Below are 453740 nucleotides of genomic sequence, written 5' to 3'. Positions count from 1 at the left end.
CGCTGACGATCTGAGCATAGGCCGACTGGTAGCTGGCGGTGCCGCCGGCCAGCGTCTTGCCCGTCTGCAGGCCGGCCAGCAGCAGCGCGTTGCGGTTGTCGGAGACGCCGGCGCCGTTGGCGGAAATCGTGAACACGTCGCCGGCGGCCGGCGTGCCGCTGATCTGGACGGTCCAGCCGTTGTAGGTGATGCTGCCGCCGGCGGTGAAGGCGACGTTGGCCGGGTTGCCGGTGCCGGTGCCGTTCACGTCGAAGGTCGTCGGCGGATCGTCGAAGGTGATGGTCACCGTCTGCGTCAGGTTGGCGTTGACCGGCGGCGGGCCGTTCACGCTGCCGGCGCCGATGCTGCCGGTGCCGGTGTTGGCGTTGCCGGCGGCGGTGCGGATCGGCGCCGCGGCGGCGATGCCGCGCGCATCGGTCAGCGCCACGGCGATGTCGGCGGCGGCCGCGCGCGTCGGCTGGATGAGAAAGGTGTCGCCGGCATTGGCCGCGCCGGCACTCAGGCTGATGGCGAGGCCCTCCACGGTCTGCGGCAGGGCCGAGGCGGCGAAGATCGTGGCGTTGTCGGAGAGGCGCACCAGGGTGTAGTTGCCGCCGCCGTCGGCGGTCAGGCGGTAGTCGCTCGTCGTCAGGGCACTTGCGCTGGCGACGGCCACGCCGATTGAAGCGTTGCCGCCGTTGGCCGGCGCGTTCGGGTAGATCACCTGCGGCGCCGGCGAGGCGAAAAAGTTGCCGCCGATGGCGCCCGTCAGGTCCTGGCCGAGGCGGTGCTGGGCGTTGAAGGTCTCGGCCAGCCCCACGGCGATGCGGCCGAGGGCGTTCTGGGCCGTGTCCAGGCTCTCGCGGCGGAAGGACAGCAAGCCGCCCAGGGTGCCGCCGCTGAGCATGGATTCGGGCAGTGCGGCCGTGCCGCCGCCCGGCAGGGTGATGCCGACGGTCATGCGCGAGGCGTCCTCGCCGGACTGCATCGTCGCCAGGCTGAAGGACTGGGCGCCGATCACCACGGCCTGGCCGTTGCCGATGAAGACGCTGAGGCTGCCGTCCGATTCGGTGAGGGTGGAAACGCGCACCTGCTGGTTCAGCTGGGCCACCAGCTGGTCGCGCTGGTCGAGCAGGTCGTTGGCCGGCTGCGCCGGTCCCGCCGCCTGCGCCAGGATGATGCGCTGGTTCAGCGCGGCGATCTGCGTCGAGTAGGAGTTGATGTCGGCGACGGTGCTGGCGAGCTGGGTGTCGACGCCGTCGCGGATCTCGTTGAGGCGGCCGTCGACGCTCTGGAAGCGGCCGACCAGCGCCTGCGCCATCGACAACATCGACTGGCGCGCCGGGATCGATGCCGGGTTGGCGGCGACTTCATGCACGCCGCGGAAAAACTCGTTGAAGGCGGAGGACAGGCCGGTGCTCGAGTCGGCCAGCAGGCCGTCGATCTGGCGGATCTGGTCGGCGTAGGCGTTCAGCTCCGACAGCCGCGTCTGCGCGGTGAGCGCCTGGGTGGCGAGGAACTGGTTGTAGATGCGCTTCACCGTCACCACGTTGGTGCCCTGGCCGAAATAGCCGGCGCCGGTGAACTGCGGCGTGTTGGTGCTCTGGACGGTCTGCTGGCGGTTGTAGCCGGGCGTGGTGGCGTTGCTGATGTTGTGGCCGGTCGTCAGCAGGCCCGCCTGGGCCGCCGCCAGTCCCGATACGCCGATGTTGAATACGCTAGAGCCCATGTCAGATCCCGCTTTCAGTCGTTAACGGCAGGTTTCCGGAAAACTTTCATCATCCGAGCATGCCGGCGCGCAGCGCCTGGCCGCCGATGATGCGCTCCAGCTTGGCGGCGTACATCGGGTCGGTGGCATAGCCGGCCCGCTGCAGGCCGCGCGCGAACCCCGCCGCGTCCTGCTGGTTGAGCACCGCCGCATAGCGCGGGTTGGAGGTGAGCAGGCTGGCGTAGTCGCGGAAGGCTTCGGCATACGACGAGTAGGCGCGGAAGCGCTCCACCGTCCTCTGTGCGACGCCATTCACGTATTCGGTGGTGGTCGCCTCCGCCACGGCGCCCTGCCAGCCGCGGCCGGCCTTGATGCCGAACAGGTTGTAGGTCGGCGTGCCGTCGGAGAAGCGCAGTTCGGCGCGGCCCCAGCCGGTTTCCAGGGCCGCCTGGGCGATCATGAAGTGGGCCGGGATGCCGGTGGCGCGGCTGGCTTCGCCGGCCTGCGACCACAGGCGGCTGACGAACTCGCGCGCCGGCGCCGGCACGGCGGCGGCATCGGCGGGAACGACGGGCGCCTGGCGGGAAGGCGCCGCCGGCTGAATGGCTGCCGGCCCCGGCGCCTGCGGTACGCGCTGCAGCTGCTGCGGCGTGAATGGCAACCCGCCGGCCGCATCGTCGCCCGGCGCCTGCGGCGGCATTCCGCGCGCCAGCTGCTGCTCGATGAGGGCCGACAGGCCCGTGCTGCCCCGGGCGGACATCGTCTGCGCCAGCTGCTGGTCGAGCATCGACTGGTACATGCGCGACTGCGCGCTGTCGAACATGCCCTCCGCCGGCGAGGCGTCGCGCATCGCCTTCAGCACCATCTGCAGGAACACCGCCTCGAACTGCTGGGCGGCGTTCTTCAGCGCGGCACGCGGGTCCTCCTTGGCCAGGCGCTTGGTCTGCGCCAGGCTGTTGACGTCGATGGCGAGCTGGTTGGCGACGTTGGCCGGGGTCATGGCTAGATGATTTCCAGTTCCGCGCGCAGGGCGCCGGCGGCCTTCATGGCCTGCAGGATGGCGATCAGGTCGAGCGGCGTGGCGCCGATGGCGTTGAGCGCCTTGACCACTTCCGCCAGCGAGGCGCCGGCCTTGAGGGTGAGCAGGCTGCCGCCCTGCTGCGCGATCTGGATGTCGGCGCGCTCGGTGACGACGGTCTGGCCGCCGGAGAGCGGCGCCGGCTGGCTCACCTGCGGCTCGGAGGAGACCGTCACCGACAGGCCGCCGTGCGCCACGGCGCAGGTGTCGATGGCTACCGACTGGTTCATCACCACCGAGCCGGTGCGGCCGTTGACGATCACCTTGGCGGCGGTCTGCTGCGGCTGCAGGTCGATGTTTTCGATGCGGCCGAGGAAGGCGACGCGGCTGTCGGCATCGGCCGGCGCGCGCACGCGGATGCGGCGGCCGTCCTCCGCGCGGGCGATGTCGGCGCCGACGTTGCGGTTGATGGCCTCGACCATGCGCTGGACGGTGCCGAAGTCGGTGGTGTTGAGCTCCAGGTAGACGAACTCGCCCTCGCCCAGCTGCGTCGGCACGACGCGCTCGACGGTGGCGCCGCCGCTGATGCGGCCGACGGAAAGATGGTTGATCTGCACCTTGGAGCCGCCGGCCGAGGCGCCGGCCCCGCCCACCAGGACGTTGCCCTGGGCGACGGCGTAGACGTTGCCGTCGGCGCCCTTCAGCGGCGCCATCAGCAGCGTGCCGCCGCGCAGGCTCTTGGCGTTGCCCATCGAGGAGACCGTGACGTCGATCTGCTGGCCGTTGCGGGCGAAGGGCGGCAGCGTCGCCGTGACCATCACGGCGGCGACGTTCTTCAGCTGCAGCGAGGTGCCCGGCGGCAGGGTGACGCCGAGGTTCGACAGCATGTTGACGATGCTCTGCACCGTGAACGGCGTCTGCGTCGTCTGGTCGCCGCTGCCGTCTAGGCCGACCACCAGGCCGTAGCCGATCAGCTGGTTGTGCCGCACGCCCTGCACCGAGGCGAGGTCCTTGATGCGTTCGGCGCGGGCCAGGCCGGCATAGGCCAGGGCATAGGCGAGAAGGATGCAGGCAAGCAGTTTTGCGGCGCGCATGGCGGTCCTCGCTAGAACGGCATGAAGGTCAGGAAGAACCGCGACAGCCAGCCCATGACCTGGGCCGAGTCGATGAACCCGTTGGCCTTGTACTCGATGCGGGCGTCGGCCACCTGGGTCGACGTGACGGTGTTGGCGGCGGAGACGTTGGCCGGGTTCACCACGCCGGAGAAGCGGATGAATTCCTCGCCCTGGTTGATCGCCACCAGCTTCTCGCCGGAGACCAGCAGGTTGCCGTTGGGCAGCACCTCGATCACCGTGCAGGTGATGGTGCCGGTGAAGGTGTTGTTGGCGGCCGACTCGCCCTTGCCGGAGAACTTGTTCTCATGGCTGGCCTCGGCGTTCATGCCCTGGAAGGATTTGCCCGGCACCTTGAACAGCGTCGGCACGCTGATTTCCATGTCCTGCGAGCGCTCGGCGCCGGTGTTCGACTTCTTCGCCGCCTGGGTCTTCTCGACGATGTTGATGACGAGGGTGTCGCCGACCATGCGCGCGCGCCGGTCCTCCAGCAGCGGCCGCGCGTAGGCGGCCTGGTAGATGGCGCCGTTGGCGGGCGGCACTTCGTTGCGCGCCGCCGGCCGCGCCGTCATCGGCTGGTGCACCGCCGTCGGCGGCGTGCTGGTGACGCAGCCGGCGAGCAGCGCCGCACCGAGGAGACTGACTATGAAGTTGCGCATGTCTCTTCTCCTTACAGCTGCGTCAGGCGCGCCAGCATCTGGTCCGAGGTCTGGATCGAGCGGGAATTGATCTCGTAGGCGCGCTGGGTGGTGATCATGTTCACGAGCTCCTCGACGACGTTCACGTTGGAGGTCTCGACATAGCCCTGGTTGAGCAGGCCGACGCCGTTGGTGCCGGGCGTGTTCGGCGTGGCGGTGCCGCTGGAGGCCGTCTCCAGGAAGAGGTTCTGCCCCATGCTCTGCAGGCCGCCGGAGTTCACGAAGCTGGCGAGCTGGATCTGGCCGACCTGCACCGGCGTCGGCGAGCCGCTCTGCAGCACGGTGACGACGCCGTCGGTGCCGATGCTGATCGACAGCGCATTCGACGGAATGGTGATGGCCGGCGAGAGCGGGTAGCCGTTGGCGGTGACGACCTGGCCCTGGCTGTCCTTCTGGAAGGCGCCGTCGCGCGTGTAGCCGATGGTGCCGTCGGGCAACTGGATCTGGAAGAAGCCATCGCCCTGGACGGCGATGTCCAGGCTGTTGCCGGTCTGCGTCAGGTTGCCCTGGGTGAAGATGCGCTCGGTGGCGACGGGCCGCACGCCGGTGCCGATCTGCAGGCCGGAGGGGATCTGCGTCGTCGCCGAGCTGGAGGCGCCCGGCTGGCGCAGCGTCTGGTAGAGCAGGTCCTCGAACACGCCGCGCGCCCGCTTGAAGCCGTTGGTGCTGACGTTGGCGAGGTTGTTCGAGGTGATGTCGAGCTGGGTCTGCTGGGCATCCAGGCCGGTCTTGGCGATCCAGAGTGAGCGAATCATGTCGGTTCCTTTGCTTAACGGGTCGCCAGGACCTGCGCCGCGGCGCGGTCGTTCTGTTCGGCGGTGGACAGCAATTTCAGCTGCGTGTCGTACTGGCGCTGCAGCGAGATCATGGCGACCAGCTGGTCGACGACGTTCACGTTGCTGCCTTCCAGGTAGCCGGCGGACACCTGCACGTTGGGATCGACCGGCGCGGCGGCGCCGTCGCGCAGGCGGAACAGGCCGTCGGCGCCGCGCACCAGATCGGCCTCCGGCGGATTCACCAGCTTGAGGGTGCCGACCTGGGTGACGGTGTTCTGCGCGCCGCTGGTCGGCTTGAGCGAGATCAGGCCGTCGGCGCCGATGGTGATCTCGTTGTCGGGCGGTATCGAGATCGGACCGCCGTCGCCCTGCACGGGGATGCCGTTCCGGGTTTGCAGCACGCCGTTGACGTTCACCTCGAGGCTGCCGTTGCGCGTGTAGGCTTCCGAGCCGTCGGGCATGGCCAGCGCGAGCCAGCCCTGGCCCTGCACGGCGACGTCCAGCGAACGGCCGGTCTGCGCGAGCGGGCCGGGGGTGAAGTCGTTCGCCACGCTGACCTCGACGGCGAAGGCGCGCGTCGGCATGGCCTCGCTCAGCACCGGCACGGCGCGCAGGCGATGCTCCTCGGCGCGATAGCCCGTGGACACGGCATTGGCGAGGTTGTGCGCGATCGAGGCCTGCCGCCCGAAGAGGTGCTTGGCACCGGTCATCGCCGTGTAGATCAGCTTGTCCATCTATCGCTCCCCGCGCGCCGCCGGCCGCGCCTCAGCGCAGGTTCACCAGGGTCTGCATGATGGCGTCCTGGGTCTTGATCGACTGGGCGTTGGCCTGGTAGTTGCGCTGCGCCGTGATCATGTTCACCAGTTCGCCGGTGAGGTCGATGTTGGATTCCTCGACGGCGGCCGACTGCAGGGCGCCGAGGCTGCCGCTGTTCGGCGCGCCGACGAGCGGCTGGCCGGAATCGGCCGTCTCGCTCCACTGGTTGGCGCCGAGCGACTGCAGGCCGTTCGGGTTGGCGAAGTTGGCCAGCACGATCTGGCCCAGGTCGCGCGACTGGCCGTTCGAGTAGCGGCCCTGGATGACGCCCTCGGAGGAAATGCTCAGGCCGGACAGGCGGCCCGAGGTGTAGCCGTTCTGCGTCATGCTGTTCACGCCGAAGGTCGAGCCGAACTGCGTTGCCGTGGTCAGGTCGAGCGTGATGGAGAGCGGATTGGCGCCGGTCGTCACGGCGAAGGCCAGGGGGCCGATCGTGCCGCCGGTGTTGACCGCGCCGGCCGAGGTGAAGGTCATCGTGGTGCCGGCCGCCGGGGCCGGCGCGGCGCCGTCCATTCCCGTATACACCTGCCAGGTGTTGGCGGCCGTCTTGCGGAAATACAGCGACATCACGTGGGAATTGCCCAGGCTGTCGTACACCGTCATCGCCGTCGAGCTGTTGTAGGTGGTCGGGTCGGTGTAGAGGAAAGGCAGGGCCGGCACGGTATCGCGCGAATCCAGGTTGAGGCCGAGGGCGCCGGTCGTCGTCGGATTGGGCACCAGGTCGGAACTGCTGATCATGAGGTCCGTCGGGCTCGACGGCACGATGACGCCGGCGGCGTTGGCGACATAGCCGGTCAGGTGCGCGCCGGTCGAGTTCACCACGTAGCCGTCCTTGTCCACCAGGAACTGGCCGTTGCGCGTGAAGGTGATGGCGCCGTTGTCGCTCATGCGGAAGAAGCCGCCGCCGTTGATGGCCACGTCGAGCGGATTGTTGGTCACGCTGACGTTGCCCTGGGTGAACGACTGCTTCACCTGGGAAAGGTTGACGCCGATGCCGATCTGGCCGGAGCCGCCGCCGGCGATCGAGGCGGCGAAGACGTCGGCGAACTGGGCCGAGGCGCCCTTGAAGCCGACGGTGGCGGCGTTGGAAACGTTGTTGCTCACCGCGTCGAGGCCCTTCGCCGCCGCGTTCAGTCCGCTCAAACCCTGTTGAAAGCTCATCTTGTCCTCCTGCCTGTTCGATCGATCCGGTTACAGAATTTCCCTGACATCCGACATGCTGAAATTGCCGAGCGCGCCGAGGTTCAGGCTGACGCCCTGGCCGGTGCGCGCCACGCTGGACACCATGCCCAGTTCCAGCGTCCTGGCGGTGACCTTGGCATCGCCGCGCTGGGCGACCACCGAAATCGTGTAGGCGCCGTCCACCGCCTGGGCGCCGCTGTCGGTCTTGCCATCCCAGCCGATGCCGTGGCTGCCGGCCTCGCGGCCGCCCAGTTCGAGCGTCTTCACGGCGATGCCGTTGGCGTCCTTGATGGTCACCGTGACGCGGTCGGCCGGCTCTTCCAGTTCGATGCCGCCGATCGCCATGCCGCCGGAGAGCGCCAGGCCGGAGCCGGGCACCAGCACGCCGTGGCCGACGAGGGAAGCCGCCTGCATGGCCTGGTTCTCGTTGCTGCCCTCGAGGATCATCTTCAGCGTGGCGTTCAGCTTGTCGATGCCTTCCACCGTGCTGATCTGCGCCATCTGCGAGGTCATCTGGGCGTTGTCCATCGGATTGAGCGGGTCCTGGTTGCGCAGCTGCGTCACCAGCAGCTTGAGGAAACGGTCCTGCGGGCTGATCTCCTTGGCCTCGGCCTTGTCGCGCGCGCCGTTGAGCGCGGCATAGATCGCCTGCGACGGGTTGCTTGCGGTGTTCTGGACGGCGGTGCTCATCGTTGGATTCCTCCGGTTACTGGCCGAGCGCCAGGGTCTTCTGCATCAGCGTCTTGGCGGTGTTCATCACCTCGACGTTGGTCTGGTAGGAACGCGAGGCGGAAATCATGTTCACCATCTCCTCGACCACGTTCACGTTGGGCATGGTGACGAAGCCCTGCTCGTTGGCGGCCGGATTCTTCGGGTCGTAGACGATGCGCGGCGGCGCCGCGCTCTCGACCACGCCGGTGACGCGCACGCCCACGGCGGAGCCGGCCTGCAGGGTGCCGCCCTCGACCGGCTTGGCGGCGAACACCACCTGCTTGGCGCGATAGGGCTGGCCGTCGGGGCCGGCGACCGAGTCGGCGTTGGCGAGGTTGCTCGACACGGCGTTCAGCCGCATCGACTGCGCCGACAGGGCGGAGCCGGCGATGTTGAAAACGTTGAGCATGCTCATCCGGCTTTACTCCTCACTGGCCCTGCATGGCCGACTGCAGCGTGCGCAGCATGCCGTTGATGAAGGTGACGCTGGCTTCGTACTGCATGGCGTTCTCGGCGAAGGCGGCGCGCTCGACATCCATGTCCACCGTGTTGCCGTCCACGCTGGATTGCGTTTCGGTGCGATACAGGAGCCGTGCGCCGGCCGGCGCGTTCCCGCCGGCCGGCAGGTGGCGCGGGGCCGTCCTGGCCAGTTCCAGAGGGCCGCCCGTGCCACCCTTGCCGCCCATGGCGCCTTGCAGGCTGGCCTTGAAATCGAGGTCGCGCGCCTTGTAATGCGGCGTGTCCGCATTGGCGATGTTGGAGGCCAGCACCTCCTGGCGATAGGCGCGCAGCGACAGCGCCCGCTGGTGGAATCCCAATGTGTCGTCGATGCGATCGATCATGTGCGCCTCGCTAGTCCGTTTGCCCGTCCTGGGCCTGTCCTGCCGTCTTCATTGCATCATCCATGCCAGGCATCGTATGCCCGCCGCGGCGGCAATGAATTGCCGAATAGCGCCGGAAACAGCGGGCATTCCCGCAGCTGGGCGGCAGCGCTTGTCGCCGGGCGGCAATATTTGCCGCAGCGATGCCGCGGCGGCGGCGACGCGCCAACGTTTGCTTGCCAGACGGCGTTGCCCATGATTGAATCTTTTCCCATCCCCACACTCGAACCGCACATGCCTTCCCTCCCGAAGCGACTTTTGTTCCTGCTTTGCGTCGGCCTTGCCGCGCACGCCCAGGCCCGCCAGGAGCCGGCCGAGGTGAAGCGCGTGATCGAGGATTTCCTGCGCGTGCAGACCCGCGGCCTGCCGGGCCAGGCCAGCTTCACGGTCGGCGCGGTCGACCCGAACAACAATCTGGCCCCCTGCCCGGCCCTGGAGGCCTTCCTGCCGGCCGGCAGCCGCCCCTGGGGGCGCATCAACGTCGGCGTGCGCTGCCAGCTGGCGGGCGGCTGGTCCATCTACGTGCCGGCCCAGGTCCGGGTGATCGGCGAATACTTCGTCACGGCGAGGCCGCTGGCGCGCGGGCAGGCCATCGCCGCCGGCGACCTGGCGCGCCGCCAGGGCGACCTGGCGGAATTGCCGGCCGGCGTCGTCACGGAGGCGGCACAGGCCCTCGGCAAGACGCTCAACGTCAGCACCCAGTCCGGCCAGATCCTGAGGACCGACATCCTGCGCGCCCCGCCCGCGGTGCAGCAGGGGCAGAGCGTGCGGGTCGTCTCGCGGGGCAAGGGCTTCCAGGTCGCCACCGAAGGCAAGGCGCTCGCCAACGCCGCCGACGGGCAGGTCGTGCAGGTGCGCACCGCCTCCGGGCAGACCCTTTCCGGGATCGCCCGCCCGGGCGGAACGGTCGAGGTCGGCCACTATTGACCGGCCGCCACGATTTCGGCGTAGAATCATGTCGTTGCAAATCGGGCCTAAAGTTTTTCCGCCTCGCGCCGTTAGGAACACCTGAGGTCATCTCGTTCAAGGAATAGAACCGTGAAAATCGACAATTCAGTAGGTTCCGTCGGCGGCTTGCCCAGCGGCGAATCCCGCACGCGTCCCGGCAAGAGCGCGACACCCTCCTCTGCCGCCTCGGGCGAAAAGGTGGAGTTGTCCTCGCTTGCCGGCCGCATGCAGGAAGTCGAAGCCGCACTCGCCAATGTGCCGGTGGCCGATGCAGGCCGGGTCGCCGAGATCAAGCAGGCCATGGCCGAAGGTCGTTTCCAGGTGGACGCCAGCAAGGTGGCGGACGGCCTGATCGAGAGCGTCAAGCAAATGATCGCCTCGCAAGCGCGCCGGGCGTGAGCGGCAGCGGCAGCTTCACCTCCCCTTCACTGCAGAACCTCATCGCCGAGGAAGTCGCGCAGCTGCGCAACTTCCTCGTTTTGCTTGAGCAGGAACAACAGGCGCTGGCTGCCGGCGACGTCGAACGGCTGCTGCCGCTTGCCGAAGACAAGAACAAGCTGTTCGGCCGGCTGGCGCAACTCGGCGAGGCCCGCGGCAAGGCGCTGGCCGCGTTCGGATTCGCCGCAGACCGGCAGGGCATGGAAGGCTGGCTCGGGCGCCAGACCGATGCCGGCGCGGGACGCACGTGGCAGGAACTGCTGGCCCTCGCGGAAAAGGCCCGCGCCCTCAACCAGATCAACGGCAAGCTGATCGCCACCCGCCTGGCCGACAACCAGCAGGCCCTGTCTACGCTCATGGCCGCCGCCAACCAGGCGGCCCTCTACGGTCCGGATGGCCAGGCCAGGCCCGTCGGCAGCGGCCGCAGCCTCGGTTCCGTCTAACCCGCTATTCCTTTATCGGCAGTTCCTTCACGTCGTCCGGGTGCTGGGCCTCGATGAGGATGGTGACGCGGCGGTTGCGCGCCCGCCCCTCCGGCGTGTCGTTCGAGGCCACCGGCCGCTGTTCGCCGTAGCCGGTCGCCGTCAGGCGCTGCGCCGCCACGCCGGATTCGACGAACAGGCGCACCACGCTGGACGCCCGCGCGCCCGACAGTTCCCAGTTCGACGGAAACTGCGGCGTCGCGATCGGCGTCGGATCGGTATGCCCCTCGACGACGATGGGAAAGTCGGCCGTCGCCGCCACTTCGGCCACCGCGCGCAGCGCCTTCACGGCTGCCGGCTGCAGCCTGGCTTCGCCCAGCGGGAACAGCACGCTGGCGTTGATCTCGACGGTGATGCCCTTCAGGCCCTCGGTGACGCTGACCTTGCCTTCCCGCACCAGCGGCGCCAGCACGTCCATGATCTCCCTGGCCATGTCCCGCATCTTCTCGCGCGCCTGGCGCTTGCGTTCCTCGTCCCTGGCGTTCCTGAGGGGGGCGATCGGCCGGATGCCGGCCTGGGGCAGGGCCGGATTCGCCACCGGCACCTGGGCGCCGGGGGTCATCTGCTCGCCGCGCGAGTTGATGTTCACGTTGCGGAAGGCCGCCACCAGCGAGTCGGAGAGGACCCGGTACTTGCCCTCGTTCACGGTCGACAGGGAATACATCACCACGAAGAAGGCGAACAGCAGGGTGATGAAATCGGCGTAGGAGACGAGCCAGCGCTCGTGGTTCTCGTGCTCTTCGGCGTGGGCGCGGCGACGCATGGCAGTCCAGTCGGGTTGGCCAGACTGTTGTAACGACCGTACGGGAGCAGAACTTGAATGCGGCGCCGTGCTGCGGGGACTGACTTTCAGACGATATAGCCCTGCAGCCGGCTCTCGATGATGCGCGGGTTGTCGCCGCTGGCGACGCCGATGAGGCCATCGACGTACATGTCGCGCACCAGGGTCAGCCGGGCGACATGGGCCAGCAGCTTCTTGGCGATGGGCAGGAAGATCAGGTTGGCCGAACCGACGCCGTAGATGGTGGCGACGAAGGCCACGGCGATGCCGGCGCCCAGCTTGGAGGGGTCGGAAAGATTCTCCATGACGTGGATCAGCCCCATCACCGCGCCGAGGATGCCGATGGTCGGCGCATAGCCGCCGGCCGATTCCCAGACCTTCGCCGCCAGTTTCATCTGGTCCTCCTGCGCGGCGATCTCGACCTCGAGCACTTCGCGCACGCGGTCCGGCTCGGCGCCGTCGACCAGCAGCTGCAGCCCCTTGCGCAGGAAGGGGTCGCTCAGCTCGGCCAGGTAGCCCTCCAGGGCCAGCAGCCCCTCGCGGCGCGCGGTATGGCTCCACTCCATGATGCGATCGATCAGTTCGCGCTGCCCCAGGACCGGCGGCGTGAACACCCACCTGGCCATGGCCATGCCCTGCATGAAGGTGGCAAAGGGGCTTTGCAGCATGACGGCGCCGAAGGTGCCGCCCATGACGATGACGAAGGCCGTCGGCTGGACCAGCGACGAGAGGTGGCCGCCCTCGAGCCATTGTCCGCCGAGGATGGCCGCCAGGCCGACGACCAGGCCGATGATGCTGATGACGTCCATGACAGGCGCCGGGCGGGATGCCGCGGTTATTTCTTGACCAGCCGCGAGCGCAGGCGGGCGATCGCCTGGCTGTGCAACTGGCAGATGCGCGATTCGGACACGCCGAGGATCTCGCCGATCTCGCGCAGGTTGAGTTCCTCCTCGTAGTACAGGCCCATCACCGTCTTCTCGCGGTCGGGCAGGTCCTCGATGGCGCGGATCAGCACGTCGCGCATGTTCTTGTCGAGGAGCGCCGACAGCGGGTCGGCTTCGCTGCTGGGCAGGTGGCGGTCGAGGTAGTCGTCGTCGTCGCCGCCGAAGTCCTCCAGATGGATGAGCTGGTAGCCGCGCGCGTCCTGCAGCATCTTCTGGTAATCGCCGAGCGCCATGTCGAGGGACTTGGCCAGCTCGCCTTCGGTCGGCTGGCGGCCGTAGCGCTGCTCGAGCTGGCTGACGGCCGTCTCGATGCGGCGCATGTCGCGCCGCAGGCTCCTCGGCAGCCAGTCGTTCTCGCGCAGGCCGTCGAGCATGGCGCCGCGGATGCGCTGCACGGCATAGGTCTCGAACTGCGCGCCGAGCCCTTCCTCGAAGCGCCCGACCGCGTCGATCAGCCCGAGCATGCCGTTCTGGATGAGGTCCTCGGCCTGCACGCTGGCGGGCAGCTTGGCCATGAGGTGGTACGCGATCCGCTTGACCAGCGGCGCGTACTGCATGATGAGTTGGTCCCTGTCCAGGTTGCCGCTTGCGGTATACATCCGCCTTGTCCCTAGGTGCCTGGCATGCGAGCCGGAATGGGTTTCCACTATACCACCGGATACGCTGCCGCCGCGCCCTGCAAGCCCCGCGCCGCAACGGAAAAGCCGTTTTCCGCAGCCTGGCGCGAGGTGTCGAGAAACGACGCGGCCAGCGCCTGGCCGATGCTGTCCGGATCGCCCTGCCCCGCCGGGCCGCCGATCAGATCGAGTTCGGCGCCCAGATGGCGGCGTGCCACCTCGCGCAGGTTGGCAAAGACGGTGCGGTTCCCCGCCGCACTCGAGGCGCGCAGGATCGCGATGCCGAAGCGGCGGCAGTCGCGCAGCTGCGCCAGGCGCTTCATCCGCGCATAGGCCTCGGTGATGGAGGCGCCGTCGGACGATACCGCGATGACGATGCGCTGCGGCTGCGGCAGCAGCGGCGAGAAGTCCGCCTCGGCGCGGTCGGCCGTATCCGCCAGCACGAAATCGACGCCCTTCTGCAGGCGGCGCAGCCACTCGGCCAGGGCGCGCCGCTCCATGGCATCGAGACGGGCATGCTGCCTGGCCGCGCGCGCCGCCGGCAGCAGGCGGATCGACGGCTCGGGCCGCAGCAGCACCTGGGCCGCCGGCACGTCGCGATTGACCGCCTGCAGCAGGTCGAAGCGCGCGCGCGCACCGAAGGCGGCGGCGACGCTGTCGGCGCCGGCATGCTCGTCGATGACGAGGACTTCCTTGCCGGCCGAGGCGAGCCCGCGCGCCAGGGCGGCCACGAGGGCATTGCGGCCCATGCCGCCATGCGCATCGCCGGGGCCGGCGAAGGCAACGGTCGCCGGGCCGCGCGCGCCGGCGAAGAGTTTTCTCAGGCCTGCGGCCTGGTCCTCAAAGAGACTAGCCATGCAGCGCTCCCAGCGGCCGCTCGCTGCGCGCGGCGCCGCCCGACAGCAGCAGGCCGGCCTCGTCGCCGACCAGGTGGTGCGGCGAGTTCTCCGGCAGGCCCTTGAGGGCGCGGTGCAGCAGGTAGGCGCGGTTGGGCAGGTGCAGGTCTTCCGGCACGCGCTGGCCGTTGGCGACGTAATACAGTTCCAGCCGGTGGCGGATCAGCGTGTCGAGCGCCGGCGCCAAGCTGACGGCCTCGTCCACCTTGGTGAGGATGGCGCCGGCCAGTTCGCTGCCGCCGGCCTCGCGGCCATAGGCGCGCACGACGTCGTCGAGCGTGTCGCCGCGGCTGGTGGCGTTGAGCAGGAGCAGGCGCCGCACGTCGCCGGCGCCGTCGAGCATGGCGGCCTGCTCGGACACCAGGCGGTCGCGCTGGCTCATGCCGATGGTGTCGATCAGCACCATGTGCTTGCCGGCGAGGTCGGCCAGGGTGCGGCGCAGGTCGGCGGCGTCGCGCACGGCGTGCACCTGCACGCCGAGGATGCGGCCGTAGATGCGCAGCTGCTCGTGCGCGCCGATGCGGTAGCCGTCGGTGGTCAGCAGCGCCACGCTGTCGGCGCCATGGCGCACGACGCAGCGCGCCGCCAGCTTGGCGGTGGTGGTGGTCTTGCCGACGCCGGTCGGGCCGACCAGGGCGTAGGTGCCGCCGGCGTCGATGATCTCGTCGTCGCTGCCGGCCGTGTGCAGGTTGCGGTTGAGCACGCCCTTCAGCCAGTTGCGCCCCTCCTCACGCGTGATGCCGGCCGGCAGGCTGCCCACCAGCCGCCGCGCCAGCTGGGCGGAGAAGCCGGCGTCGAGGAGATCGGTCAGCAGCAGGGTCTTGGCCGGCGCCTCGTGGCCGAGTCCGGTCCAGGCGAAGCCGGCCAGCTGTTGCTCGATCAGGCCCTTGATGCCGGCCAGCTCGCGCAGCAGCTTCCCATCGTCGGCGGCCGTCCCCGCGCCGTCCTGCGCAGGCTGACTTTTAGTTCCGGCCGCTTCGCTTAACCCGCTTTCGCGGGTTAGCCTGCTCTGAAACTCCGTTTTACGGGGGGCCGGACGTGCCGCGGCAGGCGCCGGCTTGGCGGCGTCCGGTTGCCATTCGCGCACGGCCTTCTTCTCCGGGGCGGAGGCCGCCGCACGGGCGGGCGCCGCAGGTTTCCGCGCGCCGCCGGAGAGGCTGACGGTGAAGTCCTCGTCGCGATCGATGCGCGGCGCAGAGGCGAACGGCGCGGCCGGCTCGGCGGGGATCTCGCTCGCCAGGACGGCGGTGATCTCGACGCCGCCGTCCACGCTGCGGTTCGACAGCACGATGGCGTCGCCGCCGAGTTCCTCCTTCACCTGGCGCAGGGCTTCGCGCGCGGTTTTTCCGAAGTAGCGCTTGATGTTCATCACTTACCTCCGATGATCGCAGTGACTTTGATGGTGCGCGAATCCGGCACTTCGGCATTCGCGATGACTTTGAGCTGGGGCACGGCGCGGCGCAGGAAGCGCGACAGCAGCCAGCGCAGCTGTCCCGGCACGAGCAGCACGGCGGGCAGGCCGACCTCCTCCTGGCGCTGGGCGGCGGCGGCGGTCTGGCGCAGCAGCGTGTCGGCCAGTCCCGGCTCGATGCCGCTGCCGTCGGGACCGACGGTCTGCACCGCCTGCAGCAGCACGCGCTCCAGCGACGGATCGAGGGCGATCACCGACAGCTCGGCGTTGCCCGGGTAGAGCTGCTGCACGATCGAGCGGCCGAGCGCCACGCGCACCTGCGCGGTGAGTTCGACCGGGTCCTGCGTGCGCGGCGCCTGCTCGGCGATGGTCTCGATGATGCTGCGCATGTCGCGCAGGGTGACGCCCTCCTCCAGCAGGTTCTGCAGCACGCGCTGCACGACGGCGAGCGACACCTGCTTCGGCACCAGGTCCTCGATGGCCTTCGGCGAATCCTTGGCGATGTGGTCGAGCAGCGCCTGGGCCTCCTGCCGGCCGAGCAGTTCGGCGGCATGGCTGAGGATGACCTGGTTCAGATGCGTGGCCACCACCGTGCTGGCGTCGACCACCGTGTAGCCGAGGGCATGCGCCTGGTCGCGCTGGCCGGACTCGACCCATACGGCCGGCAGGCCGAAGGCCGGGTCCCTGGTCTGCGCGCCCGGCAGGGTGCCGGCGACGCGGCCCGGGTTGATGGCGAGGAACATGCCGGGCCAGGCCTCGCCGGCGCCGACCTCGACGCCCTTCAGGGCGATCCGGTAGCCGTTCGGCTTGAGCTCGAGGTTGTCGCGGATGTGCACCGGCGCCGAGAGGAAGCCGACTTCCTGGGCGAATTTCTTGCGCAGCCCGCGGATGCGCTTCAGGAGCTCGCCGTCCTGGCCCTTGTCCACCAGCGGGATCAGCCGGTAGCCGACCTCCAGGCCAAGCACGTCCACCGGCGCCACGTCGGCCCAGCTCGCCTCCTGCGCTTCGGCCGGCACCGCGGCGGCCGGGGCGGCGGGCTTTTCCTCCGCCGGGCGGGCCTTCTTCTGCACCATCCAGTACGCCAGGCCGCCGACGGCGCCGGCGAACAGCAGGAAGGCGAAGTGCGGCATGCCGGGAATCAGGCCGAGGATGCCGAGAATCCCTGAAGTGAGCATCAGCACCTGCGGGTTGGAGAAGACCTGGCCGACGAACTGCTGGCCGATGTCCTCGTCGGTGGCGACCCGGCTCACCACCAGGCCGGCGGCGGTGGAAATGATCAGCGCCGGGATCTGCGCAACGAGGCCGTCGCCGATGGTCAGCAGGGTGTAGTTCTGCGCCGCCCGCGCCAGCTCCATGTCGTGCTGCAGCATGCCGACGATGAGGCCGCCGATGACGTTGATGAAGAGGATCAGGATGCCGGCGACGGCATCGCCGCGCACGAACTTGGAGGCGCCGTCCATGGAGCCGAAGAAGTCGGCCTCCTGGGCGATCTCGGTGCGGCGCTTGCGCGCCACGTCCTCGCCGATCAGGCCGGCGTTGAGGTCGGCGTCGATGGCCATCTGCTTGCCGGGCATGGCATCCAGGGTGAAGCGCGCCGACACCTCGGCGATGCGGCCGGCGCCCTTGGTGATGACGACGAAGTTGATCAGCACCAGGATGATGAACACCACCAGGCCGACGGCGTAGTTGCCGCCGACGAGGAAGTGGCCGAAGGCCTCGATCACCTTGCCGGCGGCGTCGCCGCCGGTATGCCCATCGAGCAGGATGACGCGGGTCGAGGCGACGTTGAGGCTCAGGCGCAGCAGCGTCGTCACCAGCAGCACGGTCGGGAAGATCGAGAAGTCGAGCGGCTTCTTGGTGTACATCGAGACCAGCAGCACCATCACCGCCAGCGCGATGTTGAAGGTGAAGAACAGGTCGAGCATCACCGGCGGCAGCGGCAGCACCATCATCGAGAGGATCATGATGATGAGCAGCGGCGCGCCGAGCTGGCGCAGGTTGCCGGCGGCGAACATGTTTCTCAGGCCGAGTTCGCCGTTCATTCAGAGACTCCCGGATCGAGTTCCGCCGGCACCGGCAGGTCGGCGGGCAGCTGCGGCGCGCGGCCGCCGCGGGCCAGCCAGGCGTTCAGCTGGTAGACATAGGCCATCACCTCGGCCACGGCGCGGAACAGCGCGGGCGGGATGGTCTGGTCGAGATCGGTGTGGGCATACAGGGCGCGCGCCAGCGGCGGCGCCTCCAGCAGCGGCACGCCGTGCTCCTGCGCGATCTCGCGGATGCGCCGGGCGATGGCGCCGCGGCCCTTGGCGACGACGCGCGGCGCCGGCATCTTCTCGTCGTAGGCGAGCGCCACGGCGAAGTGCGTCGGGTTGGTGACCACCACCTGGGCCTTCGGCACCGCCGCCATCATGCGGCGGCGGGCGATCTCGCGCTGCTGGCTGCGGATGCGCGCCTTGAGCTGGGGATCGCCCTCCATCTCCTTCATTTCCTTGCGCACTTCCTCCTTGGTCATGCGCAGCTTGCTGTGGTACTGCCAGAGCTGGAACGGCACGTCGGCGGCAACGATGAGGGCCATCGAGGCGACGATGACAATGGTGCTGAAGAGGATGGTCTGTCCCATCGCATGCAGGCCGGCCTCGACCGGCTGGCCGATCAGGGCGAACACCTGCTCCTTTTCATGCAGGACGACCCACACCACCACGCCGCCGACCAGCAGCGCCTTGAGTATCCCCTTCACCAGCTCGCCGACGCTGTGCATGGAGAACATGCGACCGAAGCCCTTGAGCGGATCGAGGCGCGTCCAGTCCGGCGCCAGCGCCTTGCTGGAGAAGTTCAGCCCGCCCATCATGAAGGGGCCGGCCAGGGCCGCCGCCACCAGGATCAGCAGCAGCGGGCCCAGGGTGGCAAGCGCCTCCCCCGCCTGATGCAGGAACAGCGCAGGCAGGGCCTTTGTATCGAAGGCCTCGTCGCGGCCGAAAGTCAGTCCCCGCGACACGGCGCCGCCAATGCGCTGCGCCAGCCAGGAACCGCCCACCCACAGTGCGCCCGACCCGGCGATCAGGACGAGGAAAGCCGACAGCTCGCGCGATTGCGGCACCTGGCCTTCTTCGCGCGCCTGCTCAAGTCGTCGCGGTGACGCTGGTTCTGTTTTTTCGAGATCGGAATCTTCCGCCATGGCCCTTTACTCCATGGCGGCGATTATTGCCGCCCCCGGCAAGGGACAGCGGCGGGAATAGACGGGGTTTAACCGCCTATTTCGGAAAAAGGCCGGGCGCGCGTGCCGCCCCGGCCGGGACGCTCAGATGCGGTACTGCATCACCGCCTTGCGCATGCGGTCGGTCACCGCGTCGAGGCGGTCCACCGTCGTCTTCGTCTGCCCGACCACGGCAACATTCTGCTCGGTCATGATGGCCACCTGCTCGACGTTCTGCGCCAGCTGCGTCATGGCGTTCTGCTGTTCGCTGGAGGCGAGCGAGATGTCCGTCACCATGCGCGCGGTGCGTTCCATCTCGCCGTTGATCTCGTTCAGCGCGTCGGCCACGCGGTCGACCAGGCCGACGCCCTGCGCGACCTGCCCGGCACCGGCGCGCATGCCGCTCACCGCCTCGGCGGTCTCGCTGCGGATGCTCTCGATCATGGCGCTGATTTCCTTGGTGGCGTTGCCGGTGCGCTCGGCGAGCTTCCTCACCTCGTCGGCGACGACGGCGAAGCCGCGCCCCTGCTCGCCGGCGCGCGCCGCCTCGATGGCGGCGTTCAGCGCCAGCAGGTTGGTCTGGTCGGCGATCTCCCGGATGACGCCGGTGATGCGGCTGATCTCCTCGGAACGCTTGTCGAGCGATTCGACCCGCCCGGCCGAGCGGCCCACCGTCTCGGCCAGCGAGCGGATGGCGTCGCGGGCGCTGCCGGTGACCTCGGCGCCGTTGCGCGAGGCGACGGAAGCCTCTTCCGCCGTCGTCCGCGTCTGCTGGGCGTTGGCGGCGACTTCGCCGATGGACACCGTCACTTCCTCGATGGCCGCGGCCGCCGACGAGGTGGCCTCATTCTGGGCGTGGGCGGCGTTCTCGACGTTGCGCATGCCGGATTCGACGTGCTGCGCGGTGCGGCTGACCTGCCCCGAGATGTCGCTCACCCCCTGCAGCATGGCCTGCACGCTGGAGACGAAGCGGTCGGCCCTGCGGCCGATCTCGCCGAGGGCGTCCCGGCGCGCGGTCGGGAATCGCGTGCACAGGTCGCCGGTACGCAGGAGCCGGTCGAGCCAGTCCGCGGTCGCCTCGAGGTCGCGCATCAGGCAGGGCCCCGGCCCGACGAGGAAATACAGGGCATACAGGCCGCAGATTGCGGCCAGGGCCGTGCCGGCCGCGGCCGGCACGGCGAGCCCGGCGTCCTGGCCGAGCAGCAGCAGCGCCGGCAGCAGGCCGGCCAGCCCGGCCAGGACGAGTCGGGTGCGCAGGGAAGTCAGCGCGGCAGAGGCCGCGGAGCGGTTGCCGACGACGCGGCCGTGCTCGACGCGGATCGACTTGTCGCCCGCGCGGATGCGGCGGTAGGCGGCCTCCGCGCCGGCGATCTCCTCGCGACTGGGGCGGCCGCGCACCGACTGGTAGCCGACGATGCGGCCGTCCTCGCGCACCGGCGAGACGTTGGCCACCACCCAGTAGAAGCCGCCGTCCTTGCGCCGGTTCTTGACGATGCCGCGCCAGGGGCGGCCTTCCTTGATGTCCCGCCACAGGTCGGCGAAGGCCTCGGGCGGGATGTCGGGATGGCGCACGAGGTTGTGCGACTGGCCGACCATCTCCTCGGGCGTGAAGCCGCTGATGCGGGCGAAGGCTTCGTTGGCCTCGACGATGACGCCCTTCAGGTCGGTGCGCGAATAGATGAACTCGCCTTCGGGCAGGATGGTTTCAACGTCATTGACTGGGAGGTTGATTTTCATTTCTTCTTCTTTCCTGGTGCGATTGAGCGTATGCCGTTTTCCGGGGCTGCTCTATCCTCAGCCGCGTCCCGGCGGTCCCGGGCGTATTCGTTTCGCCACATCGCGCAGGATGTCGATGTGGCCGTCGAGCTGCCGCATGTGGCCGGCCAGCGCCTCGAGGCGGTCGCCGAGCATGCGCGCCAGTTCGCGCGCCGCCTTCGTCGGACTGCCGGAGAGGGCGCGCACCTGGTCGATCTGCGACTGGAGGTCGCGCAGGCCCTGTTCGGATTCGGGCCGTTCGGCGATGAAGTCCGACAGCGTGCGTTCCCGCTCGCGGAAGTATTCCGCCGGGTCGCGCAGCGCGAGTTCTCGCCAGGCATCGAAGTCGAAACGGGACAAGTCCGGATTTCCTCGGGGTGGTGGCGTCATTTCAGCACGCCCCCGGATTAATCACAACGGCTGCGACAGGGCCGAGGCGGACTGGATCTGCTCGATGAGCAGTTCGACGGCGGCGCCGATCCTTTCCATTTCGCCCGCCGTGCGTCCGGCCGAGGCGCCCAGCGCATCCATTTCGCCGGCGGCCGCGGCGTCGCGGCAGGCCGCGGCCGACTCGAAGGCGGCATTCAGTGCCAGCAGCCGGGACTGGGCGGCAATCTGCCGCGCTTCCTCCAGCATCAGGCGCAGCGCAAACTCCTGTGCGTCGGCCGGCACTTCCGCCGGCATGTCCTCGCGAACCCGTGCGTTGGCCATGTCCGGTCTCCTCAGGCCGCCAGGGCAAGCGCATTGCCCGGCAGGAATATCTGTCGCGCCACGCCGCGGTTGTCGCCGAGGTCGCCCAGCAGCTCCTTGACGTCGAGGATCAGCACGATCTGCCCGTTCGCCAGCGTGGTGACGCCGGCCACGCCCTTCGGCCGGAAGCCTTCCAGCGACTTGATCACCGCGTCGTCGCGGCCGGCAAAGTTGTCGATCGCCAGGATGAAGCTGGTCTCGGCCGTCTGCATCAGCACGCCATAGCCGGGCGTGCCCTCCTGCGGCCAGCCGATCAGGTAGCTGAGCGGATAGACCGGCAGCACTTCGCCGCGCACGACCATGGTGGCGCGGCCGCCGACCTCCTGGATCTCGCTCTGCACGATGGGCAGGATCTCGCGCACCATCGACAGCGGCACGGCGAAGGGCTGCTCGCCCAGCTTGACGATCAGCACCGGCAGGATGGCCAGCGTCAGCGGCAGGGAGATGATGAACGTCGTGCCCTTGCCGAGCTCCGACTTGATCTCGATGCTGCCGTTGAGCTTCTGGATGTTGGTGCGCACCACGTCCATGCCGACGCCGCGGCCGGACACGTCGGAGACCTTGGCGGCGGTGGAGAAGCCGGGCAGGAACACCAGGTTGAAGCTCTGGCGCTCGTCCATGGTGTTGGCCTCTTCGTTGCCGATGAGGCCCTTCTCCAGCGCCTTGGCGCGCAGTTTCTCGGCGTTCATGCCGCGGCCGTCGTCGGCCACCAGGATGACGATGTGGTCGCCCTCCTGGCGCGCCTCCAGGCGCACCTCGGATTTCTCCGGCTTGCCGGCGGCGAGCCGCTCCAGGGGCGACTCGATGCCGTGGTCGACGGCGTTGCGGATGAGGTGGATGATCGGGTCGGACAGGTCCTCGATCATCGTCTTGTCGATCTCGGTCTCCTCGCCGGCCAGCACCAGCTCGACGTCCTTGCCGAGGTTGCGGGCGAGGTCGCGGGCGATGCGCGGGTATTTCTGGAACAGGCGGCCGATCGGCTGCATGCGCGTCTTCATCACCGCGTTCTGCAGGTCGGACACCAGCAGGTCGAGCTGGCCGACGGCGGCATCCAGCGCCTGCAGCGTCTCGGCGCCGGTCATGCCGCTGAGGATTTCCGTGCGCAGGCTGTTCAGGCGGTTCTTGGTGAGGCCGATCTCGCCGGACAGGTTGAGCACCTGGTCGAGGCGCGAGGTGTCGACGCGGATCGAGTTGTCGCGCGTCTTCTCGCTCTCGCGCCGGCCCGTCGGGCCGCTGTAGCCGGGCTTGTCGGAAGCGCGGCGGCCGATCGCCGCCTTGATGATCTCCTCGTCCGGCTTGGGCGGCTGCGGAATGCCGCGGCCGGCCTCGGCCGGCACCTCCGGCGCCTTGCCGGTGACGGCTGCGTAATACGCATTCCAGTCGAGGGCGCCGCCCTCGGTGGTTTTCACGCCCGGGGCTTCGGCCATCTCCGCGGGGGCGGCCGGAGCGGCCGGCGCACCTGCCGCCAGTTCGCCGGCGATGGCCTGCTTCAGGCTGGCGATCAGGCCGGCATCGGCGGCATGCGGCTGCACGCCCTGCTCGAGGGAATGGAACATCTCGCGCACCGTGCCCGTCGCCGCCATGATGACGTCCATGGCCTCGGCGGTGATCGCCAGTTCGCCGTTGCGCAGCTTGTCGAACAGGTTCTCGGTCAGGTGGCAAAGCGTGACCAGCTCGGTGGCGTTGAGAAAGCCGGCGCCGCCCTTGATGGTGTGGAAGCCGCGGAAGATGTCGTTGAGGAGGCCGCGGTCATGCGGGCTCTTCTCGAGGTCGACCAGCTTGTTGTCCACTCCGGACAGCAGGTCGGTGGCTTCGACCAGGAAGTCCTGCAGCAATTCTTCCATTCCCGAGAAGTCGCTCATGATTCACTCCAAAAGTCAGTCGCTGCGATACGGCGGTTGGAAGCGGCGATCAGAAGCCGAGGCTCTCCAGCAGGTCGTCCACCTGCTCCTGGTTGGCGACGACGTCGGTGCGCCCGTCCGCGTTCACCACCGGCCCGTTCATCAATCCTTCGGGCGCTTCGAACTTCATGTCCTGCGGCATGGCTTCGAGCAGGACCTGCAGCAGCTCGGATTCCATGCGCTGCGCCAGGTCGACGACCTTCTTGATGACCTGGCCGGTGAGGTCCTGGAAATCCTGCGCCATCATGATTTCCATGAGCTGGTCGTTGGTGGCGGCGGTCTGCGCCGGCACCGCGGCAAGGTAGCTGCGCGTGTCGCCGGCCAGCGCCTTGAACTCGTCGACCGACAGGTCGCCGCCGAACAGGCGGTCCCAGCGGCCGGACAGCGCGGCCGCCTGCGCCTGCAGGCCGTCCTGGATCGGCCGCGCGACGTCGGTGGCGTTGAGCACGCGGCTGGCCGCCTGCTCGGTCATCTGGGCGACGTAGGCCAGGCGCTGGCGCGCGTCGGGAATCGCCTTCGCCGCCTCTTCCAGCGCATGGTTGTAGCCGAGCTCGCGCAGCGTGTCGTGCAACTGGCGCGTCATGTGGCCGATGCGCTGGAAGACGTTGTCCCCCAAGGGGGCTTCCTTCGGGGCGTCGCAGCCGTGGCCGGCGTCGGCCCCCGCCGGGGCGGCCGCCCTGGCCGGCTGCGCCACCTGGCCGGCCACGCTGTCGAACAGTGCCTCCAGTTCGGGCGAGTCGCCCGCCGCCGCGGTGCCGCCGACCACCTCGACATGCGGCTCCTTCGCCGGAGCGGGCGCCGGGCGCGCGGGCGGTTGCTTGGCTATGCTGTCGAACAGAGCCTGGAGTTCGTCGGAATCGCCGGAATCGTCGAACTTGAATCGCTTGGACATTTTCTTCTCCCGTATCGTCCCGTGCGAAGCGGCGCCCTCAGGCGGCTTCCTTCTCGAGTTTCTCGAAGATCTTGCTGAGCTTCTCGTTGAGCGTCGCCGCCGTGAAGGGCTTGACGATGTAGCCGCTGGCGCCCTCCTGGGCGGCGGCGATGATGTTCTCCTTCTTCGCCTCGGCGGTGATCATCAGCACCGGCAGGTGCTTCAGCTGCGGATTGGCACGGATCTGCTTGAGCAGGGTGAGGCCGTCCATGTTCGGCATGTTCCAGTCGGTGACGACGAAGTCGAAATGCTCGCCGGTCAGCTTGCCGTAGGCGATGGCGCCGTCCTCGGCCTCGTCGACGTTGAGGAAGCCCAGCTCCTTGAGCAGGTTGCGCACGATGCGGCGCATGGTCGAAAAATCGTCAACGACGAGAAATTTCATCTTCATATCAGGCATGGCTTTCTCCTATCACTCCTTGCGTGCATGCGACTTGCTCAACAGCGGGCGCAGCGTGTCCGCCAGGATTTCGGCATCGAACTTGGCGACATAGGCATCCACGCCGACGCTCTTGCCCATGGCGCGGTTGGCTTCCGAGGACAGCGAGGAATGCATGACCACCGGGATGCCGTCGAAGCGCGGGTCGCTCTTGATGTGGCGGGTCAGCACGTAGCCGTCCATTTCCGGCATTTCGGCATCGACCAGGATGATGTCCAGTTCGTCCGCCACGCTGCCGCCGGTCTGCTGGGCGTGGGAGGCCATGCCGGACAGGCGCGTCCAGGCCTCGAGTCCGTTGAGGGCGTGCTTGTGCCTGACGCCGAGCTGGTCGAGCACCTCGGTGATCTTTTTGCGCGCCACGGCGGAATCGTCGACGAAGAAGATGTGGTGTTCGATGTCGTCCTGCACCGGTGCCAGGCTGACCACCGGCGGCTCGCCGAAGGTCGAGGCCATGATCTGCTCGACGTCGAGGATCGACACCAGGCGGCCGGGCTGGCCCGCCCCGGAGTCGGGCGGCAGCTCGGTGATCGCCGTGATGAAGCTCTGGCTGGAGGACACCAGCCCCTCGGGGGCGCGCACCTTGTCCCACTCGACGCGGATGATGCGGTCGACATCGTTCACCAGGAAGCCCAGGGTGCGCTTGTTGTACTCGGTCACCATCATGGTGCCGCCCAGTTCCTGCGGCGCGCCGGCGAGGTTGAGCACCCGGCCCAGCGAGACGACCGGGATCACGTTGCCGCGCAGCGAGATCAGGCCTTCGACGCCGGACGGCATGTTCGGCGAACGGGTGATCATCGGCGTGCGGGTGACTTCGCGCACCTTGAAGACGTTGATGCCGAAGATTTCGCTGGTGCCGAGCGAGAACAGCAGGATCTCCATGCGGTTGGAACCGGCCAGCCGGGTGCGCGCATCCACGCTTTCCAGTAGCGAGTTGTCTGCTCGATCCATCGTCATATCCTTGTCGTTCGTGCGGTCGCTCAGGCGGCCGCCTTGACGGAGGGCTGTTGCAGCAGCCGGGTGATCGAGGCCGCCAGCTGCTGCGGCTCGAATTTCGAGACGTATTCGTCCACGCCCACCGACTTGCCCAGCTGCTGGTTGGACATGCCGGAGAGCGAGGAATGCATCAGCACGGGTATGCCGGCGAAGCGCGCATCGCTCTTGATCAGCTTGGTCAGCATGTAGCCGTCGGTCTCCGGCATCTCGATGTCGGTGAGCACCAGGCTCACCACTTCGCGCACCGGGCGGCCGGTGGCCTCGGCGTAGCCGGCGAGCTTCTGCAGCTCCTCCCAGGCGCGCTTGCCGTTGATCGCGGCGAGGTACTTGACGCCCATCCGCTCCAGCGTCGTCTGCACCTGCTTGCGCGCCACCGAGGAGTCGTCGGCAAAGACGACCAGGGCATCGCTGCGGCCGATCGGCTTGATGTCGCGGTAGAGCAGGTCGTCGTCGAAATGCGTCGTCTCCGAAAGGACCTTCTCGACGTCGAGCAGCATGACCAGGCGGCCGTCCTGCAGTTCCGTGATGGCCGTGACCAGGCCGCCCATGCGCGCCGTCATCATTTCCGGGGGCACCTTCATCTGCGCCCAGTCCAGGCGCAGGATGGTGTCGACCGCCTCGACCAGGAAGCCTTGGGTGCGGCCGTTGTATTCGGTGACGATCATGATCTCGCGCGGCTGCTCGGTGGCGACATGGGCGTACTTGCCCAGATCCACCACCGGCACCAGGGCGCCGCGCAGGCTGACCATGCCCTCGACGGCATCCGGCATGTCGGGSGCRGCGGTGATCGGCGGSGTGCGCATCACCTCCCGCACCTTGAACACGTTGATTCCAAAGGTTTCCCGCCTGCCGGTCCGGCTGTCGACGCCCAGCGAGAACAGCAGCAGTTCAAGCTTGTTGGTGCCGGCCAGCTTGGCCCGTGCATCGATGTTCTTCATCAGTTCCGACATTTTTTCTCCTTTTCGCGCGCCCGACCCCAACCCGGGCCAGGGGGCACTTGCAGGCTGCTGGGTGATTTATCGGCCGCCGGCGCCAGGACTTAAGGCCACTTAAGGCCCGTCTCCGCTCATAACCTGAAGCTCGACACCGCCTCGCGGGTGCTGGCGGCCAGTTTTTCGAGCCGTTTTGCCGTGCCGGCCGCCTCCTTCGTGGCGGCGCTGTTCTCCTCCGACATCTGGGCGATCTTCTCCACGCTGGCGGCAATCTCGTTGCTCGCCACGCTTTGCTCCTTCAGGGCGTTGGAAATCTCGCTGACGGCCGCCACCACCCGTTCGGCGCCGGCACTGATCTCCTGCATCGACGCGCTCGCCTTCTGCGTCAGTCCGACGCCTTCCCCGACCCGGGAAACCGCCTGCTGCATGGTGCCGACCGCCGCCTGGGCGTTCGCCTGCACTTCCCCGATCATGGCGCCGATCTCGCCGGTGGCCGCCGTGGTGCGCTCGGCCAGCTTCCTCACCTCGTCGGCCACCACCGCGAAGCCGCGGCCCTGCTCGCCGGCGCGCGCCGCCTCGATGGCGGCATTCAGCGCCAGCAGGTTGGTCTGGTCGGCCACGTCCTTGATCACCTGAACGATGCCGGAGATCCGCTGCGAGCTGTCCCCCATCGCCTGGATGGTCAGGGCCGCCTCGGCCATGGTGTCGGTGATCTTCTGCATCTCCGCCGCGGTTTCCTGGATCACCCGGTTGCCATTCCGCGACTCCTCGCCCGTGCTCGCCGTCACGCTGCGCGCCTCCCGCGCGCTGTCGGCAACATGGTTGACGGAAACGGTCATCTCTTCCACGGCCGCCGCCATCGAACTGGCCGCTTCCGACTGGTGCGCCGTGGCGGCGGCCACCTGGGCCGAACTCGATGAGAGCTGCTCCGCCGCCGAAGCCACCCCCTCGGCGTTGGCCTTCAGGTCGGAGACCATCCGGCGCAGGCCGTCGCGCATGCCCGTCATCGACCGGAGGAGAACGCCCATCTCGTCGCGCCGGTCGTCGGGAATCGCAACGGCCAGGTTGCCGCCGGCAATCTCGCGGGCAATGTCCTGGGCCTGGGCCAGCGGCTGTTGCACCGAGCGCCGGATCACCCAGACGGCGACGCCGAAGCCGGCCATCAGGCCGGCGAGGATCAGCACGATGGTCGCATTGCGCATGCCGGCATAGGCCGCATCGCCCCGTTCGTATTCCCTCTTCGCAATGTCGAGCTGCACCGTCACCAGCTTGGCGAAGGACTCGGACACCGGATCGATGGACGTATACAGTTCGTAGGCCGCAAAGGTGGCGATCTCCGAAGCGGCTGCGTCGCGCAGCAGCGTCTTCAGCCTGGCGACGGCCACGTCGGCAACCTGCATGCGCGGCTCGATCTCGGCCACCAGCGCCTTCTCCTCTTCTTCATGCGCCGAAGCCTGGAAGGCCTTCCAGTTGTCGGCGATCAGTTTCTCGGCGCGCTCGACGCTGCTCAATCCCTCCTGCGGGCTCATGCCGTTGTTGCGCACCTTGTGGGTGACATCGACGATGCTGACGGCGTATGCGTCGGCGATGTCCTTGATGCTGCGCAGCGGCACGACCCGGTCGTGATAGACCGTCTCGAGCCCGCCCACGGCGACCTTCATGCCGTAGAGTCCCAGGCTGCCGATCAGGACGGACAGGCCGAGCAGCAGCCCGACCAGCAGATACAACTTCGTTGCGATTTTCATTGCAGGCATTCCTTTCCTTGCGGGTTCACGGCATGTGTCAGGCGCTTGCTGCGGTTAATGCATCGGTGAATGCATCAGGTGTGGAACCCCCTCACGGCCTGGCCCAGGTCGCGAGAGAGCTTTTCAAGTTCGACGGCTTGCTGGTTCACCCGGCTCGCCTCGGAGGCGTTCTCGCCGGCCATCCGGGCAATCTGCTCGACGTTCTGGGTGATGCCCTGGCTGGCGGCGGTCTGTTCCTCGACCGAACTCGAGATCGCCGCCATGCCGGCGCTGGTGCGGGCCACCGAGCTGCTCGCTTCCGACAGCACGATGGCGACGGTTTCCATGTTCTCCTGCCCGGCCCGGAGGGATTCCCGGCCGCGCCGGATCGCGCCCTCGACGTCCGCCGATTTGCCTCCCAGGGCGTGCGTCACCGTGTCGATCTCGGCCGCCGCATGGGCGGATTTCTCGGCAAGCTTCCTGACTTCGTCGGCCACCACCGCGAAGCCGCGCCCCTGCTCGCCGGCGCGCGCCGCCTCGATGGCGGCGTTCAGCGCCAGCAGGTTGGTCTGGTCGGCGATGTCCTTCACCTGGCGCGTCATTTCCGTGATGGAGCGGGTGTCGGCGATGAAGGCGTCGACGTGGCGCTCGATGTCGGACACCGCTTCCTCTATGAGGTCGATCTCGCCGATCATGCTCGACAGGCTCTCGTTGCCCTCGCTGGTCTTGTCGCGGGCGGCGGCGGACAGCTCGCCGACTTCCTGCGCGTTGCCGGCGACCTTCTGCACCAGCGCGTTGACCTGGTCGACCGTGCTCACCACCGAAGACACCGCCGCACCTTGCTGCTGCGTGCTGTCGCTGATGCGGCGGGTCGCCTCGGCCAGGCTGACGGAGGCATGCTCGAGCTGGCCGGCGCTGGCCTGGATGCGCTGGATGACGCCGCTGAGGGACTGCGCGACGGCATTGAAGGCTTCGCCGATTTCGCGGTATTCGTCCTTCGACTGCAGATTCACCCGCACGGTGAGGTCGCCCGCCGCGATCTGCTTGCCGCCCTCGACCACCTTGCGCACCGCCCCCAGCACGGAGACATAGGCGCCCAGCGACAGGTAGCCGGTCAGGGCCAGGCCGACGACCGCCACGATCATGCGCGTGCTGCCGGGCGTCGTGTTGAAGAAAAGGTAGGCGACGACGACGCCGGCGGCGATGCCGGCGACGATGAATTTCGTGCGCAGGCGCAGGCTTTCCATGAAGGCGACCGAAGGCCGGATGAGTGCCGCGAACAGGTTTGACATGACTGGCTTCTCCCTGAAATCGTTCTGGAATGCTTATTCGGTGCGGTAGCCGAGGCGGAAGCCGCCCCAGTGGCGGCCCTGCACGTAGATCGGCACCGACAGGTCGTGCATGATCTCGCCGGTGTCGCGGCGGTAGGTCTGCAGCAGGAAGGCCTGCTCGTGGCTGCCGCAGCGCTTGCCGACCGGATCGTTGAACAGGCGCTTGGTGCGGTTGTTGACGAAATCCACCTTCTCGTCCCCGGTCAGCGGCTTGGAGAAGCGCTTGTTGTGCGTCGGGAAGTAGCCGTTGAGGTCCACCGCGCCGGCATAGGTGGACTCCTTGTGGGCCTCCAGGATCGGCTCCTGGATCGGCGGGAAGAGCTTGTCGGTCAGCGCATCGAATTTGGTGGTGTACTTCTGCGGCTTGGTGTTCGGGATCGGCACGTAGTTGTGGTCGAACAGATCGTCGAGCTTGACCTGCCCGGCCCGCACCGCGTCCTCCAGCGCCCGGCCGATGTCCTGGGCCGCCTTCTGCGCCACGGCCGGCATGCGGCTGTGGATATCCATCGCCTGCTGGCCGCGCTCGCCCAGCTTGAAGACGTTGCCGACTTCCTTGAGGTTGAGGGCCAGGGTGTCGAGCTGGCCGGCCTCCACCAGGGTGCGGGCGGCGGTGGCGTTGTTGTCCTCGGCCATCTTGAGGATGTCCTGCACATGCGTGGTGATGTTCTGGCCGTTGGCGCTCTGCTGCTGGATGGCGCTGGCGATGGCCTCGACCTTCTCCATCGTCTCCTGCGCGCCAGAGTTGATCTGCTGCAGCGATTCCGCGGCCTGGCGCGCCAGATCGGCGCCGGAACGCGCCTGAGTGCTGCCCTGCTGGATGCTCTGGATGGCCGTTTGCGTCTCGCTCTGGATGGCGCCGATCATGGCGCCGATCTCGCCGGTGGCGGCGGTGGTGCGCTCGGCGAGCTTCCTCACCTCGTCGGCGACGACGGCGAAGCCGCGGCCCTGCTCGCCGGCCCGCGCCGCCTCGATGGCGGCATTCAGGGCCAGCAGGTTGGTCTGGTCGGCGATGTCGTGGATCACCCGCACGATGCCGGAAATGGCCTGCGAGCGCTCGCCCAGCGCCGACACGACCTGGGCGGACTGCTCGACGGAACGGGCGATGCGCTCGATTTCGGCGGAAGCGCGATCGACGATCTCGGCGCCCTTCTTCGACAATTCCCGCGCCGACTGGGCGTTGGCCGCCGTCATTTCGGCGTTCTCCGCCACCTGGTTGATGCCGATGTTCATTTCCTCCATGGCATGCATGGTGGCCTCGGCGGCGCCGCGCTGCTGGTCCGAGCCGCCGGCGACCTTCTTCGCCTCGGCGATCAGGATCTCGGCGGCCTCCTCGACCTGCTTCGAGTTGAAGCAGACCTTGCCGATGATGCCCTGGAAGCTTTCCATCAGGTCGTTGAAGGCCTTCGCCGTCTCCACGGTGGCCGCGCTGCCGGCCAGCGGCGCGCGGCGCGACAGGTCGCCGTCGCTCCGGGTCGCCTGGATCGCCCGCCGCAAATCCGACAGCGGGTCGAGCAGGCTGCGCCGCAAAACGAGGAACGGCGCCATGCAGGCCGCCAGGCCCGCCGCCGCATGGTAGAACGCCAGGCCCCAGCCCAGCGGGGTGCCGGACAAATGCGTGGCCAGCATCGCGCCTCCCGAAACGAAAAGGCCGAGCAGGATAAAACCCATCATGATGCGAGCCGTCGTGCCAGTGTGATTCATGACCGTGCTCCTTTATCTCGGGAGATCGTGCACCAGGTGCCTTTGGCGCCGGTCTTGTAATAAGAAGTTCGCGTCGCCTGACCCGCCGGAAAGTTCTGGCCGGCGGTGCGGGCGGCATGATTCCAATATCGGCAGGGAGGGACGGGAGCTTTAGGGCCGGCCTATAACATTAGCGATAGGTGATGCGGGCGGATCAGGCGTGCCCGGCCGCATACAGCCGCGCCATCAGCTTCGCGCCGATCTCGGACAGGGGGGCCACCTCGTCCACCGCCCGCAGGGCCACCGCCTCGCGCGGCATGCCGAAGACGACGCAGGAGGCCTGGTCCTGGGCGAGGTTCCAGGCGCCGGCGCGCTTCATGTCCAGCATGCCCGCGGCGCCATCCTTGCCCATCCCGGTCAGGATGACGCCGATGGCGTGATGGCCGGCCACGGCGGCGGCCGATCGGAAGAGGACATCCACCGAGGGACGATGGCGATTGACCGGCTCGGCCTGGGACAGCTCGGTCTGGTAGCCGGCGCCGCTTTTCCGCACCAGCAGGTGGGAATGCCCGGGCGCGACGTAGGCGGTGCCCGGCTTGACGCGCTCGCCGTGTTCGGCCTCCTTGACATGGATCCGGCACAGGCTGTCCAGCCGCCTGGCGAAGGAGCCGGTGAACGATTGCGGCATGTGCTGGACGATGAGGATGCCCGGCGCATTCTCCGGCAGGGCGATCAGGACCTCCTTGAGCGCCTCGGTGCCGCCGGTGGACGCGCCGATCACGATCAGGTCCCCCGGCGCGGGGCGCCAGTCCGGACGGACAACCGCCATGCTGGGCGGCGCCGGTGGCCGGCGCTCGACCGCCGCCCTGGCGGACGCCGGTGCGCGGCTGGCGCGGGCGCTACGGATCTTGTCGCGCAGTTCGCCGGCAAAATCCGCCGTCGCGGCCTTCAGGGCCTGCGCCGGCTTGGCGACGAAGTCGACGGCGCCGAGTTCGAGCGCCTTCAGGGTCTGCTCGGAACCCGCCTCGGTAAACGAGGAAACCATCACCACCGGCATCGGCCGGAAGCGCATCAGGCGGCGCAGGAACTCGATGCCGTTCATCTTCGGCATCTCGACGTCCAGGGTCAGCACGTCGGGCTCGAGCGACTTGATCATCTCGTGCGCGGCGATGGGATCGGCCGCCGTGCCGACGACGCGCATGTCGCCCGCCCCATTGACGATGTCGGCCAGCAGCCGCCGCATCATCGGCGAGTCGTCGACGATGAGTACCTTGGTCCTGCCGGCGGACGTTCCTTCAGCGGCGGCGGTCGGCGCGTTCATACGTCGTCCTTCCGAGGGAACGGAACAGGTCGGTGGCATGCAGGAAGCTCTCGGAGTGCCCGGCGAAAAGCAGCCCATCCTCGCGCAGCAGCGGCACGAAGCGCTTGAGGACGTCGTACTGGGTTTTCTTGTCGAAATAGATCATCACGTTGCGGCAGAAGATCGCGTCCAGCGGTCCCTGCACCGGCCAGCCGGCCTCGAGCAGGTTGATGCGGCGGAAGGTGATCAGCCGCCGCAGTTCCGGCTTCGCCTGCACGCTGCCCTCCGGTACGCCGTTCCCCTTGAGGAAGTGGCGCGAGACCTGCTCCGGCGCCAGTTTCGCCACGCGCTCGGCCGGATAGATCCCGCGCTCGGCCTGCGCCAGCACCTGGGTGTCGAGGTCGCTGGCGATGATCGACACGGGCGGCGCCGGAGTGTTGAACGCCTCCGCCGCGGTCATGGCGATCGAATAGGGCTCCTCGCCGGTCGACGCCGCGTTGCACCAGATTTTGATGGTGCGCTTTTCCGCGATGGATTTGAGGTGGCGGGACAGGCTCTCGAAGTGGTGGGCCTCGCGGAAGAAGGAGGTCAGATTGGTCGTCAGCGAATTGATGAACGCCTCCCACTCCCGGGCGTCCTTGCGCTCCAGGCGCGCCAGGTACTGGGCGAAGCTGCGGTCGCCGCAGACCCGCAGCCGCCGCGCCAGGCGGCTGTAGACCATGTCCTGCTTGGCCGCGGACAGGGCGATGCCGGCATGCTCGTGAAGGAGCCTGCGCACGCGCTCGAAATCGGCCGCCGTGAACTCGAACTCGCGCAGCGATTGCGTTTTCCCGCTATTCGACATGGCGGCTGCGCGGGCGGGCGGGATTCAGAATTCCGGCCATTCCTGGTCGCTCCCGGTCGTGCCGGACGTGCGGCGGAACTTGGGCAGGGGACGCGGGCGGACGGACGACGGACGCCTGGCCGGCTGCGACAGCGCCAGGCCGGCGATCGCCTTGACCAGGACGCGGAAGGATTCGCGCAGCGATTCGGCGTTGTCGGCTGCCTGCTCGGCAAGGGCGGCATGGCGCTCGATCGCCTCGCCCAGTTCGCGAACCGCGCCGGTCACCTCGTGCAGGCCGCCGGCACCGGCGGCTTCGACCAGCGCCATGACCTCGCCGGACGCCGCGGCCGTGCGCTGCGCCAGTTCGCGCAACTCGCCGGCGAGGAGGGACGCATCCGGCGCCGTCTCCGGCAGACTGACTTTTCCGTTCCGCGCGGGAGCCGCCGGCGGCTCCCTGGAAAAACCGCGCAGCAGTGCGGTCACGCTCGCCGCGGCGTCCTGCGCCGCGGCACCTTCGCCGCGATAGCCGGCGAGCAGCGACTTGAGCGCGCCGCAGGCTTCGCGCAAGGCGCGCACGAGGTCCGCGGTCAGCCGTCGCTTCCCCTTGCGCACGCCCTCGATGATCGCCTCGGCCTCTTCCGCCAGGATCGCCATGTCGCGGAAGCCGAAGGTGCCGCCGGAACCCTTGATCGAATGGGCCGCGCGGCCGAGATCCTCGAGCTGCGCCGGATCGGGGTTCTCCGGGTCGAGATGGAGCAGCAGCAGTTCCATCGTCGACAGATGCTCGGCTGTCTCCTCGAAGAAGACCGGGTGGAACTGGGTCATGTCGAGCGGCATGGCGGCTTGCTTTCGCGAAGGATCAGTCGGCCGGCTTCGTCGCCGGCCCCGCCGGGGACCCGTCCCCTTCCGCTGCATTCGTCCCGGGCAGCTTGCCGTCGCGCAGGATGGCTTCCTCGGTCTTCTTGTTGAGGACGATGATGCCGATGCGGCGATTCTGCGGATTGAACGGATCGGCCGGATCGAAGAGCACCGTCGAGGCCTGGCCGACGACGCGGATCACCTTGCCGTCGGCCATGCCCCCCGCGACCAGCTCGCGCCGCGAGGCATTCGCGCGGCTGGCGGACAGCTCCCAGTTGCCGATGCCCTTGTCGCCGCCGGCGAAGGGCTTGGCGTCGGTATGGCCGGAGAGGGAGATGCGGTTGTCCACCTCGTTGAGCGAACGGCCGATCTCGCGCAGGATGTCGCGCATGTAGGGCTTCAGCTCGGCGCTGGACAGGTCGAACATCGGCCGGTTCTTTTCGTCCACGATCTGGATGCGCAGACCCTCGTTGGTGATGTCGAGGACCAGCTGCTTCTGGTACTGGTGCAGGGAGGGATTGGCCTCGATCGCCTTCTCGATCTTCTTCTTCAGCTCGTCCAGCTTCTCCCGTTCCTTGCGCTCCAGTTCCGCCTGCAGGGCGCGCGGATCGTAGGTCTTCTTCTCGGTCTTGGTCTGGCCGGCCTTGACCTGGCCGGCGATGCGCGTGAGGTCCATGCCGCCGCCCTGCAGGACGCTGGACGCGTCGCCGGTACCGGAGCCGCCCTGCATGGCGACCTTCAGCGGCGTCGCGAAGTAGTCGGCGATGCCCTTCAGGTCGCCCTTGGTGGTCGAGCCGAGCAGCCACATGAGCAGGAAGAAGGCCATCATCGCCGTGACGAAATCGGCATAGGCGATCTTCCAGGCGCCGCCATGATGCCCGCCGCCGCCCTTCCTGATCCGTTTGACGACGATCGGCCGCTGGGTCTCGTCGCTCACCTGTTTTTCCTCTGCTTGACCTCGTCCTCCAACTCGCGGAAACCCGGCCGCTCGGTCGAGTAGAGCACCTTGCGCCCGAACTCCACCGCCACCTGCGGTGCATAGCCGTTCATGCTGGCGAGCAGCGTGACCTTCATGCACTGGAGCATCTTGGTCGCCTCGTGCAGCTTCTGCTCCAGCAGCGAGGCCAGCGGCGCGACGAAGCCGTAGGAGAGCAGGATGCCGAGGAAGGTGCCGACCAGGGCGGCGGCGATCAGCTTGCCCAGCTCGGCCGGCGGAATGCCGACCGATTCCATGGTGTGCACCACGCCCATCACCGCCGCGACGATGCCGAAGGCCGGCAGGCCGTCCGCCAGCTTCGACAGCGCATGCACCGGGATCTCGCCTTCGTGGTGGTGGGTCTCGATCTCGTTGTCCATCAGGTTCTCGATCTCGAAGGCATTCAGGTTGCCGCCGACCATCATGCGCATGTAGTCGGTGAGGAACTCCATGGCGTGGTGATCGTTCTGGATGTGCGGATACTTCGAGAAGATCGGGCTCGCTTCCGGATTCTCCACGTCCGATTCGATGGACATCAGGCCTTCCTTGCGCACCTTGGCCAGGATCTCGTACAGCATGGACAGCAGGTCGATGTACAGGGCCTTGGTGAACTTGGACCCCTTGAGCAGGCCCGGCAGGGACTTCAACGTGGCCTTGATGGTCTTCGGCGTATTCGCGACGAAGAAGGCGCCGAGGGCCGAGCCGCCGATCATGAGCAGTTCGACCGGCTGGAACAGCGCGGCGACATGCCCGCCGGCCATGACGAAACCGCCGAACACGGCGCCGAGCACCACGACATAACCGATGATTACGAGCATCCCCGCATCTCTCTGTTTTTAGTTGATATTCAGCTCCCGCAGGGGGGCGATGAGCTTGACAGGCATGCTTCGGATATCGGCCTGCCGCCGCGGAACTTGAGCGGGACAAAAAAAAGCCGCCCGGAATTGGAGAGGCCGGGCGGCGCGAGTCCCCTTGCAGAGCAAGGAGGAGGTCAGACGGTCTTCAAACGGTCATCGCGGCCGCTTCCGCGTTGCGCTTGGTCTTGCCCGCCCGGGCCGGCACATGGCACAGGCCGCAGGCGTAATCCTGGGTCAGGTCGAGGGCATGGGCGACGAAATGGCCGCCGCAGTCCTTGCACTGCGCCATTTTCAGCATGTCGGCGTCGAAGAATCGCACCAGCGTCCAGGCGCGGGTCAGCGAGAGCACGCACTCCAGCCCATGCAGCTCGATGTGCTCGAGATACAGGCGGTAGCCCTTGACGACGGCCTTCAGGCCGCGCAGTTCGGTGTTGCCGAGCATGAACTGGTAGAAGGACATGAACAGCGAGGCATGCACGTTCGGCTGCCAGGTGAGGAACCAGTCCGTCGAGAACGGCAGCATGCCCTTCGGCGGCGAGACGCCCTTCACTTCCTTGTACAGCTTGAGCAGGCGTTCGCGGGAAAGGTTGGTTTCGGCTTCGAGGAGCTGCAGGCGCGCGCCCAGGCGGATCAGTTCGGCGGCGAGCTGGATTTCCTGCGCTTCGGTGACGACGCTCTTGTTTCGCATGGCCGGCTCAGGCAATCGCCTCGACCGGCTTGGCGGAAGCCAGGATGGCGGCATGCGTATGCGCCGTGCCGCGATCCCGCTCATGGCTGGAGAGCAGTCCGAGCAGCAGCTTGTCGTCGAAGCGGAAGCGGCACAGGACCATGTTCGAGCCGGCCATCTTCAGCACCTGCCCGGGTGTCAGGCGCTCGATCACGTCGGCCATGTCGGCACCGATGCCCAGGCGATACTGGGCGGTTTCGCGATCGGCCCGGATCAGTTGCTGGGCCAGCATCAGGTAAGTCAGGTTCAGTTCCTTGATTTCGTTGTAGGTATCGGCACTGCTCATGTTTGCGCTCCTCCGCTCATTGGAGCCACCCGTTGGCTGGATGGCCCGGCACCCCCTGGTGCCTTTGTTGAACGAATTCTGCAGCCGATGCGCCGCCGGCAAAATCGGCCGCCCTCCGTATTTGTCGTACGAAAGGAGGCAATCCGTCCTGTAGGAACTATTCCTACATGGGCGGACTTTTCGCTTCTTACGTTTTGTTACGGCAAGTCCGGGAAAAACTTTAGGAATTTTTTGAAAAAAATATTCTCTTATTGGCCAGCAGGTTACAGCCGGCGAACTAGTGGAGGACGGCTCTTCCCTTGATTTGTTCCCCCACCAGCCGCTCGGTCAGGACTTCGCTGTCGACCGGCCTGCTGAAGTGGAAACCCTGGAAGCGGTCGCATTGCGCCTTCTGCAGCAGTTCGACCTGGCGAGCCGTTTCCACGCCTTCGGCGATGGTCATGAGGCGCAGGCTTTTCGCCAGTGCCATGATGGTATGCACGATGGCCGTATCCTCGTCGTTGATGCCGACTGCGCTGACGAAGGATTTGTCGATCTTGAGGATGTCGATCGGGAAACGCTTCAGATAGGACAGCGAGGAATATCCCGTGCCGAAGTCGTCGATGGAGAGCTTCACGCCCATGTGCTTGAGCGCCCGCAGCATGCCGACGGCGGACTCGGCATCGTGCATGACCACCGATTCGGTGATTTCCAGCGTCAGGGCCTGCGGCCGCAGGCCGGAGTCCGCCAGGGCGCGATTGACGATGTCGAGCAGGCGCGGCTGGGCAAACTGCACGGCGGACACGTTCACCGAGATCGACAAGTCGGTAAACCCCTGGTCGTGCCAGGCCTTGGCCTGGCGGCAGGACTGGCGCAGCACCCACTCGCCGATATCGACGATCAGCCCCGACTCGTCGGCGATGGGGATGAAGCGGTCGGGCGGAATGAGGCCGCGTTCGGGATGCCGCCACCGCACCAGCGCCTCGGCGCCGACGGTATTCAGGGCGGCGGCATCGACACAGGGCTGGAATTGCAGGAACAGTTCGTTGCGCTCGATCGCATGGCGCAGTTCGCTTTCCATGGCGATGCGCTCGGCCGAGGTGGCGTTCATCTCCCGCACGTAGAAACGATAGCCGTTGCCGCCGCCGCGCTTGGCGTTGGCCATGGCCGTCTCGGCGTTCATCAGGAGGTCATACACCTGGCGGCCGTCTTCCGGTACCAGTGCAACGCCGATGGAACAGGTCAGATACAGCTCGATGCCGGCGTGCACGAACGGCGCCTCGAAGGCCTGTTTCAGCCATTCCGCGAAATTCTGCACCGCGATCCTGTCGGTCAGGCCGGGATAGAAGATGCCGAACTCGTCGCCGCCGAAGCGGGCCAGGATGGCGCCGGACTCGGCGGCGCACTCCTTCAGCCTGGCCGCCGCCTGGCGCAGGATCTCGTTGCCGGCCTCGTAGCCGAAGGAACTGTTGATGCGCAGGAAGCGGTCGAGATCGATGTAGAGCAGCGTGCCGCAGGGCGTCTTGCCAAGCGATTCGCATTCGCCGATGCACTCGGTGACGCGGGCGCAAAAATAATTGTGGTTGGGCAGGTTCGACAGCTTGTCGAAATAGGCCAGCTCCATGATGCGCGTGTCGGCCTGCCGCACCGCGCTGCGCGCCGCCGCCCCCTTCAGCTCGCGCTCGATGACGGGAATCAGCCGCGCGAAATTGCCCTTCTGGATATAGTCGTTCACCCCCTCGCCCATCGCCGAATAGGCCGCCTGGTCGCTGATGTGGCCGGAGTAGATGATGAAGGGAATGTCCTTGCCGCTCTGCTTGAGGATCTCCAGCGCCGTCAGGGCGTCGAAGCCCGGCATGGAATGGTCGCAGATGATGACATCCCAGTCGCCGGCACTGAGCGCATCGCTCATCTCCGATCCGGTGTCGACCCGCTTGTAGTCGACCTTGGCGCCGCGCGAAGCCAGCTCCGAATAGAGCAGGAATGCGTCGTCCTCAGAGTCATCCACAATCAGCATGCTGATGGGCTGTTCCCGCAACAACATGTTCATGTTCGCGCGTTCCATCACGGTCCGGTCTTGTCCGAATAATAGCGATACGTCGGGGTTGACCGGTAAACGGCTGAGCGGATGGAAACTTTAGGGAGCTTGCGTTAAATATTTAACACTTTGGGCTCAAGGGCTTGCTTGGAACTGCGGCGAGGCGATCCGATTCCCGCCCTGCTGCTTGGCAAGATAAACGCCCTCGTCGGCGCGTTTTATCAGCGCGTCGACATTGGCCATGGATGCCTCGCGCACCGCCACGCCCGCGCTCATGCCGGCCTTCAGGCGCTGATCGCCCACCTTCACGGGCGTCTGCTCGACGGCATGCCGTATGCGTTCGGCGCAGGCCAGCGCCGCCTGCAATGGGGTGTCCGGGCAGATGACCAGGAATTCGTCGCCGCCCGTGCGGCACACCACGTCCTGGCTGCGCACCGCGCCGCGAACGGTCGACGCCACCTGCTTCAGGTAGGCGTCGCCGATATCGTGTCCGTTGGCGTCATTGACCTGCTTGAACTGGTCGAGGTCGATCACCATGCAGGCCAGCGGCCGCTTGTTGCGCACGCTGGCCGCCCACTCCTGCTCCATGTGCGCCATGGCGTGGCGGCGGTTGGGCAGCCCGGTCAGGTCGTCGGTCAGCGCCGCCTCCTGCAGCCGGCGGTTGGAGATCGACAGTTCCGCGGCGAAACGGCGCAACTCCTCGCGGTCGTGTTCAATCTCCTGATGCAGATGCACGATGCGCCGGCTCGCGCGCAAGCGCGCCGCCAGCAGGCGCGGCTCGATGGGCTTGGCCAGATAGTCGTCCACGCCGATTTCGAAACCCCTGGCCAGCGTCTCCCCGCTTTCGTGCGCCGTCAGCATCAGGATGTACATGCCGCGCCCCAGGCGCGTCTCGCGCAATGCCCGGGTGACCTCGAGGCCATCCGGCTGCGGCAGGCTGCGGGCAGTGACGAGGACGTGCGGCTGGACTTCCAGGGCAAGGTGCAGCGCCTCCTGTCCGTCGGCCGCCTCGACAACCTCAAAGCCTTCCTGTTCCAGTGTCGTGCGCGCCAAGGCGCGGACCTCCCGCTCGGCATCCGCCACCAGAACACGCAGACGGGACGGTCCTGACCCCTTCGCAGGGATTTCCTCCTCCTCCGCCGTCGAGTTGGCCAGTTGATCGAAACTCGGCAAGGGCGATGCGGCCACGTTGAGGATGGCGGCCCACTCACGCCACTCCGCCACGACGCCATCGCATAGCTGGATGAGGTCGCCGTTCTCGATCGACAGGCGTGCGCCCAGCACGAACAGGCGCGGCAGGGTTGCCGCCCGCCCTGCCTCGTCGGCAATGCAGATGTCGGCGATCAGGCGCGAAAGCGCAAGCGACTGGACCAGCGCATACTCGCGGCTGCTTCTTGAAAAAACCGTCTCGTCGCATCGCTCGTGGGCAAGCACGATGTCGCAGAAGATCTTCGGCAGCCCCCAGTCCGACAGCATGGCGACCGTCAGGTCGCGGTGATTCATGGCGAACCGCTCCGCTTCCAGGCCGGCCAGGTCGGCCTGGCGGGCTTTCGACGCCACGCGCAGGACAGCGGAATAGTCCTCCGGATACAAAGTCGCCAGGGCCAGCTCGCCGACCCGGGCCAGCAGTCCGACGGAAAACGCCTCTTCGGCCTGCGCCGCGCGCGTGCGCAGGGTCAGTTCCTGCAGGGCGATGCCGCAGGCAAGCGATGCCGTCCAGAAGTGCGGGTAATCGAAACCCTTGCAGGCGCCATCCTTGTATTGCGACAGGAGCGAGAACCCCAGCGCCAGGTTGCGCACTGCCGGCATGCCGAGCACGACCAGGGCTTCCTGCACCGAAACGACGGGGCGACCGGGGTTGGCGTTTACGGAATTGGCGGCCTTGATGAGCCGGCCGACGAAGGCGGGATCGGACTTGATGATCCGCGCCAGCTCGGCCATGGAGGCATCTTCCTTCTGCGTCAGGCGCATGATGGCCAGGGCCACCCCCTTGGGCGAGGGCAGGTTGCCGGAGGCTTTCAGTTTCTCGAATTTGGAGAGATCCATCGGGATCATGGACGGATTGGGCTGTGGTCTGATTCGGTCTGGAAACAGGCTGCAAAATGCCTACCCAGGGTTTTACGGCCGGCTGGCCGGTTTCTTTAGGAATCCGCCATGAAGGTAGAATAGCCCGATGAATTACTGTAGCCACTGCGGTGCCCCGGTCGGCCTGAAGATCCCGGCAGGCGACACCCTGCCGCGCCACGTGTGCGAGCGCTGCGGCACCATCCATTACCTGAACCCGAAGCTGGTGATCGGCGCCATTCCCGAATGGGAAGACAAGATCCTGCTGTGCCGCCGCGCCATCGAACCGCGCTCAGGCTTGTGGACGCTGCCGGCCGGCTTCATGGAAAACGCCGAGACCACCGCCGAGGCGGCAGCGCGGGAAACCCTGGAGGAGGCCTGCGCGCGGGTCGAGATCGGCGAGATGTTCACCTTCATCAACGTGCCGCACATCAACCAGGTGCATATCCTCTACCGGGCACGGCTGCTCGATCTGGATTTCGCGCCCGGCCAGGAGTCCCTGGAGGTCCGGCTCTTCGAAGAAACCGCCATCCCCTGGAAGGAAATCGCCTTCCGCACCATCGGCCTGACACTGCAGCACTATTTCGAGGACCGGAAGGCCGGATTCTACGGCTTTCACGCCAGGGACCTGCTTTTCTCCCCCAAGTAGTCTTACTGCACGTCAGCCAGGTCGAACACCACCGGCAGGCGCACGGCGAACTCCTGTCCGCGCAGCGAGTCCGGCAGTGCCGCAGAGGCCGCCGCATGCGACATCATGGCGACCGCCTCGCGGTCGAGAATTTCGTGGCCGCTCGAGCGCGCCAGCTGTATCTGCCGGGCACGCCCCTGCCGCGAGACATCCACCTGGACTTCCGCCGTCCCCGTCCAGCCGCGCTCGAGCGCCAGCGGCGGATAACGGCGGTGGCTGCGCGCTTCACGCGCGAGGCCGATGCGATAGACGCGAATACCATCGGCATCCAGCCCGGCTGCCGCCCCCGCCGACGCCACGGCGCCCCCCTCCTTGTCGGTGATGGCCGTTGCCATCTGGCTGGCCAATCCGGGTGTGCCGGCAGCGGAAACGGCCGGCCCCGTCCTGTCCGCCACAGCCTGGGTACCGGTCGCCCTCCCTCGTGGCGGGGCCGGTTTCGTCGCAGGCTTGCGTAAGAGCGCGGAAGTTCCCGGTCCTGGCGCAGCGGCTGGCACAGGGGCTGCCGCGGCTCGCAGGGTGGCGGCGATGGGCGGCGAACCGGCCTGTCGGGCAATGCCCGGGTAGGCCGGCCAGAACAGGAAGAAATGCAGGACGACGGAAAATGTCAAAGCCGGCAGGAGGGCGCTGCCGCTTCCTTCTTTTCCGACAAGGCTTTGAAAACTCACGATGCTCTGATACGCTACGGCAACATTATGATTTTACACCGAAGATCGGACTGAAAATCGTCATGCCCAACCCGGGTCATCCGCTCATCCTGACGCTCGACATGAATGGGGCACCGCACCGCTGGGTGACCTGGCAGCACGCCTGCTTTTATTACGCCAAGAATCTCGTCGCCTGGGTCGCCGGCGACCACAGCTTCACCTTCCACGGCGGCATGAGCCGCAGCACCGGCGAACGATCCTTCATCACGGTCGACAGCATCATCGCCATCAAGGGCAAGGCGCTGGCGCCGCGCGCCCGTTCCGCCGTGCCGCCGTTGAACAACCGCGAACTGTTCCATCGCGACCGCCACACCTGCGCCTACTGCGGCCACGAGTACTCTTTCCTGCGCCTGACGCGCGACCACATCCAGCCCGTCTCCCAGGGCGGCCGCGACCTGTGGATGAACGTCGTCACCGCCTGCCGCCATTGCAACCAGAGGAAAAGCGGGCGCACGCCGGAGCAGGCCGGCATGGAGTTGCTCTATACGCCCTACGTGCCGAACAAGGCCGAGTTCCTCATCCTCTGCAACCGCCATATCCTTGCCGACCAGATGGACTTTCTGGCGCAGCACGTCTCGGCGCACAGTCGGCTGAAGACGGCGGCCTGACCTGTAAAATGGGTGGATGCAACTGCCGCCCGAGACCAAGCTTCTTACCTCATACCGCAAGCACTGGGCCCACCGCTTCGGCGTGTCGTCCTTCCTGCCCATGTCGCGTGCCGAAATGGAGGCGCGCGGCTGGGACGAGTGCGACGTCATTCTCGTCACCGGCGACGCCTACATCGACCATCCCAGCTTCGGCATGGCGCTGATCGGGCGGCTGCTCGAGGCGCAGGGCTTCCGCGTCGGCATCGTCAGCCAGCCCGACTGGCATTCGGCGGAGCCCTTCCGCGCGCTGGGCCGGCCGAAGCTCTTCTTCGGCGTTACCGCCGGCAACATGGATTCGATGGTCAACCGCTACACCGCCGACCGCAAGATCCGCTCCGACGACGCCTATACGCCGAACGCCGAGCCGGGCAAGCGGCCCGACCGCGCGGTCGTCGTCTATGCCCAGCGCTGCCGCGAGGCCTGGCCCGGCACGCCGGTGGTGATCGGCAGCATCGAGGCCAGCCTGCGACGCATCGCGCATTACGACTACTGGTCCGACACGGTGCGCCGCTCGGTGCTGGCCGATTCGAAGGCCGACCTGCTGCTCTTCGGCAATGCCGAGCGCGCCATCGTCGAACTCGCCCACCGCCTGGCGAAGGGCGTGCCGATCCGCGAGATCCGCGACCTGCGCGGCTCCGCCTTCATGGTGCCGCGCGGCTGGCGGCCCGGCGCGGAATGGACGGAAACCGACTCGACCGAGGTGGACACGCCGGGTGCCGTGCATGCGCATCCCGATCCCTACGCGATGCAGGAGGCGAAAGTCAGTCCCGCCGAGACGGCGGCAAGCGTGCCTGTCCGCTTCATGAAAATGCAAGCGCGCCGCGCCGCGCGCGCCCACACGGTCATCCGCCTGCCGGCCTACGAGCAGGTGAAAGACGACCCGGTGCTCTACGCCCACGCCTCGCGCACCTTCCACCTCGAATCGAACCCGGGCAATGCGCGGGCGCTGGTGCAGGCCCATGGGGAGCGCGACGTCTGGCTCAACCCGCCGCCGGTGCCGCTCACCACGCCGGAGATGGACTACGTCTACGGCATGCCCTTCGCCCGCGCGCCGCATCCGTCCTACGGCGGCGCGAAGATCCCGGCCTGGGAGATGATCCGCTTCTCCATCAACATCATGCGCGGCTGCTTCGGCGGCTGCACCTTCTGCTCGATCACCGAGCACGAGGGCCGCATCATCCAGAGCCGCTCCGAGCAGTCGATCCTGCACGAGATCGAGGAAATCCGCGACAAGACGCCCGGCTTCACCGGTGTCATCTCCGACCTCGGCGGGCCGACCGCCAACATGTATCGCCTGCAATGCAAGGACGCCAGGATCGAGGAATCCTGCCGGCGCCTGTCCTGCGTCTATCCGGACATCTGCCCGAACATGGGCACCGACCACGGCCCGCTGGTGCAGCTCTACCGCAAGGCGCGCGCCCTGACCGGCATCAAGAAGGTGCTGATCGGCTCGGGGCTGCGCTACGACCTCGCCGTGCGCTCGCCCGAGTACGTCAAGGAACTGATCACGCACCACGTCGGCGGCTATCTCAAGATCGCCCCCGAGCACACCGAGGCCGGGCCGCTGTCGAAAATGATGAAACCGGGCATCGGCGCCTACGACAAGTTCAAGGCGATGTTCGAGAAGTATTCGGCCGAGGCCGGCAAGGAGCAGTACCTCATCCCCTACTTCATCGCCGCCCATCCCGGCACCACCGACGAGGACATGCTGGCGCTCGCACTGTGGCTGAAGAGGAACGGCTTCCGCCTCGACCAGGTGCAGACCTTCCTGCCGACGCCGCTGGCGCTGGCCACCGCGATGTACCACACTGGCAAGAATCCCCTGCGCAAGGTGACCGCCGCCGCGGAGGGCGTCGAGGTGGTGCGCAGCGGCCGCGTGCGCAAGCTGCACAAGGCCTTCCTGCGCTACCACGACCCGGAGAACTGGCCGCTGCTGCGCGAGGCGCTGCGCCGCATGGGCCGCGCCGACCTGATCGGCAACGGCCACCGCCACCTGGTGCCCGGCTTCCAGCCGGCGGGGACGGGCCGAACGGCCGCGCAGCCCTCCCGCGCTGCGAAGCGCCCCGCCGGAGCCTGCCGCGGCGGGCGATCGCCGAAAAAGCGTTAAGGAATTCACGCTTGCCATGAGGGCTTTCGCGCGAGGCGTTGCATAATTCACGGAGTCGATGCCAAGCAATAAGTTATCATCCTCGCGAGTACAGCCTGACTCGACGACCGTGAGCGAAGCAACCGAAAACAAGCCAGCCTCCGGCAAGGCCTCGCTCCATCTGGGCGAGAGCCTTCCCGAAGACCAGTTGCACCATGACCCGCTGCTCGACTGCCTGGTCGAGCTGACCCGCATCCACGGCCGCCCCAGCACGCGGGCCGCCCTTTCGGCGGGCCTGCCCCTGCCGAAGATCGGCCTGACGCCATCCCTGTTCCATCGCGCCGCGTCCCGCGCCGGCTTTTCCAGCAAGGTGGTGCGCCGCCCGCTGGAAAAGATCGAAACCGTGCTGCTGCCCGCCATCCTGCTGCTGGAGAACAACGAGGCCTGCCTGCTGATGCGCTGGGAGGACGGCGGCGCCAGTGCGCAGGTGCTGTTCCCGGACGCGGCGCAGGGCGGTGTCGCGATCTCCCGCGAGGCGCTCGAGGCGCGCTACGCCGGCATCGTCATCTTCGCCCGGCCGCATTTCCGCTTCGACCAGCGCACGCCGGAAGTGGGCGAGGTGGTGCAGCGCCACTGGTTCTGGAGCGCCTTCCTGGACCAGATGCCGGTCTATCGCGACGTCCTCATGGCCGCCGCGCTGATCAACGTGCTGGCCCTGGCGATGCCGCTGTTCACCATGAACGTGTACGACCGCGTGGTGCCCAACTTCGCGGTGGAAACCCTGTGGATGATGGCGGCGGGCATCCTGCTGGTGCTCGGCGTCGACTACGCGCTGCGCCTGTTGCGCGGCCATTTCGTCGATCTCGCCGGCGCCCGCATCGACAACAAGCTCTCGGCGCTGATCATGGAGCGCGTGCTGGGCATGCGCATGGCCGACAGGCCGGCCTCGGTCGGCTCCTTCGCCGCCAACCTGCGCTCCTTCGAGTCGGTGCGCGACTTCATCGCCTCGGCCACGGTCACCGCGCTGATCGACTGGCCCTTCGCCCTCCTCTTCCTGCTGGTGATGGCGTGGATCTCCTGGCCGCTGGTCTTCGTTCCGATGCTGGGCGGCATCGGCATGCTGATCTACAGCTACGTCATCCAGCACAAGATGCACGAGCTGTCGGAGACCACCTATCGCGCCACCGCGCTGCGCAACGCCACCCTGATCGAGAGCCTGACCGCCCTGGAGACCATCAAGGCGCACGGCGCCGAAGGCCAGATGCAGGCGAAGTGGGAGAAGACCGCCGCCTTCCTCGCCCGCGTCAGCGGCGAGCTGCGGCTGCTCTCCTCCTCGGCCATGAACGGCTCGGCCACGCTGCAGCAGTTCGTCAACCTCGCCACGGTCGTCGGCGGCGTGTACCTGATCCACGCCGGCATGCTGACCATGGGCGGCCTGATCGCCTGCACCATGCTGTCGGGCCGCGCGATGGCGCCGCTCGCGCAGCTGGTCGCCCTGCTGATGCAGTACCAGAACGCCCGCCTGGCGCTGAAGTCGCTCGAGGAGACCATGCAGCGGCCCACCGAGCGCTCCGGGGAGACCGCCTTCATCCATCGCGCCGAAATCCACGGCGAAATCGAGTTCCGCGACGTCACTTTCGGCTATGCCGCCGATACCGAGCCGGCCCTCAAGAACGTCTCCTTCAAGATCCGCCCCGGCGAACACGTCGTCGTGCTCGGCCGGGTCGGCTCCGGCAAGACCACACTCCAGAAACTGATGCTCGGCCTGTATGCGCCGACCTCGGGCGCGGTCTATATCGACGGCGTCGACCTGCGCCAGCTCGACCCCGCCGACGTGCGCCGCAACATCGGCTACGTCGGCCAGGACACCCTGCTCTTCTACGGCAGCCTGCGCGACAACATCGCCATCGGCGCGCCCTACGCCGACGACCAGACCGTCATCGAGGCGGCGGAAATGGGCGGCCTGGCCGATTTCGTCAATCGCCACCCGCAGGGCTTCGACATGCTGATCGGCGAGCGCGGCGAGTCGATCTCCGGCGGCCAGCGACAGGGCGTGGCGATGGCGCGCGCCGTGCTGCTCGACCCGCCGATCATGCTCCTCGACGAGCCGACCAGCTCGATGGATTTCAGCTCCGAAGAACAGCTGAAGGAACGCCTGCGCCGCTTCACCGAACACAAGACCATGGTCATCGTCACGCACCGGCTGAGCCTGCTCGACCTGGCCCACCGCATCATCGTTCTCGATGCCGGCCGGGTGGTCGCCGACGGCCCGCGCGACAAGGTGGTCGAGGCCCTGCAGTCGGGCAAGGTCGGAAAGGCAGTTCCATGAAGCCGGAAGACGTGCAGCCCTGGCTGAAGCGCGCCGGCAAGGTGCACGGCTGGCTGGAAACCGTCCGCCTCAGGGTGCAGCCGCACTTCGACCGCTGGCTGCAGGCCTGGCAGGCGGAAAAGGAGCGTCCCGAGCCGGACTTCGTCGCCGACGCCGACCTCTACATGATCCAGCAGGAACCGTTGCGCGCGCGCGTACTCCTGAAAAGCGGGGTGGTGGTGCTCTCGATCTTCGTCATGTGGGCGGCCGTCGCCCAGATCGACGAGATCACGCGCGGCGAAGGCAAGGTGATCCCCTCGCGCCAGCTGCAGGTGCTGCAGAGCCTCGACGGCGGCATCGTTGCCGAGATCGCCGTGCAGGAAGGCCAAGTCGTCGAGGCCGGCCAGGTCCTGCTGAAGGTCGACCCGACGCGCTTCGTCTCCTCCGTGCGCGAGAGCCGCGCCCAGCTCTACGCGCTGCAGGCCAAGGCGGCGCGGCTGCGGGCGCTGGCCGAGGGCACGCCGTTCGCGCCGCCGCCGGAAGCGCTCAAGGACGATCCGAAGACCGTGGAGGAAGAGCGCCGCCTGTACGAGTCGCGCGCCTCCGAACTGGAAGGCCAGATCGCCATCTCCCGCCAGCAACTGGTGCAGAAGCAGCAGGAACTCAACGAGGCCTCGTCCAAGCGGGCCCAGGCCGCCCAGGCCCATGACCTCACCGCCAAGGAACTGGCGGTCACCCGGCCACTGCTCAGTGCCGGCGCCGTCTCCGAAGTCGAGCTCCTCCGGCTCGAGCGCGACGTGTCCCGCTTCCGCGGCGAACGCGACATGGCCGCGGCGCAGATCGCACGCTCCCAGGCGGCCATCTCCGAGGCGATGCGCAAGGTGCAGGAAGTCGAGTTGAATTTCCGCAACGAGGCGCGCAAGGAACTGGCCGAAACCCAGGCCAAGCTGAATGCCATCACCGAAGGCAACGTCGGGCTGGCCGACAAGGTCAAGCATTCCGACATCCGCTCGCCGGTCCGCGGCACCGTCAAACGCCTGCTGGTCAACACCGTCGGCGGCGTCGTGCAGCCGGGCAAGGACGTCGTCGAGGTGGTGCCGCTGGAAGACAACCTGCTGCTCGAGGCCAAGGTGCTGCCGAAGGACATCGCCTTCCTGCGGCCGGGCCAGAAGGCCATCGTCAAGTTCACCGCCTACGATTTCTCGATCTATGGCGGCCTGGATGCGACCCTGGAAAACATCGGCGCCGACTCGATCACGGACGAGCGCGGCAACACCTTCTACACCGTCAAGGTGCGCACCGCGAAGTCGAGCCTGGGCGACAACCTGCCGGTCATTCCCGGCATGGTGGCCGAGGTCGACATCGTCACGGGCCAGAAAAGCATCCTTGCCTACCTGCTGAAACCGGTATTGAAGGCCAAACAGGCGGCGTTCACCGAGCGCTGAGGTAGTCGATGACCAACGGAAATCCCGTGGGATGAAGCAGGCCAGGCATTGTTTTGTTTCCGAAACCGGGGAGGTGCTGCCGCGCTGGCTGGAGGCTTTCCCGAAGGCGGTGGGCATCCCGTTCGGGACCGGCGAAGCGTCGAAGCCCGCCCCCACCCACCTCTGGGTGCGCCTGCCGCCTGACCGGCACGTCGCAAAAATCCTGGCCGACCTCCGCCGCGTCCACGGCAACCCGCCCTGCATCGTACTCAGCGACATTCCGGGCGACGACGAGGCGCTGGCCTGTTTCGCCGCTGCGGCTAAGGGATATTGCAATACGCATGCCGCACCCGCCTTCCTGCGCCAGGTCGCCGAGGTGATCGGCCAGGGCGGTCTGTGGATCGGCGAATCCCTGATGACCCGCCTGGTCGAGGCCACCTCCCGCATCGCGCCAAAAACATCCATCGAATCAAGTGACTCCTGGATGTCCCTGCTCACCCCGCGCGAGCAGGAAGTCGCTCGCGCCATCGCCGAGGGGGGGAGCAACAAGGAAATCGCCCGCCGGCTCGGCATCACCGAACGCACCGTCAAGCTGCATGTGGGCGCCGTCCTCGAAAAGCTCGGCGTGCGCGACCGCCTCCAGGTCGCCCTGATCGTCAAGGGCGTCCGTCAAAGTCAGTCAGCCTAGTACGGCGGGCCCTGCACCTGTACTTCGGTACAGTTACCCATCCGCCCGCCTGAAGGCACCATGGGACCCATCGGAAATCCGTTGGGAGTTTCAACATGGCTGCAGCAGGCAATGTCGTCGGAAAAGTCGCGGTTGTTCAGGGGCAGGCCTTCGCCCGGGCCAAGGATGGCACCCAGCGCCCGCTCAAGGTGGGCGATGTCGTTTATGAAAACGAAGTCATCGTCACCGCCGAGAACAGCCGAGTCGAACTGGAGTTCGACAACGGCAAGGTCTTCCTGCTGCGTGCCAAGGAAACCGTCACGCTCGACAGCGCCGTCGTCGGCTCGGAACTGCCGGAGAACCGCAACGCCGCCCTGCTCGACCGCGTCGGCGAGCTGGCCGAGATCACCCGCGCCATCGCCGAAGGCAGCAGCCTCGACCAGCTGCTCGAGGAAACCGCCGCCGGCCTGACGGGTGGCAGCGACGGCAGCGGCCACAGCTTCGTGCAGCTGCTGCGCATCGCCGAGGCGCTCACCCCCCCCGGCTACGACTACCGGCTCGACCCCGACAGCCCGGGATTCAATCCGTTGCTTCAGGCATCAACCGGCGGAATTCTCGAACCCGCGCCCACCACCACCCCACTCGACACCACCCCACTCGACACCACCCCGCCCGCGCCAACCATCGCGCTCGACGCCAGCATCACCGCCGACGACGTCATCAACGCGGCCGAAGCCGCCGGCATGATCGCCATCGCCGGCGCCGTCGGCGGCGACGCCAAGGTCGGCGACACCGTCACCCTCACCGTCAACGGCGCCACCTACACCGGCGCCGTCCTGCCGGGACTGACTTTCAGCATCGATGTCGCCGGCGCCGATCTCGCCGCCGACACCAACATCGCCGCCTCGGTCACCACGTATGACGCCGCCGGCAACGCCGCCAGCGCCTCCACCAGCGAGTCCTACGCCGTCGATACCAGTGCGCCGACAGTCGACGCCGGCCAGAGCTTCAGCTACGTCGAGAACCAGACCGCCGGCACCATCGTCGGCACGGTCGGCGCCAGCAGCGCCGACAGCCTCACCGGCTTCCGCTTCGCCGCCACCGGCACCGACGCCAGCGCCGACGGCCATTACCGGATCGATGCTTCCGGCAACATCCGCCTCACCGCCAGCGGCGCCGCCGCAGGCGTGGCGCAGAACGATTTCGAGGCCGCGCCCAACAGCTTCACCTACGCCGTGCAGGCGCGCGATGCTGCCGGCAACTGGTCGGCCGCCGAGAACGTCGCCCTCAACGTCGCCAACCTCAACGAAGCGCCGATCCTCTCGGCGACCGCAACCAATCCCGCCTTCGCGGAAGCCGCCGGACAGAACACGCAGGCGCCCGCGGTAGCGGTGTTCGGCGGCGCGGCGGTCAGCGCGTCCGATGCCGGCCAGCTGATCACCGGCCTCTCGTTCACCGTCTCCGGCATCCAGGACGGCGCCGGCGAGCGCATCGTCGTCGACGGCCGCACCATCACCCTGGGCGCCAACAGCAGCGGCACCACCGTGACCAACGCCATGGCCTACACGGTGACGATCGCCGGCGACACGGCGACGATCACCCTCGCCAAACCCGCCGGCGTGAGCGAAGCAGCCATGCAGGCGCTGGTCAACGGCATCACCTACCAGGACACCCTCCGCGACACGCCGACCGCGGGCGACCGCATATTCACCCTGACCCAGATCACCGACACCGGCGCCAGCAACAACGTCTCGGCGCCCGGCATCGCTTCCACCGTCACGGTGACGCCGGCGAACGATGCGCCGGTGCTGGACCTGAACGGTGCGCTGGCGGGCCGCAACTATGCGACCTATTTCAATGCCGACACGGGCGCGGCGGTCCCGATCGCCGACCTCGACGCAGCCATCACCGACGCCGACAGCGCAACGATCACCGGCGCCACGATCACCCTCACCACCAACCGCCAGGCCGGCGACGAACTGAGCGTCGGCAGCCTGCCGGCCGGCATCACGGCCAGCGCCTACGATCCGGCCACCGGTCGCCTCACCCTGACCGGCACCGCCAGCCTCGCCGACTACCAGGCCGCGCTGCGCGCCATCAGCTTCGACACCAGCTCGACCGCCACCGGCACGCGCACGATCGGCGTCACCGTCAACGACGGCGCCGCCAACAGCAACACCGCCAGCACCACCGTCGCCATCCTCGGCGCCGGCAACCGCCCCGTCCTCGACCTCGATGCCGACGACAGCAGCGGCGGCAATGCCACCGCCTATCGCGCCACCTACACCGAGGACGGCCCCGCCGTGGCGATCGCCGACACCGACGTCACGATCACCGACAACGACAGCGCCAACCTGACGCGCGCCACCGTCACCCTCACCAACGCCCAGGCCGGCGACGTGCTCTCCTGGGACGCCGCCGCCCTCGCCGCCCTCGGCATCTCGGCCAGCCTCAACCCCGCCGGAAACGTCGTCACCCTCACCGGCATCGCACCCGTCGCCGATTACCAGGCCGCCCTGCAGGCGGTGTACTTCGCCGCCGGCGGCGGCGACACGCCGAACACGACCGCCCGCAATATCAGCATCACGGTGGCCGACGAAGCCGGCAACAGCAACACGGCGGCCACGACCGTCGCCGTCGTCGCGGTCAACGATGCGCCGACTGCCGCGATCGTCCCGACCGACTACGCCGCCACCGAGCAGACTGTCCTGAACCTGGCCGGCACCGGCCTCTCCATCGGCGACATCGATTCCGGCACGGCCTCCGTGCGCGCCATCCTCAGCGTCACCAGCGGCACGATCAGCGCCGCCGGCGCGGGCGTCACGGTGTCGGGCAACGGCACCGCCACCGTCACGCTCACCGGCACGCTGTCCGCCATCAACGACCTGCTGGCCGGCAACGGCGGCGCCACGCTCACGTACATCAACAACGCCAACAACCCGCCGGCTAGCGCGACGCTGACCCTGACGGCGAACGACCTGGGCAGGACGGGTACGGGCGGCGTTCTCACCGCCACCGACACGGCGACCATCACCATCGCCCCCGAGAACGACGCCCCCGTCCTCGCCCGGCCCGGCACGCTCAACTACACCGAGAACCAGACGGCGCGGGCCATCGACAGCCTGCTCGCCGTCGCCGACCCCGACAACGCAACCCTCTCCAGCGCGACGGTCCGGATCAGCGGCAACTATCAGGCCGGCCAGGACATCCTCGGCTTCAACAACTCCAATCCGGCCACCTACGGCAACATCGCCGCCAGCTTCGATGCGACGACCGGCACCCTGAGCCTGGCCTCTGCCGGCGGCACGGCCACGGTGGCGCAATGGCAGGCCGCCCTGCGCGCGGTGACTTACCGCAACACCTCCGACAATCCGGACAGCGCACCGCGCACCGTCGCCTACCAGATCGACGACGGCCAGCCGCTCAATAGTGCCAGCAACGCGCTGACGAGCACGATCAACGTCATTCCCGTCAACGATGCGCCGGTGCTGGACCTGAACGGTGCGCTGGCGGGCCGCAACTATGCGACCTATTTCAATGCCGACACGGGCGCGGCGGTCCCGATCGCCGACCTCGACGCAGCCATCACCGACGCCGACAGCGCAACGATCACCGGCGCCACGATCACCCTCACCACCAACCGCCAGGCCGGCGACGAACTGAGCGTCGGCAGCCTGCCGGCCGGCATCACGGCCAGCGCCTACGATCCGGCCACCGGTCGCCTCACCCTGACCGGCACCGCCAGCCTCGCCGACTACCAGGCCGCGCTGCGCGCCATCAGCTTCGACACCAGCTCGACCGCCACCGGCACGCGCACGATCGGCGTCACCGTCAACGACGGCGCCGCCAACAGCAACACCGCCAGCACCACCGTCGCCATCCTCGGCGCCGGCAACCGCCCCGTCCTCGACCTCGATGCCGACGACAGCAGCGGCGGCAATGCCACCGCCTATCGCGCCACCTACACCGAGGACGGCCCCGCCGTGGCGATCGCCGACACCGACGTCACGATCACCGACAACGACAGCGCCAACCTGACGCGCGCCACCGTCACCCTCACCAACGCCCAGGCCGGCGACGTGCTCTCCTGGGACGCCGCCGCCCTCGCCGCCCTCGGCATCTCGGCCAGCCTCAACCCCGCCGGAAACGTCGTCACCCTCACCGGCATCGCACCCGTCGCCGATTACCAGGCCGCCCTGCAGGCGGTTTTCTACTCGACGACGAGCGATACGCCGAATACCGCCATTGTGCGTAACGTGTCCGTCGTGGCCCGCGACGAAGCCGGCAATAGCAACGCGGCGACTGCCTCCATTACCGTGATCGCCGTCAACGACGCACCGACAGCGAGCAACGTCACCGCCACCGGCCTAGAAGACGCCGCCTCCATCCCGGTTACCTTCGCGGCTTCGGACGCAGACGGCAGCATCGCCAGCTACACCGTCACCAGCCTGCCGGCCAACGGCGTGCTCTACAGCGATGCCGCGCTCACCATTCCGGTATCCGCGGGCGACATCGTCACCGACGCCACCCTGTATTTCGTACCGGCCGCCGACTGGAACGGCAACACCAGCTTCAACTACACCGCCACCGACGATGGCGGTGCCGCCTCCAACCCGGCCACCGCCAGCCTCACCGTCACCCCCGTGGCCGACGCGACCACCGTCACCCTCTCCTCGGCCACCAGCGGCGCGGCCATCACCGAGGGCGGCTCGATCACCTACACCGCCAGCGTCGGCAGCCCCGTCACCGGCTCCGACCTGGTGGTGAGCCTCTCCAACGGCGCCACCATCMCCATCCCGGTCGGCCAGAGCAACGCCTCCACCGCGGTGGCCGTGCGCGCCGACGMCCCCTATCTGAACGGCMCCGACMCCCTCAGCGTGTCGATCAGCTCGACCGCCGGCGGCAATTTCGAGAGCGTGTCGACCACCGGCACGGTCAGCAACACCGTCGTCGACGACACCGACGCCGTGTATGCGGAAATCAGCGTCAGCGCGGCAAGCGTGGCAGAAGGCGACAGCCTCACCTACACGGTGACGCTGAAGGACAGCGGCGGCAACGCAGTGACGGTGCCCGCAGGCAGCAGCGTTGCCATAGCATTGAGCTGGAGCGGTGCCGCCGCGGGCGGCACCGACACCGGCGCGTTGCCTACGTCGGTAACGGTGGGCGGCGGCGCCAGCAGCGCCACCTTTGTCGTCACCACCACGAACGACACGCTGGTCGAAGCCAACGAGCCGCTGGTCGCCACCATCACCGGCGTGACGGATATAAATGGCAGCTTCGAGTCGATCGCGACCGGCAGCAACGCCATCGCCACCAGCACCATTCTCAACAACGACAGCTTTACCGTTGCCGACACTGCAGGCGACGACGACGATGCAAACGAGAATCGCGATGCCGATGCGGGCAACGACATCGTGCATAGCGGCGCCATCGGCAATGTGTCGTCGGAGGTCGTGCTGTCGGTGGACGACTCGGTGGCCTCCGGACTAACCTCCAACGGCGAGGCAATCACCTATGCCTGGAATGCGGGAAGCCGGACCCTGACGGCGAGCACGGCCAGCGGCACGGTATTCACGGTAACCCTCAATGCCACCAACGACGGCTATGCTTTCCGACAGATTCGCGGCATCGACCATCCGGCCATCGCCGACGAGGCCCATGGCATGAATATCCCGCTGACCGTGCTGGCGAAAGACGGGAGCGGCAATCTGATCACGACGGCAGGCTTTACCGTCACCGTCAACGACGATGCGCCATCAGTAACCGGCGACAAGCTCATCGTCACACCCAACGACGGCGCCCATGCGGAATCGGGATATCTCGCCGAGGCGACGATTTCCAACGATGTCACGGGTATCACCTGGAACACCGCAAGCCTACCGAGCCTGGTATTTGAGGGCAAACCGATCCTCTACGTAGACCACGGCAACGGCACGCTCACCGGCGAACTATCCGACGGAACGCTCATCTTCCGACTGACAATCGACCCGACCACCGTCAACGCAAGCAACAATCCGCAATACAGCTTCGAACTGCTCAATGCGGTGGGGCGCATCGGAACGCTTGGCTCGGAAACCACCTATACGGTCATCAGCGGCGGCAACATCGACAACCTCGACCTCGGTTTCGGTGGGTATCTGGTGGACAGCATGACCGCGGTGGACGCACTTGGCGCCGTCTCGACGGTCAACACGAACAACAACTGGATCGGCGTCGGCGGCAACTGGTTCGATGCCGGGGAGAGGCTGTTCATGAACTTCACCGATCCCAGCGGAAACGCAGGCCAGGTGCGCGGCATCAACATGATCGTGGAGGGGCAGGGCAGCGCGGCCTATACGCTGAGCTGGACAGTAACCGCCGCCATAGATGATTCCGGCAATTCGGTGACGTATTCCGGAAGCATCAACGGGGTGGGTAATGCCGACGTGCCTTTCTCCATTCCTCTGTCCAATGGCGCGCTTTACTTCACCTCGCTTGAAATCAGCAGCCCGCCGGGCGGGGGCCAGTTCCGCATCGGCTTCTCCGGGGTATCGGCCAACAATTATTTTTCCGACATTCCGCTGGATTTCAGCTACACGATGACCGATGCCGACAACGACACGGCCACCGGACTGGTCGATGTCACACTCACCGCGCCGCCCATCGACTACACGCCGGTAGCGCGGGCGGACTCCGTTTCCGCCACCGAGGACACCGTTCTTAGCGGGAATCTGGCGGCCAACGACGCCCTCTCCCAGGACGGCGGCAATGTCTGGGCGCTCGGGAACCAGGCGATGCATGGCACGGCAGTGGTCAATGCCGACGGCACCTTCAGCTACACGCCGAACCCGCATTTCAGCGGCACCGACAGTTTCACCTACACCCTGACCGACGCCGACGGCGACGTGTCCACGGCCACCGTGACGGTCAATGTGTCACCGGTAGCGGACACGCCGCTGCTGAGCGTCACGGCGACCCCCACTTCGGTTCTGTTCCAGACCAGCTGGGAGAGCGCGCCGGACTCGAACAACTCGTCGGAAACCGTCAGTGCGAATCCCTTTGAAGGCTGGACTCGGCTCGATGCCCCCGACCCCTATTCGGGCGGGACGAACACCCTCGAGATCTGGTCGAACGGCGATAGTCAGCAGCGCCAGGACGGCGGTTCGAATACGATTTATGCCGCTCCGGGAAATGGTGTGGATTGGCTCGAACTGAACAACGCCAGCAGCAACGTCCAGACCATCGGCATCTCGCGCACCGTGGCGACCCAGGCGGGTCTGGTCTATCAACTGTCGTTCGACTATGCGGGCCGGCCGGGATTCACTGGCGACTACACCAATATTTCCGTCCAGGTGGACGGCACGACCGTTGCGAGTTATTCGGCCACGAGCCCGCAAACCTACCTGGACTGGAAGAATCTCAAGCTGAGCATCGTCGGTGACGGCGCCTCTCACACGATCTCGATCCTCACCACGGCGACGAGCTTCAATCCGAATGGCCGGGGCGCCATGATCGACGATATCGTCCTGATCGGCGTCCAGGGCGTCGCCGCAAACAACGCCGTCGGCGGAACCATGACGGATATTCAACTTGCCAACTATGTATCGGCCTCTCTGGTCGACTCCGACGGATCTGAAACGTTGAGCCTGAGCTTAAGCGGCGTGCCTGCCGGCGCACAGATCGTCGCGGGAACCAACACGTACACGGAATCGGGCGGCGTCATCACCATCCAGGGCAGCGATCTCGCCACGGCAATGCTGCGCATCGACGGCAGCTACCTTGGCAATCTGCACATATCGGTGACGGCAACGGCCACCGAGTCGGCCACAGGCGCGACAGCCACCGCCGCAACCCAGACGCTGGACCTGCACGTCATGCCGCAGGAGAATGCGATCGTCGCCGCGGACATCGTCGACAGCACGGGCAACCTGATCACGGGAACGTCTGCCGCCAACACCCTGAGCGGCACCAACAACGCCGAGGTCATCGACGGCGGCGCCGGCAACGACACCATTTCCGCCTCCGGCGGCAACGATGTGATCCTGGGGGGGAGCGGCAGCGACACCCTGACCGGGGGCGCCGGTGCCGACGTCTTCAAGTGGGTGCTGGGGGACTCGGGAACGCCGGGAACGCCCGCAACCGACACCATCACCGACGGCAATGCGTTCAACTCGACAGCCGGCGAGGCACTCGACCTGCGCGACCTGCTTCAGGGCGAGGTGCACGCCGGGTTGAATGCCGGCAACCTGGCCGATTTTCTGCACTTCGAGCGCTCGGGATCCAGCACCAGGGTACACATCAGCACCACCGGCGGCTTCTCCGGGGATGCGCACGCACCGGGCGGAACATACACCTCGGGGGTTGAAGACATGACCATCGTCCTCAACGGGGTTAACCTGGTCGGCACCAATACGACCGATCAGCAGATCATCCAGGACCTGCTCAACAGGGGCAAGTTGATTACGGATTGACGGTCTGCCACGCGGCCCGGCTCGACCGGGAACAACCTCAGGCGGCCGGCTCCCGGACCGCCGGGCCGGTGGCGCCATCGAATCCCACGCCGGCCAGTGCCTGCATTTCCGCGTCGCTCACCACGCCCTCGGCAATCACCTGGATGCCGATGCCGTGCACGATCGCGCACAAGCCCTTGAGGAAAGCCTGGTTGCCGGGATTCTTGTCGAGTTCGCGTACAAAACTGGCGTCGACCTTGATGTAATCGATGCCGAGGCCATGCAGCTGGCCGACCTGGCTGAACTGGCGCCCGAAATGCTCGATGCCGACCCTGCAGCCCGAGCGTTTCAATTCACTGCACAGATCGCGGAATGCATCGAAATGCTTGAGTGCGCCGCTCTCCGCCACCTCCAGCCACAGCCGCCTGGCAGCCTGGGCATTCTGGCGCAGCAAACCGCTTAACTCCCCGCGGAAGGCCCGGTCCTGCAGAGAACTGGCGGAGAGATTGACCGCCAGCCCCGTCACGGCCGGATTCGCCGCCAGGTCGGCCAGACCCAGCGCAATCGCCGACAGATCCAGCCTGGAAGTCAGCTTCAGCCGCTCGGCGATCGGCAGGAAACGTCCGGCCGGCAGCCACTCGCCCTGTTCGTCCAGCATCAGGCGCAAAGGGCACTCGCGATGGATCAGGCGCTGGCTGAAATCGACGACGGGGAACGAAATCAGCCGGACCCAGTGCTGGTCGAGCGCATGGCGAATCAACCGCGACCACTCCTCGGCGCTCTTCGGCGCATCCTCCCCGGCTGCGTGGCCGGCTTCCCGGATGACGTTGCCGCCATCGGCTTCCGCCGCCGCCAGCGCCGCATCCGCCTGGGACAGCACGGCGCTCATCTCCGCGCCGCGGGGGAAAGCACCCAATCCGACATGGGCGACCGGGCCCTCTCCGACGAAGGGCGCGGCCTCCTGGACCAGACGCGGCAGCAGGCGCCCGGCCAGCGGCCCGGCGCCCGACTGTCCCATCACGAGCAACGCAAAATCGGCGCCGTTCAGGCGCGCCACCAGACTGTCGGCCTGCTGCGCCGCCTCCGCCTGCAGGACGGCCGCAAAACGGCGCAACAGCTCGTCGGTCGCATCGCGACCCAGCCGCCGGTTGACGCCGGCCAGATCCGCCACCCGCACCAGGATCAGCCCGATGCCGCGCGAATCCTCGGCCTCCAGCGCCTGATGCAGACGCGCCAGGAAATGGCTGCGGTTGGCCAGCCCGGTCAGCGAATCGCAGTTCGCCTCGCGCCGGACCGCATCCAGGCGAGCGGCCTCTTCCTCGAACATGCCCTGCAGGCGCCCCACGGTCGCATTCATCGCCGCAGCCAGCTGTTTCAGCTCCGGCACATCCGGCTCTTCGATGGTGACGAAGCGACGCTCGGTGATCGCCCGCGCCTGGCCAATGACGGCCTGGAGGGGTGCGCGCAGGCGGCGCAGAATCAGCGTGCCGAGATAGCCGCCCACCAGCGTCGCCAGGAAAAGCGCACCGGCCAGTTCCCAGACGTTTTGCCAGAGGGATTCATAGGCGAAGCGGCTGTTGCTCACCAGGTGCACCGTACCGACCTGCTTCCAGCCGCTGCTGATCTGCGCCTGGCCCGGCCGCGCTTCGATCGGCAGCAGACGGACGAACCATGCCGGCGCGCCATAGCTCCCGGGCGCCATCCGCCGCTCGACCAGAACGTTTCCGCGGGGATCGACGACGCGAATCAGCTCGTAATGTCCGCTGTCGAACAAGGCGGAAACCGCAAGCTCGGTTTCCACCAGGTCGGGCGACTTCAGGCTGAGCGAAAGCGCCAAGGTCGCCGCATTGTCGGTGTTCTTCATCGACAGCTGCTCGGCAAGGTAGCTGCGCGCGCTCAGGGAAGAGGCGAGCAGGCTGCCGGCCAGCGCGACCAGCATGCTGACGATGACTGCAAGCCAAAGTTGACGATACATCGACATAACCGTTCTTCCTTCGACAAGAACTTCGTTAAATATTGCTCAAAATTCGATTCCCTCGGCCTTCGCCCGCCTGAGGAGATCCTGCCAGCGCGTCAGACGGCCGGGGCCGGATGCGGCTGGCACGCCGCTTGCGTTTGGATTTGCCCAAATGCCCTGGCTGTTGAAGCTGAACATCGGCTGCAGATCGGGGCGGCGTGACGCAGGACGAATGTCGGTGATCAGGTTGTCGAGAATCAGCGGTTCCGCGTCGGGCTCGGGATAAAAGGCAAGCACCATGTGTGCCTGGGTCACCTGGCTGGCCGACCCGCCGATCCTGGCCTTGACGTAAATCAGGCGCAACTGCTCGTTCGCTATGCCGGCGTCCAAGAGCGTGAAATATTTGGCGATGGTGAAATCCTCGCAGTCGCCCTTGCCCTTGGCCAGGGTCTCGAGGGGTGTTGCCCAGTAGTCCGTCTGTCCCCAGACCTGGCTGTCGTCCACAAACTGGATTTTTCGATTGAAGAACTCATTGATGCGCCTAAGCCTGTCCCGCGTCCCCAGCGCCCTGCTGTCGTCGATCAATTGCCGCCAGTCGCGGAACATCGCGGCCGCACCGCCATACCGCAGCAACATCGACTGCATCTTCTCGATATCGGCGACCGTGCCCTGGCACAGGAGGAATACGGCCAGCCATGCGCCGAAACGGCGCACCGTCGCACTCAGCCGCGATAGCCTGTCCTCCCCTGTCTGCGATATCATTCGCACTTGCCGCAATGCTTTTATCGTAAAAAGCGCCAAAAAATGCTACGCAACATCCTGATGCTGTGCCTGGCCCTGAGCCCGCTGCTGGCACAAGCACAAACCCTGACACTGCAAGGCGCGGCGCAGAAGGCCGTCCTTTCCAATCCCGAAGTCCTGCAGCGCTGGCACGCCTACAAGGCCGCCCAAGGGGAGCGCGACGCCGCCTTCGGCGGCTACCTGCCCCGCCTCGACCTCTCCGCCAACAAGGGGCGCGACCACCGCGACGATCCGATCCTGAAGAAGGACTATACGCGCAACTCGACGACGCTCACCCTGACGCAGATGCTATACGACGGGTTCGCCACGCGCAATGAAGTGAAGCGCTTCGACCACGCCCTCGCCGTCCGCCTTTTCGAACTGCAGGACGCTTCCGAGAATGCAGCGCTCGAGGCGGCGCGTGCCTACATCGACGTCCTGCGCTACCGCAAGCTGGTCGCATTGGCGGAGGAGAACTATGTCCGCCACCGCTCGGTCTTCGAGCAGATCCAGAAAAAGGTGCAGGCCGGCGTCGGGCGCCGCGTCGACCTCGAGCAGGCCGCCGGCCGGCTGGCCCTGGCCGAGGCCAACCTCCTGACCGAAACCTCGAACCTGCACGACGTCAGCGCCCGCTACATGCGCGTGGTGGGCGAGCAGCCTCCCAGGGAGATGGATTCCCTCGCCAACCTGACCAAGGGCATGCCGAAGGACATGGCCGAGGCACTGGCTGCCGCGCAGCGCGGCAGCCCCGCCCTGCTCGCCTCGATCGAGAACGTCCGCTCCGCCTATTCCGCCGCCCGGGTGCGGGACGCCGCCTACCAGCCGCGCCTCGACCTGCGGCTGAAGCGCGACCGGGGAGACAATCTCAACGGCTATATCGGCCAGCATGAATCCAGCACTGCAGAAGTCGTGCTGAGCTGGAACCTCTTCAACGGTTTCTCCGACATCGGCCGCTCCCGCCAATATGCCGAACAGCACAACGTCGCCAAGGACCTGCGCGACAAGACCTGCCGCGACGTTCGGCAGAACGTCGCCATCGCCTTCAACGACACGCGCAAGCTGACCGAGCAGCTCGTCTACCTCGACCAGCACCAGCTCTCCATCGAGAAGGCGCGCGACGCCTACCGCAAGCAGTTCGACATCGGCCAGCGCAGCCTGCTCGACCTGCTCGACAGCGAGAACGAACTCTTCCAGTCGCGCCGCTCCTACAGCAATGCCGAGCACGACCTGGCCATCGCCTACCTCCGCACCCACGCCGGCGTCGGCAAGCTGCTCGCCACGCTGGGCGTCTCGAAGGCCGGCGACCCGCCCCCGCCGGAGCCGGAAATGTGGGCGGCCGGCGAAGAGGCGCCGGAGAATTGCCCGCCGGACAACCCGCAGCTCTATGTCGCCGACAAGGCAACCCTGGACGCCCGTGCGCAGGAATTGCTCAAGGAGCTCGCGCCCGCTGCGGCCGCAACCGAAGCACCGGCATCTCCGCAGCCCGAAACGACGCCCGAGCGCGCCGTCGCCGAAGCCCTCAAGGCCTGGACGACCGCCTGGTCGGACCGCAACGCGCAGGCCTACCTGGACGCCTACGCCCCGGCCTTCGCGCCCGCCGACGGCAGCACGCGCGAAGCGTGGGCAGCCAAGCGCAAGCGGGCGCTGGAACGCGCCAAGGAGATCTCGCTGGATATCCGCGACATCAAGCTTGTCGTCCGGGACGCCAGGCACGCCAATACCGTCTTCAGGCAGGCTTACCGCTCCGGGCAGTTCAAGGACGTCGTGCTGAAGACCCTCGAGTGGGAACGGATCGACGGACGCTGGCTGATCGTCCGGGAAACCGCCGAAGCCGTGAAATAAGGCAATCGGGGCAACAAAAAGCCGGCCCGAATGGCCGGCTTTTTATCGAGTGCGTGTGGCGGAGAGGGTGGGATTCGAACCCACGGTAGGCTTACACCTACGCCTGATTTCGAGTCAGGTACAATCGACCACTCTGCCACCTCTCCGGAGGCGCGCATTCTACACCAATCCCCCGCCTGATGCGATGCAGGGGAACCGGTTTTCCCCTCCTCTGCCTTGGGGGCCGCATGCGTTTGTTGCTCGCCGCAATCCTGCTGCCGATGATCGTCGCCTGCGGGGACCCGCCGCCGCCGCATGCGGAACTGGGCAAGCTGGTCGTCGTCACGCGCGAGGGCCCGGCCACCTACCAGGTCGATGGAAACGGCCAGGCTTCCGGCTTCGAACACGACCTGGTGACGCTCTTTGCGCAGCAATTGGGCGTCGAGGCCCGTTTCGTCGTGGCGCCCGATTTTGCGGAAATCGCCGCTGCGCTGTCCAGCGGACGCGCCCACCTGGCCGCTGCGGCATTGGCGCCGGTGCCAAGCGACACGCTGCGCTTCTCCCGGCCGATACGCGAATTGCAGCAGCTGCTGGTCCAGCATGAGGACGCCCTGCCGGTCGCCGAGACGGCCGACCTGGCCGACCGCACCATCGCCGTACTGGCCGGCTCGCCGCAAGTCGAGGCGCTCGCAAGGCTGCAGCCCAGGCCGGAAAGCCTGCGCATGGTCGAGCTGGAAGGCGTCGGCGAAATGGAATTGCTGGAGCGGGTCAACGCACGCACCGCGGCCCTGGCCGCCATCGATTCGGCACATTTCGACATCGGCGCGAATTTCTTTCCCGGCCTGCACGCCGCGCTCGAACTGCCCGGCAGCCGGCCGCTCGTCTGGGCATTCCCGAAGGACGGCGAAGAGGATCTGTTCCGGCGCGCCGAAACCTTCATCGAGCGCATCCGCCAGGACGGCACCCTGGATCGGCTCATCGACCGCTACTTCGGCCACGTGCGCCGCCTCAACCAGAACGATGTCGCGCGCTTCCTGGAAAAAATGCAGTCCGTCCTGCCGCACTACCGGCGGGATTTCATCGAGGCGCAGGTCCTGCACGGCATCGACTGGCGCCTGCTTGCCGCACTCGCCTACCAGGAGTCGCACTGGGATCCGCAGGCCACCTCTTGGACCAACGTGCGCGGCATGATGATGCTGACCGAGGACACCGCCGACCGTCTGCGCGTGACGGACCGGCTCGATGCCCGCCAGAGCATCCGCGCCGGCGCCCGCTATCTCGTCGAGCTGCGCGAGCAGATTCCGCCGGAGGCGCCGGAACCCGACCGCACCTGGCTGGCGCTGGCCGCCTACAACCTGGGGATGGGACACATGAACGGCGCGCGTTTCATCGCAACGCTGGTGAAGCGCGACCCGAATTCCTGGTACGAGATGAAACAGGTGCTGCCGCTGCTGGCGCGGCCCGAATACTATTCGCGCCTGAAGAGCGGCGCCGCGCGCGGCGGCGAAGCAGTCATCATGACGGAGAACATCCGCACCTACTACGACATCCTGCGGCGCTACGAGAAGGCTGCGGTCAGCCCTCAGGCCTTCTCGATGAGCTCGATGTCGCCCATGTAGGGCCGCAGGGCGACGGGCACGTCGACGCTGCCGTCGGCGCGCTGGTAATTCTCCAATACGGCGACGAGCGTGCGGCCGACGGCAAGGCCGGAGCCGTTCAGGGTGTGCACCAGTTCCGGCTTGCCGGGTTTGCCGCCGTGGTCGCCGCGGAAGCGCGCCTGCATGCGCCGCGCCTGGAAGGCCTCGAAGTTGCTGCACGAGGAAATCTCGCGATAGGCGTTCTGCCCGGGCAGCCACACCTCGAGGTCGTAGGTCTTCGCCGCGGAGAAGCCCATGTCGCCGGTGCACAGTGCGACGCGGCGATAGGGCAGTTCCAGCTTCTCCAGGATCGCCTCGGCATGGCGCGTCAGTTCCTCCAGCGCCGCCCATGAGTTCTCCGGCCGCTCGATGCGCACCAGCTCGACCTTGTCGAACTGGTGCTGGCGGATCATGCCGCGCGTGTCCTTGCCGTAGGAGCCGGCCTCGCGGCGGAAGCAGGGCGTGTGGCAAACGAACTTCAGCGGCATCTGCGCCGCGTCGACGATGGCGTCGCGCACGATGTTGGTCACTGGCACTTCCGCGGTCGGGATGAGGAAGTAGCCGTCGTCCCTGACGTGGAAGAGGTCCTCGTGGAATTTCGGCAGCTGGCCGGTGCCGAACAGGCTGTTGCCGTTGACGAGGTACGGCGCATACACCTCGGTGTAGCCGTGCTCCTCGGTGTGCACGTCCAGCATGAACTGGGCGAGTGCGCGGTGCAGGCGCGCCACGGCGCCCTTCATCAGCGAGAAGCGGGCGCCGCTGATCTTGGTGGCGGCATCGAAGTCGATGCCGCCCAGCGCCTCGCCCAGGTCGACGTGGTCCTTCACGGCGAAACCGAAGCTGCGCGGCGCACCCCAGCACCTGACTTCCACGTTGTCGGCCTCCGATTTGCCGACAGGCACGCTCTCGTGCGGCAGGTTGGGGATCACCGAGACGAAGGCGTTGATGCGGTTGAGCAGGTCGGCGAGCTTGTCCTCGTTCTCCTTCAGCTCGTCCCCGAGGCCGGCCACTTCCTGCATCACGGCCGCGGTGTCCTCGCCCTTGGCCTTGAGCTGGCCGATCTGCTTGGACAGCGCGTTGCGCTTCGCCTGCAACTCCTGGGTGCGCACCTGCAGGCCCTTGCGCTCGTCCTCCAGCGCCTGGAAGGCGGCCACGTCGAAGCCGGCGCCACGGCTCGCGAGGCGGGCGGCCACCTCGGCCGGCTGGCTGCGCAAAAGTTGTATGTCGAGCATGATTAATCTTTCCGTTTCAGTTGGCTGGACGCCGTACCTGCGACCCCGCCTGCACATTCGCCGGCAGCTTCCGGAATTGCCTGGTGATTCCCGATGTTAAGCAAAATCTTCTTGAAAATCCACGCGCCGCGTCTATAAAAAAACATTCCTTCCGACGGAGGCGCCATGCTGTCACTGCAGGAATGCATCGGCTTCAGCAACCTGTCCGAGGACGAGATCGAAGCCATCGCCGAACACGAGCACGTGCCGGAAATCGTTGCCGCCGAGATCGGCGCCACCCTGCTGCAGACCACCTCCGGCGTCTGCCTGATCAAGCTCTACCTGCTGGAGAACATCGAGCGCGCCCGCGCGCGCGGACATTTCGAGAAGGCCGCCCGGCTCGAAGCGCTCTATCGCCGTTTCAACGGCGACCACCCCGGCGCCGATCCCGCGCAGACCGAGCTGCTGCATTGACGCCGTTCCGCAGGGACTGACTTTTACTTCTTCCCGGCTTTTCTATCCAGCTCACGCAAGTGGGCGAGCTTCTCGGCGATCTGCGCTTCGAGGCCGCGCGCCGTCGGCCGGTACCAGTTCACCTTCGGCATGCCCTCGGGAAGGTAGTCTTCGCCCGCGGCGTAGGCTTCCGGTTCGTCGTGCGCATAGCGGTATTCGCGGCCGTAGCCCAGTTCCTTCATCAGCTTCGTCGGCGCGTTGCGCAGGTGCACCGGCACCTCGCGCGAGCCGTCCTCGCCCACGAATTTCCGCGCCGAATTATACGCGACGTACACTGCGTTCGACTTGGCGGCGCAGGCCATGAAGATCACCGCCTCGGCCAGCGCCAATTCGCCTTCCGGCGAGCCGAGCCGCTCGTAGGTTTCCACGGCATTCAATGCGATCTGCAGCGCGCGCGGATCGGCCAGGCCGATGTCCTCCACCGCCATGCGCACGATGCGGCGGCCGAGGTAGAGCGGATCGGCGCCGCCGTCGAGCATGCGCACCAGCCAGTAGAGCGAAGCGTCGGGATTCGAGCCGCGCACCGACTTGTGCAGGGCCGAGATCTGGTCGTAGAAGGCGTCGCCGCCCTTGTCGAAGCGGCGCAGGTTCTTCGCCAGCGCGCCCTGCAGAAAGTCGGCATCCACGACACGGCGCTCCGAGGTCGCCGCCGCGGTATGCACGATCTCCAGCGCATTGAGCAGGCGGCGCGCATCGCCGTCGGCGAGGCCGACCAGGCGGCTCTTCGCGCCCTCGTCGAATTCCATGTCAGGAAATGCCTTGGCGCGGGCGCGCTCGAAGAGTTCGCCGAGCTCCGCCTCGCTGAGGCTCTTCAGCACGTACACCGCGGCGCGCGACAGCAGCGCGCCGTTCACCTCGAAGGACGGATTCTCGGTGGTGGCGCCGATGAAGGTGATCAGGCCCTGCTCGACGTAGGGCAGGAAGGCGTCCTGCTGCGCCTTGTTGAAGCGGTGCACCTCGTCGACGAAGAGGATGGTGTGGCGGCCGCTGCTCGCCAGCGTCAGCTCGGCGCGGCTGACCGCCTCGCGGATGTCCTTGACGCCGGAGAACACCGCCGAGAGCGCGATGAACTCGGCGTCGAAGACCTCCGCCATCAGCCGCGCCAGCGTCGTCTTGCCGACGCCGGGCGGGCCCCACAGGATCATGGAATGCGGCGTCTTCGATTCGAAGGCCAGGCGTAGCGGCTTGCCCGGCCCGAGGAGGTCGGCCTGGCCGACCACCTCGTCGAGCGTGCGCGGCCGCATCAGCTCGGCGAGCGGCGCGTGCGGCTTTTTCTCGAACAGGTCACTCACCGAGAACGTCGGCGCCCTTGGGCGGCGTGAAGCGGAACTGCCCGGCGGGGAGCTGGGGGTTGCGCTCGAACTTCTCGAAGGCGATGGTCGTCACCTGGCCGAAGCTGTCGGTGAGCTCCATCGCCCGCAGCGCGTCGCCGACGAAGCCGATGCGCAGGAACTGGAAGCCCGCATCCTGGCTCTTCGGCTGGGCGTCGACCCACTCGATGCCGTCGGCCGTGCCGCCCTCCTTGAGGTCGAAGTTCTTCTCCAGGGCGTTGTCGCCGGCGAGCAGCGCGGCGGGGCTGCTGCCCAGCGCGGCGGCAAGCTTCTTGGTGCTGACCTGGTTGAGGTCGCGGTCGTACACCCACAGCCGCTCGCCGTCGCCGACGATCAACTGGTAGTAGGGCTTGTCGTAGGTCCAGCGGAACTTGCCGGGGCGGGAGAACATCATGCTGCCGGCGGCGTTCTGCGGCTTGCGCCCGCTCTTCGACACCACCGTCTGCACGAAGTCGGCGCGGCCGCTCTTCGTGCCCTCGACGAAGGCCTTCAGCTTGTCGAGCGCGGCGGCGTGAGCCGGCAGTGCGAGGCAGGGCAGGAGGTAAGCGACCAGGAGGGTTTTAAGCAATGCGGGCATGCACGTCAGACATCCGGGAAAGAAACTTGTTCCGGGCGGCATCATTCCTGCCGCGCCGGCACGATCACCTCGCGGTTGCCGTTGGCGCCCATCGGCGTCACCAGCCCGGCACGCTCCATCTGCTCGATGAGGCGCGCGGCGCGGTTGTAGCCGATGCGCAGGTGGCGCTGCACCAGCGAGATGGAGGGGCGGCGCGTCTTCAGCACCACCTCGACGGCCTGGTCGTAGAGCGGATCGGCCTCGCCGTCCGGCCCGCCGCCCTCGCCGCCCAGGCCTTCCCCCTCCTCGCCGCCGGGCGCATCGAGGATGCCGTCGACGTATTCCGGCTGCCCGGTCTTCTTCAGGTAGTCGACGACGGCGTGCACCTCGCTGTCGGCGACGAAGGCGCCGTGCACCCGCACCGGCACGCCGCTGCCCGGTGCGAGGTAGAGCATGTCACCCTGGCCGAGCAGCGCCTCGGCGCCCATCTGGTCGAGGATGGTGCGCGAGTCGACCTTGCTGGAGACCTGGAAGGAGATGCGCGTCGGGATGTTGGCCTTGATGAGGCCGGTGATGACGTCCACCGACGGCCGCTGCGTCGCCAGGATCAGGTGGATGCCGGCGGCACGCGCCTTCTGCGCCAGGCGGGCGATGAGCTCCTCGACCTTCTTGCCGGCCACCATCATCAGGTCGGCCAGCTCGTCGATGATCACCACCACGTAGGGCAGCGCCGCCAGCGGTTCCGGGCTCTCCGGCGTCAGCGAGAACGGGTTGGGGATCGGCGCGCCGGCCTTGGCGGCGTCCTTGATCTTGGTGTTGAAGCCGGCCAGATTGCGCACGCCGAGCGCCGACATCAGCCGGTAGCGGCGGTCCATCTCGACCACGCACCACTGCAGCGCGTTGGCGGCCTGTTTCATGTCGGTCACCACCGGCGCCAGCAGGTGCGGGATGCCCTCGTAGATCGACAGTTCCAGCATCTTCGGATCGACCAGGATCAGGCGCACGTCGGACGGCTCCGACTTGTAGACCAGCGACAGGATCATGGCATTGATGCCGACCGACTTGCCCGACCCCGTCGTGCCGGCCACCAGCAGGTGCGGCATCCTGGCGAGATCGACGACCACCGGCAGTCCGCCGATGTCCTTGCCCAGCGTCAGCGTCAGCGGCGAGTGCATGTCGTGATAGGCCTTCGAACCGAGGATCTCGGACAGACGCACCGTCTGCCGCTTCGGATTCGGCAGTTCCAGGCCCATGCAGGACTTGCCCGGAATGGTCTCGACGACGCGCACGCTCACCACGGACAGGGCGCGCGCGATGTCCTTGACCAGGTTCACGATCTGCGCGCCCTTCACGCCGACGGCCGGCTCGATCTCGTAGCGGGTGATGACCGGGCCGGGATAGGCGGCGAGCACCTTCACCTGGACGCCGAAATCGGCGAGCTTCCGTTCGATCAGCCGCGAGGTGAATTCCAGCGTCTCGGCCGAGGGCGGCTCGACGTCGTGCGAGGGCTCCTCGAGCAGATGCAGCGGCGGCAGCGCGCCGCCCGGCATGTCGTGGAACAGCGGCGCCTGGCGCTCCTTCTCGCGCCGCGGCGATTTGGGAATCACCACTTCCGCCGGCTCGATGCGGATCGGCTCGGCATGGAATTCCTCGATGCGCCTGCGTTCGACCTCCACCACCGCCTCGCGTTGCTGCGCCACCTCGCGGCCGATGCGGCGGTCCTGCCAGCGCTGGTAGAGGTGGATGCTGCCGAACCAGATGCCCTCGAGCAGGGCGCCGAAGCGCTCGATGAACTTGAGCCAGGACAGGCCCGTGAAAATGGACAGCCCCGCCGCGAACAGCGCGATCAGCAGCAGCGTGCCGCCGGTGTAGCCGAAGAACTGGGAAAACAGGAGGCCGACTTCGACGCCGAGCATGCCGCCCGGCTCGAGCGGCAGCGGCTTTGTCATGCTGTGGAAGCGCAGCGCCTCGATGCCGCTGGAGGCCGCCAGCAGGACGACGAAGCCGGTCAGGGCGATGAAGAACGGCCGCCGGTCGGCATGGAAAATCCCCTCCAGGCGGCGATAGCCCCAGGCCACCAGGAACAGCAGGAAGATCACCCACCACCAGGCCGAGAGGCCGAACAGGTAGAGCAGGAGATCGGCCACCCAGGCGCCGACGCGCCCGCCGGGGTTGGCGATGCGCTCGACCTGCGCGGCATGCGACCAGCCGGGGTCGGCCTTGCTGTAGCCGAAGAGGACCAGTCCGATATAGAGGGCGACGACCCCGAGCACCAGCCAGCGCGCCTCCTGCAGGAGCGCAACGATTTTTTCCGGCAGGGGTTGGGAAGCGGTTTTTTCTTGCACGCTTGGTCGGTAACGGGCGCGAGCCGGGCGAAGCCGGAATTATACGCCTCAGATCTGCGGCTCAGCTCAGACCAAGTGCAGCTTCTCGCGCAGCAGGATGCGCCCGCCGCCCTCCTCGATCAGGCCCTGCAGGCTCAGGTCCTTCATGACGCGGCTGACCATTTCGCGCGAGGCGCCGATCATCTTGGCGATGTCCTGCTTGGAGATCTTGCGCATGACCACCTGCTGGCCGTCGGCATCCTCTTCCGCCATCTCCAGCAGCAGGCGGGCCACCCGGCCATAGACGTCCATCAGCGCCAGGCTTTCGATCTTGCGGTCGGCGGTGCGCAGGCGCTTGACCAGGCTGCGCATGATGTAGAGGGAGACGTCGAAATTCTCGGCCAGGCAGCGCTTGAAATCCGCCTTGGAGATCACCACCAGCTCGCAGGGCGTGGTCGCCGCCACCGTGGCCGAGCGCGGGTTGTCGTCGAGCACGCCCATCTCGCCGAAGAACTCGCCCGGGCCGAGATTGGACAGGATGACCTCTCGCCCCTCCTCGTCCGAGACCAGCACCTTCAGGGCGCCGGACAGGATGAAATACACGAAATCGGTGCGGTCGCCCGCCCGCAGGATGGTGGAGCCGCGCGGCACCTTGCGGAACACGGCGACGCGGGCGATCGGCACCAGGCGCTCGACGGACAGCGATTCGAAGATCGGCATCGAGCGCAGGGCATCGACGGTAACGCTGCTTGCTTGCGACATGCTGTGTCCTCCAACGACGGGCACAACCCGCCGCGGCAATTTTATTCTTGTTGAGTCCGGGGATGATTATACGGCCATTCAGGATGCCTCCTGAAGCGCCCGCTTAGTAGCCGATGGCGCCTCCAGTATAATTCTCCGCTCAGGCCATTTATCCCACTTTTCCGAGCGATACCGCCATGACCAGCGCCACCCGCCATTCCCGCCTCATCATCCTCGGCTCCGGCCCGGCCGGCTACACCGCCGCCGTCTACGCCGCCCGCGCCAACCTGAAGCCCCTGCTCATCACCGGCCTCGCCCAGGGCGGCCAGCTGATGACCACCACCGACGTCGACAACTGGCCCGCCGACGCCGACGGCGTGCAGGGCCCCGACCTGATGGCACGCTTCCAGAAGCACGCCGAGCGCTTCAACACCGAAATCGTCTTCGACCACATCCACACGGCGACCCTGACGCAGAAGCCGTACACCCTGGTCGGCGACAGCGGCACCTACACCTGCGACGCGCTGATCATCGCCACCGGCGCCACCGCCAAGTACCTCGGCCTGCCCTCCGAGGAGGCCTTCTCCGGCCGCGGCGTCTCCGCCTGCGCCACCTGCGACGGCTTCTTCTACAAGGGCCAGGACGTCGCCGTCATCGGCGGCGGCAACACCGCCGTCGAGGAGGCGCTCTACCTCGCCAACATCGCGAAAAAGGTCACCCTGGTGCATCGCCGCGACAAGTTCCGCGCCGAGAAGATCATGATCGACAAGCTGATGGAGAAGGTGAAGGCCGGCAGTATCGTCCTCGAGACCGACAGCACCCTCGACGAGGTGCTGGGCGACCAGAGCGGCGTCACCGGCATGCGCGTGAAAAACGTCAAGACCGGCGCCACCAAGGACATCGCCCTCTCGGGCGTCTTCATCGCCATCGGCCACAAGCCGAACACCGAGCTCTTCGCCGGCCAGCTGGAAATGGACAACGGCTACCTCGTCACCCAGTGCGGCCGCGCCGGCAACGCCACGCAGACCAGCATCCCGGGCGTGTTCGCTGCCGGCGACGTGCAGGACCAGATCTACAAGCAGGCCGTCACCAGCGCCGGCACCGGCTGCATGGCGGCGCTGGACGCCGAGAAATACCTGGACAACCTCGGGCTGGCATGAAGCGACGGCGCGCGCCCCTCACGCCCACTGAAGAAGAGCGCGCATTGTTCCGCGAGGCGGTTTCGGGAGCAAAGCCGATCCGGCCCGACAAGGTCCATCACGAACCGCCGCCCCCGCCGGCGCTGCCGCGGCAGCGTTGGCGCGACGAGGCCGAAGCGCTCGCCGAATCGCTCGTCCCCGCCCCGCTCGACCTGCGCCTCGAAGGCGGCGACGAGCCGGCCTTCCTCCGCCCCGGACTGGCGCGCACGGTGCTGCGCGACCTGCGCCGCGGCCGCTGGGTGGTGCAGGACCAGCTCGACCTGCACGGCGCCACGCGCGACGAGGCGCGGTCGATGCTGGCGGATTTCCTCGTCGCCTCGCTCCGGCGCGGCCTGCGCTGCGTGCGCGTCGTGCATGGCAAGGGCCTCGGCTCGCCGGGCAGGGAACCCGTTCTGAAGGGACTGGTCAGGAACTGGCTGATGCAGCGCGCCGAGGTGCTCGCCTACTGCCAGGCCAGGGCCGCCGAGGGCGGCGCCGGGGCGCTGGTGGTGCTTCTCAAGGGTAGTCGAACATAAAACGATGATGAATTCGAACCGCGCCGTACCGCAGGGACTGACTTTTCCCGCCGGTCCCGTCCTGCTGCTCGGGCTGCTGACCCTGGTGGCCCTCCATACCCGCCCGCTCACGCCGATCGACGAAACCCGCTACGTCAGCGTGGCGTGGGAAATGTGGCTGAAGAACGAATATTTCGTGCTGTTCAAGAACGGCGAGCCCTACAGCCACAAGCCGCCGCTGCTGTTCTGGCTCTACAACCTCGGCTGGGCCGTCACCGGCGTCAACGAGTGGTGGCCGCGGCTGGTCTCGCCGCTGTTCTCGTTCGGCAGCCTGCTGCTCACTCTCTCAATCGGCCGGCGGCTCTGGCCCGGCGACCGCGACACCGGGCGCAATGCGGCCTGGATCCTGGCGTCCGGCCTGCTGTGGATGCTGTTCTCCACCTCGGCGATGTTCGACGTGATGCTGACCTTCTTCGCCCTGCTCGGCATGCGCGGCCTGCTGATCGCGGCGGACGGGTCACCCAAGCGGGGTTTTGCCTGGCTGGCATTCGCCATCGGCTTCGGCGTGCTGGCGAAGGGGCCGGTGGTCCTGCTGCACCTGCTGCCGGTGGCGCTGCTGGCGCCGTGGTGGCGGCCGGGACTGTCATGGAAGCGCTGGACCGGCGGCGTCCTGCTGGCGGTGCTGGGCGGCGCGGCGATCGCGCTGGCCTGGGCCATCCCGGCGGCGATCCACGGCGGCGAGGAATACCGGCGCATGATCTTCTGGGGCCAGACCGCCGGCCGCGTGGCGGACTCCTTCGCCCACAAGCGGCCGTTCTGGTGGTACCTGCCGCTGCTGCCGGTCCTGTTTTTCCCCTGGCTGCTGTGGCCGGGGCTGTGGCGGCGCTTCGCGGCGCTGCGGCGCGAAGGCCTCGACGCCGGCCTGCGCTTCTGCCTGGCGTGGCTGCTGCCGGTGTTCTTCTTCTTCTCGCTGATCAGCGGCAAGCAGATCCACTACCTGGTACCGCTGTTTCCCATCTTCGCCCTGTTCGCCGGCCGCCTGCTGGCGCGCGCGCCGGGCGGCGGCAAGGTGGGTGGTCCTTGGCTGCCGGCACTGCTCGCCGCCGCCGTCGGTGCGGCGATGGTTCATCTCGCACCGGACGGCCTCTCGGGCAAGCTGGACCTGTGGGAGAACCTGCCGCGCTGGCCGGGCGTGCTGCTGGTGCTGGCTGCGGCGGCCGCCGCCTGGCTGGGCAGGAAGGCGGAATGGCGGATGGCATCGCTGGCGACGCTCGGCGCCGCCCTCTTCGCCCTGATCCAGTTCTACGTTGCGGACAATCTCTGGCGCCGCTACGACATCCGGCCGCTGGCGCAGGAAATCAGGAAGCTGCAGGATCGCGGCGTCGCCGTGGCGAACCATGGCGACTACCACGCGCAGTACCAGTTCTTCGGACGGCTGCAGCAACCCGTCGCGGAATTGCCGACGCCCTTCGACATCCAGCCCTGGTTCGACAAACACCCCGACGGCGTGCTCATCCTCTACGAGACGCCGAGGGCCGGCGCGCCGGCGCCGCTGTTCAGCCAGCCCTACATCGGGGAGACGGCCGAGCTGCTCGATGCCGGGCAGCTGCGCGCAAGAGGCCTGCTCAAATAGCCGATTCGTTGGTCTCGCCGGTGCGGATGCGCACGATCTGCTCGACCGGCGTGACGAAGATCTTGCCGTCGCCGATCTTGCCGGTGCGGGCGGCCTTGATGATGGCCTCGATGGCCTGCTCGACAGTGCCGTCGGCCACCACCACCTCGATCTTGATCTTCGGCAGGAAGTCCACGACGTACTCGGCGCCGCGGTAGAGCTCGGTGTGGCCCTTCTGGCGGCCGAAGCCCTTCACTTCCGTCACGGTCAGGCCGGTGACGCCGACTTCCGAGAGGGCCTCGCGCACCTCGTCCAGCTTGAATGGCTTGATGATGGCTTCGATCTTTTTCATTGCTGTGGCTCCTTACCACTCGTCGGCATATTTCGATGTTATAGGATAACGCCAGTCCTTGCCAAAACCGCGTTTCGTCACGCGGATGCCGACCGGCGCCTGGCGCCGCTTGTACTCGCTGCGCTTCAGCATGCCCACAGTGCGCCGCACGTCGTTCTCGGCATAGCCCAGCGCGACGATCTCGCGCGGCGAGAGGTCGCGCTCCATGTAGGCCTCGATGATGGCATCCAGCACTTCATAGGGCGGCAGCGTGTCCTGGTCGGTCTGGCCCGGCTTCAGCTCGGCCGACGGCGCCCGCGTGATGATGCGCTCCGGGATCACCGGCGCCAGGGTGTTGCGGTAGCGCGACAGGCGATAGACCAGGGTCTTGTACAGATCCTTGATCACCGCGAAGCCGCCGGCCATGTCGCCGTACAGCGTGGCATAGCCCACCGCCATCTCGCTCTTGTTGCCGGTCGTCAGCACGATCGCGCCGTACTTGTTCGACAGCGCCATCAGGATCATGCCGCGGATGCGCGCCTGCAGGTTCTCTTCCGTGGTGTCCGCGGGCTTTCCCGCGAACTCCTGCTCCAGCATGGCGGCAAAGGTCTGCATGGCCGGTTCGATGGGAAACTCGTCGTAGCGCACGCCCAGGGTCTCGGCCATGGCGCGGGCGTCGTCCAGGCTGATCTGCGCGGTATACGGCGAGGGCATCATCACCGCGCGCACGCGGTCGGCGCCCAGCGCGTCGACGGCAATGGCCAGGGTCAGCGCCGAATCGATGCCGCCCGACAGGCCGATGATGGCGCCCGGAAAGCCGTTCTTGCCGAGATAGTCGCGCACGCCGAGGACCAGAGCCTCGTAGACCTCGGCCTCCAGCGGGCGCGACGGCACGATGACGCCGCTGCGCAGGTCCCCTCCAGCGTATTCGGCGACCTCCAGGGCCTCGACGAACTGCGGCAGCTGGTGCGTCAGCCGCCCCTGCCGGTCCAGCGCGAAGGAGGCGCCGTCGAACACCAGCTCGTCCTGGCCGCCGACCATGTTCGCGTACAGCACCGGCATGCCGGTGGCCTCGGTGCGGCTGCGCAGGACCTCGTAGCGCGTCGCCTGCTTGTTCATGTGGTAGGGCGAGGCATTCAGCGCCAGCAGCAGCTCGGCACCGGCCTGGCGGGCGGCGTCCGCCGCGCCCGGCTCCCAGACGTCGGCGCAGATGTTGATGCCGCAGCGCACGCCGTTCGCTTCGATGACGCAGGGTTCGTAGCCCGAGGCGAAATAGCGTTGCTCGTCGAACACCTCGTAGTTGGGCAGGCGGTGCTTGCGATAGGTGGCGGCGACCTTGCCGTCGCGCAGCAGGGAGGCGGCATTGTAGTAGTTGCCTTCGCGTTCTTCCGGATGGCCGACGACGACGGCGATGCCTTCGATGCGGCCCGCCAGCTCGGTCAGCGTGCGGGCGCAGGCGCGGTAGAAATCCGGCCGCAGCAGCAAGTCCTCCGGCGGGTAACCCGACAGCGCCAGTTCCGGCGTCACCATCAGGTGGGCGCCGGCGGCGCGCGCGCGATCGGCGAATTCGGCGATGCGGCGCGCGTTGCCGGCCAGATCGCCGACCGTGCTGTTGATCTGGGCGAGAGCGATGCGGAGGGAACTCATTGCCGGATTATGACCGAAGGAAATCCCTGTGGGATGCCGCAGGTTCGTGACAGGCTCAGAACATCGGCTTGGTGGCGGCCGCCTCGTAGCGGGCGATGCCATCGAGGATTTCCTGCTTCGCCTCCTCGGCGCCGACCCAGCCCTGCACCTTGACCCACTTGCCGGCCTCGAGATCCTTGTAGTGCTCGAAGAAGTGCGAGAGCTGCGCCAGCACCATTTCCGGCAGGTCGCGCGGCGACTGGATGTGCCGGTAGAGGCTGCACAGCTTGTCCACCGGCACGGCCAGCAGCTTGGCGTCGCCGCCGGCCTCGTCCTCCATCTTCAGCAGGCCGACGGGACGGCAGCGCACCACCACGCCGGTGATCAGCGGCACCGGCGAGAGCACCAGCACGTCGACCGGGTCGCCGTCGTCGGAAATGGTGTGCGGGATGTAGCCGTAGTTGCAGGGGTAATGCATGGCCGTCGACATGAAGCGGTCGACGAACATGGCGCCAGTGGCCTTATCGACCTCGTACTTGATCGGATCGGCATTCATCGGGATTTCGATGATGACGTTGAAGTCGTTGGGGATGTCGCGCCCCGGGGTCACGCGATCGAGGTTCATGTTTTTCTCCTGCGGATCTCTGGCGTAAAGCGCTGATTATACAGCCCACTTCGCCAGATATTGCGCGCCGCAACATGCACCGGGTGAGCAGGCGCCTACAAACCGCTTGACAGTCCGAACCCCTATAATCATAATGCGAATCGTTCGTATTTACGTTTTCTTTAAAGGGGAGCCCCATGAACCGTCTGCAACGCCTCGTCCTCGGCGCCGGACTGCTGCTGTCCGCCGCCGCCCACGCCCTCGAATACCCGATCGGCACGCCGCACAACGTCGCCGGCATGGAGATTGCCGCCGTCTACCTGCAGCCGATCGACATGGAGCCGGAGGGCCACATGCGCAAGGCCACCGAGACCGACATCCACCTCGAGGCCGACATCCACGCCCTCGCCAACAATCCGAACGGCTTCCCCGAGGGCTTCTGGATGCCGCACCTGCTGGTCAAGTATGAACTAGTCAAGCAGGGCACGAACGAAGTCATCAAGGGCGACATGATGCCGATGGTCGCCTCCGACGGCCCGCACTACGGCGACAACGTCAAGCTCAAGGGCCCGGGCAAGTACAAGCTGAAATTCATCGTCTACCCGCCCAACGCGAAAGAAAACCCCGCCGGCAACATGTTCGGCCGCCACACCGACCGCGCCACCGGCGTGCGTCCCTGGTTCAAGCCGGTCGAACTGGAGTGGGAATTCACTTTCGCCGGCATCGGCAAGAAGGGCGGCTACTAAATGAAGCTCACTCCCATCGCCCTGGCCGCGGCACTGATTGCCGGCCCGGCCGCCGGCGCCAACGACGACATGAAGGCCGTGCTGGCGGAAATGAAGCGCCTGGCCGACCGCGTCGAGGCGCTGGAAAAGCAGAACAAGGAACTGGAGCAGTCGCTCGCCAGCGACCGCCTCAGCGAGAAGGAACCGGAAATCGCCACGCGCCTGAAGGCCGTCGAGTTCCAGACCCTCTCCATGCAGAAACAGGCGCGCCAGATCGAGGCGCTGGAAGGCATCAGCGTCGGCGCCAGCCTCACCGCGGTCGGCCAGCGCGCCAGCCGCGACGGCGTCGCCGGCGCCGCCTCGCGCCAGTCGCGCGCCAACTACCGCGGCGACGTCTCCGTCACCCTGCCGGGCGGCGAGATGGGCGACATCGAAGGCAAGATATTCACCCACTTCCGCTTCGGCCAGGGCAACGGCGTCGGGCTGCGCCCGACCTACACCAGCACGCCCAACACCACCGCCTTCGAGACCAACGCCGGTCCCGACGACTCCTTCGCCATCCTCGCCCAGGCCTGGTACCAGCTCAAGGTGCCCCTGCCGCGCGACGGCATCAAGGCCAATTCGCGCGAGCACATCCACCTCACCGCCGGCAAGATCGACTCCTTCGTCTTCTTCGACCAGAACGCCGCGGCCGACGACGAGTCGACGAAGTTCCTCAACAACGCCTTCGTGCACAACCCGCTGCTGGATTCGGGCGGCGACATCCGCGCCGACGCCTACGGCTTCGCGCCGGGCGCCATCCTGCAGTATGTGAACGAGCACGACAAGTCGCGCACCTGGGGCCTCTCGCTCGGCGCCTTCGGCACGGGCCCCGGCGCCAACTTCTCCGGCTCGCTGGGCAAGCCCTACATCATCGGCCAGGCCGACACCACCTGGCGCTTCAACCACCTGCCGGGCAACTACCGCGCCTACCTGTGGACCAACGGCCGCGGCCTCGGCTACGACGGCATCGAGCGCCGCCATTCCGGCATCGGCATGTCGCTCGACCAGAAGGTCACGGACAACGTCACGCTGTTCGGCCGCTACGGCCACCAGGGTTCCGGCCAGGTGCGCTTCGACCGCGCGCTCACCGTCGGCGCCGAGATCGCCGGCAACGCCTGGGGACGCGGCGCCGACTCGCTTGGCGCAGCTTTCGGCTTGCTGCGCACCAGTTCCGCCTATCGCCGGGATTCGGTGGCGCTGGACCTCGACGGCGACGGCGTCCTCGACCCGCGCGCCTCCGGCACCGAACGCATCGGCGAGATCTACTACCGCTTCCGCGTGAACAGCCTGCTCGAACTGACGCCGGACTTCCAGTTCATCCAGCGCCCGGGCGGCGACGGCGGCGCGCCGACGATCAAGGTCGTCGGCCTGCGCGCCAGGCTCGGCTTCTGAGCATGCGGCGCCTTCTCGCACTCCTTGTCCTCGCGTGGTCGGGAACGCTCCCCGGCGGCAATGCAGTCGCCGCCGGGGAGCTGCCCGCCTTCGAGGTCGTCGTCGACGACGGCGTCTTCAAACCGGCGCGCATCGAGGTGCCGGCCGGCCGCCGCGTCAAGCTGGTGCTCATCAACAAAGGGCCCGGCCCGCTCGAGTTCGAGAACGACGAGATGCGCATCGAGAAGGTGCTCTCCGCCGGCGCCCGCTCCTTCGTCGTACTGCCGAAGCTCAAGCCCGGCGAGTACGACTTCGTCGACGAGTTCAATCCCATCACCGGCGAACTGAAGGTCATCGCCAAATGAGCGCCGAAGCCGTCGCCATGGTCTTCCACCCGCGCCGCAAGCCGCGGCTGGCGCGCCTCGGCGACTGGATGGCGGAGCACCGCCGCCTCATCCTCGGCGTGCAGTGGGCCATCGTGCTGTTCTACGCCTTCCTCGTCGTGCTGCCCGCCTTCCTGCCGCACCCGCATCCCGAGGCGCGGCTGTTCTCCGGCGACTTCGGCGCCGCGTCCTACGTCGACGGCGACATCTGCGCCCCCGACGGCACGCCGCTGCCGCCGCAGGACAAGGCGCCCTACGCGGCGCAGTGGCACGAGCGCCTGGTGCTGCTCGCCCAGTACCTGTTCTGGGGCGTCTGGTGGCCCTTCGTCATCCTCTCCATCATGTTCATGGGCCGCGTCTGGTGCGGCGTGCTCTGCCCGGAAGGCGCGCTCGCCGAATTCGCCTCGCGCCACGGCAGGGGCAAGGCGATCCCGAAGTGGCTGCGCTGGGGCGGCTGGCCCTTCGCGGCCTTCGTGCTGACCACGCTCTACGGCCAACTCGTCAGCGTGTACGAATATCCGCAGGCGGCGCTGCTCATCCTCGGCGGCTCGACGGTGGCCGCCGTCGCCGTCGGCTGGATGTACGGGCGCGGCAAGCGCGTCTGGTGCCGCTACCTCTGTCCGGTCTCCGGCGTCTTCGCCCTGCTCGCGCGCATCGCGCCGGTGCACTTCCGCATCGACCGCGCCGCCTGGGATAGCCAGCCCGGACGCACGGCGGCCGTCGACTGCGCCCCGCTGCTCGACGTCAAGCACATGACCAGCGCCGCGCAGTGCCATGCCTGCGGCCGCTGCAGCGGCCACCGCGACGCCGTCGAGTTGTCCGCGCGCTCGCCCAATGCGGAAATCCTCGAAGCCCGCACACCACGAACCAGCGAGGCATTGTTGCTCGTCTTCGGCATGCTCGGCGTCGCCATCGGCGCCTTCCAGTGGACCGTCAGCCCGTGGTTCGTCGCCCTGCGCCAGCGCGCGGCGGAATGGCTGGTCGAGCGCGAGATCTTCTGGCCGCTCGACACCAACGCGCCCTGGTGGTTGCTCACCCACTACCCCGAGGCCAACGACGCCTTCACCTGGCTCGACGGCGCGCTGATCCTCGCCTACGTCGGCGGCGCGGCGCTCATCCTCGGCGGCGCCGTGCTGGCGGGACTGACTTTTGCCGCGCGCATGACGAAGATCGACTGGCGCGCCATCGCCCTCTCGCTGATCCCGCTCGCCGGCATCGGCCTGTTCCTCGGCCTGTCGATGATGACCGCCACCCACCTGCGCGCGGAAGGCGCGCCGCTCGGCTGGCTGCCCGCCGCGCGCGGGGCGCTGCTCGCCGCCGGCATCGCCTGGTCGGGCTGGCTCGGCATGCGCCTGCTCTTCGACCGTGCGCCGAATCCGCAGCGCGCCATGCTGGCCCTGCCCGGCCTGGCCCTGCCGCTGGCCGCCGTCGGCACGGCCTGGATACTCGTGTTCTTCGTATGGTGAAACAACCGAACAATCCGCCGCCGCAGCCGGCCAGGCAGGACGGCACGCCGAGCCAGACGCTCACCAGCACCGAGCTGATGCAGGGCCGGCGCGAAATCGTCATCGAGCACCAGGGCGAGCGCTACCGGCTGCAGCAGACCCGCAACGGCAAATTGATCCTGACCAAGTGATTCTTGAGGGCTAAACTATGTATGTCTGCGTCTGCAATGCGGTCACCGAGTCCCAGGTCCTGCGCGCCGCCGAGGAAGGCGTGCGCAACCTGCGCGGCCTGCAGGCCCGCCTCGGCATCGCGCTCGAATGCGGCCGCTGCGCCGGCCACGCCCATGGCCTGCTCAGGGGCAAGACGCGGACGAACAAGCCGCAATGCAGCGGCAATTGCGGCGCCTGCCCCAACGCAAAGGAGAAAAAATCATGAAAGGCGACAAGAAGACGCTGCAGCACCTCAACAAGGCCCTCACCAACGAGCTGACCGCGGTCAACCAGTACTTCCTGCATGCGCGCATGTACAAGAACTGGGGCCTCAACAAGCTCGGCAAGAAGGAATACGAGGAATCCATCGAGGAGATGCGCCACGCCGACAAGCTGATCGAGCGCATCCTCTTCCTCGAAGGGCTGCCCAACATGCAGATGCTCGGCAAGCTGATGATCGGCGAGAGCGTGCCGGAGACCCTCGCCGGCGACCTCAAGCTGGAACACCTCGCGCGCGCCACCCTGCTCGAGGCCATCGCCCACTGCGAGGCGTGCAACGACTACGTCTCACGCGAGCTCTTCGAGGAGATCCTCGAAGACACCGAGGAGCACATCGATTTCCTCGAGACGCAGATCGACCTCGTCGGCAAGGTCGGCCTGCAGAACTACCTGCAGTCGCAGATGGGGGAATTGTCGTAACGCAGTAAGCGCGCCGGCCGCGCCGGCGCTTTTCGTAACACCCAGCCAGCCAGTCCGCACGCGCGGGCGAGCCAGCCAGTTTGAACATGGATGACTCGACGAGCATGCGGACATGGCCACGGACACCTTCGATCACGCCGTCCCGCCGGGACTGACTTTCCCGGCGGCCGGGATTGGCGTGCCCTCGCGCACACCCCGCCTCTCCCGCAGCGGGCTGGCCTTCGTGCTGGCCCTGCACGCCCTCGTCTTCTGGCTGCTGCTGCAGGCGAACGTAATCGCGCTGCCGGAGCAACTCTCCGTGCTCACCGTCAGCCTGGTCAGGCCGGCCGAGGAATCCAAGCCCCGGCCCGAGGTCGTGCCGCCCCGGCCCCAGCCGGTGAAGCCGCGGCCCGCGCCGCCGCAGCCGCCCGTGCAACTTGCCGCACCGGAAGCCTCGCCGGCGCCGGCGCCGGTCGTCGTGCCGGCGGCACCGGCGCCGACCCCGCCGGTCGTGGTGCCGGCGGCGCCCGCGCAGGCGACGCAGCCGCGCTTCGACGCAGATTATCTCGACAACCCCAAACCGCCCTACCCGTCGCTCTCCCGGCGCATAGGGGAGGAAGGCCGCGTCGTGCTGCGCGTGCGCGTCATGCCTGACGGCGCCGCCGGAGAAGTCCTGCTGCACGCTTCGAGCGGCTCGCCGCGCCTCGACGAGTCTGCGCTCGCCACCGTGCGCCGCTGGAAGTTCGTGCCCGCCCGGCGCGGCGCCGAGCCGGTAGCGGCCTGGGTCCTCGTCCCCATCGCATTCAAACTCAAGGAGTAACCATGGAATACAACCTGGGCTTCGCCCACTTCCTCGCCGCCACCGACGGCGTCGCCCGCTTCGTCCTCGGGCTGATGCTCGTCATGTCCGTCGGCACCTGGTACCTGATCGTCACCAAGGGCGTGCAGGCCTTCCTTTCGAAGAAGCGCAGCCGCGACTTCCTCGCTGCCTTCTGGCGGGCGCCGAACCTCGACGCCGTCGCCCACCGCCTGCGCGAGAGCGGCGTCAACGACCCCTTCTCGCACCTCGTCCACCACGGCTTCACCGCCATCGAGCAGCACCGCGCCGGGCGCGACGGCAGCCGCGGCCTGATCGACGCCGGCACGCCCGACGAATTCCTCACCCGGGCGCTGAAGCGCGCCATCGGCCAGGACAAGTCGCGCCTCGAATACGGCCAGACCTTCCTGGCGACGGTCGCCTCCAGCGCGCCCTTCGTCGGCCTGTTCGGCACCGTCTGGGGCATCTACCATGCCCTGATGGCCATCGGCATGAGCGGCCAGGGCACGCTCGACAAGGTGGCCGGCCCGGTCGGCGAGGCGCTGATCATGACCGCCATCGGCCTCGCCGTGGCCATCCCCGCCGCGGTCGCCTACAACGCCTTCGCCCGCGCCAACCGCAACACCCTGGCCGAGCTGGACTCCTTCGCCCACGACGTGTTCGCCTTCCTCGCCACCGGCCTGAAGGCGATGCCCCAGGGCGGCGACGTCGCCGCCACGTCGGAACGCATCCTCGCGCGCGTCGCCGCGCGCGGCGCCTGAAGGGACTGCCATGGCCTTCGGTTCATTCTCGGACAGCGACGTCGGCGGCGATCTCGCCGAGATCAACATGATCCCGCTCATCGACGTCATGCTGGTGCTGCTGGTGATCTTCATCGTCACCGCCCCGCTGCTCACCCATGCCGTCAAGGTCGACCTGCCCAAGGCGAGTTCGACGCCCAACCTGACCCAGCCCGACAACGTGCAGCTCGCCATCGACGCACAGAGCCGGGTGTACTGGAACGGCGAGCCGGTCGACGCCGCCGCGCTGGCGGAACGCATCAGGGCCGCCGCCGCGCGGGTGCCGCAGCCCGAGCTGCACCTGCGCGCCGAAGCCGCCACCCCCTACGAAAAAGTGGCGCAGGTGATGTCCGAAACCGCGCGCCACGGACTGACCCGCATCGGTTTCGTCACCGATCCGAGCATGAACCGTTAAACATTTTTCCGTCACACAGCCAGCCAGCGCCCTTGCGTCAGCCAGCCATTGAAATTCAACCGCTGACCCAAGGAGCACCTGATGCATCAAAAGGAACCCACTCTCTGCCATCGACGTGTTTTTAACCGGACCGAGGTTGCCATGGCCGTCATGCTGGCCTTGAGCCATCCGACGCAGGCGCTTTCTGCCGAAATCACGTTGCCGCGCATCGACGTGGTTGCCGGCGGCGAAGAGGCCATCACCAGGCAGCCCGGCTCGGTGGCCATCGTCGGCCCCGCCGATCTGGAACGCATCCAGCCGCTGTCCACCGAAGACGCCCTGCGTTCGGTGCCGGGCATTCACATCAAGGGTGAAGAGGAATCGGCGGTCGTGGCCAATATCGGCATTCGCGGATTGAGCGCGGCGGACTACAAGTCGCTGATCCTGGAAGACGGCGTTCCTGTCGCGCCCGGTCTGTTCGTGGGCAACAGCCGTTACTACAACCCGCGCATCCAGCGCATGGAAGAGATCGAAGTGCTGAAAGGCGCGGCGGCCCTGCGCTATGGCCCCAACACCATCGGCGGCGTGATCAACTACAAGACCAAGGAGCCGATCGACGGCGTGTCGATTTCCGGCCGTGTCGGCTCGCACAATTACCGGGAGGCCACGCTGGAGGCCGGCGGGAAGTCGCCCTCGGGCGAGGCCAAGGCCGGTGTTTTCTACACGCGGGCCAAGAGCGACGGCTTTCAGGGCAAGGGTTTCGACATGGAAGACCTCATGCTCAAGGGCGGCATGGCGCTTGGGAACAATCAGTGGATCGGCGCCAAATTCACGCACTACGAGAACGACGCGAATATTTCCTATCGCGGTCTGTTCCTCAATGAGTTCAAGGCTGGCGCCAAGCACAACCCGGCGCCGGACGACTGGTTCCTGACCGCGCGCAAGTCGCTCGACCTCAACCATCATTGGGACATCGCGCCGGACATGACGCTCAACACGCTCGTGTACTGGAGCGAGATGAATCGCGATTACTGGCGTTTCTCGGTCAATAACGCGGCCTCGACCGCCGCCGGGCGCTGGGTCTATACGGACGTCGTGAACGGCAACAACCGCGCCTTCGAGCGCGTCGGTCTCGACTCCCGCCTGACCCTCAACCACAAGGGCTTCGGCATCAACAACAAGGCCGAGTTCGGCATCCGCATCATGCAAGAGGAAATGGTCGATCGGAACATTGCCGCTACCCGGGCAAATCCGCGTTCCGGGACGCTCGGCAACGATCGCGTGGACTCGGCTGTCAGCTATGCCCTCTTCGGCGAAAACCGTTTCGATGTGACGGACAAGCTCTCCATCACGCCGGGGCTGCGCATCGAGCACTACGAGCAAGAGCATAAAGACCGGAAAAACAGTGCCCGCAACGGGAAAAGCGACAACACGGAATATCTGCCGGGAATCGGCGCAACCTATTGGTTGAATCCGGGCGCGCAGCTTTACGGCAGCGTCTACAAGGCGTTCTCGCCGCCGCTGAACAGCCAGTCGATCGTGACCGGCGTCGATCAGCAGCTGGATGCGGAGAGGTCGATCAATATCGAAGCCGGGGTGCGCGGACAGTCGGGCAAACTCCGTTACGAACTGACGGCCTTCCAGATGAATTTCGACAATCAGATCACCCCGGCCATTTCCGGCGGGGTGGCGAATGCAAATGCGGGCAGCACCTTGCATCGCGGCATGGAAGCCGCGTTGGGATACGGCTGGAACAACGGCTTCAGTCTCGACGCGAACCTGACCTGGATTCCGACCTCGGACTACCGCGAGAACCGCGGAGGCGGCATCGACAAGGGCAATCGTTTGCCCTATTCGCCGAAGCTTCTGGCGAACGTGAGCCTTGCCTATGCCTCCGGCCCGCTGAAGGCGGCGCTCTCCGGGCGGCATGTCGGCGCCCAATACGGCGATGGCGACAACAGCACCCCGATAGTGAAGCCCGCCGGCGCCAATGACGTCTGGCGCGGCAAGCTGCCGAGCTATCACGTCTTCGACCTGACCGGCGCTTACGATGTCAGCAAGCAGTTGAAGCTCACTGCGGCAATCAAGAACCTCACCGACAAGCGTTACATCGCGGGCTTGCGTCAAGGCATTTACGCCGGGCCGGAGCGTTCCCTCGAAATCGGCGCCAGGTACACCTTCTGATTTCCTGCCGATTCGATTCGCCCGCTGACCGGACACAACCTCAATCCTTCAGCCTGCTCCAACTGTCTTCAGGAGACTGACATGCGTTTTCATGACAAGCGGCCGCTGGCCGCCGCCATCCTGGCTTTCTGCGCCGGCGCGCCGGCTTTCGCCGATACCATCCTCGCCCCCGTCAGCGTCACCGCCAAGGGCTACGCCGCGGAAGACCTCGAAACCCCGGTATCCACCACTGCGCTCGACCGCGACGAGCTGCTCCGCCGCAACGCGCAGAACCCCGGCGAGGCCCTGCGCGGCGAGCCGGGCCTGGCCGTCGCCAGCGACGGCGCCCAGGGGCAGAACCCGGTCATCCGCGGCCTGAAGAAGGAGAGCGTGGTGCTGCTGGTCGACGGCATGCGCCTCAACTCCGCCCAGCCGGCGGGCGCCGTCGCCTCCTTCATGTCGCTCGGCCTGGCCGACCGCCTCGAGGTGGTCAAGGGCCCCGCCTCGGTGCTCTACGGCACCGGCGCGCTGGGCGGCGCCATCAACGTGCTGCTGCCGCAGGCGCGCTTCGAGCCCGGCGCGAAATTCTCCGCGGCCGCAAGCTACGACAGCGCCAGCCGCGGCCTGCGCGGCACCGGCGTCCTCAACGCCTCCGGCGGCGACCACGCCCTCATGCTCGGCGCCTCGCTCGCCCGCATCCATGATTACAAGGCGCCGGACGGCCGCGTCGACCGCACGGGCTACGACTCCGACAGCTTCATCGGCCAGTACCGCTTCCGCATCGACGCCGCCCAGCAACTGCGTTTCTCGCTGCAGCGGCACGAGGACGAAGACGTCTGGTATCCCGGCTCGACCAAGGCGCACCCGAGCCCGCTGGTGCGCAGCACCACGGTGTATTCGCCGAAGCAGGCGCGCACCCTGGCCGAACTCGGCTACAGCCGCAAGGGTTCGGGCGAATCCCCGCTCAACCTCGACGTCCGCGCCTACCGCCAGGAGATGGAGCGGCGCATCTACGCCTGGTCGAACCGCCGCAACCAGGACATCTCGCAGACCCACGTCTTCTTCACCACCGACGGCATCGACGCGAAGGCCGACTGGCTGGTGCATCCGCAGCACCTGCTCTCCTTCGGCGCCAACTACTGGAAGATGGGGGCCTCGCCCGAGCGCTTCCTCTTCAATCCGCCGGCCTTCGCGCCCGCGCGGCGCGATCCCTTCGACGACGGCAGGATCAGCGCCTTCGGCGTGTACGTGCAGGACGACATGCGCTTCGGCAAGCTGAACGTGCTCGCCGCGCTGCGCCACGACACGGTGAAGGGCGAGGCCGCCGCCATGGCCAATCCCGCCAACCCGGCGCTGCGGATCACCAACAACCTCGACCGCCGCGACAGCGCCTTCTCCGGCAGCCTCGGCGCCATCTACGAGGCCGCCCCGCTGCTGCGGCCCTACGCCAACCTCTCGCGCGGCTTCCGTGCCGGAGAGATGCGCGAGCGCTACGAATCCTCGCCGCGCGGCGACGGCTACTACTACGCCGGCAACCCGCAGATCAAGCCGGAGATCTCCACGCAGTTCGAGCTCGGCCTGAAGGGCCAGAGCGAAAACGTCAGCTATCAAGTGGCAGCCTGGCGCAACCGCATCGCCGACTACATGTCCGGCCTCGACATCTCCGGCACGCCGCGCGCCGGCGCCGTCTGCGGCGCGGCCAACGCCGTCGCCTGCAAGGAAACGGTGAACATCAGCCAGGTCACCCTGCACGGCTTCGAGGCGCAGGGCAAATGGCAATTCTCGCGCGGCCACTGGCTGAAGGCCGGCCTCTCCTTCGTGCGCGGGACGAACAACGAACTCGACGAGCCGCTGTTCCAGATGCCGGCCGACGAGCTCAGCCTGGGCTGGGAGGGCGGCGTCGCCGCGAACTGGACGATGGACGTCACCGGCCGCTTCGTGCGCCGGCAGAACCGCGTCGCCACCGTCTTCTCGCGCGGCAGCGAGAACGCCACGCCCGGCTTCGCCACCGCCGACATCGGCGCCACCTGGCGCTACGCGAAAAGTCAGTCGCTGCGCATCGGCGTGAAGAACCTCTTCGACCGCGAATACCACGAGCACCTCACCGAAGGCGTCTCCGGGCAGGAGATCGCCATGCCGGGCCGCAGCCTGGTGCTGACCTGGAAGGGGGACTTCTGATGCTGCGCTTCCTCGAACACCGCTGGCAGCTGCTGCTGATCGTCGCGCTCGGACTCGCCCTGGCCGGCACGGTTCTCTTCTTCACCGTCTTCCAGCGCGCGCCGCAGGCGCCGTCGCAGGACGGCCGCCTGCGCCTCACGCTCGACCATGCCGAGCGCGACTACGTGCTGGGCGAGATGCGCCACCTGCTGATGGCCGTGCAGGCCATCGTCGACGCCACGGCGGCCGGCGACATGGCGCGCGTCGCCACCGAGGCGCGCAAGGTCGGCATGGCGGAAGTGAAGAACATCCCGCCGGCGATCCGCACCCGGCTGATCGGCAAGCTGCCGGCGGAATTCCGCAAGCTCGGCTTCGCCACCCACGAGGCCTTCGACGCGCTGGCCCTCGACGCCGAGAGCCTCGGCGACCGCGAGCACACGCTGCAGCAGCTCGCCGCCCTGATGCAGCGCTGCGTCGCCTGCCACTCCGCCTACACGGTGCTGCCGCCGGCGGGCGCCGAACCCAACCGCTGACAAGGAGAGGACATGGAAGACAACACTCTGCAGGACGAGCAGCCGCCCGCGCGCATGGTCGCCGGCGCCCTCGCCCATCTCGCCCGCCACATGACCACCGGCTGCCCGCGCGCCGCCGAGCTGGCGGCGCTGCTGCTGGCGCGTGTAGCAGAGGACAGCGAAGCCGACCCGCACCTGCGCGCGCACGCGCGCGAGCTGGTCGACATCCTCGAGCGGGATCAGGCGGCGGGCAACCGGCGGCTGACGGTCACGACCAGCAAACCAGCCGACCGGATGGCGCACTGAAAAAGTCAGTCGCTGCGGGACGGCGCGGAACTTCGATTATTGGCGGTGTTGAGAACTGCGGGGGAAAGTCAGTCGCTGTAGTACGGCGAGTGGGTGCTATCGACCCGAAGCGGACCATCAACGTGGAGCTGGCCGGCGCTGTGCGGCTTCATCGCGCAGCGTCCAGTGACCGAAGGGACCGGGGTCGAGCACAGGGTTAGACGCCAATTTCATTCGCGACTGTGTGCAGTTCGCTAAGCAACGCCTCGGCGGAAGCCATCTGCTCTTTATGTGCCTCAGGAGAGACTTCCACGACTTTCTCCTTGCCTGAGCGCGTGACGATTTCGACAAGTACCGTGGGAGGCGGAAGCTCTTTGGGAGTTACATCGAGGCCGTGAGCAAACGCATTTCGGTTCGCTTTGAATTCCTCAATCCTCCCGAGAAGCGGCTTGAGCTTTTCGGCTGCGTCACGGTTCTCAAACAACGGTAGCATGGCGCGCACAATTTCGATCTTGTCCTGAAAGGTCAGCCCATCCCGCCTCAGGATCAATCGTTCGAAGTCCTTGCGGCGAGCCTCGGCGGCGAAATGGCGAGAGATAAACCTTACTAAGACGTCCTCGAGCCAAATGGCGTAATGGGTGAGTTCCCCGGTGACGATAGCGTCGAAATCCTCGCGGGACAAGTCTTTGTAGCTCATGGTGTCAAAGTTTGAATTCACCGGCCTGCGCGGCTTTTCGCGCCGGTCCGGTGGAATGATAGATTAGCCATGAGGCGCAAAAAAACTCGACGACAAAGCCGCGAGCTGGATTTTGGTGAGAATGTTTTTCACCAGATACTGATTGTTGTAGTCACAGAGGCGGCTTTCATCATCCAGTGACGATTTGAGATGAAGGTTTCCATCGGGCGACAGATACAGACACAGCAATACATGTTCTTGGTCGCCGATGGAACCGACAAAAGCATATTCATTGGCAATAAGACGAAAATCAACAGCTACTGATCTTCGCACGGCACGGAATTCGAGTTCCAAATAGGACACACATAGTGCTCCCTCTACCACCTTGAGGGATGCAACTGCCAGTTGCGCTTGCTCCTGTTTTTGTATTTCCTCAACGAATGCTTGGTGGATTGCCTTGAGTCGCTGAAAGTCTGAAAACGAGGTTGCGATAGTTACATTTGTTTCCTGCATTCGTTGATCCTCCTGATAATGGCTAACCGTTGAAGGTAAGGGGCTGGTTGGAAGCGGGTGAAGCCCGCTGTAAGCCAGACCCTCTTGACCGATGGGTTGGGCGTCATTGTGGCACCTTGGCAAGGAGGCTCACGGCCAGCGATGCAACCGACACGAGCAGCGCCGCGACTGAGAAGACCATAGACCAAAACAACTTTCTGTACTCCTGCTCATGACCAGCAAGGATGGCCGCTAGATACGGGAAGTTAACGGAGTGTCGTTTACTTTGAACGTCAAGCAGGAAGAGATGAACAGATGCACCGCCTTTCTGTTCGTACCGATGCCTTGCATCAAGATCGTAGTAAAGACGTCCGAACAGCAACTCGGGCTTTGCGCCAAGCTTTGCTGCGACCGCGCGAACATCGATGGGGACGTACGGATCATTCTCGCCTCGAACCTGCCCGGGTTTTACTCCTGGGTAGGCAGATTCGTACATCGAGTAGATGCAACGAAGGATTTCTCGATCGGTACGGAGTCTGCTCATGGCGCCCAACGTGAAATGTGCTGCCTAAATGACGGATCGTTTTCCGTCACTTCCAATGGATAAACAGGAGTTGTTGACATTCTAGTATCGACGCATCAATCGATTAGCTATTTCTTTATAGGTCCCAAGGTGCAAACGAAATGGAGTGCGCCATCTCTTGCTGCTTGCCGCCCTCATGCTGCCACTACGCAAATGGAAGGGCAACTGCGGACGACCGCTCCTGGCCGATAGCTCCTATTCCCAAAACCCATCGCCGTCCCCCAGCGACTGACTTTCTCCGCAACGCCCGACTACTCCGGCAGCCTCACGAACCCGTTCTCGTCGAGCGGAAAGAAGGGATTGAAGCAGACTTCCCAGAGGAAGCCGTCGGGGTCGGCGAAGTAGCCGCGGTAGCCGCCCCAGGGTGCTTTCTCGCCGGCGCGCACGAGGCGGCCGCCGGCGGCGACGGCTTCGCGCAGCGTGGCGTCGACCGCTTGTTCGGAGGGAACGTTGTGGGCGAGAGTGAAGCCGGGGAAGCCGGTGCCTTGCGGCGGCACGCCGGCGTCCTCGGCGAGCGAGTCGCGCGCGAAGAGCGCGAAGGCGACGCTGCCGGCCTGGTAGAAGGCCACCTCGGCCTGGCTGCCGGAGGATTCGCGCCAGCCCAGCGCACGGTAGAAGGCGCGGCTGCGCGCGAGGTCGCCGACGCCGAGGGTGATGAAGCTGATGGCCTGTTTCATGGCTGCACCAGGAGCAGTTGCATCAGCGGTTCCTGGGCGCCCTGGATCCGAGCAGCGCCGTGTGCGCGGCCAGCCAGATCATCAGAGCAATGAAGGACAGCCATTCCCAGGGCACCGGCGTGGTGCGCTCGACGGCACCGACCTTTCCGACCAGCGCGAGCAGGGTGGCGAAAACGAAGTAGGCGGCCACCACGGCGATGCCGCTCAGCGGCAGCGCCCGCGGCAGGCGAAGCCTCCACTCCTGCAGGGAGATTGCGCCGAGCAATACGACCGTGCCGAAGAAGTAGAGCAGGGCCGAGCTCTTGTGGATGGTTGCGTCGAGCGTGAACGGAATCGCGGCCGTTCCTATGCTGCCGAGCACCGTCAGGGCGCCGACAACGAGCATCGCCGAACGGAAGCGCGTCGAGGCGCCCAGGTGGACGAGCCGGACGAGAAGCAGGACGAGGAAGAGGTAACGGAGCGGCGCGGCAATCAGCATACCGGCGGTGAAGAGCGTGCTCGGCCATCCCGGCGCGGCGCCGAAGTCGCTGATGTAGGTGGTGAAGAAGGAGAAGTCGCGGGTCGCGGCGTACGCGAGGGCGGATGCGGCGACGGTTGCGATCCCGACGGCCAGTCCCAGCGCGCCGGTCACGAGCATCGCGAAGGGCACGTCGAGTGCGGGGCGCCGGCTGTCGAGATCCATCATGCGCGCATTATGCGCTGCCTGCGCGCCGGCGCCGTGCCGCGCGGACTGACTTTTACCGCAGCGCCGGTATCGCCAGGACCCGTCGGTCGACGACTCAGCCCAGCAGCGCCGGATTGAGCCGCCAGACGGCGTAGGTCAGCGCCGAGGCGAAGGTGACCCACGCCAGGTAGGGCAGGAGCAGGACGGCGGCCAGCGCGCTGATGCGCCGGAAGGCGATCACGGTGGCGACGATCAGGCACCACAGGAGCAGGACTTCGGCGAAGGCCGAGCCGCCCAGGCGCCAGGCGAAGAACAGCCAACTCCACAATGCGTTGACGGCCAGCTGGACGATGAAGAGTGTCAGCGCCGCGCGGGCGCCGGCAAAGCCGCGCTCGCGCCAGACCAGCCAGGCGGACACGCCCATGAGCGCGTAGAGCGCGGTCCACACCGGGCCGAAGAGCCAGCCGGGCGGCGCCCAGGCGGGGCGCACGAGTTCCGCGTAGAACGCGCCGGCGCTGACCGAGGCCACGGCGCCGATTGCCGCGGTGGCGAAGGCGAGCGCCAGCCAGCCGGCGAGGCCGAGCCACTGGCGCGAACGGGGGAGTGCCGGCGGGGTCCGGTTCATGGACGACTTACTTCACATCGAAGCGGTCGAGGTTCATCACCTTGTTCCAGGCGGCGACGAAGTCCTGCACGAACTTCTCCTTCGCATCGTTCTGCGCATAGACCTCGGTCAGCGCCCGCAGCTGCGAGTTGGAACCGAAGACGAGGTCGACGCGCGTGGCGGTCCACTTCGGCTTGCCGGTCTTGCGGTCGCGGCCTTCGAAGACATCCTTCGCCTCCGAGGTCGGCGCCCACGCCGTGCCCATGTCGAGCAGATTCACGAAGAAGTCGTTGCTGAGGGTGCCGGGCCGGTCGGTGAACACGCCATGCTTCGATCCGCCGACGTTGGCATTGATCGCGCGCAGGCCGCCGATCAGCGCCGTCATTTCCGGCGCGGTCAGCGTCAGGAGCTGCGCCTTGTCGAGCAGCCGCTGCTCGACCGGCACGCTGTCGCCGGCCTTCCGGTAATTGAGGAAGCCGTCGGCGACGGGTTCGAGCACCGCGAAGGACTCGACGTCGGTCTGTTCCTGCGCAGCGTCGCTGCGGCCGGGGGTGAAGGGCACCGTGACGGCATGGCCGGCGGCCTTGGCGGCCTGCTCGACGGCGGCGCAGCCGCCCAGCACGATCAGGTCGGCCAGCGAGACTTTCCTGCTGCCTGCATTGAACGCCTTCTGCACGCCTTCGAGCTTCGCCAGCACCCTGGCGAGCTGCGCCGGCTGGTTGGCTTCCCAGTCCTTCTGCGGCGCGAGGCGGATGCGCGCGCCGTTGGCGCCGCCGCGCTTGTCGGAGCCGCGGAAGGTGGAGGCCGAGGCCCAGGCGGTGCCGACCAGCTCGGAGACCGAGAGGCCGGTGGCGAGGATCTTCGCCTTCAGGTCGGCGATGTCCCTGGCGTCGACCAGCGGGTGGTCGGCGGCGGGGACGGGGTCCTGCCAGATCAGCGCTTCCTTCGGCACCTCGGCGCCGAGGTAGCGCGAGCGCGGACCGAGGTCGCGGTGCGTGAGCTTGAACCAGGCGCGGGCGAAGGCGTCGGCGAAGGCCTGCGGGTCCTTGTGGAAGCGGCGCGAGATCGGCCCGTAGATCGGATCCATGCGCAGCGCGAGGTCCGCCGTGGTCATGATGGTCGTGACCTTCTTCGACGCATCGTGCGCGGCCGGCGCGAGGTCCTTGTCGGCCGGGTTCACCGGCTCCCATTGCCAGGCGCCGGAAGGGCTTTTCACGAGATTCCAGTCGTAGCCGAAGAGCATGTCGAAGTAGCCGCTAGCTTCACCTTGCCATTGCGTGGGGTTCGGCGTCCAGGCGCCTTCGATGCCGCTGCTGGTGGTGTCGCCGCCCTTGCCGGAGCCGAAGGCATTCTTCCAGCCGAGGCCCATTTCCTCGAGGGGCGCGGCCTCTGGCTCGGGGCCGACCAGCTTGGGGTCGCCCGCGCCGTGGCATTTGCCGAAGGTGTGGCCGCCGGCGACCAGGGCGACGGTTTCCTCGTCGTTCATGGCCATGCGGCGGAAGGTCTCGCGGATATCGCGGCCGGAGGCGAGCACGTTCGGCTCGCCGTTGGGACCCTCGGGGTTCACGTAGATGAGGCCCATCTGCACGGCGGCGAGCGGGTTCTCCAGCTCGCGGTCGCCGCTGTAGCCGCTTTTGTGTCGGGCGTCGCCCAGCCACTCGGCCTCGCCGCCCCAGTAGACGTCCTCTTCCGGTTCCCAGATGTCCTCGCGCCCGCCGGCGAAGCCGAAGGTCTTGAAGCCCATCGATTCGAGCGCCACGTTGCCGGTGAGGATGAAGAGGTCGGCCCAGGAGATCCGGTTGCCGTACTTCTGCTTGATCGGCCACAGCAGGCGGCGCGCCTTGTCGAGGTTCACGTTGTCGGGCCAGCTGTTCACGGGCGCGAAGCGCTGGTTGCCGTGGCCGGCGCCGCCGCGCCCATCGGAGATGCGGTAGGTGCCGGCGCTGTGCCAGGCCATGCGGATGAACAGGCCGCCGTAATGGCCCCAGTCGGCCGGCCACCAGTCCTGCGAGTCGGTCATCAGCGCGGCGAGGTCCTGCTTCAGCGCGGCCAGGTCGAGCTTCCTGAATTCCTCGGCGTAGTTGAATTTCTCGCCGAGCGGATTGGACTTCGTGGAATGCTGGTGCAGGATCTTGAGGTTCAGCTGGTTCGGCCACCAGTCGCGGTTCGACTGCATGCTGTCCGTGGTGCGGGCGCCGTGCTGGGCGTGGAAGGGGCACTTGCTTTCGCTGCTCATGGCTGTCTCCTTTTGGGTGAACCGAGTGGAGCCAGCGTATCGCCGCCCGGCCAATAGAACAATTGAATTAAAGCAATGGGCGTTATTGGTTGCCGCTATCGTGACGCGACATCGCCGTGCCGCAGCGACTGACTTTTTTCCGGCGGCTATTCCGAGTGCGCCGCCTCCCAGCCGAGCAGGGCCAGCTTGCGCTCGGCGCCCCAGCGGTAGCTGCCGGTTTCGCCGCCCTCGCGGATGACGCGGTGGCAGGGGATGAGGTAGGCGATGGTGTTGGCGGCCAGCGCGCTGCCGACGGCGCGCTGCGCCTGCGGCGCCCCGGCGGCGGCGGCGAGCTGCCGGTAGGAGACGAGCGCGCCGATGTCGACGCGGATCAGGGCTTCCCAGACCTTGATCTGGAAGTTGGTGCCGCGCAGGAGCAAATGGATCGGTGCGCGCCGCGGCCGCGCGCCGAATATTTCCGCCAGCAGCCGCCCGGCGCGCGCGTCGTCGCGCGCCAGCTGCGCGCGCGGCCACTGCGCCGCCAGGCCGGCGATCATCGCCGGGTCGGCGGCCGTGCGGAAGGCGAAGTGGCAGACGCCGCGCGGCGACCAGGCGACGAGGGCCTCGCCGAACGGCGTGGGACCGAAGCCGTGGCCGACGGTGGTGCCGAGGCCGCCGGCGCGGATCTCGGCCGGCGTCATCGCCTCGCAGCCGACCATCAGCTCGTGCAGGCGGCCGGTGCCGCTCAGGCCCGAGTCGAGGGCGACGGAGAGCGTGTCGCCGGACGCCGTCAGCCGCGCCCGGGCGTATTCCTTGGTCAGGTATTGCAGGAAGCGCTTCGGCGAGATGCCGGCCCATTCGGCGAACACCCGCTGCAGGTGATGCGGGCTGAGGTGGACGGCGGCGGCGATCTCGTCGAGGCCGGGCTGCCGCCGCGCATGGGCGCGGAGGTAGCCGATGGCCCTGGCGACCACGTCGTAATGGCGCGAGCGCTCGCGCAGGTCGGCTTCCGCCCTGCCCGCAGGCGCCGGCCTTGGAAAGTCATCGTGCCGTTCGAGGATCATGCCGCGAGCGTACTGCAGCTCCCCGCCTTGCCTCAATCCGATTCTTGCGGATCGCATGCGGCGGCCGCCTCACTCGGCGAGACAGCGCGCCACGCCGTCCTCGTTCCAGGCGATGCCGCTGCCGGGCGCATCCGGGACGACGGCGTGGCCGGCCTCGATCCGGAGCGGTTCCTGCAGGATCGGCGCGGCCCAGTCGACGTATTCCAGCCAGTGGCAGGTCGGCGAGACCGCGAGCAGGTGGGCGCTGACCTCCGGAAAGAGGTGGCTGGAGACCGGCAGGCCGGCCGCCTCGGCGAGGGCCGCCGCGCGCAGCCAGCCGCTGACGCCGCCGATCTTCATGGCGTCCGGCATGCCGAGGTCGGTGGCGCCGGCGGCGAGGCACTTCGCCATCTCGTGCGTGCCCCACCAGTTCTCGCCCATCTGGATCGGCGTGCGCGCCTTTTCCCGGATGCGGGCGTAGCCGTCGTAGTCGTCGGCCAGCGCCGGCTCCTCGATCCAGCCGAGTCCCTCGCCGTCGAGCGCCTGCACGCGGGCGATCGCCTCGGGCACGGGCAGGACCTGGTTGTAGTCGGACATCAGCAGGACGTCGTCGCCGACGGCGCGCTTCACCGCGTGCACGACGGCGAGGTCGGTCTTCAGGTCGGGGTAGCCGAGCCGCACCTTGATCGCCGCGAAGCCCGGCGCGGCCAGCTGCTGCGCCTCGGCGGCGGCGCGCTCGGCGCCGATCATGCCGAGCCCGCAGCTGTTGTAGGCGGGGATGCGCCGCGGCTCGCCGCCCAGCGCGCGCGCCAGGGGGAGGCCCTGCGCCCGGGCGAGCGCGTCCCACGCCGCCATGTCGATGCCGGCCAGCGCCATGCCGGCGACGCCCTTTGCGCCGAGCAGGCGGAAGCGGCCCTGCAGCTTGCGTTCGAGCGCGAGCGGCGCGACGGCGTCGCCCTTGACGAGCGGCGCCAGGTTGGCGAGGAGCTGCACGACGGGCTTGAGCACCAGCGGCGTGTAGCAGAAGAGGTAGGCGGCGCCGGTGACGCCCTCCTCGGTGTGGAGGTCGATCAGGGCCAGCGGCGCAATACTGATGGTGCCGCTGCTGGTCTGCAGCGGGATCGCCATCGGCACGTTGACGGCGCGCACGCGCAGGTCGCGAAGGGTGAGTCGGGGTTGGGGGTTCATGCTGCCTCCTTGTTGTTGGGGTTCGGGGCCAGCGGCGGACGACCGAAGCGGCATCCGTGTGCCGATTGTGCGCCCGCGCTTTCCCTGCGGCAAGGCGCCGGCGCCGGAACTTGCGCAGGCGGTGATAATCTGAAGGTCTTTCGTCCAGCCGGATAAATCATGGCCCTCATACGACCCCGGTTATTCCTCCTCGCCCTTGGCCTTGTTGCCGCCGCAGCCGCCCATGCGCAGTCCTGCCCCGAGCCGGCGACGTGGTCGGCGCTCGACGGCGAACGCCCGCGCGCCGCGCAGGCTTCGGCCCTGCTCGATCGCATGGCGCAGCGCGAAGTGCTGCTGCTGGGCGAGGTGCACGACGACGCCGACCACCACTACTGGCAGCTGCAGACCCTGGCCGCCCTGCATGCGCGGCGGCCGGACATGGCGATCGGCTTCGAGATGTTCCCGCGCCGCGTGCAGCCGGCGCTGGACCGCTGGGTGGCCGGCGAATTGACGGTGAAGGAGTTCCTCGACCAGTCGGAATGGCACGCGAACTGGAACATGCCGGCCGAGCTGTACCTGCCGCTGTTCGAGTTCGCGCGCATCAACCGCATCCCGATGCTGGCGCTGAACATCGAGCGCAAGCTGAGCCGCGCCATCACCGAGAAGGGCTGGGATGCCGTGCCGGAAGCCGAGCGCGAGGGCCTCGGTCGCCCGGCGCCGCCGGCCGAGGCCTACCGCGACAGCCTGTTCGAGGTCTACCTGCAGCATCCGACCTTGCGCGACAAGGGCGGCAAGGCGGCCAAACCGAAGAAGGGCGACGCCGCCTTCCGCTTCTTCGTCGAATCGCAGACCGCCTGGGACCGCGCCATGGCCGAGGCGCTGGCGCCGGCGCCGGCAAGCCGCTGGTGGTGGGCGTCATGGGCAGCGGCCACCTCCGCCACGGCCACGGCGTGCCGCACCAGCTGCGCGACCTCGGCGTGAAGAATGTCGGCACCCTGCTGCCGCTGTCCGCCGGCGGCGAGTGCAAGGACCTCCGCGCCGGCCTCGCCGATGCGGTGTTCATGCTGCCGGCGCAAGTCGCCCCGAAGCCGGCGCCGCCGCGCCTCGGCGTGCAGTTGGAAGATCACGAGGGCGGCGTGCGCATCCTCGCCGTGACGGCGGGCAGCCTCGCCGAGCAGAGCGGGCTGAAGCGCGGCGACGTCATCCTCGAGATGGCTGGCCGCCCGGTGCAGAAGACCCTCATCGCCATCAGCCATGTGCGCCTGCAGCCGGCCGGCACCTGGCTGCCGCTGCGCATCAGGCGCGGCGAAGAGACGCTGGAGCTGGTGGTCAAATTTCCGCCCGAGAAATCGTGAGGCACCTGCGCGCCGTCGCCTTCGCGCTGCTCGCCGGCGCGCAGGCGCCGCTGAGTGCGGCGCAGCTCGAGCTGCAGGTCGAGCTCGATCCGGCTACGCGGCGCTTCTCGGCGGTGGCGGAAGTCGACGCGCCGGCGCGCGAGTTCGGCTTCGCGCTGCACGAATCGCTGGACGTAACCGCTGCCTCGGCGATGGGCCAAACCCTGCGCGCCGAACGCCTCGACGGCGCCGGGCCGCTGCGCGCCTGGCGCGTCGCGATGCCGGAGAAAGCCAGGCGGCTGCGCCTCGAATACGGCGGCACCCTGCCGGCGCTCGACCGCCGCCTCGACCATCGCGGCGTGCTGCGCGGACTGACTTTGATGGCCGCCGCCGAGGGCAGCTTCCTGCCCGCCGGCGCCGGCTGGTATCCGCAGCCGGCGCCGCTGTTCACCTACGAGGTCAGCCTCACCTTGCCGGGCGACCAGCGCGCGCTGGTGGCGGGAAGACTGCTATCGGAGGAAACGCCGGCCGACGCCCGTGGCCGCTACCGTGCGCGCTTCGCCTTCGCGCAACCCGCCGACGGCATCGACCTGATGGCCGGACCGTACCGGGTGCGCGAGAAGATCGTGCCGCGCGCCGAGGGCGAACCGCTGCGGCTGCGCACGTATTTCTTCGCCGAACTCGACGCGATGCCCGGCCTCGCCGAGGGCTATCTCGGCGACGCGCAGCGCTACCTGGCGCGCTACGCGGCGGAGATCGGCGCCTACCCGTTTACGGAATTCTCGGTGGTGGCGAGCCCGCTGCCGACCGGCCTCGGCATGCCGACGCTGACCTACCTCGGCGCCGAGGTGCTGAAGCTGCCCTTCATCCGCGCCACCTCGCTCGGCCACGAGGTGCTGCACAACTGGTGGGGCAACGGCGTCTTCGTCGACTACGCGCGCGGCAACTGGAGCGAGGGCCTTACCACTTTCATGGCCGACTACGCCTACAAGGAGGCCGAATCGGCCGCTGCCGCGCGCGAGATGCGGCTCGGCTGGCTGCGCGATTTTGCCGCCGTCCCGGCGGGCAGCCAGACGGCGCTCGCCGCCTTCCGCACGCGCACCCATGGCGCCGCGGCGGCCGTCGGCTACGGCAAGGCGGCGATGCTCTTCTTCATGCTGCGCGACGAGATCGGCGCGGACGCCTTCAGCCGCGGCCTGCGCGGCTTCTGGCAGGCGCAGCGTTTCCGGGTCGCCGGGTGGCGCGAGCTGCAGGCGGCCTTCGAGCAGGCGGCGGGGCGCTCCCTCGACGGCTTCTTCGACCAGTGGCTGAACCGCGCCGGCGCGCCGGAAGTGAAGATCGCCGAAGCGCGCGCGACGATGCGCGACGGCAAGGTGCGGCTCGCGCTGACGCTGGAGCAGGTTTCGCCCGCCTACGCGCTGGGCGTGCCGGTGGAACTCGTGTACACCGGCGGGCGCAGCGAGGTGCGCCGCATCGCCATCGCGCAGCCGCGCCAGACGGCGACGCTGGAGCTCGACGCACTGCCCGAGGGCGTGCGCCTCGATCCGGAACTGCGCCTGTGGCGGCGGCCGGCGGCCGAGCAGCTGCCGCCGATCCTGCGCCAGTGGATCACCGCGCGCGCGCCGCGCTTGGCGCAGGCGACGACCGATGGGAACGTGCGCACCGCCGCCGCGGCCCTGGCCCAGCGCTTGTTCGAGAACGCGCCGCGCCCGGCAGCGCTGGCGGAGCTGGACCGGGGCAACGAACCGATGCTGCTCGCCGGCCTGCACGAAGATGTCGGCGCGGCGCTGGCAAGCGCCGGCTTGCCGCCGCGCCCCGCCGAACTGGCCGGCCGCGGCAGCGCGCAGGTGTGGACCGTCGCCCGTGCAGGCGGCGCCGCGCTGGCGGTGGTGTCGGCGCGCAACGCCGAGGCGCTCGCCGCCCTCGCCCGCCCGCTGCCGCACTACGGCGGGCAGAGCTGGCTGACTTTCGAGGGCAGCCGCATGCTGGCGCGCGGCGTCTGGCCGGCGCCGGGCCCGCTGCTCCCCGTCGTTCCGGCTCCTTGATCCGGGGCATTGCCAAGCCGCTTGCCGTCCCTTACATTTTCGGAACCGCCCGCCCTGATACGAGGAGGCACGCCATGGGACTGCTCGGAAAGATTTTCGGCCCGAAGTCGAAGTACGACCAAAGCCTGCCCTACACCTACGAGGCGCGCATCCGCATCTTCGAGGACGAGGAGGAGTTCAAGACCTACTTCTCCGACACCATCTGCGGACTGGTCGAGCACCTGCAGAAGAACGGCATCGGCCCGGGCGAAGCGGAAATCTACGAAATCTACCGCGAGCACGAGACGACCATTCCCGCCTCCCTGCTCGCCGACGCCGACGGGCGCTGGCTGACGAAGCAGGAGCTGTGCCGCGCCTTCGAGCGGCACTACCCCGGTCACATCCGCGAGGGCTCCTGCGACTTCGAAGACCGCGAACGCGGATGCCTGGGACCTTGAGCGGGCGCCGCAGGCGCACGCTGACCTCCCTCCTGTTCCTCGCCGCGGCCTGCCTGGCCGGAATCCCGGCCCAGGCGGCGGACGAGGACGAGGCGCCCGAATGGAGTTTCGTGCCGGGGCGCTACCAGCTGATCGGCCGCCATCCCGACAGCCCGGCCACCTACGCCGGGACGGCGCGCATCGAGCGCGTGGGCAAGCAGCTGCGCCTGACGCGGGTAATCGGCGGCAGGAAGAGCCAGGTCTTCGGCGTCGTGCGCCGCGCCGACCCGGGCGAGGCCTGGGTGCTGCACTTCAAGTGGGGGACGCGGCAGCCGATGGAGATGGTCTGCGTCATCGGCACCGACCTGGACAACTACGCGCGCCTGACCTGCCACTGGGGCAAGGCCGGCAACCCCCACACCCAGCCGGGCATGGAAGCCTACTTCGCCCAGGAACCCTGGGATCCCGTCAAGCCCTGAAGCCCGGCGTGCCGACGAGGCGGATCTCGCGCGCGGCGCCCGGATAGTCGACGCCGGCAGCGGTGAGCTTCTCGACGACAGCCCGGTTGATCTCCGCGCCCGCAGGCAGGTAATCGGGCACCTTGACCCATGGCTTGATGGCAATCGAGATCGTCTTGTCGGCGAGCGACGCCACGCCGACGATGTAGGCGGGTTCGGCGAGCACGCGCGGATTGGCTTTCACCACCTCTTCAATAAGCGTCAGCACGCGCTCGAGGTCCTCGGCGCGGGCGATGGCCACGCTGAGGTCGAGCTGCCGGATCTGGCCGTAGTTGTGCAGGATCTCGCCGACGATCTTGCGGTTGGGCACCACGACGACAGAGCGGTCGGGATGGCTGAGCCGGGTAGTGAACAGGTCGATTTCCTCGACCTCGCCCTCGACGCCCACCATGGAGACGTACTCGCCGACCCGGAACGGGCGGGTGAAGATGATGACGAAGCCCGCCGCAAGGTTGCCGAGCACGCCCTGCATGGCCAGCGCGACACCCGCGCCGACCACGCTCAGGCCGGCGATCAGCGGCAGCAGGTCGACACCGAGGTTCTGCAGCGCCATGATCAGGAACAAGCCCAGCACCACCAGGCGGACGAGGCGCACGATCAGCAGCCGCACCGGCGGCTCGAGGCTGAGCTTTTCCAGCCAGTGGTCGAGGACTTTGCCGACCCAGCGGCCGGCGTAGTAGCCCGCGGTAAGAATGATGATCGCGACGACGACCTTCGGCCCGAACTTGATGGCGAGGTCGACGAGCGTGTGCTGGGCCTGTTCGAGTACGGCGAGCTGGTTCGGCATGGTCATCTTCTCCGCTGGATGGTTTCCCCGGCACCCGGCGCGGTGCGCATAGCCCGTGAAATTACACGCTGCACCCTGCCGGCACAAGCGATAGATAGCTTATTGCTATCATAATGGTAATTACATTCAATTAGATTAATTACGCACGCGGCCGCATCATCCCTCCTGTCGCAAGCAATTCAACCTGACCATCAACCAAGACAGGAGCAACGCATGAACACCAGCCTCATCAACACCGAGATACTCCCCTTCAAGGCGACGGCCTTCCACAACGGCAAGTTCGTCGAGATCACCGACGCCACGCTCAAGGGCAAGTGGTCGGTGATGTTCTTCTACCCGGCCGACTTCACCTTCGTCTGCCCGACCGAACTGGGCGACATGGCCGATCTGTACCCGGAGTTCCAGAAGCTGGGCGTGGAGATCTACGCCGTATCCACCGACACCCACTTCACGCACAAGGCCTGGCACGACACCTCGGAGACCATCGGCAAGATCAAGTATCCGATGATCGGCGACCCGACCGGCGCCATCACCCGCAACTTCGGCGTGATGATCGAGGAAGCCGGCCTCGCCGAGCGCGGCACCTTCGTGATGGACCCGGCCGGCAAGATCCAGATCGTCGAGATCAACGCCGGCGGCATCGGCCGCGACGCATCCGAGCTGCTGCGCAAGATCAAGGCCGCGCAGTACGTCGCCGCCCACCCGGGCGAGGTCTGCCCCGCCAAGTGGAAGGAAGGCGACAAGACGCTGGCGCCCTCGCTGGACCTCGTCGGAAAGATCTAACAGCCGCCCCGACCCCAACCTTCCCGTCCCAGGCGACCCCCGGGGCGGGATTGCAGCGGCAAGGCCGGCCGAACCACGAATCCGCGGCCGCCTTTTCCAGTGCAAACCCATTTACGGAGACCATCATGCTCGACGCCAGCATCAAGTCCCAGCTTGCCGCCTACCTCGAAAAGCTGCAGCAGCCGATCGAGCTGGTGGCCACCCCCGACGGCAGCGACGCCTCGCGCCAGATGAGCGAACTGCTCGCCGACATCGCGGCGCTCTCGCCGAAGGTGAGCGTGCGTGAGGACGGCAGCGCCGAGCGCCGTCCCTCGTTCTCGGTGGGCCGCCCCGGCGAAGCGCCGCGCATCCACTTCGCCGGCCTGCCGATGGGCCACGAGTTCACCTCGCTCATCCTCGCCTTGCTGCAGGCCGGCGGCCACCCGCCCAAGGTCGACGAAGCGCTGATCGCGCAGATCAGGGGCATCGAGGGCCGCTTCCGCTTCGAGGTCTTCATTTCGCTGTCCTGCCACAACTGCCCGGATGTGGTGCAGGCGCTCAACCTGATGGCGGTGCTCAACCCGAATGTCGAGGCGACGATGGTCGACGGCGCGCTCCACCGGAAGGAGGTCGAGGCGCGCGGCATCATGGCCGTGCCGGCGGTGTTCCTCAACGGCGCGCCCTTCGGCCAGGGACGCATGAGCCTCGAGGAGATCGTGGCCAGGCTCGACACCGGCGCCGCCGTGAAGGCGGCCGAGGCGCTCGACGCCAGGGAGCCCTTCGACGTGCTGGTGGTCGGCGGCGGCCCGGCCGGCGCCGCGGCGGCGATCTACGCCGCGAGGAAGGGCATCCGCACCGGCGTGGTGGCCGAGCGCTTCGGCGGGCAGGTGCTCGACACCCTGGCCATCGAGAACTTCATCTCGGTCAGGCATACCGAGGGGCCGCAGCTCGCCGCGGCGCTGGAAAACCACGTCAAGGAGTACGGCGTCGACATCATGCCGCTGCAACGCGCCCAGGCGCTGGTGCCGGGCGAGACGATGCACGAAGTGAAGCTCGCCGGCGGCGCAACGCTGAAAGCGAAGACGCTGGTGCTCGCCACCGGCGCGCGCTGGCGCGAGATGAACGTGCCCGGCGAGGCCGAATACAAGGCGAAGGGCGTCTGCTTCTGCCCGCACTGCGACGGCCCGCTGTTCAAGGACAAGCGCGTGGCGGTGATCGGCGGCGGCAACTCCGGCGTCGAGGCGGCGATCGACCTCGCCGGCATCGTCGCCCACGTCACGCTGATCGAGTTCGACAGCAGGCTGCGGGCCGACGCGGTGCTGCAGGAAAAGCTCACGAGCCTGCCCAACGTCACGGTGATCAGGAGCGCGCAGACCACCGAGGTCGTCGGCGACGGCCAGAAGGTGACCGGCCTCGCCTACACCGACCGCGTCACGGGCGAGTCGCATCGCCTCGAACTGGAAGGCATTTTCGTGCAGATCGGCCTGCTGCCCAATACCGACTGGCTGAAGGGCACGGTGAGCCTCAGCCGTTTCGGCGAGATCGAGGTGGACGCCCGCGGCCGGACCTCGCTGCCGGGCGTGTTCGCCGCCGGCGACGCGACGACGGTGCCCTACAAGCAGATCGTCATCGCCATGGGCGAAGGCGCCAAGGCCGCCCTGTCGGCCTTCGACCACCTGATCCGCAGCCCGGCGGCGCCCGTCGAGCCGAAGATGATGCATACTGTTTTTTGAGTCTATCGTCTGAAAGGAGTAATCATGAAAGCGAAGAAAAATCCCGCCCCCGCCATCGACATCGGCATTTCCGCCGCCGACCGGGCGAAAATCGCCAAGGGCCTGTCGCGCCTGCTGGCCGACAGCTACACCCTCTACCTGATGACGCACAACTTCCACTGGAACGTGACGGGGCCGATGTTCAATTCCCTGCACGCGATGTTCATGGTGCAATACACCGAGCAATGGAACGCCCTCGACCTGATCGCCGAGCGCATCCGCTCCCTCGGCATCCCCGCGCCCGGTACCTACAAGGAGTTCGTCAAGCTGGCTTCGATCAAGGAAGTGGACGGCGTGCCGAAAGCGATGGACATGGTCCGCCACCTCGTCGCCGCCCAGGAAGCGACCGCGCGCACTGCGCGCTCCGTCTTCCCGCTGGTGGAAAAGGCCAACGACCAGCCGACTGCCGACCTGCTCACGCAGCGCCTGGAAGTGCACGAGAAGACGGCCTGGATGCTGCGCAGCGTCCTCGAGGAGTGATTGCCTGCGGCCGGGCGGCGAGCCCGGCCGCCGCGCTCATTTCGCCGCCTTGATTTTCTGGATCTCGTCCTTGGAAAGTTCGCCGGCGCCCTTCACGATCCAGGCGCCCTCGCCGATCCACTGCTTGAAAATCTGAAGGTTTTCCTTGCGCTGCTCGCCGCGACCGAGGTGCCGGTACATGTTGCCGGGCTGGCCGTCCTTGGTGTTGCTGCCGTCGTCGAGACGCTGCATGAGTGCGCCGGCCTGGGGTCCGGCGATGAAGAAGACGAAACTCTCGTAGCTGTCCATGCGCGGCCCCTTGTCGTCGAGCTCGAACGTCTTCTTGTCCTTGAGGAAGACTTCGTAGGGCGGCGCGCTCGTGCCGTGGCAGCGCTCGCACTTGTCATCCCAGAGCGGGCGGATGTGCTTGGCGTAGGTGATGTCGTCGGCAAGCGCCGGAAATGCGGCGGAAAACGCCAGCAATGCGGGTATAAGTTTTTTCAATTTCTCCTCCTATAATCAATGGCTTGGATTCTAGCAAGAGAAATCCGCGCACGGATTTGACCTAGGCGAAGAAATTCGTGCGTTCAGGCGTCGCGGGCGCGCAGCTTGGCGGCGATGTAGGCGCTGTCGGGCACGTGCAGCAGGGCGGCGATCTTGCGCATCAGGTGCTGCTCGTGCGCGTCGATCACCGCATCGGCGTAGGCGACGCGCCACATCAATTCGAGCACGCGCTCCTTCTGCGCCTGGGTGAAGCGCTGGTTGATCAGCGAGGTGAACTGGTAGTAGTCGGTGGCCTGGCGCATTTCTTCCTCCGCCAGCGCGATCAGCGACTCGGCCTCGGCCCCGGCAAGGCCGAACTTGCCATGGACGGCCTCCAGCACGGCATCGCGCTCGGCATCGGTCGTCCCGGCGTCGATGCGCATCGCCTCGACCAGCAGCGCGGCGGTGGCGAGCTGGATCGCATGCCCGTCCTGTGCCGGGGCGCCGGCGATGTTGCGGTCGAAGAATTCGCGAATGGCCGACAGCACGGCTCAGCCCAGGGCGGTGTCGAGCGCCATCATCAGCGCGAAGCCGGCCATCAGGCCGATGGTCGCCGGCGTCTGGTGGCCGTTGCGGTGCGTCTCCGGGATGACCTCGTGCGAGACGACGAAGATCATCGCGCCGGCGGCGAGGCCCAGCCCGACCGGATAGGCGACGGCCAGGCCGCTGGCGAGACCGACGCCGAGCAAAGCGCCCACCGGCTCGAGCAGGCCGCTGGCGCCGGCAACCAGCACGGCGGTCGTCGGCGTCAGGCCGGCGCCGCGCAGGGCCAGCGCCACGGCCAGTCCTTCCGGGATGTCCTGCAGGGCGATCGCCGTGACGAGCGGCAGCCCGACGCCCATGTCGGCATGGGAGAAGCCGACGCCGATGGCCATGCCTTCGGGCAGGTTGTGCAAGGCGATGGCGAAGACGAACAGCCAGACGCGGCCGCAGCGTTCGTAGCCGGGCCCGCAGGGACCGGTCTTGTCGTGCTCGTGCGGGGTGAAGGCGTCGAGGCCGAGCATCAGCAGGACGCCGAGAGCCATGCCGAGCACGACGACGCCGGCGCCGAAAGACTTGCTGCCGAGGATGCCGGCGCCCGCCTCCAGCCCGGGCAGGAGCAGCGAGAAGGCGCTGGCGGCGAGCATCATGCCGGCCGCCATGCCGAGCATGCTGTCCTCCACCCGCTGCGGAATGCCGCGCAGGAACAGCGCCGGCACGGCACCAAGCGCGGTGGCAATGAAGCCGGCCGCACCGCCGGCCAGGGCATAGCCCAGCACCGCAGTGGCTTCACCGGCGATGACCTGCACCAGGCTCTGGGCGAGAAGCAGGACGACGGCCAGGACAGAAAGGCCAAGACCCCAGGCTGCAAAGGCATGTTCGCGCGCATGTTCGCGCAGCGCCTCAAGCCAGCTGGTCTGCGGAGTCTCGGCAATTTCCATGAAGGGAGTTTAGGCAAGCCGCCGCGGGGCGGGAAGTTGATTGTGGCGATGGCTGCGATAGCCGATCGCTATCAATGCTCCCGGCCGTCGATCCTGGGCTGCAGCAGGAAGGGAATCACGCGCCAGGCGAGGATGGCGAAGGCGGCGGTCCAGCCGGCGGCTGCCAGGTCGACCCACAGCAGGTAGGCGCCGGGGGCGAGCTGCGGCGCAAGCACGCGCAGCGCCAGCGCCGCGATCATGATCCACAGCACCGCCTTGTCGCCGGCGTCGAACATCACCTTGCGTCCGGTGTGGCCCTTCGAGATGCGCACGATCATGGCCGGAATGATCAGGCCCATGACGCCGAAGGTGAACAGGTGGATGGAGACGCTGCCGACCCAGACGCTGTGGGCGGCCTGCTCGAAGGCCAGCACCAGCAGCTGGCCGACGATGGCGAGGTAGCCGAGGTGCATGACGCCGATGTCGAGGCGCGTGAAGGCCAGCCGCGGCTGCCAGTAGGCGAAGCGGACGAGCAGCAGCAGCGCCAGCAACGCCGCCAGGCCGGCCGTCGCCAGGGGCGGCAGGAAGCCGGCGAAGGCCAGCGCCAGGGCCAGCGTCTTGATGGCGCCGTCGAGCAGCGGGTGGCGCAGGATCTCCGCCTTGAAGACGCCCTTCATGAAATCGGTCAGCGTGCGCTCGAGCATGATGAGGAAGGCGAGGCGGAACAGGCCGAGCGCCATCAGCTGTCCGGCCTGGCCCCAGGGCCCGTCGAGGAGCAGTGCCTTCGACACGGGGAACAGCGGCAGCAGGAGCAGGAAGAAAATGTTGTCCTTGCGGTAGCCGTCGGTGTCGCGATGGCGCAGCAGGGTCCACAGCAGCATGGCCACGATGGCGACGAGGAAAAGCTGGTTGGAGAGCAGGAACAGCGGCTGCGGCCAGGCGGCGCCGAACCACATGCCGAGGCGCTCGAAGACCCAAGCGGAAACGAGGAAGACCAGCGCGGTCCCGTGGTAGCCGCGGATCTTCACCCAGTTCTTGCTCGCGGTGAGCAGGAAGCCGCCGAGCATGGCCCAGCCGAAGCCGAAGAACATCTCGTGGGCATGCCACTGGATCGACGTGAACGCCGCCGCCGGCGCGTCGAGCACGCCGGCGAACATCAGCGCCCAGACGACGGGCAGGACGATGCCGGACAGGCAGGCCAGTGCGAAGAAGGGGCGGAAGCCGACCAGCCAGAGGGGGTGCTTGCTCACTCCGCCTCGAAGCCGGCGTCCACGATGACCCGCTTCATGTCCTCGCGCGTGACGCGTCCGGCCTCGAACTCGACGCGGGCGCTCTTGTTCTCCAGCGAGACTTCCGCCTTCGCCACGCCGGGCAGCGCGGTGAGCACGTTGGTGACGCTCTTCACGCAGCCGCCGCAGGACATGCCTTCGACCTTGAGGGTGGTGGTTTCCATGATGCTTCCTTTATCGACTTAACAGGGCTTGCCGGGCTTGCAGCCCTTCAGCACCCAGAGGGAAATGATGCCCGCCGTCTCGTCGGCGCGCGTCTTGCGCGCCAGCGACAGCGGCGTGCGGCCGCCCGTCGACTTGGCGTTCACATCGGCGCCGGCTTCGAGCAGCAGGCGCGCGGCTTCCGAGCGACCGACATAGGCGGCCATGTGCAGCGGCGTATTGTCCTCCTTGTCGCGCGCGTTGACCTCGGCGCCGGCGGCGATCAGCACTTTCAGCGGCCCGCTGTCGAGGTTGGTGGCGGCAAGATGCAGCGGCGTCGAGCCGAGCTGGTTGCGCGCATCGCGCATGGCCGGGTTGGCCTTGAGGATCTTGTCCACCTCGGCGGCGGTGCCGATGCGGGCGGCGTCGAAAATGGGCGGCTCGTTGGCGCCGAGGGTCGTCTGCGCCTGTGCCAGCGGCGCCGCGGCAAAGGTCAGTCCGTACAGCACGGCGGCAATAAGTCGGTACAAGGTCATTCGTCTCTCCGATGGGGTTTCCAGCGCCGCAGCAGCAGGGAATTGCTCACCACCGATACGGAACTCAGCGCCATCGCCGCACCGGCGATGACCGGGTTGAGCATGCCCATGGCCGCAAGCGGGATGCCGAGCACATTGTAGATGAAGGCGAAGAACAGGTTCTGGCGTATCTTCGACAAGGTGGCGCGCGACAGGTCGATGGCGTCGGCCGCCGAGAGCAGGTCGCTCCTCATCAGCGTCACGTCGGCCGCCTCCAGCGCCACGTCCGAGCCGCCGCCGATGGCGAAGGAGACGTCCGCCGCGGCCAGCGCCGGCGCATCGTTGATGCCGTCGCCGACCATGCCGACGCGTTTGCCGCCGGCCTTGAGCTTCGCTACCGCCGCCGCCTTGTCCTGCGGCAGCACCCCGGCCTCGTAGCGTTCGATGCCGGCCTCGCGCGCGATGGCCGCCGCCGTGGCAGCGTTGTCGCCGGTGAGCATGACCACTTCGACGCCCTGCGCCTGCAGCCGCGCCACCGCCGCGCGCGAAGTCGGCCGCAGGCGGTCGGCGACGCCGATGAGGCCGAGAAAAGTCAGTCCGCGCGACACGGCGACGACGCTCCTGCCGCCATTCGCCAACGGCGCCAGCAGCGCTTCCGGCACCGCCACGCCGCGCTCGGCAAGGAAGGCCGGCGAGCCGAGCACATATTCCTCGCCGTCGAGTGCCGCCGCCAGGCCCTTGCCCGGCACGGCACGCAGCTCGCCCGGCTGCGCCAGCGCCAGGCCCTGCCCGCGTGCCCGCGCGACGATGGCTTCGGCAAGCGGGTGCGTGGCGCCCTGCTCCAGGCTGGCGGCGACGCGCAGCAGTTCAGCTTGCGCGATGCCGTCGGCCGGCACGACATCCGTCACTTCCGGCTTGCCCTCCGTCAGCGTGCCGGTCTTGTCCACCGCCAGCACCTCGACGTTCTTCGCCAGTTCCAGCGCCTCGGCGTTCTTGACGAGTATCCCCGCCGCGGCGCCGCGTCCGGTGCCGACCATGATCGCCGTCGGCGTCGCCAGGCCGAGCGCACAGGGGCAGGCGATCACCAGCACGGCGACAGCGTTGACCAAGGCGTGGGTGAAGTCGCCCGTGAACAGCCACCAGCCGGCGAAGGCGACCAGCGCGATGGCCGTCACCACCGGCACGAAGACCGCCGAGATGCGGTCGGCCAGGCGCTGCACCGGCGCCTTCGAGCCCTGCGCCTGCTCGACCATGCGGATGATGCCGGCGAGCAGGGTGTGGCTGCCGACGCCGGTGGCGCGGCAGCGGATCAGGCCCTCGCCGTTCACCGTGGCGGCGAACACCTTGTCGCCGGGGTTCTTCGCCACCGGCAGGCTCTCGCCGGTGAGCATGGCTTCATTCACGCTGGAGGCGCCCTCCGCCACCTCGCCGTCGACCGGCACGCTCTCGCCCGGCCGCACAACGAAGACGTCGCCTGGATTCAGGCTCGCCACCGGCACCTCGACCAGCTCGCCGTCGCGCAGCACGCGCGCCGTCTGCGGCTGCAGGCGGATCAGCGCCTCGATGGCAGCGGAGGTCTTGGCCTTGGCGCGCGCCTCCAGCAGTTTCCCCATCAGCACCAGGGTGATGACGGCGGCGGAGGCCTCGAAATAGACGTGATGATGGTGCAGGTCGAGCACCGTCACCACGGCGCTGAAGGCCCAGGCCATCGAGGTGCCGAGCGCCACCAGAACGTCCATGTTGCCGGCGCCGCCGCGCAGGGCATTGAAGGCGCCGACGTAGAAGCGCCAGCCGATCCAGAACTGCACCGGCGTGGCGAGCGCGAGCTGCAGCCAGCGCGGCAGCAGGTCTTCATGTTCGCCGGAGAACATCGCGCCCATCTGCGCCACCAGCGGCAGGGTGAGCACGACGGAGATCCAGAAGCGCTTCAGCTCGGCACGGTAGGCGGCGGCCTTGCGTTCCTTCTCGGCGGCGCGCGTGTCGAGGCCGGATTCGCGCGCGTCGTAGCCGGCGCGACGGACGGCGGCGATGAGCGCCGCCGCGTCGGCCTGCCCCGGCACGAAGCGGATGCTGGCCTTCTCGCTGGCGAAATTGACGTTGGCCTCGACGCCGGGCAGCTTGTTCAGCACCGTCTCGATGCGCGTGGCGCAGGCGGCGCAGGTCATGCCGGAGAGCGCCAGGTCGAGCGACTGCGGCGGCACCTTGAAGCCGGCCTTCTCGATGGTCTCGACGAGTTGCGGCGGACTCACCGCGCCGGCGTCGAACTCGACGTGGGCGCGCTCGCTGGCGAAGTTCACGGCCGCCGAGACGCCGGGCAGCTTGTTCAGCTGCTTCTCGATGCGCGCCGCGCAGGCGGCGCAGGTCATGCCCTCGATGGGCAGATCAACGGCGGAACGAAGGACTGGCGCGTTCATGAACGTTCGATTCTATACGGCGCAGACAATTCCCTGCCAGAGCCGGCCGCCGAGCGAGGTGGCGTTGAACAGGCCCCACACGCCGAAGCCGAGCACCAGAAGGCCGGAAGCGAGGCGCACGGGGCGGCCCTGCACGACGTCGCGGAAGCGCCGCAGGAGAAACCCTGCCAGCAGCAGGTTGGGCAGGGTGCCGAGGCCGAAGGCCAGCATCAGCCCCGCCCCGCGCAGGGCGCTGCCGGTAAGCAGCGCCGTGGCGAGCACCGAATAGACCATGCCGCAAGGCAGGAACCCCCACAGCATGCCCAGCGGCAGCGCGCGCGATACCGAGGTCGCCGGCAGGAAGCGGCGCGTCAGCGGCTGGATGCGCGCCCACGCTTTCTGCCCGCCGCGCTCAAGGAAAGTCAGTCCCTGCGGCACGCCGATCAGATACAGGCCAAGTGCGATAAGCATCAGGTTGGCGAGCACGTAGAGGGTCATCTGCACCGGCAGCGCATCGTTGAGCAGCAGGCCGGCACTGCCGATGGCGCCGAGCACGGCGCCGGCCAGCGCGTAGCTGGAAATGCGGCCGAGGTTGTAGGCGAGGTGCAGCGGCCACTGCGGCCGGCCGGCCGGGGTGCCGACAGTCAGGGCGCCGACGATGCCGCCGCACATGGCCATGCAATGCGTGCCGCCGAGCAGACCGACGAGGAAGACGGCGATGTAGCCGGTATCGGGCATGAGGGGTACCGCTGGTCACGCGGATCGACACGGCCTCCGCGTCGATCCGCGGTTTAGATCACTTTCGAGTAGCGGGCCCGCTCGCGGTCGGCGCGCAGGTAGCGGTCGAACACCATGGCAATGGCGCGCACCAGCATGCGGCCGCGCGGCTGCACGCTGATCCACTTGTCGTCGAGCTTGAGCAGGCCGCCCTTCTCCATCTCGCGCAGGTCGGCGATCTCGTCGGCAAAGTAGCGCTTGAAGTCGATCAGGTGGGCCACTTCGAGCGCCTCGATCGACACCTCGAAGTGGCACATCAGGGCCTGGATGATGGAGCGGCGCAGCAGGTCGTCCGGCGTCAGCTCGATGCCGCGATAGACCGGCAGCACGCCGTTGTCGAGGCGGTCGTAGTATTCGTCGAGCGTCTTGACGTTCTGGCAGTAGCTGGGGCCGACCATGCTGATCGAGGAGATGCCGAAGGACATCATGTCGCACTCGGCGTGCGTCGAATAACCCTGGAAGTTGCGATGCAGCCGGCCCTGGCGCTGGGCCACGGAAAGCTCGTCGTCCGGCTTGGCGAAGTGGTCCATGCCGATGTAGACATAGCCCGCCTCGGTGAGCCGGCGGATGGCGAGCTGGAGGATCTGCAGCTTGGCGTCGGCCGAAGGCAGCTCGCCCTCGGCAATGCGCCGCTGCGGCTTGAACAGGCTCGGCAGGTGGGCGTAGTTGTAGATCGACAGGCGATCCGGCGAGAGGCGGATGACCTCTTCCAGCGTACGGTTGAAGCTGATGACGTTCTGCTTGGGCAGGCCGTAGATGAGGTCGACCGAGATCGACTTGAAGCCGTTGGCGCGCGCGGCGCGCAGCACGGTTTCCGTCTCCTCGATGGTCTGCACGCGATTGACCGCCTCCTGCACCGCCAGGTCGAAGTCCTGCACGCCCAGGCTCATGCGGTTGAAACCCAGTTCGCCGAGCAGGGCCACGGTCGCTTCGTCGACCTTGCGCGGATCGACCTCGATGGAATATTCGCCGTTGGGCAGCAGGCGGAAGTGCTGGCGGATCGAGCCCATCAGCTGGCGCATTTCCTCGTGCGAGAGGAAAGTCGGCGTGCCGCCGCCCCAGTGCAGCTGCACGACATCGTGGCTGCCTTCCAGGTAACCCGACTGCAGGGATATTTCTTTATCAAGGTATTTCAGGTACTTGGCCGAGCGGCCATGGTCCTTGGTGATGATCTTGTTGCAGGCGCAGTAGTAGCAGATGGTGTTGCAGAAGGGGATGTGCACGTATAATGAAAGCGGCCTGCTGATGCCGCCGACCGTGCGTTTGCCCAACCAAAGCCGGTAGGCGTCGGCATCGAAGGCTTCGACGAAGCGGTCGGCCGTCGGGTAGGATGTGTAACGGGGTCCGTTCACATCGAACCGGCGGATCAGCTGCGGGTCGAAAATCAGATCCTGAAAAGTCGCGTTCATGTAATGCGGTAAATCGGTACTGCAGCCCTGCTGCGGGATGTTGGGGAAAGATGCCGCATCGACCCGTTTATCGTATTGACATGGATCAAAGCGACCAACCAACAGAGAGAGAAAGCGAGACGGAATTGCCCAACAAATCCGCCGTTCCCATCAGCCTTGTCACGATCAAGGCCGCCTGTTCCCAATGCAGTCTGCATGAGCTGTGCCTGTCCGAGGGCCTCAGCAAGGAGGAGCTGGCCAAGCTGGACAGCCTGGTCGGCGCCCGCCGCAAGCTGAAACGCCAGCAGAACCTCTATCGCGCCGGCGACTCCTTCGAGGCGATCTATGCCGTGCGCACCGGCTTCTTCAAGACCGACGTCCTGCTCGAGGATGGCCGCGACCAGGTCACCGGCTTCCAAATGGCCGGGGAAATCCTCGGCATGGACGGCATCGGCACCGAAGTGCACACCTGCAATGCCGTGGCACTCGAGGACAGCGAGGTCTGCGTCATTCCCTTCGCCCAGCTGGAAATGCTCTCGCGCGAGATCCAGGCGCTGCAGCACAACTTCCACAAGGTGATGAGCCGCGAGCTGGTGCGCGACCAGGGCCTGATGATGCTGCTCGGCACCATGCGCGCCGAGGAGCGGCTGGCCGCCTTCCTGCTCAACATGTCGCAGCGCTTCACCTCGCGCGGCTACTCGGCGGCGGAATTCCACCTGCGCATGACGCGCGAGGAAATCGGCAGCTACCTCGGCCTCAAGCTGGAGACGGTGAGCCGCGCCTTCTCCCGCTTCCAGGAGGAAGGCTTCATCGCCGTGCAGCAGAAGCACATCCGCATCCTCGACGGCGACGGCCTGCGCAAGCTGCTCAACCACCAGCCGCGCTGAGCGGCTACAGCCAGGCCAGGAATCCGCACGGGTCCTTGGTCAGGGCCACCGTGACGATGTAGGCGAAGCTGGCCAGCGAGGCCAGCCAGAAGCCCGCGCGCACCGACTTGCTGCGGCCGCGCCGCAGGGCGAACATGCCGAAGCCGATGTAGGCCAGCAGGCCCAGCACCTTGGCCGTCACCCAGCCGTGCACGAAGGGATATTGCTGCAGCACGATCGACAGGCCGATGGCGGCCGCCAGCAGCAGGGTGTCGTTCGCGTGCGGCACCACCCGCACCCAGAGCCGGTTGAGCATCGGCGAATCCGTCAGCATCCAGACGCCGCGAAGGAAGAAACCCGTGACGGAGATCACCACGAAGGTGACGTGGAGATGCTTGAGGAGCAGGTAGGTCGTCATGGCGCCGATGTTAACCCGGCCGGCCGTCGGGGCGCGGCTTCAGGTAGATCGACGCGAACTTCGCGTACCAGATGCCGAACGCCGCCAGCCAGCCGAGGGCCGCGAGCAGGAAGAGATTCGCCGCGCCCGTCAGGGGCACAAACTCCGCCAGCATGCGCAGCACCGCCACGCCCTGCATGACCCAGAAGATCGCCCAGACGGCCGTGTCGGCATTCAGCGGCCGGCCCGAATGCCCGAGCGTCACGCGCGTTACCATGCCGATCACGGCCGAGGCGAAGAAGCCGAGCGTCAGCGCATGCAGCGGCGCCAGGCCGAGCGAGCCGGCGCCGAAGAGCAGCAGCAGACTGCTCGCGGCATGCAACGCCAGGCTCGCCCCGAGCCAGGCAAAGGCGACGTGCAGCACGGCGAGCAGCCGCACCGCGAGGCACCTGCGCAGCTGCCAGGCGAAGCTCAGCCAGCCAGCGGCCAGGGCCGCGGGCAGGTCGGCCAGCCAGGTCCATTGCGGCAGGCCGGCCACTTCCAGCACGCCATGGCCGGCATAGCAGGCCAGCAGGAGATGCAGCACCCACAGCGGCCGCACGACGCGGTACTTCGGGATCACCGCGCTGGAGAAGAACGGCACCATGCGGTGGCACAGCGCCGTAAACACCGGCAGCAGGAAGAACCAAACGCCGCCCTTCACGGCGAGCTGCGCCATCCAGGCCGGTCCGCCGGCGGCGTAGCCGAGGAAGGCGGCCAGCAGCAGCGCGCCGAAAGTCAGTCCCCCCACCACGGCGACGATGTGGGTCTGTTCGTTGCTCGGCGTGCGCATGACGCGCCAGAGCGCGGGCAGTCCGGCGCACCAGCCCGCCAGCACCAGCCCCAGCGCGGGAAGCAGGAGCGACGGCAGCCACAGCGCCGCATGGAAGCCCAGCCAGCCCGTGCTCATCAGGGCGAAGGCCGCAAGGTAGGCCTTCTCGGACACCGGCGCCGCAGCCTGCCAGCGCGGCCCGGCGGTCATGGCGAAGCCGAAGATGAAGAAGGGGAAAAAGCCGAAGCTCATCAGCGCCGCGTGAATCCAGGACGGCGGCAGCGGCCAGGCCGGCGCGACGAACAACTGTCCGTGGCGGGCGGCAAGATCGAAGGCCCACCACAGCATGGCCAGCAGGCCCTGCGTCGCGCCGGCCAGAAACATCACGCGGTGCGGGGCATGAAAGAAGGCGGGAGCGCCGGACAGGTTCATCGCAGAAAACCCCGCCGGCTCGCCCGAGCCGGGCTTTCCGTGGTATGTTTCACGCGCCGCGCCCCCGTCAGAGCCGGTAAGGGTCTTTCAATGCACAACGACAAGCTCGACATCGCACAAATACTCCGCAGAATCCCCCTGTTCCAGGAGCTCAGCCAGGAACAGATCGACCATCTTGCCGCACAGACGCGCGAAAAGCGCCTGCACAAGGGCGAGATGCTGTTTCAGAAGGGCGACCAGCCGCGCGGCTTCTACGCCATCGTCTACGGCCAGATGAAGCTCGCCTTCCCCTCGGCCGCCGGCAACGAAAAGGTGGTCGAGATCCTCGGGCCGCAGCAAAGCTTCGGCGAGGCGGTGATGTTCATGGACCGCCCCTACCCCGTCTTCGCCGAATCGCTCGCCGACTCGCTGCTGCTGCACATCGCCCGCCAGGCCGTCTTCGAGATGCTCGAGACCGACGCCTCCTTCGCCCGCCGCATGCTGGCCGGCCTGGCCCTGCGCCTGCACGGCCTGATCCGCGACGTCGAATCCTACTCGCTGCGCTCCAGCACCCAGCGCGTCATCGGCTTCCTCCTGCAGCGCAGCGGCCACGGCGACGACGAGATAAGCGACGTCGAGATCGACCTGCCGACCAGCAAGCAGGTCATCGCCTCGCGGCTCAACCTCACGCCGGAAACCCTGTCGCGCATCTTCCACGACCTCGCCGCCGCCAAGCTGATCTCCGTGCATGGCAAGCACGTTACCGTGCACGGCGTGAAGAAGCTGCGCGAATACGAGCCCTGATCAGGCGGCCTGCTCCCGGGCCAGCCGCTCCTCCAGTTCGCGGCTGAAGCGGGCGAAGTTGCGCGTCGCCACGATCAGGTTCCACTCCAGCCAGATGCACGAGGCGATCAGCGCCAGGCCGCCGGGATAAACCAGCAGCGGCAGCGGCACCGCGCCCAGCAACAGCAGCAGCGCCGCCAGATGCAGCCTGAACTGCATCATCATGCGCGGCTCCGAGATCATCTGGCGCATGTTCGGCACCACCAGGCCGGGCTTGCCGATCTTCTGCAAATGCAGCCAGTTGAGGAAGGGCATGATCTTGTAGAGCATGCCGCTGATCACCGGCATGAACACCCCCACCATCAGCAGCACGCCGAGCAAAAAGGGCGTGCCGGCATGATCCTCCGAGCCCGGGTTGAGCTGCTGCAGGATGACGGCAAAGGCCGCGACGATGAGGCAGGCCATCGCCAGGCGCCAGAACAGCAGCGTCGGCTCGGTCACCTTGCGCCGGCGCTGCCCCTGCAGGCGCAGCGTCACCACGGCGAAGGTCACGGCCAGCAGCGCCGCGGCGCAGGCCAGCGCGACCTGCAGGCCGTCCGGCCGCTGCAGCGGCAGCCAGGTGATCGACCAGGCCGCCAGCAGGAAGAACAGGGTCACCGAGAAGCTGCGCGCCAGCCACGTCGGATAGGGGGGCGTCAGCTGGAACATCGGCACCACCAGGTAGGCGACGCCGGCCACCAGCAGCAGGCTCCAGCCGCCCAGCCCCCAGGCCGCGTGCACATGCGTGATCTCCGTCAGCGGCAGCGCCAGCTGCCAGCCGAAGGCGGAGGCCAGCGTCGCCCCCAGGCCGATGGTGACGATCAGCCCGAACACGGCGATGCGCAGCGCAATGATGGTCGGTCCCTGCGCCGGCGTGCGGAACAGCGCCACAAGGACAATCACCGCGAAGGCGCCCAGCGACACCGTCATGAACGGCACGGCGATCTGGAACAGCAGGGCCTTCTCGCCGAGGAAGCCGGCCACCAGGAGCAGCGTGCCGATGGTCAGGCCGGCATGGGTGAGTTGCGTCACCCGGCGCGGCTGCCAGATGTTGGCGCCCGCAGCGACCGGCAGCATCTGCAGCAGTGCGCCGCACATCGCCTGCAGCATGAAGCCGACGGCGAGCAGATGGGTCAGCGCGAGGGCGACCGATGTCCAGCGCGAGAGAAGCGCAGACGGCCCCTGCCACAGCAGCAGCAGTCCTGCCGCCATGCCGAACAGCGGCGCAGTGAGGAAGAAGCGGAAGGGCACCGAGATCGGCGGTGCCTGCTCGAACGAGAGGCCGGGTTGCATGGCTGCCCCTCAGGCTTTTCGGATGTGGACTTCTACGGTGCCGTCGGGCCGTGTTTGCGAGCGATGCGTGTAGCCGTTCTGCTTGAGGATGCCGTAGAGCGGCTGCGGCTCGCAGTAGAGCAGCAGGAGCAGCTCCTCCCCGTCCGGGAGGGTATCCAGGGCGGTGAGGGTCAGCTCCATCGGCTCCGGGGGCATCAGCCCCCTGCCGTCGATCACCCGTTCCTCGGCCATGTCGATTCCGGCTAGGCGTTCAGGCCCGCCGTGACGCGCGACTGGAGCTCGCCGTCCTGTCCGAGTGCCTGGTCGATCATCGGATAGAGGATGTTTTCCTCCTTCATGTTGTGCTGCTGCATCATGATGAGGAGGGTTTCCGCTGCGCCACCGAAGCCGTCGGCGTCCTTCTGCGCCAGGGCCGCGTCCATCTGGTTGATCAGGTCCCGCATCTGCACGTGCTCGCCGCGCATGACCTGGGTCGGCCCGCCGGCCATGCCGGTGCGCTGCTCGAAAGCGGGAAACAGGACTTCTTCCTCGACGCTGAAGTGCGCCAGCAGTTCGGTGCGGAATTTTCCATAGGTGGCCGCGCAGGCCGCCCAGTCGCCCTTGCGGGCTGCGTCTTCTGCATCGGCGAAATCGTCGTCGCACAACTTGTGGTGGTTGTGCAGGGCACTGGTGATGCCGCTCATTGGGTTGTCTCCTTCAGGCTTGCTTGGAGTGGGATTCTCCTTGTTTGGCATGAAGTTGGGCCTTGACGGTTGTCAAGAATAGATGCATGGATAGACCCTCTTAATGCAAGGGGCAGCCGCACCATCAAGCCCATTGGCAGTGCAGCGGCACGGCGGACTCAGGTCTCCAGCACGTAGGTGCCCGGTGCATCGGCGAGCTTCGGGTAGCGCTTCGTCGCAGCGGGATGGGCATCGACCAGTTCGCCGGCCTGCGGCTTCAGCCAGGCCATCCAGTCCTCCCACCAGGTGCCGGCATGCTCCTCGGCGCGCTCCTGCCATTGCTGGAAGCGGTCGCGCCGGTGCGCCACGCCGGCGTGGAAGCTGCGCTTGGGCGGCGTCACCGGCGGGTTGACGATGCCGAGGATGTGGCCGGAGGAGGACAACACGAAGCGCTTCTCCGCCGGCACGTGATTGCAGATGCGGAAGCACTGCTGCCAGGGAGCGATGTGGTCGTCCTCGGCGGAGACGGCATACAGCGGCTGGCGGATGCGGCCAAGATCGATCGGCTGGCCGCCGAGCGTCAGTGCGTCGCCGCGGATAAGGTTGTTGCGCAGATAGAGTTCGCGCAGGTACCACTCGTGCATGGCGAACGGCATGCGCGTGGTGTCCATGTTCCAGTAGAGCACGTCGAAGGGCGGCGGCGCCTCGCCGTAGAGATAGCCATGCACCACGTACTGCCAGATCAGGCTGTTCGAGCGGAGCAGGCGGAAGGCGGCGGCCATTTCCTTGCCGTCGAGAAAACCCTTGCCCTGCATGGCCTGGGTCAGCCAGCGCACGCTGCCTTCGTCGATGAAGACCTCGATGTCGCCCGGCCGGCTGAAGTCGACCAGGGTGGTGAGTAGCGTCCAGTGCGCCACCGGCACCTTGTCGGCATCCCCGTACTTGCGGTTGGCCCAGGCCATCCAGGTCGACAGCGCCGTGCCGCCGATGCAGTAGCCGACGGCATGCACCCGCGGCGCGCCCGTGAAGCCGCGCGCCGCCTCGATGGCCTCGTTGACGCCCTCGACGATGTAGTCTTCGAAGGTGACGTCGCGCATCTCGGGCGTCGGGTTCTTCCAACTGGTGATGAACACCGAAAAGCCCTGGTCGAGCAGGTATTTCACCAGGCTCTTCTTCGGATTCAGGTCGAGGATGTAGAACTTGTTGATCCACGGCGTGACGATGACGATCGGCGTGGCGTGCACCTGCTCCGTCGTCGGCGCGTAATGGATCACTTCCAGCAGCCGGTTGCGGAACACCACCGCACCGGGCGTCGTCGCCAGGTTCTTGCCGACGATGAAATCCTCGGGGCGCGTCATGCGCACGTTGCCGGCGCGCAGGTCCTCGAGGAAGTTGTGCATGCCGCGCACCAGGCTCTCCCCGTTGGTCTCTGCGGCCTTGGCCATGGCCACCGGATTGGTCAGCAGGAAGTTGGTCGGCGCCATGGCGTTGAGCCACTTCCGCCACCAGAAGGCGGCGCGCCGGCGCTCCTTGCCGGACAGCGCCGGCGTGTCGTAGAGGGCGTCCTGCACGTTGTGGGTCAGCAGGAGGTACCACTCCTTGACGATGTCCCAGGTGGCGGAATCCTTCCATACCGGGTCGGCAAAGCGGGTGTCGTCGGCGTGCGGCTTGATCGGGTCCTCGCTCGGCAGGCCGAGGGCGCGGTTCCAGGCGTGCCAGGTGAACGCCATCAGGTCGCCGGAGAATCTGGCCCCCAGTTCGGCCAGCTCCAGCGGGTGCATCATCCAGGCCATCTGGGCATGGCTGATCGGGGCGGCGATGCCCAGCGGGTCGATGCCGGCCTCGGTGACATCGTGCACCGCCTTCCAGGTCGCGGCGGGGTTCGCGACGACCGGAGCCTTGTGGTTTTCCTTTTGCCTGGACATGACGGTTTCCCTTATAACTCTTCAATGCTGCCGTATTGCGGCACGCTGACATTATTCCACTTCAGTCGATGCCGGACCGCCCCGGCGAAGGCCTCGGCGGCTTCCGCCTCGCCGTGCACCACGAAAGTCCGCTGCGGCAGGCGACGGAAATGTCCCAGCCAGCCAAGGAGCCCGTCCTGGTCGGCATGCGCGGACAAACCGCCGATGGTGTAGATGTCGGCGCGCACGGGAACGTGTTGTCCGAAGATGGTGGCGCTGCGGGCACCCTCCACCAGGCGCCGGCCCAGCGTGCCCGCCGCCTGGAAGCCGGTGATGATCACCGAGGCCTCGCGCCGGCCAAGATTGTTGAGCAGGTGGTACTTGATGCGGCCAGCGTCGCACATGCCGCTTGCGGAAATGATGACTGCACCACTGCGGATCTGGTTGAGCGCGATCGACTCCTCGACGTCCTGCACGAAACGCACCGACAGGGCCTCGGGATGCGCACGCTGCCATTCGATCAGTTCCCGGGTGTGTTCGTCGAGCAGTTCGGCATGGCGCAGGGTGATCTCGGTGGCGGCCATCGACATCGGCGAATCGACATAGACCTGCAGGCGCCTGAGGCGCCCGCGCCGCACCAGATCGGCGAGCACGAACAACACCTCCTGCGTACGGCCGACGGAAAAGGCCGGCATGACGACGTTGCCGTGCTTGCGGTGCAGGGTATCCTCGATCGCCTCGACCAGTTCGTCTTCGGTCGCATCGAGCGACTTGTGCAGGCGGTTGCCGTAGGTGGCCTCGACGAAGAGCACATCCGCCGCCTCGATCGGCTGCGGATCGCGCAGGACCGGACGCGCCGGCATGCCCAGGTCGCCGGAAAACACCAGCTTGTGCGTGCGCCCCGCCTCCTCGACCCAGATTTCGGCAATGGCGGAACCGAGGATGTGGCCGGCATCGCGCAGGCAAACGCGGACTGCAGGATGCGGCTGGAAAGGCCGGTCGTATTCCGCCCGGCGCAACTGCCGCAGGCAGGCCTGCGCCTGCGCCACCGTGTAGAGCAGCGCCCCCGCCTGGCCCCGGCTGCGTCCGGCATGGGCGCGCTTGGCCTCCCACTCGGCTTCCTTCTCCTGAATGTGGGCCGAATCGAGCAGCATCACACCGAGGAGATCCGTCGTTGCTGCCGTCGCATGCACCGGCCCGCGGAAACCCAGCGCGGCGGCGCGCGGCAACAGGCCGGAATGATCCAGATGGGCATGCGTGAGGAGGATGAAATCGAGGTTGCGCAGGTCGAAGGCCAACGCGCGAAGGTTCTTCCGCCAGGCATCACGGCCGCCCTGGAACATGCCGCAATCGACAAGAAAACGCACATCCCCGGTTTCAACCAGGTAGCAGGAGCCGGTCACCTCTCCGGCAGCACCATGAAATGTGATGCGCATGTTTCATTTTGGTCCGGTAGAGGCGTTATCATGCTTGATCTGCGTCAATCGCTATTGGGTTGCGCTTTCTATATATAATCATTCAAACGATCAGGAGGGCAGCATGTTCAAGCACATTCTCGTTCCCACCGACGGCTCGGTGCTGTCCGGCGATACTGTCAAGAAAGCCGTGGATTTCGCCCGTGAAACCGGGGCGAAGATCACCTTCTTCTACGCCAAGCCCGACTATCCCGTGGCCTTCTACGGCGAAGGCGCGCTGATCGATCCGACGACGCCGGAAAAATTCGCCGAGATGGCGGAAAAGCAGTCCCAGGAAATCCTCGCGGCAGCCCAGGGCATGGCCGCTGGCGCCGGCGTGACCTGCGCCAGCACCTCGGCCACCAGCGACGTCCCCTACGAGGCGATCATCGAGGCAGCCGCGGCCAACGGCTGCGATCTCATCTTCATGGCCTCGCACGGACGGCGCGGCCTGTCCGGCCTGCTGCTTGGTTCGGAAACGCAGAAGGTGCTGACCCACTCCAAGGTGCCCGTGCTGGTGTATCGGTAGGATAGGGAACCATGCTGAACACCGCCCTCACCATCATCCTCGACGAGCACCGCTCGATGGCCGCCGTCACGCACGGCCTGCGTTTTCTCGTGCGCGAGATGCGCGAGAAAGGCATCGAGCCCGACAGCAGGCTGCTGTGGGCAATGCTCTACTACATCGACACCTTCCCGCAGAAGCTGCACCACCCGAAGGAGGAGGCCTACCTGTTTCGCCGCCTGAAAATGCGCACCCGCGACGCCGACAAGGCCATCCTAGAACTGGAGGAGCAGCACCGTTCCGGCGTCGAGCATGTCAAGGCGCTGGAGATGGCGCTGGGTCGCTACGAGGCCGGCGCGCCGGGCGGCCGCGAAGCCTTCATGGCTGCGGCGGAAACTTTCGCCGACGAGATTGCCATCCACATGGCGCTCGAGGAGAACGTCCTGATCCCGCTGGCCAAGCAACACCTCAAGCCGGAAGACTGGATCGAAATCGCGCAGGCCTTCGGCGAAAACGGCGACCCGCGCTTCGGCGCCGAGCCGGACCACGAGTTCCGTTCGCTTTTCTCGCGCATCGTCAACCTGGCCCCGCCGCCGATCGGCGTGGGGCCTTCGCGGACGACTGCCTGACTGCTCAATAGGCTGGCGCGTACTGCGGGTAGAGGGTCTCCTCTTCCCGCTGGATGCGGTCAGCCAGCACCTTCCCCACTGCTTCGAGATCCCGGCCAAAGGAAGCCACCAGGTTTCCGCCCACGCTGAGATCCCTGTATTTGGCGAGGAACGCCACAACGGCCTTGCCGATGCCGTCCATTATTGGCCAAGGTCGGTCGGCAGTTTGGGGTACAAAAAGTTACTGTTCAAATGCACCACGCACCACGCTCCAGCCGCCCGGCGCCAGGCGGGTCGCGTCGCTTTCACAACCCAAAGGGGATACCAGCGGCTCGCGCCGTCTCGCCGCGCGCGTCAGCATGTCGCCAAACTGTCCGCGCATCTTTGCCTCGTAGGTGGGCAGCGCGCCAAGGTGACCGGACGTCCATTCTGCGGCGGCACGTCCAGCCGCCTCGCCGGAAACGACTGCAGGATGGATGCCCGCCCCGGTAAGCGGGTGTGCCATCCCTCCCGCGTCGCCAGCAAACAGTATGTTGCCCATGGCGAGCTTTTCGCGGAGTCCCTCGACCGGCACGGCACCTGCGGACCGGCCAAGCACATTGCTGCCGATCAGCCCTGCTCCGGCCAGTTGCCCGTGCAGGGCCTCCAGGGCTTCGCTTGCCACGGTTTCCTCGATGCCGGTGCCGATGACGGCTTCGCGTCCCGCCGGAATCAGCCAGCCGTAGCCACCGGGATAGCGCGGGGATATCCAGACATCGACGGCATCCTGCGGCACATGCAGCGAAACGCGGTAGCGAACGGTATGCATCTTCCGGAGGACAGGCAGCCCGAGCAGGCGGGCGACGGTCGAGGCATGGCCGTCGGCAGCCACCAGCGCGCGGAATTGCACCGTACGCACGCATCCGCCCTGGCTCAGCGTTGCCTGGCTGTGGTCGGCATCGAGACCGGCCAGCGTCGCGTCAAAAAGCAACTGTGCGCCGGCGGCTCTGGAAAAATCGACCAGCGCGCGATCGAAGGCATCGCGGTTCACGACACAGCCCGGCAACAGGTTATCGGCGCGGCTGCCGTCGCTCAAGTGATTGCGGGCACCGACGATTTTCTGGATGACGACATGATCGGCATGGGCATTCAGGCCGAGCGGGATGGGAATGAACTCCGGGCAATTTGCAGCACCCCCCGGGGTTTGCCTCCGCTCGACGGCGAGCACGCGAGCGCCTGCCTTGGCCGCGGCCGTTGCCGCCGCGGCGCCGGCCGGGCCCAGCCCGACAACCAGCACATCGCACTCGTCCGTATTCGCCATGACCTCGCTTTCGCGGAGGTGTCGGCAGGCTGTACTACGCCGCCGCTATCGTTATTGTTTTTTTGTCACTGCGCTCCGTGATCCAAGGAACGCCAGCTTGGTGTGATTCTACACTTGATGGGCGGAAAATCGGTGGCGGGACGAACAGGCCTATTCGTCGAACTTGGGGCAATCCTTCGGGCGCTCGCGCTGCGGCAACGGGCATTTGTTGATTTCGCTCGAGGAGCGCTGGATAAAACAGGTGAACATGCTGGAAGCGGCACAAAGTGCCCAGAAGGCGAAGAAGCCGATGGAATAGGTCGCAATCCGCGAGAAGCTGACCGGCTCTCCGAAAAGATAAAGTTCCTGCGGATCTATGAGGGTGAAGAACACCGCCTCGGCAATGCCGGCGACGACGAAGGAAGGCCACAGGACCCAGATCATTCGTTGCATGTCTCTCTCCTTGCGATTATCGTTGTTTTTGTCTTTATTTTTTACCGGCTGCCATGAGCAGGGTTTCAGGCGAATCCGGCAACTGAACGCTGCCGGCGAGACGCCAGTTATTGGCCTCGTCCTCGACCACCACCTGCCAGCGCCCAGGACCGAGTGCCGACATGGCACCGGAGTAGGCGCCCTTCTCGCCCTCCAGTATCAATTTCTGATCCTCCCCTCCACGGGTCGGATGCGCCAGCGTAATCCGCAGCCTGGAAGGGAGCGGGGCTCCGGTGCGCGAAACCAGACGGACATCCATCCTGTTGGCGGTAAGGCGCAAACGGGCTTCAAGCTGGATCGCCGCGGCGGCATCGTCGCGCGCCAGCCTCTGGTTTACCGCAAGCCCCTGCTTGTAGTAATCGTCGGCGACCAGGCCGTCATTGGTGGTCGCTGCAATCCATGCGGTAATGATGCCGGCGATCACCACCACGGCTGGCCCGGCCATCAGGATCCAGGGCCAGGGGTGGCGATACCATGGGCGGCGGTCCTGGGCGACTGGATTCATGGCAGCAGGAAGCTCGCCTTCTCTCGCACGAAAACCTCATCGTGGTTGAGTGCGCGCACCTCGAAATGGATGAGATTGGACCCGCGTTTTCCTGCGTCAGGCTCTACGCGCACACGCACGGAAACAGCCTGGGTGGCAGCGGGTGGAATTTCGACGATGGATTCAGTGGCGAGCTGGATGCCATTGAGGCCGGTCACGGCCAATGCGAAGCGGCGCGGTTCCTCGGCCAGGTTCATGATCTGCAGGCGGTAGACGTTCTCGATCAGGCCGCCCTCTACCTCCCGGGCAAGCGTTGCCCGGTCGCGGATGACATCCACCTTGAGCGGCTGGCGCATAGTCAGTCCCACCGCAGCGGCGCCGATGATCGTGGCCAGGACGGCACCATAGAGCAGCGTGCGCGGCCGCAGGATGTGGGCGACGATCTGCTTGCTGCCCCAACGCTCGGCCAGGGCATGTTCGGTGGAGTAGCGGATCAGCCCTTGCGGATAGCCCATCTTGTCCATCACTTGGTCGCAGGCGTCGATGCAGGCCGAACAGCCGATGCATTCGTACTGCAGTCCATCGCGAATGTCGATGCCGGTCGGGCAGACCTGTACGCAGATGCCGCAATCGACGCAGTCGCCCTTGCCGGCGGCCTTGTGATCGGCCTTCTTCGAACGTGCCCCGCGCGGTTCGCCGCGCTCCGCGTCGTAGGTGACGATCAGGGTGTCCGGGTCGAACATGACGCCCTGGAAGCGGGCGTAGGGGCACATGTACTTGCACACCTGCTCGCGCATGAAGCCGGCATTGCCCCAAGTGGCGAAGCCGTAGAAGAAGATCCAGAAGGTTTCCCAGGGGCCGAGATGCCAGCTCATCACCGAGCCGGCCAGCGTCTTGATCGGCGTGAAATAGCCGACGAAGGTGAAACCGGTCCACAACGCGATCGCCAGCCAGACTGCATGTTTGGCCGCCTTGCGGGCGAGCTTGTTGGCGTTCATTGGCGCCGCATCGAGTTTCATTCGAGCCGGCCGGTCGCCTTCGATGAGCTTCTCCACCCACATAAAAACTTCGGTGTAGACGGTTTGCGGGCAGGCATATCCGCAGAACAGCCGGCCGGCGACGGCGGTGAACAGAAACAGTGACAGCGCGGAAATAATGAGCAGGACGGCCAGGTAGAACACGTCCTGCGGCCAGAACACCAGGCCGAAGATGTAGAACTTTCGCTCGACCAGGTCGAACAGCACGGCCTGGCGGCCGTTCCATTCCAGCCAGCAAAGGCCGTAGTAAACGATCTGCGTGACCCAGACGAGTATCCAGCGCCAGGTGGCAAACCGACCGCTCACGCTGCGCGCATAGATCTTCTTGTGCGCTTCGTAGAGGGATGCTTCCTTGATCGGAATAACCTTGGCGCCGGTGCTTTCCGGCTTGGGGGCGGGCTGCGCCATGATACGGCTCTTGGTTGGGGAAAAAGGCCCCGGGGTACGCTGGCCCCGGGGTCGTTATTGTGACAGCCTTTACTGCTTCTCGGTTCCGCCCTGTGAGAGGCCGAAGACGTAGGCGGCCAGCAGGTGCGATTTGGCTTCGCCGAGGAAGTCCTTGTGGGCGGGCATCTTGTTGGTACGACCCTTGCCGATGGTTTCGATGACAGTGGCCTCCGAGGAGCCGTAGAGCCAGATCGAGTCGGTCAGGTTGGGTGCGCCGACGGCGGCCATGCCCTTCGCGTCGGGGCCGTGGCAGCCGGCGCATCCGACGCTATTGAAGGCCTCCTTGCCGCGGGCGGCGCGCGCGCTGTCGTGGGCCAGCTTGTCCGGCGAGAGCGAGCGCACGTAGTGGGCGAGGTCCTTGACGGTTTCCGCGCCCAGCTGGGCATGCGGCGGCATGACGCCCTGGCGGCCCTCCAGGATGGAGGTCTTGATCTGCTCCGGCTCGCCGCCCCACAGCCAGTCGCGGTCGGTGAGATTCGGGAAACCCTTGGCGCCGCGCGCATCCGAACCGTGGCATTGCGCGCAATAGGTCAGGAAGAGCCGCTCGCCCATCTTCTTCGCCTCCGCGTCGGCGGCCACCGTTTTGACGTCCTGGCCCTGGAACTTGGCGAAGATCGGCGCGTACTGCGCCTCGGCCTGTTTCATCTCGCCCTCGTACTGGCCACGCGAACTCCAGCCGAAAGCGCCCTGGTAGGTGCCCAGGCCAGGATAGACGGCCAGATAGCCCAGGGCGAAGACGACAGTGATGTAGAACAGCCAACTCCACCAACGCGGCAGGGGGTTGTTGTACTCCTCCAGGGTCTCGTCCCAGACATGGCCCATGGTCTTCACCTGCTCGGCCGAAGCGGCGGTCGCCTTGGCTTTGCTCTGCACCCAGAGGAACACGCCGCAGCCGACGACGCTGACCAGAGTGATGAGCGCCACATAGACGCTCCAGAAACCGCTGACGAAATCGCTCATGATGCTTTCCCTTCCTTTTGCTGACGGACCTGTCCCGGCAGCTCGTCTTCCGTAAAGGGCAGGTTGGCGGCTTCTTCGAAAGCCGCGCGGCGCCGCCCGCTATAGGCCCAGAGCACGATGCCGATGAAGGTGGCGAAGGCCAGCACCGTGACGAGCGAACGCATGTCGTTGATGTCCATGGCTTACCTCTGCTTGAGGGCGGTGCCCAGGCCCTGCAGGTAGGCGATCAGGGCATCCATCTCGGTCTTGCCCTCGAGCGCCTTCTTCGCCCCGGCGATCTCCTCGTCCGTATAGGGCACGCCGACCATGCGCAAGGCACGCATCTTCGCCTCGATATCCTCGCTCTTGGCCGGGCGGTCGAGGAAGGCGTAGGGCGGCATGTTCGACTCCGGCACCACGTCGCGCGGATTGAACAGATGTGCACGGTGCCACTCGTCGGAGTAGCGCCCGCCGACCCGATGCAGATCCGGGCCGGTACGCTTGGAGCCCCACTGGAAGGGGTGGTCATAGACGAATTCGCCGGCCACCGAGTAATGGCCGTAGCGCTCGGTCTCGGCGCGGAACGGGCGAATCATCTGCGAATGGCAGTTGTAGCAGCCCTCGCGGATGTAGATGTCGCGCCCCGTGAGCTGCACCGGATCGTAGGGTTTCAGGCCCGCCACCGGCTGGGTGGTGGACTTCTGGAAGAACAGCGGCACGATCTCGACCAGGCCGCCGACGCTGACCACCAGGATGGTCAGGCCGATCATCCAGCCGATGTTGCGTTCGATGAAGTCATGCGTGAGTTTCATGGTTCTCTCTCCCCTATCTCAGGCGTGCTGGCCGGCCGGCGCAAGCACCGGCGCGTCGTAGGCCTTCGCCCCGGCGATGGTCTTGAAAACGTTCCAGGCCATCAGCAGCATGCCGACGAGGAACATCAGGCCGCCGACGAAGCGGATGGTCCAGAACGGATAGGTGGATTTGACGCTCTCGACGAAGGCGTAGGTGAGCGTGCCGTCCGGGTTGGTGGCGCGCCACATCAGGCCCTGCATGACGCCGGCGATCCACATGGCGGCGATGTAGAGTACGACGCCGATGGTGGCGACCCAGAAGTGCGTCGTCATCAGGCGCACGCTGTACATCTGCTCCTTGCCGAACAGGCGCGGGATCAGATAGTAGATCGAGCCGATCGAGATGAAGGCCACCCAGCCGAGCGCGCCGCTATGCACGTGGCCGACCGTCCAGTCGGTGTAGTGCGACAGGGCGTTCACCGTCTTGATCGACATCATCGGCCCCTCGAAGGTGCTCATGCCGTAGAAGGACAGGCTGGTGATGAGGAACTTGAGGATCGGATCGTCGCGCAATTTGTGCCAGGCGCCAGACATCGTCATGATGCCGTTGATCATGCCGCCCCAGGAAGGGGCCAGCAGAATCAGCGAGAAGAGCATGCCGACCGACTGCGTCCAGTCGGGCAGCGCGGTGTAATGCAGGTGGTGGGGACCGGCCCACATGTAGGTGAAGATCAGCGCCCAGAAGTGCACCACCGAGAGGCGGTAGGAGTACACCGGGCGACCGGCCTGCTTGGGAACGAAGTAGTACATCATCCCCAGGAAGCCGGCGGTGAGAAAAAAGCCCACCGCGTTGTGGCCGTACCACCACTGCACCATGGCGTCCTGCACGCCGGCGTAGCAGGAGTAGCTCTTGGTCAGCGTCACGGGAATCTCACAGCTGTTGACCAGGTGAAGAATGGCCACCGTGAGGATGAATCCGCCGTAGAACCAGTTGGCGACGTAGATGTGCGGCACCTTGCGCTTCATGATGGTACCGAAGAACACCACCGCATAGGCCACCCACACCAGCGTGATCAGGATGTCGATCGGCCACTCGAGCTCGGCGTACTCCTTGCTCGTGGTGATGCCCAGCGGCAGCGTCACCGCCGCCAGCACGATCACCAGCTGCCAGCCCCAGAAGGTGAAGGCCGCCAGGCCCGGCGCGAACAGCCGGGTGTGGCAGGTGCGCTGCACCACGTAATAGGAAGTCGCAAACAGCGCGCACCCGCCAAAGGCAAAGATCACCGCGTTCGTGTGCAGCGGCCGCAATCGCCCATAACCAAGAAACTCATGAACATTGAGATCTGGCCATACCAGCTGGGCAGCAATGATCACGCCGACCAGCATCCCAACTATGCCCCAGATCACCGTCATCACGGCAAACTGGCGCACCACCTTGTAGTTGTACGTTGCTTGGTTGTCCATAACGGAGGGCCTCACTTAGGGAATGCAGAATTGTTTTGGGCAGGATACCCCTACAGAGCGCAAGGATACCCGTAAATAATCATCTCCTGATTGATTCAGGTCAAAAATAACAACCTTCAATCATTGATAATTATCAATGTATTTATGAGGGCATAAAAAAAGGGTGCGCAATGCGCACCCCAACCCCAACAGAGAGACAAGACTCCGGGCTCGTTGCCGAACCCAAAACCTTGAGCGAAGTATGGATAAGGAGGGCCAAAAAAAAATTGACGTGGGTCAAATTGTGATCAATTCCGATCATTACTTCGCGGCGCTTGCATACCCTTATCCCCGGCATCCCCAGGCGTGGCTTCGGCTGTTGGCGTTCCCGCACTATTGCTCACGGCACGCCCAACACTGGGACGGTCGTCATCCATGAGCACGCGATAACCCGGGCCTTCCATATCGTCGAACTGCCCGCTCCTCACCGACCACCAGAAGATGGCGCCAATCAGGAATACCAAAACAACCGAGAGCGGGACAAGCAGGTAGAGAATTTCCATCAGTTGCTCCCTCCTCGCTGAAGCCGCAGCGCATTGGCCACCACCAGCAGGGAACTGGCCGACATGCCGATGCCGGCCATCCAAGGGGTAATCCACCCCGCCATTGCCAGCGGGATGGCGGACAGATTGTAGGCGAAGGCCCAGCCCAGGTTCTGTCGCACGATGCGCTGGGTGCGCCGCGCCAATGCGACAGCATCGGCCAATCGCTCAAGATTCTCCCCCAGAAGGACGATGTCCGCCTGATTGCGCGCCAACTCCGTGCCGCCGCCCATGGCTACGGATACCTGCGCCTGGGCAAGCACGGGCGCATCGTTCACGCCGTCCCCCACCATCGCCACCACAGCACCTTGGGCCTGCAGGGCCGCGATGATGTCGTGCTTGTCATGCGGGGTCATGCCACCTCGGGCATCCGTGATGGACAGCGCCGCCGCCACCTGCCCCACCGCCTCGGCGGAATCTCCGGAGAGCAGGGTGACGCGGCAGCCGAGGTCACGCAGCCGGCTTACCACCCCTGCCGCCTCGCCGCGCATTTGATCTCCAAACCGGAATACGGCCAGCCAGTTGCTGTCATCCGAAAGGGCCACGCAGGTATCCCCCGAGGCAAACAACGCCAGCGCTGCCGCCGGGAGCGCCTGCTTGTGGAATGCACCGGCAAACTCGGGTCTTCCAAGACGCAGCCTGCGGCCATCGAGCGTGCCCTCCACACCTTGGCCGGTGAAGCTTTGAAGAGACTGGGGCACCGGCTGGGGTCCTCCCTCTGCGGCAGCATCGCGCAAAGCCATACCGATGGCATGTTCCGAGCCCTGCTCCAGCGCTGCCGCCCAACGCAATGCCTCGCTCTCAGCCAGGCCGGCGAACGGCTGCGTCTCCTTCAGGCGCAGTCTGCCCCAGGTAAGCGTACCGGTCTTGTCGAAGACGAAATGGTCGGTGCGTGCCAGCGTCTCGATGGCATGACCGCGCGATACGAGCAGGCCCAGGCGCGAAAAGGCGCCGGTGGCCACCGCCAGCGCCGCCGGCGTGGCGAGAGACAGCGCACAGGGACAACTCACCACCAGTACGGACACGAACACCCACAAGGCTCGCGAGGCGTCAATCTGACTCCAGACAATTCCGGTGGCCAGCGCCAGCACCAGCAAGGCTGCGACAAACCAGGCCGCCACCCGATCCGCCAGTTGAACCACACGCGGTTTTTCGGTGATGGCCCGCTCCATCAGACGCACGATGGAGGCAAGCCGCGTCGCCTCGCCGATCTTTTCCACCTGTTGCACAAGCGGGCTGCGGATGTTCAGCGTGCCTCCTGTAAGATCGCTGCCGATCCTCTTGGCGACGGGACGGCTTTCGCCGGTAAGCAGGGATTCGTCGACCTCGCTCTCGCCCAAGAGCACGCTACCGTCGGCGGGAATCGCCTGTCCAGGCGCCACGAGCACGCGATCACCCGGCAGCAGCGAGGAAACGATCACGCGCTCGGTTTCCATGGCAGGAAACGCCGTCAGCCGTTCGGCAAAAGCCGGCAATGCGCGGCCAACACGCTCGATCGAGCGCACGGATTGATGCCGGGCCAGCATCTCGAGGTAACGCCCTCCCAGCAACAGGAAAACGAACATCGTGACGGAGTCGAAATACACCTCTCCGGCACCAATGAGCGTGGCCCACAGGCTAGCGGCAAAGGCAGCGCCAACACCCAGCGCCACCGGCACATCCATGCCGACCCGCTTCAGGCGCAGGTCGCGCCAGGCATTGCGAAAGAAGGGCGCAGCGGAATACAGCACGACCGGCAGCGTCAGCACCAGGCTCGCCCAGCGCAGAAGCAGTTCGATGTCGGGGCTCATGGTCCCCTCTTCGGCCACGTACGCCGGAACGGCGTACATCATCACCTGCATCATGCCAAAGCCGGCGACGAAGAGGCGCCACAGCCCAGAGCGGCTTTCACGCTTGGCAATTTCCTCGGAACGGGCGGCGTCGTAGGGGTAGGCGTGGTAACCGATGGCAGCTACCGCGGCAAGAATGCCGGAGAGCCTGATGCGCCGCTCGTCCCAGCGCACGCGTGCGCGCCGCGTGGCGTAGTTGATCTCCACGGCCGTCACGCCGGACTGGCGCGTCAGGTGCTGCTCATTGAGCCAGACACAGGCAGCGCAGGTAATGCCCTCGAGGATGAGCGAGGCCTCGCGTTCATGCTCGGAAAGCGGCCGCACGAAGCTCTTCTGCACATCGGGATGGTCGAATAAAGTCAGTTCCCCCAGCACGGCGGGCAGTGCCTCGCGCGGGCTTTCCGGCAGCGCGTCACGGTGCCGGTAGTAGTCGTCGAGGCCGTTGTCGGCGATGGCCTGCGCCACCGCCTGGCAGCCGGCACAGCACATCGCGCGCGGCGTGCCGTCTATGGTGACGAGGAAAGGCGTCCCGGCGGGGAGCGGCAGACCGCAGTGATAGCAGGCGTTGTCAGTGGAGGACATGGATCGTCATTCCCGCGCAAGCGGGAATCCAGTGTACGCCCCGCAACACCGGATCCCCAGTTTCCACGGGGATGACCGGTCCTGGCGGACCGGTCACTTCGGCTGCATGCGGATCGCGCCGTCGAGGCGGATCACTTCGCCGTTGAGCATCTCGTTCTGGATGATGTGCAGGGCCAGCGCGGCGTATTCGGCCGGCTTGCCCAGACGCGGCGGGAAAGGAACCATCCTGCCCAGCGCATCCTGCACCTCCTGCGGCATGCCGAGCAGCATCGGCGTCTCGAAGATGCCCGGAGCAATCGTCATGACGCGGATGCCGGAGCGCGACAGATCGCGCGCGATCGGCAGCGTCATGCCGACGACGCCGCCCTTGGAAGCGGAATAGGCGGCCTGGCCGATCTGGCCGTCGAAAGCCGCCACCGAGGCGGTATTGACGATCACGCCTCGCTCGCCGGCGGCATTCGGCTGTCCCTTGCTCATGGCATCCGCCGCCAGGCGGATCATGTTGAAGGTGCCGATCAGGTTGATGTTGATGACGCGGACGAAGGTGGCCAGCTGATGGGGTCCCTCCTTGCCGATGGTCTTCTCGCCGATGGCGATGCCGGCGCAGTTGATCAGACCCTGAAGCCCGCCGAAGGTGCTCACGGCAAGGTCCACTGCGGCCTTTGCGCTCACCTCCGACGACACGTCGCACTCGGCAAAGCGCACGCTCGCGCCCAGTTCCTTCGCAAGCGCTTCGCCCGCCGCCTTGTTGAGGTCCGCGATCACGACCTTGCCACCCTGCGCCGCCAGTGCGCGCACCGTGCCCGCTCCGAGGCCGGATGCGCCGCCGGTCACGATGAATACGCTGTCCTTGATCTGCATGTTGCACCTCCGGATCAAAAAGAAAATGGCTTGCATGCACGCAAGCCATTGAATTTCTGGTGCTGCTGGCCGGAATCGAACTGGCGACCTACTGATTACGAATCAGTTGCTCTACCGACTGAGCTACAGCAGCATGGGTCGCGAATTATAACCGAGCAGCAACAATCGGCAAGGTCCGGGTTTCATCGCGTCAGTTCGCGCCAGTAGAGGCGCCGCACCTTGGCGGCTCCGGGTGATGGCGGATTGCCGAAGACCGGATACTTGGCGTCCGACGTCGTTACGATCGTTACCGTCTTGCCGTTGGGCAACTTGACGATATTGATACCGACGATCAGCGCGTTGCCGACATTGACGGTCGAACCCGTCTCGGCAACCTTCGTTGTCGTCGGCCAGGGTTCGACGAAATAGAGCCAGCTTGTGCCCCCGACGTTGCAGACGTTCGGATCCGGAATGTTGCTCGGCACGACCCACCAGCCCATCTGGAATTTCGGATCGACGTTGACGCGCTCCCCGTCCTTGACATCGAAATCCATGTACCAGCCTATCTTGTCCGATGCCATTGCCGTATAGGACATTTGCCTGCTGCCAGTATCTCCGGAAAGCTCCTGCACGACTACGCCGGAGTTGGCCCGGAAATTCCCGTAGGGCGGCGAAACCAGATCGTCCTTGATCGCATACAGCGACATGCGTCCCGTCGTGCTGATGTCGGTCGTGCCGAGGTACCTGCCCGTACCGATCAGGATCACGCGCCTCGCCACGCCGCCAATCTTCACCTCGGCCAGTTCGGGCTTGGTCGTGATCGGCTGGGTCGGTGCGCCCGCCACCTTGCCAACGGTCGTGATCTTCGCGGCTGTGCCGGCGATGACGTCAAAGCGCCAGACATTTCCGTCGAGGTCGCCGCCGTAGACATGCTGGGTGGAGTTATCGAGGTTCGTATTGCTGACCCAGTTGTTGATCTTGGCGATACCGCTCTTGGCCGGGTCGGTTTCAGTATCGTCGGTCACGATCTCGGCGAGTTTCGTGCCGTCGGATGCCTTGAGCACGAACAACCGTCCCTTGCCGTCGCCGGGCGACGTATTGTTGTAGCCCGACGCGACGATCACCACCCATTGGCCGCTGATTTTGGTGATGATGGCATTGCCGAATGTATACCCGAGGTTGGTGTCCGTGAATTCCCACAATAATTGCGGGCTCGTCGGATTGGTAACGTCGAGCGCGTAATAGGCGCGGCCACCCTTGCCCAGGCCGCCGACAATGATGGTCTTCCACTGGTTGGCATTGCAGGAAGCGGCCAGGCAGACATCGCCCACCGTCATGGGGCCATCGACATAGAACCTGTGGTTGGTCGAGTAGCTCTTGTCGGCAAGCTTGTAGAGCTGCGGGATCACGGCCGTCGGGATGAAGGCCCAAAGCTCGGCACCGGTGTCGCCATTGAAGGCATGCAGCATGCCGTCGTTGGCGCCAGCATAGACTACCGACTGGCGGGCCTTGTTGTTTTCGGCGAAGGTCGAGTAGTTGTCGTCTGAATAGGCGAACGGCGGCTTCCGCACATACACCGGCGCGCCGTTGACGATGTCGCCGAGCGCGTGCTTGCGTTCGCGGTAAAGCTTCCAGGTGTTGGTGCTTTCGTCCTCGTGCTGGGTCTGGCCGCGGACGAAGTTGATGATGGACGTCTGCGTCGCCTCGGCCTGCTCGGCAGCCGTCAGGCTCGGGTATTGGGAGAGCTGGCCGTTGGGATTCGTGGGGCCGGGCTGGAAGTAGCTGGCCGTGATCTGGGAGGTGAGGTTGCCCACCGTGAAGGCCTTGAGCGTGCCGCCGCCGTTGAAAAAGATGGAGCGCGTATCGCTCGCCGCCGACACCTTCGTATCAAGCTGGGTCTGGGCCGACCAGATCGCCGTGTCGGAAACCGTGCCGACGGACAGGTTGATCTCGCGGGCGGCGATGTCACCATCCCAGTCGACGGTCGTGTACATGGCCACATAGGCAAAGTTGTCGCCGGCGACCGGCTCCAGGTTCGAGGTCGCTGCCGCGGCAGCGGATGCCGTGCGCGCCGATACCCCGGACAGGGCCTTCTGGATGCCGCTTGCCATCGATTCGGGCGACTTGGCGCTGAAATACTTGCCGCGGCCGTCCACGGCGGCATGCCAGAGGTCGTCCACACGATGGAGATCTTCGTTGTCCATCGGATTCGGCCAGACTTTGGTGCCCTGCTTGATGTCCTCGAAATCCGTGCAACCGCCCGAATCGTAGTTCTCGCAGTATTTTAGCGAGCCGTCGACTCCCAGACCCAGCGTGAATGTGGTCATGTGCTGGTAGGTCGCTGTATCGCTGCCCGCACCAGGTACGTTGTTCTCGCAGACATCGAAGCCGGCGCCTAGCGCGCCCGTGCAATTGCCCAAGGCCGCGGAGCGAAGATCGGTCTGGTAGTAGTACATGGCGACGTCAGAAAGAGAATCGGAGAAGCCGCCGGAGGCTGACACGACTTCGGTGGACACCAGTTCCTGATTGCTCGGGTTCGGATCGGGCAGGGTACCTGCGTAACAAGACGTGTAATTTGTGAAGTCAGTCCAGGCAGATTCGACGGCAGGGCCGGTCGGGTCGATCGGTGTCGTAACCGTCTTCCTTCGTTCCTTGCGCTTGATTTTTCCGTTTGAGCACTTCGATGTTGAATACAAGTAGTGTCTGTATACGTCCACCTGCATCGAACCCGAGCCACCGTCCCACATCGGCCTGGGCGCCTGACCGTCCTGATTGCCGATCGCCGTTGTCCCGTCGAGCCTGTAGCCATCGTCGCCATTCCAGAAACCATCCGTGGTGAGGATCGTGAAGTTCTGCTGGCAGGAGTATTGGACCGGATCGTCGCCGGTCTTGCCCGCATAGATGCGGCCGACCTTGGAGAGGGCCGCGCGCAGCGGCGTGCCGCCGGATGCGCTGGCTCCATAGAGTTTGCTGAAAATGCTCGTACGTTGGGTGCATCCCGGACTGGCGGCGCAGAAGTCGTCGATTTTCTGAAACTCGTCGTTGCTGGTATCCGTCCCCGTATAGCTGTGGGTGGTGAAGCCGATGCGGTATTTCGACGGCTCGGAGAGATTCACGAAGGCGCGGCCGACGGCCGTCTTGGCGGTCAGCAGCCGGATGCGGTAGTAACTGTACCAGTTGGCGAAATTCTGCCGTGCCGCGGCGCCCTGGCCCTCGACCGTGACCTTGGTGAACTTGCCGGCGATGGTCTCGTTGCATTCCTTGTAGAACGTGGTTGAGGTGTCGACACTGCCTCCGCTGGTGTAGGTATAGGACATCGCCGGCTGCGATGGCGTGCTCGAGTAGCTATAGTAGTAGGCCGCCTGGGCCGTGTCGTCTCCGCCGCCAAAGCTCGTCGTATCGTCATAGGCCCTGAATGAGGTCGACAGGTTGACCTTGGTCGAGCCCGAGTCGAAGCCATCGTAGGGTGCGTCGTAGAAGTTGACGTTCGGGTAGCTCGTGCCATCGGCATTAAGGGGCGGCGCATAGGTAACCGCAGGGTTGTAGTAGATGCCATTGCACTGGGCCGACTTGTATCCCTTCGTAGTGCGCAGGCTCCGCACATGGTCGGGCAGGTGCGTCCAGCCCATCGAGCCCGAGTCGTCGAGGACAATCATCACATTGGGCTTCACCTCGCCGCTGGTGCCGGAGGCCAGCGGCTTGTCGGCGAGGTCGACGGTTGCGGCCCAGGCCGCGGGCATGGCCGCAAGCCAGAAGACGAGAAAACGAAGTGATTTCCTAGCCATGTGCCGCTCCTTGACTTAAAACGCGACGATCGCCTGCACGATGCTTTCCGTGTTGCGCGGGCCGACAATGCGGGTGGTGATGCGGTAATACTGCTGGGTGGTGCCGGTGAGCGGCAGCTGCCCGTACGACGCGCCGCCCTTGGTGCTGTCCGAGCCGGTCGACGAGGACTGATAGGCCGAACAGAAGATGGCGGGATCGTTCGGTGCGCCTTCGTTGTTGCACATTCGGTTCATCACGTACGTCGCCGCGTAGCCGCCCGGCAGCTTGTCGGAGGCCACGGCGACCGCCACCATGCCGCAGTTGGGCTGCGCCATTCCGCCGGCCGTCCAGACCACGTCGTCGTCGGTCGCGGCGGTCCGATTGCCCAGCAGATCGCAATTCGTGCGCCAGGTCGCATAGTAGCCCGCCGCTGCCGAGTCGTTCGCAAGCAGGGCGACGTTCGTGTTCAGCCAATCGGCGGCCGCTTCGGTGCCGGCGTCGCCGGCCTGCGCCGCCGACTGCTTGAAGGCAAGGTTGCCCGTGATCACCAGGCCCGTATCGACCGATCGCATCAGTGCGATGCCTGCCAGCGAAATCGCCACCAGCGCGATCAGGGCGATCAGCAGCACGACGCCATTTTGCCGCCGCATCGAGAGGGCCATTGCATTTCTCCCCATCAGCTTCCCCAGATCACGTTGCGGATCGGCACGATGGTCGTGAAAACCTTGTACCGGTAATGCCGCTGGTCGTCGGTGAGCGCAAGACTCGGTGGAGGATCGCCCGGATCGCCTGCGTCCCAGAGCGTCAGGTTTGCCGGGCTGACCATCTCCTTTTCGTATTGAACGCTGCGCGCCACCAGCGCGATGCGTACGGCGCGAATCCGCGACACTTCATTGTTGCCCGGGTTGCTCCAGTCGCCGCACGCCGAGGTTGCGGTTGCATTGCACCATTGCGTGATCTGCATGCTGCCCGCCGGCGAAACGCCGTACTGCACCTGCATGTCGATGATCTGGTCGACGATCGGCACGGTGTTCGCGCAGGTGTAAGGGGCGGCGGTGAGCGTCGGACTGACCTCCGTCAGGCGTTCGCACAGCACCTGATAGCGCCTATGGATGAAACTGCCCATGTTCACGACGACATCGCCGATCTCGTAGGTGGGCGCCGTCGTGAAGGCCGTGTTCGCATTGGGCGGGTTGTAGAGGTACTGACCGGAATTGTGCTGCAGGTTCCAGCCATTGCCGGTCTGCTGCGGGTCCTGCGACATCTGCATCAGCGTGCAGACCTTGCTGCCGCCTTTGCCGGCCGCGAGAAACATCTGGTTCTGGGCAAGACCGCCGGTGCTGTCCGCCGTGACCTCGGCGGAGGAGTTGGGCATGTTCTTGATGATCGAGGTCGGAATCGCGGCAAAATCGGCATCCGAACGCAGGAACTCGATCGCGTCCGGACCTGCACCACCGTCGACAATGCGCAGCGGCAACAGCGTCCCGCCATTCGATACCGTCGTGCCGTTGTAGTAGATATTGATGCCAAGGGGACAAAGCGAGCCGCTGCCACCGAACAGGCCATACCCCGCCTGCCTGACCTCGCGTTCCAGCGCAAAGAGCGCGACCGCACCATTGACTTGCGCATCCGATCCGCCGCTGCTGGTCCGCTTCTGCCCTTCGAACATGGCCATGACCTGCTGGATGACCAGCGCAGCGATCGCGCCGATCACCAGGGCGACCATCAGTTCAACAAGCGTCACACCCTTCTGCGCAGTCCGATTCATGCCTGCCCCGGTTTCAATTGTTGACATTGATGTAGGCTTCGGCGACAAATTCATGCACGGCATCCCCCGGCTGCTGCCAGCGGATCGTCACCGTCGCCCGATCGCCGTTGATTGCAACCGTGCGCTTGCCGTTCGGCAGCCCGGCGACGTCGACATCCGCTTCGGCGTGGACGGCCAGGTTGGTCGGGTCTCCCCAGAGCCGCCCGAGGGCTTGGTTGGCCAGGAAGCTGGCATCCGCACGGTACTTAGCGTCCGTGACCACCCTCACCGAGAGGGCTTGCATGCCGACAACCGCAAGGATGCCGATCGAGAAGATCAGCACGGCAACCAGTGCTTCTATCAGAGTTGCGCCCTTCTGTTGCTGAGGCACAGGCTTTGTTATGGACATTTTCTGACGTCACCCACCGTGGTTACGTTCGGATCGCACATGACGACCTGCCCTCCCAGGCCAACCTGAAGACGCAAATTCCGTGTTTTCTCCGCCGCGAGCACCGTCGCCGGCAAATCCAGGTCGAACCTCTCGATCGGGTTGCTCGCGTCGGCATTCGGCGCGCGTCGCCCGAGGCCGTCGAAGCTGACCCTGGTCGCGCCGTTCGGTGTAACCGCTACGATTACATCGGAAGTGCCTTCACCGGCAGCCCTTCTCTGGATTTCCGCGCCCGAAACGGCGGCGCGCACGGTCCAGCCCGTGGCGGGGGCGGCATCGAGAACGAACTCGACCAGGACATTCCGCCGCACGGCTTCGGCGCGGGCGAGTTGCAGGCCGGTGAGCATGCTATCCGAAGCCGCTCGGATGCGGCTATTGGCGAGCCATTCCAGCCCCACCGGAACGGCCAGCACCAGCAGAACGACGATTATCGCCACCACGATCATCGCCTCGATGATCGACACCCCGCGCTGCCGGCGCAAAGCCATCAACACGAATCCCCCTTGCGCGTGATCCAGCAGGTTGCGCCGTTCCCCCACGGGGTGGCCGAGGTACGGGCATTGTCCTGGTTGATCGTGTACGAAAAGCCCGTCATGTTGTCTTTGCCCGTTGCCGTAATCAGGAAGGTCGTCGCTGTGGTGTTGCAGGTGAAATTGAATTTCTTGCCATTGCCCAAGCAGGCGGCGCCCTCATAGGTGCGGTTGTCCTGAAACCATTGCTCCATGGTGATGCGGCCCTGGCCCAATCCTGCAGTCGCCTCGGGGATATTGCCCCGCCTCATGTAATCCTGGTAGGCAGGCAGGGCCACGCCTGCCAGTATGGCGACGATGGCAACGGCGATCATGAGTTCGATCAAGGTGAAGCCTGCAATTGCTGCGGGGCGAACATGCATGTTTGCATCCTCCATGGCTCAAAAAATATATGCGCATCAAGCGTATGCCAAGCATCGAGCGATGAGCGGTCAGTTCATCTCGACAAGTGGCGCCAGATGCGTACGGCGGTTCTATTCCAGCTCCCTTGGCAAGGTAAAGCGAACCTGCTCCGGAGTGCCTACCAGGGATACTACTGCCTCGCCCCCGAATTCCTTGAGCTTCGCCACAACAGCCTCGACAAGGGCATCAGGTGCCGAGGCGCCAGCGGTCACACCGATCCTTTGCCTACCCTCCAGCCACTCCGGCCGCAGTTCCTCTGCACTATCCACCAGATAGGCATCGACATTGCGGTTTTTCGCCACTTCCCGCAGCCTGTTGGAATTTGAGCTATTGGGGGAGCCGACGACAATCACCAGATCGCACTGCTCCGTCAGTCGCTTGACGGCATCCTGTCGGTTCTGGGTGGCATAGCAGATGTCGTCCTTCTTCGGCCCCTGGATATCCGGAAAGGCGACCTTCAGTGCTGCAACGATCTCGGCGGCGTCGTCAACCGAGAGCGTGGTCTGGGTGACGTAGCCGAGCGGCGGCGCCTTGGCGAGACTGGCTTTCAGTCGCTCGACATCGGTTGCGCTTTCAACGAGATGCATGCCGCCTGACGACTGCCCCATTGTGCCTTCCACCTCGGGATGGCCGCGATGGCCGATCATGACGACCTCGCGTCCTGTGGCCCGCAGGCGCTGCACCTCGCCGTGCACCTTGGTCACCAGGGGGCAAGTGGCATCAAAGACGCGAAGGCCGCGCCGGTCCGCCTCGTCGCGCACCGTCTTCGACACGCCATGCGCGCTGAAGATCACCGTAGCGCCGTCGGGCACCTCGTCCAGTTCCTCGACGAACACCGCGCCCTTGGCGCGCAGATCATCGACGACGAATTTGTTGTGCACGACCTCGTGACGGACGTAGATCGGCGCGCCGTAGATTTCCAGCGCCCGCTCGACGATCTCGATGGCGCGCTCGACGCCGGCGCAAAAGCCGCGGGGATTGGCAAGCAGTATGTCCATCACAGGACTCCTATCACGTCCACCTCGAAGCGGATGGCCTTGCCGGCAAGGGGGTGGTTGAAGTCGATCAGGGCGCCCTCCTCCGTCAGTTCGCGCACCAGGCCGGTGTAGGTGGCGCCGTTGGGCGCCTTGAATTCGATGAGCGCCATTTCCTGGAGTTCCCCCGGATTCGGTAGTTCGCTGCGTGCGAAGCGTTGCATGAGCTGAGGATTATGCGGCCCGAAGGCCTGTTCCGAATCGAGCAGGAACACCGTGCGTTCGCCGACCGGCAGGTCGATCAGGCAGCGTTCCAGCACGGGCGCCAGTTCCCCACTGCCCAGTTGCAGCGTCGCCGGCTTGCCGCCGAAGGTACTGACGAGCTCTGTGTCGTCGGCCAAGGCAAGGCGGTAATGCAGTGTCAGCAGGCTGTTTTCCTTGACGACTTCGCTCATGCCTTTTCCTTTTCGGCGAAAAACAGCTGCTGCAGGATGAGCAGCGCCACGCCCACCGAGATCGCCGAGTCGGCGACGTTGAAGGCCGGCCAGTGCCAGCCGGCGGCATGCACATCCACGAAATCCACCACCGCGCCGAAGCGGATGCGGTCGATGACGTTGCCCAGCGCGCCGCCCATGATCAGCGCCGCCGCCAGGGGCAGCAGGCGCTCGGCGGCATGCCGGCGGATCAGAAAAGTCAGCCACCCCGATACGGCGATGGCCAGCACGACGAAGAACCAGCGCTGCCAGCCGCCTGCATCCGACAGGAAGCTGAAGGCGGCGCCTGGGTTGTACACGAACACCAGGTTGAGGAAGGACGTCAGCTCGACGCTCTGGCCGAGCCTGAGCGCGGAGACGACCCAGAACTTCGTCAGCTGGTCGAGGATGATGATGAGGCCCGACAGCCCCAGCCAGGAGGCGAACCTAGGCATGGCTGCGCGGTTCGCCGGCGCCGTGCAGGTTGGCGTCGCAGCGCCCGCACAGCTCGGGGTGCTCGGCGTTCACGCCGACGTCCTCGCGCCAGTGCCAGCAACGCGTGCATTTGGCGTGCGGACTCGGCACCGCAGTCACCCCTTCGCTGACGGCATCGGCCGCCTTTACAACCGTGGCCTTAGAGCAGATCAGCACCAGGCGCAGGTCGTTGCCGAGCACGGCCAGCAAGTCGTGCTTCGCGCCGCTGGCGCGGATCTCCACCTCGGCCTGCAGGCTTGATCCGATCTTGCCGGCCACGCGCAGCTCCTCCAGCACCTTCGACACCTCCGCGCGCACCTCGCGGATCTGCTGCCACCGTGTCGCCAGGACTGACTCTTCCGCCGGCTCGGGCAGCGCGTGCCAGGTCGTCAGCATCACGCTGTCCTCCGGGTTCTTTGTCAGCACCTGCCAGATCTCCTCGGCGGTGAAGGTCAGCACCGGCGCCATCAGGCGGATCAGCGCCTGCAGGATGTGCCACAGCGCGCTCTGCGCGGCACGGCGCGGCTTCGAGTCCGCGCCAGTCGTGTACAGCCGGTCCTTGAGGATGTCGAGATAGAAGGCGCCCAGCTCCTCGGAGCAGAAGCTCTGCAGCGCCTGGACGACGCGATGGAACTCGTAGCGGCCGTAGTCGGCCGTCACCTGCTCCTGCAGGCGCCGCGTCAGCGCCAGGGCGTAGCGGTCGATCTCCAGCCAGTCTGCCACCGGCAGCATGTCCTTGGCCGGGTCGAAGTCGGCGGTGTTGGCGAGCAGGAAGCGCAGGGTGTTGCGGATGCGGCGATAGCTTTCCACCACGCGCTTGAGGATTTCGTCGGAGATGGACAGCTCGCCCGAGTAGTCGGTGGCCGCCACCCACAGGCGCAGCACCTCGGCGCCCAGCGTGTCGGAGACCTTCTGCGGCGCGATGACGTTGCCCTTGGACTTCGACATCTTGTGGCCCTGGCCGTCCACGACGAAGCCGTGGGTGAGCAGCCCGTCGTAGGGGGCGCGGCCGTCCAGCGTGCAGGCGGTGAGCAGCGAGGAGTGGAACCAGCCGCGGTGCTGGTCCGAGCCCTCGAGGTAGAGATCGGCCGGCCACTTGCTTTCGCCGGTGTGGCTGCCGCGCAGCACCGTCCAGTGGGTGGTGCCGGAATCGAACCAGACGTCGAGCGTGTCGCGCATCTTGTCGTACTGGCCCGCTTCAACGCCCAGCAGCTCGGCCGCATCCAGCTTGAACCAGGCGTCGATGCCCTCCTTCTCGACGCGCTGCGCCACCTGCTCCAGCAGTTCCGGCGTGCGCGGGTGCAGCTCGCCGGTCTCCTTGTGCAGGAAGAAGGGGATCGGCACGCCCCAGTTGCGCTGGCGAGAGACGCACCAGTCGGGCCGGTTGGCAATCATGGCGTGCAGGCGCGCCTGGCCCCAGTCCGGGAAGAACTGCGTCGCTTCCACCGCCGCCAGCGCCGTTTCGCGCAGCGTGCGTCCCTCGTGGGGTTTCCTGTCCATGCCGACGAACCACTGCGAGGTCGCGCGGTAGATGATCGGCGTCTTGTGGCGCCAGCAGTGCATGTAGCTGTGGGTGATCTTGTTCGAGGCGAACAGGCTGCCGACTTCGCGCAGCTTCTCGATGATCGCGGCGTTGGCCTTCCAGACGTTCAGGCCGCCGAAGAACGGCAGGCTCTCGGCAAAGCGGCCGTCGCCCTGCACCGGGGTAAGGATCTCTTCGTTCCTCATGCCGTGGCGTTTGCAGGACTCGAAGTCCTCCAGGCCGTAGGCCGGCGCGCTGTGCACCACGCCCGTGCCGGTGTCCAGCGTGACGTAGTCGCCGAGATACACCGGCGATTCGCGGTCGTAGAAGGGATGGCGGAATTTCACCAGCGCCAGCGCGGCGCCCTGGCAGGCACCGAGCACCGAACCCTCCAGCCCGTAGCGCGCCAGCGCCTGGCCGCGCAACTCGGCGGCCAGCACCAGCAGGCCGCGCGGCGTCTGCACCAGCTCGTAGGTGAACTCCGGGTGCATATTCAGCGCCTGGTTGCCGGGAATGGTCCAGGGCGTCGTCGTCCAGATGACGGCGTAGCAAGGACCCTCCGGCAGCGCCGTCAGGCCGAAGGCGTGCGCCACGCGGCCGCGCTCGGATTCGTCGAGCGGGAAGGCGACGTCGATGGCGGGCGACTCCTTGTCCTGGTACTCGACTTCGGCCTCGGCCAGCGCCGAGCCGCAGTCGAAGCACCAGTTCACCGGCTTCAGGCCCTTGAAGAGGAAACCGCGCTTGTAGATCTCGCCGAGGGCGCGAATCTCGTCGGCCTCGTTGCGGAAGGCCATGGTGAGATACGGATCGTCCCACTCGCCCAGCACGCCGAGGCGGATGAAGTCCTTTTTCTGGCGCTCGACCTGTTCGGCGGCGAAGGCGCGGCACAGCTCTCGCGCCTTGTCGGCCGGCAGGTGCTTGCCGTGCAGCTTCTCGATCTGGTGCTCGATGGGCAGTCCGTGGCAGTCCCAGCCCGGCACGTAGGGCGCATCGAAGCCGGCCAGCGTCTTCGAGCGGACAATGATGTCCTTGAGGATCTTGTTGACGGCATGGCCGATGTGGATGTCTCCGTTGGCGTACGGCGGGCCGTCGTGCAGCACGAAGCGCGGCCTCCCGGCCGATGCCTGGCGGATCTTCTGGTAGAGCTTGCGGCTCTGCCAGTCGGCCACCCATTGCGGCTCGCGCTTGGCGAGGTCGCCTTTCATCGGGAAGGGAGTGTCGGGAAGGTTGAGGGTTTTTCTGTAGTCAGCCATTTTTTCCGCCGTTATGCGTGCAGTGCCGCGTGATGCGCCTTAGCATCCGCGACGTCGCGCGCGATCTGCGCCGTCAGTGCTTCAAGTGAATCGAATTTCGCCTCGTCGCGCAGCTTGTGCAGGAAGTTCACCCGCAGGTGCGCGCGATAGAGGTCGCCTTGGTAATCGAAAATGTAGACCTCCAGCGTCGGCAGGCCGCTCGAGCTCACCGTCGGCCGCACACCGAGGCTGGCCACGCCTTCCAGGGGGCGCTCGGCGATGCCGTCCACCGTGACGACGAAGATGCCGGAGAGCGGCGCCTTCAGGCGCTTCAGTTGGATGTTGGCGGTCGCATAGCCGATCTTGCGGCCGAGCTTTTCGCCGTGGATGACGCGGCCGGAAATGCAGTAGGGGCGGCCGAGCAGGCGCTCGGCGTGCTCGAGGTCGCCGGCGTCGAGCGCTTCGCGCACCGCCGAGCTGGACACGCGCTCGCCCTCGTGCACCAGGGTCTCCATCGCCTCGACGCCGAAGCCGTGCGCCTTGCCCGCCTGCTGCAGCAGGGCGAAGTCGCCGCTGCGACCCTTGCCGAAGCGGAAGTCGTCGCCGATCATCAGGTGGCGCACGCCCAGGCCATGCACGATGCGCTCGACGAACTCATCGGCGGTCAGCGCGGCGAAGCGCGCGTTGAAGGCGCAGACATAGGCCTGGTCGACGCCGCATTCGGCCAGCAGTTGCAGCTTCTCGCGCAGACTGGCCAGGCGCGCCGGCGCCGACTGCGGCGCGAAGAACTCGCGCGGATTCGGCTCGAAGGTCATCACCGCCGCCGGCAGGCCGGCCTGCTTGGCCAGCCCGGTCAGCCGCGCCAGCAGCGCACGATGGCCGCGGTGCACGCCATCGAAGTTGCCGATGGTGAGCACCGTCGAATGCGAAGCGCGGGCGGGGATGCCTCTGAAGACCTGCACGGTAAGCTAACTCTTTGCCGGGAAACGGCGAATTATATCAGTCGAGACGGACCAGTTTCGACTTGGCGAGGGGCGGATTCTTGGCGAAATAGCCCTTGATGCCCCTCAGGATGGCCTCGGCCATCTTCTCCTGGTAGGCGTCGTCGTTGAGTCGCCGCTCCTCGTCGGGATTGCTGATGAAGGCCGTCTCGATGAGGATGGAGGGAATGTCCGGCGCCTTCAGGACAGCGAAGCCGGCCTGCTCGACGTGCGGCTTGTGCAGGGTGTTCACCCCGCCCAGTTCGCCCAGCACCGCCTTGCCGAGCTTGAGGCTGTCGTTGAGGGTGGCCGTCTGCGAAAGGTCCAGCAGCGTCCGTGCCAGGTGCGGGTCCTTGACGTCGAGGTTGACGCCGCCAATCAGGTCGGCGGCGTTCTCGCGCTGCGCCAGCCAGCGCGCCGCCGAGCTGGAGGCGCCGTTCTCGGAGAGCACGAAGACCGAGGAGCCGCGCGCCGTCGGCTTGATGAAGGCATCGGCGTGCACGGACACGAACAGATCGGCCTGCACGCGGCGCGCCTTCTGCACGCGCTGATGGAGCGGGATGAAGTAGTCGCCGTCGCGCGTCAGCATCGAGCGCATGTTCGGCTCGGCATCGATTTTCGCCTTCAGCCGGCGCGCCACCTCGAGCGTGACGTTCTTCTCGTAGCTGCCGCCACGGCCGATCGCCCCCGGGTCCTCGCCGCCGTGGCCGGGATCGAGCACGATGGTGACCATGCGAGTGATTTCCGACTGCGGCCCCGGCTCCTTAGTTACCGCCTTGGGCGGCCCCTTCTCCGGCTGCGCCTCGAGCTTCTCCAGCAAAGCCAGCAGGGGATCGTCCGCCACCGTCGGATAGAGGTCGAGCACCAGCCGGTGGCCGTACTCGCCGACCGGCTTGAGCATGAACACCTGCGGCTGGATTTCCGCCTTCAGTTCGATCACCAACCGCACCACGCCCGGCCGGTTGCGTCCTGCGCGGATCAGTCGGATGTAGGGATCGGTCTCGGAGATCTTGCTGGGCAGGCTCTGCAGGACGCTGTTGAACTCGACGCCCTCGAGGTCGACCACCAGCCGCTCGGGGTTCTTCACGATCTGGTGCGTGAAGGCGATCGGCTGCCGGTACTCGAGCGTCACCCGCGTGTAGTCGCGCGCCGGCCAGACGCGGACGGCGAGGATATTGGTCGCCGCCTGCCCCACCGGGCTGACAAGCAAGGTCATGGCCGCACCGGCGAACTTCAGGAAGTCGCGGCGCCTGATCCCGGCAGGGAGGAACGGAGCCTGCTCAGACATGAGCGCCCCGCTGTGGTGTGGGCAATGAAGTCGGCACGACGCCCGCCGCCGGCGACTGCAAGCGCAATCCGCAGGTCGGCTGGGGCAAGGTAATCCCCCGCCTTGTCCGGCCATTCGACGAGGCAGACCGCCCCGCCCTGGAAGTATTCGTCCAAGCCTGCATCGAGATATTCGTCCGGCTGGCTGAATCTATAAAAATCAAAGTGATGCAAGTTTAAACTAGAAATAGCATAAAGTTCAACGAGAGTAAAGGTCGGACTCTTCACGTTTCCCGCATAACCGAGGCCGCGCAGCACCCCGCGTACGAGGGTGGTCTTGCCGCTGCCGAGGTCGCCCTCGAGCCAAATCACCAGTCCCGGCGCCAGCGCCCGGGACAGCGCCGCCCCCAAAGACATCGTGGCCGTCTCGTCGGGCAGGCTCACGGACAGGCTATGATCCTCGGAATGCAAAACACACGCTCCATCGATGGGGTTGAACTCGCCGCGCGCATCAGGCAGTGGGGGCGGGAGCTGGGATTCGATGCGATCGGCTTTGCCGACACGACGCTCGACGCGGCGGAAGCCGAACTGCAGGCCTGGCTGGCCGCCGGCTTCCACGGCGAGATGGATTATATGGCAAGCCACGGCACGAAGCGTTCGCGCCCGGCGGAGCTGGTGCCCGGCACGGTCAGCGTCATCACGGCGCGCATGAACTACCAGCCGCAGGCCGCGCCGATGGAGACGGTGCTGGCCGACGGCACGCGCGCCGCCATCTCCCGCTACGCCCTCGGTCGCGACTACCACAAGCTGCTGCGCGCGCGCCTGCAGAAGCTGGCCGAGCGCATCGCGGCCGAGATCGGCCCCTTCGGCCACCGCGTGTTCACCGACTCCGCGCCGGTGCAGGAAGTGGCGCTGGCGGAAAAAAGCGGGCTGGGCTGGCGCGGCAAGCACACCCTGCTCATCCACCGCGAGGCCGGCTCGTATTTCTTCCTCGGCGAGCTCTACACCGACCTGCCGCTGCCGGCCGACAGCCCCCAGACGGAGCACTGCGGCAGCTGCCGCGCCTGCCTCGACATCTGCCCGACGCAGGCCATCGTCGCACCCTACACGGTGGATGCGCGGCGCTGCATCTCCTACCTCACCATCGAACTGAAGGGCGCCATCCCCGAGGAACTGCGGCCGCTGGTCGGCAACCGCGTTTACGGCTGCGACGACTGCCAGCTCGCCTGCCCTTGGAACCGCTTCGCGCGCCGTACCGTGGAGACTGACTTTGCCGTGCGCCACGGCCTCGACTGGGCAAGCCTCGTCGAACTGTTCGCGTGGACCGAGGAGGAATTCAAGGTGCGCTTGGCCGGCAGCGCCATATACCGCATCGGCCATGAGCGCTGGCTGCGCAACCTTGCCGTGGCCCTGGGCAATGCGCCGACCTCGCCGGAAGTGGTCGCGGCGCTGGTGTCACGCAGAGACCATCCCTCCGCGCTCGTACGCGAGCATGTCGCCTGGTCGCTGTCGCGTCACGGCGCCTGAGGCGGCACGCGGCGCCAGAGCCAGGCCGACAGCAACGCCAGCGCGACGTACAGCAGGGTGAACGCTGTCGGCGGGAAATCCCAGTAGAGCAGCCGGCCAAGCCAATGGCCGATGAAGCCGGCTTCGCCGGGGGCGCCGCCGCGCAGCATGTCTTCCCACACCGTCAGCGGACAGGCAATGCCGGCCAGCGATTCGAGCGCGACGAAGGCGATGGCGCCGGCATGGGCGAGGCGCAGGCGGCGACGCCGCACCCAGCGCCAGCCGGCGGCGGCGCCCAGCGGGATCAGCAGGAAGCCGGCCGTGATGAAGCCGGCGATGCAGACGTGAACGAAAAGGATGAGATCGGCCAGCACGCGCGCGCCGATCGGCAAGGCCTCAGGGACCGGTCGCCACCGGCCGCGCCGGATCGGCGCACCACTCGCTCCAGGAGCCGGGGTAGATTCGCGAACCGCTGAGCCCCGCCACTTCCATCGCCAACTGGTTATGGCAGGCCGTCACGCCGGAACCGCAGGAGTGCACCACCTCGGCCGCGCTGCGCCCGGCCAGCAGCGCCTCATACTCGGCGCGCAACACCTCCGCCGGCTTGAAGCGACCGTCGGGCAGCAGGTTGTCCTTGAAGAAGCGGTTCACCGCACCGGGAATGTGGCCGCCGACCGGATCGAGCGTTTCGTTCTCGCCGCGGAAGCGCTGCGGGTTGCGCGCATCCAGCAGCCGCACGCCGTCCCGTGCGGACTGACTTTCCACGAAGCGCACATCGACGGCCATGTCCGGGCGCAGCCTCGGCACGAACACGGCATGCGGATGCTTCGACTCCGCATCGGTCGTTTCGTGGCCGGCCGCCTCCCAGGCGTTGATTCCGCCGTCAAGCAGCGCCACGGCATCGTGGCCGAGCCAGCGCAGCATCCACCACATGCGCACGGCGTAGGTGCCGCCGGCGTCGTCGTAGACCACGACCTGGGTGTCGTTGCCGACGCCCCACTCCCCAAGCTTGGCGGCGAAGCGCGCCGGATCGGGCAGCGGATGGCGGCCGGTCTTGCCGGTGATCGGCCCGGAGAGGTCGCGCTCCAGATGGGCGTAGATCGCCCCCGGGATATGCACTTCGCGGTAGGCCAGCTCGCCGGCGTGCGGATGCACCAGGTCGAAGGAGCAGTCGAAGACGCGCCAGCGCGCATCGTGCAGGTGATGCGCCAGGTCGCCGACGGAGACCAGGGTGGAACAGGGCTTCATGCCGCCAGCCAGACGCGGGCTTCCTGCTCGTCGGCGAAAACCTGCAGGTCGGCATCGACAAAGATCTGCGACAGCCAGGCGCTCCAGGTCACCCACTGCGAATCGGTCAGCACGGCGATCTTGCCGAAGTCGTGGCTGTGGGCGCGCGAGAATTTGATCTCCTCCCAGGCCATGTCGAGCGTGAAATCGGCCATCTGACGCAGGTCGAACAGCAGATTTACCGGCCCCTCGAACTTGACCTTGAAGTTGACCAGTTCCTCGAACTCCTTGTAGTCGCCGAGCGTGAACTCGCCATACACGGCGACGGTGACCAGACTTCCCTTGTGATCGGTGACGATCATGCTGCGCTCCCTTGTTTGTCCGTTTCTACTATATCAATCCTGCCCGGCCGGCGCACGCGATTGCGCCGACGCCAGCAGCCCGCTGACGACAATGAGGCCGATAGCGAGCCAGGACGACAGCGGCAAGATCTCGTCCCAGATCCATATGCCGAACAGGCTGGAGAAAACCACCGTGGTGTAGGCCAGGCTGGCCGAGACCAGCGTCTTGCCGTGCTTGTAGGCCCGCGTCAAGGCCAGCTGCGCCAAGGCGCCGAAGCCACCCACGCCGAGCACCAGCAGGACACCTCTGCCGCTGGTTGAATGGAACGGATTGCTTGCCAGCGCCCAAGGCAATCCGCCCAGCGCGGAAACCAGGGAGAAATAGAACACCACCCGCCATTCCGGCTCGCCGAGCCGGCCCAGTTGGCGAACGTTATAGAAGGCAATCCCCGCGCCGGCGCCCGAAGCCAGCGCCGCCAGCGCGCCAAGCCAGTGCTCGGACGCGAAGCTCGGGCGCAGAAGCAGCACCACTCCGGCCATGCCGATCGCCAGGGCTATGAACAGCATCGGACGCACCCGCTCGCCCGACCAGACGACGAGGATCACCGCCAGGAAAAGCGGAGACGTATAGTTGAGGGCGACGGCCGTGGCAAGCGGCAGTTCGCTGATCGCATAGAAATACATCACCAGCGAGGCAAACCCGGAGAGCCCCCGCCGCAAGTGGGCGCGCCAATGCGACGTGGCCAACGTCAAACGCTTGGCGAGCACGTACCCCCACAGTAGCAGCAGCGCCACGAAGCCACGGTAGAAAACCAGTTCCGCGGCGGAAAACAGGCTGGCAGCCAGCTTGACGCAGACGCCCATGCAGGCAAACAGCACGCTCGCCGCAACCATCCAGAGGGATTGCATTGACACCCCGGAAAACAGTCGGGAAGAAGCTTCAACCCGTTGGTGTTGTTGTAAAAAGCCGCCGAGTATAGTCGAAGCGCAGCGTGCCCAGAAGAAGGCAATACGCTATGATTATGGTTTGCATGTCAACGATCCCGAATGAGCCAAGCACCGAACGACAAGCCCGAGCCGCCTTCTTCCTTCGAGGCGGCGCTGGCCGAACTGGAATCCATCGTGCAGGGCATGGAAACCGGCAAGCTCAGCCTGGAAGAGTCGCTCGCCGCCTATCAGCGCGGCGCGGCGCTGCTCAAGCATTGCCAGAGCGCACTAGCCGCCGCCGAGCGGAAGATCCAGGTGCTTGAAGCCGGCGAATTGCACGATCTGCCAGGCTCACCGGAATAGCTTCCTCATGGATTTCCAAAGCTGGATGACTGCCGTGCAGCAGCGCACCGAGCATGCGCTCGACGGCCTGCTGCCTTCTGCCGACATTGCCCCACAGCGCCTGCACAGGGCCATGCGCTATGCCACTCTGGGCGGCGGCAAGCGCGTGCGCCCGCTGCTGTGCCATGCCGCAGGCGAACTGGTCGGCGCAGACCCTGAGCGCCTGGACATCGCCGGCTGCGCCGTCGAGATGATCCACGCCTACTCCCTGGTGCACGACGATCTGCCCTGCATGGACAACGACGTCCTGCGCCGCGGCAAGCCCACCTGCCACGTCGAGTACGACGAGGCCACCGCCCTGCTGGTCGGCGATGCCCTGCAGTCGCAGGCCTTCCTGCTGCTCTCCGACCACGTGCTGGCCGATGACGCGCGCCGCCAGATCGGGATGCTGCGCATCCTGGCACATGCCGCCGGCTCGCGCGGCATGGCTGGCGGCCAGATGATCGATATCGAGGGCACCGGCCAGGAGTTGACGCGTCCGGAACTGGAGTTCATGCATGTACACAAGACCGGCGCGCTGATCCGCGCGGCGATCCTGCTCGGCGCCCATTGCGGCCCGCCATTGCCAGAGGACGAGATGGCACGCCTGGATCATTTCGCCAAGCGCGTCGGCCTGCTGTTCCAGGTCATCGATGACATCCTCGACACCGAGGCCAGCACGGCGACGCTGGGCAAGACCGCCGGCAAGGATGCCGCTCAGGGCAAGGCCACCTACGTCAGCGCCATGGGCCTGGGCGAAGCACGGGAAATGGCGGATGCCCTGCGTAGCGAGGCGCGGGAGGCCATCGAGGCTTTCGGCGCACGCGGCCGCCGCCTGCATGAACTGGCCCATTTCATCGTCACCCGCAAGTTCTGAAGCGCCCGGCAGCGAAGAGAATCATGTCCGCTTATCCCCTGCTCGACACCGTCAATAGCCCCGCCGAATTGCGCCAGCTCGAGCGCAAGCAGCTGCCGCAGCTGGCGCAGGAACTGCGCGAATTCCTCATCGAGTCGGTATCGAAGACCGGCGGGCACCTCTCCTCGAACCTCGGCACGGTCGAGCTGACCATCGCCCTGCACTACGTTTTCAACACGCCCGAGGACCGGCTGGTGTGGGACGTCGGCCACCAGACCTACGCCCACAAAGTGCTCACCGGCCGGCGTGCTGGCATGGCCAAGCTGCGCATGCTCGGCGGCGTCTCGGGCTTCCCGCGCCGCGACGAGAGCCCCTATGACACCTTCGGCACCGGGCATTCCTCGACCTCCATCTCGGCTGCGCTGGGCATGGCCATCGGCGCACGCGACCGCGGCGAGCAGAAGCACGTTGTCGCCGTCATCGGCGATGGCGCCATGACCGCCGGCATGGCCTTCGAGGCGCTCAACAACGCTGGTGTGGCCGACGCCAACCTGCTCGTCATCCTCAACGACAACGACATGTCGATCTCGCCGCCAGTGGGCGCGCTCAACAAGTACCTGGCCCGCCTGTTTTCCGGCCACGCCTTCAACGCCGCGCGCCGCGCCGGCGAAAAGGTGCTCGGCGTCTCGCCCTCGCTGCTCGAATTCGCCAAGCGCACCGAGGAGCACCTGAAGGGCATGCTCACGCCGGGCACGCTGTTCGAGGAATTCGGCTTCAACTACATCGGCCCGATCGACGGCCACGACCTCGATTCCCTGGTGCCGACGCTGAAGAACATCGCCGACTTGCAGGGGCCGCAGTTCCTGCACGTCATCACCAAGAAAGGCCAGGGCTACAAGCTGGCCGAGGCCGATCCGGTGCTGTACCACGGCGTCTCGAAGTTCAATAGCGAGAGCGGCATCCAACAGGGCAAGGGCGGCAAGCTCACCTATACCCAAGTATTCGGCGACTGGCTGTGCGACATGGCGGCGCTAGACGCGCGACTGGTCGCCGTCACGCCAGCCATGAAGGAAGGTTCCGGCATGGTGCGCTTCGCCGAGGAATACCCACAGCGCTTCCACGACGTCGGCATCGCCGAGCAGCACGCACTGACTTTCGCTGCCGGCCTCGCCTGCGAAGGCATCAAGCCCGTGGTGGCCATCTATTCGACCTTCCTGCAGCGCGCCTACGACCAGCTCATCCACGACATCGCCCTGCAGAACCTGCCGGTGATGCTGGCCATCGACCGCGGCGGCCTCGTGGGCGCCGACGGCGCCACGCACAACGGCGCCTTCGACCTGTCTTACCTGACCTGCGTGCCGAACATGGTCGTCATGGCCCCCGCCGACGAAAATGAATGTCGGCAAATGCTCACCACGGCCTTCCATCACGAAGGCCCCACTGCCGTACGCTATCCGCGAGGGCACGGGCCGGGCGTCGCGCCGCAAGGCGAACTCGCCGGCCTGCCACTGGGCAAGGGCGAAATCCGCCGTTCCGGCAGCCGGATCGCCCTGCTTGCCTTCGGCAGCATGCTGGCCCCGGCCCTCGAAGCGGGCGGCCTCCTCAACGCTACCGTCGCCAACATGCGCTTCATCAAGCCGCTTGACCATGCCCTGGTCAAAGAACTCGCCTTCGGCCATGACTTGCTGGTCACGCTGGAGGAAAATGTCGTCATCGGCGGTGCCGGCGCCGAAGTCGCGCGTTCCCTGGAAGAGCAGGGCCTGAACACCCGGCTGCTGCGTCTGGGCCTGCCCGACCATTTCACCGAACATGGCGATTCCGCCGCCCTATTGGCACAACTGCGCCTGGACGCCGCGAGCATCACCGAAAGGATCAAACAGGCAATACTTGAGTGATTCTGTCGGGAATGGTAGGATGCGTCCAAAAGAGAATGCTAATAGACGCACCCAACCCCGAGAGAGCAACATGAAGATGAACGACACCATGGCCATACCCGACGTCCAAGGCTCCGCCGATACCCGCCAGCTGGCCATCAACAAGGTCGGCATCAAGTCCATCCGCCATCCCGTCAAGGTGATGGACAAGGACGGCGGCGTGCAGCACACCATCGCCGTCTTCAATATGTACGTCGGCCTTCCGCACAATTTCAAGGGCACGCACATGTCGCGCTTCGTCGAGATCCTCAACGCCAACGAGCGCGAGATCTCGGTCGAGAATTTCGAGCCGATGGTGCGCGAGATGGTCAAGCGGCTGGAGGCCGAAACCGGCCTCGTCGAGATGACCTTCCCCTACTTCGTCAACAAGAAAGCGCCAGTCTCGGGCGTGCAGAGCCTGATGGACTACGAAGTGACCTTCATCGGACAGGTCTGCGACGGCGACAAGTACCGCTTCACCATGAAGGTGCTGGTACCGGTCACCAGCCTGTGCCCCTGCTCGAAAAAGATTTCAGAACGCGGCGCGCACAACCAACGTTCGCACGTCACCATTACGGCCACGACCAACGACTTCGTCTGGATCGAGGAACTGGTGCAACTGGTGGAAAGCCAGGCTTCATGCGAGCTGTATGGCCTGCTCAAGCGCCCGGACGAGAAGTTCATCACCGAGCGCGCCTACGACAACCCGAAGTTCGTGGAAGACATGGTCCGGGACGTCGCCGCGCTGCTCAACGCCGAAAGACGCATTGATGCCTACGTGGTGGAATCAGAGAACTTCGAGTCGATCCACAACCACTCGGCTTATGCCCTCATAGAGCGCAATAAAATTGGGGCATAAGGGCTTTCTCCAGATAACCTAAGCAATTCGACATCGCCACGGAACCCGCGCCAATCGGGCGTTCCGGGGCGCCTGATCCTGTTCTCTTCCCGAGCGCGCCAGACCCTCAATTTTTCTGGCATTGGGCCGATATGACTGTATCGGTTTGAATCTGCCCAACATGCAAGAAAAATTCACTATTGGCCGCATCGCCTCGACGCATTTCCTGACCTGCGGAGCCGACACATCCGTGCGGATGGCCGCGGAACGCATGAGCGCAAGCAGGTACAGCTCAATTCTCGTCGTCGACGCCGGAAAGGTGGTCGGGATTTGGACGGAGCGCGACGCCCTGGCCGTACCGCTCGACAACCCGCAGGCACTGGAACGCCCCATCCGCCTGGTAATGAGTTCACCGGTGATTTCCGCCACCTCCGAGACATCTGTTGAAGAGGCAGCCACGCGCCTGAAAGAGACGGGCATTCGACATCTTGTCGTAACAGACGCAAGAGGGGTCCCCTGCGGGCTGATCAGCCAGACGGATCTCGTTAGCCATCAGGGCGCCGAGGCATACCTTCGACTTGTCGAGATCGCCGCCATCATGCGACCGGTTCCGCCTACGCTGCCCGGAACGCTGACCGTCTCTGAAGCTGCGGCAAGAATGCGGCAGCAGCGCTGGGATGCAGTGGTGGTTGCCAGCGACAAAGACGAGAAAGGTATCTTCACTGAACGCGATGTCGTGCGGCTGATTGGCCTGGGCGCCACTCGGGTTACCCTGTCGGAGGCTGCAACCTACCCACTCATCACGATTCCACAGGAATCCACAGTCATCGATGCCCGCAGCCTCTTCGCGACACAGCAGATCCGCCATCTGGGCGTGCAGGACAGGGAAGGACGCATCAGCGGACTCCTGAGCTACGCCGACTTGCTTGCTGCCGTTGAGAGCGCACAGCACAAGCACATCCAGCAAACGCTACGCGAGCAAGTGCAGCGGCTGTTTGGCAGCGAGCACTTCTCGGTGCTGATGGGAAAGGTTTTCGAGTCTGCCCGGGAAGGCATTCTTGTCTGCAACTCTACGGGCACCATCCAATCCGTCAATCCGGCCTTCTGTCGGATTACCGGATATGCGCCCGATGAGGTCATTGGCCAGAATCCACGCATTCTCAAGTCCGGCCGCCACGACGCGAATTTTTACTGCCAGATGTGGGCAACGCTAGGACAGCAGAGCCAGTGGAGCGGGGAATTGTGGAACCGCCGCAAAAGCGGCGATATCTATCTGCAGAAGTTGTCGCTCGTTGCCATTCGGGACGGGAAGGGCGAAATTACCCACTACGTCGGCATTTCCTATGACGCCACCGAAGAACGCCGCACGCTGGAAGCACTGCGCACCAGCGAATCCCGCCTGGAACTCTTCTTTGCGCAATCCCTGGACAGCTTCTTCATGATGGAAACCGAAGACCCCGTCGCCTGGGATCCGGAACAACCTTGCGAGGAAGCGCTCCATCGTCTCGCCGAAGGCCTTCGCATCATCAAGGTTAATGCCGCCTTTCTGTCGCAATACAGGGCCAAGCCGGAACAATTCGTCGAGCGCCCCTTCTCCGCATTCTTTGATCACAATCCCGCCTACGGCCGCCAGGTCCTGAAGGAATTCCTCGACAATGGCCATGTCCGCATGGAAACCGACGAGCGCCGGGCCGACGGTACGCAGATGTGGGTGGAAGGCGACTACATTGCGTTCCACGATGATGCCGGACGGATATGCGGCGCCTTCGGCATTCAGCGCGACATTACTGAGCGCCGCCAGTCGGAGGAGGCCCTGCACGCAAGCGAGGAGCGCTATCGACTGCTCGTTGAACACTCGACCGACGGCATACTGATTCATCACAAGGGCGTCGTCGAATTCGCCAATCCTGCGGCGGTAAGCATCATTGGCGCACGCAGCGCCGGCGAACTGGTCGGCCGCGACATTCTGGACTTCGTGCATGCCGATTCTCGCGAGATGGTCAATCTGCGCCAAGCGGACTTGCAATCCACACGCTCAGTCCCAGTGGTAGAAGAGCGCCTGCTGCGGATCGACGGCACCTCCCTGCACGCCGAAGTCAGCGCCTCCTCCTTTGTTTCCGGCAATCGCCGCCTGGTGCAAGTTATCTTTCGAGACATCACTACCCGCCGACAGGCAGAAGCCGCCTTGCGCGAAAGCGAGGAGCGACTCTCATTGGTCATCCGTGGCACTTCGGACGGCATCTGGGACTGGGACATCGAGAAGGATTGGGTGTACTACTCGCCGCGCTTCCGCGAATTGCTCGGATTCGAGAGCGAGGTCGAGTTCCGCCAGAACTTCCTGTTTCGCGACAGCCTTCACCCGGACGACCGCGACCGGGCTCTTGCGGCCGTTTACCGTGCCATGAGCGGCGGCCCTCCGTTCAATGAGGAATACCGCCTGAAACGGCGCGACGGCAGCTATGGCTGGTTTCGAGGCCGCGGCCTCGCCTTGCGCAACACCAAGGTCAAGGCCTACCGCTTTGCCGGCTCGCTCACCGACATCAACGAGATCAAGCAATCCGAACTGCTGCTGGCGGCGGAACGCCGCGTCTTCGAACAACTGGCCGCCGGAACTGAATTGCCTCATATTCTCGATATCCTCTGCCGGGATCTGGAATCCATCCTGCCCGTCAAGTCGGCAATATCGCTGCAGCTGATTGACGACAATCAGTTGCGGCACGGCGCAGCTCCTGCCCTCACACAGGAATTCAGGGACCGCATCGACGGGATGGAACCCGGACCGCAAGCGGGCAGCAGCGGACAGGCAGCCTACAGGAAGGCGCGAGTCATTGTGGCCGATATCGGCATCGATCCCGCCTGGCGCGATCTGCGCGACCTGGCCTTCGCCAACGGCTTCCATGCTTGCTGGTCGACGCCCATCATGGCCTCGGCCGGCGAGGTGCTTGGCACCATCTCGGTCTACCATGGCCGCCCGCGTGTGCCCGATCTGCGAGAGATGCAGGTGGTCGACCGTTTCATTCATCTTGCCCGCATGCTGATCGAGGACAGGCGTACCCAAGCCAACCTGCAACTTGCCTCATCGGTGATCGAGCATGGTTCGGAAGGCGTCATGATTACCGACGCCCAGTCAAGAATTCTGCGTGTCAACGAGGCCTTCTGCCGCATCACAGGCTACTCGCATGAGGAAGTGATCGGCCTCAGCCCTTCAGTGCTCAACTCCGGCCGTCACAGCGCAACGTTCTACCGTGAAATGTGGCGCACTCTGGAAGAGAAGGGTCAGTGGCGCGGCGAGATCTGGAACAGGCGCAAGAACGGTGAAACCTACCCGGAATGGCTCACCATCAGCGCGATTCGCAACGAGAAGGGCAAGGTAACCCACTACGCGGCACTCTTCTCTGATGTAACGGAACAGAAGGCCACAGAGGAGCGCATCCATCGCCTGGCTTACTACGATGCCTTGACCGGCCTTCCCAACCGCCCGATGCTGGAAGACCATTTGCGGTTGGCTTTATCCTCTGCACGCCGGCAGCAGAAAACCGTCGCACTGATGTTTCTCGATATCGATCACTTCAAGCAGATCAACGATTCGATGGGGCACGGGGCCGGCGACCTTCTGCTAAAGGAGACGGCACAACGCATCCTCTCCTGCGTACGGGAGGGCGATACTGTTTCCAGAATGGGCGGCGACGAATTCGTCATCCTGCTGCCGGATTGCGGTGAGATTGCCCGGGGCATTGCTCCAGGTGCCGTCAGCGTGGCGGAAAAGATCCAGGCGTCGCTGGACAGGCCAGTTCACCTGTCGGGACACGAGGTATCCGTCACCTCCAGCATCGGCATCGCCCTCTATCCGGCAGACGCGCTGAATGGTACGGATCTCGTCAAACATGCCGACATCGCCATGTACCATGCCAAGTCGTTGGGACGGAACAATTTTCAATTCTACACCGTGGAGATGAATGAGGCGCTCATGGAACGCCTCTCGCTCGAGCGGGCCATGAAGAAGGCTATAGCGGACAACCAGTTCCGTCTCTATTACCAGCCACGCATCGACGTTGCGAGCGGCCGGATTGTTGGTCTTGAAGCGCTCATACGTTGGCAACACCCCGAATTCGGCTTCGTGTCGCCGGCCCGCTTCATTCCGCTTGCCGAGGAAACCGGGCAGATTCTCCCCATCGGCGAGTGGGTACTAAAAACAGCCTGCCACCAGTGCATGGAATGGATCGACAGCGGACTTTGGGACGGCATGGGCACCATGGCCGTCAACGTCTCGCCGCGCCAGTTCCAGCAAGCCGGCTTTGTCGACATGCTCCACGAGGCTCTCGCCGGCAGCGGCCTCACGCCGGATCACCTTGAGATTGAGCTCACTGAGAGCACACTGATGCACGGCAGCGCACCGGAGGCCACCCTGATCAGCCTGCGCGAGCTGGGAGTGCTGGTTGCCATTGACGACTTCGGCACGGGCTATTCCTCACTCTCATATCTGAAGCGTTTTCCGCTGGATATTCTGAAGATCGACCAGTCATTTGTGCGTGACCTAAGCGACGACCCGAACGACGCCGCTATCACGCTGGCCATCATCTCCATGGCCAAGAACCTCAATCTGCGAGTCATTGCCGAGGGTGTCGAAACCCAGGAACAGTTTGACTTCCTGAAATCCCACGGTTGCGACGAATGCCAGGGATACCTTTTCAGCAGGCCACAGCCCGCTGAGGCAATTGCCCAGATTCTGGCAAACCAGGCCGAGGCCGGCGAATCACGGGCAGCCTAGGAACAGTGGTCGGGACGCACAGCAAGGCCTTCATCAAGTTATCAGCTGACCGCACCAAAGTGCTCGACAATCGAATGCAACTCACTCGCTGTCCGAGTCAGCAGCAGGGTCGAATCGCTCACCCCCTGAACGCTTTGATTATTCTGCTCGATCATCTGCGAGATGTGTTCCATGTTCTTGGCCACATCCTCCGCAGCAACCGACTGCTCCCTTGTGGCATCGGCGATATGCTGGGCCGAATGCAGGACGTCGTCAGCGGCACGATTGATTTCCTGGAACTGTACATTCGTTGCATCGAGCAATTCCCGGCCGGTCTGCACTTCACGTGCAGCATTGTCCATCGAGACAACTGCAGCGCCCGTCGTTTGCTGGACTTGTGCAACCATGCGCGTGATTTCAGCCGTGCTGTTTGCAGTGCGTTCCGCGAGTTTCCTCACCTCATCTGCAACCACGGCGAATCCGCGCCCCTGTTCGCCTGCGCGTGCCGCCTCGATTGCGGCATTCAGCGCCAGCAAATTGGTCTGTTCCGCAATATCCTTGATGACATTGGTGATGCTGCCGATCTGCTGAATCGATCCCGAAAGCTCTGACATAGCCTTCGCGGATTCCTCGACGACCGCCACTACACGCAGGGTCGAGGCATTGTTAAGTGCCAATTGCTCGCTCCCGCGATCAATGACGGCGCGCGTCGAGCGTGCCGAGTCCGAGGCCTGGCCGGAACTGCGCGCCACTTCGCTGATGGAAACACTGACTTCCTCCATCGCCGCCGAGACGCGCAGCACGCTGTCCTGCTGCTCGGCTGCCAGGTTCGACAATTTCTCCGTTTGCGCCGACAGCCCTTGCCCTTGTCGCGTCACCGCCATTTCTGCCAGGCGTATTTCATCCACCACGACACGCAACTGCACCTGCATTGCCGCCAGTGCCGTCATGATGAGGCCCATCTCATCCCGCCCGGCAATGTCGATCCTGCTGGTGAGATCGCCTTCTGCGATGCGATTAAAGTATTCGATGGTCTCCCCAACGCGGCGGCAAACGTTGCGCTGGATATACCGGATTCCCCAGCCGCAACAGGCCAACCCGAGCGCAAACGGTAGCCACTGAATCGCTGTCGGCCATTGGTACGTATGGGCCAAAGCACTCATCAGCATCAGTCCGGCCATTCCACCCATGACAGCGCCCAGCGTGTGTTTCAATCCTCCCTGGCGCGCCGGGATCAGCGGCGTGTAGCGGGTCTTGTTCTCGCGGATGTTGCGGTAAAGCAATTCGGCCGATTCCACTTCACTTCGCGACGGTTCCCCGCGCACGGACATGTAGCCGATGGGCTTGCCGTCCTTGCGGATTGGCACGGCAAGTGCATCAACCCAGTAGAAACCACCATCCTTGCGTCTGTTCTTCACAAGACCACGCCATGGGTAGCCTGACTTGAGGGTGGCCCACATGTCTTCGAAGACAACTGCCGGCAAATCGGGATGGCGTACCAGGTTGTGTGGTTGCCCGAGCAATTCCTCCCGCGTGAAACCGCTTAGAGCGATGAAGGCATCGTTGGCGTAGGTGATCTGCCCTTTGAGATCGGTTTTGGAAACCAGGATCTTGCCAACTGGAAAGGGCGACTCGACGTCTGTAACCGGTAAGTTCTTGCGCATGACCGTTTCTCCTGGTTCGATAACGAGGGAACCCGCTAGCAGGCGGATATACGATCTTTACGCGCGAGCGTGTCGATTCTTTAGACTTGAATCGAATATATTTAGATAATTATCAAAATATGCACCAGACTGGTGCGGGTCTGCCGGACGGCTTCGAGCGTTTCGGAAACCTGGAAGCGCAAGACCCTACAAACAGAAGGGGCGCTTTGGCGCCCCTTCTGTTTGTAGGGTCTCGATGTCGAAGCGTTATTCTGCGCTGGATTTGTTCGTGTCCAGCTTCTCGCGAATGCGCGCCGACTTGCCGGAGCGCTGTCGCAGATAGTAAAGCTTGGCGCGGCGCACGTCGCCCTTGCGCTTCACCTCGATGCTGGCGATCAGGGGGGAATAGGTCTGGAAGGTACGCTCGACGCCCTCACCCGAGGAAATCTTGCGCACGGTAAACGCGGAATTGAGGCCGCGGTTGCGCTTGCCGATCACCACGCCCTCGTAGGCCTGCACGCGCTTGCGCTCGCCTTCGACAACGTTCACGTTCACGATCACCGTGTCGCCAGGGGAAAACTCGGGAATGTTCTTTCCCAGGCGGGCGATTTCTTCCTGTTCCAACTGCTGGATGAGATTCATTGTCTTGCTCCTAAGTCGATTGGCGCTTGGCCTTGGGCGCAGAGCATGCCATGGCATGATGCGCGCGTTTCTCGTTTAACAAACTGCTGCTACTTCTGCTGCTCCCTCTTGAATTCCTCAAGCAGGGTTGATTCTTCCTGGTCAAGCTTTCGTTGCCTGATGAGTTCCGGCCGTCGCAACCAGGTACGGCCCAACGCCTGTTTCAACCGCCAGCGCCTGATCTCGGCGTGGTGGCCGGAAAGCAGCACCGGTGGAACCGGCAATCCCTCGTAAACCTCGGGTCGCGTATAGTGCGGGCAATCGAGCAGGCCGTCGGCAAAGGATTCCTCCACAGCCGAATCGGCATCGTTCAGTGCGCCAGGCAATTGGCGCACCACCGCATCGATCAGTGCCATCGCTGCAATCTCGCCACCGGAGAGGACGAAATCGCCCAGCGAAATCTCCTCATCCACGCAACGCTCGATGAGACGCTCATCGAGCCCTTCGTAGCGCCCGCAGAGCAGAATCGCCCCCGCGTCCTGCGCCATCTCCAACACTCTCTGGTGGCAGAGCGGGCGTCCTTGCGGCGACAGATGGACCACCCTCGCCCCAGGCTGGTTGCCCATGGCTGCAGCTATCGCTTTTTCCAGCGGCTCGGCCAGCATCACCATGCCCGGTCCGCCGCCGTATGGCCGGTCGTCCACCGTGCGGTAGTTATCGACTGCAAAGTCGCGTGGGTTCCACAGCGACAAACTCCACAGTCCCTTCTCGCGCGCGCGCCGCGTAATGCCGAAATCGGCCACAGCGGCGAACATTTCGGGGAACAGCGTGACGACATCGAAACAGATGCTCACCAGTCACGCTCCCAGTCCACCCGAACCTGGCGTCCAGCCAGGTCCACCTTCTTGATCACGGACGCCACAAAGGGCAGCAGACGCTGGCCGCCATCCTCGTCACGCACATCAAGCACCTCATGTGCGCCTGACCTGACCAGTTCCGCGATGCGTCCCAGCCGCTCGCCGGCCTGATTCACCACATCCAAGCCGATCAGGTCGACCCAGTAATATTCGTCTTTAGCCGTTTTCGGGAGTGCCTCGCGCGGTGCCCCGACGTAGAGCCGGGAGAGTTGCTCTGCCGCACTGCGGTCCTCGATGCCATCGAAACGGACGACTAGGCTCTTGCCGTGCAGCTTGCATTCGGCGAGTTGCCTCGTCTGCCATGCGCTGTCTGCCGCCGTTTCCTGCGCGCTCAGCCACCAGCACGGCATGTTTGCCCACGCCAGCGGGTCGTCCCCGAAGACCTGGATCTTGACCCAGCCGCGAATACCGTACGGGGCGGAAACGCGCCCCAGGACGATCATGCGTTTAGGCAGCAGCCTTGCCAGCGAACTGCTTGACCAGACGCGCCACGGTGGGCGACAACTGGGCGCCTTTATTGGTCCAATGCTCGACGCGTTGCATGTCGACGCGGAGGCCCTGCTCCTTTTCACCGGCAACCGGATTGTAGTAGCCGACGCGTTCAATGCAGGCACCATCGCGGCGCTTGCGCGAATCGGTGACGACCATGTTGTAGAACGGACGCTTCTTGGCGCCGCCCCGGGCAAGTCGAATGACGACCATGTGCTTAACCCTTGGTTGAAATCGGAAAAGGAAGCTTCAGTACTGGCCCCATCCGCGAAGCGAACGACAAGCAAAGCAGCCGAAGCTAAAAAGGGCGATATGTTAATGCAAAACCATCAGAAAAACAAGCACAAGTCGAATCCGCAAGACATTCTCCGGTCTGTCCTGCGCATCGATGCGTCCCCTTGCCCGGCGGGCCGATTCCTCTACAATGAACCCGTTATCATTTTAGGGGCCGCCCCGCGGCGGTCCGCAAGCTTGGCACGCACTGCCCCCGTCCGCCAGATCGATCCCTCCGACGACGTTGCCCACGTCCTGGACTGGCTCGCCTCCCCGATTCCGGATGACCCGTCACAGGATTTGGCCCAGTTGAGCGGAGAACTGGCTGCGCTAGGCCGTGCCCGCCTGGAGGACGCACATTACCACCGCATTCTGGACCTCTTCTACGACCGGGCACACCGGCTCTCACGCGTCCTGAAAACACGCCTGATCGAGGCCAGCCTGCCGCTTGGCAAGGAATTGCGCGCCATGGCCGCACTACTCGTCACCGTCCATCAGCATGTCGCGGCCGGTTATGAACGCGTCCTGCTTGACCCCGACCGCCTCGCCCATAGCAAGCGTCGTAATGCCGGCGCGGTAGCCGCCCGCGCCCTGCGCAGCCTTGCCGAGTCCCTGGAAACCAGCGCCATGATGGCCGGCTCGCCGCCAGCCGAACTGTGGCGCCGCGCCCACGCCCTGGCCAAGATGGCGCGCCAACATTACGAACCGGCGGCAACAGTGATTCCGGGGCTTTCCCTTGATGCCGAGAAAATCTACAAGGAACTCCTGGCCCTCGCCGCAGCACAACCCGAGGGTTTTTCGCCGGCGGAAATCGCACTGGCAAGTGAATACCTTGCCCAATTCTCTGCTGCGGTGAACCTGCTGCCTGCACCTCCGCCGGAAGAAGAAGGGTCCTGGTACTGGATGGACAGCAGTCGTGACATGGGGCCGGTGCCGCCCAACCGGCGCATACCCCCCGACCATGGCGACCTGCTCTACTGTTCTTTCCAGTTGCTGTCTCGACTCCTCGACGAGCAAGTCGCGGCATTGGAAGGCGGCATGCCTGCGGGCAATCTGCGGCTGCCAGAACGTGCCAACATGCCTGGCGGAATTGCGGCCCTCAAGCGTCTGCTGGCGCATTGGGCACACCCTCCGCATCGCCAGCATCCGCGCCGCCATAACAACTTTCGTGCCCAGGTCTGCATCGGCCTGACCGACCTATGGCAAATGCTGGAGCGAGGCGAGGCGCCGGAGGGAGCCGAGGCGAGTGCCGCGCACATGACGGAGTGGATGATCCTCAATGAGAGCCCCTCGGGGTACGCTGTCATGCATGTTGCAGGCGAGATCGAGGGACTGATGCCGGGCAGCGTCATCGCGCTGCGGCCCGAACCGGAGAAACCCTGGAACATTTGCATCGTGCGCTGGATGAAAAGCGAGAATCCGGAGCACATCGAACTGGGACTGGAACTGATTGCACCCGCCGCACGCTCGGTACAGATCATGTTCCGCAACGGTGACCCGGCCCAATTGCCCACTCCCGGACTGCTATTGCCGGCCATTCCGGCCCTGCGCGAGCATCCCGCGCTGCTTGCCCCCTCCGGAACCATCAGTGCGCGCCGTTTTTTCATCGTCTCCGGCGAGGACAAAACCCACGTTATGCAGGGACGATTGCTGAGTCTCGACCAACAGACCGGAGAGATCGAACTTTTCCAGTTCGAGCCCGATCCCTACCCGATGTGATCAGCGTCTCACAGGGCTAACTCACCCAGCACTGCGGTCGTCAGCGCGCCGGCCAGGACCACCAGCCAGGACAGATACAGCCACACCAAAAGGATGGGCACCGTGGCGAACGCGCCATAGATCAGGGTGTAGTTGGGGAATGCCGCCACATACACGCCAAAACCGCGTTGGACAAGCGCAAACCCGAGCGCCGCAACGATGCCGCCGATGACGGCATGCCGGGGCGCCACCGGGCGGTTCGGCATGGCGTAGTAGATCAGGCCGCACAACGTCGCAAGCAGCAGCGCCGGCAGCATTTTGAGGAGCAGGTTAGTTATCCATCTCGGCTCGTTGACCAGCCCAAGCGACGCGGTCAGCACATAGGTCGCCGCTGCCACGCACGCACCCAGCACCACTGGCCCAACCACCAGCCCCCCCAAATATATAACCATGCGCCTGACCAGCGGCCGCGGCTGCTTGACACGCCAGATCTGGCCGAATACACGGTCGATGGAGAGCATCAGCAACAGTGCGGTTGCCACCAGCATTCCCGACCCCAGCACCGTCAGCCGGCCGGTCTTCTGGCTGAATTGCAGCGCATAGGTGGCAATGACTTTGCCGGCTTTCTCTGGCAGCAGGTTGGCCAACAGAAAATTGCGCAGCGCTGTGCCCAGTCCCGAGAAAAGATCGAATTGGGAAATCAGCACGAGGGCAACAGTGATAAGCGGCACCAGCGCCAGCAGCGTGGTGAAAGCCAGACTGGCGGCAGCCTGGGCGCAGCGCTCCTCTCGAAAGCGCGCAATGCAGCGCGTCAGGAAGTCGGGCAAGGGGCCGACCAGGCGCATCGAAAAGTCCCGTTCCGATAGAATGCCGCGATTCTACCGGAAGCATCCATGCCTACCGCTGCTCGTCTTTACAACTATGCCGCTGCATTCAGCCTGGTTGCCCTGCTTTTTCTCTGTCTCGGCTGGGAATTGTGGTTGGCGCCGCTGCGTCCGGGCGGATCCTGGCTGGTGCTGAAGGCATTACCGCTGCTGGCGCCCCTGGTTGGCGTGCTGCGCGGAAAACGCTATACGCACCAATGGGTTTCGCTTTTGTCCCTGGCCTATGTCATGGAAGGCGTGGTTCGCGCCACCACCGAAGTGGGCGTTTCCCGCTGGCTGGCCATCGCCGAAACGTTACTTGCCAGCGCCCTGTTCGGCAGCGCGGTGCTCTATGCCCGCGCCACTGGAAAACGAAGTTTCAGTGAAGGCTAATGCCCGCAAAGCGGGCGTTATGCCGAAACTAAAGTCAGTCGCTGCAATACGGCGGTTCAGACGCGGAACTGGCTTACCGCAGTTCGCGTACCAACCGCCAGGGCTTCCAGCTGCCGTGCGGTATCGGCAGCTTCACGGGTCGCCGCGCTGTTTTCCTCAGACATCTGGGCGATACGCTCCACATTCGAAGCGATTTCGTTGCTCGCCACGCTCTGTTCCTTGAGCGCGCTGGAGATTTCATTGACCGCAGACACCACCCGTTCGGCACCGTCGCTGATGCCGCTCATGGATTCACCGGCACGGTTGGCCATTTCCACGCCACCCTCGACGCGGGCAACCGCCTGCTGCATGGTGCCCACCGCCGCCTGCGCACTGGACTGGACCGCATTGATCATGTCGCCAATCTCGGTGGTCGCCTGCGCGGTACGCTCGGCCAGTTTCCTCACCTCGTCGGCCACCACCGCGAAGCCGCGGCCCTGCTCGCCGGCGCGCGCCGCCTCGATGGCGGCGTTCAGGGCCAGCAGATTGGTCTGGTCGGCCACATCCTTGATCACCTGCACGATGCTGGAGATTCTCTGCGAGTTCTCGCCCACCGCATGGATGGTTTCCGATGCCTCCGCCACCGTCCTCGAAATTTCCTTCATCTCGGCAACCGTGTCCTGGATGACGCGCTTACCGTTGTTCGACTGCTCGCCCGTCTCGTCGGTCACTTGTCGTGCCTCATTGGCGCTGTCGGAAACATGATTGATGGAAACTGTCATCTCTTCCACCGCGGCAGCCATGCTGGAGGCGGCCTCGCTCTGCTGCGCAGTGCCGATCGCCAGCTGCTCGGATGCCGAGGACAATTGATGGGCGGCACTGGCCACGCCGTCCGCGTTGGCCTTCAGATCGCCGATCAGCTTGCGCAGGCTCTGCTGCATGTTCCGCATGGCCGCCAGCAGGCTGTCGCTGTCGCCTTTGCGAAGCGCGATGTCCTGCGTCAGGTCGCCCTGGGCAATGCGGGCGACGACTGCCTTGGCCTCGTCGGGCTCGGCCCCCAGCGGCCTTGTCACGGCGCGAATGATCCAAGTAGCCAACACTACGGCCACTACAGCCATCATCGCCATGAACATGATCAGGACGTTGCGTGACCACGTATAGATGTCGCGCGTCTCCTGAGCAGTGTTCTCAAGGATGCGCCCCTGGAACTTGATCAACCTATCCACCGAAGCCAACAGGGCATCCAGGGCCGGAACGGTTTCCGTCGCCATCACTCTGGATGCCTCGGCATCCTTGCCGGCTTCCAGCAGCTTGCCGACGCTGGAGAAGGATGCAACATAGGTCTTCCGCTTATCGCGAATCTCCGCCAGCATGGCTTTGCCTTCCGGCTTGTAGAGCAGTTTTTCCAGCTCGTCCAACTTCGACGTGATGGACTGCACGTTGGATGCAATGCGCTGCCTCACGGACGCCCTATCCTGTGTCATGAACAGCAGGAAGGTCTCCCGTGCGTTGGCGTTCATCAGGTCGATGGCATCGTTGGCCAGCACTGTCTTCTGCCAGTCCTTCGTCACGATCCGCTCCATCATCTCCTCGATGGTTTCGAGCCGGTTCAGGCCCAGCACCACGGAAACCAGCAGCATGATGAAGAACAAGCCGAACCCCAGCGCCAGCCGGAGAGCAATGGTGAGTTTTCCGAACATTTGATTTCTCCTTCGCTTCAGACAAAGCAACCATGTGGCTCCCGGAAATCTGGGGGGAGCGATAGCAGACGGTTCTGGGTCTGGTTCCCGCTCAGCCGAACACCGGCGGGACAACAAATCTTGATGGTTGAAATAACGGAGAAGAGAATGAAAACTTGAGAAATATCAAGTTTATTGAAAACAACAGGTTAGCCGCATCCCTTGAGGGACGCACACCCCTTGGAGACAGGGCTCAGGGGATCTTGCTGATGTTGAGAAGCTCTGCTGCCGCGAGAATCTCCTCAGCCACCTCACCAATTTTCCGGCGTTGTGTGCGCGCAGTCGTACGCAGGGTCTCGAAAGCCTGCTGCCGATTGAGCCTGCGTCGTTCCATGAGAAGCCCCACCGCCATGCTGACCTCGCGATTTTCGTTGAGGGCAGTCTGCAATTGCAGTTCGGTATTGCGCAATTTCTTGAGATCTGCTGCCCGAGCCAATCCCGCCTCAATGGCTGGAACCAACTGGGGAATATCCACGGGCTTTACCAAATAGCCTAGCGCACCATTCTCGGCAGCCTTTATTACGACATCGGTCTCGCTGTAGGCAGTCAGAAAAATGAATGGGATTTGCTGATCCTTGCTCAACTCCGACGCCAAATCGAGCCCTGAAATACCCGGCATGCGGACATCCAGCACCGCAATATCCGGTGCATCCAGAGCTATGACCCGCTTAGCCTCTTCGACCGAGGCGCAGGCCTGTACCGCGTAGCCGGATTGCTCCAGTCCCTTTCCCAAGGTCGCCAAGACCAGCCGGTCATCATCCACCAGCAGTACCTTGCGGGGTTGCTCCTGTTTGAGTTGCTCCATAAATGCCCTCCAGGCACTGATTGTTCGCCTGTTTAACGGCGCTTTCCTTTAACCCTTAAATATATATAGGGGTGGATTGGCGCAAAAAAAGGCATTGGCCGCTACTTTAGGCCGCCGCCTCTAGTGCGGCTAAACCAGGATGAGGCAGATTTGAAGGCCGAGATGCTGAGTACTACCTCTGCGCAGGAATTGGGCGCCAACTACATGAGACGGCGAGAAAGCCTGGCTTATGAGGCCGGAATGAATGAAGGCAGCAGGAGTTGGGCTGCCTTGTGCGTCTTCGACAGGAATTAAATCACCCCTCCCCCGTTCCCGCAATGCCCCTTTTGGGGGAGGGGCCATGTTCGAACCACTACACCTGCGGGTTCACCTTCTCAGAATTGGAGACCAGCTTGTTCAAGGCGTTGATATACGCCTTCACCGAAGCGACAACGATGTCCGTATCAGCCCCCTGGCCATTCACAACTCGGCCATCCTTCGCCAATCGTACGGTAACCTCCCCTTGCGCATCAGTACCTCCGGTAATGCTGTTCACCGAGAATAACAGCAGCTCGGAGCGGCTGTCGGCCACGTGCTCAACCGCCTTGAAGCAGGCATCGACTGGTCCGTCGCCATCCGCTTCGGATTTTCTCTCGGCTCCCCCCGCGGAAATCGTGATACGGGCGTGCGGGACTTCGCCAGTCTCCGAAGCAACGCGAAGACTGATCAGTTTGTAATGTTCCTGCTCCGGCGTAACGGCCTCGTCGGACATCAGAGCCTGCAAGTCCTCATCGAAAATCTCATGCTTTTTGTCAGCCAGTTCCTTGAATCTGGAAAACGCGAGGTTCAACTGCTCCTCGCTCTCGATGACGATGCCAAGGTCGGCCAGCCGGGTCTTGAAGGCGTTGCGGCCTGAGTGTTTCCCCAGCACCAGCTTGTTCTGCGTCCAGCCGACGTCCTGGGCGCGCATGATCTCGTAGGTCTCGCGATGCTTCAGTACGCCATCCTGGTGGATGCCCGACTCATGGGCGAAGGCATTGGCGCCGACAATGGCCTTGTTCGGCTGGACCGGGAAGCCGGTGATGCTCGACACCAGCTTGGAAGCCGGCACGATCTGCGTTGTGTCGATGCGGGTTTCACAGCCGAAAATGTCCTGGCGCGTACGCACCGCCATGACGATCTCCTCCAGCGCGGCATTGCCGGCGCGCTCCCCCAGCCCATTGATGGTGCACTCCACCTGGCGGGCGCCTTCCATTACTGCGGCGAGGGAATTGGCCACGGCCAGGCCGAGGTCGTTGTGGCAATGCACGGACCAGATCACCTTGTCCGAATTTGGCACGCGCTCGCGCAGATTCCTGATCGTCGTCGAGAACTGCCCCGGCACGTTGTAACCGACGGTATCCGGCACGTTGATCGTCTTCGCGCCAGCCTTGATTACCGCATCGAAAATCCGGCAAAGAAAATCCAGTTCGGAACGGCCGGCATCCTCCGCAGAGAACTCGATATCGTCGGTGTACTCGCGCGCCCATTGCACGGCCTTCACCGCCTGCTCGACGACCTGATTGGGCGTCATGCGCAACTTTTTCTCCATGTGGATGGGGCTGGTGGCGATAAAGGTATGAATGCGGCCGGAATCGGCCGGCTTGATGGCCTCGCCGGCGCGCCGGATGTCGTTCTCGTTGGCGCGCGCCAGGGAGCAGACTGTGGAATCCTTGACTGTCTCCGCAATGCTACGGATGGCGTCGAAGTCGCCCGGCGAGGCGGCGGCAAAGCCGGCTTCGATCACGTCGACGCGCATGCGCTCCAGTTGGCGCGCCACGCGCAACTTCTCTTCCTTGGTCATGGACGCGCCCGGGCTTTGCTCGCCGTCGCGCAAGGTCGTGTCGAAAATCACCAAATGGTCGCTCATGTTCGTCTCCGAATGGAATGCGTCAGAAGTCGATCGGGGGCTTTGCCCTCGTCGGCCGGATACAGCTCAAATTGTGGGTTGGGGAATTTAGCGCGCGCGGCGCAGCAGCGGCCGAGCCAGCAGGAGGCCGCTGAGAAGGAGTGTTGCCGTCAGGATCAGTGCAATTTGAAGCATGGCTCGACTATAGCCAGATTCCGGCAACGGCGCAAGGGGGGTCAAGACGGGGATTTATGGCGCCTAACCCAACCTAGGGCAGCCATGATGTAGCCCGAGAAGGCGTAGCAGAGGAAGAGCGCGAAGAGGATGCCTGGGGGATAGCTGGAGACCAGGACGAAGAAGAGGACAATCGCCAGTACGGCAATGAACGGCACGCTGCGCCGCAGATTGATGTCCTTGCCACTGTAGTAGCGGAAGTTGCTCACCATGGTCACGCCGGCAAAGATGGTCAGGGCCCAAGCATACCAGCGCACTTCCTCGCCAGTGTAGTTAAGGTCCATCAGCACCCAGACGAAGCCGGCGATCAGTGCCGCCGCCGCGGGGCTCGGCAGCCCCTGAAAGAAACGCTTGTCGACCACCTCGATATTGGTATTGAAGCGCGCCAGACGCAGGGCGGCACCGACACAATAAATGAAGGCCGCGATCCAGCCCCACTTGCCCATACCTTTCATGGCCCATTCGAACATCACCAATGCCGGCGCAACGCCGAAGGACACCATGTCCGAGAGGGAATCGTATTCGGCGCCAAAGGCGCTCTGTGTGCGGGTCAGCCGTGCCACCCGTCCATCCAGCCCATCCAGGATCATGGCGATGAAGATGGCCACGGCCGCATGTTCGAAACGGCTCGTCATGGCCTGCACGATGGCGTAGAAGCCAGCGAACAGGGCCGCTGTCGTGAACAGGTTGGGCAGGATATAGATGCCCCGCCGCCTGAGTTCGGGGTTGACCAGCGCCTTGCGGGATCGGATCTCTGGCATGACCGCTATTGTAGCGGAGGGAATGTGCGCTGTCGGCTCAGGGCAGTTCGGCCAGTATGGTCGCCGAAGCGGAAACCTTCTCGCCAATCGTCACTTTGGCATGGGATTCCGGTGGCAGATATACATCGACGCGCGAACCGAAGCGAATAAAGCCGTAACGCTGCCCCCGGGCAAGCACATCGCCTCCCTTCGCGTAGCAAAGGATGCGGCGGGCAATCAGGCCTGCGACCTGCACACAGGTTACATCCTGGCCGTCCGACGTGCGCAACCAGACGGCATTGCGCTCGTTCTCCAGCGAGGCCTTGTCGAGCGCGGCATTCAGGAAACTGCCGGCGTGGTACCAGCACTTCTTCACTTCGCCGTCCACCGGACTGCGGTTGGAATGCACGTTGAAGACGTTCATGAAGACGCTGATCTTGAGCGCCTCACGGTCGACATAGGGATCGTGCGTTTTCTGGATGGCGACGATGCGCCCGTCGGCCGGCGACAGCACGTCCTTGGTTGTGCCCGGAATGGGCCGCGCCGGATCGCGGAAGAACTGCAGGACGAAGAGCGTCCAGATCCATAGCGGCACAGACCATGCGCCGCCAGCCAGCCAGCCTACGACCACTGCCGCCGCGATTGAAGCCGCCAGGAAGGGCCACCCCTCCCTGGCGATGATGGGGTGAGGATAGGAAGGCACTAGTTTTTGGTCTGATCGACCAGCTTGTTCTTCTTGATCCACGGCATCATGTCACGCAGCTTGGCACCGACCTGCTCGATCGAGTGGGCAGCCATGTTGCGGCGGGAAGCCAGCAGCGTCGGCGCGCCGGCGCGGTTCTCCAGGATGAACTCCTTGGCATACTGGCCTGACTGAATTTCCTTGAGGATACGCTTCATTTCGGCCTTGGTCTGCTCGGTGACGATGCGCGGGCCACGGGTGATGTCACCGTATTCGGCATTGTTGGAGATGGAGTAGCGCATGTTGGCGATGCCGCCCTCGTAGATGAGGTCGACGATCAGCTTCACCTCGTGCAGGCACTCGAAGTAGGCCATCTCCGGGGCGTAACCGGCCTCGACCAGCGTCTCGTAGCCATTCTGGATGAGTTGCGTCAGGCCGCCGCACAGCACCACCTGCTCACCGAAGAGGTCGGTCTCGGTTTCCTCGCGGAAGGTGGTTTCGATGACGCCGCCGCGCGTGCCGCCGTTGGCCGCCGCGTAGGAAAGAGCGATGTCGCGCGCCTTCTTCGAGACGTTCTGGTGGACGGCGATCAGCGAGGGCACGCCGCCGCCCTGGACATAGGTCGAGCGCACCAGATGACCGGGACCCTTCGGCGCGACCATGATGACGTCGAGGTCGGCACGCGGCTGCACCTGGCCGTAATGGATGTTGAAGCCGTGGGCGAAGGCCAGCGCCGCGCCTTTCTTGATGTTCGGCTCGATGTCTTCACGATAGACCTGCCCGATGTTCTCGTCCGGCAGCAGGATCATGACAAGATCGGCGCCCTTGACGGCATCTGCGACGGACTTCACGGCCAGGCCGGCCTTCTTGGCCTTGTCCCAGGAAGCGCCGCCCTTGCGCAGGCCGACGGTGACCTTGACGCCGGAGTCGTGCAGGTTAAGGGCGTGGGCGTGGCCCTGCGAGCCGTAGCCGACGATGGTGACCTTCCGGCCCTTGATGAGCGAGAGATCGGCGTCCTTGTCGTAATAGACTTTCATGTTGTTCCTTTCAATGAATCAAAAGTCAGTCCGCCTGGCACGGCGGGAAGAAGCGGTTGGTCAGACCCTGAGCACCCTGTCGCCACGGCCGATGCCGCAGACGCCGGTGCGCACCGTCTCAAGAATGAGCGAGCGGTCGATGGCCTCGATGAAGGAGTCGAGCTTGGCGGTATTGCCGGTCAGTTCGATGACGTAGGTGGTCTCCGTGACATCGATGATGCGGCCGCGGAAGATGTCCGACATGCGCTTCATTTCCTCGCGATCCTTGCCGGTCGCGCGCACCTTGACCAGCATGAGTTCGCGCTCGATGTGGGCCGCCTCGGAGATGTCCACCACCTTGATCACCTCGATCAACTTGTTCAACTGCTTGGTGATCTGCTCGATGATGTCGTCGGAACCGACGCTGACGATGGTGATGCGCGACATGGAGGGATCCTCGGTCGGCGCCACTGTCAGCGATTCGATGTTGTAGGCGCGCGCCGAGAAAAGCCCGGACACGCGGGACAGCGCGCCGGCTTCGTTTTCGATGAGGAGGGAGATAACGTGCCGCATGGCGTTACAACTCTTCTGAGAGGATCATTTCGGTGAGGCCCTTGCCGCCCTGCACCATGGGATAGACGTTCTCGGTCGGATCGATGGCGAAATCGAGGAAGACCAGGTCGTCCTTGCGCTTGAAGGCTTCTTTCAGAGCGCCTTCCACGTCGCCCGGTTTCTCGACGCGCATGCCGACATGGCCATAAGCCTCGGCCAGCTTGACGAAATCCGGCAAGGCATCGACATAGGACTCGGAGTAGCGGTTGCCATGGAAGAGCTGCTGCCACTGGCGCACCATGCCGAGGTAACCGTTGTTCAGCAGGATCACTTTCACAGGCAGGCGGTACTGCTTGCAGGTTGACAGCTCCTGGATGCACATCTGGACGCTGCCTTCGCCGGTAACGCAAGCCACGGGGGAACCCGGATGGGCGAGCTGGACGCCCATCGCCGCCGGCAGGCCGAAGCCCATCGTGCCGAGGCCGCCGGAATTCATCCAGCGGCGCGGCTTGTCGAACTTGTAGTATTGCGCCGCCCACATCTGATGCTGTCCGACGTCGGAGCAGACGAAGGCTTCGCCCTTCGTTACCTCATAGAGTTTCTCGACGACGTACTGGGGCTTGATGATCTTGCTCTTGCGGTCATATTTCAGGCAGTCCTTGCCGCGCCACTCGTCGATCTGTTTCCACCAGGCCTTCAGCGCCTTCTCCTCGGGACGGTCGCCTGCGGCTGCGAGCAGCTTCGAGATGTCGTCGAGCACCTCGGGCAGATCACCGACGATGGGCACATCCACCTTGACCCGCTTGGAGATCGACGAAGGATCGATATCGATATGGATGATCTTGCGCGGCACCTCGGCGAAATGCTCCGGATTGCCGATGACGCGGTCGTCAAAGCGTGCGCCGACGGCCAGCAACACGTCGCAATGCTGCATGGCCATGTTGGCTTCGTAGGTGCCATGCATGCCGAGCATTCCGACGAACTGCTTGTCCGTCGCCGGATAGCCCCCCAGGCCCATCAACGTGTTGGTCACCGGAAATCCGAGCTGCCTGACCAGCTTTGCGAGCTTGTCCGCGGCATCCGACAGGATCACGCCGCCACCTGTGTAGATCATCGGCCGCTTGGCCTCGAGAAGCAGTTGCACCGCCTTCTTGATCTGCCCCTGATGCCCCTTGATCACGGGGTTGTAGGAACGCATGGAGATCGTCTTCGGGTAGGCATACTCGCCCTTCATGGCCGAGATGTCCTTCGGAATATCCACCAGCACAGGCCCGGGACGGCCGCTCTTGGCCAGGTAGAACGCCTTCTTGATGGTCGAGGCGAGCTCCCGGATATCCTTGACAAGGAAGTTGTGCTTGACGCAAGGCCGTGTGATGCCGACGGTATCCACTTCCTGGAAGGCATCCTGGCCGATGTAGGCGGTGGGAACCTGGCCGGAAATGATCACCATCGGGATGGAGTCCATGTAGGCGGTGGCTATGCCCGTCACGGCGTTGGTCACCCCCGGTCCGGAAGTCACCAGTGCCACCCCCACCTTTTCGGTCGAGCGCGCATAGCCGTCGGCCGCATGGACAGCTCCTTGCTCATGGCGCACCAGCACATGGCGGACTTTGTCCTGCTTGAACAGCTCGTCGTATATGAAGAGGACCGAGCCGCCAGGGTAGCCGAAAACATATTCGACCTTTTCTTCCTGCAGGCACCTGATTACAATTTCCGCACCGGTCAAAACCATTGTTGCACCCAGAAGGCTTCCATAAACAGCTGAAAAACCTGTGACTTTACTTACTCCCCCCTCTTTGGTCAAGGCATTTCGCGATGGGCAAAGCTCTTCGCCACGAATGGAAAACTGAATCCTGGCCGCAAGAACGGAACTGTCGGATTTTCTCGCCAGCGTAGAGCGACGCGCCTATAAACAGGCTCTGTTTGCCGTGCGCGACGACGAAACGGCATTGGATATCGTGCAGGATGCGATGCTCAAGCTGGCGGAGAAGTATGGAGGCAAGCCGGCGGGGGAACTGCCGATGTTGTTCCAGCGTATTCTGCAGAACACCATCCGGGATTTCTACCGTCGCCAAAAGGTCCGTTCGCTATGGACCACACTGCTCTCGGCATTCTCCTCATCGGATGACGAGGATTCCGACCCTCTTGAAACTTTGGAGGTAGAGCAGGGGTCGTATTCCCCGGCGACGCCGCATGCAAGCCTGGAGCAGTCACAGGTTCTTGAAATAATTGAAAAAGAAGTAATGAAGCTACCGCCGCGTCAACGCGAGGCCTTTCTTATGCGTTACTGGGAAGACATGGATATCGCCGAAACCGCGGCGGCGATGGGATGCTCGGAAGGCAGCGTGAAAACGCATTGCTCCCGGGCGACTCATTCATTGGCCGCGGCATTGAAGGCAAAGGGCATCGAGCTATGAAAAATGAACGCGAATTCGCCTACAAGGTACGCCACCAACTCAATCTGGGAGCGGAAGGGATTGACGATGAAACCGCCAACAGATTGTTTCAAGCTCGCCAGAATGCGCTTGCCCACCAGAAAGCCACGGAAGCGCAATTGAGTCTGGCCGGGGTGGGGCATTTTGCAGCGGACATGATTCTGCCCCATGCGCGCGCGTTGGTTGCAATAGTCGGTCTGGTAGTCGGGGTCGTCGGTGTGGCGACGTGGAACGACTTCCAGAAGGCGGCTGAGCAAGAGGAAATCGACAGTGCATTGCTGGCCGATGACCTGCCGATCAACGCCTACCTCGACAAAGGCTTCCAGGCATGGCTTTCCGAGCACTCGTCGCAGGACTGATACTCGTCTTTTCGTTCGCCCCCTCCGCCCGCGCCGTTGTCCCCGAACTGAGGCAGCCGGCATGGGTTGAACTCACCCAGGAACAGAAGCAGATCCTCGCTCCCCTTGCCCGCGATTGGGACAGGATGGAGGCGTTTCGCAAGAAAAAATGGCTGGGGATCGCCAAGCGCTACCCGGGCATGAAGCCGCAAGAACAAGCTCGAGTGCAGCGACGCATGCAAGACTGGGCCAGCCTGACCCCGGAGCAACGGACCCAGGCTCGGGCCCGCTACAAGAACCTGAAAACTGTTCCGCCTGAGCAAAAAGAAGCCCTCAAGAAAAAATGGGAGCAATACAAGGAATTGCCGGAAGAGGAAAAAAAACGACTGGCGGAGAAAGCTGCCAGAAAGCGCTCGCCCAAAGCGCATTCACTAACGCCGAAACTGCCCGCAGGGTCTCAGCCCTTGCCAACCGCCGCCCCTGCCGTCACCGCCCCGCCATCTCAGCCCCCCCCGCCACCCTCGGCTAGCGCGGAGGCACCGACGACCCCGGCTCAAGGCGACAATCCCGCTACGACCGAGGCCACCGCACAGCCGGCCCCGGCAACGCCCGCCGCATCCGACCCTCCTGTCTCGCAGTAGTCGCCGTGGCGGAAGCAATACATGCCGCCATGGCGACAGCCAGCATTCGCCGGCGCCTTGCCAGCATGCTCTATGAATCGCTTTTGCTTTTGGGGGTGTTGAGCGTCGCCTTCGTTGTTCCCCATCTGCTGCTTGGCATGGCCTGGAAGGTGGCCCTGCCCGGCCCGCTTCTCTGGCTGCACCTATTCATCGTTTTGCTGGCTTATTTCGGATGGCTCTGGAAGCGAAACGGGCAAACCCTCGCCATGCAAACATGGAAAATCAAGCTGGTATCTGCCAACGGCATGCCTTTGACGAACCGGCAGGTTTTCCTTCGCTTTTGCTTGGCATGGCCGAGCCTGCTTGGCTGCGGAATTGGCATCCTCTGGGCACTTTTCGATCGTGACCGCCAGTTCCTGCATGACCGGCTGGCGGGAACGCGCCTGATAAGGCTTGGAACCTCAGCGCCGCTCGACCCACCATAGCATGCCGGTAGCCGCCAGCAGGAACAGCGCGCTTGGTGTGATGGCCGAGAAGAAGGGGGGCCAACTGTTGATGATGCCAAGGTTGGAAAAAAGGCCGTTCAGCATATGGAAGGTGATGCCGAGCATGATGCCGGCAAAAACCTTGACGCTGACGGCTCCCATGCGATCCTGCAGATAGGCAAACGGCAACGCCAGTGCCATCATGACCAGCGCAGCCAGCGGATAGACCAGTTTTTTCCACATGGCGATCTCGTAGCGCTGTGTCTTCACCTGGTTGTCCTTGAGGTGGCGGATATAGCGATACAGGCTCGCTACCGACATCCGCTCCGGCATGACCAGAAGCACGCCGAGGATTTCAGGATTGATCGCCGACTGCCAGACCGCCTCCGGCAGGCGATTCACCCTGGCCCGGTCCTTTTCGAAAACCGTCTGTGCAACCTCCTTCAGTCGCCACTTGTCAGGCGGCAGGTATTCACCTTCCTTTGCCTCGGATATCGAGCGCAGGACATGATGCTTGTCGAACTCGTAGATGCGCACGCCTTCCAGTCGCGAATCCGGCAGGACGGTACGGACGTTGATGAAGCTCATGTCGTCCTTGACCCACAATCCTGAGCGAAACTCCTGTCCCACCACCTGCGACATTGCCTCCAGCCGCAGCTGCTTGGCAGCACGTTCGGCAGGGGGCGCAATGAAGTCTCCGACAATAAACGTCAGCAAGACAAATGCCAGTCCTACCTTGGCAAGCCCGCCCAGAATCGCTGCCGTCGACAATCCCGAAGCCCGCAGCACCGTGATTTCGGAATGACGCGCCAACATGGTCAGGGCATAAAGCGTACCGATCAGAACCGCGATGGGGGCCAGTTCGTAGATATGGCCGGGCAGCGTCAGCAGCACAAACAGCGCCATGAAGCGCAGCTGATAATTTCCCTTGCCCAGGCTTTCCAGTTCGTTGATGAAGTCGAAAAAGGCGAACAGCATCAGGAATGCGACGAGCACCAGCGTCACCGCCGAATAGATCTCCCTCGCCAGGTAGCGCTGATAAACTTTCACTTGCGCAGCCTCGGCCAGGAGAAAACCGACAGCCGCTTGAAGAACAGCAGGATCAGCATGACAAACATCACGACGTGCACAAGCCACCAGCCGACTTCAAAGCGCAGCTTCCCCTGCGCCACCCAGGCCTGGCTGACCGAAAGCAGATTGCTGTACAGCATGTAAGTGAGGAGCGCCAAAACCAGGTTGTTGGTGCGGCCGGCGCGGGGATTGACGAAACTGAGCGGTATCGCCAGCAGGGCCAGGTTGAGCGCCGCCAGGGGCATGCCGATGCGCCAGAGGATCTCACCCTTGCCGGAATTGGTCGGATTCTGCACCAGCGCCCAGGTCGGCGTGTTTTTCGTCGTCACTTCGATGCCGCGTGCCTCCTTCGTTTCGATGCGCACGGCGTAGCGTTCGAATTCCATGACCCGGTATTCCGGCGACCCCGGCGTACCTTCGTAGCGCCTTCCATTCACGAGGACTACGAAGCGGTCGCCGTTGGGCAGGCTTTCCGTGTAGCCGTGGGTGGACATCATCACGCCCAGGCGGCCGTGCTGCATCGAGCTGATGAAGATGTTCCTGACCGCCCCTTCCTCGCCTGTGGCGGAGTCGGCCGAGGCCGCCTCTACGAAGAACACCCGCTCGCCACTGGCCGATTCCTTGAAGGCCCCGGGTGAAACGCGCGCCACATCGTCACGGGTATCCATGCGCTGGCGGTATTCAACGCTCTTCGACTGGGCCCAGGGCGACAACAGCAAGGACAACACGGCAATGGCTGCAACAAGGGGGACGGAAAACTTCAGGACGGGCTTCATCCAGGCCGTCAGCGAAAGGCCGCACGAGAACCACACGGCCATTTCCGAATCGCGATAGCTGCGCGACAGCGTCATCAGCACCGCAATGAAAAGGGTCAAAGACAGCAGGATCGGCAGATGCGTCAGGGCACCAAAGCCGAGCAGGGCGATCACCGCCTCGGAGACGAGTTTGCCGCCGGCAGCCTGGCTCAGCAGGCGGATCAGCTGGGTCGTCAGCAGAATGGCAAACAGGGCAACGAAAGTTGCGCCCGCCGTGCCGGTGAACTCCCGCATCACCGCACGCTCAAAAGTCAGCCCGCGCGCCATTTTGACTTTTTCGGAGGGGAGAAGGGATAATCGGAGCCTAATTTGCCGGAGAGGAGTTGCGAGTGGAATTTAGCATAAAAAGCGGCGGCCCGGATAAGGCCAAATGCGACTGCGTCGTTGCCGGCGTGTTCGAATCGCGCAAGCTGTCGGCACCGGCGCAAAAACTGGACAAGGCCTCAGGCGGCTACCTGTCAGGCATCCTGCGCCGCGGCGACATGGATGGCAAAAGCGGCGCAACGCTGCTGGTGCACGGCACGCCCGGCCTCGCCGCGGGACGCGTCCTGCTGGTCGGCCTCGGCAAGGAGGCAGAGTTCGGCGAGAAGGCCTATCGCGACGCCGTGGCCGCGTCGGTGCGCACACTCAAGGACACCGGCAGCAAATACATCGTCATCACCTTGAGCGAACTCCCCGTTGCCGGGCGCAATGCCGCCTGGCAGGCACGCCAGGGAGCGCTGGTCGTCCATGAGGCCCTTTACCGTTCCGACCAGCTCAAGTCGAAGAAGGACAATGCCAGGCCGACCCTGGCCGCCATCGCGTTCTCCGTGGCCGGCAAGGATGCCAAGGCTGCCGCTGCCGCGCTCGAACAAGGCGCGGCCATCGCCCGGGGCATGGATCTCACCCGAGAACTGGGCAACCTTCCGGCCAACATCTGCACGCCGACCTACCTCGCGCAGCAGGCGCAGAAGCTGGCCAGGGAATTCAAGCTCAAGTGCGAAGTGCTCGACCGCGCCCGCATGGAAAAGCTCGGCATGGGCTCCCTGCTGTCGGTCGCGCGCGGCTCGCGCCAACCGCCGCGCTTCATCGTGCTGCAATACCACGGCGGCAAGGCCAAGGCGAAGCCCGTCGTGCTGGTCGGCAAGGGCATTACCTTCGACACCGGCGGCATCTCGCTCAAGCCCGGCGCCGAGATGGACGAGATGAAATACGACATGTCCGGCGCCGCCAGCGTGCTGGGCGCCTTCCGCGCCCTCGCCGCCATGAAGCTGCCGCTGAACGTCGTCGGCCTCATCCCCACCACGGAAAACATGCCGGGCGGCGCCGCCACGCGGCCGGGCGACATCGTCACCTCGATGTCCGGCCAGACCATCGAAATCCTCAACACCGATGCCGAGGGACGCCTCATCCTGTGCGACGCCCTCACCTACGCCGAGCGCTTCGACCCCGACTGCGTGGTCGATGTCGCCACGCTCACCGGCGCCTGCGTCATCGCGCTGGGCGCGGTGGCCTCCGGCCTGATGGCCAACGACGACGGCCTCGCCGCAGAACTGCTGGAAGCCGGCCAGGCCTCGGGCGACCGCGCCTGGCAATTGCCGCTGTGGGACGACTACCAGGAGATGCTCAGGAGCAACTTCGCCGACATCCCCAACATCAGCGGCAGCCGCGCGGCGGGCACCATCACCGGCGCCTGCTTCCTGGCACGCTTCACCAAAAAATACCGCTGGGCGCACCTCGACATCGCCGGCACCGCCTGGCGTTCCGGCAAGGAGAAGGGTTCCACCGGCCGGCCCGTCCCGCTGCTGACACACTTCCTGCTGAAGCGCGCAGGCAAGCTGTGACCAGCATCGACTTCCACCACGGCGCCAGCGACAAGGTACAGGCGGCTTGCCGGCTGATCGGCGAGTTGTACGCAGAAGGCCGCAAGGTGCTGGTGTATGCGCCGGAGGAAAGTCTGGCCGCCCAGGTGGATCGCCAGTTATGGGTCCAGCCCGCGACGGGTTTCCTGCCGCATTGCCGCCTCAGCGATGCGCTTGCCGCGGAAACCCCGGTCGTCATCGGCGGCTCGCTGGATCATGCGGCCCACCACGATGTGCTGGTCAATCTCGATGGCGACCTGCCGCCGGCCTTTTCCCGTTTCGACCGGCTGGTCGAGATCGTCGGCACGGACGAAGCCGACCGCGGGCCGGCACGCGAACGCTTCAAGTTCTACCGGGACCGCGGCTACGCCATCGCGGCCCACGATCTCTCAAAGGGCTGAGCGGTGAGCGACGACATCTTTGGCAAGGCCGACGCGCTGATGAAGCGCCGCGCCTTCGTCGCCGGAGGCGCCCAACCGGCCCCGCCACCTGAAGACGTACCCGTACTCACCGAAGTGGTCGATCCGAGCCATACCGTGCCGGCCCTCACGGCAGCGCTCTCGGGCAGCCCCGGTGCCGAGCAGCTGGCCGAGCGCATGCGCGATCTGCTGAACCCCCTGCCGCCGGACATCGCACGCGCGGTGGAGAACTGGCTGGTCGCCACCTTGCCGCGCCTGGTCGCACGCCGCCTCGATGGCATCGCCGAACAGGTCGCCGAAGAAGTCGGCGCGGCCCTGCGCGAAACCCTGCCCCTGCTGATTTCCGACCTGATCCGCTCAGCCCAGGAAAGAACCAAGCAAGGCAAGTAAGACGCTCCGTGGCAGGTAGCCGCTCCGGTATAATTTCGGCTTTTCCGCCTCATCCTTCCCCCTGAGCGATGGAACTCGCCAAATCCTTCGAGCCGGCCGACATCGAGCGCCGCTGGTACCCGCTGTGGGAGTCGCGCGGCTATTTCGCCGCCGGCGCCGACACCGCCAAGACCGACAATTTCTGCATCCTGCTGCCGCCGCCGAACGTTACCGGCACGCTGCACATGGGCCATGGCTTCAACCAGACCCTGATGGACGCGCTCACCCGCTACCACCGCATGCGCGGCGCCAACACGCTGTGGCAGCCGGGCACCGACCATGCCGGCATCGCCACGCAGATCGTCGTCGAGCGCCAGCTCGACGCGGAAGGCGTCTCGCGCCATGACCTCGGCCGGGAGAAGTTCCTCGAGCGTGTCTGGCAGTGGAAGGAATACTCGGGCGGCACCATCACACGGCAGATGCGCCGCCTCGGCACTTCGCCAGACTGGGCGCGCGAGCGCTTCACCATGGACGCGGGGCTCTCGAAGATCGTCACCGAGACCTTCGTGCGGCTCTTCCGCGAAGGACTGATCTACCGAGGCAAGCGGCTGGTCAACTGGGACCCGAAGCTGCTCACCGCAGTGTCCGACCTGGAAGTCGTCTCCACCGAGGAAGACGGCTCGATGTGGGAGATCCGCTACCCGTTCGTCGAGGGCGATGGGGCATTGATCGTCGCCACGACGCGCCCCGAGACCCTGCTCGGCGACGTCGCCGTCGCCGTGCACCCCGAGGACGAGCGTTATTCGAAACTCGTCGGCAAGCACGTCCACCTGCCGCTCACCGGCCGCAGCATCCCGATCATCGCCGACAGCTACGTCGACAAGGCATTCGGCACCGGCTGCGTGAAGATCACGCCGGCGCACGACTTCAACGACTGGCAGGTCGGCCACCGCCACGGCTTCGCGCCGCTCTCCATCCTCACGCTGGACGCGCGCATCAACGAGCACGGCCCGGAGAAGTACCGCGGCCTGGACCGCTACGACGCCCGCAAGGCCATCGTCGCCGACCTCGAGGCCGAGGGCCTGCTCGCCTCGGTGAAGCCGCACAAGCTGATGGTGCCGCGCGGCGACCGCACCAACGCCGTCATCGAGCCGATGCTCACCGACCAGTGGTTCGTCGCCATGTCCAAGCCCGGCGCCGACGGCAAGAGCATTGCCGGCAAGGCGCTCGACTGCGTGGAAACAAAGGAAAAAGCGGGCGAAATCCGCTTCGTGCCCGAGCAGTGGGTGAACACCTACAACCAGTGGCTCAACAACATCCAGGACTGGTGCATCTCGCGCCAGCTCTGGTGGGGCCACCAGATTCCGGCCTGGCACTCGGACGACGGCCGCGTCTACGTCGCCCACGACGAGAACGAGGCCTACACGCTCGCCCGCGCCGACGGCTACTCGGGTGGCCTCGAGCGCGACCCGGACGTGCTCGACACCTGGTATTCCTCGGCGCTGTGGCCGTTCTCGACGCTGGACTGGACGCCGGAGTGGCCGGCGAAGTCGAACACCGCGCTGGACCTCTACCTGCCCTCCTCGGTGCTGGTCACCGGCTTCGACATCATCTTCTTCTGGGTGGCGCGCATGGTGATGATGACGAAACACATCACCGGGAAGATTCCCTTCCGCGACGTCTATGTGCACGGACTGATCCGCGATGCGGAGGGCCAGAAGATGTCGAAGTCGAAGGGCAACGTGCTCGACCCGATCGACCTCATCGACGGCATCGGCCTCGACGCCCTGGTCGAAAAGCGCACCAGCGGCCTGATGAACCCGAAGCAGGCGGCGCAGATCGAGAAGCGCACGCGCAAGGAATTCCCCAACGGCATCCCCGGCTTCGGCACCGACGCGCTGCGCTTCACCTTCGCCTCGCTCGCCAGCCCGGGGCGCGACATCAAGTTCGACATGGGCCGCTGCGAGGGCTACCGCAACTTCTGCAACAAGCTGTGGAATGCCACGCGCTTCGTGCTGATGAACTGCGAAGGGCAGGACTGCGGCCTGCAGGACGGTCACGCCTGCGGCACCGACATCGTCTTTTCCGCCGCCGACCGCTGGATCGTCAGCCGCCTGCAGCGCACCGAGGCCGAGGTGGCGCAGCACTTCGCCGACTACCGCTTCGACCTGCTCGCCCGCGCCGTCTACGAGTTCGTCTGGGACGAGTACTGCGACTGGTACGTCGAACTGGCCAAGGTGCAGATCCAGACCGGCAATGAGGCGCAGCAGCGCGGCACGCGCCGCACCCTGGTGCGCGTGCTGGAGACCACGCTGCGCCTGGCCCATCCGCTGATCCCCTTCATCACCGAGGAGCTGTGGCAGAAGGTCGCGCCCGTGGCGGGACGATCAGGCGAGAGCATCATGCTGCAGCCCTATCCTGCCTCCGAACCGTCGCGCATCGACGAGAAGGCCGAGGCCGAAGTCCAACTGCTCAAGGACCTGATCAACGCCTGCCGCAGCCTGCGCGGGGAGATGAGCCTCTCGCCGGCGCAGAAGGTGCCGCTGCTCGCCGCCGGCGACAAGGGCCGTGTCGCCGCCTTCGCGCCCTACCTCGCCGCCCTGGCCAAGCTCTCCGAGGTCGCGGCCACCGGCGCCGAATTGCCGGCCGGCGACGCGCCGGTGCAGATCGTCGGCGACTTCCGCCTGATGCTGAAGATCGAGATCGACGTCGCGGCCGAGCGCGAGCGCCTGGGCAAGGAAATCACGCGCATCGACGGGGAAATCGCCAAGGCGCAGGCCAAGCTCGCCAACGAGGGCTTCGTCGCACGCGCCCCTGCCACCGTCGTGGCGCAGGAGAAGGAGCGGCTGGCGAACTTCGGCGCGCTCGCCGACAAGCTGCGTGCGCAACTCGCCCGGCTCCAGTAGGAACCGCGACAGCGGCAGCGCTGTCCGACGCGGATGAAGCATCTCGTGCGCGCGCTCGGCCAGCGCAACTTCCGCATCTACTTCATCGGCCAGAGCGCCTCGCTGGTCGGCACCTGGATGCAGCAGATCGCGCTGGCCTGGCTGGTCTACCGCCTGACCGGCTCGCCCTTCATGCTCGGCCTGGCGAGCTTCGTCGGCCACGTCCCCATCCTCTTCCTCGCCCCGCTCGGCGGCCTCTGGGCCGACCGCTTCGACCGCCGCCGCAGCATGCTGGTCACGCAAGTGCTGTCATTGCTGCAAGCCGCCGTCCTGGCGGGACTGACTTTTGCCGGAATGGTCGAAGTCTGGCACCTGCTCGTGGCGGCGGCCTTCCTCGGCGTGGTCAACGCCATCGACACGCCGCTGCGCCAGTCCTTCCTGCTGGAACTGGTCGGCTCGCGCGAGCACCTGCCCAACGCCATCGCGATGAATTCCCTGATGATGAACGCCTCGCGCCTGGTCGGCCCGCCGATCGCCGGCGTGGTGCTGGCGCTGGCCGGCGAAGCCTGGTGCTTCACGATCAACGCCCTCTCCTACCTGGCGGTGATCGCCTCGCTCGCGGCCATCCGCGTATGTGGCCTGCCGCGCAAGCCGCACACCCAGGGCTGGCTGGCCGGGCTGAAGGAAGCGGCGCAGTTCGCCTGGCATTTCCTGCCGACGCGCAGCATGCTGGCGCTGGTGGCGCTGGTAAGCTTCTTCGCCAACCCCTACGCTTCGCTGATGCCGGTATTCGCACGCGACATCTTCGCCGGCGGCGCCGACCTGCTCGGCGTGCTGGTCGGCGCCGGCAGTGTGGGTGCGGTAATCGGCGTGCTCTATCTGGCATCGCGCAAGCACGTGGCCGGCCTGGAGGCGCTGGTCCCGGTCGCCGCCGGCTGCGCCGGGCTGGGCCTGCTCGTCTTCTCCCAATCGCCATGGTTCGGCCTCTCGCTCGCCGCCCTGCCCCTGGTCGGCTTCGGCATCATGGTGAACACCGCCTCGGCGAACATGATCCTGCAGTCGGTGGTGCCCGACCACCTGCGCGGCCGCCTGGTCAGTTTCCACGTCATGGCCTTTCTCGGCGTCGCTCCGCTCGGACACTTCGCCTCGGGCTGGATCGCCGAGCACTTCGGCGCACGCGTGGCGCTGGCGATCGGCGGCCTCGCCTGCCTGCTCGGTGCCGCCTGGTTCGCCGCGCGCCTGCAGCGCCTGCGTGCCGTGCTCGACCCCCTGCACGCGCAGCACAAATGAAAAGGCCGGAGGCAAGCCTCCGGCCTTTTCCCCTGCCTGAAGTTCCTAACGCGCGTCCTTCTTGCCGCCGACCGACAGCGCCAGCGCCTCGCGGATCGCCTCGGGCGACTTCATGATATTCATGAAGCTGTTCGCCCCCATCATCGAGAGATCCGGGAAGCTGATGGCGATGCGGAAGCGGGCATACAGCGCATACACCTTGTTGTCCGAGACCAGGATGTCGTAGGGCAGGTGCGCGGTCGACTTCACGTCCTTGAAGTCGATCTCGCTCATGATGTACTTGTCGTCCATGAACTTGCCGGACTCGCCCTCGCCCTTCATGGCGACGCCGAACAGGGTTTCCTTCTTGCCGGCGACATCGACGCGGTAGACCTTGGTCACGCCCTGCCTGCCGGCGGCCAGGCCGGCCTCCACCGCCTTCACGGCCTCCTCGTAGCTGCCGTACTTGACGAACTCGTTCGGCTCGTCGAAGTACTCCATGCCGAAGGTGTAGTGGTACTTGCGCAACTTGTCCGCCGTCAGGCCCTTGGCGCCGAATTCCTCGATGCGCCCCAGGGCCGCCTGCAGCTTCGCCGAAGTCTCCTTGAGATCGCCCGCCATGCGGTAGGCGTTCGCCATATACACCGGATTGGTGTAGGCGACCTGGACCTCGTTGCCGACCTTGGTGACGGAGACGCGCTGGGCGGCGCCGAAGCCGCCGTGCTCCGACTTGGCGGCTGTGGTACGCATTTCTTCGTTGGTGACGGCAATCACCATGGCGTTGGGATACGGCGCATAGCTGCCGGCAACCGTGAAACCGTGCTTCGCCAGCGCCGCCTTCACCTCATCCGTCTTCGCCGCCACCTCTCCCGGCCCTTTCGAGGCCAGCACGAACGGCTTCAGCACGGCATCCTGCGCCCAGACGGCGCTGCTGATGCCGAAAATCAGGCAAAACACTCCCCTGAGAATGGCTCTCATCGTTGCTCTCCTTTGGTTGTTAGCGATTTATGGTTTGGCGAAACAAAAAGGGCCGAAGCGCTTGCGCTTCGGCCCAATTTTTTACTGCATCGGCAGGCGGCTGGATCAGAACTTCAAGCCGTAGGCGATGCCCAGCGAGTCTTCATGCATCTTCAGGTTGACCTCCGCGGTTCCCGGGGCCGCCAGCGGGAAGGAACCGGAACCCTTCACCTTCTTGCTGAAGGCATGCATGTATGCCACAGTCAGTTCCGTGCTGGGCGATACCGCCCAGGTTGCACCCAGGGTCAGGTGATTCTCAACCACGCCGGGCGCAAGCATGTTGAAGAGAGTTTCATCTTTTGGAATCGGTTGCCGTGTCGTGCTAACACCTGCACGCAAGGTCAGCTTGTCGCTATAGGCGTAGCTCAGGCCGAGTTTGAGCACCGTCATGTCGCGCCAGCCAAAACCCGGACCGTTGTCGCTGCCCAGGGGGTTTCCTGCCAGCAGATTGAGAACCGAATTCGAAACCGAATCGACACTACCGAAATTGATCTGCTGGACGTCGGCGGCAACGGTCAGTTTCGGTGTTGCCTTGACGGCGATGCCGATACCGTAAGTCTCGGGGATGTCGAAATCCCCCTGTTCGGCAAAAAGTCCCTTGTACTTGCCGAATTTTTTCATCCAGGTGCGGGATTGATAAGTTGCACCGACAGTCACCGCGTCCGTGAGATTGCCCGTATAGCCGATCTTGATGCCCCACCCGGTTGAGGTATCTACGCCTCTGTCTGTCATGTTGGTGGGGAACATTGAAAACCCTGCAAAGCCGCCTAAGCCATCGGCCCGGAAGCGCTGGTAGGCGAGATTCAGGGACACGCCGACGGCATGGTTCTTGTTGATCTTGTAGGCGAAAGTCGGTGCAATAAACAATTGTTCCAGATTCTGCCCGGTCTTCTGTCCGGTGCCCCCATTGAACAAGGGAATGCCGCCGCCGAACGGAGCCGGACCGTTGTCATACGTCGTATTCATGCCGCCGTTGCCGTAGACGCTGACGCCCAGCGACATGTTCCAGCCGAGCATTTTGTTATAGCCGAACTCCGGCACAAAAAAATCCTTCTTGCCGCTGCCATTGAAATCACCCGTCAGACCCGGGATGGCTCCAAAGGGGGAAACGATTTCGGCGTCGCGAATCGGCCGGAACCAGTCCACGCCGACATCGAGGCGATCGCCGACGAAAGCCATGCCGGCGGGGTTGGTCGCAGCAGCCAGCGCATCCTGCGGCAGGGCGATGCCGACGCCGGCCATCCCTTTTGCCTTCATGCCGTAGCCGTGCGAAAAATAGCCGTTGGTCGCCAGGGCCAGGCCCGGCGCAGTGAGGCCGGCAATCGCCAGCACACCCATCAGTTTGTTCAGTTTCATCCTCCTGCCCCCTCCCTTTGGTTATGAATCACCTGCTGAACCACGCAAGTAAAAGTATTCGTTTAAATATACGAATGCAAATATTCTTTCATCAAGATATAGCCGGGCCGTCTGTTCTGTTGCGTGAAAGCAACATCACATGAACAGGCAGACGTCGGACTGCTGCGCCACCGGCAGGAAAGTCGCTGCGCCGGCGTAGTCGATGCCCTCGATGAAGTCGTCGTGGGTAAAGCCGAACAACTCGACCGTCATCTGGCAGGCGATGAACTTGACATCGGCTTCCTTCGACAGCGAGCGAAGCTCGTCGATCGTCGCCACGCCATTGTTCTTGATGGTCTGCTTCATGAGCATGGTGGCCACCGACTCGAAGCCCGGAAGGTTCGACTGGATGAGGTTCGGCATCAGGAATTTGTTCCAGTCGATGCCCTTGAACCAGTCCGGCCCGAAGGGCATCTTCATCGGCATGCCGGGGTTGCCCAGCGGGCTGACCTTGAGGTCGCTGACGTCCTTCTTCAGCAGGTTGAGGCCGTAGAAGGTGAAGAAGATCTGCACGTCCCATCCCAGCGCGGCGGCAGTCGAGCCGAGGATGAAGGGAGGGTAGGCCCAGTCGAGCGTACCTTTGGTCGCGATGATCGACATCGAGGGCGTCTTGGACGCCTTCAGTTCCTCGAGTTTCTGCGGCAGGATTTCGTCGAGGCGCTGACGGATCAGCGCATCCAGGGCGGCCTGGTCGGTAGGCATGTTCATGGTTGCTCCTCTTGCGCGGGCAGGGTCGGATAAGGTCGCCCCATCGCTATATTTTATTCATTAACGAATAATAATGTTCTAAGGCAGCCCGGCTCGCCAGACGATTCTGCTTATCGACCCATATTGGCCGCATATGCTGCGCTGCGACAGGCCGGGCAAAAAGAAACGGCCCGGAAAACCGGGCCGTTCGTTCCAACGAATGCAGGCGATTACTTCCGCTTGATGTAGAACTCGAATTCCTTGCCCTGCTCGGCAGTCGACAGCAATTCGTTGCCGGTCTGCTTGGCGAAGGCAGCGAAGTCCTTCACCGACCCAGGGTCGGTGGCCATGATGCGCAGCACTTGGCCGCTCGTCATTTCCGCCAGCGCCTTCTTGGCACGCAGAATCGGCAGCGGGCAGTTCAGCCCCTTGGCATCCAGTTCCTTGTCGAAATTCATGATTCTTCCTCCGGAATAATTAGATCGAAACCCGCCTGCCGCACAAGCAAAGCGAAAGTCATTTCAGACGCCGCTAATATACTTTTGCCACAGGCCCAGCGCAACCCATGTCAGGCATTCTGCAGCATCGAATTTCTTTTTTCGTCCATTCAGGATACCGCCTGGTAATACAGGTTCTGCGGATGGTTCGCCTGGGCGAAGAAAAACCAGCGCTCAGCGAGGAGGCCGAGATACTGCACGGCGAAGGCGGCCAGCAGCAGCGCGCCTGATCCCCCCGTCGTCCCGCCTGCCAACAATCCCATGGGCAGGACGAAGGCCAGCAGGAGAAACAACCACTTCACCTGGCGCAGGAAGACGCCCGTCCGGCCATGGAAGAATTCGCGGGTGTTGAACGAACCGCCCATCGCGCCCTGCGCCTTCTGCACGATGCGCGGATGCTTCACGCCAATGGCCGTGCGCAGCGTCGATTTCGGCCTGAGGCGGGCATTGCGCAGCAGCGTGGCGACACGGCCGACCAGGGCCAGCAGCGTCAGGATCATGGCCCAGCCACCAAGGAAGCCTGTCACGCCGGGGGCCATCGACGCCGACAGCGCGGTGGCCAGCACGAAGCCCGACGCTCCGCCCAGCAGGGTGTAGTTGACCACCGTCAGCGGCGTGTGCCATTCCTGCAGGAAGCGCAGGCAGGCGTAGATCATGCCGGTACACACGAACAGCGCAAATGCCAGCACGGTGCCGGCCACGCCGAGCATTGCCGTGACATTGACCGGCGCGCCGGAAGGCAACTGCGCGAGCACCGGATTGAAGCCGGTGCAGTGCGCTGCGCCGTAGAGGAGCACCGTGCCCATGAAAGCGGGCAGGACAATCACCTCGCGCGACAGCCAGGAGGTGCGCCATTTCGCGGCGGAGCGCCAGGCGCGCTCGGGGTGGCCGAGGTGGAAAAAGGAGGCGATCAGGCCAGCGACAAGAAAGCCGAGTGCCACCGCGCTGCCGATCGCATAGAAACGGCCTTCCTGCGGCGGCAGCAGGCCGAAGGCGGCATAGGACTCGACGGTGAACAGGGCGAGGAACAAGCCTTGCCCGACTCCGATGAGCGTCGTAAGAAAGATCACCGAAAACGCGGGATGCATGGCTTCACCAAGAGGTTACGTCGTCGAGCGAAGGCTCTGTCATCGCCGGTTTCGGCAGCCTGCCCTCGATCTTCAGCGGGTTGTCGGCGCGCACCAGTTCGTCCTCGTGGATGCGCAGCTTCGTCTTGCGTCGCGGCAGGTAGTGGTTGGCCGGCTGCGTGCCCCACTCCGGCATGAGCTGGTAGCCGCCGCTCTCGCGGATCGCCTTCGACACTTCCGACTCTGGGTCGTGCACGTCGCCGAACAGGCGCGCGCTGGTCGGGCAGGCCAGGACGCAGGACGGCTTGCGGTCTCGTTCAGGCAGCGACTTGTCGTAGATGCGGTCCACGCAGAGCGTGCACTTCTTCATGACCTTCTGCTTCTCGTCGATCTCGCGTGCGCCGTAGGGACAGGCCCAGGAGCAGTACTTGCAGCCGATGCACTTGTCGTAGTCGACTAGGACGATGCCGTCCTCCTTGCGCTTGTAGGAGGCGCCGGTCGGACACACCGGCACACAGGGCGGCTCCTCGCAGTGCAGGCAGGACTTCGGGAAGTGCACGGTCTCCGTGTTCGGGAACTCGCCGACCTCGAAGGTCTGCACGCGGTTGAAGAATGTGCCGGTCGGGTCGGCGCCGTAGGGATTGAAGTCCGTCAAGGGTCCGGCCTGCCCGGAGGTGTTCCACTCCTTGCAGCTCGTCACGCAGGCATGGCAGCCGACGCAGACGTTTAGGTCGATCACAAGAGCGAGTTGTGTCACTTTTTCGCTCCCGTCATGTAGGCCCACAGGCTCTTGCGCTCCTCCTGCCCCGGGTAGGGTTTGAGCGGTTCGAATTGCGGAGAGGTTTCCGCCGTCTCGCCGGGACTGACTTTTGAAATCCGCACGCGCACGTCGTACCAGGCGGCCTGTCCGGTGATCGGGTCGGAGTTCGAGATGCGCCCGTTGCCTCCGGGCAACTCCTCCGAAATGACGTGGTTGAGCAGGAAGCCCAGCTTCGATTCGTTCGCGTCCGGCGTCAGGTTCCAGGCGCCGGCGGCCTTGCCGATGGCGTTCCAGGTCCACACCGTGCCCGGTTCCACCGCCTCGGAATGGCGCGCCATGCAGCGCACCTTGCCCCACTGCGACTCGACCCAGATCCAGTCGCCGTCGTCGATGCCGGCGAGCCGCGCCGTGCGGGCGTTCACGAACAGGTAGTTGTGCGCGTGGATCTGCCGCAGCCAGGCGTTCTGCGAGTCCCAGGAGTGGTACATCGCCATCGGCCGCTGCGTCACCGCGGCGAGCGGATATTTGTGCGTGTCGGTCGCCTGCACTTCGAGCGGGTCGAAGTAGAAGGGCAGCGGATCGAAGTAGGTCTCGATGCGCTGCTTCAGGTGCTCGGGCGGCTTGCGCGAGATGCCCTTGCCCTGCGCGGCGAGGCGGAATTTCTGCAGCACCTCGGAGTAGAGGTGGATGAGGATCGGCTCGGCGTAGCGCGTGATGCGGCTGCGCTGCGACCACTCCAGATAGCCCTGGTTCCAGTTGCGCATGTACTGGTAGGAGCGCGGCAGCTCGTGGTGGTACACGCAATTGTTCTGCGCGTACATTTCCCACTGGCGCGGATTCGGCTCGCCGCGCATGAATTTCTCGCCGCCCTTGCCGCGCCAGCCGGCGAGGAAACCGATGCCCGATCCCGGCTCGGTCTCGTAGTTGGTGATGAAGTCCGGGTAATCGCGATACTTGCGCGCCCCGTCCTTGCTGACGAACACCGGCAGTTTCAGGCGCGTACCCAGCTCGATCAGCACCTCCTGGAAGGGCTTGCACTCGCCGGTCGGCGCGAGCACCGGGATGCGCACGGAGTCCACCGGACCGTCGAACTCCGAGATCGGCCGGTCGAGCATGGACATCACGTCGTGGCGCTCGAGATAGGTGGTGTCGGGCAGCACGAGATCGGCGAAGGCCGTCATCTCCGACTGGAAGGCGTCGCAGACGGCGATGAAGGGAATCCTGTATTCCCCGTTCTCGTCCTTGTCATTGAGCATCTTCCTCACCTCCGCCGTGTTCATGGTGGAGTTCCACGCCATGTTGGCCATGAAGATGAGCAGGGTATCGATGCGGTAGGGATCGCCGCGCCAGGCATTGGTGATGACGTTGTGCATGAGGCCATGCACCGAGAGCGGATACTCCCAGGAGAAGGCCTTGTCGATGCGCACCGGGTTGCCTGATTCGTCGACGAACAAATCGTCCGGCTCGGCCGGCCAGCCCAGCGCCATGCCGTCCAGTACCGAGTTGGGCTTCACCGCCAGCGGCGTGTTGGGGGTCTTGGCGCAGGGCGGGATCGGCCGCGGGAACGGCGCCTTGTGGCGGAAGCCGCCCGGCCGGTCGATGGTGCCCAACAGCGACATCAGGATCGCCAGTGCGCGGATGGTGTGGAAGCCGTTGGAGTGCGCCGCCAGGCCGCGCATGGCGTGGAAGGCCACCGGGTTGCCGGTGACGGTGTCGTGCTCCTTGCCCCAGGAATCCGTCCACGCGATCGGCAGCTCGATCTTCTGGTCGCGCGCCGTGACGCCCATCTCGTAGGCGAGGCGCTTGATCGTCGCGGCCGGAATGCCGGTCAGCCCCTCGGCCCATTCCGGCGTGTAGTCATTCACACGCTCCTGCAGCAACTGGAAGGACGGCTTCACCGGCGTGCCGTCGGCAAGTTTGAATTCGCCGAGCAGGAAGGGGTCGCAGCCTTCGGTGTGCGTGATCACCGGCTTGTTCGTGGCGCGGTCCCACCACAGCTTGTTCTGCGGGTCGAAGCAGCCCTCCTCCTCCGGCACCTCGGTGCGCAGGAACATGCCGAACTCGTCGCTCTTCGCGTCGAGGTTCACCAGTTGGCCGGCATTGGTGTAGCGCACCAGGAAGTCGCGGTCGTACAGGCCCTGGGCGATGATCTCGTGGATGATCGCCAGCAGCAGCGCGCCGTCCGTGCCCGGGCGGATCGGCACCCACTCGTCCGCGATGGCCGAGTAGCCGGTGCGCACCGGGTTGATCGAGACGAAGCGGCCGCCGTTGCGCTTGAACTTCGAAATGGCGATCTTCAGCGGGTTGGAGTGATGGTCCTCGGCGGTGCCGATCATGACGAACAGCTTGGCGCGGTCGAGGTCCGGCCCGCCGAACTCCCAGAAGGAGCCGCCGATGGTGTAGATCATGCCGGCGGCCATGTTCACCGAGCAGAAGCCGCCGTGCGCCGCGTAGTTGGGCGTGCCGAACTGGCGGGCGAAGAGGCCGGTCAGCGCCTGCATCTGGTCGCGGCCGGTGAAGATGGCAAACTGCTTCGGGTCCGTGGCGCGGATCTTCGCCAGCCGCTCGGACAGGATCGTAAACGCCTTCTCCCAGGAGATCGGCTCGAACGCGCCGGCGCCGCGCTCGCTGCCCGGCTTGCGCAGCAAGGGTTTCGTCAACCTTGCAGGCGAGTACTGCTTCATGATGCCGGAACTGCCCTTGGCGCAGATGACGCCCTGGTTGAGCGGATGATCCGGATTGCCGTCGATGTAGCGCACCTGCCCGTCGACCAGATGCACGCGGATGCCGCAGCGGCAGGCACACATGTAGCAGGTGGTTTTCTTGACCTCTTGAACCGGAGCAGAGGAGGCGGACATTGTTGGGAATGTGGATGTATTAGTAATTGGCGATATTCTTAATACTTTAACTAACCGCCTCAAGGCAAATGTTTTTATTTGTCCATAAGTGCCTATCTGAATAGCTACTTATGGGATAAGCTTGCGCAAATATTGGATACTGCCGCTTTCAACCTAGCAGGTTTTGCCCATGAGCGACATTCCCGGATTCACCCCCCAGGAGCGGCGAGCCGTCGAGGCCGCCATGATCTACCGCTATGGCCAGCTGGTCCCGCTCGAGGAGGCCGACGTCGAGGTGCGCCTGACCGCCGGTTCCGAAGAACTGACCACCGTACCGGGCATCTACTGGAACGAGCGCAACGTGCAGTTCGTCGTCTGCAAGCTGAGCGAGAAGCGCTACCGCTCCTACTTCTTCTACACCGAGGACCAGCAGTACCGCATCGGCGAACAGGATTACGACATCATCGAAGACTGCGTGCGCAACCTCCTCCAGCTGCAAGTCGACCACGACGTCAAGCGCCGCGCCATCATGTCCAATCCGGGCCTCGGCCCGGATGACGACTACCACGGACCGATCGTCGTCTGATGACCCTCGAGCGGGCGCGCCAGTTGTTGCAGGCGCAGGCCGGCTTCGGCGGCGGCTACAGTGCCAACGGCGCACGTCTGGTGCTCGCCGAGGTGCAGGGTGAGCATGGCCGGGAGGCCGTCGACGCCCTGATCGCCGAACTCGACCTGGAACGCATTTTCGGCTTCGCCCCCGGACAGGATTTTTCACTTTACAGCTGGAAGAAATGAAGGTCTGCATCGTCTCCGACAGCCACGACCGCGGCCCCATGCTGGCTGCAGCGGTCGAGGAAGCCAAGTCCCTCGGCGCCGAGGCCGTCCTGCATTGCGGCGACGTCATCGGCCCCAACACCCTCAAGCCCCTGCTCAAGCTCGGCCTGCCGGTGCACGTCATCCACGGCAACAACCTCGGCGACTTCACAGCCATCTGCCAGATGGCCTCGCGCTCGGACGGCCTGCTGCACTATCACGGCGGCGATGCCGCGATCGAGCTGGCCGGGCGCAGGATCTTCCTGGTGCACTACCCGCACTACGGCCGGGCCATGGCGTGCACCGGCGATTACGACCTGGTCTGCTGCGGCCACAGCCACAAGCCTGAAATTGCGAAACAGCCGAATGTCCGGGGCGGCGAATCCTGGCTGGTGAACCCCGGCACGGTGGCCGGCCTCGGTGCACCGGCGGCGACCTGGGTGCTGGGCGACCTGGCAACGATGGAATTCGCCATCCGTCCGCTCGTCATGCCGGCCGTTTGACCCCATGAATCCAAGTGGTTTGATTTGCGTCAAGCTTCCCTTGAATACGGGATTGAGTCTTTCAATCTTCACATAGGGAAATTGAGACGAGAATCAGCGCGTTGTTGATTAGAATCCGTTTCTGTTCTTCAACAAGAATTTCCGTTTCCGGGAGGCTCGATGTCAGCATCCATCGCTACCAGCCAGACGATCCTCGTCGTGGGCGGCGGCATCTCCGGCATGACGGCGGCGCTCGAAGCCGCCGAGTGCGGCCAGCAGGTCATCCTCGCCGAGAAGCTGCCGACGCTCGGCGGGCGCACGGCGCTGCTCTACCGCTACTTTCCCAAGATGTGCCACCCCACCTGCGGCCTCGAGATCAACCTGAAGCGCCTGCGCGGCAACCCCAACGTGCGCGTCATGACCATGACCGAGGTGGCGGCGGTCGGCGGCACGCGCGGCGACTACACCGTCACCCTCAAGGTCAAGCCGCGCTACGTGAATGAGAACTGCACCGCCTGCGGCGACTGCGGCAGCGCGGTGTCGGCGGAGATCCCCAACCCGGCCAACTACGGCCTGGACAGGATCAAGGCCGCCTACCTGCCGCACGGCATGGCCTACCCGCAGCGTTACGTCATCGATCCCTCCATCGTCGGCACGCCCGAGGGCGAGAAGGCCAAGGCCGCCTGCAAGGTCGGCGCGGTCGACCTCGGCATGCAGGAGGAAACCGTCGAGCTGAAGGTCGGCAGCGTGATCTGGGCCACCGGCTGGCGGCCCTACGACGCGGCGAAGATACAGCCCTACGGCTACGGCCGCATCCCCAACGTCGTCACCAGCCTCGAGTTCGAGCGCATGGCCGATCCGCACGGCCCCACCGGCGGCAAACTGCTGCGCGCCGACGGCAAGGAGGCGAAGAACGTCGCCTTCATCCAGTGCGCCGGCTCGCGCGACGAGAACCACCTGCGCCACTGCTCGCGCATCTGCTGCATGGCCTCGCTCAAGCAGACCCACTACGTGCGCGAGGCCTGCGGCGACGAGGGAAAATCCACGATCTACTACATCGACATCCGCGCCATCGACCGCTTCGAGGACTTCTACCAGAGCGTGCAGAACGACCCGACGGTCACCTTCGTCAAGTCGAAGGTGGCGCGCATCGCCTTGAACGAAGAAACCGGCAACCCGGTCCTGCACGGCGTCGACACCGAGGGCTACCACCGCTACGCCACCGAGCACGACCTCGTCGTGCTGGCCGTCGGCATGGAGCCGGAGGTCACCGGTGTCAAGCTGCCCGAGGACATCGTTCTCGACTCGTCCAACTTCATCGAAGGCTCGAAGAGCGGCGGCATGTTCGGCGCCGGCAGCGCCGCCAGCCCGCTCGACGTCAACCGCTCGGTGCAGAGCGCCACGGCGGCCAGCCTGAAGGCGATTCAAGTGATCCACAAAACCGCATCCACGGAGGCAGCATGAACGCCCCCGCTACTCCCAAGTACGCCGCCTACGTCTGCTCCGGCTGCGGCATCGGCGACAAGCTCGACGTGCCGACGCTGGAGAAGATCGCCCAGAAAGAGGGCAAGATGACGGTGGTGAAGAGCCACCCCTTCCTCTGCAACGCCGAAGGCGTGCAGATGATCCGCGACGACATCGCCAACGACGGCGTCACGCACCTGTGCATCGCCGCCTGCTCTCGCCGCGCCAAGGCCGAGGCCTTCAGCTTCCCAGAAGCCGCCGTCTCGCGCGCCAACCTGCGCGAAGGCGTCATCTGGGTCGTCGCCGAGGGTTCCGAGCACGACGAGGTGCGCCAGGAAATGGCCGAGGACTACGTACGCATGGGCTGCGCCGAGGTCAAGAAGATGAAAGTGCCGGGCGGCAACGTCAAGGAAGCCTCGAGCAAGAAGATCCTCGTCGTCGGCGGCGGCATGTCCGGCATGACGGCGGCGCTGGCCGCGGCCGAGGCCGGCTACGAGGTCGCGCTGGTCGAGAAGTCCGGGGCGCTGGGCGGCTTCGCCAGCAATCTGTGGAAGCGCGTGCCCTTCGCCGCGCCCTATGCAGAGGCCCAGCCGGTCGGCGCGGCGGAACTGGCGGCGAAGGTCTCCGCCAACCCGAAGATCAAGGTGCACCTGAATTCCACCATCGCCGAAACCAGCGGCGCGCCGGGCCGCTTCGCCGTGAAGATCGCGCAGGAATCCGGCAGCGTCGCCGAGGAACTCTGCGGCGCGATCGTCCAGGCCACCGGTTTCACGCCCTATGACATCAATAAGCTGCCGGAACTCGGCGGCGGCCAGCCCAACGTGGTCGACCAGGCCGGGCTGGAAGCATTGGCGCGCGCCGCCGACGGCGGGCCGATCAAGCGCGCCGACGGCAAGGAAGTGAAGTCCGTCGTCTTCGTGCAGTGCGCCGGCCAGCGCGACACGAGCGGCCAGCACCTGCCCTACTGCTCGGGCCACTGCTGCGCCACCAGCATCAAGCAGGCGACCTACTTCAAGGACCAGAACCCCGAGATCGACACCGTGGTCATGTACCAGGACCTGCGCGTGCCGGGCATGGGCGAGGACTTCTACCGCAGCGCGCAGGACAAGGGCGTCGTCTTCACCAAGGGCCAGGCCAACAAGGTGTCCGGCGGCGACGGCTGCAAGGTCGACTTCAAGGACCTCATCCTGAATGAAGACGCGAGCATCGACGCCGACCTCGTCGTGCTCGCCACCGGCCAGGTGCCGAACGCCGGCGTGAACCTCGACGAGTGGACCGCCACCGTCACCGCCGCCGAGAGCGGCGACGAGGCGGCGAAGATCAAGAAGGGCGAACTGCAGAAGATCTCCGTGCTCAACCTGAACTACCGGCAGGGCCCGGACATGCCGCAGTTCAAGTACGGCTTCGCCGACTCTCACTTCATCTGCTTCCCGTATGAAACCCGCCGCACCGGCGTCTATGCCGCCGGCCCGACGCGCCGTCCGATGGACATGCTGCAGGCCACCGAGGACGCCACCGGCGCCGCGCTGAAGGCGATCCAGGCCGTCGAGAACGCCGCCCGCGGCCGCGCCGCCCATCCGCGCGCCTGGGACCTGTCCTACCCGATCGCGCGCCTCGAGGGCTGCACCCAGTGCAAGCGTTGCACGGTGGAATGCCCCTTCGGCGCCATCGACGAGGACGAGAAGCGCTTCCCGAAGTTCAACGAGGAGCGCTGCCGCCGCTGCGGCACCTGCATGGGCGCCTGCCCGGTGCGCGTCATCTCCTTCGAAAACTACTCCTGCGACACCGTCGGCATGCAGATCAAGGCGGTTAACATCCCCGACGAGTTCGAGGAGAAGCCGCGCATCCTGATCCTCGCCTGCGAGAACGACGCCTACCCGGCCCTCGACATGGCCGGCATCCAGCGCCTGACCTATTCGGCCTTCGTGCGGGCGATCCCGGTGCGCTGCCTCGGCTCGGTGAACACCATCTGGATCACCGACGCGCTCAACTCCGGCTACGACGGCGTGATGATGATGGGCTGCAAGAAGGGCGACGACTACCAGTGCCACTTCGTCAAGGGCTCGGAGATGGCCTACTACCGGATGAGCAAGATCGACGACACGCTGAAGCAGCTCGGCCTCGAGACCGAGCGCGTGCAGACGCTGGAGGTGGCGATCACCGACAATGCCCGCGTGGTGAAGCTGATCAACGAGTACGTCGATCAAATCAAAGAGATTGGTTTGTCACCGATGAAGGGCTTCGGCTGAGGAGCGCATGATAATGACCACCGCGAACCAAACCGCCATCGCGAAATACAAGAACAGCTTCCTCAAGGAAGTCGAGGCCAACGTCGAGGAAGGCCACTGGGTGCGCATGTGCATGCAATGCGGCGTCTGCGCCGGCTCCTGCCCGCTCGGAAACGCCTGGGCGCATCCGCCGCAGGAAATCTTCATGATGATCCGCGCCGGCAAGCGCGAGGAAGTGCTCTCCTCCGACTCGATGTGGATGTGCACCTCCTGCTACAACTGCATCGTGCGCTGCCCGCGCAAGCTGCCGATCACCCACATCATGCACGGCCTGGCCAACTACGCCCACCGCCTCGGCATCGCGCCGAAGGGCCAGCCGACGCGCGAGACGGCGACGCTGTTCTGGAACAACCTGATCAAGAAGGGCCGCGTGAACGAGCTGACCTTCTCGCTGGCCCTCTACTTCAAGGACGGCTTCGTGCAGGGCATCAAGAATGCCCTCAACATGCAGGCGGTCGGCCTCGGCCTGGTCAAGGCCAAGCGCCTCAACCCGATGGAGATCCTCGGCGGCCACGGCGTCAAGGACCAGGCCGGCTTCAAGGCCATGATCGAGAAGGCGCGCCAGATCGAAGACCGCAAGAAGGGCTTCGCCAAGTAGGCCCCGACGGAGAAAGCAAATGGCAAAGAAAGAATACGCGTTCTACCCCGGCTGCTCCTCGCAGTCGAAGGCCTCGGCCTCGAATTACCTGACGTCGGTGAACGCCATGTGCGACAAGCTCGACGTCAAGATCACCGAAATCCCCGACTGGAACTGCTGCGGCGCCTCGATCGGCTACGCCGAGGGCGGCGAACTGCCGCGCCTGGCGCTGTCGGCGCGCAACTTCGCCCTGGCCGAAACGCACATGCCGGGCAAGGAGATGGTCGCCACCTGCGCCGCCTGCTGGCTCGCCCAGCGCGAGGTGAAGGAACGCCTCGACCACAGCGAAGTCCTGCTCAAGGAAACCAACGAGGCGCTGGCCGCCGCCGGCCTGCAGTACCAGGGCACGACGCCGATACGCCACATGGTCGAGGTGCTGATCGAGGACCTCGGCTACGACGCCCTCAAGCAGCCGGTGGTGAAGCCGCTGGAAGGCATCAAGTTCGCCGGCTACGTCGGCTGCCAGACCAACCGCCCCTTCGGCATCGCCGGCGAATCCTTCGAGAACCCGGTGTACCTCGACAAGCTGGTCGAGACCGTCGGCGGCGAGGCCGTGCCCTACGACCAGAAGGTCACCTGCTGCGGCGGCGCGCTCGCCTTCTCCGAGCCGGAGAAGTCGCAAAAGCAGATCCGCGACATCGTCGAGTCGGCCTACGACCACGGCGCCGAGATGATCGTCACGCCCTGCCCGCTGTGCCAGGCCAATGTCGAGATCTACCAGAGCGAGATCAACAAGAAGCAGGGCACGAAGTTCAGCATGCCGGTGCTCTACTACTCCCAGCTGATGACCGTCGCCTACGGCGGCAGCGCCAAGGAAGCCGGCCTCGACGGCCAGCTGATCAAGGCGACGAAGCTGGAAGAGATCGCGAAGAAGTAGCCGCGGGAAAAGTCAGGCCGCACGGCACGGCGAGGCGGGGGCCTCGCCGTTTGCTTTTATCGGTACCGTTCCGCGCAGCCCATCACCTGCCGGTTGGCCTCGAAGCGCAGGCACTCGCGCGCATCTTCCCCGGCCCGGGAACGCATCGGCCGCGAGGCCGCCGCGGACCCGGCGTCGGCCGCCGACGCAGGCTTCCCGGCGCGCTTGGCCGTGAGCAGCTTTTCGAGGCCGGCACCGAGGCGCTCCGAGCCGCTGCGGATTTCCTCGACCAGGGCATCGAACATCAGCCCCAGCACGAACTGGGTGCTGGGCTTCTCGTGCAGGCGGGCGTATTCGGCCAGATCGGTATCGCTCACGTCGCGATAGGCGTAGGCCAGGGAAAAACGCACGGCGTTGCGGATATTGTCTGCCGCGGCCGCGCGCTGCTGCTCGATCGCCTTGTCGACATCGGCGGCCTGCTTCGCATCGGCGCCGGAAAAACCGCGCGCCATGCCCCTCACGGTGGCGAACATGGACTCGGTGGCCAGTTCGCTGGCACGGCCGGCCATGTCGATGCGCTCGACCAGCTTCACCCGCATCGGCGCCAGCGGCTTCGCCTTCAGTCCGGCCATGAACGCCGCGAGTTCCTCCTGCTTCGGCTGCAGCTTCTCCAGCTCAGTCATGCGCTTTGCCAGCGGCATGGAACTGTCGGCGAGGAATTCCCGGAAACGCTGCGCCTCGAACCCCTTCTTCAGGGCGGCCGTCACGCGCTGCCGGAAGCCCTGCGCGGGGAAGGCTTCCCGCGTCAGCCGCTCCAGTTCGGCCAGGTCGCCCGGCGAGAGCTTGCCGCTCTTGTCCTGCTTGCCAGCCTGGCGCATGCCGGCCAGCATCTGCTCCGGCAACTGGTTCAGCATATGGTCCATGCCCGTCACCCGCAGGATCTCCTCGATCGTCTTGTCCTGGTTGGGCGCGGCAGGCGCTGCAGCCGACTTGGCAGCCTTGGGCGGCGGAGGTGGTGGCGGGGGCGGCTCGTTGAAGTATTGCCAGGCAAACCAGCCGCCGGCCGCCAGCAGAACGGCCACAGCCACCATCAACAGGGTCTTGCCCGGTGTTTTCCGATCTGCCATGACGCCCCCTCCCGTTCGGTTGTCGCGCCCATCGTGCCACCGAACGGCAGAGGGCTCAAGCCGCCGGGCCGGGAAAGCGCCGGCTAGATCGACCGGCTGGCCGCCTCGAAGGCGGCGGCCAGCTCATCGTAGCTGCGCGTGACGGGGAACTGCGGAAACTCGTCGATGACGTTCTGCGGCGGACGGAAGAGGATGCCGGCGTCGGCCGCGGCCAGCATGGCGGTATCGTTGTAGGAATCGCCGGCGGCGATGACCTTGAAGTTGATCGACTTGAAGGCCTTCACCGACTCGCGCTTCTGCTCGGGCATGCGCAGGGTGTAGTCGCGCACGAAACCCTTCGCATCGACCTCCAGCTTGTGGCACATCAGCGTCGGATAGCCGAGTTGGCGCATCAGCGGCATGGCGAACTCGTAGAAGGTGTCCGACAGGATGATCACCTGGAAGCGCTCGCGCAGCCAGTCGAGGAACTCGGGCGCGCCCGGAAGCGGGCCCATTTCGGCGATGACCTTCTGGATGTCGGGCAGGCCGAGCTTGTGCTGCTCGAGAATGGCCAGGCGCCCCTTCATCAGCCTGTCGTAGTCCGGCTCGTCGCGCGTCGTGCGCGACAGTTCGGGGATGTTCGTCCGCTTCGAGAACTCGATCCAGATTTCGGGAATCAGAACGCCTTCGAGATCCAAACACGCAAGCTGCACTTACTCACTCCTGGTCGTCATGCCGCCGGCCCGGCAGCCGGCACAAAGGTTCGGCATTTTAGCCGAATTCATCGGCCTTCACCGCCCGGCGTCGCGCGCCGAAGCCCATCGGTAGTAATATCGAATCCGGAAATTTCCGAACCGCAACGATGACACCCTCGCCGCAGCGCCAACTGTCCGGCCAATGGCTGGCCATCGCCTTCCTGCTCCTCGCCGCCGGCATCGGCGCCCTCTGGTACTCGGCCGTCTCCGCCTACGAGGCGGCCGTGCTGCGCGAGCGCGGCCGAGAGCTGCAGGCCACGGCCGAACTGAAGATCGAGTTCATCCGCTTCTGGCTGGATGAACGGCGCAGCGATGCCCTCGTGCAAAGCAACCGGCCGCTCCTGGCCATCGCCGCGACGGGAAAAGGCGCTGACGCATGGGCGTATGGGCCGGACGCCCTGCCGAATCAGCTCGAGCAGATCCGCAAGGAATACGGCTACGAGGCGGTCCTGCTGCTGGATCGCCAGGGCAATCGCCTATTCGGCGTCGGCAAGATCGGCGAGGATGCATTGGCGGCAGCGGCAAAGGCGGCCCGAACCGCCATGGAAGCAGGACAAACCGCCATCTCCCGTGCCTACCACAGCGAGGCCGGCAAGCAGCACCACATCGACATCGACATCGCTGCGCCCGTGGCCGACAGCCGGCGGCCTGGCGCGCCGATCGTCGGCGCGCTGGTGTTCCACCTCGATCCGAAAGCCCATCTCGACCCTTTCCTGCGCCGCTGGCCGTCGCCCAGCGAGAGCGGGGAAACCTTCCTGGTCGAGCGCACCAACGGCGAGATCACTTACCTGAGTTCGCTCCGACATGCCGAAGCGGAGAAGCTAAAAAGGCATACCGGGGAATCCAGTCTGCCGGCAGCCGTGGCGGCCCGCGGCGGCCATGGCATTACCGAAGGCATCGATTACCGCGGCGTGCCGGTGCTGGCGGCCGTCGGCCAGGTGCCGGACATGCCCTGGTTCGTCGTCTCCAAGCTCGATCGGGAAGAGATTCTCGCTCCGGTGCGGCGTGAAGCATTGTGGTCCGGCACGCTGGCGTCGCTGCTGGTGATGGCGCTGGGCCTGGCCATGCTCGCCTGGTACCGGCGCGGACAAAGCGAACTGGCCCTGACCCAGCAGGAATCCACCAAGGCGGCACTGGCCGCCAGCGAGGCGCGCTTCCGAAGGCTGATCGAGAATGCCTGGGACTTGCTCGTGCTCTTCGACCGCGACATGCGCATCGTCTACGCCAGCCCCTCGGTCGAGCAGCAGCTGGGGAGCAGGCTGACGGGAGAGAGCATCGCCAGCGGAACGGCGCTGGTGCACCCGGAAGATGTCGGCCGTGTCGAGGCGGCCCGTGTCAATGCCCTCGCCCATCCCGGTTTGCCCCAGCGGTTCGAGCACCGTGTCAGGGGCCGCTACGACCACTGGATGCTCGTCGAGGCCAATTTCACCAACCATTTCGGCGATCCGGACATCGGCGCCCTGACCTACACCGGGCGCGACGTCAGCGAACGCAAGTGGGCCGAGCAGGCCCTGCGCGACAGCGAGGAGCGCTACCGCTTCCTCTTCAAGCTCTCGCCCGACGCCGTCTTCGTGCACTGGAACAACATCGTCCTCTACACCAACGACGCCGCCGTGCGCCTGTTCCGCGCGGAATCGGAACGCGACCTGGTCGGCCGCGACTGGCACGATCTGGTCGCCCCGACGGACAGGGCGAATACCGAACGGCGCGCCGCCAGCCTTGCACTGGGAGAGGTGCCGTTCCTGCAGCCGGCGGAAATGCACTACCGCGCGCTCGACGGGCAGGTCATCGAGGTCGAAGCGGCCGGCGCACGCATCGTCGTCGACGGCAAGCCGGCGATCATGTCGGTGGTGCGCGACATTTCCGAGCGCAAGCGGGCCGAGGCGGAACTGAAGCAAAGCGAGAAACGCTACCGCTTCCTCTTCGAGAGCAGCCCGCTGCCGATGTGGGTGTTCGACGTCGACACCCTCGCCTTCATCGAGGTCAACGGCACCGCCGTCGCCCAATACGGCTACACGCGCGAGGAGTTTCTCGCCATGACCCTGTGCGACATCCGCCCGCCGGAGGAAGTGGCCGAATTCGAAAGGATGGTGAAGGCCAAGGTCAGGCCGCAAGGGCGCACGTGGACGCACAGGCGCAAGGACGGCAGCCTGCTCAAGGCGGCGATCTGGTTCCAGGACGTGGAATTTCTCGGCCGCCCGGCGCGCATGATCCTGGCCGAGGACGTCACCGCGCGCGTCGAGGCCGAGCAGGCCCTGGCGGAGAGCGAGGCGCGCCTGCGCGCCATCTTCGACAGCGCCCCGGTCGGCATCGCCATCGCCGACGCCGGCGGGCGCTACCTGATGGTCAACCGCGCCCAGTGCGAGATGCTGGGCTACAGCGAGGCGGAACTGCTGCAACGGAGCTTCGCCGACATCACACATGCCGAAGACGTGCCGGCGAACCTGGCGCTCAGTGTGCGCTTGCGCAGTGGGGAGATCGGCGTCGGTTCACTGGAAAAGCGCTACGTGCGCAAGGACGGCTCGGTCTTCTGGGTACTGCTGACCATCGGCCTGGTGCGCACTGCTTCGGGCGAGGTGATCGGCAGCGTCGGCGTGGCGCAGGACGTCACCGAACGGCGCGAAGCCGAGGCGAGGCGCCTGGAATACGCCCGCCAGCAGCGCGACACCCTGGTGCGCGAAGTGCACCACCGCATCAAGAACCACCTGCAGGGCCTCGCCGGGCTGCTGCGGCAGCACATTCATGAACAACCCGGGCTCGAGTCCGTGCTGCAGAACTTCGCCGCACAGATCAACGCCATCTCCATCGTGCACGGCCTGCAAGGGCGCGCCGAAACGGGCGACGCCAGCCTGCGCAGCCTGGCAGCGGAAATCACCGCCTTCCTCGGCGGCATCACGGGCGCTCCCATCGGCCTGAACTGCCCCGACCGCGCCTGCAGGTGGGCCGTCGCCGAAGCGGAGGCGGTGCCCGTGGCGCTCATCCTCAACGAACTGCTGACGAATGCCCTGCGCCACGGCAAGGACAGGACGCAGGTCTCACTCGACATCCGCTGCGATGGAGACAGGGCGCAACTGATCATCAAAAACCCGGGACGTCTCGACACCAGCCTGGATTTCGCCGGCGGCAAGGGGCTCGGCACGGGGTTGAACCTGGTCCGCTCCCTCCTGCCGCCCACGGGGGCCGCCCTCAGTCTTGAAAACGCGGAAGACGGCTGGGTCGAGACGCGGCTGGATCTGGGCCCGCCGGTGCTGCTGCCGCTGGCCGAGCCTCAGGTGGTCAGCCTGCGGTAGATGTCGGCCACCTTCAGCGGCAGTTTCTTCGCGTCGTCGAGCACCGTGTAGCGCGCCGGGCCGTAGAGGCGCGGCAGGTAGTCGGCGCCGTGGCGGTCGATGGTGACGCAGTAGCTGCGCACGCCGCGCTCGTGCGCCTCCTGCAGCGCGCGACGCGTGTCCTCGATGCCGTAGTGGCCGCGGTACTCGTCGCCGAAGTCGTCCGGCCGGCCGTCGGAGAGCGTCACCAGCAGCTTGTGCCGCGCCGGCTGCGCTTCCAGCAATTGCGTGAGATGGCGGATGGCCACGCCCATGCGCGTGTAGTCCTTCGCCTCGATGGCGGCGATGCGTGCGCGCACCGCCGCGTCGTAGGCTTCGTCGAAGCGCTTCACCGGATAGATGTCGCAGCGCGTGCGCGTCCAGCCGGAAAAGCCGTAGATGGCGTAGGCGTCGCCGAGCGTCTCCAGCGCCTCGCACAGCATCACCAGCGACTCACGCTCGGCGTCGTTCACCCAGCCCTTGGTCGAGCCGCTCATGTCCACCATGAACATCGCCGCCAGCGAACGCTCGTTGCGGATGCGGCGGCTGTACAGCCGCGCTTCCGGCTCGGTGCCGGCGGCGCGGTCGCCGGCCGCCTCGACCAGGGCGTCGACATCGATCTCCTCGCCTTCGGGCTGGCGGCCGAGCAGGCGGTCCTCGCCGCGCAGCAGCTCGAAGCGCCGGCGGATCTGGCGGATCGGCGCCGCATTGCGCAGACTGACTTTTGCCACGTAGTCCGGATCGCCCGGTGCCAGGTCGATCTCGAAAAGATGGCACCAGCCGCGGCGGTAGGCGCGGCGGCGATAGTCCCACTCGTCGTAGCGACGGTGGGGCTCGCGGTGGCTGGTGAGGGCATCCTCGCCGCCGCTCTCGCACTCTTCACGTTCGGTCGGCTGCCAGGCGCCGGGGCCGGCCGGCACCAGGCATTCCGGCGGCAGTTCGTCCAGGTCCTGCAGCAGCGACTGCGCTGCCGCCTGCGCCTCGGGCGGCAGCGCGATGGCTTCGCCGTCGAGGCGGAATTCGAGCTTGCCGCCTTCGAGATTCACCGTCGGCGCCTGCTTGCCGGCGCCCTGGCGGCCGCCGAAGCCTTTCAGGGTGGACAGCGCCTTGCGCACGACCTCGGCCTCGCGCGCGATGCGCGCCGCGCGCACGCGCAGCGCGGCCGCGAGGTCGATCGCGCCGGCATGCGGCAGCGAGGGCGGCTCCGCCTCGCCGGCCATGCATTCGTCGAGAAAAGTCAGTGTCTGCGACACGGCGGCATCGGGGCGGCCGAGCCGTTCGACGGCCGCGCGCAATTCCTCCGGCCAGGGCCCGCGCAGCGCGGCGATCTCGGCGGCGAGGCCGGGCAGTTCCTCACCCAGCACCGCCTCGAGGCGCACCGCCTCCAGCGCGGCGAACCAGCGCAGCGCCCGCTCGCGCTCGGGCCAGCGCGCGAACGCCGCCTCGATGTCCACCGCCGCCGTGCCGAAGGTGCCATGGCGCGTCTGCGCCCACAGCAGCGCCGCCGTCGCCTTGTAGAGGCGGCGGTTGCCATCCTGCGTCGGCAGCGACGCCAGTTGCGCCGGCAGGAAGACGGTCTCGGTGTCGGTGTGGGCGACCGCTCCCGCCGCGAGTGCCAGCGGCCGGCCGGCCAGGCCCTGCAGGAAGCGCCCCAGGCGCGTCTCGATATCGGCGAGAGACGCCGCTGCGGGCGCGTTCTCGCGCAGCGCGCAAAAACCGTCGAGGTCGCGCAGCAAGGCCATCGCCGCCTGACCGCCCTGGCGGTCGTAGGCGTCCAGACCGGCCAGCACCCAGGCCTCGAAGCCCGCGGCATCCAGCCGTTCGAGCGCGTGCGGCGCCAGCGCGGCGACCTGATAGCCGATCTCGGCATACGACTGGGCGGCGACGCCGACCCAGTGCAGCACGCGCTCCTGTTCTTCGCGCTTGAGTCGCTCGAGGCCGTCGGCAATGCCCTTCGCCGAACGGTGCGAGGTGGAGGCGAAGAGCAGCTCGTCGAGGCGCTGCTCGAGTTCGTCGGAGAAAAGCTTTCTAGAAGACGGCGTGGACGAGGTCATCCAGCGTCCCCGTCATCTCGGGATCGTCGCTCAGCGCCCGCGCGACCGCCGCGGTGCAGGCCGCCGCCGGTTCGACGCCGTCGGCGATGAGCTGGGCGGCGTGCACCAGCAGGCGCGTGCTGGCGCCCTCGTCGAGACCGGCGCCCTTCAGGTTGCGCGTCAGTTCGGCCAGCTTGACCAGGCGGCGGGCCGTCCCGGCGTCGACGCCGCCTTCGGTGGCGACGATGCCGGCCTCGACGGCGGCCTCGGGGTAGTCGAATTCCAGCGCGACAAAGCGCTGGCGCGTGGACGGCTTGATCTCCTTCAGCACGCTCTGGTAGCCGGGGTTGTAGGAGATCACCAGCATGAAGTCGTCCGGCGCGGCGAGCAGTTCGCCGCGCTTGTCGATGGCCAGCAGGCGGCGGTTGTCGGCCAGCGGATGGATCACAACCGTGGTGTCCTTGCGCGCCTCGACAATCTCGTCGAGATAGCAGATGGCGCCGGCGCGCACCGCGGCGGCCAGCGGGCCGTCCACCCACACCGTCTCGTTGCCGACGATGAGGTAGCGGCCGACGAGGTCGGCGGTGGTGAGGTCGTCGTGGCAGGCCACGGTGACCAGCGGCCTCTTCAGCCTCCAGGCCATGTATTCGACGAAACGCGTCTTGCCGCAGCCGGTCGGCCCCTTCAGCAGCACCGGCAGGCGGCGGCGATGGGCGGATTCGAAGAGGGCCACCTCGTCATGGATGGCCTGGTAGTACGGCTCGGTCTCGATCCGCGCCAGGGTGGGAGCGATGCCGCGGGTACCGAGCGCCTCGCTCAATCGTCGAACCCCTCGTCGCGGGGATCCTCTTCGCGCGCCAGCTTCTCGGCGGCCTCGCGCTCGGCCTGCTGCGCCTTCGCCCGCGCCTGCTCGCGACGCTTCTCCGCCGCCTCCTTGTGCAGGCTGATCGAATCCTCGCCGAACAGCACCTGGCGCAGGAAGCGGTAGCCGAACTGCAGAAGCCGCTGCTCGGCCTCCAGCGTGTCGCCCAGCATGGCCTGGCGCTCGGCCGGCGGCACGTCGTAGAGGTCGTTGAAGGGGCCGGAATCGACGAAGGCGCGGAAGGTGTCGATGTCGTAGCAGGTCATGAAGAACAGCTGGCGGCTCTTCACCGAGGGCTTGCCCACCGTCGGGCCCGAGGACATCTTCTTCAGCACCAGCTGGCGCCAGCCGCGGCCCTGCTCGTCGTATTCCGGCAGGCCCTGCTCGGCGCGGTATTCGTCGATGGTGAGGCTGCGCGGCTCGTTGTGGCCGAGGCAATGCGCCTCCTTCACCAGGGCGTAGGAATGCGTGTCGGTGTATTCGTCCTGCTTGCGCATGGACAGCAGCGCCACCGGGTAGTAGCGGCAGGCGGTCGGGCGATCCTCGTAGACGCTGCAGCCCTCCGGCGTCATGAACTGGCAGGCGCTGCCGCCGCTGACCGGCTTCAGCTTGATGCCGGCGATGCCGTCCTTCTCCAGCTCGTAGGGCACGGCGTACTGCTGCAGGAACTGCGCCGAGGCGAGTCCCAGCCGCCGCTTCAGGCGCAGGATGTCGTAGGGCGTCAGCGAGATGTCGATGTTGCTGCAGCAGGCATTCCAGCAGGCGATGCCCTTGCGGCACTGGAACTGGATGGTCTTGCCGCCATCCACCATCTCCGGCACGACCGGGCTCTCGGGGAAGGGCAGGTCCTTCGCCATGTAGGTGTCCATGCTCATGTCTCTTGCTCTTTCACTGGCTTGATTTCCCGAATCATAGTCCGGGACCTTGCGATTCACCAACCCGCACGACAGCAGGGGGAATGCGGGGCTGGAAAGCAAACCGGGCGCCTTGCGGCGCCCGGTTGCATTTCCGACAACCTGCGGACGGCTTAGTGCGCGGCCGCCTTGAACAGCTTCGACTTGTCCACCAGGTCGACGTGCTTGCGCTTGAAGCAGGTCCACTTCTTGGTGTTCTTGTCATAGACGGAGTTCACGAAGCAGTGCCAGTTCTGCTCATCGACGAAGTTCTTGTCGGTGCGGTAGTAGAAGCCGGGGTAGCGGCTCTCCTCGCGGAACTGGATGTGCTTCATGTGCGCTTCGGCGGTCAGGATGCGGTGGTAGTTCTCCCAGGCCCGCAGCAGCTCGTGCAGGTCCTTGGCGCGCATCTTCTGGGCGTCTTCCTTGAGCATCTCCAGCTTGCCTTCGGCCACGGCCAGCATCTTGTCGTTGGTGTTGTAGTAGGTGGCGACACCGGCGACATACTCGTCCATGATCTTCTGCAGGCGGAACTGCAGCATCTTCGGCGTGATGTACATCGGGTTCACGTCGATGGCGGTGCTGTAGTCCTTGTGCTCGAGGAAGTTGCGCACCGGCTTGTAGATCTCCTCGGCGAGGACGGCGGGATCGGTGTCCAGCTCGACCTTCCAGTCCTTGTTGTCGAGGGCGTACTTGACCATGGCCTTGGAGGCGAGGCGGCCTTCGGTGTGCGAACCGGAGGAGAACTTGTGGCCCGAGGCGCCGACGCCGTCGCCGGCGGTGAACAGGCCCTTGACCGTGGTCATCGAGCGGTAGCCCCAGTTCCAGCCCTTCGGCAGGTGCTCGGGCACGCCCGGCAGTTCCTCGGTGGTCGGCGCGCCAACGTCGGTCGGGCCGGACACCCAGATGCCGCAGCAGCCGGAGTGCGAGCCGAGCAGGTAGGGCTCGGTCGGCATCAGCTCGGACATGGTCTTCTCGGGCTCGATGTTCTCGCCGACCCAGATGCCGCACTGGCCGATGCACATGTCGAGGAAGTCTTCCCAGGCTTCCGCTTCGAGGTGCTTCACTTCCTTCGGCGTCAGGGTCTCGCGCAGCTTGGCCAGCGCGGTGACGGTGTCCATGTAGATCGGGCCGCGGCCTTCCTTCATCTCTTTCAGCATGAGGTGGTTGCGCAGGCAGGAGGCGGGAACGGCGGCCTGACCGTAGGGCGGGTAGTCGTTCAGCATCTCCTTGTTCTTGACCATGTAGTCTTCGCCGTAGGCGTTGGTCGCCTTGGCCTTGAAGAGCAGGAACCAGGCGCCGACCGGGCCGTAGCCGTCCTTGAAGCGGGCCGGCACGAAGCGGTTTTCCATCATCGTCAGCTCGGCACCGGCTTCGGCAGCCATGGCGTAGGTCGAGCCGGCGTTCCACACCGGGTACCAGGCGCGGCCCGTGCCCTCGCCCACCGAACGCGGACGGAACAGGTTCACGCAGCCGCCGGCGGCCAGCAGGATGGCCTTGGCCTTGTACACGTAGATCTTGTTCTCGCGCACCGAGAAGCCGACCGCGCCGGCGACGCGCGACGGGTCGTTCTTGTCGTTCACCAGCTTGACGATGAAGACGCGCTCCTGGATGCGGTCGAGGCCGAGGGCCTTCTTGGCGGCTTCGGCGACGATCCACTTGTAGGATTCGCCGTTGATCATGATCTGCCACTTGCCCGAACGCACCGGCTTGCCGCCGTCCTTCAGGGCGGGCAGGCCTTCGCGCTGCGACTCGGCGCCGTCGTGGCGCACGCCGTCGGCGTCGGTCTTCCAGATCGGCAGGCCCCATTCCTCGAAGAGGTGCACGGAGTCGTCGACGTTGCGGCCGAGGTCGTAGGCCAGGTCGTCGCGGGTGATGCCCATCAGGTCGTTGGAGACCATGCGGGCGTAGTCGGCCGGGTCCTGCTCGGGGCCGATGTAGGTGTTGATGGCGGACAGGCCCTGGGCCACGGCGCCGGAGCGGTCCATGGCGGCCTTGTCGACCAGCTTGATCTTCAGTTCCTTGCCGGTCTCGGCCTTGACGGCCTCGGCCCAGCGCATGATCTCGTAGCCGGCGCCGCAGCAGGCCATGCCGCCGCCGATGAGAAGGATGTCCACTTCTTCCTGGACGATCTCGGGTTTGTCAAAAGTTCCAGACATTGCAGTCACCTTATTTCGAAAGTTGTCGGTTCGCCGCTTACTTCACGCGGATCAGTTCGTCGGCCTTGCCGCCGCGGTAGCCGCCCATGACGTCCTTGGTGAAGACGCCCGGCTTGTCGAGGTCGGCCATCTTCGGCATCGGCTTGCCGCCGTACGGGTCGATCGAGCCTTCGGCGGTGGTGCGGATCGGGAACTTGAAGCGCTTGATGGTGCCGTTGCGGAACTTGATGGTCCACATGATGGAGTCGGAACCGCGCAGGGGCTGCACCGAGCCGCCCAGCGGCACGATGTCGGCGTAGTGGCGCGCCTCGATGGCGTTCTGCGGGCAGATCTTCACGCAGGAGTAGCACTCCCAGCACTGCTCCGGCTCCTGGTTGTAGGCCTTCATGGCATGGCCGGTGTCGGAACCGTCCTTGTCCAGCTTCATCAGGTTGTGCGGGCAGATGTACATGCAGGCGGTCTTGTCCTGGCCCTTGCAGCCATCGCATTTCTCGGTACGAACAAAGGTTGGCATTTTCCTTCTCCTAAAAAACGACGCCGGCACCCTTGTGCCGGCGTGAACCAAAATCAGCGCGCCGAATGGCCGGCGAGCTTGATTTCAACTTTTTCGGTCAGTCCCGCGTAGTACGCGCGCAGGATCTCCAGCACTTCGGGACGGGAGAACTCCGGCGGCACGTCGCCGCCTTCCGAAAGCATCTTGCGCAGCTTGGTGCCCGACAGCAGCAGGCGATCCTCATCGCCGTGCGGGCAGGTGCGGGCGGAGGCCATGCCGCCGCACTTGTAGCACCAGAACGTCCAGTCGATCTTCAGCGGCTGGGTCTCCAGCGCGCCCTTCGGGATCTCGTCGAAGATGTGGTGGGCGTCGAAGGGGCCGTAGTAGCTGCCGACGCCGGCATGGTCGCGGCCGACGATCAGGTGCGAGCAGCCGTAGTTCTGGCGGAACAGCGCGTGCAGCAGCGCTTCGCGCGGGCCGGCGTAGCGCATGTCGAGCGGGTAGCCGGCCTGCACCACGGTCTTCTTGACGAAGTACTTGTCGGTCAGCGTGGCAATGGCCTCGGCGCGCACGTCGGCGGGAATGTCGCCGGGCTTGAGGTTGCCGAGCAGCGAATGGATCAGCACGCCGTCGCAGGTCTCGATGGCCACCTTGGCCAGGTACTCGTGCGAGCGGTGCATCGGGTTGCGCGTCTGGAAGGCGGCGACCTTCGACCAGCCGTAGGAGTCGAAGAGCGCCCGGGTCTGCGCCGGGGTCATGAACAACTCGCCGTACTTGGCGGGGAACTCGGCCTGCGAGAGCACCTTGACGGGACCGGCGAGGTTCACGTCGCCCTGCTCCATCACCATCTTGACGCCGGGGTGCTCCATGTCGGTGGTCTTAAAGACCATGGCGCACTCGTGCGCCTTGTCGATGGCGTACTTCTCGGTGACCTTCATGGTGGCGAGGATCTCGCCGCTGTCCGGGTCGAGCAGCGCGACGTCGCCGCCGGTCTTCAGCGAATCGGCGGTCGCCTTGTCGGTCGACAGCGTGATGGGAATCGGCCAGAACAGGCCGCTGGCCATCTTCATGCCGTCGCACACGCCCTGCCAGTCGCTGTGGGTCATGAAGCCGTCGAGCGGCGTGAAGCCGCCGATGCCCAGCATGATGATGTCGCCCTTCTCGCGAGAGCTGACCTTGATTTTCGGCAGCGTCTGGGCGCGCGCCAGTTCGGCCTTGTGCGCCTCGCCCTGCAGCAACAGGGGCTTCAGCGCGCCCCCGCCGTGCGGATTGACCAGTGCCATTGCGTCTCCTCCCTATATAGCCTTTTTCGAGTCGGAGCGAAGGCTAACACTTCCGGGAAGTGGCAATAATCGTTTTATTTTATTGTGAAATAGGGGGGGTCGATTTTTTGACCTGCATCAACCCATAAGCGATTCAAGTCGGCCTTACAGGGGCAACTTTTGCTTCGCTTCCTCCTGCTGCCGGACCCGCAGCTCGCGCAGGCGTGCATCGACCTGGGAATGCTCGAAGAAGTCGCCGTCGCCGGCCTTCTGGGCCAGCTCCAGCTGCTGGATCGCCGCCACCAGCTGGCCCCGCAGTGCGTACAGTTCGGCCTGGGCGCGATGCTGCTGCAGGCGCTTGCCGAGGGCGGCGTAGCTTTTCGCCTGCAGACCGTGCAGGGCGGCGTCGGAGGGCGTCAGCTGCAGTTCGTCGGTCGCCGTCTTCAACGCCGCCTGGGCCTGGCCGTTCGCCAGCAGCGCATCGATCTGGCCGTAGAGCAGCGCCCTGTTGCGGGGATGGCGAATGCGGGCCTCGCGATACAGCTTCAGCGCCCCGGCCATGTCGCCCTGCGCCTTCCTCACATCCGTGGCCAGGGTGTCGATCATGGGCGAGGACGCCTTGAGCCGGCGCAATTCGGCAAGCTCGCGTTCGACGGCAGGGTAGTTCCTCGCCCGCATCTGCGCCATGGCCAGTCCATAACGGGCCGAGGCCTCGGACAGATACTTGCGTTCCTGCAGCTGGGTTTCAAAATCGGTGACGGCGTCGCGCGGGTCGCCCTGGCCTGATCTCAGCTTGGCCCGCACCAGCTGGAACTCGGTCGAATCCGCCACCTGCCGGTACTGCGCCTGCAGGATCCGGTTCTCCATGTCGCTGATGCGCTCGACGGTGAGCGGGTGGGTGCGCAGGTAGCCGGGCGCGTTGTTCTCGTAGAGGCGCCCGAACTTCTGCATGCGCTCGAAGAAGCTGGCCATGCCGCGCACGTCGAAGCCGGCCCGATCGAGGGTCTGGATGCCGATGCGGTCGGCCTCGCGCTCAAAATCGCGCGTGTAGTTGAGCATGGTCTGCACGCCGGCGGCCGTGCCTGCCACGATCGCCGCCTGGCTCGCGTCGGAATTCGAGCGCGCCGCCAGGATCGCCACGGCCAGCGCCAGCCACTGCGTCACCTGGGCCTGGTTCTGCTTGCCCATCAGCCGGGCCAGGTGCTTTTGCGTAACGTGGGCGATTTCGTGCGAAAGCACGCCGGCCAGCTCGGACTCGGACTGCGCTGCAAGAATGAGGCCGCTATGCACGCCGATATAGCCGCCCGGCAGCGCAAAGGCATTCAGCGTGGCATCGCGCAGGGCAAAGAACTCGAAGCTCTGGCCCGCCTCGGGCATGGCCGCCGTGAGGCGTGCACCCAGGGAATTCAGGTAGGCGGCAATCTCGACATCGTCGATATAGGCCGGCTCCCGCAGGCGGATGTCTCGAACGATCGACTCGCCGATGCGCCTTTCCATATGGGGCGGCAGGTCCGACCGGGAGGCCTCGCCCAGTTCGGGCAAGCCCTCGGCGTAAGCGCCGGGCGCCAGGATCGCGAGAAAGGCGAAGGATGCCAGTGTTCTGAATCTCATCGCTTATATGATACCTTGGTGCACATCGGCTAGAATGGCGGCCAAAGGTAACAAAAAGTAAATTGATCAGATCGTCCCGATCAGAGAAGGTTCTCCCTTGAGTACACACGCCCTGCTGCTCGCCGAAGATTCGCCAGAGGACACCCGGCTGATCCTGAACGCCCTGCAGCCCGTCATCCCGGAAGACATGGTCGCGCTGTGCAGCGATGGCGTGGAGGCATTGGATTATCTCTTCGCCCGCAACGCCCATGCCAGGCGCAGCAGCGACGACCTGCCGGGCGTGGCGCTGATCGACCTGAACCTGCCCAAGGTGAACGGCCTGGAAGTCCTGCGCGAACTGCGCGAGCATCCGCGCACCCGGCTGCTGCCGGTAGTGATCCTGTCGGCCTCCTCCGAGCAGCGCGACGTGCGTGCTGCGGCCCTGCTCGGCGCCAACAGCTATGTGCGCAAGCCCCTGGATTACGGCCGCCTGCGCGAGACCGTCGAACTGCTCGGCCGCTACTGGACCGACCTGAACATCCCCCCGCCGCCGGCGCCCTCCGCCTGAACAGGCCGGCCATGTCCAAGCCCCTGACGCATTTCGATGCCCGCGGCCAGGCACACATGGTCGACGTGGCCGAAAAGGGCGAAACGCATCGCATCGCCCGTGCCGTCGGCACCGTCTTCATGCAACCTGCAACCCTGGCCCTCATCGAATCCGGCGACGCCAGGAAGGGCGACGTCCTCGGCGTGGCGCGCATTGCCGCCATCCAGGCGGCAAAGCGCACCTCGGACCTGATCCCCCTCTGTCATCCGGTCCCCCTGACACGGGTCGGCGTGGAGTTTTCCATCGACCGTGCGCGCGCCAGCATCACCTGCGAAGCAACGGCCGAAACCGTCGGCCGCACCGGCGTGGAAATGGAGGCGCTGACCGCGGTCAGCATCGGCCTGCTGACCATCTACGACATGTGCAAGGCCGTCGACCGTGGAATATATTTCGAAAATATACGTCTACTGGAAAAAGCCGGCGGCAAGAGCGGCCATTGGCGAGCAGGTTGATCATTGCTTTACGGTTGCAAGTATTAGCCGATACTGAAATTGGCAAGGCTTATTTTTCAATCAATACCAGTGAGTTGTCCTGCCGCGCTTTAACGGCTAGAGTCCGGACAGGTCCTTTGCGTGTCACGCTCCACAACCACAAGTTGACCGGGAACCTGTCGGCTTTGGACTGAATCTCACTGCTACATCGTCATGCCTTCCGAATCGGCAGACGAGCCAACAACATAGGAGTCACACGGATGGATGCATTGCGCAGAACCCTGCTGAAAGGGGCGGGCGCCACCGGGGCGATCGCGGCGGCCATAGCGGCCGGCGTGCTCAAGCCTTCCCAGGTGCTGGCCGCCGAATACAACCGCGCCGCCTTCGAGGCCAAGGACATGGCGGGCGCACTCAAGAACATCGGCGCCGCCAGTGCGGCCGACAGCACGGGCATCGCCATCAAGGCGCCGGATATCGCCGAAAACGGCGCCGTCGTGCCGGTCGACGTCAGCAGCAGCATTCCCAACACCATTTCGCTCGCAGTGCTGGTCGACAAGAATCCGCTGCCACTCTCCAGCGCCTTCGACTTCGCCAACGGCGCCCTGCCCGAAATGGCACTGCGACTGAAAATGGGCCAGACTTCCCTGGTCGAAGTCGTCGCCAAGACGGCGGACGGCAAGTACTACAGGGCCAAGAAGGAAGTCAAGGTCACGGTCGGCGGCTGCGGCGGCTGAGCGAATCCATCGACAAAGACTATGTGAAGGAAACGACATGGCAGATCCAATGAAAATCCGCGCCCAGATGAAGGGCGACACCGCCGAGATCCGCGTCCTCATGAGCCACCCGATGGAAACGGGTCAGCGCAAGGACAACGCCGGCAACCTGGTGCCCGCACACTACATCCAGTCGATCACCATCGATGTGGCCGGCAAGCGCGTGATCCAGGGCCAGACGGCCACCTCGGTCTCGCGCAATCCGGTGTTCGGCTTCCGCGTCAAGGGCGCAAAGGCCGGCGACAAGGTCGTCATCAACTGGGTGGACAACAAGGGCGACAAGCGCACCGACGAAGCCACCATCGCCGCCTGAGGCGGGACGGGGCAGAACAACAACCCGGGACGGCAATGACCGTCCCGGAAATGCAGCAGCACCCACAAGGAGGAAGAACCATGAAGCAGCGACTTGGCATGCTCCTCGCGGCCGCGGCATTGACGGCATCGTTCGCCGTGCACGCCCAGCAGCCCGCAAAGAAGGCCCCGCCACCGGCGAAGGCCGCCGCCCCCGCCAATAAAAGCGAGGTTTCGAAGGAATTCGAGAAATTCCGCGAAGTCCTCGAGGAGGACAACCCCGCTGAACTGTTCGAGGCCAAGGGCGAGGACATCTGGAAGAACAAGAAGGGGCCGAACGGCGCCTCGATGGCGCAATGCGATCTCGGCCTCGGCGCCGGCGTCGTCAAGGGCGCCTACGTGCACATGCCGCGCTACTTCGCCGACGTCGGCCAGGTCATGGACGCCGAGCGGCGCGTCGTGCATTGCATGATCAAGTACCTCGGCTACGACGAAGCGGACATCCGCAAGCAACCCTTCAGCAACGTCAACAAGACGCCTGACCACGTCTCCGTCATCACCTACGTTGCTGCCCAGTCGCGCAACATGAAGATTGCCGCGCCGCAGAGGCACCCGAAGGAGATCGAGGCCTACAACATCGGCAAGGAGATCTTTGCCTATCGCGCCGGTCCCTACGACTTCTCCTGCGCCTCCTGCCACGGCGAGGACGGCAAGCGCATTCGCACCCAGGACCTGCCCAACCTGAGGAAGCCCGGGGAAGCCATCCGCGCCTATCAGGGCTGGCCGGGCTACCGCATGACCGGCGGCTTCATGCTCACCCAGCAGTGGCGCATGAACGACTGCTTCCGTCAGCAGCGCTTCCCGGAGCCGAACTATCTTTCGGATTCCATCACCGCCCTGCTCGCCTACATGACCGTAACCGCCAACGGCCAGACGTACAAAGGCCCGGGCATCAAGCGTTAAGGGGACAGGAGATGAAAGCCATGAACAGAAAAATCATTGCCGGCCTCGCCGCCACCTTGGCCTGCAGCGCCGTGCTCGCCGACGACATCCGCAACTACCGCGCCGAGGCCGTCGCCATGATGAAGCGCGACTTCAAGGCGAAAGGCATCGCCACCACCGACCGCCTGCATGAGGACGGCGTCCAGGCCATCTGCAACCGCAGCGGCGACAACCCGCCCAAGGACGTCGCCGCGCGTCTCGAAAAAGACCAGCTGGAAGCCATCAAATATCCGGCCGACGGCAAGCTGATGGGCGACTGGAAGGCCGGCGAGAAGCTGGCGCAGAGCGGTCGCGGCATGACCTGGAGCGACAAGGCCGGCGTGCCCGGCGGCGGCAACTGCTACAACTGCCACCAGATCTCGCCGACCGAGATGTCCTTCGGCACCATCGGCCCGAGCCTCTACCAGTTCGGCAAGACGCGTGGCAACACCCCGGACATGCAGAAGTATGTCTACGGCAAGATCTGGAACGCCAAGGCCTTCAACCTGTGCTCGGCGATGCCGCGCTTCGGCCACGTCAATGCACTGAACGAGCAGCAGATCAAGAACCTCGTCGCCCTGCTGCTCGATCCGCAATCGCCGGTCAACAGCAAATAACAACGACCATGCTCACGGGGGCTTGGCGTTGCCAAGCCCTTTTTTTTGAGGACCCCCCGACATGTCCATGAACCGCAGAGAATTCCTGCAGATCCTCGCCGCCGCCTCCGCGGCCGGCTTCGCCCTCGACAGCCGCCAGCTTCTCGCTGCCCAGGGCGGCGAGAAGCTCTACGACCTGCCGCGCTACGGCAACGTGCATTTCCTGCACTTCACCGACTGTCACGCCCAGCTGCTGCCGATCTATTTCCGCGAGCCGAACGTCAACCTCGGCCTGGGCGGGGCGCAGGGCAAGGCGCCACACCTGGTCGGCGAGCACCTGCTCAAGGCCTTCAACATCAAGCCGAAGAGCATCGAGGCGCATGCCTTCACCTACCTCGATTTCGCCGCGGCGGCACAGACCTACGGCAAGGTCGGCGGCTTCGCCCACCTGGCCACGCTGGTGAAGCGCCTGCGCGCCTCGCGCCCGGGCGCACTGCTGCTCGACGGCGGCGACACCTGGCAGGGCTCGGCCACGGCGCTGTGGAGCCGCGGCCAGGACATGGTCGACGCCTGCAAGCTGCTCGGCGTGGATATCATGTGCCCGCATTGGGAGTTCACGCTGGGCGCCGAACGCGTCAAGGAAATCGTCGAAAAGGATTTCGCCGGTAAGGTCGAATTCCTCGCACAGAACGTCAAGACCACCGACTTCGGCGACCCGGTGTTCAAGCCCTACGTCATCCGCCGGATGAACGGCGTACCGGTGGCCATCGTCGGCCAGGCCTTTCCCTACACCCCCATCGCCCATCCGCGCCATTTCACGCCGGAATGGACCTTCGGCGTGCAGGACGAGGAAATGCAGAAGGTCGTCGCCGAGGCGCGCGGCAAGGGCGCCCAGGCGGTGGTGGTGCTCTCGCACAACGGCATGGACGTCGACCTCAAGATGGCGAGCCGCGTCACCGGCATCGATGCCATCCTCGGCGGCCACACCCACGACGGCGTGCCGGCGCCCTCGATGGTGAAGAACGCCGGCGGCCAGACGCTGGTGATGAACTCCGGCTCCAACGGCAAGTTCCTCTCGGTGCTCGACTTCGACGTCCGCGGCGGCAAGGTCCAGGGCTTCCGCTACAAGCTGCTGCCGGTGTTCGCCAACCTGCTGCCGGCCGACAAGGCCATGACCGCCTACATCGACAAGGTGCGCGCGCCGCACCGGGCGAAGCTGGAGGAGAAGCTGGCCGTCAGCGAGGGCCTGCTCTACCGCCGCGGCAACTTCAACGGCAGCTGGGACCAGCTCATCCTCGACGCCATGCTGGAGGTGAAGGGCGCGCAGATTGCCTTCTCGCCCGGCTTCCGCTGGGGCACCAGCATCCTGCCCGGCCAGGCCGTCGCCTTCGAGCATGTCATGGACCAGACGGCGATCACGTATCCCTACACGACGCTCACCGACATGAGCGGCGAGATGATCAAGAACATCCTCGAGGACGTCTGCGACAACCTGGTCAACCCCGACCCCTACAAGCAGCAGGGCGGCGACATGGTGCGCGTCGGCGGCATGAGCTATGCCTGCGATCCGAACGCCGCCATGGGCCATCGCATCCAGGACATGCGCCTGGACGGCAAGCCCATCGAGGCGAACAAGACCTACAAGGTGGCCGGCTGGGCGCCGGTGGCCGAAGGCGCCAGCGGCGAGCCGATCTGGGATGTCGTGGCGAAGTGGCTACGCGACAGGAAGGTCGTCGCGCCGCGCCAGCTCAACGCGCCGAAGCTGATCGGCATGGACGGCAATCCCGGCATCGCCTGAGAACGAAAGTAAGTCGGTTCCCGCAGGACGGCGCGGCGACCGGCCCGTTACATTCCATTACATTGCACTGCGGCATGGCACGGTAGAATTCGCCGTACCATGGAGACTGACTTTTTCCTGGCGCTGCGGCGCGGGATACTGGCCGCTGCCCTTGCCGCGACGCCGGCGCTGGCGGCCGATCCCTTCGGCGCGCTCGAGGCCGTGCCGCCGATGGCGGGTCTGCATCCCGCGCCGGCGCCCTGCCAGCCCGCCGATCTCGCCAGTCCGCTCGACCTGGCCGCGGTGGTGGACCTCGCCCTTTGCAACAACCCGCAGACGCGCCAGGGCTGGGCCAGCGCCCGCGTGCAGGCGGCCCAGGTCGGCGTGGCGCAGTCCGCCTTCCTGCCCTCCGTCTCGGCCGGCGCCTCGGTCGCGCGCATCCGCAACGAGGCGGCGCGCGGCAGCGACCCCTACACGCAGCGCTCTGTCGACGCCGACCTGTCCTGGGTGCTGTTCGATTTCGGCGCCCGCTCGGCCTCGCTGGAAAACGCCCGCCAGCTGTTTGCCGCCGCCTCGTTCGCGCGCGACGCCACCGTGCAGGCGATCTTCCTGGCTGCCGTGCAGGCCTTCTTCCAGCGCCAGGCCGCCGACGCCGTGCTGGAGGCCTCTCGGCTGTCGGAGAAGGCCGCCCTCGAATCGCTGAATGCCGCCGAAGCCCGCTACCGCGTCGGCACCGCCACCCCGGCCGACCGCCTGCAGGCGCGGACGGCCCATGCCCAGGCCGTGCTCAACCGCATCGGCGCCGAAGGCGCCGTGAAGACCGCGCAGGGGACGCTCGCCAACGTCATCGGCATCGATCCGACGCTGGCGCTGACGCTGGCGCCGCTGCCGGCCGCCGCACCGGGCGCGGGTTTCGAAGCCGACGTCACGCGCCTGATCGAGGAGGCACGCACGCGGCGCCCCGACCTTGCCGCGGCGGAGGCGCAGTTCCGCGCCGCCCGGGCAAACATCGATGCGGCGAAGGCCGCGCACTTGCCGACAGTCTCGCTGGGCGTCGGCGCCGGCCGCAGCCAGATCGCCGGCCAGCCGGCCTATGACAGCTCCAGCATCGGCCTCAGCGTGAACATCCCGCTCTTCAGCGGCTTCTCCACCACCTACAAGGTGCGGGCGGCGGAAGCCCAGGCCGATCTCCAGTCGGCGCGGCGCGAGCAGGTGCGCCTGCAGGTGGCGCTCGACGTCTGGAACGCCCATGCCAACCTCGCCACCGCCACCCAGTCGGTGAAAACCGCCGAAGATCTGCTGGAAAGCGCGACGCAGTCGGAGCGGGTCGCCGCCGGCCGCTACCGCGCCGGCGTCGGCAGCATCCTCGACCTGCTCACCGCCCAGGTGGCGCTGGCCAACGCGCGGCAGCAGCGCATCCAGGCCGGCACCAACTGGTTCGTCTCGCGCGCCGCCCTGGCGCAGGCCATGGGCGCGCTGGACTCGGGACTGCTCACCGACCTCGCACCGCAAGCCGCGGCCCCCGCCTCGCAGAAAGACCGTCCATGATGCACGTGAAGAAAACCGTCGTATTCGCCGTCGCTGCCTGCCTGGTAGCGGGCGCCGGCTACTACCTCTATCAGAAGAAGGCCGCCGCCAGCCCGGAGCAGCGCTACAAGACGCAGGCACTGGCCAAAGGCGACGTCACCCAGACGGTCTCCGCCAACGGCACGCTCAACCCGGTGACGCTGGTCAGCGTCGGCACCCAGGTGTCAGGCACCGTGAAGAAGCTGCATGTCGACTTCAACGACCAGGTCAAGGCCGGACAGGTGCTGGCGGAACTCGACGATGCCATCTATTCGGCGCAGGTGCGGCAGAGCGATGCCAGCGTCGCCAGCGCACAAGCCTCGCTGCAGCTCGCGCGCGCGAATGAAGCCCGGATGAAATCGCTCTTCCAGCAGGAATACATCTCGCGCCAGGAACTCGACCAGGCGGTGCAGGCGCGCGAGGCGGCGGAAGCGCAGGCCCGGCTCACCCGCGCGCAGAACGACCGCGACCGCGCCAACCTCGGCTACTCGGTGATCCGCTCGCCGGTGTCCGGCGTGGTGGTCGACAGGCAGATCGACGTCGGGCAGACGGTCGCCGCCAGCTTCCAGACGCCGACGCTGTTCAAGATCGCGCAGGACCTGACGCAGATGCAGATCTACACCACCTTCGCCGAGGCCGACATCGGGGCGATCCGCGTCGACCAGCCGGTGCGCTTCAACGTCGACGCCTTCCCCAACCGCAGCTTCCGCGGCAAGGTGAAGCAGATCCGCCTCAACCCGACGACGCAGCAGAACGTGGTGACCTACAACGTCGTCGTCGCCGTGGAGAATCCCGAGCAGACCCTGCTGCCCGGCATGACCGCCTACGTCAGCATCGTGGTGGCGCAGAAGAAGGGCGTGCTGCTGGTGCCCAATACCGCGCTGCGCTTCAAGCCCGCCGAAGCGGACAAGGCAGGCAAGCCCGCCGAGAAGGTCGACGGCGAACCCGCAAAATCCGCCAACGGCAGCCGGCCCGGCGGCCAGTCCGGCGGCGAAAAGCGGCGGCGCGATGCCGGCAGCGGCACCGTGCATGTCCTCGAGGAAGGCCGGCTCAAGGCCGTCAAGGTCAGCACCGGGATCACCGATTCCCGTTTCACCGAGGTCGCCGGCGGCGAGCTGAAGGAAGGCGACAAGGTGATCACGGGCGAAAACCTGCCGAACGCCTCGCCGGCCGCCTCATCGAGCACCTTCCGCATGAGGCTGTTCTGATGGCCGAGGCGGTCATCCGCGTCGAATCGCTGTTCAAGGCCTACGACACGCCGGCCGGCCCCTTCCCGGTGCTGAAGGACGTCAACCTCGCCATCCTGCCCGGCGAATTCGTCGCCATCATGGGGCCCTCCGGCTCGGGCAAATCGACCTTCATGAACATCCTCGGCTGCCTCGACCGGCCGAGCGAGGGGCGCTATTTCCTGGCCGGCAGCAACGTCGCCGAGCTCGGCAAGGACGAGACTGCGGCGCTGCGCAACCGCACCATCGGCTTCGTCTTCCAGGGCTTCAACCTGCTGCCGCGCATGACGCTCGCCGACAACGTCGCGCTGCCGCTGGTCTATTCCGGCATCGGCCAAGCGGAACGCCGCGCGCGCGCGCAGGAAATGCTCGACAAGGTCGGCCTGGGCCGCTACGCCGACTCGCTGCCGAGCCGCATCTCCGGCGGCCAGCAGCAGCGCGTGGCCATCGCCCGGGCGCTGGTGAACCGGCCCCGGCTGATCCTCGCCGACGAGCCGACCGGCAACCTCGACAGCCATACCGGCGAGGAAATCATGGCCGTGTTCGGCGCCCTCAACGACGAGGGCATCACCGTCGTCCTCATCACCCACGAGAGCGACATCGCCGCGCATGCGAAGCGCCAGGTGCGCTTTCTCGACGGGCGCATCGTACACGATGCGCCGACGCAGCCGCATGCGGAGGCCGCCACCCCATGCTAGGCGCCATGCTGCACGAGGCCTGGCGCGCCATGGGCGCCAACCGGCTGCGCACCCTGCTCACCATGCTCGGCATGGTGATCGGCGTCGGCGCCGTGGTGCTGATGATGGCCATCGGCCAGGGCGCGCAGTACGCCGTGGCGCAGACCATCAGCTCGATGGGCAGCAACATCTTCGTCGTCCTCTCCGGCTACACCTCGGCGGGCGGCGTGCGAACCGGCAGCGGCAGCGCGCCGACGCTCAACGTCGCCGACGCCAATGCCATCGCCGAACTGGACGGCGTCGACACCGTCGCCCCGGTGCACTGGGGCTCGGTGCAGATGGTCTACGGCCCGAACAACTGGAACGCCTGGGTGCAGGGCACCACGCCCGCCTACCTCGATGCGCGCTCCTGGCCGATCGCCGACGGCGCCTCCTTCACCGACTCCGACGTGCGCGCCGCCACCCGCGTGGCGCTGGTCGGCCGCACCGTCGCGCAGAACCTGTTCGGCGACGAGAACCCGGTCGGCAAGACCTTCCGCATCGGCCAGGCGCCCTTCACCGTCCTCGGCGTGCTGGCGCCGAAGGGCCAGAACCTCGAGGGGCGCGACCAGGACGACCTGGTGGTGATGCCTCTCACCACCGCCCAGCGCAAGGTGTTCGGCACCCCCTTCCAGGGTTCGGTGCGCCAGATCCTGGTGAAGGCCAGCTCGGCCGAGGCGATGCCGGCGGTGGAGAAATCCATCGAGGCGCTGCTGCGCCAGCGCCACCGCCTGCGCGACAGCGCCGACAACGACTTCACCCTGCGCAACCTCACCGCGGTGGCCGACACGGCGGCCGAGACGACGCGCGTCATGTCGCTGCTGCTCGGGGCCATCGCCTCGGTGTCGCTGCTGGTGGGCGGCATCGGCATCATGAACATCATGCTGGTCTCGGTCACCGAGCGCACGCGGGAGATCGGCATCCGCATGGCGATCGGCGCGCGCGAGCGCGACATCCTCGCCCAGTTCCTGCTCGAGGCCATCATCATTTCCGTGATCGGCTGCGCCATCGGCCTCTTTCTCGGCGTCGGCGGCGCCCTGCTGGTGAACCAGCTCGCCAAGATGACCGTCGTCGTCTCCGGCAGCTCGGTCCTCACCGCCTTCGCCGTAGCGGCCGGCGTGGGAATTTTCTTCGGATTCTATCCGGCCAGAAAGGCGGCCCGGCTCGACCCCATCGAGGCCCTCCGCTACCAATAGCTTATCGGCGCGCCAGATGGGCGATAATGCCCGTCTCATGAAGGAAGAAGTCGAAATCAAGCTGTCGCTGCCGGCCTCGGCGCACCGCGCCTTCCTGCGCCATCCGCTCCTGCGAGAGGCGGAAAAGCTCGCCGCCCGCAAACTCGTCAACGTCTATTACGACACGCCCGACCTGGCCCTGCACCGCAAGGGCGTCGCCCTGCGTACGCGCCGGCAGGGGCGCGGCTGGCTGCAGACCGTCAAGTGCGCGGGCACGACGAGCGGCGGCCTCGCCGTGCGGCCGGAATGGGAGCGGCCCTACCGCGGGCGCTTCGATTTCGCCGGCATCGACGACCCGCGGCTGCGCGCGCTGCTCGAGCGGCAGCGCATCCGTTCGCATCTCGAGCCGGCCTTCGAGACCGTCTTCAAGCGCCAGGCCTGGCGGCTGCGGCCGGCGCAAGGCGGCGCCATCCTGCTCATGCTCGACCGCGGCTGGATCGAAGCCGGCGACGAGCGCCAGGCCTTGTCCGAAATCGAGATCGAGCTGGAGCAAGGAAGGACGGATGCCCTGTTCGACCTCGCGCTCGCCCTGGCCGCCGATCTGCCGCTGCGGCCCGAGATTCTCTCCAAGGCGGAGCGCGGCTACCGGCTGCGCCTGGGCACGCCGCTGAAGCCGGTCAAGGCCGCGCCCTCGCCGCTCCGCGCGGCACAGGCGCCGCTGGACGCTTTTCGCGCCATCGCCGCCGCCTGCATCGCGCAACTGCAATGGAACACGCTCGGCGCCGGCGAGCAGGATCCGGAATTCATCCACCAGATGCGCGTGGCGCTGCGACGGCTGCGTTCAGCCCTGCGCACCTTCCGGCCGGCGCTGCCGGCCGGCTTCGAGCAGGCCGTGGTCCCGCCGATTCGCGACCTGTCGCGCAGCCTCGGCGGAGCACGCGACTGGGACGTGCTGGCGGCAGAGATCGTCGGGCCGGCCCAAGCTGCCTTTGCCGACAACGCCCAGATGGCGGCATTGGCAAAATCCGTCGGGCAGGCGCGCCGACAGGCACATGCCGCCCTGCGGGAAGCGCTGGCCTCTTCCTCGCACGCCCGTTCCCTGCTCGACTTCAATGCCCGCCTGCAGCGCACCGCAGGCGGGCAGCGCGGCGCCCCGGCGGAGGAAACGCTGGCGGCCTTCGCCGCCCGCCGCCTCAACCGGCTGCACCGCAAGGCGCTGGCCCTCGCCGACGCAGCCGGGAACGCCGACCCTGCCAGCCTGCATGCGCTGCGCATCGGCGTGAAACGGCTGCGCTACGCCATCGAATTCTTCGCACCGCTCTACCGGGAGCGGGAGGCGCGCAAGGCCCTCGCCATCCTCACCGCCCTGCAGGACAGCCTCGGCGCGCTCAACGACCTGTCGCGCGCCGGCCCCCTGCTGATGCAGTGCATGGGCAGCGACCCGGCGCTGCGCGAGGCGGTCGCCCTCACGGGAGGGTGGCACGGACCGCGCCACGCCGTCCTGTGCAGACTGGCTTTGCAGGGCATCCGGCGCCTGCGCACCATCAAGCGATTCTGGAAGAAAGGCTGACCATGGCCAACAAGCCCTCCGCCGCAGCGGAAAAGACGATGGACATCATTCTCTGGCGCCACGCCGAGGCCGAGGACGGCATGCCCGATGCGAAGCGCAAGCTCACCGAGCGCGGCCGCAAGCAGGCGAAACAGGTGGCGCGCTGGCTGGGGAAGCGGCTGCCCGCCGATGCGCGCATCCTCGCCAGCCCCGCCGTGCGCGCCGTGCAGACGGCCGAGGCGCTGGAACTGCCCTTCGACGTGAAGGAAAAGCTCGGCACCGGCGCCAGCGCGGCCAGCCTGCTCGGCGCCGTCGGCTGGCCCCATGCCGGCGGCACGGTGGTGGTCGTCGGCCACCAACCGACGCTGGGGCGCGCGGCAGCACTGCTGCTCACCGGCGACGCCGCCGACTGGAGCGTCAGGAAAGGCGCGCTCTGGTGGTTCACCCGGCGCATGCGCAACGGCAGCGAGGAAACCGTGCTGCGTGCGGTGATCGCGCCCGATCTGGTATAAACACCACGAAATGCCTACCGACATCCTCTTCGACCTCGACGGCACCCTGATCGACTCCTCGCCGGGCATCCTTGCCTCGTTCGGGCGCATCCTGGCGGCCGACGGCCTGCGTCCGGCCGTGCCGCTCGAAGCCTCGCTGATCGGCCCACCGCTGGCAGCGACGCTGCGGCAGGTGAGCGGCCTCGCCGACGAGGCGAGGCTTGCGCGGCTGGTCGAAGCTTTCAAGGCCGATTACGACACGGAGGGCTACCGTGAAACAGCGGTGTTCCCCGGCGTGGCGGACGGGTTGGCGCAACTTGCCGCGACCGGTGCGCACCTCTACATCGTCACCAACAAGCGGCTGGTGCCGACGCGCCGCATCCTCGAGGCGCTCGGCCTGGCGCGGCACTTCGCCGGCATCCACACGCGCGACGAGACCGAGCCGCCGGCCCCCTCGAAGGCGGCCGTGACGAAGCGCCTCGTGGCGCACTACGGCATCGACCCGGAGCGCGCCTGCTTCGTCGGCGACTCCGACGAGGATGCCGCCGCCGCACGCGAAAACGGCCTGCGCTTCATCCACGCCGCCTACGGCTACGGCGCGGCCGGCATCGCCACCGCACCGGACGCCGTGCTCCGGCATTTCGCCGAGCTTCCCGGCGCCGTCGCCACCCTTGCACGCCGGATATGCGCAACCACCGAGCGCCCATGAGTTCGATCACGCTCAACCCCCTCGCAATCGCCGCCGGCATCGCCCGCCACCGCTACCTGCTCGGGCAACTGGTCAAGCGCGACGTCCTGCTGCGCTACCGCGGCGCCATGTTCGGCGTGCTGTGGATCTTCCTCAGCCCCCTGCTCATGCTGGCCATCTTCGCCTTCGTCTTCGGCCACATCTTCCAGGCGCGCTGGCCCGAGCAGCGCGAAGGCCTGCCCTTCTGGCTCATCCTCTACTGCGGCCTGATCGTCTTCAACGTCTTCGGCGAAACCGTCTCGCGCGCCTCGACAGCCGTGCGCAGCTTTCCAGCCTACGTGAAGAAGATCATCTTCCCGGTGGACATCCTGCCGCTGGTGCCGCTCGGCGCGGCGCTGGTGCATGCCGCCTTCAACTTCCTCATCCTCGCCTCAGCGCTGGCATGGACGGGCAACCTCTCGTCCGGCCTGCTGCTCTTCCCCCTGCTGCTGCTTCCGGTCGTGCTGCTCGCCATCGGTGCGGCCTGGTTCCTCGCCGCCTGGGGCGTGTTCATCAAGGACATGAGCCAGATCGTGCCGCTCTTCGTGCAGATGCTGCTGTTCCTCTCGCCGGTGTTCTACCCCGCCAGCGCCGTGCCGCCGGGACTGACTTTTCTCTACAACGCCAACCCGCTCGGCGCGGTGATCGGAGCGGCGCGCGCCGCCGTCCTGGGACTGCCCGTGCCCTGGGCCGCCTGGTCTGCCGCACTCGCACTGGGCTTCGCCGCTGCCATCCTCGGCCACGCCTTCTTCCAGCACAGCCGCGACGAGTTCGCCGATGCCCTCTGACAAGCCCGCTCCCGGCAGCATCGATCCCCACCTGCGCTGGCACCCGCAGCGGGTGACCCGCGCGATGCGCGAGGCGCGCAGCGGCCATCGCAGCGTGCTGGTCTGGTTCACCGGCCTGCCCAGCTCGGGCAAGTCCACGCTGGCACATGGACTGGAGGAGCGCCTCTTCGCCGAAGGCCGCAACGCCTACGTGCTCGATGGAGACAATGTCCGGCACGGCCTGTGCCGCGACCTCGGCTTCGCCGAGCAGGACCGTGCGGAAAACATCCGTCGCATCGGGGAACTGGCGAACCTGTTCCTGGATGCGGGCATCATCACCCTGGCCGCCTTCGTCTCGCCCTACGCAGCCGATCGACGGAAGGTGCGCGAACTGGTCGGCGCAGAGAATTTCATCGAGGTGTATTGCCGCTGTCCGGTCGAAGTTTGCGAATCGCGCGACGAGAAGGGAAACTACGCCAAGGCCCGGGCCGGCGGCATCGCCCATTTCACTGGCGTGTCGGCGCCTTATGAGACGCCGGAGCACCCGGACCTGGTGCTGGACACGAGTCGAACCGGCGTCGGGGAATCCATTGCAACCCTGCTGTCGCTGCTGCGCGAGCGCAACGTCATTGCACAAGCCGAAGCCGGCCATGGCGTCTGACATCGTCATCTCCGCGCGCAATCTGGGCAAGATCTACCGGCTCTTCGGTCATCCCGGCGACCGCGTCAAGCAGTTCCTCAGTTTCGGCCTCAAGCGCTATCACCGGGAATTCACCGCGCTACGCGATGTCTCGTTCGACGTCCGGCGCGGAGAAATGCTCGGCATCGTCGGTCGTAACGGCTCGGGCAAGAGCACGCTGCTGCAGCTGGTGTGCGGCATCCTCAAACCGAGCGAGGGCTCGCTGTCGGTCACTGGCCGGATCTCGGCCCTGCTCGAACTGGGCGCCGGCTTCAACCCGGAGTTCACGGGACGGGAGAATGCCTATTTCCAGGGCGCACTGATGGGGCTGTCCGGAAAGCAGATGGAAGAAAGATTCGGCGATATTGCCGCCTTCGCCGACATCGGCGAGTTCATCGACCAGCCGGTGCGGACCTACTCGAGCGGGATGTTCCTGCGGCTGGCCTTCGCCGTCGCAGTGCATGTGGACCCCGAGATCCTGGTGGTCGATGAGGCGCTGGCCGTGGGCGATGCCGGCTTCCGCGCGCGATGCTTCCGGCGCATAGGCGATCTGCGCAATGCGGGCTGCACCATCCTCTTCGTGTCCCATGACATGGAACAAGTCGCCAGGCTTTGCGGGCGGGCGATCCTGCTCGATGAAGGAGAGCAGTTGTTGAGCGGTCCGCCCGAGTCGATCGTCGTGCAGTACCGGCGGCTTCTCAACGCCGGGCCGGACACCCGCCAGGCGGCGCGCGAGCGGATCCGATCGCAAGCCGGCGGGCATGCCGACAACGCGGGCCTCATGGCGGAGGTGTATGACGATGAGGGGGCAGGCGAGGCGGAGGCTCACGTTGCCGTGGCCTACGAGCCGAACGGCGCCCTGATCGAGGATGTTCAACTGGTGGACGCCGCCGGTCGGAGCGTGACCGTCCTGCGCACCGGCCAGGACGGCCGATGCCTGTTCAGGGCTCGCTTCGTCGCAGACGCCCGTCATGTGCGCTGTGCCATGCTGATCAAGACACTCGACGGCACGCGTCTGGGCGGCGCATGGACAGCCCCTTCGGCCGAAGCCGGCATGGCGCAGGTTGCCGGCGGCGAGACTGTCGTTGCGCAATTCGATTTCAAATGCGTCCTGAACCCGGGCAGCTACCTGATCAGCGTGGCGGTGTTCGGCAGTCAGGCGGGCATCGAATACGCGCTGCATGGCCGGCAAAGCGCCCTGCGCTTCCGCGTCGAGGCAGAGACGGAACATAGCGGCATCGGAGCGGTGGGCTTTAGCTGCCAGTCTGCGGCTCGCCTGGCCGGAAAGGCGGTGGCGTAGATGTCGCTTTTCCGGAGAAAACCCCGGCCCGGGTCGGTGCCGGCGCTCTTCCTGCACATCCAGAAGACCGCTGGCACGTCGATTCTCCATCTGGCACGGCAACACTACGGAGACAGCCTAGCCAGCCATGGCGACTGCTGGGGCAAGTCCCCCGACCAGTTGCACCATGTCCGCTTCATTTCCGGCCACATCGGCTACCATTTCGCGCGGCCCCTGATGGAAGGCCGCTACACCTTCACTTTCCTGCGGGACCCGGCTGAGCGCATCCTGTCCATGTACTATTTCTGCCGGTCTCGCGATCCGGCAGAATTCATCATTTACCAAAAGGCGCACGAACTGAACCTTGCCGGATTTCTGGAGGCCGGATTGCATGATCCCTGGGTGCGCAAGAACATCTGGAATAACCAAGTCTGGCAACTGGCCCACGGTTACGCCCACCGCGACGACCGGACCATCGCCGATTTCGGCGAGGACGAACTGCTGCGCCTGGCCAAGGAACATATTGCCGAGTTGTCGCATGTGGGCTTTACCGAGACGTTCGCCGCCGATGCGGCACCCGTACTAAGGGCGCTGGGGATACCTGGGATGGAAAGCATGCCGAAACTGAACGAGACGCCGGGGCGGCCGGGAGCCGAGGCGCAAGCCCCGGAAATTAGGGCGCTGCTGGACCGACTGACCGGGCTGGATCGCCAGCTCTATGACTACGCGCGAAACGAGCTGCCCCGCTTGAAGCGTGCCGGGTGATGGCGATGGTAAGGACCGATGGCTTCCAATATAAGCTGCGCCGACTGCGGCGCAAGCTGGTCATTTACCTTCAGTACCGCCATTTCGGCAGGCTGCGCCGCGTGCGCGACCGCTATCTGCAACTGATGCTGGACTGCCTGACGGGCAGCATCTACGAGGACCCGCCGCTGAAGGCGCTCGGCAGCGACACCTTCGACAAGACGTTGCGCGAGTACGGCTGGGACTGGCCATCCGTGGCCCACTCGATGATAGGGCGCAGGCGCATGGCAAACCTGCGCCTGCTGGCTGAGGAGGCGCTCTTCAACCGCGTGGCCGGCGACTTCATCGAGACCGGCGTCTGGCGGGGGGGTGCCTGTATCTATCTGCGAGCTGTCCTGGAGGCGTACGGCGTCAAGGACCGCAAGGTATGGGCCGCCGATTCATTCGAGGGCCTGCCACCACCCGATGCCGCCTATCCAGCGGATTCGGGAGATACATTCCACACCTACAGTGAGCTGGCTGTGCCGCTCGAGACGGTTCGGCACAACTTCGAGCGCTACGGCCTGCTCGATGGGCAGGTCGTCTTCCTCAAGGGCTGGTTCAAGGACACCCTCCCGGGGGCGCAGACCGGCCCGCTGGCCATCCTGCGCATGGACGGCGACATGTACGAGTCGACCATGGACGCTCTATCTCATCTCTACGACAGGGTCTCCGTCGGCGGCTATGTGATCGTCGACGACTACCGCGTCGTGGAGGGATGCCGCAAAGCCGTTGATGAGTTCCGGTCCCGGCGGAATATCGACGACGAAATCATCGAAATCGACGGCGTCGGCGTTTATTGGCAAAAAACAGGGCTCTGATCCCGCTACGAAATGATGGCCGCGATTTCTCGGCGCAGCGGAATGCCATCGGCGGAGCCAAGCCAAGCGAAATTCCGGAAGGTACAATGTCGGGCAAAGTGGATGTAATGTAATCCGGAAGAATCCGACTGCAGCCTTTTCCGTAGCACAAACGGCCTGAGCTATGGCCCAACGCCACAAATACGAATACCAGGTCAATCCCGACACTGCCGCCGCGAAGGTGATCCGCATGGTGGGTAGCGGCATGCGGGTGCTCGAGCTCGGCCCCGGCCCTGGCTCGATCACCCGCCACCTGCACGGCAACGGCTGCCGCATCACGGCACTCGAACTGGACGCCGAGGCGATCGCGATCGTTTCCGAATACTGCGAGAAGGTGCATCCCTGCAATCTTAACGACGCACAGTGGCCGGCGCTGCTCGGCGACGGGAAGTTTTCCGTCGTCGTCGCCGCCGACGTACTCGAGCACCTCTACGATCCCTGGGGCACACTCAAGAAGATGCTGCCCTTGCTCGCCGACGACGGCTGCGTCGTCATCTCCCTGCCCCATGTCGCCCACAGTGCCGTCGTCGCCTGCCTGCTCAACGAGGACTTCGAATACCAGCCCTGGGGTCTGCTCGATCGCACGCACATCCGCTTCTGGGGCATCCGCAACATCCAGAAGCTGTTCGAAGACGCCGGCTTCAAGATCGTCGAAGCCGACTTTGTGGTGCGCGCGCCGGAACAGACCGAGTTCGCCAGCCGCTGGCGCAAGCTGCCTCGCGAGGCACGCAAGGCGCTCGAATGGAACCGCTTCGGCAACGTCTACCAGGTCGTGCTCAGAGCGGTGCCGCAGGCCGCGGAGGGCAAGGCGCTGCAACTCGAATCGCTCGCAGTGCCGGCACCCGGCCAAGGCGGCTTCAGCGCTGGCGCCCAACGCAACCGGCTGCTCGGCTTCCTTATTTCCTTCCTGAGCCTGGAGACCCGAGCGCGGATCTCCCGCCTGCTGCAGCGCCTCGGCATCCGCCACTGAGGAACCGCCTCGATGATCGACCAGACGACGCCGGCCAGGCCCGACCGATTCCCCCGCATCATCGCCTTCTACCTCACGCAGTTCCATCCCATCCCCGAGAACGACAAGTGGTGGGGCAAGGGTTTCACCGAATGGACCAACGTCACCAAGGCGCAGCCCCTGTTCGACGGCCACTATCAGCCCCATCTGCCGGCCGACCTCGGCTTCTATGACCTGCGCGTGCGCGAAACGCGCCACGAGCAGATCCGCCTGGCGAAGGAATACGGCATCGACGGCTTCTGCTACCACTACTACTGGTTCTCGGGAACGCGCCTGCTCAACCAGCCGCTCGACGACATGCTGGCCGATCCGGAAAGCGACATGCCTTTCTGCCTGTGCTGGGCCAACGAAAACTGGACGCGCCGGTGGGACGCCGCCGAGCACGAGATCCTCATCGCCCAGCGCTACCTGCCGGACGACGACCTCAACTTCATACGGAGCCTGGCGCCCTTCCTCACCGACCCCCGCTATATCCGCGTCGGCGGCGCCCCTTTCCTCATCGTTTACCGACCGCAGCACCTGCCCGATGCGCGCAAGACTGTCGCCGTCTGGCGCGACTTCTGCCGCACCGCCGGCATCGGCGAAATCCATGTCTGCGCCGCACTGACGCACGGCAACCAGGATTACGCCCAGTTCGGCTTCGACAGCGGCGTGGAATTCCCGCCCCACAACCTGCAGAGCAGGAACCTGGCGAAGAACATCGCCTTCCGCGATCCCTTCGCCGGCTATGTGGTGGATTACAGGGAGATCGCAACGACGTACCTTGAAAGGCGCTACCAGCACTCCAACGTCTTCCGCGGCGTCTTCCCCGCCTGGGACAACACGCCTCGCACGGGAAGCCGCGGCGTCATCGTGATGGGCACCTCGCCGGAAAACTACGAGTGCTGGCTGGCGCAGGCCATCGAGCGCAGCGCGCGCGACTTCCCGGAGCAGGAGCGCCTGGTGTTCATCAATGCCTGGAACGAGTGGGCCGAGGGCTGCCATCTCGAGCCCGACCGAAGGTATCAGCGCCGCTATCTCGAAGCGACGCTTGCAGCAAAATGCGAGCCCGACCGGCCACGCCGGTTCGTGGATGCCCCCGATCCCGCCCTCTCGAGCGAGGCACGGCGCCGGCTGCTGCCCGATCTGGGCGCCGTGCTTGCCTATCATTTTCACCTGACCCTGGGCCGGCTGGTCGGCTGGCTGAAGGGGTACCCGCGCTTGCGCAGGTTCGTCCGCTGGGTCCTGAACGGCGGCCGCTAGGCGCGGTTCAACGCATCCGCGGCAGGCCGTGCCGAAGCAGCATCCTCAGCTTGTGGGGCATCAATACGAAAGCCGAGAAAAAGTCAGCCGCTGCGGCACGGCGCCGCTGCCTGATCCTGCGCCGATAGTCGATCAGCACACGGCGTCTGGAAAGGGTCGCTGCAAGCGCGGGAAGATAGATTTCCGAAAGGTATCGTCCATCCAGCCTCAGCAAAGTGAGCGCCACGCCTTCGAGCAACAGCAAGAACAGGTGCAGCGGCAGCAGCAGCGGCAGGACGGCCGCCGGACACGTCATTGCCATGACGAACGTCCTGTTCCGCTCCGACAGCGCACGCCGCCTGAATGTCGATGCCAGGACGCCGCCTCGCACCTTGCCGCCGCCGAAGCTGGCACCGACGCCATGCCTGTAGCCCGCCGTGCCGAACGCACGCACGGGATGGCCCTCCAGCCGCGCACGGCAGCACAGGTAGAGATCCTCGCCGATGGAGCCGAACCACTCCGGAAAGCCGCCCAGTTCATCCCACAGCCGCTTCGGAATCCACAGGCAGGCGCCGGCAACCATGCCCACGTTTTCGCGTTGCGGATCGCGATTGGGCACCGCATTGAAAAACGGATCGAGCAGGCTGCCGATGTCCAGAAGTTCTCCGCTGTCGGCATCGTATTGCGCCAGTCCCAGGATGGCGGCCTGCTGCAGGCGCCGTGCTTCGTCCATCAGCACGGCCAGCGCGCCGGGAAGCAGGGCGGCGTCGTTGTTGAGCAGCAGCAGGTATTCGCCGCGCGCCGCGGCGGCCATGCGGTTGTTGGCGACGCAGAAGCCGACGTTCTCCCGGCTGGTGATCAGGCGCACGTCCGGATGCCGCGCGGCGATGTACACGGCGGAGCCGTCGGTCGAGGCATCGTCATGCACGATGATTTCGACTGGAAAGCCGCAGTCCTGGCCCTTGACCGATTCGATGCAGGCGTCGATCAGCCCGATGCCGTTGAAGTTGGGGATGCAGACGGAGATGAAGGCCATCAGTCCAGATAGAAACCCGCGATTCCCTGCCGCCTGAACCTGTCGTGCAGCGACATGGAATTGATGTGCGCCGGGGCGCCGTGGGCATAGACGGGGATGCCAATTCCGGCCAGCAGTTTGTGGTGCTCTGAAAAAAAGCGCATCGGCACGGTCAGGGCATGCGGCTTGTTCGGCATCGCGGCGATACGCCTGACCAGCAGCCCGGGGTCATTCACGTCCATCTTGTAGATGGTCAGGATGATTTTCCTGAAGCCAAGCCCGGCCAGCGACTCGACATCCTCGATGGAGTAGGCCTGCGGTACGAGGCGCTTGAACAGCTTGGTGTCCTTGAGGGCGCGCGCCATCCGCATCAGGTCGTACTTGGTGTCCGTGACGATCACCATCTTCGGGTACTTGGTCAGCAATGTTTCCAGAAAGGGAATCGTTATGGCCGAGTAGCGTCCGTCGATGGCCGTCGGGCCGGCCGCGTTCAGGCGGCTGCTGGTGAATTCGGCATAGGACGGCGGCTGACTTCCCGCGTAGGCCGTCTGTTTTTTCCAGGTGTGCCAGTCGTGCGTTCCCACCCAAACGCCGTCCCGGGTCGGTGAGAAGTCCACTTCGAATACCCGGACGCCGGCCTTGAGATTCGCCAGAACGGCTTCCTCGCTGTTGGTATAGGGGTTGCCGTCGATGCCGCCGCCGGCATGGGCGATGAACAGGCAGCAGCGCGGATTGTCGATGTCGTGGTGGTAGGTCACCCCGGCAAGGGATGGGGGGCCGGCAAGGCAAGCCGCCAGGCCGAAGGCCGTCGCGAAGCGGGCCGGCATTGGCCGCCTGCCGGAACTGCCGCGGTCGCGCCCGGCAATAAGACCGATCATGATCCAACCCCCGTCAAGCGCATGATCTCCTCAGGAGAAAAGGTCGCCTTGTCGCGGACGATCAACTGGGTCCTGAAACGGTCTCCCCGGCCGGCAAACAGGCAGAAGGTTCCGGCCGGCAGCCGTGGATCCCTGCTGGCGCATTCGGCGATCAGCAGGAACCCCTTGTCGGGACTGTTCTGGGCCACGAAATCTCCGGCGGAAACGAGGTAGGGAAACTTGATGGTCGTTTGCATGTCCTGGTCGAAGGCGATGAACGCGGGAACGGCGAAATCCCGCCCGTCGATGCTCACCCTTCTGCCTTGCGCATCGACCTCGAGCCGGCTTCGGATCTTCGGAAAAGCCCAGAACCGCGCGAGCGGCGCCATCCATTCGCCGAGCCGGCCCAGTATATATTTCCTGCGCTCCGCGGTCGGAGGGTCCGCTATGAGCAGGCTGCTGCCCAGCCCCAGCCGGGAACCATGGCCCATGAAGTCGAGGATGGTCGGCGCCACGTCCAGCATCGAGCCCGCGGTATCGAACTTCCGTGACACGGCGCCTGGATCGATGACCATGAAAAGATTGCGCCGCGAACCGCGTTCGAGGAGGTCGTGGGCCGAGTTGCGCATGGCCAGGTGGTCCGAGGCGATCACGATGAGCGTATGCCGGCCCGCTTCGGAGCGCCGGATCCGGTCGACGAATTCGGCGAGGAGCCGGTCCGTGCAGTGCGCGGCATTCAGGATCGGATTCCCGCCGTCGCCGTAGCGCATTCCGCGGCAAGCCGCGGAAAGATGGCCGTCCGGATGATGGGTGTCGAGCGTCAGCATGAACAGTCCGAAGCGCTCCCGTGTCCTCGACAGGTTGGAGAACCGGTCAAGGGCCAGTTCAAGTAATTCGTCGTCGTACAGCCCCCAGGCGCTCGCGTAGGCGGGATCCCGCTGCCGGCTCCTCAACTCATCCAGCCCGGATATCTCGTCGAAGCGGTGGGTCTGATAGAACTTGCCCTTGCCTGCGAAACGCAGCCGGGCGCCGCCGATGTAGGCGAGATGGTAGCCGTCCTCCTTCAACAGGTCGCCAAGGCATTGGGCGGCCGGCAGATAGCTGTCCAGCCCGGACATGGAGTTGCCGTGCGAAGGCGTAAACAGCGGGATGCCGCACTGGCTGGCGACCATGCCCGCTATGGTCCAGCCCGTGCCAGGCGCCTGGATGACGTTGGTAAAGGTGGCGGCCTCCGATTCCAGCGCACGGAGACGCGGCATCAGGCCCGGGAAAATCGCTTCGTCGAAGTAGGTCCGTTCCAGGCTCTCCGCGTAGATGAACACCAGGTTCTTGCGCCGGCCGGCGGCCGGGTTAGCCGCCGCCCTTGCATAGTGGCGTTCGAAGTCCTCCTGCAGCTCGCGATCGCGCCGCTGCTCATCCCCGGATGCGTAGGCGGCGGTGCTGCCCGCTGTTGCCGCCGGCAGCATCCTGGCGATGTCGCCGGTCGCCGGATGCAGCATCAGGGAGCCTGCGGCAAGCGCCAACGAAAGCACCGTGCCGCGCCCGGGTACGCCAGCCGGAGCGGTCGCCGGTTTGCGCCTGTGGGACAGCAGCAGAATGGCCAGCCCCGACAGGAGCGCAAGCAGGGCGAAACCGGCCAAGGCCGCATACTCGGAAAAGCCCGCGCCGGACAGGCCGTAGCGGAGATGGTACACAACGGCCTCGTTGATGCCGTCGCCGGTAAAGTAATCCGAGACGAAATACAGCAGCAACAGCAGCAGCGACGCCAGCGCGAGGGCAGCGATGACGAGCCAGGTGCCGAGGCGCCCGCCGCTCCTGCCGTGGAGCCAGATGCCCGCAAGAAGCAGCGCCAGCGAGACCGCGCTCTGAAAGGCGGGGCTAGTCATTCGTGTCGCCGCGCCATGCCGGCATCAGGGCAGCCGCATAGCGCTGCGCCACCCCGGCCCAGTCGAAACGCGCCACCACCCGTCGCCGCGCCTCTTCCGCCATCGCCTGCGCCGACCGGGGATCGGCCAGCAGTTCGACCACGACGCGGGCCATGTCCGCGACGTCTCCGGGTCGGAACAGGCGCCCGCTCCGCCCATCCTCGACCATGTCGCGTAGCGCCGGCAAGTCGCTCGCCGCGACGGGACATCCGCAGCCCATGGCCTCCGCCAGCACCAGTCCGAACCCTTCCTCGAGAGAGGGCAGCACGAGGAGCGATGCGCGTCGGTACAACTCTGCCAACTGCGCGTGGGCAAGCGGCCCGGCGAACGTCACGCGTGCTCCGACGCCCAGGCTCCGGGCCAGGCTGGCCAGGCGATCCGCTTCTGGCCCGCTGCCGACCACGGTCAGCGTCGCCCGGGGATAGCGCCCACCCAGTTCAGCAAGGGCGCGCATCAGGAGATCCGCACCCTTGGCGGGCACCAAGCGCCCGACAAAGAGCAGGGTTGCCTCCTGCCGTCGCTCCCGGCCCGGCACGAACAGCCCGTTCAAATCCACCCCCATCGGAATCACGTCGAGCTTGGCGGGCGGGCACCCCTCCTCGGCGAGGCTCAGGCGCAGGGGCTGGCTGACGGCAACGACGCGATCGCAGCGCGCCATCGCCCAGCGCCTGACCCTGGCCCACAGGGCGCCTCGCAAAGCCGAAACGTCGCTGCCATGCACAGTGCAGACCGCGCGCGGCCGCAGACCGCTGAGGCGCAGGGCCGCCGCCAACACGATTCCCTGCGGCACGATCCAGTGGGCATGCACCGCCGCCGGCCTATCGCGCCGCAACGCAATCAGCAGGGCCGCCAGCTGGGCCAGGAAAAACGGCGGCAGCATCAGATACAGCAGCGGGTTCCGCCGCAGATTGGCCATGATCCCGCCCTCGTAGGCCAGCCTTTCCCAGCGTTCGGGCCCATAGCGGAAACGAACCACGCGCACGCCGGCGATGATTTCCGCTGTCCGCGCACCGGGTGCATGCGGCGCCAGCACCGTAACATCGAATCGCTCGGCCAGACGGCGGCACAGGTCGAACACGAAAGCCGGTTCCGCGTCGCCTTCCCGGCGCGGAAAGGTCGATGTCAGTACCAGAATCCGGCCGCGGCCTTCAGGGTTTTCCTTGGTCACTGTCCTTGTAGGTCAGCATCGTGATCTGCTCCGACACCAGCCCGATCAGGAACACCAGCACGGAGGTGATGAACAGCAGGGCGCTCATGTTGGTGAAGCGATGCGACGTCAGATAAGTGTATGTGTAATAGCCCAGTCCCGTCGCGAAGAAAGCCCCTGAAATCGGCAGGAACAGCTTCAGCGGCGAATACAGCGTGCCTATCTTGATGATGATCAGAATGAAGCGGATGCCGTCGCGCAGGGGGCGGATGTGGCTGCGGCCGATGCGTGTCGGCATGCTGACCGGCACGTAGGCGACGCCGAAGCCGGCGCGGAAGAAGCTCATCGTGCAGGTCGTCGGATAAGAAAAGCTGTTCGGCAAAAGGTAGAGGAAGCGGCGGAAGCGCTCCGCGCGCACCGCGCGAAACCCGGAGGTGAGGTCGTCCACGCGATGGTTGACCATCCAGCTCGCCAGCCAGTTGAAGACAGCATTGGCGAACCCCCGGTGCGCACCGGCGTGATCCTGCATGCCCCGTGCGCCGACCGCCATGTCGTAGCCCTCCTCCAGCTTCGCCAGCAGTCGGGGGATGTCCTCGGGCCGATGCTGGCCATCGGCATCCATGAACACCAGGATGTCGCCCGTCGCGGCGCGCGCACCCGTCTTCACTGCGGCGCCGTTGCCCTTCGGATAGGGATGGGAGATGACCTGCGCACCGCATCCCGTCGCTATCGCCGGCGTCCCGTCGGTGGAGCCGTCGTCGACGACGATCATTTCCGCCTCCGGCAGCAGGCGTCGGATCTCCTCGAGCAACGGCCCCAAGGCGGCAGCCTCATTTCGGGCGGGCATGATCAGGCTGAGTTTCAAATTTCCTCTCCGGTCAGGCGCTTCTGTGATTATGTCATTCTCCTCGGAAAGACCTCCATTCCGGCCGGCGGGCCCGCATCGCCGTCCCGTCGCCACTGACTTTTGCGCAATCGCTTCCGCTGCCGCAAGCCCTCAGCCGGCTCGTTCTCCCGATGTGCCGCCTCCCTTGCCGCCGAGATACGACTGCCACATCTCATGCAGGGCCGTTTCGAGATTGGCTGCGAAGCGCGGCGCATCGAACAGGGGCGAAGCCAGCACCTGATCCCGCAACCCGGCGCGCAGCTGCGCCAAGCGGTCAAGGTCGGATGTCAAAGCCACAGCCTTTTCGACGTACTCCGCCTCGTCATGGGCAACCCAGTCTTGAAGGCCAGCGCAGGTCAGCAAGCTTGCGCCCTGGCGGGCAAGCAAGGTGTTTCCGGCCAGCGTCAGTGTCGGCACCCCCATCCACAACGCCTCGCAGGTCGTCGTCCCGCCGGGATAGGGGAAGGTGTCGAGTATCACGTCGATTTCGTCATGCGCCGCGAGATACTCCTCCCTGAAGACAGGTCCGCTGATCTTCACCCTCTCGGAAGCGATGCCGGCCCGGGTAAACCGCTTCAGCAGGACCTCCTGCGCGGCGGGATCGTCCATCTGCTTGCAGCGCAACCGCAGCCGGGCTTGCGGCAAGGCCTTGAAGATGCGGCCCCAGACGGCGAGCACGCCGTCATTGAGCTTGGACAGGTTCTGGAAACAGCCGAAGGTAAGGTAGCCGTTGCGCCTGGCCGGCAGCATTGCCGGCCTCAGCTTCTCGACTGCCGTCGGCGGCGTGAAGCAAAGCCGGGTGTCCGGCAAATACCAGATCTTTTCCGTGAAATGCGCCTGATGGGGTTCCGGTACGGAGATTCTGTCTGCCAGCAGGTAATCCATTCCGGGCACGCCTGTCGAGGCGAAGTATCCCAGCCAGGTCACCTGTAGCGGTGCGGGCTTCCAGGCAAATACCGGCAAGCGGTTATGGGAAGTGTGTCCCGACAGATCGATCAGGATGTGGATGCCGTCATCGAGGATCCTTCGGGCTGCCGCTTCGTCGCCGAGATTGTCGATGGGATGCCAGGCCGAAAAACAGGGCTTGATGCGAGCGGTCAGGTCATCCTCCTCGGCAACGGTGGGATAGGCCACGAGTTCAAGCCTTGGGGATTTCAGGTGTGCAAGAACGCTTTCCAGGAAATAGCCTACGGGATGGCTCAGGAAGTCGGCCGAAACCATGCCGACACGCAAGACCTGCGCAGCGGGGTCGGCGGTCCAGCGCTGGTAGGGCCTCCTGGCTTTCGCCATCACCATCTCGCCATAGCGCCTGGCTTCGGCGAGGTACAGCTCCGGCGTGAAGTCGCTTTGGTAGCTTCGGGCAAACAGCAGGCAATCTACCGCCTCGACCCCAACCGCATCCGGATCGAGGGCGAGCGCTTTCCGATACCATGCTATCGATTCCTCGTAGCGCCCCAACTCCATCAGCGCCTTGCCGATATTGGAATGAACCTCGGCATAGTCGGGGCGCAACGCAAGGGCCTTTTCATAGCAGGCGATTGCCCGCTCGAATTGCTTTTCATGCATGCGCAGGTTGCCCAGGTAGTAGTGAAAGTCCGCATTGTTCGGGTTGAGCGATAGCCCCTTTTCAATAGTCTTTTCTGCGGTCTCATAGTGGCCGCCCCTGTACAGCGCGCGGCACAGGTCGCGATAGGCGACTTCAAATGCCGGGTTGAGTTCAATGGCCTTGCTAAAGCATTCGATGGCTGTCTCGACATTGCCCTGCTCCTCGGCAATGGTGCCCAGTATGTAAAAGGCGTCCTCCAGTTCCGGATTGATCTGAATGGCCTGCCTGAGGGAGCGTTCAGCATCGTCATAAAGCCTCTGCTCACGCAAGACGAATCCAAGATTGAGGTGTGCTTCGGCATAACGCGGATTGATCGATATCGCCTGCCTGTAGCAGTCTGCCGCCTTTCCCAGCTCACCTTTGGAAAGCAGCTGGTTCCCGCGTCTTCTCAGATTCGCGCTCTCGATGGCCGGATCCGGATTCGCGGACCGATGCGGGTCGGGCTCGGCGGTAAACTCCTCCGAGAGCTTCAACAGAGCGACGTCCACGGCATTCGGCTGGTTCTTGAAAGCAACCGCAGTAATTTCCAGATTGCCGGTACGGGTGAATATGAACGGAAAGCCCGCCTTCCGCACGGCTGCGGCTAGCGATTTTCTTGTGAATCCGGTTTTATGGGCGAAGAAGTCATTGCCGCTTCTGGCGATCTCGGTTCTCAATCCGTAGATGACATCCATGACGGCAATCGGGCCGGCTGGGGACTGATAGAGCACGTCTTCGATATCGAGCCCGTCGCGAACCACGCTGCGCATCAGTTCTGCCATGTCCGGGACGCGTATATAAGCAAAGCCTTCGTCCTTCAGGACGTGCAGGAATCCTGCAAGCACCCTCGACACGTCATGATGGAAATAATGCTCCAGATTGTGCGAGCAATATACGGAGTCGTATGCGGATCCCTTCAGGGTCGCCAGGTTGCGCGCATCGCAAACCACATCCGGGCGGACGGCTGGATCGATGTCCAGCATGAAATGCTGCCACCCGTTGTACAGCTCGGGTATTTGAATTTCCTTGCTGTTGCCACCGACGTTCAAGACTTTCCTCGTTCGCGGCGACTCACTGGTGGCGGAGTCTATCGGCTGGTCCGGCGAACGCCTCGGGGGTACAGTGGTTTTCTTGAAATAACTGAACATGGCCATTCCGATGAGATAGTTACCAACCCCCCGGATAACGACATGCAAATTCCATATCCGCCGTATAAGGAAGGGATTTCAGCAAGATTCGCTCCTGTCCGCAATAAGCAGATCTAGCTCAGTCCTCAGCAACTCGACGACGCTTCCCCAATCGTTGTGCGCAGGCTGCCTGAACAGCCGCACGGACGGGTACCAGGGGCTATTCGGGCGGTTGATGAACCAGCGCCAGTCCGGCACGTAAGACAGCATTATCCAAGCAGGTTTCCCAAGTGCACCGGCCAGATGGGCCACCGAGGTGTCAACGGCAATCAGCAAATCCAGATTCTCGAGAATCGCTGCCGTCTCGCTGAAATCCGTCAGTTGCTGGGAAAGGTCGGTCACATTGGGCATTGACCGCAGCAGCGTCCTGTCGTGCTCCCGCACCTCCTTCACCAAGGCGAAGAAATGATGGCGCGAGCCAGATATCAGGGGAGCCAGTACCTTCAGGGTCATCGAGCGGTTCATGTCGTTCGACTGCCCGGTATTGCCGGACCAGACGAGGCCGATGCGCGGAGAACGGTATTGCTTCATTTGGCCGGCCCAGTACGTGACGCGATCCGACGGCGCTGAAATATAGCGGTTCATAGCGGGGATCGTGGCAACTACCGTCTTGAACGCCAGGGGGAGGCTCATCAGGGGGCACTGGTACTCAAATGGCGGCAGGGGCTCGCCTCTCGCAAGAACCTTATCCATGCCCGGGTACGCTGACAGCAGCGACTTGAGCGGTGCCTGCACTTCCAGGATGACCTTGGCGCCCAGTGCCGCAACCTGTGCTGCATAACGCACGAACTGGAGCGTATCGCCGAAACCTTTTTCGGCGTACAAAAGGATGGTCTTTCCGCGAATATCCGCGTCGCCCAGCCACAAAGGCTGCGTAAAGTCGCGCGGCTGTTCCTCCTTCGCCAGCTTCCAGCGATATTCATAGCCCGGAAGGCCTCTTTGCAAGTCGCCCGTCAGCAGCGACAGCATCGTCTGGTGCCATCTGGATGCCGGGTAATCGGGGGAAACCGTCAGCGCCCGTTCGTAGCAGGACATCGCCTCATCGAACCTGCCCTGATCCTTCAAGACGTCGCCCAGATTGTGATGGGCCGCAACCAAGTCGGGCTTGCATGCAATGGCAGCCTGATAGCAGACCTCGGCTTCGGACAATCGTCCCTGATTCAGCAGCAAATTTCCGAGATTGAAATGCGCGGCGTAGAAATCGGGCTTGAGCTTGATCGCCTCCCGATAGCAGGCCTCCGCCTGGCCGGCATGGCCGCGCTTCCGGTAGAGCGTACCCAGGTTCGAATGCAACTCCGCATAATCCGGAAGCAGCGAAGCGGCAGCCCTGAAAGCGATGATTGCCGCGTCGAGATCGCCCTGCCCGGAAAGCACTTCCCCCATGTCCAAATGCGCTTGAGCGTAATCCGGCCTGAGTACAGTGGCATGACGGTAACTCGCGATCGCCTCCAGCAGGCGACCTTGAGCCCTCAGCGCAGAGCCGAGCAAGTAGTGGGCTTCTGCGACACCTGCATCCGCCTTGAGGGCGCGCCGACAGCATGCCTCCGCCTGCCTCGGCTGGCCTTCGGAAAGCAGGCGGTAGGCCTGTTGTACCTCCTCGTCCACCCGATAGGCAGTCATAACAGGCGCCTCTTGTCCTGTTGCAGGCTCGCTGCTGCCTTTGCTCAGAAAAACCTTCCTGAACCACTTGAACATCGAATCACCCAAGTACTTCCCGCTGGATGCAGCGCTATCGCAAGGCAAACATGAGGTCCTTGGTCATCACATCGACAAGCTCAGTATCGTGACCCATGTCATGCAATTTCCACTTGAAGGCATTACCCAGTTTCGCCTTTTGATACGCATTCAACTTATGCGCGGCATTGAACTGCCGGGCCTTCAGCAAAAGCTGCGCCACGAGTTTCTGCTGCTTATCCGCAATCTTTTGATTGCTCGCCTTCGCATTGAGTCTGGATTGCTTGTCATAGAAGTCGGCAAGGCCGTGCCCGAAATCGACTGCCGCCTTTGCATCGAACCAACTCAGGATCATGCATGCGCTCCCAAGGCCTATTCATAAAATGCAGCCGCCACTGCAAAATGAAATTCTACTGATTCCCGCTCCAGCGCCGGAACGGCTATTTGCCGACGCAGGCGACACCAGCCTGTGTGCTGTCGAGGCAACGCCTCAATTCGGCCATCAATTCCCTTTCGGCACGTTTCAAGGGCAGCTTCTCCACCTTGGCCAGAATCTCCAGGGCTTCTGCCCGACGGCCCAGGAGAATGGCCAGTTGCGCCCGCTTAAGGCGGTTGCCGGAATTATACGGGGCAAGAGCCAGGGCGCGCTCCAGTGCGATCTGGGCGGCAGGCAGATCGCGCGCACCCAGCACCAGGTAATCCGCCAGCCATGAGTGCATGTCGACACGGTGATGCGGGGCGGCGGTCGGGTTGTCCAGCGCAGCGACAAAAAGTTGCTCCACATCCGCTCGTTTGAGACAGAGGGTGCCCGAGATCGAGAGGTCCTTCAACTGGAGCAATACCCCGCTGTCGCCCGGGCCGAACGGCGTGTTGCGCAAGCGGCGGGCCAATTCCGCAACCCAGCCTGTTTCAGCCGGTATCCCGGCGCGGCAGTTCAGATAAATGAGCCCGAGCAAACCGAGCTTGAAGCCGGGATTCAGCTCGCCTGCCCGCTCGAAATGCGCCCTTGCGAACGAATAGGCCGGAGAATCGGTCTGCATCGCCTCGAGTTGCGAAGCCAGTACGCGCCCCGCATCGTACTGGGCCCGCGGCGACCCTCTATGATGCTGCGCCTCGATTTGCGTGCGCAGGAGTTCTCCGCTGAACTGGTGTGCCCGCAATGCGGTAACGAATGGCAGGTAGAGCAGCACCGCCACGGCCAGCGTGAGGCCGAGCGTCCTGCGTGGCCCGGGTGCCGCCAACAGGCGGCTCAGTCCATAGACGCCAGCCAGCAGGATGCCGAGCAGCGGCAGGTAGTTGCGATGCTCGTGAGCGATTTCCAGCGGCAAGAGGGTGGACTCCAGCGCATGGCCGACAAAGAACCAGGCAATGCCGAAAGACGCAAGCGGCGCCCGCGAACGGAGCCGCCAGGCCAGCCAGGCCAGGCCGACCAGGCCCACCCACGCCGGCAGCGTCGTCCAGGGCGTAAGCAAGCCGGTCGAGAGGGCGATGTCGTCGTGGTAGAGTCCTAACGCTTCCAGGCGCGGCAGGGCAACGAGCCCGATGTAGAACCACAGCACGCGCCCTTCCGTAAGCATCCGTTCGAAAGGGGAAAAGTCGCGAACCGCATAGCCCGCCCACAGCCATCGGCCGGAAGGCAGCGCCAGGTAGATCGCTGCCCCGAGCAAAGTCAGCCCAGCCAGTACGGCGAAGACGCGCGCGAAGCCGTCCAGACTGCCGCGTTCATTGCGCCGCAGGATCAGCTCCCAAGCCAGCACGAAGAACGGGAAAAGCGCACCGCTTTCCTTGCTGAAAAACGATAAGGGCCACAGCACGCCCCAGGCCAATATGAGAAGGGTTGCGCCGCCGCGGCCACCACGCTCGCGCGCGACCACATGAGATAGCAGGGCAGCCAGGAGAAACAGGGCCGACAGGCTGGTCATGCGCTGCACGACGTGCAGGACCGGCGTAAGTTGCAGCGGATGCAACAGCCAGATCACGGCCACAACGCCGGCAAACACCATTGCCTTGGGGACGCGCGACGCCGCGTAGAGGCGCAGGCTCAACAGGAAAACCAGCACCCCGCAGGCGGCATGGATGGCGAGGTTGGTCGCCTTGAAGGCGATGGGCTCGAAGCCGCTGAAATGGTAATTGAGGGCGAAGCTCAACTGGGCGACGGGACGGCCCGAGGGGCCGGAGCGTCCGCTGGCGAATGCTTCGCGCAGAGAACCTGCGTCGAGACGATCGAGGCGAACGCCTTCGGCATACAGAATGCTCGGCTCGTCATCGAAGAAAAAGCCGCCCTGCAGCCCCGGTGCGTAAAGCGCCGCCAGAAGCGTACAGACAACGAACGTCGCAAGCGCGGCAAGGGCTGAAGTTCGCACGGGGAGGCAGAAAGAAAAAGCCCCCTGGGATCGCCAGGGGGCCTCTCGTCAGACCGGATCGATCAGAAGTCCTTGCAGGAACCCGGCAGGTACTTCGAGTTGATCGTGCCCTTGCCGCACAGCCAGCCCACTGCGCCGGTCGTCGAAGTGCCAGAGGCACGGAGAATCAGGGTGGTATTTCTCGCTGCGCCCAAACCGGCAACGTCCTTGAGCGTCACGACGATATCGCCTGAATTATCGTCGGTATACGTCCAACCCACGCTTGCCACCCACTGCGAATCCTGCGTCTGCACGTTCATCGAGGCAGCGCTGGGCAGCATCCGGCCGGCATTCGCATAGACTTCGGAAACGGCGGTACGCGCCGACGAAGCGGCGATCAGACCTTCCGAAACCTTGGCGCGAACCGTGTAGTCCTGATAGGCCGGCAGTGCAACGGCGGCCAAGATGCCGATGATCGCGACCACGATCATCAGTTCGATCAGGGTAAAGCCTTTTTGAATCGTCTTCATGAAGTTCTCCTTCTGCAGTTGGAAAGTATGGCAGGGATCTTATGACGCTCCCGACACACGTGGGATTTTACGCAATAGTCGTGCCAGATGGGGTAATGATTTAATGCTTTGTTTTATTTAAGATGAATGCTTGAGAGGTGCATGGACATGAATTGCAAGGGCAGGAAGTGACGCCCCGCGTCACTTCTGCTGCTAAGCAGCATTCCGTGCTTGGTAGCCTGGAATTTTCGATTCATCCACTTCGTCGATCTGTTCCGGGTCGAGGAATTGCTCAGCGTACTTCAGATACACCTTTTGCCGCACGAAGACATCGAAAAGATCCGGATCGATGTGGCCGTTGAGCTTGAAGTTGCCGAGAATCTCCAGCGATTCGGATAGCGTCTTGCCGCGCTTGTAGGGCCGGTCGCGGGCAGTCAGGGCCTCGAAGATGTCGGCAATGCCCATGACGCGGGCCTGCACGCTCATCTGCTCGCGGGTGAGCCCTTTCGGGTAGCCTTTGCCGTCCATGCGTTCGTGGTGGCCGCCGGCGTATTCCGGGACGTTTTTCAGGTGCTTGGGCCAAGGCAACTGCTCGAGCATCTTGTTGGTGGCGACGATGTGGTAATTGATCGTCTCGCGTTCCTTCTGCGTCAGCGTGCCGGCGCGAATGTTGAGGTTCTCCAGTTCGTCATCGGTGAGGAAGTTGGCGGATTTGCCACCGACGTCCATCCAGCGGTAGCCGGTCCCGATCTTCTTCACGCGCTCCTGGGCTTCCGGCGTCATCAGCTCCGAGCCGATGTTCGCCTGACGCAGGAACTCGCGGTCGGCGTCGATCTGGCGCAGATGGCGCACGAGGTCCTCTTCGAGCATGGCCTCCGCACGCGAATCGTGGGAATCGCGAAGGTTCAGCTTGGCCTTGAGCATGGCGATCTGCGCATCGCGCTTGAGCACCTCGAAGCGGGTATCGACCAGGTGGATGCGATCGAAAAGCGTCTGCAGCTTGGTGGCCTTGTCGACCACATGCACCGGCGTCGTCACCTTGCCGCAATCATGCAGCAGTCCGGCAATCTTCAGTTCGTAGCGGTCCTTGTCCGACATGCCGAAGTCGGCAAGCGGCCCGGTTTTAGTCTCGTTCACCGCTTCGGCCAGCATCATGGTGAGCACCGGCACGCGCTCGCAATGGCCGCCCGTATAGGGTGATTTCTCGTCGATCGCCACGTTGATCAACTGGATGAAGGATTCGAACAGCTGCTCCAACTGCGTGATGAGCTGGCGGTTGGTCAGGGCAATGGCCGCCTGCGAGGCAAGCGATTCGGCCAGCTGCTGGTCGGCGGCCGAGAACGGCACGACCCGCTTCGTGTCCGGGTCAATCGAGTTGATCAGTTGCAGCACGCCGATCACCGCGTTCTCGTGGTTCTTCATCGGCACCGTCAGGAACGACTGCGAGCGGTAGCCGGTGCGCTCGTCGAATTTGCGCGTGCCGGAGAAATCGAAGCCCTCCGCCTGGTAGGCGTCGTCGATGTTGACGGTCTTCTGGTGGATGGCGGCGTAGGCGGCCACCATCGAGTTGTTCTCTTCGCCGCTCTCGGTGCGCAACGGCAACGGCGGGAAGGGGATGGGGTTGCCCGAGGTGCCGCCCAGGGCGATCTTCAGGCTGTCGTTGCGCATGATCTCGAAACGCAGGCTGGCCTCGCCCTCGGTCATGCGGTAGAGGGTACCGCCGTCGGCGTGGGTGATGTTTTTGGCAGCGACCAGAATGTTCTCGAGCAACCTGCCGATATCCCGCTCGTGGGAGAGGGCAGCGCCGATCTCGTTGAGCTGCTCGAACCGCCGAAAGAGGTCCTCGATGGTGTCCACGGCGCTTACTTGATGCAAACCGCCCGAACCTGCTTCATGTCGGTGATGCCCTGCAGCACCTTCTCGATGCCATCCTGCTTCAGGGTACGCATGCCGTCCTCCAGGGCGCAGGCGACCAGCTCGGCAACCCGAGCATGCTCCTGGATCAGCTTCTTGGCATTATCCGTTCCCACCATCAGTTCGTGCAAACCGACTCGCCCCTTGTAGCCGGTGTTGTTGCATTTTTCGCAGCCCTTCGGTTTGTAGAGCTTGAACTGTCCCTTGTCGTCGGCATAATTCTTCACCCATTCCTTGTACACCGTCTCGTAGCCTGCCTTGGCATCCTTCTTGAAGGTGCTGGTGTTGAGCAGTTCCTCGCAGTACTCGGTGAGCAGGCTCTTCATTTCCTCCCCTGAGGGGGTGTAGGCCTCCTTGCATTCTCCGCACAAGCGCTTGCCCAGGCGCTGCGCCAGGATGCCGAGCAGGGCGTCGGCAAAGTTGAAGGGGTCCATGCCCATGTCGAGCAGGCGGGTGATCGATTCGGGCGCGCTGTTGGTGTGCAGCGTGGCGAACACCAGGTGGCCGGTCAGCGACGCCTCGATGCCGATGGAGACGGTCTCCTTGTCGCGCATCTCGCCAACCATGATGATGTCCGGGTCGGCACGCAGAAAGGCGCGCATGATGGTGGCGAAATCCAGTCCGGCCTTGCGGTTGATCTGGACCTGCCGCAGCCCTTTCTGCGTGATCTCGACCGGGTCTTCTGCCGTCCATATCTTCGTGTCCGGCGTATTCAGGTGTTTCAGAACGGAATGCAGCGTGGTTGTCTTTCCCGAACCGGTCGGACCGCAGACGAAGAACAGTCCATAGGGCTTCTCGACTACGCTCTTCAACCGCTCCAGGTTGTGTGGCAGGATGCCGAGCTTCTCGAGCGGGATCGGTTCCCCGGCGGCGAGGATGCGCATGACCACATCCTCGACGCCGCCGGCCGATGGAATCGTCGCAACGCGCAGTTCGATATCGAGCGGACCGAACTTCTTGAACTTGATCTTGCCGTCCTGGGGCTTGCGACGCTCGGATATATCCAGATCGCACATGATCTTGATGCGCGCTGCCAGGGCATTGCGGTAGCTTGCCGGAATCTCGATGTAGTTCGCCAGCGAGCCGTCCTTGCGGAAGCGGATGATGGTCTTGTCCTTGCCCGGCCGCGGCTCGATATGAATATCCGATGCGCCCTGATTGTAGGCATCGATGATGATCTTGTTGACGAGCTTGACCAGTTCGTTGTCCGCTGCCGCAGAAAGGTCTTCTCCGGTCAGCTCGCCACCGCCCTCCTCCCCTTCGTCCATGCCGGAAAGAAGATCGCCAACCGAGCCATAATCGGCGGCGGCGCCATAGAACTGGTCGAGCGTCTGCTTGAATTCCTGGATGGTGGTGACGCGGAAGACCAGCTTGTTCTTCGGAAAGACGTTGTTGACGATGCGTGAGCTTTTGACCTGCTCGGGATCCATCGTCAGGATGACGACGCCTTCCTTCGTTTCCTCGATCGGCAACCACTGGTTTTCCTCGACGTAATCCCGCTTGAGGTTTTTCAGCAGATCCATCGGCTTGATGCGATCGCCCTTGAAGGGTTCATAGGGCACGCCGAAGAACTTTGACAGCGCGGAGCCGATCGCCGCCTGCTTGACCTGGAATTCATGCTGCAAAACCTCTTCGATATCCATGCCCTTGCGCCGCGCAGAACGCGTGGCAAGATCAAACTCGGCAGCCGAAAGCACGGCATCGGCGACCAGATGGTCATATTTCGATTTGACGACATGCGCCGGCTTCTGGCGCTGGGTGAATGCAATGGCCAGCGTTTCGCACAGTCCTTTTACTCCCTCCTCTGCCACTTGGGAGAAAGGCGCTCCGGACTTGTTGTTGATGAGCTGGACCACCCCGAGCAACTCACCGCTTTGCGCGTCGGTAATCGGGGCCACCAACATCTGCTTGGTGCGGTAGCCGGTACGCTTATCCACCTCCTGCAGGAAGCGCAGGCTGGGTGTGTGCGACTTCAGTTCCGCCTCGTCGTAGACGTCGCTGATATTGGCCAGCTTTTTCGACAGCGCAACGAAGCCGGCGATGCTCTGGTCGGCGATCGGCAGCCGCAGGTCCTTGAAGGAATTGAGGCCGGTCTTGACCTTGGAGACGATGGATGACTTGTCCTCGCTGATCGAGTAAATGGTCAGCCGATCCGCGTTGAACAACGTACAGATATCCTGCGACAACTCGAGCATGATCTCGTCGATGTTGGCCGTCGCATGGATCTTGTTGGTGACTGTCTGGAGGTTCTTGAAGAAAGACAGGCGGCTGGCGACATCGCCCCCGCCTCCAGAATCCTGAGTCGAACCAAGCACCGCACTCATACCAGATTTCCCTTCTGAGCCATTGGGATGCGTGCCTTATGCAGCACTGCCGCGAAGACCGCCTTCGAGCAGATAAGTCTTATAGCCACGCTGGGAGAGCAGAAATGCTGCCGCCGAACTGCGTCGCCCACTCTGACAGTAGGCAATATACTCCTTCTGGCGGTCGAGAGAGCCGAACAGGTTGCGTATCTCGTTGAGCGGAATGTTGATCGCCCCCGGCAGCTTGTCGGTGTTGTATTCGGCAGCAAAGCGGACGTCCAGCCAGATTGCTCCGGCAGCCGCTTTCTTGTCCGCTTCCGGACGCGAAATGCGATGCATCAGGGGCTCTTTCAGCAACTCGATGAAATCCGCCTTCGCCAGCCTCAACAGAACGCCATCGGTTTTCATTGCAACCGTCGCATTTCGCTTGGTGTTTGCCACCAAGGCTTCCTCCCCGAAGGCATCGCCGGTCTTCAACTCGGCCAGTCCGACGGTGGCGCCCCCAATCTGGCGGGACACCGTGCAACGCCCGCTTTCGATGACGTAATAGAAGTCTCCATCCTCCCCTTCTCTGATGACCACTTCGCCGCGCGCCACCTTGATGCGGTGAAAACGTGCGAACAGCGCCTCTATGTTGGCCGGCGGCAGACTGGCAAATATGCCGTGCGTCAGGTTCTCTGCCGCAAACATGCCGGACATCGTGCGCCAATCCGTACGATCCGCCGCATCCGGGGTTTTCTTCGCGCCAGCTGTGGCCTGCGGGGCGGCCAGCTGGTCCCACGTCAGCATGATATCGAGCAGTTCCTCGTCGATTCGGATCAACTCGACGTCCGTAATCGCCTTGGCGCCCGTAAATGCGGGTTTTCGTTTGTCCAGCGGACGAACGGCTGCCTCTGTCCCGCCGACCAGGATTTCGGAGCTTGAATCCGGATAATCAATCTTCAATTCGCCCTTGACGAGATAGACAGCCTGCCCCTGCATGCCCTGCAGCCGGAACGGGTCGAGATTCCGGCTGATTTTTTCTGCATAGCACATGCGGGATATCTCGCGAAGGCTGTCCGGCGACAGCGCCCCCAGCGGCTCGAGCCGCCTCAATACGTCCGTGGAAATGGATTGCATGCTCATTCGCGAGCCCTTACAGCTCAAACACCTGGTTGTTCTGCAACATGCGCGGCCTGTATTCTCCGATGAACTCCTCGATTTCCTGCATGGTCAGCTCGATCTGCCCGGGCTTGAGGTGAGTGATGTAGATATCCGCCTCGCGCTGGAGTTTCAGCAGTTCCTCCCGAAGCATATCGGGGCATAGATGCTTCGAGGCGACGGCAAGTTGCCGCTCGCGGTTGGAAAAGGCGGTTTCGATGATGAGGTAGCGCAGGTTGCGGATCTTGTTCACGACCTTCCACAACTCATCGCACACCGTTGTGTCGCCGCTGAACACCAGACTGCCCTCGCCGGAATCGATCCGATAGCCCACCGCGGGTACGGTGTGATTGGCCGGAAGCGGGGTGATCTCGCGCCCTTCCACCTTCACCGTCTTGCCGGTCTTCAGTTCAGCATAGCGCATGAACGGTTTCTCGCGGTTGGGGATTTCCGAGAAGTCAGGCCAGATGGCCCAGTTGAAGATGTGCGCCTGGATGATTTCCAGCGTGGCCTGGGTGGCATGCACCGTCAGCGGTTTGTTGCGCATGTCGCCCACGGTGTCGACCATGAACGGCAAACAGGCAACATGGTCGAGGTGCGAATGGGTGAGGAAAACGTGATCGATCAAAGCCAGTTCGGCCAGCGACAGATCACCCACACCGGTTCCTGCGTCAATTAGGATGTCGTGGTCGACAAGCAGCGAAGTAGTGCGCAGATGGCGCCCGCCAATCCCGCCGCTGCAGCCGAGAACTCTGACCTTCATTTCTTTATCTCTTACGTTACTTGGTCTCGAACTTCCACACGCCTTTCCATCCCGGCTCGGGCGGTTCCCTGCGCAGATGGGTAATCCGTTCCATATACTTGCCGTACAGTGCCCGTCCGGGCGCCAGCCGCGACAAGTTCAACAGCGCCACCTCCGCCTGATCCCATTCCTGGGCGCGGTAGTGGCGCAAGGCCTGGTTCCATAGCTTGATCTCTTCCTGTGTTGCCTTGTCTACCTCGCCTTCAAGGCCGATCGGCTCATAGATGGCAACCGGCTCTTCCTTGCCCTTCACCTGCACCCGGTCCACCTCCCGGAAGACGATGTCCTTGATGGCCTTGCGCGCAGTCTCGCCCACCAGAATGCCGACTCCGTACTGCTTGGTGATGCCCTCAAGCCGCGAACCGAGGTTTACCGCATCGCCCATGACAGTATAAGCCTTGCGCACGGCCGACCCCATGTCGCCCACGGTCATGTCGCCCGTGTTGACGCCGACGCCAATCTTGATTTCGGGCCAGCCCTTTGCGGCAAACGTCTTGTTGACCGCAGGCAGGGCGGCCTGCATTTGCATCGCCGTGACGACGGCATGGCGGGCATGCTGCGCATCGCTCACCGGAGCGCCCCAGAAGGCCATGATGGCGTCCCCGATATATTTGTCCAGGGTACCTCTGTTCCTGCGCACCACTTCGGTCATGGCCGACAGGTACTCGTTCATCAGGCGGGTCAGTTCGTCCGGCCCGAGCCCCTCGGATATCGTTGTAAATCCACGAATGTCCGAGAACAGCACGGTCAGCTCGGCCTTGCGGCCTTCCATGCTATAGGACTCGGGATTGCGGCTCATTTCCTCCACCAGTTCCGGTGGCACGTACTGTCCGAACAACTCGGTGAACTGCCGCTTCGTCCGCGACTCGACGAAATAGCCGTACGACATGTTGAGCGCGTATAAAGTCAGTACCAGCAGCACGGCGGAGGCGAGCGGCAGCACCAGGTTGCCGTACTCCCAGAAGACGAGGTTCACCGTCAGGATGAACAGCAACAGCACAATGGATGCAAGGGTTGCCCGTAGCGGCGATAGCAGCGGCAGCAACAGCACCATCACGAGGCCGGCCAGCAGAAGTAGAATCACTTCGGCCCCCAGCACATAGGACGGCTTATGCTTGATTGCCCCGTCAAGCATGCCTGTGATCAGGTTGGCATGAATTTCCACCCCGGGATAAGCCTCCCCTACGGGAGTGGCGCGCAGGTCGAGCAGGCCCGGCGCAGTCGTGCCGATCAGAGCAATCTTGCCTTTGAGCTCGCCCGGCTTGATCCGGTCCGCCATGATGTCGGCAATCGAATAGTATCGATAACTGCCCTGGTAGCCGCGATAGGGAATCAGGGCGGCAACGTTTTCATCCACCGGGACGCGCAGCGTGCCGCGCGCGGTCGGCAGGTCGATGGCTTCCATGCCCTGGTAGCTCTTGCTGGAAAACCAGCGGTCATCAGGAAACCAGGGCACCACCTTCGGCTGGCCGATCAGAGCCCGCACCATGGCCAGCGACAACGCTTCATAGTATTCGCCCTTGAATTCGGCCAAGAGGGGAACTCGACGCGAGATGCCATCGAAGTCGACCAGGGGATTGAAGTGCCCTCCGGAAAGGGCCGCTTTCTGGAACTCGGCCAGATTGCCACCGTAATTGGTCCAGATGGTGAAGGGAATGCTTCGCCCCGTGAAGCTGCCTTCGGGCAATACGGGCGGAGGCAATGCGCCGCTGGACACGCCGTCGCTTCGCCCCGAAAGGTAATAGCCGAGAATCACCGGACGTCCCCTGAGCGTTTCCACAAAACGCCCGTCATGATCCAGCTGCGGTCGGAGTTCCTTGAGCGCTGCCTGGAATTGCGTGCTGTCCTTGAGATCCCCCTTGGCCAGCCCTTCAAGCGCCTTCAAGCCGGAACTGTCATCCGGCTCGGCGAAGACGACGTCAAAGCCGAGAATGGCGACCCCATGCTGATCGAACAGTTTCCTGACGAGCTGCGAAACCCGATCCCGCCCCCAGGGCCAGCGGCCGATCTCTCCGAGGGATTTCTCATCGATATCGAGAATGACGACACGATCATCCATGCCCTTAGGCATGGTAAGGCGCACCTTGGTGTCATAGATGATGGCGTCGAGCCGGTTGATGAAGCCGAGCTCGTAGAAACGCGCCGCGTGGCCTAGCAGAACAAGCAATACCACGAACCCCAGTGCGTACCTGACGATGTACTGCTTCAAAACCGCCCCCTCCCGAACTGTCCCGCATTAAGCAAGCCTGACGTCCAACTCATGGTGGCGGTTTCAAAACTGCATGCAGCCGGGATACTGCATCCAAGATTGTGTCGCCGGACTCAGCTCTTGAGGAAGAACTCCATTTTGATGCCGGCCAGCTCAATGACGTCATGATCCTTCAATTCGCGCGGATGGGCATCCAGCGTAGTGCCATTGACGACCGGGAAGTTGGCCCCTTCGACATGGGTGATGAAGTAGCCGTGCGGGCGGCGGGTGATGACAGCCACCTGAACGCCCGGTTTGCCCAAGGTGGTGAGATTCTTGGTCAACTCCAGTTCCTTCCCTGCATTGGCGCCTGTCAGGATCTGGATGGCCCCGGTCGGCATCGCCTGCGGGGCGGGCGCCGCTGCCGGAGGAGCCCCCTGGGCAGGCGGCGCCATGCCGGCATGGGTATCCAGGGCCTTCATGCCGACCTGTGTATCGCTCATCGAGGATGACTTGGCAGCCGTCTGCTCCGCCGTCTTCTTCATCAGGTCGGGCCGCAGCACCATCGTTTTCTCGAAATCCGCAGCCGTCGTCTGCGTGGGCGTCTCGTTAATGTATTTGAGCTTGTATTTGCCCAATTCGACGACGTCGTTGTTCTGCAGAAAATGCTTTTTGATGGGCTGGCCATTCACGTAAGTGCCATTGGTGCTGTTCAAGTCCTCAAGAAACGAATCATTGAGGATCGTGACGATCACCGAATGTTCGCCGCTGATGGCCAGATTGTCGATCTGGATATCGTTATGCGGCTTGCGCCCGATCGTCGTCCGCTCTTTGGTGAGCGGAATTTCCTTGAGCACCAGGCCATCCATGCTTAGGATCAACTTAGCAGCCATGTTGCGTCCTTCTCGTCAATTCACTTGAACCATTGCAGCAGTCGCGCCCACCAGCCGCGCGCCGCCGGATATTCGCGCGTAATGCGCACCAGCACTACCGAAACATTGTCCCGCCCCCCGCTATCGTTCGCCGTCTGAATCAGCTGCGTCGCCGCCAGATCGAGGTTGGCTGACAGCGCCTGCAGGGTGAGGGCGATCTCCTCGTCCTCGACCATGTCATTGAGCCCGTCGGAGCACAACAGGTATAGGTCTCCCGGCATCGTATCGTAATCGCGGATCTCCGGCTCGACCGTCGGGTCTACACCCAGCGCCCGGGTAACCAGGTTCTTGTTCTGCGAATGGCGCGCCTCCTCCAGTGTAATCATGCCGCTGTCTATCTGCTCCTGCAACAGGGAATGATCGCGCGTGATCGCCTGGAATTCGCCCCCGCGCAAGCGATAGAGCCGGGAGTCGCCGATATGCGCGACCGTCATCATGTTGTCGTAGAACAGGGCAACCACCAGGGTCGTGCCCATGCCGGCATACTGAGGCTGACTCTGTGCCGCTTGGTAGATCGCCGTGTTGGCACGGGCGATTTCTGCCTCAAGGACGGTGTGGGAATACAGCTTGCCGGCGGCGTCGAGCTGGTGGGGCTCCGTCTTCGCGAAGGCCTTCTCGATTTCACTGCCCAACAGGGTGGTCGCCATGCCGCTTGCGACCTCGCCAGCGTTATACCCCCCCATCCCGTCGGCCAGGATGGCCAAGCCGCAGGCGGCATTCGCGAAGACGGCGTCCTCATTGTGCGAGCGCACCATGCCGGCATCCGAGCGGCTGACGATTTGCAGAACCTGGCTGAGATCCATCATTCCTCTCAAAGATTGAAATCAACCTGCGGCGAGGGCGCACCCCCGCCCGTGCTCAAGCCCATGCAGGCACGCAAATCGGCCGCCATTTCGGCGCCGGTCTGGTAGCGCTGCGCATTGTCCTTGGCCAGTGCCCGGTCGATGATCGCCGCCAGACACTCCGGCACCTGCGGGTTGAACTCGCGGATGTGGGGGTGCGGTTCGTTTGCGATCTTGAACATCAACTGGGCCATCGAATCGCCTTCGAAGGGCAGCTTGCCGCAAGCCATCTGGTAAAGCATGACGCCGAGGGAGAAAAGGTCGGAACGGCCGTCGATCTTCTTGCCGGCCAGTTGTTCCGGCGACATGTAACTGGGCGTGCCCAACACCATGCCCGTCTTGGTCTTCGACGAATCGGTAATGCGGGCGATGCCGAAGTCGGTCACCTTGACCGCGTCGGACTCCGGCTCGTACATGATGTTGGCCGGCTTGATGTCGCGGTGGACCACGCTGTTCTGGTGGGCGTAGGAAAGCGCGTCGGCAACCCGGGCGACAATGTCCATCACCTTGGCCAGCGGCATCAGGTTGCCGGTCTTGGTATATGGGACCAGGTCCTTGCCCTTGAGGAATTCCATGGCGATGTAGGCCAGGTCGTGCTCCTCGCCGGCATCGAAAATGGTCACGATGTTCGGGTGATTCAGACGACCCGCCGTTTCCGCTTCCCGGAAGAAGCGCTCCTTCACGTCCTTGAGTTCGTCTTCCTCGAACTCCTGCGACAACGCCATGGTCTTGATGGCCACGACGCGGTTGATCTTCGGATCGCGGCCAAGGTACACCACGCCCATGGCGCCCTTGCCGAGTTCCTTCTCAACCTGGTAACGGCCAAGCATGGGTTTTTCCACCTGGCCGCCCTCGAGAATCATGGTGCCCTGTGCGGTCGATCGTCCGCCGCCGCCCAGCATCACAGTCTCCGACATGGCCTTGGCCCGATTCAGCCGTGTTTCCAGGTCGCGAAACTTCGGATTGAAATCAGCCATGTAGCGAAAAACCGACTCGGCCTTGTTGAACTGGCGCTTGCGCTCGAAATCCAGTCCCAGGTTGTAGAGGTTTTCCATCACGGCCTCGTCCATCGGGCACTTGCGGAATTTGTCGAAGGCCATGTCGAGTTGGCCCTGGCCCTGGAAGGCCAGACCCAGCATGCGGTTGGACTCGGCCGACTCGGCCTCCGATTTCTCTTTGCCCCGTTCGGTGACGAGGAAGCGCTTGGTGGTCAGCAGGGCGTGGCCCACCAACAGCAAAGTTGCGGGCACCATAAGTTGCAGCCATATCAATTGCGTCGTCATGAGGACGAAGTGCGCCGCCACCAAGGCCGCAAACAGGCCAACGGTCACGCCCGCCCCCATGCCTGCCTTGAGGCGCGGCAGTAGCGCGATCAGGTAGGCGGCCACCAGAAGGAAGGCCAGCCGCTCGACGATCCAGCCCCATGTCGGCACGACGAAGAAATGCTCTTGGAGGATACTGGACACGGTATGCGCCTGCATCAGCACCGCCGGCATGGCGGGCGACACGGGCGTGACGAAGATGCTGCCGATGCCGGCGGCCGTCGGTCCGATCAGTACGATCTTGTCCTTGTACTTGTCCAGGGGAATCTTGCCGCTGGTCACGTCGAAGAACGAATCCACCTGAAAGGCAGGTTTGCCCTCGCGATCCTTGTAGAAGAAGGTGTTCATCTGCATGACCGGGTCGGTGCCGATCTTCAGATTGCCCAGCCTTACCGAGTCACCCAGCTTGACTTTGATGTCGGCGACGCCGAGATTGAGGCTCTTCGCCGCGATCATCAGCGACAGGGAGGGGTAGATTTCGTTGAAATGGGCCAGCACCAGCGGCTCGGTGCGTATGCCGCCATCCACATCGGGATTGACGTTGAGATGGCCGATTGCCGCCGCATTGAGGCCGAGCACCTCGACGACCGGCGCCTCCACGTCAGAGGTAAGAAGCGGCGCCTCCTCGCCTTTTTCGACCTGGGAAATCGCATTTTTCTTGATGAAGTCCGGCAAGGGTCTGTCCGGCCTCCCGCGCGGCTCCCCGAGCCGAAACAGCATCGGCAGGACTACGTTGCCCGCCTTGGCGACCGATTCGCCCATGCGTCGGTCGCTATTGAGCTTCTGTTCAGCCTCGGCCAACACCGGGCCGAACTGCCCCAGGGGGGGCAACTGGGCCGCCAGCGCCTCCGGCGTACCCGTCAGCGGCGCACCGCCGGCCTGGCCGTAGAGTTCGATCAGCTTGTTGATGTAGGCGAGCCCGGGATCGATCTGGGGCTCGGAGAAGAAAATGGATGAGGCGATAACCTTGGCCTTGGCGGCCGCCAGTCCATCGATCATCTTCGCATGCACTTCGCGTGACCAGGGCCAGCGGCCGAGGTTGTCGATACTCTGCTTGTCGATGGCGATGACCGCGATCCTGCTGCTTGGCTCTCGAGACACAGCACCGACACCGAGGTCATAGGCCTTGCGCTCCAGGCTCTGCAGCAATTCGCCGCTGCCTGCAAAGAGCATGACCACGCTCACGACAACGCCGATGAACCAGTCGGTTTTCCAGAAAGTCTTTGACACGCTGCGCTGTCCTCTCCTGCCGAATATTTTGTCTTTATTGGAGAAGCAACCGTGCGCATGCGGACACCCGACCCGCAACACATTCGCGCACAGCTTGAAACGTTATGCCGCAGGCCGCAAGAATACCCTTAAAGCCGACCAACCTGCGTAGAAACAGCAATTTAATCGTAATTCTTACAGGCAAACATGAAGATAGTCAAATATTTCTTGGTCGCAAATTTGACGGCATTTCAGTCATTGCCCAAGGTCTGCAAACAACAACGCCGCCCTTGAGGCGGCGCTGCTGCCAAATACAAGAAACGATTAGAGGACGGATTTGAGCAACCGGCCCATCTCGGCGGGGTTTTTCGTCGTCCTGATGCCGCAGGCCTCCATGACCGCCAGTTTCTCCTGCGCCGTGCCCTTGCCGCCGGAGATGATGGCGCCGGCATGGCCCATGCGCTTGCCCGGAGGCGCAGTGACGCCGGCAATGAAGCCGACCACCGGCTTCTTGTTCTTGCACTCCCTGGCATACCACTCGGCGGCGGCTTCCTCGTCGGAGCCGCCGATCTCGCCGATCATGATGACGGCATCGGTGTCGGGATCGTTCATGAACAGCTCCAGCACGTCCCTGTGCTTGAGGCCGTTCACCGGATCGCCGCCGATGCCCACGGCGGTCGACTGGCCCAGACCAAGGTCGGAAAGCTGGCCCACCGCTTCATACGTCAGGGTGCCGGAGCGCGACACCACGCCGATGCGGCCCTTCATGTGGATGTGGCCGGGCATGATGCCGATCTTGATTTCGTCCGGCGTGATGATGCCGGGGCAGTTGGGGCCGCACAGAATGGTCTTCGAGCCGGCCTTGCGCATCTTGTCCTTGACCTCAACCATGTCTCGCACCGGGATGCCCTCGGTGATGCAGATGACCAAGTCCAATTCAGCCTCGACCGCCTCCCAGATGGCGGCAGCGGCGAACGGGGGCGGCACGTAGATGACGGAGGTGTTGACGCCGGTCTGCTTCTTCGCCTCCTTCACCGAAGCGAAGATGGGAATGCCCTCGTAGGACTCGCCGGCCTTTTTCGGATTCACGCCGGCGACGTAGCAGTTGGCGCCGTTGGCGTACTCCTTGCTCATCTTGGTGTGGAACTGGCCGGTCTTGCCGGTGATGCCCTGCGTGACGACCCGGGTGTTCTTGTTGATCAGAATGCTCATGCTCGTATCCCTTACTTGCCGGAAACCGCGGCGACGATCTTCTGCGCCGCATCGGCCATGTCGCTGGCGGAAATGATGGGCAGGCCGGAATCCTTGAGGATCTGCTTGCCGATGTCCTCGTTGGTGCCGCGCATGCGCACCACCAGCGGCACGGAGAGATGGACCTCCTTGGCCGCCGCCACCACGCCGGTGGCGATGGTATCGCAGCGCATGATGCCGCCGAAGATATTCACCAGGATGCCCTTCACCTTCGGGTTGCCGAGCATCAGCTTGAAGGCTTCCGTTACCTTCTCGGTGGTGGCGCCGCCGCCGACGTCGAGGAAGTTGGCCGGCTCCGCGCCAAACAGCTTGATGGTGTCCATGGTCGCCATGGCCAGGCCGGCACCGTTCACCAGGCAGCCGATGTTGCCGTCGAGGGAAATATAGGAGAGGTCGAACTTGGAGGCCTCGATCTCGGCCGGGTCCTCCTCGTCGAGGTCGCGCATGGCGACGATGTCCTCATGGCGGAACAGGGCGTTGGAATCGAAGTTCATCTTGGCGTCGAGCGCGACGACCTTGCCATCGCCGGTGAGGATCAGCGGGTTGATCTCGGCCAGGCTGGCGTCGGTCTCCCAGAAGGCCTTGTAGAGACCCTGCAGCACGCTGCGCGCCTGCGGCACGGAGGCCTCCGGCACACCGATCTTGCGGGCGACATCGTCAGCCTCTGCATCTTTCAGGCCGGCGGCCGGATCGACGAAAACCTTGTGGATCTTTTCCGGCGTATGCGCGGCGACTTCCTCGATGTCCATGCCGCCTTCGCTGGAGGCCATCAGGCAGACCTTCTGCGTGACGCGGTCCACCACCATGCCGACATAGAGTTCCTTCTTGATGTCGGCGCCTTCCTCGATCAGCAGTCGGCGCACCTTCTGGCCCTCCGGCCCGGTCTGGTGCGTCTTCAGCTGCATGCCGAGGATCTGGCCGGCGTACTGGCGCACTTCATCCATCGATTTCGCCACCTTGACGCCGCCGCCCTTGCCGCGGCCGCCGGCGTGGATCTGTGCCTTGACGACCCACGCCTTGCCGCCGAGCTCCTCGGCCGCCTTGACCGCCTCGTCGACGGAAAAGCAGGCCTTGCCGCGCGGCGTGGCGACCCCGAACTTTCTCAGGATCTCCTTGCCCTGGTATTCATGGATTTTCATGCTTTTTCCTTGCTGGTTGATGCTGAAGAAGGCATGCCGGAAAGGCGCATCGAGGTGTCAGGAAATGCAGCCTTTCGGAGAAACGCGATAGGTTTCATGTAGCTTGCCATAATATCATATTATGACCCCTCTTCAGAGAGGAAAAAGGCGTCCGGATGACTATTCGTCCTTGTTTTCGGCTGCCGCCCCGGCCCAGTCCGCCTTGGCTTCGATGAGCGGCTTGATTTCAGGCAGAAGGATGCGCTTGCGATCGGCCTCGACTTCGGTCAAGGCGACAGTCTCGGTCATGGTCGCCAGCGAACGGCGCGCCAAATGCTGGTACAGGGCAGTACCCTCGACTTTCCAGGCCATTTCCTGCTCGCTCAGTTCGCGCACGACCTTGGCCGGAATGCCCGCCGCCAGGCTTTTCGGCGGCACCACCATGCCGGCCTTGACGAATGCCATGGCGGCCACGATGGATGATTCCCCGACCTCCGCCTTGTCCATCACGACCGCATTCATGCCGACAAGTGCATTGCGGCCGATATGGCAACAATGCAGGATAGCGCCATGGCCGATATGGCCATTGTCCTCGACCAACGTATCGCGCTCGGGAAATCCATGCACGATGCAGCAATCCTGGATATTGACACCCCCCCCGATCAGGATCCGGCCGAAATCCCCGCGCAGGCAGGCATTCGGCCCGATGTAGCAATCCGGGCCGACAATCACGTCGCCGATCAGAACTGCAGAAGCATGCACAAACGCCGACGGATGGACGACGGGTGTCACGCCTTCGATGGAATAGACTTTAACCATAAGGAATCATGTTGCATGTTGTCTGCCCGAGCTGAATTATGTAGCATGGCGGAAGTGATGTAAAACGATACTCATAAAAACAATAATTTGTAAGTTTTTGTATCATTTTGGATAGCCGAATTGCCCATGAGCGATGTGCTCTATGAATACCGCGACGGCGTCGCCCGCATCACGCTGAATCGCCCGGACAAGCTGAACAGCTTTACCGCGGCGATGCATGGCGAACTGCGCCATGCCATCGAGCGCACGCAGGCTGAGGGCGCCCGCGCCCTGATCCTGAGCGGAGCCGGCCGCGCCTTCTGCACCGGCCAGGACCTGGCCGAACGCGTCATGCCGCCGGGCGCGCCGCCGCCGGACCTGGGCCACTCCATCGAGACCCATTACAAGCCGCTCGTGCTCGCGCTGCGTGCCTTGCCGATGCCGGTGATCGCCGCCGTCAATGGCGCCGCCGCTGGTGCCGGCGCCAACCTAGCGTTCGCTTGCGACATCGTGTTGGCGGCCCGCTCCGCGGTGTTCATCCAGGCTTTCAGCAAGCTCGGCCTGGGGCCTGATTGCGGCGGCAGCTACTTCCTGCCGCGGCTCGCCGGCACTGCACGCGCCTTGGGCCTTCTGCTGACTGCGGACAAGCTGACCGCCGAGCAGGCCGAGGCCTGGGGATTGATCTGGAAATGCGTGGACGATGAAATCCTGACGACCGAAGCCGAGGCGCTGGCCGTCCGTTTCGCGCAGGGACCGCCGCTCGCTTATGCTGCAATCAAACGCACGCTGCATGCTTCCCCGCACAACACGCTCGAGCAGCAGCTCGACCTGGAACGCGACACTCAGCGCACGCTTGGCCGCAGCGAGGACTACCGCGAGGGCGTGACCGCTTTCATGGAGAAACGCATGCCGGCCTTCAAGGGAAAGTAAACTTCGCCAATGAGCCCTGCCCGAAAAGCACAGGAACTGGCCGAAGCCGTCGGCCGCGAGATGTACGCCAAGGACCGCACCTCGCAATTTCTCAAGATCGCCCTGGATGAGATCCGGCCCGGCTATGCGCGCATGACACTGTGCGTGACCGAACACATGGTTAACGGCCATGGCATGTGCCACGGCGGCTTCATTTTCACGCTGGCGGACTCGGCCTTCGCCTATTCCTGCAACAGCCACAACCACAATGCCGTCGCCTCGGGTTGCACGATCGACTTCCTCGCCCCCGCCCACGTCGGCGACCTGCTCACTGCCGTGGCGGAGGAACGGACGCTCGCCGGCCGCAGCGGCATCTACGACATCGATGTGCGCAACCAGGACGGCAAGCGCATCGCCGTGTTCCGCGGCAAGTCGCACCGCATACCGGGCGAAACGGTCAAAACCCAAGGAGACTGAGTTGAACGAAGCCTTCATCTGCGACGCCGTTCGCACCCCCATCGGCCGCTACGGCGGCGCGCTCGCCTCGCTGCGCGCCGACGACCTCGCCGCGCTGCCCCTCAAGGCGCTGATGAAGCGCCATCCGGACATGGACTGGAGCGCCGTCGACGACGTCATCTACGGCTGCGCCAACCAAGCCGGCGAGGACAACCGCAACGTCGCCCGCATGGCCCTGCTTCTCTCCGGCCTGCCGAAGACGGTGCCCGGCGCCACGGTCAACCGTCTCTGCGGCTCGGGCATGGATGCCGTCGGTTCCGCCGCGCGCGCCATCCGCGCCGGCGACACGGAACTCATGATCGCCGGCGGCGTCGAGAGCATGACGCGCGCGCCCTTCGTCATGGGCAAGGCCGACGCCGCCTTCTCGCGCAACGCGGCGATCTACGACACCACCATCGGCTGGCGCTTCGTCAACCCGCTCATGAAGAAGCTCTACGGCACCGACGCCATGCCGGACACTGCCGAGAACCTCGCCGACGAACTGAAGATCGCCCGCGCCGACCAGGACGCCTTCGCCCTGCGCAGCCAGCAGCGCGCCGTGACGGCCCAGGCCGCCGGCCGCTTCGACGACGAAATCGTGCCGGTGGAGATCCCCCAGAAGAAGGGCGAGCCGAAGATCGTCGCCGCCGACGAGCACCCGCGCGCCGATACCAGCCTGGAGAGCCTGGCCAAGCTAAAGCCCATCGTTCGCGAGGACGGCACGGTGACCGCCGGCAACGCCTCGGGCGTAAACGACGGCGCCTGCGCCCTGCTGCTCGCCTCGGAAGCCGCCGCCAAGCGCCATGGACTGACGCCGCGCGCCCGCATCCTCGGCATGGCCACGGCGGGCGTGGCGCCGCGCATCATGGGCATCGGCCCGGCGCCGGCGACGCGGATACTGCTCGAGCGCCTGGGGCTCAAGCTGGGCCAGATGGACGTCATCGAGCTCAACGAGGCCTTCGCCGCCCAGGCGCTGGCCGTGACGCGCGACCTCGGCCTGCCCGACGACGCGCCGCAGGTGAATCCGAACGGCGGCGCCATCGCGCTGGGCCATCCGCTCGGCATGAGCGGCGCACGGCTCGTTGCGACCGCCCTGTACCAGTTGCAACGCACGAGCGGCCGCTATGCCCTGTGCACTATGTGCATCGGCGTCGGCCAGGGCATCGCGCTCGCCATCGAGCGCGTCTGAACAAAAGCATACGGGAGAGAACAAGGAGGAGATCATCATGCCAGTCAAGACACCCAAGCCCGGCGACCTGGAGCCGATCGAGAAAGCCAGTCGCGACGAGATCGCGGCGCTGCAGTTGCAGCGCCTGAAGTGGTCGCTCAAGCACGCCTACGACAACGTGCCGCACTACCGCAAGAAGTTCGACGCCGCCGGGGTGAAGCCGGAGGACCTGAAGCAGCTGTCGGACCTGGCCAAGTTCCCCTTCACCACCAAGCAGGACCTGCGCGAGAACTACCCCTTCAGCATGTTCGCCGTGCCACGCGAGCAGGTCGTGCGCATCCACGCCTCGAGCGGCACCACCGGCAAGCCGACGGTGGTCGGCTACACCAGGAAGGACATCGACGACTGGGCCAACCTGATGGCGCGCTCGATCCGCGCCTCCGGCGGCCGGCCCGGCGACATCGTGCATGTCGCCTACGGCTACGGCCTGTTCACCGGCGGCCTCGGGGCCCACTACGGCGCCGAGCGCCTCGGCTGCACGGTCATCCCCATGTCCGGCGGCCAGACCGAGAAGCAGGTCCAGCTGATCCTCGACTTCAAGCCCGACATCATCATGGTCACGCCCTCCTACAGCCTGGCCATCGCCGACGAGTTCGAGCGCCAGGGCCACGACCCGTCGAAGTGCTCGCTGTCGGTCGGCATCTTCGGCGCCGAGCCGTGGACCAACCAGATGCGCGCCGAAATCGAGAAGCGCCTCGGCATCGACGCCGTCGACATCTACGGCCTGTCCGAGGTGATGGGCCCCGGCGTCGCCAACGAGTGCATCGAGACCAAGGACGGCCTCGTGATCTGGGAGGACTTCTTCTATCCGGAGATCATCGACCCGGTCACCGGCGAGGTGCAGCCCGACGGTGCCACCGGAGAACTGGTGTTCACCTCGCTCGCCAAGGAGGCTTTGCCGATCATCCGCTACCGCACGCGCGACCTCACCCGCCTGCTAGCGCCGACCGCGCGCTCTTTCCGCCGCATGGACAAGATCACCGGCCGCTCCGACGACATGCTGATCATCCGCGGCGTTAACGTCTTCCCCTCGCAGATCGAGGAACTGATCCTCAAGATGCCCAAGCTGGCGCCGCACTACGTGCTGGAGGTCTCCCGCCCCGACCACATGGACGAACTCGATGTGCTGGTCGAGATGAAGCCGGAGTTCGCCCAGGCGCCGGCGGCCGACCAGCAAGCGGCGGCGAAGGAGCTGCAGCACCACATCAAGTCCTACATCGGCGTGTCCACCCAGGTGCGCGTCGTCGGCCAGAACGCCATCGAACGCTCGATCGGCAAGGCCAGGCGCGTCATCGACAAGCGGCCGAAATAACCGGCCTCGCCCGTCCCGAAGGCGGCCTGCGGGCCGCCTTCTTCTTGCTTGCAGGAAAACTTCCCGCACGCCTTCACGGCAGCGCTTGAGGCGCGTCCCGAATCGGCGGAGAATCCGGGCAAGAGCAATGTCATTGCCGAGCATGAAGCAACCCACCGACAGCCCATCCGATCCGCAGGCCGAACTGGCGGCGCTGAGAAAGCGCGTCGCCGCACTGGAGTCGCACGAGGCCGAACTGGCCTGGGCACACAACACCCTGCTCGAACAGATCAGCCACGAGCACAAGCAGACCGAATCGGCCCTGCGCGTTTCGGAGGAAAAGCTTTCGCGCATCTACGCGGCCAGCCCCGATGCGATTGCCATCAGCTCGCTTACCAGCGGCTGTTACGTGGATGTCAACCCCGCCTTCGAGCGTGTTTTCGGCTTCGCCCCGGAGGAGGTCATCGGACGCAAGGCCGTTGAAGTCGGCGCTTGGCCCGACCCGACCCTGCGGGAACGTTACGTCGGACAGCTGCGCAGGGACATGGCCATCGTGAACGAGGAGGTCCGCTTCCGTCACAAGTCCGGAAGGCTTTTCGACAGCCTGTTTTCCGCCAGCCTGGTCGAACTGAACGGCGACCCCTGCATGCTCTCCATCACGCGGGACATCAGCGACCGCAAGCGCATCGAGCAGCTCATCCTCGACAAGAATCGCATGCTGCATGCGGTGAGCGAGGCGCAGGCCGATTTCATCGCGGATGCCGACCCGCATCCGACCTTCGATCGCCTGCTCGGCCATCTGCTCGATATCACCGACAGCAGGTATGGCTTCATCGGGGAAGTGTTTCGCGACGAGTCGAATGCGCCCTACCTGCGGCCCTACGCCATCACCGACATTTCCTGGGACGACGCCTCGCGCCAGCTCTACCGCAGCTATGTCAGCGGCGGCTTCGAGTTCCGCAATCCCAATACCCTGTTCGGCCGCGTCATGACGAGCGGTCGGCCGGTGCTGTCCAACCGCCCGGCCGACGATCCCCGCCGCGGCGGCCTGCCCCCCGGACATGCGCCCCTCGACGCCTTCATGGGCCTGCCGCTCTTTCGCGGCGAACAGCTGGTCGGCATGGCGGCCGTCGCCAACCGGCCGGGCGGCTACGACGAGGCGCTGGTGGAACACCTGCAGCCCTTCACCGCCACCTGCGCCGTGCTGATCGAGGCCTACCGCAACAGTCAGCGCCGCCGGCACGCCGAAGGCATGCTGCGCCAGCTCAACCTGGAACTGGAGGATCACGTCAACCAGCGCACGTCCGAGCTGCAGGCCTCGATCAGGGAACTGGAGAGCTTCAGTTACTCCGTCTCGCACGACCTGCGCTCGCCGCTGCGCGGCATCAACGGCTTCGCGCGCCTGCTGCTGGAAGACTACGGCGAGCGGCTCGACGAACACGGCAAGGAATACCTGCGCCGCATCTGCTCCGCGACCCTGCGCATGAGCGAACTCATCGACGGCATGATCGATCTGGCCCAGCTCACCCGCGAACCCATCCACCTGGCCGAGGTCAACCTCTCGCGCCTCGCCGAATCGATCGCGCGGGAACTGCAGCACGCCGAGCCGGATCGCGACGTCGAGTTCGCCGCCATGCCGGACATCCGGGCCCGCGGCGACGAACGCCTGCTGCGCGTCGCCCTGCACAACCTGCTGTCGAACGCCTGGAAGTTTACGGCCCGCAAGAAGGCCGCCTGCATCGAGTTCGGCGCCAGGCAGGCCGGCAGCAGCCTCGCCTACTACGTCAGGGACGACGGCGCCGGCTTTGACATGAAATATGCCGACAAGCTCTTCGGCGCCTTCCAGCGCCTGCACGGCGTCAAGGAATTCGCCGGCACCGGCATCGGCCTGGCTACCGTGCAGCGCATCGTCCAGCGCCACGGCGGATTGGTCTGGGCCGAAGGCGAGACCGACAAGGGCGCCACTTTCTACTTCACCCTATCCTGATGAACGGCAAATTCAAGGACCACTTCTCTCGGCAGGCGCCCGATTACGCGCGCTTCCGGCCGAACTACCCGGGCGAACTGTTCGCCTGGCTGGCGGACATCGCGCCCTCGTGCGGCACCGCCTGGGACTGCGGCACCGGCAGCGGCCAGGCCGCGGTCGGGCTGGCCGCGCATTTCGAGCGTGTCATCGCCACCGATCCCAGCCGCAAGCAACTCGAGCATGCCGAGCCGCATCCCCGTGTCGACTATCGCGTGGCGTCGGCGGAAGTCAGTCGCCTGGATACGGCGAGCGTCGATCTGGTCGCCGTGGCGCAGGCCATCCACTGGTTCGACCTGGACAAGTTCTACGCCGAGGCGAGGCGCGTGCTGAAACCCGGCGGCGTCATCGCCGCGTGGACCTACACCCTGCTCGACGTCGAGGCCGGCATCGACGAACTGCTGACGGATTTCTACAGGAACGTGGTCGGCCCCTACTGGCCGCCGGAACGCCGGATGGTCGACGACCGCTACCGCTCGCTGCCTTTTCCCTTCGAGCCCATCGCGCCGCCCGCCTTCGAGATTCGCACCGAATGGACGCGCGACGACCTGCTCGGCTACCTCGGCACCTGGTCGGCCACGCAGGCCTTCATGAAGGCGAACGGCATCGACCCCCTCGTCGAATTCGCCCGCCGCCTGGCGCCGCTGTGGCCGGATGCCGCCCCGGTCAAGGCACTGCGCTGGCCTTTGCACCTGCGTGTCGGCAGAACCAAATGAAAAACGGCCGGCGGAGGTTTCCGCCGGCCGTTCCCTGAGTCAGCTTCTTACTTGTCGTACTGGTTGAGCAGCGCGCGCGCCGCCTCCAGCAGCTTCTTGCCGTCGGCGCCCTTGGCCGAGACGTCCTTGACCCACTCATCGTCCACGCTCGCCGTGGCCTTCTCCCAGCGCTGGTACTCAGCATCCGAGAGCACGGTGACGGTATTGCTGCGGTCGGTGGCCGTCTTGCGGCCGGGGGCGATGGTGCTGTCCCACACCTCGCCGGCCCAGGCCGAGGCTTCGGCGCCGCTGTTGGCGTCGATCACCTTCTTCAGGTCGGCCGGCAGGCTGTTGTACTTCGCCTCGTTCATCGCCACCACGAAGATGGTGTTCGACATCTTGCGCTTGCCGGGACCGGTCTCGGTATGGAACTTGGTCACCTCCTGCACCTTCAGCGCCGGCACCACCTCCCACGGCAGCGAAGCGCCGTCGACGACGCCCTTGGCGAGCGACTCCGGCACCTGCGGCACGGGCATCTGCACCGGCGTGGCACCCAGCGCCGTCAGCACGCGCGTGCAGATGCGGGTCGGCGCGCGCACCTTCAGGCCCTTGATGTCCTCCAGCGTCGCCACGTTCTTCTTGGCGAAGTGCAGCTCGGCGCCGTCATGCACGTGGGCAAGAATGAGCTTGGTGCCCTTGAACTCGTCCAGCGAATGCTTCTGCACGTATTCCCAGAAGGCGCGGCTGCCGCCCTTGGCGGTCTTGGTCATGAAGGGCAGTTCGAACACCTCCGACTTGAGGAAGCGGCCGGCCTGGTAGGTSGGCACCGTCCAGATGATGTCGGCGACGCCGTCCTTGGCCTGGTCRAACAGYTGCGGCGGCGTGCCGCCGAGCTGCATGGCCGGGTAGATCTGGCACTTCATGCGGTTGTTCGACTCCTTGGCGATCTTCTCGCACCAGGGGCCGAGCAGCAGCCGCTGCGAGGTTGCCTGGGGGCCGAGGAAGTGGTGCACCTTGAGGGTGACCTCCTGTGCCGCGGCCTGGCCGGCCGCGAAAGTCAGTCCCAGCGATACGGCGAGCGGGGCGAGCGATTTGCGGAATTGCATGTTTATGTCTCCTCCTTAGTTGTTGTTCGGCGGTCAGCCGCCGAATGCGTGCACAAGGTACAACGAAATCATCGGGAAAAACACCAGCAGCACGATGCGGGTTAGGTCGGAAACCAGGAAGGGGACCACGCCCTTGAAGGTCTCGACCAGCGGCACGTTGCCGGCCAGCCGGTTGATGATGTAGACGTTCATGCCGACCGGCGGGTGCACCAGGCCGATCTCCACCACCATCAGCGCCAGGATGCCGAACCAGATCGACTTGTCGGTCTGCGACATGCCCCAGAAATCCAGGCCCATCACCATCGGGTAGAAAATCGGGATGGTGAGCAGGATCATGGCCAGCGCGTCCATGACGCAGCCGAGCAGGATGTAGATGAGCAGGATCATCGCCATCACCAGCAGCGGCGGGAAGCCGCTGCCCTTGACCCACTCGGCCAACTCGCCCGGCATCTGCGACAGGGCCAGCGCCGTGTTGAGCATGTCGGCGCCGAGCAGCACCAGAAAGATCATGGCGGTCGCCTGCGCCGTTCCGAGCAGGCTGTGCTTGAGCTGGACCAGGCCGAAGTTGCCGGAGAAAAGCGCCAGCACGCCGCAGGCCGCCGCGCCGATCGAGGCCGCCTCGGTCGGGTTGGCCCAGCCGCCGTAGATGCCGACGATCACCACCACGAACACCAGCAGCACCGGCAGGACGGCGAGCAGGCTCTTCAGGCGCTCCGGCCAGGGCACGCGCGGGCCGGCCGGGCCGGCAGCCGGATTCAGGTGCACGACGATCTGCACCACGATCATGTAGCCGAGCATGGCGATGATGCCGGGGATCACGGCCGCCATGAACAGCTTGCCGATGGATTCCTGCGTCAGGATGGCGTAGATCACCAGCGGCACCGAGGGCGGGATCATGATGCCGAGCGTGCCGCCCGCCGCCAGCGCGCCGGTGGCGAGCGAGCCGGAATAGCCGAAGCGGCGCAGTTCCGGCAGCGCCACCTGGCCCATGGTGGCGGCGGTCGCCAGCGAAGAGCCGCAGATGGCGCCGAAGCCGGCGCAGGCGCCGATCGAGGCCATGGCGATGCCGCCCTTGCGGTGACCGAGGAAGGCGCTGACGAAATGGAACAGCAGCTTGGAGAGGCCGCCGTGCGTGGCGAACTGGCCCATCAGCAAAAACAGCGGGATCACCACCAGGTCGTAGTTGGAGAGCCGCGCGTAGGCCAGGTTCTTCAGCGAATTGAGCAGCGGCAGGGTCTCGCCGCCCAGCAGGTAGAGATAGCCGCCGGCGCCGCACATGAACATGGCGATGCCGATCGGCACGCGCAACACCAGCAGCAACAGCAGGATGCCGAAGATGATGAAGCCGACCGAGGTGCCGCTCATCGCTTCGCCCCGCGCTGCGCCCAGGTGTGGGCGCACATGTAGAAGCCGGCCAGCGCCAGCAGGACGAAGCTGGGCACCATCAGCGCCTGGGCGATCCACACCGGCAGCTCGAGGATGGCCGAAGTTTCTCCCGCCTCCTTCACCGTCATGGCGCCGGCCCAGGCGCGCCAGGCAATCAGCGCGCCGAACAGGCCGACCAGCAGCGAGCCCATGGCATCGAGGAAGGCACGCTTGGCGGCCGACAGGCGCGTAGTGAAGAAATCCACCTTGACGTCGCCGTGCACGAGATGGGTGTAAGCAAAAAAGGTGGCCGAGGCGAAGGCCGCGCACAGCTGCAGGAGTTCGACATCGCCAGGCACCGGCGCGCTGGCGACTTTCCGTCCGACGATGGAGACAACCGACATCGCGACCAGCAAGGCGAACACCCCGCCGCCGGCGATGGCCGTCCATTTCGACACCGCCAGCAGCGCCCGGCCGAAGGGACCGAAGCCGCCGCCCGGCGTCGCGCTCGAAGACGCTTCCTGCACTATTTCTCCTCCTCCTTTTGTACGTTTCTTATTGTTCGCCCAGCGCCGCCCGCACTTCCGGCGGAATCGGCTGCGGCTGGAAGCGGCGCGGATCGTCCGGGTGCTTCACCACCCAGGCGCGCAGCTCGGAGCCTTCCAGCAGCACCTCGTCGCCGCAGCGCACCACGTGCTTCACCAGGAACATCTTCTCGCGCCACTCCGCGACCCAGCTTTCCTGTAGCAGGTCGTCGCCCATGTGGCCGGGACGGCGGAACTTCGCGCCGGCGTCCACCAGCGGGAGATAGACGCCGCGGTCGCGGATCAGGTCGCCCGGATAAAAGCCCGCGACCTCGAACAGGCGCCACGTGCCCTGATCGAACCAGCGGAAATAATTCGGGTAGAAAGTAATTGCCGCCGGATCGCAGTCTCCCCACTCGATGCGGATGGCCAGGGTGTTTCTCAGCATGGCGCTCCCTTTTTTACCGGTGGAAAGCTACGCGGATTTTGTTGGACTTGCAACAATCTTGCTCAAGTCGCCAGCGCCTTCAGCGCCCCGCGCCGCAGCTTGCCGGTCTCGGTGCGCGGCAACTCGGCGATGACGTGGATCTCCGAGGGCCGCTGGTAGGCCGGCAGGTCCGCGATGGCCTCCGCGGCGGCGGTCCGAGCGGTGGCTTCGCCCGCCTCGCCCGGCACCACGAACAGGTGGAGGGCAATCGTATCCTCGTTCTCGCTGCCGCGCGGCACCACGCAGGATTCGCGCGCCACGCCCTGCAGGCGGGTCGCCAGCGTCTGTTCCAGCGCGACGGTATCCACCCAGCGGCCGAATACCTTGAGCAACTGGTCGGAGCGTCCGGCGAAGCTCCAGCCGTCGCCGCCGTCCGGCCCGGCCGGCCGGAACAGGTCGCCGGGCGAAAAGCCGTTTCCGCCGAAGCGCGCGCTGTCGTGCGTCACCACGCGCGAATAGCCGAGTGCCACGGCCGGGTGGGAGAACCACAGGCGCACGGTGCCGTCGCGGCCGCCGGCCTCCTCCGCATCGACCCGCGCCTGCGTCAGCGGCGTCGGCTGCGCGCCGGCCATCTCCGCCGTGCGGTAGAGCACCAGCGACAGCGTCTCCGTCGTGCCGTAGCCGTTCACCAGCGGCACACCGGTCCGGTCCCGCCAGGCCGCGGCGACGTCGGGCGGGCAGGCCTCGCCGGCGGAGACGGCGCGACGCACGCCGGCGAAGGACACTTCTGCCTCGACCAGGCGCCGGTACAGCGTCGGCACGCTGAAGAACAGCGTCGGCCGATGCTGCGAAACGAGCCGCGCCACCCGCTCGGGGTTGGGCCACTCGGCATCCAGCACGACGCTGGCACCCAGGCGGAGACCGGCGAACAGCGCGTTCGCCAGCGGGTAGGCGAAGAACAGCTTGGAGGTGGAGTAGAAACGGTCCTGCGCAGTGGCGCCGAGGATCTCGCGGGCGAAGACGTCGGCCCGGGCGGCGGCACGGTGCGCGTGGATGATGCCCTTCGGCTTGCCGGTGGTGCCGGAGGAATACAGCCAGAAGGCCGGATCGTCCTCCTGGGCCTGATGCAGCGGCGCCGTCCCGGCCGTCTCCTCGAGCAGGCGCTGCCAGGCGCCCCGGCCCATCGCCCGGGCGTCGGCTACGGCCAGCGCCGTCTCGTTCTCGAGCAGCAGGGCGACGGCGCCGGAATCGGCGATGAGGTCGCGGATCAGGGCCACCTCGGTGCGCGGGCTGACGGCAATGGGAATGCCGCCCATCCAGACGAGCCCGAGGAAGGCGACGACCCAGTCGGCGCCGTCGGCCAGGCCGAGCACACAGCGCTCGCCGGGGCGCAGGCCCCGCGCCGCCCACGCCGCGGCGGCCCGCCCGACGCGGCCACGCAGTTCGGCATAGGTCAGTTGCCCGTCGGCATCGAGGATTGCGACTGATCCGGCATTTCCCCGGAGCAGCAAGTCGGCAGCATTCATGTCATTCCCGATTCGTTGTGAAGTGGATGCCTCGCGCACCCGATCCAAGGCCGGTTCAGAAAACCAGCTTGCAGTTGTTGCTGATGATGCCGATATCGACAAAACGCGATCCGGTGCGGCGCGTGGCGGAAAAATCCACCATGAATCCGCCGACGTCCGTATCCCGCATCGATTCGAGCGCCTGCAGCAGCTTTTCGCGCGTCGGCACGGTTCCGGCCCGGCGCAGCCCCTCGATCAGCACCTGGGTGGTGACGTATCCCTCGAAATGGCTTTGCGTCGGCAAGGCCCCTGCGCCGCCGAAGCGCTGGAAGTCTTCCTGGAAACGCCTCGACACGGGAACCGTCGGGCTCGCCGCGTTGGGGAACACCTGGGCGATGCCGACACCGCGCGCCATCTCGTTGCCGGCGATGCGGCAGATCGCTTCCGCCGTGCCATACGACAAAGTCATCACCGGCGAGGCCATGCCGGTCGCGCGATACTGCTTCACGAACTGGCCGGCCGGCTGCGCCGGACTGATGAGGATGACGACATCGGGAACGGCCTGCCGCAACGCCGCCAGCGCCGCGGAAAAATCGATGCTGGCGCCGATCGGAAAGGCGGCCGACACGGCCACCTCCTTGCCTCCCGCCCTGAGCAGGCGTTCAACCTCGGCCAGGCCGGCCTTGCCGAAGGGAATGTCGGCATACACTACGGCGACCCGTTTCATGCCGATGGTCAGGCCATGCTCGACGATGCGGCGATACTGGTCCTGGTCGCCGGCGCGCACATGGAACACATAGGGATTGGGAGGATTGCGAAGGGGCTCCGCGCCGGGAATCACGCCGATGATCGGCATGCGCACCGAATCGACCACCTTATCCTTGAGGACGCGCGACATCGACGGGGAGCCGACCGGCAGCAGGAGGGCAAGGGTCTTGCCGGCCGCCTCCTTGCGGATGAGCTCCACCGTAAGGTCGGGCTTGTACTCGTCGTCCAGCGTGTTGAGGACGACTTTCTGCCCGTGCAGACCGCCGCGGGCGTTGAGCGCGTCGATGGCGATGCGGATGCCGAGGTTGTAGGCCTTGCCTTCCTCGCCGATGGGACCGCTCATCGGGGCGATCTGGGCCACCGTCAGGTTGGCGGATGCCGGTGCCGCGGCCGCGGCCGGCGCAAGGGCGCACGCGCCCATGAACCAGCCCAGGATTCCTCCTCTGCTCATGTCTCCTCCTCGTTGTTCGCGGCTTGACCGCGTTTGTTGTGCGGGCATTAGACGGGATCGCTCCGAGCGTCAGCAAGACCGCCGGGGCAATACGCATTATCAGTTTTGGTAATATTGCATGATGAAAGACTTCGATCTGAACCTGCTCCGCGTGGTCGTCGCGCTCTACGACGCCGGCAGCGTCGGCCGCGCGGCGCAAGCCCTCGGCATGAGCCAGCCGGCGATGAGCGCGGCGCTGGCGCGCCTGCGCAAGGCCTTCGGCGAACCGCTCTTCGTGCGCACCGCGCGCGGCATGTCGCCGACCGCGCGCGCCCACGCGCTGGCCGCCGGCGCGCGCGAGGTGCTGGCGCGCATCGCCGACGACGTCCTCTCGGAAGCGAGCTTCGATCCGGCAACCACGTCGGCGACGTTCACCATCGCCATGTCCGACGTCGGCGAGATGGTGTTCCTGCCGAAGATCCTGGAAAGCCTGCAGCGCGAGGCGCCGCACGCCGTGGTGCGCTCGGTGTCGCTGCCGCCGGCGCGGCTCGAGCAGGCGCTGGAGAGCGGCGAGGCCGACCTCGCCGTCGGCTACTTCCCGGACCTCAAGTCGAGCGCCTTCTTCCAGCAGCGCCTGTTCACCCACCGCTTCGTCTGCCTGCTGCGCGCCGACCATCCGATCCGCGGCCGCAAGCTGACGCTGGAGCAGTTCCTGTCATTGGGACATGCCGTGGTGCGCGCCGAAGGGCGCAGCCAGGAGATCTTCGAGAAATATCTGGAACGGAAGAAGATCGCGCGGCGCATCGTCCTGCTGACGCCGCACTTCATGAGCATCCCGACCATCATCGGCAAGACCGACCTGGTGGTGACCCTGCCGCACGCCATCGGACTGTTCTTCTCGCAGGCGGGTGCCAACATCAAGGTGATGGAGCCGCCCCTGCCGATTCCACGCATCGAACTCCGGCAGCACTGGCACCGCAACGCCCACCACGATCCGAAGAACAAGTGGCTGCGCCGCCTCGTCGCCAGCCTGTTCACCGACGCCAGCGACGAGTGGCCCTACCCTTTCTAGGCACCTGAGACCCGCAGCACCACCGCCATGCCGGAATCGCCGGCGGCGCAGCCGGTGAAGAGACCCGTCCCGCCGCCGCGCAGCGCCAGTTCCTCGATCAGCTCGATCACCGAGCGCAGGCCGGTGGGGCCCTGCGGATGGCCCCAGATCAACGAGCAGCCGAAGTTGTTCATCTTCTCCAGCGGGAAGCCGGTCTCGCGGGCGAAGGCGATGTCGTTCACGGCGAAGGGGTTGTGCGTCTTCACCGCGTCGACGTCCTTCATGGCGAGGCCTGCCTGCTTCAGCGCGGCCTGCGCGGCCGGCGCCGGCGCCATTGGCATGAAGCCCTTCTCCACCCGCGCCTGGCCGAAGCCGAGCAGTTCGACCTCCATCCCCTTGTCGGCCGACAGCTCGCGCGCCAGCTCCCGCGTGGTGACGATCACGCCGGCGTTGCCGTCGGCCGGATGGGTCTGCGTGCCGAAGCTCACCGTGCCGCCCGGCTTGACCGGCTTCAGCTTCGCCAGCCCCTCCACGGTGGTCGGGAAGATGCCCTCGTCCGCCGCCAGGACGCCGGTCTGCTTGCGGAAACCCGAATCGGTGATCGGCGCCTCGGCCATGTAGCGGCGCTGGAAGGCGCGGTCGTCGGCGAGCGCCGCCTGGTATTGGGCGTAGCGCGCCAGCGTGACCTCGGCCTGCTCGGCAGCGCCCACCTTGAAGCGCGCCGCGACGTTCTCCGCCGTGTCGATCATGGCGTTCTTCGCGTGGGGATCGTGGGCGAAGTTGTCGAGCACCCATTTCTCGCTGTGCCCGCTGCCGCCCGGCGCCGAGGCGTCCGGGTAGTAGACGATGGGGCCGTTCGAGCAACGGTCCGCCGTGACGACGAGGGCGCAGCGCGCGCTGCCGGCGCCGACTTCCTGCGCCGCCATCTGCAGCACCCGCGCGCTGGTGGCGCAGGCCTGCTGCACCGTCGGGCCGGGCACGTTTTCCAGGCCCATCATGCCGGTGAGCCAGGGCAGTCCGTAGAAGCTGCCGTGCTGGATGTTGGTGATGCCGAGAAGGCCCAGGTCAACGAGTTCGCCGGGAATGCGCTTCGCCTCGAAGACCTGCCGGCCGACCGCGGCGGCGAGGCGGATGCTGTTCAGGTTGGCGAGCGATCCCTGCCACTTGGCGAAGGGGGTGGACCAATAGGCGCCGTAGGGGATGAATGCCTTCATGATCACACCTTCCTTTCGGCTTGCCATTGCGCGAAGCTGGAACCCGCGGCGGCGAGCTTTTCCAGCAGCGGGGCCGGCTGCCAATATTGCGGATCGAGCGTTTCCCGGAACGCCAGGATCCGGTCGTAAATGACCTTCAGTCCGATCGTGTCGGCGTAGAACATCGGGCCGCCGCGGTAGCCCGGGAAGCCGTAGCCGGCGGTGTAGACGATGTCGATGTCCGAGGCACGACAGGCGACGCCCTCCTCGAGGATGCGCGCACCCTCGTTGATCATGGCGTAGAGGCAGCGCTCCTGGATTTCCTGCTGCGAAGGTTTCCGCTGCGGCACGCCGAGGCGCGCCGCCTCCTCGCGGACCAAGGCTACCACCTCGGGGTCGGGCGTGCGCTTGCCGCCCTCGTAGCGATAGTAGCCGCGGCCGCTCTTCTGGCCGAGCCAGCCGCGTTCGGTGAGCATGGCCGAGGGCCGGTAGAAGCTCGGGTCGTCAGGAAGGAGATGGGCGCGCTCGACGCGGGTGAGGTGGCCGATGTCCACGCCGGCCATGTCGTACACGGCGAGGATGCCCATCGCCATGCCGAAGCCTTCCAGCGCGGCGTCGACCTCCTCCGGCGTGGCGCCCTCCATGACGCAGCGCTCGGCCTCGCGGCCGTAGGGGTCCATCATGCGGTTGCCGATGAAGCCGTAGCAGACCCTGGCGACGACGCCGACCTTCTTGATGGTCTTCGCGATGTCGAGCGCGGTCATCACCACGTCGGGCGCGGTCTTCGCGCACTGCACGATCTCCAGCAGGCGCATGACGTTGGCGGGGCTGAAGAAATGCAGGCCGATGACGTCCTGCGGCCGCTTCGTCACGGCTGCGATCTCGTCGATGTCCAGCGTCGAAGTGTTGGTGCCGAGGATGGCGCCGGGTTTCGCCACGGCATCCAGCTTCGCGAAGATCTCCTTCTTCAGCTTCATGTTCTCGAACACCGCCTCGATGACGAGGTCGGCATCGCCCAGCACGTCGTAGTCGAGCGACGGCTGGATCAGCGCCATGCGCTGCTCCAGCTGTTCCGGCTTCAGGCTGCCGCGCGACACCGAGCGCTCGTAGTTCTTGCGGATGGTGGCGAGGCCACGGTCGAGCGCCTCCTGCTTGGCGTCGACGATGGTCACCGGGATGCCGGCGTTGGCGAAGCACATACTGATGCCGCCGCCCATGGTGCCGGCGCCGACGATGCCGACCTTGGCGACCTTGCGCGATTTCACGTCGGCCGAAAGGCCGGGGATCCTGCGCAGCTCGCGCTCGGCGAAGAAGAGGTGGCGGTAGGCACGGCCCTCGACGGCGCGCTCGACCTGGTTCGACAGTTCGCGCTCGCGGGCGATGCCGGCGTCGAAGGGCAGATCGACCGCGGCCTGCACGGCGTCGAGCAGGACATGCGGCGAGTTGCGGTTCCTGAACGCCTTGCCGAGCTGGGCGCGGCGCGCGGCGAGGATCTCGCCCGCCCTGTCCGCGCCGGCGACGGGCATCTCGCGCGTGCGGCGCGGGCCGCGGCCCCCGGCGACGAGCTCGCGCGCATAGGCGACGGCCGCGGCGGTGACGTCGCCAGCGACCGCCGTGTCGGCCAGGCTGACTTTCACCGCCTCGGCCGCGGACAGCGGCTTGCCGGAGAGCATCATGTCGAGCGCCGGCTCGAGGCCGACCAGGCGCGGCATGCGCTGCGTGCCGCCGGCGCCGGGAATGATGCCGAGGGTGATCTCCGGCAGGCCGAGCTTCGTTCCTTGCTGCACGACGCGGTAGTGGCAGGCGAGGGCGGTCTCAAGGCCGCCGCCCATCACGGTGCCGTAGAGCGCCGCCACCACCGGCACTTCGCTATCCTCGATCAGGCGCAGCACCTCGTGGTAGCCGGGTTCCTGCACGCCGGTCTCGAATTCGCGCATGTCGCCGCCGGAAAGAAAGGTCTTGCCGGCGCAGGCCAGCACGACGCCCTTCGCGGCGGCATTGCCGCGCAGCGAGGCGAAGGCGGCCTTGAGTCCGGCGCGCACGTCGCGCGAGAGGGTGTTGACGGGAGGGCTGTCGACCGTGACGACGGCGATGTCGCCCTGCATCGAAACGCTGACCAGTTCGCTCATTTCATGGCTCCTGCAAAAAATTCGGTCAAACCGTCCCCGTCCTCCGCTTTCGGGAGGCATCTCGCCGTACCGTGGGGACTGACTTTTAGATCGCTATCACCGAGACGTCGTGAGGCTCCGCATACAAACGCGCGACCAGTGCAGCGCGGCGCGAAAGCACGGCACGCTGGTTGATGTAGCCCTTGTCGGTGATCTCGTTGGCGTCGATCGACGGCGGCTCCGCCATCAGCAGCGCGCGCGTGGCGTAGGTCGAGCTGCCGCCGCCCTCCTGCTTCAACTTCGCCATGCCCTCCTTCAGGCGCGCGGCGACGCGCGCGTCGGCCAGCACCTGCTCCAGCGGCGCGTCCGCCGGCAGGTCCGGGCAGAGGCCGCGGCAGCCCGGCGGATTGGCGAAGACGAGGAAACCGGCCTCCTCGCGGTCGTGCCCGGTGACGACGAGGTCTTGCGCCACGGGTGCCAGGGCAGCGAGCGCCTTGACCCGAATCGCCCCGACATGCACCCAGACGCCGCTCATCAGCTTGAAGTCCTCGGCGATGCGGCCGTCGAACTCGATGCCCTTTGCCGGTTCCTTGGGATCGGCGAAGCGGCCGGCGTCGCCGATGCGGTAGAAGCCTTCCTCGTCGAAGGCCGCCTGCGTCAGGTCCGCCCGCTTCCAGTAGCCGGGCGTGACGTTGGGGCCGCGCACGCGCAGCTCCAGCTTGTTCTCGTTCGGCACCAGCTTCACCTCGGTGCCGGGCGCCGGCAGGCCGATGACGCCGGCACGGTCGATCTCGAAGTGCACCGTGGTCACCATCGGCGCGGTTTCCGTCGCGCCCCAGGCCGACACCATCACCGTGCGCTTGCCGCGCTCCTGCACCGAGAGGTCTTCCAGCTTCTCCCACAGGTTCTGCGGCAGGGCGGCGGCGGCGTAAAAAATCATCTGCAGGTCGCGGAAGAAGCTCTTGCGCAGCGCGGCGTCCTTCTCCAGGAAGGGAATCAGCGCGTCGAAGCCGCGCGGCACGTTGAAGTAGAGGGTCGGCGACACCTCGCGCAGGTTGGCCACGGTCTTCTCGATGAGGCCGGGCACCGGCTTGCCGTCGTCGATGTAGAGCGTGCCGCCGTTTCGCAGCACCATGTTGAAGTTGTGGTTGGCGCCGAAGGTGTGGTTCCACGGCAGCCAGTCGACGATCACCGGCGGCGTCTCGGCGAGGAAGGGCCAGACCTGTGCGATGGCCTGCTGGTTCGAGCAGAGCATGCGCTGGGTATTGATGACGCCTTTCGGCTCGCCGGTCGAGCCGGAGGTGAACAGGAACTTCGCCACGCTGTCGGGACCGACCGCCGCGTAGGCGCGGTCCACCTCCGCCCCCGGCGCCTGGCGCAGGTCGGCAAAGGCGGTCGCCTTCAGCCCGGCCGGCGGATTGGCGCCGAGCACGATCTCGGCGCCGCCAAAGTCCACCGCCTGCAGCACGCTGGCGAACTTGGCGCCGTCGGCGGCATACACCAGACCGGGCTGGAGCAGCCCGGCGATGGCCTTCACCTTGGCATAGTCCTTCGACATCAGGGAATACGCCGGCGAAATGGGAGCGATCGGCACGCCGACGTGCAGGGCGCCGAGCATCAGCAGGGCATGGTCGATGGCATTGTCCGAGAGCACCATCGCCGGCCGTTCGGCCGAAAGGCCGCGCGCCAGCAGCGCGGCGCCGATGGCGCGGGCCTCGGCCAGCGCCTCGCCGTAAGTCAGCCGGCGCCAGTCGGCGCCAACACGCTCGGCGAGGAAGCAGCGCTCCGGCGCTTCCCGCGCCCAGCGTTCGAGGTGCTCGCCTAGGCAGCGCGCATAGGCCACCAGTTTCTGCGGAGAGCGCAGCACCAGCGCGCCGTCGGCGCGCCGGTCGACCTCGACCGCTGCCGGCGCGAAGTGCAGGCTGGCAAACGGCGCCTTGCTCACTTCAGCAGCTTCCAGTCGCCGTTGGCCACGGTCGCCATGATGGCGGCGCGGGCGTCGAAGCCGTTGTGGTTGGTCGGCGACATGCTGAACACGCCGTGGGCGGCGGGCAGCTCCTTGACGTTCTCCAGCGCCTCGCGCAGGGCGGCGCGGAACTCCGGGGTGCCCGGCTTGGCCTTCTTCATGGCCTCCGGCACGACGCGGGTGAGCAGCAGGTAGGCGTCGTAGGCGTGGGCGCCGAAGGTGCTGCGGCTGTTCGGACCGTGCGCGCCCTCGTAGAGCTTGACGTAGTCGAGCGCCGGCTTCTTCGACGGATGCGAATCGGGCAGCTGTTCGGCCAGCAGCATCGGTCCCACCGGGAAGATCGTGCCCTCGACGTTCTTGCCGCCGACGCGCAGGAAGTCGCGGTTGGCGATGCCGTGCGTCTGGTAGAACTTGCCCTTGTAGCCGCGCTCGACCAGGGTCGACTGCGGCAGCACCGCCGGCGTCCCGGAGCCGGCGACGAGCACCGCATCCGGATTCGCCGAGAGCAGCTTGAGCGCCTGGCCGGCGACGCTGGTGTCGTTGCGCTGGTAGCGCTCTACGGCGACGAGCTTGATGCCTTTCGGCTCGGCCGCGCCCTGCATGGCCTTCAGCCAGAGTTCACCATAGGGATCGGCATAGCCGATGAAGCCGACGGTCTTCACGCCGTTCGCCGCCATGTGGTCGACGATGGCGGTGGCCATCAGGCCGAAGCTCTGCGGCGTCGAGAAGATCCAGGCCGACTTCTCGCCGGCCGGCGGCACCGGCGCCATGGCGATCTGCGGCGTCTTCGTCTCGAAGGCCACCTCGAGGATCGCCACCGAGGTCGGCGTGGCGGTGGCGGCGATGAGCACGTCGGCCTTGTCCTCGGAAACGAACTTGCGCGCGTTCTTCACCGCCGTGGTCGTGTCGGTGGCGTCGTCGAGCACCACCCATTTCACCTTCTCGCCGGCGATGGTCTGCGGCAGCAGGGCGACGGTGTTCTTCTCGGGAATGCCCAGGGAAGCGGCCGGGCCGGTGGCCGACACGCTGACGCCGATGGTGATGTCGGCCAGCGCCGCGCCGGCGGCGCACAGGGTGGACAGCAATACAGCCAGTTTGCGGATACGCATTTGTCTCCTCCTCGTTATTGGTGTGCGTTCTTTTTGTGGTCGTCGCCACAACGCGATGCCACCTTACGCCGCCAAAACTAACTTTGTCAAACAGTTGTTAGGTTAGTTAGTTTTGGGCTAGAGTGCGCGCATGGCCAAGCCCCCCACCCCTGCCAGCCGTCGCCAGGAAGTCGAGCGCGCCGTGCTGCGCCACGCCCATGAGCACCCCGAATGGGGCCAGGCGCGCGTGGCCGGGGCGATTGCGGACAAGGGGCTCAAGGTCTCGGCCGCCGGGGTGCGCTGGATCTGGCAGCGCCACCATCTCGAGACCGCGGCGAAGCGCGCCGCCGCGCTGAGGAAGCTGGGGCCGGCGCGCCTGAACGCCGCGCAGAAGGCCGCGCTCGAGCGCATCGGCGCCCGCCGTGGCGGCGTATTGGCGGGGGAAGCGCCGCTCCTGGCGCGCGAGCACCTGCTGGCGGTGGCGGCGCGCGAGTTCAGCCGCAAGGGCTTCGCCCGCACCTCAATCCGCGACATCGCCCAGGCCGCCGGCATCCAGCCCGGCTCGGTGTACTACCACTTCGCCTCGAAGGACGACCTGTTCGTCGCCGCCCATACCGCCGGCATGCGCGAGGTGGCGCGCGCCGTCGAGGCGGCGATCGCCGCGGCACGCGACCCCTGGCAGCGGCTGGAGGCCGCCTGCACGGTGCACATCCAGCACCTGGTCTCCGGCAACGACCTGACGGTATGGACCGGCGCGAGCCTGTTCCTCTTCAATTCTCCGGAAATGCAACGGCAACTGCGCGCCGAGCGCGACCGCTTCGAGACGCTTTATCGGCGACTGATCGAGGCGCTGCCGTTGCCGGCCGGCGTCGACCGCCACCTGCTGCGCCTGCAGCTGCTCGGCGCGCTCAACTGGACGCGCACCTGGTACCGCCCGGGCAAGCGCACGCCGGGGGAAATCGCGCGCCACCTGGTCAGGGTGCTGCGCGAGCCGCTCGCAGGTCAGCGGTAGCGCCGCAGGTACCAGGACTCGAAGAAGGCCTTGGCGTTGTGCATCAGGCCGAGCGGCGGCAGCGCCAGGCTGCCATCGGGCGTGCGCTTGACCAGCATACCCGAATCGAGCGTGTCGACGATGCACAGCAGTTCGACTTTGAACGTCTTGTCTGCAGTCTCGCCCTTCATCTCGGCCAGCAGGTTCTCTGCCGCCGTCTCCGCCTGGAGATCGGCCATGTGCGCCTGCTTCGGCATCCAGTCGGGGCCGGGAAAGCTGCCGGCATCGCCCGCCACGTAGACCCGCTCGCGCCCCTCGACCCGGCACTGCGCGTCGGCCTTGATCAGCCCGCCCGGCGAGCGCGGCAGGTCGGTGTTGTCGAACCAGGCGTTGCCGGTGAGGCCCGGCATGAAGACGATGAGGTCGGCGGGGAATTCGCCGCCTTCGGTTTTCACCTTGCCGGCCTCGAAACCGGCCATCTTGTGGCCGAGATGGGTGGCGATGTCGCGGCGCTTCATCTCGGCGAGCAGGCGCTGCACCGCCTTCTCGCCGAGGCGGTTGCCCGGATTCGGCATGGGATTGAAGAACGTCAGCCGAATCCTGTCGCGCCGGCCTTCGCGCCTGAGTTGCGTGTCGAGGCCGAAAAGAAACTCGAAGATCGGCCCGCCGCGCATGGCCGAGGGCTCGTTCGGGTTGCCGGCGAAGCCGAGTGCGATGGCACCCTCCTGCATCGCCTGAACCCGGTCGCGCAGGCGCTCCGCCGCCACGATGCCTTCGCAGGGCAGGATGGCGTGTTCGATGCCCGGCAGCTTCTTGATGAAGCGCCCGCCGCAGGCGACGATCAGGCCGTCGTTGTCCACCGGCCCGGCCGAAGTCAGCACGGTGCGGCCGCCGTTCTCCAGGCCGGTCGCCTCCCCGGCATGAAAGCGGATGTCGCTTTTTCGGAAAAACTCCTGCAACGATATGCGCAAGTCCCCGGCCTTGCGCTGGCCGGAGGGAATCCAGATCAGGCTGGGCAGGAAGACCAGTTCGGGCCGCGGCCCGATGACGGTGATCTCGACCTGGCGGTCGAGCTGCCGCAGCCTGCGCACCGCGGAAAGCGCGGCGAAACCGGTGCCGATGACGGTGATGCGTTTCATGACTGCCCCCCGGGCATGGAGTAACATATTCAAAAGATCTTTTGAAGAATAGGATCGCAGCGGAACGATGGCAAGCCATGCCCACTCCACCCCGGCCGCAGCCCACTCAGGGACGCTGAGGGGATTGTTCCGCCTTGTCGCAGTCGCCATCGCCGCACTCGCCCTGCCCGCCGCCGCCGAGGATACGGCGCTGCTCGTCCAGCTCCAGCCGGACGGCCGCTATCGGGTCTGGCATGCGGGAGACCCGTCCCCGCTCGGCGACGACGAGCTTCTCGCCCTGGAAGCCAGCGCGACTCCAGAAGGGGGCAGGAATGTCGTGACCTCTGCCGGGCTGGCGCGGGCCTACGACACGTCCTATGGCGTGCTCATCCGCCTGCCGGCTCTCGGGCCGGACAGGGCGCTGCTCCTCGACCGCGACGGCTGCGGCGGCATCAAGGTCTGGCAGTCGCAGGGCACGGTCCATCCGACCGAGGACGAACTGACGGAACTGGTGCTGACGGCGTTGCCGGATGGCGGCAGGCCCGTCACGCTCGGCAAGCTTCGTGCCAAGGCCTACAGCACGAAATTCGGCGTGATCGCGGTCATCTGGAGGCCTACCCCGAAGCGTCCCGGCGCGCGCCCCCCGAAATGACGGCAACCGGCAGGCGCTCGGCCTTCCACTCGGGGAAGCCGTCCTCCAGCCGGCGCGCGCGAAAGCCTTTCTTTCGCAGCTTCTCCACCGCCTCGATGGCCAGCATGCAGTAGGGGCCGCGGCAGTAGGCGACGATGTCCTGCTCCTTCGGCAGCTTCTTGAGAAAGCGCGGCAGGGCATCGAGCGGCATGCTGACGGCGCCGGCGATGTGGCCGGCGGCATATTCCTCGGCCGGGCGCACGTCGATCACCATCGCTTCGCCGCGGCGCGCCATCTTGAGCAGTTCCTCGCGCCGCACCGGCTGCAGCGCATCGCGCGACTCGAAGTTCTCGCGCACGATCCGATCCACCTCGGCAAGCTGCTGCTCGGCTATGCGCCGCACGGCGGCATACGCCGTGGCCACCTCGGGCAAAGCCAGCCGGTAGAAAACCTGCAAGCCCTCCTTGCGCGAGGCGGCCAGCCCGCAATCCTTGAGAATCAGCAGGTGATGCGAGGCGTTGGGAATCGGCATGCCGCACACCTTGGCGAGCGCATCGACGCTGCGCTCGCCCTGCGCCAGGGCATTGAGCAGGTCCAGCCGCGACGCGTGCGCCAGCCCCTTGCCGACGCGGGCGAGGTGTTCGAAGATTTGGCGTTTCGGGCAGGGCTGTTTCATGTTCGTGCGGTCGCCATCTTACCGCCAATCGTCACGGCCAAGGTGCCCACGCCTTCGATGCCGCCTTCCAACCGGTCGCCCGGCACCACCCGCCCGACGCCGGCCGGCGTGCCGGTGAAAATGAGGTCGCCCGGCTGCAGCGCCACATAGCCGGACAGGTTGGCGATGATGTCGGCCACCGGCCAGATCATGTCGGCCAGGTCGCCGTGCTGGCGGGACTGACTATTCACCGCAAGGGTGATGGCGCCGCGCTGCGGATGGCCGCAGCGGGTGGCCGGAACGATCGAAGAGATCGGCGCCGACTGGTCGAAGGCCTTGCCCATCTCCCACGAGCGCCCCTTCGCCTTCAGCTCGCCCTGGATGTCGCGGCGCGTCATGTCGAGGCCGACGGCATAGCCGAACACGCAGTCGAGCGCGGCGGAGGCGGCAATGTCGCGGCCGCCGCGCGACAGCGCCACCACCAGCTCGATCTCGTGCTGGAGATCGGCCGTCTTCGACGGGTATTCCATGCACTCGCCGGTGAAGGCGGCATCGGCCGGCTTCATGAAAAAGAACGGCGGCTCGCGGTCGGGATTGCCGCCCATCTCGCGCGCGTGCTCGGCGTAGTTGCGGCCGACGCAATAGATGCGACGGACGGGAAACTGCGCCTCGCTCCCGGCCACCGGCACCGACGGCAATTCCCACATGGGAATGATGGTATTCATGGCTTGCTCCAATTCTGCCCCAAGACGCTAGAATACAGCCCGCATCCAACACCAAACAGTCCGAACATGAGCGCGACGAGGAAAACAGGCGGCAAGGGCAAATCTAAAGTCGAACTCAAGCTGGACCTCCTGCCCGGCCTGATCGGCTACCAGTTGCGCCTGGCCCAGCTCGCCGTCTTCGGCGACTTCGCCGCCGAGCTGAAGGACTTCGACATCTCGCCGGGACGCTTCGGCGTGCTCGTCCTGATCTCCGCCAATCCGGGCATGACGCAAAGCCTGCTCGCTTCGGCTACCCAGCTCGACCGGTCGACCATGGTGGCCGTGATCGACCAGCTCGAGGCGCGCGGCCTCGTCGAGCGGCGCGCCTCGCCCACGGACCGGCGCTCCAATGCCCTGGTCCTCACGGCGGAAGGCGAGAAACTGCTCAGGCAGCTCAAGCGCCGCATCAAGCAGCATGAAACGCGCATCGCCGCCGCCATGACACCGGCGGAAACGGCCAAACTGGTCGATCTGCTCACCCGCATCCGCAGCAAGCTTCAGGCCGGCACGGAACGCCGCACCAGCAAGAAGTAGCTCCACAGCACCATCCAGCCGCACAGGGCGATCGCACCGGCCATCGGAATCGCCGTGCCGGCGTAGGCGTGCCCGACGGCGATGCCGACCCCTGCCGACAGCGACATCTGCACGAAACCCATCAATGCGGATGCCGACCCGGCCATCTTCGGGTAGGGCGCCAGCGCACCGCCGATGGCATTCGGCATGACCAGTCCGGTCGCCACCATGAAGGCGAACATCGGCAGCAATATCGCCCACACGCTGTGCACCTCCAGCAATGCCAGCGCTGCCATCAGCGTACCGGCCGCGGTCCCCAGAAACGCGCCCATCAGCACCATGCGCGGCGGGCCCAGCCTCAGCGTCAGCCTGCCCGAAGCCATCGTGCCGGAAATGTAGCCGGTGACGACGAAACCGAAGCTCGCCCCGTACCACTGCGGGCTGAGGCCGTACAGCTCGATCAGTACGAAGGAGGAGCCGGAGATGAAGGAGAACAGTGCGGCGTAGGAGAAAGAGAAGCAGAGCAGATAGCCCAGGTAGAGGCGCGCCGACAGCAGCTCGCTGAAATTGCCGAGGATCTGACGCGGCCTCGTCGCGCCGGGATCGCGGTGGGCGTTGCTCTCGCCCAGAAGCAGGAAGGTCGCCGCCACCTGCAAGGCCGAGAACAGCGACAGCACGGCGAAGTTGGCGCGCCAGCCGAACCACACCGTCAGCCAGCCGCCGAGCAGCGGCCCGATCATCGGCGCGATGGCCATGGCGCCGCTGATGTAGGCGAGCACGCGCGCCGCCTGCACCGGCCCATACACGTCGCGCACGATGGCACGGCCCAGCACCGGCCCGGCACAGGCGCCCAGTGCCTGGAAGAAACGCGCCAGGATCAGCGTATCGATGCTCGGCGCCAGCATGCAGGCCAGGGAGGCGACGAGGTACAGCGCCAGGCCGAAGAGCATGACCGGCCGACGTCCGTAGCGGTCCGACAGCGGGCCGTAGAAGAGCTGGGCGACGGCGAAGCCGGCGAGAAACACCGAGAGCGTCAGCTGAACGCGCGCCGCGTCGGTGGCGAAGGACTGGGCCAGGGTCGGCAGCGCGGGCAGGTAGAGATCGGTGGACAGCGGTCCCAGCGCCACCAGGGTTGTCAGCAGGATGGCGAGGCCGAGGGATGGTTGGAGCATCCAACCATTTTACCTCAAGCTATCATCCCGGCCGGTCTGGAGCGCCTAGCAGAATGAGGCGACGCCTCGTTCTGCTAGGCGCCCTTAGACGGGATTGTCGAGCTCGACGTAGCGACACTCGATGCCGAAGCGTTCCGCCAGGTGCGCCCCGAGCGCCTGCACGCCGTAGCGCTCGGTGGCATGGTGGCCGGCGGCGATGTAGGGCACGCCCGACTCCTGCGCCAAATGCACGGTCTGCTCGGAGATCTCGCCGCTGACGTACACATCGGCGCCGGCGGCGATGGCCTGCTCGAAATACCCCTGCGCTCCGCCGCTGCACCAGGCGATGCGCTTCACCTGACGCGACGCATCGCCCACCAGTTGCGGCAGGCGGCCCAGCTTGAGCGCCAGCCGGTCGGCAACCTCCTCCGCCGTACCCTCCGTGCTGCCGAGAAAGCCGACGTCCTGCTCGGCAAAACGCCCATCGACGGTCCAGCCCATCAGTCCGCCCCACTGGGCATTGTTGCCCAGCTCGGCATGGGCATCCAGCGGCAGGTGATAGGCGAACAGGCTGACGTCGTTCTCCAGCAGCGCCTTCAGCCGGGCGCGGCGGATGCCGGTGATGCGGCCGTCCTCGCCGCGCCAGAAATAGCCGTGATGAACCAGCACCGCATCGGCATCGATGGCCAGCGCCGCATCGAGCAGGGCCTGGCTGGCCGTCACGCCGCAGACGATGCGGCGCACCTCGGCACGACCTTCCACTTGCAGGCCGTTTGGGCAATAATCCCGGAAACGCCCTGCCTCGAGCAGCCCGTCGAGGTATGCGGCCAAACCACTCCTATCCATACATCTGCCTTTCGAATCGTCATACGCACATGCATCGATTGTGGCTTATTTTCGCCCAGGCCGTCACGGTCAGCGTCGCCGCCCTGTTCGTGGTGATCACCCTCAAGCCGGACTGGCTCGGCGGCAGGCCGGCGCCAGCCGTGGTGTCCCTGCAGGAGGCGGCCGCGCCCGACACGCCGGCCGCGGCCGAAGCCCGCAAGGCGGGCTCCTATGCCGATGCGGCCAGAAAGGCGCTGCCCTCGGTGGTGCACATCTACACCAGCAAGGAAGTGAAGACGCCGCGCCACCCCTTCGCCGACGACCCGGTCTTCCGCTATTTCTTCGGAGACCGCTTCGGCGGGCCGCAGCGCCAGTCCGGCCTCGGCTCGGGCGTCATCGTCAGCGCGGACGGCTACATCCTCACCAACAACCACGTCGTCGAGAACATGGACGAGATCGAGGTGGCGACCAACGACGGCCGCCGCCTGCGCGCCCGCATCGTCGGGCTTGATCCGGAAACCGACCTCGCGGTGCTGCAGGTCAAGGTCGACGACAAGCTGCCCGCCGTGACCTTCGCACCCACCGAATCGCTGCGCGTCGGCGACGTCGTGCTGGCCATCGGCAACCCCTTCGGCGTCGGCCAGACGGTGACCCACGGCATCGTCAGCGCCCTCGGCCGCACGCAGCTCGGCATCAACACCTTCGAGAACTTCATCCAGACCGACGCCGCCATCAACCCGGGCAATTCCGGCGGTGCGCTGACGGACAGCGCGGGCAACCTGGTCGGCATCAACACCGCGATCTACTCGCGCACCGGCGGCTCGCTCGGCATCGGCTTCGCGATTCCCGTCTCCATCGCCCGCAGCGTCATGGAACAGATCATCAGGACCGGCGCGGTGACGCGCGGCTGGATCGGCGTCGAGGCGCAGGAAATCACCCCGGAGCTGGCGGAGTCCTTCAAGCTGCCGGCCAGCGAGGGCGCCATCATCGCCGGTGTCATGCGCGGCAGCCCGGCCGACCGCGCCGGCATCCGTCCGGGCGATGTGTTGATCGCCGTCGGCGGCAAGCCGGTCAAGGACCCGCAGGGCATGCTCGAACTGATCGCCGCCCTGACGCCGGGTTCGACGACCCAGTTCAAGCTGCGGCGTGAAGCCAAGGAACTGGATGTGCCGGTCAGCATCGGCAAGCGGCCGCCGATGCAGCGCAACAACCGCGAATAGCCGGCGGGGGGAGCTCCCGCCTGCGGCCTTGCTTCAGCCGTTCTTCTTCGAGTCGGCTTCCACCTTGTCCAATTCCCGCTCCATCTCCGCGTCGCTTGGCGCGACATAGTCGGACACGCCCGCCGGCTTCTCGACGAAGCGGGCGAACACGATGCCCAGTTCGTAGAGCAGGCAGAGGGGCACCGCGAGCAGGAACTGGGACACCACATCGGGCGGCGTGAAGATCGCCGCGATGACGAAGGCGCCGACGATGACGTAGGGCCGGATTTCCTTCAGCTTGGCGATGCTGACCAGCCCCATCCGCACCATCACGATCACGGCGACCGGCACCTCGAAGGTGACACCGAAGGCGATGAAGGTCGTGAGGACGAAGGACAGGTATTTCTCGATGTCCGTCATCCAGGCAACCCCCTCCGGCGCCATGGCGGACATGAACTTGAAGACCGTCGGGAAGACGACGAAGTAGGCGAACGCCATGCCGAGAAAGAACAGCAGCACGCTGACCACTGTCAGCGGCAGGACCAGCTTCTTCTCATGGGCGTACAGGCCCGGCGCGACAAAGGCCCAGACCTGGTAAAGCACATAGGGAAGCGCCGCGAGAAACGCCACCAGCAGGGCCACTTTCATCGGAACGATGAAAACGCCGACCACGTCGGTGGCGATCATCTGCCCCCCCTGCGGCAGCGCTGTCAGCAGGGGTTGCGCCACGATGGCATAGAGTTCCTTGGCCCAGGGAAACAGGCAGAGAAAAATCACCAGGACGGCAAGAAAGGCCCGGATCAGGCGCGTCCGCAGCTCGACCAGGTGGGAGATGAAGGTGTCCTGCTGTTCGGTCATCGTGCGTGCTCAGGCAGTCTTCTTCGAAGCCGCTTCCCGGGCGTCGAAGCCGAGCTCCATCTGCGGCGCCGGAGCCGGGGTTTCCGGTGGTGGCGGCGGCTCGAAAGGCGCAGCGGCCTCCACCGCCTCGGAGGGAAGGGCCGGCGTGTCGGCCTGGGCCAGAGACTGGTTGAGCGTGCTTTCCATGCTGGAAAATTCCTGCGACACGCTGGATTCAAGCGAGCGGGCCGACTCCTCGACCTGCTGCTGCATCTTCTTCAGTTCCTCGATCTGGATCTCGCGGTTGATGTCCGCCTTGACGTCGCTGACGTAGCGCTGCAGGCGGCCGAGCAGGTGTCCGGCGGTGCGCGCCACGCGCGGCAGCCGCTCCGGTCCGATGATGACGAGCGCCACCAGAGCGATGACGATCAGCTCGGAAAAAGCGATATCGAACATGGGATCGTGGGTCGGGCTTCAGCCCGACATTAGCGCGAGGGTCATTGCCGTCGTCGGCCCGAAGGCCGGCCCGCCCTGGCAATCACGATTTGGTTTTTTCCTTGACTTCGCCTTCGATGGTCTGGCCGGTCACCTGCTGCGGCGGCTCGGCGGACTTCTCGGCGGTGCCTTCCTTCATGCCGTCCTTGAAGCCCTTCACGGCGCCACCCAGGTCCTGGCCGATGTTGCGCAGCTTCTTCGTGCCGAATATCAGCACGATGATCAGCAGAACGATCAGCCAGTGCCAGATGCTGAATGAACCCATTGCCTCTCTCCTCTGTTTCTATCGCTTGAGCATGCCCGGCAGGACGTCCGGGCCGCCGATGACGTGCAGGTGCACATGATACACCTCCTGCCGCCCCACCCGACCCGTGTTGACGATGGTGCGGAAGCCGTCCGTGGCCCCCTGCTCGCGCGCCAGCCGCCCGGCCAGGGCCAGCATGCGGCCCAGCGCCGGCTCGTGGCCGGACTCGCATTCGTAGAGCGAAGGCACGTGGGCCTTGGGAATGATCAGGAAATGCACCGGCGCGATCGGGTTGATGTCGTGGAAGGCGAAGACATGCTCGTCCTCGTAGATCTTTTTCGAGGGAATCTCCCCGCGCACGATCCTGCAGAAGATGCAGTCGCTCATCTCAGCCGTCCACTCGAGACTTTTTCTCGTCGATGCCGGAAATCCCCTCGCGGCGGTGCAGCTCGGCCAGCACGTCGTCCGGGCCGAGGCCGAAATGCGTCAGCAGGACCAGGCTGTGGAACCACAGGTCGGCCGTCTCCCGCACGATGTGCAGGCGGTCGTCGTCCTTCGCCGCCATGATGGCTTCGGCGGCTTCCTCGGCGATCTTCTTGCAGATGGCGTCGGTGCCCTTATGGTAGAGGCTGGCGACGTAGGAAGAGTCAGGCGCTGCGCCACGGCGCTCCTTGAGCGTCTCGGCCAGGCGGTACAGCACGTGGCAATCGATCATTTGTAAATCTCCTTGGGATCCTTCAGCACCGGATCGGCGGCTACCCAGCGGTCGTCCTCGATCTTCTGGAAGAAGCAGCTGCGCCGGCCGGTATGGCAGGCGATGCCGCCGACCTGCTCGATCTTCAGCAGCAGCACGTCGTTGTCGCAGTCGGTGCGGATTTCGCGCACCTTCTGCATGTGGCCGGATTCCTCGCCCTTGTGCCAGAGCTTCTTGCGCGATCGCGACCAGTACACCGCTTCGCCGCAGGCAAGCGTGCGTTCCAGCGACTCGCGGTTCATCCAGGCGACCATCAGGATCTCGCCCGTGGCGGCATCCTGTGCGATAGCTGGCGCCAGGCCGTCCTTGTCCCACTTGATCTCGTCCAGAGCACTCATAGCCTTACCTCGATCCCACGCGAGCGCATGTACTCCTTGGCCTCGCGCACGGTGTATTCGCCGTAGTGGAAAATGCTCGCCGCCAGCACCGCGTCGGCATGCCCCTCCAGCACCCCTTCCGCCAGATGCGCCAGGTTGCCGACGCCGCCGCTGGCAATGACCGGAATGTCGACGGCATCGGAAATCGCGCGCGTCAGCGCCAGGTCGAAGCCGTTCTTGGTGCCGTCGCGGTCCATGCTGGTGAGCAGGATCTCGCCGGCGCCCAGCTGCTGCACGCGGCGCGCCCAGTCGACGGCATCCAGTCCGGTGCCCTTGCGGCCGCCGTGGGTGAACACCTCCCAGCGGCCGTCGCCGGATTGCTTGGCATCGATGGCCACCACGATGCACTGCGAACCCACCTTGCCGGAAGCGTCCGCCACCAGCTGCGGATTCAGCACGGCGGCGGTGTTCATGCTCACCTTGTCGGCGCCGGCATTGAGCAGACGCCGCACGTCGTCGACGACGCGCACGCCGCCGCCGACCGTCAGGGGGATGAAGACCTGCTCGGCCACCTGCTCGACGATGTGGAGGATGATGTCGCGCTCGTCGCTGCTGGCGGTGATGTCGAGGAAGGTGATCTCGTCGGCGCCCTGCTCGTCGTAGCGGCGCGCGATCTCGACCGGGTCGCCGGCGTCGCGCAAGCCCTCGAAGTTGATGCCCTTGACGACGCGGCCGGCCTTGACGTCGAGGCAGGGAATGATGCGCTTGGCGAGCATGGGGAGTGAAGCGGCCGGTTCAACGGCCTACTTGCCGCCTTTCGAGAGCTTGTCCGCCTCGGCCTGGGCCTTCTTGAAGTCCAGCGTGCCCTCGTAGATGGCGCGGCCGGTGATGGCGCCCATGATGCCTTCGCCTTCGACCTTGCACAGGGCCTTGATGTCCTTCATGCTGGCGATGCCGCCGCTGGCAATGACCGGGATGCGCAGGGCCTGGGCCAGGCGCACCGTCGCCTCGATGTTCACGCCGCTGAGCATGCCGTCGCGGCCGATGTCGGTGTAGACGACCGCCTCGACGCCATAATCCTCGTACTTCCTGGCCAGGTCGACGACGTCGTGGCCGGTCATCTTCGACCAGCCGTCGGTCGCCACCTTGCCGTCCTTGGCGTCGAGTCCGACGATAATGTGGCCGGGGAAGGCGCCGCAGGCATCGTGCAGGAAGCCGGGGTTCTTCACCGCTGCCGTGCCGATGATGACGTAGGTGATGCCGTCGTCGAGGTAGCGCTCGATGGTGTCGAGGTCGCGGATGCCGCCGCCCAGCTGGACGGGTATGTCGTCGCCCACCGCGGCGGTGATGGACTTGATCACCGCTTCGTTCTTCGGCTTGCCGGCGACGGCGCCGTTGAGGTCCACCAGGTGCAGGCGGCGGGCGCCTTGCGCCAGCCAGTGCCGCGCCATTGCCGCCGGGTCTTCGGAAAACACCGTGACGTCGTCCATGTCGCCCTGTTTCAGGCGCACGCAGTGGCCGTCCTTGAGGTCGATCGCAGGTATCAGCAGCATAGGGTTTATGACAGGTCGAGAAAAATCATTTCGGCTCGTCGAAAGCCGTCAGGGTTTCCAGCGCATGAAGTTGCCCAGCAGGGCCAGGCCGGACTGGGCGCTTTTTTCGGGATGGAACTGCACGGCGAAAATATTATCCTTCGCCACCGCGCAGGTAAAGGGGATGCCATGCACGCTGAAGGCGGCAACCAGGGACGGCTCGCCCGCCTCGACGTAGTAGCTATGCACGAAATAGAAGCGCGAACCGTCGGCAATACCCTCCCAAAGGGCGTGCGGCTCGGCGCGATTGACCTCGTTCCAGCCCATGTGCGGCACTTTCAGGCGGCTGCCGTCGGGCGCCGCCATCTGCTCGTGCGGAAAGCGGCGCACGCGCCCGGGCAGCACCCCGAGGCCGGCCACGTCGCCCTCCTCGCTCGATTCGAACAGCATCTGCAGGCCGATGCAGATGCCGAGGAAGGGCTTTTCCTTCGTCGCCTGGATGACGGCCGGGCGCAGGCCGCGCGCATCCAGCTCGCGCATGCAGTCCGGCATGGCGCCCTGGCCGGGCACCACGACGCGATCCGCCGAGGCCACCGCCGCGGGGTCGGAGGTGACCAGCACGCGCGCCTGCGGCGCGACATGCTCGATTGCCTTGGCGACCGACCGCAGGTTGCCCATGCCGTAATCGACGATAGCGACGGTGTTCATAAAAGTCAGTGCCGGCAGGACGGCGGGAAAGGGCCCTAGAGCGCTCCCTTGGTGGACGGCACGCTGCCCGAGGCGCGCGGGTCGGCCTCGGCCGCCATGCGCAACGCCCGGCCGAAAGCCTTGAACACCGTCTCGCACTGGTGGTGGGCATTCTCGCCGCGCAGGTTGTCGATGTGCAGCGTGATCTGGGCGTGGTTGACCAGGCCCTGGAAGAATTCCTGGGCGAGGTCGACGTCGAACTCGCCGATCATCGCCCGGCTGAAGTCGACGTTGAAAGTGAGCCCCGGGCGGCCGGAGAAATCGACCACCACGCGCGACAGGGCCTCATCCAGCGGCACATAGGCATGTCCGTAGCGGCGGATGCCCTTCTTGTCGCCGACAGCCTTGGCCAGCGCCTGGCCGAGGGTGATGCCGACGTCTTCCACCGTGTGGTGGGCGTCGATGTGCAGGTCGCCCGTGGCGGAAACCTCGAGGTCGATCATGCCGTGGCGCGCCACCTGGTCGAGCATGTGCTCGAGGAAGGGCACGCCCGTGGCCAGCTTCGACTGGCCGCTGCCGTCGAGGTTGATGCGGACGGTGATTTCCGTCTCCAGGGTCTTGCGCGAGATTTCGGCTTGCCGCATGGCGGTTGCTACAGCATTTAGTGACTCAGGACTGCATGATAACATTGGATTTTCCCTCTGGCAGCAGCGTTTCGCCACCGATCATGAGCCGTTACTGGAGCGCCGTCGTCCGCGGCCTGACCCCCTACGTTCCGGGCGAGCAGCCCAAGCTGCCGAACCTGGTCAAGCTGAACACCAACGAAAACCCCTACGGCCCCTCGCCGAAGGTGCTGGAGGCCCTGCGCGCCGAGACCGGCGATACCCTGCGCCTCTACCCGGACCCGAACGCCGACCGCCTCAAGGAGGCCGTCGCCGCCTATTTCGGCGTGACGCCGAAGCAAATTTTCGTCGGCAACGGTTCCGACGAGGTCCTGGCCCACGTCTTCCTCGGCCTCCTCAAGCACGAGCGGCCGGTGCTGTTCCCGGACATTACCTACAGCTTCTACCCGGTGTACTGCGGACTCTACGACGTCGCCTATGAAACCGTGCCGCTGACGGACGCCTTCGAGATCCGGCCGGCGGACTACGCGCGGCCCAACGGCGGCATCATCTTCCCCAACCCGAACGCGCCGACCGGCCGGGCGGTCACGCTCGCCGCCATCGAGCAAATGCTCGCCGCCAATCCGGATTCGGTGGTGGTGGTCGACGAGGCCTATGTGGATTTCGGCGCCGAGACGGCGATTCCGCTGGTGGCGAAATACCCCAACCTGTTGGTGGTGCAGACGCTGTCCAAGTCTCGCTCGCTGGCCGGCCTGCGCGTCGGCTTCGCCGTCGGCCACGCCGACCTCATCGAGGCACTGGAACGGGTGAAGAACAGCTTCAACTCCTACCCCCTCGACCGCCTCGCCATCGCCGGCGCCGTGGCGGCGATGGCGGACAAGGAATACTTCGAGCGGACGCGGCAGGCCGTTATCAAAAGCCGCGAGAAACTGGTGCAGGAACTCGCCGCCCTCGGCTTCGAGGTGCTGCCCTCCGCCGCCAACTTCGTCTTCGCCCGCCACCCCCAGCGCGACGCCGGCGAACTCGCCGCCGCCCTGCGCAGCCGCCGCATCATCGTCCGCCACTTCCGCCAGCCGCGCATCGAGCAGTTCCTGCGCATCACGGTCGGCACGGACGCGCAGTGTCAGGCGTTAGTTACTGCGCTTCGGGAAATACTTCGGTAGATTTAGTGCAGTGATCTTGGTTGTCAGCGCATAACGAATCGCTACAAATCCAGGTCATCAAAACTGACGAGGCCCGTTGGGGCTTTTGCCTTAGCTTTTTGAGCCATCTGAAATACTACAGAGTAAAGCTTATCGTAATTTGGTGATATGCCTGAGACATCCAGACCATAGCGCTTGGATTTCTTGTTTTGTTTTGCCACCCGCAGCTGTAAAAATACCAAGGGGGAGCTGCCTGCATAGTTCAAACGGAAGGATTCAATTTCAGCCCACTTAAACCGCATCACCCTGAAGAGGCCACGATGTTGGATACCCTCCCGATCGCAAATCACACGCCAGCCAGGGCGAATGAATAAGGTCAAGGAATACACAAAAGTCCAAACCATCACCAGTAGCAGAGTCGCCCAAGCAACAAAAGCAAAGAACGGGCGTGATGAAAATGAATTAACAAGCGCAACAACACCTTCTGTAAGCAATGGGAACAATAACAGCGCCCCAACAACCACGCACATCAATGTCATTGTTAGGTAACCAATCCTTCCGTATAAAGAGGTATAGAAGGTCATATCGGTCTGTTTGCCTTCATATTAAATCGGACAATCAGGGTCCATTTCCTCACGCAGATTATTCCACTGTTATACGGAAATCCTCAAGACGTTATTTCCTTAACGCTATTGCCGTCGTCATATCATTGCGGCTGACATTTATGTCTGCCAAACATAGTTACGGAGGAGCGGGCCAAGGGTGAGGCTGACGCCGATTTCGTGGCCGCCGCCGCGGCTGCGTGCTCGCCGGAGCTGTCCGGGCCTGCTGTCCGAGCGCAGCGAGTTTGCAGGCCCGGCCGGCGGGCGCGACGGCGCAAGGGCACCCGCAGGGCGGCCGCGCATGAGGCAACAGACTCGCCCTTGGTCCGCGGGGAGAGGGATCAGTCTTTCTTCAGGCGCAGTTCCGCCGCCCGCGCGTGGGCCTGCAGGCCCTCGCCGTGGGCGAGCGTGGAGGCGATGCGGCCGAGCTTGTCGGCGCCTTCGGCGGAGACCTCGATGATCGAGGTGCGCTTCTGGAAGTCGTACACGCCGAGCGGCGAGGAGAAACGCGCGCTGCGCGAGGTCGGCAGCACGTGGTTGGGCCCGGCGCAGTAGTCGCCGAGCGATTCCGATGTGTAGCGGCCGACGAAGATGGCGCCGGCGTGGCGGATCCTGTCCACCAACGCATTCGGATCGGCCACCGAGAGCTCCAGGTGCTCCGGGGAAATCCGGTTGGCGATGGTGCAGGCCTCCTCCAGGTCGCGCACGTGGATGAGGGCGCCGCGGCCGCCAAGGGAGGCGGCAATCACGTCCTTGCGCGGCATCTCGGGCAGCAGCCGTTCGATGCTTTTCGCCACCGCATCGATGAAGCGGGGGTCGGGACAGAGCAGGATCGACTGCGCCAGTTCGTCGTGCTCAGCCTGGGCGAAGAGGTCCATCGCCACCCAGTCCGGGTCGGTCGAGCCGTCGGCGATGACCAGCACCTCCGAGGGACCGGCCACCATGTCGATGCCGACCACGCCGAAGACGCGCCGCTTGGCGGCGGCGACGTAGGCGTTGCCGGGGCCGACGATCTTGTCCACCTGCGGAATCGTTTGCGTGCCGTAGGCCAGCGCGCCCACCGCCTGCGCGCCGCCGAGGGTGAACACGCGGTCGACGCCGGCCAGCGCGGCGGCAGCCAGCACCAGGGCGTTCTTCTCGCCGCGCGGCGTCGGCACGACCATGATCAGCTCGCCGACGCCGGCCACCTTGGCCGGGATGGCGTTCATCAGCACCGAGCTGGGATAGGCGGCCTTGCCGCCCGGCACATAGAGCCCGACGCGGTCGAGCGGCGTCACCTTCTGGCCGAGGCGCGTGCCGTCGGTCTCGGTGTATTCCCAGGAGGCGGCCAGCTGCTTCTGGTGGTAGAGGGCGATGCGCGTGGCCGCCTGCTCGAGCGCCTCGCGCTGTTCAGCCGGCAGGTTGAACAGCGCCGCCTCCAGCTCGCGCTTGGGCAGCTCCAGCTCGACCATCGCCTTCGCCTGCAGATGGTCGAAGCGGCGCGTGTACTCCAGCACCGCGGCGTCGCCCACCGTGCGCACCGCCGTGAGGATTTCCGCCACCGCCCGCTCGATGCTCTCGTCCTGGGCGTTCTCGAAAGCCAGTAGCGCGGCGAGTTGCTGGGTGAAATCGGGGTCGCGGGTGGTCAGGCGCTTAATCACGGACGGCTCCCGCGAACGCGTCGATCACCGGCTGCAGCAGCTCGCGCTTCATCTTCAGCGCCGCCTGGTTGACGATCAGGCGCGAGGAAATCGGCATGATGTCCTCCACCGCCACCAGGTTGTTGGCCTTCAGGGTGTTGCCGCTGGAGACGAGGTCGACGATGGCGTCAGCGAGCCCCACCAGCGGTGCCAGCTCCATCGAGCCGTAGAGCTTGATGAGGTCGACATGCACGCCCTTGGCGGCGAAGTGCTCGCGCGCCGTCCGGATGTACTTGGTCGCCACGCGCAGGCGGGCGCCGCGCCGCACGGCGGCGGCGTAGTCGAAGCCGTTGGGTACCGCCACGGCCATGCGGCAGCGGGCGATCTTCAGGTCGAGCGGCTGGTAGAGGCCGGCACCGCCGTGCTCGATCAGCACGTCCTTGCCGGCGATGCCCAGATCGGCCGCGCCGTACTGGACGTAGGTCGGCGTGTCGGAGGCGCGCACAATGACCAGTCGCACGTCGGCGCGGTTGGTGCCGAGGATCAGCTTGCGCGAGGTTTCCGGATCGTCGGCCGGCACGATGCCGGCCGCCGCCAGCAGCGGCAGGGTTTCCTCGAAGATGCGGCCCTTGGAGAGGGCAATGGTGATGCCGGTCACGGCGTGGTTCCAGTCACTAAAACGATGATTTTACCGCAGACAAAAGTCAGTCCCTGCGGCACGGCGAAAGTTCAATGCACGCGCCGTATCCGCGCCCCGAGCTGCATCAGCTTCTCCTCGATGTGCTCGTAGCCGCGGTCGAGGTGGTAGATGCGGTCGATCAGGGTCTCCCCGCGCGCCACCAGGCCGGCGACGACCAGGCAGGCCGAGGCGCGCAGGTCTGTGGCCATGACGGTGGCGCCGTCCAGCTGCGGCACCCCTTTCACCACCGCGGTGTTGCCGCTGATCTCGATGTCGGCGCCGAGCCGGCGCAACTCCTGGGCATGCATGAAGCGGTTCTCGAAGATCGTCTCGGTGACCACCCCCGCGCCGCGTGCGACGCAGTTCATGGCCATGAACTGGGCCTGCATGTCGGTCGGGAAAGCTGGATAGGGCGCGGTTCGCAGGCTCACCGCGTTGAGCGGGCCCTCGGCGGAAATCTCGATGGAGTCCCGGTGGCAGTCGACCTTCGCGCCGGCCTCGCGCAGCTTCTCGACCACCGCATCGAGGATGCCGCAATGGGTGCCGTTCAGGCGCACGCGGCCGCCGGTCAAGGCGGCGGCGACGAGGAAGGTGCCGGTCTCGATGCGGTCGGGCATGATGCGGTGCTGGGCGCCGGACAGCCGCTCGACGCCCTCGATGGTGATGACGTCGCCGCCGGCGCCGCGCACCTTGGCCCCCATGGCGTTCAGGCAATTGGCAAGGTCCGTCACTTCCGGCTCGCGCGCAGCGTTCTCGATAACCGTCACGCCGTCGGCCAGCGCCGCCGCCATCATCAGGTTCTCGGTGCCGGTGACGGTGACCAGATCGCAGAAGATCCTGGCCCCACGAAGGCGATTCGCTTTCGCCAGGATGTAGCCGTGCTCGACAACCACTTCCGCGCCCATCGCCTGCAGGCCGCGGATGTGGATGTCCACCGGCCGCGCCCCGATGGCGCATCCGCCGGGCAGCGACACGCGTGCCCGGCCGGCGCGTGCCAGCAGCGGCCCCAGCGTCAGGATCGAGGCGCGCATGGTCTTCACCATGTCGTAGGGCGCCTCCGGCCTGTTCAGGCCTCCGGCATGGAGGACGATACCGTTCTTCTCGTCCAGGGTGACCTCGACGCCCATCTGCACCAGCAGGCGCAGCATGGTCGACACGTCGTTCAGGTGCGGCACGTTGGACAGATGCAGCGGCTTGTCCGTCAGCAGCGCGGCGCACAGCAGCGGCAGGGCGGCGTTCTTGGCGCCGGAGATGCTCACTTCCCCGGAAAGCGGCACACCGCCTTCGATCAGCAACTTATCCATTCTGCTGCCGCCATTCCTCCGGCGTCAGGGTACGCATCGAGAGGGCATGGATCTCGCCGCTCTCCATGCGCCCACCCAGCGCCTTGTAGACCGCCTGCTGGCGCTGGATGCGGGACAGGCCCTCGAAGACGGTGCTGACGATAATCGCCTCGAAGTGGGCGCCGTCGCCGTCGACGGCGAGATGCTCGCAGGGCAGTCCCTGCGCGATGTAGCCCTGGATGTCTGCGGGTGTGACCATGTGTATTCCTTATGCGCGAAGCTTGTAGCCTATCCTGAGCAGCCACAAGGTGAAAGCCGTCAGCGCCACAAAGCAGGCGGCGATGACGCCCAGGCTCATCAGCGGCGACACGTCGGAAACGCCGAAGAAGCCGTAACGGAAACCGTCGATCATGTAGAAGATCGGGTTGAAATGCGAGACCTGCTGCCAGAACGGCGGCAGCGAGTGGATCGAGTAGAACACGCCCGACAAAAAGGTCAGCGGCATGATGATGAAGTTCTGGAAGGCGGCCAGCTGGTCGAACTTCTCCGCCCAGATGCCGGCGATGACCCCCAGCGCGCCCATGATGGCGCCGCCCAACGTGGCGAACACCAGGATCCACAGCGGCGCCTGCCAGGAGAGCCCGACGAACCACAGCGTACCCAGCAGCACGCCGAGGCCGACGACGAAACCGCGCACGACGGCTGCCAGCACGTAGGCGGCGAAGAACTGGCGGTAGGAGATCGGCGGCAGCAGGACGAAGATGATGTTGCCCGTCACCTTGGACTGGATCAGCGAAGACGAACTGTTGGCGAAGGCGTTCTGCAGCACCGACATCATGACCAGGCCGGGCACCAGGAAAGCCGTGTAGGAAACGTTCTCATACACCTTCACGTGCTGCTCCAGCACGTGCGAGAAGATCAGCAGGTACAGCAGCGAAGTGAGGATGGGCGCCGCCACCGTCTGGAAGCTGACTTTCCAGAAGCGCAGCACCTCCTTGTACAGCAGGGTCCGGAAGCCGCCCATGTCAATCCTTGTGCATGACGCGGACAAAGACTTCTTCCAGATCCGGCTTGCCGATCTCGATGTCGTCGATCCGGCAACCCGTCTCGCGCAGACTGGCGAGCACCGGTTCGAGGTCCTCGCAGCGCTCCAGGGCAAGCACATGCTCGCCACCCGACTCCGCGGACAAGCGGGGCAGCAAGGCTTGGGGCAATGCAACCCCCGGCGCCAGGCGCAGGCGCAGCGTATGCCCGGAAAAGCGCCGCAGCAGGTTCGACGTCGTGTCGAGCGCAACGATGCGCCCCTGCTTGAGCATGGCGATGCGCCCGCACAGGCTTTCGGCCTCCTCAAGGTAATGCGTCGTCAGCACGATGGTGTGGCCGTCGCGGTTGAGGCGGCGCACGAAGCTCCACAATCCTTGGCGCAGCTCGACGTCGACCCCGGCAGTCGGCTCGTCGAGCACGATCACCGGCGGCCGGTGCACCAGCGCCTGCGCCACCAGCACGCGGCGCTTCATGCCGCCGGACAGCTGACGCATGTTGGTGCCGGCCTTTTCCGTCAGGTCGAGGTTTTCGAGGATCTCGTCGATCCATGCCGCATTGTCCCGAATGCCGAAGTAGCCCGACTGGATTTCCAGCGACTCGCGCACGCTGAAGAAAGGATCGAACACCAGTTCCTGCGGCACCACCCCGAGTTGCCGCCGGGCTGCCCGGTAATCCGAAACCACGTCATGCCCCATCACAGCCAGCCGACCGGTATTCGGGCGAACCAAACCGGCCAAGGCGGAAATCAGGGTCGTTTTGCCGGCGCCGTTCGGCCCGAGCAGGCCGAAGAACTCGCCCTGGGGGATTTCCAGGTCGACGCCCGCCAGTGCCTGGACGCTGCCAAAGCGCTTGGTTACGCCTTCGATGCGTATCGCGGGGTTCATGCGGGGAATGCGCTACGACGCCGGCTAGGCCAGCGGAAGGAGTTCGGTCACACCGTAGAGTGCGGCCAAGCTGAGCAGGTTCTGCGGGGGATTGCTGATGCGGGCAGCCATGCCCCGGCTCTTCGCGGCCCGCACCCAACCGAACACGACTGTCAGCCCTGAAGAGTCCACTTCCTTCACTTGGGAGAGGTCAAAAACGGTTTCGGGCCGCTTGATGAGGGCGCTGCCGGCCTCCAGCATCTCACGCGCCTTGCCGAGCGTGAGCGGGCCGGAAACCTCGATGCGATCTCCGGCGTCGCGAATCATTTCTTGTTTGCGGCTTCCAGGCTGCTGTTTTTGGCCTTCAGCGTCTTGATCAGGCCATCGATGCCGCCGTTGCGGATTTCGGTAGCGAAGCTGGAACGATAGTTCGTCACGAGGCTGACGTCGGCGACGACCACGTCGTACACCTTCCAGCCGTTGCCGTTCTTCTCGAGGCTGTAATCCAGCTTGATCGGCTGGCGGGCGCCCGGCTGGTGGATCTGCGTGCGCACCGTGACATCGGTTTCGCCGGGCTTCATTTTGAATGGGCGGTAGTCGACCGTCTCGTTCTTGTAGGCTGTGAGTGCATTCGAATAGGTGCGAACCAGCAGGTCGCGGAACTCCTCGGTCAGCGCCTTCTGCTGTTCCGGCGTGGCTTGCCGCCAGTCCCTGCCCACTGCCAGGGCGGTCATGCGGGAAAAGTTGAAGTGCGGCAGGACCTTCTGTTCGACCAGTTCGATGGCCCGCTGGGTATTGCCGGACTTGATGTCCTTGTCCTTGCGGATGATATCGAGAACCTCGTCGGTGACGGATTTCACCAGCGCATCGGGCGCAGATTCCTTGGCCTGGGCTTGTACACCGGGCGACAGAAAGAAGCCGGCACTGGCCAGCAGCAAAGCGAATAGCCTCATGATCTACCTAAAAAAACCTGATTGGGTCAGTTACGTGCAGCAACCTGTGCGGCGGAACCCTCGCCCTGCGCATCGGCGGACTTGCCGTCGCCAGATCCGGAGTAGGGGTCGAATTTCGGCGGATTGCCGTCATGAATCAGGCTACGGCGGCGCTGCAGGTAAGCGTCGCGAACATAGCTGTATTTATCCAGAGCAGCTTCCTCGATGACCTTGTCTGCCTTCAGGAACTCGGCACGATCGCTGATAAGGCGGGTTGTCAGGAGGACATTCCGGGTCGGAATGTGGTCGACATGGGCGACCGGATCGGTATAGACGTCGAAAGCCAGGCCGATGGTGTCGCGGGCGGTGCGCGGTCCGAAGAACGGCAGGACGACATAGGCGCCGTCGGACATGCCCCAGCGGCCGAAGGTCTGGCCCACATCCTCTTCATGCTTTTCCATGCCCATCGAACTTGCGACATCGATGATGCCGAGGAAGCCCATGGTGGTATTCACCAGCACGCGGCCGGCATCGGAGGCGGCCTGGGCCGGCTTGCCTTGCAACAGATTGTTCACGCCGATCATCAGGTCGGCGATGTTCGAGAAGAAGTTGGCCACGCCGGTCTGGATGGGGTCCGGCAACACGGCCTCATAGCCGGTCGCCACGGGCTTGATGATGACTTTGTCGAGGCCCTCGTTGAACCCGAACATGGCACGGTTGAAGCCCTCGATCGGATCCTTCGGATTCCCGCTCGTGGCGCACCCACTCAGCAAACCGGCCGTAGCCACCACAAGAGCCAATTTGCTGAATTGCCTTGAAATTCCCGTTTTCATCAAGATGCCTCTTTTTAAGTTGTACCCGTTTTGTAGCCGCTTACTGCTTACTTAACGTCACTTTTGTCTTTTCCTTCAGCCGCCTTGTCGAAAAGGAACTGGCCCACCAAGTCCTCCAAAACCATGGCCGACTCCGTTTTCTTGACGGAATCGCCGGGCTTGAACACCTGTTCGTCCCCGCCGACCGCCAGACCGATGTACTGCTCGCCCAACAGGCCTGAAGTCCGAATCTTTGCAAACGTATCGCGGGGGAACTTGAACTGACTGCTGATGTTCATCGTCACCACCGCCTCGAAGCGCTCCGCATCCAGGCGAATATCGCCGACGCGCCCAACCACGACACCGGCGCTTTTCACCGGCGCGCGAACCTTCAGGCCTCCGATATTATCAAAATTCGCTTTGAGTACATAGGTTTCCCCGGTACTCGTGGAGGCCAGATTACCCACCTTTAGTGCTAAAAACAACAGTGCCCCCAGGCCGATGGCCACAAATACCCCAACCCATAGGTCTAAAGTCATACGGTTCATTTACGCACCCCGGAACATGAATGCCGTCAGTATAAAGTCGGCGGCGAGAATAGCCAGGGAAGAGGTCACCACGGTGCGCGTCGTCGCACCTGACACCCCTTCCGCAGTCGGTTCGGAATCATAGCCCTCGAACACGGCAATCCAGGACACGATGATGCCGAACACCACGCTCTTGATGACGCCATTGACGATGTCCTCGCGGAAATCGACCGACGCCTGCATCTGCGACCAGAAGGACCCCTCATCCACGCCTATCAGCTGCACGCCGACCAGGTAGCCGCCGAAGATGCCCATGGCGGAGAACAGCGCCGCCAGCAGGGGCATGGAGATCACGCCCGCCCAGAAGCGCGGCGCGACAACGCGGGCGATCGGGTTCACCGCCATCATTTCCATGGCCGACAGTTGCTCGGTCGCCTTCATCAGGCCGATTTCGGCGGTGATCGCCGAGCCGGCGCGGCTGGCGAACAACAGGGCCGACACCACCGGCCCGAGCTCGCGCACCAGCGACAGGGCGACCAGAATGCCCAGCGCCTCGGAAGAACCGTAACGCTGCAGCGTATCGTAGCCCTGCAGGCCCAGCACCATGCCGACGAACAGGCCGGACACCAGGATGATGATGAGCGACAGCACGCCGGTGAAATAAATTTCCCGAATGGTCAGGAAGAAACGGCGGAAGCTGGTGCCCGAATAAAGCAACGTCGCCAGCAAGAAACGGCTGGCGAAGCCCAGGCGCCAGATGCGCGAGGTGACGCGGGTGCCGAGGCCGCGCAGGGCGGAGATCGCACTGTCAAGCATGGGCCGCTCCGTAAATCTGTTCCCGATAGGGCGCCGAAGGATACTGGAACGGCACCGGGCCGTCCATCTCGCCCCAGACGAACTGGTGTACATAAGCCTTGTCCGAGGCGCGGATCTCATCCGGCGTTCCCTCGGCCACCACCTTGCCGTCGGCCATGAAATAGATGTAATCGACGATCTGCAGGGATTCCTGCACGTCGTGGGTAACGATGATCGAGCTGCCGCCCAGGGCGTCGTTGAGCTTGCGGATCAGCTGCCCGATGATGCCCATCGTGATGGGATCGAGGCCGGTGAAGGGCTCGTCGTACATCATCAGCAGGGGATCGAGCGCGATCGCCCGCGCCAGGGCAACGCGGCGCGCCATGCCGCCGGACAGCTCGGACGGCATCAGGTTCTGCGCCCCGCGCAAGCCGACCGCATTGAGCTTCAGCAGCACCAGGTCGCGAATCATGTTCTCCGGCAGGTTGGTGTGCTCCCGCATCTGGAAGGCGACGTTGTCGAACACGGAGATATCGGTAAACAGCGCGCCGAACTGGAACAGCATGCCCATGCGGCGGCGCACGGCATACAGGCCGTCGGTATCCAGCTCATGCATCGCCTGGCCGTCGAAGCGCACCTCGCCCTGCGAAGGCTTCAACTGCCCGCCGATCAGACGCAGCGTGGTCGTCTTGCCGCAGCCGCTCTGCCCCATGATGGCCACCACCTTGCCGCGCGGGATCGTCATGTTGATGCCCGTCAGGATCGGACGCCGATCGTAGGTGAAATTCAGGTCGCTGATTTTGACGAGAGGCTCGTTCGGCACGAGAGGTGGGATCCGCTGTTTTTGCAAAGGCGTGCATTCTATCAGAGCCGCCGTTTGCGGCCATGATATCGGCCTATCCGCGACCAAGCCGTGAAATCCATCACGTCGCGGACCTGCCGCCATTCCGGCATGGATTTCATTGGGTTACTCGTGCCTGCTCTGATATAGTTACCCGAAACGACAGATGCACCAGGCGAGCGCCGGCATGACCAACCCTGAATCCCGCAAGCCTTCCCTCCTGATCGTCGATGACGACCCCCTCATCATCGACACCCTGGCGTTCTTCCTCAGCCGGGAATTCCGGATCAGCACCGCGGGCTCCCGCGCCGATTGCGTTGCCTTGCTGCGCAGCCAGGGCGTTGCGCCCGAACTGGCCCTGGTCGACCTCGGCCTGCCGCCCCAACCGCACCGGCCCGACGAAGGCTTTGCCCTCATCTCGGACCTGCTCGCCCACTCGCCGGGCATCAAGATCGTCGTGCTGTCCGGCCAGAACGATGAAGCCAATGCGCGCCATGCCCGCGCACTCGGCGCGCTCGAATTCGTTGCCAAGCCGACCGATCCCGAGCTGCTTCGGCAAACGCTCCTGCGCATCCACGCCTACCAGTCGGCGGAGCTTGCCGCGCAGCCGGTGGCGGACGAAGACCCCTGCGGCCTGCTCGGCAACAGCGTCCCCATGCAGAAGCTGCGCGCCCAGATCAGGCAGTACGGCGACTCCCCCTTCCCGGTGCTGATCGAGGGCGAGTCCGGCAGCGGCAAGGAGATCGTTGCCAACTGCTGCCTGCACCGCCTGACTTCCCGGCGGGACAAGCCCTATTTCGCCCTCAACTGCGCCGCCATCTCGCCGACCCTGGTCGAGCCGACCCTGTTCGGCTACGCCAAGGGCGCCTTCACCGGCGCCGCCCAGGCCAAGGCGGGCTATTTCGAGGATGCCGAGGACGGCACGCTGTTTCTCGACGAGATCGGCGAACTGCCGCTCGAGCTGCAGCCGAAGCTGCTGCGCGTCCTCGAAAACGGCGAGTTCCAGCGTGTCGGCGAAACCCAGCAGCGCATCAGCCGCGCCCGCGTCATCGCCGCCACCAACCGCGACCTGCGCAAGGAAGTGCGGGAAGGCCGCTTCCGTGCCGACCTGTATCATCGCCTGTCGGTGTTCACCATCAACGTGCCGCCGCTGCGCGAGATGGGCGACGACAAGGTCATGCTGCTGCGCCACTACCGAGCCTTCTATGCCCGGCAGGCGCAGCAACTGCCCTTCGATCTCTCCGACGAGGCCCTGGCGCGCTGGCAGGCCTACGGCTTTCCGGGCAATGTGCGCGAGCTGCGCAACATCGTCATTCGCCTGGCCACCAAGTATCCCGGCCAGACGGTCGGCTTCGCCGAACTCGAGGACGAGCTGGATACGGGCACGGAGGGTCTGCCTGCCGCCTGGCTGCCGCCGCAGGGGGTCGATGAGCTGTCCGAGATCGCGCTGCGCCAGCTGCAGCAGCGCGGACAGTTCAACCTCGACGACACCCTGCTGCGCTGGGAACAGGGCTACATCCAGGCGGCGCTCAAGCTGACCCATGGCAACGTCAGCCAGGCCGCCAAATTGCTGGGCATCAACCGCACCACGCTGTATAACCGCATGGAAGTGCTGGAGCGTGAACTGGGCGCCGCGTCGAAAACGGCTTGAGAAGAGGGGAGAAACCGCCGCACCATGTACCTTGAACATTTCGGCCTGAAAGAAGCGCCGTTCCGCATCACGCCGCACACGGATTTCTTCTTCGAGGGCGCCAACCGCGGCGCCACCCTGGAAGCACTGCTCTACGCCATCACCCACGACGAGGGCATCGTCAAGGTGAGCGGCGAGGTCGGCAGCGGCAAGACCATGCTGTGCCGGGTGCTGATGGAGCGGCTGCCGGAAAACGTCGAGACGATCCACCTCGCCAACCCGTCCCTGTCGCGCGACGAGATCCTGTTTACCCTCGCCGACGAACTGCAGGTCAACCTCGCCACCAACCGCGTCAGCGCCGTCATGCGCGCCCTGCAGGAGCACCTGATCGACCTCTATGCGCAGGGCCGCCAGGTCGTGGTGCTGATCGACGAAGCGCATGCCATGCCGGCGGAAACGCTGGAAGAGATCCGCCTGCTCTCCAACCTCGAATCGAACCGCCACAAGCTGCTGCAGATCGTCCTCTTCGGCCAGCCCGAGCTCAACGAAGTCCTCGGCCGCACCGAGATGCGCCAGCTCAAGGAGCGCATCACGCACAACTTCACCCTCGAGCCGCTGGTGCGCGCCGACGTCGCCCAGTACATCAACTTCCGCATGCGCGCCGCCGGCTACAGGGGGCCGGACGTGTTCTCGCCGGCCGCCCTCAAGCTGATTGCCGGCGCCTCGCTCGGCCTCACCCGCCGCATCAACATCCTGTGCGACAAGGCGCTGCTCGCCGCCTTTGCCGGCAACACCCACCAGATCACCGCAGCCCACGTCAAGGCCGCCATCCGCGACGCCGAGTTCCGCGGCTCCGTCATGCCCCGCCTCGGCCTCTGGCTGGGCGGCGCGGCGGCAGCCTTGCTGCTTGTTGGCGGGGGGCTGGCCTATTATCAGTTCGGCGAACCCGCCCAGGAGGCAAGGCCCGCCGCCCCGGCGCCCCCTGTCGCCCCCGTCCAGGCAGCCCCCATGCCGCCCCAGGCAAGTCCCGCGTCGGCGAGCCCGCCAATGGCGAGCGCCGAACCGGCAGGCGCGCCAGCCCCAACCGCCCCTGTGCCGGCCGCCGAGACGAAGCCCGAACCCGCCGCCGCAACCACCGGCAGCGCCCCCGACCAAAACCCGGCGGCTCCCCCGGCCAGGGAATCCGGCTTCGGCCCACTCACCCGGCAACACATTGAAAAAACGAAGAAATGGCTGGAAGCGACAAACGACCGGCAGTGGTTCATTCAACTGCTCAGCACCGATGCCGGCAGCGCAGGCCAGGTGGAACGCTTCATTGCCGGCGCCTCCAGGGCCGCCGATGCCGACGCCGTCCGGGTCTATACGGCCGAAAGCAAGGGCACCCGGCGCCTGGGGGTCATTTACGGCGAATATCCCTCCCGCGATGCAGCCAGCAAGGCCATCGCCGGACTGCCGGCAACCCTTAAAACCTATGGTCCCTATCCGCGCCAGGTCCGCCGTTTGAGGAATTGACACAATGCAGCATTTTCGGTTATTGATTGGCATGTAAATCAGATAGTTGCAAATCAATTCTAATGTGCTATGCTAAATCACCCGTCCTCTCGAAGGAGGCGCAACCCTGTGGCTCGCCATGACATTTAAAACGATAGCCCCACTGATTGTGGCGACATTGCTGGGTGCCTGCGCCACGCCGCAGACGAAACCGCCCTCGAGCGGCCATATCGGAGCAAACAGCGCCCCGGCCGCCAAGTCGAATATTCCGCAACCGGTACAGCAATCGGTTGCCCTGCCCAAACCGAAACCCGCCGCCAAAGCCGAAACCTACAGCGTCGTCGTCAAGGACGTGAAGGTTCAGGAACTGCTCTTCGCCCTCGCCCGCGACGCCAAGCTGAATGTCGACATCCACCCCGGCATTGCCGGCACCGTAACCCTGAACGCCATCGACCAGACGCTGCCGCAACTGCTCAACCGCATCGCCAAGCAGGTGGACATGCGCTTCGAGCTGGACGGTCCCAACCTGGTGGTGATGCCGGACACGCCCTTCCTGCGCACCTACAAGGTCGACTACGTCAACATGTCGCGCGACACCACCGGCAACGTCGCCATCAACACCCAGATCGCCAGCATCAGCCCGACCGCAGCCGGCACGGGCGCCGGTGCAGCGGCCGGCGGCACCAGCGGCAACGTCTCCTCGACGAAGGTTGATAACCAAGCCAAGAACCGCTTCTGGGAAACCTTGGAACAGAACGTCAAGGACATCCTGCGCGAGACGGACAAGGAGATCGTCGTCAAGCGCCGCGTGGCGGAGGGGCAGGAGCAGCAAACGGCTGCCGCCGCTGCCCAGCAGCCAGGGGCCGCCGCAGCGGCCGGCGGGCCGGGGGCTGCTCCCGCGGCAGCGCAGCCTTCCCAGCAATCGGCCCAGGCCACGAAGGAGTATGAAACCCTGCAGGCCGCCTCGGTGATGGTCAACCGCGAAACCGGCTTCCTGATGGCGCGCGCCACCTCGCGCCAGCATGAAAAGATCCAGGAATTCCTCGACAAGGTGCTCTCCAGTGCCCGGCGCCAGGTGCTAGTCGAGGCTACCATCGTCGAGGTTCGTCTCAACCAGAACTACCAGCAGGGCATCGACTGGCAACATTTCAGCCAGGGCGGCGCTACCGCATCTATCGGCCAAGGCACCACGCGAAGCTTTAGATTCAATCCGACTTCTGGTGCATACGAGATATTCACCAATACCCCCACTTTAACTTCCGCCGTGGGCAGCACATTGTTCAGCCTTGCCTTCCGCCGCGCCGACATGTTCGCAGCCATCAAACTTCTGGAGAATTTCGGCACGCTCCGCGTCCTCTCCAGCCCGAAACTTTCGGTGCTGAACAACCAGACGGCCATCCTCAAGGTGGTCGACAATTTCGTCTATTTCCAGGTCAAGTCCGACACCAGCCAGGGCCAGACCAGCACGCTGTCGAACATCACCACCACGCCCCAGTCGGTCGCCGTCGGCTTGGTGATGAGCGTCACGCCGCAGATCAGCGAGAACAGTTCCATACTCCTCAACGTGCGGCCGACCATCTCCCGTATCACCGGCACCAAACGCGACCCTCACCCTTCTCTCCCAGCTGACATCCCTAACCTGGTGCCCGAGATCCAGACGCGCGAAATGGAATCGCTGATGAGCATCAACGACGGCGACATCGCCGTGCTGGGCGGCCTGATGCAGGATCAAGTGAAGAATGACGATGATGCGGTACCTGGCGTATCGAAGATTCCCATCCTCGGCAACCTGTTCACGCACCGCAACGACACCACCACCAAGACCGAACTGGTGGTCTTCCTGCGACCGACCGTAATCAGGGACGCCAGCGTCCAGGGCGACTACAGCAGCTTCCGCAGCAACCTGCCGCGCGACGATTTCTTCGAGGACAAGGGTCGCCTCCAGCCGGTGCCGGAGTGGAACGTCGGAGGCGACAAGCAGTGAGCCTGTTGATGGACGCGCTGAAGAAGGCCGAGGAGGCCAAGCGCCAGTCCGAGGCGGCCGCGAAAGCCGAGCCGCAGGGGCAGCCGCCCGCGGAAACGCCGGAGACAGCAGAAGCGGAACCGCAAGGCCTGCCCGAACTGCCTTCCCGGCTGGAGTTGCTCGATCACGAATTCCACGCCGCGCCCGCCGGAAAGGCGGAGCCGACCCTCGCGGCCGCCCCGCCGCCGAGACAGCCCGCCGGGGAAGCCCAGAAGCGCGAGCGCGCCGCCGCGCAGAATGTATTCCAGGCCAAGCAGCCGGCGCCGCGCCGGATGTTCCCCCTCGTCGTCGGGGGCGCCACCCTGCTCGCCGCCGCCGGCATCGGCGGCTATTTCTGGTGGCAGTTGCAGCCCAAAAGCGGGCTCGGTCCGGGGCCGGCCACCGCCCGCACCGCACCCCCCCCCGGCGCCGGCGCCGATCGCCGCTGCCCCCATTGCGCCGCCTGCACCGGCGACGGCCCAGCCGGCTGCACCCGCGCCCTCCGCCGCCCCCGAGGAAACGGATGAGGCGGACGCCGTCCCGCCGGCACTGACTTCCGCGAACAAGCCGGCGGCGGCGAAATCCGCGCCGGCGCCCGCTGCCGCCCCGGAACCGGAGAGCCCCATCCGCATCACCACAGCCAGGCTGAAGGTGCATCCCCAGGTCGCCAGCGCCTACCAGGCTTTCCAGGCGGGCGATTTCGCCACGGCGCTGCGCGACTACCAGCAGGTGCTGAAGACCGAGCCGAAGAACGCCGATGCCCTGCACGGCCTCGCCGCCCTCAGCCTGCGCGAGGGCCGCTTCGAGGCGGCGGAGAACCTCTACCTGCGCATCCTGGAAGCCGATCCCAAGGACAATGCGGCCCAGGCCGGGCTGATCGGCCTGCGCGGGCAGGTCGACCCGATCCAGTCCGAGAGCCGGCTGAAGACCCTGCTGGCCAGCCAGCCCGAATCTCCCTTCCTGAATTTCACCCTGGGCAACGTCTATGCCCAGCAGGGCCGCTGGAACGATGCGCAGCAGGCCTATTTCCGCGCCTATTCCGGCGACAGCGAGAATCCCGACTACCAGTTCAACCTGGCCGTCAGCCTCGACCAATTGCGCCAACCCAAGCTCGCCTTGCAGTATTATCAGGGAGCGCTTGCTGCGGCTGCCCAACGCCCTGCCGCCTTCGACAGGAACCTGGTCGCCGGCCGCGTCAGCGAACTGCAAAAATAACGCCGCGCCCCCAACGGCGCCATGGAGATGAATTCGCCCTCACCGCATCGACGGCCGCTTGGCCAGATCCTGATCGCGCAGGGAGTCATCAGCGAGGACCAGCTGCGCATCGCGCTGCTGGAGCAGATGAAATCCAACCAGCCGGTCGGCAAGCTGCTGGTCAGCCTGGGTTTCATTACCGAGGCGACGCTGCGCGACGCCCTCGGCGAGAGCCTCGGCAAGAAGAGCGTCGATCTCTCCCATGCCATCGTCGACCCGGCGGCGCTGCGCCTGGTGCCGCAGGAGCTCGCCAAGCGCCACCGCCTGCTTCCGCTCGACTACGACCGCACCCAGCACCGCATGACGGTGGCCATCGCCGACGTGAACGACATCGTCGCGCTGGACAAGCTGCGCTCGCTGGCGCACGACGACATGCAGATCGAGACGGTGCTGGCCGGCGAATCCGAGATCGCCCGCGCCATCGACCAGTACTACGGGCACGAGCTGTCGATCGACGGCATCCTGCACGAGATCGAGACCGGCGAAATCGACTGGCGCAGCCTGGCCGCCACCAGCGACGAATACAGCCAGCCGGTGGTGCGCCTGATCGACGCCATCCTGACCGACGCCGTCAAGCGCGACGCCTCCGACGTGCACTTCGAGCCGGAGCAGAACTTCCTGCGCATCCGCTACCGCATCGACGGCCTGCTGCGACAGATCCGCGCCCTGCACAAGTCCTACTGGCCGGCCATGGCGGTGCGCATCAAGGTCATGAGCAACATGAACATCGCCGAGACGCGCGCCCCGCAGGACGGCCGCATCTCGCTCAACATCAGCGGCCGCCTGGTCGACTTCCGCGTCTCTGCCCAGCCGACCATCCACGGCGAAAACGTCGTCCTGCGCATCCTCGACCGCCAGAAGGGCATCGTGCCGCTCGACCAGGTCGGCCTCGACGACGCCCAGCTCGACCAGCTCAAGCTCATGATCGCCCGCCCCGAGGGCATCATCCTCGTCACGGGGCCTACCGGCAGCGGCAAGACCACCACGCTCTACTCGGTGCTCAACCACATCAACGAGGAAGGCATCAACATCATGACCCTGGAGGATCCGGTCGAATATCCGATGTCGATGATCCGCCAGACCTCGGTGGCGGAAGCGGCCAAGCTGGATTTCGCCAACGGCATCCGCTCGATGATGCGCCAGGACCCGGACGTCATCCTCGTCGGCGAGATCCGCGACGCCGACACGGCCGAAATGGCCTTCCGCGCCGCCATGACCGGCCACCAGGTGTACTCGACCCTGCATACCAACTCCTCGATCGGCGCCATCCCGCGCCTGCTCGACATCGGCGTGCTGCCGGACATCATGGCCGGCAACATCATCGGCGTCGTCGCCCAGCGCCTGGTGCGCCGGCTCTGCCCGCACTGCAAGAAGCCCTACAAAGCCGAATCGCACGAGATGCGCCTGCTCGGCCTGGCCTCCGACGTGCCGCCGCCCACGCTGTACCGCGCCAGCGGCTGCGAGCACTGCGAATACCAGGGCTACCGCGGCCGCCAGGCCATCATGGAACTGCTGCGCATGGATGCCGATCTCGACGAACTGGTGGCGCGGCGGGCCACCATGCGCGAGATCAAGCAGGCGGCGCTGGCCAAGGGCTTCCGCAGCCTGGCCGAAGACGGCCTGCGGCGGGTCCGCGAAGGCTCCACCTCTCTGGAGGAAGTCGGCCGCGTGGTCGACCTGACGGAAAGGATGTAGCCGGCCGATGGCGCTGTTCACCTACAAGGCGATGAATGAAGGCGGCCGCGTCGTGCACGGCCAACTCGACGCCATCAACCTGGTCGACCTCGAAATGCGCCTCAAGCGCATGGAGCTCGACTTCATCAACGGCAGCGAAGTCCGCCAGGGCGGGCTGTTCCGCGGCGGCAAGATCCCCAAGCCGGAGCTGATCAATTTCTGCTTCCACATGGAGCAACTCACGCGCGCCGGCGTGCCGATCCTCGACGGCCTCACCGACCTGCGCGACAGCATCTACCACCCGCGCTTCCGCGAGGTGATCGCCAGCATGATCGAGTCCATCGAGGGCGGCCGCACGTTCTCCCAGGCGATGAGCGAGCACCCGAAGGTCTTCGACAAGGTCTTCAGCAGCCTGATCCGCGCCGGCGAGAACACCGGCAACCTGCCGGCCGTGCTGAAAAGCCTCAACGAGTCGCTCAAGTGGGAGGACGAGCTGGCCTCCCACACCAAGAAGCTGTTCATGTACCCGGCCTTCGTCGGCACCATCGTGCTCGGCGTAACCTTCTTCCTGATGGTCTACCTGGTGCCGCAGATGGCCGGCTTCATCAAGAACATGGGGCAGGACATGCCGACGCAGACCAAGGTGCTGCTGGCGACCTCCGCCATCGTCAAGCAATACTGGTACCTCTTCCTGGCCGCCCCCGTCCTCGCCGCCGTCGGCATCAAGGTCGGCGTCGAGACCAACCCGGCCTTCCGCCGCCGCTTCGACGAGTTCAAGCTGGCGCTGCCCATCCTCGGCCCGATCCTGCGCAAGATCATCCTGTCGCGCTTCGCCAGCGTCTTCGCCATGATGTACGCCTCGGGCATCGCCATCATCGACTCGATCCGCGCCACGGAAGACGTGGTCGGCAACACCGTCATCCAGGACGGCCTCAAGCGCGCCGGCCAGCTGATCGGCGAAGGCCAGAACGTCACCGTCGCCTTCCAGAACATCGGCCTCTTCCCGCCCCTGGTCATCCGCATGCTGCGCGTCGGCGAGAACACCGGCGCGCTCGACACCGCGCTGCTCAACGTCGCCTATTTCTACAACCGCGACGTCAAGGAATCCATCGAAAAGGTCCAGGCCATGATCGAGCCGGCGATGACCCTCATCCTCGGCGCCATCCTCGGCTGGGTCATGCTCTCGGTGCTCGGCCCCATCTACGACGTCATCACCAAGCTGAAGATCTGATCCGATGCCCCAGCAACGCCTGCTCTACCTGGACGCCGAACGCCTCAGTGCGCTGCACTGGCAAAAGGGCACCCTGCACGCGGAGGGCCAGTTCCCGCACAGCGACGCCGGCGTCGCCGCCTTCTCCGAATACCTCGCGAAACACCGCGGCAGCAATTTCCACATGCTGGCCGACATCTCGGACGAAGGCTTCCAGATCGAAGACCTGCCCTACACGCAGGGCGCCGACCGCAGCGCCCTGCTGACGCGCAAGCTGGGCCAGTACTTCTATGGCTCGCCGCTGTCGACGGCCATCTCCTACGGCCGCGAGAAGAGCGGCCGGCGCGACGAGAAGTTCCTGCTCACCGCCCTGACACGCCCGCAGCTCTTCGAACCCTGGCTGGCCGCCCTGCGCGCCGCCGAAGCGCAACTCGCCGGCATCTGGTCCCTGCCCCAGCTCGGCCACACCCTGCTTGCCAAGCTGCCGCCCGCCCGCGAACGCTGTCTGCTGGTCTCGATCACCCTCGGCGGCATCCGCCAAAGCTACTTCGAGAACGGCCGGCTTCTCTTCAGCCGCCTGTCGCCGCTTGCGGCAACCGGCGCCGCGGAGGTCGCCGCCGGCTGCGCCGCGGAAGCCGCCAAGATCCAGCAATACCTGCTCGGCCAGCGCCTCCTGCCGCGCGGCGCCACCCTGCCCGTCGTCGCCCTGGTGCACCCGGCCCAGACCGGCGCCTTCATGGAGCGCTGCAAGAGCCTCGAGGATATCCAGGTCACCTTCCAGGACCTGCACGCCGCCGGCAAGGCCGTCGGCCTGAAAACCCTGCCGCAGGACTCCCGCAGCGAATCGCTGTTCCTGCACCTGCTGGCGCAGAAGCCGCCCCGCGAGCAGTTCGCGCCGCAGCCGGAGCGCCGCTTCCACCGGCTCTGGCAGATTCGCTCCTGGCTGGTCAAGGGCGGCGCACTCGCCCTGCTCGGCTGCCTGCTCTTCGCCGGCCGCGAGATGGTCGGGGTCATGGAATCCCGCTCCGCCGCGGACGACCTCCTGCATCAGGCCGAGGCCGATCTGCAAAAATACCAGGCCATCCAGGCCACCTTCCCGCCGATGCCCACCAGCACGGAAAACCTGCGCGCCGTGATCAACCGCTTCGAGGACCTCGAAAAACGCAGCGCGCCCCCCGAATCCCTTTACCTGGCGATCAGCCGCGCACTGGCCGAGGCGCCGCGCGTCGACATCGAGCGCATCCAGTGGCAGCTGAGCGGCAATCCCGACGAGGCCCTCAAGTTCTCCGACCAGCCCAAGGCCGCGCCCGCGCCCGCCCCGGCCGCCGCCGGCGGCCCCGGCATGCACGAAATTGCCGTCGTGCACGGCCTGCTGCCGGCCTCGATGGCGGCGGACCAGCGCGGCCAGCTCGAAACCGTCAACGCCTTTGCCGACGCCCTGCGCAAGAACGCCGCCCTGCGGGTGACGATCCAGCGCATGCCCTTCGACATCGAGTCCGGCAAGTCGCTGAAAAGCTCCAGCGAATCGGAGCAGGCCGTCACCAAGTTGCAATTCGTCATCCACCTCAGCCGGAAGCTGTGACATGGCCGCCACCTTCTCCAAGGACGATTTCCGCCGCATCCGCCTGAGCCTCGCGGCCGCCGCCGTGATGGTCGCCGCCGGCGGCGCCATCGTGTACGCCTCGATGCAGCTGAACCAGGCGGAGAAGAAGAGCAAGGCCGCGGCGCAGGCCAAGCGCCTCGACAGCCAGGGCAAGCTGGCACGCGCCCGCGACGAGGAACTCGAGATCAAGAAAAAGATCGCCCGCTACAACGAGCTCTCCGCCCGCGGCATCTTCGGCGAGGAGCGCCGCCTCGACTGGGTCGAGCGGATCCGCACCATCAAGAACGAGCGCAAGCTGTTCGACATCCAGTACGAGATCACCCCGCAGCAGACCATCGACGCCGCCACCCTGCCCGGCGCGAGCGCCAGCTACGAATTCCTCTCCAGCACCATGCAGATGCGCATGAAGCTCCTGCACGAGGAAGACCTGCTCAATTTCCTGGGCGACCTGCGCGCCGCGGCCCAGGCCTACATCCGCGTGCGCCGCTGCGACGTCGAGCGCCTGCCGAAAGCCACCGGCGAAATCCGCGGCCTGCCGCCGCTGCTCGCCGCCGACTGCACCATCGAATGGATCACCGTCCGCGAGAGGAAGGCCATCTGATGACCCGCTCCGTGTTCGCGAAAACGCCAGCCGCCGCACTGCTCGCCGCCGCCCTCCTGCTCCCGGCCGTCCCCGCAGCAGCCGAAGAACTCGGCCGCCTCTTCTTCACGCCCGAGCGCCGCGCCGCGCTGGAACGCCAGCGCCAGCTCAACATCCAGGAAGCCCAGCAGCAGCTGATCGAAGGCGCCACCCTGTCCGTCTCCGGCGTCGTCCAGCGCAGCGGCGGCAAGACGATCACCTGGGTGAACGGCGCACCGCAGGAAAGCATGAACCCGGCCACCGGCGTGCGCGTCGAGGTCGACCGCACCAACCCCGGCCGCGCAACCGTCGTAGCCGGCGAGGAAGAGCCCGCCTCCCTCAAGGTCGGCGAAGCCATCAACCGCGCCACCCGCGAAACCACCACCGGCGTCGGCGACGGCCGCATCACCGTCAAGCGCGAAAGCGCCCGGACGAAGTAGGCACGCCCCGTTCCGGCCCGGCCATGAAACAGGCAGAAAAGTCAGTCCCCGCAGGACGGCGACCGCATCCCCGCGCCAGCCGGCGCGAGCGCGGCGCCGCCCTTCTCCTCTTCATGATCCTCGTGGTGATGGCTGCGCTGGCCTATCTGATCAGCAACCTGACGCCGGAAAGCATCGAACGGCGACGCAACCAGCAATCCCAGGAAGCGCTGGCGCTGGCGCGGGAAGCGCTGATCGGCTATGCGCTGCAATACCGCGAACAGCAGATTGCGCAGGGGCAGCCAGACCGGGTGTACGGCTACCTGCCGCTGCCGGACATCGGCACCACGCGCAACAACAACGCCGGCTGCATGGAGGAGGGCTGCGATGCCGCCAACTTCGCCGGCAACGCACTCAACACAACGGTGATCGGCCGTCTGCCCTGGCGCACGCTCGGCATCGAACCCCTGCGCGACGGCCATGGCGAATGCCTCTGGTATGCCATTTCCGGCAGCCATCAGCGCATCCAGCAGGGTGTCCCGTTGAACTGGGACACGCTCGCGCATCTCGATATCGTCGTCGCCAACGGCAGTGCGGCACTCTCTTCTGCAATAGCCAGCGCTCACGAGCGCCCGGTATTGGTGATCTTCTCACCCGGTCCGCCGCTGCCTGGCCAGGACCGTGCGCCCGCCGGGGGCGACGACGTGACGCGCTGCGGCGGCAATTACAACGCTCTCAATTACCTAGATCCCGCGTCCGCGGCCGCACTCGGTGGCGTCACCAACTACCTTGCCAACACCAATAATGCCTTCGGCCTCACCGACCCAACTGCGCCGAAAGCGCTCTCCATGCAAGGCAAGGTATTTGCCTCGGGCAGCAATTACCAGCCCGACGCCTGCCAAGGGGGAGACTGCACCCTCGTTGCCAACGACAGCGGCCTGCCGCTGACCGGCGACGTGCTCTTCAGCGCCATCCGCAAGCACACCTACTTCCGCACCGACATCAATTCGATGCTGGACCGCATAACCGATTGTTTGCGCGACAGCGGGGTATCCGGCGGTTATGGAAAGATAGGAGGCACTGACGACGGCACGCTCTGCTATGGCTCACAGGCCGTGCCCAAAGGCTATTTCCAGCATTACAGGGAAATGATTTTCACCGCCGGCGGGACGATGCAGGTCAATGGGGTCAGCGATTGCGCCGGCGCGCTGTTGTTTTCCAATCAGCGGGGAGCAGGCCAGTTGCGGGTAACGGACGCACACAAGAACACTCCGCCTGGCAGTTACGACAACTACCTTGAAGGCGTCAATCTCTCGAGCTTCAAGACATCTGGGACGACCTTCTCCGGCCAGGAAACCTTCGAACGCGTATCCATCAATCAAACCGCGCAACAGGACATCGTCCGCTGCATCCCGGCCGGCACCCTGCCTTCGTTTTTAACAACGCAGTCGCCCGGATTGAATGCGGCAGGCTTCCCCCAACTCGCCAGCTACTCACCGACGACTCGCACCCTGTCCCTCGGTCAACAGGTTCACACCGCACTGTCTTCCTCGCTCGCCAATTTCCTATACGGCTGCGCCTGGCGGCCCGAGACGCATGCGATGGGCGGCGGACTTCGCAGCTATTTCACTTTCCGCATCAACGATGCGGGCTTGTATCTGTCATGGCCCCAGCTGGGTTTTACTTTTTCCATCGTCGACGGCGACAACAACGGCACGGACGCCTGCGGCGCGGCCGGCCAGCACCTGGGCTATTCGGGCAACAACACCGAATCACCCTTCATTGCCCAGCCCAAAATCGCCTTCGAAGTGGATCCAAGAAGGGAAGGGGCGGCGTTTCCTTCATCGAGTACGAGCCACCTGACCAACGGCCGCAACGATCCTCCCACTGACAGCGCCAACTACCGTGGCGGGCACGTGGCGCTAGTTTACTGGGGCGGGGAAACACCCACATCCGCGCCGGCGATATCCCCCTGCGACGCGCCCGCCTATCTTTCCGGTGGCGTCTGCACCCTGCCGCAAGAGGAAGACGACAACGTCCATGGCCAGACCGCTCTCGCCAGGACCGGATTCCCGGTGCCGCCGCCCAATCCGGCCGCACCCATCCCGCGACTTACCGTGCCACCCGACACTCCGGCAGGTGTCTACAAGCTCGACCCCGACACCACCAGCGCGCCGGTCAACCAGCTCTTCCATGTGCGCGTGGAGCTCACCCGCACCACATCGCCATATAACTTGCCGCGAGTACGCGTCGCCACCACCGGGGAAATCAATCTCAGCGCACCGGGCATGATCGACGCCAACGGCATCCACCTGTTTCAGGTCGATGACGTCTACCTCTTCCCCGGCGACCGCGTGCTGGTGAAAAACCAGAGCGATCCCAAGCAGAACGGTATCTACGTCTGGCAGGGTGCCAACCAGGCAATGCAGCGTGCCGGCGATGCCGACAGCGTCGAAGCTCTGGCCGGCCTGATCGTGGAAGTCATGCAGGGCATGACCCAGGCCGGGCAACTTTGGCGGCAACAAACGGTGCAGCCGGTGTCCTGCGCCGACCCCGCCCTGACGCCGATCCACTGTACGGCTTTTTATTGGCAGCCCGCCCAAGTCGCGCAACACAGCGACCTGGGAGAAGCCGGCAGTCAATCAGGCCGCGTTGCCTATGTGCAGAAAGGCGACCAGGCCAACGGCTGGTTCCGCTCGGACGGCACCGGATGGCAACACGTCTGGGCGCATTTGTCCTCGCAAGGGGCCATCAATCTGGCCAGCGCGCCAGCCACCATCGATGGCATCGCGCCGACAGCTGGTAACCGCATCCTGGTCAGGCATCAGGCCAATGCCGCCGAAAATGGCGTCTACAACTGGAGTGGTGCAGGGGTGGCAATGGGCAGGGAGGCGGAATTCGACTCGGGACCGGAATTGGCCGGCGCGCTGGTGCAGGTGCTCTCGGGCAGCGACGCCGGCCGCGCCTTCCGGCAAACGACCATGCCCTACGGCGGCACGGTCGGAACAAATGCCATTCAGTGGGAAGCCATCGATCCTTCGCCGCGCTATCTGCTGGAAGCGTGGCTCTTACGCGACAGCCCGAGTTACTCGCAGCTCATCTCTGCCATGCAGGACACCACCCGGCCGATGAGTTTCCTCACCGCCTCCATGAATCCGCCGCCCGACTTCCCGCCGCATTTGCGCGACACCCCTGTCATCCCCTATCCTTTCCGCAAGGCGCGCCTGGGCTTCACCATCGGCCAGCGCACCTCGATCAACGACCAGACCGTCACCATCGGCAACTACTTCACGACATGGCTCGAATGAACGCCGTCCCGCGCAGACTGACTTTTGCCCGCGGCTTCACCCTCGCCGAGATGGCGGTGGTGCTGGTGATCGTGGCGCTGCTCATCGCAGGCATGGTGCTGCCGATCTCGGCTCAACAGGACATCCGCGCACGGCAGGAAACCGAAAAGGCGCTCTCCGACATTCGCGAGGCGCTGCTCGGCTACGCCGCCAGCCATTCCGCATCCGACGGAAAGCCCCATCTGCCCTGCCCCGACACCAATGACGACGGGAGCGAAGACCGCAGCGCCACGCCGGGGCCTTGCACCAGCCAGGAGGGACGCATTCCCTGGACGAACATCGGACTCGGCCGCAACGACGCCTGGAACAACCGTCTCCGCTACCGCGTTACGGCAGCGTTCTCGAACAGCGCCACCGGATTCACCCTCACCAGCGCCGGCGATTTGAGTGTCTGCGCCGACAGCGCCTGCGTATCGACGATCGCCGCCAGCGTGCCCGCCGTCGTGCTCTCGCATGGCATCAACGGGGCCGGCGCCTTCAACATGGCCGGCGGCACCAACCCCGCCCCCACTGTCGCCGACGAACTGGAAAACACGGACGGCGACACTGTCTTCGTCAGCCGGATATCCGATGGCGGATTCGACGATCTCGCGATCTGGGTTCCCTCCACCGTCCTCATGAACCGCATGCTCACCTCCGGCAAGCTCCCCTGACCCGCATACCTCAGATGGGCTATGCCGGCATCCTTGCCAGCGCGGCATAATCCTGCGAAACTTTGACAAAAAACGGGGATATCCCGCACCAACCCATACGGAGACCCGCATGACGGCCGGCTCAAATGGCCTCCTCGACCGGCTGCGCACTGCCGGTATCGACCCTGACGACAGCGAAGAGCTGCGGCTGAACAAGTCGCTGCTGATGTTCGCCACGGGCCTGGCCAGCGTGGCCTCGATGCTGTGGCTGGTCATCTACTGGAACCTGGGGCCGCAGTTTTCCTCGACGCTGCCTTTCGCCTTCCAGATCCTGCTGGCCGTCAACCTGGCGATCTACATCAGGTGGGGCAATTTCGATTTCTTCCGCCTCAGCCAGCTGACGCTGCTGCTCTTCTTTCCCTTCGTCGTGCAATGGAGCATCGGCAACTTCATCACGTCGAGCGGCATTGCCATCTGGGGCCTGCTGGCCCCGGTCGGCGCCCTGCTGTTCTTCGGCGTGCGCGAGGCCTTCGGCTGGTTCATCGCCTACCTCTTCCTGCTGGCGATGTCGGGCTTCTTCGATTTCCACCTCGCCGAGGCGGAGTTCCAGACCAAGACGCAGGTTCCCGTCAGGACGGCGGTGGTCTTCTTCGCCCTCAACTTCGCGGCGGTGGCGACCATCATCTTCCTGCTGCTGCGCTTCGCCATCGTCGAGAAGCAGAAGGCGCAGACGCGCCTCAACGACGCCCACCGCCTGCTGCAGATCGAGCAGGAGCGCTCGGAGCGGCTGCTGCTCAACATCCTGCCCGGCCCGGTCGCCGAACGGCTGAAGAACAGCAATCAGACCATCGCCGACGGCTTCGCCGACGTCACGGTGATGTTCGCCGACATCGTCAACTTCACCCACGTCGCGGAGGGCATGGCGCCGACCCAGGTGTTCGCCATGCTCAACCGCATCTTCTCCTCCTTCGACGAGCTGGCCGAGGAATACGGCCTGGAGAAGATCAAGACCATCGGCGACGCCTACATGGTGGCCGGCGGCCTCAACGACGGCCAGTCGGACTATTCGGTCGCCATCGCCGACATGGCGCTGGCCATGCGCGAACTGCTGCGCCGCGACTTTACGGTGAACGAGTCCCACCTGGAGGTGCGCATCGGCATCGGCACCGGGCCGGTGGTCGCCGGCGTGGTGGGCAAGAAGAAGTTCATCTACGACCTGTGGGGCGATACGGTGAACATCGCCAGCCGCATCACCTCCGAGGGCGTGCCCGGCATGATCCAGGTGGATGCCACCACCTACCGCCGCCTGAAGGAGCGTTTCGACTTCCACGAGCCGCAGACGATCTACCTCAAGGGCAAGGGCAACATGGAAGTGCACCGCATGATCGGCCGCAGGGGCGCCGCGGCAGCGTAGGTCGGGCTGAAGTCCGACTTACGTTGTCCTCTCGGACAAGCGGCACAGTTCGAAAACGACCCGCCCCGTCTGGTTGGCACTGACTTTCAATTCATACCCGTAGAACTCGGCATGCCGGGCGGCCTGATAGAGGCCGATGCCCAGGCCCACCCGCGAGGCAACGGGCGCACGTAACAGGTTCTGCGCCACTTCGGGCGGAATCTCCCTGCCGTCGTCGCTCACCTTGAGCCGGATCCGCCCGTCGAGGTCGAGTTCGACGCGGACCTGCAGCGCCGGCGTCTCCTGCTTCTTGGCCAGCGCGTTCTCGATGAGGTTTTCCGCTGCGCTGTTGAACAGCGTGGCGGGGATCATCAGGTCGCCTTCGATGCGCGGCGGGAAGAAGCTGACGCCGGCCTGGGCGTAGCGGGCCTGCAGCCCGGCCCACCACTGTCCGGCGGGCACGAATTGCGCGCCCTCCAGCTCGGGCCGCCGCAGCTTGTCGAGCGTCTGCTGCAGCCGCTGCGCGATGACCGGCAGCTGGCGCCGCAGCAGGGCCTGGTATTCGGGCGAGGGCGTCTCGCCCTCGCCGGCCGCCGCCAGGCAAAGCGCATTGAGCGACTGCAGGAGGTTCTTCACGTCGTGCGTCAGGCGCGCGCCGGTCTGGTGGATGGCCTTGACGAAGCTGAGCTGCTGCAATTCCCGGGCGCGCAGCTTGGCTTCGTAGAATTCGCCGAGCAGTTGCGCGAGCAGGTTGAAGTGCCAGTTCAGCGCCGGGCTGAGAGGCTGCTGGGTGAAGACGGCCAGCGTCAGCAGCCCGTGCCGGAATTCGCTGCGCTGTCCCTCCTGCCGGCCCGAGCCGCCGCTGCTGCCGGAGGCGCGCCATTCGCAGCCGTTGACCCACGGCAGCCGGGTCATGCCCTCGAGCGACTGGGCCAGAAACCGGTCCGGTTCCTCCTCGCGCTGCATGTTGTCGGCCAGCTCGTGCAGCCAGCGCTCGAAGGGCAGCCCCAGCGACAGCATGTAGCGGGAAAAGAAGACGCCGAAGCCGGCGAAGCCGAGGCGCGGGTTCCATGCCCAGGCCATCAGCAGCAGGATCGCCCCGAAGGCGATGATCGTCGCCACCAGCGACTCGAAATAGCCGCGCTTGAGCAGCAGCATGGCGGCGATGCTGCCCAGCACCAGCACCGCCAGCAGGAGGAAGATGAAGGCGCTGTAGACGAAGTCGACGACCTCGACCTCGCCTTCGGCTTCCTGTTCCACCGGCAGGAAGGCCATCACGGGGAACAGCGCCGGCAGCACGTACTTGGCCAGGAACAGGAACTCGCCGGGCGGCATGAAGTTGCCGGGCAGCACCTGCGGCACCAGCACCACCAGCAGCACGCTGATCAGGTAGGACAGGACGAGGAGATAGAAGACCTTCGTGCCCCGGCCGGCATAGAAGAACACCTTGCCGCCGACGATGCCGGCCAGCGCCATCGTCCAGAAGATCATCATCCAGTTGCCGGCCCAGTAGGCCGAGGCGGCAACGATCACGGCCGTCACCGCGAGCTGCAGCGGGCTGAGGCGCTGCTCGGCCCGCACGAAGGGCTGCCAGAGGATGAACAGGCCGATATGCCCCACCAGCAGGGTACGGCCGACGCCGCTGGCGATGCCTTCCAGCAGCAACAGGTGCAGGAGGCCGAGCATGCCCAGCAGCAGCCAGCGGCGCTGGTTGTGGGCCAGCCGGGCGAAGGAGGAAGTCCGCGTATTTATTGTGGTTTCTGACCGCATGGCGACAGTATTGTCGAAAGATCGACAGCTTTCTGTGAAATTTTCACCATTTTTGCGTCAACCAGGGGCTATGGGCGGCTGGCCCGTTTATTGCATTATGATTGGCGTAGCATATTCACTCAGGAGAATACCGTGAGACAAAAACAGATGGGCTTCACCTTGGTCGAAATCGCCATCGTTCTGGTGATTATCGGCCTCTTGCTCGGCGGCGTGTTGAAGGGACAGGAACTGATCAACAGCGCGAAGGTGAAAAACTTCGCCAATGACTTCCGCAACATCCCCCTGTTCATCTACGGCTATCAGGACAAGTACAAGTCGCTGCCGGGTGACGACGCCGCGGCAGCGACCCATGTCACCGGGGCCACCACCGCCACCACCCCGGCCGCCTCGCAAGGCAACGGCGTCATCAACGGCAACTGGAATTCTTCGACGGTAACGGACGAGTCGTTCCTGTTCTGGCAGCACGTGCGCCTCGCCGGCCTCGCCGCCGGCCCGACCACCGTCACCGACCCGGACTACATCCCGAAGAATGCCGAAGGCGGTCCGATCGGCATCGAGGCGGGCAACGCCGGCTTCATCGGCAACATCGCCGGCCCGCCGGCGATCCAGGGCCTTGCCAGCACCTATGTGATCTGCTCGCAGGGCATCCTCGGCAAGTTCGCCAAGCAACTCGACATCACGATGGACGACGGCAACACGCAAACCGGCTCCATGCGCGTGGTGGATCTCACTCATGTGCGCGGCGGCGGCGCCCTGGCCACCACTGCGGTGGTTGACTCCACTTCCTACATCGTCTGCATGGGCCTGTAACGCCGCCTCCGGCCCCGCCCGAAAAAACCCGCCGCGAACCGGCGGGTTTTTTCATTTTCGCCCTTCCGCAAAAGTCAGTCCCCGCAGGACGGCGGCAAATGCGGGCCGCGGCGCCAAACCACCTATGCCCAAGTACCTCGTCGCCTGCCTCAGGGGCGCTTTTTCCGGGCTGTCAGACATTCAGCCAGCACTTCCCCGAGCGCCTGGGCAACCCCGGGGCTTTTCGCCAATGCCGGGTAAAGCGGCTTGACGGCCTTGGTCATGGTTGCGGGGGCATCGGAAAAGGCGCCCTTCAAGGCCAGGGGGTCGGATTCTGCAAGCACGGCCGCCAGAACAAGCGCCTGGTGCTGATCCTTGGCGGCCTTTTCCCTGAAGCCGCGTCTCTGGGTGCTTGAATAGAACTTGTGCCAGACGAGACGCGCCGCCTGCGGCAGGCGGACGGGAACGCAATGCCCGCCCGCCAGCATCGCGCCCGGTTCGGATGCTTCGAGCAGGTAGCCGTAATGCGGCACGGCCTGTGCGGCCCACGCCAGTTCGGGCACACGGACAATGGACCCCAGCCGCGCGCCGGGCGCAAGCACATCGACGCGCAGGCCTTGCACGCCGGGCAATTTCACGGACGTCGCGTTTTCGGATGCGCGCAGCCCCGGAACCGCCGCAAACGGCAACCCCGTTGCCTGCAGCGTCGCGAGAAACGGCAGCGGGGCCGCCAGCTTGAGCTGCTGCCGGCGCGCAAGGTCGATATCCAGGGTACGGGCGCTGACGGCGACCGCACCCAACTCGTTGAGCCAGGCCATGTAGCCCAGCGTGCCGACCAGCACGAGACCTGCCTGGAATGCGCCCCGATTATGCAGTTCGACCAATACGCGGGCCGCGGATTTGTCGGCCACCTGAAATCCGAGCTTGCGCAGCATGGAGACCTGGGACGCCGCCCATTCGCTGAAGCGCATCCGCTCTCGCATGGACTGCAGGGCTTCGGCATCGCCGTCCTTGCAGACCAGTTCCTCGGATTGCTTGCCCGGGACCGAGTAAAAGACCCGGTACCAGTACGGGTAGCCGCTGCCTTTGCGCAAGGCGAGCGTGCCCGTCGTGCCGGGCAGCAGCAATCCGGATGCCAGAACCCGTTCCTTGAGTTCCGCGTACTGGGTACGGAAAGCCAGTTCGTGCTCGCGATACAGCGCCGGCGCAGCCATTGCGATTACCCAATATTTTCGTATTTCATTGGGTAATTGTACCGAAACCCCGGAAAGAAATTACCCAATAAATAAAAAATATATTGGGTAAGTCCGGCTCACCCCTTCAGCAGCCGCTCCTCCCCCGCCGCCAGCCCGTCCGGCACGCCCAGCAGCACGACCACGTCGCCCGCCTCGAAGCGGGCCTCCGGCGAGGGGCTGACGGCCCGGATGCCGCGCCGGCGGATCACCGACACCGAGACTTCGAAGCGGTCCAGGCCGAGATCGGCGATGGTCTTGCCGATGCCCCAGGCGCCGGGATTCAGCACGACGGAATGCATGCGCCGCTGCCGCGCCTCGTCGAGGTCGTCGGCGGCGTCGGTGGCGCCGTGGAAGAAGCCGCGCATCAGGTCGTAGCGCTGCTCGCGCACCTCGCGGAAGCGCCGCACGACGCGGTTGATCGGCACGCCGAGCAGCACCAGGGCGTGCGAGGCGAGCATGATGCTGGATTCGAGCGTCTCCGGCACCACCTCGGCGGCGCCGGCCTGCGAGAGGCGGTCGAAGTCGCTCTCGTCGGCCGCCCTGACCACCACCGGCAGCTCGGGACGGAGCTGCCGCGCCAGGGCCAGCACGCGCAGGGCCGAGTCGGGATCGGCATAGGAGACGATCAGGACGCTGGCGCGCATCAGCCCGGCGGCCACCAGCGCCTCGCGCCGGGCGGCGTCGCCGTACACCACGGTGTCGCCGGCCGCGGCGGCCTCGCGCACGCGCTCCGGGTCGAGGTCGAGGGCGACATAGGAGATTCCTTCCTGCTCCATGAAGCGCGCCAGGTACTGGCCGCTGCGGCCGTAGCCGCAGATGATGGCGTGCTTTTCGGTCGCCATCGAATGCGCGGCGATCTGCGTCAATTCCATCGCCCGCAGCATCCATTCCGAGGCGCAGAAGCGCATGACGACCTTCTCGCTGTGCATCACGATCAGCGGCGCCAGCAGCATCGACAGCACCAGCGCCGCCGTCACCACCTGCAGGGTGGCGCCGGGCAGCAGGGGCAGATCCTTGATGTGGGCAATCAGCACGAAGCCGAACTCGCCGCCGGCGCACAGCCACAGGCCGGTGCGCATGGCCGTGCCCGGCAGGGCGCCGAAGGCCCGCGACAGGCCGGCGATGAGGACGAATTTTCCGGCCAGCAACAGCGCCAGCAGGCCGATCACCCAGGGCAGCTGGTCCGCGATGACGCCCACGTCGAGGAACATGCCGACGGTGATGAAGAACAGCCCGAGCAGGACGTCGCGGAAGGGCTTGATGTCCTCCTCCACCTGGTAGCGGTATTCCGTCTCGGAGATCAGCATGCCGGCGAGGAAGGCGCCCAGCGCCAGCGAGAGGCCGGCCAGTTCGGTGAGGTAGGCCAGGCCGAGGGTGATCAGCAGGACGTTGAGCATGAACAGCTCGGCCGAACGCCGCCTCGCCACGATGTGGAACCAGCCGCGCATCAGGCGCTGGCCGAAGAACAGGATCAGCGAGAGCACCACTGCGGCCTTCAGCGCCGCCACCGCGAGGGTGCCGGCCAGAGCCTCCGGCGCCTGCGACAGCGCCGGCACGACGATCAGCAGCGGCACCACCGCCAGGTCCTGGAACAGCAGCACGCCGATGATCTCGCGGCCATGCTTCGACTCGAGCTGCATGCGCTCGGCCAGCATCTTGACGACCAGCGCGGTGGACGACATCGCCAGGATGCCGCCCAGCGCGATGCCGGCCTGCCAGGACAGTCCCGCCAGCATGGCGACGGGCACGTTGATGGCGACCGTCACGGCGACCTGCGCCATGCCGAGGCCGAACACCGTGCGCTTCATGCTGTACAGGCGCGCCAGCGAGAACTCGAGGCCGATCGAGAACATCAGGAACACCACGCCGAACTCGGCCAGATGCTGCGTCGCCTCGGAATCGGGAATCAGGTCCAGCGCATGCGGGCCGATGGCGGCGCCGACCAGCAGATAGCCCAGCACCGGCGGCAGGTTGAGCGAGCGGAACACCACGACCACCAACACCGCGGAAGCGAGCAGGACGAGTACGAGTTGCAGGGTGGTCATCGGGTCGGGGAGCAGCGAATCGTCAGGGGATGCCGGGTGTTGTTTGGTATACTTTTGCCTAGTCTAATCAAATCGCATTCATGGACCAAATCCCGGCCACCGAGAAGACCGATCCGAACGCACTGGAGCTGGCGAAGAAAGTGCTGCGCATCGAGGCGCAGGCCGTCGCCGGCCTGATCGATCGCCTGGACGGCGCCTTTCCCCGAGCCATCGAACTGATCCTCGCCTGCCACGGTCGCGTCATCGTCTCCGGCGTCGGCAAGTCCGGCCACATCGCCCGCAAGATCGCCGCGACGCTCGCCAGCACCGGCACGCCGGCCTATTTCGTGCACGCCGCCGAGGCGGCCCACGGCGACCTCGGCATGATCACCCGCGACGACGTCCTGATCGCGCTGTCCAACTCCGGCGAGAGCGAGGAACTGCTCACCATCGTGCCGCTGGTGAAGCGCCAGGGCGGCCGCCTGATCGCCATCACCGGCAGCGCCGCCTCCTCGCTGGCCCGCGAAGCAGACGCCCATCTCGATGCCGGCGTCGCCGAGGAGGCCTGCCCGCTCAACCTCGCGCCCACCGCCAGCACCACTGCGGCGCTGGCCATGGGCGATGCCCTCGCCGTGGCCCTGCTCGACGCGCGCGGCTTCGGCGCCGAGGATTTTGCCCGCTCCCACCCCGGCGGCGCGCTCGGACGCCGTCTGCTCACTCATGTGCGCGACATCATGCGCAAGATCGACGCGGTGCCCCGCGTCGGCGAGAACGCCACCGTCGCCGAGGCGGTGCTGGCGATTTCCCGCGGCGGCATGGGCATGACGGCCGTCGTCACCGACAAGCTCGCCGTCGCCGGCATCTTCACCGACGGCGACCTGCGCCGCGCCATGGACAAGGTCGCCGACATGAAGGGCACGCCGGTGACGCAGGTGATGACGCGCAACCCGAGGACCATCGGCCCCGAGCGTCTCGCGGCGGAGACGGCGCAGATGATGGAAGAGCACAGGATCAACCAGATCCTGGTGGTCGAGAACGGCGTCCTGGTCGGCGCGCTCAACACGCACGACCTGTTCCGCGCCAAGGTCATCTGAGCGGCACGACATGAAATTCAAGCCGCGCGGCCAAGGCCTCTTCCAGATTGCCCTGATGACCCTGCTGGTCGGGCTCACCTTCTGGCTGCAGCGCGCCACCGAACTGCCGGACGGCTTCAGCGACACCCTCCTTCGCCACGACCCCGACTACTACGCGGAGAACTTCACCGTGCGCCGCTTCGACGGCACCGGCGCCGTGCAGAACATGCTCGTGGCAAAAAAAATGGTACATTACCCGGACGACGACACCACGGTCGCGACCGAGCCGCAGATGTCGTTCCTCAAGGGGCCTCGGCCGACGCGCATCACCGCCCTGCAGGGACTGATCGGGCCGGATGCAGGCGAGGTCGCCCTCGTCGGCAATGTGCGCGGGGTGCGTGCGGCGTCCGCCACGGATCCCGAAATCGTCTTCACCACCACCCACCTCACGGTGTTCCCCGACGACGAAGTGGCGCGCACGAACGCAGCCGTGACGTTCACCCAGGGAGCCTCGGTCATACGCGGGATAGGGATGGAAGCCGACGGCAAGACCCAGCTCTACAAACTGCACAACCAGGTCAACAGCACCATCGAGAACAAACGCCGCTGACGCCCATGATGCCCGCCAAATCCGCACCCCGAATCCTGCTCTGCGCGACGCTGCTTGCCGTCGCCACGCTCAGCCACGCCGAGAAGGCGGACCGCGACAAGCCGGTCAACCTCGAATCCGACCGCGCCACGGTCGACGAGATCAACAAGGTGCATATCTTCGAAGGCAACGTCACCCTGACCCAGGGCACCCTGGTCATCCGCAGCGACAAGCTGGTGGTGCAGCAGGACGCCGAGGGCTTCCAGAAGGGCATCGCCACCGCCAATCCCGGCAATCTGGCGCGCTTCCGCATGAAGCGCGAAGGCAAGGACGAGTATGTCGAGGGAGAAGGCGAGCGCATCGAGCACGACGCCAAGACGGAGATCACCAAGTTCTTCAACCGCGCCTGGGTCAAGAGCGGCCAGGACGAGGTGCGCGGACAGTTCATCGTCTTCGACGGCATCAAGGAGAACTACTCGGTCACCAGCGGCCCGGCCGGCACCGTCGTGCCCGGGCGGGACAGCCGCGTGCGCGCCGTGATCCAGCCGAAGAGCAAGGCGGCGCCCGAGGCGGCCGTGCCCGGACAGCCGGTGCGCCTGCAGATCGCCCCCAGCATTTCGAATCCCAGACAGGAATAAGGAGCAACAACCCGATGTCTTACGAGAACATCATCGTCGAGACCCGCGGCAAGGTCGGGCTCATCACGCTGAACCGCCCCAAGGCGCTCAACGCGCTGAACGACGCGCTGGTCGACGAGCTCGGCGACGCGCTGGACAAGTTCGAGGCGGACGAAAACATCGGCGCCATGGTCGTCACCGGCTCCGAGAAGGCCTTCGCCGCCGGCGCCGACATCGTCGCCATGAGCCAGATGGACTACATGGACGTCTACAAGAGCGACTTCATCACCCGCAACTGGGAACGCGTCAAGACCTGCCGCAAGCCGGTCATCGCCGCGGTGGCGGGCTTCGCCCTGGGCGGCGGCTGCGAGCTGGCGATGTCCTGCGACATCATCATCGCCGCCGACACGGCGAAGTTCGGCCAGCCGGAGATCAAGCTCGGTATCCTGCCCGGCGCCGGCGGCACGCAGCGCATGCCGCGCGCCGTGGGCAAGGCCAAGGCGATGGACCTCTGCCTGACCGCCCGCATGATGGACGCGGCCGAAGCCGAGCGCGCCGGGCTCGTCTCGCGCGTCGTGCCGGCCGACAAGCTGCTGGAGGAGGCGCTCGGCGCCGCCGAAACCATCGCCGGCTTCTCGCTGCCGGTGATCATGATGGTCAAGGAGTGCGTCAACCGCGCCTACGAGGGCCCGCTCGCCGAGGGCATGCTGTTCGAGCGGCGCGCCTTCCACGCCGCCTTCGCCCTGGCCGACAAGAAGGAAGGCATGGCCGCCTTCGTCGAGAAGCGCAAGCCGGACTTCAAGAACAGGTGATCATTTCCTGACGGCAATGGCGACGCCCGCCGCGGCGATCGCCATGCCCGCCACGGCCGTCAGGCCAAGTTTCTCCCCGAAAATCAGAAAGGCCATCAACGCCGTCGTCGGCGGCGTGAGGTAGAACAGCGCCGAGACGCGCGTCGCCGCGCCGCGGCGGATCAGCAGGTGCAGCAGCGAGATCGCCCCCAGCGACAGCACCACGATCAGCCAGCCCAGCGCAAAGACGAACTGCCCGCTCCACTCGACGCGCATGGTCTCGAAAATGAGCGCGAAAGGCAGCAGCACCAGCGCGGCGGCAACGAACTGGACCACCGAGCCGCTCCACAAGTCCAGTTCGGCACAGAAGCGCTTCTGGTAGAGCGTGCCGAGGGTGATGCTGAGCAGCGCCATGACCGAGAAGGCCAGTCCGGCTCCGCTCAACCCGGCAAAGCCCAGCTTCTCCCATACCACCAGGGTCACCCCGCAGAAGCCGAGCGCCAGGCCCGCCCACTGCCGGCCGCTGACCCGCTCGCCCACCATCGAAGCGCTGAGAAAGGCGGTCAACAGGGGCTGGATGCCGACGACCAGGGCCACCACACCCGCCGGCATGCCGGTATAAATGGCCAGGAACACCCCGGACAGATAGCCCCCATGCAGTAACGTGCCTGCAACAGCAATATGGAACCATTGGATCGGGCGGTGCGGCCACGGCCGGCGCAAGACCAGCGCCAGCAGGCCGAGCAGGCCGATCACGCAGGCAAAGCGGACCAGCAGGAAGGTCAGCGGCTCGGCAAAAGGCAGTCCCAGCTTGGCGCCGATGAAGCCGGTGCTCCAGAGCAGGACGAACAGGCCCGGCGCCAGGACCAGCAACATCGGTTGCGAATGCGTTTTCTCGGTCATTTATGCTTGAAATCCAGGTTGCACTGCCATAAATACAGGGTCGCAAGGCAACAAAGTTAAGTGCTTACTAACTTTTATCAATATGTATTTAATATGTTTTTAATTATCTCAAAAATTATTGTGCTTTGCACAAAAAAGTTCTTGACTTGGAAAGATTCGACCCTATAATTGAATCATGCTGCGGTGCAACAAGTAGTAAGGATTGATACCGAATTTCCATTTTCAGATTGCTGTCATTTCAAGGAGAGAGAAATGCTGACCACCCCGGAACAACTGGCTACCGCCAACAAAGCCAACGTCGAAGCCATGCTGACCCTGGCCAACACYGCGTTYGCGAGCGCCGAGCGCTTCGCTGCGCTGAACCTGAACACCGCACGTGCCGTGCTGGAAGACAGCGTGAACAACGCCAAGGCCCTGCTCGGCGCCAAGGACCTGCAGGAAGTCATTTCCCTGCAAGCCACCCTGGCCCAGCCCTCCGTCGAGAAGGCCGTTGCCTACTCGCGCAGCGTCTATGAGATCTCCGCCCAGACCCAGGAAGAGTTCTCCAAGCTGGTCGAGGCCCAGTTCGCCGAAGTGAACAAGAACGTCGCTTCCACGCTGGACAAGGCCGCCAAGTCGGCCCCGGCCGGTTCCGACGTCGCGGTTGCCGCGGTCAAGTCCGCCATCGCCGCCGCCAACTCGGCCTACGACACGATGAGCAAGGCTGCCAAGCAGGTCGCCGAGATCGCCGAAGCCAACGTGGCCGCCGCGACCAACGCCACGGTCAAGGCCGTCGGCGCCACCGCTGCCGCCAAAGCCAAGAAAGCCGCCTAAGCTTTCCGGCTGCACCATCCTCCTCCCGCCCCGCGCAAAGCGGAGCGTTTCGAGCCCCGGCTTCGGCCGGGGTTTTTTCTTGCCCGCCGCCTGGGTTATTTCTCCTTGCCGGCCCACTCGTAGCCGAGCCGCGTCACCTCGGCACGGATCTCCTCCATCGCCTTCTCCACGGAAGCCGGCTCGCCGCGCACGCCCAGCTCGATATGCCGCCGCACGCCTTCGCCGCCGAATGAGGGCAGGCTGAACAGGGACGCCCGCGGATAATCCCGCGTGATGCGGTTCATCAGGTCGAGCAGGGCCGATTCGGGCGCTTCGTAGACAATGATCGCCCGCTCGTCGCGCGCCACCAGGTGATGCAGCGGGGCAAGGCGCGTATCCAGCACCCATTCCAGCATCGGCCAGGACATCACCGGAAAGCCGGGAAAGAAGTAATGGTTTCCGACCGAGAAGCCGGGAATGCGATTGTAGGGGTTGGGAATGATCTCGCTGCCCAGCGGAAACTCGCCCAGCATCAGCCGCTGCGGCGTGGTTTCCTCGCCGAATCGTGCGCGGATCTCGCGCTCGGCATCGGGGTGAAGGGCGATGCCCACGCCGAGCGCCGCGGCGGCGGCCTGGCGCGTGTGGTCGTCCGGCGTCACGCCGATGCCGCCGAAGCTGAAAACGATGTCCTCCGTGGCAAAACTGCGCCGCAGGGCTTCCGTCAGGCGCGCCCGGTCGTCGCCGAGGTACAGCGCCCAGTCGAGCATCATGCCGCGCAGGGCGAGCAGCTCGATGATCTTGGCGAAGTGCTTGTCCGCCCGTTTGCCGGAAAGGATTTCGTCGCCGATGACGATGGTGCCGAGGCTCATGATGTCCTTGCGCGCCGCAGCGCCTCCAGGCAGTAGTGGATGAAGGCCAGCCCGGCATAGGCCGGCGCGATGAGGTTGAGCACCGGCACGAAGGCCAGCAGGCCGGCGACGATGCCGGCCAGGTACAGGCTGCCGCGCTCGCGTGCCAGGACGCCGTCGATTTCGTCGGCGCCGGCATGCGCCGACAGCGCGTCGTAGCTGTAGCCGCGGTAGTTGAGGTAGCCGGCGAGCAGCACCGGCAGCACGATGGCCATGCCGGGGATCAGCCACAGCGGCAGCGTGACCACCCAGCCGGCGAGGAACACGGCCACCGCCAGCAGGGCGTTGCCGAGGCTGCCGGCCAGCGTGCCGCCGTCGCGCCGCTCCAGCTCGGGATAATCCTTCGCCGCCACCCGCTCCAGCATCAGCGGCAGGGCGAAGACGGCGACGATGAACATCGCCGTGCCGTAGATGAGCGGAATCAGCAGCAGGCCCAGCACCACCTTGACGAAGATCGCCCCGGCCAGGGCCGAGGCCTCCCAGCGCGTCTGGATCCAGTTGAGCCAGCTCACTTCCTGGAACAGGCGCTCGACGCCGGCGCCGACCGAATCCCAGGAGAGCCACGCCACGGCGATCCAGAACACCACCGCCAGCACGGTCGGCCACAGCAGGTGCCAGAGGATGCCCGGGGTGAGCAGGCTCTTCAGGGCGCGGGCGTAGGCTTTCAGGACTTCGGTCATGCAACTCCTATCTCGGCCGGCTCTCCCAGGCCTTCTGCAGTCTCTTCACGGACGCCGGCATCGGCGTCTTCAGTTCCTGCGCGAACAGCGCGACGCGCAGCTCCTCCAGCAGCCAGCGGAAATCCTCCAGCCAAGGGTCGGGCGCGCCGCTCTTGCGCCGCGCCAGCCGTTCGCGCTCCCAAGGTTTATACAATGCCGCGAACTCCTGCGCCAGCCGCGCGTCGCGCGCCGGGTCGGCGCGCAGCTTGTCGATGCGCAGCGCCGCCGCCTTCAGGTAGCGCGGGAAATGCGCCAGGCGCTCGAACGGCGTCGCCTCGACGAAGCCTTTCGGCAGCAGTTCGGCGCACTGCGCCTTGATGTCATCCGACACCGCCGGCTGCGCCTTGATCGTCGCCAGCTTCTTCTGCAGGGCGGCGTTCTCGTTGAGGATCGCACCGACCAGCCGCCCGATCTCCTGGCCGACCAGGCTGATGCGCGCGCGCGCCTCGTCCTTGCGCCTGGCGAAGGCCGCGGCATCCGCCGGCAGCGGCGCCAGCATGCAGGTGCGCTCCAGCGTCGCCGCGACGATCTGGGCCTTCAGCTCGGCCTCCGTGCCCCAGGCCATGAACAGCAGTCCCAGCTCGCGCGGCAGCGACTTCTCGACGAACTTCACCTGCTCGCGCAGCTCCAGCGCGAAGAGCCGGCGCAGGCCCTTGCGGTGTACCGACGTCGCCTTCTCCGGCGTGTCCTGCACGCGCAGCGCCACGCTGTCGCCCTCGTCCACCAATGCCGGGAAGCCGATCACGCTGCGCCCGCCGGCCTTCACCTCCATGATCTCCGGCAGTTCGCCGAAGCTCCAGGAAGTCAGTCCCTGCAATGCGGCGTCCGCAGTTTCCTCCTTCACTTCGGCGCGGGCGAAGGTCTGCTCGATCTTCGCGGCGAAGCGGCTGCGCAGCGCGGCGAGGTCGCGCGACTGGCCGAGCATGCGGCCGTGCTCGTCGATGGCGCGGAAGTTCATGAAGAAGTGCGGCGGCAGCATCTCGGCCCTGAAGGCGTCGAGCGGAAGCTTCAGCTGCATCTTCTCCTCGGCGGCGCGCGTCAGGGCGCGCAGGAAGGGCTCGTCGGCCTCGTGCGCTTCTTCCGCGAAATCGGCGACGAAGTCGTCGACCGGCTGCAGGCGGTGGCGGTACTTCTGCGGCAGGGTCTTCACGAACTGCGCCGCCTTCTGCCCGAGCAGGCCAGGCACCAGCCACTCGCAGCGCACCGCCGGCACCTGGTTGAGCGCCGCCACCGGCACGGTCAGCGTGACGCCGTCGTCCTCGGCGCCGGGCTCGAAGTGGTAGGCGAGCGGATACTGCCGGCCGTGGATCTCCATCTGCGGCGGGAAGCGCTCCGAGGTGACGCCGGCGGCGTCGTGTCGCATGAGCTGCTCGCGTGTCAGGTACAGCAGCTTCGGCTCGGCCATTTCGGCGTCCTTGCGCCAGCGCTCGAAGCTCGCTACATCCACGACTTCGGCGGGAATCTTGGCGTCGTAGAAGGCGAAGATGAGATCCTCGTCCACCAGCACGTCCTGCCGGCGCGTCTTGTGCTCGAGCTGCTCGATGTCGCGCACCAGCTTGCGGTTGTGCTGGAAGAAGCGCGCGTGGCGCGCCATCTCGTCCGGCAGCTCGCCCTGCACCAGGCCCTCGCGGATGAACAGCTCGCGCGCGAGCGCCGGGTCGATCCGACTGTAGGTCACCGGCCGCTTGGCGTAGAGCACCAGGCCGTGCAGGGTGCCGCGCTCCCAGGCGCGCACCTGGCCGGTCTTCTTCTCCCAGTGCGGGTCGTACACGCTCTTCCTCACCAGGTGGGCACCGACCTGTTCCAGCCATTCCGGCTCGATCTTCGCCAGGCAGCGCGCGTAGAGCCGCGTCGTCTCCACCAGCTCGGCGGCGACGATCCAGCGGCCGGCCTTCTTCGCCAGCGCCGAGCCGGGATGCGGCCAGAAGCGGATGCCGCGCGCGCCGAGGTAGTGGCCCTCCTCCTCGCTCTTCAGGCCGAGGTTGCCGAGCAGGCCCGCCAGCAGCGCCTTGTGCACCTGCTCGTAGGTGGCCGGCTTCTCGTTCTCGCGCCAGCTGTGTTCCCCGCACAGGGTGTGCAGCTGGGCGTGCACCTCGCGCCACTCGCGCATGCGCAGGTAATTGAGAAAATTCTTGCGGCACCAGTCGCGTTGCTTGCGCTGCGACTCGTGCGTCCACACCGCGTCGAAAGCCTTCCACAAATTCAGCCAGGCGAGGAACTCGGAGCGCTGCTGCTGCTCGTCGCCGCGCCACTTCGCATGCGCCTGGTCGGCCGTGCCGGCCTGCTCCTGCGGCCGCTCGCGCGGGTCCTGCACCGACAGCGCGGCGGCGATGACGAGCATCTCGCGCAGGCAGTGGCCGTCGCGCGCGGCGAGGATCATGCGGCCGATGCGCGGATCGAGCGGCAGCCTGGCCAGCTCGCGGCCGCTCTGCGTCAGCTCGCGATCGTCGTTGACGGCACCCAGCTCGTCCAGCAACTGGTAGCCGTCCGTCACCATCCTGGGCAGCGGCTTGTCGAGGAAGGGGAATGCCTCCACCTCATCGAGGTGAAGCGACTTCATGCGCAGGATGACGCCGGCGAGCGAGGAGCGCAGCAGCTCGGGCTCGGTGTGGGCGGGCCGCTTGGCGAAGTCGTCCTCGCCGTAGAGGCGGATGCAGACGCCGCTCATGACGCGGCCGCAGCGGCCGGCGCGCTGGTTGGCGGCGGAACGGGCGATGTCCTCGACTTGCAGCATCTCCACCTTGTTGCGGTGGGAGTAGCGCTTGACGCGCGCCAGGCCGGAATCGACGACGTAGCGGATGCCCGGCACGGTGAGCGAGGTCTCGGCGACGTTGGTGGCGAGCACGACGCGGCGGCCCTTGGCCGGCGCGAAGACGCGCTGCTGCTCCTGCGCCGACTGGCGCGCGTAGAGCGGCAGCAGCTCGGTGCCGGGCGGGTGATGTTTCCTCAGCGCCTCCGCCGCTTCGCGGATCTCGCGCTCGCCGGGCAGGAACACCAGCACGTCGCCGGGGCCGTTGCGGTGGCATTCGTCCACCGCGTCGACGATGGCTTCCGGCAGGTCGACGTTGTCCGCGGGCGGCCGCCAGCGCATCTCGATGGGATAGAGGCGGCCGGAGACCTCGATCACCGGCGCGCCGTCGAAATGTTTGGAAAATCGTTCCGCATCCAGCGTCGCCGAGGTGACGACGATCTTCAATTCCGGTCGCTTCGGCAGCAACTGCTTCAGGTAGCCGAGCAGGAAGTCGATGTTGAGGCTGCGCTCGTGCGCCTCGTCGATGATCAGCGTGTCGTACTGCCGCAGCTGCGGATCGCCCTGCGTCTCGGCGAGCAGGATGCCGTCGGTCATCAGCTTGATGTAGCTGTCGGGGCTGACGCGGTCGGTGAAGCGGATCTTGAAACCGACGGCGCGGCCGAGCTCGCTCTTCAGTTCCTGGGCGATGCGCGTGGCGGTGGCGCGGGCGGCGATGCGGCGCGGCTGGGTGTGGCCGATCAACCCGTGGGCGCCGCGACCGAGTTCCAGGCAGATCTTCGGCAATTGCGTGGTCTTGCCCGAGCCGGTCTCGCCGCAGACGATGACCACCTGGTTCTTCTGGATCGCCTCGGCGATCTCGCCGCGCTTCGCGCTGACCGGCAGTTCGTCGTCGTAGGCAATCGCCGGCCGCGCGGCCAGGCGGGTTGCGGGGTCGAATTTCATTTGACGTGCACTTGTCGCGTCGGAAAGTCAGTCGCTACGACACGGCGGTTCAGGAACGGGACAGGCGTTCGGTAATGGAAGCCGGGTTCTGCCTGCAATCGAGCACGGCCACGACAGTGGCAATGTCGTCCCGCAATTCGTAGTAGATGGCAAACGGAAACCGCTTCGCGAGCATGCGACGGAGGCGGTCGCCGAACCTGGGATGTATGCCGGCGTACAAAGTCAACGCATCGATATCGGCAAACAGGCTATCGAGAAAATAATCGCCGATTCCAGCCTGTTGCCTCTCGTAGAACGCAAACCCTTCAAGCAGATCGGTTTCGGCGGAACGGGCGATCCTGACCTGCATCAACCGGCCTTGGCCTGGTTGCGAATACGATCCTTGGCTTCCTTCCAGTCCGAAACGGCATCCGCTCCGCTATCGAGACGTTGCATGCGCTCGCCCAGCACTTCACCATGCCAGGCTGGCGAATCCGGGCCGGCTTCCGAAGCGCATAGGGAATCCCAGATCGTTTCCATCAGTTTCAGTCGCTCGGCTATGGACAGCTCGGCGATCGCAGCAGCAGTCATTTGTCGCTCCTGTTCCCTTCGGCACAAATCAATACTAGCAGATCACTTGGCCAGCACAACGAAGGTGGCGATGCCGAGCGCCGTCATCGCCAGCGAGCCGACGAGATGCCCGCCCGCCGCCGCCAGCGCCCAGCCGTACTGCGCGCGCTCGATCAGCGCCACGACCTCGGCGGAGAAGGTGGAGAAGGTCGTCAGGCCGCCGAGGAAGCCGGTGATGAGGAACAGCTTCAGTTCCGGCGAGAGGCCGGCGTGGTGGTGGAACAGCGCCACGGCGAAGCCGACCAGGTAGCCGCCGACGAGGTTGGCCGCCAGGGTGCCGAGCGGCACGGTGGGAAACAGCGGGTTGAGGGCCACGCCGAGGCCCCAGCGCGCCCAGGCGCCAAATGCGGCACCGCTGCCGACGGCGAGAAAAGCTCCCAAGTTCATGTTTGTCATGGATTTTGGCCGGATTGTACCGCGCCGCGGCCCTCCGTCCGGAGAATAAATGCTTTAGGCCTGTAAGTTTTCCCGGGCCGGGCCGGTCTATTCCAGCGAGAGGCAAAAAACGCCGATCACCCCAACTTCAACAGGAGAAACCAAATGAGCAAACGCACGATGCTGATGTCCGCCGCCCTCGGCAGCGCCTTCGCCGCCACCGCCGCCCTCGCCCCGGTCGCCCACGCGGCCGGCAATCCCTTCGCCGCCAGCCAGCTGTCTTCCGGCTACCAGCTCGCCCAGGCCGACCAGAAGATGGATGACAAGAAAAAGGACGCCAACTGCGGCGCCGACAAGAAAGCCGCCGGCGACAAGAAGAAGGACGGGAAGTGCGGCGAAGCCAAGTGCGGCGCCGACAAGGACAAGAAGAAGTAATTCGTCCGATACCCCGGCCATCATGAAGTCCCGCGGGATTTCCGGCGCCGGCCTCGGCTTCAGGCGGGAACTCATCCCCGACCTGAAGGCCGGGGTGCCGTCGAACATCGATTTCTTCGAGATCGCCCCGGAGAACTGGCTCGGCCTGGGCGGCGCCTCGGCGAAGGACCTGCGCGCCTTCACCGAACGCCATGCCTTCGCCTGCCACGGCCTGTCGCTCTCGCTCGGCGGCCCGGCGCCGCTCGACGAGGCGCTGCTGCGGCGGATCAGGGCCTTCATGCGCGAGCACGGCATGACGCTCTATACGGAACACCTGTCCTGGTGCGGCGACGACGGCCAGCTCTACGACCTGCTGCCGATCCCCTTCACCGAAGACGCCGTGCGCTGGACGGCCGAACGGGTGCGCCGCGCGCAGGAGATCCTCGGCATGCGCATCGGCCTGGAAAACGCCTCCTACTACGTCGCCCCGCCCGGCGCCGAGATGAACGAGATCGAGTTCATCCGTTCCGTCATCGAGGAGGCCGACTGCCTGCTGCACCTCGACGTAAACAACATCTACGTCAACAGCCTCAACCACGGCTTCGACCCCGGCGCCTTCCTGCGCGAACTGCCGCTGGAACGCACCTGCTACATCCACGTCGCCGGCCACTACGTCGAGCCGGACGGCCTCGTCGTCGACACCCACGGCGCGCCGGTGATCGATCCGGTGTGGGCGCTGCTCGAGGAAGCCTACGCCCTCTGCGGCCCGCTGCCGACCTGCCTCGAGCGCGACTTCAACATTCCCGCCCTGGATGTGCTGGTGCAGGAAGTCGGCGTCATTGCGGACATCCGGCGCCGTGTCGCGGGGACTGACTTTTTGCAGGCCGCGTCATGAACGCCCCGCTGCCCGAATTCCAGCGCTTCCAGTTCGCCTTCGCCCTCCACGTGCGCGACCCGCGCGGCGCGCCGCGTCCCGCCGGCGTGCCGGCGCGGCGCATGGGCGTCTACAACGAGCTGCTCTACAACAACATCGAGAACAGCCTGAACGCCTGCTTCCCGGTGGCGCGCGCGCTGCTGGGCGCGCGCCGCTGGCCGCGCCTGGTGCGCGCCTTCTTTCGCGACTGGCGCTGCCGGACGCCGCATTACCGCGAGATCCCGCGCGAGTTCGTGCGCTACCTGACGGAAGCGGCGGACGGCCTGCCGCCCTGGCTGGCGGAACTCGCCCATTACGAGTGGGCCGAACTGGCGGTCGACATCATGGACGCGCCCGCCGCGCCGGCCTGCGACGCGGCAGGCGATCTGCTCGACGGCCGTCCGCTGCTGGCGCCGGCGCTGATGAATCTCGCCTATGCCTGGCCGGTGCACAAGGTCGGGCCGACGCATCGCCCGCGCAAGCCGGCGTCGACGCACCTGCTGGTATTCCGCCGCGCCGACGACACGGTCGGCTTCATGGAACTGAATCCCGTCTCGGCGCGCCTCGTCGCCCTGCTGCAGGAGGGCACGCCGACGGGCCGCGCAGCCGCCCTGCGCATCGCCGAAGAGCTCGCCCATCCCCATCCGGAAACCGTCGTCGCCGGCGCCGCCGCCGTCCTCGACGAACTGCGCGAAGCCGGCGCCATCCTCGGAGCACGCCCATGATCCAACTCGCCCAACGAATGCTCGCCCTCCTCGACGGCGCCGGCGCCTGGCTCGCCCCGCTCGGCCTGCGCCTGATCCTCGCCTGGGAATACTTCGAGGCCGGCCTGGAGAAGTTCCGCGGCGAAAACTGGTTCGGCGACATCCGGGAGCAGTTCCCCTTTCCCTTCAGCGTCGTGCCGCCGGAGATCAGCTGGCAGATGGCGACCTGGTTCGAGCTGGCCGGCGGCATCGCGCTGCTGATCGGCCTCGGCACGCGCTTCTTCTCGGCCTCGCTGTTCATCCTCACCGTCGTCGCCATCGCCGCGGTGCACTGGCCGGCCGAATGGCACACCCTGGCCGAGCTGGCGCAGGGCTATGCGCTGACCGACAAGGGCCAGGGCAACTACAAGTTGCCGCTGATCTTCCTCGTCATGCTGCTGCCGCTGGTGCTCACCGGGCCGGGCCGCCTGAGCCTCGACGCGTGGATCGCGCGCCGCGCGGCGATGACGGGAGGCGGAAACTTTGGCAAAGTAGTCGCACGATGCTGAATCCCTTCCGCAGTCGCCAGTTCGACCAGGCCGCGCGCGCCTACGGCGCCGACCTGTACCGCTACGCCTACTGGCTCGCCCGCGACCGCTTCGTCGCCGAGGAACTGGTGCAGGAAACCTTCGCGCGCGCATGGAAGAACTGGGACAGCCTGGAGGACCTCGCCGCGGCGAAGCCCTGGCTCATCACGATACTCAGGAACGAGCACGCCCGCCTCTACGAGCGCAAGCGCCTCGACATCGGCGACGACGATCCGCAGGACCTGGAGCTGCCCTCGCACGAACGGCCCGGTGCGCACCTCGAACTGGAACAGCTGGTGGAGGGGCTGCCGCCCGCCTACCGCGAGCCGCTGGTGCTGCAGGTGCTGGGCGGCTACGAATGCAAGGAGATCGCCGAGATGCTCGGCACCACCGAGGGGGCCGTCATGACCCGCCTCACCCGCGCGCGGCAGGCGCTGCGCGCCCATCTCGAAACAAGCGACCGTGCAAGGAGGTCGATATGAACTGCCTCGAATTCCGCCGCGACAAGCTCGCCGACCCGCGCCACCTTCCGCCCGAGGCCCTGGCGCACCTGAACGACTGCGCCGCCTGCCGTGGCTTCGCCACGGAGGTGGACGAAAACGAAATGCGCCTGGCCGCCGTTCTCGACGTGCCGGTGCCCGAAGGCCTGGCCGAGCGGATCGTCCTGCGCCGCAAGACCGGTTTCCGCCTATCGCCGCGCCTCGGCATGCTCGCCGCCTCGCTGGCGCTGACTTTCGCCTTCGGCCTGCACCAATGGAAGGACTTCGGCTCGCAGGACTACGCACGGCTGGCCATCGAACACGTCATGCACGAGCCGGAATCCTTCACCACCGCGCGAAGCGCCGACCCGGAGCTCTTTCGCCGCGTCATGCACACCTTCGGCGGCGAGATGCAGGCTTCCCTCGGCAAGGTGCGCTACATGAAGCTCTGCCCGGTGCCGGAGGGCACCGGCTGGCACATCGTCTTCGAAACCGAGGACGGCAAGCTCGCCACGCTGATCCTCATCCCGGCCAAGCGCATGAAGACCGAGTCGGAGCAGGCGCAGGTCGGCGGCTGGAACGCCGTGGCGCGGCCCGGCGGCCAGGGCTTCTACGCCGTCATCGCCGACTCGCCCGACACCCTGGGCAGGGTAGACGAACTGGTGCGCCAGCGCGTGCGCTGGAGGGGGTGAGATGCACCTCGCCCGATTCGCCTGCGCCGCCGCGCTGTCCCTTGCCGCCGCATCGGCCCAGGCCACGGGCGGCGACGTGCCTCCTGCCGAGTCCCAGGCCCTCAACCGCTTCCTCCAGTCCGGCGGCTACAAGCGCTGGCCGCACGAGTCGGCGCCGCATCCCTCGCGCGGCCCCCATCCAGTCACGGTCCAGACCTACCTCAACCCCGCCATGCAGGCCTCGCTCGCCGCCGGCAACAAGGATCACCCGGCCGGCAGCGCCATCGTCAAGGAGCTCTTCGACGACAAGGGAGCGATCCGGGGCTGGGCGGTCTCGGTGAAGACCGGGGCGAAGAGCCGCCTCGGCAAGGGCTGGTACTGGTACGAGGTGCTCTCTCCCGCAGCGGACGCCAAGCCCGACTATGCCGGCCAGGGCCTGCTGCTCTGCTCGGCCTGCCACGCCACGGGAAAAGACTACGTCCTGTCGGACTTCCCATTGAAGTAGCCCATGGGAAAACTCCTTGCCCTGTGCGCCGGACTGGTCGCCGGCCTGCCTCTCCAGGCGGCCGCCGCCTGCAGTGCCGGCTCGGGCCCCACCCTGAATCCGCTGATCGAGTTGTACACCTCGGAGGGCTGCAGCAGCTGCCCGCCCGCCGACCGATGGCTCGCGGACCTCAAGGCAGGCCCGGCGGTGCCGCTGGCCCTGCATGTGGACTACTGGGACTACATCGGCTGGCGCGACCGCTTCGCCGATGCGCGCTTCTCCGCGCGCCAGCGCGAGGTGGCGCGCCGCACCGGCGGCCGCGTCATCTACACGCCGCAGGTGGTGCTCGATGGCCGCGACTTCCGTGCCTGGTCCCGGCCGGCCGCCGTCATGCAGGGGATCGGGCAGGCCGCCGCGAAACCGGCACGGGCAAGGATTTCGCTCTCGGCCGAGGAGAAGTCGGCCGGAAACTGGTCGCTGCGCCTGGAAGGCGGGGCCGTGCCGCGCCAGGGCCGTGCCGCGGCCTATCTCGCCGTCTTCGAGAACGGCCTGGAAACCGAGGTGCACGCCGGCGAAAACGCGGGCGCCCGGCTGCGTCACGATAAAGTGGTGCGCGAATGGTTCGGGCCGATTGCCGTCGCTGCCGACGGCCATGTCGTTTTCTCGCGCGAGCTGAAGCGCGCCGACATCGATTACAGGAAGGCCGGTCTGGCCGCCTTCATCGAGGACCCCGACACGGGCGAGGTCCTGCAGGCCCTGGCGCTGCCCCTCTGTCCAGGCTGATCCCACCGACCGGAGAAACCCCGATGCCCCGACTCATGCCACGACAACCCGTTCCCGCGCTCCGCGTGCCCACCGTCGGCGGCGGCGACTGGGCTCTTGAGGCGCAGCGGCCCGAGCGCTTCACGCTGATCGTCTTCTACCGGGGACTGCATTGTCCGATCTGCCGGACCTACCTGGGAGAACTGGACAAGCTGACGGGGGAATTCGCCTCGCGCGGCGTGTCGATCCTCGCCGTCAGCAGCGACGGCGCCGAACGCGCCGCCGCGGCCCGCGAGCAATGGGGCCTGGGCAACCTGACGGTCGGCCACGGCCTCGGGCTCGACACCGCCCGCGCCTGGGGACTGTATGTCTCTTCCAGCCGCGGCAAGACTTCCATCGGCATCGAGGAACCGGCGCTGTTCAGCGAACCGGGCATCTTCCTCGTGCGGCCCGACGGCACGCTTTACTGGGGCAATGTCTCGACCATGCCGTTTGCCCGTCCGCATTTCCGGGAAATCCTCGGCGCGCTCGACTTCGTCGTCAAGAACGACTACCCGGCTCGCGGCGAAGCCTAGGGCCTGCCGGTTGGCCGCCGAGGCATAATGGCGGCCATGAAGGCACACCACGTCCATCTCGCCGCCGGCCTCGGCTGCCTCGCCCTGGTCGGCTTCGCCGTGTACTACCTGCAGGGCGCGATCGGCCTGCTGCCCTGCCCGCTCTGCGTCATGCAGCGCATCGCCTACATCCTGTTCGGCGTCACCGCCCTCGTCGCGGCGGTCCATCGCCCTGCCGGCGCGGGGCGCTGGCTCTACGCGGGCCTGCTCGACTTGTGGGCGACGCTCGGCGCGGCGGTCGCCGCCTGGCAGGTCTACCTCACCTACAACCCGCAGGCCGCCGAGTGCGGCATCAGCCCGGAAGAGAAATTCCTCAACGGCCTGCCGCTGGCGAAATGGTGGCCGGCGATGTTCGAGGCCAACGGCGACTGCACGAAAGTCGACTGGACCTTCCTCGGTCTGTCGGTGCCGGAGCTGTCGCTGATCGCCTTCGTCCTGCTCTCCGGCCTCGCCATCGTCGCCGCGCTTCGCCCTGCCTCGCGGTAAAATATCCGCATCATGAGCAACGACAAGAACGCGCCCGCCGCGGCGCCGGTCTCGAATTTCATCCGCCAGATCATCGAAGCCGACCTCGCCGCCGGCAAGCACGCCGGCGTCACCTGGGCCGGCCGGCCCGGCCCGGCCGCCGTCCACGCCGGCGCGCCCGTGGACACCGCGAAGATCCGCACGCGCTTCCCGCCCGAGCCGAACGGCTACCTGCACATCGGCCACGCCAAGTCGATCTGCCTCAACTTCGGCCTGGCGCGCGACTATGCCGGCGCCTGCCACCTGCGCTTCGACGACACCAACCCGGAGAAGGAGGAGCAGGAGTACGTCGATTCGATCATCGACGCCGTGCGCTGGCTCGGCTTCGACTGGGGGAATAACGAATACTTCGCCTCGGACTACTTCGACTTCATGTACGCGGCGGCGCAGTATCTGATCCGCAGCGGCCACGCCTACGTCGACTCGCAGAGCGCCGAGGAGATGCGCGCGAACCGCGGCACGCTCACCGAGCCGGGCAGGAACAGCCCCTACCGCGACCGCAGCGTCGAGGAGAACCTCGACCTCTTCCGCCGCATGGAGGCCGGCGAGTTCGCCGACGGCGCCCACGTGCTGCGGGCGAAGATCGACATGGCCTCGGGCAACATCAACCTGCGCGACCCGGCCATCTACCGCATCCGCAAGGCCACGCACCACCGCGCCGGCGACAAGTGGAACGTGTACCCGATGTACACCTTCGCCCACCCGATCGAGGATGCGCTGGAGCGCATCACGCATTCGATCTGCACCCTCGAGTTCGAGGCGCAGCGGCCCTTCTACGACTGGCTGCTGGCGCGCCTCGCCGAGGGCGGCCTGCTGGCGGAGCCGCTGCCGCAGCAGATCGAGTTCGCCCGCCTCAACCTCAGCTACGTCGTCCTGTCGAAGCGCAGGCTGATCCAGCTGGTGCTGGACAAGCACGTCGATGGCTGGGACGACCCGCGCCTGCCGACGCTGGCCGGCGCGCGCCGGCGCGGCTACACGCCGGAGGGTTTCCGTGCCTTTGCCGAACGCATCGGCGTCGCCAAGGCCGACTCGTGGATCGACTACGGCGTGCTGGAAGAATGCATGCGCGACGACCTCAACGCGCGCGCCCTGCGCCGCGTCGCCGTGCTCGATCCGCTCAAGCTCGTCATCGACAACTATCCGGCGGGGCAGTCCGAGGAGTGCCTCGCGCCCAACCACCCGCAGCAGCCGGAACTCGGCAAGCGCGCCATGCCCTTCTCGCGCGAACTGTGGATCGAACGCGAGGACTTCACCGAAAACCCGCCGAAGGGCTACTTCCGCCTCTTCCCCGGCAACAGCGTGCGCCTGCGCTACGGCTACGTCGTCAAGTGCACCGGCTGCGAGAAGGACGCCGCCGGCAACATCGTCGCCGTGCATTGCGAATACCTGCCGGACTCGAAGAGCGGCACGCCGGGCGCCGACGCCTACAAGGTGAAGGGCAACCTCCACTGGGTCAGCGCGGCGCACGCCTACGCGTGCGAGGTGCGCCTCTACGACCGCCTGTTCCGCGTGCCGAACCCCGGCGCCGGCGAGCGCGACTGGCTCGACGACCTCAATCCGGATTCGAAACACGTCATCCACGCCTGCCTTGAACCCGCGCTGAAGGACGCCAGGCCGGAAGAGCGCTTCCAGTTCGAGCGCCACGGCTATTTCGTCGCCGACCGCACAGACTCGATGCCGGGCGCACCCGTATTCAACCGCACGGTGACGCTGAAGGATTCCTGGGCGAAGGGCGGCTAGGTTTTCCGCCTCGCCCCCACCGCGCCCGGCGCCAGGCCGGTGCGGAAGCGGCCCCCGCACAAGCCGAGGGGAAAAGTCAGCCCGCGCGGCACGGCGCAATGGCCGCTTGATCCGGCCGTTTCCTAGTCTATATTGTCATAAAAGGCCTGCCTGACCGGCCGGCCGACATTCCAAACGAATCGTCCTCCTCTTCCTTCGGCGTCTCCTGCCGGGGGTGATTGTTTTGCCGACCTTGCCTGCTGACCCAATGGGGGCCTCATGTTCTGGCAAAGACGCTTCGACGACTTCATCGCGCGCATGGGCGGCCACGACGTGCCGCTGCGGCTGCGGCTGTGGAACGGCCGCGAGGCCGCCCTCGGCCCCTCGCCCCGCGTCACCTTCGAGATCAAGTCGATTTCCGCCCTGCGCCGCCTGCTGCGCCCTTCGCTGGCCTCGCTCGGCCAGGCCTATGTCGACGGCCTGATCGACATCGAGGGCACCATCGACGACGTCATCGCCGTCGCCGCCCGGCTCTCCGCCCATGCCGGGCGCCAGGTGCGCCACGCCGCGCGCATGATGCGCCACACGCGGCGCGTCGACGCCGAGGCGATCGCCTACCACTACGACGTCTCGAACGACTTCTACCGCCTCTGGCTGGACGAGGAGATGGTGTATTCCTGCGCCTATTTCCGCAGCCCGGACGACGGCCTGGAACAGGCCCAGCTCGCCAAGATCGACCATATCCTGACGAAGCTCCGCCTCGCGCCCGGCCAGCGCCTGCTCGACATCGGTTGCGGCTGGGGGGCGCTGGCGCTGCGCGCGGCGCGGCAATACGGCGCCAGCGTCGTCGGCATCACGCTGTCCCGGAACCAGCGCGACCTGGCGCGCGCGCGCGTGGCGGAAGCGGGGCTGGCGGACAGGGTGGACATCCGCCTGCAGGACTACCGCGATGTGAATGAAGCATTCGACCGCATCGTCAGCGTCGGCATGCTCGAGCACGTCGGCCTGAAGAACCTGCGCGGCTACTTCGCCGTCATCCGCAAGCTGCTCGCCGACGGCGGCGTCTGCCTGAACCACGGCATCACGTCCACCGACCCGGACTCGGCCGAGGCGCCCTTCGGCGGCGGCGACTTCATCGAACGCTACGTCTTCCCGCACGGCGAACTGCCGCACATCGGATTCCTGCTGAAGGAGATGGCCGCCGCCGGGCTGGAGGCGACCGACGTGGAGAACCTGCGCCGCCACTACGCCCTCACCGCCCGCCACTGGAGCCGGCGATTCGAGCGCAACGGCGCGCAGCTCCGGGCGCTGGTGGGCGAGAAGCGCTACCGCATCTGGCGCACCTACCTCGCCGGCTGCGCCTACGGCTTCGAGCAGGACTGGATCGCCCTGCACCAGGTGCTCGCCGTCAAGGCCGGCGGCCCGGGAGCGAACCCGCTGCCGCTGACGCGCGATTACATGTATGCCGGCTGAAGCCAAAAGTCAGTCCCCGCGGCACGGCGGCCCGCCAAGATTGGGGGGCTGCCACTAATCATGAGCAGGCAATCGGACTATACTTTCTCACCTTTTGAACTGCCCGCCCAAAAGACTCCCGCATGACCGCCTTGCCCGCCCTGCCCCGCTACTCCCTGCACGAGGAAATCGCCAGCAGCGTCACGCATGGGATCGGCGTCGTGCTGGCCATCGCCGGACTGGCGGTGCTGGCCGCCTTCGCCGCGCGCCACGGCGATGCCTGGCATGTGGTGAGCAGCAGCATCTTCGGCGCCACCCTGGTCCTCTGCTTCACCGCCTCCACCCTCTACCACAGCGTGCAGGCCGAGCGCATCAAGCAAACCCTGCGCGCCCTCGACCACTCCGCCATCTTTCTCCTCATCGCCGGCACCTACACGCCCTTCATGCTGGTGAACCTGCGCGGGCCGTGGGGCTGGTCGCTGTTCGCCGTGATCTGGGCGCTGGCCATCGCCGGCATTGCCCTGCGCCTGCTGCTGAAGGGCCGGCTGCACGGGCTGGTGGTGGCGCTCTACCTCGCCATGGGCTGGGCGGCGGTGGTGGCGATCCAGCCGATGCTCGAGCGCGTCGGTACCGGCGGTCTGGTCCTGCTTGCCGCCGGCGGCCTTGCCTACACGGCCGGCGTGATCTTCTACAAGTGGCGACGCCTGCCCTACAACCATGCCATCTGGCACGGTTTCGTGCTGGCCGGCGCCGCCCTGCATTTCTTCGCCGTGCTGTTCTACGTGATTCCCTGGCCGGGTGCGGCCGCCGCCTGATCCGCCCCCTGTCGTTTTCTCGCGACATCCCGCATCCGCCGCAAAACAACGACATAAAAACCCTGCTGGCGGGAACGTGTCCCTCCTGCCCGACAAAGCCGGCCTGGCGCGACTGCACGCCACGTTCGCTACCTTGCTGATTCCAAATGTCTCTCCATGAAATGGCATGGATGCTGCATGCCCTGAGGGTCCATAAACAGCAAACGGAGTGTCCATTGAAATCGATGCGAATGATCCGCAGGCAGTTCCTCATGGTTTCGTCCGCCATGCTCCTCGGCGCTTGTGCCGGCACGACGACGCGCGAGAGCACCGGCGAATACATCGACGACACGGCCATCACCGGCAAGATCAAGACTGCACTGCTGCAGGACAAGCAGGTCAGCGGACTGAACATCAACGTGGAAACCTTCAAGGGCAAGGTGCAGCTCAGCGGCTTCGCCGGCACCGCGGAAGAAAGGGCGCGGGCGGTGAAGATCGCTGCCGACGTCCCCGGCGTGAAGAGCGTCACCAACGACATCCGCCTGAAATAGCACGACCCGCCCCCCCGGCGACGGGAGGGGGCGCATTCCCGCATACCCCGTCCGGCCGGGCACCGCGCCCCGGGCCGGCTCCCGCATCCTTTCTTCAGGGAGGAATCCGTGTTTCCGAAACTGCCCTCCGATCACCTGTGGGTCGGCCTGCGCCATGTCATCGCGCATGCCGCCATCACCCTGCTCGCCGTCGGGATCGCCTTCGCGCTGCCCGACATCGCGCGCTACATCCTCTATTCGTGGTGGCCGATGGTCCAGGACGATTCCCAGATGCTGCTGCTCACCGAGATCGGCTTTGCCGGCCTGCTGGTGCTGCTGTTCAACCTGGCCAAGCTGACCTTGCACTACCGCAGCCGGGCGCACATGAGCACGATCGCCTCGCTGGTGCATGTGCGCGAAGCCAGCGACTGGCTGTCGCGGCTGCTGGGAAGGGACCTGATCCGCGCCGTGCCCTGGAAACGCGACGTCGCGATCCTGTCCATCACGGGCTATGGAACGTTCGCGGCAGACGACGCTCCCCTGAACCGTGCGCTGGGGGAGTGCTACGAGATCCGCGTCATGCTCATGAATCCTTACAGCGCGGCCGCGGCCGGCTATGTCAGCGCGCATGCCGACCCGGCCGGCACCCTCGCGCGGTTTCGCCGCGAGCTGGAAGCCAGCATCGCCTGCCTCAAGCGCCTGCGGGCGGAAGGGAAGAAGGTCGACCTGAAGCTCCACGACGACTCCCCCTTCTGGAAGCTGGTCTTCACCGGAGAGCATGCCTGGGTCCGCTGCTGCCACGACGGGCGCAGCTTCGAGCAGAACCCGGAATACGTCTTCGAGCTGCAGGCCGGCAGGCCGAATCGCGGATTCTTCCCGGCCTTCTACACCTATTTCCTGAACCAGTGGAACGACCCGCAGAACCCGGAATACAACCTCGACACCGACGAACTGATCATCCGCGGCAGCGATGGCCGGGAGATCCATCGCGAGCCATATCCGCCGCGGCAGGCTGCCATGGAAGACGGGGATCCGATTCCGTGGCCGGTGGCAACGGCTTAGGGTCTATGGCACACTAGCCGGCCCGTCCCGCCACAGAGCGGGAGGGCAGACACCCTGAGGAGAATCGCATGGCAACCCTGCCCCCGTTTCACCTTGCCTTCCCCGTCACCGACCTTGCCCGCGCGCGCGAGTTCTACGGCAAGTTCCTCGGCTGCCCGGAAGGGCGCAGTTCCGACGAATGGGTGGACTTCAACTTCCGCGGCCACCAGATCGTCGCCCACCTGGTCAAGCGCATGGCCTCCGACGACCCGACCAACTCGGTCGACGGCAAGCAGGTGCCGGTGCGCCACTTCGGGCTGGTGCTGCCGATGGACGAATGGCAACGGCTGGCCGAGCGCTTCCGCGCCGCCGGCATGGAATTCGTCATCGAACCCTACGTGCGCTTCAGGGGCCAGCCGGGCGAGCAGGCGACGATGTTCCTGATGGACCCCTTCGGCAACGCCCTGGAGTTCAAGGCCTTCAGCGATCCGGCCCGGCTGTTCGCAAAATGAAAGGTTTCGTCATGCGCATGCGTTTGCTGCTGCTGGGCACTGCCGCCCTCCTCCTCGCCGCCTGCGGTTCGAAAATCTCCGCGGAGAACTTCGAGCGCATCCAGACCGGCATGAGCCAGAAGGAAGTCGCCGCCATCCTCGGCGAGCCGACCGAGACCAGCGCCGTCAGCGTCGCCGGTCTGTCCGGCGGCATGGCCACCTGGCGCGACGGCAACACCACGATCTCCATCCAGTTCCTCAACGACAAGGTGCAGGCCAAGCAGCTCAGCCGGGAAGCCGGCAGGCCCGAGGCCAAATAGCCGTTACGCGGCCCGCCGGGTTATGGCATAGTACGGTTCCATACCGCACACGGGGAGGGCGTATGGGAAATGCAGAAACCGCGGCCGCAATCGACGGCCACCTGATCATCATCCTCGGCATCATGGTCGCCGCCGGCCTGCTCGGCGGGCTGGCCAACTTCTTCCTCAACGAGCGCGACAGCAATTCGCCCTGGGGCAGCGCCGGCCGGCACATGGTGCTCGGCGTCGTCGCCGCCCTGACGGTGCCGCTGTTCCTCAACATGATGTCCAGCCACCTGCTGGAAGCCACCCGGCTGAAATCCAGCGAACTCTTCGTCTTCGCCGGCTTCTGCCTGCTTTATGTGGTGGTGACGCGGCGCTTCTTCGAGAACATCGCCGCCCGCCTGATCGGCCAGGTCGAGCAGGTGCGGCGCGAAGTGAAGCACCTGCAGTATGCGAGCGAACGCGCCCCGCTGCCGGCCGCTGCGGCATCGGCGGCCCGCGCCGCCGAGCCGGAAGCCGTGCCCGAGCCGGCGCCGGCCTCCATCGTCGAGCTGCCGCGCAACGCCGTGAGCTACGGCGACATCGAGCTCATGCGCGCCGTCGCCGAAGGCAACGCCATCTACGGCGCCAACACCGGCCTGGCCGCCAGGACCACCCTGCCGAAGGACCAGATCGCCGCGCGCCTGGCGGCGCTCAAGGCGATGGGGCTGATCGAGTCGAAGATCGACGAACGCAACGTCGTGCGCTGGCACCTGACGCCGAAGGGCCGCTCGCTGATCGACGGCATCAGCGCCGCCGCCTCGCTCGAGGAGCGGCGCGACGCCAGCTGAAAAACCGTAGGTCGGCCTGAAGGCCGACCTACGCCCGCCCCCTCCCGCCTTACACCGGATCCGCGTACTGCCCCTCCAGCAGCTTCGCCTGCGCCGCCGCCAGCCGTGCGATCGGCACGCGCGGGCCGGAGCACGACACGTAGTTCAGCCCGATGTGGTGGCAGAAGCGGATCGAGGCCGGATGGCCGCCGTGCTCGCCGCAGATGCCGATCTTGAGATCCGGATTGGTCTTGCGCCCGTTCTCCACGGCGATCTTCATCACCTGACCCACGCCCTTGACGTCGAGCACCTCGAAGGGATTGTCCTGCAGGATGCCCGACTCGTTGTAGGCCGGCAGGAACTTGTTCTCGGCGTCCTCGCGCGAGAAGGAGAAGGTGGCCTGGGTCAGGTCGTTGGTGCCGAAGGAGAAGAACTCCGCCATCTCGGCCAGGCGGCCGGCGCGCATGCAGGCGCGCACGACTTCGATCATGGAGCCGAACTTGAAGCGCACGTTGATGCCGTGGGTGAGCTCCACCACCTTGTGCAGGCGCTGCACGTAGCCGTGGATGCGGCGCAGTTCCTCCACCGTGGCGACCTGCGGCACCATGATTTCCGGATGCACCTCGACGCCCTCCCTGGCGCACTGCGCGGCCGCCTCGAGGATGGCCTGGATCTGCATCGAGTAGATCTCGGGATAGGTGATGCCGAGGCGCACGCCGCGATGGCCGAGCATCGGGTTCACCTCGGAGAGCGCGCGCACCTTCTTGAGGACCTTCTCCTTCTTGGCGATGACGTCCTCCTCGAGGTGGGACTCCTTGAAGGTGTGCAGGCCGTCCATCAGCTTGACGAGGCCGTCGGCGTACTGCTGGTAGAGCTTCGGATTGAGCAGCTTCAGCGTCTCCGGCAGTTCCTCCAGGCCCTTGATGGTGTCGCGCAGGTGGTGCAGGTGGGCGATCTCCAGCTCGAGCTGCGCCGCCGTCGGCAGGAACTCGTGCATCGGCGGGTCGAGCAGGCGCACCGTCACCGGCAGCCCCTTCATGGCCTTGAAGATGCCCTTGAAGTCGGCGCGCTGGATCGGCAGCAGGCGGTCGAGCGCGGCCTGGCGCTCCTCCTGCGTTTCCGCCAGGATCATCTCCTGCACGATGGGCAGGCGGTCGGTGCCGTTGAACATCCGCTCGGTGCGGCACAGGCCGATGCCCACGGCGCCGAAGGCGCGCGCGCGCGCGGCGTCCTCCGGCGTGTCGGCGTTGGCCATCACATGCAGTCTTGCGATCTCGTCGGCCCACTCGAGCAGGACGGACATCTCCTCCGACACCTCGGCCTCGACGGTCGGCACCTCGCCGGCGTAGACATGGCCCGAGCCGCCGTCGATGGTGATGACGTCGCCCTCGTGCAGCGTGGCGCTGCCGATCACCGCCCGACGGGCGACGACGTCGATGACGATGGCCTCGCAGCCGGAGACGCAGGGCTTGCCCATGCCGCGCGCCACCACGGCGGCGTGCGAGGTCTTGCCGCCGCGGCTGGTGAGGATGCCCTGCGCCTGGAAGAAGCCGTGGATGTCCTCGGGCTTGGTCTCCTCGCGCACGAGGATGATGCGCTCGCCGGCCTTGCCGCGCGCTTCCGCCGTGTCGGCGTCGAAGACGATCTTGCCGGAGGCGGCGCCGGGCGAGGCCGGCAGGCCCTGCGCCAGCGACTTGCCGCGGAAGGAGGGCGAGAGCTGCGGCACCAGCAGCTGCTCCAGCATGGCCGGATCGACGCGCAGGATCGCGCGCTCCTTGCCGATGAGGCCTTCGTGGAACATCTCCACCGAGGTGCGCACCATGGCGCGCGCGTTCATCTTGCCGTTGCGCGTCTGCAGGCAGTAGAGCCGCCCCTTCTCGATGGTGAACTCGAAGTCCTGCACTTCCTTGTAGTGCGACTCCAGCCGGTTGTGCAGCTCCATCAGCTGGCGGTAGATCTCCGGCATCTCCTTTTCCATCTCGGCGATGGGCTTCGGCGTGCGGATGCCGGCCACCACGTCCTCGCCCTGGGCGTTCACCAGGTACTCGCCGTAGATCAGGTTCTCGCCGGTGCCCGGGTTGCGCGTGAAGCCGACGCCGGTGCCGGAATCGTTGCCCATGTTGCCGAACACCATGGTGCACACGTTCACCGCCGTGCCGTTGGCCATGTCCTTGGTGATCTTGAACTGCTTGCGGTAGTCGACGGCGCGCTTGCCCATCCAGGAGCGGAACACCGCGCCGACGGCGATCTCCAGCTGCGCGTAGGGATCGGCCGGGAAGGGCTTGCCGGTGTGGCGCTGGATTATTGAAAGGAACTCGCCGGCCAGCTCCTTGAGGTTGTCTGCGGACAGATCGACGTCCTGCAGCGCGCCGTACTTCTTCTTGACGGCGTGCATCCTCTCGTCGAAGGCCTCGTCGGCGATGCCCAGCGCGATCTTGCCGAAGAGCTGGACGAAGCGCCGGTAGGCGTCCCAGGCGAAGCGCGGGTTGGCGGTCTGCTTGATGAGGCCGGCGAGCGAAGTCTCGTTGAGGCCGAGGTTGAGGATGGTGTCCATCATGCCCGGCATCGACATCGCCGAGCCGGAGCGCACCGACACCAGCAGCGGATTCTCCGCGCTGCCGAAGCCCTTGCCGGTCTTCTTCTCCAGCGCCTTCATGTGCGACCTGATGCCGTCCATGAGTCCTTCGGGCAGCTGGTTGTTCTCCAGATAGGCGAGGCAGGCTTCGGTGGTGACGGTGAAGCCGGGCGGCACGTTGAGGCCGATCTGCGTCATCTCGCACAGATTGGCGCCCTTGCCGCCGAGCAGCATCTTGTCCTTGCCGTCGCCTTCCTCGAAATCGTAAATGAACTTGCGGGCTTTCATGATGGCCGGGCCTCGGTTGAAAATGAACCGTTGAGTGTGCCATGCGCAACTGCGGAAAACCATGCGCCGGACAGGGCCGATGCCCGAAAGATCGAGCAATTATTTTCAGGCACCCATAAGTTAAACTTGTCGTACCTATAAGACCGCCTCTCAGGAGAACCCAGAATGAAGCTGTACTACAGTCCCGGCGCCTGCTCCCTTTCCCCCCACATCGCGTTGCGCGAGGCCGGCCTGTCCTTCGACCTCGTAAAAAAGGACCTCCATTCCCAGAAGCTCGAGGACGGCAGCGACTTCCGCGACATCAATCCCAAGGGCTACGTGCCGGTGCTGATTCTCGACGACGGCGAGACGCTGACGGAGGGGCCGGCCATCGTCCAATACATCGCCGACCGGGTGCCGGAGAAGAAGCTGGCGCCGCCCGCCGGCACGATGGAGCGCGTGCGGCTGCAGGAGTGGCTCAACTACATCACCTCGGAGCTGCACAAGTCCTTCAGCCCGCTCTTCAACAAGCAGGCCTCGGACGACTGGAAGGCGGCGGCGCGTGCGCTGCTCGACCGCCGCATCGGTTACGTGGCGAAAGCGCTCGAAGGCCGCGACTACCTGATGGGCGACGCCTTCAGCGTGGCCGACTGCTATCTCTTCACCGTGCTCAACTGGACGCATTGGGTGAAGATCGACCTGTCCCGCTGGCCAAGCATCACCGAGTACCTCAAGCGCATCTCGGCGCGGCCGGCCGTGCAGGAAGCGCTGAAGGCGGAGGGCCTGCTCCGGGCATGACGGCCGTCCGGCACGGAGGGGCGACTAGCCGGCGCAGTCCGATTCCGCCTATCATGGCGTCGCTATGATTATCCAGAAAACCGTTCTCCTTTCCTGCCTGGCCCTGTCGCCCCTGTCGGCACTGGCGCAAACACACGCTCCTGCCGAAGACAAGCCGGGGCGCGTCGTGCTGGTGCCGATGTCGGTCGAACGGCCTGCCGGCGCAGGCTGGGCGATGGTCAGGCGCACCGAGACCGAGCTGGTCTTCGTGCGTCCCGCCGACAAGAACCGCAACAGCCGGGTCGCGATCTCGAGCAGCAAGGTGCCCGAAAAGCGTGCCCGGACGACGGAGGAACTGGCCGCCAATGTGCGCGAGGACCTGAAAAAGAACGCCGGCGACAAGCGCTTCGAGGTGCTCTCGGAGGACGTCAAGCCCGACCCGGCCGCCGACCGCAAGTGCGTGCGCTATCACCAGCGCGCCCGCGACCTCGGCGCAAGGGGATCGGACGGCAAGGCGCAGCTCATCGATCTTCACGGCCTCGCCTGCCTGCACCCGGCGGACGAGGGCATCGTCATGGCCACGACCCTGTCCGAGCGGGGATCGGCCGTGGGCGACGCCGCAGCCATGGCGGACGAAGCTGCACGCTTTTTCGCCGGCGTCAGGCCGCACGCGCCCCTCAGGGGGAATGACTGGCAACCGCTCGCCGAGAAGGGCGACGCCAACGCCCAGGTCTGGCTCGCGCGCAAGCTGTTGCAGGGCGGCAAGCCGGAGGACGCCATCGCCTGGCTGGTCCGCGCGGCGGACCAGGGACACCTCGATGCCCAGACCCTGCTCGGCCTGGCCTACCTCACCGGCCGTGCCGCGAAGCGCAATCCGCAGGAAGCCGTCAAGCTGCTGCGCATGGCGGCAGAAAAGAACTACCCGAAGGCCGAGGGGCTGCTGGCCCTGGCCCTGATCAGCGCGCCGGAAGTACGCAACGAGGAGGACGGCCGGCGCTGGGCCGCCAAGGCGGCGGCCGACGGCGATCCGCTCGGCCAGGCGCTGCTCGGCGAGCTTCTGGTATTCGGCCGGGCCGGCATGGAAAAGAACGAAGCCGAGGGCGCCGCCTGGGCCCGCAAGGCTGCCGAGCAGGCCGACGCGCGTGCGCAATTCCTGCTTGCAGGCCTGCTGTCCAACGGCGTCGGCGTGGAAAAGGATCTGGCCCAGACCCGCTTCTGGCTGGAACTCGCCGCCGCACAGGGACATGCCGAGGCGCGGAAAATCCTGGAGCAGTCAAAGCGCCCGGCGGGCCCGGCAGCGGCACCGGCCCCCGCACCCGCGGAGAGCAAGTGACCGCTCCGGCGGGACATGGTGCACCGCGTCTTTATCTTGAAACTTTCCAGGCGTAGGCTGGTCTCCTAAAAAACTTCAATTGGAGAGCAGTCATGGCCAGCGCGACACCCATCGGCAATCTCGCCGAGTGCTACGCCAATGCCCTCGCCATCGAACGCGAGGCGGCGTCACGCAGCGCGCAGTTCGCGGAATATCTCGAGGACCACGGCGAACAGGCGACGGCAGCGCTGTTCCGCAAGCTGGCGCGCTTCGAGCAGCAGCACGTCGAGGAACTCGAGCGCCGCAGCGCCGGCATGCCGCTGCCCGCCCTGCGGCCCTGGGAATTCAGCTGGCTCGACGACGCCCCCGCCGAACAGGTCGACCACCAGTTCGTCTTCCATCTCATGACGCCTCACGATGCGCTGAAAATCGCCCTGGGCGCCGAAAAGCGCGCGCAGGCGCTCTACGAGCAGGCCATTGCCGCGAGCGAGGACCCGGAAGTGCAGCGGCTGGCGCGGGAACTGGCCGGCGAGGAAATCGAGCACATCGCCTGGCTGGAGGACGGCCTGAAGAAAGTGCCGCGCCCCCTGACCACCGAAGACGACTACGAAGCGCTGTTCAGTGCTTCGTCTTCCCACTGATAAAGGCGACCGGAAACACCACATCCGCCGCCGCGTGCTTCTGCGGCGCGTTCTGGTAGTCCGGCATGTGCGGGGCGGCGTTGCCCGTCGCCGACATCAGCTTGCCGATCAGCACCTGGATCTGGTCGGAAAACCATTCGTCCTCGAATCGCGTCGGCAGGAAGCGCAATTCCCTGACGCGCTCGGGGATGTCTGAGGCCTCGATCACGTCGTCGGCGGCATAGGCGCCGGAAAAGAAGCGCCCGGCGAGGAAGCGCAGGATATAGCCGCCTTTTCCATCCGCAGCCAGCACGAAAACGCGCGCGCCGGAAGGCGCTTCGTCGTCCTCCTCCTCGAACACCGGATGCACGGCGAAGGCCGCGGCGTTGCGCTGGACGACATACTGCACGGCTTCGTCGAAGGACAGGCGGTTGTCTTCGAACATCGGCTGGACGTTGCCGGATTCTTCTGTTGTCATTGGGGTTTCTCCGTTGGAGCGGATACCCTAGCAGTTCGCTCCCGCCTGTGGCAAGCTGGCTTTTCTCTCCGGCAATTCAATTCCTCTATATAAATGCCCGACAAGAAGCAGCCCGTCATCGCCATCCGCGGCGCGCGCCAGAACAACCTGAAGAACCTCAGCCTCGACCTCCCCACCGGCCAGCTGGTCGTGGTGACCGGCGTCTCCGGCTCGGGCAAGAGCTCGCTGGTCTTCGACACGCTCTATGCCGAGGGACAGCGCCGCTACGTCGAGACCTTCTCGCCCTACGCGCGGCAGTTCCTCGACCGCATGGACAAGCCGCAGGTGGACCGCATCGACGGCATCCCGCCGGCCATCGCCATCGACCAGACCAACCCGGTGCGCACCTCGCGCTCCACCGTCGGCACCATGACGGAACTGAACGACCACCTCAAGCTGCTCTACGCCCGCGCCGCGCGCCTCCACTGCCGCCGCTGCGGCCAGCCGGTGCGGCGCGACACGGCGGAGAGCATCCACGCCGCAATAGTCAGTCGCTGCGGCACGGCGCACGACCCGCGCCTCATCGTCGCCTTCCCGGTCGAGGTGCCGCACAACTTCGGCGAGGAGGAGGTGCTGCGCCTGCTGGAGGCGCAGGGCTACACGCGCATCCACGCCCGCCGCGGCAGGACGCTCGAAGTGGTGCAGGACCGCTTCCGCCTCGCCGGCGCCGAGCGCGCCCGCGTCGTCGAGGCGCTGGAGGCGGCGCTGCGCGTCGGCCAGGGCCGCGTCGCCGTCTACCCCCTCGGCGAAGACGGCACGCCGGCGACGCCATGGAAATTTTCCACCGACCTGCACTGCGCCGACTGCGACATCCACTACGCCGAGCCGGCGCCGAGCAGCTTCTCCTTCAACTCGCCGCTCGGCGCCTGCGAGGCCTGCCGCGGCTTCGGCCGCATCATCGGCGTCGACTACGGCCTGGTGGTGCCGGACGAATCGAAGACGCTGGCCGGCGGCGCGGTGAAGCCCTGGCAGACCGAGTCCTACCGCGAGTGCCAGGACGACCTGCTGCGCTTCGCGAAGAAGCGCGGCGTCGCCACCGACATCGCCTGGCGCGACCTGCCGCCGGAGGACCGGCGCTGGGTGCTGGAGGGCGACCCGGAATACGTCAGCCTGAAGCGCTCCTGGCCGCGCCACTGGTACGGCGTCAAGCATTTCTTCGCCTGGCTGGAGACCAAGGCCTACAAGATGCACATCCGCGTGCTGCTGTCGCGCTACCGCGCCTACACGCCCTGCGCGGCCTGCAACGGCGCGCGCCTCAAGCCCGAGTCGCTGCTGTGGAAGCTCGGCGCGGAAAAGCATTCCATCCACGACCTGATGCTGCTGCCGATCGACCGCTGCCGCGACTTCTTCGCCACGCTCGCCCTGCCCGCGCCGCTGGACGAGGCCGCCGACCTGCTGCTCGGCGAGATCCGCACGCGGTTGAACTATCTCTGCGAGGTCGGCCTCGGCTACCTCACGCTCGACCGCCAGTCGCGCACGCTCTCCGGCGGCGAGGTGCAGCGCATCAACCTCACGACGGCGCTCGGCACGTCGCTGGTGAACACCCTGTTCGTGCTCGACGAGCCGTCCATCGGCCTGCACCCGCGCGACATGGGCCGCGTCATCGGCGTCATGCGGCGACTGCGCGACGCCGGCAACTCGCTGGTGGTGGTCGAGCACGACCCGCAGATCATGCACGAGGCCGACATGCTGCTCGACATGGGGCCCGGCCCCGGCGAGCGCGGAGGCGAAGTGGTGTTCTTCGGCCGGCCGCAGGAAATGCGCGAAGCGAGGACGCTGACGGCGGAATATCTGTCAGGGCGAAAACGAGCGGACGGTGTAACCCCCTTTGTCCCACGGGGATTTCCTTCGGTCAGAAAAGGGGGTGGCGCGGCAGCGCCGGGGGATTTAACGGCGGCTGCAGAAATCCCCCCCGGCCCCCCTTTTGCAAAGGGGGGAGAAGTGCTCGAAATCCTCGGCGCCGCCGAGCACAACCTCAAAAACATCGACGTCGCCCTGCCGCTCAACCGCCTGGTCTGCGTCACCGGCGTCTCCGGCTCGGGCAAGTCGACCCTGGTGCAGGACGTGCTCTACGCCGCGCTGCGCAAGCAGAAGGGCAAGCCGACCGAAGCACCGGGTGAACACCGCGCCCTGCGCGGCGTCGAACACATCGCCGAAGTGGCGATGGTGGACCAGACGCCGATCGGCAAGACGACGCGCTCCAACCCGGCCAGCTACGTCGGCGCCTTCGACCCGATCCGCAACCTSTTCGCRMRMAGCGAGGTKTCGAAGGAGCGCGGCTACACGCCGGGCACCTTCAGCTTCAACTCCGGCAACGGCCGCTGCCCGACCTGCGGCGGCAACGGCTTCGAGCACGTCGAGATGCAGTTCCTCTCCGACGTCTACCTGCGCTGCCCGGACTGCGACGGCAAGCGCTTCCGCGCCGAGGTCCTGGAAGTCGCGCTCGAAGGCAAGTCGATCGCCGACGTGCTGGAACTCACCGTCGCCGAGGCACTGACTTTTTTCGCCGACCGGCCCGAGGTGCTGGCGCGCCTGGCGCCGCTGGCCGACGTCGGCCTCGAATACCTGCGCCTCGGCCAGCCGGTGCCGACGCTCTCCGGCGGCGAAGCGCAGCGCCTCAAGCTCGCCGGCCACCTCGCCGACAGCGACACGGCGGGCAGGCCGACGCTGTTCCTCTTCGACGAGCCGACGACGGGCCTGCACTTCGACGACATCGCCAAGCTGCTCAAATCCTTCCGTCGCCTCGTCGCCGCCGGCCATTCGCTGGTGGTGATCGAGCACAACCTCGACGTCATCCGCGCCAGCGACTGGATCGTCGACCTCGGCCCCGAGGGCGGCGAGGCCGGCGGCGAGCTGGTCTGCGCCGGCACGGTGGCGGAGGTCATGGCCTGCGCGGCGTCGCACACGGGGAAGGCGCTGCGGGAATATGAGGCGGCGTTTGAAATCCCCCCTAGCCCCCCTTTTTCAAAGGGGGGAATCGCCGCGACCACACCCATAACCCCCTTTGCAAAAGGGGGTGGCGCGCCAGCGCCGGGGGATTTAATACGCATCCACAACGCCCGCGAGCACAACCTGAAGGGCGTGGACGTCGACATCCCGCGCAACCGCTTCACCGTCGTCACCGGCGTCTCGGGCTCGGGCAAGTCGACCCTGGCCTTCGACATCCTCTTCGCCGAGGGCCAGCGGCGCTACCTCGAATCGCTCAACGCCTACGCCCGCCAGTTCGTGCAGCCCTCGGCGCGGCCCGACGTCGACGCCATCTTCGGCATCCCGCCCACCGTCGCCATCGAACAGCGCACCAGCCGCGGCGGGCGCAAGAGCACGGTGGGCACGCTCACCGAGATCCAGCACTTCCTGCGCCTGCTCTACGTCAAGCTCGGCACGCAGCACTGCCCCGACTGCGCCGTGCCGATCGAGCCGCAGAGCGAGGAAGCCATCGCCGCGCGCATCCTGCGCGACTGGCGGGGCAAACACATCGGCCTGATGGCGCCGCTGGTGACGGCGCGCAAGGGCGTCTACACCGACCTCGCCAAATGGGCCTTGGGCAAGGGCTTCAGCCACCTGCGCGTCGACGGCGCCTTCCTGCCGACGGCGAAGTGGCCGCGCCTCGACCGCTTCCGCGAGCACGACATCGCGCTGCCGGTGGCCGACCTCGTCGTCTCGGCGGACAACGAGGCGCAACTACGCGCGGCGCTCGCCCGCGCGCTGGAATTCGGCAAGGGCACGGTGCAGGTGATCGGCCCGCTCGACGACCTCGTCCGCGCCATCCGCCAGGGGAAAAACGAAGCCAGGCTCGAGCTGCACGCCTTCTCGACCAAGCGCGCCTGCCCTTCCTGCGGCAGGAGCTTCGCCGAGCCCGACCCGCGCCTGTTCTCCTACAACTCCAAGCACGGCTGGTGCGAGACCTGCTACGGCACGGGGCTGGCCATCGCCGGCTTCGACGAAGAGCAGAGCGGCGAGGAGATCTGGTGGAACGAGTGGTTCGAAGGGGAGGCGCACGCCTGCCCGGCCTGCGAGGGCAAGCGCCTCAATCCGACCGCGCTGGCGGTGCGCTTCCGCGACCATTCCATCGCCGATCTTTCCGCCCTGCCGGTCTCCGGGCTCGAAGCGTTCTTCGCCAAACTCAAGCTCGCCGGCCGCGACGAGGCCATCGCCCGCGACATCCTCGTCGAGCTGCGCGCGCGCCTCACCTTCCTGCGCGAGGTCGGCCTCGACTACCTGGCGCTGGACCGCGCGGCGCCGACGCTCTCCGGCGGCGAGGCGCAGCGCATCCGCCTGGCCGCCCAGCTCGGCTCCAACCTGCAGGGTGTCTGCTACATCCTCGACGAGCCGACGATAGGACTGCATCCGCGCGACAACCGCATCCTGCTCGAGACGCTGGCGAAGCTCGAGGCCAAGGGCAACACCCTGGTGGTGGTCGAGCACGACGAGGACACCATCCGCCGCGCCGACCACGTGCTCGACCTCGGCCCCGGCGCCGGCACGCAGGGCGGCCGCGTCGTCGCCGAGGGCACGGCGGAGGAACTGATGCGCCACCCCGATTCCGTCACCGGCCGCTGCCTGGCGCAGCCGCTGCTGCACCCGCTCGCCGCGCGGCGAAAAGTCAGTCCCCGCGACACGGCGATCGAGATCCGCGGCGCCGGCCTGCACAACCTGAAAAACCTCGATCTCCGCCTGCCGCTCGCCCGCCTGACGGTGGTGACCGGCGTCTCGGGGTCAGGCAAGTCGACGCTCGCGCGCGAGGTGCTGCGCGACAACCTGCACCGGCTGGTGGCCGAGGGGCGCAAGCACAAGGCCGCGCCCCTGCACGGCTGCCGCGAACTGCGCGGCTGGGAAGCCGTCGGCCGCGTGCTGGAAGTCGACCAGACGCCGATCGGCAAGACGCCGCGCTCCTGCCCGGCCACCTACGTCGGCTTCTGGGACGCCGTGCGCAAGCTGTTCGCCGACACGGCGGAGTCGCGCATCCGCGGCTACTCGCCCTCGCGCTTCTCCTTCAACACCGCCGGCGGCCGCTGCGAGGCCTGCGAGGGCCAGGGCGTGCAGAAGATCGAGATGAGCTTCCTGCCCGACGTCAAGGTGCCCTGCGACGTCTGCAAGGGCACGCGCTTCAATGCCGAGACGCTGATGGTGCGCTGGAAGGGGATGCACATCGGCGAGGTGCTGGCCATGAGCGTGGACGAATCGGTGGACTTCTTCTCGGCGCATCCGTCCATCCACCACGCCCTGCGCCTGCTGCAGGACGTGGGCCTGGGCTACCTCACCCTCGGCCAGCAGAGTCCGACGCTCTCCGGCGGCGAGGCGCAGCGCATCAAGCTGGTGACGGAACTGGCGAAGGTGCGAAGCGACGCCGCCCCGCGCCGCGGCGTACAGAGCACGCGGAGCGCCCACACCCTCTACGTCCTCGACGAACCAACGGTAGGATTGCACATGGCCGACGTCGAGAAGCTGATCCGCGTCCTGCACCGCCTGGTCGACGGCGGCAACACCGTGGCGGTGATCGAGCACAACCTCGACGTGATGGCGGAAGCCGACTGGATCGTCGACCTCGGCCCGGAAGGCGGCGCGGCCGGCGGGCGCATCGTCGCGCAGGGTGCGCCGGAGCAGGTGGCGAAAGCGGCCTCGCACACCGGCCGCATCCTCAAGGACTTCCTGCGCGAGCGCTCGCGCTAGAGGGAATCGAAATGCTGCGCCATGCGCCGGCGCAGCGCCGCATCCGGCAGGCGGCCGAAGTTGGCGCCCATGTTTTCCCGCATGTGGTCGGGATTCGAGGTGGCGGGAATCGCGCAGGTCACCGCAGGGTGCGAGACGGCGAACTTGAGGAACACCTGCGCCCAGTTCATGCAGTCGATCTCCGCCGCCCAGTCCGGCAGCGGCCTGCCGCGCACGCGATCGAACAGCGCGCCGCTGTCGAAGGGCCGGTTGGCGATCACCGCCATGCGCCGCTCGGCGGCGAGCGGCAGCAGCCGGCGCTCCGGCTCGCGGTCGTGCAGGCCGTAGGTGAACTGCACGAAGTCGAAATCGGCCTTCTGCATCGCCTGAAGCAGGTCGTCGTGGCGCCGGCCGTGCGAGGTGGTGATACCGATGTAGCGGATGGCGCCGGCACGCTTCATCTCGCGCAGCACGTCCAGATGCCCCTCCCAGTCGAGCATGTTGTGGATCTGCATGAGGTCGAAGCGCGGCACGCCCCACAGCTTGCGCGAGGCCTCCATCTGCCGCCGCCCCAGCGCCTGGCCGTAGATCCACACCTTGCTGGCGGCGAACAGGTTCTCGCGCCCCTTCAGCCGCGGCAGCAGCTCGCCGATGACGCGCTCGGCCGTGCCGTACATCGGCGAGGAGTCGACCAGCCGCCCGCCCTGGTCGAAGAAGGCCTGCAGCACCGGCTGCAGGCGCGCCAGCGCGCCCGGGCTCGCTCCGCTGTCGAAAGTCAGCCACGACCCCATGCCGATCAGCGGGATGCGCTCGCCGGTCGAGGGGACCGGCTTGGTCAGCGGCGCACGTTCGGCCGCGAAGCCGGGCTGGAGCGCCAGCGCGAAGCCCAGCCCCGTCAGGCCCTGCAGAAAGCTCCGTCGCTTGTTCATGGGTTTCACCCTAGGTTCAAAACAGTGTCCGTGCAAGCCGTTACAATTCAGGCGCCATGAACACGCTTTTGCTTCGACTCGCCATCGCGGGGCTGAGTTTCCTCGCCGCCCTGTCCGCGCACGCCCTGCCGCAGGAGGCCGCCGTGCCGGGCGGCATCGCCCTCGTCCGCCTCGGCAACGGCCCCGAGCGGCCGCAGGCCTGGTTCGGCGAGCGGCGCGTCGCCGTCCTGCGCGACGGCCGGGGCTGGGTGGCGCTGGTCGGCCTGCCCCTGAGCCTGGAGCCCGGCCCGCATGCCCTGCGCGTCGCCGCCGGCGGCGCCGAGGAGACGAAGCCGGTCCGCGTCGCCGCCAGGCATTATCCGCTGCAGCGCTTCACGGTGCCCGACCACCGCAAGGTCGAGCCGCCGCCCGAGGACCTGCTGCGCATCGAGCGCGAACAGAAGCGCATCGACGAGATCAAGGCCGGTTTCCGCGACGAGCCGGACATCGACACCGCCTTCCGCCTGCCCGCCGCCGGGCGCCTCACCGGCCGCTTCGGCCTGCGCCGCATCATCAACGGTCTCGAGCGCATGCCGCACGCCGGCATCGACGTCGCCGTGCCGACCGGCACGCCGGTGCACGCCGCGGGAGCGGGCGTCGTCGTCGAGTCCGGCGACTACTTCTTCAACGGCAACTCCGTCTACATCGACCACGGCCAGGGCCTGGTCACCCTCTACTGCCACCTCGACCGCATCGAGGTGCTGCCCGGCGAGCCGGTCGCCGCCGGCCAGCGCATCGGCCTGTCCGGCAACACCGGCCGCACCAGCGGCCCGCACCTGCACTGGACGGTGCTGGCCAACGGCACGGCGGTCGACCCGCGACTTTTCCTGAGGAAGAAATGAACCTTTCCGAAACAGGGCGCAAGGAAATCGCCGAGCGCGCCGAGCGCCTCGAGGCGCGCACCGGCGTGCAGGTCGCCGCCGCCGTCGTCGGCAGATGCGACGCCTATCCCGAGATTCCCTGGAAGGCCTTCGCGCTGTGCTCCGCCCTCGCCGCGCTGGCGGCCATCGCGCTGCTGCAAAACGCCGTGCTGGCGGGACTGACTTTTCTCGGCGCAGGGGCGGCGGCCGCGCTGGCGGCGGTCTTCATCCCGCCCTTCGCCCGCCTCTTCCTCGACGCTGCCCGGCGCGAGACCGAGACGCGGCAGTATGCCGAATCCTTCTTCCTCGACCGGAACCTCGGGCGCACGGAAAATCGCAACGCGATCCTCGTGCTGGTCGGCCTGTTCGAGCGCAGCGTGGTGGTCCTGCCCGACAGCGGCCTGCGCCTCGGCGAGGCCGAATTGCAGGAAATCGTCGCGCGCATGACGCCGCAGCTCGCCGCCGGCCAGGTCGCGCCGGCCCTGCGCGCCGGCCTCGACGCGCTGGAGGCGCTGCTTGTCGCCAAAGGATTCGGCGGCGGCGCGGGTGCCGACGAGATCGCGCAGGAAGTCTTCGAGGAGAAAGGCGCATGAACAAGCTCGCCCTGTTCCTCGTCGCCGGCCTCGCCGCGCTCGCCGCGCTGGCCGCCGACGTGCCCTACCTCTCCGGCCGCGTCGTCGACAACGCCGAGATCCTCGGCGCCGAGACGAAGCTGAAGCTCGCCGAACAGCTGAAGGCGCACGAGGCGGAAACCGGCAACCAGATCGCCGTCCTCACCGTGCCCTCGCTCGAGGGAGAGAGCGTCGAGTCCTACGCCGAGCAGGTCTTCAACGCCTGGAAGCTGGGGCAGAAGGGCAAGGACAACGGCGTGCTGGTGCTGGTGGCGCCGGACGATCGGCGCATGCGCATCGAGGTCGGCTACGGCCTCGAAGGCACGCTCACCGACGTCGCGGCGAGCCGCATCGTCCGCAACGTCATGACGCCGCGCTTCAAGGAGGGCAACTTCGACGCCGGCGTGGCGGAAGGCGTCGCCGCCGTCATCGGCCAGCTCACCGGCGCCGAGGCGCCGCCGGCCGAGGCGCCGCCCGCGGCGGAAGCGAAATCCGACAACTTCTTCGACGGCCCCGACCTGTCGCTCACCGAACGCATCCTCATCGGCGCCTTCATCTTCGGCATCATCGGGCTGTTCACCGTGCTCGGCATCCTCACGCCGGGCATGGGCTGGTTCCTCTACGTCTTCCTCATCCCCTTCTGGGCGATGTTCCCCATCGTCGTGGTCGGCACCACCGGCGCGCTCTGGCTGCTCGGCACCTACCTCGTCGGCTTCCCCATCGCCAAGCTGATCGTCTCGCGCATGCCCTGGTACGAGAAGGCCAAGCGCGACATCAAGACCAAGGGCACCGCCAGCATCGGCGGCTTCACCGTCGGCGGCAGCTCCGGCGGCTCGTCGTGGAGTTCCGGCTCGTCCTCTTCCGGCGGCGGCTTTTCCGGCGGGGGCGGCAGCTCCGGCGGCGGCGGCGCGTCCGGCAGCTGGTAGCTTGACTCAGGGCAAGGCAAGCTTCGCCACGGCGGCAACAATATCGCCGTGTCGTACAGACTGACTTTTCTCCTTTCGTTTCCCTTCGCGGCGGCGCTCGCCGCCCCGCCCTTGCCGCCGCTTCAGCCGCTGATCGACGCCACGCCCGCCGGCGGCACGCTGCGCCCGGCGCCCGGCCGCTATACCGGGCCGGCAACCATCGCCAGGCCCATCACGCTTGACGGCGGCGGCAAGGTCGTCATCGAAGGCGGCGGAAAAGGCACGGTGCTGTCGCTGTCGACAAGCGGCGCGGTGCTGCGCGGCATGCGCCTTACCGGCTCGGGCGACAGCCACGACGGCATCGATGCGGGACTGCTCGTCGAGGGCGACGACAACCTCGTCGAGGGCAACGTGGTGGACGACGTGCTGTTCGGCATCCACGTCAAACAGGGAAGCCGCAACCGCATCGCGAACAACCGCGTCAGCGGCCGCCCCGCCCCGCGCGGCGCGCGCGGCGACGGCCTGCGCCTGTGGTACAGCCGCCACAACCGCATCGAGGGCAACGCCTTCCGCACCGTGCGCGACCTCACCTTCGCCAACTCGCCCGACAACCTGATCCTCGGCAACACGCTGGCGGACGGCCGCTACGGCATGCAGTTCATCTTCTCGCCGCGCGCCATCGTCGAGAACAACCGCCTCTCGGACACCGACACCGGCATCGCCGTGCTCTACTCGCCGGAGCTCGTCGTGCGCGGCAACACCGTCGCCCACGCCCTCGACGGCGGCGGCGCCGGCATCGCCTTCAAGGACAGCGGCAATGCGCTGGTGGAAGGCAACGAGGTCCTGCATTGCGCCGCCGGACTCTCCGCCAACGCCCCGCTCAACGCCGAGGCCGCGCTCACGGTGCGCGGCAACCGCTTCGCCCACAACGTCGTCGGCATGTATTTCTACGGCGAGAAGGGCGGCCACCGCATCGTCGGCAACCGCTTCGAGAACAACCTGACCCAGGTGGCGGTCAGCGCCGCCGGCGTCGGCGAGGCCAACCACTGGCAGGGCAACGCCTGGAGCGACTACCAGGGCTTCGACCGCGACGGCGACGGCATCGGCGACACGCCGCACGAAGTCTGGCTCTACACGGACCGCATCTGGATGGAGACGCCGCGCGCGAAATTCTTCGCCAACTCGCCGGCGCTGGAGTTGCTGGATTTCCTCGAGAAACTGGCGCCCTTCGCCTCGCCCTCGCTCATCCTGCGCGATGCGGCGCCGCGGATGGCGCGGTAAAATGTTGGCCTGACCAACGATCGCCCCCCCGCTTGAACGCCCCACTGCCCCGAACCGACTGGCGCGCCGTGCTGGCCGCCGCCTTCTGCGGCGTCGCCGTGACCATGAACGTCGGCAAGGTACCGATCGCCATGGAGGCGCTGCGCGCGGAATTCGGGCTCTCGCTCGTCGCCGCCGGTTGGATCTCCTCGATGATCAACCTGATCGCGGTGAGCGGCGCCCTGCTCTTCGGCCTTTTCGGCGACCGCGTCGGCGCCATGCGCATGTGCTTCGCCGGCCTCGCCATCAGCCTGCTCGGCGGCCTCGGCGCGCTGCTCGCCGACGGGGAATGGGCGCTGCTGCTGTCGCGCTTCGCCGAGGGCGCCGGCATGGTCTCCGTCGCCGTCTCGGCGCCGGCCCTGCTCTCCGCCGCCAGCAGCCCGCACGATCGCCGCTTCGCGCTGGGCATCTGGAGCGGCTACCTGCCGGCCGGCGTCGGCATCGTCATGCTGCTGGCGCCGCTGGTCATGCCGCTCGGCGGCTGGCGCGGCCTGTGGCTGCTTACGCTGGCCATGCTGCTGCTGGCGACGGCCGCGCTGTGGCGCTCGCGCCCGGCCTACCGCATCGCCGCCCCGGGAGGCCGCGACCCGCATCCCGTCGCCGCCGCGCGCGAAGCGCTCGCGCAGCCGGAGCCGTGGCTGCTGGCCGCCGCCATGACCTGCTGGACGCTGCAGCACTACGCCCTCATCATCTGGCTGCCGACCTTCCTGCGCGAGCAGCGCGATCTGGCTGCGCCCCTGGTGGCGCTGCTCTCCTGCCTGATGGTGCTCGCCAACGTGCCCGGCAACCTGATCGGCGGCAGCCTGCTGCAGCGGCATTTCCATCGGGGCAATCTGATCGCCGGCGCCAATTTCGCCACCGGCCTGTGCGGACTCGGCATCTTCGCGGAGGCGCTGCCGGATGTAGCGCGCTACGCCTTGTGCCTGCTGCTCTCGTTCATCGGCGGACTCGTCCCCGCCTCGGTGCTCTCCTCCTCGGCCAGCTACGCCCGCACGCCAAGGCAGATCGGCACGCTGCAGGGCCTCTACATGCAGTTCGGCAACATCGGCCCCTTCATCGGCCCGCCGCTGATCGCCGTGCTGGTGGCCGCCAGCGGCCGCTGGACGGATGCGATGGTCGTCACGGGCAGCGCGGCGCTGGGCGGCATCGCGCTCGGCCTGCTGATCCGCCGGCGGGAAAAGAAGGTCGGCGACCCGCATTGACGATCACAATCGGCTGCCGCAAGATGGCCTTCCCCCAACGGCAAACGAAAGGAGCGCGTCATGCAAAGAAAAACACTATGGCTGGCCGCGGCCGGCGCGATGGGCGTCGTGGCGGGCTGCGCCACGATGCAATCCGGCCCCAAGGAAATGACCTTCTTCGTCACCAGCGCCAACCCCGGCAAGGGCGGCGACCTCGGCGGCCTCGAGGGCGCCGACCGGCACTGCCAGTCGCTGGCGCAGGCGGCGGGCGGCGGCCATCGCACCTGGCGCGCCTACCTCAGCACCCAGGCTTCCACGCTGGCCGGCACCGACTTCGTCAACGCCCGCGACCGCATCGGCACCGGCCCCTGGCAGAACGCCAAGGGCGAAGTGATCGCGCGCAGCGTCGACGACCTGCACTCGCCGAACAGCAAGCTGAACAAGGAGACGGCCCTCGACGAAAAGGGCCAGCTCGTCAACGGCCGCACCGAGAAGCCCAACAAGCACGACATCCTCACCGGCTCGCGGCCCGACGGCACCGCCTTCCCCGGCAAGCCCTTCCCCGACATGACCTGCGGCAACTGGACCAACGGCGGCGACAGCGGCGCCGCCATGACCGGCCACCACGACCGCGCCGGCCCGAGCGAGGCGAACTGGGCCGTCTCCTGGAACTCCGCCCACCCGACGCTCGGCTGCAGCATGGAGAAGATCCGCCCGACCGGCGGCGACGGGCTGTTCTACTGCTTCGCGGCGAGGTAAGCCGCCCGATGTACATCCCGCCCGCCTTCCGCGAAACGCGCACCGACGTCCTGCACGCACTCATCCGGCAGCACCCGCTGGGCCTGCTGACCAGCGCTGGTGCCAGCGGCCTGCTCGCCACGCCCGTGCCCTTCCTGGTCTATTCCGAGGAGGGCAACAGCGGCACCCTGCGCGCCCACGTGGCGCGGGCCAACCCGCACTGGCGCGACTTACCGGGCGTTGCCGAATGCCTCGTCGTGTTCATGGGGACGCAGGGCTACGTCTCGCCCTCGTGGTATCCAAGCAAGCGGGAAACGCAGAAGGTGGTGCCGACCTGGAACTACGTCACCGTGCATGCCTGGGGCAAGCCGCGCATCGTCGAAGATGCGGCCTGGCTGCGGCGGCAGATCGACGACCTCACGCACGCCCAGGAAAGCAAGCGCGCCGAGCCCTGGGCGGTCGGCGACGCCCCGGACGACTACGTCGCCGCGCAGATGCAGGCCATCGTCGGCATCGAAATCCCCATCGACCGCATCGAAGGCAAGTGGAAACTCAGCCAGAACCGTCCCGAGGCCGACCGGGCCGGGGTGGTCGCAGGGCTGAGTTCGCCGGACGACCCGAACGGGAATGCGGCGATGGCGGAACTGATGACGGAGCGCAATCGCCGATAGTTTCGGCGTTTCAGGGAAAAGTCAGTCGCTGGGATACGGCGATATTCTGACTACGATCAGGCGGTGATGATTGTCACGCGACTTCCGCTCATCGGCCAAAGCGGATGTTCATTCAGAAAACAGCTACTACCGCTTCCGGCCAGAAGCAGTCGCCCAACCAAATGCGGGAAACCGGACATCCGGTGGCCTGTGCCAAGGACTCTATACGAGTTTAAATGCCAAGCTGCTGGACATATTCTCTTGTCCTTGACGAATACGTCTTCAGCTTGATTTCCAGGAAAGAGGCACCAACCTTTGAGCCAAGTGCGTCAGGTTCTAAGTAGTACATAGGGCCGTTAAGACGAACAACTCCATCCCGTAGAAGCTTGTCGAGCAACGCGCGTCCAACCGATCCCTTAAGCATGCGCACATGCTCGATCTTGCCCTTGAACCTTGCGAGTTGCCCCTTACTGTGAGACCGGAAGGCCATCGTAAGGCGACGAAGTATCCGAAGCGCTTCCATCGTTCTAGGATCTTCATCCTGTATCGAGGGCGCTGCAAATGTCGACCACGGATAGGAAGTGGAATCTGGCCAGGCTACCTGAAGTTGCGCACCAACTCGCACGGTTGGTGCGGCAATAGCCGGATCAGCTATAAGTTCGGCAGCTTCCAATGTCACAGCACCTCCCTCAACAGCTAGTGGCTCTGCTTTTGGCTCTGCTTTCACAACCACTTGATTGCATGATAACTTCAAAGTCCGTGCATTAATCGAAATCGGTGCGACCAACTCAAGCTGGTCCCCAATGCCTAACTCGACTATGGTGTCTTCTGCATCGATGCTGACTCCTGCGACACGACGCCCCAGCCGAATAGTTCCTGTACACGGGGCCGTAAACTCAAGCCTATTTGCTTGCTCGTCAGGCCGGATGATCATGATTTCGACATCCAGCGCACCGCCATCCGCTCCCTCAACACTCAATCGAACGGTATCGCCAGGCTTCGACTTCGCAAGCACTGACTCGAAGACCAACCCAATGTGTTCGGTTGGTATTTCGGCTGTTGCCTTGATAGCTTCGCGGTAGAAATCGAAGAGGAACGGGTTTGGTGTGTGTTGTGCAAAGTTTGCATACCGCTCTGCGCCCTTCACGATGTCCCCGCGATGGCTTTGTAATGCAGCAGCGACAGTACTTGCCGCAAAAACGGCGCTAGACGGTGCTGTACCTGTTCCGTCTAGGAACGGATGCTGCGGTAGCAAGTTCTGAACTGCCTGCTCATACGCCGCGACCTGCTGCTGCGTGAGTTGCGAAGGCATGGGCGGTTGTGACAATTTGAAGAGACGGCACGCAAGTCTCTCAAGTTGCTCTTCCGGCTCGTATAGTCCGGCTGGCAGGCCAGGTAAGCTACTGTTCACCTGGGCAACAAGTTTCGTGGCTTCTCGGGCAAGTATCTCGTTGGAAAGACTAAGGAGCACCTCGCCTTCGAGCACGCGCCGCATCTCATCGTTAATTCGCGCAGGGTTGCTCTCGGAGGCAATTACCTTCGCTACTGCGTCTAGAACAGGAGCATACCCAACGAATCGGTTTGCATCATGTGCCGAAAGTTCTTGGAGACCAACCACAACCTTGTCGATCGCATCTTCGTACACCGTACGATGCAATTCGAGTGCACGCGCCAAGTCCGGATGCTCAGGCCTCCGGGTAGTTGCGTGGAAGGCCTTAGAAAGCTTGAAAAGCCGTGCCAGTACGAAGCGCTTGGCCTCGTCAGGCTCAAAAAGTTCAATATCGAAGATTGGAAGCTCAAGGTTTTCCCGCTCATTGAATATGGTCCACGCTTCCTCGATGATGCCGACTCTTCCCAACAAGACGACAGGGAATTTGCCCATCCTGGCGACTGCGGCCACATCCGAAAGAAATGCCTCAAATCCAGATTGCGTCACGCGAAGCCTTGCCTCATCTAGTGCGTCGATGAGGACGGCGGCGCGCCCAGCCGTCCAAGACTCCAAGAGGTTTGTATATACCAAACCGCCGACCATATAGTTGCCCGCGACCGTGGCTGCTTCCGCCAAGTCCAAATAGACGGCCCCAGTAGCGGCACAAATCTCCTTGGCAAGAGTCGACTTCCCGACAGCACCAGGCGCTCCAATAAGCCAGACGTTCTGCGTAAGATCATTGAAGTCGTCGCGGAGGGTAAGTTTTGCAGGAACATACGACTCATCGTGCTCGCAGTCGTTCTTCCACCCGGGATAAGGCTTCATTGATGCCGCTTGAACAAGCCCCGAAAATTTGTCTTGCCAAAAGTGCTTGATCGACGAATCCATTGTGCCCTCTATGAAGTGGCTGGCTTTGGATGGGGGACAGGTCACATCACAGTCACCGACCTACGTGATGCTAGACGATTTTTGCCCCGAAGCCCAGCCATCTTGGGCGAAGTGAAGGTCTGCTTGCTTTCAGAGGAACCGACCGCTATGGGTCGATAGCTTCAATTGCTGCCTGGCTGATACAACTTCCGCTTCGGCCGAGGAACGGTCGTTCCTTCAATTCAGGAACAAGCCGCTTGACGATGTTCGCCCCGTGTCTCGCGCAGAATCGCTCGCCTGTCGAGCAACTGTGTCTGCGTCCGCTCAGGGGTTGCGCCATGGAATTTTCCTACCGCTTTTCGAAAATGCGCTTTTCAATCTTCGTTCCGCGCTCGTTGGTCTCGGCCGCGAAATAACCGTCGCCGAGCCGGTAGAAATAGCGGCAGTCTCCCCACTTGCTTCCGTTTGCACGGGTCATGTCGCGGCAGAACTTTCCCGCGTCGTCGACTTTCCAGGTTCCGCTGCTGGGAAATTCCCGCCCGTCGGCGGCGCGCAGGCGCCCGGACACGGTGCCGTCCGCCTTGTAGTCGAAGCGGATGGTGCCGCCCTGGTTGTTGAAGCTTTCGCCCGACATCGTCAGGCCGGAGAGCAGGCTCACCAGTTCGGCCTGCGGGATCTGCTTCGCGCCCATGTCGAGCAGTTCGCCAAGATTGCTCTGGGCCGTCGCCGAAGTTGAGACGACGACAGCCAGCGCACCCAGCCACTTGCAGTATTGCGAGAACATCATTCCTCCCTGGATTTGAACGACAAGCGAGTCTATCCAAACGCCCGGATATGGCTATGCGCGGTGCAGCATAGTGCACCTTGCCTTCAGGGGCATGGCCGGCATAATGTCGTTTTCCCCAGAGCGACATCGTCATGATCCACACCCCTCCCGGCGCCTGGCCCGAGCCCGGCCCGGAATACCTCGCCAGCGCGCGCTTCATCGATTCCGGCACCGAATCCGTCCGCCGCTTCGCGCAGGAGACCGTCGCCGGCGCGACGTCCGACATCGAGAAGGCCGTACGGCTCTTCTACAAGGTGCGCGACGGCTGGCGCTACGATCCCTTCACCATGAGCCTCGACCCGGAGCCCTACGTCGCCAGCAACGTACTGAAGGCGAAGGCCGCCTACTGCCTGCCGAAGGCGATCCTGCTCGCCGCCGCGGCGCGCGCCGCGGGCATCCACGCCGCCATCGGCCTCTCCGACGTGGAGAACCACCTCACCACGGAGAAGCTGAAGGCCATGATGGGCGGCAAGACGCTGTTCATGCACCACGGCTACGCGGTGCTCTACCTCGGCGGCAAGTGGGTCAAGGCGGCGCCGGCCTTCAACATCGAGATGTGCGAGAAGTTCCACGTGCACCCGACCGAGTTCGACGGCACGGACAACGCCATCTTCCAGGAATACGACATGAAGAACCGCCGCCACATGGAATACGTGCGCGACCACGGCTGCTGGTCGGACTTCCCCTTCGAGAAGGTGATGGCGGATTTCCGCGCCTTCTATCCGGCGGAGGCGTACAAGAGTTTCGATCCGGGCGAGCTGTTCGAGGATGGGGTGAGGATTCCATGAGCGCAGGCAAGCTGTTTTCCCCTTTCACGCTGGGCGCGCTGACGCTGCCCAACCGCATCGCCATGGCGCCGATGACGCGCTGCCGCGCCAGCAACCCGGCCATCGCGCCGACGCCGATGATGGTGGAGTACTACGGCCTGCGCGCCGACGCCGGGCTGATCGTCTCCGAGGGCGCGCCGGTCTCGGCGCAGGCGCGCGGCTATGCCTTCACGCCGGGCCTCTACTCCGCCGAGCAGGTGGCCGGCTGGCAGGCGGTGACCCACGAGGTGCACAAGCAGGGCGGCCGCATCTTCGCCCAGCTCTGGCACTGCGGGCGCATCAGCCACGGCAGCCTGCGCGACGACAATGCGCCGCCGGTGGGGCCGAGCACGATCGCCGCCAACGGCAAGTCGATGGCGCTCGACCGCGCCACCGGCCAGGCGTCGCTGACGCAGTGCGAGGCGCCGCGCGCCCTGTCGACGTCCGAAGTGAAGGGCGTCGTCGGCGAATTCGTGCAGGCGGCGAAGAACGCCATCGCCGCCGGCTTCGACGGCGTCGAGATCCACGGCGCCAACGGCTACCTGCTCGACCAGTTCCGCTGCCCCTTCCTCAACGACCGCAAGGACGAATACGGCGGCTCGCTGGAAAACCGCTGCCGCCTGCACCTGGAGATCGCGCGCGAGGTGGCCGCGGCCATAGGCAAGGAGCGCACCGGCATCCGCCTCTCGCCGCACGGCCAGGCCAACGACATGCGGCCCGACCCCGATCCGATGGCGACCTACGGCTACCTCGCGGAGGAACTGCAGAAGCTCGGCCTCGTCTATCTCCACCTCTACGACCAGTCGACGAGCTGGATCCACGATCCCGACGACGAGCTGCTGCGGCTGATCCGCGGGAAGTTCACGAATGCGCTGATGCTGTGCGGCGCCTTCACCGGCAAGAAGGCCGAGGCGGCGCTCGCCGCCGGCAGCGGCGACCTGATCGCCATCGGCAAGCCCTTCATCTCCAACCCCGACCTGGTCTCGCGCCTGCGCCAGGGCGTGGAGATCGCCTCGTGGGACAGCAAGACCTTCTACCTCGGCGGCCACAGCGGCTACCTCGATTACCCGACCTTTACGGTGTGAAGGCCATGACGATACCGACCTGCGAAACCCTGAAGATCGAATTGGCCGACGGCGTCGCCACGGTCGAGATGAACCGGCCGGAGAAGGCCAACGCCATGAACCTGCGCATGTGGCTGGAACTGCGCGAGGCCTTCAAGTGGATCGACGAGGAGCCGTCGATCCGCGTCGCCGTCCTGCGCGGCAACGGGCCCTGCTTCACGGCGGGCATCGACCTGGAACTCCTCGCCGGCGTGCGCCAGGAAATCGCCGATCAATGCGACGGCCGCATGCGGGAGAAGCTGCGCCGCCTGATCCTCGACCTGCAGGACAGCCTGACCGCGCTGGAGCGCTGCCGCAAGCCGGTGCTGGCCGCCATCCACGGCCACTGCCTCGGCGGCGGCGTGGACCTCATCTGCGCCTGCGACATGCGCTACTGCTGCAACGACGCCAGCTTCAGCATCAAGGAGATCGACGTCGGCATGACGGCGGACGTCGGCACCCTGCAGCGCCTGCCGAGGCTGGTCGGCGAGGGCATGGTGCGCGAGCTGGCCTACACCGGCCGCGCCGTCGCCGGGCCGGAGGCGAAGGAGATCGGCCTGGTGAACCACAGCTACGCCAGCGCCGGCATGCTCTTCCACGAGGTGGCGAAGATCGCCGCCGTCATCGCCAAGAAGTCGCCGCTGTCGATCCGCGGCATCAAGGAGATGGTCACCTACGCCCGCGACCATTCCGTCGCCGACGGGCTGAACTACGTCGCCACCTGGAACGCCGCCATGCTGATGTCGGACGACCTGGCGGAAGCCATGACGGCGGCGCGGGCAAAGCGGGAGCCGAAGTTCCGCGATTGAACGTTTGCCGGGCGCGCTGCTCCAATCCGCACAGGAGGACCCAGCCATGAAAACCCGCCTTGCCGCCGTCCTGTGGGGACTGACTTTTGCCTGGGGCGCCACGAGCACGCAGGCCGTCGAGCCGCTGCCGCTGTTCGACGCCCACCTGCACTACAACGTCGAGGCGGCGAGCGGGCCCTATCCGCTCGACACCGTGCTCAAGCTCTTCCGCGACAACCGCATCACCGGCATCCTCGCCAACAGCCGCCCCAACGACGGCACGCGCGCCCTCTACGAGGCGAAGCCGAAGGACGTCTGGGTGGTGCCCTTCATCCGCCCCTACATCGTCCAGCCCGACCGCCACACCTGGTTCGCCGACCCGAAGATCTTCGAGCTCATCGAGACCGAGCACAAGCGCGGCTACTACCAGGGCATCGGCGAGTTCCACCTCTTCGGCAACGACGCGAAGACGGAATGGGTGAAGAAGACCGTCGATTTCGCCGTCGCCCACAACCTCTACCTGCACGCCCATTCCGACGACGCGGCGGTGGACATCCTCTTCGCCCACAACCCGAAGGTGAAGATCGTCTGGGCCCACACCGGCTTCTCCACCGGGCCCGAGATGATCGAGAAGTACCTGCAGAAATACCCCAACCTGTGGGGCGAGCTGTCCTACCGCTACGACGTCACCGAGGCCGGCAAGCTCAAGCCCGACTGGCGGCGCCTCTTCGAGCAATACCCCGACCGCTTCATCGTCGGCTCCGACACCTGGGTGACCGAGCGCTGGGGCCAGTACGCCTCGATCATGAACGGCTACCGCGACTGGCTGGCCGAGCTGCCGAAGGACGTCGCCGAGAAGATCGCCTGGCGCAACGCCGAGCGGCTGTTCCGCAAGTAGCCGCTACAATAGCCGCTCCGAACAAGACGGAGCGGAGCATGGCATTCATCTACCGCGTCGCCTCGACGGCGTCGCAGGACCGGCTGGAAAAACTGATCGAGGAGCGCCTGAAGCCGAAGGCCGACCAGGCGCGCGTCGACGAAAAGATCTGGAACCTCTTCGGCGAACGCTGGGCGGTGATGTTCACCGACCTCTCCGGCTTTTCGCGCCGGGTGGCCGACTTCGGCATCATCCACTTCCTGCAGACCATCTACGAATCGAACCGCCTGCTGGTGCCGCTGATCGAGGAGCACAGCGGCATCCTGCTCAAGGTCGAGGGCGACTCCCTGCTGGTGATCTTCCGCGACGTGGACGAGGCCATCGCCTGCGCCATCGCCATGCAGCGCTGCGCGCGGCAGTACAACCGCAAGCGACCGAAGGCCGAGGAGGTGCTGCTGTGCATCGGCCTCGGCTACGGCGACGTGCTGCGCATCGGCGACTCGGATGTCTTCGGCGCCGAGGTGAACGCCGCCAGCAAGCTGGGCGAGGACCACGCCCGCCCCTACGAGATCATGGTCACCGGCGGCGTGAAGCAGGCCGCAAGCGGCGGCACGGGCATCAGGTTCAGCCGCATCAAGGCCGTGCCGCCGGGCGCCGAGGCGGCCTACAAGCTGAAGTACGAATGAGCCGCCGGGTTCTCATACTGGGGGCCGCCGGGCGCGACTTCCACGACTTCAACCTCGTCTACCGCGACGATCCTTCGGTCGAGGTGGTCGCCTTCACCGCCGCGCAGATCCCCGGCATCGCCGGCCGCCGCTATCCGCCGGAGCTGGCCGGCCCGCGCTACCCCGAGGGCATCCCCATCCTGGATGAAGCTGAGCTGGAGACGCTCTGCCGCGAGCGCCGCATCGACGAGGTGGTGTTCGCCTACAGCGACGTGCCGCACGCCCTGGTCATGCACCTCGCCTCGAAGGCGCTGGCGGCCGGCGCCGACTTCACCCTGCTCGGCCCGGCCCGCACGCAGATCAAGGCGAAGGTGCCCGTCATCGCCGTCTCGGCGGTGCGCACCGGCTGCGGCAAGTCGCAGACGGCGCGCTACCTCTCCGCCCTGCTCAAGGCCCGCGGCCGCCGCGTGGCGGTGATCCGCCACCCGATGCCCTACGGCGACCTGGCGCGCCAGGCGGTGCAGCGCTTCGCCGCGCGCGCCGACCTCGACGCCGCCGAATGCACCGTCGAGGAGCGCGAGGAATACGAGCCGCACCTCGCCTGCGGCAACGTCGTCTTCGCCGGCGTCGACTACGCCCGCATCGTCGCCGCGGCGGAAGCGGAAGCCGACCTGATCCTGTGGGACGGCGGCAACAACGACTTCCCCTTCCTGCGGCCGGACCTGCACATCGTGCTGGTCGACCCGCTGCGCCCCGGCCACGAGACGACGCACCACCCGGGCGAGGCGGTGCTGCGCATGGCCGACGTGGCGATCGTCGCCAAGAGCGACGCGGCGGCGCCCGCCGACGTGCGCCGCGTGGCGGAGGCGGCGCATGCGATCAATCCGCGCGCCAGCATCATCCGCGCCGCCTCGCCGGTGCGCCTCGACGACGAGCAATCGGTGCGCGGCCGGCGCGTGCTGGTGGTGGAGGACGGCCCGACGCTGACCCACGGCGGCATGCCCTGGGGCGCGGGGCACCTCGCCGCGCTGCGCGCCGGCGCGGAGATCGTCGACCCGCGGCCCTTCGCCGGGCCGGCCATCCGCGCGATCTACACGCGCTACCCGCATATCGGCGAGGTGCTGCCGGCGACCGGCTATTCCCGCGAGCAGCTCGACGCCCTGCGCCAGACCATCAACGCGACGCCGGCCGACCTGGTCGTCTCCGCCACGCCGATCGACCTGGCCGCGCTGATCCAGGTGCACAAGCCGGTGCTGCGCGCGCGATACGAATTCGCCGAGATGGAAACACCGGGGCTCGCCGGCGCGCTCGACGCCTTCCTCGCCCGGCTGCCGGCGTGACCATGCAGGATCCGGTCGCGCTCCGGCGCACGCTGACCCTGCCGCTGCTCACCTTCTACGGCCTCGGCACCATCCTCGGCGCCGGCATCTACGTCCTCGTCGGCGAGGTGGCGGGCATCGCCGGCATGCACGCGCCGCTGGCCTTCGCCGTCGCCGCGGTGGTGGCCGCGTTCACCGCCTTCTCCTACGCGGAACTCGCGGCGCGCCATCCGGCGAGCGCCGCCGAAGCGGTATATGTGCACGAGGGGTTCGGCCGCGCCTGGCTGACCATGCTGGTCGGGGCGCTGGTGCTGTTCGCCGCGCTGGCCTCGGCGGCGGCGCTCGCCAACGGCTTCGCCGGCTACCTGCGGCTGTTCGTCGCCGTTCCAGCGTGGCTGGCGATCACCATCGCGCTGCTCGCGCTGGGCCTGCTTGCCGCCTGGGGCATCCACGAATCGGCGCGGGCGGCGGCGGCCGCCACGCTGGTCGAGATCGGCGGCCTGCTGCTGGTGGTGGCGGTATCGGGCGAAAGCCTGCTCGCGCTGCCGCAGCGCCTGCCCGAGCTGGCGCCGCCGTTGCAGGCGGGCGCCTGGCCGGGCATCTTCCTTGCCGCCTTCGTCGCCTTCTTCGCCTTCATCGGCTTCGAAGACATGTCCAACGTCGCCGAGGAGGTGGTCGCGCCCGAGCGCACCATGCCGCGCGCCATCCTGTGGGCGCTGGCCATCGCCACCGTGCTCTACCTGCTGGTGTCGCTTGCCGCCGTGCTCACGCTGTCCCGGGCCGAACTGGCCGGCCACGCCGCGCCGCTGGCGCAGATGTACGCCAAGGCCACCGGCCGCGAGCCGGTCTTCATCGGCGTCATCGCCCTCTTCGCCGTCACCAACGGCGCGCTGGTGCTGCTGATCCGCGCCGCGCGCGTGCTGCACGGCATGAGCGCGCGCGGCTGGCTGCCGGCAGCATTCGGACGGGTGCATCCGGTGCGACGCACGCCGATCGCCGCCACCGCCGTCGTCACCGTCGCCACGCTGGCTCTGGCGCTGGCCCTGCCGCTGGTGTCGCTGGCCCGTGCGACCAGCGCCGCCATCCTGGTGGTCTTCGCCCTCATCAACCTGGCGCTGCTGCGCATCCGCCGCCGGACGCCGGCGCCGCCCGGCGTGCGCGTCTGGCCGGCGGCCGTGCCGCTGGCCGGCTTCGTGCTCTCACTGCTGCTGCTCGTCGTCCAGCTGGCCGGGTAGGCTTTTTGCTATCCTGAAAACATGTCCACACTGCTCACCCTGTCGCGGGCGGCGCGGCTGGTCGGCGCCAGCCGGGTCGCGCTGCAGCTGAAGATCCGCAGCGGCGAGCTGCCGTCCTTCGACGGCATGGTTTCCGCCGACGACCTCCTGCGCCTCTATCCGAACCTGAAGCTGGAGGAGGATGGCGGCTTCGAGCAGGTGATGCAGATCAAGGAGCGGGCCTTCGGCCGGCGCGTGCGCGAACGCATGCTGCCGAGCCAGGAAATCCTCTCCCAGCGCCTCTACGAGCAGAGCACGGAACTGGCCGACCTGCGCAGCCACCTGCAGCGCTACCACGCCATGACGGAAGCGCTGCGCGGCCGCATCCGCGAGCAGGAGAACCAGCCCGGCATGGCGGCGCTCGGCGCCTTCCTCGACGGCCGTCTGGCGGAAATCCTCGGTGCCGCCGAGGCGCCGAATGCACTGTCCGTCATGGATGATATGCTCCGCGTCATGTCCGCCCACGTCACCCTGCACCCCAGCCGCCACGAATTCTTCGCGGAAGGCGCCGATACGCTGCTGGAGGCCGCGCTGAAGGCCGGCCTGGCGGTGAACTACGGTTGCAGCAACGGCAACTGCGGCCTGTGCAAGGCGCGCGTCGTCTCCGGCCAGGTGCGGAAGGTGCGGCCGCACGACTACGTGCTGTCCGAGACGGAAAAGAGCCAGGGCTACACCCTGCTCTGCTCCCACGCCGCGGTCTCCGACCTGGTGGTGGAGGCGCTCGAGACCGGCAGCGCCGGCGACATCCCGCAGCAGCAGATCGTGGCGCGCATCAAGGCCAACGAGGCCCTCGGCGAGGATGTGCGCCTGCTGCACCTGCAGACGCCGCGCAACAACCGCCTGCGCTTCCTCGCCGGCCAGAGCGCCACGCTCACCGCCGGCGAGACGCAGGCCCAGCTACCCATCGCCAGCTGCCCCTGCGACGACCGCAACCTGCATTTCCACGTCGTGCGCGACCCGAAGGACGACTTCGCCCGGCAGGTGTTCGAGGTGCTGGGGGCGGGCGATCCGGTCACGGTCTTCGGGCCATGGGGAGACTTCGTGTTGCGCGCGGACTCGCCGAGGCCGATCCTGTTCGTCGCCTCGGAGGCGGGCTTTGCGCCGATCAAGGGCCTCGTCGAGCATGCCCTGTCGCTCGACGCGGCAGAATTGCTGCACCTCTACTGGCACACGGACCGCCCCGGGGGGCATTACCTCCTCAACCTCTGCCGCGCCTGGGCCGACGCCCTCGACAACTTCAGCTACACGACCATGGCCGAGTGCAGCGCACATGACCTCGTCGCCGCCATGGCGAAGGACCACGCCGACCTTGCCGCCTTCGACATCTATCTCGCCGGGCCGGAGGCCTTCGTCGACGGCACGGCAAAGGCCCTTGCCCGGCAGGGTTTCCCCCCGGCGCAGCTGACGGCCGTGGCGACATAAATTCCGCTCGCCGGCGCATCAATGCGTTCTGCTCGCCGCAGAAAACGCGAGCCTTTAAGATTGCCCCCATGTCGCAACGAAAGATCATTCCCGTCATGCCGGCCGCGCCGCATCAGGACGCCGCCCTGGACGCCTGCGAAAGCGCCGAGCCCTTCGCCCTGATGGTGCTGGGCGACAGCATGCTGCCGGAGTTCGCCGAAGGCGAGGTCATCATCGTCGAGCCGGAAGGACTGGCGCGCGACGGCAGCTACGTCGTCGCCCAGCACGACGGCGAACCCATCCTGCGCCAGCTGGTCAACCGGGCGGGAGGCTGGTGGCTGCACCCGCTCAACCCGCGCTACCCGGACGCCGCGCTTGCCGGCCTCGAGGCGGTGCGCGGCGTCGTCATCCAGAAAAGCCGCCCCGGCTCGCGCCGTTCGCGGAAAACCTACGTCGACTGAGAGGCCGAGAACCCCATGCCCTACTACCTCTACAAGGTCTTCGAGACCCCCATCCGCCGCCTGGAAAAGATCGAAGGCCACGACAGCTTCAAGGCGGCCTCCGCCCGCGCCAAGGAACTGCGCCGCGAACTGGCTCTCTCCGAGGGCTGCACCGTGAAGACCATCTTCGCCGACAACGAGCTGCAGGCCGAGGACATGCTCTCCCAGGTGCGCGAGCCGCTGCCCGAGACGGGCGAAGACTACTAAGCCGGATAGCCGGTGGACGAGACCGCCTTCAGGCAGGCTCGCAAGGCAGCGGTCGTGCACCCCTGCCCCTTCGAAAAGGCACTGCTCGCCGGCTGCGGCACCTGTGCCCTGGCGCAGCGCCGGAACATTGCCGAACGGGAGGCCGTCGCCTGCGTCGATGGTGCCGCGCGCGAGGCCTGCGATGCCCTGCTCCGGCTGCTGCGGCGCAACGCGACCTTCGCCCTGCACCTGTCCCATCCGGAAGATCGCCTCACCCACGCCCAGGAGATGAAGGTGCAATGCGGCGGCCTGGAAGGCCTGCAGCGTGCCCTGACGGGGGCAGAGGAGGTCGGTGACGTGAATGCCCTGGTGCAGGCGGCCTGCCGGTCGCGGGGCAGCCTGGAGGACCTGCCGTACTCGGTGATCGTGCAGTCTGTGACGGCCTACCGCACGCGGCGGCGCAGCCGGCAGCCATGAACGCTACCGCCTTCGAAGAACTGAAGCAGGCCGTGCAGGCCAACTGCGACATCGCGGACGCCCGCCACGCCCGCGAGATGACGATGTGCAACTACCTGCTGGCCATGCGCGAGCTGTTCCGCTGGGAGCGCGGCATTCCGCTTACCCGGCCGCTCCCCCACACCGAACTCGGCGGCTGGATCTCCCGGCGGGAGGCGCTCTGGAACGGGCTGGAGGAAGCCGACTTCCGCCCCCTGCCGCTCGGCGACGGCTGCGATCCCTTCGACAATGCCGCCATCAATGCGAGGCTGGCGCCAATGGGCCTGGTCTATTCGGGAGGATTGGGCCGCTGGGGCAAACCGCATTTCTTCCTCGGCGAGCTGGCGCGGCGCGAGACGCGGCACGGGCTCGACGTGCTGGTCTCCGATCGCGAGCATGCGCGCGACCTGTTCGCCCCGCCGGCCGCCCTGCGCGGCGGCATGGTCTTCCTGCGCCTGGATGCGCTGCGGCGCTGGCTGTGGGAGAAGACGGAGATCTGGGGCGTCAAGCAGGCCGAGGGGGCGCTCAAGGCCGCATTGGGAGGCTATGGCTTTGCCGATGACGCCGAGGCCGCCCTGGAACGCATGGCGGCGGCGGAAGGGGAAACGCTGATCCTGCACGAGGTCGGCGAGGGCATGGCGGAGCCGCTGCTCGGCCCGGCCTGGCGCGAGATGCTGGGCGAACTGACGGAACGGCGCGCCGAACTGCTGGCACGCGCCGTGCGCGACAACCTGGCGGACTGCCTGTCCACCCTGCCGGCGCTGATCGAGCGCGGCGCCGAGCCCTCCCTCCATTTCTACTTTGCCAACTTCGAGGGGCTGCGCCGCAGCCTCTTCCCCCGGCTGTGGTCGGCCTACGCCACCTGGCGCAAAACGGGCGACGACGCCGACCTGCGCCTGGCCTGCCGCGACGGGCAGGCGCACTGGCAGGAAGCGGCGCTGCGCCTGCTGGCGGCGTGGCAAAGCGATCCGGCTGGCGCGGGGAGCGTGTTTTCCGACTGGGTGGACGAGCCCGGCCCGCTGACGCTTTAGGGCCGCAAAAAAGAAAACGCCCTCCCTCCGTCTGGAGAGAGGGCGTTCAGGCGAAAAGATTACTTCAGGTGCTTGTTGACCAGCTTGGTCATCTCGAACATCGAGACCTGGCCCTTGCCACCGAAGATGGCCTTCAGCTTCTCGTCCGCATTGATCATGCGGCGGTTGATGGCATCCTGCAGCTTGTTCTTCTTGATGTAGTCCCAGACCTTCTTGGTGATTTCCGTGCGCGGAATCGGCAGGGCGCCCACGACGGCGGCCAGCACGGCGCTGGGGGTCATCGGCTTCATGAAGGCGGGATTGGGCTTGCGCTTGACGGCCGGCTTCTTGGCAGCGGCTTTCTTCTTGGCAGGGGCTTTCTTCGCGGCGGCTTTCTTGGCTGCCGGTTTCTTGGCGGCCGGTTTCTTCGCTGCGGGTTTCTTTGCTTTCTTGGCTGTGGCCATCTTCACCTCCTGAATAGTGATTACACCTGAAAACACCACGAATCTCCTTGCTGCATACAGCAAGAATGGAGCGAAGCATGCTCATGCCGGAAAGATTTGTCAATCATTTTTCAGAGAGAGATGGAAAATTTTTCCCTCTGGTGTTGCGTCCATATCCTCTCGGCGGAAAGACGTGCGGCACGCGTGCACGCCTCTGTCGAGCCCCTCATTCGCGGCTGTCGAGCCACACGCACAGGCCCTGCGCGTTGAGTTCCACGTCGACTGCCATCAGCCCAAGAAGACCGCCTGAAGCCATTTTCCAGCCATGCCGTCGCGCTTCGTCGAGCAGGATTTCAGCGAGGGCGGCCTTGATGAGGGCATGCCGTTCGACGCCCGCATCGCGATGGCGCAGCGCAGCGTCGACATGTGCGTCGATGAGCCGGTGCAGGTCGGCGCCCAGGCGCGGCACATCGCGCACCTGGCCATAGTGGGTCACGTAGATCGCCTCCGGCCGCAGGGCGAGCAGCCGCTCGATGGAGGCATGCATGGCCACCGGGTCGAACTGCACCGGCGTGGTCGTCGGAAAGACGAACTGCCGGCCGTCCATGTCCAGTTCCCGGTAGGAGAGGCCGAACATGTCGCCGGCGAAGACATGGCCGGAGCGGCCGTCCCGGATGCAGACATGGTGGCGGGCATGGCCGGGGGTGTCGAGAAAGGACAGCTGCCGTTCGCCGAGGCGGATCACGGTTGCCTCCGGCGTCTCCAGGATACGCCCGGCGGAAACCGGCAGGATCTCTCCGTACATCCGGCGGGCCTCGGCTTCGCCATAGACGGCGACGGTGCCGGCGACCAGTCGGGCCGGATCGGCCATGTGGCGCGCGCCGCGCGGATGCACCGTGAGCCGGGCATTCGGCAAGGCTCGCATGAGGGCGCCGGCACCGCCGGCATGGTCGAGATGGATGTGGGTGAGGATGACGTAGTCGACCTGCTCCGGCGACAGTCCCTTCGCTTTCAGCGCATCCAGCACGAGGGGCAGGGAAGCGTTGGTGCCGGTGTCGACCAGGGCGGCACGATCGCCTTCGACGATGAGGTGGATGGCAGCCAGCTGCGGCCGGCCGAAGCCGGAGTCGATGGCGCTGATGCCATGTTCGTAGTCGGTGATGTGTGGCATGCTCAAGGCTCTTAGTGCGATGCCGCATTTTAGAACCGATGAGCAGCTTTGACCGTCGCAGTTTCCTGATCGCCGCCACCACCGCACTCGCCGCACCGCGCCTGTGGGCCAGGCCGGCGTTTGCCGTCTATCCCTTCACGCTGGGCATCGCTTCGGGCGCGCCCCTGCCCGACGGCATGGTGCTATGGACGCGGCTGGCGCCCGACCCCCTGAATGGCGGCGGCCTGCCGCCTGCGGCGATCGAGGTGCGCTGGGAGGTCGCCGACGACGAGGCGTTCCGCCGCATCGTGCGCAGCGGCACCGCTCTGGCCGAGCCGCAGCAGGCGCACAGCGTGCACATCGAGGTGTCGGGCCTGGCGCCGGCCCGCTGGTACTGGTACCGCTTCATGTCCGGGAATGCAGTCAGTGCAGCCGGACGCACGCGCACGGCGCCGGCCGCCGGCGCTGCCGTCGACCGTCTGCGCTTCGCCTTCGCTTCCTGCCAGCAGTACGAGCAGGGGTTCTACGCCGCCCATCGCCACATGGCGGCGGAAGACCTGGATCTGGTGGTTTTTCTCGGTGACTACATCTACGAGTCCTCATGGGGGAGCCGCCACGTGCGCAAGCACGAAGGGGGCGAACCCCATACCCTGGAGCAGTACCGCAACCGCTATGCCTGTTACAAGTCCGATGCCGACCTGCAGCGCTGCCACGCCGCCTTCCCCTGGCTGGTCACCTGGGACGACCACGAGGTGGACAACGACTACGCCAACGACCGCCCGGAGGACCTCGACCCGAACTTCCTGGCCCGCCGCGCCGCCGCCTACCAGGCCTACTGGGAGCACATGCCGCTTCGCCACAGCGCCATGCCGAACGGGCCGCACATGCAGCTCTATGGCCGTCACGATTTCGGCGGGCTCGCACGCTTCCATGTGCTCGACGACAGGCAGTACCGTGACCACCAGGTCTGCCCGCGCACCGGCCGCGGCGGCAGCAATGTCATAGACGATTTGAGGTGTCCCTCCCGGCTGGAGCCCGAGCGAACCCTGCTGGGCCGCAGGCAGGAGGATTGGCTGTACGCCGGCTTCTCCGGCTCACGGGCGCGCTGGAACATCGTTGCCCAGCAACTGCTCATGGCGCAGACGGACCGCAAGCCGGGGCCGGAACGGCAATTCTGGAGCGACGGCTGGGACGGCTACCCGGGCGCGCGCGCCCGGCTGCTGCAGGCCATCGCCGAGCGCCGGCCGGCCAACCCGCTGGTGATCGGCGGCGACGTGCATTTCAGCTGCATCACCGATCTGAAGCCGGATTTCGACGACCCGAATGCCCCCGTCGTCGCCACCGAGTTCTGCGGCACCTCGATCACCTCGCAGGGGCCGGCGCAGGCCCGCCTGGATGCCCTGCGGTCGGACAACCCCCATGTTCGCTTCGCCAGCAGCGAAAGGCGCGGCTATGCAGTGCTGGAGCTGACGGAGCGGCGCTGCCTGGCGCAGTTGCGGGCGCTCGACAGCGAGAAAGCCGCCGACTCGCCGATTGCAACCCTCGCCACCTTCGTGGTGGAAGACGGGCGTCCCGGCGCGGAAACGGCCTGAGCGTTACAGATAGGCCTGGCCGATGAACCAGGCGACGGCGGCGACGAAGGCCGAGCACGGAATGGTCAGGACCCAGGCCCAGACGATGTTGCCGGCCAGGCCCCAGCGCACGGCGGAGAGCTTGCGCGAGGAACCGACGCCGACGATGGCGCCGGTGATGGTGTGCGTGGTGGACACCGGGATGCCGGCGAGCGAGGCAATGGTCAGCGTGATCGCGCCGCCCGTCTCGGCGCAGAAGCCGCCCACCGGCTTGAGCTTGGTCAGCCGCTGTCCCATGGTCTTGACGATGCGCCAGCCGCCGAACAGCGTGCCCAGGCCCATCGCCGCATAGCAGGAGAGGATCACCCAATTGGGCGGCCGCGAGGCATCCGCGGACAGATAGCCGCCGGAGATCATCAGCAGCCAGATGATGCCGATCGTCTTCTGCGCATCGTTGGCGCCGTGGCCAAGGCTGTAATAGCCAGCCGAGAACAGCTGCAGGCGACGGAACCAGCGGTCCACCTTGGACGGTGGGGTGCGGAAGAAGATCCACGACACCGCCAGCATCAGCAGGCCGCCCAGGATGAAGCCCAGAGTGGGCGAGACGATGATGAAGATGAGCGTCTTGCTGATGCCGGAGGTCATCAGGCCGCTGGTGCCGACCTTGGCCACGACGGCGCCGATCAACCCGCCGATCAATGCATGGGAGGAGCTGGAGGGTATCCCGTAGTACCAGGTGATGATGTTCCAGAACAGCGCACCCATCAGGGCGCCGAAGATGACGTAGTGGTCGACGATGGTGGGGTCGACGATGCCCTTGCCGACGGTCGCGGCCACCTTGAGCTGGAAGACGAACAGCGCGACGAAGTTGAAGAAGGCGGCAAAGGCAACGGCATGGTGGGGCTTCAGCACGCGGGTCGAAACGACGGTGGCGATGGAGTTCGCGGCATCATGAAACCCGTTCATGAAGTCGAACGCCAGGGCCAGGGCGATGAGGAAGACGAAGACCTCGAAGCTCATGGCGGGCTTGTATGTGCTGGTCTTCTCGGCAACTCAGGAGTTCTCGAGAACAATGCCTTCGATCAGATTGGCGACGTCCTCGCAGCGATCGGTGATGCCCTCCAGCAGCTCGTACACCGAACGCAGCTTGATCACCTGGCGCACGTCCGGCTCGTCGCGGAACAGCTTGGCCATCGCCGAGCGCATGACATGGTCCGCCTCGGACTCGAGGCGGTCGATCTCGTGGGTGACGCCCATGATCACGCGTGCGTTGTCCATATTGGAAAGGAGGCTCACCGCCTCCTTGACCTTTTCCGCACAGGCGACGCAGATGTCGGCCAGCTTTTTGGCTTCCGGTGTGACCGCGCGGATATCGTAAAGGAAGATGGACTGGGCCGAGTCCTCGATGAGGTCGAGGATGTCGTCCATATTGGTGATGAGCTGGTGGATGGCCTCGCGGTCGAGCGGCGTGATGAAGGTCTTGTGCAGCAGTTCGACCGCGGCGTGGGTGATCTTGTCGCCGTTCTTCTCGATGGATTCGATGTTGTAGGCGCGCCGCTCGACGTCGTCGAAGCTGGCCATCAGCTCCGCCAACTCCCGGCTGGCCTGCAGGATATGTTCGGCCAGTTCGACGAAGTGATCGAAGAACTTGCCTTCCTTCGGCATGAAGCTACCAAACATGGTGAACCCTGGATGTCGAGTTTTGTCTTGTCGGCGCGATCGGGTCGATCGCGCCGCCGCACCGTCCGGATCGTGGCAGGTCCGGGACGTGGCGCATTCTACGCGACCCCGCAGCCCCGGTACACACCCGGCCGTCAAAGAATTTCGAGCAGTTCGACCTCGAATACAAGGGTCGCGTTGGGCGGAATCACGCCACCGGCCCCGCGCGCACCGTAGCCGAGCTCGGGGGGAATCGTCAGCTTGCGCACACCCCCCACCCGCATGCCCTGCACCCCCTCGTCCCAGCCGCGGATGACGTAGCCGGCGCCCAGCGGAAATTCGAAGGGCTCGTTGCGATCCTTGCTCGAGTCGAATTTGGTGCCGTCGGTCAGCCAGCCGGTGTAATGCACGGACACGGTCTGGCCGATCGCGGCGGCATCGCCGCTGCCGACGGTGACTTCGTCGTAAATCAGTCCGCTGGGTGTGGTGGTCTGGCTCATGAAACATCCTTTCCGAAAAAAATCATTGGGGCTTGCGCCGGGAGGCGAACAGCTTGCGGAATTTCGCCAGCTTGGGCGCCACGACGAACTGGCAGTAGGGCTGGTGCTCGTGGTTGCGAAAATATTGCTGATGATAATCCTCGGCGGGGAAGAATGTGCCGGCCGGCGCAAGCTCGGTGACCACGGGGGCACCGAAGGTGTTGGCCGCAGCGAATTCGTCCAGCAAGGTCTGTGCCTCGATCTGCTGCCGCGGCGAATGAGTGTAGATCGCCGAACGATACTGCGTGCCGATGTCATTGCCCTGGCGATTGGGCGTGGTCGGGTCGTGGATGGCGAAGAACACTTCGAGAATCTCGCGATAGCCGATCCTGGCGGGATCGAAAGTCAGTCGCACCACCTCGGCGTGCCCGCTCTCGCCCGAGCAGACCTGCCGATAGTCGGGATCCGGCGCATGCCCGCCGGTATAGCCGGAGACGACGTCGGTGACGCCCTCCAGTTCGTCGAACACCGCCTCCAGGCACCAGAAGCAGCCGCCCGCGAGGGTGGCGAATTCCTGCCCGGCGGGCGGTGCGTCAGGCGGCATGATAGCCGGTGACCCGCTCGACTTCGTTCTTCGAGCCGAGGACCACGGCGACGCGCTGGTGCAGCCCGGTCGGCCGGATGTCGAGGATGCGCTCGCGACCGTTGGTGGCGGCGCCGCCCGCCTGTTCGACGATGAAGGCCATCGGGTTGGCCTCGTACATGAGGCGCAGCTTGCCGGCCTTGCCCGGATCCTTGGTGTCGCGCGGATACATGAAGATGCCGCCGCGGGTGAGGATGCGGTGCACGTCGGCTACCATCGAGGCCACCCAGCGCATGTTGAAGTCGCGGCCGCGCGGACCGCTCTTGCCGGCCAGCAGCTCGTCGATATAGCGCTTCACCGGCGGCTCCCAGAAGCGCATGTTGGAGGCATTGATGGCGAATTCGCCGGTGTCCTCCGGAATGCGCATCTCGCTCTGCGTGAGGACAAAGCTGCCGGTCTCCCGGTCCAGCGTGAAGCAGGCCACGCCGTGGCCCAGCGTCAGCACCAGCAGCGTCGAGGGACCATACACCGCATAGCCGGCGCAGACCTGCGCCGTGCCCGGCTGCAGGAAGGCATTGTCGTCGGGTTCGGTCACCCCCTCCGGGCAGCGCAGGACGGAAAAGATGGTGCCGACGGAAATGTTGACGTCGATGTTGCTGGAGCCGTCGAGCGGATCGAACAGCAGCAGGTATTCCCCTCGCGGGAAGCGGTGCGGGATCTGGTGCGGATGGTCCATCTCCTCGGAAGCCATGGCGGCGAGGTGGCCGCCCCACTCGTTGGCCTCGAGCAGGATCTCGTTGGAGATGACGTCGAGTTTCTTCTGCGCTTCGCCCTGCACATTCTCGCTGCCGGCGCCGCCGAGCATGCCGGCCAGTTCGCCCTTGCCGATGGCGATGGAAATGGCCTTGCAGGCGCGCGAGACGACTTCGATGAGCAGGCGCAGGTCGGCGTTGATCCAGTCCTTCTGCCGTTCCAACTCGATGAGATATTGCATGAGGGTGATGCGGCGCATCGACTTCTCTCCTGTTGCCGATTATTCAAGGGTTCAATTATCCGGGTTTCGCCGGGGCTCTGCATCCCTGCGCTAAAATCGGGCATGCACGTCATCGTCCTCGGCGCCGGTCTGGCCGGCGTCACCAGCGCCTGGTACCTTCGCCAAGCCGGCCACGCCGTCACCGTCATCGACCGCCAGCCGGCTGCCGGACTGGAGACGAGTTATGCCAACGGCGGGCAGATCTCCGCCAGCCATCCCGAGCCCTGGGCCAACCCCGGCGCCCCCGCGCAGGTCCTGCGCTGGCTGGGCCGCGAGGATGCGCCGCTGCTGTTCCGTCCGCGCCTGGACTGGGGACAATGGTCCTGGGGGTTACGCTTCCTGCTCGAGTGCCTGCCCGGCCGCACCCGGCGGAACACCGTCGCGATTGCCCGGCTCGCCGTCCACAGCCGCGACTGCCTGCATGCGCTTGTCGCGGATACCGGCATCGAGTATGACCGCCTGCGCAAAGGCATTCTGCATCTCTTTTTCAGCCCACGCGAATTTTCCCAGGCGGACCGACGGGCAAGGTTGCTGCGCGATTTCGGCATGCGCGCCGAGGTGCTCGATGCGCGCGCCTGCCTGGCCGTCGAGCCGGCGCTGTCCAGCTGCCGGGACAGCCTGGCGGGCGGACTGTATGCGCCGGACGACGAAACCGGGGACGCACTGGCCTTCACGCAGCAACTCGCCGAACGGTGCCGCCAAGCTGGCGTGACGTTCCATTTCGAAACTAGCGTCACGTCGCTCATGGCCGGCAGGAACGGCGTGCGCGCAGTAAGGGTCGTGGACGCGGCGGGATCGGCCGGCGAACTCTGCGGCGGCGCCTATCTGATCGCGACTGGAAGCCATAGCGCAGAGCTGGCGCGCGCACTCGGCGAACACCTGCCGATCTACCCCGTCAAGGGCTATTCGGTGACGCTGCCGCTGGCAGCGGACAGCGAGGCGCCATCCGTCAGCATTACCGACGAGTCGCACCGCATCGTCTGCTCGCACCTTGGCAACCGCCTGCGCATCGCCGGCACGGCCGAGCTGACAGGGTTCGATGCGAGCGTCAACGTCAGCCGTTGCGCGGTCATTCTGCGACGGGCGCAGACACTCTTCCCGCAGATCGAGCCGGCCGGCGCCGTGGAATACTGGGCCGGCCTGCGCCCTGCCACGCCGGGCAACGTGCCCATCATCGGCCGCGGCCGGCCGGACAATCTTTTCTACAACACCGGCCACGGCACGCTCGGCTGGACGCTGGCCTGCGGCTCAGGCCAGGCGGTTGCCGACATCATCGGCGGCAGACGCCCGGGAATCGAATTTCCGTTTCACGCTCTATAATTCGACTATGAAGCGTGCACTGCCCCTGATCGCTGTACTGTTCGCCTGCGCTCCGGCTGCTGAGGCGCAGGTTTCCTATTGCAAGGACATCGGCAGCGGCAAGACGTACTGCACGGGCGGTACGGTCATCCATCGCAGCGACGGCACGACGATCATCCAGAACCACGCCCCGACGCAGCCACAAGCAATGCCGACACTGCCCAATCCCCTTTTGCAGGACAACGCACTGCCCACCATGAATGCCCCCTACACCGCAGCCGGCACGCAAAACGCCCTGCCAGTGGCGCCGTCCGCGCCGATCGTCCCTCCCACTGTGCCTGCACAGCAACAGCAGGTTTCGCCCGTGATCGTCGTGCCGCCCGCTGGCGGCGGCCGCATCTGCCACCAGTTCGGCAACACCCTCGTTTGCAATTGATGGCTGGCATGCAGCGGGCCGGAACCGCATGGCCGGCCGTGCTTGCCGCAACCCTGTGCGGCGTGGCCGTTTCCCTGAACGTCGGCAAGCTGCCGATCGTGCTCCCCCAGCTGCGCACGGAATTCGGGCTGTCCCTGACCGCCGCCGGCTGGCTGGCGGCGGCATTCAGCGCGCTCGCCGTGGTGACGGGGGTGTTTGTCGGCATCGTCGCCGATCGCGTCGGCGCAATGCGCTTCTGCCTGTTCGGACTGTCCGCCAGCATCTGCGGCGGCCTGCTCGGGCTGGCCGACCCGTCGGAATTCCTGCTGCTGGTTTCGCGCCTTGTCGAGGGCGTCGGATTCCTGGCGGTGGCGGTCTCCGCGCCGGCCTTGGTCTCGGCAGCGAGCGCGCCGGGGCAGATCCGTCTCACGCTCGGCATCTGGAGCTGTTTCATGCCGGCGGGGGCCAGCCTGTGCGTCCTCCTTGCGCCGCTGCTGGTCGGCGAGGGCAACTGGCGGCCGCTATGGTGGCTGGTGCTGGCCATACTGGCGGCATCGACCGGCGCCGTGCTGTCGCAACGACGGCATTACGTCGGCATCGGCACGCGGCGCCACGAAGGCATGGCCGACATCCGCGGCGCGCTGCAGCAGCCGGTCCCGTGGCTCCTCATGCTGGCCTTCGCGGCCTATGCCCTGCAGTTCTTCGCCGTCGTCATCTGGCTGCCGACCTTCCTGAAGGAACAGCGCGCATTCACGGCGGGCGCGATCGCCCTGCTCACGGCGCTGGTGATTGCCGTCAATGTGCCGGGCAATCTCGCGGGCGGCGCGCTGCTGCATCGCCACGTCAACCGGGGTCGCCTGATCGCGGGCGCCTCCCTGGTGATGGGGCTGGCCGGCTTCGGCATATTCTCTGAAGCATTGCCGGATGCGCTGCGCTACCTGTGCTGCCTGATCCTGACCGGCGTCGGCGGAGCGATTCCCGTGGCGGTGCTGTCCTCTTCCGTGGTGCTGGCCGCCAGGCCGCAGCAGATCGGAACGCTGCAGGGACTCTACCTGCAAGGATCGAATCTCGGCCAGTTCGCAGGCATCCCCCTGATCGCCGCCATCGTCTCCGCGAGCGGCGGGCGCTGGCAATCGGCGCTGCTCGTGACTGCTTCGGCTTCCGTTGCCGGCATCGTGCTGGGACTGCTGATCTCCCGCTCCGGCAAATAGCGCAGCGCATGCGCCGTCCTGCCGGGACTGACTTATACTTTTTTGCGCCATGTCCCTTCGCGCGCTCTACGTCGATTTCAACTCCTATTTCGCCTCCGTCGAGCAGCAGTTGCAGCCCACGCTGCGGGGCAGGCCGATTGCCGTGCTCCCGGTCGTGGCGGAAACCACCTGCTGCATCGCCGCCAGCTACGAAGCCAAGCGCTGCGGTGTTAAAACCGGAACGCTTGTCAGCGACGCCAGGAAACTCTGCCCGGACATTCAATTCGTCGAGGCGCGCCCGGCGGTCTACGTCGAGCTGCACCACAGGCTGGTCGAGGCGGTCGAATCCTGTCTGCATGTAAGCCGGGTACTGTCGATCGACGAAATGGTCTGCCATCTCACGGGCAGCGATCGTCAGCGCGGGCGGGCACTCGCTCTGGCGCAGCAAATCAAGCGTGCCATCGCCGAGCGCGTCGGCAGCGAACTGCGCAGTTCGATCGGTATCGCGCCGAACATGTTCCTCGCCAAGGTCGCCTCGGACATGAAAAAGCCGGACGGGCTCATCGTCCTCGAGGACAAGGATCTGCCGGCTTGCCTCTACGGTCTGGAACTGCGCGACCTTTGCGGCATTGGAAGGGCGATGGAGCAGCGCCTGGTTCGCAACGGCATCCGCACTGTGGGCGAACTATGTGCTGCAAGCAGGGAGGAGCTGCGCCTGGCCTGGGGCAGCATCGAAGGCGAACGTGTCCATGCCCGCCTACGCGGGGAGGAAGTGCCCGATCTTCCCTCGCAGCGCGGCAGCGTCAGCCATTCCCATGTGCTGCCGCCGGAATTGCGAACGCCGCAGGCGGCTTTCTCGGTGCTGCATCGTCTCTTGCAGAAGGCGGCGATGCGCTTGCGAAGCTATGCCAGCGTTGCAGGCGCGATGCAGGTGAAAGTCAAATTCCGCAATGGCAACGGCTGGGAAAAGCAGGCGTTGTTCGATCCTACCAACGACACGCTGAAACTGCTTGAGGCACTGCAGCAGCTATGGCAGGGCTTCCCCGGCAGATACCGGGCACAACCCTTGTCTGTCACCGTCGTTCTGTCGCGCCTCGGCGAGCAGGAGTACCAGGTCCGCTCCCTCTTTGATGCGGGCCGTTCCCATGACCAGTTGAATGCCGTAATCGATTCGCTCAACCTGCGCTACGGCAAGCAGACCTTGTATTTCGGCGGTGCGCACGCAGCGCTGCAGGCTGCGCCCATGCGCATCGCCTTTGGCCACATTCCGGATCTGGACGTTGAGGGGGACGACTAGAATGCGATGACCTGCCGCACCTCCCTGGCGTCCGAAAGCGCGTCGAAAGCCTCGTTGATCTGGTCCAGCTTGATGGTACGCGTGATGAGCTTGTCCACCGGCATCCGTCCCTGGCGATAGAGCTGGATGAACGCCGGAATGTCCCGTCCCGGCACGCAGGTGCCGATGTAGCTGCCCTTGATGGTGCGTGCCTCGGCGACGATGCGGGCGACCGGAAAGCTGAATTGCTGCGAGGGGTGGGTCAGGCTCGTCGTCACCGTACAGCCGCCCCGGCGCGTGGCCTCGAAGGCGTTGCCGAAGCCGTCCAGCGAGGAAGTGGTGTCGATGGCGTGGTCGACGCCGCCCTGGCTCAGCTCGCGCACGGTCGCCACGGCATCTGCGCTTCCGGCGCTGACGCAATCACTGGCGCCGATTGAACGGGCAAGCGCCAGCTTGGCCTCGCTCGGATCGACGGCGATGATGCGGCCAGCACCTGCCGTCACGGCGCCGAGCACTGCGGCAAGGCCCACCCCACCAAGACCGAACACCGCCACAGTCTGGCCCGGCCGTACCCGGGCGGAGTACAGCGCAGTGCCCGCACCGCACATGATCGCGCAGCCAAACAGGCTGGCTTCGACGAAGGGCAGGTCGGCAGGAATTTTCACCAACGATTTCTCCGACACCAAGGCATACTCGGCGAAGGCCGACAGGCCCATGTGGTGATGCACGGCCTGTCCGTCCAGGCACAGGCGCGGCCCGCCGGTGAGAAGACGCCCCTCGCGGTTGGCCTGGGTGCCGCGCGCGCACAGCGACGGCCTGCCCTCGATGCAATGCTCGCATTCGCCGCACTGGGTCAGGAAGATCAAGGCGACGTGATCGCCCGGCTTAACCGAATGCACGCCGGGCCCGGTCTCCTCGACCACACCCGCCGCTTCGTGCCCCGGCACGATGGGCATGGGCCAGGCACGGTCGCCATTTACCACGGAAAGATCGGAATGGCACAGGCTGGCTGCCTTGATGGCGACGACGACCTCCCCCGCGGCGGGCGGAGGCACTTCGACGGTTTCGATGGAAAGCGGGCGGCTTGTCGCGTACGGGCGCGGCAGGCCGGATTGCCTGAGAACGGCGGCCTTGAATTTCATGGCAGGCTCCTCGCTGAAACGGATGCCGGGAGCCTACCACGGCGCAGAAAGCAAAAGGCCCTGGAGATCATCTCTCCAGGGCCTTTCTCTGTAATTAGTCTGACGATGACCTACTTTCTCACGCGTGGTGCGCAATATCATCGGCGCGGAGTCGTTTCACGGCCCTGTTCGGGATGGGAAGGGGTGGGACCGACTTGCTATGGTCGTCAGACTTGACGGGGTGCTCCGCCGTCGGTGACGTCGGAGCGTATTTGGAAGAAGTCAGGGATTGGGATTGTATTTGTGCGCGGTGTTGTCCTGGACCTTGCTTAAGGTTATAGGATCAAGCCGCACGGGCAATTAGTACCGGTTAGCTTAACGCATTACTGCGCTTCCACACCCGGCCTATCAACGTGGTGGTCTTCCACGACCCTTCAGGGAGGTCAAGCCTCCGGGAGATCTCATCTTCAGGCGAGTTTCCCGCTTAGATGCTTTCAGCGGTTATCTCTTCCGCACATAGCTACCCGGCGATGCGACTGGCGTCACAACCGGTACACCAGAGGTGCGTCCACTCCGGTCCTCTCGTACTAGGAGCAGCCCCCGTCAAATCTCCAACGCCCACTGCAGATAGGGACCAAACTGTCTCACGACGTTTTAAACCCAGCTCACGTACCACTTTAAATGGCGAACAGCCATACCCTTGGGACCGGCTACAGCCCCAGGATGTGATGAGCCGACATCGAGGTGCCAAACTCCCCCGTCGATATGAACTCTTGGGAGGAATCAGCCTGTTATCCCCAGAGTACCTTTTATCCGTTGAGCGATGGCCCTTCCATACAGAACCACCGGATCACTATGACCTGCTTTCGCACCTGCTCGACGTGTCAGTCTCGCAGTCAAGCCTTCTTWTGCCATTGCACTATCAGTACGATGTCCGACCGTACCTAGAAGACCTTCGTACTCCTCCGTTACAATTTGGGAGGAGACCGCCCCAGTCAAACTGCCCACCATGCACGGTCCCCGATCCCGATAAGGGACCCAGGTTAGAACCGCAACGACACCAGGCTGGTATTTCAACGWCGCCTCCACGAGAACTAGCGTCCTCGCTTCACAGGCTCCCAGCTATCCTACACAAGTCCCGTCACAGTCCAATGCAAAGCTACAGTAAAGGTTCATGGGGTCTTTCCGTCTAGCCGCGGGGAGATTGCATCTTCACAAACATTTCAACTTCGCTGAGTCTCGGGTGGAGACAGTGTGGCCATCGTTACGCCATTCGTGCGGGTCGGAACTTACCCGACAAGGAATTTCGCTACCTTAGGACCGTTATAGTTACGGCCGCCGTTTACCGGGGCTTCGATCAAGAGCTTGCACCCCATCACTTAACCTTCCGGCACCGGGCAGGCGTCACACCCTATACGTCGGCTTTCGCCTTTGCAGAGTGCTGTGTTTTTATTAAACAGTCGCAGCCACCTATTCACTGCAACCCCATCGGCCTTCGAGAGTGAATCTCTACAACCTACCGGGGCGCACCTTCTCCCGAAGTTACGGTGCTAATTTGCCGAGTTCCTTCTCCTGAGTTCTCTCAAGCGCCTTAGAATCTTCATCCTGCCCACCTGTGTCGGTTTGCGGTACGGTCTTCATGCAACTGAAGCTTAGAGGCTTTTCCTGGAAGCGGGGTCTCAGCAGCTTGGGGTCCCGAAGGACCTTGCGTCATCACGCCTCGGCTAAGCCCAGCGGATTTGCCTACCGGGCACGCCTACACGCTTGAACCGGGACATCCAACACCCGGCCTACCTAACCTTCTCCGTCCCCCCATCGCATTGCATAAAGGTACAGGACTATTAACCTGTTTCCCATCGACTACGCCTTTCGGCCTCGCCTTAGGGGCCGACTCACCCTGCGCCGATGAACGTTGCGCAGGAAACCTTGGGCTTTCGGCGAGCGGGCCTTTCACCCGCTTTATCGCTACTCATGTCAGCATTCGCACTTCCGATACCTCCAGCAGGGTTCACACCCCACCTTCAACGGCCTACGGAACGCTCTCCTACCATATGTGCGTTCCCTTTAATTCACTCCACCCCCGACTCGACTTTGGGGGACGCTTTGTCAGCGCTGCGCGCTGACAGCTTCTCGCTAGGAATGAACTAAAGTGGAACGCACATATCCGCGATTTCGGTGCACAGTTTGAGCCCCGTTACATTTTCCGCGCAGGACGACTCGACCAGTGAGCTATTACGCTTTCTTTAAAGGGTGGCTGCTTCTAAGCCAACCTCCTGGCTGTCTAAGCCTTCCCACCTCGTTTCCCACTTAACTGTGTCTTCGGGACCTTAATCGGCGGTCTGGGTTGTTTCCCTCTCGACAATGGACGTTAGCACCCACTGTCTGTCTGCCGTGCTCGCACTTTCCAGTATTCGGAGTTTGCTATGGCGCGGTAAGTCGCAATGACCCCCACAACCATTACAGTGCTCTACCCCCGGAAGTGATACACGACGCGCTACCTAAATAGCTTTCGGAGAGAACCAGCTATCTCCAGATTTGTTTGGCCTTTCACCCCTACCCACAGCTCATCCCCTACCTTTTCAACGGTAGTGGGTTCGGACCTCCAGCTGGTGTTACCCAACCTTCATCCTGGCCATGGGTAGATCATCTGGTTTCGGGTCTACACCCAGCGACTGAATCGCCCTGTTCGGACTCGCTTTCGCTACGCCTCCCCTATCCGGTTAAGCTCGCCACTGAATGTAAGTCGCTGACCCATTATACAAAAGGTACGCAGTCACCCCATTGCTGAGGCTCCCACTGTTTGTATGCATGCGGTTTCAGGATCTATTTCACTCCCCTCCCGGGGTTCTTTTCGCCTTTCCCTCACGGTACTGGTTCACTATCGGTCGATCACGAGTATTTAGCCTTGGAGGATGGTCCCCCCATCTTCAGACAGGATTTCTCGTGTCCCGCCCTACTTGTCGCACGCTCAGACCCGCCACCTACTTTTCGCATACGGGACTATCACCCTGTATCGTCGGACTTTCCAGACCGTTTTGCTAAGTAAATGGTTTAGTCGTGCAGGCTCATCCCCGTTCGCTCGCCACTACTTGGGGAATCTCGGTTGATTTCTGTTCCTGCGGCTACTTAGATGTTTCAGTTCGCCGCGTTCGCCTCCACAGACCTATGGATTCAGTCTGGGATACTCCCGAAGGAGTGGGTTTCCCCATTCGGACATCGGGGGATCAAAGCTCCATTGCCAGCTCCCCCCCGCTTTTCGCAGGCTTGCACGTCCTTCATCGCCTGTGATCGCCAAGGCATCCACCACATGCACTTAGTCGCTTGATCCTATAACTCTGGACCCTGTTACCAGGGGCCGTGTCATAGACGAACTCACGCTTGTGCCAACCGACCGCCGCTGGTTCAAAGCGCGGCCGATTGAAATGCAATCACACAACCCATGTTCAACATCTGTCTTCACGCGCCGCTGACACAGCGCAACAGATGCTGCACACTTTACTTCTTCCACTTTGTTAAAGAACATTGCCTCWAATCCTGCCAAGGCCTAAGCACTGCRCAACCGCGGCTGCGCACTGCTTAGCCCTTCGACGCTCACCCACCGTGGKACTGGTGGAGGATGACGGGATCGAACCGACGACCCCCTGCTTGCAAAGCAGGTGCTCTCCCAGCTGAGCTAATCCCCCNGCTTGGAMCCGGTGGTGGGTCTGGTTGGGTTCGAACCAACGMCCCCCGCCTTATCAAGACGGTGCTCTAACCAGCTGAGCTACAGACCCTCTCGTCTCGAGGCTCTTTGTCTGAACAACCGATAAGTTGTGGATACTTGGCCGCCGCGACCTGTTCTCTTGAAAGGAGGTGATCCAGCCGCACCTTCCGATACGGCTACCTTGTTACGACTTCACCCCAGTCATGAATCTCACCGTGGTGAGCGCCCTCCCGAAGGTTAAGCTACCCACTTCTGGTGAAACCCACTCCCATGGTGTGACGGGCGGTGTGTACAAGACCCGGGAACGTATTCACCGCAGCATGCTGATCTGCGATTACTAGCGATTCCGACTTCACGTAGTCGAGTTGCAGACTACGATCCGGACTACGATCGGCTTTAAGGGATTAGCTCCACCTCGCGGTTTGGCAACCCTCTGTACCGACCATTGTATGACGTGTGAAGCCCTACCCATAAGGGCCATGAGGACTTGACGTCATCCCCACCTTCCTCCGGTTTGTCACCGGCAGTCTCATTAGAGTGCCCTTGCGTAGCAACTAATGATAAGGGTTGCGCTCGTTGCGGGACTTAACCCAACATCTCACGACACGAGCTGACGACAGCCATGCAGCACCTGTGTTCCGATTCCCTTTCGGGCACTCCCGCATCTCTGCAGGATTCCGGACATGTCAAGGGTAGGTAAGGTTTTTCGCGTTGCATCGAATTAATCCACATCATCCACCGCTTGTGCGGGTCCCCGTCAATTCCTTTGAGTTTTAATCTTGCGACCGTACTCCCCAGGCGGTCAACTTCACGCGTTAGCTTCGTTACTAAGGGATTTCACTCCCCCAACAACCAGTTGACATCGTTTAGGGCGTGGACTACCAGGGTATCTAATCCTGTTTGCTACCCACGCTTTCGTACATGAGCGTCAGTGTTATCCCAGGGGGCTGCCTTCGCCATTGGTGTTCCTCCACATMTCTACGCATTTCACTGCTACACGTGGAATTCCACCCCCCTCTGACACACTCTAGACTRCCAGTTCAAAAYGCCATTCCCAGGTTAAGCCCGGGGMTTTCACRTCTTGCTTAAYAATCCGCCTGCGCACGCTTTACGCCCAGTAATTCCGATTAACGCTCGCACCCTACGTATTACCGCGGCTGCTGGCACGTAGTTAGCCGGTGCTTCTTCTGCCGGTACCGTCATTAGCACGCTATGTTAGAGCGTACCGTTTCGTTCCAGCTGAAAGAGCTTTACAACCCGAAGGCCTTCTTCACTCACGCGGAATGGCTGGATCAGGCTTTCGCCCATTGTCCAAAATTCCCCACTGCTGCCTCCCGTAGGAGTCTGGGCCGTGTCTCAGTCCCAGTGTGGCGGATCATCCTCTCAGACCCGCTACTGATCGTCGCCTTGGTAGGCCTTTACCCTACCAACTAGCTAATCAGACGTCGGCCGCTCGAATAACGCAAGGTCTTGCGATCCCCTGCTTTCCCCCTCGGGGCGTATGCGGTATTAGCGTGACTTTCGCCACGTTATCCCCCATTACTCGGTACGTTCCGACGCATTACTCACCCGTTCGCCACTCGCCACCAGGGTTGCCCCCGTGCTGCCGTTCGACTTGCATGTGTAAAGCATGCCGCCAGCGTTCAATCTGAGCCAGGATCAAACTCTTCAGTTCAATCTCTGCTTAATTACTACAACTCATAAAGAATCACAGAGTCCCAACCTGCTTCCAAGCTGGAACTACTATTAACTTCAGTATGAGCACTCAATCAATCCGATCCGCCAAGACACAAAAGCCCCAGCGCCCAACCAACCAAGCACCCACACCTATCGGCTGTTTAGATTGTTAAAGAACGATGCTGCAGAGCAGCGAGCCGCGCATTATACAGATCGAAGAATGCGGGTCAAGGCTTTTGCGGAATTATTTTCGGCGCTCTTCAACTAGCGTCGGACGCGGCCCGTTCACGAGAGGGAAATTCGTGCAAATTTGCGCTTGCCGACTTGAAGGACCACTGTGGTTCCGGGCTTCAGCACCAATGCCCTATCGCTCACCTTCTCGCCATCGAGTCGTACGCCACCCTGCTCGATCATACGCAAGGCCTCCGACGTGCTGCCAGTCAGGCCGGCCTGTTTGAGCACCTGTGCAATCCCCATGCCCTCAGCCTCGCAGACGATCCCCACGTTCTCGATATCCTGGGGAATCGCCCCCTGTCTGAAGCGTGCCTCAAAATCCACAAGAGCATCCTCGGCGGCCTGACGCGAGTGGAAGCGCTCGACGATTTCCTGGGCAAGCAGGACCTTGACATCGCGCGGATTGCGTCCGCCGGATATCTCGTCCTTGAGCCTGGCGATTTCCTCATTTGAGCGGAAAGAAAGCAGTTCATAGTAGCGCCACATGAGGTCGTCCGATACCGACATCAGCTTGCCGAAAATCTCCCTCGGCGGTTCATTGATGCCAACATAGTTGCCATAGGACTTTGACATCTTGTTGACGCCATCCAGTCCCTCAAGGAGCGGCATGGTCAGAATGCACTGCGGCGGCTGACCATAGTGCTTCTGCAACTCGCGGCCAACGAGGAGGTTGAACTTCTGGTCGGTACCGCCCAACTCGACATCGGCGCGCATCGCCACGGAATCGTATCCCTGGCAAAGCGGGTAGAGGAATTCGTGGATGGCAATGGGCTGATTATTGGCGTAGCGCTTGGCGAAATCATCCCGCTCCAGCATGCGGGCAACGGTATGCAGAGCCGCCAGCTTGATCATGCCAGCCGCGCCGATAGGTTCGAACCAAGTTGAATTGAAGCAGACCTCGGTCTTTTCCGGATCGAGTATCTTGAAGACTTGCTCCCGGTAGGTCTTGGCGTTGTCTAGGATCTGCTCCCGTGACAACGGGGGGCGCGTTGCATTGCGTCCAGTCGGGTCACCGATCATTCCGGTAAAGTCCCCGATCAGGAACATCACATGATGGCCAAGCTCCTGAAAATGCCTCAGCTTGTTGATAAGAACAGTATGGCCGAGATGTAGGTCGGGGGCCGTCGGGTCAAAGCCAGCCTTGACGCGCAGCGGCCGACCGGATTCGAGTTTGCCTACCAGATCGGCCTCGATCAGCAGTTCGTCAGCGCCGCGCTTAATAAGTGAAAGGGCTTTCTGGACTTCCGTCATAATGGGTTACCCCGTGTTTGGGCTTGGGCGGGTTTTTTGATACACTCGCCCAAGTTTTCTCCCTTGGGCCTGCATGAACCACGAAAAGACGCGAATTTTAGCGCAACTCCAAGCCATTCGCGAAAGCCGTCCCCATCATTTCTGGGCCGGCGCCATGGTGGCAGGCGTGTCCCTGTTCAGCATGGTGGCGGCGTTCGGTACTGCCCCGGACAGCGCTGAAATTCGAGATTATCAGCGCACTGTCGTTGAAGAGATTCCTCTAGCAATTGACGCTTCTCGGGCCACCGACAGCGGCTCATTCGTGCGCGAGGAACGCGTACAGCGCGGTGATACCGTTGCCGCGCTGCTAGCCCGTCTTGGCATGCAGGACGAGCGTGCCTTTACGTTCCTGCGCCAACATCAGGACACTCAAGCCATTTTTCGCCAGTTGCGTCCGGGCAAGGTTGTCACTGCTCGCACAAGCGAATCAGGTGAACTGCTCTCCTTGTCGTTCCCTCTGAACGGGCCCTTGGACAACGCCTTGGTTATTGAAAAGCGCGATGGCAGATTGCACGTCGCCGAGCAGGCCCATGCGCTCACGTCTCAGGTTGTGATGAAGTCAGGCGAAATTCAAACTTCTCTCTTTGCCGCAACCGACGAAATCGGACTACCCGACGGCATTGCCACACAGATGGCGGATATTTTCGGCGGTGACATCGATTTCCATCGGGACCTGCGCAAAGGCGACCGGTTCAGCGTTGTCTACGAGCTCCTTTTCAATCAGAGCCAACCGACACGAACCGGCCGGATCCTGGCTACCGAGTTCATCAACAACGGTAAAATCTTTCGAGCCATCTGGTTTGAGAGCAAGGACGGCCAAGGCTATTACACTGCAGAAGGCAAAAATATCCGGAAGGCTTTCCTCCGTTCGCCTCTTGAGTTTTCCAGAATCACTTCCGGTTTTTCACGCTCGCGATTCCACCCGATTCACCAGACTTGGCGTGCGCACAAAGGCGTGGACTACGGCGCACCGATTGGCACCCGGATCAAGGCAACGGGAGACGGGATCGTGGACTTTGCCGGCAAGCGTGGTGGTTATGGCAATCTTGTGGTCTTGCGCCACCAAGGTCGCTTTACAACACACTACGGTCACCTTAACGGTTTCGCAGCCGGCATACGCAAAGGAGCGCGGGTAAGCCAGGGCGATATCATTGGTTATGTCGGCAAAACCGGCTGGGCCACCGGCCCGCATTTGCATTACGAGTTTCGCATCAACGACGTCCATCAAAACCCGCTGGCGATCGCCCTGCCTAGCGCCCCACCGCTGGCAACACAGCAAATGACCGCTTTCAAACAGCACGCCGATCCGCTGATTTACCGTCTCGACCGGATACGCGACGTGAATCTCGCACTACTCGATTAACAAACAACTCGCATTCTGCTGCGAGATGAACACGGCTTCCCCAAAAAACGCCGAGTCCGGCTTGTATGTCGGCCTTATGTCTGGCACCAGTCTGGATGGCGTGGATGCTGTGCTGGTGGACTTCGGCACCCATCCTCCCAAACTGATTGCAACACACTACCTCCCTTACTCCCGCCATCTCTCCGGACGCCTGCTTGCCCTGCAGGTCATTGGTGATAATGAATTGCATCACGCCGCCTTGCTCGGGATTGAAATCACCCATCTTTATCATCAGGCTATCGATGCCCTGCTTGTGGGTGCATGCGTTTTGGCGGAGTCAGTGGTGGCGATCGGCTGTCATGGCCAAACCGTTCGTCACTGCCCCAATAACGGTTACACCTTGCAATTGGGTAATCCGGCCTTACTTGCCGAATTGTGCGGCATCAGTGTCATTGCCGATTTCCGCAGCCGGGATATTGCCGCAGGCGGGCAAGGGGCACCTCTGGTTCCGGCCTTTCATGAGGCGGCATTCCGCTCTTCCGATGTACACCGCGTCATCCTCAACGTAGGCGGCATAGCCAATGTCACCGACCTTCTCCCAGGCTCCATCACAAAAGGGTTCGACACCGGCCCTGGCAATATGCTGCTCGATGCTTGGGTACAACAACACACCGGCCGAACCTTTGACGAGGAGGGCAAATGGGCATCTCAGGGTTGCATCATTCCGCGACTTCTCAATGCACTTTTGGCGCACCCGTTCTTCGCCTGTACCCCGCCAAAGAGTTGCGGCCGCGAGCAATTCAGTCTCGACTGGCTGAAGTCCCGCTTAATTGGCAGCGAAGCTCCTGAAGATGTGCAAGCGACGCTGCTCGAGCTGACTTCAATATCCATAATCTCGGCCATTGAGCATTGGTGTGGTAATCCACATGAAATCGTCGTCTGTGGGGGAGGTGCCCACAATTTGGCTTTGATGAAGAGGCTGGCGGAACACTTGCCGCGCAGCCGGGTATTCGCGAGCGATATGCTGGGAATTGATGCTGATTGGGTGGAAGCCGTGGCCTTTGCATGGATGGCAAGGCAGACTAAGCTGGGCCTGCCGGGCAATCTACCGGCAGTCACGGGAGCCAAGGGGGCTCGAATTCTCGGGGCAATCTACCCTTGCTAAATGCGAAAGGGGGGAGTTCCCCCGCCCCCTGCTTGTCGGAATTCAGGGCTACACGTTAAAAGATGAACCGCAACCGCAGGTCGAAGTGGCGTTCGGATTCTTGATTACGAACTGCGCACCTTCCAAACCTTCCGTGTAATCGATTTCTGCTCCGACGAGATACTGATAGCTCATCGGATCAATCAGCAGCGTAACGCCATTTTTCTGCATTACGGTGTCATCCTCGTTTTGCACCTCGTCAAAGGTGAAGCCGTACTGGAAGCCAGAGCAGCCGCCACCCGTAACAAACACGCGCAGCTTGAGTTCCGCATTGCCCTCCTCCGCGATCAACTCACGCACCTTATTGGCAGCGTTATCAGTAAAGTTGAGCGGCGACATTTCGGTGACTGCATTCATTGGAAACTCCTAAAACCGATTAACACTTAAACAATATATGGGTTGGCAAGCACCCCGTCAATTACTGGAAGCAAGCTTCAGTTCAACCGCCTTCCCTGTGCCCCCCTGATGTACCAACCTTCCCTGAACGATGGCGCCCAAATGCATTTCCAGGCTGTTGTACTGCACATCCCCTGTGACGCGGGCGCGAGGCTGAAGTTCAAGGAATTCACTCGAATAGACCGGCCCAATAATCGTGCCATTGATAACCAGATGGGAAACATGGATTTCTCCTTCAATCCGGGCATGTTCGCTGAGCACCAGCGTCCCACCACCGTCCCCTGTCGAGCGGACATTGCCTTTGACCTCGCCATCCACCCGAAGTCCGCCGACAAATGTGACGTCGCCTTCGATTTTTGTTCCCGCCCCGATCAGACTATCAATGCGGCTCTGCGGTTTGCTGGACTTGTCCTTTTTGAGAAACATGGCATTCTCCCTATAGCGTGACCGTCTGCGAGGCCCGTGTTACGCCATCCTGTACCAAGCGCGCCTCGACACTATTGACGCGTGATCCCACGGGAACCTGAAAGGTTCCGTCGACCCTCTGGAAGTGTTTGAAATTTATATTAAAACGCTGCCTAGCAGGATCATTCGGCTCTGGCAAAATCATCATAGCACTTTTACCCTCCTGCTGCAGGCTGATCACAAGTTGAAGATTTCCCCGAAACTCTCGATCTTTTTTACCTCCCTGCGCAGCAGCGAGGAGTCGATAACGATATTGACCTGGGCTGCCATTAGGCTCGATACGCAGACGATTGATAGTGAACCCGGCCTCCTTCCCTTCGGCAGAAGCAAGATTCTCGAAGAAGGCTAGATCTTCCTTGAGTCGGCCATTCTCCTGTTCTAATGCCTTCACTTGGCGAACCAGCTGTTGCTGTGCCGTACGTTCGATCTGCACATTGCTTTCTCCAGCATTAACCAAGGCACGCAACTTGGCCGCTTCCTGCTGCAACTCGTCCACCTGATCCCGCAGAGCCGTCAATTCCTGCTCAGTCTCGCGCCTATCGAAACCGGCAATTTTGCGGCCCGCATCATATACCCATCCCGCGAGCGCAAAGGAAATGGACAGAACTGAAATTGCCGCAATTGCACGCCAATACCAAGGAATGTGAGTGCGCACCGCCACTCTGGGAGCCGAAATGCCAAATCTACTGCGCAGCCGGCGCAGCGTTACGGCAAGACGGGAATCTGCGTAAGTCCTGCGCACTCGTCGAACCCGAACATGATATTCATGTTCTGCACGGCTTGGCCGGCCGCACCCTTGACCAGATTGTCGATCACGGACAGGACTACCAGGGTGTTCCCTCCTTGGGGCCTATGCAGGGCGATTCTGCAGGCATTGGCTGCACGTACCGAACGCGTATCAGGATGGCTAGCGAAAGGCAGCACGTCCACGAACGGCTCTGACTTGTAACGTGATTCATATAAAGCCTGGAAATCCGTTTCTCCGGTTACCTGGGCATACAGGGTGGCGTGAATTCCCCGGATCATCGGCGTCAGATGCGGCACGAAAGTCAAGCCCACCGGCTTGTTTGCAGCAATTGACAACCCTTGGCAGATCTCAGGCAGGTGGCGATGGCCAGGCACACCATATGCCTTGAAGTTGTCAGATGCCTCCGCAAAAAGAATGTGTATTTCCGCCTTGCGACCGGCACCGGAAACGCCGGATTTCGCATCGGCAATCAGGCGGGTCGTATCAACCAAGCCGGATTCGACCAAAGGCAAGAACCCCAGTTGAACTGCGGTAGGATAACAACCCGGATTGGCCACCAGTCTGGCTAAACGAATTTTCTCCCGATTGGCCTCCGGCAGGCCGTACACCGCTTCTGCGATAAGTTCGGGGGCGGCGTGCTTCATGCCATACCACTTCTCCCACTCTGCAGGATCCTTGATCCGGAAATCTGCCGCCAGGTCGATAACACGCACCCCGGCATCCACTAGCGGCCGGGCCTGGCTCATTGCGATGCCGTTCGGCGTAGCGAAAAAGACGACGTCACATGTCTCTAAGGCGGCTGCCTTGGGATCGACGAAATCCAAGGCGACACGCCCACGCAGGCTCGGGAACAAGTTCGCAACTGGTGTGCCGGCATCGCCTCGCGAGGTGATAGCCTGCAAATCGACTTGAGGATGTTGCGCCAGTATGCGCAACAACTCAACGCCCGTATAGCCAGTGCCGCCGACTATGCCAACCTTAATCATCCCTGTCTCCACTTCATGGAGGTATGGTAATTCACGGCCTCGGAATCACGCAATGAACCTCCCATAGATGAAAAAGCCGCCTTGCGGCGGCTTATTCATCGCACTCCGAGCGTGATCAACGCTTGGAGAACTGCTTACGGCGCCGCGCCTTGTGCAGGCCAACCTTTTTGCGTTCAACTTCACGCGCATCTCGAGTCACAAAGCCAGCCTTCGACAGAACAGGCTTCAAAGTCGCGTCATATTCAATCAACGCACGGGTGATCCCATGGCGAACTGCGCCAGCCTGTCCGGATTCGCCTCCACCGCAGACGTTCACCAGGATATCGAAAGTGCCTGTATGTTGGGTCAATTCCAGCGGCTGACGGACAACCATGCGCCCCGTTTCGCGGGAAAAGAACTCGTCGACCGGCTTGTCGTTAACAACGAACTTTCCGCTACCGCTTTTCATGAACACGCGGGCAACTGCTGTCTTGCGCCGACCCGTACCGTAATAGTAATTCGCAGCCATTCCTTAAATCTCCAGCGACTTGGGCTGCTGGGCGACATGCGGATGATCGCCTCCAGCATAGACTTTCAATTTTTTGATCATGGCATAGCCAAGCGGGCCTTTCGGCAACATGCCCTTAACGGCTTTTTCCAGCACACGGGAAGGGGCGCGCTGTTGCAACTTGGTGAAGGTGTCTTCGTAAATGCCGCCCGGATAGCCAGAATGACGGTAGTACACCTTCTGTTCGGCCTTGGCACCGGTCACGCGCAACTTCTCGGCATTGACCACGACAATATAGTCGCCAGTGTCTACGTGCGGCGTGTACTCCGGCTTGTGCTTGCCGCGCAGGCGGCGCGCAATCTCGGTGGCCAGCCGGCCGAGGACCTTGTCCGTCGCATCAACGACGAACCAGTCACGCTTGACTTCGTGCGGCTTGGCAGAAAACGTTCTCATGAAATTCCCTCTACGGCACTAACAGCGTAATACGGAAAGCCGTGCATTGTATTGCAGTTAGAATGGATATGTCAATCTAGAGCACATCAAATCGACAATCCTTGCCTCAGGATGCATTGAGTGAGTACGGGACCCAGCCATGAAAAAAAAGCGCGATCCACGGAGGATCGCGCTAAATCCACACCAAAGGAGGAGGGTGGAGGAGACAAAACCTTGAACGTTACTGCGCCATCAAAAATGGCCATAAACCACAGCCAGCAATAACGTTCGAACAATTTCAGTATGGCAAAATGTTTTGTGCAATGCAAGAATTTTTTTGTGCAGCGCACATTTATTTCCCTATCGCGCCATAACATTCCCGAATACTATTATAATTTACTGATTAAAATAGTATTAATTAGAGTCATTGAACCTCAGCCTTAGAAAGAATGGCTTCATTGATTCTGTAGTTGTTCATAAATACCGCAGTATTATTGCGGCGCACAAATGCTAACGCTACGGCTAGGCCATGGAAGGTAAGGGATTGCCTGGCAGGTGTATCGGCTAGAATCCGGACGTAGATCACCGAATCGATAATAGGAAAAGTTGAGATGGAATGTACGGTCCAATGGCTCGGGGAGGGTGGCATGGCTTTCGCAGCACGCAGCGGCAGCGGCCATATCGTAGTAATGGATGGTGCACCAGAGGGAGGCGGCAATAATTTGGCGCCAAGACCGATGGAACTGATTCTGGCGGGAGCAGGTGGATGTACGGCTTACGATGTGGTGATGATCCTGAACAAAAGCCGCCAGGATATTTCGGGTTGCGAGGTTCAGTTGAAGGCCGACCGTGCAGAAACGGACCCCAAGGTATTCACCAAGATCCATTTTCACTTCATCGTAAAAGGCAGGGCGCTGAAAGCGGAAGCAGTGGATCGAGCCATCAATCTATCAGCGGAAAAATATTGCTCCGCTTCAATCATGCTGGGCAAAACTGCAACTATCACCCATGATTGGGAAATCGTCGAGGCGTGATCAGATCCAGTGGGCTGTACGGGTCATAACGCCCGAGGCAAGCCGCATCGCCCACTTGGCTACCCCGGGCAGTTCCCGGGCTCCCAATCGTTCGGCTGTATGCGCATGGCTTGTTTCGTCGATCTTCATTTGCTCAATAATCGCCCATGATTTTCGGTCGTTTCCAGGCAAACGCTGCAAATGACGATTCAGGTGCGCCTCAACCTGCCGCTCTGTTTCGGCCAGAAAACCCAGATTCCAGGCATCACCAAATTTGCCTGCGATTATTCCGATAGACAGGGAACCAGCATACCAGAGCGGATTCAACACGCTTTTTCGACCTCCCAACTCAACAAGCCGACGCTCCGTCCAAGCCAGATGCTCACCTTCTTCCTCGGCGGCACTGCGCAGGGCCACCTGAATTGAATCCTCTTTCGATGTCAAAGCCTGCCCCTGATACAGTGCCTGGGCGCAGATCTCGCCACTATGATTCACCCGCATCAAGGCTGCAGCGTACCTTTTCTCATCGTCCGCAAGTTCCACTTCCGCCAGATCTGCACCGGGCACGGGGCGAACACTTCGACCGGGCGCATACAGCGCACGCAAGGCCTTGTCTAATTCGATGATCAGTCCGTCTATCACCTGTCAAGCCTAAATCAACGCTTACTTGGCCTCTGGGTGACCACCGAGCCTGAGTGCATCTACCCCTTCCTCAGCCTTGAGGATGATGCCATTGTTCGGGCAGAAGTACTCCCTGGAAAGCACAGCCTGGTAACTGCCCCGTTTAATGGGTTGCCATGACTGCGTACGAGATGTGCCCCAAGTACGGTCGCCACGTCCAAACGCATACAGCTTCCGCTCCCTGCTGCCACATCGGATGCCCTCGAAATTGACGTTAGTTGCCCCTCCCGCCGCCCTGACGACAACCACGTAACGGACCACGCCATCCCCGCCAACGCTAAGTGTCGTGCCGTCAATGTAGTGTCGATTGCGAGTTGCGGCGCCGGCATTGAATTCGATAAGGGCTTGTTCCTGAGGGTAGGCTGGCGGCTTGGACTCCAGCTCAACCCACTTCTTGTCCTCCTCATAAAACTCGCCGTACTTCTTGTCGCCGAAGAACTCCTGCCCGGTTGCCGGTCCGGCAAGCGCCAGAACACCAACGGCAAACAGAAAAGCCTTTCCTCCATGCATCTCCACAGATACTCCAGTCGGTGGCCGGCAATGTTCTCGTCCGGCCTGGCCAGAAACATCCGTGGATGATACACTGTGACGGCGGCCTCTCTCAGTGGGCAATAGCCGCCTCGATTTCAGCGAATGTCGAAGCAATCTGAATGGCGTGAATCGTCATGCCCAGCTGGCGGGCAATCTGGGATGCGGAGAATATCCCCCTGATCATCTGACGGCCTGAAGCATCCTCCTCGGCTACCAGCGCATGCTGCCGGCCGGTCCACTTGAGGGTCGCCACCACATGCCCGACTTCTGCTGCACGAACCGCTTCCATATCCAGCACCTCAAGCCGATCACGTGACGTCATGATGTCTCGCACGAGAACCTCCTCATGGCGGATACCTCGTTCAAGGACAACCTGCATCGGTTTTTCGCCCATGGTGTCGGTTGAGGTAATGATGCCAAGGATGCAGCGCCGCTCGTCGGCCACAAGAAGCGACCGTACCGTGTTGCGCATCATGGCCTTATTGACTGCAACCAGTGTGGCATCCGGACCGATGGTAACCGCCTGGACCCGCTTGAGATCGGTCATCACTTCAAGAGCAGGGGAATCGAGCCGAACGCTGCGCAGGGGCAACGACTCGGCCTGGTAATAGCTTGCGCACTGTTCAAGACGAGCCTGGCGCAGGGCTTTGTATTGTTCGCGGATCATCACCATCCTCCTTCCATATCGTGCGAGGGATCATCGTGGAATGCGCGCCTCTGCGGACGCTGCATTTCATTTTCGGCACAAATGGAGAAGAGTGAAAATGGAACCTGCGGATTGCGTCATTAGCCGCCTGAATCGGCAGCTAGTTCCGCTCAGGACTGCAGGGAGTCGGACGGAACAGCCCACTTTGGCTGTCGGTCCGCCGGGTGGCGAAAGACGAAACGAGACAACTCAACCAAGGCCTGCTGGTACACTCCGCGCTTGAATTCAATCACGGCATCGAGCGGCACCCAGTAGTCACTCCAGCGCCATGCATCGAATTCGGGATGATTGCTGGCACGCAGCGAGACATCGGTATCTCTTCCGGTCAGGCGCAACATGAACCAGATCTGCTTCTGGCCGCGGTAGGTGTTGCGCCATTCGCGCCGAATCCACTGCTTCGGCACCTCATAACGCAGCCAGTCCCGCGTGCGTCCGAGAATCCTGACGTGCTCCTGCCTCAGGCCGATCTCTTCTTGCAACTCACGGTACATCGCCTGCTCGGGCGACTCGCCGTGTTTGATCCCGCCCTGCGGGAACTGCCAAGAATGCTCTCGAATGCGCTTGCCCCAGAATACCTCGTTCCTGCTGTTGACCAGGATGATGCCGACGTTAGGGCGATAGCCTTCACGATCGAGCATGATTGCTACCCATCAATAATTAGACTGCCATTATTTTTCCACAATTCCCCCCTGAATGAAAGCAACCCGTTCCCCCCTCTGGGGCTCCGCTTACTACTGTAAAATTGCGGCTTTTACCCCCATTTACGACCATGCGCGCCACGCAATTTTTCCTTGCCACACTGAAGGAGGCTCCCTCCGACGCTGAGATCGTCAGTCATAAACTCATGTTGCGTGCGGGCCTGATCAAGCGACTGGCAGGAGGCATCTATACCTGGATGCCGCTCGGCCTGCGCATTCTGCGCAAGGTGGAAAACATCATCCGCGAAGAAATGGATCGCGCCGGCGCCATCGAACTGCTCATGCCGGCGGTCGTTCCGGCTGAGTTGTGGCAGGAAACCGGTCGCTGGGAGTTGTACGGTCCCGAGCTGCTGCGTTTCAAGGATCGGCACCAGCGCGATTTCGTCATCGGCCCGACGCACGAGGAGGTTATTACCGACGTCGCAAGGCGCGAGATCAAGAGCTACCGTCAGCTTCCATTGCATCTATATCAGATACAGAACAAGTTCCGTGACGAAATCCGGCCCCGTTTTGGCGTCATGCGCGGCCGCGAGTTTCTCATGAAGGATGGCTACTCGTTTCATGCTAGCTACGAGGACTTGCAGCGCGAGTACCAAAACATGCACGACACCTATACGCGCATCTTCACTCGTCTTGGCCTGAGTTTCCGGGCAGTTGCAGCCGACACCGGTTCCATCGGCGGCACCGGCTCACACGAGTTCCATGTTCTCGCCGATTCAGGTGAGGACGCCATCGCCTTTTGCCCGGATTCGGATTACGCCGCCAACGTCGAACTGGCGGAGGGTCTCGCGCCGCCGTCCCCGCGCGAAGGCCATACCGAGCAAATGAAGAAGGTCGCCACGCCCGGCAAGATCCGTTGCGAGGACGTAGCGGCGCTGCTCAAGCTCCCTCTGACGAAAACCGTCAAGGCCATTGCCGTCATGCATGACGAGCAATTCTTCCTCCTGCTCATTCGTGGCGACCACACGCTCAACGAAATCAAGGCAGGCAAATTGCCCTTCCTCAATCCCTTCCGTTTTGCCAGCGACGAGGAAGTCGAGCGGTATTTAGGGTGCCGCCCGGGCTACATCGGCCCGGTTGGCATCGGGAAAGACATCACTGTCATTGCCGACCGGACCGTGACCCAGATGAGCGACTTCGTCTGCGGCGCCAATGAGGCGGGCTTCCATTTGATGGGGGTGAATTGGGGACGCGATCTGCGCGAGCCCGACTACGTGTTCGATATCCGCAACGTCGTCGAAGGGGACCCCAGCCCGGACGGTAAAGGCCGGCTATCGATCTGCCGCGGCATCGAAGTGGGACATATCTTCCAGCTGCGCACCAAGTATTCCGAGGCGATGAAAGCGACATTCCTCGACGAGTCAGGCCAGCCGCGCGTCATGGAGATGGGCTGCTATGGGATCGGCGTCACGCGCATCGTCGGAGCCGCCATCGAACAAAACCACGACGAACGGGGCATCATCTTTCCGCGAGCCATCGCCCCTTTCGACCTCGCAATTGCCCCGGTCGGCTACCGGAAAAGTCAGTCCGTACAGGACGCCGCCAATGGCCTGTATGACGAACTCGTCTCCGCCGGTCTTGATGTGCTAGTGGATGACCGGGACGAGCGTCCGGGCGTGATGTTTGCCGACTTGGAACTCATCGGCGTGCCTCATCGCATCACCATCGGCGAACGAGGCCTCAAGGAAGGAATGGTCGAATACCAGGACCGTCGTGATACTGCGGCGGTCAAGGTGCCCCTGGCTGAGATCGGCAGTTTCGTGCGCGAACGCCTCGGCGTGTGAAACAGGGCTTTCTTTTCTCGTTGCTGCTGGTTGCCGCCAGCTCTGCCTGCGCCGGCGCGCAAAAGTATGAGCCGTTGGCCGCCAGTATCCAAGCCGCACTGCATGCAGCGGTTTCGGATCGCAAACCGCCCACCAGTTCGTTTGGCAACCCCATGGAAGCAGTCAATTGGCTGGAGGAAATGTCAGGGCGCCTCGTCAAGCGCATGCCAAACCAGGAGCACCGGCTGGAGTTCTTGCGTGCAGTGCACTACGAGGCGAAGCGTGCCGGACTGGATCCGCAATTGGTTCTCGGATTAATCCAGGTCGAAAGCGGTTTCAAGAAGTATGCGGTTTCCTCAGCCGGAGCCCGCGGCTACATGCAGGTCATGCCTTTCTGGGTGAAACTGATCGGCGGCAGAAACGACAACCTATTCCATCTGCGCATGAATCTGCGCTATGGCTGCACCATCCTCAAACACTACCTGGATATCGAAAAGGGCGATCTGTTCCGCGCACTGGGGCGCTACAATGGAAGCTTGGGGCGACCGGAGTATCCGAACGCAGTACGCGCTGCCTGGGAAAGGCACTGGCACTACACACCCAGAGCCACCCCCAAACCTTGAAGGTATCAGCGCATTCCCGGCAGCATTCCCTTCATGCCGCGCATCATTTTTTGCAGCCCGCCCTTCGAGAACTGCTTCATCATCTTCTGCGTCTGCTCGAACTGGTTGAGCAGCCTGTTGACCTCCTGCACCTGCACGCCGGCACCATTGGCAATACGCCGCTTGCGCGAGGCCTTGATCAGTTCCGGTTTGGCCCGCTCCTGTGGCGTCATTGAATTGATAATTCCCTCGATGCGGCGGACGGCCTTGTCCTCGACTTGGGAGCCGGCCTGCTGCGCCGCCTGGGCAAACTGGGCCGGCAGCTTGTCGAGCAGGCCGGACAAGCCGCCCATCTTGCGCATCTGGCCTATCTGCTCCTTGAAGTCATTCAGGTCGAATCCCTTGCCGGTCTTCAGTTTCTGCGCGAATTCTTTTGCCTTTTCCTGATCGACACCGCGCTGCGCCTCCTCGATGAGCCCCAGCACGTCACCCATGCCGAGAATGCGCGACGCCATGCGTTCCGGGTGGAATTCTTCAAGGCCAGTGAGTTTCTCGCCGACGCCGGCGAACTTGAGCGGCTTGCCGGTGACATGGCGCACGGAAAGCGCCGCGCCGCCGCGTGCATCGCCATCGAGCTTGGTCAGAATCACCCCGGTGAGCGGCAGGGCCTCGTTGAAGGCACGCGCAGTATTCACCGCATCCTGGCCAAGCATGGCATCCACCACAAAGAGCGTCTCGACGGGCTGCAATGCCGAATGCAGTTCCGCCACTTCTCGCATCATGGCTTCATCAATGGCAAGCCGGCCGGCGGTATCGAACAGCACCACGTCGTAGTAGTGCTTCCTGGCGAAATCGAGAGCGGATGCAGCAATGGTTGTTGGCTTGTCGCTTGTCTGCGTGGGAAAGAAATCGATGCCGGCCTGTTCGGCGACAAGTTTCAACTGCTGTATCGCCGCCGGGCGGTACACGTCGGCGCTGACCGCAAGCACCTTCTTCTTCATGCGCTCGCGGAGGAGCTTGCCCAGCTTGCCCGTCGTCGTGGTCTTGCCGGCACCTTGCAAGCCGGCCATGAGGATGACCGCAGGGGGCTGCACGGCCAGGTTGAGGCCGCTGTGGATGCCGCCCATCAAATCGGTCAGTTCACGGTGCACCACGCCGACCAGAGCCTGGCCGGGAGTAAGGCTGCCAACCACCTCCTGGCCGATCGCCTTCTCTTTGATGCGGGCGACGAGGTCTTTCACCACCGGCAATGCGACATCGGCCTCCAGCAAGGCCATCCTCACTTCGCGCAAGGCGTCCGCGATGTTGTCTTCCGTCAGGCGCGCCTGGCCGCGCAGCGTTTTGACGACGCGAGAGAGGCGTTGTGTCAGATTGTCCAGCATGATGTTCCGGTTGCTCCGGGAAGGAGGTAGACTTGCAAGATGCAAGGGATTTTACCGCATCTGCTTCCGGCCTCGCTGTACGCCTTTCTGGGTTTCCATTTCTGGCGCACACGCTGGGCTCTGGACGCCCCCAATATGCCGCAGGGGATACGCCCCTGGGAAAGGCTGGCGCTGGCTGTTGCCATTTTGCTGCACGGCTACCTTCTTTACGGAGAGCTCTTCGGGGGGGGGATCATGCGATTCGGCTTTTCGGCAGCACTCTCTCTAATGTTGTGGCTCGCCATACTTATCTACTGGGTGGAAAGCTTTCATGCCCGCCTGGAGGGCTTGCAGCCCCTGGCATTGCCCTTGGCCGGCATTTGCACGCTGCTGCCCGTCCTTTTTCCAGGCCAGCATTTGCTGTCCAACGTCACCTCGGCGATGTTCCGTGTGCACTTCTTCATTGCCATGGTGGCCTATAGCCTGTTCACCCTGGCTGCGCTCCACGCCATTATCATGGCAGTGGCGGAGCGGCGCCTTCATCGGGGCGAGTTAACGCGACGGCTGGCCAGCCTGCCGCCTCTGCTAACGATGGAATCCTTGCTGTTTCGGCTTATCACCATCGCCTTCGTCCTGCTCACGCTCACCCTGGCCTCAGGTATCGCATTCTCCGAAACATTGTTTGGCAAGGCGCTGGAGTTCAACCACAAGACGGTCTTCTCAGTCCTGTCCTGGCTGATCTTTGCTGCGCTGCTGATAGGACGGTATGCCTGGGGCTGGCGAGGACGCAAGGCATTACGATGGACCTTGGCAGGTTTTGCCGCCCTGCTCTTTGCCTATATTGGCAGCCGATTCGTCCTGGAAGTCCTGCTCGGACGGACTGGCTGATAGGCGTTACGCCTGCCAAGTCACCTGGCCTGCCGCATTTAACTTTGTCTGAGAGATCTTTCCCGCTCGGCGAGATTTGCCGTTCTTGCTGTATTCCACATAAACAACCGCCTGTTGGCAATCCAATCGGTTCAGTTCAGGCTTGGAAAGGCAATAACTGCTAGGTTGACCAGACGCCTGCCGGATGTCGCTGCATCCCGACACAGCAATCAACTCAACAATCCGCTCCAACCGACTGATAGTCTTTACAAAACCGGGGCAGAAGGGCATCATCGCCTGAGATACTCGGCTGGTATTTTCAATCAATCTCGGGAACCCATGGCTGCTTCTCTCCAGACAACCCTTAGCGGCTTGGCGCGTGCGCTGGTACAGCAAGGTCGCCTCAAAGAGGCGGAAGCGGAGGCTTTTGCTGCGCAAGGGGCCGGGACTGGGGGGGGGTTTGTCAATCAGGTTGTTTCCAGCGGACGCTTGAACGCCAAGGACGTCGCCACCTTCGCTGCCGAAACGTTCGGTTATCCCTTGCTGGACCTGAACGCGTTCGAGGAGAGTCACTTCCCCCCGGGCGCCATTGACCGCAAGTTGATGCAGAACCACCAGGTCATTCCCCTGACCAAGCGTGGCAACCGTATTGCCGTCGCATTGGCTGACCCGACCAATCTGCGTGCCCTGGACGAAATCCGCTTCCAGACAGGCTTGGCTGTCGACCCAGTGGTGGTTGAGGCAAGCAAACTGGCGCCTATCGTTCTACGCTTGTCTGAGACCGCGGAAACCAAGCTCAATGAACTGGCAGGCGACGACCTGGACCTTGAGCTTGCCGATGAAACCGAAGAGGCGGCCAGCGCCGAATCCGGCTCAGTTGAGGTCGATGATGCCCCCGTTGTCCGGTTTATTCAAAAAATATTGCTCGATGCGATCAATGAAGGGGCATCCGACATTCACTTCGAGCCCTATGAAAAGTATTACAGGATCCGCTTCCGCACTGACGGCGTCCTGCGCGAAATCGCCCAACCTCCCTTGGTCATCAAAGAAAAGATCGCCTCACGCATCAAGGTGATTTCCAGGCTGGATATTTCAGAGAAGCGCGTCCCTCAGGATGGCCGCATGAAATTGGTGCTGTCAAAAACACGGGCGATTGATTTTCGCGTCAGCACCCTGCCGACCCTACATGGCGAAAAAATCGTCATGCGCATTCTGGATCCATCCAGCGCCATGCTCGGCATCGACGCCCTGGGATACGAGCCGGAGCAGCGTGAGGCACTGATGGCAGCCATCGATCGCCCCTACGGCATGATCCTCGTGACCGGGCCGACCGGCAGCGGCAAGACTGTCTCGCTCTATACCTGCCTCAACCTTCTGAACAAGCCGGGCATCAATATCTCCACCGCCGAGGACCCCTGCGAAATCAATTTGCCAGGCATTAATCAGGTCAACGTCAATGACAAGGCGGGGTTGAATTTCGCCGTTGCGCTGAAAGCATTTCTGCGTCAGGACCCGGACATCATCATGGTCGGTGAAATCCGCGACCTGGAAACCGCCGAGATAGCCATCAAGGCGGCCCAGACCGGTCACCTGGTGCTGTCTACACTGCATACCAACGATGCGCCGACGACCCTTGAACGCATGAAAAACATGGGGATTGCGCCGTTCAACATCGCTTCGAGCGTCATCATGATCACGGCTCAACGCCTCGCGCGCCGCCTGTGTTCCTGCAAGAAACCCGTTTCCATCCCGATGGAGGCCCTGATCCAAGCCGGCTTCCATGAACACGAGATAGATGGCAGTTGGCAACTGTACGGACCAAACGGCTGCGACAAATGCAAGGGCAGTGGTTACAAGGGACGCGTGGGCATTTATCAGGTTATGCCTGTCTCGGAAGAGATTCAGCGCATCATCATGACCAATGGCAATTCGATGGACATCGCTGAGCAGGCACAACAGGAAGGCATCAAGGATCTGCGGCAGTCAGGACTGCTCAAGGTCAAGCAGGGGCTAACCTCGCTTGAGGAAGTCCTCGCGACGACGAACGAATAGGGAGAACCAGATGGCAACCGCGACAAAAACAGCAAAGAAAGATGCCGGCATCAAGGAATACACCTTTGCCTGGGAGGGCAAGGACAAGACCGGCAAGCTGATGCGGGGCGAAATGCGTGCCGGCGGCGAGGCGCTCGTCCATGCCACGTTGCGCCGCCAGGGCATCCTGGTCAGCAAGGTCAAGAAACAAGCCTTCAAGCGTGGCGGCAAGATCACGGAAAAGGACATCACGCTCTTCACGCGCCAACTGGCCACCATGATGAAGGCGGGCGTGCCGCTGCTGCAAGCCTTCGACATCGTCGGCAAGGGGGCCTCCAATCAGGCGGTCGCCAAGTTGCTGATGGAAGTCAAAGCAGATGTCGAAACGGGATCATCGCTGAATCAGGCCTTCCGCAAATTTCCGCTCTACTTCGATGCCTTGTTCTGCAACCTGGTCGCCGCCGGCGAGGCCGCTGGCATTCTAGACTCCCTCCTTGACCGCCTGGCGACGTACAAGGAAAAGATTCTTGCAATCAAGAGCAAAATCAAGTCGGCGTTGTTCTATCCAATCGCGGTCATTGTCGTTGCCGTGGTTATCACAGCGGTGATCATGATTTTCGTGATCCCGGCGTTCAAGGAGGTCTTCAAGAGTTTCGGTGCCGACCTGCCGGCACCGACTCTGATGGTCATCGCCATGTCGGACTTCATGGTGGCCAACTGGTATATCGTCTTCGGCATCCTGGGGGGATCGCTATACGGTTTCTTCTTCATGTGGAAGCGCTCGGAAAAGATGCAGATCGTCATGGACCGGCTGTTTCTGCGGCTACCCATTTTTGGCGACATCATCCGCAAGGCGACCATGGCAAGGTGGGCGCGCACCTTGTCGACCATGTTCGCCGCCGGAGTACCACTGGTGGAGGCATTGGATTCGGTCGGCGGCGCTTCGGGCAATTATGTTTATAAGATGGCGACAAAGCAGATACAGTCGGAAGTCAGCACCGGAACCAACCTGACCGTAGCCATGCAGAACGCCAACGTCTTTCCCAACATGGTGATTCAGATGGTTTCCATCGGCGAAGAATCCGGCCAGCTTGACGCCATGCTGAGCAAGGTGGCCGATTTCTTCGAAGCCGAAGTGGACGACGCAGTCGAAGCCATGTCCAGCCTGATGGAACCGATGATCATGGTGGTGCTGGGCACGCTGATCGGTGGCATGGTGGTAGCCATGTACCTGCCGATCTTCAAGCTGGGCGCCGTGGTCTGATGATTCGGGCAGCGTTCCTAACCAACTTAACTGCTGAAGTACCCTCATGAGTTTTCTGCTGGAACCGGTGGCCAGTACCGCCATGGCCACCCTGTTGGGCTTGGTGGTAGGAAGCTTCCTGAACGTCGTCATCCATCGCCTGCCCAAGATGTTGGAGCACGGCTGGGAGGCGGAATGCGCGGAGCTTCGCGGCGAAACGCCGCCACCATCTGATAAATTGTCCCTCGCTTCGCCGCGCTCGCACTGCCCGAGTTGCGGCCATGGCATTGCTGCATGGGAGAACATCCCGATTGTCAGCTTTCTTTTTCTAAGGGGACGCTGTCGGGCCTGTCAAGCCCGCATCAGCCTGCGCTACCCGCTTGTCGAGGCACTATCCGGCGTGCTGTCCGGATACGCGATATGGCGTTTTGGCACAAGCTGGGCCGGCATCGGTGCACTGTTCTTTATCTGGTGCATGATTGCGCTAACGTTTATCGACTTTGACACTCAGTTGCTGCCCGACAGCATCACGCTGCCCTTGCTGTGGGCTGGACTTCTGCTCAACCTGGGCGGAACGTTCTCCGACATCCGGAGCGCCGTGGTGGGCGCCGCAGCCGGCTATCTGTCGCTATGGGCAGTGTATTGGTCCTTCAAGCTGGCCACCGGCAAGGAAGGCATGGGTTACGGCGATTTCAAGCTGCTCGCCGCCGTCGGGGCCTGGCTGGGCTGGCAAATGCTCCCACTGACGATCCTGGCGTCCTCCTTGGTCGGCGCCGTGGTCGGCATCGCCCTGATCGTCTTTGCCAAGCATGGGCGCAACATCCCCATTCCCTTTGGTCCCTACCTGGCTGCCGCAGCCATCATTGCCCTTTTCTGGGGCAAGCCCCTGACCCAGCATTACCTCGGCCTGTTCTGATTCGGACGACGGCTTGAATTCGGCCGGTCCCGGCTGCATGTTTATCAGGCTGACCGCCTAGATTTTGGCTTTCGGTGCAATTGCTTAAGTTATAATTCCGTGTTTTTTGGAGACTGCCATGCCGATCTATGAATATCGCTGCGGCACCTGCGGGTTCCAGAAGGAATACCTGCAGAAGCTCAATGATGCCCCACTGACGACCTGCCCCGAATGCGGCAAGGAGACTTTCAGCAAGATGCTCACTGCTGCAGGCTTTCAGCTCAAAGGCAGCGGGTGGTATGCCACTGATTTCAAGGGTTGCCCGACCAAGACTGAGTCAAAACAGGAAGGCGACAAAGCCCCGGCGCCAAGTTGTAACGGCTGCGCCTGTGCTGGCAACGGATGAAAAAATACTTCATCACCGGCTTGCTGATCTGGGTTCCCCTGGCGATCACCGCCTGGGTGCTGGCGCTCATCGTCAAGACGATGGACCAGACGTTGCTGCTGCTGCCCGCCGCAATCCGACCAGAAAACCTGCTGGGCGTCTACATCCCCGGCATCGGCGTGATCGCCACGCTCCTGATCGTGTTCCTCACCGGGCTGGTCACCGCCAATATCATCGGTCAGCGTCTGCTGCGCTTCTGGGAGGGTGTGCTATCGCGTATTCCGGTGGTCAAGTCGGTCTATTACAGCGTCAAGCAGGTATCCGATACCCTCTTCTCGTCAAGCGGCGAGGCATTTCGCAAGGCGTTGCTCGTGCAATACCCACGGGAAGGCATATGGACCATCGCCTTCCAGACAGGCCAACCGGGGGGCGACGTCCTCAACCACCTGCCCGGTGAATACGTCAGCGTCTACGTTCCAACCACCCCCAATCCCACTTCCGGCTTCTTCCTCATGCTGCCGCGCAAGGACATCATTGAACTCGAGATGAGCGTCGACGAAGCCCTCAAGTACATCATCTCGATGGGGGTCGTGGCGCCCCCTCTGCGCAATTCCGCCGGACGGGCACAGAATCAATAACGCGCCGCCATCGCGGCTATTTTCCTGGGCACCTTGAAATGCGTACTCACTATTGCGGCCTCGTCAATGCCGCCCACCTCGACCAAACCGTTACCCTCTGCGGCTGGGCGCACCGCCGCCGCGACCACGGCGGCGTCATCTTCATCGACCTGCGCGACCGCGAGGGGCTGGTGCAGGTGGTGTGCGACCCGGACCGCAAGGAGACCTTCGCCACCGCCGAGCGTATCCGCAACGAGTTCGTGCTGAAGATCACCGGCCTGGTGCGCCGCCGCCCGGAAGGCACCGCCAATCCCAACCTGACCAGCGGCGAGATCGAGGTGCTGGCGCAGGACATCGAGATCCTCAACCACGCCGCCACGCCGCCCTTCCAACTCGACGAGGACAACCTGTCGGAGAACGTGCGCCTGACGCACCGCGTGGTCGACCTGCGCCGCCCGCAGATGCAGAGGAACATGATGCTGCGCTACAAGGTGGCGATGGCCTTCCGCCGCTTCCTCGATGCACAGGGCTTCATCGACATCGAGACGCCGATGCTGACCAAGTCCACCCCCGAGGGCGCGCGCGACTACTTGGTGCCCTCCCGCGTGCACGCCGGCCAGTTCTTTGCCCTGCCGCAGTCGCCGCAGCTGTTCAAGCAGATGCTGATGGTTGCCGGCTTCGACCGCTACTACCAGATCACCAAGTGCTTCCGCGACGAAGACTTGCGTGCCGACCGTCAGCCGGAATTCACCCAGGTCGATATCGAGACGTCCTTCCTGACCGAGACCGAGATCACGGCAATCATGGAAGAGCTGATCCGGACTGTGTTCAAGGAAACCCTGAACGTCGACCTGCCGAATCCCTTCCCGCGCCTCAGCCATGCCGAAGCAATGGCGCGCTACGGCTCGGACAAGCCGGACCTGCGCGTCAAGCTGGAATTTACGGAACTCACCGATCTCATGAAGACGGTGGACTTCAAGGTCTTCCGCGCTGCGGCCGGACTGGCCGACGGGCGCGTGGCAGCCCTGCGCATCCCGGGCGGCGGCAGTTTCACGCGCAAGGAGATCGACGACTACACCGCATTCGTCGGCATCTACGGCGCCAAGGGCCTCGCCTACATCAAGGTCAACGAGAAGGCGAAAGGCATCGAAGGCCTGCAGTCGCCCATCCTGAAATTCCTGCCGGCGGACATCGTCACTCAGATCATCGAGCGCACCGGCGCCGCAGACGGCGACCTGGTATTCTTCGGCGCCGACCGCGCCAAGGTCGTTAACGATGCCCTGGGCGCATTGCGCGTCAAGATTGGTCACGAGAAGGGCGCGGCAGGCGGCTATCTGGAAACCGGCTGGCGGCCGCTGTGGGTGGTCGATTTCCCGATGTTCGAATACGACGAGGAAGACAAGCGCTGGGTGGCCCTGCACCATCCCTTCACCTCGCCCAAGGACGGCCACGAGGCGTTCATCGACACGGATCCCGGCAAGTGCCTGGCCAAGGCCTACGACCTGGCCCTCAACGGCTGGGAAATCGGCGGCGGCTCCGTGCGTATCCATCGCGAGGAAATCCAGTCGAAGGTGTTCCGCGCGCTCGCCATCGGCGCCGAGGAGGCCGAGCAGAAATTCGGCTTCCTGCTCGACGCCCTCAAGTACGGTGCGCCGCCGCACGGCGGCCTCGCGTTCGGCCTCGACCGCATCGTCACCATGATGACCGGCGCCGAGTCGATCCGCGACGTGATCGCCTTCCCGAAGACCCAGCGCGCCCAGTGCCTGCTCACCAACGCGCCCGGACCGGCCGACGAGAAGCAGCTGCGCGAGCTGCATATCCGTCTGCGCCAGACCGAAACCCCAAAGCCCACGGCAGACTGAGAACCGGCCGGCGTGATGCTGCGCCTTTGTTTTTTGCTGCTGTCGATTCTCGCCGCGGGCCCGGCCACGGCGCGTGAACCATATGTCGCTCAAGGCATTCCGTCGGTCCAGGCCGCAGCCCTCCCCGGCGAAGCCCGGCAAACGCTGACACTGATCAAGCAGGGCGGTCCCTTTCCCTACCGCAAGGACGGCTCGGTCTTTGGCAATTTCGAGCGGCGACTGCCCGCCCGTCCGCATGGCTACTACCGCGAGTACACCGTTCCAACCCCCGGATCGCGCGACCGCGGCGCACGGCGCATCGTCGCCGGACGGGGCAACACGGGCGATGTGCGGACTTCGGGGGAGTATTATTTCACCAACGATCACTACCGCAGCTTCCGGAAGATACGCGAATGAGCCAACAGCGCTACGCCGCCCTCCTCCGCGACCTTGCCCGCTGCGGTGTCTATCACACGCCCCCAAAAGGCATGCCTGATCTGCTGGCCGCAGCCGACAAGTCCGGCTTTGCCATTTGCTGCATCGATCTTTCCGCAGTACGCGACAAGAATGCGCTTTTCGAACGACTGGCGACCGCCCTCGAGTTTCCCGACTGGTTCGGCCACAACTGGGATGCGCTCGCCGACTGCCTCGGCGATCTATCCTGGCTGCCGGCGGATGGCTACCTGATCCTGCTGGAGCACTGCGACGGCATTCGCGCCAGCCACGGCGCAGATTTCGCCACGGCGCTCCAGGTTTTTGCTGCCGCTTCCGATGTCTGGCGCGATGAACGCGTGCCGTTCTGGGTGCTGGTGGACATGCACGCCGACGGCATCGCCTATCTGCCGGGGCTCGATTGAAGAAGCCGGTCTCCGTCCTGGTCCTGATCCATACCCCCGACCTCGAGGTGCTGCTGCTCGAGCGCGCTGCCCACCCGGGGTTCTGGCAGTCGGTGACGGGCAGTCAGGAGGGCGACGAACCCCTCCTGCTCACGGCAGTACGCGAAGTTGCGGAGGAGACCGGTATTTCTTCCCGACCGAAGGACTTGGCCGACTGGCGTCTCACCAACCGCTACGAGATATTCCCGGAATGGCGATATCGCTATGCACCCGGCGTCACCGAAAATGTCGAGCATGTGTTCAGCCTGCTGGTGCCGGCGCCGGACCAGGTCACCGTCGCCCCCGACGAGCACCTCGGCTACGTATGGTTGCCCTGGCAGGAGGCTGCGCGCAGCGTATTCTCCTGGAGCAACCGGGACGCCATCCTCATGCTGCCACACCAAATCAAGCGGGCTTGACGGATTCGTCAGCCAGCATTTTCTCCAGGCATTCCGGGCAGTAGCAGCCCTTGCCGGCCTCGGGCAGGGACTTCAGGGGTGGCAGCTCGGCACACCAGCAACGAGGCAGGCCGGCCTTCATGCCGCAGATAAAGGTCCGGCCGCATCCGGGACAAGCCGAGGCAGACTCGCAACTGTTTGACATGATATTAATTTTGCTTCCGAGCCGCCCCCTCTTGAAATGACGCCGGGCTGCCCTATATTGAAACCATGAGTCTAATCCCTAACCGTTAATAGGAGACATCATGGCCAATATCACGCGTTCCGGTTCAGACCCCTTCGACGACTTCTTCCGCGGCTTCTTCGTGCGGCCGGTCGACTTTGGCAGCCCTGTTGATGTGCCCTCCATCAAGATCGACGTCAAGGAACAGGGTGACGCCTACAAGGTGCACGCCGAGCTGCCGGGCATCCGGAAGGAGGATATCCACGTCAACATCGACGGCTCCGTCGTTTCGATCAGCGCCGAGCGCAAGCAGGAGAAGGAAGTCAAGGAAGGCGAGCGTGTCCTGCGCACCGAGCGTTATTTCGGCAAGGTCTCACGCAGCTTCCAGCTCGGCCAGGACATCGACGAGTCGAAATCCGCGGCCAAGTTCAACGACGGCGTGCTCGAGTTGACGCTGCCGAAGAAAGCCGCTGCCGCTGCCAAGCGACTGACTATCGACTGAGCCCCGATCCGGCCCCGGCCCCCTTCCTCCTCGAAGGCCGGCCACGGCGGGAAGCTTCGGCTTCCCGCTTTTTTTGCATAAGGCTTAGAATTCCGCATTCACCGGAATCTGGGCCATCATGACCGACACTACCCTTTCCCCGGCAGTCGAAGCCGGCATTCTCGCCGCCGCCCTGCCCTATATCCGCCGCTTTCAGGACAAGACCATTGTCGTCAAATACGGCGGCAATGCCATGACAGACGAAAATCTGAAGCACTGCTTCGCGCGCGACGTGGTTCTGCTGAAACTGGTCGGCATGAATCCGGTGGTCGTGCATGGCGGGGGGCCGCAGATCGACGATCTGCTCAAGCGCGTCGGCAAGCAGGGGCAGTTCATCCAGGGCATGCGCGTCACCGACCCCGAAACCATGGCGCTGGTCGAAATGGTCCTCGGCGGCCAGGTCAACAAGGAGATCGTCGCCCTCATCAACCAGCACGGCGGCAAGGCGGTCGGCTTGACCGGCAAAGATGGCAGCTTCATCCGCGCCAGGAAGCTGCTCATGCCGAACAAGGACAACCCGACCGACATGCTCGACATCGGACAGGTCGGCGACATCACCGCCATCGATCCGAGCCTGATCGCCTTCCTCGATTCCGGCGATTTCATTCCCGTCATCGCACCGATCGGTGTCGGCGAGGATGGCGAATCCTACAACATCAATGCCGACGTGGTGGCGGGGAAGCTGGCAGAAATCCTCAAGGCAGAGAAACTGGTGCTGCTGACCAACACGCCTGGCGTGCTCGACCAGAACGGCAAGCTTCTCACCGGACTGACGCCGAAGCAGATCGACGATCTCGTCGCGGACGGCACCCTCTCCGGCGGCATGCTGCCGAAGATCGGCTCGGCGCTGGACGCCGCACGCAGCGGCGTAAGGAATGTTCACATCATCGATGGTCGCGTCGAGCACGCCCTGCTGCTGGAAATCCTCACGGACCATGGCGTCGGCACCATGATCAAGAGCAAGTGAGCTCGGCAGGCAGACGGGTCTGGCTGTTCGACCTCGACAACACGCTGCATGACGCCGACCCGCACATCTTTCCGCACATCAATCGGGCCATGACGGCCTACGTGGCACAGCAGGCCGGCCTCGACGAGACGGCAGCCTCGGCCTTGCGCGAAACCTATTGGCGACGCTACGGCGCCACGCTGCTGGGACTGATGCGCCACCACGGTACGGATCCGCACCATTTCCTCCACCACACCCACCAGTTCGACGACCTTTCCGGCATGGTGGTCTATGAGCGGGCACTGCACCAGGTCCTGCGCCGGCTGCCCGGCGCCAAGATCGTCTTCTCCAATGCCCCGCGGCATTACGCCGAGGCAGTGCTCGACATCATGGGCGTGCGGCAGGCGTTCGATGCCGTCTGCTCGATCGAAAACATGCGCTTCCGGCCCAAGCCCGGGATCCACGGTTTCCTGCACCTGGTCCGCGAGCACCGCCTCGATCCATCGCACTGCATCTTGGTCGAGGACAGCGCGGAAAACCTGAAGACCGCCAAGCGGCTCGGCATGCGCACAGTCTGGATCAGCCGCGAGGCACGCCGCCCCGCCTGGGTCGACCTCAGGCTAAAATCCGTGCTCGAACTGCCGCGCCGCATAGGCGCGCTGGGATAACAAGGGAGCGAGGAAGACAATGGCCGCCAGATCGGGGGAACGCAAGCTGCAGATCCTGCAGACCATCGCGGAGCTGCTGCAGGATCCCAGGGGAGAGAAAATCACCACGGCGCTCCTGGCCAAAAAGCTGGATGTCTCGGAAGCTGCGCTCTACAGGCATTTCGCCAGCAAGGCGCAGATGTACGACGGCCTTATCGAGTTCATCGAGAACAGCCTCTTCTCGGTCATCAACAAGATCGGCAGCGAGGAGCAATCCGGCGTGAAGCAGGCCGAGTTGATCGTCGCCCTGCTGCTGGGGTTTGCGCAAAAGAACCGCGGCCTGACGCGGGTGCTGATCGGGGATGCCTTGGTAAACGAAGACGACCGCCTGCAGGCGCGCATCAACCAGTTGCTCGATCGCGTCGAAGCCGCGCTCAAGCAGGCCCTGCGCATCGCCGCCACCAGCAACGAGCTGCCGCAGGGCGAGGATGCCGCGGCAGCAGCCAACCTGTGCCTGTGCTACGTCATCGGTCGCTGGCAACTCTTCGTCAAGAGCGGGTTCACGCGCGAGCCGATGTCGCACTGGCCGCAGCAGTGGCCGATGCTGCTGGCCGGTTGCCTGTCGCAGCCGGCGTAAGCGTTACTTCCCGTCCCTGAGCCACTTCGCCGCATCGAGGGCGAAGTAGGTGAGGATCGCGTCGGCACCGGCGCGCTTCATGGACAGCAGCGCCTCCAGCGCGCAGGCCTTCTCGTCGATCCATCCGTTCTGGCCGGCCGCCTTCAGCATGGCGTACTCTCCGCTCACCTGATAGACGCAGGTCGGCACCTTGAACTCGTCCTTCACGCGGCGCACGATGTCCAGATAGGGCAGACCGGGCTTCACCATCACCATGTCCGCACCCTCGGCGATGTCGAGGCCGACTTCCCGCAGCGCTTCGTCGGTGTTCGCCGGGTCCATCTGGTAGGTGTATTTGTTGCCCTTGCCGAGATTGCCCGCCGAGCCGACGGCGTCGCGGAAAGGCCCATAGAAGCTCGATGCGTATTTGGCGGAGTAGGCCAGGATGCGCGTGTAGATCTGCCGCTGGCCATCCAGTTCGGCACGGATACGTCCGATGCGCCCGTCCATCATGTCGGAGGGCGCCACCACGTCGACGCCGGCTTGCGCATGGTTCAGCGCCTGCTTCGCCAGCACTTCCAGCGTTTCGTCGTTGAGCACATAGCCTTCGTCGTCGATGAGGCCATCCTGTCCATGGCTGGTATAGGGATCGAGTGCAATGTCGGTAATCACCCCGAGTTGGGGAAACTCCCTCTTCAGCGCTTTCACGACACGCGGGACCAGGCCATCGGGGTTGTAGGCTTCTTCCGCGCCCAACGATTTCAGGGACTGATCGATCACCGGAAACAGCGCCAGCGCCGGCACGCCGAGCTGCGCCGCCTCTTCCGCCACTTTCAGCAGCCGGTCGAGGGAATGGCGGAAGACGCCCGGCATGGAGCCCACCGGTTCGGCGATGCCCTTGCCCTCCAGCACGAACACCGGATAAATCAGATCGTCGGCCGTCAGATGATGCTCCCGCATCAGCCGGCGAGAGAAATCGTCGCGGCGCATGCGGCGCATGCGTGTCGAGGGGAAAACGCCTGATAAGCTCATGGTTTCTTTATAAGAAAAACATTTAATTCGCGTTTAAAGGAACTTGCGGGGAAGATTTTCGCTCAGAAACGCCAGATGGTGTTGAACCGTCTCCCGCTTCACCTCCCTGAGCGGGTGCCTTAATCAAGTTAAGGCGTTTCTGCCCCCGGTTTTTCTCCCCTTTAGCCGGGGGCACTTCTTTTTTCCGCCGCCGCTTCGTCGGGGACGAGCCAACTGCCGATGATCTTCTCCGCTTCTTCTACACCGGATTTCTTCAGGCTCGAGAAAAGTTGCACGCTCACCTGATCGGCCCATGGGGCCAATTCCGCGCGGGCGGCTTGCAGGGTTTTCGTCGCTTCGGTGCGCGTCAGCTTGTCCGCTTTCGTCAGCAGGATATGAATCGGCTTGCCGGTCGGACCGAACCACTCGAGCATCTGGCGATCGAGATCCGTCAGGGGCCGTCGCGCATCCATGATGAGCACCAGGCCGCAGATGCTGGTGCGCGTCGACAGGTAGGCGGCCAAAACGCTCTTCCAATGACGGCGTATCTTTTCCGGCACGTCGGCATAGCCATAGCCGGGCAGGTCCACGAGGAATGCTCCGTTGCGCAGCCGGAAAAAGTTGATCAGTTGCGTGCGCCCGGGCGTCTTGCTGACGAAGGCCAGCCGTGTCATTCCCGCCAGGGTATTGATTGCGCTCGACTTACCGGCATTGGATCTGCCTGCGAAAACGATTTCCGCGCCAGAGGGAGCCGGCAGGTCGCTCAGTTTTTCAGCAGAGATCGCGAAAACCGCATTGGCAAACAGGGACATAGGGCGGGCAGACAAGCGCCTGCAGGACATGATGCAACAGAGGTAAGTTGGTATAGAATAACAGTTTTTTAGAATTCAGGCCTCGAGGAGTCGTACCCATGGTTCATCGTTTCATCACCCTGTCGCTGGCCCTTGCCTTGGCCGCGACGGCTCAGGCCACCGACAAGCCCGTTTCTGCTGAAACTGCTTCCACCAAGGTTGACGCCGCCAAAGGCCAGCAAGTCGCCGCGCAGATTTGCGCCGCTTGCCACAATCCGGACGGCAACAGTACCGTCGCCGCCAACCCCAAGCTCGCCGGCCAGCATGCTGACTATCTCTACAAGCAGTTGAAGAACTTCAAGGCCGACGGCGGCAAGCCTGCCGAGCGAAACAATCCCATCATGGCCGGCATGGTCGCCGCGCTCACCGACCAGGACATGAAGAACGTCGCTGCCTGGTACGCCAGCCAGACCCAGAAGGGCGAGCAGGCCAAGGCGCAGGCCATCGAGGCCGCCCAGAAGCTGTATCGCGCCGGCGATGCCGCCCGCGGCCTGCCCGCCTGCGCCGCCTGCCACGGCCCGGCCGGCGCCGGCATTCCCGCCCAGTACCCGCGCATCGGCGGCCAGTTTGCCGAATACACCGAGGCGCAACTCAAGACTTTCCGCAGCGGCGAACGCGCCAACGATCCGAACAGGATGATGCGCGCCGTTGCCGCCAAGATGTCCGACGTAGAAATCAAGGCCGTTTCAGACTACGTCGCCGGTCTGCGTTAAGTCTATTCAAGCATTCGAACAAAAGGGGTGGCGGTTGCCACCCCTTTTTTCTTCTGTCGGGGAATAAAAAGGGGGGCGCACTTGTTTATGCGGTGTAGTCCCCAACCCCAACAGGAGAAATCATGTACAAAAAAACCCTCTGCACCGCCCTGGTTGCGCTCGGCCTGTTGGCCGGCTGCGCGTCCTACGAAACCCGCCCTGCCGCACCCGCCCGCATGGAAGGCGGCGTCTTGATCGGTGCCAACGGCATGACGCTGTACACCTTCGACAAGGACGCCGTCGGCAGCGGCAAAAGCGTCTGCAATGGCCCGTGCGCCGCCAACTGGCCGCCGCTGTTCGCCGCCGAGGCCGACCGCGCCTCCGGCGACTGGTCGATCGTGACGCGCGACGACGGTAAGATGCAATGGGCCTTCAAGGGCAAACCGCTCTACTACTGGATCAAGGACCAGAAGCCCGGCGACCGGACCGGCGACGGCGTCAATAACGCCTGGCGCATCGTCAGGGAGTAGACTCTTTTCGATGGGTCGCCAGGACATCGTCGCCGAAATCCCCCGCCTGCGCCGCTATGCGCGCGCGCTGACGGGGGATGTCGTGCGCGCCGACGACCTGGTGCAGGACACGCTGGAGCGCGCGCTCGGCAAATGGTCGCTATGGCGGCCGGGCAATCTGCGCGCCTGGCTGTTCTCCATCATGCACAACCTGTTCGTAAATCAGGCGCGCGGTCCGCGCCTGATCGACTACCCCGGCGACGAGGCCCTGCCCGACCTGCCGACGCGGGCCACCCAGAGCGACGCGCTGGAACTGCGCGATTTCGCGCACAGCCTGGCACGGCTGTCCGAGGAGCAGCGCGAGGTGCTGCTGCTGGTGGTGCTGGAGGACCTTTCCTATGAGGACACCGCAAAAGTGCTCGGCGTGCCCGTCGGCACGGTCATGTCGCGCCTGTCGCGTGGGCGCGAACGGTTGCGCGCCCTGCTCTCCGGAGACGAACCGGCCGAGCCCCAACTGAAAGTCGTCAAATGAGCGCCACCCCCATCAGCGAACGGGAACTCCACGCCTACGCCGACGGACGGCTGGATGCCTCGCGCCGCGCCGAAGTCGAGGCGTGGCTCGGCGAGCATCCCGAAATGCGTCAGGCCGTGGCCGAGTGGCGCCTCCAGGGAGAGCGCATTCATCGCGCTTTCGATCCCGTGCTGGACGAACCCGTGCCGGCGCGCCTCATGGAAACCGCGCGCGCCTCCCGCCGCATGCCGCCGCTACGCCTGGCCGCGGCGGTCGCCTGGCTTGCCGTCGGTGGCGTGGTCGGCTACGCCGTGCGCGGCTACTTGCCCGCCGCCGCGCCGCAGCCCACCGCCTCGCTGCCGCGCCAGGCGGCACTGGCGCATGCCGTCTTCAGCCCCGAGATTCGCCACCCGGTCGAAGTCGGCGCCGCCGAGGAAACCCATCTCGTCGCCTGGCTGTCGAAACGGCTGGGCGCGGAACTGAAGCCGCCACGGCTGTCGGCGCAAGGCTTCGAACTGGTGGGTGGCCGTCTCCTGCCCGGCGAAGCCGGCCCGGTGGCGCAGTTCATGTACCAGGATGCGCGCGGACAGCGCCTGACACTGTACGTGCAGCGCGATGCGCAGGACAGCCGCGAGACCGCCTTCCGCTATGCGCGGGAAAACGGCATCGGCGTGTTCTACTGGCTGGACGGGCGCTTCGGCTATGCCCTTTCCGGCGAAATGGACAAGCCGGACCTGCTGCGCATCGCCACCGCCGTTTACCAGCAACTGAATCCGTAAGTTTTCGCGGGACCGGCCGGTCTACTCGGCATGTTCCCCACAGAAAGGCCGCCATGCTGATCAAGCGACCGGACGATATCGCCCCTTCCGAGATCACGCCGCGCGAATTGTTCGAGCGGCGACGCGCCTTCATCAAGGCCGCCGGCGCTCTCGCCCTGGCCGCCGGGCTGCCGACCGAGGCCTGGGCGCGCGAGGCCTTTACCGGCCTGCAGAAGAGCCCCTATAGCACGCTGGAGCCGCCGAACAGCTTGCGCGACATCACCACCTACAACAACTTCGTCGAGTTCGGCTTCGGCGGCAAAAGTCAGCCTGCGGAACGCGCCGGCGCCATGAAGACGCGGCCGTGGACGGTAAGCGTCGAGGGGCTGGTGCACAAGCCGCGCACCTTCGCCATCGAGGATGTCTTCAGGATCGCCCCGCTGGAAGAGCGCATCTACCGCCTGCGCTGCGTCGAGGGCTGGTCGATGGTGATTCCCTGGGTCGGATTTCCGTTCGCCGCCCTGCTAAGGCAGGTCGAGCCGCTCGGCAGCGCAAAGTACGTCGAGTTCGTCACCCACATGGACCCGGAGACCATGCCCGGGCTGCGTTTCTCCTACCTCGACTGGCCATACGTCGAAGGCCTGCGCCTCGACGAGGCGCTGCATCCGCTGACGATCATGGCGGTCGGCCTTTACGGCGAGGAACTGCCCAACCAGAACGGCGCCCCGCTGCGCCTCGTCGTGCCGTGGAAATACGGCTTCAAGAGCGGCAAGTCGATCGTGAAGATCCGCCTGACCGACAGGGAGCCGAAGACGACCTGGAACCTCGCCCAGCCGGACGAGTACGGCTTCTACGCCAACGTCAATCCGGAGGTCAGTCACCCGCGCTGGAGCCAGGAGAGGGAGCGCCGCATCGGCGAGTTCTTCAAGCGCAAGACGCTGCCCTTCAACGGCTACGCCGACCAGGTCGCGCAGCTCTATGCCGGCATGGATCTGCGAAAATATTATTGATGCAACCGAACCCGCAGCAGATTGGCGCCCTCAAGGCCGCGCTCTTCGCCTTCTGCCTAATCCCGCTGGCGCAGCTCGGCTGGCTGGCGTGGACGGACGGGCTCGGCGCCAATCCGATCGAGTTCATCACGCGCCACCTCGGCACGTGGACCCTGAACTTCCTGCTCATCACCCTGGCGGTGACGCCGCTGCGCCACCTTACCGGCTGGCATTGGCTGATCCGCCTGCGCCGCCTGCTCGGGCTCTACGCCTTCTTCTATGCAGCACTGCATTTCATGACGTATCTCTGGCTCGACCAGTTCTTCGACTGGGCCGCCATCCTCAAGGACATCGCCAAGCGCCCCTTCATCACCGCCGGTTTTGCCGCCTTCGTCCTGCTGGTGCCGCTGGCGGCGACCTCGAGCGCGGCGATGGTCAGGCGCCTCGGCGGCCGGCGCTGGACGCAACTGCACCGCGGCGTCTACGCCATCGCCATCATCGGCGTCGTACACTATTGGTGGCTGGTGAAGAAGGACATCACGCTGCCCCTGCTGTATGCCGTGCTCCTTGGCATCCTGCTCGGCTTCCGCGCCCTGCGGCTACTGAAGGAAAGGCAGCGCCAGCTGGCGGCCTACTCGAGATCGCGCTGATTGCGCAGGAAGCGCGCCTTCTGCTTGGCCCGGCTGGCCTTTTTGCCGCGCAGTTGATGAGCGCCGCCCTTCTTGAGCAGGGGATCGACCGCAACGGGATTGCGCGGCCTGATGCGGCGCTGCTTGGCTCTTTTCATTTCTTGAACTGGATGATGGCGCGGCCGTCCGCCGTGGTCTTCGGCTCGGCCTTCCAGGCATGACCGTAGACGATCTCGAAGGTGGCCGGCAGGCGTCCTTCGCGCCGCTGCGCCTGCCAGGAACGGAAGACGCGCCGCCCCTCGCGAAAGCCCAGCGGCCCGAGCAGGCCGTCGCGCACGCCGAGCAGGCGCTGGTCTCGCAGCAGGCCGCGCGGACTGGCATAGGAAAGCTCGATCTTCTCCATGTCCATCACCGGGTCCGCGAAGCCGGCCGCCAGCAGCATGTCGCCGAGGTCGTGCATGTCGTGGAAGCGCCGCAGTGTCGTCGCGCCCGCGGCGCGCAGCTCCTTCAGCGTGTCCGGCCCGAGGGCGCTGAACATCAGCAGGCCGCCGACCTCCAGCACGCGCTGCAGCTCACGGAAGGCCGGTAGCGGATCGTCGAGCCAGTGCAGCATGAGATTCGACCAGACCAGACCCAGCGTGCCGCCCTTGAGCGGCAGCGCCCGCACGTCGGCGGCAACGCAGCGCGGCGCACGGCGGCGCAGCCGCCCCAGCCAGGGCGTACGGCGGGCAACCTCGGCGAGCATCGCCGGCGCGTAGTCGACCGCCAGGGGCAGGGCCTGCGGATAGCGCGCCTGCAGGGCGCGGATGCCATCGCCGGTGGCGCAGCCGATGTCGGCGATACGGGCGGGCGCGAGCTTGACGTATTCGAGCCGCGCCGTCATGCGCAGACTGACTTCTTTTGCCAGCACGGCGGCTTCATCGTAGGAAGCGGCCGCCCTGGAAAAGCGAGCCCGCATCAGATGGCGTTCAGGCCCAGCCGCTCGAAGAGCTTTTCGTCGCGCCCGGCTTCGGGATTGCCGGTGGTGAGCAGCTTGTCGCCGTAGAAGATCGAATTCGCGCCGGCGAGGAAGCACAGCGCCTGCAGTTCATCCGACATTTCCTGGCGGCCGGCGGACAGGCGCACGAGACTATTCGGCATGGTGATGCGCGCCGCCGCGATGGTGCGCACGAACTCGAAGGGGTCGATCGGCTCGGCATTCGCCAGCGGCGTGCCCGGCACCGGCACCAGGTTGTTGATGGGCACGGACTCCGGCGGCGGATTCATGTTGGCCAGCTCGGCGATCAGGCTGGCGCGGCTGCTGCGCGTCTCGCCCATGCCGACGATGCCGCCGCAGCAAACGTGGATGCCGGCCTCGCGTACCTTGTTGAGCGTGTCGAAGCGATCGGCCTGGCTGTGGGTGGTGACGATGTTGCCGTAGAACTCCGGCGCGGTATCGAGGTTGTGGTTGTAGTAGTCGAGGCCGGCCGCCTTCAGTTGCTCGGCCTGGCCCTCCTTGAGCATGCCCAGCGTCACGCAGGTTTCCAGGCCGAGCGCCTTCACGGCGCGGATCATCTCGCTCACCTGCTCGAGGTCCTTGTCCTTCGGCCCGCGCCAGGCGGCGCCCATGCAGAAGCGGCTGGCGCCCTTCTCCTTGGCGGCCTGGGCGGCGGCCACCACCTCGTCGATCTCCAGCAGGGATTCCTTTTCCAGCCCGGTATGGTGGCGCGCCGCCTGCGAGCAGTAGCCGCAGTCCTCCGAGCAGCCGCCGGTCTTGACCGACAGCAGGGTCGAGCGCTGCACGCTGTTGGCATCGAAATGGGCGCGGTGCACCTGCTGGGCCTGGAACAGAAGATCGTTGAAGGGCAGTTCGAAAAGCGCCTGGATCTCGGCGACAGTCCACTTCTTCTGTTGATGTGAGCCCTTGCTCACGCGCTCGGCGGCGGCTGTTTTCATGGCGGGGAAATGCTTCGGCTAGAATCGGAGTGGGGATGATCGTTCAAGGGGTGGGGCTTGTCAATTTACCGGACGACAATTCGGGCGCTGTCCCGCCTGCTGCCGCAGGACTGCACCGTCTGCGGCAAGGGCAGCGGCGAGCGCCTGGTCTGCGCCGCCTGTGAGGCCGATCTGCCGCATCTGGCCGGGCCGCTCTGCCCGGTCTGCGCCCTGCCCGCAGCGGAGGACGCCGTCTGCGGCGCCTGCCAGGGTGCGCCGCCGCATTTCGACGCGACGACAGCCGCGTTCCGCTACGCCTTCCCGGTCGAGCATATCGTGCAGGGGCTGAAGTACCGGCATCGGCTGCCCCTGGCCGGCTGGCTGGCCGAGACGCTCATGGGCCGCGTCGCTGCGGCCGGGGTTGACTGCCTCATCCCTCTGCCCCTCTCGGCACAGCGCATGCGGGAGCGCGGCTTCAACCAGGCCCAGGAAATCGCCCGGCCGCTGGCGCGACGGCTCGGCCTGCCGCTCGTCTCCGATGCCTGCGCCCGTGTGCGCGACAGCGCACCACAGGCCAGCCTGCCGTGGAAGGAACGCCAGGCGAACATCCGCCACGCCTTCGAATGCCGCCTCGACCTGACCGGCAAGACCATCGCGGTGGTCGACGACGTCATGACCACCGGGGCGACGCTGAACGAGTTCGCGCGCACGCTGAAGCTGCACGGTGCCGCACGGGTGGAAAACTGGGTCGTGGCAAGAACCCTGGCGAACTGATTACTGCAGTTGCCTGAGCTTCTGCTCGACGAAGCGATCCAGTTCCGCCGAGAGCGCACCGCTGGAACGCGCCCGCTGGAACGCTTCGCGCGCCTCCGCAGCACGGCCGTCAGCCTCCAGCGAGATGCCCAGGCCCATCCACCATACGCCGGCCTGGGGAGCAAGGCGCAGGGCGGCCTGGTACTCCGTCACCGCATCCTTGTGCAAAGTCAGTCGCTGCAGCACGGCGGCATGCAGCGCATGAAACTCGGGATTGGCGGCAGATGCGCCACCCCTCGCCTTCTGCAGGGTGTCGGACGCGCCACGCAGATCGCCCCGCTCAACCTGGATGCGCGCCAGGCGCATCGCCAGTTGCGGCTGGCCGGGCAGCAGGCCGAGGCCCTCCCCCAAGATCGCCTGCGCATCGGCAAGGCGCTGCTGTTGCAGCAGCAGGTTGACCAGGGCCAGACGCGCATTCACATGTGTCGGCTCCGTCTGCAAGGCCGCGCCGAATCCGGCCAAGGCCTCGTTCTGGCGCCCCTGGTTGAGCAGCCCAAGCGCCTTGCGGTATTCGCTTTCCGCCCGCTCCTTGGCGGGAACATTGCGCACCTTCTTCTCGATGACCGCAGGGGCGGGTTTTTCGGCGCGTGCGGGCTTGGCATGACTGCTTTCCTGTACATCGCGCGGCAGCGTCAGTGAAGTGGCGACCTTGAGTCCGCTCTCGACGGCTTCGGCATCGGCTTTGGACGGCACGGGCGCCGGCACGACTTGTGCCTTGGTCTCGGGCAAGGCTTTCGGCGCTTCCGCAACCGGAGCGGGGGACGCCTGGGCCGGCGTATCCAACTTGGCAGGGGTTGCGGCAGGTTCAGCCGTGGCAGCCGCAGGTTGGGCTGGCGCCGGAGGAGCGGGAGGCGTCACGGCAGTCACGGCAATCGGCTTCGGCGCTGCGACGGGTGGGAGCGCTGCCGGCTGTTCCTGCAATTCCATCCAAAGCATGCCGCCCGCCACCAGGATTGCCGCCCCCGTCACGCCCGTCACGACGGCCCGCAGCAGGCTGGTTTCCCGTGCTGCCGGCAGCGGCCGCACGTCCTTCGACAGCGCGCTGCCCTGCTCGGCGGCGCGACGCGCCTCCAGATCCTGCAGCATGCGGTTGATGAGGCTCATGCGGGACTTGTTACCAGAACGCCCAGCGCGGCATGCGCACGCCCTCGGTATCGCCGATTGCCGTCTTCACATGTCCGGCCGTCACCTGCTGGCGGCCCTCGCCGTAGGCGGAGAGCAGCGCCTTGTGGGCCAGGATGTTCACCAGACGCGGCGTGCCTGACGTGACCTTGTGGATCAGGCGGCTGGCGCCTGGCTTGAAGACGCGCTCGCCGCGGTGGCCGGCCACATGCAGGCGATGGGCGAGATACAGGTCCATCTCGTTGCGCTTCAGCCCGCCCAGCCGATAGCTGAACGAAATCCGCTGGCGCAGCTGGCGCACGGAAGGATTGGCAAGCTTCGTGTCGAGTTCCGGCTGACCGAAGAGGACCAGTTGCAGCAGCTTGCGTTTCTCCGTTTCGAGGTTGGAGAGCAGGCGCAGCACTTCCATGGTTTCCAGCGGCATCGCCTGGGCTTCGTCCAGGCAGACCACTACGGATTTGCGCTGCGCCGCGATGCCCATCAGGGTCTGGTTGAGCGACTTGAGCAAATGATACTGGTCGGCATCCCGCGGCAGATCGACACCCAGTTCCTCGGCCAGCGCCAGCAACAGGGTGCGCGGCTCCAGATAGGGATTGGGCAGGTAGGCCGTGACGAAATCACCGTCCAGCGCGGCAAGGAAGCGGCGGCAGAGCAGTGTCTTGCCGGTGCCGACCTCGCCGGTGATCTTGATGAAGCCCTCACCGCTCTTCACGGCGATGAGCAGGGTGTTGAGCGCCTCCTGGTGCGCAGTGGCGGAGAAGGCGAAGCTCGTGTCCGGCGTGATGCCGAAAGGCATTTCCGCCAGGCCGTAATGGTTGAGATACATGTCGGTCTCCCCCGAGAAAACCTGCTTACTGTCCCTGCACCTGCCGCGGCTCGGGCGGCACCATGCCCTGGAAGCGGTCGCGCGTGCGCTCAAGATCGTCCTGCCACTGCTTGTCGCTGTGGATCACGGTGGGCTTGATCAGCACCACCAGTTCCCGCTTGGTCAAGGATTTGTTGCCGTGCTTGAAGAGGCCGCCCAGCCCGGAGGCGACATCGCCGACGCCCGGCACCTTGCTCGTGCCGTCGCTCTGCGTTTGCTGCATGAGGCCGCCGATGGCCACCACATTGCCGTCGCGCACGCGCACGATGGTGTCGCTCTCGTTGATGGCGCTGGAGGCGAGCGGCAGGGTGAAGGTGCCGAGCGTGCCGAGGTCTAGGTTCTTGGTCTTTTCCGTGACCTGGCTCACCGAGGGACGCACGTGCAGGATGATGTTGCCGTCCTCGTCGATCTGCGGCGTCACGTCGAGGGCGATGCCGGAGAAGAAAGGCTGCACGGTGATCGTCGGCGAGGTCGTCGTGCTGCTGCCCGTCGTCGAGGAGGTCGTCGTCACGTTGGTGACGAAAAACTCGTCGGTGCCGACCTTGAGGACCGCTTTCTGGTTGTTGATGGTGGCGATGCGCGGACTGGAGAGCACCTGCACGCTGCCCTGCGTGTCGAGGAAGGACAGCAGGGCCGCAAAGCTGCCGGTCTGGAACGCCAAGCCGAGGATGCCGCCGCCGAGCGGCTTGGCCAGCACCTGGCCCAGCGTGGCGGCCGCGCCCGCCGCGGAGGTGGCGATCGATCCCGCCCGCGTCCCCGGCAGCGAACTGCCCGGCACGTTGAAGTATTCCGGATCGGCGCCGACCGAGAAACCGTGGTCGCCGTGCTTGTTGAAGGCCGCCCAGTTGATGCCCGCCTGGGCGCCCTCGGAGAGCTGCACTTCGAGGATCTTCGCCTCGAGCATCACCTGCCGCTCGACCGTGACGCGGGAAGCGCGCAGGAAGTTCTCCACTTCGCGCAGTTCGCCCGGCATGGCGCGCACCACGACCAGGCCGGCCTGCGGCGAAAGGACGACGCTGCGCCCGCCCTGGGCGCCGCCGATGATGACCTTGATCGCGGTTTCCAGTTCGCTCCAGAAATCGCTGCGGTTGCTGGTCGACACGAGGCTGCCGTCCAGCGACTGCGTGGTCTGTCCGCCGGTCGGCACGGGCTGCGGTCCACCGGTGGCCGACGGCGCGGTTCCTGTGGGATTCGAAGTGGTAATCGAACCCGACGTCACCCGTGTGTTGCTGCGGCCCTGTCGCAAAGAAGTCAGGTAGTTCACCTGGAAGACGCGCGACTGCATCGATACCGGATGGATGAAGATGCGGTTGCCCTGCACCCTGTATTCGTAGCCGTAAAGCTCGCGCAGGGCATCGAGCGCCTCGCCGATGGTGACATCCTTGAGGTTGACGGAGACGGCGCCCGACACTTCCGGGTGGACGACCATGCTGTAGCGCGTGCCGGAGGCGATGGCCATGAAAACCTGGCTGGCCGGCGCGTTGCTGACGTTCAGGTCGAAGCGCTGCTCGCGCGGCTTGGCCTGTGCGCCGACCCCGAGCGGCGACACCAGCGCCTGCTGCACGGCTTCGGGCGGCGGCGCCCTGCGGTTCTCCGTCGCCTGTTTCAGCTCGGAATCGATGGATTCCTTCACGATGCCGCGGCGCGGCCCCATGTCGCATGCCGCCACTAGGAGTGCAATGCAAATCAATATCAGCCTGTTCATGGCGCGTTCCCTGTCATTGTTTGGCGCCCGCCGGCTTGCCTGCCGGCGCAGCGCGCTGCTTTGTCCTGCTCCGGCTGATCTCCACATCGGGATGCAGCTTGAGCGTTTCCATCGAGCCGTCTTCCAGGCGCAGGACCACCTCGGTATCGCCGATGCGCTCCACCACCGCCGTACCCGCCTTGTCGCCGACTTTCACCAGTTCTCCGTTGATGAGCGCCTTGCGCGTCTTCCCGCTGCGCAAGATCGATTGCAGCGGATTCGACGACACCCCGTCCTGCGCCATGCCGCCCATGGCGGGATCGATCAGGTGCGCCGGCGGCCGGGTCGGATCGGCCAGCCCCTGCGCTGCGCCGGCAAGCGGCCAGACGATGCCTGCCGCCGCCAAGCCGGCCACGATCGTCAGATGCAGGGTTGCGATGTTCTTCACCATGTCTAAATGCTCAGCCATGTCTTGTCCAGGCTCAGCGTATATACGTTAAGCACCAGCCTGGCGCGCGGATACGTTTCCACCTTCATGTCCAGGCGCCCCCAGAAAATCTTCCACGGCATCTGCTCGATCTGCGTCACGTAGTCCAGCATGTCCGCATAGCTGCCGCTCAGCGTCAATTCCATGCCCTGGCGATAGAGCGCCTCCCCCGGGCCTTTGCCCTGCGCCGATGCGCCCTTGTCAGCGCCAGCCGTCCCTTCCGTCTTTCCCATGGCCTCCGGCGCGGTCGAGCGCAGGCTCACCAGTTCGAGGCGCTTGTTGCGCCGAAGCAGCTGCTCGAGCAGGCCGGCCATCTTTTCCGGCGGCACGATCTGCGTTTTGGCATTCTTCAACCGGTCGTCGATGGCGGCGATCCGCTTCTCCAGTTCCGCGATGCGCGCCCTGGCGGCGGCGTCCGGGTCCTGCTCCCGTTTGGCACGCAGCGTGGCCACCTCGGTTTCGGCGCGGGCAATCCCGGCCTGCTTCTCGGCGATGGCCCTCCCGATCGCGCCGCTCTGGCGCTGGGCCGGCGTGATGGCCAGCGTGTCCATCACCAGCAGCGCCATCAACCAGGCGGCGATCGACACGACGATGCGTTCCCTGCGGTTCAGTGCATCGAATCGGGCCAGCAGCTTCTTCAGCTTGTCTTTCATTGCATCCCGCCTCCGTGCTGCGCCCCAACCGCGGCGGACGACACCAGACGGAACTCGTGGAAAGGCACTTCGGCGCGCTGCCCTTCCGGTCGCGCCGGCGTACCGGCGACGCTCCCGGCAGCGCCGGCCTCGCCAGCCGGCTGCCTCACGGCGAACTGGGCGAATTTGCGCCCCTGCAGCAGCGGCTCGCGATTGAGCTGTGCGATGTAGGCCGGCACCAGGTCCGGGTTGAGCGCACGCCCGCTGATGGTCATCTCCCCGCTGTCCGCCGCGATGCTGAAGCCGGTCAGCCACACGCCGGAATGGGTCTGCCGGGCGAATGCGCGCATGTATTCCGAAAATCCGCCGGACGGCCCGCCCACATCCCGCGCCAGCGCAGCGGCCACCTGCTCGCGTGCCGCGGCCAGCGCCTCCAGCTGCTGCAATTTCTGCTCCAGTTCCGCGCTTCCCTGACGCCGGTCCACCTCGGACGCGAGGACCGTGCTTTCCTCGCGCAACTTGTCGAGCCGGTTGTCCAGCTCACGCAACTGGTCGCCGCGGCCGGTCGCCTGGTAAGTGAAGAAAGAGTAGGCCGCGATGGATAGGACGCAAACCGCCACCGCCCCGATGATCAGCGTGCGGCCGCAGAAGAACTCCCTGACGCTGCGCAGCGCGGGATTGTAGAGGTTGATCTGGCGGCTCATGGCCTGTTCCCGTCCCGCAGGGCGCTGCCAAGCAGCATCATGCGCTGCGCCTGCGCGGCCGGCTGGCGCAGCCCCGGCACTTTGCCCAGTTCCATCACGCCGCCCAGATCGGCCGTTTCCACGCCGACGTACAAGTTCTCGGCAAGGTACGGCGCCAGCCCTATTTCACCGGCAATCGGACTGACGACCAGCTTGCCCAGGCTGACGAAGGTAAATTGCCGCTCGAAGGTGTCGAGCGAGCGCTGCAGCTCGAGCCCGATGCGCTCGAACATCGCCTGCCGCTGCTCCTCCCCGGCGTCGACCAGCTGGTTCAGCGAAACGTCGATGCGCCGCGCCGACAGCAGCTCGCCGTGATAACCGAAGGTCAGGAGTCCGCCCGCGCTGGAAAAGCCGAGCATGGCGATGCTGCGGTCCTGCGCCTCGAAGAGCGCCGAGACATTGCGCTGGGCCATTTCGGGCACATCGATGGCGGCCAGATCGAGGCCCGCCTCCTGGAACAGGCGCACGTAGCGCCCGATGACGTCGTTGCTGGCAACGGCGACGTAGAGGAAGCGCGCCTTGGCGTCGCCCTTCTTGTCGGCGGGAATTTCGAGGATATCGAGCGTGGCCTGGTCGACGGGGAAATCGACCATGCCCTTGATGCTCCAGCGCAGCGCCTGCTTGAGTTCCTCCGCCGGCACATTGGGCGGCTCGACCTGGAGGAAATGATATTCGCCGATTTGCAGGTTCAGCGTGCAGCGGAAGGCGTCGAGCTTGAGCGACTTTCGCAGGCGAATGAGGGTGTCGAGTTCTCCACCTTCGCAGCGATAGGAATCGCAGATTTCGACCTGGGGGTGATCGCCTGTTCGTCTTATGACATTTGCAATACTGACCGCGCCGTCGGCGAATTCAAAGGCAAGCCACCCTTGTCTTTTCCCCGCCTTAAACAAATCCTGTCCTGACAATTAGTTAGCTAATGTCGTTAAGGTAGATTATCTGTTTCGCAAAGTCAATGAAATCCTTGTGGTTTCCTAGTAGTTTTCGCGCCGATACAACACCCTGTCGCGGAAGATGCCAAAGGTGGCGCGGGCCGAGGGGTTGTCGTCGTAGCTCGTATTGGCATTCGAATCGGGGTTGGCCAAGTCGTCCCAGCGTCCATACAGCCAGGGCAAGTTCGCTCCGCTGACGGGGGCGGTCGCCCCGCCGGTCGTCAGGCAGGTCGTTCCGCTGCCCGCTGTGCCAAGGTTGGCCGTCAGGGCGACGCTGCCCTGGTTGGTCGCCCCTGGCGGCGCCAAGCGCAGGGAATCTAGCCTGCCCGCCGTCATTGTCGTCACGCCGCCGAAGAAGGAGACGCTCGTCTCGCAGGCATTCAAATTCCCAGTCCAGCTGCCCATCGCCAGGTTGCTCGCCGCCAGTGTGCTGCAATTGTCCGCTGCATTGATTGCAAACGCCGTTCCTGTCCAATACTCGGCGCGGACCGGCACCGGCAGCGCCAGCAGGTCGGAGCCGGCCGCATTGAGCAGTCGCAGGCGGCCAAAACGGATGCTCATCGGCACCCCTACCGTCTTGGCATTGCAATTCGCGGCAGCCACGCAATCGGCTGCAGTCGTCGCATTCATGTCGAGGCCGGCCAGGGCCGGACCATCCGGATCGGCCACCTGCAGCCCCAATTGCAGGGAATCGTAAGGCCCGTCCGGGTTGTCCGGCGACTGTCTGCCGAAAACGGCGTTCGCCACGCTGATCGCCCGCTGGCCGTTGCTCCAACTGCCGGTCCCAAGGGTCAACCGGCCGGCGAGATTGCTGCCGCCATTCGCGTTTTCCGCCTGCCACGCAAGCGTCGCCGGCGCATAACCGCCGCTGGCGGGGTGGTAATTCCAGGTCTGGCTGCCGGCGCCATTTTGCGCCTCCACCGTCGCCCCGACCGTGAAAGGCTGGTTCATGTAAGTCAGGAGCGAGCCGCCGGTCGTGCAGGCCGGCGTGACCGCATGGCCGGCCTGCAGGCTGAAGCGGTCCGGCACGAAGCGGCCGACGCCCACGCTCGGCGAGCGGATTTCCCGCTCGGCGGCGCTGGAATCGGCGTTGTCCACCTCGGCGAAGGTGTCATCCACCAGTTGCAGATTGAAAGCGCCGACTTCGTTGTAGCTGGCGGCATCCGTGCGCACGGTCCCGCCGCTGGCGCTGAAGGAGCCGGCGGTGATATCCACTGCGCAGCCGCCGCCGTTGAGGCAGCCGGCGGGGATGGTATGCGAGGTGATGCTGGCCGCTGGCGAACCCGCATAGTTCGCCGTGACGGCCGGTGTCGCCGCGGCATTCCAGGCCGTGGCGCTAATGGTGAACGGCCGGCCGGCCTTGTGCACCGTGCCGCCGGGGACCGCAGTGTTGTCGAGCGTCCGGGCGATGCCGGCGGTTTGCCAGTCTCCGTCGGTCACCGCCACCCCGAGGGCGTTCGGCCGGATGGCGAAGCTGTCGGTCGAGCAGCGGGTGATGCCCGACGGCGGGCAGTTCGCCGCGTCGCACACGATCCTCGCCCGCACGTCCTTGTAGGCCTCGGCGACGGCAGGAATCGTGACGCCGGTGGAAGGGATTGCGCGGCCGGCGGCAAAGCTCACGCTGCCCACCGCTATGTTCGTCACCGGCGTGGCAATCGGGCAACGCGTCGTGGCGTCGATATCACCGGATGGGACTACGCCGACGCTCGCCACCAGGCTCACGGTGGCATTATTGGCAAAACCGGCCTCGAGGGTTCCGTCCGCCTTCAGGGCGACAAAATCCAGAGCGAAGGGCAAACCGGCTATCTTGGTTCTTATCCGGTCGTAGTTGGCGGTGGGCGGGCTACAGCGGGGCGACGCAACCTCACAGGCGTTGAAGCCGCCGGGGCTGACCGAAGGCACATAGGGCCGCAGCGCCAGGACGTGCGTAGCGCCGGCATCGGCATTGCCGGCCGCCGTCGCCGTCTTCGCCCCGGTGGCCCCCGCCGCCGCCTGCAACACCCGGTTGCCCTCGATCGCCTGGCCGGTGGCGTTGTTGGCCCCGCTCGGCCGGTCGAAGGATTCCGTCATGCCGGCCGGCGGCGTCCATGTGCGCGAGGAGGCGAAGGTGTGCGACGTCACGATCATCGCATTGGCCACCGTCGTCGCGACGCTCGGCGTCGCATGCGACGTCGAGCTCGGCGTCGCCTGGCCGTTCTCGACGTCGATGGGCGTGATGGTGTTGACGTTATAGAAGGCTTGCAATCCGCCCACAGCGTAGCCTGCCCCGCCGAAGCGCCAGACATAGCTGGCCGGTTCCGCCGCTCCTGCGACGCGCAGGAACACTTCCAGGGAATTCGAGGTCGGCCCGGCATTGTCGATCCGTCTTATGGACGTCCAGCCGGCGGGCGGCGTGATGGTGGCGGTAGAGGGCGTCACGCCGACAGACGCAATCATTACGTCATCGGCCGCCACCGTACCGGGCCGTGTCAGGGTCAGCGCCCGCGCGGGACGCAGCGCCAGAATGTGCGCCGCCCCGGCATCGGCATTGCCGGCGGCCGTCGCCGTCTTCGTGCCGGTAGCCCCCGCCGCCGCCTGCAGCACCCGGTTGCCCTCGATCGACTGGCCGGTGTCACTGTTGGCGCCGCTCGGCCGGTCGAAGGATTCCGCCATGCCGGCCGGCGGCGTCCACGTGCGCGACGAGGCGAAGGTGTGCGACGTCACGACCATCGAATTGTCGATGGTCGTGACCACGCTTGGCGTGGAATGCGTCGTTCCGCTCGGTGTGGCCTGGCCGTCCTCGATGGCGACCGGGCTCGCCGTGTCGATGTTGTAGAAGGCCTGGACGCCTCCGACCGTGAAATTTACGCCCGTCGCGGTCCAGATGTAGCTCGCCGGCTCGGCCGCTCCGGCCACTTTGTAAAACACAAGCAGCGAGTTCGACGTCGGTCCGGCATTGTCGATGCGCCGCACCAGTGTCCAGTCTGCCGGGGTCGGCACGCTGGCGGTCGACGGCGTCACGCCGATCGAGGCGACCAGCACGTCGTTCTGCACGACTCCGGCGGGGCGCGCGATGGTCAGGGTGGTCGCCGGATTCGACCGCAGCGCCAGGATGTGCGTTGCCCCTGCATCGGCGCTGGCGGCGGCCGTCGCCGTCTTCGGGCCGGTGGCGCCGGCCGCCGCCTGCAGCACCCGGTTGCCCTCGATCGCCTGGCCGGTGGCGCTGTTGGCACCGCTGCGCCGGTCGAAGGATTCCGTCATGCCCGCCGGCGGCGTCCACGTCCGCGAGGAGGCGAAGGTGTGCGACGTCACGATCATTGCATTGGCCGCCGTCGTCGTGACGCTCGGCGTCGCATGCGACGTCGAACTCGGCGTCGCCTGGCCGTTCTCGACGTCGATCGGGGTGGCCGGGTCGACGTTGTAGAAGGCCTGGATGCCGCCCACCGTGTAGCTGCCGCCGCCGACAGACCAGGCATAGGAAGCCGGCTCGGAAGCCGTCGCCAGCTTGCGGTAAACGGCCAGCGAATTCGAAGTGGGACCGGCGTTGTTGATGCGGCGAACCAGCGTCCAGCTGGCATCTGGCGGCGTCAGCGTGGCACTGGACGGTGTCACGCCGATCGAGGCAATCAGCATGTCGTTCGCCACCACGCCGGCAGGCCGGTTGATGGTAAGGGTCGCGCCCGTCGTCGCCGCCGACTGGCTGGAACGATAGGTGGCGACCGCTGCGGCGGCCGCGGCCGATGCCGAGGCCCGATAGGTGGGGCCGGCGGCCGCTGCGGAAGTCTGCGCCCGGAAAGTGATGGTCTGGGCCTGCACGAGCGGCGCCGTCCCTGCCGCCGCCAGCAGGACGCCAAGGACAAGACGGCCCAGATAAGCAGGTCCCATGCTTCAGTTCTCCACCGTCGCGCTCACCCGCCGCTCGACATAGCTGTCGCCGGGCGCGGGATTGGGGCAGACCCCCGCCCCGGTCGGCTGGTTGCAGGCGGTGGCGGCCAGCTGGTAGATCGTGACGGCGGCGCCAGCCTCCGTGTGGGCCGACGAAGCGCAGATCACCGTCACGCCGAAGTTGGCCAGTGGTCCGGCGGGCATGGCGAGATTCGTGGATGCCGCGCAGGTCGGGGTGCCGTCGAGCACCTGGTACCCCCCCCAGTCGATGCCCGACTGCGCCGCCGCATAGGCCTGCGCGCCGAGCACGTCCAAGCCGGAGGACTGCTGCTGCACGCTGAAGAGGCGCGCGGCGAAGCCGGCCAGGCCGGCCAGGATGACGATGAGGAAGATCGCCGTCACGATGGAGACTCCGCGTTGCCGACGCGCATAGTGTGCGC

437 protein-coding genes, 4 tRNA genes and 3 rRNA genes (1 of these 444 running past the window's edge) are annotated in these 453740 nt (G+C 65.3%); 192 read left to right on the top strand and 252 right to left on the bottom strand.

Annotated elements, in window-relative coordinates; genetic code table 11:
* The 10 genes in view from flgK to flgB are tightly spaced (at most 49 nt apart) and all read right to left on the bottom strand, a layout consistent with a single transcriptional unit that may run on beyond the window.
* Positions 1–1708 carry the 5' portion of a flagellar hook-associated protein FlgK gene (gene flgK, locus ROZ00_02220; GenBank protein MDT3735028.1) on the bottom strand. The gene continues 215 nt to the left of window position 1, outside the view, so only the first 1708 of its 1923 coding nucleotides appear in the window; its start codon is at positions 1706–1708; its stop codon lies off the left edge, out of view.
* A gap of 49 nt (positions 1709–1757) precedes the next feature.
* A complete protein-coding gene (gene flgJ, locus ROZ00_02215) occupies positions 1758–2687 on the bottom strand; it encodes a flagellar assembly peptidoglycan hydrolase FlgJ (GenBank protein MDT3735027.1) in 930 nt (309 codons plus the stop codon).
* Between the two features lie 2 nt (positions 2688–2689).
* Positions 2690–3799: a flagellar basal body P-ring protein FlgI gene (locus ROZ00_02210; protein ID MDT3735026.1), complete on the bottom strand. Its 1110-nt coding sequence runs from the start codon at positions 3797–3799 to the stop codon at positions 2690–2692.
* 11 nt (positions 3800–3810) lie between these two features.
* Complete coding sequence (locus ROZ00_02205; GenBank protein MDT3735025.1) at positions 3811–4476, bottom strand: flagellar basal body L-ring protein FlgH; 666 nt, start codon at positions 4474–4476, stop codon at positions 3811–3813.
* A gap of 11 nt (positions 4477–4487) precedes the next feature.
* Positions 4488–5270: a flagellar basal-body rod protein FlgG gene (gene flgG, locus ROZ00_02200; protein ID MDT3735024.1), complete on the bottom strand. Its 783-nt coding sequence runs from the start codon at positions 5268–5270 to the stop codon at positions 4488–4490.
* 14 nt (positions 5271–5284) lie between these two features.
* Entirely contained in the window at positions 5285–6025 is a 741-nt protein-coding gene (gene flgF / locus ROZ00_02195; GenBank protein ID MDT3735023.1) for a flagellar basal-body rod protein FlgF, read from the bottom strand.
* A 31-nt stretch (positions 6026–6056) separates the two neighbouring features.
* The gene (flgE, locus tag ROZ00_02190; protein ID MDT3735022.1) at positions 6057–7268 is read right to left on the bottom strand and encodes a flagellar hook protein FlgE; all 1212 of its coding nucleotides are present in this window, start codon (positions 7266–7268) and stop codon (positions 6057–6059) included.
* Positions 7269–7298: 30 nt separating this feature from the next.
* Entirely contained in the window at positions 7299–7979 is a 681-nt protein-coding gene (locus tag ROZ00_02185) for a flagellar hook assembly protein FlgD (protein MDT3735021.1), read from the bottom strand.
* Between the two features lie 16 nt (positions 7980–7995).
* The gene (flgC, locus tag ROZ00_02180; protein ID MDT3735020.1) at positions 7996–8415 is read right to left on the bottom strand and encodes a flagellar basal body rod protein FlgC; all 420 of its coding nucleotides are present in this window, start codon (positions 8413–8415) and stop codon (positions 7996–7998) included.
* Between the two features lie 13 nt (positions 8416–8428).
* Positions 8429–8842 carry a flagellar basal body rod protein FlgB gene (flgB, locus tag ROZ00_02175; GenBank protein ID MDT3735019.1) on the bottom strand — a complete coding sequence of 138 codons (414 nt, stop codon included), beginning with the start codon at positions 8840–8842 and terminating at the stop codon, positions 8429–8431.
* 273 nt (positions 8843–9115) lie between these two features.
* Between flgB and flgA the strand changes: the two genes are divergently transcribed.
* From flgA to ROZ00_02160, 3 genes are all read left to right on the top strand, one after another.
* On the top strand, positions 9116–9808 hold the full coding sequence (gene flgA / locus ROZ00_02170) for a flagellar basal body P-ring formation chaperone FlgA (protein ID MDT3735018.1): 693 nt from the start codon (positions 9116–9118) through the stop codon (positions 9806–9808).
* A 111-nt stretch (positions 9809–9919) separates the two neighbouring features.
* A complete protein-coding gene (gene flgM, locus ROZ00_02165; GenBank protein MDT3735017.1) occupies positions 9920–10228 on the top strand; it encodes a flagellar biosynthesis anti-sigma factor FlgM in 309 nt (102 codons plus the stop codon).
* The gene (locus ROZ00_02160) at positions 10225–10710 is read left to right on the top strand and encodes a flagellar protein FlgN (GenBank protein ID MDT3735016.1); all 486 of its coding nucleotides are present in this window, start codon (positions 10225–10227) and stop codon (positions 10708–10710) included. The genes flgM and ROZ00_02160 overlap by 4 nt, the downstream gene beginning before the upstream one ends.
* A gap of 4 nt (positions 10711–10714) precedes the next feature.
* Here ROZ00_02160 and motD read toward each other — a convergent pair whose 3' ends face one another.
* The 27 genes from motD to ROZ00_02025 form a co-directional block, all read right to left on the bottom strand.
* On the bottom strand, positions 10715–11512 hold the full coding sequence (gene motD, locus ROZ00_02155) for a flagellar motor protein MotD (protein MDT3735015.1): 798 nt from the start codon (positions 11510–11512) through the stop codon (positions 10715–10717).
* Between the two features lie 86 nt (positions 11513–11598).
* Entirely contained in the window at positions 11599–12339 is a 741-nt protein-coding gene (locus ROZ00_02150) for a flagellar motor protein (protein ID MDT3735014.1), read from the bottom strand.
* Between the two features lie 26 nt (positions 12340–12365).
* Positions 12366–13073, bottom strand: coding sequence for an RNA polymerase sigma factor FliA (locus tag ROZ00_02145; protein ID MDT3735013.1), 708 nt, complete (start codon positions 13071–13073; stop codon positions 12366–12368).
* 47 nt (positions 13074–13120) lie between these two features.
* A complete protein-coding gene (locus tag ROZ00_02140) occupies positions 13121–13948 on the bottom strand; it encodes a cellulose synthase operon protein YhjQ/BcsQ (GenBank protein ID MDT3735012.1) in 828 nt (275 codons plus the stop codon).
* Positions 13941–15356 (bottom strand): flagellar biosynthesis protein FlhF, encoded by a 1416-nt coding sequence (gene flhF, locus ROZ00_02135; protein MDT3735011.1) that lies wholly within the window; start codon positions 15354–15356, stop codon positions 13941–13943. The genes ROZ00_02140 and flhF overlap by 8 nt, the downstream gene beginning before the upstream one ends.
* On the bottom strand, positions 15356–17440 hold the full coding sequence (gene flhA, locus ROZ00_02130; GenBank protein ID MDT3735010.1) for a flagellar biosynthesis protein FlhA: 2085 nt from the start codon (positions 17438–17440) through the stop codon (positions 15356–15358). Before flhA ends, flhF begins: the two co-directional genes overlap by 1 nt.
* A complete protein-coding gene (gene flhB / locus ROZ00_02125) occupies positions 17437–18573 on the bottom strand; it encodes a flagellar biosynthesis protein FlhB (GenBank protein MDT3735009.1) in 1137 nt (378 codons plus the stop codon). The genes flhA and flhB overlap by 4 nt, the downstream gene beginning before the upstream one ends.
* 123 nt (positions 18574–18696) lie before the next feature.
* Positions 18697–20328, bottom strand: coding sequence for a PAS domain-containing methyl-accepting chemotaxis protein (locus ROZ00_02120; GenBank protein ID MDT3735008.1), 1632 nt, complete (start codon positions 20326–20328; stop codon positions 18697–18699).
* Between the two features lie 57 nt (positions 20329–20385).
* The gene (locus ROZ00_02115; protein MDT3735007.1) at positions 20386–20706 is read right to left on the bottom strand and encodes a DUF3135 domain-containing protein; all 321 of its coding nucleotides are present in this window, start codon (positions 20704–20706) and stop codon (positions 20386–20388) included.
* 51 nt (positions 20707–20757) lie between these two features.
* Positions 20758–21057, bottom strand: a complete 300-nt coding sequence (locus ROZ00_02110; GenBank protein ID MDT3735006.1) for a hypothetical protein — start codon at positions 21055–21057, stop codon at positions 20758–20760.
* A gap of 11 nt (positions 21058–21068) precedes the next feature.
* A complete protein-coding gene (locus tag ROZ00_02105) occupies positions 21069–22958 on the bottom strand; it encodes a chemotaxis protein CheA (protein ID MDT3735005.1) in 1890 nt (629 codons plus the stop codon).
* 49 nt (positions 22959–23007) lie between these two features.
* Positions 23008–23889 (bottom strand): protein phosphatase CheZ, encoded by an 882-nt coding sequence (gene cheZ, locus ROZ00_02100; GenBank protein ID MDT3735004.1) that lies wholly within the window; start codon positions 23887–23889, stop codon positions 23008–23010.
* A 37-nt stretch (positions 23890–23926) separates the two neighbouring features.
* Positions 23927–24325 carry a chemotaxis response regulator CheY gene (cheY, locus tag ROZ00_02095; GenBank protein MDT3735003.1) on the bottom strand — a complete coding sequence of 133 codons (399 nt, stop codon included), beginning with the start codon at positions 24323–24325 and terminating at the stop codon, positions 23927–23929.
* 12 nt (positions 24326–24337) lie between these two features.
* Entirely contained in the window at positions 24338–25312 is a 975-nt protein-coding gene (locus tag ROZ00_02090; GenBank protein ID MDT3735002.1) for a chemotaxis protein, read from the bottom strand.
* Between the two features lie 29 nt (positions 25313–25341).
* Positions 25342–26307, bottom strand: a complete 966-nt coding sequence (locus ROZ00_02085) for a chemotaxis protein (GenBank protein MDT3735001.1) — start codon at positions 26305–26307, stop codon at positions 25342–25344.
* Positions 26308–26423: 116 nt separating this feature from the next.
* Positions 26424–28034 (bottom strand): methyl-accepting chemotaxis protein, encoded by a 1611-nt coding sequence (locus ROZ00_02080; protein ID MDT3735000.1) that lies wholly within the window; start codon positions 28032–28034, stop codon positions 26424–26426.
* A gap of 74 nt (positions 28035–28108) precedes the next feature.
* Entirely contained in the window at positions 28109–29305 is a 1197-nt protein-coding gene (locus tag ROZ00_02075) for a methyl-accepting chemotaxis protein (protein ID MDT3734999.1), read from the bottom strand.
* A 33-nt stretch (positions 29306–29338) separates the two neighbouring features.
* Positions 29339–31045, bottom strand: a complete 1707-nt coding sequence (locus ROZ00_02070; protein ID MDT3734998.1) for a methyl-accepting chemotaxis protein — start codon at positions 31043–31045, stop codon at positions 29339–29341.
* 193 nt (positions 31046–31238) lie between these two features.
* Complete coding sequence (locus tag ROZ00_02065) at positions 31239–32345, bottom strand: chemotaxis response regulator protein-glutamate methylesterase (protein MDT3734997.1); 1107 nt, start codon at positions 32343–32345, stop codon at positions 31239–31241.
* Entirely contained in the window at positions 32320–33168 is an 849-nt protein-coding gene (locus ROZ00_02060; GenBank protein ID MDT3734996.1) for a CheR family methyltransferase, read from the bottom strand. The genes ROZ00_02065 and ROZ00_02060 overlap by 26 nt, the downstream gene beginning before the upstream one ends.
* A gap of 24 nt (positions 33169–33192) precedes the next feature.
* Positions 33193–33984: an Hpt domain-containing protein gene (locus tag ROZ00_02055; protein ID MDT3734995.1), complete on the bottom strand. Its 792-nt coding sequence runs from the start codon at positions 33982–33984 to the stop codon at positions 33193–33195.
* 22 nt (positions 33985–34006) lie between these two features.
* Positions 34007–34942 (bottom strand): flagellar motor protein MotB, encoded by a 936-nt coding sequence (motB, locus tag ROZ00_02050; GenBank protein MDT3734994.1) that lies wholly within the window; start codon positions 34940–34942, stop codon positions 34007–34009.
* Positions 34939–35799 carry a flagellar motor stator protein MotA gene (motA, locus tag ROZ00_02045; GenBank protein MDT3734993.1) on the bottom strand — a complete coding sequence of 287 codons (861 nt, stop codon included), beginning with the start codon at positions 35797–35799 and terminating at the stop codon, positions 34939–34941. Before motA ends, motB begins: the two co-directional genes overlap by 4 nt.
* A gap of 184 nt (positions 35800–35983) precedes the next feature.
* Positions 35984–36526, bottom strand: a complete 543-nt coding sequence (flhC, locus tag ROZ00_02040) for a flagellar transcriptional regulator FlhC (GenBank protein ID MDT3734992.1) — start codon at positions 36524–36526, stop codon at positions 35984–35986.
* A 7-nt stretch (positions 36527–36533) separates the two neighbouring features.
* Positions 36534–36851, bottom strand: coding sequence for a flagellar transcriptional regulator FlhD (gene flhD / locus ROZ00_02035; GenBank protein ID MDT3734991.1), 318 nt, complete (start codon positions 36849–36851; stop codon positions 36534–36536).
* Between the two features lie 277 nt (positions 36852–37128).
* Positions 37129–38880, bottom strand: coding sequence for a GGDEF domain-containing response regulator (locus tag ROZ00_02030; protein ID MDT3734990.1), 1752 nt, complete (start codon positions 38878–38880; stop codon positions 37129–37131).
* Positions 38881–39003: 123 nt separating this feature from the next.
* The gene (locus ROZ00_02025) at positions 39004–40914 is read right to left on the bottom strand and encodes a diguanylate cyclase (protein MDT3734989.1); all 1911 of its coding nucleotides are present in this window, start codon (positions 40912–40914) and stop codon (positions 39004–39006) included.
* Positions 40915–41041: 127 nt separating this feature from the next.
* Between ROZ00_02025 and ROZ00_02020 the strand changes: the two genes are divergently transcribed.
* A complete protein-coding gene (locus ROZ00_02020) occupies positions 41042–41581 on the top strand; it encodes an NUDIX hydrolase (protein MDT3734988.1) in 540 nt (179 codons plus the stop codon).
* Positions 41582–41583: 2 nt separating this feature from the next.
* Here the strand turns inward: ROZ00_02020 and ROZ00_02015 are convergent, their stop codons facing one another.
* The gene (locus tag ROZ00_02015) at positions 41584–41955 is read right to left on the bottom strand and encodes a TonB family protein (GenBank protein MDT3734987.1); all 372 of its coding nucleotides are present in this window, start codon (positions 41953–41955) and stop codon (positions 41584–41586) included.
* A 392-nt stretch (positions 41956–42347) separates the two neighbouring features.
* Between ROZ00_02015 and ROZ00_02010 the strand changes: the two genes are divergently transcribed.
* From ROZ00_02010 to ROZ00_01985, 6 genes are all read left to right on the top strand, one after another.
* Positions 42348–42932: an HNH endonuclease gene (locus ROZ00_02010; protein MDT3734986.1), complete on the top strand. Its 585-nt coding sequence runs from the start codon at positions 42348–42350 to the stop codon at positions 42930–42932.
* 16 nt (positions 42933–42948) lie between these two features.
* On the top strand, positions 42949–45078 hold the full coding sequence (locus ROZ00_02005; GenBank protein ID MDT3734985.1) for a YgiQ family radical SAM protein: 2130 nt from the start codon (positions 42949–42951) through the stop codon (positions 45076–45078).
* Positions 45079–45187: 109 nt separating this feature from the next.
* Complete coding sequence (locus ROZ00_02000; protein ID MDT3734984.1) at positions 45188–47386, top strand: type I secretion system permease/ATPase; 2199 nt, start codon at positions 45188–45190, stop codon at positions 47384–47386.
* On the top strand, positions 47383–48810 hold the full coding sequence (locus tag ROZ00_01995) for an HlyD family type I secretion periplasmic adaptor subunit (GenBank protein ID MDT3734983.1): 1428 nt from the start codon (positions 47383–47385) through the stop codon (positions 48808–48810). The genes ROZ00_02000 and ROZ00_01995 overlap by 4 nt, the downstream gene beginning before the upstream one ends.
* 31 nt (positions 48811–48841) lie before the next feature.
* The gene (locus ROZ00_01990; GenBank protein MDT3734982.1) at positions 48842–49477 is read left to right on the top strand and encodes a response regulator transcription factor; all 636 of its coding nucleotides are present in this window, start codon (positions 48842–48844) and stop codon (positions 49475–49477) included.
* Positions 49478–49572: 95 nt separating this feature from the next.
* Positions 49573–57906 (top strand): retention module-containing protein, encoded by an 8334-nt coding sequence (locus ROZ00_01985; protein MDT3734981.1) that lies wholly within the window; start codon positions 49573–49575, stop codon positions 57904–57906.
* A 37-nt stretch (positions 57907–57943) separates the two neighbouring features.
* Here the strand turns inward: ROZ00_01985 and ROZ00_01980 are convergent, their stop codons facing one another.
* Together ROZ00_01980 and ROZ00_01975 are read right to left on the bottom strand one after the other, a co-directional pair.
* Positions 57944–59860: an EAL domain-containing protein gene (locus ROZ00_01980; protein ID MDT3734980.1), complete on the bottom strand. Its 1917-nt coding sequence runs from the start codon at positions 59858–59860 to the stop codon at positions 57944–57946.
* Between the two features lie 45 nt (positions 59861–59905).
* Positions 59906–60604, bottom strand: coding sequence for a transglutaminase-like cysteine peptidase (locus ROZ00_01975; GenBank protein ID MDT3734979.1), 699 nt, complete (start codon positions 60602–60604; stop codon positions 59906–59908).
* A gap of 42 nt (positions 60605–60646) precedes the next feature.
* Between ROZ00_01975 and ROZ00_01970 the strand changes: the two genes are divergently transcribed.
* Positions 60647–62464: a TolC family outer membrane protein gene (locus tag ROZ00_01970; GenBank protein ID MDT3734978.1), complete on the top strand. Its 1818-nt coding sequence runs from the start codon at positions 60647–60649 to the stop codon at positions 62462–62464.
* A gap of 56 nt (positions 62465–62520) precedes the next feature.
* Here ROZ00_01970 and ROZ00_01965 read toward each other — a convergent pair.
* Positions 62521–62610: transfer RNA gene (locus ROZ00_01965), tRNA-Ser, on the bottom strand.
* A gap of 81 nt (positions 62611–62691) precedes the next feature.
* On the opposite strand from ROZ00_01965, the gene mltF reads away from it, so the two are divergent.
* On the top strand, positions 62692–64062 hold the full coding sequence (gene mltF / locus ROZ00_01960) for a membrane-bound lytic murein transglycosylase MltF (protein ID MDT3734977.1): 1371 nt from the start codon (positions 62692–62694) through the stop codon (positions 64060–64062).
* On the opposite strand, the gene serS is transcribed toward mltF, so the two are convergent.
* Positions 64026–65312: a serine--tRNA ligase gene (gene serS, locus ROZ00_01955; protein ID MDT3734976.1), complete on the bottom strand. Its 1287-nt coding sequence runs from the start codon at positions 65310–65312 to the stop codon at positions 64026–64028. The two genes, mltF and serS, sit on opposite strands and share 37 nt — an antisense overlap.
* A 165-nt stretch (positions 65313–65477) precedes the next feature.
* Between serS and ROZ00_01950 the strand changes: the two genes are divergently transcribed.
* The gene (locus tag ROZ00_01950; protein MDT3734975.1) at positions 65478–65765 is read left to right on the top strand and encodes a hypothetical protein; all 288 of its coding nucleotides are present in this window, start codon (positions 65478–65480) and stop codon (positions 65763–65765) included.
* A gap of 23 nt (positions 65766–65788) precedes the next feature.
* Here the strand turns inward: ROZ00_01950 and ROZ00_01945 are convergent, their stop codons facing one another.
* The 4 genes from ROZ00_01945 to ROZ00_01930 all read right to left on the bottom strand — a co-directional run bounded on the left by ROZ00_01945 (position 65789) and on the right by ROZ00_01930 (position 70777).
* The gene (locus ROZ00_01945) at positions 65789–67096 is read right to left on the bottom strand and encodes a replication-associated recombination protein A (protein ID MDT3734974.1); all 1308 of its coding nucleotides are present in this window, start codon (positions 67094–67096) and stop codon (positions 65789–65791) included.
* Positions 67089–67712 carry an outer membrane lipoprotein chaperone LolA gene (gene lolA, locus ROZ00_01940; GenBank protein MDT3734973.1) on the bottom strand — a complete coding sequence of 208 codons (624 nt, stop codon included), beginning with the start codon at positions 67710–67712 and terminating at the stop codon, positions 67089–67091. The genes ROZ00_01945 and lolA overlap by 8 nt, the downstream gene beginning before the upstream one ends.
* A 41-nt stretch (positions 67713–67753) precedes the next feature.
* Complete coding sequence (locus ROZ00_01935; protein ID MDT3734972.1) at positions 67754–70036, bottom strand: DNA translocase FtsK 4TM domain-containing protein; 2283 nt, start codon at positions 70034–70036, stop codon at positions 67754–67756.
* A 66-nt stretch (positions 70037–70102) separates the two neighbouring features.
* Positions 70103–70777 carry a cyclic nucleotide-binding domain-containing protein gene (locus ROZ00_01930; GenBank protein ID MDT3734971.1) on the bottom strand — a complete coding sequence of 225 codons (675 nt, stop codon included), beginning with the start codon at positions 70775–70777 and terminating at the stop codon, positions 70103–70105.
* A gap of 176 nt (positions 70778–70953) precedes the next feature.
* Here ROZ00_01930 and trxB point away from each other — a divergent pair, with 176 nt between their 5' ends.
* Genes trxB through ROZ00_01915 form a run of 3 tightly spaced genes read left to right on the top strand, consistent with a single transcriptional unit; the run spans position 70954 to position 74082 of the window.
* A complete protein-coding gene (gene trxB, locus ROZ00_01925; protein MDT3734970.1) occupies positions 70954–71916 on the top strand; it encodes a thioredoxin-disulfide reductase in 963 nt (320 codons plus the stop codon).
* Complete coding sequence (locus ROZ00_01920; protein MDT3734969.1) at positions 71913–72470, top strand: Smr/MutS family protein; 558 nt, start codon at positions 71913–71915, stop codon at positions 72468–72470. The genes trxB and ROZ00_01920 overlap by 4 nt, the downstream gene beginning before the upstream one ends.
* 4 nt (positions 72471–72474) lie before the next feature.
* Positions 72475–74082, top strand: coding sequence for a glycosyltransferase family 39 protein (locus tag ROZ00_01915; protein ID MDT3734968.1), 1608 nt, complete (start codon positions 72475–72477; stop codon positions 74080–74082).
* Here ROZ00_01915 and ROZ00_01910 read toward each other — a convergent pair.
* From ROZ00_01910 to ppa, 3 genes are read right to left on the bottom strand one after another with little or no spacing between them, the layout of a single operon-like run.
* On the bottom strand, positions 74075–74413 hold the full coding sequence (locus ROZ00_01910; GenBank protein MDT3734967.1) for a P-II family nitrogen regulator: 339 nt from the start codon (positions 74411–74413) through the stop codon (positions 74075–74077). The two genes, ROZ00_01915 and ROZ00_01910, sit on opposite strands and share 8 nt — an antisense overlap.
* A gap of 12 nt (positions 74414–74425) precedes the next feature.
* A complete protein-coding gene (locus ROZ00_01905) occupies positions 74426–76039 on the bottom strand; it encodes an NAD+ synthase (protein MDT3734966.1) in 1614 nt (537 codons plus the stop codon).
* Positions 76040–76094: 55 nt separating this feature from the next.
* Positions 76095–76643, bottom strand: coding sequence for an inorganic diphosphatase (gene ppa / locus ROZ00_01900; GenBank protein ID MDT3734965.1), 549 nt, complete (start codon positions 76641–76643; stop codon positions 76095–76097).
* A gap of 176 nt (positions 76644–76819) precedes the next feature.
* Between ppa and ROZ00_01895 the strand changes: the two genes are divergently transcribed.
* The 14 genes from ROZ00_01895 (at position 76820) to ROZ00_01830 (ending at position 88604) form a co-directional block, all read left to right on the top strand.
* Positions 76820–77368, top strand: coding sequence for an iron transporter (locus tag ROZ00_01895; protein ID MDT3734964.1), 549 nt, complete (start codon positions 76820–76822; stop codon positions 77366–77368).
* Complete coding sequence (locus tag ROZ00_01890) at positions 77369–78781, top strand: carbohydrate porin (protein ID MDT3734963.1); 1413 nt, start codon at positions 77369–77371, stop codon at positions 78779–78781.
* Between the two features lie 2 nt (positions 78782–78783).
* Positions 78784–79125, top strand: a complete 342-nt coding sequence (locus ROZ00_01885; protein ID MDT3734962.1) for a cupredoxin domain-containing protein — start codon at positions 78784–78786, stop codon at positions 79123–79125.
* A complete protein-coding gene (locus ROZ00_01880) occupies positions 79122–80609 on the top strand; it encodes a 4Fe-4S binding protein (protein ID MDT3734961.1) in 1488 nt (495 codons plus the stop codon). Before ROZ00_01885 ends, ROZ00_01880 begins: the two co-directional genes overlap by 4 nt.
* Entirely contained in the window at positions 80603–80779 is a 177-nt protein-coding gene (locus tag ROZ00_01875) for a hemin uptake protein HemP (GenBank protein ID MDT3734960.1), read from the top strand. The genes ROZ00_01880 and ROZ00_01875 overlap by 7 nt, the downstream gene beginning before the upstream one ends.
* Before the next feature lie 17 nt (positions 80780–80796).
* Positions 80797–81024: a (2Fe-2S)-binding protein gene (locus tag ROZ00_01870; protein MDT3734959.1), complete on the top strand. Its 228-nt coding sequence runs from the start codon at positions 80797–80799 to the stop codon at positions 81022–81024.
* Positions 81021–81497, top strand: a complete 477-nt coding sequence (gene bfr, locus ROZ00_01865; protein ID MDT3734958.1) for a bacterioferritin — start codon at positions 81021–81023, stop codon at positions 81495–81497. The genes ROZ00_01870 and bfr overlap by 4 nt, the downstream gene beginning before the upstream one ends.
* Positions 81498–81609: 112 nt before the next feature.
* Entirely contained in the window at positions 81610–82296 is a 687-nt protein-coding gene (locus ROZ00_01860) for a TonB family protein (GenBank protein ID MDT3734957.1), read from the top strand.
* 2 nt (positions 82297–82298) lie between these two features.
* Positions 82299–83054 carry a MotA/TolQ/ExbB proton channel family protein gene (locus tag ROZ00_01855; GenBank protein ID MDT3734956.1) on the top strand — a complete coding sequence of 252 codons (756 nt, stop codon included), beginning with the start codon at positions 82299–82301 and terminating at the stop codon, positions 83052–83054.
* 10 nt (positions 83055–83064) lie between these two features.
* On the top strand, positions 83065–83487 hold the full coding sequence (locus ROZ00_01850; GenBank protein MDT3734955.1) for a biopolymer transporter ExbD: 423 nt from the start codon (positions 83065–83067) through the stop codon (positions 83485–83487).
* A gap of 81 nt (positions 83488–83568) precedes the next feature.
* Positions 83569–85650, top strand: a complete 2082-nt coding sequence (locus tag ROZ00_01845; protein MDT3734954.1) for a TonB-dependent receptor — start codon at positions 83569–83571, stop codon at positions 85648–85650.
* Between the two features lie 81 nt (positions 85651–85731).
* Entirely contained in the window at positions 85732–87807 is a 2076-nt protein-coding gene (locus tag ROZ00_01840) for a TonB-dependent receptor (GenBank protein ID MDT3734953.1), read from the top strand.
* Positions 87807–88319, top strand: a complete 513-nt coding sequence (locus tag ROZ00_01835) for a hypothetical protein (protein MDT3734952.1) — start codon at positions 87807–87809, stop codon at positions 88317–88319. The genes ROZ00_01840 and ROZ00_01835 overlap by 1 nt, the downstream gene beginning before the upstream one ends.
* 12 nt (positions 88320–88331) lie before the next feature.
* Positions 88332–88604 carry a hypothetical protein gene (locus ROZ00_01830; protein MDT3734951.1) on the top strand — a complete coding sequence of 91 codons (273 nt, stop codon included), beginning with the start codon at positions 88332–88334 and terminating at the stop codon, positions 88602–88604.
* A gap of 196 nt (positions 88605–88800) precedes the next feature.
* Here ROZ00_01830 and ROZ00_01825 read toward each other — a convergent pair whose 3' ends face one another.
* The 9 genes from ROZ00_01825 to ROZ00_01785 form a co-directional block, all read right to left on the bottom strand.
* Positions 88801–89280 carry a hypothetical protein gene (locus ROZ00_01825; protein ID MDT3734950.1) on the bottom strand — a complete coding sequence of 160 codons (480 nt, stop codon included), beginning with the start codon at positions 89278–89280 and terminating at the stop codon, positions 88801–88803.
* A gap of 63 nt (positions 89281–89343) precedes the next feature.
* Positions 89344–89772 carry a hypothetical protein gene (locus ROZ00_01820; protein MDT3734949.1) on the bottom strand — a complete coding sequence of 143 codons (429 nt, stop codon included), beginning with the start codon at positions 89770–89772 and terminating at the stop codon, positions 89344–89346.
* 103 nt (positions 89773–89875) lie between these two features.
* Positions 89876–90247 (bottom strand): hypothetical protein, encoded by a 372-nt coding sequence (locus tag ROZ00_01815; protein MDT3734948.1) that lies wholly within the window; start codon positions 90245–90247, stop codon positions 89876–89878.
* 338 nt (positions 90248–90585) lie between these two features.
* Positions 90586–91011: a VOC family protein gene (locus tag ROZ00_01810; GenBank protein ID MDT3734947.1), complete on the bottom strand. Its 426-nt coding sequence runs from the start codon at positions 91009–91011 to the stop codon at positions 90586–90588.
* Positions 91012–91033: 22 nt separating this feature from the next.
* A complete protein-coding gene (locus ROZ00_01805; protein ID MDT3734946.1) occupies positions 91034–91696 on the bottom strand; it encodes a DUF998 domain-containing protein in 663 nt (220 codons plus the stop codon).
* A 94-nt stretch (positions 91697–91790) separates the two neighbouring features.
* Positions 91791–92300, bottom strand: a complete 510-nt coding sequence (locus tag ROZ00_01800) for a TspO/MBR family protein (protein ID MDT3734945.1) — start codon at positions 92298–92300, stop codon at positions 91791–91793.
* 7 nt (positions 92301–92307) lie between these two features.
* Positions 92308–94515 carry a catalase/peroxidase HPI gene (gene katG, locus ROZ00_01795; protein MDT3734944.1) on the bottom strand — a complete coding sequence of 736 codons (2208 nt, stop codon included), beginning with the start codon at positions 94513–94515 and terminating at the stop codon, positions 92308–92310.
* A 146-nt stretch (positions 94516–94661) separates the two neighbouring features.
* Positions 94662–95615 (bottom strand): methylated-DNA--[protein]-cysteine S-methyltransferase, encoded by a 954-nt coding sequence (locus ROZ00_01790; protein MDT3734943.1) that lies wholly within the window; start codon positions 95613–95615, stop codon positions 94662–94664.
* Positions 95616–95627: 12 nt separating this feature from the next.
* On the bottom strand, positions 95628–96725 hold the full coding sequence (locus ROZ00_01785; GenBank protein ID MDT3734942.1) for an enolase C-terminal domain-like protein: 1098 nt from the start codon (positions 96723–96725) through the stop codon (positions 95628–95630).
* 159 nt (positions 96726–96884) lie between these two features.
* On the opposite strand from ROZ00_01785, the gene ROZ00_01780 reads away from it, so the two are divergent.
* The 5 genes from ROZ00_01780 to ROZ00_01760 all read left to right on the top strand — a co-directional run bounded on the left by ROZ00_01780 (position 96885) and on the right by ROZ00_01760 (position 100978).
* A complete protein-coding gene (locus ROZ00_01780) occupies positions 96885–97685 on the top strand; it encodes a ChaN family lipoprotein (protein MDT3734941.1) in 801 nt (266 codons plus the stop codon).
* The gene (locus ROZ00_01775; GenBank protein MDT3734940.1) at positions 97622–98059 is read left to right on the top strand and encodes a PDZ domain-containing protein; all 438 of its coding nucleotides are present in this window, start codon (positions 97622–97624) and stop codon (positions 98057–98059) included. Before ROZ00_01780 ends, ROZ00_01775 begins: the two co-directional genes overlap by 64 nt.
* Positions 98056–100083, top strand: coding sequence for a M1 family aminopeptidase (locus ROZ00_01770; protein ID MDT3734939.1), 2028 nt, complete (start codon positions 98056–98058; stop codon positions 100081–100083). The genes ROZ00_01775 and ROZ00_01770 overlap by 4 nt, the downstream gene beginning before the upstream one ends.
* A gap of 74 nt (positions 100084–100157) precedes the next feature.
* Positions 100158–100520 (top strand): hypothetical protein, encoded by a 363-nt coding sequence (locus ROZ00_01765; protein ID MDT3734938.1) that lies wholly within the window; start codon positions 100158–100160, stop codon positions 100518–100520.
* Complete coding sequence (locus ROZ00_01760; GenBank protein MDT3734937.1) at positions 100517–100978, top strand: hypothetical protein; 462 nt, start codon at positions 100517–100519, stop codon at positions 100976–100978. The genes ROZ00_01765 and ROZ00_01760 overlap by 4 nt, the downstream gene beginning before the upstream one ends.
* Here ROZ00_01760 and ROZ00_01755 read toward each other — a convergent pair.
* Positions 100968–101804 (bottom strand): mechanosensitive ion channel family protein, encoded by an 837-nt coding sequence (locus ROZ00_01755; GenBank protein MDT3734936.1) that lies wholly within the window; start codon positions 101802–101804, stop codon positions 100968–100970. The two genes, ROZ00_01760 and ROZ00_01755, sit on opposite strands and share 11 nt — an antisense overlap.
* Positions 101805–102017: 213 nt before the next feature.
* Here ROZ00_01755 and ahpC point away from each other — a divergent pair, with 213 nt between their 5' ends.
* The 3 genes from ahpC to ROZ00_01740 all read left to right on the top strand — a co-directional run bounded on the left by ahpC (position 102018) and on the right by ROZ00_01740 (position 104818).
* The gene (gene ahpC / locus ROZ00_01750) at positions 102018–102587 is read left to right on the top strand and encodes an alkyl hydroperoxide reductase subunit C (GenBank protein ID MDT3734935.1); all 570 of its coding nucleotides are present in this window, start codon (positions 102018–102020) and stop codon (positions 102585–102587) included.
* Between the two features lie 125 nt (positions 102588–102712).
* Positions 102713–104299: an alkyl hydroperoxide reductase subunit F gene (ahpF, locus tag ROZ00_01745; protein ID MDT3734934.1), complete on the top strand. Its 1587-nt coding sequence runs from the start codon at positions 102713–102715 to the stop codon at positions 104297–104299.
* Positions 104300–104353: 54 nt separating this feature from the next.
* On the top strand, positions 104354–104818 hold the full coding sequence (locus ROZ00_01740) for a Dps family protein (protein ID MDT3734933.1): 465 nt from the start codon (positions 104354–104356) through the stop codon (positions 104816–104818).
* Between the two features lie 36 nt (positions 104819–104854).
* Here the strand turns inward: ROZ00_01740 and ROZ00_01735 are convergent, their stop codons facing one another.
* The 9 genes from ROZ00_01735 to hemN form a co-directional block, all read right to left on the bottom strand.
* Positions 104855–105301: a cytochrome C gene (locus tag ROZ00_01735; protein MDT3734932.1), complete on the bottom strand. Its 447-nt coding sequence runs from the start codon at positions 105299–105301 to the stop codon at positions 104855–104857.
* Between the two features lie 83 nt (positions 105302–105384).
* Positions 105385–105828, bottom strand: a complete 444-nt coding sequence (locus ROZ00_01730) for a TerB family tellurite resistance protein (protein MDT3734931.1) — start codon at positions 105826–105828, stop codon at positions 105385–105387.
* A gap of 3 nt (positions 105829–105831) precedes the next feature.
* Positions 105832–106761, bottom strand: a complete 930-nt coding sequence (locus ROZ00_01725) for a ZIP family metal transporter (protein MDT3734930.1) — start codon at positions 106759–106761, stop codon at positions 105832–105834.
* Positions 106762–106832: 71 nt separating this feature from the next.
* Complete coding sequence (locus tag ROZ00_01720; protein MDT3734929.1) at positions 106833–107990, bottom strand: NnrS family protein; 1158 nt, start codon at positions 107988–107990, stop codon at positions 106833–106835.
* Complete coding sequence (locus tag ROZ00_01715) at positions 107987–108193, bottom strand: cation transporter (GenBank protein ID MDT3734928.1); 207 nt, start codon at positions 108191–108193, stop codon at positions 107987–107989. Before ROZ00_01715 ends, ROZ00_01720 begins: the two co-directional genes overlap by 4 nt.
* Positions 108194–108211: 18 nt before the next feature.
* Positions 108212–108706, bottom strand: coding sequence for an ankyrin repeat domain-containing protein (locus ROZ00_01710; GenBank protein MDT3734927.1), 495 nt, complete (start codon positions 108704–108706; stop codon positions 108212–108214).
* Positions 108703–111099 (bottom strand): heavy metal translocating P-type ATPase, encoded by a 2397-nt coding sequence (locus tag ROZ00_01705; GenBank protein MDT3734926.1) that lies wholly within the window; start codon positions 111097–111099, stop codon positions 108703–108705. The genes ROZ00_01710 and ROZ00_01705 overlap by 4 nt, the downstream gene beginning before the upstream one ends.
* 12 nt (positions 111100–111111) lie before the next feature.
* A complete protein-coding gene (locus tag ROZ00_01700; GenBank protein MDT3734925.1) occupies positions 111112–111816 on the bottom strand; it encodes a sulfite exporter TauE/SafE family protein in 705 nt (234 codons plus the stop codon).
* 53 nt (positions 111817–111869) lie between these two features.
* Complete coding sequence (gene hemN, locus ROZ00_01695; protein MDT3734924.1) at positions 111870–113264, bottom strand: oxygen-independent coproporphyrinogen III oxidase; 1395 nt, start codon at positions 113262–113264, stop codon at positions 111870–111872.
* A 125-nt stretch (positions 113265–113389) separates the two neighbouring features.
* On the opposite strand from hemN, the gene fnr reads away from it, so the two are divergent.
* Positions 113390–114130: a fumarate/nitrate reduction transcriptional regulator Fnr gene (gene fnr, locus ROZ00_01690; protein ID MDT3734923.1), complete on the top strand. Its 741-nt coding sequence runs from the start codon at positions 113390–113392 to the stop codon at positions 114128–114130.
* Positions 114131–114134: 4 nt separating this feature from the next.
* Here the strand turns inward: fnr and ROZ00_01685 are convergent, their stop codons facing one another.
* Both ROZ00_01685 and ROZ00_01680 read right to left on the bottom strand, forming a co-directional pair.
* Entirely contained in the window at positions 114135–114527 is a 393-nt protein-coding gene (locus ROZ00_01685; protein MDT3734922.1) for a SirB2 family protein, read from the bottom strand.
* Positions 114528–114537: 10 nt separating this feature from the next.
* A complete protein-coding gene (locus ROZ00_01680; protein ID MDT3734921.1) occupies positions 114538–115749 on the bottom strand; it encodes an NnrS family protein in 1212 nt (403 codons plus the stop codon).
* Between the two features lie 90 nt (positions 115750–115839).
* Here ROZ00_01680 and ROZ00_01675 point away from each other — a divergent pair, with 90 nt between their 5' ends.
* Entirely contained in the window at positions 115840–116532 is a 693-nt protein-coding gene (locus ROZ00_01675; GenBank protein ID MDT3734920.1) for a Crp/Fnr family transcriptional regulator, read from the top strand.
* Here ROZ00_01675 and ROZ00_01670 read toward each other — a convergent pair whose 3' ends face one another.
* The 5 genes from ROZ00_01670 to ROZ00_01650 form a co-directional block, all read right to left on the bottom strand.
* On the bottom strand, positions 116533–117843 hold the full coding sequence (locus ROZ00_01670) for a hypothetical protein (GenBank protein ID MDT3734919.1): 1311 nt from the start codon (positions 117841–117843) through the stop codon (positions 116533–116535). It lies immediately after the preceding gene.
* Between the two features lie 9 nt (positions 117844–117852).
* Positions 117853–118074: a DUF2249 domain-containing protein gene (locus ROZ00_01665; protein ID MDT3734918.1), complete on the bottom strand. Its 222-nt coding sequence runs from the start codon at positions 118072–118074 to the stop codon at positions 117853–117855.
* A gap of 11 nt (positions 118075–118085) precedes the next feature.
* Positions 118086–118526: a hemerythrin domain-containing protein gene (locus ROZ00_01660; protein MDT3734917.1), complete on the bottom strand. Its 441-nt coding sequence runs from the start codon at positions 118524–118526 to the stop codon at positions 118086–118088.
* 158 nt (positions 118527–118684) lie between these two features.
* Positions 118685–120430, bottom strand: coding sequence for an alpha/beta fold hydrolase (locus ROZ00_01655; protein MDT3734916.1), 1746 nt, complete (start codon positions 120428–120430; stop codon positions 118685–118687).
* An 11-nt stretch (positions 120431–120441) separates the two neighbouring features.
* Entirely contained in the window at positions 120442–121845 is a 1404-nt protein-coding gene (locus ROZ00_01650; GenBank protein ID MDT3734915.1) for an MBL fold metallo-hydrolase, read from the bottom strand.
* 103 nt (positions 121846–121948) lie between these two features.
* Between ROZ00_01650 and ROZ00_01645 the strand changes: the two genes are divergently transcribed.
* Positions 121949–122392: a universal stress protein gene (locus tag ROZ00_01645; GenBank protein MDT3734914.1), complete on the top strand. Its 444-nt coding sequence runs from the start codon at positions 121949–121951 to the stop codon at positions 122390–122392.
* An 11-nt stretch (positions 122393–122403) separates the two neighbouring features.
* Positions 122404–122997, top strand: a complete 594-nt coding sequence (locus ROZ00_01640) for a hemerythrin domain-containing protein (GenBank protein ID MDT3734913.1) — start codon at positions 122404–122406, stop codon at positions 122995–122997.
* A 4-nt stretch (positions 122998–123001) separates the two neighbouring features.
* Here the strand turns inward: ROZ00_01640 and ROZ00_01635 are convergent, their stop codons facing one another.
* The 26 genes from ROZ00_01635 to tsaE form a co-directional block, all read right to left on the bottom strand.
* Complete coding sequence (locus ROZ00_01635) at positions 123002–123178, bottom strand: hypothetical protein (GenBank protein ID MDT3734912.1); 177 nt, start codon at positions 123176–123178, stop codon at positions 123002–123004.
* A gap of 39 nt (positions 123179–123217) precedes the next feature.
* Positions 123218–124276 (bottom strand): NAD(P)/FAD-dependent oxidoreductase, encoded by a 1059-nt coding sequence (locus ROZ00_01630; protein MDT3734911.1) that lies wholly within the window; start codon positions 124274–124276, stop codon positions 123218–123220.
* 150 nt (positions 124277–124426) lie between these two features.
* A complete protein-coding gene (locus ROZ00_01625; protein MDT3734910.1) occupies positions 124427–124708 on the bottom strand; it encodes a hypothetical protein in 282 nt (93 codons plus the stop codon).
* Positions 124709–124742: 34 nt separating this feature from the next.
* Positions 124743–125252 (bottom strand): FixH family protein, encoded by a 510-nt coding sequence (locus ROZ00_01620; protein MDT3734909.1) that lies wholly within the window; start codon positions 125250–125252, stop codon positions 124743–124745.
* Positions 125249–126676, bottom strand: a complete 1428-nt coding sequence (gene ccoG / locus ROZ00_01615) for a cytochrome c oxidase accessory protein CcoG (GenBank protein ID MDT3734908.1) — start codon at positions 126674–126676, stop codon at positions 125249–125251. The genes ROZ00_01620 and ccoG overlap by 4 nt, the downstream gene beginning before the upstream one ends.
* A gap of 69 nt (positions 126677–126745) precedes the next feature.
* A complete protein-coding gene (gene ccoP, locus ROZ00_01610; protein MDT3734907.1) occupies positions 126746–127675 on the bottom strand; it encodes a cytochrome-c oxidase, cbb3-type subunit III in 930 nt (309 codons plus the stop codon).
* The gene (locus ROZ00_01605) at positions 127672–127854 is read right to left on the bottom strand and encodes a cbb3-type cytochrome c oxidase subunit 3 (protein MDT3734906.1); all 183 of its coding nucleotides are present in this window, start codon (positions 127852–127854) and stop codon (positions 127672–127674) included. Before ROZ00_01605 ends, ccoP begins: the two co-directional genes overlap by 4 nt.
* Positions 127855–127857: 3 nt before the next feature.
* Positions 127858–128466 (bottom strand): cytochrome-c oxidase, cbb3-type subunit II, encoded by a 609-nt coding sequence (ccoO, locus tag ROZ00_01600; GenBank protein MDT3734905.1) that lies wholly within the window; start codon positions 128464–128466, stop codon positions 127858–127860.
* A gap of 18 nt (positions 128467–128484) precedes the next feature.
* Positions 128485–129909: a cytochrome-c oxidase, cbb3-type subunit I gene (ccoN, locus tag ROZ00_01595; GenBank protein ID MDT3734904.1), complete on the bottom strand. Its 1425-nt coding sequence runs from the start codon at positions 129907–129909 to the stop codon at positions 128485–128487.
* A 287-nt stretch (positions 129910–130196) separates the two neighbouring features.
* A complete protein-coding gene (gene ccoS, locus ROZ00_01590) occupies positions 130197–130451 on the bottom strand; it encodes a cbb3-type cytochrome oxidase assembly protein CcoS (protein MDT3734903.1) in 255 nt (84 codons plus the stop codon).
* Complete coding sequence (locus ROZ00_01585; protein ID MDT3734902.1) at positions 130451–132901, bottom strand: heavy metal translocating P-type ATPase; 2451 nt, start codon at positions 132899–132901, stop codon at positions 130451–130453. Before ROZ00_01585 ends, ccoS begins: the two co-directional genes overlap by 1 nt.
* 93 nt (positions 132902–132994) lie before the next feature.
* Positions 132995–133762 carry a 3-hydroxyacyl-CoA dehydrogenase gene (locus tag ROZ00_01580; protein MDT3734901.1) on the bottom strand — a complete coding sequence of 256 codons (768 nt, stop codon included), beginning with the start codon at positions 133760–133762 and terminating at the stop codon, positions 132995–132997.
* Between the two features lie 57 nt (positions 133763–133819).
* Positions 133820–133895 (bottom strand) — tRNA-Thr (locus ROZ00_01575).
* 49 nt (positions 133896–133944) lie between these two features.
* Positions 133945–137526 (bottom strand): PilC/PilY family type IV pilus protein, encoded by a 3582-nt coding sequence (locus ROZ00_01570; GenBank protein MDT3734900.1) that lies wholly within the window; start codon positions 137524–137526, stop codon positions 133945–133947.
* Positions 137527–137541: 15 nt separating this feature from the next.
* On the bottom strand, positions 137542–138168 hold the full coding sequence (locus tag ROZ00_01565; protein ID MDT3734899.1) for a hypothetical protein: 627 nt from the start codon (positions 138166–138168) through the stop codon (positions 137542–137544).
* A gap of 14 nt (positions 138169–138182) precedes the next feature.
* On the bottom strand, positions 138183–139301 hold the full coding sequence (locus ROZ00_01560) for a PilW family protein (protein ID MDT3734898.1): 1119 nt from the start codon (positions 139299–139301) through the stop codon (positions 138183–138185).
* Positions 139288–139662 carry a type IV pilus modification protein PilV gene (pilV, locus tag ROZ00_01555; protein ID MDT3734897.1) on the bottom strand — a complete coding sequence of 125 codons (375 nt, stop codon included), beginning with the start codon at positions 139660–139662 and terminating at the stop codon, positions 139288–139290. The genes ROZ00_01560 and pilV overlap by 14 nt, the downstream gene beginning before the upstream one ends.
* Positions 139653–140189: a GspH/FimT family protein gene (locus tag ROZ00_01550; protein ID MDT3734896.1), complete on the bottom strand. Its 537-nt coding sequence runs from the start codon at positions 140187–140189 to the stop codon at positions 139653–139655. The genes pilV and ROZ00_01550 overlap by 10 nt, the downstream gene beginning before the upstream one ends.
* On the bottom strand, positions 140189–140593 hold the full coding sequence (locus tag ROZ00_01545; GenBank protein ID MDT3734895.1) for a type IV pilin protein: 405 nt from the start codon (positions 140591–140593) through the stop codon (positions 140189–140191). Before ROZ00_01545 ends, ROZ00_01550 begins: the two co-directional genes overlap by 1 nt.
* A 111-nt stretch (positions 140594–140704) precedes the next feature.
* Complete coding sequence (ispH, locus tag ROZ00_01540; GenBank protein ID MDT3734894.1) at positions 140705–141631, bottom strand: 4-hydroxy-3-methylbut-2-enyl diphosphate reductase; 927 nt, start codon at positions 141629–141631, stop codon at positions 140705–140707.
* Complete coding sequence (locus ROZ00_01535) at positions 141631–142062, bottom strand: FKBP-type peptidyl-prolyl cis-trans isomerase (GenBank protein ID MDT3734893.1); 432 nt, start codon at positions 142060–142062, stop codon at positions 141631–141633. Before ROZ00_01535 ends, ispH begins: the two co-directional genes overlap by 1 nt.
* On the bottom strand, positions 142059–142535 hold the full coding sequence (gene lspA, locus ROZ00_01530; GenBank protein MDT3734892.1) for a signal peptidase II: 477 nt from the start codon (positions 142533–142535) through the stop codon (positions 142059–142061). The genes ROZ00_01535 and lspA overlap by 4 nt, the downstream gene beginning before the upstream one ends.
* A complete protein-coding gene (ileS, locus tag ROZ00_01525) occupies positions 142528–145329 on the bottom strand; it encodes an isoleucine--tRNA ligase (protein ID MDT3734891.1) in 2802 nt (933 codons plus the stop codon). Before ileS ends, lspA begins: the two co-directional genes overlap by 8 nt.
* 11 nt (positions 145330–145340) lie before the next feature.
* Entirely contained in the window at positions 145341–146270 is a 930-nt protein-coding gene (locus ROZ00_01520; GenBank protein MDT3734890.1) for a bifunctional riboflavin kinase/FAD synthetase, read from the bottom strand.
* A gap of 37 nt (positions 146271–146307) precedes the next feature.
* Positions 146308–147504 carry an N-acetylmuramoyl-L-alanine amidase gene (locus ROZ00_01515; protein ID MDT3734889.1) on the bottom strand — a complete coding sequence of 399 codons (1197 nt, stop codon included), beginning with the start codon at positions 147502–147504 and terminating at the stop codon, positions 146308–146310.
* A 17-nt stretch (positions 147505–147521) separates the two neighbouring features.
* The gene (gene tsaE / locus ROZ00_01510) at positions 147522–147998 is read right to left on the bottom strand and encodes a tRNA (adenosine(37)-N6)-threonylcarbamoyltransferase complex ATPase subunit type 1 TsaE (protein ID MDT3734888.1); all 477 of its coding nucleotides are present in this window, start codon (positions 147996–147998) and stop codon (positions 147522–147524) included.
* A 21-nt stretch (positions 147999–148019) separates the two neighbouring features.
* On the opposite strand from tsaE, the gene queG reads away from it, so the two are divergent.
* Positions 148020–149081, top strand: a complete 1062-nt coding sequence (queG, locus tag ROZ00_01505; GenBank protein MDT3734887.1) for a tRNA epoxyqueuosine(34) reductase QueG — start codon at positions 148020–148022, stop codon at positions 149079–149081.
* Here the strand turns inward: queG and ROZ00_01500 are convergent.
* From ROZ00_01500 to ROZ00_01485, 4 genes are read right to left on the bottom strand one after another with little or no spacing between them, the layout of a single operon-like run.
* Positions 149069–149434, bottom strand: coding sequence for a DUF2784 domain-containing protein (locus ROZ00_01500; GenBank protein MDT3734886.1), 366 nt, complete (start codon positions 149432–149434; stop codon positions 149069–149071). The two genes, queG and ROZ00_01500, sit on opposite strands and share 13 nt — an antisense overlap.
* Positions 149435–149456: 22 nt before the next feature.
* A complete protein-coding gene (locus tag ROZ00_01495) occupies positions 149457–150308 on the bottom strand; it encodes a sulfurtransferase (protein MDT3734885.1) in 852 nt (283 codons plus the stop codon).
* Positions 150305–150649 carry an STAS/SEC14 domain-containing protein gene (locus tag ROZ00_01490; protein ID MDT3734884.1) on the bottom strand — a complete coding sequence of 115 codons (345 nt, stop codon included), beginning with the start codon at positions 150647–150649 and terminating at the stop codon, positions 150305–150307. The genes ROZ00_01495 and ROZ00_01490 overlap by 4 nt, the downstream gene beginning before the upstream one ends.
* Before the next feature lie 33 nt (positions 150650–150682).
* Complete coding sequence (locus ROZ00_01485) at positions 150683–151537, bottom strand: DMT family transporter (protein MDT3734883.1); 855 nt, start codon at positions 151535–151537, stop codon at positions 150683–150685.
* 138 nt (positions 151538–151675) lie between these two features.
* Here ROZ00_01485 and ROZ00_01480 point away from each other — a divergent pair, with 138 nt between their 5' ends.
* From ROZ00_01480 to ROZ00_01460, 5 genes are all read left to right on the top strand, one after another.
* Positions 151676–151918 (top strand): exodeoxyribonuclease VII small subunit, encoded by a 243-nt coding sequence (locus ROZ00_01480; protein ID MDT3734882.1) that lies wholly within the window; start codon positions 151676–151678, stop codon positions 151916–151918.
* Positions 151919–151925: 7 nt separating this feature from the next.
* The gene (locus tag ROZ00_01475) at positions 151926–152813 is read left to right on the top strand and encodes a polyprenyl synthetase family protein (GenBank protein ID MDT3734881.1); all 888 of its coding nucleotides are present in this window, start codon (positions 151926–151928) and stop codon (positions 152811–152813) included.
* 23 nt (positions 152814–152836) lie between these two features.
* On the top strand, positions 152837–154687 hold the full coding sequence (gene dxs / locus ROZ00_01470) for a 1-deoxy-D-xylulose-5-phosphate synthase (GenBank protein ID MDT3734880.1): 1851 nt from the start codon (positions 152837–152839) through the stop codon (positions 154685–154687).
* Positions 154688–154763: 76 nt separating this feature from the next.
* The gene (folE2, locus tag ROZ00_01465; protein ID MDT3734879.1) at positions 154764–155564 is read left to right on the top strand and encodes a GTP cyclohydrolase FolE2; all 801 of its coding nucleotides are present in this window, start codon (positions 154764–154766) and stop codon (positions 155562–155564) included.
* A 160-nt stretch (positions 155565–155724) separates the two neighbouring features.
* Positions 155725–160311 carry a PAS domain S-box protein gene (locus ROZ00_01460; GenBank protein MDT3734878.1) on the top strand — a complete coding sequence of 1529 codons (4587 nt, stop codon included), beginning with the start codon at positions 155725–155727 and terminating at the stop codon, positions 160309–160311.
* 41 nt (positions 160312–160352) lie between these two features.
* Here the strand turns inward: ROZ00_01460 and ROZ00_01455 are convergent, their stop codons facing one another.
* From ROZ00_01455 to rpsP, 5 genes are all read right to left on the bottom strand, one after another.
* The gene (locus ROZ00_01455; protein ID MDT3734877.1) at positions 160353–161954 is read right to left on the bottom strand and encodes a PAS domain-containing methyl-accepting chemotaxis protein; all 1602 of its coding nucleotides are present in this window, start codon (positions 161952–161954) and stop codon (positions 160353–160355) included.
* Positions 161955–162200: 246 nt separating this feature from the next.
* Positions 162201–162575 (bottom strand): 50S ribosomal protein L19, encoded by a 375-nt coding sequence (gene rplS / locus ROZ00_01450; protein MDT3734876.1) that lies wholly within the window; start codon positions 162573–162575, stop codon positions 162201–162203.
* 89 nt (positions 162576–162664) lie between these two features.
* Positions 162665–163408 carry a tRNA (guanosine(37)-N1)-methyltransferase TrmD gene (gene trmD, locus ROZ00_01445; protein MDT3734875.1) on the bottom strand — a complete coding sequence of 248 codons (744 nt, stop codon included), beginning with the start codon at positions 163406–163408 and terminating at the stop codon, positions 162665–162667.
* Complete coding sequence (gene rimM / locus ROZ00_01440) at positions 163405–163914, bottom strand: ribosome maturation factor RimM (GenBank protein MDT3734874.1); 510 nt, start codon at positions 163912–163914, stop codon at positions 163405–163407. The genes trmD and rimM overlap by 4 nt, the downstream gene beginning before the upstream one ends.
* Positions 163915–163918: 4 nt before the next feature.
* Positions 163919–164173 carry a 30S ribosomal protein S16 gene (gene rpsP, locus ROZ00_01435; protein MDT3734873.1) on the bottom strand — a complete coding sequence of 85 codons (255 nt, stop codon included), beginning with the start codon at positions 164171–164173 and terminating at the stop codon, positions 163919–163921.
* 15 nt (positions 164174–164188) lie between these two features.
* Between rpsP and ROZ00_01430 the strand changes: the two genes are divergently transcribed.
* The gene (locus tag ROZ00_01430) at positions 164189–165952 is read left to right on the top strand and encodes a hypothetical protein (GenBank protein MDT3734872.1); all 1764 of its coding nucleotides are present in this window, start codon (positions 164189–164191) and stop codon (positions 165950–165952) included.
* An 8-nt stretch (positions 165953–165960) separates the two neighbouring features.
* Here ROZ00_01430 and ROZ00_01425 read toward each other — a convergent pair whose 3' ends face one another.
* Entirely contained in the window at positions 165961–166776 is an 816-nt protein-coding gene (locus ROZ00_01425; protein MDT3734871.1) for a YihY family inner membrane protein, read from the bottom strand.
* Positions 166777–166824: 48 nt separating this feature from the next.
* Between ROZ00_01425 and ROZ00_01420 the strand changes: the two genes are divergently transcribed.
* Positions 166825–167187 carry a DUF2069 domain-containing protein gene (locus tag ROZ00_01420; protein ID MDT3734870.1) on the top strand — a complete coding sequence of 121 codons (363 nt, stop codon included), beginning with the start codon at positions 166825–166827 and terminating at the stop codon, positions 167185–167187.
* A gap of 56 nt (positions 167188–167243) precedes the next feature.
* Here the strand turns inward: ROZ00_01420 and ROZ00_01415 are convergent, their stop codons facing one another.
* From ROZ00_01415 to ROZ00_01380, 8 genes are all read right to left on the bottom strand, one after another.
* The gene (locus ROZ00_01415; protein MDT3734869.1) at positions 167244–168866 is read right to left on the bottom strand and encodes a methyl-accepting chemotaxis protein; all 1623 of its coding nucleotides are present in this window, start codon (positions 168864–168866) and stop codon (positions 167244–167246) included.
* Positions 168867–169098: 232 nt separating this feature from the next.
* Entirely contained in the window at positions 169099–169710 is a 612-nt protein-coding gene (locus ROZ00_01410) for a response regulator (protein MDT3734868.1), read from the bottom strand.
* Between the two features lie 352 nt (positions 169711–170062).
* Positions 170063–171598 (bottom strand): 2-isopropylmalate synthase, encoded by a 1536-nt coding sequence (locus tag ROZ00_01405; protein ID MDT3734867.1) that lies wholly within the window; start codon positions 171596–171598, stop codon positions 170063–170065.
* A 215-nt stretch (positions 171599–171813) separates the two neighbouring features.
* The gene (gene pssA, locus ROZ00_01400) at positions 171814–172572 is read right to left on the bottom strand and encodes a CDP-diacylglycerol--serine O-phosphatidyltransferase (protein MDT3734866.1); all 759 of its coding nucleotides are present in this window, start codon (positions 172570–172572) and stop codon (positions 171814–171816) included.
* 37 nt (positions 172573–172609) lie between these two features.
* Positions 172610–173254 carry a phosphatidylserine decarboxylase gene (locus ROZ00_01395; protein ID MDT3734865.1) on the bottom strand — a complete coding sequence of 215 codons (645 nt, stop codon included), beginning with the start codon at positions 173252–173254 and terminating at the stop codon, positions 172610–172612.
* Positions 173254–174270, bottom strand: coding sequence for a ketol-acid reductoisomerase (gene ilvC / locus ROZ00_01390; GenBank protein ID MDT3734864.1), 1017 nt, complete (start codon positions 174268–174270; stop codon positions 173254–173256). The genes ROZ00_01395 and ilvC overlap by 1 nt, the downstream gene beginning before the upstream one ends.
* A 60-nt stretch (positions 174271–174330) precedes the next feature.
* On the bottom strand, positions 174331–174822 hold the full coding sequence (gene ilvN / locus ROZ00_01385; GenBank protein ID MDT3734863.1) for an acetolactate synthase small subunit: 492 nt from the start codon (positions 174820–174822) through the stop codon (positions 174331–174333).
* A gap of 4 nt (positions 174823–174826) precedes the next feature.
* Positions 174827–176533 carry an acetolactate synthase 3 catalytic subunit gene (locus ROZ00_01380; GenBank protein ID MDT3734862.1) on the bottom strand — a complete coding sequence of 569 codons (1707 nt, stop codon included), beginning with the start codon at positions 176531–176533 and terminating at the stop codon, positions 174827–174829.
* Positions 176534–176654: 121 nt separating this feature from the next.
* On the opposite strand from ROZ00_01380, the gene ROZ00_01375 reads away from it, so the two are divergent.
* The 4 genes from ROZ00_01375 to ROZ00_01360 are packed head-to-tail and all read left to right on the top strand — an operon-like array spanning position 176655 to position 178679.
* On the top strand, positions 176655–177218 hold the full coding sequence (locus ROZ00_01375) for an RNA polymerase sigma factor (protein MDT3734861.1): 564 nt from the start codon (positions 176655–176657) through the stop codon (positions 177216–177218).
* On the top strand, positions 177215–177595 hold the full coding sequence (locus tag ROZ00_01370) for a DUF3619 family protein (protein ID MDT3734860.1): 381 nt from the start codon (positions 177215–177217) through the stop codon (positions 177593–177595). The genes ROZ00_01375 and ROZ00_01370 overlap by 4 nt, the downstream gene beginning before the upstream one ends.
* Positions 177565–178215 (top strand): DUF3106 domain-containing protein, encoded by a 651-nt coding sequence (locus ROZ00_01365; GenBank protein ID MDT3734859.1) that lies wholly within the window; start codon positions 177565–177567, stop codon positions 178213–178215. The genes ROZ00_01370 and ROZ00_01365 overlap by 31 nt, the downstream gene beginning before the upstream one ends.
* A gap of 29 nt (positions 178216–178244) precedes the next feature.
* Positions 178245–178679, top strand: coding sequence for an RDD family protein (locus ROZ00_01360; protein ID MDT3734858.1), 435 nt, complete (start codon positions 178245–178247; stop codon positions 178677–178679).
* On the opposite strand, the gene lptG is transcribed toward ROZ00_01360, so the two are convergent.
* On the bottom strand, positions 178656–179729 hold the full coding sequence (gene lptG, locus ROZ00_01355; GenBank protein MDT3734857.1) for an LPS export ABC transporter permease LptG: 1074 nt from the start codon (positions 179727–179729) through the stop codon (positions 178656–178658). The genes ROZ00_01360 and lptG overlap by 24 nt on opposite strands.
* Positions 179726–180832, bottom strand: coding sequence for an LPS export ABC transporter permease LptF (lptF, locus tag ROZ00_01350; GenBank protein MDT3734856.1), 1107 nt, complete (start codon positions 180830–180832; stop codon positions 179726–179728). Before lptF ends, lptG begins: the two co-directional genes overlap by 4 nt.
* A gap of 62 nt (positions 180833–180894) precedes the next feature.
* Between lptF and ROZ00_01345 the strand changes: the two genes are divergently transcribed.
* The 5 genes from ROZ00_01345 to ROZ00_01325 all read left to right on the top strand — a co-directional run bounded on the left by ROZ00_01345 (position 180895) and on the right by ROZ00_01325 (position 187369).
* Entirely contained in the window at positions 180895–182388 is a 1494-nt protein-coding gene (locus ROZ00_01345; protein ID MDT3734855.1) for a leucyl aminopeptidase, read from the top strand.
* Entirely contained in the window at positions 182385–182807 is a 423-nt protein-coding gene (locus tag ROZ00_01340) for a DNA polymerase III subunit chi (protein MDT3734854.1), read from the top strand. Before ROZ00_01345 ends, ROZ00_01340 begins: the two co-directional genes overlap by 4 nt.
* Positions 182808–182810: 3 nt before the next feature.
* Complete coding sequence (locus ROZ00_01335; GenBank protein ID MDT3734853.1) at positions 182811–183215, top strand: hypothetical protein; 405 nt, start codon at positions 182811–182813, stop codon at positions 183213–183215.
* Between the two features lie 68 nt (positions 183216–183283).
* Entirely contained in the window at positions 183284–186100 is a 2817-nt protein-coding gene (locus ROZ00_01330; protein ID MDT3734852.1) for a valine--tRNA ligase, read from the top strand.
* A 33-nt stretch (positions 186101–186133) separates the two neighbouring features.
* Positions 186134–187369, top strand: a complete 1236-nt coding sequence (locus ROZ00_01325; GenBank protein MDT3734851.1) for an MFS transporter — start codon at positions 186134–186136, stop codon at positions 187367–187369.
* Between the two features lie 45 nt (positions 187370–187414).
* On the opposite strand, the gene ROZ00_01320 is transcribed toward ROZ00_01325, so the two are convergent.
* The 7 genes from ROZ00_01320 to ROZ00_01290 form a co-directional block, all read right to left on the bottom strand.
* Positions 187415–188326 (bottom strand): hypothetical protein, encoded by a 912-nt coding sequence (locus tag ROZ00_01320; protein MDT3734850.1) that lies wholly within the window; start codon positions 188324–188326, stop codon positions 187415–187417.
* Between the two features lie 105 nt (positions 188327–188431).
* Positions 188432–189721: an outer membrane protein transport protein gene (locus ROZ00_01315; protein ID MDT3734849.1), complete on the bottom strand. Its 1290-nt coding sequence runs from the start codon at positions 189719–189721 to the stop codon at positions 188432–188434.
* 135 nt (positions 189722–189856) lie between these two features.
* On the bottom strand, positions 189857–190360 hold the full coding sequence (locus tag ROZ00_01310) for a DsrE/DsrF/DrsH-like family protein (GenBank protein MDT3734848.1): 504 nt from the start codon (positions 190358–190360) through the stop codon (positions 189857–189859).
* A gap of 317 nt (positions 190361–190677) precedes the next feature.
* Positions 190678–190905, bottom strand: a complete 228-nt coding sequence (locus tag ROZ00_01305; GenBank protein ID MDT3734847.1) for a sulfurtransferase TusA family protein — start codon at positions 190903–190905, stop codon at positions 190678–190680.
* Between the two features lie 149 nt (positions 190906–191054).
* On the bottom strand, positions 191055–192032 hold the full coding sequence (locus ROZ00_01300) for a DmsC/YnfH family molybdoenzyme membrane anchor subunit (GenBank protein ID MDT3734846.1): 978 nt from the start codon (positions 192030–192032) through the stop codon (positions 191055–191057).
* 4 nt (positions 192033–192036) lie between these two features.
* A complete protein-coding gene (gene soeB / locus ROZ00_01295; protein ID MDT3734845.1) occupies positions 192037–192768 on the bottom strand; it encodes a sulfite dehydrogenase subunit SoeB in 732 nt (243 codons plus the stop codon).
* On the bottom strand, positions 192765–195629 hold the full coding sequence (locus ROZ00_01290; protein MDT3734844.1) for a molybdopterin oxidoreductase family protein: 2865 nt from the start codon (positions 195627–195629) through the stop codon (positions 192765–192767). The genes soeB and ROZ00_01290 overlap by 4 nt, the downstream gene beginning before the upstream one ends.
* Before the next feature lie 169 nt (positions 195630–195798).
* Between ROZ00_01290 and ROZ00_01285 the strand changes: the two genes are divergently transcribed.
* The 7 genes from ROZ00_01285 to ROZ00_01255 all read left to right on the top strand — a co-directional run bounded on the left by ROZ00_01285 (position 195799) and on the right by ROZ00_01255 (position 202169).
* Positions 195799–196194, top strand: a complete 396-nt coding sequence (locus tag ROZ00_01285; protein ID MDT3734843.1) for a hypothetical protein — start codon at positions 195799–195801, stop codon at positions 196192–196194.
* Positions 196194–196403, top strand: a complete 210-nt coding sequence (locus ROZ00_01280; protein MDT3734842.1) for a hypothetical protein — start codon at positions 196194–196196, stop codon at positions 196401–196403. Before ROZ00_01285 ends, ROZ00_01280 begins: the two co-directional genes overlap by 1 nt.
* Positions 196400–196924 carry a metallophosphoesterase family protein gene (locus ROZ00_01275; protein ID MDT3734841.1) on the top strand — a complete coding sequence of 175 codons (525 nt, stop codon included), beginning with the start codon at positions 196400–196402 and terminating at the stop codon, positions 196922–196924. Before ROZ00_01280 ends, ROZ00_01275 begins: the two co-directional genes overlap by 4 nt.
* Positions 196925–197083: 159 nt before the next feature.
* Positions 197084–198367 carry an FAD-dependent oxidoreductase gene (locus tag ROZ00_01270; GenBank protein MDT3734840.1) on the top strand — a complete coding sequence of 428 codons (1284 nt, stop codon included), beginning with the start codon at positions 197084–197086 and terminating at the stop codon, positions 198365–198367.
* Positions 198364–200616, top strand: a complete 2253-nt coding sequence (locus ROZ00_01265) for a hydrogenase iron-sulfur subunit (protein ID MDT3734839.1) — start codon at positions 198364–198366, stop codon at positions 200614–200616. Before ROZ00_01270 ends, ROZ00_01265 begins: the two co-directional genes overlap by 4 nt.
* 13 nt (positions 200617–200629) lie before the next feature.
* Positions 200630–201253 carry a 4Fe-4S dicluster domain-containing protein gene (locus ROZ00_01260; GenBank protein ID MDT3734838.1) on the top strand — a complete coding sequence of 208 codons (624 nt, stop codon included), beginning with the start codon at positions 200630–200632 and terminating at the stop codon, positions 201251–201253.
* Between the two features lie 19 nt (positions 201254–201272).
* Positions 201273–202169, top strand: a complete 897-nt coding sequence (locus ROZ00_01255; protein ID MDT3734837.1) for a CoB--CoM heterodisulfide reductase iron-sulfur subunit B family protein — start codon at positions 201273–201275, stop codon at positions 202167–202169.
* A 56-nt stretch (positions 202170–202225) separates the two neighbouring features.
* Here the strand turns inward: ROZ00_01255 and ROZ00_01250 are convergent, their stop codons facing one another.
* Together ROZ00_01250 and thrH are read right to left on the bottom strand one after the other, a co-directional pair.
* On the bottom strand, positions 202226–203275 hold the full coding sequence (locus ROZ00_01250; GenBank protein MDT3734836.1) for a hypothetical protein: 1050 nt from the start codon (positions 203273–203275) through the stop codon (positions 202226–202228).
* 83 nt (positions 203276–203358) lie between these two features.
* Entirely contained in the window at positions 203359–203967 is a 609-nt protein-coding gene (gene thrH / locus ROZ00_01245) for a bifunctional phosphoserine phosphatase/homoserine phosphotransferase ThrH (GenBank protein ID MDT3734835.1), read from the bottom strand.
* 149 nt (positions 203968–204116) lie between these two features.
* Here thrH and ROZ00_01240 point away from each other — a divergent pair, with 149 nt between their 5' ends.
* Positions 204117–207299, top strand: a complete 3183-nt coding sequence (locus ROZ00_01240; protein MDT3734834.1) for a PAS domain S-box protein — start codon at positions 204117–204119, stop codon at positions 207297–207299.
* Here the strand turns inward: ROZ00_01240 and ROZ00_01235 are convergent.
* From ROZ00_01235 to ROZ00_01205, 7 genes are all read right to left on the bottom strand, one after another.
* A complete protein-coding gene (locus ROZ00_01235; GenBank protein ID MDT3734833.1) occupies positions 207278–209371 on the bottom strand; it encodes a nitric oxide reductase activation protein in 2094 nt (697 codons plus the stop codon). The genes ROZ00_01240 and ROZ00_01235 overlap by 22 nt on opposite strands.
* Positions 209346–210170, bottom strand: a complete 825-nt coding sequence (locus tag ROZ00_01230) for a CbbQ/NirQ/NorQ/GpvN family protein (GenBank protein ID MDT3734832.1) — start codon at positions 210168–210170, stop codon at positions 209346–209348. Before ROZ00_01230 ends, ROZ00_01235 begins: the two co-directional genes overlap by 26 nt.
* The gene (locus tag ROZ00_01225) at positions 210167–211087 is read right to left on the bottom strand and encodes a YkgJ family cysteine cluster protein (protein ID MDT3734831.1); all 921 of its coding nucleotides are present in this window, start codon (positions 211085–211087) and stop codon (positions 210167–210169) included. Before ROZ00_01225 ends, ROZ00_01230 begins: the two co-directional genes overlap by 4 nt.
* Positions 211088–211239: 152 nt before the next feature.
* Positions 211240–213264 (bottom strand): adenylyl-sulfate reductase subunit alpha, encoded by a 2025-nt coding sequence (gene aprA, locus ROZ00_01220; protein MDT3734830.1) that lies wholly within the window; start codon positions 213262–213264, stop codon positions 211240–211242.
* Between the two features lie 37 nt (positions 213265–213301).
* Entirely contained in the window at positions 213302–213778 is a 477-nt protein-coding gene (gene aprB, locus ROZ00_01215; GenBank protein MDT3734829.1) for an adenylyl-sulfate reductase subunit beta, read from the bottom strand.
* A gap of 53 nt (positions 213779–213831) precedes the next feature.
* Entirely contained in the window at positions 213832–215040 is a 1209-nt protein-coding gene (gene sat / locus ROZ00_01210) for a sulfate adenylyltransferase (GenBank protein MDT3734828.1), read from the bottom strand.
* A gap of 144 nt (positions 215041–215184) precedes the next feature.
* The gene (locus ROZ00_01205; GenBank protein ID MDT3734827.1) at positions 215185–216630 is read right to left on the bottom strand and encodes a M48 family metalloprotease; all 1446 of its coding nucleotides are present in this window, start codon (positions 216628–216630) and stop codon (positions 215185–215187) included.
* A 97-nt stretch (positions 216631–216727) separates the two neighbouring features.
* Between ROZ00_01205 and ROZ00_01200 the strand changes: the two genes are divergently transcribed.
* From ROZ00_01200 to ROZ00_01100, 21 genes are all read left to right on the top strand, one after another.
* The gene (locus tag ROZ00_01200) at positions 216728–217177 is read left to right on the top strand and encodes a response regulator (protein ID MDT3734826.1); all 450 of its coding nucleotides are present in this window, start codon (positions 216728–216730) and stop codon (positions 217175–217177) included.
* An 11-nt stretch (positions 217178–217188) separates the two neighbouring features.
* The gene (moaC, locus tag ROZ00_01195; GenBank protein MDT3734825.1) at positions 217189–217668 is read left to right on the top strand and encodes a cyclic pyranopterin monophosphate synthase MoaC; all 480 of its coding nucleotides are present in this window, start codon (positions 217189–217191) and stop codon (positions 217666–217668) included.
* Between the two features lie 239 nt (positions 217669–217907).
* Positions 217908–218381 carry a thiosulfate oxidation carrier protein SoxY gene (gene soxY, locus ROZ00_01190; GenBank protein MDT3734824.1) on the top strand — a complete coding sequence of 158 codons (474 nt, stop codon included), beginning with the start codon at positions 217908–217910 and terminating at the stop codon, positions 218379–218381.
* Positions 218382–218418: 37 nt separating this feature from the next.
* Positions 218419–218733, top strand: a complete 315-nt coding sequence (soxZ, locus tag ROZ00_01185; protein ID MDT3734823.1) for a thiosulfate oxidation carrier complex protein SoxZ — start codon at positions 218419–218421, stop codon at positions 218731–218733.
* A gap of 80 nt (positions 218734–218813) precedes the next feature.
* Positions 218814–219674, top strand: a complete 861-nt coding sequence (gene soxA / locus ROZ00_01180) for a sulfur oxidation c-type cytochrome SoxA (protein MDT3734822.1) — start codon at positions 218814–218816, stop codon at positions 219672–219674.
* A gap of 20 nt (positions 219675–219694) precedes the next feature.
* Positions 219695–220309, top strand: a complete 615-nt coding sequence (gene soxX, locus ROZ00_01175) for a sulfur oxidation c-type cytochrome SoxX (GenBank protein ID MDT3734821.1) — start codon at positions 219695–219697, stop codon at positions 220307–220309.
* Positions 220310–220370: 61 nt separating this feature from the next.
* The gene (gene soxB / locus ROZ00_01170) at positions 220371–222086 is read left to right on the top strand and encodes a thiosulfohydrolase SoxB (protein ID MDT3734820.1); all 1716 of its coding nucleotides are present in this window, start codon (positions 220371–220373) and stop codon (positions 222084–222086) included.
* Positions 222087–222185: 99 nt separating this feature from the next.
* A complete protein-coding gene (locus tag ROZ00_01165) occupies positions 222186–223613 on the top strand; it encodes a TolC family protein (GenBank protein MDT3734819.1) in 1428 nt (475 codons plus the stop codon).
* Positions 223610–224839: an efflux RND transporter periplasmic adaptor subunit gene (locus ROZ00_01160; protein ID MDT3734818.1), complete on the top strand. Its 1230-nt coding sequence runs from the start codon at positions 223610–223612 to the stop codon at positions 224837–224839. Before ROZ00_01165 ends, ROZ00_01160 begins: the two co-directional genes overlap by 4 nt.
* Complete coding sequence (locus ROZ00_01155) at positions 224839–225555, top strand: ABC transporter ATP-binding protein (GenBank protein ID MDT3734817.1); 717 nt, start codon at positions 224839–224841, stop codon at positions 225553–225555. Before ROZ00_01160 ends, ROZ00_01155 begins: the two co-directional genes overlap by 1 nt.
* Positions 225549–226769 carry an ABC transporter permease gene (locus ROZ00_01150; protein MDT3734816.1) on the top strand — a complete coding sequence of 407 codons (1221 nt, stop codon included), beginning with the start codon at positions 225549–225551 and terminating at the stop codon, positions 226767–226769. The genes ROZ00_01155 and ROZ00_01150 overlap by 7 nt, the downstream gene beginning before the upstream one ends.
* Positions 226770–226806: 37 nt before the next feature.
* Complete coding sequence (locus tag ROZ00_01145; GenBank protein ID MDT3734815.1) at positions 226807–228318, top strand: CHAD domain-containing protein; 1512 nt, start codon at positions 226807–226809, stop codon at positions 228316–228318.
* 2 nt (positions 228319–228320) lie between these two features.
* Positions 228321–228809, top strand: coding sequence for a histidine phosphatase family protein (locus ROZ00_01140; GenBank protein ID MDT3734814.1), 489 nt, complete (start codon positions 228321–228323; stop codon positions 228807–228809).
* 10 nt (positions 228810–228819) lie between these two features.
* Positions 228820–229497, top strand: a complete 678-nt coding sequence (locus ROZ00_01135; GenBank protein ID MDT3734813.1) for an HAD family hydrolase — start codon at positions 228820–228822, stop codon at positions 229495–229497.
* The gene (locus ROZ00_01130; GenBank protein MDT3734812.1) at positions 229494–230303 is read left to right on the top strand and encodes an ABC transporter permease; all 810 of its coding nucleotides are present in this window, start codon (positions 229494–229496) and stop codon (positions 230301–230303) included. The genes ROZ00_01135 and ROZ00_01130 overlap by 4 nt, the downstream gene beginning before the upstream one ends.
* Positions 230293–230943 (top strand): adenylyl-sulfate kinase, encoded by a 651-nt coding sequence (gene cysC / locus ROZ00_01125; protein ID MDT3734811.1) that lies wholly within the window; start codon positions 230293–230295, stop codon positions 230941–230943. Before ROZ00_01130 ends, cysC begins: the two co-directional genes overlap by 11 nt.
* The gene (locus ROZ00_01120) at positions 230933–232261 is read left to right on the top strand and encodes an ABC transporter ATP-binding protein (GenBank protein MDT3734810.1); all 1329 of its coding nucleotides are present in this window, start codon (positions 230933–230935) and stop codon (positions 232259–232261) included. Before cysC ends, ROZ00_01120 begins: the two co-directional genes overlap by 11 nt.
* Positions 232262–233005 carry a sulfotransferase family 2 domain-containing protein gene (locus tag ROZ00_01115; protein MDT3734809.1) on the top strand — a complete coding sequence of 248 codons (744 nt, stop codon included), beginning with the start codon at positions 232262–232264 and terminating at the stop codon, positions 233003–233005.
* A gap of 5 nt (positions 233006–233010) precedes the next feature.
* Positions 233011–233844, top strand: coding sequence for a TylF/MycF family methyltransferase (locus ROZ00_01110; GenBank protein MDT3734808.1), 834 nt, complete (start codon positions 233011–233013; stop codon positions 233842–233844).
* A 163-nt stretch (positions 233845–234007) separates the two neighbouring features.
* Complete coding sequence (locus ROZ00_01105) at positions 234008–234853, top strand: class I SAM-dependent methyltransferase (GenBank protein ID MDT3734807.1); 846 nt, start codon at positions 234008–234010, stop codon at positions 234851–234853.
* 12 nt (positions 234854–234865) lie between these two features.
* On the top strand, positions 234866–236134 hold the full coding sequence (locus ROZ00_01100; GenBank protein ID MDT3734806.1) for a glycoside hydrolase family 99-like domain-containing protein: 1269 nt from the start codon (positions 234866–234868) through the stop codon (positions 236132–236134).
* Positions 236135–236141: 7 nt separating this feature from the next.
* Here the strand turns inward: ROZ00_01100 and ROZ00_01095 are convergent, their stop codons facing one another.
* The 21 genes from ROZ00_01095 to ROZ00_00995 form a co-directional block, all read right to left on the bottom strand.
* Positions 236142–237149, bottom strand: coding sequence for a glycosyltransferase (locus ROZ00_01095; GenBank protein MDT3734805.1), 1008 nt, complete (start codon positions 237147–237149; stop codon positions 236142–236144).
* Positions 237149–238006 carry a hypothetical protein gene (locus ROZ00_01090; protein MDT3734804.1) on the bottom strand — a complete coding sequence of 286 codons (858 nt, stop codon included), beginning with the start codon at positions 238004–238006 and terminating at the stop codon, positions 237149–237151. The genes ROZ00_01095 and ROZ00_01090 overlap by 1 nt, the downstream gene beginning before the upstream one ends.
* Positions 238003–239871: a sulfatase-like hydrolase/transferase gene (locus ROZ00_01085; protein ID MDT3734803.1), complete on the bottom strand. Its 1869-nt coding sequence runs from the start codon at positions 239869–239871 to the stop codon at positions 238003–238005. Before ROZ00_01085 ends, ROZ00_01090 begins: the two co-directional genes overlap by 4 nt.
* Positions 239864–241078: a glycosyltransferase gene (locus ROZ00_01080; GenBank protein ID MDT3734802.1), complete on the bottom strand. Its 1215-nt coding sequence runs from the start codon at positions 241076–241078 to the stop codon at positions 239864–239866. The genes ROZ00_01085 and ROZ00_01080 overlap by 8 nt, the downstream gene beginning before the upstream one ends.
* Entirely contained in the window at positions 241059–241922 is an 864-nt protein-coding gene (locus ROZ00_01075) for a glycosyltransferase family 2 protein (protein ID MDT3734801.1), read from the bottom strand. Before ROZ00_01075 ends, ROZ00_01080 begins: the two co-directional genes overlap by 20 nt.
* A gap of 132 nt (positions 241923–242054) precedes the next feature.
* Positions 242055–244577 carry a tetratricopeptide repeat protein gene (locus ROZ00_01070; protein MDT3734800.1) on the bottom strand — a complete coding sequence of 841 codons (2523 nt, stop codon included), beginning with the start codon at positions 244575–244577 and terminating at the stop codon, positions 242055–242057.
* Between the two features lie 177 nt (positions 244578–244754).
* A complete protein-coding gene (locus tag ROZ00_01065) occupies positions 244755–246410 on the bottom strand; it encodes a tetratricopeptide repeat protein (GenBank protein ID MDT3734799.1) in 1656 nt (551 codons plus the stop codon).
* 34 nt (positions 246411–246444) lie between these two features.
* Positions 246445–246744: a hypothetical protein gene (locus ROZ00_01060; protein MDT3734798.1), complete on the bottom strand. Its 300-nt coding sequence runs from the start codon at positions 246742–246744 to the stop codon at positions 246445–246447.
* 85 nt (positions 246745–246829) lie between these two features.
* Positions 246830–248752 (bottom strand): pilus assembly protein PilF, encoded by a 1923-nt coding sequence (locus ROZ00_01055; GenBank protein ID MDT3734797.1) that lies wholly within the window; start codon positions 248750–248752, stop codon positions 246830–246832.
* 62 nt (positions 248753–248814) lie between these two features.
* On the bottom strand, positions 248815–249261 hold the full coding sequence (locus tag ROZ00_01050; GenBank protein ID MDT3734796.1) for a pilin: 447 nt from the start codon (positions 249259–249261) through the stop codon (positions 248815–248817).
* Positions 249262–249453: 192 nt separating this feature from the next.
* The gene (locus ROZ00_01045) at positions 249454–251097 is read right to left on the bottom strand and encodes an HD domain-containing phosphohydrolase (protein MDT3734795.1); all 1644 of its coding nucleotides are present in this window, start codon (positions 251095–251097) and stop codon (positions 249454–249456) included.
* Between the two features lie 5 nt (positions 251098–251102).
* Entirely contained in the window at positions 251103–253478 is a 2376-nt protein-coding gene (locus ROZ00_01040) for a GspE/PulE family protein (protein MDT3734794.1), read from the bottom strand.
* Between the two features lie 36 nt (positions 253479–253514).
* Positions 253515–254582, bottom strand: a complete 1068-nt coding sequence (locus ROZ00_01035; GenBank protein MDT3734793.1) for a cyclic nucleotide-binding domain-containing protein — start codon at positions 254580–254582, stop codon at positions 253515–253517.
* 10 nt (positions 254583–254592) lie between these two features.
* Positions 254593–255360, bottom strand: a complete 768-nt coding sequence (locus ROZ00_01030) for a 3',5'-cyclic-nucleotide phosphodiesterase (GenBank protein ID MDT3734792.1) — start codon at positions 255358–255360, stop codon at positions 254593–254595.
* 16 nt (positions 255361–255376) lie between these two features.
* On the bottom strand, positions 255377–257608 hold the full coding sequence (locus ROZ00_01025; GenBank protein ID MDT3734791.1) for an adenylate/guanylate cyclase domain-containing protein: 2232 nt from the start codon (positions 257606–257608) through the stop codon (positions 255377–255379).
* A gap of 113 nt (positions 257609–257721) precedes the next feature.
* On the bottom strand, positions 257722–258480 hold the full coding sequence (locus tag ROZ00_01020; protein MDT3734790.1) for an FHA domain-containing protein: 759 nt from the start codon (positions 258478–258480) through the stop codon (positions 257722–257724).
* 20 nt (positions 258481–258500) lie between these two features.
* A complete protein-coding gene (locus ROZ00_01015; protein ID MDT3734789.1) occupies positions 258501–259322 on the bottom strand; it encodes a Stp1/IreP family PP2C-type Ser/Thr phosphatase in 822 nt (273 codons plus the stop codon).
* Between the two features lie 8 nt (positions 259323–259330).
* The gene (locus ROZ00_01010; GenBank protein ID MDT3734788.1) at positions 259331–261856 is read right to left on the bottom strand and encodes a serine/threonine-protein kinase; all 2526 of its coding nucleotides are present in this window, start codon (positions 261854–261856) and stop codon (positions 259331–259333) included.
* 360 nt (positions 261857–262216) lie between these two features.
* Positions 262217–263104, bottom strand: coding sequence for a succinate--CoA ligase subunit alpha (sucD, locus tag ROZ00_01005; GenBank protein ID MDT3734787.1), 888 nt, complete (start codon positions 263102–263104; stop codon positions 262217–262219).
* Between the two features lie 11 nt (positions 263105–263115).
* A complete protein-coding gene (sucC, locus tag ROZ00_01000) occupies positions 263116–264282 on the bottom strand; it encodes an ADP-forming succinate--CoA ligase subunit beta (GenBank protein MDT3734786.1) in 1167 nt (388 codons plus the stop codon).
* Between the two features lie 159 nt (positions 264283–264441).
* On the bottom strand, positions 264442–265080 hold the full coding sequence (locus ROZ00_00995; GenBank protein ID MDT3734785.1) for a phenylacetic acid degradation protein PaaY: 639 nt from the start codon (positions 265078–265080) through the stop codon (positions 264442–264444).
* A 126-nt stretch (positions 265081–265206) separates the two neighbouring features.
* On the opposite strand from ROZ00_00995, the gene paaG reads away from it, so the two are divergent.
* The 6 genes from paaG to ROZ00_00965 all read left to right on the top strand — a co-directional run bounded on the left by paaG (position 265207) and on the right by ROZ00_00965 (position 271721).
* Entirely contained in the window at positions 265207–265989 is a 783-nt protein-coding gene (gene paaG, locus ROZ00_00990; GenBank protein ID MDT3734784.1) for a 2-(1,2-epoxy-1,2-dihydrophenyl)acetyl-CoA isomerase PaaG, read from the top strand.
* 9 nt (positions 265990–265998) lie between these two features.
* Positions 265999–266445, top strand: coding sequence for a hydroxyphenylacetyl-CoA thioesterase PaaI (paaI, locus tag ROZ00_00985; GenBank protein MDT3734783.1), 447 nt, complete (start codon positions 265999–266001; stop codon positions 266443–266445).
* A 1-nt stretch (position 266446) separates the two neighbouring features.
* Positions 266447–267652, top strand: a complete 1206-nt coding sequence (gene pcaF / locus ROZ00_00980) for a 3-oxoadipyl-CoA thiolase (GenBank protein ID MDT3734782.1) — start codon at positions 266447–266449, stop codon at positions 267650–267652.
* Between the two features lie 37 nt (positions 267653–267689).
* Positions 267690–269003, top strand: a complete 1314-nt coding sequence (paaK, locus tag ROZ00_00975) for a phenylacetate--CoA ligase PaaK (GenBank protein MDT3734781.1) — start codon at positions 267690–267692, stop codon at positions 269001–269003.
* A 142-nt stretch (positions 269004–269145) separates the two neighbouring features.
* Positions 269146–270969, top strand: a complete 1824-nt coding sequence (locus tag ROZ00_00970; protein ID MDT3734780.1) for a GAF domain-containing protein — start codon at positions 269146–269148, stop codon at positions 270967–270969.
* Positions 270969–271721 (top strand): class I SAM-dependent methyltransferase, encoded by a 753-nt coding sequence (locus ROZ00_00965; protein ID MDT3734779.1) that lies wholly within the window; start codon positions 270969–270971, stop codon positions 271719–271721. Before ROZ00_00970 ends, ROZ00_00965 begins: the two co-directional genes overlap by 1 nt.
* Before the next feature lie 47 nt (positions 271722–271768).
* On the opposite strand, the gene ROZ00_00960 is transcribed toward ROZ00_00965, so the two are convergent.
* The 6 genes from ROZ00_00960 to ROZ00_00935 form a co-directional block, all read right to left on the bottom strand.
* A complete protein-coding gene (locus ROZ00_00960) occupies positions 271769–272806 on the bottom strand; it encodes a TRAP transporter substrate-binding protein (GenBank protein ID MDT3734778.1) in 1038 nt (345 codons plus the stop codon).
* Between the two features lie 33 nt (positions 272807–272839).
* Complete coding sequence (locus ROZ00_00955) at positions 272840–274171, bottom strand: TRAP transporter large permease (GenBank protein ID MDT3734777.1); 1332 nt, start codon at positions 274169–274171, stop codon at positions 272840–272842.
* Complete coding sequence (locus ROZ00_00950; protein ID MDT3734776.1) at positions 274168–274698, bottom strand: TRAP transporter small permease; 531 nt, start codon at positions 274696–274698, stop codon at positions 274168–274170. The genes ROZ00_00955 and ROZ00_00950 overlap by 4 nt, the downstream gene beginning before the upstream one ends.
* A 28-nt stretch (positions 274699–274726) precedes the next feature.
* Positions 274727–275143, bottom strand: coding sequence for a thioesterase family protein (locus ROZ00_00945; GenBank protein ID MDT3734775.1), 417 nt, complete (start codon positions 275141–275143; stop codon positions 274727–274729).
* Positions 275144–275205: 62 nt separating this feature from the next.
* Complete coding sequence (locus ROZ00_00940) at positions 275206–276648, bottom strand: AMP-binding protein (GenBank protein MDT3734774.1); 1443 nt, start codon at positions 276646–276648, stop codon at positions 275206–275208.
* 55 nt (positions 276649–276703) lie between these two features.
* The gene (locus tag ROZ00_00935; protein ID MDT3734773.1) at positions 276704–277846 is read right to left on the bottom strand and encodes an ABC transporter substrate-binding protein; all 1143 of its coding nucleotides are present in this window, start codon (positions 277844–277846) and stop codon (positions 276704–276706) included.
* A 118-nt stretch (positions 277847–277964) separates the two neighbouring features.
* Here ROZ00_00935 and ROZ00_00930 point away from each other — a divergent pair, with 118 nt between their 5' ends.
* Positions 277965–278897, top strand: a complete 933-nt coding sequence (locus ROZ00_00930) for a LysR family transcriptional regulator (protein ID MDT3734772.1) — start codon at positions 277965–277967, stop codon at positions 278895–278897.
* Here the strand turns inward: ROZ00_00930 and ROZ00_00925 are convergent.
* The 4 genes from ROZ00_00925 to ROZ00_00910 form a co-directional block, all read right to left on the bottom strand.
* A complete protein-coding gene (locus ROZ00_00925) occupies positions 278894–280090 on the bottom strand; it encodes a thiolase family protein (protein MDT3734771.1) in 1197 nt (398 codons plus the stop codon). The two genes, ROZ00_00930 and ROZ00_00925, sit on opposite strands and share 4 nt — an antisense overlap.
* Before the next feature lie 2 nt (positions 280091–280092).
* A complete protein-coding gene (locus ROZ00_00920; protein MDT3734770.1) occupies positions 280093–282198 on the bottom strand; it encodes a 3-hydroxyacyl-CoA dehydrogenase NAD-binding domain-containing protein in 2106 nt (701 codons plus the stop codon).
* Positions 282199–282283: 85 nt separating this feature from the next.
* The gene (locus tag ROZ00_00915; protein MDT3734769.1) at positions 282284–284122 is read right to left on the bottom strand and encodes a feruloyl-CoA synthase; all 1839 of its coding nucleotides are present in this window, start codon (positions 284120–284122) and stop codon (positions 282284–282286) included.
* Positions 284119–285252, bottom strand: a complete 1134-nt coding sequence (locus ROZ00_00910; protein ID MDT3734768.1) for an ABC transporter substrate-binding protein — start codon at positions 285250–285252, stop codon at positions 284119–284121. Before ROZ00_00910 ends, ROZ00_00915 begins: the two co-directional genes overlap by 4 nt.
* Before the next feature lie 130 nt (positions 285253–285382).
* Between ROZ00_00910 and ROZ00_00905 the strand changes: the two genes are divergently transcribed.
* A complete protein-coding gene (locus ROZ00_00905; protein MDT3734767.1) occupies positions 285383–286243 on the top strand; it encodes a TetR family transcriptional regulator in 861 nt (286 codons plus the stop codon).
* Here ROZ00_00905 and ROZ00_00900 read toward each other — a convergent pair.
* Together ROZ00_00900 and ROZ00_00895 are read right to left on the bottom strand one after the other, a co-directional pair.
* Entirely contained in the window at positions 286234–287361 is a 1128-nt protein-coding gene (locus ROZ00_00900) for an FAD-dependent oxidoreductase (GenBank protein ID MDT3734766.1), read from the bottom strand. The two genes, ROZ00_00905 and ROZ00_00900, sit on opposite strands and share 10 nt — an antisense overlap.
* A 106-nt stretch (positions 287362–287467) precedes the next feature.
* Positions 287468–287596, bottom strand: coding sequence for a hypothetical protein (locus ROZ00_00895; protein ID MDT3734765.1), 129 nt, complete (start codon positions 287594–287596; stop codon positions 287468–287470).
* Between the two features lie 81 nt (positions 287597–287677).
* Here ROZ00_00895 and ROZ00_00890 point away from each other — a divergent pair, with 81 nt between their 5' ends.
* Positions 287678–287992: a hypothetical protein gene (locus ROZ00_00890; GenBank protein ID MDT3734764.1), complete on the top strand. Its 315-nt coding sequence runs from the start codon at positions 287678–287680 to the stop codon at positions 287990–287992.
* Here the strand turns inward: ROZ00_00890 and ROZ00_00885 are convergent.
* Both ROZ00_00885 and ROZ00_00880 read right to left on the bottom strand, forming a co-directional pair.
* Positions 287955–288647 carry a metalloregulator ArsR/SmtB family transcription factor gene (locus ROZ00_00885; protein MDT3734763.1) on the bottom strand — a complete coding sequence of 231 codons (693 nt, stop codon included), beginning with the start codon at positions 288645–288647 and terminating at the stop codon, positions 287955–287957. The genes ROZ00_00890 and ROZ00_00885 overlap by 38 nt on opposite strands.
* A complete protein-coding gene (locus tag ROZ00_00880; GenBank protein ID MDT3734762.1) occupies positions 288644–289351 on the bottom strand; it encodes a fumarylacetoacetate hydrolase family protein in 708 nt (235 codons plus the stop codon). The genes ROZ00_00885 and ROZ00_00880 overlap by 4 nt, the downstream gene beginning before the upstream one ends.
* Before the next feature lie 66 nt (positions 289352–289417).
* Between ROZ00_00880 and ROZ00_00875 the strand changes: the two genes are divergently transcribed.
* Positions 289418–289924: a MarR family transcriptional regulator gene (locus ROZ00_00875; GenBank protein ID MDT3734761.1), complete on the top strand. Its 507-nt coding sequence runs from the start codon at positions 289418–289420 to the stop codon at positions 289922–289924.
* Here ROZ00_00875 and ROZ00_00870 read toward each other — a convergent pair.
* Both ROZ00_00870 and ROZ00_00865 read right to left on the bottom strand, forming a co-directional pair.
* Positions 289888–291075: a multidrug effflux MFS transporter gene (locus tag ROZ00_00870; GenBank protein ID MDT3734760.1), complete on the bottom strand. Its 1188-nt coding sequence runs from the start codon at positions 291073–291075 to the stop codon at positions 289888–289890. The two genes, ROZ00_00875 and ROZ00_00870, sit on opposite strands and share 37 nt — an antisense overlap.
* An 84-nt stretch (positions 291076–291159) precedes the next feature.
* Entirely contained in the window at positions 291160–291900 is a 741-nt protein-coding gene (locus ROZ00_00865; protein ID MDT3734759.1) for a Nif3-like dinuclear metal center hexameric protein, read from the bottom strand.
* Between the two features lie 29 nt (positions 291901–291929).
* Here ROZ00_00865 and ROZ00_00860 point away from each other — a divergent pair, with 29 nt between their 5' ends.
* A complete protein-coding gene (locus ROZ00_00860) occupies positions 291930–293099 on the top strand; it encodes a Do family serine endopeptidase (protein ID MDT3734758.1) in 1170 nt (389 codons plus the stop codon).
* Between the two features lie 33 nt (positions 293100–293132).
* Here ROZ00_00860 and tatC read toward each other — a convergent pair whose 3' ends face one another.
* The 10 genes from tatC to hisB form a co-directional block, all read right to left on the bottom strand.
* Positions 293133–293936 carry a twin-arginine translocase subunit TatC gene (gene tatC, locus ROZ00_00855; GenBank protein ID MDT3734757.1) on the bottom strand — a complete coding sequence of 268 codons (804 nt, stop codon included), beginning with the start codon at positions 293934–293936 and terminating at the stop codon, positions 293133–293135.
* Positions 293937–293945: 9 nt separating this feature from the next.
* The gene (tatB, locus tag ROZ00_00850; protein MDT3734756.1) at positions 293946–294371 is read right to left on the bottom strand and encodes a Sec-independent protein translocase protein TatB; all 426 of its coding nucleotides are present in this window, start codon (positions 294369–294371) and stop codon (positions 293946–293948) included.
* A gap of 82 nt (positions 294372–294453) precedes the next feature.
* Positions 294454–294675, bottom strand: a complete 222-nt coding sequence (gene tatA / locus ROZ00_00845; protein ID MDT3734755.1) for a Sec-independent protein translocase subunit TatA — start codon at positions 294673–294675, stop codon at positions 294454–294456.
* An 18-nt stretch (positions 294676–294693) separates the two neighbouring features.
* The gene (locus tag ROZ00_00840; protein MDT3734754.1) at positions 294694–295041 is read right to left on the bottom strand and encodes a histidine triad nucleotide-binding protein; all 348 of its coding nucleotides are present in this window, start codon (positions 295039–295041) and stop codon (positions 294694–294696) included.
* Between the two features lies 1 nt (position 295042).
* Positions 295043–295369: a phosphoribosyl-ATP diphosphatase gene (locus tag ROZ00_00835; protein ID MDT3734753.1), complete on the bottom strand. Its 327-nt coding sequence runs from the start codon at positions 295367–295369 to the stop codon at positions 295043–295045.
* Positions 295366–295746 carry a phosphoribosyl-AMP cyclohydrolase gene (gene hisI / locus ROZ00_00830; GenBank protein ID MDT3734752.1) on the bottom strand — a complete coding sequence of 127 codons (381 nt, stop codon included), beginning with the start codon at positions 295744–295746 and terminating at the stop codon, positions 295366–295368. Before hisI ends, ROZ00_00835 begins: the two co-directional genes overlap by 4 nt.
* Complete coding sequence (hisF, locus tag ROZ00_00825) at positions 295743–296501, bottom strand: imidazole glycerol phosphate synthase subunit HisF (GenBank protein MDT3734751.1); 759 nt, start codon at positions 296499–296501, stop codon at positions 295743–295745. The genes hisI and hisF overlap by 4 nt, the downstream gene beginning before the upstream one ends.
* 27 nt (positions 296502–296528) lie before the next feature.
* The gene (gene hisA / locus ROZ00_00820) at positions 296529–297278 is read right to left on the bottom strand and encodes a 1-(5-phosphoribosyl)-5-[(5-phosphoribosylamino)methylideneamino]imidazole-4-carboxamide isomerase (protein MDT3734750.1); all 750 of its coding nucleotides are present in this window, start codon (positions 297276–297278) and stop codon (positions 296529–296531) included.
* A 48-nt stretch (positions 297279–297326) separates the two neighbouring features.
* Positions 297327–297965, bottom strand: a complete 639-nt coding sequence (gene hisH / locus ROZ00_00815) for an imidazole glycerol phosphate synthase subunit HisH (GenBank protein ID MDT3734749.1) — start codon at positions 297963–297965, stop codon at positions 297327–297329.
* Between the two features lie 35 nt (positions 297966–298000).
* Positions 298001–298588: an imidazoleglycerol-phosphate dehydratase HisB gene (gene hisB / locus ROZ00_00810; protein ID MDT3734748.1), complete on the bottom strand. Its 588-nt coding sequence runs from the start codon at positions 298586–298588 to the stop codon at positions 298001–298003.
* Positions 298589–298671: 83 nt separating this feature from the next.
* Between hisB and hisC the strand changes: the two genes are divergently transcribed.
* Positions 298672–299730, top strand: coding sequence for a histidinol-phosphate transaminase (gene hisC, locus ROZ00_00805; GenBank protein MDT3734747.1), 1059 nt, complete (start codon positions 298672–298674; stop codon positions 299728–299730).
* 41 nt (positions 299731–299771) lie between these two features.
* On the opposite strand, the gene ROZ00_00800 is transcribed toward hisC, so the two are convergent.
* The 13 genes from ROZ00_00800 to ROZ00_00740 all read right to left on the bottom strand — a co-directional run bounded on the left by ROZ00_00800 (position 299772) and on the right by ROZ00_00740 (position 309688).
* Positions 299772–300293 (bottom strand): PH domain-containing protein, encoded by a 522-nt coding sequence (locus ROZ00_00800; GenBank protein MDT3734746.1) that lies wholly within the window; start codon positions 300291–300293, stop codon positions 299772–299774.
* Positions 300294–300652: 359 nt separating this feature from the next.
* Positions 300653–301951 carry a histidinol dehydrogenase gene (hisD, locus tag ROZ00_00795; GenBank protein ID MDT3734745.1) on the bottom strand — a complete coding sequence of 433 codons (1299 nt, stop codon included), beginning with the start codon at positions 301949–301951 and terminating at the stop codon, positions 300653–300655.
* Positions 301944–302588, bottom strand: coding sequence for an ATP phosphoribosyltransferase (gene hisG / locus ROZ00_00790; GenBank protein ID MDT3734744.1), 645 nt, complete (start codon positions 302586–302588; stop codon positions 301944–301946). Before hisG ends, hisD begins: the two co-directional genes overlap by 8 nt.
* 71 nt (positions 302589–302659) lie before the next feature.
* Positions 302660–303913 (bottom strand): UDP-N-acetylglucosamine 1-carboxyvinyltransferase, encoded by a 1254-nt coding sequence (gene murA / locus ROZ00_00785; GenBank protein ID MDT3734743.1) that lies wholly within the window; start codon positions 303911–303913, stop codon positions 302660–302662.
* Positions 303906–304151 carry a BolA family protein gene (locus ROZ00_00780; protein MDT3734742.1) on the bottom strand — a complete coding sequence of 82 codons (246 nt, stop codon included), beginning with the start codon at positions 304149–304151 and terminating at the stop codon, positions 303906–303908. Before ROZ00_00780 ends, murA begins: the two co-directional genes overlap by 8 nt.
* Before the next feature lie 9 nt (positions 304152–304160).
* Positions 304161–304916: an ABC transporter permease gene (locus ROZ00_00775; protein MDT3734741.1), complete on the bottom strand. Its 756-nt coding sequence runs from the start codon at positions 304914–304916 to the stop codon at positions 304161–304163.
* Position 304917: 1 nt separating this feature from the next.
* Positions 304918–305820, bottom strand: coding sequence for an ABC transporter ATP-binding protein (locus ROZ00_00770; GenBank protein MDT3734740.1), 903 nt, complete (start codon positions 305818–305820; stop codon positions 304918–304920).
* Positions 305821–305844: 24 nt separating this feature from the next.
* On the bottom strand, positions 305845–306126 hold the full coding sequence (locus tag ROZ00_00765) for an STAS domain-containing protein (GenBank protein ID MDT3734739.1): 282 nt from the start codon (positions 306124–306126) through the stop codon (positions 305845–305847).
* Positions 306123–306752, bottom strand: coding sequence for an ABC transporter substrate-binding protein (locus ROZ00_00760; GenBank protein ID MDT3734738.1), 630 nt, complete (start codon positions 306750–306752; stop codon positions 306123–306125). Before ROZ00_00760 ends, ROZ00_00765 begins: the two co-directional genes overlap by 4 nt.
* A 26-nt stretch (positions 306753–306778) precedes the next feature.
* On the bottom strand, positions 306779–307564 hold the full coding sequence (locus ROZ00_00755; protein ID MDT3734737.1) for a VacJ family lipoprotein: 786 nt from the start codon (positions 307562–307564) through the stop codon (positions 306779–306781).
* A gap of 47 nt (positions 307565–307611) precedes the next feature.
* Positions 307612–308091 carry an outer membrane lipid asymmetry maintenance protein MlaD gene (mlaD, locus tag ROZ00_00750; GenBank protein MDT3734736.1) on the bottom strand — a complete coding sequence of 160 codons (480 nt, stop codon included), beginning with the start codon at positions 308089–308091 and terminating at the stop codon, positions 307612–307614.
* Entirely contained in the window at positions 308092–308886 is a 795-nt protein-coding gene (gene mlaE, locus ROZ00_00745) for a lipid asymmetry maintenance ABC transporter permease subunit MlaE (GenBank protein MDT3734735.1), read from the bottom strand.
* The gene (locus tag ROZ00_00740; protein ID MDT3734734.1) at positions 308879–309688 is read right to left on the bottom strand and encodes an ABC transporter ATP-binding protein; all 810 of its coding nucleotides are present in this window, start codon (positions 309686–309688) and stop codon (positions 308879–308881) included. Before ROZ00_00740 ends, mlaE begins: the two co-directional genes overlap by 8 nt.
* Before the next feature lie 205 nt (positions 309689–309893).
* Here ROZ00_00740 and ROZ00_00735 point away from each other — a divergent pair, with 205 nt between their 5' ends.
* The 13 genes from ROZ00_00735 to ROZ00_00675 all read left to right on the top strand — a co-directional run bounded on the left by ROZ00_00735 (position 309894) and on the right by ROZ00_00675 (position 327001).
* The gene (locus tag ROZ00_00735; protein MDT3734733.1) at positions 309894–311357 is read left to right on the top strand and encodes a sigma-54 dependent transcriptional regulator; all 1464 of its coding nucleotides are present in this window, start codon (positions 309894–309896) and stop codon (positions 311355–311357) included.
* Positions 311358–311381: 24 nt separating this feature from the next.
* The gene (locus ROZ00_00730) at positions 311382–312848 is read left to right on the top strand and encodes an AAA family ATPase (GenBank protein MDT3734732.1); all 1467 of its coding nucleotides are present in this window, start codon (positions 311382–311384) and stop codon (positions 312846–312848) included.
* 148 nt (positions 312849–312996) lie between these two features.
* Positions 312997–314811 carry a pilus (MSHA type) biogenesis protein MshL gene (gene mshL, locus ROZ00_00725; GenBank protein MDT3734731.1) on the top strand — a complete coding sequence of 605 codons (1815 nt, stop codon included), beginning with the start codon at positions 312997–312999 and terminating at the stop codon, positions 314809–314811.
* Positions 314808–315356 carry a hypothetical protein gene (locus tag ROZ00_00720; GenBank protein ID MDT3734730.1) on the top strand — a complete coding sequence of 183 codons (549 nt, stop codon included), beginning with the start codon at positions 314808–314810 and terminating at the stop codon, positions 315354–315356. The genes mshL (ROZ00_00725) and ROZ00_00720 overlap by 4 nt, the downstream gene beginning before the upstream one ends.
* A gap of 124 nt (positions 315357–315480) precedes the next feature.
* On the top strand, positions 315481–316044 hold the full coding sequence (locus ROZ00_00715; GenBank protein MDT3734729.1) for a tetratricopeptide repeat protein: 564 nt from the start codon (positions 315481–315483) through the stop codon (positions 316042–316044).
* A gap of 27 nt (positions 316045–316071) precedes the next feature.
* Positions 316072–317778 (top strand): ATPase, T2SS/T4P/T4SS family, encoded by a 1707-nt coding sequence (locus tag ROZ00_00710; protein ID MDT3734728.1) that lies wholly within the window; start codon positions 316072–316074, stop codon positions 317776–317778.
* Positions 317779–317785: 7 nt separating this feature from the next.
* Entirely contained in the window at positions 317786–318988 is a 1203-nt protein-coding gene (locus ROZ00_00705) for a type II secretion system F family protein (GenBank protein MDT3734727.1), read from the top strand.
* 4 nt (positions 318989–318992) lie between these two features.
* Positions 318993–320549 (top strand): hypothetical protein, encoded by a 1557-nt coding sequence (locus tag ROZ00_00700; GenBank protein MDT3734726.1) that lies wholly within the window; start codon positions 318993–318995, stop codon positions 320547–320549.
* Between the two features lies 1 nt (position 320550).
* On the top strand, positions 320551–321171 hold the full coding sequence (locus ROZ00_00695) for a hypothetical protein (protein ID MDT3734725.1): 621 nt from the start codon (positions 320551–320553) through the stop codon (positions 321169–321171).
* Positions 321171–321629, top strand: a complete 459-nt coding sequence (locus ROZ00_00690; GenBank protein ID MDT3734724.1) for a hypothetical protein — start codon at positions 321171–321173, stop codon at positions 321627–321629. Before ROZ00_00695 ends, ROZ00_00690 begins: the two co-directional genes overlap by 1 nt.
* 23 nt (positions 321630–321652) lie before the next feature.
* A complete protein-coding gene (locus ROZ00_00685) occupies positions 321653–324916 on the top strand; it encodes a hypothetical protein (protein MDT3734723.1) in 3264 nt (1087 codons plus the stop codon).
* Positions 324913–325608 (top strand): type II secretion system protein, encoded by a 696-nt coding sequence (locus tag ROZ00_00680; GenBank protein ID MDT3734722.1) that lies wholly within the window; start codon positions 324913–324915, stop codon positions 325606–325608. The genes ROZ00_00685 and ROZ00_00680 overlap by 4 nt, the downstream gene beginning before the upstream one ends.
* A 109-nt stretch (positions 325609–325717) precedes the next feature.
* Positions 325718–327001 carry an adenylate/guanylate cyclase domain-containing protein gene (locus ROZ00_00675; GenBank protein ID MDT3734721.1) on the top strand — a complete coding sequence of 428 codons (1284 nt, stop codon included), beginning with the start codon at positions 325718–325720 and terminating at the stop codon, positions 326999–327001.
* A gap of 18 nt (positions 327002–327019) precedes the next feature.
* Here the strand turns inward: ROZ00_00675 and ROZ00_00670 are convergent, their stop codons facing one another.
* The gene (locus tag ROZ00_00670; protein MDT3734720.1) at positions 327020–328750 is read right to left on the bottom strand and encodes an ATP-binding protein; all 1731 of its coding nucleotides are present in this window, start codon (positions 328748–328750) and stop codon (positions 327020–327022) included.
* A gap of 132 nt (positions 328751–328882) precedes the next feature.
* Between ROZ00_00670 and ROZ00_00665 the strand changes: the two genes are divergently transcribed.
* Positions 328883–329560: a prepilin-type N-terminal cleavage/methylation domain-containing protein gene (locus tag ROZ00_00665; GenBank protein MDT3734719.1), complete on the top strand. Its 678-nt coding sequence runs from the start codon at positions 328883–328885 to the stop codon at positions 329558–329560.
* Between the two features lie 149 nt (positions 329561–329709).
* Here the strand turns inward: ROZ00_00665 and ROZ00_00660 are convergent, their stop codons facing one another.
* Both ROZ00_00660 and ROZ00_00655 read right to left on the bottom strand, forming a co-directional pair.
* Positions 329710–330753: a GSU2403 family nucleotidyltransferase fold protein gene (locus tag ROZ00_00660; GenBank protein ID MDT3734718.1), complete on the bottom strand. Its 1044-nt coding sequence runs from the start codon at positions 330751–330753 to the stop codon at positions 329710–329712.
* Between the two features lie 98 nt (positions 330754–330851).
* Positions 330852–332819, bottom strand: a complete 1968-nt coding sequence (locus tag ROZ00_00655) for a monovalent cation:proton antiporter-2 (CPA2) family protein (GenBank protein ID MDT3734717.1) — start codon at positions 332817–332819, stop codon at positions 330852–330854.
* An 80-nt stretch (positions 332820–332899) separates the two neighbouring features.
* Here ROZ00_00655 and ROZ00_00650 point away from each other — a divergent pair, with 80 nt between their 5' ends.
* Genes ROZ00_00650 through ROZ00_00635 form a run of 4 tightly spaced genes read left to right on the top strand, consistent with a single transcriptional unit; the run spans position 332900 to position 335889 of the window.
* Complete coding sequence (locus tag ROZ00_00650) at positions 332900–333892, top strand: KpsF/GutQ family sugar-phosphate isomerase (GenBank protein MDT3734716.1); 993 nt, start codon at positions 332900–332902, stop codon at positions 333890–333892.
* Between the two features lie 10 nt (positions 333893–333902).
* Positions 333903–334481, top strand: a complete 579-nt coding sequence (gene lptC / locus ROZ00_00645; protein ID MDT3734715.1) for an LPS export ABC transporter periplasmic protein LptC — start codon at positions 333903–333905, stop codon at positions 334479–334481.
* Positions 334482–334486: 5 nt separating this feature from the next.
* A complete protein-coding gene (gene lptA / locus ROZ00_00640; protein MDT3734714.1) occupies positions 334487–335098 on the top strand; it encodes a lipopolysaccharide transport periplasmic protein LptA in 612 nt (203 codons plus the stop codon).
* Between the two features lie 14 nt (positions 335099–335112).
* On the top strand, positions 335113–335889 hold the full coding sequence (locus ROZ00_00635) for an enoyl-CoA hydratase (GenBank protein MDT3734713.1): 777 nt from the start codon (positions 335113–335115) through the stop codon (positions 335887–335889).
* Here the strand turns inward: ROZ00_00635 and ROZ00_00630 are convergent, their stop codons facing one another.
* Positions 335890–336771 carry a DMT family transporter gene (locus ROZ00_00630; GenBank protein MDT3734712.1) on the bottom strand — a complete coding sequence of 294 codons (882 nt, stop codon included), beginning with the start codon at positions 336769–336771 and terminating at the stop codon, positions 335890–335892.
* Between the two features lie 252 nt (positions 336772–337023).
* On the opposite strand from ROZ00_00630, the gene ROZ00_00625 reads away from it, so the two are divergent.
* Entirely contained in the window at positions 337024–337584 is a 561-nt protein-coding gene (locus tag ROZ00_00625) for a phasin family protein (protein MDT3734711.1), read from the top strand.
* A gap of 95 nt (positions 337585–337679) precedes the next feature.
* Here the strand turns inward: ROZ00_00625 and ROZ00_00620 are convergent, their stop codons facing one another.
* From ROZ00_00620 to crcB, 6 genes are read right to left on the bottom strand one after another with little or no spacing between them, the layout of a single operon-like run.
* Positions 337680–338432 (bottom strand): molybdopterin-binding protein, encoded by a 753-nt coding sequence (locus ROZ00_00620; GenBank protein ID MDT3734710.1) that lies wholly within the window; start codon positions 338430–338432, stop codon positions 337680–337682.
* A complete protein-coding gene (locus ROZ00_00615; GenBank protein MDT3734709.1) occupies positions 338429–339151 on the bottom strand; it encodes an EI24 domain-containing protein in 723 nt (240 codons plus the stop codon). The genes ROZ00_00620 and ROZ00_00615 overlap by 4 nt, the downstream gene beginning before the upstream one ends.
* Positions 339152–339158: 7 nt before the next feature.
* The gene (gene hrpA / locus ROZ00_00610; protein MDT3734708.1) at positions 339159–342884 is read right to left on the bottom strand and encodes an ATP-dependent RNA helicase HrpA; all 3726 of its coding nucleotides are present in this window, start codon (positions 342882–342884) and stop codon (positions 339159–339161) included.
* Between the two features lie 49 nt (positions 342885–342933).
* Positions 342934–343233, bottom strand: a complete 300-nt coding sequence (locus ROZ00_00605; GenBank protein ID MDT3734707.1) for a type II toxin-antitoxin system RelE/ParE family toxin — start codon at positions 343231–343233, stop codon at positions 342934–342936.
* Positions 343233–343454 (bottom strand): addiction module protein, encoded by a 222-nt coding sequence (locus tag ROZ00_00600; GenBank protein ID MDT3734706.1) that lies wholly within the window; start codon positions 343452–343454, stop codon positions 343233–343235. Before ROZ00_00600 ends, ROZ00_00605 begins: the two co-directional genes overlap by 1 nt.
* 42 nt (positions 343455–343496) lie before the next feature.
* Positions 343497–343880: a fluoride efflux transporter CrcB gene (crcB, locus tag ROZ00_00595; GenBank protein ID MDT3734705.1), complete on the bottom strand. Its 384-nt coding sequence runs from the start codon at positions 343878–343880 to the stop codon at positions 343497–343499.
* A gap of 153 nt (positions 343881–344033) precedes the next feature.
* Between crcB and ROZ00_00590 the strand changes: the two genes are divergently transcribed.
* From ROZ00_00590 to ROZ00_00505, 18 genes are all read left to right on the top strand, one after another.
* Positions 344034–344303 carry a hypothetical protein gene (locus tag ROZ00_00590; GenBank protein MDT3734704.1) on the top strand — a complete coding sequence of 90 codons (270 nt, stop codon included), beginning with the start codon at positions 344034–344036 and terminating at the stop codon, positions 344301–344303.
* 22 nt (positions 344304–344325) lie between these two features.
* A complete protein-coding gene (locus tag ROZ00_00585) occupies positions 344326–345177 on the top strand; it encodes a DUF692 domain-containing protein (GenBank protein ID MDT3734703.1) in 852 nt (283 codons plus the stop codon).
* A complete protein-coding gene (locus tag ROZ00_00580; GenBank protein ID MDT3734702.1) occupies positions 345174–345920 on the top strand; it encodes a putative DNA-binding domain-containing protein in 747 nt (248 codons plus the stop codon). The genes ROZ00_00585 and ROZ00_00580 overlap by 4 nt, the downstream gene beginning before the upstream one ends.
* Positions 345917–346447 carry a DoxX family protein gene (locus tag ROZ00_00575; protein ID MDT3734701.1) on the top strand — a complete coding sequence of 177 codons (531 nt, stop codon included), beginning with the start codon at positions 345917–345919 and terminating at the stop codon, positions 346445–346447. The genes ROZ00_00580 and ROZ00_00575 overlap by 4 nt, the downstream gene beginning before the upstream one ends.
* Positions 346441–346947: a sigma-70 family RNA polymerase sigma factor gene (locus ROZ00_00570; protein ID MDT3734700.1), complete on the top strand. Its 507-nt coding sequence runs from the start codon at positions 346441–346443 to the stop codon at positions 346945–346947. Before ROZ00_00575 ends, ROZ00_00570 begins: the two co-directional genes overlap by 7 nt.
* Positions 346944–347636 carry a DUF3379 family protein gene (locus ROZ00_00565; GenBank protein ID MDT3734699.1) on the top strand — a complete coding sequence of 231 codons (693 nt, stop codon included), beginning with the start codon at positions 346944–346946 and terminating at the stop codon, positions 347634–347636. Before ROZ00_00570 ends, ROZ00_00565 begins: the two co-directional genes overlap by 4 nt.
* A gap of 1 nt (position 347637) precedes the next feature.
* Complete coding sequence (locus ROZ00_00560; protein MDT3734698.1) at positions 347638–348120, top strand: hypothetical protein; 483 nt, start codon at positions 347638–347640, stop codon at positions 348118–348120.
* Between the two features lie 3 nt (positions 348121–348123).
* Complete coding sequence (locus ROZ00_00555; protein MDT3734697.1) at positions 348124–348882, top strand: DUF1223 domain-containing protein; 759 nt, start codon at positions 348124–348126, stop codon at positions 348880–348882.
* Positions 348883–348905: 23 nt separating this feature from the next.
* Positions 348906–349436 (top strand): peroxiredoxin-like family protein, encoded by a 531-nt coding sequence (locus tag ROZ00_00550; GenBank protein ID MDT3734696.1) that lies wholly within the window; start codon positions 348906–348908, stop codon positions 349434–349436.
* A 36-nt stretch (positions 349437–349472) separates the two neighbouring features.
* Positions 349473–349961: a disulfide bond formation protein B gene (locus tag ROZ00_00545; protein MDT3734695.1), complete on the top strand. Its 489-nt coding sequence runs from the start codon at positions 349473–349475 to the stop codon at positions 349959–349961.
* A 12-nt stretch (positions 349962–349973) separates the two neighbouring features.
* Positions 349974–351740, top strand: coding sequence for a glutamine--tRNA ligase/YqeY domain fusion protein (locus ROZ00_00540; protein MDT3734694.1), 1767 nt, complete (start codon positions 349974–349976; stop codon positions 351738–351740).
* 258 nt (positions 351741–351998) lie between these two features.
* Positions 351999–353192: a cyclopropane-fatty-acyl-phospholipid synthase family protein gene (locus tag ROZ00_00535; GenBank protein ID MDT3734693.1), complete on the top strand. Its 1194-nt coding sequence runs from the start codon at positions 351999–352001 to the stop codon at positions 353190–353192.
* A 122-nt stretch (positions 353193–353314) separates the two neighbouring features.
* On the top strand, positions 353315–353986 hold the full coding sequence (locus tag ROZ00_00530; protein MDT3734692.1) for a hemolysin III family protein: 672 nt from the start codon (positions 353315–353317) through the stop codon (positions 353984–353986).
* Between the two features lie 224 nt (positions 353987–354210).
* Positions 354211–354516 (top strand): BON domain-containing protein, encoded by a 306-nt coding sequence (locus tag ROZ00_00525; GenBank protein ID MDT3734691.1) that lies wholly within the window; start codon positions 354211–354213, stop codon positions 354514–354516.
* A gap of 108 nt (positions 354517–354624) precedes the next feature.
* Positions 354625–355557 carry a hypothetical protein gene (locus tag ROZ00_00520; protein MDT3734690.1) on the top strand — a complete coding sequence of 311 codons (933 nt, stop codon included), beginning with the start codon at positions 354625–354627 and terminating at the stop codon, positions 355555–355557.
* A 68-nt stretch (positions 355558–355625) separates the two neighbouring features.
* A complete protein-coding gene (locus tag ROZ00_00515) occupies positions 355626–356048 on the top strand; it encodes a VOC family protein (protein ID MDT3734689.1) in 423 nt (140 codons plus the stop codon).
* An 11-nt stretch (positions 356049–356059) separates the two neighbouring features.
* Positions 356060–356347, top strand: a complete 288-nt coding sequence (locus tag ROZ00_00510) for a DUF3862 domain-containing protein (protein MDT3734688.1) — start codon at positions 356060–356062, stop codon at positions 356345–356347.
* A 62-nt stretch (positions 356348–356409) separates the two neighbouring features.
* Positions 356410–357159 carry a hypothetical protein gene (locus ROZ00_00505; protein MDT3734687.1) on the top strand — a complete coding sequence of 250 codons (750 nt, stop codon included), beginning with the start codon at positions 356410–356412 and terminating at the stop codon, positions 357157–357159.
* Positions 357160–357208: 49 nt separating this feature from the next.
* Here ROZ00_00505 and ppdK read toward each other — a convergent pair whose 3' ends face one another.
* Positions 357209–360001, bottom strand: coding sequence for a pyruvate, phosphate dikinase (ppdK, locus tag ROZ00_00500; protein ID MDT3734686.1), 2793 nt, complete (start codon positions 359999–360001; stop codon positions 357209–357211).
* A gap of 165 nt (positions 360002–360166) precedes the next feature.
* Here ppdK and gstA point away from each other — a divergent pair, with 165 nt between their 5' ends.
* The 3 genes from gstA (at position 360167) to ROZ00_00485 (ending at position 362710) form a co-directional block, all read left to right on the top strand.
* On the top strand, positions 360167–360778 hold the full coding sequence (gene gstA / locus ROZ00_00495; protein ID MDT3734685.1) for a glutathione transferase GstA: 612 nt from the start codon (positions 360167–360169) through the stop codon (positions 360776–360778).
* 64 nt (positions 360779–360842) lie between these two features.
* A complete protein-coding gene (locus ROZ00_00490) occupies positions 360843–362090 on the top strand; it encodes a tetratricopeptide repeat protein (GenBank protein ID MDT3734684.1) in 1248 nt (415 codons plus the stop codon).
* Positions 362091–362182: 92 nt separating this feature from the next.
* On the top strand, positions 362183–362710 hold the full coding sequence (locus tag ROZ00_00485) for a ferritin family protein (GenBank protein MDT3734683.1): 528 nt from the start codon (positions 362183–362185) through the stop codon (positions 362708–362710).
* Here ROZ00_00485 and ROZ00_00480 read toward each other — a convergent pair.
* Positions 362688–363167 (bottom strand): hypothetical protein, encoded by a 480-nt coding sequence (locus tag ROZ00_00480; GenBank protein MDT3734682.1) that lies wholly within the window; start codon positions 363165–363167, stop codon positions 362688–362690. The two genes, ROZ00_00485 and ROZ00_00480, sit on opposite strands and share 23 nt — an antisense overlap.
* A gap of 93 nt (positions 363168–363260) precedes the next feature.
* Between ROZ00_00480 and uvrA the strand changes: the two genes are divergently transcribed.
* Positions 363261–368876, top strand: a complete 5616-nt coding sequence (gene uvrA, locus ROZ00_00475) for an excinuclease ABC subunit UvrA (protein ID MDT3734681.1) — start codon at positions 363261–363263, stop codon at positions 368874–368876.
* Here uvrA and ROZ00_00470 read toward each other — a convergent pair.
* The gene (locus ROZ00_00470) at positions 368873–369784 is read right to left on the bottom strand and encodes an aldo/keto reductase (GenBank protein ID MDT3734680.1); all 912 of its coding nucleotides are present in this window, start codon (positions 369782–369784) and stop codon (positions 368873–368875) included. The two genes, uvrA and ROZ00_00470, sit on opposite strands and share 4 nt — an antisense overlap.
* 56 nt (positions 369785–369840) lie before the next feature.
* Between ROZ00_00470 and ROZ00_00465 the strand changes: the two genes are divergently transcribed.
* Genes ROZ00_00465 through ROZ00_00435 form a run of 7 tightly spaced genes read left to right on the top strand, consistent with a single transcriptional unit; the run spans position 369841 to position 376109 of the window.
* A complete protein-coding gene (locus ROZ00_00465) occupies positions 369841–370665 on the top strand; it encodes a peptidoglycan DD-metalloendopeptidase family protein (protein ID MDT3734679.1) in 825 nt (274 codons plus the stop codon).
* Positions 370662–371276, top strand: coding sequence for a TPM domain-containing protein (locus ROZ00_00460; GenBank protein MDT3734678.1), 615 nt, complete (start codon positions 370662–370664; stop codon positions 371274–371276). The genes ROZ00_00465 and ROZ00_00460 overlap by 4 nt, the downstream gene beginning before the upstream one ends.
* On the top strand, positions 371273–372220 hold the full coding sequence (locus ROZ00_00455; GenBank protein ID MDT3734677.1) for a TPM domain-containing protein: 948 nt from the start codon (positions 371273–371275) through the stop codon (positions 372218–372220). The genes ROZ00_00460 and ROZ00_00455 overlap by 4 nt, the downstream gene beginning before the upstream one ends.
* Before the next feature lie 48 nt (positions 372221–372268).
* On the top strand, positions 372269–373480 hold the full coding sequence (nosD, locus tag ROZ00_00450; protein MDT3734676.1) for a nitrous oxide reductase family maturation protein NosD: 1212 nt from the start codon (positions 372269–372271) through the stop codon (positions 373478–373480).
* 32 nt (positions 373481–373512) lie between these two features.
* Complete coding sequence (locus tag ROZ00_00445) at positions 373513–374721, top strand: MFS transporter (protein ID MDT3734675.1); 1209 nt, start codon at positions 373513–373515, stop codon at positions 374719–374721.
* 60 nt (positions 374722–374781) lie between these two features.
* Positions 374782–375459 carry a hypothetical protein gene (locus ROZ00_00440; protein MDT3734674.1) on the top strand — a complete coding sequence of 226 codons (678 nt, stop codon included), beginning with the start codon at positions 374782–374784 and terminating at the stop codon, positions 375457–375459.
* A gap of 8 nt (positions 375460–375467) precedes the next feature.
* Positions 375468–376109 (top strand): FMN-binding negative transcriptional regulator, encoded by a 642-nt coding sequence (locus ROZ00_00435; GenBank protein MDT3734673.1) that lies wholly within the window; start codon positions 375468–375470, stop codon positions 376107–376109.
* Between the two features lie 211 nt (positions 376110–376320).
* Here the strand turns inward: ROZ00_00435 and ROZ00_00430 are convergent, their stop codons facing one another.
* Entirely contained in the window at positions 376321–378405 is a 2085-nt protein-coding gene (locus ROZ00_00430) for a hypothetical protein (protein ID MDT3734672.1), read from the bottom strand.
* A gap of 328 nt (positions 378406–378733) precedes the next feature.
* The gene (locus tag ROZ00_00425; GenBank protein ID MDT3734671.1) at positions 378734–379171 is read right to left on the bottom strand and encodes a hypothetical protein; all 438 of its coding nucleotides are present in this window, start codon (positions 379169–379171) and stop codon (positions 378734–378736) included.
* A gap of 131 nt (positions 379172–379302) precedes the next feature.
* Between ROZ00_00425 and ROZ00_00420 the strand changes: the two genes are divergently transcribed.
* The 12 genes from ROZ00_00420 to ROZ00_00365 all read left to right on the top strand — a co-directional run bounded on the left by ROZ00_00420 (position 379303) and on the right by ROZ00_00365 (position 389655).
* Positions 379303–379998 (top strand): transglutaminase domain-containing protein, encoded by a 696-nt coding sequence (locus tag ROZ00_00420; protein ID MDT3734670.1) that lies wholly within the window; start codon positions 379303–379305, stop codon positions 379996–379998.
* On the top strand, positions 379995–381101 hold the full coding sequence (locus ROZ00_00415) for an alkene reductase (protein MDT3734669.1): 1107 nt from the start codon (positions 379995–379997) through the stop codon (positions 381099–381101). Before ROZ00_00420 ends, ROZ00_00415 begins: the two co-directional genes overlap by 4 nt.
* 5 nt (positions 381102–381106) lie before the next feature.
* The gene (locus tag ROZ00_00410; GenBank protein MDT3734668.1) at positions 381107–381928 is read left to right on the top strand and encodes a crotonase/enoyl-CoA hydratase family protein; all 822 of its coding nucleotides are present in this window, start codon (positions 381107–381109) and stop codon (positions 381926–381928) included.
* 46 nt (positions 381929–381974) lie between these two features.
* Positions 381975–382805 carry an amidohydrolase family protein gene (locus tag ROZ00_00405; GenBank protein ID MDT3734667.1) on the top strand — a complete coding sequence of 277 codons (831 nt, stop codon included), beginning with the start codon at positions 381975–381977 and terminating at the stop codon, positions 382803–382805.
* 38 nt (positions 382806–382843) lie between these two features.
* Positions 382844–383470 (top strand): adenylate/guanylate cyclase domain-containing protein, encoded by a 627-nt coding sequence (locus tag ROZ00_00400; protein ID MDT3734666.1) that lies wholly within the window; start codon positions 382844–382846, stop codon positions 383468–383470.
* Complete coding sequence (locus ROZ00_00395; GenBank protein MDT3734665.1) at positions 383467–384789, top strand: cyclic 2,3-diphosphoglycerate synthase; 1323 nt, start codon at positions 383467–383469, stop codon at positions 384787–384789. The genes ROZ00_00400 and ROZ00_00395 overlap by 4 nt, the downstream gene beginning before the upstream one ends.
* A 2-nt stretch (positions 384790–384791) precedes the next feature.
* A complete protein-coding gene (locus tag ROZ00_00390) occupies positions 384792–386003 on the top strand; it encodes an APC family permease (GenBank protein MDT3734664.1) in 1212 nt (403 codons plus the stop codon).
* A gap of 21 nt (positions 386004–386024) precedes the next feature.
* Positions 386025–387464 carry a 2Fe-2S iron-sulfur cluster-binding protein gene (locus tag ROZ00_00385; GenBank protein MDT3734663.1) on the top strand — a complete coding sequence of 480 codons (1440 nt, stop codon included), beginning with the start codon at positions 386025–386027 and terminating at the stop codon, positions 387462–387464.
* A gap of 68 nt (positions 387465–387532) precedes the next feature.
* Complete coding sequence (locus ROZ00_00380) at positions 387533–387904, top strand: S24 family peptidase (GenBank protein MDT3734662.1); 372 nt, start codon at positions 387533–387535, stop codon at positions 387902–387904.
* Positions 387905–387919: 15 nt separating this feature from the next.
* Positions 387920–388150, top strand: a complete 231-nt coding sequence (locus ROZ00_00375) for a hypothetical protein (GenBank protein ID MDT3734661.1) — start codon at positions 387920–387922, stop codon at positions 388148–388150.
* A gap of 12 nt (positions 388151–388162) precedes the next feature.
* The gene (locus ROZ00_00370; protein MDT3734660.1) at positions 388163–388606 is read left to right on the top strand and encodes a hypothetical protein; all 444 of its coding nucleotides are present in this window, start codon (positions 388163–388165) and stop codon (positions 388604–388606) included.
* Positions 388603–389655 carry a hypothetical protein gene (locus ROZ00_00365; protein MDT3734659.1) on the top strand — a complete coding sequence of 351 codons (1053 nt, stop codon included), beginning with the start codon at positions 388603–388605 and terminating at the stop codon, positions 389653–389655. Before ROZ00_00370 ends, ROZ00_00365 begins: the two co-directional genes overlap by 4 nt.
* A 59-nt stretch (positions 389656–389714) precedes the next feature.
* On the opposite strand, the gene ROZ00_00360 is transcribed toward ROZ00_00365, so the two are convergent.
* Together ROZ00_00360 and ROZ00_00355 are read right to left on the bottom strand one after the other, a co-directional pair.
* A complete protein-coding gene (locus tag ROZ00_00360) occupies positions 389715–390098 on the bottom strand; it encodes an SWIB/MDM2 domain-containing protein (protein ID MDT3734658.1) in 384 nt (127 codons plus the stop codon).
* A 205-nt stretch (positions 390099–390303) separates the two neighbouring features.
* The gene (locus tag ROZ00_00355) at positions 390304–391248 is read right to left on the bottom strand and encodes an MBL fold metallo-hydrolase (GenBank protein MDT3734657.1); all 945 of its coding nucleotides are present in this window, start codon (positions 391246–391248) and stop codon (positions 390304–390306) included.
* 38 nt (positions 391249–391286) lie between these two features.
* Here ROZ00_00355 and ROZ00_00350 point away from each other — a divergent pair, with 38 nt between their 5' ends.
* The gene (locus ROZ00_00350) at positions 391287–392819 is read left to right on the top strand and encodes an alkaline phosphatase D family protein (protein MDT3734656.1); all 1533 of its coding nucleotides are present in this window, start codon (positions 391287–391289) and stop codon (positions 392817–392819) included.
* Positions 392820–392822: 3 nt separating this feature from the next.
* Here ROZ00_00350 and ROZ00_00345 read toward each other — a convergent pair whose 3' ends face one another.
* From ROZ00_00345 to ROZ00_00325, 5 genes are all read right to left on the bottom strand, one after another.
* Positions 392823–393818, bottom strand: coding sequence for an anion permease (locus ROZ00_00345; GenBank protein MDT3734655.1), 996 nt, complete (start codon positions 393816–393818; stop codon positions 392823–392825).
* 33 nt (positions 393819–393851) lie between these two features.
* Positions 393852–394478, bottom strand: a complete 627-nt coding sequence (locus ROZ00_00340; GenBank protein ID MDT3734654.1) for a DUF47 family protein — start codon at positions 394476–394478, stop codon at positions 393852–393854.
* Positions 394479–394612: 134 nt separating this feature from the next.
* Complete coding sequence (locus ROZ00_00335; protein MDT3734653.1) at positions 394613–394957, bottom strand: FKBP-type peptidyl-prolyl cis-trans isomerase; 345 nt, start codon at positions 394955–394957, stop codon at positions 394613–394615.
* Between the two features lie 22 nt (positions 394958–394979).
* Entirely contained in the window at positions 394980–395540 is a 561-nt protein-coding gene (msrA, locus tag ROZ00_00330; protein ID MDT3734652.1) for a peptide-methionine (S)-S-oxide reductase MsrA, read from the bottom strand.
* A complete protein-coding gene (locus ROZ00_00325; protein MDT3734651.1) occupies positions 395530–396531 on the bottom strand; it encodes a class 1 fructose-bisphosphatase in 1002 nt (333 codons plus the stop codon). The genes msrA and ROZ00_00325 overlap by 11 nt, the downstream gene beginning before the upstream one ends.
* An 84-nt stretch (positions 396532–396615) precedes the next feature.
* On the opposite strand from ROZ00_00325, the gene ROZ00_00320 reads away from it, so the two are divergent.
* The 4 genes from ROZ00_00320 to ROZ00_00305 are packed head-to-tail and all read left to right on the top strand — an operon-like array spanning position 396616 to position 400753.
* Positions 396616–397872 (top strand): D-amino acid dehydrogenase, encoded by a 1257-nt coding sequence (locus tag ROZ00_00320; GenBank protein ID MDT3734650.1) that lies wholly within the window; start codon positions 396616–396618, stop codon positions 397870–397872.
* 7 nt (positions 397873–397879) lie between these two features.
* Entirely contained in the window at positions 397880–398287 is a 408-nt protein-coding gene (locus ROZ00_00315; protein ID MDT3734649.1) for a hypothetical protein, read from the top strand.
* A gap of 38 nt (positions 398288–398325) precedes the next feature.
* A complete protein-coding gene (locus ROZ00_00310) occupies positions 398326–399477 on the top strand; it encodes an MFS transporter (protein ID MDT3734648.1) in 1152 nt (383 codons plus the stop codon).
* A 49-nt stretch (positions 399478–399526) separates the two neighbouring features.
* A complete protein-coding gene (locus ROZ00_00305; GenBank protein MDT3734647.1) occupies positions 399527–400753 on the top strand; it encodes a DNA polymerase in 1227 nt (408 codons plus the stop codon).
* On the opposite strand, the gene ROZ00_00300 is transcribed toward ROZ00_00305, so the two are convergent.
* From ROZ00_00300 to tyrS, 7 genes are all read right to left on the bottom strand, one after another.
* Positions 400750–401874, bottom strand: a complete 1125-nt coding sequence (locus tag ROZ00_00300; protein ID MDT3734646.1) for a zinc-dependent alcohol dehydrogenase family protein — start codon at positions 401872–401874, stop codon at positions 400750–400752. The two genes, ROZ00_00305 and ROZ00_00300, sit on opposite strands and share 4 nt — an antisense overlap.
* A 97-nt stretch (positions 401875–401971) precedes the next feature.
* Positions 401972–402085 (bottom strand): 5S ribosomal RNA (rrf, locus tag ROZ00_00295).
* Between the two features lie 107 nt (positions 402086–402192).
* Positions 402193–405180: ribosomal RNA gene (locus tag ROZ00_00290) — 23S ribosomal RNA — on the bottom strand.
* 280 nt (positions 405181–405460) lie between these two features.
* Positions 405461–405536 (bottom strand) — tRNA-Ala (locus ROZ00_00285).
* 13 nt (positions 405537–405549) lie between these two features.
* Positions 405550–405626: transfer RNA gene (locus ROZ00_00280), tRNA-Ile, on the bottom strand.
* A 72-nt stretch (positions 405627–405698) separates the two neighbouring features.
* Positions 405699–407231: ribosomal RNA gene (locus tag ROZ00_00275) — 16S ribosomal RNA — on the bottom strand.
* The 16S, 23S and 5S rRNA genes sit together here with 2 tRNA genes alongside, the layout of an rRNA operon.
* Positions 407232–407518: 287 nt before the next feature.
* Positions 407519–408718: a tyrosine--tRNA ligase gene (gene tyrS / locus ROZ00_00270; protein MDT3734645.1), complete on the bottom strand. Its 1200-nt coding sequence runs from the start codon at positions 408716–408718 to the stop codon at positions 407519–407521.
* Between the two features lie 73 nt (positions 408719–408791).
* Here tyrS and ROZ00_00265 point away from each other — a divergent pair, with 73 nt between their 5' ends.
* Both ROZ00_00265 and ROZ00_00260 read left to right on the top strand, forming a co-directional pair.
* Positions 408792–410120 carry a M23 family metallopeptidase gene (locus tag ROZ00_00265; GenBank protein MDT3734644.1) on the top strand — a complete coding sequence of 443 codons (1329 nt, stop codon included), beginning with the start codon at positions 408792–408794 and terminating at the stop codon, positions 410118–410120.
* Between the two features lie 25 nt (positions 410121–410145).
* The gene (locus tag ROZ00_00260) at positions 410146–411264 is read left to right on the top strand and encodes an anhydro-N-acetylmuramic acid kinase (protein MDT3734643.1); all 1119 of its coding nucleotides are present in this window, start codon (positions 410146–410148) and stop codon (positions 411262–411264) included.
* A gap of 48 nt (positions 411265–411312) precedes the next feature.
* On the opposite strand, the gene erpA is transcribed toward ROZ00_00260, so the two are convergent.
* The 6 genes from erpA to rplM form a co-directional block, all read right to left on the bottom strand.
* Positions 411313–411660 carry an iron-sulfur cluster insertion protein ErpA gene (gene erpA / locus ROZ00_00255; protein MDT3734642.1) on the bottom strand — a complete coding sequence of 116 codons (348 nt, stop codon included), beginning with the start codon at positions 411658–411660 and terminating at the stop codon, positions 411313–411315.
* 57 nt (positions 411661–411717) lie between these two features.
* Positions 411718–412125 carry a polymer-forming cytoskeletal protein gene (locus ROZ00_00250; protein ID MDT3734641.1) on the bottom strand — a complete coding sequence of 136 codons (408 nt, stop codon included), beginning with the start codon at positions 412123–412125 and terminating at the stop codon, positions 411718–411720.
* A gap of 10 nt (positions 412126–412135) precedes the next feature.
* The gene (locus tag ROZ00_00245; protein ID MDT3734640.1) at positions 412136–412825 is read right to left on the bottom strand and encodes a hypothetical protein; all 690 of its coding nucleotides are present in this window, start codon (positions 412823–412825) and stop codon (positions 412136–412138) included.
* Between the two features lie 44 nt (positions 412826–412869).
* Positions 412870–413898 carry an N-acetyl-gamma-glutamyl-phosphate reductase gene (gene argC, locus ROZ00_00240; protein ID MDT3734639.1) on the bottom strand — a complete coding sequence of 343 codons (1029 nt, stop codon included), beginning with the start codon at positions 413896–413898 and terminating at the stop codon, positions 412870–412872.
* Positions 413899–414013: 115 nt separating this feature from the next.
* Positions 414014–414406, bottom strand: coding sequence for a 30S ribosomal protein S9 (rpsI, locus tag ROZ00_00235; GenBank protein ID MDT3734638.1), 393 nt, complete (start codon positions 414404–414406; stop codon positions 414014–414016).
* A 3-nt stretch (positions 414407–414409) separates the two neighbouring features.
* Entirely contained in the window at positions 414410–414838 is a 429-nt protein-coding gene (gene rplM, locus ROZ00_00230; protein ID MDT3734637.1) for a 50S ribosomal protein L13, read from the bottom strand.
* A gap of 590 nt (positions 414839–415428) precedes the next feature.
* On the opposite strand from rplM, the gene ROZ00_00225 reads away from it, so the two are divergent.
* Positions 415429–415851: an OsmC family protein gene (locus ROZ00_00225; protein ID MDT3734636.1), complete on the top strand. Its 423-nt coding sequence runs from the start codon at positions 415429–415431 to the stop codon at positions 415849–415851.
* On the opposite strand, the gene coq7 is transcribed toward ROZ00_00225, so the two are convergent.
* The 4 genes from coq7 to ROZ00_00205 form a co-directional block, all read right to left on the bottom strand.
* On the bottom strand, positions 415852–416472 hold the full coding sequence (gene coq7, locus ROZ00_00220) for a 2-polyprenyl-3-methyl-6-methoxy-1,4-benzoquinone monooxygenase (GenBank protein ID MDT3734635.1): 621 nt from the start codon (positions 416470–416472) through the stop codon (positions 415852–415854).
* Positions 416473–416493: 21 nt separating this feature from the next.
* Positions 416494–417021, bottom strand: coding sequence for a CNP1-like family protein (locus ROZ00_00215; protein ID MDT3734634.1), 528 nt, complete (start codon positions 417019–417021; stop codon positions 416494–416496).
* Positions 417022–417112: 91 nt separating this feature from the next.
* Positions 417113–417709, bottom strand: coding sequence for a CBS domain-containing protein (locus ROZ00_00210; protein MDT3734633.1), 597 nt, complete (start codon positions 417707–417709; stop codon positions 417113–417115).
* Between the two features lie 149 nt (positions 417710–417858).
* Positions 417859–418386: an RNA pyrophosphohydrolase gene (locus tag ROZ00_00205; GenBank protein ID MDT3734632.1), complete on the bottom strand. Its 528-nt coding sequence runs from the start codon at positions 418384–418386 to the stop codon at positions 417859–417861.
* A gap of 131 nt (positions 418387–418517) precedes the next feature.
* Between ROZ00_00205 and ROZ00_00200 the strand changes: the two genes are divergently transcribed.
* Together ROZ00_00200 and ROZ00_00195 are read left to right on the top strand one after the other, a co-directional pair.
* The gene (locus tag ROZ00_00200) at positions 418518–420230 is read left to right on the top strand and encodes a proline--tRNA ligase (protein MDT3734631.1); all 1713 of its coding nucleotides are present in this window, start codon (positions 418518–418520) and stop codon (positions 420228–420230) included.
* Positions 420227–420832, top strand: coding sequence for a lytic transglycosylase domain-containing protein (locus tag ROZ00_00195; GenBank protein MDT3734630.1), 606 nt, complete (start codon positions 420227–420229; stop codon positions 420830–420832). Before ROZ00_00200 ends, ROZ00_00195 begins: the two co-directional genes overlap by 4 nt.
* 5 nt (positions 420833–420837) lie before the next feature.
* Here the strand turns inward: ROZ00_00195 and ffh are convergent, their stop codons facing one another.
* The gene (gene ffh / locus ROZ00_00190; GenBank protein ID MDT3734629.1) at positions 420838–422193 is read right to left on the bottom strand and encodes a signal recognition particle protein; all 1356 of its coding nucleotides are present in this window, start codon (positions 422191–422193) and stop codon (positions 420838–420840) included.
* 39 nt (positions 422194–422232) lie between these two features.
* Here ffh and ccsA point away from each other — a divergent pair, with 39 nt between their 5' ends.
* The gene (gene ccsA, locus ROZ00_00185; GenBank protein MDT3734628.1) at positions 422233–423060 is read left to right on the top strand and encodes a cytochrome c biogenesis protein CcsA; all 828 of its coding nucleotides are present in this window, start codon (positions 422233–422235) and stop codon (positions 423058–423060) included.
* 6 nt (positions 423061–423066) lie between these two features.
* On the opposite strand, the gene ROZ00_00180 is transcribed toward ccsA, so the two are convergent.
* Positions 423067–423366, bottom strand: coding sequence for a hypothetical protein (locus tag ROZ00_00180; protein ID MDT3734627.1), 300 nt, complete (start codon positions 423364–423366; stop codon positions 423067–423069).
* 12 nt (positions 423367–423378) lie between these two features.
* On the opposite strand from ROZ00_00180, the gene pilB reads away from it, so the two are divergent.
* The 13 genes from pilB (at position 423379) to slmA (ending at position 434318) form a co-directional block, all read left to right on the top strand.
* A complete protein-coding gene (gene pilB, locus ROZ00_00175) occupies positions 423379–425091 on the top strand; it encodes a type IV-A pilus assembly ATPase PilB (protein ID MDT3734626.1) in 1713 nt (570 codons plus the stop codon).
* A 10-nt stretch (positions 425092–425101) separates the two neighbouring features.
* Positions 425102–426334: a type II secretion system F family protein gene (locus ROZ00_00170; protein MDT3734625.1), complete on the top strand. Its 1233-nt coding sequence runs from the start codon at positions 425102–425104 to the stop codon at positions 426332–426334.
* Positions 426335–426380: 46 nt separating this feature from the next.
* The gene (locus tag ROZ00_00165) at positions 426381–427229 is read left to right on the top strand and encodes an A24 family peptidase (GenBank protein ID MDT3734624.1); all 849 of its coding nucleotides are present in this window, start codon (positions 426381–426383) and stop codon (positions 427227–427229) included.
* 118 nt (positions 427230–427347) lie between these two features.
* Entirely contained in the window at positions 427348–427614 is a 267-nt protein-coding gene (locus ROZ00_00160; GenBank protein MDT3734623.1) for an FmdB family zinc ribbon protein, read from the top strand.
* The gene (locus ROZ00_00155; protein MDT3734622.1) at positions 427611–428231 is read left to right on the top strand and encodes a DUF502 domain-containing protein; all 621 of its coding nucleotides are present in this window, start codon (positions 427611–427613) and stop codon (positions 428229–428231) included. Before ROZ00_00160 ends, ROZ00_00155 begins: the two co-directional genes overlap by 4 nt.
* Before the next feature lie 38 nt (positions 428232–428269).
* Positions 428270–430072 carry an aspartate--tRNA ligase gene (gene aspS / locus ROZ00_00150; GenBank protein ID MDT3734621.1) on the top strand — a complete coding sequence of 601 codons (1803 nt, stop codon included), beginning with the start codon at positions 428270–428272 and terminating at the stop codon, positions 430070–430072.
* A 12-nt stretch (positions 430073–430084) separates the two neighbouring features.
* Complete coding sequence (locus tag ROZ00_00145) at positions 430085–430468, top strand: ribonuclease domain-containing protein (protein MDT3734620.1); 384 nt, start codon at positions 430085–430087, stop codon at positions 430466–430468.
* Positions 430465–430908: a barstar family protein gene (locus tag ROZ00_00140; GenBank protein ID MDT3734619.1), complete on the top strand. Its 444-nt coding sequence runs from the start codon at positions 430465–430467 to the stop codon at positions 430906–430908. The genes ROZ00_00145 and ROZ00_00140 overlap by 4 nt, the downstream gene beginning before the upstream one ends.
* Positions 430905–431345 (top strand): dihydroneopterin triphosphate diphosphatase, encoded by a 441-nt coding sequence (nudB, locus tag ROZ00_00135; GenBank protein MDT3734618.1) that lies wholly within the window; start codon positions 430905–430907, stop codon positions 431343–431345. The genes ROZ00_00140 and nudB overlap by 4 nt, the downstream gene beginning before the upstream one ends.
* Before the next feature lie 284 nt (positions 431346–431629).
* Complete coding sequence (locus ROZ00_00130; protein MDT3734617.1) at positions 431630–432049, top strand: Hsp20/alpha crystallin family protein; 420 nt, start codon at positions 431630–431632, stop codon at positions 432047–432049.
* Between the two features lie 118 nt (positions 432050–432167).
* The gene (gene argB / locus ROZ00_00125; GenBank protein MDT3734616.1) at positions 432168–433055 is read left to right on the top strand and encodes an acetylglutamate kinase; all 888 of its coding nucleotides are present in this window, start codon (positions 432168–432170) and stop codon (positions 433053–433055) included.
* A complete protein-coding gene (locus ROZ00_00120) occupies positions 433052–433702 on the top strand; it encodes a pyrimidine 5'-nucleotidase (GenBank protein ID MDT3734615.1) in 651 nt (216 codons plus the stop codon). The genes argB and ROZ00_00120 overlap by 4 nt, the downstream gene beginning before the upstream one ends.
* Positions 433703–433721: 19 nt before the next feature.
* A complete protein-coding gene (gene slmA / locus ROZ00_00115; GenBank protein ID MDT3734614.1) occupies positions 433722–434318 on the top strand; it encodes a nucleoid occlusion factor SlmA in 597 nt (198 codons plus the stop codon).
* A 3-nt stretch (positions 434319–434321) separates the two neighbouring features.
* On the opposite strand, the gene hemB is transcribed toward slmA, so the two are convergent.
* Positions 434322–435329, bottom strand: a complete 1008-nt coding sequence (gene hemB, locus ROZ00_00110) for a porphobilinogen synthase (protein ID MDT3734613.1) — start codon at positions 435327–435329, stop codon at positions 434322–434324.
* Positions 435330–435490: 161 nt separating this feature from the next.
* Positions 435491–436120 carry a ribosome biogenesis GTP-binding protein YihA/YsxC gene (yihA, locus tag ROZ00_00105; GenBank protein ID MDT3734612.1) on the bottom strand — a complete coding sequence of 210 codons (630 nt, stop codon included), beginning with the start codon at positions 436118–436120 and terminating at the stop codon, positions 435491–435493.
* A gap of 98 nt (positions 436121–436218) precedes the next feature.
* Between yihA and ROZ00_00100 the strand changes: the two genes are divergently transcribed.
* From ROZ00_00100 to ROZ00_00075, 6 genes are all read left to right on the top strand, one after another.
* On the top strand, positions 436219–436872 hold the full coding sequence (locus ROZ00_00100) for a c-type cytochrome (protein ID MDT3734611.1): 654 nt from the start codon (positions 436219–436221) through the stop codon (positions 436870–436872).
* Between the two features lie 122 nt (positions 436873–436994).
* Positions 436995–437381 carry a hypothetical protein gene (locus tag ROZ00_00095; protein ID MDT3734610.1) on the top strand — a complete coding sequence of 129 codons (387 nt, stop codon included), beginning with the start codon at positions 436995–436997 and terminating at the stop codon, positions 437379–437381.
* A gap of 10 nt (positions 437382–437391) precedes the next feature.
* A complete protein-coding gene (locus ROZ00_00090) occupies positions 437392–437892 on the top strand; it encodes a sigma-70 family RNA polymerase sigma factor (protein MDT3734609.1) in 501 nt (166 codons plus the stop codon).
* Positions 437889–438650, top strand: coding sequence for an anti-sigma factor (locus ROZ00_00085; GenBank protein MDT3734608.1), 762 nt, complete (start codon positions 437889–437891; stop codon positions 438648–438650). Before ROZ00_00090 ends, ROZ00_00085 begins: the two co-directional genes overlap by 4 nt.
* A gap of 53 nt (positions 438651–438703) precedes the next feature.
* Positions 438704–439639 (top strand): protein-methionine-sulfoxide reductase catalytic subunit MsrP, encoded by a 936-nt coding sequence (gene msrP / locus ROZ00_00080; protein ID MDT3734607.1) that lies wholly within the window; start codon positions 438704–438706, stop codon positions 439637–439639.
* Positions 439639–440268 carry a protein-methionine-sulfoxide reductase heme-binding subunit MsrQ gene (locus tag ROZ00_00075; protein MDT3734606.1) on the top strand — a complete coding sequence of 210 codons (630 nt, stop codon included), beginning with the start codon at positions 439639–439641 and terminating at the stop codon, positions 440266–440268. Before msrP ends, ROZ00_00075 begins: the two co-directional genes overlap by 1 nt.
* Here ROZ00_00075 and ROZ00_00070 read toward each other — a convergent pair.
* Genes ROZ00_00070 through bioB form a run of 3 tightly spaced genes read right to left on the bottom strand, consistent with a single transcriptional unit; the run spans position 440250 to position 442182 of the window.
* Positions 440250–440405 (bottom strand): hypothetical protein, encoded by a 156-nt coding sequence (locus tag ROZ00_00070; protein ID MDT3734605.1) that lies wholly within the window; start codon positions 440403–440405, stop codon positions 440250–440252. The genes ROZ00_00075 and ROZ00_00070 overlap by 19 nt on opposite strands.
* Positions 440402–441205: a methyltransferase domain-containing protein gene (locus tag ROZ00_00065; protein MDT3734604.1), complete on the bottom strand. Its 804-nt coding sequence runs from the start codon at positions 441203–441205 to the stop codon at positions 440402–440404. The genes ROZ00_00070 and ROZ00_00065 overlap by 4 nt, the downstream gene beginning before the upstream one ends.
* Positions 441205–442182 carry a biotin synthase BioB gene (gene bioB / locus ROZ00_00060; protein ID MDT3734603.1) on the bottom strand — a complete coding sequence of 326 codons (978 nt, stop codon included), beginning with the start codon at positions 442180–442182 and terminating at the stop codon, positions 441205–441207. Before bioB ends, ROZ00_00065 begins: the two co-directional genes overlap by 1 nt.
* A gap of 57 nt (positions 442183–442239) precedes the next feature.
* On the opposite strand from bioB, the gene ROZ00_00055 reads away from it, so the two are divergent.
* Complete coding sequence (locus ROZ00_00055) at positions 442240–442935, top strand: ComF family protein (GenBank protein ID MDT3734602.1); 696 nt, start codon at positions 442240–442242, stop codon at positions 442933–442935.
* On the opposite strand, the gene ROZ00_00050 is transcribed toward ROZ00_00055, so the two are convergent.
* From ROZ00_00050 to ROZ00_00020, 7 genes are all read right to left on the bottom strand, one after another.
* On the bottom strand, positions 442936–444078 hold the full coding sequence (locus tag ROZ00_00050; protein ID MDT3734601.1) for a tetratricopeptide repeat protein: 1143 nt from the start codon (positions 444076–444078) through the stop codon (positions 442936–442938).
* Between the two features lie 10 nt (positions 444079–444088).
* Positions 444089–444922, bottom strand: coding sequence for an AAA family ATPase (locus ROZ00_00045; protein ID MDT3734600.1), 834 nt, complete (start codon positions 444920–444922; stop codon positions 444089–444091).
* A 25-nt stretch (positions 444923–444947) separates the two neighbouring features.
* Complete coding sequence (mshL, locus tag ROZ00_00040) at positions 444948–446615, bottom strand: pilus (MSHA type) biogenesis protein MshL (protein ID MDT3734599.1); 1668 nt, start codon at positions 446613–446615, stop codon at positions 444948–444950.
* Positions 446616–446679: 64 nt separating this feature from the next.
* The gene (locus ROZ00_00035; protein ID MDT3734598.1) at positions 446680–447114 is read right to left on the bottom strand and encodes a hypothetical protein; all 435 of its coding nucleotides are present in this window, start codon (positions 447112–447114) and stop codon (positions 446680–446682) included.
* Positions 447099–447785, bottom strand: a complete 687-nt coding sequence (locus ROZ00_00030) for a hypothetical protein (GenBank protein ID MDT3734597.1) — start codon at positions 447783–447785, stop codon at positions 447099–447101. The genes ROZ00_00035 and ROZ00_00030 overlap by 16 nt, the downstream gene beginning before the upstream one ends.
* Complete coding sequence (locus ROZ00_00025) at positions 447782–448468, bottom strand: PilN domain-containing protein (protein ID MDT3734596.1); 687 nt, start codon at positions 448466–448468, stop codon at positions 447782–447784. The genes ROZ00_00030 and ROZ00_00025 overlap by 4 nt, the downstream gene beginning before the upstream one ends.
* Positions 448465–449148, bottom strand: coding sequence for an agglutinin biogenesis protein MshI (locus ROZ00_00020; protein ID MDT3734595.1), 684 nt, complete (start codon positions 449146–449148; stop codon positions 448465–448467). Before ROZ00_00020 ends, ROZ00_00025 begins: the two co-directional genes overlap by 4 nt.
* 24 nt (positions 449149–449172) lie before the next feature.
* Here ROZ00_00020 and ROZ00_00015 point away from each other — a divergent pair, with 24 nt between their 5' ends.
* Positions 449173–449409 (top strand): hypothetical protein, encoded by a 237-nt coding sequence (locus ROZ00_00015; protein MDT3734594.1) that lies wholly within the window; start codon positions 449173–449175, stop codon positions 449407–449409.
* Positions 449410–449478: 69 nt separating this feature from the next.
* Here ROZ00_00015 and ROZ00_00010 read toward each other — a convergent pair whose 3' ends face one another.
* Together ROZ00_00010 and ROZ00_00005 are read right to left on the bottom strand one after the other, a co-directional pair.
* Positions 449479–453300 carry a hypothetical protein gene (locus ROZ00_00010; GenBank protein ID MDT3734593.1) on the bottom strand — a complete coding sequence of 1274 codons (3822 nt, stop codon included), beginning with the start codon at positions 453298–453300 and terminating at the stop codon, positions 449479–449481.
* Positions 453301–453303: 3 nt separating this feature from the next.
* Positions 453304–453740 (bottom strand): hypothetical protein (locus ROZ00_00005; GenBank protein ID MDT3734592.1); only part of this gene is annotated, 437 nt, incomplete at its 5' end.

The organism is Denitratisoma sp., from assembly GCA_032027165.1.
Lineage (GTDB): Bacteria > Pseudomonadota > Gammaproteobacteria > Burkholderiales > Rhodocyclaceae > Desulfobacillus.
The sequence above is the reverse complement of the archived record's forward strand: the minus strand, read 5'-3'. Positions and strand labels throughout refer to the sequence as shown.

Bases quoted from the DNA above. Each gene is read 5' to 3' on its own strand.
- ROZ00_00730 (MDT3734732.1), top strand. From the start codon at position 311,382: ATGTACCTTGAACATTTCGGCCTGAAAGAAGCGCCGTTCCGCATCACG.
- ROZ00_00955 (MDT3734777.1), bottom strand. From the start codon at position 274,171: ATGAGCGGCACCTCGGTCGGCTTCATCATCTTCGGCATCCTGCTGTTG.
- ROZ00_01565 (MDT3734899.1), bottom strand. From the start codon at position 138,168: ATGGCCCTCTCGATGCGGCGGCAAAATGGCGTCGTGCTGCTGATCGCC.
- ROZ00_01225 (MDT3734831.1), bottom strand. From the start codon at position 211,087: ATGAGCATGGACACCTACATGGCGAAGGACCTGCCCTTCCCCGAGAGC.
- hisA (MDT3734750.1), bottom strand. From the start codon at position 297,278: ATGCTGCTGATACCTGCGATCGACCTCAAGGACGGCCACTGCGTGCGC.
- ROZ00_01270 (MDT3734840.1), top strand. From the start codon at position 197,084: ATGTCAGCATCCATCGCTACCAGCCAGACGATCCTCGTCGTGGGCGGC.
- ROZ00_01155 (MDT3734817.1), top strand. From the start codon at position 224,839: ATGGCCGAGGCGGTCATCCGCGTCGAATCGCTGTTCAAGGCCTACGAC.
- ROZ00_01975 (MDT3734979.1), bottom strand. From the start codon at position 60,604: ATGATATCGCAGACAGGGGAGGACAGGCTATCGCGGCTGAGTGCGACG.
- ROZ00_00760 (MDT3734738.1), bottom strand. From the start codon at position 306,752: ATGAGGCTATTCGCTTTGCTGCTGGCCAGTGCCGGCTTCTTTCTGTCG.
- ROZ00_00490 (MDT3734684.1), top strand. From the start codon at position 360,843: ATGATTATCCAGAAAACCGTTCTCCTTTCCTGCCTGGCCCTGTCGCCC.
- ROZ00_01635 (MDT3734912.1), bottom strand. From the start codon at position 123,178: ATGGACGGCATCGGCAAGGCCGTTGTGGCGTTCCTCGCCAAATACAGG.
- ROZ00_01755 (MDT3734936.1), bottom strand. From the start codon at position 101,804: ATGCCGAACCAGCTCGCCGTACTCGAACAGGCCCAGCACACGCTCGTC.
- ROZ00_00065 (MDT3734604.1), bottom strand. From the start codon at position 441,205: ATGCGGGCTCGCTTTTCCAGGGCGGCCGCTTCCTACGATGAAGCCGCC.
- flhB (MDT3735009.1), bottom strand. From the start codon at position 18,573: ATGGCGGAAGATTCCGATCTCGAAAAAACAGAACCAGCGTCACCGCGA.
- ROZ00_00200 (MDT3734631.1), top strand. From the start codon at position 418,518: ATGCGCGCCACGCAATTTTTCCTTGCCACACTGAAGGAGGCTCCCTCC.
- ROZ00_00155 (MDT3734622.1), top strand. From the start codon at position 427,611: ATGAAAAAATACTTCATCACCGGCTTGCTGATCTGGGTTCCCCTGGCG.
- ROZ00_01160 (MDT3734818.1), top strand. From the start codon at position 223,610: ATGATGCACGTGAAGAAAACCGTCGTATTCGCCGTCGCTGCCTGCCTG.
- ROZ00_01315 (MDT3734849.1), bottom strand. From the start codon at position 189,721: ATGAAACTGAACAAACTGATGGGTGTGCTGGCGATTGCCGGCCTCACT.
- flhC (MDT3734992.1), bottom strand. From the start codon at position 36,526: ATGCGAAACAAGAGCGTCGTCACCGAAGCGCAGGAAATCCAGCTCGCC.
- ROZ00_00755 (MDT3734737.1), bottom strand. From the start codon at position 307,564: ATGAAAACGGGAATTTCAAGGCAATTCAGCAAATTGGCTCTTGTGGTG.
- ROZ00_02025 (MDT3734989.1), bottom strand. From the start codon at position 40,914: ATGGATCTCTCCAAATTCGAGAAACTGAAAGCCTCCGGCAACCTGCCC.
- ROZ00_00620 (MDT3734710.1), bottom strand. From the start codon at position 338,432: ATGAGCCTCGGCACCATCGTCATCGGCGACGAAATCCTTTCCGGCAAA.
- ROZ00_00560 (MDT3734698.1), top strand. From the start codon at position 347,638: ATGCACCTCGCCCGATTCGCCTGCGCCGCCGCGCTGTCCCTTGCCGCC.
- ROZ00_02090 (MDT3735002.1), bottom strand. From the start codon at position 25,312: ATGGATCGAGCAGACAACTCGCTACTGGAAAGCGTGGATGCGCGCACC.
- ROZ00_00205 (MDT3734632.1), bottom strand. From the start codon at position 418,386: ATGCTCGATCGTGAAGGCTATCGCCCTAACGTCGGCATCATCCTGGTC.
- ROZ00_01145 (MDT3734815.1), top strand. From the start codon at position 226,807: ATGAAGGAAGAAGTCGAAATCAAGCTGTCGCTGCCGGCCTCGGCGCAC.
- bfr (MDT3734958.1), top strand. From the start codon at position 81,021: ATGAAAGGCGACAAGAAGACGCTGCAGCACCTCAACAAGGCCCTCACC.
- motD (MDT3735015.1), bottom strand. From the start codon at position 11,512: ATGCGTCGCCGCGCCCACGCCGAAGAGCACGAGAACCACGAGCGCTGG.
- ROZ00_00635 (MDT3734713.1), top strand. From the start codon at position 335,113: ATGTCTTACGAGAACATCATCGTCGAGACCCGCGGCAAGGTCGGGCTC.
- ROZ00_00800 (MDT3734746.1), bottom strand. From the start codon at position 300,293: ATGACCTTCTATACCTCTTTATACGGAAGGATTGGTTACCTAACAATG.
- ROZ00_00780 (MDT3734742.1), bottom strand. From the start codon at position 304,151: ATGGTCACACCCGCAGACATCCAGGGCTACATCGCGCAGGGACTGCCC.
- ROZ00_02015 (MDT3734987.1), bottom strand. From the start codon at position 41,955: ATGGCAACGGCCATCACCGACAAGGAGGGGGGCGCCGTGGCGTCGGCG.
- ROZ00_01485 (MDT3734883.1), bottom strand. From the start codon at position 151,537: ATGCAATCCCTCTGGATGGTTGCGGCGAGCGTGCTGTTTGCCTGCATG.
- ROZ00_00415 (MDT3734669.1), top strand. From the start codon at position 379,995: ATGAGCGCAGGCAAGCTGTTTTCCCCTTTCACGCTGGGCGCGCTGACG.
- ROZ00_00360 (MDT3734658.1), bottom strand. From the start codon at position 390,098: ATGGCCACAGCCAAGAAAGCAAAGAAACCCGCAGCGAAGAAACCGGCC.
- hemB (MDT3734613.1), bottom strand. From the start codon at position 435,329: ATGAGCTTATCAGGCGTTTTCCCCTCGACACGCATGCGCCGCATGCGC.
- ROZ00_01090 (MDT3734804.1), bottom strand. From the start codon at position 238,006: ATGATCGGTCTTATTGCCGGGCGCGACCGCGGCAGTTCCGGCAGGCGG.
- ROZ00_00380 (MDT3734662.1), top strand. From the start codon at position 387,533: ATGTCGCAACGAAAGATCATTCCCGTCATGCCGGCCGCGCCGCATCAG.
- ROZ00_01305 (MDT3734847.1), bottom strand. From the start codon at position 190,905: ATGAATTTCGACAAGGAACTGGATGCCAAGGGGCTGAACTGCCCGCTG.
- ROZ00_01495 (MDT3734885.1), bottom strand. From the start codon at position 150,308: ATGAAGCCCTGTTCCACCCTGGTCTCCGTCGGCGACCTGGCGCATCAC.
- folE2 (MDT3734879.1), top strand. From the start codon at position 154,764: ATGAACGACACCATGGCCATACCCGACGTCCAAGGCTCCGCCGATACC.
- ispH (MDT3734894.1), bottom strand. From the start codon at position 141,631: ATGGACATACTGCTTGCCAATCCCCGCGGCTTTTGCGCCGGCGTCGAG.
- ROZ00_02145 (MDT3735013.1), bottom strand. From the start codon at position 13,073: ATGTATACCGCAAGCGGCAACCTGGACAGGGACCAACTCATCATGCAG.
- ROZ00_00480 (MDT3734682.1), bottom strand. From the start codon at position 363,167: ATGACAACAGAAGAATCCGGCAACGTCCAGCCGATGTTCGAAGACAAC.
- ROZ00_01280 (MDT3734842.1), top strand. From the start codon at position 196,194: ATGACCCTCGAGCGGGCGCGCCAGTTGTTGCAGGCGCAGGCCGGCTTC.
- ROZ00_00030 (MDT3734597.1), bottom strand. From the start codon at position 447,785: ATGAAAGACAAGCTGAAGAAGCTGCTGGCCCGATTCGATGCACTGAAC.
- ROZ00_00605 (MDT3734707.1), bottom strand. From the start codon at position 343,233: ATGCAGGTCAGGATCGCCCGTTCCGCCGAAACCGATCTGCTTGAAGGG.
- ROZ00_02075 (MDT3734999.1), bottom strand. From the start codon at position 29,305: ATGTCAAACCTGTTCGCGGCACTCATCCGGCCTTCGGTCGCCTTCATG.
- ROZ00_01035 (MDT3734793.1), bottom strand. From the start codon at position 254,582: ATGAGCATGCAATCCATTTCCACGGACGTATTGAGGCGGCTCGAGCCG.
- ROZ00_01065 (MDT3734799.1), bottom strand. From the start codon at position 246,410: ATGTTCAAGTGGTTCAGGAAGGTTTTTCTGAGCAAAGGCAGCAGCGAG.
- ROZ00_00545 (MDT3734695.1), top strand. From the start codon at position 349,473: ATGAAGGCACACCACGTCCATCTCGCCGCCGGCCTCGGCTGCCTCGCC.
- ccoP (MDT3734907.1), bottom strand. From the start codon at position 127,675: ATGAGCGATTTCGTCAGCGGTTTCTGGAGCGTCTATGTGGCGCTCATC.
- flgE (MDT3735022.1), bottom strand. From the start codon at position 7,268: ATGAGCTTTCAACAGGGTTTGAGCGGACTGAACGCGGCGGCGAAGGGC.
- ROZ00_01905 (MDT3734966.1), bottom strand. From the start codon at position 76,039: ATGAGTTCCCTCCGCATCGCTCTCGCCCAGATCAACAGCACGGTCGGC.
- paaI (MDT3734783.1), top strand. From the start codon at position 265,999: ATGAGCCCTGCCCGAAAAGCACAGGAACTGGCCGAAGCCGTCGGCCGC.
- ROZ00_01265 (MDT3734839.1), top strand. From the start codon at position 198,364: ATGAACGCCCCCGCTACTCCCAAGTACGCCGCCTACGTCTGCTCCGGC.
- ROZ00_02110 (MDT3735006.1), bottom strand. From the start codon at position 21,057: ATGGCCAACGCACGGGTTCGCGAGGACATGCCGGCGGAAGTGCCGGCC.
- ROZ00_01380 (MDT3734862.1), bottom strand. From the start codon at position 176,533: ATGGTTTTGACCGGTGCGGAAATTGTAATCAGGTGCCTGCAGGAAGAA.
- hisI (MDT3734752.1), bottom strand. From the start codon at position 295,746: ATGAGTGCTCTGGACGAGATCAAGTGGGACAAGGACGGCCTGGCGCCA.
- ROZ00_01765 (MDT3734938.1), top strand. From the start codon at position 100,158: ATGGGACTGCTCGGAAAGATTTTCGGCCCGAAGTCGAAGTACGACCAA.
- ROZ00_01050 (MDT3734796.1), bottom strand. From the start codon at position 249,261: ATGAAGACGATTCAAAAAGGCTTTACCCTGATCGAACTGATGATCGTG.
- ROZ00_00885 (MDT3734763.1), bottom strand. From the start codon at position 288,647: ATGAAACAGCCCTGCCCGAAACGCCAAATCTTCGAACACCTCGCCCGC.
- ROZ00_01420 (MDT3734870.1), top strand. From the start codon at position 166,825: ATGCCTACCGCTGCTCGTCTTTACAACTATGCCGCTGCATTCAGCCTG.
- ROZ00_00355 (MDT3734657.1), bottom strand. From the start codon at position 391,248: ATGCCACACATCACCGACTACGAACATGGCATCAGCGCCATCGACTCC.
- ROZ00_01725 (MDT3734930.1), bottom strand. From the start codon at position 106,761: ATGGAAATTGCCGAGACTCCGCAGACCAGCTGGCTTGAGGCGCTGCGC.
- ROZ00_00705 (MDT3734727.1), top strand. From the start codon at position 317,786: ATGGCGCTGTTCACCTACAAGGCGATGAATGAAGGCGGCCGCGTCGTG.
- ROZ00_01110 (MDT3734808.1), top strand. From the start codon at position 233,011: ATGGTAAGGACCGATGGCTTCCAATATAAGCTGCGCCGACTGCGGCGC.
- pilV (MDT3734897.1), bottom strand. From the start codon at position 139,662: ATGTCCATAACAAAGCCTGTGCCTCAGCAACAGAAGGGCGCAACTCTG.
- mlaE (MDT3734735.1), bottom strand. From the start codon at position 308,886: ATGCTTGACAGTGCGATCTCCGCCCTGCGCGGCCTCGGCACCCGCGTC.
- pssA (MDT3734866.1), bottom strand. From the start codon at position 172,572: ATGCCAGAGATCCGATCCCGCAAGGCGCTGGTCAACCCCGAACTCAGG.
- ROZ00_00660 (MDT3734718.1), bottom strand. From the start codon at position 330,753: ATGGCTGCGCCGGCGCTGTATCGCGAGCACGAACTGGCTTTCCGTACC.
- argB (MDT3734616.1), top strand. From the start codon at position 432,168: ATGACCGACACTACCCTTTCCCCGGCAGTCGAAGCCGGCATTCTCGCC.
- ROZ00_01455 (MDT3734877.1), bottom strand. From the start codon at position 161,954: ATGCGCAAGAACTTACCGGTTACAGACGTCGAGTCGCCCTTTCCAGTT.
- ROZ00_01480 (MDT3734882.1), top strand. From the start codon at position 151,676: ATGAGCCAAGCACCGAACGACAAGCCCGAGCCGCCTTCTTCCTTCGAG.
- mlaD (MDT3734736.1), bottom strand. From the start codon at position 308,091: ATGAACCGTATGACTTTAGACCTATGGGTTGGGGTATTTGTGGCCATC.
- moaC (MDT3734825.1), top strand. From the start codon at position 217,189: ATGTCCAAGCCCCTGACGCATTTCGATGCCCGCGGCCAGGCACACATG.
- ROZ00_00690 (MDT3734724.1), top strand. From the start codon at position 321,171: ATGACCCGCTCCGTGTTCGCGAAAACGCCAGCCGCCGCACTGCTCGCC.
- soxA (MDT3734822.1), top strand. From the start codon at position 218,814: ATGAAGCAGCGACTTGGCATGCTCCTCGCGGCCGCGGCATTGACGGCA.
- flgC (MDT3735020.1), bottom strand. From the start codon at position 8,415: ATGAGCATGCTCAACGTTTTCAACATCGCCGGCTCCGCCCTGTCGGCG.
- ROZ00_00260 (MDT3734643.1), top strand. From the start codon at position 410,146: ATGAACACGGCTTCCCCAAAAAACGCCGAGTCCGGCTTGTATGTCGGC.
- ROZ00_00140 (MDT3734619.1), top strand. From the start codon at position 430,465: ATGAGCCAACAGCGCTACGCCGCCCTCCTCCGCGACCTTGCCCGCTGC.
- mltF (MDT3734977.1), top strand. From the start codon at position 62,692: ATGCGTTTGTTGCTCGCCGCAATCCTGCTGCCGATGATCGTCGCCTGC.
- ahpC (MDT3734935.1), top strand. From the start codon at position 102,018: ATGAACACCAGCCTCATCAACACCGAGATACTCCCCTTCAAGGCGACG.
- ROZ00_01625 (MDT3734910.1), bottom strand. From the start codon at position 124,708: ATGCAACGAATGATCTGGGTCCTGTGGCCTTCCTTCGTCGTCGCCGGC.
- ROZ00_00430 (MDT3734672.1), bottom strand. From the start codon at position 378,405: ATGGATTCGTCGATCAAGCACTTTTGGCAAGACAAATTTTCGGGGCTT.
- ROZ00_00305 (MDT3734647.1), top strand. From the start codon at position 399,527: ATGTCCCTTCGCGCGCTCTACGTCGATTTCAACTCCTATTTCGCCTCC.
- flgA (MDT3735018.1), top strand. From the start codon at position 9,116: ATGCCTTCCCTCCCGAAGCGACTTTTGTTCCTGCTTTGCGTCGGCCTT.
- ROZ00_00585 (MDT3734703.1), top strand. From the start codon at position 344,326: ATGAAGTCCCGCGGGATTTCCGGCGCCGGCCTCGGCTTCAGGCGGGAA.
- ROZ00_01915 (MDT3734968.1), top strand. From the start codon at position 72,475: ATGATGAATTCGAACCGCGCCGTACCGCAGGGACTGACTTTTCCCGCC.
- flhA (MDT3735010.1), bottom strand. From the start codon at position 17,440: ATGAACGGCGAACTCGGCCTGAGAAACATGTTCGCCGCCGGCAACCTG.
- argC (MDT3734639.1), bottom strand. From the start codon at position 413,898: ATGATTAAGGTTGGCATAGTCGGCGGCACTGGCTATACGGGCGTTGAG.
- rplS (MDT3734876.1), bottom strand. From the start codon at position 162,575: ATGAATCTCATCCAGCAGTTGGAACAGGAAGAAATCGCCCGCCTGGGA.
- ROZ00_01655 (MDT3734916.1), bottom strand. From the start codon at position 120,430: ATGTCCAGGCAAAAGGAAAACCACAAGGCTCCGGTCGTCGCGAACCCC.
- ROZ00_00935 (MDT3734773.1), bottom strand. From the start codon at position 277,846: ATGAGCAGAGGAGGAATCCTGGGCTGGTTCATGGGCGCGTGCGCCCTT.
- ROZ00_01490 (MDT3734884.1), bottom strand. From the start codon at position 150,649: ATGATCGTCACCGATCACAAGGGAAGTCTGGTCACCGTCGCCGTGTAT.
- ROZ00_00905 (MDT3734767.1), top strand. From the start codon at position 285,383: ATGGCCAAGCCCCCCACCCCTGCCAGCCGTCGCCAGGAAGTCGAGCGC.
- ROZ00_02010 (MDT3734986.1), top strand. From the start codon at position 42,348: ATGCCCAACCCGGGTCATCCGCTCATCCTGACGCTCGACATGAATGGG.
- hisC (MDT3734747.1), top strand. From the start codon at position 298,672: ATGAGCCGTTACTGGAGCGCCGTCGTCCGCGGCCTGACCCCCTACGTT.
- ROZ00_00130 (MDT3734617.1), top strand. From the start codon at position 431,630: ATGGCCAATATCACGCGTTCCGGTTCAGACCCCTTCGACGACTTCTTC.
- ROZ00_00485 (MDT3734683.1), top strand. From the start codon at position 362,183: ATGGCCAGCGCGACACCCATCGGCAATCTCGCCGAGTGCTACGCCAAT.
- ROZ00_01570 (MDT3734900.1), bottom strand. From the start codon at position 137,526: ATGGCTAGGAAATCACTTCGTTTTCTCGTCTTCTGGCTTGCGGCCATG.
- ROZ00_00320 (MDT3734650.1), top strand. From the start codon at position 396,616: ATGCACGTCATCGTCCTCGGCGCCGGTCTGGCCGGCGTCACCAGCGCC.
- ROZ00_02080 (MDT3735000.1), bottom strand. From the start codon at position 28,034: ATGAAAATCGCAACGAAGTTGTATCTGCTGGTCGGGCTGCTGCTCGGC.
- ROZ00_00900 (MDT3734766.1), bottom strand. From the start codon at position 287,361: ATGAAACGCATCACCGTCATCGGCACCGGTTTCGCCGCGCTTTCCGCG.
- ROZ00_00700 (MDT3734726.1), top strand. From the start codon at position 318,993: ATGCCCCAGCAACGCCTGCTCTACCTGGACGCCGAACGCCTCAGTGCG.
- lolA (MDT3734973.1), bottom strand. From the start codon at position 67,712: ATGCCCGCATTGCTTAAAACCCTCCTGGTCGCTTACCTCCTGCCCTGC.
- ROZ00_00410 (MDT3734668.1), top strand. From the start codon at position 381,107: ATGACGATACCGACCTGCGAAACCCTGAAGATCGAATTGGCCGACGGC.
- ROZ00_01870 (MDT3734959.1), top strand. From the start codon at position 80,797: ATGTATGTCTGCGTCTGCAATGCGGTCACCGAGTCCCAGGTCCTGCGC.
- ROZ00_01325 (MDT3734851.1), top strand. From the start codon at position 186,134: ATGAAGCATCTCGTGCGCGCGCTCGGCCAGCGCAACTTCCGCATCTAC.
- ccsA (MDT3734628.1), top strand. From the start codon at position 422,233: ATGCAAGGGATTTTACCGCATCTGCTTCCGGCCTCGCTGTACGCCTTT.
- sucD (MDT3734787.1), bottom strand. From the start codon at position 263,104: ATGAGCATTCTGATCAACAAGAACACCCGGGTCGTCACGCAGGGCATC.
- ROZ00_00765 (MDT3734739.1), bottom strand. From the start codon at position 306,126: ATGATTCGCGACGCCGGAGATCGCATCGAGGTTTCCGGCCCGCTCACG.
- ROZ00_00895 (MDT3734765.1), bottom strand. From the start codon at position 287,596: ATGCCAGACCCGATAGCGGCCGTCCGGCTGGAGCTGGACGAGCAGCGC.
- ROZ00_01805 (MDT3734946.1), bottom strand. From the start codon at position 91,696: ATGATGGATCTCGACAGCCGGCGCCCCGCACTCGACGTGCCCTTCGCG.
- tatA (MDT3734755.1), bottom strand. From the start codon at position 294,675: ATGGGTTCATTCAGCATCTGGCACTGGCTGATCGTTCTGCTGATCATC.
- ROZ00_00395 (MDT3734665.1), top strand. From the start codon at position 383,467: ATGAGCCGCCGGGTTCTCATACTGGGGGCCGCCGGGCGCGACTTCCAC.
- ROZ00_01550 (MDT3734896.1), bottom strand. From the start codon at position 140,189: ATGGCTTTGCGCCGGCAGCGCGGGGTGTCGATCATCGAGGCGATGATC.
- ROZ00_01890 (MDT3734963.1), top strand. From the start codon at position 77,369: ATGAAGCTCACTCCCATCGCCCTGGCCGCGGCACTGATTGCCGGCCCG.
- ROZ00_00575 (MDT3734701.1), top strand. From the start codon at position 345,917: ATGATCCAACTCGCCCAACGAATGCTCGCCCTCCTCGACGGCGCCGGC.
- ROZ00_00550 (MDT3734696.1), top strand. From the start codon at position 348,906: ATGCCCCGACTCATGCCACGACAACCCGTTCCCGCGCTCCGCGTGCCC.
- msrP (MDT3734607.1), top strand. From the start codon at position 438,704: ATGCTGATCAAGCGACCGGACGATATCGCCCCTTCCGAGATCACGCCG.
- ROZ00_00025 (MDT3734596.1), bottom strand. From the start codon at position 448,468: ATGAGCCGCCAGATCAACCTCTACAATCCCGCGCTGCGCAGCGTCAGG.
- motA (MDT3734993.1), bottom strand. From the start codon at position 35,799: ATGCTCGTAATCATCGGTTATGTCGTGGTGCTCGGCGCCGTGTTCGGC.
- cheZ (MDT3735004.1), bottom strand. From the start codon at position 23,889: ATGTCCAAGCGATTCAAGTTCGACGATTCCGGCGATTCCGACGAACTC.
- ROZ00_00100 (MDT3734611.1), top strand. From the start codon at position 436,219: ATGGTTCATCGTTTCATCACCCTGTCGCTGGCCCTTGCCTTGGCCGCG.
- ROZ00_01105 (MDT3734807.1), top strand. From the start codon at position 234,008: ATGGCCCAACGCCACAAATACGAATACCAGGTCAATCCCGACACTGCC.
- ROZ00_01515 (MDT3734889.1), bottom strand. From the start codon at position 147,504: ATGACCTTGCTTGTCAGCCCGGTGGGGCAGGCGGCGACCAATATCCTC.
- ROZ00_01165 (MDT3734819.1), top strand. From the start codon at position 222,186: ATGGAGACTGACTTTTTCCTGGCGCTGCGGCGCGGGATACTGGCCGCT.
- hisF (MDT3734751.1), bottom strand. From the start codon at position 296,501: ATGCTCGCCAAGCGCATCATTCCCTGCCTCGACGTCAAGGCCGGCCGC.
- ROZ00_00460 (MDT3734678.1), top strand. From the start codon at position 370,662: ATGAACCTTTCCGAAACAGGGCGCAAGGAAATCGCCGAGCGCGCCGAG.
- ROZ00_00860 (MDT3734758.1), top strand. From the start codon at position 291,930: ATGCATCGATTGTGGCTTATTTTCGCCCAGGCCGTCACGGTCAGCGTC.
- aspS (MDT3734621.1), top strand. From the start codon at position 428,270: ATGCGTACTCACTATTGCGGCCTCGTCAATGCCGCCCACCTCGACCAA.
- ROZ00_00590 (MDT3734704.1), top strand. From the start codon at position 344,034: ATGAGCAAACGCACGATGCTGATGTCCGCCGCCCTCGGCAGCGCCTTC.
- ROZ00_00650 (MDT3734716.1), top strand. From the start codon at position 332,900: ATGGACCAAATCCCGGCCACCGAGAAGACCGATCCGAACGCACTGGAG.
- ROZ00_00945 (MDT3734775.1), bottom strand. From the start codon at position 275,143: ATGCTGAGAAACACCCTGGCCATCCGCATCGAGTGGGGAGACTGCGAT.
- ROZ00_01995 (MDT3734983.1), top strand. From the start codon at position 47,383: ATGAAGCCGGAAGACGTGCAGCCCTGGCTGAAGCGCGCCGGCAAGGTG.
- ROZ00_00315 (MDT3734649.1), top strand. From the start codon at position 397,880: ATGAAGCGTGCACTGCCCCTGATCGCTGTACTGTTCGCCTGCGCTCCG.
- ROZ00_00570 (MDT3734700.1), top strand. From the start codon at position 346,441: ATGCTGAATCCCTTCCGCAGTCGCCAGTTCGACCAGGCCGCGCGCGCC.
- ROZ00_00210 (MDT3734633.1), bottom strand. From the start codon at position 417,709: ATGATCCGCGAACAATACAAAGCCCTGCGCCAGGCTCGTCTTGAACAG.
- ROZ00_01980 (MDT3734980.1), bottom strand. From the start codon at position 59,860: ATGTATCGTCAACTTTGGCTTGCAGTCATCGTCAGCATGCTGGTCGCG.
- ROZ00_01910 (MDT3734967.1), bottom strand. From the start codon at position 74,413: ATGAAAAAGATCGAAGCCATCATCAAGCCATTCAAGCTGGACGAGGTG.
- ROZ00_02205 (MDT3735025.1), bottom strand. From the start codon at position 4,476: ATGCGCAACTTCATAGTCAGTCTCCTCGGTGCGGCGCTGCTCGCCGGC.
- ROZ00_00865 (MDT3734759.1), bottom strand. From the start codon at position 291,900: ATGGATAGGAGTGGTTTGGCCGCATACCTCGACGGGCTGCTCGAGGCA.
- ROZ00_01685 (MDT3734922.1), bottom strand. From the start codon at position 114,527: ATGACGACCTACCTGCTCCTCAAGCATCTCCACGTCACCTTCGTGGTG.
- ROZ00_01015 (MDT3734789.1), bottom strand. From the start codon at position 259,322: ATGGATCTCAGCCAGGTTCTGCAAATCGTCAGCCGCTCGGATGCCGGC.
- ROZ00_00840 (MDT3734754.1), bottom strand. From the start codon at position 295,041: ATGAGCGACTGCATCTTCTGCAGGATCGTGCGCGGGGAGATTCCCTCG.
- trxB (MDT3734970.1), top strand. From the start codon at position 70,954: ATGACCAGCGCCACCCGCCATTCCCGCCTCATCATCCTCGGCTCCGGC.
- ROZ00_00655 (MDT3734717.1), bottom strand. From the start codon at position 332,819: ATGACCACCCTGCAACTCGTACTCGTCCTGCTCGCTTCCGCGGTGTTG.
- ffh (MDT3734629.1), bottom strand. From the start codon at position 422,193: ATGCTGGACAATCTGACACAACGCCTCTCTCGCGTCGTCAAAACGCTG.
- ROZ00_00420 (MDT3734670.1), top strand. From the start codon at position 379,303: ATGATCCACACCCCTCCCGGCGCCTGGCCCGAGCCCGGCCCGGAATAC.
- ccoS (MDT3734903.1), bottom strand. From the start codon at position 130,451: ATGGAAATTCTCTACCTGCTTGTCCCGCTCTCGGTTGTTTTGGTATTC.
- paaG (MDT3734784.1), top strand. From the start codon at position 265,207: ATGAGCGATGTGCTCTATGAATACCGCGACGGCGTCGCCCGCATCACG.
- ROZ00_01545 (MDT3734895.1), bottom strand. From the start codon at position 140,593: ATGCATGTTCGCCCCGCAGCAATTGCAGGCTTCACCTTGATCGAACTC.
- ccoN (MDT3734904.1), bottom strand. From the start codon at position 129,909: ATGGACAACCAAGCAACGTACAACTACAAGGTGGTGCGCCAGTTTGCC.
- ROZ00_01150 (MDT3734816.1), top strand. From the start codon at position 225,549: ATGCTAGGCGCCATGCTGCACGAGGCCTGGCGCGCCATGGGCGCCAAC.
- ROZ00_00835 (MDT3734753.1), bottom strand. From the start codon at position 295,369: ATGATCGATTGCCACGTGCTGTACCGCCTGGCCGAGACGCTCAAGGAG.
- tatB (MDT3734756.1), bottom strand. From the start codon at position 294,371: ATGTTCGATATCGCTTTTTCCGAGCTGATCGTCATCGCTCTGGTGGCG.
- ROZ00_00920 (MDT3734770.1), bottom strand. From the start codon at position 282,198: ATGAGCGAACTGGTCAGCGTTTCGATGCAGGGCGACATCGCCGTCGTC.
- ROZ00_01425 (MDT3734871.1), bottom strand. From the start codon at position 166,776: ATGCGCCTGGTCGGCCCCTTGCCCGACTTCCTGACGCGCTGCATTGCG.
- ROZ00_00345 (MDT3734655.1), bottom strand. From the start codon at position 393,818: ATGAGCTTCGAGGTCTTCGTCTTCCTCATCGCCCTGGCCCTGGCGTTC.
- lptC (MDT3734715.1), top strand. From the start codon at position 333,903: ATGAAATTCAAGCCGCGCGGCCAAGGCCTCTTCCAGATTGCCCTGATG.
- ROZ00_02030 (MDT3734990.1), bottom strand. From the start codon at position 38,880: ATGAACATGTTGTTGCGGGAACAGCCCATCAGCATGCTGATTGTGGAT.
- ROZ00_02005 (MDT3734985.1), top strand. From the start codon at position 42,949: ATGCAACTGCCGCCCGAGACCAAGCTTCTTACCTCATACCGCAAGCAC.
- ROZ00_00325 (MDT3734651.1), bottom strand. From the start codon at position 396,531: ATGCGCCGCATCACCCTCATGCAATATCTCATCGAGTTGGAACGGCAG.
- ROZ00_00010 (MDT3734593.1), bottom strand. From the start codon at position 453,300: ATGGGACCTGCTTATCTGGGCCGTCTTGTCCTTGGCGTCCTGCTGGCG.
- ROZ00_01700 (MDT3734925.1), bottom strand. From the start codon at position 111,816: ATGCCCGATACCGGCTACATCGCCGTCTTCCTCGTCGGTCTGCTCGGC.
- ROZ00_00600 (MDT3734706.1), bottom strand. From the start codon at position 343,454: ATGACTGCTGCTGCGATCGCCGAGCTGTCCATAGCCGAGCGACTGAAA.
- hrpA (MDT3734708.1), bottom strand. From the start codon at position 342,884: ATGAAATTCGACCCCGCAACCCGCCTGGCCGCGCGGCCGGCGATTGCC.
- ROZ00_01300 (MDT3734846.1), bottom strand. From the start codon at position 192,032: ATGCATCCCGCGTTTTCGGTGATCTTTCTTACGACGCTCATCGGAGTC.
- soxB (MDT3734820.1), top strand. From the start codon at position 220,371: ATGTCCATGAACCGCAGAGAATTCCTGCAGATCCTCGCCGCCGCCTCC.
- ROZ00_01620 (MDT3734909.1), bottom strand. From the start codon at position 125,252: ATGAATCCAGTCGCCCAGGACCGCCGCCCATGGTATCGCCACCCCTGG.
- gstA (MDT3734685.1), top strand. From the start codon at position 360,167: ATGAAGCTGTACTACAGTCCCGGCGCCTGCTCCCTTTCCCCCCACATC.
- ROZ00_00525 (MDT3734691.1), top strand. From the start codon at position 354,211: ATGCGAATGATCCGCAGGCAGTTCCTCATGGTTTCGTCCGCCATGCTC.
- hisB (MDT3734748.1), bottom strand. From the start codon at position 298,588: ATGCGGCAAGCCGAAATCTCGCGCAAGACCCTGGAGACGGAAATCACC.
- ROZ00_02185 (MDT3735021.1), bottom strand. From the start codon at position 7,979: ATGAGCACCGCCGTCCAGAACACCGCAAGCAACCCGTCGCAGGCGATC.
- ROZ00_00350 (MDT3734656.1), top strand. From the start codon at position 391,287: ATGAGCAGCTTTGACCGTCGCAGTTTCCTGATCGCCGCCACCACCGCA.
- ROZ00_01715 (MDT3734928.1), bottom strand. From the start codon at position 108,193: ATGGAAACCACCACCCTCAAGGTCGAAGGCATGTCCTGCGGCGGCTGC.
- ROZ00_00435 (MDT3734673.1), top strand. From the start codon at position 375,468: ATGTACATCCCGCCCGCCTTCCGCGAAACGCGCACCGACGTCCTGCAC.
- ROZ00_01585 (MDT3734902.1), bottom strand. From the start codon at position 132,901: ATGTCCTCCACTGACAACGCCTGCTATCACTGCGGTCTGCCGCTCCCC.
- tatC (MDT3734757.1), bottom strand. From the start codon at position 293,936: ATGACCGAACAGCAGGACACCTTCATCTCCCACCTGGTCGAGCTGCGG.
- ROZ00_00405 (MDT3734667.1), top strand. From the start codon at position 381,975: ATGAAAACCCGCCTTGCCGCCGTCCTGTGGGGACTGACTTTTGCCTGG.
- ROZ00_01560 (MDT3734898.1), bottom strand. From the start codon at position 139,301: ATGTCAACAATTGAAACCGGGGCAGGCATGAATCGGACTGCGCAGAAG.
- ROZ00_01020 (MDT3734790.1), bottom strand. From the start codon at position 258,480: ATGGCTGCTAAGTTGATCCTAAGCATGGATGGCCTGGTGCTCAAGGAA.
- ROZ00_01810 (MDT3734947.1), bottom strand. From the start codon at position 91,011: ATGAAACAGGCCATCAGCTTCATCACCCTCGGCGTCGGCGACCTCGCG.
- ROZ00_00470 (MDT3734680.1), bottom strand. From the start codon at position 369,784: ATGAACAAGCGACGGAGCTTTCTGCAGGGCCTGACGGGGCTGGGCTTC.
- pilB (MDT3734626.1), top strand. From the start codon at position 423,379: ATGGCTGCTTCTCTCCAGACAACCCTTAGCGGCTTGGCGCGTGCGCTG.
- crcB (MDT3734705.1), bottom strand. From the start codon at position 343,880: ATGAACTTGGGAGCTTTTCTCGCCGTCGGCAGCGGTGCCGCATTTGGC.
- ROZ00_01040 (MDT3734794.1), bottom strand. From the start codon at position 253,478: ATGAGTGCGGTGCTTGGTTCGACTCAGGATTCTGGAGGCGGGGGCGAT.
- ROZ00_02060 (MDT3734996.1), bottom strand. From the start codon at position 33,168: ATGTCGAATAGCGGGAAAACGCAATCGCTGCGCGAGTTCGAGTTCACG.
- ROZ00_01285 (MDT3734843.1), top strand. From the start codon at position 195,799: ATGAGCGACATTCCCGGATTCACCCCCCAGGAGCGGCGAGCCGTCGAG.
- hemN (MDT3734924.1), bottom strand. From the start codon at position 113,264: ATGAACGCGACTTTTCAGGATCTGATTTTCGACCCGCAGCTGATCCGC.
- ROZ00_01845 (MDT3734954.1), top strand. From the start codon at position 83,569: ATGCATCAAAAGGAACCCACTCTCTGCCATCGACGTGTTTTTAACCGG.
- ROZ00_01640 (MDT3734913.1), top strand. From the start codon at position 122,404: ATGCTGAACACCGCCCTCACCATCATCCTCGACGAGCACCGCTCGATG.
- ROZ00_00300 (MDT3734646.1), bottom strand. From the start codon at position 401,874: ATGAAATTCAAGGCCGCCGTTCTCAGGCAATCCGGCCTGCCGCGCCCG.
- flhD (MDT3734991.1), bottom strand. From the start codon at position 36,851: ATGAGCAGTGCCGATACCTACAACGAAATCAAGGAACTGAACCTGACT.
- ROZ00_00875 (MDT3734761.1), top strand. From the start codon at position 289,418: ATGAGCGCGACGAGGAAAACAGGCGGCAAGGGCAAATCTAAAGTCGAA.
- ROZ00_00995 (MDT3734785.1), bottom strand. From the start codon at position 265,080: ATGGTTAAAGTCTATTCCATCGAAGGCGTGACACCCGTCGTCCATCCG.
- ROZ00_01085 (MDT3734803.1), bottom strand. From the start codon at position 239,871: ATGACTAGCCCCGCCTTTCAGAGCGCGGTCTCGCTGGCGCTGCTTCTT.
- ROZ00_02070 (MDT3734998.1), bottom strand. From the start codon at position 31,045: ATGAATCACACTGGCACGACGGCTCGCATCATGATGGGTTTTATCCTG.
- ROZ00_00770 (MDT3734740.1), bottom strand. From the start codon at position 305,820: ATGAACCCCGCGATACGCATCGAAGGCGTAACCAAGCGCTTTGGCAGC.
- ROZ00_01855 (MDT3734956.1), top strand. From the start codon at position 82,299: ATGGAATACAACCTGGGCTTCGCCCACTTCCTCGCCGCCACCGACGGC.
- ROZ00_01990 (MDT3734982.1), top strand. From the start codon at position 48,842: ATGAAGCAGGCCAGGCATTGTTTTGTTTCCGAAACCGGGGAGGTGCTG.
- flgF (MDT3735023.1), bottom strand. From the start codon at position 6,025: ATGGACAAGCTGATCTACACGGCGATGACCGGTGCCAAGCACCTCTTC.
- ROZ00_00375 (MDT3734661.1), top strand. From the start codon at position 387,920: ATGCCCTACTACCTCTACAAGGTCTTCGAGACCCCCATCCGCCGCCTG.
- soxZ (MDT3734823.1), top strand. From the start codon at position 218,419: ATGGCAGATCCAATGAAAATCCGCGCCCAGATGAAGGGCGACACCGCC.
- ROZ00_01370 (MDT3734860.1), top strand. From the start codon at position 177,215: ATGAAAAATGAACGCGAATTCGCCTACAAGGTACGCCACCAACTCAAT.
- cysC (MDT3734811.1), top strand. From the start codon at position 230,293: ATGCCCTCTGACAAGCCCGCTCCCGGCAGCATCGATCCCCACCTGCGC.
- ROZ00_01330 (MDT3734852.1), top strand. From the start codon at position 183,284: ATGGAACTCGCCAAATCCTTCGAGCCGGCCGACATCGAGCGCCGCTGG.
- ROZ00_01675 (MDT3734920.1), top strand. From the start codon at position 115,840: ATGCACAACGACAAGCTCGACATCGCACAAATACTCCGCAGAATCCCC.
- flgJ (MDT3735027.1), bottom strand. From the start codon at position 2,687: ATGACCCCGGCCAACGTCGCCAACCAGCTCGCCATCGACGTCAACAGC.
- ROZ00_00250 (MDT3734641.1), bottom strand. From the start codon at position 412,125: ATGTTTCTCAAAAAGGACAAGTCCAGCAAACCGCAGAGCCGCATTGAT.
- ROZ00_00675 (MDT3734721.1), top strand. From the start codon at position 325,718: ATGACGGCCGGCTCAAATGGCCTCCTCGACCGGCTGCGCACTGCCGGT.
- ROZ00_01010 (MDT3734788.1), bottom strand. From the start codon at position 261,856: ATGCTCTTTGCAGGCAGCGGCGAATTGCTGCAGAGCCTGGAGCGCAAG.
- ROZ00_01680 (MDT3734921.1), bottom strand. From the start codon at position 115,749: ATGAACCTGTCCGGCGCTCCCGCCTTCTTTCATGCCCCGCACCGCGTG.
- murA (MDT3734743.1), bottom strand. From the start codon at position 303,913: ATGGATAAGTTGCTGATCGAAGGCGGTGTGCCGCTTTCCGGGGAAGTG.
- ROZ00_01365 (MDT3734859.1), top strand. From the start codon at position 177,565: ATGGCTTTCCGAGCACTCGTCGCAGGACTGATACTCGTCTTTTCGTTC.
- ROZ00_00515 (MDT3734689.1), top strand. From the start codon at position 355,626: ATGGCAACCCTGCCCCCGTTTCACCTTGCCTTCCCCGTCACCGACCTT.
- ROZ00_00910 (MDT3734768.1), bottom strand. From the start codon at position 285,252: ATGCGTATCCGCAAACTGGCTGTATTGCTGTCCACCCTGTGCGCCGCC.
- lptA (MDT3734714.1), top strand. From the start codon at position 334,487: ATGATGCCCGCCAAATCCGCACCCCGAATCCTGCTCTGCGCGACGCTG.
- ROZ00_01790 (MDT3734943.1), bottom strand. From the start codon at position 95,615: ATGCGATCCGCAAGAATCGGATTGAGGCAAGGCGGGGAGCTGCAGTAC.
- ROZ00_00440 (MDT3734674.1), top strand. From the start codon at position 374,782: ATGCAAAGAAAAACACTATGGCTGGCCGCGGCCGGCGCGATGGGCGTC.
- ROZ00_00555 (MDT3734697.1), top strand. From the start codon at position 348,124: ATGGGAAAACTCCTTGCCCTGTGCGCCGGACTGGTCGCCGGCCTGCCT.
- ROZ00_00390 (MDT3734664.1), top strand. From the start codon at position 384,792: ATGCAGGATCCGGTCGCGCTCCGGCGCACGCTGACCCTGCCGCTGCTC.
- ROZ00_01260 (MDT3734838.1), top strand. From the start codon at position 200,630: ATGACCACCGCGAACCAAACCGCCATCGCGAAATACAAGAACAGCTTC.
- ROZ00_00870 (MDT3734760.1), bottom strand. From the start codon at position 291,075: ATGCTCCAACCATCCCTCGGCCTCGCCATCCTGCTGACAACCCTGGTG.
- ccoO (MDT3734905.1), bottom strand. From the start codon at position 128,466: ATGAAACTCACGCATGACTTCATCGAACGCAACATCGGCTGGATGATC.
- ROZ00_01775 (MDT3734940.1), top strand. From the start codon at position 97,622: ATGGGCAGCGGCCACCTCCGCCACGGCCACGGCGTGCCGCACCAGCTG.
- ROZ00_02020 (MDT3734988.1), top strand. From the start codon at position 41,042: ATGAATTACTGTAGCCACTGCGGTGCCCCGGTCGGCCTGAAGATCCCG.
- erpA (MDT3734642.1), bottom strand. From the start codon at position 411,660: ATGAATGCAGTCACCGAAATGTCGCCGCTCAACTTTACTGATAACGCT.
- cheY (MDT3735003.1), bottom strand. From the start codon at position 24,325: ATGCCTGATATGAAGATGAAATTTCTCGTCGTTGACGATTTTTCGACC.
- ROZ00_00540 (MDT3734694.1), top strand. From the start codon at position 349,974: ATGAGCAACGACAAGAACGCGCCCGCCGCGGCGCCGGTCTCGAATTTC.
- ROZ00_00465 (MDT3734679.1), top strand. From the start codon at position 369,841: ATGAACACGCTTTTGCTTCGACTCGCCATCGCGGGGCTGAGTTTCCTC.
- ROZ00_02065 (MDT3734997.1), bottom strand. From the start codon at position 32,345: ATGAACGCGCCGACCGCCGCCGCTGAAGGAACGTCCGCCGGCAGGACC.
- ahpF (MDT3734934.1), top strand. From the start codon at position 102,713: ATGCTCGACGCCAGCATCAAGTCCCAGCTTGCCGCCTACCTCGAAAAG.
- ilvC (MDT3734864.1), bottom strand. From the start codon at position 174,270: ATGAAAGTCTATTACGACAAGGACGCCGATCTCTCGCTCATCAAGGGC.
- ROZ00_01060 (MDT3734798.1), bottom strand. From the start codon at position 246,744: ATGATCCTGAGTTGGTTCGATGCAAAGGCGGCAGTCGATTTCGGGCAC.
- ROZ00_00925 (MDT3734771.1), bottom strand. From the start codon at position 280,090: ATGAAGGCATTCATCCCCTACGGCGCCTATTGGTCCACCCCCTTCGCC.
- ROZ00_01290 (MDT3734844.1), bottom strand. From the start codon at position 195,629: ATGTCCGCCTCCTCTGCTCCGGTTCAAGAGGTCAAGAAAACCACCTGC.
- ROZ00_00090 (MDT3734609.1), top strand. From the start codon at position 437,392: ATGGGTCGCCAGGACATCGTCGCCGAAATCCCCCGCCTGCGCCGCTAT.
- ROZ00_00425 (MDT3734671.1), bottom strand. From the start codon at position 379,171: ATGATGTTCTCGCAATACTGCAAGTGGCTGGGTGCGCTGGCTGTCGTC.
- serS (MDT3734976.1), bottom strand. From the start codon at position 65,312: ATGCTCGACATACAACTTTTGCGCAGCCAGCCGGCCGAGGTGGCCGCC.
- ROZ00_01415 (MDT3734869.1), bottom strand. From the start codon at position 168,866: ATGTTCGGAAAACTCACCATTGCTCTCCGGCTGGCGCTGGGGTTCGGC.
- ROZ00_00685 (MDT3734723.1), top strand. From the start codon at position 321,653: ATGAAACAGGCAGAAAAGTCAGTCCCCGCAGGACGGCGACCGCATCCC.
- ROZ00_00530 (MDT3734692.1), top strand. From the start codon at position 353,315: ATGACCGCCTTGCCCGCCCTGCCCCGCTACTCCCTGCACGAGGAAATC.
- ROZ00_01405 (MDT3734867.1), bottom strand. From the start codon at position 171,598: ATGAGCGACCATTTGGTGATTTTCGACACGACCTTGCGCGACGGCGAG.
- ROZ00_01645 (MDT3734914.1), top strand. From the start codon at position 121,949: ATGTTCAAGCACATTCTCGTTCCCACCGACGGCTCGGTGCTGTCCGGC.
- ROZ00_00930 (MDT3734772.1), top strand. From the start codon at position 277,965: ATGATGAAAGACTTCGATCTGAACCTGCTCCGCGTGGTCGTCGCGCTC.
- ROZ00_01670 (MDT3734919.1), bottom strand. From the start codon at position 117,843: ATGCAACCCGGCCTCTCGTTCGAGCAGGCACCGCCGATCTCGGTGCCC.
- ROZ00_01630 (MDT3734911.1), bottom strand. From the start codon at position 124,276: ATGGCGAATACGGACGAGTGCGATGTGCTGGTTGTCGGGCTGGGCCCG.
- ROZ00_00225 (MDT3734636.1), top strand. From the start codon at position 415,429: ATGGAATGTACGGTCCAATGGCTCGGGGAGGGTGGCATGGCTTTCGCA.
- ROZ00_01250 (MDT3734836.1), bottom strand. From the start codon at position 203,275: ATGGCAGATCGGAAAACACCGGGCAAGACCCTGTTGATGGTGGCTGTG.
- ROZ00_00565 (MDT3734699.1), top strand. From the start codon at position 346,944: ATGAACTGCCTCGAATTCCGCCGCGACAAGCTCGCCGACCCGCGCCAC.
- ROZ00_00400 (MDT3734666.1), top strand. From the start codon at position 382,844: ATGGCATTCATCTACCGCGTCGCCTCGACGGCGTCGCAGGACCGGCTG.
- soxX (MDT3734821.1), top strand. From the start codon at position 219,695: ATGAACAGAAAAATCATTGCCGGCCTCGCCGCCACCTTGGCCTGCAGC.
- paaK (MDT3734781.1), top strand. From the start codon at position 267,690: ATGCCAGTCAAGACACCCAAGCCCGGCGACCTGGAGCCGATCGAGAAA.
- ROZ00_00050 (MDT3734601.1), bottom strand. From the start codon at position 444,078: ATGAGCCTCATCAACCGCATGCTGCAGGATCTGGAGGCGCGTCGCGCC.
- ROZ00_01235 (MDT3734833.1), bottom strand. From the start codon at position 209,371: ATGACCTCGTCCACGCCGTCTTCTAGAAAGCTTTTCTCCGACGAACTC.
- ileS (MDT3734891.1), bottom strand. From the start codon at position 145,329: ATGGCTGACTACAGAAAAACCCTCAACCTTCCCGACACTCCCTTCCCG.
- ROZ00_01650 (MDT3734915.1), bottom strand. From the start codon at position 121,845: ATGCGCATCACATTTCATGGTGCTGCCGGAGAGGTGACCGGCTCCTGC.
- aprA (MDT3734830.1), bottom strand. From the start codon at position 213,264: ATGTCTGGAACTTTTGACAAACCCGAGATCGTCCAGGAAGAAGTGGAC.
- ROZ00_01830 (MDT3734951.1), top strand. From the start codon at position 88,332: ATGGAAGACAACACTCTGCAGGACGAGCAGCCGCCCGCGCGCATGGTC.
- ROZ00_01240 (MDT3734834.1), top strand. From the start codon at position 204,117: ATGACACCCTCGCCGCAGCGCCAACTGTCCGGCCAATGGCTGGCCATC.
- ROZ00_01660 (MDT3734917.1), bottom strand. From the start codon at position 118,526: ATGAGCGGCATCACCAGTGCCCTGCACAACCACCACAAGTTGTGCGAC.
- ROZ00_01895 (MDT3734964.1), top strand. From the start codon at position 76,820: ATGAACCGTCTGCAACGCCTCGTCCTCGGCGCCGGACTGCTGCTGTCC.
- lspA (MDT3734892.1), bottom strand. From the start codon at position 142,535: ATGCCTAGGTTCGCCTCCTGGCTGGGGCTGTCGGGCCTCATCATCATC.
- ROZ00_00095 (MDT3734610.1), top strand. From the start codon at position 436,995: ATGTACAAAAAAACCCTCTGCACCGCCCTGGTTGCGCTCGGCCTGTTG.
- ROZ00_01320 (MDT3734850.1), bottom strand. From the start codon at position 188,326: ATGAGAGCCATTCTCAGGGGAGTGTTTTGCCTGATTTTCGGCATCAGC.
- ROZ00_00070 (MDT3734605.1), bottom strand. From the start codon at position 440,405: ATGAAAAGAGCCAAGCAGCGCCGCATCAGGCCGCGCAATCCCGTTGCG.
- ROZ00_00510 (MDT3734688.1), top strand. From the start codon at position 356,060: ATGCGCATGCGTTTGCTGCTGCTGGGCACTGCCGCCCTCCTCCTCGCC.
- ROZ00_00965 (MDT3734779.1), top strand. From the start codon at position 270,969: ATGAACGGCAAATTCAAGGACCACTTCTCTCGGCAGGCGCCCGATTAC.
- ROZ00_02055 (MDT3734995.1), bottom strand. From the start codon at position 33,984: ATGCCGCTCGACATGACCCAGTTCCACCCGGTCTTCTTCGAGGAGACA.
- dxs (MDT3734880.1), top strand. From the start codon at position 152,837: ATGTCCGCTTATCCCCTGCTCGACACCGTCAATAGCCCCGCCGAATTG.
- yihA (MDT3734612.1), bottom strand. From the start codon at position 436,120: ATGTCCCTGTTTGCCAATGCGGTTTTCGCGATCTCTGCTGAAAAACTG.
- ROZ00_00455 (MDT3734677.1), top strand. From the start codon at position 371,273: ATGAACAAGCTCGCCCTGTTCCTCGTCGCCGGCCTCGCCGCGCTCGCC.
- ROZ00_01100 (MDT3734806.1), top strand. From the start codon at position 234,866: ATGATCGACCAGACGACGCCGGCCAGGCCCGACCGATTCCCCCGCATC.
- ROZ00_00505 (MDT3734687.1), top strand. From the start codon at position 356,410: ATGGGAAATGCAGAAACCGCGGCCGCAATCGACGGCCACCTGATCATC.
- ROZ00_00695 (MDT3734725.1), top strand. From the start codon at position 320,551: ATGGCCGCCACCTTCTCCAAGGACGATTTCCGCCGCATCCGCCTGAGC.
- slmA (MDT3734614.1), top strand. From the start codon at position 433,722: ATGGCCGCCAGATCGGGGGAACGCAAGCTGCAGATCCTGCAGACCATC.
- soxY (MDT3734824.1), top strand. From the start codon at position 217,908: ATGGATGCATTGCGCAGAACCCTGCTGAAAGGGGCGGGCGCCACCGGG.
- ROZ00_01460 (MDT3734878.1), top strand. From the start codon at position 155,725: ATGCAAGAAAAATTCACTATTGGCCGCATCGCCTCGACGCATTTCCTG.
- ROZ00_01205 (MDT3734827.1), bottom strand. From the start codon at position 216,630: ATGAGATTCAGAACACTGGCATCCTTCGCCTTTCTCGCGATCCTGGCG.
- ROZ00_01135 (MDT3734813.1), top strand. From the start codon at position 228,820: ATGCCTACCGACATCCTCTTCGACCTCGACGGCACCCTGATCGACTCC.
- flgG (MDT3735024.1), bottom strand. From the start codon at position 5,270: ATGATTCGCTCACTCTGGATCGCCAAGACCGGCCTGGATGCCCAGCAG.
- ROZ00_00085 (MDT3734608.1), top strand. From the start codon at position 437,889: ATGAGCGCCACCCCCATCAGCGAACGGGAACTCCACGCCTACGCCGAC.
- ROZ00_01840 (MDT3734953.1), top strand. From the start codon at position 85,732: ATGCGTTTTCATGACAAGCGGCCGCTGGCCGCCGCCATCCTGGCTTTC.
- ROZ00_01130 (MDT3734812.1), top strand. From the start codon at position 229,494: ATGAGTTCGATCACGCTCAACCCCCTCGCAATCGCCGCCGGCATCGCC.
- ROZ00_02210 (MDT3735026.1), bottom strand. From the start codon at position 3,799: ATGCGCGCCGCAAAACTGCTTGCCTGCATCCTTCTCGCCTATGCCCTG.
- ppdK (MDT3734686.1), bottom strand. From the start codon at position 360,001: ATGAAAGCCCGCAAGTTCATTTACGATTTCGAGGAAGGCGACGGCAAG.
- ROZ00_01535 (MDT3734893.1), bottom strand. From the start codon at position 142,062: ATGAGCGAAGTCGTCAAGGAAAACAGCCTGCTGACACTGCATTACCGC.
- ROZ00_00735 (MDT3734733.1), top strand. From the start codon at position 309,894: ATGACCAACCCTGAATCCCGCAAGCCTTCCCTCCTGATCGTCGATGAC.
- ROZ00_01930 (MDT3734971.1), bottom strand. From the start codon at position 70,777: ATGTCGCAAGCAAGCAGCGTTACCGTCGATGCCCTGCGCTCGATGCCG.
- ROZ00_01310 (MDT3734848.1), bottom strand. From the start codon at position 190,360: ATGTCGATCATCGCGACCAAAGGTACGCTCGACTGGGCCTACCCTCCC.
- ROZ00_00335 (MDT3734653.1), bottom strand. From the start codon at position 394,957: ATGAGCCAGACCACCACACCCAGCGGACTGATTTACGACGAAGTCACC.
- ROZ00_00630 (MDT3734712.1), bottom strand. From the start codon at position 336,771: ATGACCGAGAAAACGCATTCGCAACCGATGTTGCTGGTCCTGGCGCCG.
- flgB (MDT3735019.1), bottom strand. From the start codon at position 8,842: ATGATCGATCGCATCGACGACACATTGGGATTCCACCAGCGGGCGCTG.
- sat (MDT3734828.1), bottom strand. From the start codon at position 215,040: ATGGCACTGGTCAATCCGCACGGCGGGGGCGCGCTGAAGCCCCTGTTG.
- ROZ00_01785 (MDT3734942.1), bottom strand. From the start codon at position 96,725: ATGAACCCCCAACCCCGACTCACCCTTCGCGACCTGCGCGTGCGCGCC.
- ROZ00_00775 (MDT3734741.1), bottom strand. From the start codon at position 304,916: ATGGGCGGCTTCCGGACCCTGCTGTACAAGGAGGTGCTGCGCTTCTGG.
- ROZ00_01115 (MDT3734809.1), top strand. From the start codon at position 232,262: ATGTCGCTTTTCCGGAGAAAACCCCGGCCCGGGTCGGTGCCGGCGCTC.
- ROZ00_01780 (MDT3734941.1), top strand. From the start codon at position 96,885: ATGGCCCTCATACGACCCCGGTTATTCCTCCTCGCCCTTGGCCTTGTT.
- mshL (MDT3734599.1), bottom strand. From the start codon at position 446,615: ATGGGGCCGCGCCGCGGCATCGTGAAGGAATCCATCGATTCCGAGCTG.
- ROZ00_01860 (MDT3734957.1), top strand. From the start codon at position 81,610: ATGGCCACGGACACCTTCGATCACGCCGTCCCGCCGGGACTGACTTTC.
- ROZ00_00615 (MDT3734709.1), bottom strand. From the start codon at position 339,151: ATGACCGAAGTCCTGAAAGCCTACGCCCGCGCCCTGAAGAGCCTGCTC.
- ROZ00_00365 (MDT3734659.1), top strand. From the start codon at position 388,603: ATGAACGCTACCGCCTTCGAAGAACTGAAGCAGGCCGTGCAGGCCAAC.
- ROZ00_01580 (MDT3734901.1), bottom strand. From the start codon at position 133,762: ATGCAGATCAAGGACAGCGTATTCATCGTGACCGGCGGCGCATCCGGC.
- ROZ00_00710 (MDT3734728.1), top strand. From the start codon at position 316,072: ATGAATTCGCCCTCACCGCATCGACGGCCGCTTGGCCAGATCCTGATC.
- flhF (MDT3735011.1), bottom strand. From the start codon at position 15,356: ATGAACATCAAGCGCTACTTCGGAAAAACCGCGCGCGAAGCCCTGCGC.
- tyrS (MDT3734645.1), bottom strand. From the start codon at position 408,718: ATGACGGAAGTCCAGAAAGCCCTTTCACTTATTAAGCGCGGCGCTGAC.
- ROZ00_01275 (MDT3734841.1), top strand. From the start codon at position 196,400: ATGAAGGTCTGCATCGTCTCCGACAGCCACGACCGCGGCCCCATGCTG.
- msrA (MDT3734652.1), bottom strand. From the start codon at position 395,540: ATGCCGCCTGACGCACCGCCCGCCGGGCAGGAATTCGCCACCCTCGCG.
- ROZ00_00580 (MDT3734702.1), top strand. From the start codon at position 345,174: ATGAACGCCCCGCTGCCCGAATTCCAGCGCTTCCAGTTCGCCTTCGCC.
- ROZ00_01850 (MDT3734955.1), top strand. From the start codon at position 83,065: ATGGCCTTCGGTTCATTCTCGGACAGCGACGTCGGCGGCGATCTCGCC.
- bioB (MDT3734603.1), bottom strand. From the start codon at position 442,182: ATGAAAACAGCCGCCGCCGAGCGCGTGAGCAAGGGCTCACATCAACAG.
- aprB (MDT3734829.1), bottom strand. From the start codon at position 213,778: ATGCCAACCTTTGTTCGTACCGAGAAATGCGATGGCTGCAAGGGCCAG.
- ROZ00_01885 (MDT3734962.1), top strand. From the start codon at position 78,784: ATGCGGCGCCTTCTCGCACTCCTTGTCCTCGCGTGGTCGGGAACGCTC.
- ilvN (MDT3734863.1), bottom strand. From the start codon at position 174,822: ATGCGGCACGTTATCTCCCTCCTCATCGAAAACGAAGCCGGCGCGCTG.
- ROZ00_01835 (MDT3734952.1), top strand. From the start codon at position 87,807: ATGCTGCGCTTCCTCGAACACCGCTGGCAGCTGCTGCTGATCGTCGCG.
- ROZ00_01970 (MDT3734978.1), top strand. From the start codon at position 60,647: ATGCTACGCAACATCCTGATGCTGTGCCTGGCCCTGAGCCCGCTGCTG.
- ROZ00_01030 (MDT3734792.1), bottom strand. From the start codon at position 255,360: ATGAAGGTCAGAGTTCTCGGCTGCAGCGGCGGGATTGGCGGGCGCCAT.
- ROZ00_01800 (MDT3734945.1), bottom strand. From the start codon at position 92,300: ATGAACCGGACCCCGCCGGCACTCCCCCGTTCGCGCCAGTGGCTCGGC.
- ROZ00_01920 (MDT3734969.1), top strand. From the start codon at position 71,913: ATGAAGCGACGGCGCGCGCCCCTCACGCCCACTGAAGAAGAGCGCGCA.
- sucC (MDT3734786.1), bottom strand. From the start codon at position 264,282: ATGAAAATCCATGAATACCAGGGCAAGGAGATCCTGAGAAAGTTCGGG.
- ROZ00_00165 (MDT3734624.1), top strand. From the start codon at position 426,381: ATGAGTTTTCTGCTGGAACCGGTGGCCAGTACCGCCATGGCCACCCTG.
- ROZ00_00670 (MDT3734720.1), bottom strand. From the start codon at position 328,750: ATGCGGTCAGAAACCACAATAAATACGCGGACTTCCTCCTTCGCCCGG.
- ROZ00_00385 (MDT3734663.1), top strand. From the start codon at position 386,025: ATGTCCACACTGCTCACCCTGTCGCGGGCGGCGCGGCTGGTCGGCGCC.
- ROZ00_00215 (MDT3734634.1), bottom strand. From the start codon at position 417,021: ATGCATGGAGGAAAGGCTTTTCTGTTTGCCGTTGGTGTTCTGGCGCTT.
- ccoG (MDT3734908.1), bottom strand. From the start codon at position 126,676: ATGGCGCAGCCCGCCCCCAAGCCGGAAAGCACCGGCGCCAAGGTTATT.
- ROZ00_01875 (MDT3734960.1), top strand. From the start codon at position 80,603: ATGGTGAAACAACCGAACAATCCGCCGCCGCAGCCGGCCAGGCAGGAC.
- rplM (MDT3734637.1), bottom strand. From the start codon at position 414,838: ATGAGAACGTTTTCTGCCAAGCCGCACGAAGTCAAGCGTGACTGGTTC.
- ROZ00_01815 (MDT3734948.1), bottom strand. From the start codon at position 90,247: ATGTACGAATCTGCCTACCCAGGAGTAAAACCCGGGCAGGTTCGAGGC.
- ROZ00_00160 (MDT3734623.1), top strand. From the start codon at position 427,348: ATGCCGATCTATGAATATCGCTGCGGCACCTGCGGGTTCCAGAAGGAA.
- ppa (MDT3734965.1), bottom strand. From the start codon at position 76,643: ATGAACCTCGATCGCGTGACCCCGGGGCGCGACATCCCCAACGACTTC.
- queG (MDT3734887.1), top strand. From the start codon at position 148,020: ATGCAAAACACACGCTCCATCGATGGGGTTGAACTCGCCGCGCGCATC.
- ROZ00_00940 (MDT3734774.1), bottom strand. From the start codon at position 276,648: ATGAATGCTGCCGACTTGCTGCTCCGGGGAAATGCCGGATCAGTCGCA.
- ROZ00_01705 (MDT3734926.1), bottom strand. From the start codon at position 111,099: ATGAACGCGCCAGTCCTTCGTTCCGCCGTTGATCTGCCCATCGAGGGC.
- ROZ00_01475 (MDT3734881.1), top strand. From the start codon at position 151,926: ATGGATTTCCAAAGCTGGATGACTGCCGTGCAGCAGCGCACCGAGCAT.
- ROZ00_00170 (MDT3734625.1), top strand. From the start codon at position 425,102: ATGGCAACCGCGACAAAAACAGCAAAGAAAGATGCCGGCATCAAGGAA.
- ROZ00_02140 (MDT3735012.1), bottom strand. From the start codon at position 13,948: ATGGCTAGTCTCTTTGAGGACCAGGCCGCAGGCCTGAGAAAACTCTTC.
- ROZ00_02150 (MDT3735014.1), bottom strand. From the start codon at position 12,339: ATGGACGTCATCAGCATCATCGGCCTGGTCGTCGGCCTGGCGGCCATC.
- ROZ00_00680 (MDT3734722.1), top strand. From the start codon at position 324,913: ATGAACGCCGTCCCGCGCAGACTGACTTTTGCCCGCGGCTTCACCCTC.
- ROZ00_00015 (MDT3734594.1), top strand. From the start codon at position 449,173: ATGATATTCGCCGATTTGCAGGTTCAGCGTGCAGCGGAAGGCGTCGAG.
- lptF (MDT3734856.1), bottom strand. From the start codon at position 180,832: ATGGCGCGCGGGCTGACTTTTGAGCGTGCGGTGATGCGGGAGTTCACC.
- ROZ00_02120 (MDT3735008.1), bottom strand. From the start codon at position 20,328: ATGAAAATCAACCTCCCAGTCAATGACGTTGAAACCATCCTGCCCGAA.
- ROZ00_00265 (MDT3734644.1), top strand. From the start codon at position 408,792: ATGAACCACGAAAAGACGCGAATTTTAGCGCAACTCCAAGCCATTCGC.
- ROZ00_00035 (MDT3734598.1), bottom strand. From the start codon at position 447,114: ATGGCTGAGCATTTAGACATGGTGAAGAACATCGCAACCCTGCATCTG.
- ROZ00_01095 (MDT3734805.1), bottom strand. From the start codon at position 237,149: ATGGCCTTCATCTCCGTCTGCATCCCCAACTTCAACGGCATCGGGCTG.
- rpsP (MDT3734873.1), bottom strand. From the start codon at position 164,173: ATGGTCGTCATTCGACTTGCCCGGGGCGGCGCCAAGAAGCGTCCGTTC.
- ROZ00_01710 (MDT3734927.1), bottom strand. From the start codon at position 108,706: ATGACCTTGTACCGACTTATTGCCGCCGTGCTGTACGGACTGACCTTT.
- ROZ00_01140 (MDT3734814.1), top strand. From the start codon at position 228,321: ATGGCCAACAAGCCCTCCGCCGCAGCGGAAAAGACGATGGACATCATT.
- ROZ00_00970 (MDT3734780.1), top strand. From the start codon at position 269,146: ATGAAGCAACCCACCGACAGCCCATCCGATCCGCAGGCCGAACTGGCG.
- ROZ00_01605 (MDT3734906.1), bottom strand. From the start codon at position 127,854: ATGGACATCAACGACATGCGTTCGCTCGTCACGGTGCTGGCCTTCGCC.
- ROZ00_00340 (MDT3734654.1), bottom strand. From the start codon at position 394,478: ATGTTTGGTAGCTTCATGCCGAAGGAAGGCAAGTTCTTCGATCACTTC.
- ROZ00_01880 (MDT3734961.1), top strand. From the start codon at position 79,122: ATGAGCGCCGAAGCCGTCGCCATGGTCTTCCACCCGCGCCGCAAGCCG.
- rpsI (MDT3734638.1), bottom strand. From the start codon at position 414,406: ATGGCTGCGAATTACTATTACGGTACGGGTCGGCGCAAGACAGCAGTT.
- ROZ00_01120 (MDT3734810.1), top strand. From the start codon at position 230,933: ATGGCGTCTGACATCGTCATCTCCGCGCGCAATCTGGGCAAGATCTAC.
- ROZ00_01360 (MDT3734858.1), top strand. From the start codon at position 178,245: ATGGCGACAGCCAGCATTCGCCGGCGCCTTGCCAGCATGCTCTATGAA.
- ROZ00_00535 (MDT3734693.1), top strand. From the start codon at position 351,999: ATGTTCTGGCAAAGACGCTTCGACGACTTCATCGCGCGCATGGGCGGC.
- ROZ00_01825 (MDT3734950.1), bottom strand. From the start codon at position 89,280: ATGAGCTACAAAGACTTGTCCCGCGAGGATTTCGACGCTATCGTCACC.
- ROZ00_02105 (MDT3735005.1), bottom strand. From the start codon at position 22,958: ATGAGCGACTTCTCGGGAATGGAAGAATTGCTGCAGGACTTCCTGGTC.
- ROZ00_00075 (MDT3734606.1), top strand. From the start codon at position 439,639: ATGCAACCGAACCCGCAGCAGATTGGCGCCCTCAAGGCCGCGCTCTTC.
- ROZ00_01410 (MDT3734868.1), bottom strand. From the start codon at position 169,710: ATGGAGCAACTCAAACAGGAGCAACCCCGCAAGGTACTGCTGGTGGAT.
- katG (MDT3734944.1), bottom strand. From the start codon at position 94,515: ATGAGCAGCGAAAGCAAGTGCCCCTTCCACGCCCAGCACGGCGCCCGC.
- ROZ00_01950 (MDT3734975.1), top strand. From the start codon at position 65,478: ATGCTGTCACTGCAGGAATGCATCGGCTTCAGCAACCTGTCCGAGGAC.
- ROZ00_01255 (MDT3734837.1), top strand. From the start codon at position 201,273: ATGGCAAAGAAAGAATACGCGTTCTACCCCGGCTGCTCCTCGCAGTCG.
- hisH (MDT3734749.1), bottom strand. From the start codon at position 297,965: ATGAACACCGTCGCTATCGTCGATTACGGCATGGGCAACCTGCGGTCG.
- ROZ00_00045 (MDT3734600.1), bottom strand. From the start codon at position 444,922: ATGTATCTCAACCATTACGGCCTGGCGGAAATGCCTTTCGGCATCACG.
- ROZ00_01820 (MDT3734949.1), bottom strand. From the start codon at position 89,772: ATGCAGGAAACAAATGTAACTATCGCAACCTCGTTTTCAGACTTTCAG.
- rimM (MDT3734874.1), bottom strand. From the start codon at position 163,914: ATGATCGTCCTGGGGCGCGTTTCCGCCCCGTACGGTATTCGCGGCTGG.
- ROZ00_00880 (MDT3734762.1), bottom strand. From the start codon at position 289,351: ATGAATACCATCATTCCCATGTGGGAATTGCCGTCGGTGCCGGTGGCC.
- ROZ00_01665 (MDT3734918.1), bottom strand. From the start codon at position 118,074: ATGGCCGAGGAACGGGTGATCGACGGCAGGGGGCTGATGCCCCCGGAG.